366 protein-coding genes, 8 tRNA genes and 1 riboswitch (2 of these 375 only partly in view) are annotated in these 461,373 nt (G+C 40.9%); of the genes, 160 read left to right on the top strand and 214 right to left on the bottom strand.

The window, feature by feature from the left end; translation table 11 throughout:
* From CXF88_RS12770 to CXF88_RS12720, 11 genes are all read right to left on the bottom strand, one after another.
* A protein-coding gene (locus CXF88_RS12770; RefSeq protein ID WP_101087180.1) for an AMP-binding protein crosses the window boundary here: on the bottom strand, positions 1-754 show its 5' portion. It extends 917 nt beyond the left edge of the window; only the first 754 of its 1,671 coding nucleotides appear in the window; the start codon lies at positions 752-754; its stop codon lies beyond the left edge, outside the window.
* A gap of 89 nt (positions 755-843) precedes the next feature.
* Positions 844-2,025, bottom strand: coding sequence for an acetyl-CoA C-acyltransferase (locus tag CXF88_RS12765; RefSeq protein ID WP_101087179.1), 1,182 nt, complete (start codon positions 2,023-2,025; stop codon positions 844-846).
* A gap of 121 nt (positions 2,026-2,146) precedes the next feature.
* Positions 2,147-3,067 (bottom strand): SDR family NAD(P)-dependent oxidoreductase, encoded by a 921-nt coding sequence (locus CXF88_RS12760; RefSeq protein ID WP_101087178.1) that lies wholly within the window; start codon positions 3,065-3,067, stop codon positions 2,147-2,149.
* A 74-nt stretch (positions 3,068-3,141) separates the two neighbouring features.
* Complete coding sequence (locus CXF88_RS12755; protein WP_059743536.1) at positions 3,142-3,603, bottom strand: MaoC family dehydratase; 462 nt, start codon at positions 3,601-3,603, stop codon at positions 3,142-3,144.
* A gap of 385 nt (positions 3,604-3,988) precedes the next feature.
* Complete coding sequence (locus CXF88_RS12750; protein WP_101087177.1) at positions 3,989-5,794, bottom strand: acyl-CoA dehydrogenase; 1,806 nt, start codon at positions 5,792-5,794, stop codon at positions 3,989-3,991.
* A 103-nt stretch (positions 5,795-5,897) separates the two neighbouring features.
* Positions 5,898-6,659: an SDR family oxidoreductase gene (locus tag CXF88_RS12745; protein ID WP_101087176.1), complete on the bottom strand. Its 762-nt coding sequence runs from the start codon at positions 6,657-6,659 to the stop codon at positions 5,898-5,900.
* 162 nt (positions 6,660-6,821) lie between these two features.
* The gene (locus CXF88_RS12740) at positions 6,822-7,856 is read right to left on the bottom strand and encodes a phosphotransferase family protein (RefSeq protein WP_101087175.1); all 1,035 of its coding nucleotides are present in this window, start codon (positions 7,854-7,856) and stop codon (positions 6,822-6,824) included.
* Between the two features lie 196 nt (positions 7,857-8,052).
* Positions 8,053-9,264 carry an acyl-CoA dehydrogenase family protein gene (locus tag CXF88_RS12735; RefSeq protein ID WP_101087174.1) on the bottom strand — a complete coding sequence of 404 codons (1,212 nt, stop codon included), beginning with the start codon at positions 9,262-9,264 and terminating at the stop codon, positions 8,053-8,055.
* Between the two features lie 90 nt (positions 9,265-9,354).
* Complete coding sequence (locus tag CXF88_RS12730; protein WP_101087173.1) at positions 9,355-10,479, bottom strand: NADH:flavin oxidoreductase; 1,125 nt, start codon at positions 10,477-10,479, stop codon at positions 9,355-9,357.
* A gap of 62 nt (positions 10,480-10,541) precedes the next feature.
* Complete coding sequence (locus CXF88_RS12725) at positions 10,542-11,312, bottom strand: SDR family oxidoreductase (protein ID WP_101087172.1); 771 nt, start codon at positions 11,310-11,312, stop codon at positions 10,542-10,544.
* A gap of 54 nt (positions 11,313-11,366) precedes the next feature.
* On the bottom strand, positions 11,367-12,101 hold the full coding sequence (locus CXF88_RS12720; protein WP_101087171.1) for a histidine phosphatase family protein: 735 nt from the start codon (positions 12,099-12,101) through the stop codon (positions 11,367-11,369).
* A 354-nt stretch (positions 12,102-12,455) separates the two neighbouring features.
* On the opposite strand from CXF88_RS12720, the gene CXF88_RS12715 reads away from it, so the two are divergent.
* The gene (locus CXF88_RS12715; protein WP_101087170.1) at positions 12,456-13,370 is read left to right on the top strand and encodes a LysR family transcriptional regulator; all 915 of its coding nucleotides are present in this window, start codon (positions 12,456-12,458) and stop codon (positions 13,368-13,370) included.
* A gap of 185 nt (positions 13,371-13,555) precedes the next feature.
* Here the strand turns inward: CXF88_RS12715 and CXF88_RS12710 are convergent, their stop codons facing one another.
* From CXF88_RS12710 to CXF88_RS12700, 3 genes are read right to left on the bottom strand one after another with little or no spacing between them, the layout of a single operon-like run.
* Positions 13,556-14,689 (bottom strand): HDOD domain-containing protein, encoded by a 1,134-nt coding sequence (locus tag CXF88_RS12710; protein ID WP_101087169.1) that lies wholly within the window; start codon positions 14,687-14,689, stop codon positions 13,556-13,558.
* Positions 14,686-16,671 (bottom strand): EAL domain-containing protein, encoded by a 1,986-nt coding sequence (locus CXF88_RS12705; RefSeq protein WP_197708438.1) that lies wholly within the window; start codon positions 16,669-16,671, stop codon positions 14,686-14,688. Before CXF88_RS12705 ends, CXF88_RS12710 begins: the two co-directional genes overlap by 4 nt.
* Positions 16,672-16,675: 4 nt before the next feature.
* Positions 16,676-17,278: a response regulator gene (locus CXF88_RS12700; RefSeq protein WP_101087167.1), complete on the bottom strand. Its 603-nt coding sequence runs from the start codon at positions 17,276-17,278 to the stop codon at positions 16,676-16,678.
* Between the two features lie 100 nt (positions 17,279-17,378).
* Between CXF88_RS12700 and CXF88_RS12695 the strand changes: the two genes are divergently transcribed.
* On the top strand, positions 17,379-18,713 hold the full coding sequence (locus tag CXF88_RS12695) for an HD domain-containing phosphohydrolase (RefSeq protein WP_101087166.1): 1,335 nt from the start codon (positions 17,379-17,381) through the stop codon (positions 18,711-18,713).
* Between the two features lie 90 nt (positions 18,714-18,803).
* Positions 18,804-21,908 (top strand): ATP-binding protein, encoded by a 3,105-nt coding sequence (locus CXF88_RS12690; protein ID WP_101087165.1) that lies wholly within the window; start codon positions 18,804-18,806, stop codon positions 21,906-21,908.
* On the opposite strand, the gene CXF88_RS12685 is transcribed toward CXF88_RS12690, so the two are convergent.
* The 3 genes from CXF88_RS12685 to CXF88_RS12675 are packed head-to-tail and all read right to left on the bottom strand — an operon-like array spanning position 21,897 to position 24,144.
* On the bottom strand, positions 21,897-23,189 hold the full coding sequence (locus CXF88_RS12685) for an ATP-binding protein (protein WP_242445144.1): 1,293 nt from the start codon (positions 23,187-23,189) through the stop codon (positions 21,897-21,899). The two genes, CXF88_RS12690 and CXF88_RS12685, sit on opposite strands and share 12 nt — an antisense overlap.
* 14 nt (positions 23,190-23,203) lie before the next feature.
* On the bottom strand, positions 23,204-23,782 hold the full coding sequence (locus tag CXF88_RS12680) for a chemotaxis protein CheC (RefSeq protein WP_101087163.1): 579 nt from the start codon (positions 23,780-23,782) through the stop codon (positions 23,204-23,206).
* Entirely contained in the window at positions 23,779-24,144 is a 366-nt protein-coding gene (locus CXF88_RS12675; protein WP_101087162.1) for a response regulator, read from the bottom strand. The genes CXF88_RS12680 and CXF88_RS12675 overlap by 4 nt, the downstream gene beginning before the upstream one ends.
* Before the next feature lie 185 nt (positions 24,145-24,329).
* Between CXF88_RS12675 and CXF88_RS12670 the strand changes: the two genes are divergently transcribed.
* Positions 24,330-24,875, top strand: a complete 546-nt coding sequence (locus CXF88_RS12670) for a heme NO-binding domain-containing protein (RefSeq protein WP_101087161.1) — start codon at positions 24,330-24,332, stop codon at positions 24,873-24,875.
* Positions 24,868-25,776 (top strand): ATP-binding protein, encoded by a 909-nt coding sequence (locus CXF88_RS12665; protein WP_101087160.1) that lies wholly within the window; start codon positions 24,868-24,870, stop codon positions 25,774-25,776. Before CXF88_RS12670 ends, CXF88_RS12665 begins: the two co-directional genes overlap by 8 nt.
* Positions 25,777-25,798: 22 nt before the next feature.
* Here the strand turns inward: CXF88_RS12665 and CXF88_RS12660 are convergent, their stop codons facing one another.
* Both CXF88_RS12660 and CXF88_RS12655 read right to left on the bottom strand, forming a co-directional pair.
* A complete protein-coding gene (locus CXF88_RS12660; RefSeq protein WP_101087159.1) occupies positions 25,799-26,689 on the bottom strand; it encodes a dienelactone hydrolase family protein in 891 nt (296 codons plus the stop codon).
* A 192-nt stretch (positions 26,690-26,881) separates the two neighbouring features.
* Positions 26,882-27,841, bottom strand: a complete 960-nt coding sequence (locus tag CXF88_RS12655) for a helix-turn-helix domain-containing protein (RefSeq protein WP_101087158.1) — start codon at positions 27,839-27,841, stop codon at positions 26,882-26,884.
* A 215-nt stretch (positions 27,842-28,056) separates the two neighbouring features.
* Here CXF88_RS12655 and CXF88_RS12650 point away from each other — a divergent pair, with 215 nt between their 5' ends.
* Genes CXF88_RS12650 through eat form a run of 3 tightly spaced genes read left to right on the top strand, consistent with a single transcriptional unit; the run spans position 28,057 to position 31,806 of the window.
* Positions 28,057-29,460, top strand: a complete 1,404-nt coding sequence (locus CXF88_RS12650) for an ethanolamine ammonia-lyase subunit EutB (RefSeq protein WP_101087157.1) — start codon at positions 28,057-28,059, stop codon at positions 29,458-29,460.
* The gene (gene eutC, locus CXF88_RS12645) at positions 29,460-30,353 is read left to right on the top strand and encodes an ethanolamine ammonia-lyase subunit EutC (RefSeq protein ID WP_101087156.1); all 894 of its coding nucleotides are present in this window, start codon (positions 29,460-29,462) and stop codon (positions 30,351-30,353) included. The genes CXF88_RS12650 and eutC overlap by 1 nt, the downstream gene beginning before the upstream one ends.
* Positions 30,354-30,402: 49 nt before the next feature.
* Positions 30,403-31,806, top strand: a complete 1,404-nt coding sequence (eat, locus tag CXF88_RS12640; protein WP_101087155.1) for an ethanolamine permease — start codon at positions 30,403-30,405, stop codon at positions 31,804-31,806.
* Positions 31,807-32,322: 516 nt separating this feature from the next.
* Here eat and CXF88_RS12635 read toward each other — a convergent pair.
* The 4 genes from CXF88_RS12635 to CXF88_RS12620 all read right to left on the bottom strand — a co-directional run bounded on the left by CXF88_RS12635 (position 32,323) and on the right by CXF88_RS12620 (position 39,251).
* Complete coding sequence (locus CXF88_RS12635) at positions 32,323-33,225, bottom strand: homocysteine S-methyltransferase family protein (RefSeq protein WP_101087154.1); 903 nt, start codon at positions 33,223-33,225, stop codon at positions 32,323-32,325.
* A gap of 576 nt (positions 33,226-33,801) precedes the next feature.
* On the bottom strand, positions 33,802-36,519 hold the full coding sequence (locus CXF88_RS12630) for an EAL domain-containing protein (RefSeq protein ID WP_101087153.1): 2,718 nt from the start codon (positions 36,517-36,519) through the stop codon (positions 33,802-33,804).
* 602 nt (positions 36,520-37,121) lie between these two features.
* Complete coding sequence (locus CXF88_RS12625) at positions 37,122-37,898, bottom strand: hypothetical protein (RefSeq protein ID WP_101087152.1); 777 nt, start codon at positions 37,896-37,898, stop codon at positions 37,122-37,124.
* A gap of 210 nt (positions 37,899-38,108) precedes the next feature.
* Positions 38,109-39,251, bottom strand: a complete 1,143-nt coding sequence (locus CXF88_RS12620) for a PcfJ domain-containing protein (RefSeq protein ID WP_101087151.1) — start codon at positions 39,249-39,251, stop codon at positions 38,109-38,111.
* Between the two features lie 303 nt (positions 39,252-39,554).
* Here CXF88_RS12620 and CXF88_RS12615 point away from each other — a divergent pair, with 303 nt between their 5' ends.
* From CXF88_RS12615 to CXF88_RS12595, 4 genes are all read left to right on the top strand, one after another.
* Positions 39,555-41,156: an ABC-F family ATPase gene (locus CXF88_RS12615; protein WP_101087233.1), complete on the top strand. Its 1,602-nt coding sequence runs from the start codon at positions 39,555-39,557 to the stop codon at positions 41,154-41,156.
* A 291-nt stretch (positions 41,157-41,447) separates the two neighbouring features.
* Positions 41,448-43,688, top strand: coding sequence for a peptidase U32 family protein (locus CXF88_RS12610; protein WP_101087150.1), 2,241 nt, complete (start codon positions 41,448-41,450; stop codon positions 43,686-43,688).
* 655 nt (positions 43,689-44,343) lie between these two features.
* Positions 44,344-47,328 carry a TonB-dependent receptor gene (locus CXF88_RS12600; protein ID WP_101087148.1) on the top strand — a complete coding sequence of 995 codons (2,985 nt, stop codon included), beginning with the start codon at positions 44,344-44,346 and terminating at the stop codon, positions 47,326-47,328.
* A 607-nt stretch (positions 47,329-47,935) separates the two neighbouring features.
* Entirely contained in the window at positions 47,936-48,814 is an 879-nt protein-coding gene (locus CXF88_RS12595; RefSeq protein ID WP_101087147.1) for an NAD(P)-dependent oxidoreductase, read from the top strand.
* A gap of 221 nt (positions 48,815-49,035) precedes the next feature.
* Here CXF88_RS12595 and CXF88_RS12590 read toward each other — a convergent pair whose 3' ends face one another.
* The 3 genes from CXF88_RS12590 to CXF88_RS12580 all read right to left on the bottom strand — a co-directional run bounded on the left by CXF88_RS12590 (position 49,036) and on the right by CXF88_RS12580 (position 52,642).
* On the bottom strand, positions 49,036-49,215 hold the full coding sequence (locus CXF88_RS12590) for a hypothetical protein (RefSeq protein ID WP_101087146.1): 180 nt from the start codon (positions 49,213-49,215) through the stop codon (positions 49,036-49,038).
* A gap of 265 nt (positions 49,216-49,480) precedes the next feature.
* The gene (locus CXF88_RS12585; protein ID WP_101087145.1) at positions 49,481-52,231 is read right to left on the bottom strand and encodes a PAS domain-containing protein; all 2,751 of its coding nucleotides are present in this window, start codon (positions 52,229-52,231) and stop codon (positions 49,481-49,483) included.
* A gap of 3 nt (positions 52,232-52,234) precedes the next feature.
* Complete coding sequence (locus CXF88_RS12580; RefSeq protein WP_101087144.1) at positions 52,235-52,642, bottom strand: response regulator; 408 nt, start codon at positions 52,640-52,642, stop codon at positions 52,235-52,237.
* 219 nt (positions 52,643-52,861) lie between these two features.
* Here CXF88_RS12580 and CXF88_RS12575 point away from each other — a divergent pair, with 219 nt between their 5' ends.
* Both CXF88_RS12575 and CXF88_RS12570 read left to right on the top strand, forming a co-directional pair.
* Positions 52,862-53,542, top strand: a complete 681-nt coding sequence (locus CXF88_RS12575; RefSeq protein WP_101087143.1) for an Hpt domain-containing protein — start codon at positions 52,862-52,864, stop codon at positions 53,540-53,542.
* A gap of 243 nt (positions 53,543-53,785) precedes the next feature.
* Positions 53,786-54,139 carry a YkgJ family cysteine cluster protein gene (locus tag CXF88_RS12570; protein ID WP_101031310.1) on the top strand — a complete coding sequence of 118 codons (354 nt, stop codon included), beginning with the start codon at positions 53,786-53,788 and terminating at the stop codon, positions 54,137-54,139.
* A 187-nt stretch (positions 54,140-54,326) separates the two neighbouring features.
* Here CXF88_RS12570 and CXF88_RS12565 read toward each other — a convergent pair whose 3' ends face one another.
* Positions 54,327-55,331 carry a DUF4382 domain-containing protein gene (locus CXF88_RS12565; RefSeq protein ID WP_101087142.1) on the bottom strand — a complete coding sequence of 335 codons (1,005 nt, stop codon included), beginning with the start codon at positions 55,329-55,331 and terminating at the stop codon, positions 54,327-54,329.
* 372 nt (positions 55,332-55,703) lie between these two features.
* Here CXF88_RS12565 and CXF88_RS12560 point away from each other — a divergent pair, with 372 nt between their 5' ends.
* From CXF88_RS12560 to CXF88_RS12555, 3 genes are read left to right on the top strand one after another with little or no spacing between them, the layout of a single operon-like run.
* On the top strand, positions 55,704-56,294 hold the full coding sequence (locus CXF88_RS12560; RefSeq protein ID WP_101087141.1) for a hypothetical protein: 591 nt from the start codon (positions 55,704-55,706) through the stop codon (positions 56,292-56,294).
* Between the two features lie 17 nt (positions 56,295-56,311).
* Entirely contained in the window at positions 56,312-56,482 is a 171-nt protein-coding gene (locus tag CXF88_RS21990; protein WP_197708437.1) for a hypothetical protein, read from the top strand.
* Positions 56,483-56,524: 42 nt separating this feature from the next.
* Positions 56,525-58,390: a DNA phosphorothioation-associated putative methyltransferase gene (locus CXF88_RS12555; protein WP_197708436.1), complete on the top strand. Its 1,866-nt coding sequence runs from the start codon at positions 56,525-56,527 to the stop codon at positions 58,388-58,390.
* A 42-nt stretch (positions 58,391-58,432) separates the two neighbouring features.
* Here CXF88_RS12555 and CXF88_RS12550 read toward each other — a convergent pair whose 3' ends face one another.
* The 5 genes from CXF88_RS12550 to CXF88_RS12530 are packed head-to-tail and all read right to left on the bottom strand — an operon-like array spanning position 58,433 to position 65,677.
* On the bottom strand, positions 58,433-58,888 hold the full coding sequence (locus tag CXF88_RS12550) for a hypothetical protein (RefSeq protein ID WP_101087140.1): 456 nt from the start codon (positions 58,886-58,888) through the stop codon (positions 58,433-58,435).
* Position 58,889: 1 nt separating this feature from the next.
* Positions 58,890-60,941, bottom strand: a complete 2,052-nt coding sequence (locus CXF88_RS12545) for an AAA family ATPase (protein WP_101087139.1) — start codon at positions 60,939-60,941, stop codon at positions 58,890-58,892.
* A complete protein-coding gene (locus tag CXF88_RS12540; RefSeq protein ID WP_101087138.1) occupies positions 60,928-61,158 on the bottom strand; it encodes a CxC ATPase DNA modification system associated small protein in 231 nt (76 codons plus the stop codon). Before CXF88_RS12540 ends, CXF88_RS12545 begins: the two co-directional genes overlap by 14 nt.
* A complete protein-coding gene (locus CXF88_RS12535; RefSeq protein ID WP_101087137.1) occupies positions 61,158-63,317 on the bottom strand; it encodes a DEAD/DEAH box helicase family protein in 2,160 nt (719 codons plus the stop codon). The genes CXF88_RS12540 and CXF88_RS12535 overlap by 1 nt, the downstream gene beginning before the upstream one ends.
* Before the next feature lie 8 nt (positions 63,318-63,325).
* Positions 63,326-65,677, bottom strand: coding sequence for a DUF262 domain-containing protein (locus CXF88_RS12530; RefSeq protein WP_101087136.1), 2,352 nt, complete (start codon positions 65,675-65,677; stop codon positions 63,326-63,328).
* A 384-nt stretch (positions 65,678-66,061) separates the two neighbouring features.
* Here CXF88_RS12530 and CXF88_RS12525 point away from each other — a divergent pair, with 384 nt between their 5' ends.
* From CXF88_RS12525 to CXF88_RS12515, 3 genes are read left to right on the top strand one after another with little or no spacing between them, the layout of a single operon-like run.
* Positions 66,062-67,018, top strand: coding sequence for a DUF4007 family protein (locus tag CXF88_RS12525; RefSeq protein ID WP_101087135.1), 957 nt, complete (start codon positions 66,062-66,064; stop codon positions 67,016-67,018).
* Positions 67,011-70,415 (top strand): hypothetical protein, encoded by a 3,405-nt coding sequence (locus CXF88_RS12520; RefSeq protein ID WP_101087134.1) that lies wholly within the window; start codon positions 67,011-67,013, stop codon positions 70,413-70,415. The genes CXF88_RS12525 and CXF88_RS12520 overlap by 8 nt, the downstream gene beginning before the upstream one ends.
* A complete protein-coding gene (locus CXF88_RS12515; RefSeq protein ID WP_101087133.1) occupies positions 70,408-71,304 on the top strand; it encodes a phosphoadenosine phosphosulfate reductase family protein in 897 nt (298 codons plus the stop codon). The genes CXF88_RS12520 and CXF88_RS12515 overlap by 8 nt, the downstream gene beginning before the upstream one ends.
* Before the next feature lie 30 nt (positions 71,305-71,334).
* Here the strand turns inward: CXF88_RS12515 and CXF88_RS12510 are convergent, their stop codons facing one another.
* From CXF88_RS12510 to CXF88_RS12400, 23 genes are all read right to left on the bottom strand, one after another.
* The gene (locus tag CXF88_RS12510; protein WP_101087132.1) at positions 71,335-72,660 is read right to left on the bottom strand and encodes an IS4 family transposase; all 1,326 of its coding nucleotides are present in this window, start codon (positions 72,658-72,660) and stop codon (positions 71,335-71,337) included.
* 103 nt (positions 72,661-72,763) lie between these two features.
* Positions 72,764-73,885, bottom strand: a complete 1,122-nt coding sequence (locus tag CXF88_RS12505; RefSeq protein ID WP_101087131.1) for a cysteine desulfurase family protein — start codon at positions 73,883-73,885, stop codon at positions 72,764-72,766.
* Positions 73,886-74,211: 326 nt separating this feature from the next.
* Positions 74,212-75,135 (bottom strand): spore coat protein U domain-containing protein, encoded by a 924-nt coding sequence (locus CXF88_RS12500; RefSeq protein ID WP_101087130.1) that lies wholly within the window; start codon positions 75,133-75,135, stop codon positions 74,212-74,214.
* Entirely contained in the window at positions 75,132-78,932 is a 3,801-nt protein-coding gene (locus CXF88_RS12495) for a FimD/PapC C-terminal domain-containing protein (protein WP_101087129.1), read from the bottom strand. The genes CXF88_RS12500 and CXF88_RS12495 overlap by 4 nt, the downstream gene beginning before the upstream one ends.
* Before the next feature lie 2 nt (positions 78,933-78,934).
* Entirely contained in the window at positions 78,935-79,672 is a 738-nt protein-coding gene (locus tag CXF88_RS12490; protein WP_101087128.1) for a fimbria/pilus periplasmic chaperone, read from the bottom strand.
* A gap of 12 nt (positions 79,673-79,684) precedes the next feature.
* A complete protein-coding gene (locus tag CXF88_RS12485) occupies positions 79,685-80,194 on the bottom strand; it encodes a spore coat U domain-containing protein (protein ID WP_101087127.1) in 510 nt (169 codons plus the stop codon).
* A 67-nt stretch (positions 80,195-80,261) separates the two neighbouring features.
* A complete protein-coding gene (locus CXF88_RS12480; RefSeq protein ID WP_101087126.1) occupies positions 80,262-80,798 on the bottom strand; it encodes a spore coat U domain-containing protein in 537 nt (178 codons plus the stop codon).
* Between the two features lie 575 nt (positions 80,799-81,373).
* Positions 81,374-81,712 carry a hypothetical protein gene (locus CXF88_RS12475; protein ID WP_101087125.1) on the bottom strand — a complete coding sequence of 113 codons (339 nt, stop codon included), beginning with the start codon at positions 81,710-81,712 and terminating at the stop codon, positions 81,374-81,376.
* Positions 81,713-81,723: 11 nt separating this feature from the next.
* Positions 81,724-82,932: a hypothetical protein gene (locus CXF88_RS12470; protein ID WP_101087124.1), complete on the bottom strand. Its 1,209-nt coding sequence runs from the start codon at positions 82,930-82,932 to the stop codon at positions 81,724-81,726.
* Positions 82,933-82,944: 12 nt separating this feature from the next.
* The gene (locus tag CXF88_RS12465) at positions 82,945-83,769 is read right to left on the bottom strand and encodes a type II secretion system F family protein (RefSeq protein WP_101087123.1); all 825 of its coding nucleotides are present in this window, start codon (positions 83,767-83,769) and stop codon (positions 82,945-82,947) included.
* Positions 83,766-84,632 carry a type II secretion system F family protein gene (locus tag CXF88_RS12460; RefSeq protein ID WP_101087122.1) on the bottom strand — a complete coding sequence of 289 codons (867 nt, stop codon included), beginning with the start codon at positions 84,630-84,632 and terminating at the stop codon, positions 83,766-83,768. Before CXF88_RS12460 ends, CXF88_RS12465 begins: the two co-directional genes overlap by 4 nt.
* Entirely contained in the window at positions 84,619-85,962 is a 1,344-nt protein-coding gene (locus tag CXF88_RS12455; RefSeq protein WP_101087121.1) for a CpaF family protein, read from the bottom strand. The genes CXF88_RS12460 and CXF88_RS12455 overlap by 14 nt, the downstream gene beginning before the upstream one ends.
* 41 nt (positions 85,963-86,003) lie before the next feature.
* Positions 86,004-86,762 (bottom strand): SAF domain-containing protein, encoded by a 759-nt coding sequence (locus CXF88_RS12450; RefSeq protein WP_101087120.1) that lies wholly within the window; start codon positions 86,760-86,762, stop codon positions 86,004-86,006.
* A gap of 85 nt (positions 86,763-86,847) precedes the next feature.
* A complete protein-coding gene (locus tag CXF88_RS12445; RefSeq protein ID WP_101087119.1) occupies positions 86,848-87,240 on the bottom strand; it encodes a hypothetical protein in 393 nt (130 codons plus the stop codon).
* A gap of 991 nt (positions 87,241-88,231) precedes the next feature.
* Entirely contained in the window at positions 88,232-88,954 is a 723-nt protein-coding gene (locus CXF88_RS12440) for a tetratricopeptide repeat protein (protein ID WP_101087118.1), read from the bottom strand.
* Positions 88,955-88,968: 14 nt separating this feature from the next.
* The gene (locus CXF88_RS12435; protein WP_101087117.1) at positions 88,969-90,921 is read right to left on the bottom strand and encodes a pilus assembly protein N-terminal domain-containing protein; all 1,953 of its coding nucleotides are present in this window, start codon (positions 90,919-90,921) and stop codon (positions 88,969-88,971) included.
* Between the two features lie 269 nt (positions 90,922-91,190).
* A complete protein-coding gene (locus CXF88_RS12430) occupies positions 91,191-92,642 on the bottom strand; it encodes a sigma-54 dependent transcriptional regulator (protein WP_101087116.1) in 1,452 nt (483 codons plus the stop codon).
* Positions 92,643-92,654: 12 nt separating this feature from the next.
* Positions 92,655-93,023, bottom strand: a complete 369-nt coding sequence (locus CXF88_RS12425) for an Hpt domain-containing protein (RefSeq protein WP_101087115.1) — start codon at positions 93,021-93,023, stop codon at positions 92,655-92,657.
* A gap of 277 nt (positions 93,024-93,300) precedes the next feature.
* Positions 93,301-94,110 (bottom strand): EAL domain-containing protein, encoded by an 810-nt coding sequence (locus CXF88_RS12420; protein WP_242445143.1) that lies wholly within the window; start codon positions 94,108-94,110, stop codon positions 93,301-93,303.
* A 197-nt stretch (positions 94,111-94,307) separates the two neighbouring features.
* Positions 94,308-96,641 (bottom strand): ATP-binding protein, encoded by a 2,334-nt coding sequence (locus CXF88_RS12415; RefSeq protein ID WP_101087114.1) that lies wholly within the window; start codon positions 96,639-96,641, stop codon positions 94,308-94,310.
* Between the two features lie 102 nt (positions 96,642-96,743).
* Positions 96,744-99,191, bottom strand: coding sequence for a PAS domain-containing hybrid sensor histidine kinase/response regulator (locus tag CXF88_RS12410; RefSeq protein WP_101087113.1), 2,448 nt, complete (start codon positions 99,189-99,191; stop codon positions 96,744-96,746).
* Positions 99,192-99,362: 171 nt separating this feature from the next.
* Entirely contained in the window at positions 99,363-100,358 is a 996-nt protein-coding gene (locus tag CXF88_RS12405; RefSeq protein WP_242445142.1) for a response regulator, read from the bottom strand.
* 454 nt (positions 100,359-100,812) lie between these two features.
* Positions 100,813-101,709 carry a CLCA_X family protein gene (locus tag CXF88_RS12400; protein WP_101087112.1) on the bottom strand — a complete coding sequence of 299 codons (897 nt, stop codon included), beginning with the start codon at positions 101,707-101,709 and terminating at the stop codon, positions 100,813-100,815.
* A gap of 611 nt (positions 101,710-102,320) precedes the next feature.
* Between CXF88_RS12400 and CXF88_RS12395 the strand changes: the two genes are divergently transcribed.
* The 7 genes from CXF88_RS12395 (at position 102,321) to CXF88_RS12365 (ending at position 109,033) form a co-directional block, all read left to right on the top strand.
* Entirely contained in the window at positions 102,321-102,644 is a 324-nt protein-coding gene (locus CXF88_RS12395; protein WP_101087111.1) for a heavy metal-binding domain-containing protein, read from the top strand.
* Positions 102,645-102,817: 173 nt separating this feature from the next.
* The gene (locus CXF88_RS12390) at positions 102,818-103,270 is read left to right on the top strand and encodes a DUF302 domain-containing protein (protein ID WP_101087110.1); all 453 of its coding nucleotides are present in this window, start codon (positions 102,818-102,820) and stop codon (positions 103,268-103,270) included.
* A 400-nt stretch (positions 103,271-103,670) separates the two neighbouring features.
* Positions 103,671-104,378 carry an SDR family oxidoreductase gene (locus CXF88_RS12385; protein WP_101087109.1) on the top strand — a complete coding sequence of 236 codons (708 nt, stop codon included), beginning with the start codon at positions 103,671-103,673 and terminating at the stop codon, positions 104,376-104,378.
* A gap of 493 nt (positions 104,379-104,871) precedes the next feature.
* Entirely contained in the window at positions 104,872-105,702 is an 831-nt protein-coding gene (locus CXF88_RS12380) for an EAL domain-containing protein (protein WP_101087108.1), read from the top strand.
* A 793-nt stretch (positions 105,703-106,495) separates the two neighbouring features.
* Positions 106,496-106,882, top strand: coding sequence for a lactoylglutathione lyase (gloA, locus tag CXF88_RS12375; RefSeq protein ID WP_101087107.1), 387 nt, complete (start codon positions 106,496-106,498; stop codon positions 106,880-106,882).
* A gap of 13 nt (positions 106,883-106,895) precedes the next feature.
* On the top strand, positions 106,896-107,996 hold the full coding sequence (locus CXF88_RS12370) for an alkene reductase (RefSeq protein ID WP_101087106.1): 1,101 nt from the start codon (positions 106,896-106,898) through the stop codon (positions 107,994-107,996).
* Between the two features lie 176 nt (positions 107,997-108,172).
* Positions 108,173-109,033, top strand: a complete 861-nt coding sequence (locus tag CXF88_RS12365) for a DMT family transporter (RefSeq protein ID WP_101087105.1) — start codon at positions 108,173-108,175, stop codon at positions 109,031-109,033.
* A gap of 399 nt (positions 109,034-109,432) precedes the next feature.
* On the opposite strand, the gene CXF88_RS12360 is transcribed toward CXF88_RS12365, so the two are convergent.
* Together CXF88_RS12360 and CXF88_RS12355 are read right to left on the bottom strand one after the other, a co-directional pair.
* Positions 109,433-110,266, bottom strand: a complete 834-nt coding sequence (locus CXF88_RS12360; protein ID WP_101087229.1) for a mechanosensitive ion channel family protein — start codon at positions 110,264-110,266, stop codon at positions 109,433-109,435.
* A gap of 284 nt (positions 110,267-110,550) precedes the next feature.
* Positions 110,551-111,384, bottom strand: coding sequence for a hypothetical protein (locus CXF88_RS12355; protein WP_101087104.1), 834 nt, complete (start codon positions 111,382-111,384; stop codon positions 110,551-110,553).
* 634 nt (positions 111,385-112,018) lie between these two features.
* Between CXF88_RS12355 and hyaA the strand changes: the two genes are divergently transcribed.
* From hyaA to CXF88_RS21985, 12 genes are all read left to right on the top strand, one after another.
* Positions 112,019-113,155: a nickel-dependent hydrogenase small subunit gene (gene hyaA / locus CXF88_RS12350; protein ID WP_101087103.1), complete on the top strand. Its 1,137-nt coding sequence runs from the start codon at positions 112,019-112,021 to the stop codon at positions 113,153-113,155.
* Positions 113,156-113,157: 2 nt separating this feature from the next.
* Positions 113,158-114,861 (top strand): nickel-dependent hydrogenase large subunit, encoded by a 1,704-nt coding sequence (hyaB, locus tag CXF88_RS12345; RefSeq protein ID WP_101087102.1) that lies wholly within the window; start codon positions 113,158-113,160, stop codon positions 114,859-114,861.
* A gap of 31 nt (positions 114,862-114,892) precedes the next feature.
* Complete coding sequence (gene cybH / locus CXF88_RS12340) at positions 114,893-115,561, top strand: Ni/Fe-hydrogenase, b-type cytochrome subunit (protein WP_101087101.1); 669 nt, start codon at positions 114,893-114,895, stop codon at positions 115,559-115,561.
* Between the two features lie 15 nt (positions 115,562-115,576).
* The gene (locus CXF88_RS12335; protein WP_101087100.1) at positions 115,577-116,131 is read left to right on the top strand and encodes a HyaD/HybD family hydrogenase maturation endopeptidase; all 555 of its coding nucleotides are present in this window, start codon (positions 115,577-115,579) and stop codon (positions 116,129-116,131) included.
* Entirely contained in the window at positions 116,118-118,142 is a 2,025-nt protein-coding gene (locus tag CXF88_RS12330) for a NiFe hydrogenase (protein ID WP_157822795.1), read from the top strand. Before CXF88_RS12335 ends, CXF88_RS12330 begins: the two co-directional genes overlap by 14 nt.
* A 55-nt stretch (positions 118,143-118,197) precedes the next feature.
* Positions 118,198-120,609, top strand: coding sequence for a carbamoyltransferase HypF (gene hypF, locus CXF88_RS12325; RefSeq protein ID WP_101087098.1), 2,412 nt, complete (start codon positions 118,198-118,200; stop codon positions 120,607-120,609).
* Between the two features lie 286 nt (positions 120,610-120,895).
* The gene (gene hypB / locus CXF88_RS12320; RefSeq protein ID WP_059743617.1) at positions 120,896-121,615 is read left to right on the top strand and encodes a hydrogenase nickel incorporation protein HypB; all 720 of its coding nucleotides are present in this window, start codon (positions 120,896-120,898) and stop codon (positions 121,613-121,615) included.
* A 2-nt stretch (positions 121,616-121,617) separates the two neighbouring features.
* Positions 121,618-121,860 (top strand): HypC/HybG/HupF family hydrogenase formation chaperone, encoded by a 243-nt coding sequence (gene hypC / locus CXF88_RS12315; protein WP_011637566.1) that lies wholly within the window; start codon positions 121,618-121,620, stop codon positions 121,858-121,860.
* Positions 121,857-122,984 (top strand): hydrogenase formation protein HypD, encoded by a 1,128-nt coding sequence (gene hypD / locus CXF88_RS12310; protein WP_101087097.1) that lies wholly within the window; start codon positions 121,857-121,859, stop codon positions 122,982-122,984. Before hypC ends, hypD begins: the two co-directional genes overlap by 4 nt.
* Positions 122,974-123,981 (top strand): hydrogenase expression/formation protein HypE, encoded by a 1,008-nt coding sequence (gene hypE, locus CXF88_RS12305; RefSeq protein WP_101087096.1) that lies wholly within the window; start codon positions 122,974-122,976, stop codon positions 123,979-123,981. Before hypD ends, hypE begins: the two co-directional genes overlap by 11 nt.
* On the top strand, positions 123,981-124,325 hold the full coding sequence (locus tag CXF88_RS12300) for a hydrogenase maturation nickel metallochaperone HypA (protein ID WP_101087095.1): 345 nt from the start codon (positions 123,981-123,983) through the stop codon (positions 124,323-124,325). The genes hypE and CXF88_RS12300 overlap by 1 nt, the downstream gene beginning before the upstream one ends.
* Positions 124,326-124,404: 79 nt before the next feature.
* Positions 124,405-124,569, top strand: a complete 165-nt coding sequence (locus CXF88_RS21985) for a hypothetical protein (protein ID WP_011637570.1) — start codon at positions 124,405-124,407, stop codon at positions 124,567-124,569.
* A 211-nt stretch (positions 124,570-124,780) separates the two neighbouring features.
* Here CXF88_RS21985 and CXF88_RS12295 read toward each other — a convergent pair whose 3' ends face one another.
* Positions 124,781-126,538 (bottom strand): acyl-CoA dehydrogenase C-terminal domain-containing protein, encoded by a 1,758-nt coding sequence (locus CXF88_RS12295; RefSeq protein ID WP_101087094.1) that lies wholly within the window; start codon positions 126,536-126,538, stop codon positions 124,781-124,783.
* 345 nt (positions 126,539-126,883) lie between these two features.
* On the opposite strand from CXF88_RS12295, the gene CXF88_RS12290 reads away from it, so the two are divergent.
* On the top strand, positions 126,884-127,819 hold the full coding sequence (locus CXF88_RS12290) for a hypothetical protein (protein WP_101087093.1): 936 nt from the start codon (positions 126,884-126,886) through the stop codon (positions 127,817-127,819).
* A gap of 81 nt (positions 127,820-127,900) precedes the next feature.
* Here the strand turns inward: CXF88_RS12290 and CXF88_RS12285 are convergent, their stop codons facing one another.
* The 9 genes from CXF88_RS12285 to aroA form a co-directional block, all read right to left on the bottom strand.
* A complete protein-coding gene (locus CXF88_RS12285) occupies positions 127,901-128,452 on the bottom strand; it encodes a DUF2058 domain-containing protein (protein WP_101087092.1) in 552 nt (183 codons plus the stop codon).
* A gap of 27 nt (positions 128,453-128,479) precedes the next feature.
* Positions 128,480-129,322 carry an SDR family oxidoreductase gene (locus CXF88_RS12280; protein WP_101087091.1) on the bottom strand — a complete coding sequence of 281 codons (843 nt, stop codon included), beginning with the start codon at positions 129,320-129,322 and terminating at the stop codon, positions 128,480-128,482.
* 109 nt (positions 129,323-129,431) lie between these two features.
* Positions 129,432-130,130, bottom strand: a complete 699-nt coding sequence (gene pyrF / locus CXF88_RS12275) for an orotidine-5'-phosphate decarboxylase (protein WP_101087090.1) — start codon at positions 130,128-130,130, stop codon at positions 129,432-129,434.
* A gap of 68 nt (positions 130,131-130,198) precedes the next feature.
* Positions 130,199-131,359, bottom strand: coding sequence for a lipopolysaccharide assembly protein LapB (lapB, locus tag CXF88_RS12270; RefSeq protein ID WP_101087089.1), 1,161 nt, complete (start codon positions 131,357-131,359; stop codon positions 130,199-130,201).
* A gap of 1 nt (position 131,360) precedes the next feature.
* Positions 131,361-131,657: a lipopolysaccharide assembly protein LapA domain-containing protein gene (locus CXF88_RS12265; RefSeq protein WP_162023219.1), complete on the bottom strand. Its 297-nt coding sequence runs from the start codon at positions 131,655-131,657 to the stop codon at positions 131,361-131,363.
* 122 nt (positions 131,658-131,779) lie between these two features.
* The gene (gene ihfB / locus CXF88_RS12260) at positions 131,780-132,067 is read right to left on the bottom strand and encodes an integration host factor subunit beta (protein ID WP_011637578.1); all 288 of its coding nucleotides are present in this window, start codon (positions 132,065-132,067) and stop codon (positions 131,780-131,782) included.
* Positions 132,068-132,144: 77 nt separating this feature from the next.
* Positions 132,145-133,812 (bottom strand): 30S ribosomal protein S1, encoded by a 1,668-nt coding sequence (rpsA, locus tag CXF88_RS12255; RefSeq protein WP_059743635.1) that lies wholly within the window; start codon positions 133,810-133,812, stop codon positions 132,145-132,147.
* A 114-nt stretch (positions 133,813-133,926) separates the two neighbouring features.
* Complete coding sequence (gene cmk, locus CXF88_RS12250; protein WP_101087087.1) at positions 133,927-134,616, bottom strand: (d)CMP kinase; 690 nt, start codon at positions 134,614-134,616, stop codon at positions 133,927-133,929.
* A 180-nt stretch (positions 134,617-134,796) separates the two neighbouring features.
* Positions 134,797-136,077: a 3-phosphoshikimate 1-carboxyvinyltransferase gene (gene aroA, locus CXF88_RS12245; protein WP_101087086.1), complete on the bottom strand. Its 1,281-nt coding sequence runs from the start codon at positions 136,075-136,077 to the stop codon at positions 134,797-134,799.
* A gap of 489 nt (positions 136,078-136,566) precedes the next feature.
* Between aroA and CXF88_RS12240 the strand changes: the two genes are divergently transcribed.
* The 3 genes from CXF88_RS12240 (at position 136,567) to CXF88_RS12230 (ending at position 140,914) form a co-directional block, all read left to right on the top strand.
* On the top strand, positions 136,567-137,757 hold the full coding sequence (locus CXF88_RS12240; RefSeq protein ID WP_101087085.1) for an amino acid aminotransferase: 1,191 nt from the start codon (positions 136,567-136,569) through the stop codon (positions 137,755-137,757).
* A 503-nt stretch (positions 137,758-138,260) separates the two neighbouring features.
* Positions 138,261-139,622 (top strand): aromatic amino acid transport family protein, encoded by a 1,362-nt coding sequence (locus tag CXF88_RS12235; protein ID WP_101087084.1) that lies wholly within the window; start codon positions 138,261-138,263, stop codon positions 139,620-139,622.
* Positions 139,623-139,834: 212 nt separating this feature from the next.
* Positions 139,835-140,914 carry a methyltransferase gene (locus CXF88_RS12230; RefSeq protein WP_101087083.1) on the top strand — a complete coding sequence of 360 codons (1,080 nt, stop codon included), beginning with the start codon at positions 139,835-139,837 and terminating at the stop codon, positions 140,912-140,914.
* Between the two features lie 161 nt (positions 140,915-141,075).
* On the opposite strand, the gene serC is transcribed toward CXF88_RS12230, so the two are convergent.
* Positions 141,076-142,167 (bottom strand): 3-phosphoserine/phosphohydroxythreonine transaminase, encoded by a 1,092-nt coding sequence (gene serC / locus CXF88_RS12225; protein ID WP_101087082.1) that lies wholly within the window; start codon positions 142,165-142,167, stop codon positions 141,076-141,078.
* Between the two features lie 177 nt (positions 142,168-142,344).
* Entirely contained in the window at positions 142,345-145,074 is a 2,730-nt protein-coding gene (gene gyrA / locus CXF88_RS12220; protein WP_101087081.1) for a DNA gyrase subunit A, read from the bottom strand.
* A 387-nt stretch (positions 145,075-145,461) separates the two neighbouring features.
* On the opposite strand from gyrA, the gene ubiG reads away from it, so the two are divergent.
* From ubiG to yfaE, 5 genes are all read left to right on the top strand, one after another.
* Complete coding sequence (ubiG, locus tag CXF88_RS12215; protein WP_101087080.1) at positions 145,462-146,184, top strand: bifunctional 2-polyprenyl-6-hydroxyphenol methylase/3-demethylubiquinol 3-O-methyltransferase UbiG; 723 nt, start codon at positions 145,462-145,464, stop codon at positions 146,182-146,184.
* Positions 146,185-146,307: 123 nt separating this feature from the next.
* A complete protein-coding gene (locus CXF88_RS12210; RefSeq protein WP_101087079.1) occupies positions 146,308-146,970 on the top strand; it encodes an HAD-IA family hydrolase in 663 nt (220 codons plus the stop codon).
* 593 nt (positions 146,971-147,563) lie between these two features.
* Entirely contained in the window at positions 147,564-149,852 is a 2,289-nt protein-coding gene (gene nrdA, locus CXF88_RS12205) for a class 1a ribonucleoside-diphosphate reductase subunit alpha (RefSeq protein WP_101087078.1), read from the top strand.
* 72 nt (positions 149,853-149,924) lie between these two features.
* Positions 149,925-151,055 carry a class Ia ribonucleoside-diphosphate reductase subunit beta gene (gene nrdB / locus CXF88_RS12200; protein ID WP_101087077.1) on the top strand — a complete coding sequence of 377 codons (1,131 nt, stop codon included), beginning with the start codon at positions 149,925-149,927 and terminating at the stop codon, positions 151,053-151,055.
* On the top strand, positions 151,045-151,443 hold the full coding sequence (yfaE, locus tag CXF88_RS12195; protein WP_101087076.1) for a class I ribonucleotide reductase maintenance protein YfaE: 399 nt from the start codon (positions 151,045-151,047) through the stop codon (positions 151,441-151,443). Before nrdB ends, yfaE begins: the two co-directional genes overlap by 11 nt.
* A gap of 23 nt (positions 151,444-151,466) precedes the next feature.
* On the opposite strand, the gene CXF88_RS12190 is transcribed toward yfaE, so the two are convergent.
* The 3 genes from CXF88_RS12190 to CXF88_RS12180 all read right to left on the bottom strand — a co-directional run bounded on the left by CXF88_RS12190 (position 151,467) and on the right by CXF88_RS12180 (position 154,196).
* Positions 151,467-151,763, bottom strand: coding sequence for a hypothetical protein (locus CXF88_RS12190; protein WP_101087075.1), 297 nt, complete (start codon positions 151,761-151,763; stop codon positions 151,467-151,469).
* A 455-nt stretch (positions 151,764-152,218) separates the two neighbouring features.
* Complete coding sequence (locus tag CXF88_RS12185) at positions 152,219-153,031, bottom strand: hypothetical protein (RefSeq protein ID WP_242445154.1); 813 nt, start codon at positions 153,029-153,031, stop codon at positions 152,219-152,221.
* A gap of 16 nt (positions 153,032-153,047) precedes the next feature.
* Positions 153,048-154,196: a BamA/TamA family outer membrane protein gene (locus CXF88_RS12180; RefSeq protein WP_101087074.1), complete on the bottom strand. Its 1,149-nt coding sequence runs from the start codon at positions 154,194-154,196 to the stop codon at positions 153,048-153,050.
* Between the two features lie 585 nt (positions 154,197-154,781).
* Here CXF88_RS12180 and CXF88_RS12175 point away from each other — a divergent pair.
* Together CXF88_RS12175 and CXF88_RS12170 are read left to right on the top strand one after the other, a co-directional pair.
* Positions 154,782-155,645: a PA4780 family RIO1-like protein kinase gene (locus CXF88_RS12175; protein WP_101087073.1), complete on the top strand. Its 864-nt coding sequence runs from the start codon at positions 154,782-154,784 to the stop codon at positions 155,643-155,645.
* Between the two features lie 466 nt (positions 155,646-156,111).
* The gene (locus tag CXF88_RS12170) at positions 156,112-156,438 is read left to right on the top strand and encodes an EF-hand domain-containing protein (protein WP_101087072.1); all 327 of its coding nucleotides are present in this window, start codon (positions 156,112-156,114) and stop codon (positions 156,436-156,438) included.
* Between the two features lie 188 nt (positions 156,439-156,626).
* Here the strand turns inward: CXF88_RS12170 and CXF88_RS12165 are convergent, their stop codons facing one another.
* Positions 156,627-156,920, bottom strand: coding sequence for a hypothetical protein (locus CXF88_RS12165; RefSeq protein WP_101087071.1), 294 nt, complete (start codon positions 156,918-156,920; stop codon positions 156,627-156,629).
* 288 nt (positions 156,921-157,208) lie between these two features.
* Here CXF88_RS12165 and CXF88_RS12160 point away from each other — a divergent pair, with 288 nt between their 5' ends.
* Positions 157,209-157,883: a haloacid dehalogenase type II gene (locus CXF88_RS12160; protein ID WP_242445141.1), complete on the top strand. Its 675-nt coding sequence runs from the start codon at positions 157,209-157,211 to the stop codon at positions 157,881-157,883.
* A 152-nt stretch (positions 157,884-158,035) separates the two neighbouring features.
* Positions 158,036-158,905, top strand: coding sequence for a glutathione-dependent disulfide-bond oxidoreductase (gene yghU / locus CXF88_RS12155; protein WP_101087069.1), 870 nt, complete (start codon positions 158,036-158,038; stop codon positions 158,903-158,905).
* Between the two features lie 155 nt (positions 158,906-159,060).
* Here the strand turns inward: yghU and CXF88_RS12150 are convergent, their stop codons facing one another.
* Positions 159,061-161,076, bottom strand: coding sequence for an NADPH-dependent 2,4-dienoyl-CoA reductase (locus tag CXF88_RS12150; protein ID WP_101087068.1), 2,016 nt, complete (start codon positions 161,074-161,076; stop codon positions 159,061-159,063).
* 163 nt (positions 161,077-161,239) lie between these two features.
* Between CXF88_RS12150 and sppA the strand changes: the two genes are divergently transcribed.
* The gene (sppA, locus tag CXF88_RS12145; RefSeq protein WP_101087067.1) at positions 161,240-163,084 is read left to right on the top strand and encodes a signal peptide peptidase SppA; all 1,845 of its coding nucleotides are present in this window, start codon (positions 161,240-161,242) and stop codon (positions 163,082-163,084) included.
* A 131-nt stretch (positions 163,085-163,215) separates the two neighbouring features.
* Complete coding sequence (gene ansA / locus CXF88_RS12140; protein WP_101087066.1) at positions 163,216-164,229, top strand: asparaginase; 1,014 nt, start codon at positions 163,216-163,218, stop codon at positions 164,227-164,229.
* A 136-nt stretch (positions 164,230-164,365) separates the two neighbouring features.
* On the opposite strand, the gene CXF88_RS12135 is transcribed toward ansA, so the two are convergent.
* The 5 genes from CXF88_RS12135 to CXF88_RS12115 all read right to left on the bottom strand — a co-directional run bounded on the left by CXF88_RS12135 (position 164,366) and on the right by CXF88_RS12115 (position 168,859).
* Positions 164,366-164,647 (bottom strand): DUF1315 family protein, encoded by a 282-nt coding sequence (locus CXF88_RS12135; protein WP_101087065.1) that lies wholly within the window; start codon positions 164,645-164,647, stop codon positions 164,366-164,368.
* Positions 164,644-164,961 carry a zinc ribbon domain-containing protein gene (locus tag CXF88_RS12130; protein WP_101087064.1) on the bottom strand — a complete coding sequence of 106 codons (318 nt, stop codon included), beginning with the start codon at positions 164,959-164,961 and terminating at the stop codon, positions 164,644-164,646. Before CXF88_RS12130 ends, CXF88_RS12135 begins: the two co-directional genes overlap by 4 nt.
* 56 nt (positions 164,962-165,017) lie before the next feature.
* Positions 165,018-166,142, bottom strand: coding sequence for a M14-type cytosolic carboxypeptidase (locus CXF88_RS12125; RefSeq protein WP_101087063.1), 1,125 nt, complete (start codon positions 166,140-166,142; stop codon positions 165,018-165,020).
* Positions 166,143-166,248: 106 nt separating this feature from the next.
* The gene (locus CXF88_RS12120; RefSeq protein WP_101087062.1) at positions 166,249-166,911 is read right to left on the bottom strand and encodes a response regulator transcription factor; all 663 of its coding nucleotides are present in this window, start codon (positions 166,909-166,911) and stop codon (positions 166,249-166,251) included.
* Positions 166,912-167,068: 157 nt separating this feature from the next.
* Positions 167,069-168,859 carry a DUF885 domain-containing protein gene (locus CXF88_RS12115; RefSeq protein ID WP_101087061.1) on the bottom strand — a complete coding sequence of 597 codons (1,791 nt, stop codon included), beginning with the start codon at positions 168,857-168,859 and terminating at the stop codon, positions 167,069-167,071.
* Between the two features lie 351 nt (positions 168,860-169,210).
* Between CXF88_RS12115 and yegS the strand changes: the two genes are divergently transcribed.
* Positions 169,211-170,140 carry a lipid kinase YegS gene (gene yegS / locus CXF88_RS12110; RefSeq protein ID WP_101087060.1) on the top strand — a complete coding sequence of 310 codons (930 nt, stop codon included), beginning with the start codon at positions 169,211-169,213 and terminating at the stop codon, positions 170,138-170,140.
* 53 nt (positions 170,141-170,193) lie between these two features.
* On the opposite strand, the gene CXF88_RS12105 is transcribed toward yegS, so the two are convergent.
* From CXF88_RS12105 to CXF88_RS12085, 5 genes are all read right to left on the bottom strand, one after another.
* Entirely contained in the window at positions 170,194-171,513 is a 1,320-nt protein-coding gene (locus CXF88_RS12105) for a DEAD/DEAH box helicase (RefSeq protein ID WP_101087059.1), read from the bottom strand.
* 183 nt (positions 171,514-171,696) lie between these two features.
* A tRNA-Ser gene (locus CXF88_RS12100) sits at positions 171,697-171,786 on the bottom strand.
* Between the two features lie 231 nt (positions 171,787-172,017).
* Positions 172,018-172,650: a YchE family NAAT transporter gene (locus tag CXF88_RS12095; RefSeq protein WP_101087058.1), complete on the bottom strand. Its 633-nt coding sequence runs from the start codon at positions 172,648-172,650 to the stop codon at positions 172,018-172,020.
* Positions 172,651-173,500: 850 nt separating this feature from the next.
* The gene (locus CXF88_RS12090) at positions 173,501-175,552 is read right to left on the bottom strand and encodes a S9 family peptidase (protein ID WP_101087057.1); all 2,052 of its coding nucleotides are present in this window, start codon (positions 175,550-175,552) and stop codon (positions 173,501-173,503) included.
* A gap of 206 nt (positions 175,553-175,758) precedes the next feature.
* Positions 175,759-177,336 (bottom strand): fumarate hydratase, encoded by a 1,578-nt coding sequence (locus CXF88_RS12085; protein ID WP_101087056.1) that lies wholly within the window; start codon positions 177,334-177,336, stop codon positions 175,759-175,761.
* Positions 177,337-177,474: 138 nt separating this feature from the next.
* Here CXF88_RS12085 and pabB point away from each other — a divergent pair, with 138 nt between their 5' ends.
* From pabB to CXF88_RS12065, 4 genes are all read left to right on the top strand, one after another.
* Entirely contained in the window at positions 177,475-178,920 is a 1,446-nt protein-coding gene (gene pabB / locus CXF88_RS12080; protein ID WP_101087055.1) for an aminodeoxychorismate synthase component I, read from the top strand.
* A gap of 493 nt (positions 178,921-179,413) precedes the next feature.
* Positions 179,414-180,088 carry a glutathione binding-like protein gene (locus CXF88_RS12075; RefSeq protein WP_101087054.1) on the top strand — a complete coding sequence of 225 codons (675 nt, stop codon included), beginning with the start codon at positions 179,414-179,416 and terminating at the stop codon, positions 180,086-180,088.
* A gap of 371 nt (positions 180,089-180,459) precedes the next feature.
* Positions 180,460-182,181 (top strand): phospho-sugar mutase, encoded by a 1,722-nt coding sequence (locus CXF88_RS12070; RefSeq protein WP_101087053.1) that lies wholly within the window; start codon positions 180,460-180,462, stop codon positions 182,179-182,181.
* Positions 182,182-182,448: 267 nt separating this feature from the next.
* Positions 182,449-184,842: a TonB-dependent receptor gene (locus CXF88_RS12065; protein ID WP_101087052.1), complete on the top strand. Its 2,394-nt coding sequence runs from the start codon at positions 182,449-182,451 to the stop codon at positions 184,840-184,842.
* A 206-nt stretch (positions 184,843-185,048) separates the two neighbouring features.
* Here the strand turns inward: CXF88_RS12065 and CXF88_RS12060 are convergent, their stop codons facing one another.
* The 6 genes from CXF88_RS12060 to malQ form a co-directional block, all read right to left on the bottom strand.
* The gene (locus CXF88_RS12060) at positions 185,049-186,776 is read right to left on the bottom strand and encodes a glycogen/starch synthase (protein ID WP_101087051.1); all 1,728 of its coding nucleotides are present in this window, start codon (positions 186,774-186,776) and stop codon (positions 185,049-185,051) included.
* A gap of 9 nt (positions 186,777-186,785) precedes the next feature.
* Positions 186,786-188,048, bottom strand: coding sequence for a glucose-1-phosphate adenylyltransferase (glgC, locus tag CXF88_RS12055; RefSeq protein ID WP_101087050.1), 1,263 nt, complete (start codon positions 188,046-188,048; stop codon positions 186,786-186,788).
* A 99-nt stretch (positions 188,049-188,147) separates the two neighbouring features.
* Entirely contained in the window at positions 188,148-190,706 is a 2,559-nt protein-coding gene (locus CXF88_RS12050; RefSeq protein ID WP_101087049.1) for a glycogen/starch/alpha-glucan phosphorylase, read from the bottom strand.
* Positions 190,706-192,805 (bottom strand): glycogen debranching protein GlgX, encoded by a 2,100-nt coding sequence (glgX, locus tag CXF88_RS12045; RefSeq protein ID WP_242445140.1) that lies wholly within the window; start codon positions 192,803-192,805, stop codon positions 190,706-190,708. The genes CXF88_RS12050 and glgX overlap by 1 nt, the downstream gene beginning before the upstream one ends.
* A gap of 59 nt (positions 192,806-192,864) precedes the next feature.
* The gene (gene glgB / locus CXF88_RS12040; protein ID WP_101087047.1) at positions 192,865-195,102 is read right to left on the bottom strand and encodes a 1,4-alpha-glucan branching protein GlgB; all 2,238 of its coding nucleotides are present in this window, start codon (positions 195,100-195,102) and stop codon (positions 192,865-192,867) included.
* 37 nt (positions 195,103-195,139) lie between these two features.
* The gene (gene malQ / locus CXF88_RS12035; RefSeq protein ID WP_101087046.1) at positions 195,140-197,362 is read right to left on the bottom strand and encodes a 4-alpha-glucanotransferase; all 2,223 of its coding nucleotides are present in this window, start codon (positions 197,360-197,362) and stop codon (positions 195,140-195,142) included.
* Between the two features lie 540 nt (positions 197,363-197,902).
* Here malQ and CXF88_RS12030 point away from each other — a divergent pair.
* Positions 197,903-198,478, top strand: coding sequence for a CoA pyrophosphatase (locus CXF88_RS12030; RefSeq protein WP_101087045.1), 576 nt, complete (start codon positions 197,903-197,905; stop codon positions 198,476-198,478).
* Positions 198,479-198,559: 81 nt separating this feature from the next.
* Here CXF88_RS12030 and CXF88_RS12025 read toward each other — a convergent pair whose 3' ends face one another.
* Positions 198,560-198,895 (bottom strand): hypothetical protein, encoded by a 336-nt coding sequence (locus tag CXF88_RS12025; RefSeq protein WP_011637624.1) that lies wholly within the window; start codon positions 198,893-198,895, stop codon positions 198,560-198,562.
* A gap of 181 nt (positions 198,896-199,076) precedes the next feature.
* Here CXF88_RS12025 and asnS point away from each other — a divergent pair, with 181 nt between their 5' ends.
* On the top strand, positions 199,077-200,477 hold the full coding sequence (asnS, locus tag CXF88_RS12020; RefSeq protein WP_101087044.1) for an asparagine--tRNA ligase: 1,401 nt from the start codon (positions 199,077-199,079) through the stop codon (positions 200,475-200,477).
* A gap of 1,204 nt (positions 200,478-201,681) precedes the next feature.
* On the opposite strand, the gene CXF88_RS12010 is transcribed toward asnS, so the two are convergent.
* Entirely contained in the window at positions 201,682-203,376 is a 1,695-nt protein-coding gene (locus CXF88_RS12010) for a hypothetical protein (RefSeq protein WP_101087042.1), read from the bottom strand.
* Positions 203,377-204,279: 903 nt separating this feature from the next.
* Here CXF88_RS12010 and CXF88_RS12005 point away from each other — a divergent pair.
* Positions 204,280-205,896: a methyl-accepting chemotaxis protein gene (locus tag CXF88_RS12005; RefSeq protein WP_101087041.1), complete on the top strand. Its 1,617-nt coding sequence runs from the start codon at positions 204,280-204,282 to the stop codon at positions 205,894-205,896.
* A gap of 103 nt (positions 205,897-205,999) precedes the next feature.
* Here CXF88_RS12005 and uvrB read toward each other — a convergent pair whose 3' ends face one another.
* Positions 206,000-208,021, bottom strand: coding sequence for an excinuclease ABC subunit UvrB (uvrB, locus tag CXF88_RS12000; RefSeq protein WP_101087040.1), 2,022 nt, complete (start codon positions 208,019-208,021; stop codon positions 206,000-206,002).
* Between the two features lie 1,589 nt (positions 208,022-209,610).
* Here uvrB and CXF88_RS11995 point away from each other — a divergent pair.
* The 19 genes from CXF88_RS11995 (at position 209,611) to gloA (CXF88_RS11900) (ending at position 227,124) form a co-directional block, all read left to right on the top strand.
* Positions 209,611-209,686 (top strand) — tRNA-Asn (locus CXF88_RS11995).
* Positions 209,687-209,719: 33 nt separating this feature from the next.
* Positions 209,720-209,795 (top strand) — tRNA-Asn (locus CXF88_RS11990).
* Between the two features lie 23 nt (positions 209,796-209,818).
* Positions 209,819-209,894 (top strand) — tRNA-Asn (locus tag CXF88_RS11985).
* A 29-nt stretch (positions 209,895-209,923) separates the two neighbouring features.
* Positions 209,924-209,999 (top strand) — tRNA-Asn (locus CXF88_RS11980).
* A 32-nt stretch (positions 210,000-210,031) separates the two neighbouring features.
* Positions 210,032-210,107, top strand: a tRNA-Asn gene (locus CXF88_RS11975).
* 378 nt (positions 210,108-210,485) lie between these two features.
* Positions 210,486-212,384: a GGDEF domain-containing protein gene (locus tag CXF88_RS11970; protein ID WP_101087039.1), complete on the top strand. Its 1,899-nt coding sequence runs from the start codon at positions 210,486-210,488 to the stop codon at positions 212,382-212,384.
* 139 nt (positions 212,385-212,523) lie between these two features.
* Entirely contained in the window at positions 212,524-213,102 is a 579-nt protein-coding gene (gene rsxA / locus CXF88_RS11965) for an electron transport complex subunit RsxA (RefSeq protein ID WP_101087227.1), read from the top strand.
* Positions 213,102-213,683 carry an electron transport complex subunit RsxB gene (gene rsxB, locus CXF88_RS11960; RefSeq protein WP_101087038.1) on the top strand — a complete coding sequence of 194 codons (582 nt, stop codon included), beginning with the start codon at positions 213,102-213,104 and terminating at the stop codon, positions 213,681-213,683. Before rsxA ends, rsxB begins: the two co-directional genes overlap by 1 nt.
* Positions 213,677-216,193 (top strand): electron transport complex subunit RsxC, encoded by a 2,517-nt coding sequence (gene rsxC, locus CXF88_RS11955; protein ID WP_101087037.1) that lies wholly within the window; start codon positions 213,677-213,679, stop codon positions 216,191-216,193. The genes rsxB and rsxC overlap by 7 nt, the downstream gene beginning before the upstream one ends.
* 2 nt (positions 216,194-216,195) lie before the next feature.
* Positions 216,196-217,248, top strand: a complete 1,053-nt coding sequence (rsxD, locus tag CXF88_RS11950; protein ID WP_101087036.1) for an electron transport complex subunit RsxD — start codon at positions 216,196-216,198, stop codon at positions 217,246-217,248.
* A 2-nt stretch (positions 217,249-217,250) separates the two neighbouring features.
* The gene (gene rsxG / locus CXF88_RS11945) at positions 217,251-217,898 is read left to right on the top strand and encodes an electron transport complex subunit RsxG (protein WP_101087035.1); all 648 of its coding nucleotides are present in this window, start codon (positions 217,251-217,253) and stop codon (positions 217,896-217,898) included.
* A complete protein-coding gene (locus CXF88_RS11940; RefSeq protein WP_101087034.1) occupies positions 217,891-218,586 on the top strand; it encodes an electron transport complex subunit E in 696 nt (231 codons plus the stop codon). The genes rsxG and CXF88_RS11940 overlap by 8 nt, the downstream gene beginning before the upstream one ends.
* Positions 218,587-218,645: 59 nt before the next feature.
* Entirely contained in the window at positions 218,646-219,278 is a 633-nt protein-coding gene (nth, locus tag CXF88_RS11935; RefSeq protein ID WP_101087033.1) for an endonuclease III, read from the top strand.
* A gap of 930 nt (positions 219,279-220,208) precedes the next feature.
* The gene (locus tag CXF88_RS11925) at positions 220,209-221,171 is read left to right on the top strand and encodes a mechanosensitive ion channel family protein (RefSeq protein ID WP_101087032.1); all 963 of its coding nucleotides are present in this window, start codon (positions 220,209-220,211) and stop codon (positions 221,169-221,171) included.
* A 949-nt stretch (positions 221,172-222,120) separates the two neighbouring features.
* Positions 222,121-223,497, top strand: a complete 1,377-nt coding sequence (locus CXF88_RS11920) for an NAD-dependent succinate-semialdehyde dehydrogenase (RefSeq protein ID WP_101087031.1) — start codon at positions 222,121-222,123, stop codon at positions 223,495-223,497.
* A 54-nt stretch (positions 223,498-223,551) separates the two neighbouring features.
* A complete protein-coding gene (locus CXF88_RS11915) occupies positions 223,552-224,154 on the top strand; it encodes an SDR family oxidoreductase (RefSeq protein ID WP_197708435.1) in 603 nt (200 codons plus the stop codon).
* An 80-nt stretch (positions 224,155-224,234) separates the two neighbouring features.
* On the top strand, positions 224,235-224,972 hold the full coding sequence (locus tag CXF88_RS11910) for an SDR family oxidoreductase (protein WP_101087030.1): 738 nt from the start codon (positions 224,235-224,237) through the stop codon (positions 224,970-224,972).
* A 380-nt stretch (positions 224,973-225,352) separates the two neighbouring features.
* Positions 225,353-226,129, top strand: coding sequence for a hypothetical protein (locus CXF88_RS11905; protein WP_101087029.1), 777 nt, complete (start codon positions 225,353-225,355; stop codon positions 226,127-226,129).
* 584 nt (positions 226,130-226,713) lie between these two features.
* Positions 226,714-227,124: a lactoylglutathione lyase gene (gloA, locus tag CXF88_RS11900; protein ID WP_059743767.1), complete on the top strand. Its 411-nt coding sequence runs from the start codon at positions 226,714-226,716 to the stop codon at positions 227,122-227,124.
* A 180-nt stretch (positions 227,125-227,304) separates the two neighbouring features.
* On the opposite strand, the gene ruvB is transcribed toward gloA (CXF88_RS11900), so the two are convergent.
* The 6 genes from ruvB to CXF88_RS11870 all read right to left on the bottom strand — a co-directional run bounded on the left by ruvB (position 227,305) and on the right by CXF88_RS11870 (position 235,138).
* Complete coding sequence (gene ruvB, locus CXF88_RS11895) at positions 227,305-228,315, bottom strand: Holliday junction branch migration DNA helicase RuvB (RefSeq protein WP_101087028.1); 1,011 nt, start codon at positions 228,313-228,315, stop codon at positions 227,305-227,307.
* 30 nt (positions 228,316-228,345) lie between these two features.
* The gene (gene ruvA, locus CXF88_RS11890; protein WP_101087027.1) at positions 228,346-228,963 is read right to left on the bottom strand and encodes a Holliday junction branch migration protein RuvA; all 618 of its coding nucleotides are present in this window, start codon (positions 228,961-228,963) and stop codon (positions 228,346-228,348) included.
* The gene (ruvC, locus tag CXF88_RS11885) at positions 228,960-229,481 is read right to left on the bottom strand and encodes a crossover junction endodeoxyribonuclease RuvC (RefSeq protein ID WP_101087026.1); all 522 of its coding nucleotides are present in this window, start codon (positions 229,479-229,481) and stop codon (positions 228,960-228,962) included. The genes ruvA and ruvC overlap by 4 nt, the downstream gene beginning before the upstream one ends.
* A gap of 7 nt (positions 229,482-229,488) precedes the next feature.
* The gene (locus tag CXF88_RS11880; protein ID WP_101087025.1) at positions 229,489-230,241 is read right to left on the bottom strand and encodes a YebC/PmpR family DNA-binding transcriptional regulator; all 753 of its coding nucleotides are present in this window, start codon (positions 230,239-230,241) and stop codon (positions 229,489-229,491) included.
* A gap of 123 nt (positions 230,242-230,364) precedes the next feature.
* Positions 230,365-232,140 (bottom strand): aspartate--tRNA ligase, encoded by a 1,776-nt coding sequence (gene aspS, locus CXF88_RS11875; RefSeq protein ID WP_101087024.1) that lies wholly within the window; start codon positions 232,138-232,140, stop codon positions 230,365-230,367.
* Between the two features lie 172 nt (positions 232,141-232,312).
* On the bottom strand, positions 232,313-235,138 hold the full coding sequence (locus tag CXF88_RS11870; protein ID WP_101087023.1) for a transporter substrate-binding domain-containing protein: 2,826 nt from the start codon (positions 235,136-235,138) through the stop codon (positions 232,313-232,315).
* 395 nt (positions 235,139-235,533) lie between these two features.
* Between CXF88_RS11870 and cmoA the strand changes: the two genes are divergently transcribed.
* The 8 genes from cmoA (at position 235,534) to CXF88_RS11830 (ending at position 244,403) form a co-directional block, all read left to right on the top strand.
* A complete protein-coding gene (gene cmoA / locus CXF88_RS11865; protein WP_101087022.1) occupies positions 235,534-236,265 on the top strand; it encodes a carboxy-S-adenosyl-L-methionine synthase CmoA in 732 nt (243 codons plus the stop codon).
* On the top strand, positions 236,262-237,254 hold the full coding sequence (gene cmoB, locus CXF88_RS11860; RefSeq protein ID WP_101087021.1) for a tRNA 5-methoxyuridine(34)/uridine 5-oxyacetic acid(34) synthase CmoB: 993 nt from the start codon (positions 236,262-236,264) through the stop codon (positions 237,252-237,254). The genes cmoA and cmoB overlap by 4 nt, the downstream gene beginning before the upstream one ends.
* A gap of 25 nt (positions 237,255-237,279) precedes the next feature.
* On the top strand, positions 237,280-238,050 hold the full coding sequence (locus CXF88_RS11855) for an ATP-dependent zinc protease (protein WP_101087020.1): 771 nt from the start codon (positions 237,280-237,282) through the stop codon (positions 238,048-238,050).
* Between the two features lie 8 nt (positions 238,051-238,058).
* Positions 238,059-239,567 (top strand): inactive transglutaminase family protein, encoded by a 1,509-nt coding sequence (locus tag CXF88_RS11850; protein ID WP_101087019.1) that lies wholly within the window; start codon positions 238,059-238,061, stop codon positions 239,565-239,567.
* Positions 239,567-240,523 (top strand): alpha-L-glutamate ligase-like protein, encoded by a 957-nt coding sequence (locus tag CXF88_RS11845; protein WP_101087018.1) that lies wholly within the window; start codon positions 239,567-239,569, stop codon positions 240,521-240,523. Before CXF88_RS11850 ends, CXF88_RS11845 begins: the two co-directional genes overlap by 1 nt.
* Positions 240,486-242,288 carry a hypothetical protein gene (locus CXF88_RS11840; RefSeq protein WP_101087017.1) on the top strand — a complete coding sequence of 601 codons (1,803 nt, stop codon included), beginning with the start codon at positions 240,486-240,488 and terminating at the stop codon, positions 242,286-242,288. Before CXF88_RS11845 ends, CXF88_RS11840 begins: the two co-directional genes overlap by 38 nt.
* Complete coding sequence (locus CXF88_RS11835; RefSeq protein WP_101087016.1) at positions 242,266-243,396, top strand: DUF3541 domain-containing protein; 1,131 nt, start codon at positions 242,266-242,268, stop codon at positions 243,394-243,396. Before CXF88_RS11840 ends, CXF88_RS11835 begins: the two co-directional genes overlap by 23 nt.
* 107 nt (positions 243,397-243,503) lie before the next feature.
* Complete coding sequence (locus tag CXF88_RS11830) at positions 243,504-244,403, top strand: LysR family transcriptional regulator (RefSeq protein ID WP_101087015.1); 900 nt, start codon at positions 243,504-243,506, stop codon at positions 244,401-244,403.
* A gap of 357 nt (positions 244,404-244,760) precedes the next feature.
* Here CXF88_RS11830 and CXF88_RS11825 read toward each other — a convergent pair whose 3' ends face one another.
* The 8 genes from CXF88_RS11825 to thiC all read right to left on the bottom strand — a co-directional run bounded on the left by CXF88_RS11825 (position 244,761) and on the right by thiC (position 253,072).
* Complete coding sequence (locus tag CXF88_RS11825; protein ID WP_101087014.1) at positions 244,761-246,071, bottom strand: putative metalloprotease CJM1_0395 family protein; 1,311 nt, start codon at positions 246,069-246,071, stop codon at positions 244,761-244,763.
* Positions 246,072-246,073: 2 nt separating this feature from the next.
* The gene (locus CXF88_RS11820) at positions 246,074-246,361 is read right to left on the bottom strand and encodes a chemotaxis protein (RefSeq protein ID WP_101087013.1); all 288 of its coding nucleotides are present in this window, start codon (positions 246,359-246,361) and stop codon (positions 246,074-246,076) included.
* A 76-nt stretch (positions 246,362-246,437) separates the two neighbouring features.
* Positions 246,438-247,553, bottom strand: coding sequence for a 2-iminoacetate synthase ThiH (gene thiH, locus CXF88_RS11815; protein ID WP_101087012.1), 1,116 nt, complete (start codon positions 247,551-247,553; stop codon positions 246,438-246,440).
* Position 247,554: 1 nt separating this feature from the next.
* Positions 247,555-248,364, bottom strand: coding sequence for a thiazole synthase (locus tag CXF88_RS11810; RefSeq protein ID WP_101087011.1), 810 nt, complete (start codon positions 248,362-248,364; stop codon positions 247,555-247,557).
* 2 nt (positions 248,365-248,366) lie between these two features.
* A complete protein-coding gene (gene thiS / locus CXF88_RS11805) occupies positions 248,367-248,594 on the bottom strand; it encodes a sulfur carrier protein ThiS (RefSeq protein ID WP_101087010.1) in 228 nt (75 codons plus the stop codon).
* Positions 248,581-249,393, bottom strand: a complete 813-nt coding sequence (locus CXF88_RS11800; RefSeq protein WP_101087009.1) for a HesA/MoeB/ThiF family protein — start codon at positions 249,391-249,393, stop codon at positions 248,581-248,583. The genes thiS and CXF88_RS11800 overlap by 14 nt, the downstream gene beginning before the upstream one ends.
* The gene (locus CXF88_RS11795; protein WP_101087008.1) at positions 249,390-251,066 is read right to left on the bottom strand and encodes a bifunctional hydroxymethylpyrimidine kinase/phosphomethylpyrimidine kinase; all 1,677 of its coding nucleotides are present in this window, start codon (positions 251,064-251,066) and stop codon (positions 249,390-249,392) included. The genes CXF88_RS11800 and CXF88_RS11795 overlap by 4 nt, the downstream gene beginning before the upstream one ends.
* Positions 251,067-251,071: 5 nt before the next feature.
* Entirely contained in the window at positions 251,072-253,072 is a 2,001-nt protein-coding gene (thiC, locus tag CXF88_RS11790; protein ID WP_101087007.1) for a phosphomethylpyrimidine synthase ThiC, read from the bottom strand.
* 207 nt (positions 253,073-253,279) lie between these two features.
* Positions 253,280-253,379, bottom strand: a riboswitch (TPP riboswitch).
* Positions 253,380-253,638: 259 nt separating this feature from the next.
* Here thiC and CXF88_RS11785 point away from each other — a divergent pair.
* A complete protein-coding gene (locus CXF88_RS11785; protein WP_101087006.1) occupies positions 253,639-255,786 on the top strand; it encodes a TonB-dependent receptor in 2,148 nt (715 codons plus the stop codon).
* A gap of 743 nt (positions 255,787-256,529) precedes the next feature.
* Here the strand turns inward: CXF88_RS11785 and CXF88_RS11780 are convergent.
* The 4 genes from CXF88_RS11780 to dnaQ form a co-directional block, all read right to left on the bottom strand.
* Positions 256,530-256,606: transfer RNA gene (locus CXF88_RS11780), tRNA-Asp, on the bottom strand.
* Between the two features lie 80 nt (positions 256,607-256,686).
* Positions 256,687-256,763 (bottom strand) — tRNA-Asp (locus CXF88_RS11775).
* Between the two features lie 127 nt (positions 256,764-256,890).
* Entirely contained in the window at positions 256,891-258,228 is a 1,338-nt protein-coding gene (locus tag CXF88_RS11770) for a TIGR03503 family protein (protein WP_101087005.1), read from the bottom strand.
* Positions 258,229-258,238: 10 nt separating this feature from the next.
* Positions 258,239-258,967, bottom strand: coding sequence for a DNA polymerase III subunit epsilon (dnaQ, locus tag CXF88_RS11765; RefSeq protein ID WP_101087004.1), 729 nt, complete (start codon positions 258,965-258,967; stop codon positions 258,239-258,241).
* 77 nt (positions 258,968-259,044) lie between these two features.
* Between dnaQ and rnhA the strand changes: the two genes are divergently transcribed.
* A complete protein-coding gene (gene rnhA, locus CXF88_RS11760; protein ID WP_101087003.1) occupies positions 259,045-259,518 on the top strand; it encodes a ribonuclease HI in 474 nt (157 codons plus the stop codon).
* Between the two features lie 212 nt (positions 259,519-259,730).
* Here the strand turns inward: rnhA and CXF88_RS11755 are convergent, their stop codons facing one another.
* The gene (locus tag CXF88_RS11755) at positions 259,731-260,510 is read right to left on the bottom strand and encodes a methyltransferase domain-containing protein (RefSeq protein ID WP_101087002.1); all 780 of its coding nucleotides are present in this window, start codon (positions 260,508-260,510) and stop codon (positions 259,731-259,733) included.
* Between the two features lie 176 nt (positions 260,511-260,686).
* On the opposite strand from CXF88_RS11755, the gene gloB reads away from it, so the two are divergent.
* Both gloB and CXF88_RS11745 read left to right on the top strand, forming a co-directional pair.
* Positions 260,687-261,466 (top strand): hydroxyacylglutathione hydrolase, encoded by a 780-nt coding sequence (gloB, locus tag CXF88_RS11750; RefSeq protein WP_101087001.1) that lies wholly within the window; start codon positions 260,687-260,689, stop codon positions 261,464-261,466.
* Between the two features lie 150 nt (positions 261,467-261,616).
* Positions 261,617-263,170 (top strand): LysM peptidoglycan-binding domain-containing protein, encoded by a 1,554-nt coding sequence (locus CXF88_RS11745; RefSeq protein WP_101087000.1) that lies wholly within the window; start codon positions 261,617-261,619, stop codon positions 263,168-263,170.
* A gap of 525 nt (positions 263,171-263,695) precedes the next feature.
* On the opposite strand, the gene CXF88_RS11740 is transcribed toward CXF88_RS11745, so the two are convergent.
* Together CXF88_RS11740 and CXF88_RS11735 are read right to left on the bottom strand one after the other, a co-directional pair.
* Positions 263,696-265,516, bottom strand: coding sequence for an AsmA family protein (locus CXF88_RS11740; protein WP_101086999.1), 1,821 nt, complete (start codon positions 265,514-265,516; stop codon positions 263,696-263,698).
* Between the two features lie 25 nt (positions 265,517-265,541).
* Positions 265,542-266,036, bottom strand: a complete 495-nt coding sequence (locus tag CXF88_RS11735) for a putative 4-hydroxy-4-methyl-2-oxoglutarate aldolase (RefSeq protein WP_101086998.1) — start codon at positions 266,034-266,036, stop codon at positions 265,542-265,544.
* A 193-nt stretch (positions 266,037-266,229) separates the two neighbouring features.
* On the opposite strand from CXF88_RS11735, the gene CXF88_RS11730 reads away from it, so the two are divergent.
* The gene (locus tag CXF88_RS11730; RefSeq protein WP_101086997.1) at positions 266,230-266,544 is read left to right on the top strand and encodes a hypothetical protein; all 315 of its coding nucleotides are present in this window, start codon (positions 266,230-266,232) and stop codon (positions 266,542-266,544) included.
* 299 nt (positions 266,545-266,843) lie between these two features.
* Here the strand turns inward: CXF88_RS11730 and CXF88_RS11725 are convergent, their stop codons facing one another.
* Positions 266,844-268,493, bottom strand: coding sequence for a methyl-accepting chemotaxis protein (locus tag CXF88_RS11725; protein ID WP_101086996.1), 1,650 nt, complete (start codon positions 268,491-268,493; stop codon positions 266,844-266,846).
* Between the two features lie 309 nt (positions 268,494-268,802).
* Positions 268,803-269,729 carry a LysR family transcriptional regulator gene (locus CXF88_RS11720; protein WP_197708434.1) on the bottom strand — a complete coding sequence of 309 codons (927 nt, stop codon included), beginning with the start codon at positions 269,727-269,729 and terminating at the stop codon, positions 268,803-268,805.
* Between the two features lie 173 nt (positions 269,730-269,902).
* Between CXF88_RS11720 and CXF88_RS11715 the strand changes: the two genes are divergently transcribed.
* From CXF88_RS11715 to CXF88_RS11695, 5 genes are all read left to right on the top strand, one after another.
* The gene (locus tag CXF88_RS11715; RefSeq protein ID WP_101086994.1) at positions 269,903-271,123 is read left to right on the top strand and encodes an acyl-CoA dehydrogenase family protein; all 1,221 of its coding nucleotides are present in this window, start codon (positions 269,903-269,905) and stop codon (positions 271,121-271,123) included.
* A gap of 11 nt (positions 271,124-271,134) precedes the next feature.
* On the top strand, positions 271,135-271,968 hold the full coding sequence (locus CXF88_RS11710; protein WP_101086993.1) for an SDR family oxidoreductase: 834 nt from the start codon (positions 271,135-271,137) through the stop codon (positions 271,966-271,968).
* The gene (locus CXF88_RS11705; protein ID WP_101086992.1) at positions 271,968-273,035 is read left to right on the top strand and encodes a phosphotransferase family protein; all 1,068 of its coding nucleotides are present in this window, start codon (positions 271,968-271,970) and stop codon (positions 273,033-273,035) included. The genes CXF88_RS11710 and CXF88_RS11705 overlap by 1 nt, the downstream gene beginning before the upstream one ends.
* A 2-nt stretch (positions 273,036-273,037) precedes the next feature.
* Complete coding sequence (locus CXF88_RS11700; protein ID WP_101086991.1) at positions 273,038-273,763, top strand: histidine phosphatase family protein; 726 nt, start codon at positions 273,038-273,040, stop codon at positions 273,761-273,763.
* 84 nt (positions 273,764-273,847) lie between these two features.
* Positions 273,848-274,597: an SDR family oxidoreductase gene (locus CXF88_RS11695; protein ID WP_101086990.1), complete on the top strand. Its 750-nt coding sequence runs from the start codon at positions 273,848-273,850 to the stop codon at positions 274,595-274,597.
* Positions 274,598-274,681: 84 nt separating this feature from the next.
* Here the strand turns inward: CXF88_RS11695 and CXF88_RS11690 are convergent, their stop codons facing one another.
* From CXF88_RS11690 to CXF88_RS11630, 13 genes are all read right to left on the bottom strand, one after another.
* Positions 274,682-275,215 carry a cell division protein ZapC gene (locus CXF88_RS11690; protein ID WP_011637675.1) on the bottom strand — a complete coding sequence of 178 codons (534 nt, stop codon included), beginning with the start codon at positions 275,213-275,215 and terminating at the stop codon, positions 274,682-274,684.
* Positions 275,216-275,383: 168 nt separating this feature from the next.
* Positions 275,384-276,403 (bottom strand): quinone-dependent dihydroorotate dehydrogenase, encoded by a 1,020-nt coding sequence (gene pyrD / locus CXF88_RS11685; protein WP_101086989.1) that lies wholly within the window; start codon positions 276,401-276,403, stop codon positions 275,384-275,386.
* Positions 276,404-276,464: 61 nt separating this feature from the next.
* A complete protein-coding gene (locus tag CXF88_RS11680) occupies positions 276,465-281,312 on the bottom strand; it encodes an NAD-glutamate dehydrogenase (protein ID WP_101086988.1) in 4,848 nt (1,615 codons plus the stop codon).
* Positions 281,313-281,640: 328 nt separating this feature from the next.
* Positions 281,641-283,947, bottom strand: a complete 2,307-nt coding sequence (locus CXF88_RS11675) for an MMPL family transporter (RefSeq protein WP_101086987.1) — start codon at positions 283,945-283,947, stop codon at positions 281,641-281,643.
* A gap of 49 nt (positions 283,948-283,996) precedes the next feature.
* The gene (locus tag CXF88_RS11670) at positions 283,997-285,007 is read right to left on the bottom strand and encodes a YCF48-related protein (protein ID WP_101086986.1); all 1,011 of its coding nucleotides are present in this window, start codon (positions 285,005-285,007) and stop codon (positions 283,997-283,999) included.
* 58 nt (positions 285,008-285,065) lie between these two features.
* The gene (locus CXF88_RS11665; protein WP_101086985.1) at positions 285,066-286,430 is read right to left on the bottom strand and encodes a DUF1329 domain-containing protein; all 1,365 of its coding nucleotides are present in this window, start codon (positions 286,428-286,430) and stop codon (positions 285,066-285,068) included.
* A gap of 13 nt (positions 286,431-286,443) precedes the next feature.
* On the bottom strand, positions 286,444-288,492 hold the full coding sequence (locus tag CXF88_RS11660) for a DUF1302 domain-containing protein (RefSeq protein WP_101086984.1): 2,049 nt from the start codon (positions 288,490-288,492) through the stop codon (positions 286,444-286,446).
* 315 nt (positions 288,493-288,807) lie between these two features.
* Positions 288,808-289,023 carry a DUF2835 domain-containing protein gene (locus CXF88_RS11655; RefSeq protein WP_162023284.1) on the bottom strand — a complete coding sequence of 72 codons (216 nt, stop codon included), beginning with the start codon at positions 289,021-289,023 and terminating at the stop codon, positions 288,808-288,810.
* 90 nt (positions 289,024-289,113) lie between these two features.
* A complete protein-coding gene (gene pepN, locus CXF88_RS11650; RefSeq protein ID WP_101086982.1) occupies positions 289,114-291,675 on the bottom strand; it encodes an aminopeptidase N in 2,562 nt (853 codons plus the stop codon).
* Between the two features lie 132 nt (positions 291,676-291,807).
* The gene (gene prc / locus CXF88_RS11645) at positions 291,808-293,859 is read right to left on the bottom strand and encodes a carboxy terminal-processing peptidase (protein ID WP_162023286.1); all 2,052 of its coding nucleotides are present in this window, start codon (positions 293,857-293,859) and stop codon (positions 291,808-291,810) included.
* A gap of 21 nt (positions 293,860-293,880) precedes the next feature.
* Positions 293,881-294,492 (bottom strand): RNA chaperone ProQ, encoded by a 612-nt coding sequence (gene proQ / locus CXF88_RS11640; RefSeq protein WP_011637685.1) that lies wholly within the window; start codon positions 294,490-294,492, stop codon positions 293,881-293,883.
* Between the two features lie 277 nt (positions 294,493-294,769).
* A complete protein-coding gene (locus tag CXF88_RS11635; RefSeq protein ID WP_101086980.1) occupies positions 294,770-295,228 on the bottom strand; it encodes a GAF domain-containing protein in 459 nt (152 codons plus the stop codon).
* Positions 295,229-295,277: 49 nt separating this feature from the next.
* Positions 295,278-295,571, bottom strand: a complete 294-nt coding sequence (locus CXF88_RS11630) for a YebG family protein (RefSeq protein ID WP_101086979.1) — start codon at positions 295,569-295,571, stop codon at positions 295,278-295,280.
* Positions 295,572-295,784: 213 nt separating this feature from the next.
* Between CXF88_RS11630 and CXF88_RS11625 the strand changes: the two genes are divergently transcribed.
* The 3 genes from CXF88_RS11625 (at position 295,785) to CXF88_RS11615 (ending at position 299,749) form a co-directional block, all read left to right on the top strand.
* On the top strand, positions 295,785-296,411 hold the full coding sequence (locus tag CXF88_RS11625) for a paraquat-inducible protein A (protein WP_011637688.1): 627 nt from the start codon (positions 295,785-295,787) through the stop codon (positions 296,409-296,411).
* A 109-nt stretch (positions 296,412-296,520) separates the two neighbouring features.
* Positions 296,521-297,117 carry a paraquat-inducible protein A gene (locus tag CXF88_RS11620; protein WP_101087225.1) on the top strand — a complete coding sequence of 199 codons (597 nt, stop codon included), beginning with the start codon at positions 296,521-296,523 and terminating at the stop codon, positions 297,115-297,117.
* Positions 297,104-299,749 carry an MlaD family protein gene (locus tag CXF88_RS11615; protein WP_101086978.1) on the top strand — a complete coding sequence of 882 codons (2,646 nt, stop codon included), beginning with the start codon at positions 297,104-297,106 and terminating at the stop codon, positions 299,747-299,749. Before CXF88_RS11620 ends, CXF88_RS11615 begins: the two co-directional genes overlap by 14 nt.
* Before the next feature lie 92 nt (positions 299,750-299,841).
* Here the strand turns inward: CXF88_RS11615 and CXF88_RS11610 are convergent, their stop codons facing one another.
* Entirely contained in the window at positions 299,842-301,068 is a 1,227-nt protein-coding gene (locus tag CXF88_RS11610) for a spore maturation protein (RefSeq protein ID WP_101086977.1), read from the bottom strand.
* Positions 301,069-301,192: 124 nt separating this feature from the next.
* Between CXF88_RS11610 and rsmF the strand changes: the two genes are divergently transcribed.
* Positions 301,193-302,647, top strand: a complete 1,455-nt coding sequence (rsmF, locus tag CXF88_RS11605; RefSeq protein WP_101086976.1) for a 16S rRNA (cytosine(1407)-C(5))-methyltransferase RsmF — start codon at positions 301,193-301,195, stop codon at positions 302,645-302,647.
* 500 nt (positions 302,648-303,147) lie between these two features.
* Here rsmF and CXF88_RS11600 read toward each other — a convergent pair whose 3' ends face one another.
* Genes CXF88_RS11600 through apbC form a run of 9 tightly spaced genes read right to left on the bottom strand, consistent with a single transcriptional unit; the run spans position 303,148 to position 310,239 of the window.
* Entirely contained in the window at positions 303,148-303,936 is a 789-nt protein-coding gene (locus CXF88_RS11600; protein WP_101086975.1) for a YchF/TatD family DNA exonuclease, read from the bottom strand.
* A 55-nt stretch (positions 303,937-303,991) separates the two neighbouring features.
* Positions 303,992-304,318, bottom strand: a complete 327-nt coding sequence (locus CXF88_RS11595) for a PilZ domain-containing protein (RefSeq protein WP_059743855.1) — start codon at positions 304,316-304,318, stop codon at positions 303,992-303,994.
* A 51-nt stretch (positions 304,319-304,369) separates the two neighbouring features.
* Entirely contained in the window at positions 304,370-305,353 is a 984-nt protein-coding gene (gene holB, locus CXF88_RS11590) for a DNA polymerase III subunit delta' (protein ID WP_101086974.1), read from the bottom strand.
* Between the two features lie 27 nt (positions 305,354-305,380).
* Positions 305,381-306,028: a dTMP kinase gene (gene tmk, locus CXF88_RS11585; RefSeq protein ID WP_101086973.1), complete on the bottom strand. Its 648-nt coding sequence runs from the start codon at positions 306,026-306,028 to the stop codon at positions 305,381-305,383.
* Complete coding sequence (gene mltG / locus CXF88_RS11580; RefSeq protein ID WP_101086972.1) at positions 306,025-307,038, bottom strand: endolytic transglycosylase MltG; 1,014 nt, start codon at positions 307,036-307,038, stop codon at positions 306,025-306,027. Before mltG ends, tmk begins: the two co-directional genes overlap by 4 nt.
* The gene (gene pabC / locus CXF88_RS11575; RefSeq protein WP_101086971.1) at positions 307,035-307,868 is read right to left on the bottom strand and encodes an aminodeoxychorismate lyase; all 834 of its coding nucleotides are present in this window, start codon (positions 307,866-307,868) and stop codon (positions 307,035-307,037) included. Before pabC ends, mltG begins: the two co-directional genes overlap by 4 nt.
* Positions 307,868-308,452: a dCTP deaminase gene (gene dcd, locus CXF88_RS11570; RefSeq protein ID WP_101086970.1), complete on the bottom strand. Its 585-nt coding sequence runs from the start codon at positions 308,450-308,452 to the stop codon at positions 307,868-307,870. The genes pabC and dcd overlap by 1 nt, the downstream gene beginning before the upstream one ends.
* Positions 308,453-308,475: 23 nt before the next feature.
* The gene (gene udk / locus CXF88_RS11565) at positions 308,476-309,114 is read right to left on the bottom strand and encodes a uridine kinase (protein WP_101086969.1); all 639 of its coding nucleotides are present in this window, start codon (positions 309,112-309,114) and stop codon (positions 308,476-308,478) included.
* A 9-nt stretch (positions 309,115-309,123) separates the two neighbouring features.
* The gene (gene apbC, locus CXF88_RS11560) at positions 309,124-310,239 is read right to left on the bottom strand and encodes an iron-sulfur cluster carrier protein ApbC (RefSeq protein ID WP_101086968.1); all 1,116 of its coding nucleotides are present in this window, start codon (positions 310,237-310,239) and stop codon (positions 309,124-309,126) included.
* Between the two features lie 156 nt (positions 310,240-310,395).
* Between apbC and metG the strand changes: the two genes are divergently transcribed.
* On the top strand, positions 310,396-312,447 hold the full coding sequence (gene metG / locus CXF88_RS11555) for a methionine--tRNA ligase (protein ID WP_101086967.1): 2,052 nt from the start codon (positions 310,396-310,398) through the stop codon (positions 312,445-312,447).
* A 102-nt stretch (positions 312,448-312,549) separates the two neighbouring features.
* Here the strand turns inward: metG and CXF88_RS11550 are convergent, their stop codons facing one another.
* Both CXF88_RS11550 and CXF88_RS11545 read right to left on the bottom strand, forming a co-directional pair.
* Positions 312,550-314,475 (bottom strand): monovalent cation:proton antiporter-2 (CPA2) family protein, encoded by a 1,926-nt coding sequence (locus tag CXF88_RS11550; protein WP_101086966.1) that lies wholly within the window; start codon positions 314,473-314,475, stop codon positions 312,550-312,552.
* Positions 314,476-314,570: 95 nt separating this feature from the next.
* Positions 314,571-315,323, bottom strand: coding sequence for a Nif3-like dinuclear metal center hexameric protein (locus CXF88_RS11545; protein WP_277949092.1), 753 nt, complete (start codon positions 315,321-315,323; stop codon positions 314,571-314,573).
* Between the two features lie 424 nt (positions 315,324-315,747).
* Between CXF88_RS11545 and CXF88_RS11540 the strand changes: the two genes are divergently transcribed.
* Positions 315,748-316,110, top strand: a complete 363-nt coding sequence (locus CXF88_RS11540) for a hypothetical protein (RefSeq protein WP_101086964.1) — start codon at positions 315,748-315,750, stop codon at positions 316,108-316,110.
* Between the two features lie 204 nt (positions 316,111-316,314).
* On the opposite strand, the gene CXF88_RS11535 is transcribed toward CXF88_RS11540, so the two are convergent.
* The gene (locus tag CXF88_RS11535; RefSeq protein WP_101086963.1) at positions 316,315-316,809 is read right to left on the bottom strand and encodes a glycine zipper 2TM domain-containing protein; all 495 of its coding nucleotides are present in this window, start codon (positions 316,807-316,809) and stop codon (positions 316,315-316,317) included.
* Positions 316,810-316,855: 46 nt separating this feature from the next.
* On the opposite strand from CXF88_RS11535, the gene aat reads away from it, so the two are divergent.
* The 3 genes from aat (at position 316,856) to infA (ending at position 318,570) form a co-directional block, all read left to right on the top strand.
* Entirely contained in the window at positions 316,856-317,563 is a 708-nt protein-coding gene (aat, locus tag CXF88_RS11530; protein WP_101086962.1) for a leucyl/phenylalanyl-tRNA--protein transferase, read from the top strand.
* Positions 317,553-318,272 carry an arginyltransferase gene (locus CXF88_RS11525; protein WP_101086961.1) on the top strand — a complete coding sequence of 240 codons (720 nt, stop codon included), beginning with the start codon at positions 317,553-317,555 and terminating at the stop codon, positions 318,270-318,272. The genes aat and CXF88_RS11525 overlap by 11 nt, the downstream gene beginning before the upstream one ends.
* Positions 318,273-318,351: 79 nt before the next feature.
* Positions 318,352-318,570, top strand: coding sequence for a translation initiation factor IF-1 (infA, locus tag CXF88_RS11520; RefSeq protein WP_011496276.1), 219 nt, complete (start codon positions 318,352-318,354; stop codon positions 318,568-318,570).
* A 398-nt stretch (positions 318,571-318,968) separates the two neighbouring features.
* Here the strand turns inward: infA and clpA are convergent, their stop codons facing one another.
* Together clpA and clpS are read right to left on the bottom strand one after the other, a co-directional pair.
* Complete coding sequence (gene clpA / locus CXF88_RS11515) at positions 318,969-321,227, bottom strand: ATP-dependent Clp protease ATP-binding subunit ClpA (RefSeq protein WP_101086960.1); 2,259 nt, start codon at positions 321,225-321,227, stop codon at positions 318,969-318,971.
* A gap of 42 nt (positions 321,228-321,269) precedes the next feature.
* A complete protein-coding gene (gene clpS, locus CXF88_RS11510; protein WP_101086959.1) occupies positions 321,270-321,578 on the bottom strand; it encodes an ATP-dependent Clp protease adapter ClpS in 309 nt (102 codons plus the stop codon).
* A 196-nt stretch (positions 321,579-321,774) separates the two neighbouring features.
* On the opposite strand from clpS, the gene cspD reads away from it, so the two are divergent.
* The gene (cspD, locus tag CXF88_RS11505) at positions 321,775-321,981 is read left to right on the top strand and encodes a cold shock domain-containing protein CspD (protein WP_011637711.1); all 207 of its coding nucleotides are present in this window, start codon (positions 321,775-321,777) and stop codon (positions 321,979-321,981) included.
* 155 nt (positions 321,982-322,136) lie between these two features.
* Here the strand turns inward: cspD and CXF88_RS11500 are convergent, their stop codons facing one another.
* A complete protein-coding gene (locus CXF88_RS11500; RefSeq protein WP_101086958.1) occupies positions 322,137-324,362 on the bottom strand; it encodes an NADP-dependent isocitrate dehydrogenase in 2,226 nt (741 codons plus the stop codon).
* A 380-nt stretch (positions 324,363-324,742) separates the two neighbouring features.
* On the opposite strand from CXF88_RS11500, the gene CXF88_RS11495 reads away from it, so the two are divergent.
* The 6 genes from CXF88_RS11495 (at position 324,743) to CXF88_RS11470 (ending at position 330,603) form a co-directional block, all read left to right on the top strand.
* Positions 324,743-325,438 (top strand): pseudouridine synthase, encoded by a 696-nt coding sequence (locus CXF88_RS11495; RefSeq protein WP_101086957.1) that lies wholly within the window; start codon positions 324,743-324,745, stop codon positions 325,436-325,438.
* Between the two features lie 32 nt (positions 325,439-325,470).
* The gene (locus tag CXF88_RS11490) at positions 325,471-325,944 is read left to right on the top strand and encodes an NUDIX hydrolase (protein ID WP_101086956.1); all 474 of its coding nucleotides are present in this window, start codon (positions 325,471-325,473) and stop codon (positions 325,942-325,944) included.
* 258 nt (positions 325,945-326,202) lie between these two features.
* A complete protein-coding gene (gene mnmA, locus CXF88_RS11485; RefSeq protein WP_101086955.1) occupies positions 326,203-327,321 on the top strand; it encodes a tRNA 2-thiouridine(34) synthase MnmA in 1,119 nt (372 codons plus the stop codon).
* 3 nt (positions 327,322-327,324) lie between these two features.
* A complete protein-coding gene (gene hflD / locus CXF88_RS11480) occupies positions 327,325-327,957 on the top strand; it encodes a high frequency lysogenization protein HflD (protein WP_277949089.1) in 633 nt (210 codons plus the stop codon).
* Positions 327,958-327,996: 39 nt separating this feature from the next.
* The gene (gene purB / locus CXF88_RS11475; protein WP_101086954.1) at positions 327,997-329,367 is read left to right on the top strand and encodes an adenylosuccinate lyase; all 1,371 of its coding nucleotides are present in this window, start codon (positions 327,997-327,999) and stop codon (positions 329,365-329,367) included.
* A gap of 93 nt (positions 329,368-329,460) precedes the next feature.
* The gene (locus CXF88_RS11470) at positions 329,461-330,603 is read left to right on the top strand and encodes a cupin domain-containing protein (RefSeq protein ID WP_101086953.1); all 1,143 of its coding nucleotides are present in this window, start codon (positions 329,461-329,463) and stop codon (positions 330,601-330,603) included.
* A 144-nt stretch (positions 330,604-330,747) separates the two neighbouring features.
* On the opposite strand, the gene CXF88_RS11465 is transcribed toward CXF88_RS11470, so the two are convergent.
* Positions 330,748-331,188: a DUF4826 family protein gene (locus CXF88_RS11465; protein ID WP_101086952.1), complete on the bottom strand. Its 441-nt coding sequence runs from the start codon at positions 331,186-331,188 to the stop codon at positions 330,748-330,750.
* Between the two features lie 284 nt (positions 331,189-331,472).
* Between CXF88_RS11465 and CXF88_RS11460 the strand changes: the two genes are divergently transcribed.
* The 5 genes from CXF88_RS11460 to CXF88_RS11440 all read left to right on the top strand — a co-directional run bounded on the left by CXF88_RS11460 (position 331,473) and on the right by CXF88_RS11440 (position 336,685).
* Positions 331,473-332,504 carry a Glu/Leu/Phe/Val dehydrogenase dimerization domain-containing protein gene (locus tag CXF88_RS11460; protein ID WP_101086951.1) on the top strand — a complete coding sequence of 344 codons (1,032 nt, stop codon included), beginning with the start codon at positions 331,473-331,475 and terminating at the stop codon, positions 332,502-332,504.
* A gap of 260 nt (positions 332,505-332,764) precedes the next feature.
* Positions 332,765-333,667, top strand: coding sequence for a UDP-2,3-diacylglucosamine diphosphatase (locus CXF88_RS11455; protein WP_101086950.1), 903 nt, complete (start codon positions 332,765-332,767; stop codon positions 333,665-333,667).
* Between the two features lie 13 nt (positions 333,668-333,680).
* Positions 333,681-335,420, top strand: coding sequence for a lysophospholipid acyltransferase family protein (locus tag CXF88_RS11450; RefSeq protein ID WP_101086949.1), 1,740 nt, complete (start codon positions 333,681-333,683; stop codon positions 335,418-335,420).
* 106 nt (positions 335,421-335,526) lie between these two features.
* Positions 335,527-335,985 (top strand): CBS domain-containing protein, encoded by a 459-nt coding sequence (locus tag CXF88_RS11445; protein WP_101086948.1) that lies wholly within the window; start codon positions 335,527-335,529, stop codon positions 335,983-335,985.
* A 355-nt stretch (positions 335,986-336,340) separates the two neighbouring features.
* Complete coding sequence (locus tag CXF88_RS11440) at positions 336,341-336,685, top strand: hypothetical protein (RefSeq protein ID WP_101086947.1); 345 nt, start codon at positions 336,341-336,343, stop codon at positions 336,683-336,685.
* A gap of 47 nt (positions 336,686-336,732) precedes the next feature.
* On the opposite strand, the gene CXF88_RS11435 is transcribed toward CXF88_RS11440, so the two are convergent.
* A complete protein-coding gene (locus CXF88_RS11435) occupies positions 336,733-337,839 on the bottom strand; it encodes an energy transducer TonB (protein ID WP_101086946.1) in 1,107 nt (368 codons plus the stop codon).
* A 225-nt stretch (positions 337,840-338,064) separates the two neighbouring features.
* On the opposite strand from CXF88_RS11435, the gene CXF88_RS11430 reads away from it, so the two are divergent.
* From CXF88_RS11430 to CXF88_RS11415, 4 genes are read left to right on the top strand one after another with little or no spacing between them, the layout of a single operon-like run.
* On the top strand, positions 338,065-338,802 hold the full coding sequence (locus tag CXF88_RS11430; RefSeq protein WP_101086945.1) for a DUF1538 domain-containing protein: 738 nt from the start codon (positions 338,065-338,067) through the stop codon (positions 338,800-338,802).
* Positions 338,803-338,826: 24 nt separating this feature from the next.
* Entirely contained in the window at positions 338,827-339,600 is a 774-nt protein-coding gene (locus CXF88_RS11425; protein WP_101086944.1) for a DUF1538 domain-containing protein, read from the top strand.
* Positions 339,601-339,603: 3 nt separating this feature from the next.
* Entirely contained in the window at positions 339,604-339,954 is a 351-nt protein-coding gene (locus CXF88_RS11420) for a P-II family nitrogen regulator (RefSeq protein WP_011637728.1), read from the top strand.
* Positions 339,951-340,352, top strand: a complete 402-nt coding sequence (locus CXF88_RS11415) for a CBS domain-containing protein (RefSeq protein WP_101086943.1) — start codon at positions 339,951-339,953, stop codon at positions 340,350-340,352. Before CXF88_RS11420 ends, CXF88_RS11415 begins: the two co-directional genes overlap by 4 nt.
* Positions 340,353-340,428: 76 nt before the next feature.
* Here the strand turns inward: CXF88_RS11415 and CXF88_RS11410 are convergent, their stop codons facing one another.
* A complete protein-coding gene (locus CXF88_RS11410) occupies positions 340,429-342,150 on the bottom strand; it encodes a diguanylate cyclase (protein WP_101086942.1) in 1,722 nt (573 codons plus the stop codon).
* Positions 342,151-342,316: 166 nt separating this feature from the next.
* Positions 342,317-343,186 carry a LysR family transcriptional regulator gene (locus CXF88_RS11405; RefSeq protein ID WP_101086941.1) on the bottom strand — a complete coding sequence of 290 codons (870 nt, stop codon included), beginning with the start codon at positions 343,184-343,186 and terminating at the stop codon, positions 342,317-342,319.
* Positions 343,187-343,315: 129 nt separating this feature from the next.
* Between CXF88_RS11405 and CXF88_RS11400 the strand changes: the two genes are divergently transcribed.
* Positions 343,316-343,630, top strand: a complete 315-nt coding sequence (locus CXF88_RS11400) for an antibiotic biosynthesis monooxygenase (protein WP_242445139.1) — start codon at positions 343,316-343,318, stop codon at positions 343,628-343,630.
* Positions 343,631-343,633: 3 nt separating this feature from the next.
* Positions 343,634-344,656 carry a Gfo/Idh/MocA family oxidoreductase gene (locus CXF88_RS11395; protein WP_197708433.1) on the top strand — a complete coding sequence of 341 codons (1,023 nt, stop codon included), beginning with the start codon at positions 343,634-343,636 and terminating at the stop codon, positions 344,654-344,656.
* On the opposite strand, the gene CXF88_RS11390 is transcribed toward CXF88_RS11395, so the two are convergent.
* The gene (locus CXF88_RS11390; RefSeq protein WP_101086940.1) at positions 344,618-345,022 is read right to left on the bottom strand and encodes an NUDIX domain-containing protein; all 405 of its coding nucleotides are present in this window, start codon (positions 345,020-345,022) and stop codon (positions 344,618-344,620) included. The genes CXF88_RS11395 and CXF88_RS11390 overlap by 39 nt on opposite strands.
* Positions 345,023-345,428: 406 nt before the next feature.
* Here CXF88_RS11390 and CXF88_RS11385 point away from each other — a divergent pair, with 406 nt between their 5' ends.
* Positions 345,429-345,872 carry a SirB2 family protein gene (locus CXF88_RS11385; protein WP_101086939.1) on the top strand — a complete coding sequence of 148 codons (444 nt, stop codon included), beginning with the start codon at positions 345,429-345,431 and terminating at the stop codon, positions 345,870-345,872.
* 531 nt (positions 345,873-346,403) lie between these two features.
* Positions 346,404-347,491, top strand: a protein-coding gene (locus CXF88_RS11380; RefSeq protein WP_101086511.1) for an IS3-like element ISShfr8 family transposase whose coding sequence is annotated in 2 segments (ribosomal slippage) — positions 346,404-346,665 and positions 346,665-347,491 — 1,089 coding nt in all. Because the reading frame shifts where the segments join, the coding sequence is not laid out codon by codon here.
* 127 nt (positions 347,492-347,618) lie between these two features.
* Here the strand turns inward: CXF88_RS11380 and CXF88_RS22185 are convergent.
* The 7 genes from CXF88_RS22185 to ppsA form a co-directional block, all read right to left on the bottom strand.
* On the bottom strand, positions 347,619-347,741 hold the full coding sequence (locus CXF88_RS22185) for a hypothetical protein (protein ID WP_277949088.1): 123 nt from the start codon (positions 347,739-347,741) through the stop codon (positions 347,619-347,621).
* A gap of 23 nt (positions 347,742-347,764) precedes the next feature.
* Positions 347,765-348,250: a VOC family protein gene (locus CXF88_RS11375; RefSeq protein ID WP_101086938.1), complete on the bottom strand. Its 486-nt coding sequence runs from the start codon at positions 348,248-348,250 to the stop codon at positions 347,765-347,767.
* A gap of 375 nt (positions 348,251-348,625) precedes the next feature.
* On the bottom strand, positions 348,626-349,258 hold the full coding sequence (locus tag CXF88_RS11370; protein WP_242445138.1) for a 3'-5' exonuclease: 633 nt from the start codon (positions 349,256-349,258) through the stop codon (positions 348,626-348,628).
* A gap of 152 nt (positions 349,259-349,410) precedes the next feature.
* Positions 349,411-349,827, bottom strand: coding sequence for a MarR family transcriptional regulator (locus CXF88_RS11365; RefSeq protein WP_101086936.1), 417 nt, complete (start codon positions 349,825-349,827; stop codon positions 349,411-349,413).
* Between the two features lie 128 nt (positions 349,828-349,955).
* A complete protein-coding gene (locus CXF88_RS11360) occupies positions 349,956-350,411 on the bottom strand; it encodes a DUF1285 domain-containing protein (protein ID WP_101086935.1) in 456 nt (151 codons plus the stop codon).
* Between the two features lie 9 nt (positions 350,412-350,420).
* Entirely contained in the window at positions 350,421-353,468 is a 3,048-nt protein-coding gene (locus CXF88_RS11355; protein ID WP_101087221.1) for an FAD-binding and (Fe-S)-binding domain-containing protein, read from the bottom strand.
* A 130-nt stretch (positions 353,469-353,598) separates the two neighbouring features.
* Positions 353,599-355,968 carry a phosphoenolpyruvate synthase gene (ppsA, locus tag CXF88_RS11350; RefSeq protein WP_101087220.1) on the bottom strand — a complete coding sequence of 790 codons (2,370 nt, stop codon included), beginning with the start codon at positions 355,966-355,968 and terminating at the stop codon, positions 353,599-353,601.
* 126 nt (positions 355,969-356,094) lie between these two features.
* On the opposite strand from ppsA, the gene CXF88_RS11345 reads away from it, so the two are divergent.
* The gene (locus CXF88_RS11345) at positions 356,095-356,907 is read left to right on the top strand and encodes a pyruvate, water dikinase regulatory protein (protein WP_101086934.1); all 813 of its coding nucleotides are present in this window, start codon (positions 356,095-356,097) and stop codon (positions 356,905-356,907) included.
* 206 nt (positions 356,908-357,113) lie between these two features.
* A complete protein-coding gene (locus tag CXF88_RS11340) occupies positions 357,114-358,178 on the top strand; it encodes a 3-deoxy-7-phosphoheptulonate synthase (protein ID WP_101086933.1) in 1,065 nt (354 codons plus the stop codon).
* Positions 358,179-358,324: 146 nt separating this feature from the next.
* Here the strand turns inward: CXF88_RS11340 and CXF88_RS11335 are convergent, their stop codons facing one another.
* A complete protein-coding gene (locus tag CXF88_RS11335; RefSeq protein WP_101086932.1) occupies positions 358,325-359,548 on the bottom strand; it encodes an HD domain-containing phosphohydrolase in 1,224 nt (407 codons plus the stop codon).
* A gap of 410 nt (positions 359,549-359,958) precedes the next feature.
* Here CXF88_RS11335 and CXF88_RS11330 point away from each other — a divergent pair, with 410 nt between their 5' ends.
* From CXF88_RS11330 to CXF88_RS11300, 7 genes are all read left to right on the top strand, one after another.
* Positions 359,959-360,675, top strand: a complete 717-nt coding sequence (locus CXF88_RS11330; RefSeq protein WP_101086931.1) for an SIMPL domain-containing protein — start codon at positions 359,959-359,961, stop codon at positions 360,673-360,675.
* A gap of 4 nt (positions 360,676-360,679) precedes the next feature.
* Positions 360,680-361,237: a histidine phosphatase family protein gene (locus CXF88_RS11325; RefSeq protein ID WP_101086930.1), complete on the top strand. Its 558-nt coding sequence runs from the start codon at positions 360,680-360,682 to the stop codon at positions 361,235-361,237.
* Positions 361,238-361,332: 95 nt separating this feature from the next.
* On the top strand, positions 361,333-361,599 hold the full coding sequence (locus tag CXF88_RS11320; RefSeq protein ID WP_101086929.1) for a Rho-binding antiterminator: 267 nt from the start codon (positions 361,333-361,335) through the stop codon (positions 361,597-361,599).
* A 167-nt stretch (positions 361,600-361,766) separates the two neighbouring features.
* Positions 361,767-362,204, top strand: coding sequence for an acyl-CoA thioesterase (locus CXF88_RS11315; RefSeq protein ID WP_101086928.1), 438 nt, complete (start codon positions 361,767-361,769; stop codon positions 362,202-362,204).
* Between the two features lie 182 nt (positions 362,205-362,386).
* Positions 362,387-363,049 carry a response regulator transcription factor gene (locus CXF88_RS11310; RefSeq protein WP_101086927.1) on the top strand — a complete coding sequence of 221 codons (663 nt, stop codon included), beginning with the start codon at positions 362,387-362,389 and terminating at the stop codon, positions 363,047-363,049.
* Positions 363,049-363,663, top strand: a complete 615-nt coding sequence (locus tag CXF88_RS11305; RefSeq protein WP_101086926.1) for a DUF938 domain-containing protein — start codon at positions 363,049-363,051, stop codon at positions 363,661-363,663. Before CXF88_RS11310 ends, CXF88_RS11305 begins: the two co-directional genes overlap by 1 nt.
* 281 nt (positions 363,664-363,944) lie before the next feature.
* Positions 363,945-364,790: a D-hexose-6-phosphate mutarotase gene (locus tag CXF88_RS11300; RefSeq protein WP_101086925.1), complete on the top strand. Its 846-nt coding sequence runs from the start codon at positions 363,945-363,947 to the stop codon at positions 364,788-364,790.
* A gap of 182 nt (positions 364,791-364,972) precedes the next feature.
* Here CXF88_RS11300 and CXF88_RS21980 read toward each other — a convergent pair whose 3' ends face one another.
* The 6 genes from CXF88_RS21980 to CXF88_RS11275 form a co-directional block, all read right to left on the bottom strand.
* Positions 364,973-365,146: a hypothetical protein gene (locus tag CXF88_RS21980; protein ID WP_174839642.1), complete on the bottom strand. Its 174-nt coding sequence runs from the start codon at positions 365,144-365,146 to the stop codon at positions 364,973-364,975.
* A gap of 198 nt (positions 365,147-365,344) precedes the next feature.
* Positions 365,345-367,063, bottom strand: coding sequence for a bifunctional UDP-sugar hydrolase/5'-nucleotidase UshA (gene ushA, locus CXF88_RS11295; RefSeq protein WP_101086924.1), 1,719 nt, complete (start codon positions 367,061-367,063; stop codon positions 365,345-365,347).
* A 312-nt stretch (positions 367,064-367,375) separates the two neighbouring features.
* Positions 367,376-368,044, bottom strand: a complete 669-nt coding sequence (locus CXF88_RS11290; protein ID WP_101086923.1) for a dienelactone hydrolase family protein — start codon at positions 368,042-368,044, stop codon at positions 367,376-367,378.
* Positions 368,045-368,174: 130 nt separating this feature from the next.
* Entirely contained in the window at positions 368,175-368,402 is a 228-nt protein-coding gene (locus CXF88_RS11285; protein ID WP_101086922.1) for a DUF3389 domain-containing protein, read from the bottom strand.
* Between the two features lie 99 nt (positions 368,403-368,501).
* Entirely contained in the window at positions 368,502-368,984 is a 483-nt protein-coding gene (locus CXF88_RS11280) for a peptidylprolyl isomerase (RefSeq protein WP_101086921.1), read from the bottom strand.
* An 84-nt stretch (positions 368,985-369,068) separates the two neighbouring features.
* Complete coding sequence (locus CXF88_RS11275) at positions 369,069-370,277, bottom strand: lytic murein transglycosylase (RefSeq protein WP_242445153.1); 1,209 nt, start codon at positions 370,275-370,277, stop codon at positions 369,069-369,071.
* A 525-nt stretch (positions 370,278-370,802) separates the two neighbouring features.
* Here CXF88_RS11275 and CXF88_RS11270 point away from each other — a divergent pair.
* Complete coding sequence (locus CXF88_RS11270; RefSeq protein ID WP_041413601.1) at positions 370,803-371,162, top strand: DUF2750 domain-containing protein; 360 nt, start codon at positions 370,803-370,805, stop codon at positions 371,160-371,162.
* A 64-nt stretch (positions 371,163-371,226) separates the two neighbouring features.
* Entirely contained in the window at positions 371,227-371,886 is a 660-nt protein-coding gene (locus CXF88_RS11265) for a hypothetical protein (protein WP_101086919.1), read from the top strand.
* Positions 371,887-371,911: 25 nt separating this feature from the next.
* Here the strand turns inward: CXF88_RS11265 and CXF88_RS11260 are convergent, their stop codons facing one another.
* Positions 371,912-372,853: a chemotaxis protein CheV gene (locus CXF88_RS11260; RefSeq protein WP_101086918.1), complete on the bottom strand. Its 942-nt coding sequence runs from the start codon at positions 372,851-372,853 to the stop codon at positions 371,912-371,914.
* A gap of 516 nt (positions 372,854-373,369) precedes the next feature.
* Here CXF88_RS11260 and CXF88_RS11255 point away from each other — a divergent pair.
* From CXF88_RS11255 to CXF88_RS11240, 4 genes are all read left to right on the top strand, one after another.
* Entirely contained in the window at positions 373,370-373,960 is a 591-nt protein-coding gene (locus CXF88_RS11255) for an LON peptidase substrate-binding domain-containing protein (RefSeq protein WP_101086917.1), read from the top strand.
* 137 nt (positions 373,961-374,097) lie between these two features.
* Complete coding sequence (locus CXF88_RS11250; RefSeq protein WP_101087219.1) at positions 374,098-374,760, top strand: sigma-70 family RNA polymerase sigma factor; 663 nt, start codon at positions 374,098-374,100, stop codon at positions 374,758-374,760.
* Positions 374,753-375,436 carry a ChrR family anti-sigma-E factor gene (locus CXF88_RS11245; protein WP_101086916.1) on the top strand — a complete coding sequence of 228 codons (684 nt, stop codon included), beginning with the start codon at positions 374,753-374,755 and terminating at the stop codon, positions 375,434-375,436. The genes CXF88_RS11250 and CXF88_RS11245 overlap by 8 nt, the downstream gene beginning before the upstream one ends.
* A gap of 682 nt (positions 375,437-376,118) precedes the next feature.
* Positions 376,119-376,292, top strand: a complete 174-nt coding sequence (locus CXF88_RS11240) for a hypothetical protein (RefSeq protein ID WP_011637775.1) — start codon at positions 376,119-376,121, stop codon at positions 376,290-376,292.
* Positions 376,293-376,515: 223 nt separating this feature from the next.
* On the opposite strand, the gene CXF88_RS11235 is transcribed toward CXF88_RS11240, so the two are convergent.
* The gene (locus tag CXF88_RS11235; protein ID WP_101086915.1) at positions 376,516-377,487 is read right to left on the bottom strand and encodes a 1-aminocyclopropane-1-carboxylate deaminase; all 972 of its coding nucleotides are present in this window, start codon (positions 377,485-377,487) and stop codon (positions 376,516-376,518) included.
* Between the two features lie 196 nt (positions 377,488-377,683).
* Between CXF88_RS11235 and CXF88_RS11230 the strand changes: the two genes are divergently transcribed.
* Both CXF88_RS11230 and CXF88_RS11225 read left to right on the top strand, forming a co-directional pair.
* Complete coding sequence (locus CXF88_RS11230; protein WP_101086914.1) at positions 377,684-378,097, top strand: YccF domain-containing protein; 414 nt, start codon at positions 377,684-377,686, stop codon at positions 378,095-378,097.
* 156 nt (positions 378,098-378,253) lie between these two features.
* Positions 378,254-378,721 (top strand): EVE domain-containing protein, encoded by a 468-nt coding sequence (locus CXF88_RS11225; RefSeq protein WP_101086913.1) that lies wholly within the window; start codon positions 378,254-378,256, stop codon positions 378,719-378,721.
* A gap of 187 nt (positions 378,722-378,908) precedes the next feature.
* Here CXF88_RS11225 and CXF88_RS11220 read toward each other — a convergent pair whose 3' ends face one another.
* Together CXF88_RS11220 and CXF88_RS11215 are read right to left on the bottom strand one after the other, a co-directional pair.
* Positions 378,909-379,697 (bottom strand): TIGR00266 family protein, encoded by a 789-nt coding sequence (locus CXF88_RS11220; RefSeq protein WP_101086912.1) that lies wholly within the window; start codon positions 379,695-379,697, stop codon positions 378,909-378,911.
* A gap of 173 nt (positions 379,698-379,870) precedes the next feature.
* A complete protein-coding gene (locus CXF88_RS11215; RefSeq protein ID WP_101086911.1) occupies positions 379,871-380,800 on the bottom strand; it encodes a LysR family transcriptional regulator in 930 nt (309 codons plus the stop codon).
* A gap of 219 nt (positions 380,801-381,019) precedes the next feature.
* Between CXF88_RS11215 and CXF88_RS11210 the strand changes: the two genes are divergently transcribed.
* The 3 genes from CXF88_RS11210 (at position 381,020) to CXF88_RS11200 (ending at position 384,012) form a co-directional block, all read left to right on the top strand.
* Positions 381,020-382,180, top strand: a complete 1,161-nt coding sequence (locus CXF88_RS11210; RefSeq protein ID WP_101086910.1) for a homogentisate 1,2-dioxygenase — start codon at positions 381,020-381,022, stop codon at positions 382,178-382,180.
* Between the two features lie 70 nt (positions 382,181-382,250).
* A complete protein-coding gene (gene hppD / locus CXF88_RS11205; protein WP_101086909.1) occupies positions 382,251-383,291 on the top strand; it encodes a 4-hydroxyphenylpyruvate dioxygenase in 1,041 nt (346 codons plus the stop codon).
* A gap of 103 nt (positions 383,292-383,394) precedes the next feature.
* The gene (locus CXF88_RS11200; RefSeq protein ID WP_101086908.1) at positions 383,395-384,012 is read left to right on the top strand and encodes a LysE family translocator; all 618 of its coding nucleotides are present in this window, start codon (positions 383,395-383,397) and stop codon (positions 384,010-384,012) included.
* Between the two features lie 41 nt (positions 384,013-384,053).
* On the opposite strand, the gene CXF88_RS11195 is transcribed toward CXF88_RS11200, so the two are convergent.
* Complete coding sequence (locus CXF88_RS11195; RefSeq protein ID WP_101086907.1) at positions 384,054-385,232, bottom strand: GNAT family N-acetyltransferase; 1,179 nt, start codon at positions 385,230-385,232, stop codon at positions 384,054-384,056.
* 145 nt (positions 385,233-385,377) lie between these two features.
* Here CXF88_RS11195 and ggt point away from each other — a divergent pair, with 145 nt between their 5' ends.
* From ggt to CXF88_RS11170, 5 genes are all read left to right on the top strand, one after another.
* Positions 385,378-387,096, top strand: a complete 1,719-nt coding sequence (gene ggt, locus CXF88_RS11190) for a gamma-glutamyltransferase (RefSeq protein ID WP_242445152.1) — start codon at positions 385,378-385,380, stop codon at positions 387,094-387,096.
* 457 nt (positions 387,097-387,553) lie between these two features.
* Entirely contained in the window at positions 387,554-389,170 is a 1,617-nt protein-coding gene (locus CXF88_RS11185; RefSeq protein WP_101086905.1) for a methyl-accepting chemotaxis protein, read from the top strand.
* An 80-nt stretch (positions 389,171-389,250) separates the two neighbouring features.
* A complete protein-coding gene (locus CXF88_RS11180; protein WP_101086904.1) occupies positions 389,251-390,474 on the top strand; it encodes a hypothetical protein in 1,224 nt (407 codons plus the stop codon).
* Between the two features lie 11 nt (positions 390,475-390,485).
* Positions 390,486-390,881: a phosphate ABC transporter substrate-binding protein gene (locus CXF88_RS11175; protein ID WP_101086903.1), complete on the top strand. Its 396-nt coding sequence runs from the start codon at positions 390,486-390,488 to the stop codon at positions 390,879-390,881.
* Positions 390,882-391,887: 1,006 nt separating this feature from the next.
* On the top strand, positions 391,888-393,987 hold the full coding sequence (locus CXF88_RS11170) for a bifunctional 2',3'-cyclic-nucleotide 2'-phosphodiesterase/3'-nucleotidase (protein ID WP_101086902.1): 2,100 nt from the start codon (positions 391,888-391,890) through the stop codon (positions 393,985-393,987).
* A gap of 125 nt (positions 393,988-394,112) precedes the next feature.
* Here the strand turns inward: CXF88_RS11170 and CXF88_RS11165 are convergent, their stop codons facing one another.
* The gene (locus CXF88_RS11165) at positions 394,113-394,559 is read right to left on the bottom strand and encodes an ATP-binding protein (RefSeq protein WP_101087218.1); all 447 of its coding nucleotides are present in this window, start codon (positions 394,557-394,559) and stop codon (positions 394,113-394,115) included.
* A 31-nt stretch (positions 394,560-394,590) separates the two neighbouring features.
* The gene (gene cobB / locus CXF88_RS11160) at positions 394,591-395,313 is read right to left on the bottom strand and encodes a Sir2 family NAD+-dependent deacetylase (RefSeq protein WP_101086901.1); all 723 of its coding nucleotides are present in this window, start codon (positions 395,311-395,313) and stop codon (positions 394,591-394,593) included.
* Between the two features lie 358 nt (positions 395,314-395,671).
* On the opposite strand from cobB, the gene fur reads away from it, so the two are divergent.
* On the top strand, positions 395,672-396,103 hold the full coding sequence (gene fur / locus CXF88_RS11155; protein WP_101086900.1) for a ferric iron uptake transcriptional regulator: 432 nt from the start codon (positions 395,672-395,674) through the stop codon (positions 396,101-396,103).
* An 80-nt stretch (positions 396,104-396,183) separates the two neighbouring features.
* Here fur and CXF88_RS11150 read toward each other — a convergent pair whose 3' ends face one another.
* The 9 genes from CXF88_RS11150 to sdhC form a co-directional block, all read right to left on the bottom strand.
* On the bottom strand, positions 396,184-397,110 hold the full coding sequence (locus tag CXF88_RS11150) for an AEC family transporter (protein ID WP_101086899.1): 927 nt from the start codon (positions 397,108-397,110) through the stop codon (positions 396,184-396,186).
* Positions 397,111-397,247: 137 nt separating this feature from the next.
* Positions 397,248-398,120, bottom strand: a complete 873-nt coding sequence (sucD, locus tag CXF88_RS11145) for a succinate--CoA ligase subunit alpha (RefSeq protein WP_101086898.1) — start codon at positions 398,118-398,120, stop codon at positions 397,248-397,250.
* Positions 398,120-399,286: an ADP-forming succinate--CoA ligase subunit beta gene (gene sucC / locus CXF88_RS11140; RefSeq protein ID WP_101086897.1), complete on the bottom strand. Its 1,167-nt coding sequence runs from the start codon at positions 399,284-399,286 to the stop codon at positions 398,120-398,122. The genes sucD and sucC overlap by 1 nt, the downstream gene beginning before the upstream one ends.
* A 76-nt stretch (positions 399,287-399,362) precedes the next feature.
* Positions 399,363-400,559, bottom strand: coding sequence for a 2-oxoglutarate dehydrogenase complex dihydrolipoyllysine-residue succinyltransferase (odhB, locus tag CXF88_RS11135; RefSeq protein WP_101086896.1), 1,197 nt, complete (start codon positions 400,557-400,559; stop codon positions 399,363-399,365).
* A 28-nt stretch (positions 400,560-400,587) separates the two neighbouring features.
* The gene (sucA, locus tag CXF88_RS11130) at positions 400,588-403,410 is read right to left on the bottom strand and encodes a 2-oxoglutarate dehydrogenase E1 component (RefSeq protein WP_101086895.1); all 2,823 of its coding nucleotides are present in this window, start codon (positions 403,408-403,410) and stop codon (positions 400,588-400,590) included.
* 202 nt (positions 403,411-403,612) lie between these two features.
* Entirely contained in the window at positions 403,613-404,320 is a 708-nt protein-coding gene (locus CXF88_RS11125) for a succinate dehydrogenase iron-sulfur subunit (RefSeq protein WP_101086894.1), read from the bottom strand.
* 16 nt (positions 404,321-404,336) lie between these two features.
* Positions 404,337-406,103 carry a succinate dehydrogenase flavoprotein subunit gene (gene sdhA, locus CXF88_RS11120; protein ID WP_101086893.1) on the bottom strand — a complete coding sequence of 589 codons (1,767 nt, stop codon included), beginning with the start codon at positions 406,101-406,103 and terminating at the stop codon, positions 404,337-404,339.
* Positions 406,104-406,451 carry a succinate dehydrogenase, hydrophobic membrane anchor protein gene (gene sdhD / locus CXF88_RS11115; protein ID WP_101086892.1) on the bottom strand — a complete coding sequence of 116 codons (348 nt, stop codon included), beginning with the start codon at positions 406,449-406,451 and terminating at the stop codon, positions 406,104-406,106.
* Positions 406,445-406,819, bottom strand: a complete 375-nt coding sequence (gene sdhC / locus CXF88_RS11110; RefSeq protein ID WP_101086891.1) for a succinate dehydrogenase cytochrome b556 subunit — start codon at positions 406,817-406,819, stop codon at positions 406,445-406,447. The genes sdhD and sdhC overlap by 7 nt, the downstream gene beginning before the upstream one ends.
* 429 nt (positions 406,820-407,248) lie before the next feature.
* Here sdhC and CXF88_RS11105 point away from each other — a divergent pair, with 429 nt between their 5' ends.
* Complete coding sequence (locus CXF88_RS11105; RefSeq protein WP_101086890.1) at positions 407,249-408,535, top strand: citrate synthase; 1,287 nt, start codon at positions 407,249-407,251, stop codon at positions 408,533-408,535.
* 680 nt (positions 408,536-409,215) lie between these two features.
* Here CXF88_RS11105 and CXF88_RS11100 read toward each other — a convergent pair.
* The 28 genes from CXF88_RS11100 to CXF88_RS10965 all read right to left on the bottom strand — a co-directional run bounded on the left by CXF88_RS11100 (position 409,216) and on the right by CXF88_RS10965 (position 444,926).
* Positions 409,216-409,653, bottom strand: coding sequence for a hypothetical protein (locus CXF88_RS11100; protein ID WP_101086889.1), 438 nt, complete (start codon positions 409,651-409,653; stop codon positions 409,216-409,218).
* Positions 409,640-410,530 (bottom strand): N-acetylmuramidase family protein, encoded by an 891-nt coding sequence (locus tag CXF88_RS11095; RefSeq protein ID WP_101086888.1) that lies wholly within the window; start codon positions 410,528-410,530, stop codon positions 409,640-409,642. Before CXF88_RS11095 ends, CXF88_RS11100 begins: the two co-directional genes overlap by 14 nt.
* 154 nt (positions 410,531-410,684) lie before the next feature.
* The gene (locus CXF88_RS11090; protein WP_101086887.1) at positions 410,685-411,170 is read right to left on the bottom strand and encodes a hypothetical protein; all 486 of its coding nucleotides are present in this window, start codon (positions 411,168-411,170) and stop codon (positions 410,685-410,687) included.
* A 39-nt stretch (positions 411,171-411,209) separates the two neighbouring features.
* Positions 411,210-411,632 carry a hypothetical protein gene (locus tag CXF88_RS11085; RefSeq protein WP_101086886.1) on the bottom strand — a complete coding sequence of 141 codons (423 nt, stop codon included), beginning with the start codon at positions 411,630-411,632 and terminating at the stop codon, positions 411,210-411,212.
* 2 nt (positions 411,633-411,634) lie between these two features.
* Positions 411,635-416,032 (bottom strand): RHS repeat-associated core domain-containing protein, encoded by a 4,398-nt coding sequence (locus CXF88_RS11080; protein WP_101086885.1) that lies wholly within the window; start codon positions 416,030-416,032, stop codon positions 411,635-411,637.
* Between the two features lie 6 nt (positions 416,033-416,038).
* A complete protein-coding gene (locus CXF88_RS11075; RefSeq protein WP_101086884.1) occupies positions 416,039-416,983 on the bottom strand; it encodes a hypothetical protein in 945 nt (314 codons plus the stop codon).
* Positions 416,980-418,080 carry a hypothetical protein gene (locus CXF88_RS11070; RefSeq protein ID WP_101086883.1) on the bottom strand — a complete coding sequence of 367 codons (1,101 nt, stop codon included), beginning with the start codon at positions 418,078-418,080 and terminating at the stop codon, positions 416,980-416,982. Before CXF88_RS11070 ends, CXF88_RS11075 begins: the two co-directional genes overlap by 4 nt.
* A gap of 21 nt (positions 418,081-418,101) precedes the next feature.
* Positions 418,102-418,392 carry a PAAR domain-containing protein gene (locus CXF88_RS11065; protein ID WP_011637812.1) on the bottom strand — a complete coding sequence of 97 codons (291 nt, stop codon included), beginning with the start codon at positions 418,390-418,392 and terminating at the stop codon, positions 418,102-418,104.
* Positions 418,393-418,434: 42 nt separating this feature from the next.
* The gene (locus tag CXF88_RS11060) at positions 418,435-418,788 is read right to left on the bottom strand and encodes a hypothetical protein (RefSeq protein ID WP_101086882.1); all 354 of its coding nucleotides are present in this window, start codon (positions 418,786-418,788) and stop codon (positions 418,435-418,437) included.
* A gap of 2 nt (positions 418,789-418,790) precedes the next feature.
* The gene (locus CXF88_RS11055; protein WP_101086881.1) at positions 418,791-420,647 is read right to left on the bottom strand and encodes a type VI secretion system tip protein VgrG; all 1,857 of its coding nucleotides are present in this window, start codon (positions 420,645-420,647) and stop codon (positions 418,791-418,793) included.
* Between the two features lie 70 nt (positions 420,648-420,717).
* Complete coding sequence (locus tag CXF88_RS11050; RefSeq protein WP_101086880.1) at positions 420,718-421,197, bottom strand: type VI secretion system tube protein Hcp; 480 nt, start codon at positions 421,195-421,197, stop codon at positions 420,718-420,720.
* A gap of 366 nt (positions 421,198-421,563) precedes the next feature.
* A complete protein-coding gene (tssH, locus tag CXF88_RS11045; RefSeq protein WP_101086879.1) occupies positions 421,564-424,170 on the bottom strand; it encodes a type VI secretion system ATPase TssH in 2,607 nt (868 codons plus the stop codon).
* Between the two features lie 19 nt (positions 424,171-424,189).
* Positions 424,190-425,197: a type VI secretion system baseplate subunit TssG gene (gene tssG, locus CXF88_RS11040; protein WP_101086878.1), complete on the bottom strand. Its 1,008-nt coding sequence runs from the start codon at positions 425,195-425,197 to the stop codon at positions 424,190-424,192.
* Entirely contained in the window at positions 425,194-427,023 is a 1,830-nt protein-coding gene (tssF, locus tag CXF88_RS11035) for a type VI secretion system baseplate subunit TssF (protein WP_101086877.1), read from the bottom strand. The genes tssG and tssF overlap by 4 nt, the downstream gene beginning before the upstream one ends.
* Positions 427,020-427,508, bottom strand: a complete 489-nt coding sequence (tssE, locus tag CXF88_RS11030; protein ID WP_242445137.1) for a type VI secretion system baseplate subunit TssE — start codon at positions 427,506-427,508, stop codon at positions 427,020-427,022. Before tssE ends, tssF begins: the two co-directional genes overlap by 4 nt.
* A gap of 8 nt (positions 427,509-427,516) precedes the next feature.
* A complete protein-coding gene (locus tag CXF88_RS11025; RefSeq protein ID WP_101086876.1) occupies positions 427,517-428,305 on the bottom strand; it encodes a type VI secretion system accessory protein TagJ in 789 nt (262 codons plus the stop codon).
* 14 nt (positions 428,306-428,319) lie between these two features.
* A complete protein-coding gene (tssC, locus tag CXF88_RS11020; protein ID WP_101086875.1) occupies positions 428,320-429,855 on the bottom strand; it encodes a type VI secretion system contractile sheath large subunit in 1,536 nt (511 codons plus the stop codon).
* Positions 429,856-429,906: 51 nt separating this feature from the next.
* The gene (gene tssC, locus CXF88_RS11015) at positions 429,907-431,400 is read right to left on the bottom strand and encodes a type VI secretion system contractile sheath large subunit (RefSeq protein WP_011637822.1); all 1,494 of its coding nucleotides are present in this window, start codon (positions 431,398-431,400) and stop codon (positions 429,907-429,909) included.
* Positions 431,400-431,900, bottom strand: coding sequence for a type VI secretion system contractile sheath small subunit (tssB, locus tag CXF88_RS11010; RefSeq protein WP_101086874.1), 501 nt, complete (start codon positions 431,898-431,900; stop codon positions 431,400-431,402). Before tssB ends, tssC (CXF88_RS11015) begins: the two co-directional genes overlap by 1 nt.
* A gap of 41 nt (positions 431,901-431,941) precedes the next feature.
* Positions 431,942-433,048 (bottom strand): type VI secretion system protein TssA, encoded by a 1,107-nt coding sequence (gene tssA, locus CXF88_RS11005; protein ID WP_101086873.1) that lies wholly within the window; start codon positions 433,046-433,048, stop codon positions 431,942-431,944.
* 287 nt (positions 433,049-433,335) lie between these two features.
* Positions 433,336-434,103, bottom strand: a complete 768-nt coding sequence (locus CXF88_RS11000) for a protein phosphatase 2C domain-containing protein (protein WP_101086872.1) — start codon at positions 434,101-434,103, stop codon at positions 433,336-433,338.
* On the bottom strand, positions 434,094-434,825 hold the full coding sequence (gene tagF, locus CXF88_RS10995) for a type VI secretion system-associated protein TagF (RefSeq protein ID WP_101086871.1): 732 nt from the start codon (positions 434,823-434,825) through the stop codon (positions 434,094-434,096). Before tagF ends, CXF88_RS11000 begins: the two co-directional genes overlap by 10 nt.
* Positions 434,807-438,355 (bottom strand): type VI secretion system membrane subunit TssM, encoded by a 3,549-nt coding sequence (gene tssM / locus CXF88_RS10990; RefSeq protein WP_101086870.1) that lies wholly within the window; start codon positions 438,353-438,355, stop codon positions 434,807-434,809. Before tssM ends, tagF begins: the two co-directional genes overlap by 19 nt.
* Positions 438,356-438,378: 23 nt before the next feature.
* Positions 438,379-439,668, bottom strand: a complete 1,290-nt coding sequence (tssL, locus tag CXF88_RS10985) for a type VI secretion system protein TssL, long form (RefSeq protein ID WP_101086869.1) — start codon at positions 439,666-439,668, stop codon at positions 438,379-438,381.
* A 24-nt stretch (positions 439,669-439,692) separates the two neighbouring features.
* A complete protein-coding gene (tssK, locus tag CXF88_RS10980; RefSeq protein WP_101086868.1) occupies positions 439,693-441,021 on the bottom strand; it encodes a type VI secretion system baseplate subunit TssK in 1,329 nt (442 codons plus the stop codon).
* 24 nt (positions 441,022-441,045) lie between these two features.
* On the bottom strand, positions 441,046-441,516 hold the full coding sequence (gene tssJ, locus CXF88_RS10975; RefSeq protein WP_101086867.1) for a type VI secretion system lipoprotein TssJ: 471 nt from the start codon (positions 441,514-441,516) through the stop codon (positions 441,046-441,048).
* An 18-nt stretch (positions 441,517-441,534) separates the two neighbouring features.
* The gene (gene tagH, locus CXF88_RS10970; protein ID WP_157822794.1) at positions 441,535-442,887 is read right to left on the bottom strand and encodes a type VI secretion system-associated FHA domain protein TagH; all 1,353 of its coding nucleotides are present in this window, start codon (positions 442,885-442,887) and stop codon (positions 441,535-441,537) included.
* A gap of 53 nt (positions 442,888-442,940) precedes the next feature.
* The gene (locus CXF88_RS10965; RefSeq protein ID WP_101086865.1) at positions 442,941-444,926 is read right to left on the bottom strand and encodes a serine/threonine-protein kinase; all 1,986 of its coding nucleotides are present in this window, start codon (positions 444,924-444,926) and stop codon (positions 442,941-442,943) included.
* 319 nt (positions 444,927-445,245) lie between these two features.
* On the opposite strand from CXF88_RS10965, the gene CXF88_RS10960 reads away from it, so the two are divergent.
* Positions 445,246-445,737, top strand: coding sequence for an OmpA family protein (locus CXF88_RS10960; protein ID WP_011637833.1), 492 nt, complete (start codon positions 445,246-445,248; stop codon positions 445,735-445,737).
* A gap of 395 nt (positions 445,738-446,132) precedes the next feature.
* On the opposite strand, the gene rhlP is transcribed toward CXF88_RS10960, so the two are convergent.
* On the bottom strand, positions 446,133-446,975 hold the full coding sequence (gene rhlP / locus CXF88_RS10955; protein ID WP_101086864.1) for a rhombotarget lipoprotein: 843 nt from the start codon (positions 446,973-446,975) through the stop codon (positions 446,133-446,135).
* A 320-nt stretch (positions 446,976-447,295) separates the two neighbouring features.
* Here rhlP and CXF88_RS10950 point away from each other — a divergent pair, with 320 nt between their 5' ends.
* From CXF88_RS10950 to CXF88_RS10935, 4 genes are all read left to right on the top strand, one after another.
* A complete protein-coding gene (locus CXF88_RS10950; RefSeq protein ID WP_101086863.1) occupies positions 447,296-448,369 on the top strand; it encodes an efflux RND transporter periplasmic adaptor subunit in 1,074 nt (357 codons plus the stop codon).
* Between the two features lie 12 nt (positions 448,370-448,381).
* Complete coding sequence (locus CXF88_RS10945; RefSeq protein ID WP_101086862.1) at positions 448,382-451,633, top strand: efflux RND transporter permease subunit; 3,252 nt, start codon at positions 448,382-448,384, stop codon at positions 451,631-451,633.
* Positions 451,630-454,695, top strand: coding sequence for an efflux RND transporter permease subunit (locus CXF88_RS10940; protein WP_101086861.1), 3,066 nt, complete (start codon positions 451,630-451,632; stop codon positions 454,693-454,695). Before CXF88_RS10945 ends, CXF88_RS10940 begins: the two co-directional genes overlap by 4 nt.
* A 229-nt stretch (positions 454,696-454,924) precedes the next feature.
* On the top strand, positions 454,925-455,809 hold the full coding sequence (locus CXF88_RS10935; protein WP_101086860.1) for an MBL fold metallo-hydrolase: 885 nt from the start codon (positions 454,925-454,927) through the stop codon (positions 455,807-455,809).
* A 117-nt stretch (positions 455,810-455,926) separates the two neighbouring features.
* Here the strand turns inward: CXF88_RS10935 and CXF88_RS10930 are convergent, their stop codons facing one another.
* The 5 genes from CXF88_RS10930 to CXF88_RS10910 all read right to left on the bottom strand — a co-directional run.
* Positions 455,927-456,658 carry a serine/threonine protein phosphatase gene (locus CXF88_RS10930; protein ID WP_101086859.1) on the bottom strand — a complete coding sequence of 244 codons (732 nt, stop codon included), beginning with the start codon at positions 456,656-456,658 and terminating at the stop codon, positions 455,927-455,929.
* Positions 456,659-457,065: 407 nt separating this feature from the next.
* Positions 457,066-457,242, bottom strand: coding sequence for a Trm112 family protein (locus CXF88_RS10925; RefSeq protein ID WP_101086858.1), 177 nt, complete (start codon positions 457,240-457,242; stop codon positions 457,066-457,068).
* The gene (gene lpxK / locus CXF88_RS10920; RefSeq protein WP_101086857.1) at positions 457,232-458,239 is read right to left on the bottom strand and encodes a tetraacyldisaccharide 4'-kinase; all 1,008 of its coding nucleotides are present in this window, start codon (positions 458,237-458,239) and stop codon (positions 457,232-457,234) included. The genes CXF88_RS10925 and lpxK overlap by 11 nt, the downstream gene beginning before the upstream one ends.
* Before the next feature lie 16 nt (positions 458,240-458,255).
* The gene (gene msbA / locus CXF88_RS10915; RefSeq protein WP_101086856.1) at positions 458,256-460,058 is read right to left on the bottom strand and encodes a lipid A export permease/ATP-binding protein MsbA; all 1,803 of its coding nucleotides are present in this window, start codon (positions 460,056-460,058) and stop codon (positions 458,256-458,258) included.
* Between the two features lie 37 nt (positions 460,059-460,095).
* Positions 460,096-461,373, bottom strand: the 3' portion of a protein-coding gene (locus CXF88_RS10910) for a DNA internalization-related competence protein ComEC/Rec2 (RefSeq protein ID WP_277949090.1). 1,173 nt of this gene lie beyond the right edge of the window; only the last 1,278 of its 2,451 coding nucleotides appear in the window; the start codon falls outside the window, past its right edge; it ends in the stop codon at positions 460,096-460,098.

Below are 461,373 nucleotides of genomic sequence, written 5' to 3'. Positions count from 1 at the left end.
CTTTACCAATTTCATAGACGTTTTTGGTAACCGCATTTGACTGTTCAAGGTTAGCAACCATATTACGATGAGTTAGCATGGCGCCTTTTGATGGACCTGTAGTGCCGCCAGTATATTGCAAAAAGGCTAAGTCAGAACCGATAACGTCAACTGGTATAAAGGTTTTTTTACTGCCTTTTGCCATGGCGTCATTAAATTTAACCGCATTGGGTAAATCGAACGCTGGCACCAATTTCTTCACGTGCTTAATCGCGCCGTTGACTAATGCGCCTTTAATAAGACCTAATCGGTCACCCACCCCAGTGGTGATAACATGTTTAACATCGGTTTTATCAATGACGGCCTGTAATACATGAGCAAAGTTTTCTAAAATTAATATGCCTTTCGTGCCTGAGTCTTTTAATTGATGTTCTAACTCACGGGCGGTATAGAGTGGATTGACATTCACTACGGTTAATCCCGCAATAAGTGCACCAAATAATGCGATCGGATATTGCAGTGTATTGGGGATCATGATGGCAAACTTATCGCCTTTCACTAAACCTAAGTCTTGCTGTAAATAGGTTGCAAAGTCAGTTGCTTGCTGGGCAAGCTGCGTATAAGTAATGCTAACATCCATGTTGATAAATGCCGTATTCGTGGCATATAACTTGGTATATTTTAAAAACAAATCTGCCAATGAGTTGTATTTATCTGGATCGATTTCAAACTCAACCCCAGGCGGATAACTCTTTTCTAACCAAATCCTTTCCATAATACTATCCCCAATTATTACAAAATTATCAGCAGCCTACATTACCGGCTGCTGTGATTATTATTGTTATTTTTAACCTACACCCAGCTTTACAACACTTCAAATAAACCTGCAGCACCTTGACCGCCACCAATACACATGCTGATCACGACGTATTTAACACCACGACGTTTACCTTCAATTAACGCGTGCATCACCATACGAGTACCGCTCATGCCATAAGGATGACCAATAGAAATTGCGCCCCCGTCGACGTTTAAACGATCATATGGAATGCCCAATTTTTCTGCACAGTAAATGACCTGAACCGCAAACGCTTCATTGATTTCCCACAAACCAATGTCATCAATATTCAAACTATGACGTTCAAGCAACTTAGGAATGGCAAAAATTGGACCTATGCCCATTTCATCTGGCTCACAACCTACAACCACCATGCCTCGGTAAACACCTAACGGCTTAAGACCGCGTTGCTCAGCGAGTTCTCGTTCCATTACCACAACAGCGGCAGCACCGTCAGACAGTTGCGATGCGTTACCGCCAGTAATTGAGCCGTTATCTTTTACCGCTTTTAAACCCGCTAAGCCTTCAATATTGGTTGAAGGACGATTACCTTCATCTTGAGTTAAGGTGACTTGTTCTTTAGTGATATCACTGCTGGCTTTATCCATCACCAATTTTGTACACGTAACAGGCACAATTTCGTCATCAAATTTACCTGCAGCTTGTGCATCAGCAGTGCGTTGTTGCGAGATTAATGCATAAGCATCTTGTGCTTCACGCGAGATGCCATAACGATTAGCAACCACTTCGGCGGTATCAAGCATCGGCATATAAATCGCTGGACGATAAGCTTTAACACTTGGGTCGACCGCTCGGTGCATGTTCATTTTATCGTTTTGAACCAAGCTGATTGAGTCACAACCGCCAGCAACTACCACGTTGGCGCCATCACAAACAATATAATTGGCAGCGATAGCAATAGACATTAACCCTGATGAACATTGACGGTCGACAGTCATACCTGGCACAGACACAGGCAGTTTTGCCGCCATTGCCACTTGACGACCAAAGTTCATCCCTTGGTTACCTTGAGTTAGTGCAGCACCAAAAATACAATCTTCAATTTCATTTGGGTCAATACCCGCACGCTCAACGGCTGCATTAACAGCAACTGCAGCTAATGTTGGAGCAGATAAATCATTAAACGCACCGCGGTACGCCTTACCAATGGGGGTTCTCGCTACAGATACAATGACGGCTTCTCTCATAATAATTCCTTGTTTATATGTCTTCTAAGACATGTATTTAATCAGGTTTTGAGGTTGAGCTAAGTATTAGTCATAATCACAAGAACAGTTAACGAAACAGCTCAACCTACATTAGAATCATTTACTGTTGCTGCGATTTCATAAATGCCATCGCCTTGATCACAAACTTCTCGCCTTGTTGAGCACCAGATTTCAACGCTTTTTGATTATCTTGCGCAGTGAGTTTCTCCCAGTTGTCACGCACCGTTTCTGGGGTTTGTGATGCTTTAGGGATAAAACAACCTTCTGTTTCAAAGATACTGGCACTTGAATAACCACCCGCTCCGGCACATAAAATAAAGCGGTTTGGCGCGTGTTCATCACACAAGGTCAACATCCCCGCAGTTACCGCTTCTGGCGCGAAGGCTTTAACGATTTCTTCAGGCATTAAATCTTCAGTCATACGCGTCCCCGCAGTGGGAGCTAGCGCATTGATGTGGATATTATTTTTTGCACCTTCAAGCACTAAGGTATTCATTAACCCAAGCACGGCCATTTTGGCTGCACCATAATTAGACTGACCAAAATTACCGTACATGCCGCTTGACGATGTGGTCATCACAATACGACCATAATTTTGCTGCTTCATGATTTCCCACACTGCTTTGGTGCAGTTAACCGAGCCCATCACGTGGACATCCATGACTAACTTAAAGTCATCTAAGGTCATTTTAGAAAACGACTTATCGCGCAAAATTCCAGCATTATTGATTAAAATATCAACGCGGCCCCACTTGTCCATGGTTTGTTGCACCATGTCTTGCACTTCGTCAAAATTAGCGACGTTTGCACCATGACTAATGGCTTCACCGCCCATTTCTTCGATTAAACGAACCACATCTTGCGATGCTGAAGAAGATGCGCCGCTTCCATCACGTGTGCCACCTAAATCATTTACCACCACTTTAGCACCACGTCTGGCGAGTTCCAACGCATGAGAGCGACCTAAACCATTACCGGCACCTGTGACTATGGCTACTTGTCCTGCAAAACTGATCGTCATAATGTTTCCTTAACGCTTTTTTTGATTTTTTATTGTTGTTTTGTGTTCATGTGAAGGTGACAAATGATAGAAATCTACTTAACCATTTGCACAGAAATCCACTCAGCCACTAATGCCGGAGTATCAACACCTTCAATTTCAATGGTCACTTCGGTTGATAAACGGAACTGCCCTGGTTTCTTTTCTTCAATCGAAAGAGTTTTAGCGTGTGCTCTAATGCGACTATTAACGGTAACCGGTTGTAAAAATCTCACTTTATCGAAACCGGCATTCAAGCCCATATAAAAACCGTCAATGATGACGCTAAATTCTTCAGCAAAATGTGACAGCATGGAAAGTGACAGGAAGCCATGGGCAATGGTCGAGCCAAAAGGCGTGGCTTTGGCTTTTTCTTCATCTACGTGAATAAACTGATGATCCAGTGTGCAATCCGCAAACTGATTAATCTGATCTTGAGTGATTTGATACCAGCTTGTTGGCTCGGCTTGGAAGCCAATATAGTTTGTGATGTCGTTACGATTGATGACTGTCGGCATTGTTCCCTTTCCTCTTGTACGTTCAGGTACTGTCCATGAATGAAATTTAAGCGATATCTCATGCTAGTTGGGGTGGGCACATTAAACAAATGAATAGTTTTAATACCAAGACATTCGCAATATGAATAGTCTAGCGTGTTGAAAGGAAGTAATACGTCAGGGAGATTATAACAAAAACGCATTACCCAATTAATGAGTAATGCGCTAATAATAAAGGATTTATACTAGCTAGAATTGAGAAATTACCTCGCGAATCAAAATCCAACTATAGGCAAAGTCTGACTGGTAATACTCATCTAGGGAATCGACCTACGTATAAATAACTCAGCTCAGTCAGTGATAACCTATGATGACTATGACCAACTTGGACATCATTCAATTTAGGTTAAAACCAGTCGGCTTGCATGTCAAAACTGGTACTGTCAGTACTCATCAACAGAGATGACCACACCGCAATTTTGGGTAATTCAAAGCGATAGAAATACTGCGATGCCTGTAACTTACCTTTATAGAAAAACTCATCTGCTTGATGCGGTTGCTGTGCTAAGGCTTTGGTGGCAACCATACTTTGCTTAAGCCATAACCACGCAATAATCACATGGCCAAACAACTCTAAATACTTAACTGAGTTGGCTAAGGCTAAGTCGATGTTCTTCGTCGCCATGCCGTTGAGTACCGCTTCAGTTGTCAGCGTTAATGTCTCTACCGCTTCGCTTAGCTTCTGGGTATATTCGCTCAAGCTGTCGTATTGTTTGGCTTGCTCAATGGTTTGGGCAATTTCATGTAGGGTTGCTTTATAACCCTGCATCTTATTCATCGGCACTTTACGGGTAATCAAATCTAACGATTGTATTCCCGTGGTGCCTTCATGAATCGGATTTAAACGGTTATCACGATAGAACATCTCAACTGGATGCTCATTGATGTAACCATGCCCGCCCATAACTTGAATAGCATAAGAGTTAGCTTTAGGGCCATATTCAGATGGCCAGGTTTTAATGATTGGGGTTAAAAAGTCTAATAAGGTATGGGCATGCTCACGTTGTTCAACGGTGTCTGCAGTACGCTCATCATCACTTAATTGAGTCCCATACAACACTAACGCCATTGCCCCTTCGGCATAAGCTTTTTGTGCTAATAACATGCGTTTTACATCAGCATGTTCAATGATGTTGACCATTGGGGATTGCGGGTCTTTACACGAGGGTAGTCGACCCTGCGGACGGTTTTTAGCGTAATCGACTGAATATTGATAACCGGCCACAGCCAATACCGCACCACTGGTACCCACCATAATGCGAGCTTCATTCATCATGTGGAACATGTACTTTAAACCGCAATGTTCTTCACCGACTAAATAACCAATTGAACCATTTTTCTCACCAAAACTCAGTGCAGTAGACGTTTGCGCGCGGCCACCCATTTTATGAAATAGCCCAGCGAGAGCCACTTCATTGTCTTCACCGACGGAACCATCTTGATTAAGCAAAAACTTAGGTACCACAAATAACGAAATACCTTTAACACCTTTTGGTGCGCCTTGAATTCGTGCTAACACCAAATGAACGATATTCTCGCTTAAATCATGGTCGCCGCCTGAAATATAAATTTTATTGCCAGTAATGCGATAAGTACCGTCGTCCGACTTTACCGCTTTGGTAATTAAGTCGCCTAACGCTGAGCCACTGCCCGGTTCCGTCATGGCCATGGTGCCCATAAAACGGCCTTCACGCATGGGTTTAACCCAAGTGTTAATCAGTGCTTGACTGCCATGTGCTTGCAACAAGTTGGCGTTGGCTGTGGTTAACATGTTGTAACCCATACCCACACCGCCAGCCACACTCAAAAATGAGGCTGCTGCACTGGCGATAATCGGGGGTAATTGCATACCACCCAAATCATAATCAGCTGTTGCAGCACCAATACCAGACTCATTAACCGCATCTATCGCGGTTTTAAGCTCTGGGATGATATGCACTTTTTTACCATCAAATGTTGGTTGATGAGTATCAAGTTTTTGACGGATAGGAAGAAAGTATTTTTCTGCGATCGCTTTAGCCGTGGTGACGACTTCATTGAAGGTCTGGCGATCGTGATCTTGATAACGCGCTCGGCTCGTTAACGCTTCACTGTCAAACAGTTCGTAAAGCATAAATTCAAGATCGCGTTCATTCATTAACGTTGCAGGCATAATAGTCTCTTCTTATCTTGTTACTGAGCAGATGTCATGACATCTGCTCACAATGTATTGTTAAATGGATAGTGACAAATATTTGCTGACTGCCCACTGAGGCTTAAAACGCTGACACGCCGCCATCAACCGCAATGCATTGTCCTGTCATATAGGTGTTGGCGGGTGATAACATCATTAACATCACCGCGACGATTTCTTTTGGCTCACCTAAACGATTCATTGGCGCGCCACGGGCCATTTTCTTTTGCTTTTCTTCGTCAGCAAAGTTGGTCACCATCGGCGTTAGGGTAAAGAATGGGCATATTGCATTAATACGAATATTCTCGCGGCCGTATTCAACTGCACCCGTCTTGGTTAAACCAATAACAGCATGTTTTGCCATAGAATAAGCACTGCCTCGAGCAGCGCCACCTAAACCGGCCATTGAACTGACATTGAGAATGGCGCCCTCGCCTTGTTTAAGCATTTGTTGTATTTGATGACGCATGCCAAATTGCACACCCTTGACGTTGACAGCAAATTGGCTGTCCATAATGGACTCGTCAATGTGATGCAGCGGCATAAACTCGTGCGCGATACCGGCATTATTGACGCCAATATCCACTCGACCAAAATATTCAATCGCGGTATCGACCATCGCTTTACAAGATTCATTTTTGGACACATCGCATTTCATTGCGACCACTTCAGCACCGGTCGCGGCAATAGCATCTGCCACTTGATGCACGCCAGCTTCGTTAATGTCACTGATGACTAACTTAGCGCCACGTTTGGCTAACTCTTCGGCCAATAATTTACCAAAACCTTGTGCTGCGCCCGTAATAACGGCGACTTTGCCCGTAAAGTCTAATAATGGATCCATGCGAGTAACTCCTGTAATTGATGGTCTTATTGTTATATTGAGTGTCTGTTTATCAATTTTTTATCATTTTGTTTTTAGCTTAAATCTTAAGTATTAAGTATTAAAGATTAAAATGAGTGTTAACGTCGCGTTATCACGGTAGATGTCGTTGATAGAACGCTATTATTTCTCTTGTGCGACAACCTGCAACGCCATTTGTGCAAGCGGTTCAACGAACGATCCCACTTTATTAGCATGTTCATTTGATGCATTGCCTTCTGCAGCGCGTTTTGCCACTCCTTGGGCAATCGCCGCTAAACGAAAGAAACTAAACGCAAGATAAAACACCCAGTTTTCAATCCGTTCAATGCCCATGCGGTGGCAATATAAATCGACATATTCTTGTTCAGTCGGAATGCCTAAGCTGCCACGGTCGACGTCTTTTAAACCATCAATACTGCCCATTCCTGCTGGCATACGTAATTGCATGCATTGATAAGCAAGGTCGGCATATGGATGACCTAATGTCGATAATTCCCAGTCGAGCAACGCAATAACCTGTGGCTTATCTTTGGCAAACATCATGTTGTCTAATCTAAAGTCGCCATGGACTAAACACACTCGGCCATCATCTTCGGGTAAATTATCTTCAAGCCACTGACTTAGCTGGTCCATCGCGGGTATTTTTTTAAGCTCGGTCAACCGATACTGTGATGTCCAGCGAGTTAATTGACGCTCAAAATAATTTCCTGCTTTACCATAATCAGTTAAGCCAACCGCATTCACATCAACACTGTGCAATGCAGCTAATACTCGGTTCATTTCGTTATACATAGCTGAGCGGCGCTCATTGGTGCCAATCTCAGCTAACGATGCGCTCCAATAAACGGTGCCATCGCAATATTCCATTAAGTAAAACATCGAACCGATAACAGAGATGTCTTCACACAGATGGAATACTTTTGCGACCGGAACTTCGCTGTCTTTTAATGCATTAAGAACCCGATACTCTCGGTCAACCGCATGAGCAGACTTTAATAACTTGCCTGAAGGTTGACGGCGTAATACATACACACCCGATTTTGCGGTGACTTTAAATGTTGGATTAGACTGACCGCCGGCAAACTTTTCTAAGGTAATCGGGCCTTCAAAACCCTCAACTTGATTTTCTAAGTAAGCAGTCAGCTGTTGATTATTAATTGATAATACTTGGGGCATTTAGCAATACTCTTGTTGTTATTCTTAGTCATTAGATCGCAGTCATTGGATCGCAGTCATTAAAATTAGTCAGCTTGAATCAGTGTTTACGATCCAATTTTATGACTCAATGATTGCCATCTGATTGGTGACACGGCATTCAGATTGAAACGCAAATGCGTTTCAATCTGTTGCTCAATGTCTGCAACGTATCGATTTACTCTGCAATCTTTTTCACTAAATCACGGCCTAACTGCATCATATGCACTTGGTCTGGACCATCGGCTAAACGCAAAGTACGTTGTCCAGCCCATGCGTGTGCTAAGAAGGTGTCTTGACTCACACCCACAGCACCATGGCACTGAATAGCACGGTCAATCACATCAAGTGACATATTCGGCGCGACAATTTTGATCATTGCAATCAGTTCTTTGGCGGCTTTATTACCGTCGGTATCCATTTTTTGCGCCGCTTTTAAGGTCATTAAGCGGGCTTGTTCAATCTGGCAGGCGGATTTAGCAATGTCTTCACGAACCGACTGTTGCTTGATCATCGGTTGACCAAACACAATACGTTCACCAACGCGTTTACACATTAAATCTAATGCGCGCTGAGCGATACCAACTGAACGCATGCAGTGATGAATACGTCCAGGGCCAAGGCGGCCTTGGGCAATTTCAAAACCTTTGCCTTCAGCAACAATAATATTTTCAACCGGCACGCGAACATTGGTAAATGTCACTTCGCCGTGACCTTCGGGAGCGTCGTTATAACCAAACACTTTCATTGGCCGCACTAACGTCACGCCCGGGGTGTTCATTGGCACAAGCACTTGTGATTGTTGAATGTAACGATTGCTGTTGGTTGGGTCTGTTTTGCCCATCACAATCATAATTTCGCATTGCTTACGACACGCGCCACTGATGTAAAACTTGCGGCCATTAATGACATACTCGTCACCATCATGTTCAATGCTTAATTCAATATTAGTCGCATCACTTGAGGCAACTTCTGGTTCTGTCATCGCAAATGCGGATCGAATTTTGCCTTCCAGTAATGGCTCTAGCCATTGTTTTTTCTGTGCATCATTACCGTATTTAGCCAATACTTCCATATTGCCGGTATCGGGTGCCGCACAGTTAAACACTTCAGATGCCCACATCACTTTGCCCATAATTTCAGCCAGTGGTGCATATTCTAAATTGGTCAATCCTGCACTGTATTTGCCGTACGCCACAGGCAGAAATAAATTCCACAATCCTTCTGCTTTCGCTTTGGCTTTTAATTCTTCCATTAACGGAGGCGTTGACCAAGGATCAAGCTCTACCTGTCGGTGCATTTCTTCTTCAACCGGAAACACGTTCAAATCCATAAAATCGGTTACACGTTTGATTAATGCTTGAACTTTTTCACTGTATTCAAAATTCATGTTCTACCCTTCTATTGGTCATTACGGTGTAATAGCAGTGCTAGAGTGAGGCTTAATATTTCAATTAAGACTCAAGCAGATCAGCAAACGTTAACTGAGTGACGTTAATGATTTTTTGTTAAACGGTTTAATCTCCGCGATGGCTTTGTGTTTAATTTTATTGACCCACTGCGGATCGACTAACAAGGCTCGGCCAACTGCGACTAAATCAAATTCGTCATTATTTAAACGCACTAATAACTCATCAATGCCAGTTGGATTAGACGTGCCAGATAAATCGGCATTGCCTTCACCAATAAAGTCAGCGTCTAACCCTACATTGCCAACGGTAATGACGGGCTTATTAGTGAGCTTTTTGGTCCAACCTGCTAAGTTAAGATCTGAACCTTCAAACTCTGGTACCCAGAATCGGCGGGTACTGGCATGAAAAATATCGACGCCAGCATCGCTTAGCAAACCTAAAAAGGTGGCTAACTCTGTAGGGGTTTGACACAGTTTTGCACTGTAATCTTGTTGTTTCCACTGTGAAAAGCGGAAGATAATCGTAAACGCCTCACCCACTGCGGCGCGAATGGCTTTAACAATTTCAACGCCAAAGCGAGTTCGATTTTCTAACGAACCACCGTATTGGTCATCACGTTGGTTAGTGCCTTCCCAAAAGAACTGATCCACTAAGTAACCGTGCGCGCCGTGCACTTCGATAGCATCAAAACCAATATTTTTAGCATCTAATGCGGCTTGTGCAAATGAGGCAACCACTTCATCGATATCATCTTGGGTCATCGCAACGCCATTTTTTGCACCGGGTTTATATAAACCTGACGGGCTATAGGCTGGTGCTTCTTTGTCTGGGCCAACACCGGGTTTTCTCACTGAACCTACATGCCAAAGCTGTGGAGCAATTTTGCCACCTGCGGCGTGCACTTCATCAACCACGTATTTCCAGCCTGCTAATGCTTCTTCACCGAATATGGCGGGGACATTTTCATAACCGTTGGCCGCTTTATGAGAAATAAAGGTGCCTTCGGTGATAATTAATCCCACATCACCTTCAGCACGTCTGCGATAATATGCTGCAACATCTTTATTAGGGACATAATTAGGTGAAAACGCACGGGTCATCGGCGCCATGACGGTTTTATTTTTGAGTGACAACGATTTAGTGCTGAATGATTCAAATAACTTATCGATACTGGTGTTTTTATCGCTGTTCATGAGTATTTCCTAGCGTGTTATAGTTTTTTATTTATCTATTTTTTCTGATAATAATCAATCCATTACCCAATCAGATAACCGCCGTCGACATTGATGGCGGTACCTGTGGTGTAACTTGATGCGTTAGATGCGAGATACAACACAGTGCCGGCCATTTCGTCTGGTTGAGCCACACGCTTCATTGGCACGTGGTGCATCATTTGTTTCAAAATGGCTGGGTTATCAACTAACGCAGAAGCAAACTTGGTATCTGTTCCGCCGGGTAATAGAGCATTCACGCGGATATTGAATTGGGCGCATTCTTTTGCGAATGCTTGAGTCATTGAAATAACAGCCGCTTTAGTAATAGAGTAAATACCTTGGAAATCTCCTGGGATAACACCATTAACAGACGCCACGTTAATGATTGAACCACCGCCACTGTCTTTCATTAATTTTGCGCCTTTAGTCGACATAAAGAAGTAACCACGAATGTTAACGTCGACGGTTTTTTGAAAGGCGATTAAGTCTGTATCAATAATGTGACCAAAATATGGGTTAGCCGCAGCGTTATTCACCAGAATATCTAGTTTGCCATGTTGCTCTGTAATGGCGGCGAAAATCGACTCTATTTGATCCATGTCGCCAATGTGACACGCGATGGCTTGTGCACTGCCGCCGGCTTTAACAATCTCATCAACCACTATCTGGCAAGCTTCAATTTTTCGACTTGATACAATCACATGAGCACCGTACTGAGCTAATAGTTTGGCGACACTTTCGCCAATACCACGACTTGCACCAGTCACTAAGGCAACCTTCCCTGTTAAATCAAACAAATTGACATTGTTCATGTTTTTTCCTTTATATTTTTGATTAATGGTTCAAAGCGCTAAAGAGCCTCGTGATTACCTAAAGGTTACCCAGTCATCGCCAGCCTGCTCTAAGTGACTGTAGTTATTAAAATAATCAACACTCAACATGTTTTCAGAAAATAACAGTTTAGTGACACCTGTATTTCTAGCCTGCTGATTCAAGGCTAATGTTTGCTGATCGTTCAATTGTAAAATGTGTTGCACGATTGCTGAAATAGTCCCTCCTGAAGTAAACACTAAAATGTCTTTTGATTTTTTTGTGTTATTTCCAGCGGTGGTAATCTCACGCTTTTTTGCTAATTCTTGTTCAATAATATTGTGCAGAGCCCGAATACAACGCGCTTTAAATTGTGGCCAACTCTCTTTGTATTCATGATCTTTATCACCAGCAATCCAACGACTGAGTGCTTGAGAAAATTCTTTTTGTAGCGTTTTATTCGGTTCATTACGTTGACTAATTTCTAGACTCATTTCTGCAAAGTTTTGCCACTGGTCATTGTACTTTTTTAAAATATCTACATGGTCAAACTCATTAAAGCCAGAATGGATAATCATGGGTGTTGATTCACCTTGGTATCCTTTTACAAAGCTGGTTAACGTTTGGCCATGACGCAATAAATCACCACTATAAAACTTGCTGGGGATAGCCCTAGCGCGCCAGTACTGACCTAATATTGTCGCTTGCTGGCTACCTTTATCTGACAGTTGATCGTAATCAGTGCTTCCAAAAGATGCCTGCCCGTGTCGAATCAAATAAATTGCTGCCATATTAGGTCTCTAACTGATTAAAATGATGGTTCGATACAAAAGTAAAAAATTAACTCACTGTTTAACTTATTGTTTGGATTGTCGTTAATCTACGTTTAACAACCTTGAAAGCAATATTGAATTATTTTCGAATATCTGTAGTAGATGTTAATAATGAATGCTTTTAGCGTATATTTAGCCATTTTTTGTACTGCACCGAATCTACTTGACTATGCTAATAGCAACATCTAAATTGAACAAATGAATAGTTCTAATACCCTACTATTTATAATTTAAATAGTAGATGTTAGATCTAAAATAGCAGATATGAGTTGAGGTGCTCTCAACGTACACCGTGAGATCACTGGAGTGAGTATGAAAATTGATTTGAATTTGTTTGTGGTTTTCGATGCGATTTATTGTGAAGGAAACATAACCAAAGCAGCGTCAGTGCTAAATTTATCGCAACCAGCAGTGAGTCATTCATTAGGTAAATTACGCACTCATTTTGATGATGCTTTGTTTATCAGGCAAGGCAATGAAATGCGGCCAACACCGGTGGCAAAGAATGTCATTGATGACGTGCGCGAAGCATTACATCAACTACAGGTGTGTTTAGTACAATCGCGGCAGTTTGAACCCTTAACCTCACGTAAGAGTTTTTCACTGTCATTACATGGCTCGTTAGAACCTTACTATTTACCGATATTGCAGCAAAGTTTGTCGTTAGAGTCTCCGGCAATCAATTTACGCAGTAATAAAAGGGTCAGACGAACGGAACTCGAAAACAAGCTTGCCAGCGGTGATATTGATTTGGCAATTGATACCTTAATCCCTGTCAGCAATAACATTATGCACACCCAATTAGAAGTAGACCAACTGGTTGTTGTTGCTCGTAAAAACCACCCAGCTATTACACCAGAACTTGATTTAGATACTTACCTTCGTTTAGATCACGTGCTAGTTTCATCTCGCTCAACGGGCCCTAGCTTGGAAGATTTTGAACTTTCTCGCATTGGTTTGCATCGTAAAATCTCATTACGTTGCCAGCATGCTTTATCAGCGTGCCAAGTCATCTTAAATAACGATATGTTGCTCACATTACCTAAAACCGCCGCAGCCATGTATAGCAAGATGCTTGATATTGCTATTTACCCTATGCCAGTGGAATTACCTGATATTGGCGTGCATTTATATTGGCATGTTAACGTCGACAAAGAACCGGCTAACAAATGGCTTAGAAACAAAATGATTATTGCGGCAACAAATACTCGCATAGAGAAAAATTGACATTCATATAGGTAATGATTGAGCTTAAATGCCAACTATATTTTTTCACGCAATATATAAGGGCATGCCCCTTATATATTGCCGTTTAATTAACACTGCAGGTAATTATCCATCAAACTGTGTTCTTGCAGTAAATTGATATGTTCACCTAATAAACCTAAATACTGTTCAATCAATTTTATACACTAAGAGTTGCTGATCCATTGCCTAATATCGACATCGACAACTAAATTTAACAGCTCATTTTTTGACGGTTCATCGAGTTGATGAGTTAATGATAAATTGACAACATACAAAATTAATCCCAGAGTATTCACGTTTAATCCAGTGGCATTAAAATCCGGTTTATCTTGCATTAAAATCAGTTCACATAGATCAAGTGGGTAACCCCAAAGTGTCAAGATATAAACCGTCAAGACAGTCGCATCTGCAAGCATGGTATGAGTGTCATCTGAATCAAAATCAACATGCTCGTTTGTTTCAGACATTAGCACTAAATGGCCAATACCACTGAGTAAAGCCGCTATAAAAACAACATCTTGCTGCTCAACGCTAAATCCCATCGACTTACTTAACTGACGACATAATCGAGAATAATTAAATGACCATTCATTAATTTTTTTATGTGCTTTTTCTGGCACTCTTAAGGCTAATGCTTGATCAACGACCATACTAACAACGATCGTTTCAGTCATTTTAAGACCTAAACGTTTTATGGCCTCTTCCAAACTCACAGTCTTGCGGCTGTAGCCTAAGAAAGCTGAGTTTGCGATTTGTATCAGCTTGGCAGCGATAACACTTTCCTGGTGAATTATGTCCGCGGCATGAGAGATATCAACTTCTTCATTGGCGAACATAGACTGAATTTGTCTCGCGATATCTGGTAATGCAAAAAAGTACCCGATACGACCCAGTTTATTTCGTAGAGGTTGTTCTATATCTAGGGTATTTAAGTGTTCTAATGAGCAAAAAACATCATTTATGTCTTGTTGTGTAAAAGGTTTTTTCAACACAAAATGGGCAATTTCTGTTACTTTAGACACAACATCCTCGGCGGTGTCACCGGTTAATAACACCCGTAATGCCGACGGCATTATTTGAGAAACCTGTTTTAGCAGCTCATCACCATTAATATCTGGCATTAAGTAATCACAAATCACGGTATCGACAATGGCCCCATCAGGCAAAGCCTGCTGCCAATGAAGTGGATCACTGCATAAATAAAATTGCCAATGTGGTTTGAGACGACTTGCGACTCTATTTAGCGCTTTAAGCATAAAAATATCGTCATCAATAAACAGTACAGTTAATGTTTTCATAAATCACCCATTAATCTGGCAACTGAAAAATTAGGATCAGAAATTAAAGAAATAAACTGCTCCTCTATTTGAGGGCGAGCAATAACATAGCCTTGGATAATGTCACAATTCAGCCGTTCAAGAATTGGAATTTGGTCAAAATACTCTACTCCTTCAACCACCACTTTCATACCTAAATCATGGGCCATACGAGTAATGTTAGCGATCATGCTTTGAGTGTTTAAATTACTGGCAATGTCGATGATTAAAGACCGATCTATTTTAAGCACATCGATTGGCAATTTTGATAAATAAGACAAAGATGAATAGCCCGTACCGAAATCATCAATCGCAATACTGATCCCTGCTTTTTTAAGTCTAGCCAGTTTCTCTGCACTTTCTTCAATATTATCAACCAACCATGACTCTGTTAATTCAAATTCGAGAATTGACATGTCGATATCGAAACCTTTCAATAACGCTTCGACTCTTGGTATAAAATCGGGTTCAGATAATTGCTTTCCAGAGATATTAACAGCAACATGATCGAGAACGATTCCGTTTTTAAGCCAATTTGAAATCGCTAAACAGGTTTTTTCAATTACCCAGTAGCCTATTTCAATAATTTGCCCTTCTTGCTCCGCTATTGGAATAAATACGTCTGGAGAGACCATTCCTAACTCTGGACTATTCCAGCGTAACAGTACTTCACAACTAGCAATTTTACGTAATCTTAAATCGTACTTAGGTTGAAAGTTTAAAAATAACTCTTGATTTTCAATGGCATGATACAAGGCTTTACTTGTAAATAATTGTTTGCGTTTCTGCTCGATGATAGAGTCGTCAAAACGCATGTAAAAATGAGAGTTTCCATTACTATGCAGTCTGTTACTGACCAATGCATTACTGAATAACTGCTGTGCACTCGCACCATCACTTGGAGCAATGCAATAGCTAATCGTAAATTCAATGCGTACGGTTTTTTCAGCATATTTTTTGTCAGTAAACGATGAAAAAATATTATCTAGTTGACTGTGTAATTCAATCTCCGATACATAGTTAGTAACAAGAATCACAAAATATTCATTCGGTAATACAGATATTCGGTGATTAAACCTTTCACATTCCATTATTAATGTTGTGTGTATCTCATTAAATAATGCAACAGAATCAATATCGCCTAGCATATCAGCCCAATAGCCATAATTTTTTAGATGTATAGCCACCAAAGCAAATGATTTATCTGTCTCAAGTAATGTTTGCGCAGTGCTTAATAAACTTGTTTGATCGATTAGCGTTTTTGACTCACAAAGGACATTATTATCAACGTCTGACGCCATTGAAATGGAAAAAAATCTAGAATTATCGGTCACATGCTTAAGGCTAAACATGACACTTTCGCCTTGAGTCGTTTGTAATGTCGGGGTTTCAACGTTAGGGCTAAATAAATAGTCAATGCAACGATCAGTACAATACGGAAACAGGTCATTTAATAATGTATTTTCGTTTCTTATTGCAAGTATCTTTTTAGATAAGCCATTGAACCTACCTATTTGACCATGTGGAAAAAGCTCGATTACAGCTTCATCACTGCTGGCGAGTAGATCAGCAATAATACTTCTTTGTTGTTTACTGTGGTATTGACAAAAGGCCTTCTCGACCTCAATAACAAGTGCATTGTCGTCCCATGGTTTTTGTAAAAAACGAAATACAGTACGAGAGTTAAGCAGCGTTAATATAGAATTAAAATCAGACGAACCACTAAGCACCATACACACCGTATTAGGTTGCATAGATTTTATTGCTAGCAGTAAATCAGACCCATTCATCATAGGCATACGATAATCTGAAATAACGACAGGACATGCTTCTTTAGACATGATCTCTAAGGCTTCTTTACCGTTATCAGCAATAAATACTTGATAACCTACACGCGTGAACAATCTTTTTAACGCTCGTAATATGGACTGTTCATCATCAACAATGAGTAGCTTTTGCTTCATAATTTTACCCATTAATTAAAAGACTGTTGACTAAAGATCGCAGCTTGTCGTTATCAAACGGTTTTGATAATACCGCATCAGCACCTAAATCTAAGGCCTTTTGCAATTCATGTTCAGATAATCCAGACAACACAAGGATTTTTAATTCCGCTAATTCTGGCTGTTGACGAATGAATTGCAATACTTCAAATCCATCTAAACTAGGCATTGCAAGGTCAAGTGTAATCAAATCAGGTTTATCACTCAGTAATTTAACACCCGCGTGAAATCCATCTGCGGCAAAAGAGAAATAATAACCGCTTGATGATAAAACTCGGCGTATTGCATTTCTAATTTCAGTTTCATCATCAATAATTAAGATACGTTTTGGTGATGCAGAACCTGAGTCGGAATCAGTCTCTATATCCTCACAGTAACTCATTAATTCTTCAGGCATTGGCATTTTTTGTTGTTGTAAAAACAAAATAAAATCGTCCAGTAGCACTCGGTAATTACCCCTACCCGGCAATTTATGTCCTTTTAACCGACCTTGCGAAATCCAACGACTAACAGTCCTATGATGCACATCACAATACTGCGCAATGACACTGGGTCGTAACGTTTTCATATTTTATCACTCATCATAAAACTTGATTAGTTGTCATTTATAGCATAACTTAATCAATGAGACAAATGAGACATTGAAGACATCGGAAATTTAGGAACATATGAAACAATTAGAAACTGCAGATTTACCTGTAATTTTATGTGTAGACGATGAGACCAGTATTTTAAAGTCTTTACAACGTGTATTTTTTTCATCAAATGTTCAACTATTACAAGCTTCTAGTGGTAAACAAGCACTAGAAATAATGCAACAACACAAAGTGAACCTGATCATTTCTGATATGCGAATGCCGAATATGACAGGTGCAGAGTTTCTTGCACAAGCAGCCGTAATGCAGCCTGACAGTTATCGTATTTTGATGACTGGATACTCGGATATTCAATCTACTGTTGCGGCCATTAATATCGGTAAAATTCATCGTTATATTCAAAAGCCTTGGGATAATTCTGAACTACTTGCACAAGTTAATGAGGGGCTAGAGACTTATCGCCTACTTAAAAAAAATAAAGAACTGACAAAGAAAATTGCAGTTCAAAATAAACAACTAAAACAATTGAATACCCATCTAGAAGACACGGTACAGCAACGAACCCAACAACTAAAACAAAGTTTACAACAATATAAAACCTTGGCCAATAATCGAGGTAATGAACAGAAAGCTACATTAGAAGTGCTTTATAATTTAATTAGTATCAATCCGGAAATAAACGGTCAGTTTGCACTTAAAATCAGTGAAACCTGCAATAACATCGCTAACCTATTAGGCATCACTCCACCTGGAGTCGAAATTATTACTAAGGCAGGATTATATTCCGAGCTAGGCAAATTAGGGTTACCTTCTTATTGCCTGAATAAGCCATATGATGAACTGACTAGTGCTGACCAAAAACATTTTATGCGTCACCCTCAATTAGCAGAAGAAATTTTAACACCTGCCGTTCATTTATCTGTAATGAGTGAAATTATTGCTAGTCAATATGAACAATATAATGGTACCGGAGAGCCATTACAGAGAGCGGGCAAAAATATTCACATAGGATCGCGAATTTTATCCGTTGCTAGAGATTTTTGGCATGAATTTCTGCCTAAAAAAAATATTCAAGAGCCGACAAAAGAACAAGTATATAAACTGATAATGCTTCAACAAGGTATTTTATACGACCCAAAAGTGGTTGAAGCATTGGGTAAGTTAATATTTAGTAATGAAAATAATAAAGAAAACATTCATTATTCTGAAGAAGAGTTCTCAAATGGCATACACATAGGAGAAATATCTATTGGTATGCGACTTAGTCAAAATCTCTATAATCGTAAGCATATGCTATTACTACCAAAGGGACATATCTTTTGTGCCAAAACAATCAATAACTTACAGAGTTATGAAAAGAGACACAAAGAAACGTTACTGATAAAAGCAGAGAAAGTTGAAAAGTGACCTGATCAGGCAGAACAAAAAAATGTATAACACGATAATCGCATCTACATTGTTACTATTTATCCACATATGTTTTAACGGTGAATTATTATGAAAAACATGTTAATAAAACTGTTTTTCTCAAAGGCATTTTCTACAAGACGCATGTGGTTCTTTATCTACGCCACATCACTTGGCTTGATTGCTAATACCATGGCAATTGACATTCCCATTGTTGTGCCGTTTCTTGTGGGTAATATTGCGTTTTCAATTATACTATTTCGATTAGGTTTCACTTGGTCGTTATTATCGTTAATCATTGTTTGCTTACCACTAGAAAGCCCATTAGTTATTAGTAATTGCGTTTTACAATTAATGTTTCTTATGTGGCTTAGGCTCAATCTTAAGCAGTCTTTATGGCCTATATTTTGTGTATATTCCATATCAATCTTTGCCCTTGATTACCTATTGGGTAATGATTCTTTAAAAAGTACAACGATGTTATGGATCATTGCCACCATGTTACATTGCTGTATTTTTGCCCTGTGTACCAAAACCGCATTGATGCTTAATACCATCACCATCACCCCATTAAATCAAAAACAGCAAAGTTTGCGTCTTCAACTGAGTCACCGAATTGGACTATACAGTGCAGTGCCATGCACAATATTGATTGCATTTATTTTGCAAGCAGCAATCGGACTGCATTTATCATCGCAACTACAATTTTATCAAGATGAGCAAAATGTGTTTGTGTCAAAAATACAGCGGCATATAGAACGATATATCAGTAATACTGAGCTCGTTGCCAGCTTAGGACATAAAAATATAGATACACATACTCTACAAACACTTAACGGCCAGGAACCTGAATTTATCTCGACATTGGTGACCGATAAAAATGGCATCGTGACGCAATTTTACAAAGCTGGTGTATCGAAACTACCGATTAACAATGTGTCTGTTACTGACCGCAGTTATTTCAGTCAACCCAAAACAATTAATACCAGCTTTGTGAGTGAGAGTTTTAAAGGTAGAGCCCTCGGAGAAGACCTGCTTTTTGCCGTGAGTGCACCTATTTATCTAAACGGTATTTTTGATGGCGTGGTCGAAGTTTCGGTCGTTCTAGACACTCTCACCAAAACATTATCGTTTACTGATAACATCAGTCCAAACACGATTATACTTGATCGACAGTCAAAAAAGATATGGGGAAGCAATCACTTAGGGGAATTAGGCAATGTTTGGAATGAACACGCAATATTTGAACCATATCATCCCTCATTACTGCAACAGTTGTTTTTTAATACGGCAAAATCCATTGTTTTCACAACAGATGCTCATTACATTCTAGTAAAAAGCCAATTAGATAAATTAAATTGGTCAACAATACATTATCAAGAAACAACCCCTTTTGTTGTTCGCTATTTAATTTATCTTAGTATCGCAATGCTATCTTCATTATTAGTATTGAAATATATCACGGCATTATCAGGTCGTTTAGTGCATAACTATACGGAAACACTCGAAAAAATTACAGAATTCACACATCAATTAGGCACTGATAAACGAATCTATCAACCGCTGCATTTTAACTATTCAGCGCGAGAATTTGAGATACTGACTCAAAGTATAAATAACCTTAATGAACGTGTTATTAATTCAAGAGAAGCAATGATGAATTCAATGGCTGAAGTCAAAGCGTTGAACAATCAATTAGAAGACAGAGTGAAAGAAAGAACATTACAACTAGAACAAGAGCGCGACAGAGCAAATCAATTAGCAGCTATCAAGACTCGTTTTTTAGCGAATATGAGCCATGAGATACGCACGCCTATCACTATCATAAAAGGATTCACAGAAGAGTTACTTAACCACACAAATGGTGAAACCCAACAAGTGTTGAATCGTATTCGGCAAAATACCTTACATCTACAAAATGTTATTAACGACATCTTAGATACCGCTAAAATTGATGAAGGTAAAATGACGTTTGATTTACAGCCTATCGGCCTTAGAGACTTTCTAGTGAATTCAATTGATAGTTCATCACAAATTGCTAAATCTAAAGGGCTATCAATACAGTGCGCAATAGAGGACATATCTGACTTATATGTCATGGTTGATCCCTTTAGGCTACAACAAATTTTACTTAATTTACTCAGTAATGCCGTTAAATTTACAGCCAATGGCACTATTATACTAAAAGCACATAAATCACCTGATAATACTTGTACTGTTCAAATCATAGATGAAGGTATTGGAATGAGTGATGAACAACAACTCACTCTATTTGCAGCATTTAAGCAAGCAGACGTAAGTATAAGCCGGGATTATGGTGGCACTGGCCTAGGATTGTATATCAGTAAACAACTCGCTGATGCCATGGGGTTATTATTAACCGTGAAAAGTAAATTGGGTCAAGGATCCACTTTCACACTAACGTTGCCTACTACCAATACAAGACCCATGAGTAAGCCACTAGAACACGTTAACTCGACAACATTTACTCAACGAGTATTAGGCGGCACACTGCTTATTGTTGATGATGTAGAGGATATACGCCAACTCATTGCTGTTTATGTCAAACCGTTAAAGATGAAAATATTATTTGCTGAAAATGGTAAGCAGGCTGTTGATATCGTCAACAAAGATCAGCCAGATATTATTATCATGGATCAACAAATGCCCATTATGGACGGATACCAGGCTGCCCAAGTGTTAAGAAACAGGCACTTTACCAAACCCATTATTTCATTAAGTGCGGACGTATTTAAAGAAGAACACTCACCGAATACCGTCTCGCCTTTCAATGCAGTATTGAACAAACCCATTGATAAAACGCAATTATTGCAAACCATCACTCGATGTTTTGACAAGCATCAAACCAACGCATCAAAACCAGATAACGACGATGTAAAAACACAAGACGAATTAGACATGTTAAATGAAATTAAAAACTTACGCCTAGAGTATCTAGATAGTTTACGAGCAATTCCCGACCAACTCATCTTACTTGCATCAAGTTCAGATCACGATCAAGTTAAGAATTTATTTCACAAAATTAAAGGAACCAGTGCTTGCTTAGGGTTAGATAATGTCAGCGAATCAGCAAAACAAGCCGAAATAGGCTTAAAGGCTGGAGAAAACCTACATGACGTATGTAAAAAATTCAATTCTAGTTTAAATAAATTAATCACAGATTCAGATGCTTAGATGTGTTTTAGCAATTTCACCTGGCGGTAATAAGGGTAAAATGATGGTAAAAGTCGTGCCAACATTCACAGACGAACTAACCGATATCTTACCGTTATGTTTTTGAATGATACTGTAGGACAAGGACAGGCCTAAACCAGTGCCCTGACCTACGGGTTTGGTCGTATAAAAAGGCTCAAATATTTTACGTATCGCGCTCTCGCCAATACCACTGCCGGTATCTTTTATCTCAATAGTGACCTCAGTATCATCGCCGCGCACTGAGATATAAATGTGGCCTTTATTTTCAATCGCTTGTGCCGCATTGACCAATATATTAAGAAATACCTGATTCAATTGCATTGGCTGGCATAACAATAGAGGTACAGACTCTTGATAATCGCGATGAATTTCGATTTTGTGTTTAAATTGGCTATTGGCAATTTTTAAGGTGCTTTCGATGCCATCAATGACATTACAGTTTTCCCATTCACTGCTATCAACATGAGAAAATGCTTTCAAGCTTCTGACTATATCGGTTACCCGTTCAATACCTTCGATAGATTCACTGACTAAATCTGGCATATCGTCGCGTAAAAAAGGATATTGCATGCGTTGTTGCATGTCTTGTTGAAGATTAATAAAAGTTTGATTTTTGGTTTTATCAATCACTTTTTCATAAAAACTAACCAGTTTTAGTAGCTTACTCGAGTAATCTTGTAAAATTTGTAAATTTGAAAAGATGAAGCCAATCGGATTATTAATTTCATGCGCGACACCAGCGGCTAATTGTCCAATTGCAGCCATTTTCTCAGATTGCAATAATTGATTCTGTGCAGCTTCAAGTTTATTGTTTAACTCTAGCAAAACAGAATGTTCTTGCGCCAGTTGTTGAGTTAATCCTTTTTGGCCTTGATAATAACTGGCAAGTTCAGTCACATCTTGCACAATCATACAGACTGTTTTAACCGTATTATTAGACACATCCAATGGTAGAAACTCAATATTTTGATACATCAAGGTTTCTTCACCCGTAATTGGACGGCTACTGCCAAACACAAAAACGTGCGGCTTATGTTCCCAATAAGAAAAACTGGCATTATTTAATATAAAGACACTGTTGATTTTTTTCTTTAAATACGTAGCTTGGTCTGGAAACATCTCTAATAAATTGAGCCCTCTAACATCATCGCTGCTAATCTTGAGGCGATCGGCAAAAAAGTCATTCCAATACTCAATCTCAAACTGATCATTAAGCACACAAACACCTAATGGAAGTTTTGCGGTTAGATTCTGTAACATGGACTCTGTTGCCATCATGACTCCAATAACTCATTTAATTTGGTTAAAACAATCGAAATTGAGTCAGCTTCTAAACAAATCATTATTTTAGAATCAAATCGACTAGATTCTATTTTAAATTCAACTTCCATTAATAATGTGTTGCCCCAGCGATAATGACCCGCAGAAAGAAGTGTTGGGTCAAATACTGTTGGCATACTTAATTTTGTATTCAATGTTAATTGTTGTGCAAAACCATTTAAGCAGGCCCCAGCAAGAATATTAGATAATTCCAGTAGTAACTCTTCTTGGGTAATGTTAGACAATGGCAATTCGTAATCCATCAATTCAGCAATGGCTTCACAGCCCTGTTTGGATTGCAGGGAAAGTACTTCCCCTTTCACTGTACCCAGAAAAGACTGCCTGGTATGCCACATGGTGTCTAAGTTGATCATCTCAACAAACTCTGTAGGGGTAACTGACGATATTTGAGGGATAGAAAGTGTAATCTTAGCGCCAATCAGTCTCGCAAGAGAATTGGCTGCTTGCCCCATAGAAATGTTCATTAGCTCCTGCAAAGCATCACGCTGTTCTTCACTTAAATAGTCATTCATATTAACCCCACGTCAGATAAAGCCTGCGATAATTGCTCTGCTTGTAGCGGTTTATGTAAAAAGCGAAATGCCCCAAGTCGATCGACTAATTTTTTAGCTTCGGGTTGAATATCCGCGCTAATCACAATAACAACTGTTTTAGCATGATGTTCCTGTAAATAGCTTAGGACACCAAATCCGTCCAGTTCGGGCATAGTTAAATCCAAAAAAAGCACTTCTGCTTTGCCTGCTTCAACCGCTTCAATTGCCTCTTTGCCATTTTTGGCTTCGGTGATTTCAACATCCCAATCAACAGGGAGTGCACGCCTAACTACTTTTCTTGACATCATCGAATCATCTGCAATGGTTATAGGTATAGGCATTATAATCTCCAGGTTGTCTCATTTGTCCTTTAGATTATGATGTAGTCTTACAGAAAGTCAAAATTTAATAGAGTATTTTTTATAAACAGTGGTGTTAATTCATTTTAGTTGACATAATCAGCAGAAGACAAATAAGACACAACTTTCCATTAACAAATTAAGCATCTATTACTATTGAGGTTTTTATGAAAGGTATCATTTTTAACGTACTTGAAGACATGATAGTTGAACAATGTGGTATGGGTGTATGGAATGACTTAATGGAAAAACATGCGCCTGCGGACAGAGTATATGTTTCGGCTATCAACTATCCAGAAAATGAGTTATTTGCCATCGCCACAGAAGTCTCCGAGATTTTAGGTCTTCCTTTACAAGATGTCATAAAAGCCTTTGGCCAATTTTTATTTTCAGGCTTGGCTGCAAACCATATTGCCGTTGTTGAACGTTTCACAGACTTTACGTCACTCGTTATGGGCATTCATAATATCATCCACGTAGAAGTGAATAAGCTTTACGATGAGCCCTCATTACCTACCATCATGTCGACAATGATCGATGACCATAATATTGAACTCAAATACTATTCTCCGCGTAAATTATGTTTTTGTGCTGAAGGGCTTATCTTTGGTGCAGCTGATTATTATCATCAAAATATTAGCATCAAACATGACACCTGCATGCATCAAGGTGCTGAACAGTGCATCTTAAATATAGAGTTAAAAAATGATTGATAAATCTAACCCATATTACATTGCCTACCATCGAGAAAAGAAAGCCCGAGTTGAAGTTGAGCAATTGTTAGAAGATTACACTAGACAAGTGTATGAAAAAAATATGTTGTTAGAACAGCAGATTAAACAAATTAAAAATCAACAGCAGTCACTGATACAACAAGAGAAATTAGCCTTATTGGGGACTCTCGCTGCTGGTGTAGCTCATGAAATCAATAACCCATTAGCGTTTGTGATCAGTAATGTCACCACGTTAAACAGTTATGTGAACGACTTAATTGAGGTAATCCCTAAAGAACAGTTAAGTCAAAGCGACCAAAATACTATCAATTTTATTACAGAAGACTTACCAGAGCTTATCACCGATAACGATCAAGGTTTTTTTCGCATTAAAGATATTGTTAAAAACCTGCTGTTCTTTGCCAGAACAGACTCCGAAGAATTAACAGAAATTGATTTGTCTGGTGCCATTGATATGGCAGTCAAGTTATTAGGCCCAAAACTAAAAAATATTCAAGTTAAACAAGAACTTTGCAAGGTACCTAAAATTCGATTTAATTCAGGAGAGCTTAACCAAGTGCTGGTAAATATCTTGGTTAATGCCATTCAAGCCTGTGAACAGTCAGCAAATAATAGTGCGATTATCACCATCAAACTGGCGCAGCATGACGGTATGATTCAACTCAATATTATCGATAATGGTTGTGGTATGTCTCCTGAAGTGCAACAAAGAATGTTTGATGCTTTTTATACTAACAAGCCTGTAGGCACTGGCACAGGTATAGGAATGTCGATTGTGTTGCAGATATTAAAACAACACAATGCGACGATTGATGTACAGTCTGAATTAGACAAAGGTACCATCATAAAAATTGGCTTTAATTTATCGGCACCCATATAGAAAATAAATTATAAATAAGTACTTAGCCAATATTTTTATTAAAAAAATCAACAGTCCGCTGCCATGCTAATTCCGCATTAATTTCATCATATCTGCTGGTCGAATCATTATGAAATCCGTGATGGGCTTTTTTATACATGTGCATGGTATAGGGTACCTTAAATGCTTTTAAATCTTGCTCGTACTCGGGCCAAGTATTGTTAACCCTTTCATCTAACTCGCCTAATTGAATTAATAATGGCGCTTTAATATTTTGTCTTAATTCTTTTGCTGCTGGAGTGCCATAAAATGGAACACCGGCTTGAATCAAATTTGAATCAACTGCCGCGAGATAATTAACAATATAGCCGCCAAAACAAAATCCCACCGCACCTAAGTTACCATTACTGCGTTGATGCGATTTTAAAAACTGGGCGGCCGCAACAAAGTCTTGTTCAATTTTGCTGCGGTCTAATGATTGCTGCATTGCCCGGCCTTCATCATCATTACCGGGATAACCGCCTAGTGAAAAAAGTGCATCAGGAGCAAAAGCAATAAACCCCGCTTTCGCTAAACGGCGAGCAACATCTTCAATATATGGATTTAAACCACGATTTTCATGAACGACTAATACAACGGGCAATAACCCTGTTTTACTTGTGGGCTCGACTAAATAGCCTTGGCCTTTGCCATAACCTAAAGGAGAATCAAATTGAGTGTAAGTGGCTTTAATGTCGGCATCATTAAATGAAACTTGCTCAGCTAGCGCATAATTAGGCAATAATGCCGAAGTCAGCACACTCATTGAATAACCTAATGCCACTAACGAGCCTAATTTAGTCATAAATGTACGACGGTCCATGCCACCGTGAGCATAGGAGTCATACCAATCAAAGGCTTGTTGCGGAATATTATCGACGGATTTGTGCTGCATAAGTTCCCTCTTCTGATCAAATGTAATTACGCTAATTGATGGTTATTAATATTAGTTGATAACCGTTAATGTTACCTGAAGATAATGTATTCACCATCGTCAGCCGATTTTATACGCTTAATTAGCCGCTTAAGGTCAACTGATTTGGTGCGCCTAATTATCACAATTTAAGACTCTATCAATTGTGATGAGTCATGGTTGAGCTGGCTGATATCGCTTAAGCGTATGTGATGGATTTTCTCCAAAGAGTTGTGTGTAATCTTTGGTAAATTGGCCAGCATGCCAAAAGCCCCAATTGGCCGCAATCACCGAAATAGGCGTATCTTGGTCGGGTTGTTTCAGTTGACGCCTGACATTATTTAAGCGTGTAAGACGCAAAAAGCGCAATGGATTAATGCCTAAAATACTCTCAAAACTATACTGCAAGGTTCTTCGGCTAACAAAAGTAAGCTCACAAAGCTGGGTTATCGTCACCGCTTGTTGAGGATAATCATGCAAGAATTCTTTTACTTTCTCTACCACGGCTAAACGATGTTGATAGCTAGGCGCCACCACTTGTTTTGATGATTCCTGGGTTAATAAATTCAGCGCTAAAGTGCTTAACATATCTTGCTGTAACGCAGTATGTAAGCCTAATTCACCTTGGTTAATCAGTGATTCAATCATAAAACGGGTTTGGTTAAGTTGCATTGGATTAGTACTTAATCGCTCCGCCCCTTGCGACGTTAAACTCTTAAGTGACAAACCTTGTATCTCAGCCATAGTAAATAAGATCTGTTTATTAATAACCAAACCATAAATAGTAAACTGTTCTGGGGTCATTAACTCAAAATCACAATCACTGCTACGACACATAAACTGATGAGTATCAACTGGTAAACCATTGATTTTACTTTGGTCTGAAAAACGTGGAATGCCTAACCAGATTGATTCAGGCGCGATATTGCATTGCTGTCTTAGTGCACGCTGAGTAAATTCTTTAAATAAATGCGCCTCAGGATAGTCAAGCCCTTCTATACAACCATAAAAACTGCCGTTACTGACTTGATCATAAACTTGCTGCCATTGAGTTAAATTATGCGCCTGCTCATCAATATCGTTGGTTGTGACCACGCTCTTTTGTGGTGCGCACTGATTAATATGGTGCTCCATCTGTCACGTCCTCTTGATATAACATTGTTAACCCAAACTCTAACCCTGAAGAAAAAGAACTTCATCTAGCTGAAATTAATCACAAAAAATGACTTTGCCAAAACTTGATAGCCACTTGGTACGATTTAAGCTCGTGTAAACTTATAAATTAATTGATTAACGATTACAGGAGCAAAACCTGTACCAAAGTTCAATCGTTAACCTCGAGGTCATTAATGAGTCAATCGTATCGCTACACCTTAGGTAGCCAAACATATCAATTTCGACATCTTGCAGACCTAATGGCTAAAGCAACGCCACAGAGATCCGGTGATCGTTTAGCCGGAGTGATGGCTCAATCAGCGAAAGAACGAGCTGTTGCGCAAATGACACTTGCAGATGTGCCATTAAAAACCTTCCTTAACGAAGCGCTTATTCCATATGAAACAGACGAAGTTACACGATTAATTTTAGACGAACATGACACTCGTGCATTTGCTTATATTAGCCATTTAACGGTTGGCGATTTTCGTAACTGGCTACTTAGCGACTACGTAACACCACAGGTTTTAGCCGCAGTAAAAATGGGCATCACACCTGAAATGGCAGCGGCTGTGAGCAAAATTATGCGTAATCAAGATCTTATTCTTGTGGCTAAAAAATGTCATGTCACTAGCGCATTTAGAAATACCATTGGCTTGCCCGGTCATTTATCGACCCGCTTGCAACCTAACCACCCTACCGATGATGTCAATGGGATTGCAGCTTCAATACTTGACGGTTTGTTGTATGGCAATGGCGATGCTGTGATTGGCATTAATCCAGCAACAGACAACGTAGCGCAAGCCATAAAACTAATGAAATTGATGGATGACGTGATCCAAAAATATGACATTCCAACACAGAGCTGCGTCTTAACCCACGTCACTAACACCATTGAATGTATAGAAGCCGGCGCACCGGTTGATTTGGTGTTTCAATCAATTGGTGGCACCGAAGCCACAAACAGCAGTTTTGGGTTTAATTTAAATACCTTAGCAGAAGCACAAGATGCAGCATTAAGTCTAAAGCGTGGCACCGTTGGCAATAACGTAATGTATTTTGAAACCGGCCAAGGCAGCTCGTTGTCTGCTAATGCTCACCATGGATTAGACCAACAAACCTGCGAAGCTAGAGCCTATGCTGTCGCGCGCAAGTTTAATCCGCTACTGGTGAATACAGTGGTTGGCTTTATTGGTCCTGAATATTTATTTGATGGTAAAGAAATTACTCGGGCTGGATTAGAAGATCATTTTTGCGCAAAACTACTTGGTGTACCTATGGGGTGTGATGTGTGTTACACCAACCATGCCGAAGCCGATCAAAACGATATGGATAATCTTCTCACCTTATTGGGGGTTGCCGGTTGCTCGTTTGTGATGGGGATACCAGGTTCAGACGACATCATGCTTAATTATCAAACCACTTCTTTTCATGATGCTTTATATGTTCGTCGTGTATTGGGCTCTCGCCCAGCGCCAGAATTTGAACACTGGTTAAGCAAAATGAACATTATGAAAAATTCGGCAGATTTTGTGTTGTCCAACACGGTACCCAATGCATTTGCTAAACCACTGTATGCACTACAAGGAGACTATTAATGGACTCCAATTGTGTAGATAAACAGAACAACCTTGTCGATTCAATTCAATCACATCATCAACATGGCAATGTAGTCTCCAATCCATGGCGCGACCTTCGCCGTTTTACTGATGCACGAATTGGCCTTGGTAGAGCCGGAATTAGCTTGCCCACATCAGAGTTATTAGCGTTCCAATTATCACACGCGCAAGCTCGCGACGCGGTGAATTTACCGCTAAATATCGATGCTCTGGCAATTGATCTAAGCAATATCTTATTACTGGATAATGTGACTTATCCTATGACAGTTAACAGTCAGGTTGATGATCGTATCACCTATTTACAAAGACCTGACCTTGGCAGAAAACTTGCTGAAAGCGGCCGCAAAACCTTACTACATCACATGAACAGTCAAGGTCAAGCTGCCGACACTCAATACGACCTTGCCATAGTAGTGGTCGATGGTTTGTCATCATTAGCGGTACAAAACAACGCCAAGCCATTTATCAACGAGTTATTAAGTCAACTACATCAGCAACACTCTGGATGGAATATCGCCCCCATCACCATAGTAGAACAAGGTCGAGTTGCCATAGGTGATGATATTGGCCAGCTGTTAAATGCCCAAGTGGTGATGGTGCTTATCGGCGAACGCCCGGGACTCAGCTCACCAGACAGTCTTGGCTTATATCTCACTTGGGCGCCTAAAACGGGGCTTAATGATGCCTGCAGAAATTGTATTTCAAACATTCGCCCTGCTGGCTTGCCCTATACCGAAGCAGCCAAACGGGCTGTTTATCTATTAACACAAGCTAAAAAACTCAAACTAACAGGAGTGAATTTAAAAGATCGCACTCAAGACGATGTGATTGAACACCAACAACAAACTCAAAACTTTTTAATTGCTGAATAACCCTAAATACATTCTACATAAAAATGTAAATACCACCGGAGAAACAATCATGTCTGAAAACAACAAAGAGTATCTTGCCAAAAGGCAACTTAAAAGCGGTACCGCTGGATGGGTTTTATTGGCAGGATTAGGCGTGTCGTACGTTATTTCTGGTGATTTCGCAGGTTGGAACTTCGGCATAGCCGAAGCTGGCTGGGGAGGATTTGCCATTGCAGCTGTACTGATGGCAATCATGTATTTAGCGTTAGTCTTGTCCTTAGCGGAAATGTCAGCAGCAATACCCGCTGCAGGTGGCGGCTATAGCTTTGCTCGCCAAGCAATGGGACCGGCTGGAGGATATTTAACCGGACTGGCGGTGTTAATCGAGTATGCTCTAGCCCCTGCTGCTATTGTTATTTTTATTGGCTCTGCGGTACAGGAGTTACTGGGATTTAACGGCCCTTGGGTGTATGCACTGTTTTATATCGTCTTTGTCGGTATTCATCTCGCGGGTGTTGGAGAAGCACTAAAAGTCATGATGGTGATCAGTGGTTTAGCTGTTGTAGCCATTATTGCCACTGCAGTGGTGTTGATTGGCAACTTTGATGCTACCCGACTTTATGATGTTGCTGTTACTGATGCAGCAGGTGCTAGTGAGTTTTTACCATTAGGATGGTACGGTGTTTGGGCTGCTCTGCCCTTTGCCATGTGGTTATTTTTAGCTGTAGAAGGTGTTCCATTAGCAGCAGAAGAAGCCAAAGATCCGGCCAAAGATGTGCCTAAAGGTATTATTGGTGCAATGATATTTTTATTGTTTACTGCGCTGCTGGTTGTAGTATTAGTCCCTGGCGCTGGCGGTGCCGCGGCTATGGGAGCAAGTGCTGTACCACTCGTTGATGCATTAAATGTGACCGGTAATCATACTTTAGCGACTATGGTAAATATTTTAGGTTTAGCAGGTCTAGTGGCCTCATTTTTCTCAATTATTTATGGTTATAGCCGTTTGGTATTTGCGTTGTCACGTGCAGGCTATATTCCGCGTTCACTGTCAATTACAACCTCACGCAAAGTCCCTGCCCGCGCATTAATAGTCCCGGCAATATTCGGTTTTATTGCATCACTCAGCGGCGAAGGTGATTTATTGCTTGCTATGGCCGTTGTGGGCGCAACAGTATCTTATGCATTAATGGCATTAAGCCATATATTATTACGCATAAAACAGCCTGAATTAGTCCGTCCATACAAAACACCGGGTGGTGTCGTTACATCAGGTATTGCATTAGTCCTGTCTTTAATAGCATTAACCGGAGTGTATGCGTTTGACCCACGGGCATTCTTATTCACAATAGGTTTATTTGTCATTGGCGCTGCATACTACTTTGGCTACAGCTCAACTAGGTTGGTAGCAAAAAATGCTGATGAAGAGTTTGCGATGTTGGCTGCGGCTGAATCAGAACTAGTCATGGAAAACTAATCAAACAACGCTTAATGCGATCTGGTTGTGATAACAGATCGCATAATATCAAAAACGTATTCCTCATCTAACCAATATAATTAATTGATTTAATGCTCAACTCTAACGATCTCGAGTTAAATTTTGCACTAGCCATACTGTCAGTTCAGACACTTTAATGCAGGGTGCATTTACAAGCATTTTGTAAGATTAGCACTATGGTTAACTGAACGGCCACAACGCTGGAATCAAACTCAGAAGAGTATCGCCAGCAAGAAATCTCACTGCACAGCTGAGGCGTACGTCCTTCCTAAGCTATCGCCTACTGTAGATAAACAACATAAACCTGTTCCATAAAGTAGCAAAAATACCAACAACTACTCGCCTCCAGCAGCATAAAGTAGCCATGATCAGTAATCAGTAATCACAGTCCACTGGTCATTAGTCATTAGTCATTAGTCATTAATGCCACTATTGGCATCAACCCATTCCCTTGCTTGCTCAGAAACCGATTATTGTTATCTTTCGTCCAAACGCTTAGCGCAGACGATGGGTCAGTGCTTCAATATGTTCTGGACCAATCCCACAACAACCGCCAATGAGTGATGCCCCCACGGCACGCCAGCGTTCTGCCCATGTTAGATAATCAAGTGGCCCAAGATCGTTACGGATCTCATCTAAACCATCATTGGCCGTAGCATCTTTTGCTTGCGGAGGAAAAGCATTCGCATAAGCCCCCAATCGGATGTCATTTCGGCCAAGCTTATCCAGACAGTCAGAGGCTACCTTTAGTGCAGCCTCAATGACTTCAGGCTGACAACAATTAAACAAAATGGCATCTACACCTACTTCTATCAGTCTCTCTATGGCATAGACGACGGATTCACCAGATCGTAATCTAGGTTCATTTGTGACTATTTCATCCTCAAGCGTAAAAGCGACCCAAAACGGTTTACTGTCATTTGGCAGTAACCTTTTAATCGCAAGCGGTTCAGCGATAAGGCTCACTGTTTCGACCAGCCACAGATCCACATTGGGTGACATTGCTCGTATCAGCGGAGTAGCGAGCTCACTGACTTTATCAGCATCGAACAAATCGGCCCGATATGAGCCAAACAATGGCGGCAATGAGCCCGCAACTAACACAGAACTCCCCTGCTCGTCGGCCACATCGCGTGCCAACTTACTCGCAAGCGCGGCCAATGTTTCCCCTTCTGCTGCAAAACGCTCGGCTCCAATATGAAACGGCACCAAGGCATAACTATTGGTTGTAATAACTCGAGCGCCACTATCGACATAAGCACGGTGCACTTGAGCCACTGTTTGTGGTGCTTCCATTAAAGCCAGAGCGGACCATTCAGGTTGACGAAATGGAGCACCTCGGCTTGCCAATTCGCGTCCCATACCGCCATCAAGCACCCATAATTCCTGCTTATCCATTATTAATGACTCCATAATATTAAGATGTCTCTACAAATCTTTATCCCGAGTGATGCTGAAATAGAGCTCAATGACACTGTCGAGTACACGACTAAATCGACCAAGAAATAAGACGTCCAGATGGCTAAAGTGTAAAGGTATAAATGGGATACTGCAATCAACCACATCGAAAATATCGAATAATTTTGTTATTGATATCGACTCATTCTAAAAGCCTAAACGAGGTATTAAATCGATATTAAATACGGCTTAGCTTAACCAACACCATTAAATCATGTCTAATATTGATTAACCTGAGCTCAGGATAACAAATCAATGTCCGCAGCAGCTTAGATGAATGATGCTTGAATAGAATTGGATAATTTAAATCGGTATAAAAACTATCAAATAAAGTGTGAAGTACAACCAGATAGCATTACTCACATAGGTTGTTGGAACTGTCATGATGAAATTGTTAGCAGTAAGATGAGTCTTTATTTGGACATTTTTGTCGTTGTTTAAATTAGTAAAGCTCAATAGTCTAATGTCGATTAGCACGACTGAGCGAGATACATATTAATGCTGACTAGTAGCGCTCTATTCGATTGTTAAAGCGTATTTATGATAAACATCATCAACGTTCATCGGTTTTGAAAAATAATACCCTTGCGCCACATCACATTGATGTTCAATCAAAAAATCTAATTGTTCTTGTAATTCTACCCCCTCAGCCGTGACGCATTTACCTAATGAATGAGCCATGTTTATCACCGCTTTTACCACGGCTTGATCTTCGGCTGAATGAATCAGATTGGAGATAAATGACTGATCAATTTTTAACATGTTGGCAGGTAGTGATTTAAGATAAGCAAGTGACGAATAGCCGGTACCAAAGTCGTCGATAGCGACATGAATATCAGCTTCGATCAGTTTATGTAAAATCTCGATTGATTGCTCAGGAATGGCCATCAATGCGGTTTCAGTGATTTCAAACTTAAGCCACTTAGGTTCGGCGCCAGTATCTGTAATAACAGCCAGTAAATCGTCAGCTAAATTTATATTTATCAGTTCCAGTGCCGATAAGTTGACTGAGACCCTCTTAAAGTCAAAACCTTGCTCATGCCATTTCACTAACTGTTGGCATACTGTTTTGAGCATCCAACGACTTAATTCAAAGATTAAACCAGTATTTTCGGCAATAGGGATAAATTCCGCCGGAGAGATAAGCCCAAAGTCTGGATGGTCCCAACGCATCAACGCTTCAAATCCACCTAAGCCTTGGCTTGGTAAAAGGATTAAAGGCTGATATACCGCAAACAATTGATAATGTTCAATAACAGGTTCAGCTAACGCTTTACGTAACCCCTGCTCGATAATAAGACGGCGTTTATTATGTATCGCTTGTTGTTTGTTACAAAATGCCACCCCAAACGGTCTTTTTTTCGCTTCATACAAAGCTGAATCTGCTTGGTTCAATATCGCTTCAGCATCTTTGCCATCTTCAGGAAAAAGACTAATACCCACACGGCAACCTAAAATAATGGTTTGTTCTAAAAACTCAAAATGTTGTTGAAACACTTCAACTAATTCAGTCGCAATGGCATTTGCTTCATCGGCAGCTTTATTGGGTAATGCAATACAAAATTTATCACCGCCAAAACGTGACACTGTGAAGGTTCCATTTAGCGTAGTACTAATGCGTGTAGCCGCCTGCTGTAGAATATAGTCGCCAGCACTATGTCCAAAGTTATCATTAATAATTTTAAAACGAGTAAGATCTAAAAATAGTAATGCCAGCGGCTGTTGATTTTGCAGACATATTTGAATATTCTCGTCGAGTAAAATCTTAAAAAAATAACGGTTAATTAAGCCCGTTAAGTCGTCATAGTGCGACAGCTGATACAACATATCTTGTTGCTGTTTACGCGATGTCACATCGTGGGCAATACCTTCGCAACCAATGCATTCACCTTCATCATCATACATAGGTCGTTCAAGCACCTCAAAGGTATGAATAACGCCATTCGTATCAAATATTTCTATCTCAAATGGCGCTAATTTCTCTCCATTAATAATGCGCTGGATATATCCTGAGATCAGTTGGTTTTTCGGATTGTCAGTTAACAATTTATAATAATATTCGCCAAATCCAGTAATAGTGAGTCCTAAAATATGAGTCACAGAAGGACTGACATATTGTACAAAACCATCGGTATCGTGCTGATAAAAAATGTATTCATCTTCTAACGACTCAACCAAACCACGGTATCTATTTTCGCTAATGGTAAGCTGAAGCGTCCGTTCCAAGACGTTTTTTTCAAGATTATTTTTTAATTCGTTTAATGCCATATTGGCATTTGCAGTATTAATATTAGCAATGGTTAAGGCTTGATTATTCCGTCTAGCTTGCAAAATCCACACACTAAGCAACAAAATTAATACACCTGCCACCGCCGCAAACTCAATCAAATCTTGGTTATCTTTCGGCAGCGTAATATTTGCCCCCCAAGCTTCATTAATGGCAATTTTTTCAGTAGAGCTCAACGAGCTCAACCCTTTCTGCATAATACTGGCTAAAATGGGAAAGTCTTGTCTGACTGCAATGGATTCATTAGCATTGTTTTTTTCGTAAAAGGCGAAGAATTTCAAATCAGAAAATGAGTACTTTAACTGGTAATAATTTGCTGCAGCTAAAAAGGTGATTGCAGCATCGGCTTGATTAGCCTGCACAGCTTCCATTGCTTCACGCATGTTATCAACCACAAATGGCGTTACGCTGGGGAACTCTTTAATAAGTTTATCGGAATATTGATAATCCTTCACTATCGCAATGGTTTTATTAGCAATATGACTGCGGTTATTAATTTGATGGTTATTATTTTTACCAATAATCACCAGCGATTTATAAACAATTGGACTAGTGAACAAAAATTGGTTTTCGCGCTCAGGTGTATTGACCATGGTTAACACCATATCAATCTCTTTTTGCTGCAGATTTTTGACGATATCTGGCCAGCGATGTTCATCATTTATGACAAACTCTATGCCTAACTTTTGCCCAATCAACAACAAAGTATCAACTGCCATTCCAACAATTTGATCGTTTTCATTGATATAAGTATAAGGAGGGAAATAACCATCCACACCCACACGGATTGGTTGATGTTCGCTCAGCCATTGTTGCTCATGTTCAGTAAGGGTTATTGGCCTAACAGCGGTCATCTCGACAACATCAGCACGTGTAAAGTTAGCGAATGACAACAATAACAATATACAAAAAAAGACGTTTACATACGCATAGGGTTTATTTGGCATTATTATTTTATTCCTGGTGCTTATATAGCCAATGCTAAAACTAACACCGGTAAAATGTAATGAATTAATGAACTGCTTAGGGGAGCGTACCATATTTAAAACAATAACGAGCATACTTAAGCATTAAATAAATTTTTCAATTACTTAGCCATGAATAATGCGATTGTTTTAATCAACATTTAAATCAATTTAATGAATCTATTTATACAAAAAAGATTATCAATATACAAACTTTAATGAGTATTTTATTCAATAATCTTTAGTAAACTGCATGTTTGCGATCAGGTACTAAAGCAGGCTTTGTAAGCCTCGCTAGGGAGTGTAAACGGTCAGCCAACCATTCGTTGTCCTGTTATCGGTGTGATACTTGCGATAGACAAACTGCGTCGTCGGTAACTGCTCCTGCGTTACTCTATCTCCTGCATCCATGCAGTCGTCGGTAACTGCTCCTGCGTTACTCTATCTCCTGCATCCATGCAGTCGTCGGTAACTGCTCCTGCGTTACTCTATCTCCTGCATCCATGCAGTCGTCGTTTAGGACTGCTATTAGTGTTTTGCCTTGAGGTTTACCCGTTATCGCTAAGTAATAACAGCACAGTCGATTATTGACTCAAGCTTAACTCACTAAACGACAACGACATCTTGCCTAATCCTTGATATTCAATCTGCAGTGGTTTATCCATGTCGACTTTAAGCACACCGCAATATGAACCAGTAATAATGGCCTGCCCGGCAGTAATCTCAACGCCGCGAGCGGTTAAAAAGTTCACTAACCAGTACAAAGGTGATGCAGGTAAATGGCACGGATGACATCCGTCATAGGTATTGGTAGTGTGTTGTTGAGTGACCAATATTTGGATTTTGCTAGCCATTAATGCCTTAGCTTTGTCAATTTCAGGGCCTAAATACAACCCCTGGTTACTGAGTCCGTCAGCCAACTTTTCAACAAATGTGGCTGGATAATCTCGGCTAAATCGTTGTTGAATTAACTCCAATGCCATATGAGTAGCGCTAATTTGCTGATTAATTTCGGCTTCAGAGTAATGACGATGAGCCTCAAAAGTTTGACCAACAACAAAAGCGATTTCAGGCTCAATCAGGGCTAGCTGCGCCGATGATAAAATGGCACAATCATGTTGATTAACAATGGCATCCGCCAAAATAGGTGCAACAATCAAATCGCCATTGTCTCGCGGCGTTAAACATTTCCAGCCAGTAACATTATGTTGATTCAAGGCAATCATCGCAACTTGGATTTCAAGTGCCGTTTCAATACTGTCTATATGCTGTTCAGGTAGTAAATTCGACAGTGGCTTAACACAATGCCTCTGTGAAAAGAGATGTTTGGCAATGTCGTTTATATTCGTTTGTTGAACCATTACGGTTTCCTATTGCGATAGTGAGTTCTTTAACAAGCGAAGTTTTAGTCGCGAGTAAGTGATTATTATAAATACATCTTCGGTTAGTATTAACGCCACACATTATTCACAGCTGTATCGATGTTAGTGGCGTTAATGCTAGTTGCGTTTCAGCTGATGACACCGCACAAACAACCGCAGTATCAAAGCTAGCATAAAGTAACGCTCACGTTATCCAGCTTTGCGTTGCTTTAATTGTGCTTTAGTTTGCTCAAACCACTGATAAACAATCTCGCGTGTTTGCTCCGATGGCATTGAATTAGACGCACCTCTAATCTGGTCGATTTCGCACATCAGCGGCTGGGTTTTAGTGATTTTGATGCCAATAGTCATTCGCTCAGGCTTAGCCATTTTAAACGCACAATAATGTCCGTTGGCAATGCTTTGATGATAAATAGCAATACAGTGACCTTGTTCGCGACCTTCTGCGACGAGCTCATCATAACGGCTAATAGCCTTAATTTGGCCATTGGCTGTAAGCAATTGAGGATAGGCGAAATCAGCATTTTGCGGGCGAGTTTTAACAAGCTCCATTTCATTGCGTTCAACCACCCAGCGATCATGTAACTGGCGTAAATCACTAATCGACGACAATTGACTAACCCGTTGCAGCGGATCGAAAATCCCTAATGTCATTCCCATGTGTAACGTGTCATTAAGGTACGCCATTAATTGGCTGCGACCTTGTTGCTGATTAAACGCCAAATCGAGCCCGAGCGGAGTGCCAGTAAAAAATGGGTACATGTGATCAACACTCAAAGCATTTAAGTTAATCTGTTGATAATGTTTAAACCGACTAAAGTGACAAAAACGGACATCTAACTGACGTTTAACATGCAGTAAATCGGCTTCTCGTTGATAGGTTAAGGTTAACTTATCAATAAACTTAAGCGCTGCTTTACTGCTGTGATAGCCTAGGACCGATAGAATTTGGCGCTGTCCAAGTAAGCAAAATGCCAACGCTTGTTGATTATCGACACAGCATTGCTCGCAAATAAGCAATAACAGCACCGGTCTGCTGAGTAATATTTGTAATGCGGGTTCACAATTAGCAGCCAACCACAGCATTTGGTATTGATGCTCAGCAAAGGGCGCGGTTATGTCCAATAACGGTGCCGGAATAGACGTCAACCAGGCTTGACCTGCTTCGGTTTGAGTCACTAAATCAAGTCCTAGCCCTAACCCGCCTTCAAGTTGCTCATTAGATTGATGATTAAACGTTCTAAAACCAGCTAAGCCATCATGCCAGCCATGTAATTCAACATCATAATCAAAACCCAAATCACGCATAGGGATGGTTAATGCAGCGGTCATGTCGACTCCTAAAACAACCAAATCAATAATGTAGCTGATATTGAAACTAATATGGCATCAGTTTCTATTGCAAACGATTCAACCGCGCAGATATCAGCCAATTTACTCAGTTCAATGCTTTCCAAGCCCAGCGTTAACGCCATTGTCTGCTATATAAGCAGATTATAAATCGACAACTTAGCACTAACCTGTATAATCCGCGGCCTATTTACTTACATATACTCATGTCTGTCTTATTCACACGTGGCTGTTGTCTTGCCTATTGTTGATAAATATTCAGTAGTACACAGTTGGAACATTGCTTTGATTTCTACCGCTAATATCACCATGCAGTTTGGCCCTGAGCCATTATTTGAAAACATCTCGGCTCAATTTGGTCACGGTAACCGTTACGGTTTAATCGGCGCAAATGGCTGTGGTAAATCCACGTTCATGAAAATTTTGAGTGGTGCTTTGGCTCCAACATCAGGAAACGTGTCGATTACACCAGGCTTTAAAGTCGGTACGCTTAGTCAAGATCAATTCGCGTTTGAACAATATAGTGTTGTCGACGCAGTGATCATGGGTGATGTCGGACTGTGGAAAGTCAAACAAGAACGCGACAGCATTTACGCCAAAGCTGAAATGACCGATGAAGACGGCATGCGAGTAGGCGACCTAGAAAGTCAGTTCGCGGAAATGGACGGCTACACAGCTGAAAGTCGTGCGGGTGAAATTCTGCTAGAAGCCGGTATTGAAGAGTCATTTCACTTTGGTTTAATGCAACAGGTTGCTCCAGGTTGGAAACTGCGCGTGCTATTAGCACAAGCTTTATTCGCTAACCCAGACATTTTGTTACTCGACGAACCTACCAACAACTTGGATATTCATACCATTAGTTGGTTGGCCACAGAGCTAAACAAACGTAAATGCACCATGATCATCATTTCGCACGACAGACACTTCTTAAACTCTGTTTGTACCCACATGGCTGATATCGATTACGGCGAATTACGTGTTTACCCAGGTAATTACGAATATTTCTTAGCTCAATCAGGCTTAATTCGCGAGCAACTGTTAGCGGGCAATGCCAAGAAAAGTGCTGAAATTGACGAGCTGCAAGACTTCGTTAACCGTTTTGGTGCTAACGCATCTAAAGCAAAACAAGCTAGCTCACGCGCTAAAAAGATGGACAAAATTAAGTTAGATGATGTTAAGTCATCTAGCCGTATTACCCCATCAATTCGTTTTGCAGAAAGCAAAAAGCTGCATCGCCAAGCACTCGTGCTTGAAGAGTTGTCTCACGGATTCGACGAAGTGTTATTCGAACACGGCGACCTTATTCTTGAAGCGGGTTCTAAACTGGCGATTATTGGCGAAAACGGTGTGGGTAAAACTACCCTATTACGCTGCTTAGTGAATCAATTACAACACAATCATGGCCGTATTAAATGGTCTGAAAATGCTGCAATTGGTTACTGCCCACAAGACAGCACCGCAGATTTTGATAATGACATGACTTTATTTGATTGGATGTCATTATGGCGCACTCCAAAGCACAATGATTTAATGGTTCGCGGCATGTTAGGTCGTCTATTATTTTCTGATGACGACGCCAACAAAAAAGTCCGCAACTGTTCAGGTGGTGAGAAAAACCGCCTGTTATTCGGTAAGTTAATGATGATGGATATTAACGTACTGGTAATGGACGAGCCAACCAACCACATGGACATGGAAGCGATTGAAGCGCTAAACCAAGCCTTGAAATTATTTGAAGGCACATTGATATTTGTCAGCCATGACCGTGAATTTGTGTCATCTTTGGCAACACGCATTATTGATGTAAAAGGCAAAAGATTGATAAACTTCCAAGGTACATTTGATGAATACCTTGCAAGCCAAGCTGAAGCAGAAGCCAGAGGCTAACATCTTTTTTGGGCATGTATTACTCAATGTCCATTAACGGATAACATCGTTAAAGTAAGGTCTTCATGTTGCATAATGTTGCAATGACGAAGACCTTTTTTGTTTAATTCATCATAGAGATGAAAGCTAAGCAGTTAGCAAAGCAATACAAAGGGCTGTTTGAGCGACGTTTGTTATCCCGAGTTCAGGTTATTTATATTCGAAAAGCCTAATCAATAGTAATCCGTTGCAGATACACGTAAAATCGACCTGTAAAATTAATAACCAACGACATAAAATAGCGAAAATATCATGAATAGAAAAATCGAATTATTGGCACCCGGTGGAGATGTCGATGCGATCAAAGCTGCGATTATAGCCGGTGCAAATGCCGTTTATTGTGGCCTAGATACCTTCAACGCCCGTAACCGAGCGGCCAACCTGTCATTCGATGACTTAATTGGTGTTATCGCGCTTGCTCACCAATATCAGTGTGAAGTGTTTCTCACCATGAACATCGTTATTTTAGAAAACGAAGTTCCGACATTGGTTAAATTGCTCAATCAGTTAGTGAATACGGGTATCGACGGCATTATTGTCCAAGATTTAGGCCTGTTTAACCTGGTAACTAAGCATTTTCCAAGCCTAGCAATTCACGCTTCTACCCAGCTGACAACTCATAACGAAGGTCAAATTGGCTTCTTAGCCAAAATCGGTGCCACTCGTGTCAATTTATCTCGCGAGCTAAACCTTGGCGAAATTAAAAGCCTTACCACCCTCGCCCACGATCACGAAGTGCTTACCGAAGTTTTTGTTCACGGCGCATTATGTATTGCCTTCTCTGGTCAATGTTATTCAAGCTCAGTCAGTGTTGGTAATTCTGGCAACCGTGGCCGCTGCAGCCAGGCATGTCGTGATGAATACGAAGTCACAGCAGCCGGTAACAAGTTTCCGTTGAATCTAAAAGACAACTCAGCTTACTTTGATTTACCAGAATTGGTTGATGCCGGTGTCGACTCGCTCAAAATTGAAGGCCGTATTAAAGGTGCACAATATGTCCATACCGTGGTGGACAGCTGGCGCAAACAGATCGACAAATTTATCGAAACAGGCAAGCTATTAGCCGATGACTCGAACTTACATAAAGTGTTCAACCGTGATTTTACCAACTCGTTTTTAAAGGGTAACCTCACCAAAGACATGTTTATCGATAATCCACGCGATAACAGCTTTAAACATGCTAACGACAAAAGTAACGCGATATCAGTGGTTCAAATTCAAGAAGCCCAACAAACACTGTCGTCAGAAAAAGACGCCATTGTGCAATTGGTTGCCGAAAAAATTAATCACCTGAGCATTGCCAAGCCTACGCTAGCACTGGCATTTTCTGGTCAAGTCAATCAACCATTGTCGATCACTGTGACCACGCCAGATCAACACTTTGTGATTGAATCATCTATCTCTCTAACCCAAGCAACAGAATCACGGGTTGATGAAGCCGCAATTGAAAAACGCTTTAAAAGCTTAAAAGGCAGTGGTTACTTGTTACAAGCGTTTAATTATGACGGTTTGCAGGCTGATTTAAGCTTACCATTTAGTCAGTTAACTCAGCTTAAAAACCAACTGTTATTACAGCTAACACAAAGAGAATACATAGGTGCAGTAACCTTACCCAAGTTACCTAAACATCCTAAAGTGACCGACACACCGACATTGTCTTTGCTTATTAGTGATGAAAAAGACATCAACTTGTGTGATGTTACCGATGCCGATATTTACTTTAAGCTGCCAGAAAGCTTTAAGAAAAACGACAACAAGTATATTGATATCTTTTTACGTAACCCAAGGTTAATTCCGTGGTTTCCGGCTGTGCTTATCGGCAAAGATTACATCGAAGCGGTAAGAGTGTTAGAAGTAGTAAAGCCTAAGCGTATTGTCACAAATAACACTGGCGTTGCGTTTAAAGCCTATGAAATGGACATCGAGTGGATTGCGGGGCCGTTTTTAAACACCACTAACTCTTATGCCTTGTTAACATTACAAGAGCAATTGAATTGTGCTGGTGCGTTTATTTCGAACGAGATAAATCGTAACCAAATTAAAAACATCGCCAGACCAGAAAACTTCAAACTGCTTTACAGCATCTATCACCCTATTTTGATGATGACCAGCAGACAATGCTTTTTCCAACAAACAGTAGGCTGTAATAAGCCCAGCATTGAAGACGGTTGCATGCTCAAGTGTGAAAAAGCCACTACCATCACTAATGTGAAAGGTATTTCGTTTGCAGTAGACAAACAAAAAGGCGGTTACCCGAGTATCTATAACCACGAGCAGTTTTTAAACATCGAAGCCGTTGAAGATCTATCACACTTATTTGATGAGTTCTTTATCGACCTTACCAACATAGGATCTGGCTCAAAAGCGGAAATCGATAAAACTCAGCTGGTCGCCCACTTCGAAAACGTCCTTAAAGGCGTCACCGAATCTAAAGTAGAGCTAAATCAACTTGTGACCATTTCTACTAACGCCCAGTATCAGCAAGGTTTGTAATAAAATTTGTTAATGACTCAATCAATAGAGCATGTAAATGGTTAACTCTTTAACCTCAACTCGGGATAGAGATGAGAATATAGTTACTCTGTATTGATTGTCCATCATAGAAACAACAAGGGTCGCATTAATGCGACCCTTGGTGTTTCTGATGCTATCCGCTGTTAATTTCACACTACAACATGCTTTATCGACGTTAATTTCAAGTTAACATCTCAACTAGCTATATCCATCTAAATACCTCCAACGACCTTATAAAAGGTACTTTTTAGACGTACTAACCACCGCTACAACATGAACTGTCGCCAAATTGTAATACCAATATAAAAACTTACATTACCAATTCTCTTGGTTATTTTTAGCTCTGTAAAACCAGCATTCATCACAAATAAGCATAAATATTACACTCTTCAAGTGACGCATCTCTGTTTTAAACGCTATAGTCACAAGCCAGAGTACAACAGCATTGCTGGATAACGACTGATAGATTAAAGACATCATCGTATAAATTTGAAGAGACATAATTTGGTAAGACAAATAAATTAATTTGGTAATGATCAATTGCAATTGTTGGTAACGTGTTATATAAATGTATCTGTTGATTAAAACAACAACATTGGTAATACCAAAACAAACAATTTCTTTGGGGGGAATTATGAAGTTGAATAAAATAAGCGCCATGTTCAGTGGTGCTAAAAACAAAGCCAACAATATAACCATTTTTGGCGCGACTTTAACAGCCATGTTAACCATGCCAGCATTAGCTGCAGAACCAACAGCACAAACTGAAGCAGAAAAAGTTAAAGCAAGTGAAATTGAAGTTATTGCTGTTCGAGGCATATTTGGCAGCTTAAAAGCCGCTAACTTACTTAAACGTACAGACGAACGAATTGTCGATGTTATCGTTGCCGAAGATATTGGTAAATTACCAGACAACAACATTGCAGAAGCATTGCAACGTATAACAGGTGTTTCTATTGAATCTGATTTTGGTGTAGGCGAATCAGTCACGATCCGTGGTGTATCAGAAAACCTCATTTTGCTTAATGGCCGTTCAACAGCAGGCCCTGGGCGAGGCGGTATTAGTTTAGATGACTTCCCTGCTAGCTTCTTAAAAACAGTTGAAGTGATTAAATCTCCAACGCCTGAAATGATTGAAGGTGCTTTAGGTGGCACAGTTAACATGCAGACAGTACGCCCATTAGAACTTAGTGAGCCGCTAATTGCGATTACCCTCGACGGTGAATACGCAGACAAAACTGAAAATGTTGCACCTAACTTTACCGCCGCAATCGGTAATAGCTGGGATTTAGGTGATGCCGGTACCTTCGGTGCTGCAGCTAACGTATCGTACCAAGACCGTGAATTACGTCGTGACGAGTATTTTAACAAGGTTGATTTACAAGACGATATCGATTTAGACGGTGATGGCACTGTTGATGTATCTGGTGGGCCTAACGGAAAATACCTTCGTAGAACAGAAAGTACAGTAGAACAAAAAACAGAACAACGTGAACGTACAGCATTTGGTTTATCACTACAGTGGGCGCCAACCAGCGAAGATCTTAATTTCTACGTTGACATGAACTCGACAAAACTGGATGGCGGCCAAGCGGCTTATTCAATTCTCGATGTTGGTGGTACTGTGGTGCCAAGAAGTGATTCCTACTACGATGGTAATGGACAACTGCAAAATTACGACCTAAGTGGCGTATTGGTTATTCCTAAAACCTGGAGTGACTTTACAACATCAGAAACAACTTCTCATGCTATTGGTGGTGAGTGGAATATTACTGATAACATCGAAATCTCGGGTGAATATTCAATCTCGAAATCAGAAGAACGTCAAACAGCTTCTGAATTTAACTTACGTCCAATTGAACGCACAGACCCTACCCTTGATTTAGTCACACATACCAGCACAGCAAGCATGACTAATGGTAGTGGCATTCCATCTTATGTCTTTGAAGACACCGGTATGTTAACTAATCCAGACAACTTGGTATTCCGTGAGTTTTACCACAAAACATTAGACACAGATAACGAAGAACAAGCATTACGCTTTGACTTTAAAATCCATGATGTAGGTGTAGATTTTATCTCTGCAATAAAAACAGGTGTTCGTTTTACCGATAGAGATTACAGTTCAAATCGCTTTGACTTAGCACCTAACGGAACCACGCTTAAAGATGCTTATAAAAAAGCTAAAAACGCAGACGGTTTATACAGCCCAACCTGGATTGATAACCCAATTATCAGCGATAGCTTTAAAACAATAAACGCCAGTAACTCGTTCGACCAAACCGGTATTGCGGGTCAAAACGACTTATTAACATACAACGTGTATGACGCTGAAAAGCTGCAAGATGCTCAAGCAACCTATTTGTTAGCTCAGCAAATGCTAGCAGGTACCACTTATGCAATGAACGGTACTTTAGCTGACAACATGGTTGAAGACACTGGCGCCTATAAGTTCATCAACGAAAAGACTCGTGCTATCTATGCACAGTTTCATTTAGATTTTGATGACATTACTGCAGTGGTTGGTGGGCGTTATATTCAAACAGAATTAGAATCAAGCATTGTCGATTCTGTAGACAGTAACGGTAACAAAATCCTCAATACTGGTAGTAACGATTATTCAGACTTTTTACCTAGCTTGAATGTTACCTACACTTTATCAGAAGAAACCTTAATGCGTTTTGCGGCTGCTAAAGTGATGCGCCGTGCTGATTTTGATGAATTAAGTCCTGCATTATCAATCGATAACTCTTTAGTTACCGGTACTCAAGGTTCGTACCAGTTAGAACCGTATCGTGTTACTCAATATGACCTTTCTGTAGAGCATTACTTCGGCGATGGTGGTTTACTTTCTGCAGCAATTTTCTATAAAGACGTTAACTCGTTCACCCAAACCGACAGCAGCTGTTTAGCTGACTCAAGCACGATAAGCGGACAAAATACCACGCAGTGGAATAATATTTGTTTACTTAACACCGCGGGTCAAAGCCAAGGTGACATTGTTAATGCGACTCAAGACCAAGGTTTAGCATATGTTGATGCTCAAAAAGCCGCAGGTCAAACGGGTATCGTCATCGACACTGATGTGAATGGTGGTAGCGGTGAAGTCAGAGGTTTGGAATTAGGTTACCAGCAACAGTTCAGCTTTTTACCCGGCATTTGGGCAGGTTTAGGTGTTAACGCAAACTATACCTATGCAGATAGTGAGCAACCCGATGGCAATCCATTACTGAATATTTCTAAGCACACCGCTAACACTCAAGTTTACTGGGAAGGTGAAGAAGTTCAGTTACGTTTAGCCTACAACTGGCGCGACCGTTATTTAGACGACCAAAGCACCAAGCGTGTACAAACTGTTGGCGCTTTAGGTTATAACGTTTTCAACCAGAATGACCCTTCTGCTGACAACTACGACCCTACCGTGGGTAACAGCTACCGAGAAGATAGAGGCCAACTTGATTTTTCAGTTAGCTGGGATATCAACGAAAACTTCACTGTTGTAGCCAATGCGGTAAACCTAACGGGTGAACCAATTGTTTATACTACTGAGCTAGATTCTATCTGGGCTTACAGTGAAGCAGACCGTCGCTACACTCTTGGTGTTCGAGCTAAGTTTTAATCAACTGATGTCTTAAAGTAGAGCCTATCAAATTGATAGGCTCTACCATTAACGACAACAATATTATTGACCGTCACTACAAACGATATTAGAGCGTTAAATGGATCTGACACTAGCAGCGGCTTAACGCGGTACGTATGTGCAGAGTCATATAAACGATTTATTAGTTGATAAAAATGTCGAATTACAAATAGCGATACCTTGCTACCACACCATCATTAATTCTAGTTTTAGTTAACAACCAACAACGCCACCCTTACCAATCACATTTTTGGTATAACCTTGGTAAGATAATTGGTTGACAAAAATCTTAGTATTACTTACAATTTTGTAATACCACTTGATAACCAATTCAAGCAAGAGTAAGCAAGAGTAAGCATCATTGTTACCGATATTTTCAGTCCGGCAATATTAAATGATAAATAATGAGTCGTTTTTGAAGAGTAAACAGGAATACACCATTTGAAAGGACATTAACCCACTCAATTGGCTTATAGCAATCCTGAACTCAAGATGGCTCTTTATACAAATTACATAGCGCACTGGCACATTCGGTGAGCTGAATAAAATTGAAATACGCATTTACCAATATATTTAGGAGTTAGACATGACAAAGCCAGTCATCGGTTTTATCGGCCTTGGCCTTATGGGCGGCAACATGGTTGAGAACTTACAAAACAGAGGTTACCAGCTAAATGTAATGGACCTTAACAAAGAAGCGGTTGCTACATGTGTTGCTCGCGGTGCAAAAACCGTAACGACAGCAAAAGAACTTGCTGCATCTAGCGACATCGTTATGCTGTGCTTAACCACATCTGCCGTAGTTGAAAAACTGGTTTATGGTGACGATGGTATTCTCGCGGGCATTAAAGAAGGTTCTGTACTAGTTGATTTTGGTACATCAATTCCTTCATCTACGCGTAAAATTGGTGCAGACCTTGCGGCAAAAGGCGCTGGTATGATTGATGCCCCACTCGGCCGTACTCCTGCTCACGCTAAAGACGGTTTACTCAACATCATGGCAGCTGGCGATCTTGAGACCTTTAATAAGGTTAAGCCAGTATTAGACGAGCAAGGCGAAAACGTATTCCATTTAGGTGCATTAGGCGCAGGTCACACGACTAAGCTAATCAACAACTTTATGGGTATGACTACCGTTTGTGCTATGTCTCAAGCCTTTGCTGTTGCAGATCTTGCGGGTGTTGACCGTGCGCAACTGTTCGACATCATGTCAGCGGGTCCATCTAACTCACCGTTCATGAAATTCTGTAAAAACTATGCAGTAGACGGTGTAAGCGATTTAGGCTTCTCTATTGCTAACGCTAACAAAGATCTTGGCTACTTCTTAAAAATGGTAGAAGACTTAGGCACAGAATCTAAAATTGCTGAAGGTTCATCTGCTAATCTACAAGCTGCATTTGACGCGGGTTTAGGTAACGGCAATGTACCTGAGATATTTGACTACTTTGTAAAACTAGCCAAGTAATTCATAACGCTGAGTGAATAAAACCTTTTCATCTGTGACGATTGCAGATGAAAAGGTCTATATCAAAACTAAAGCCAGCTTAAACTAAAGCCAAAACTAAAACTAAAAATATCATTAAGACTCTACATTGCCCTTCGCTACACAACCTTTCACTGCAGCACTTTTAACTTCACCACTCTTCACTACACTTCTGTTGATTAAAAAAGTCACTCTGTATAAAGTCATTCGGTATAAGTGTTATTACTGCTGCCAATACCGCTACGACTACCGCTACGATTACCGCTAACGTCTACAGTATCGATTTCAATACTCATCAACGCTTCGACTTTATGTTCCGCGTAACACCAATGCATGCTAGTTAAACATAATATAATCGCAGACTTCAATATCCATGAGTGCATCAAAACACCAACTGATTTGCCGTACGATTACAGCCATCACTTCTTCTGTATTGATATTATTTAACAATGGATCAGGACCATTGCCTCTCTCGAGTCATGCATGTCGACAACGGTTGTTTCAAATCACACTCAGATTAAGTCACCATTTTATTATTATCACTAATGGTCAATACTAGCTGGTTGCTCTGAATATAATGTTGTCGAAATGTGTTGCCAAATCCATACTTATGTAGCGGTAGATCAAACTCACGATATTGTTTTTTCGTTAAACAGATAAGGGTAATCTAACAAAAAACCGAGCGCCACAGCCGGGTTCGGAGCGATAGTCAATGCTTCCGTTCATTGCTTCAACAAGCTCCTTACAAAGGGCTAAGCCTAAACCCGTGCCTCCTTTCACTTTAGAGCTGCTTGCATCTGCTTGCGAAAACTTTGCAAATATTTTGCTCTTAAAATCTTCAGGGATTCCGGCTCCTTGGTCTTGTACAGCAATTTCAATTTCATCAGAAGTGACAGTCGCAGACAATATTACACTCCCCGATTCGGGAGAAAATTTAACCGCATTGGATAGGAAATTAGTCAGAATTTGTAACAGACGATGCTCATCAACATATACAAACAATTCATCTATTTGCTTATCTACATGTAACGCTAAAGTAATTTTATGCAGGTCGGCGTATGGTTGATGATCATTGATAGCTCTTTGTAAAAGTGGAACTACATTTAATCGTTTCATTTCAAACAACATTTTACCAGCAGCCAGTTTTTCAATATCTAATAAGTCATTGATCAAACGACTAAGCTGCTTGCAGTTACTGCTCGCAATCTCAACCAACTTCTCCGCTTTTGCAGGTAGTGTGACCAACTTACCAGACTGCAATAAACTTAATGCGCCATAAATTGATGTTAACGGAGTGCGAAGTTCATGACTCACGGTTGAAATGAATTCATCTTTAATTTTCTGTAATGTCATCCGCTCGGTAATATCTTGCATAGAACCTATCATTATCTTATCCGGATTCTGATCTTCGGCAACCAGCTGTCCTAATTCATGTACCCAGCGAACATCCCCATTAGGGCGGATGATTCGGTAAACTTCGTTAACAATACCTGTCGAACGAGTCTGCTGCTCATTTTTAAGCACTTTATCGATATCGTCAGGATGAACAGCATTTTTAAACAATGTAGAACTCGGCACCACATCTTCAGCGTTAAACCCAAAAATTTGATAAATAATAGGTGACCACCAAAATGTTCCATGCTCAAGCGATGCATGCCAATAACCAATTTTGGCTTGCTCACTCGCTAAATCAAGGCTTTGTTGAGTAACATTCAGCTGAAGATTGAGATCCTCAAGTTTTAGATAGTATTCTTTAGTTTGGGTAATATCATGAATATAGCCATGCCATAACGTACTACCATCTGGCATCCTTTCCGGTGTTGCTCTGCCTAATAACCATATTATCGATTTGTCATCCCGGTAAACACGATATTCCTGTTCCCATATAGTCAGTTGTTGGCTAGAGACTTCAATACTCTGAACAACTGCAGGAACATCTTCAGGATAAATTGTAGAAAATGCATTGGAAGCATCTGTAAGAACATCTTCCGGTTTAACACCATAAATATCTTCGATTCCAGAGCTAGCATATGGGAATGCGCTACGTCCGTCTGGCCACACCTGATACTGATAAACCACACCCGGAAGCTGCTGTGTCAGTTTGTATAATTGGTCTTGCAGTTTTTTTTCTTTGCTAACATCCATAACAAAACCGTCAAGGTGTTGAACGACACCGTTGCTGTCATATTCAGCAGCGCCGCGTTCTTCTACCCATATAACAGATCCATTTTTATGCAAAAGACGGCAATTAAATACCCAACTAGAATGACTAAGCACAGCTTTTTCGATGACTTCAAATACCAATGCCCTGTCATCAGGATGAACCATACTAACAATACTGCGCTGACTGTTATTGATAAAATCGCTGGCAGGATAGCCTGTAAGTGCATAAATATGTTCACTCATATACAGCATGGTCCAATGTTCATCATGCAGACATCGGTAAGTCATTCCCGGTATATTGGCAACCAAGGTCTTAAACTGATCTCGGCTTTGTAATAATGCTAAGTTACTATTATTTTCTTTGGTGATATCAGCATGTGTGCCATACATCATCAGTGGCTTACCATCTGCGGTATAAGAAACGACTTTGCCTCGATCATGCGCCCATACAAAATGGCCATCTTTGTGCTTCATTCTGCATTTAACGTCATAAAATGGAATTAAGCCATTGAGGTGATCATCTAAAGCTGCATCTGAATAATCCAGGTCATCGGGATGTATCATGGATAACCAAGTATCAATGGTAATGGGTTCTAGCTCGGCAAGCGTATAACCGATAATATCAGCCCAACGTTCGTTGCAATGGGTTTCACCCGTTTGAATATTCCACTGCCAAGTACCGATCCTCGTTCCGTCAAGCACCGACCTGTACATTTGCTCGCTTGCCACTAATTGCTCATGTGCTTGATCTTGTAATCTATCAATAATTTCTTGTTCAATACTTTTAGCAAAACCGTATGCAATATCTCGTTCTTTGTCAGTGAACTGGCGAGGTTTGCTATCAATAAAGCAAAGTGTGCCAATTTTTTCACCATTACACACTAAAGGCACACCGGCATAAAATCGGATAAACGGCGCAGAGACAACTAATGGATTGTCAGCAAACCGACTATCAAGCAGAGCATCAGCAACTTCAAAAATACCATCGCCTAAAATGGTATGGCCACAAAATGAAATATCTCTGCTTGTCGCGCATGCATCTAAACCTTGTTTCGACTTAAACCATTGGCGATTGGAGTCTACCAATGAAATAAGCACAATTTCCGTGCCTAAACAAAGTTGAGCTAAATGCGTTAAACGATCAAAACGTTCTTCTGGGCCCGTATCTAACAGCCCAGTATTATTTAGCGCGGTAAGTCTTTCTGTCTCGGAAATAGGAAATACAGGAGTTTGCATAAGTTACTCTTGATTGTGGATGTCTTGAGAGATTAAGCTAGCTTGATAAATAGATTCTAACCTATCACCTAGACTCATAGCATCGAAGGGTTTTTCAATCACAGCAACTGCACCAACATCCAAATATTCTTGTTTTTCAGACTCCTGAATCCTCGCGGTCATAAAAACAGCTGGAATGTTTAAACAATTTGGTTTTTTACGAATTTCAATCAGCGTTTGTATACCATCCATACCCGGCATCATGGCGTCTAACAATATTAAATCTGGTGCGAAAGCCTCCACTTGGCTAATGGCCTCATGTCCGCCATCACAAGCCAACAGGGTAAATCCAGATATATCAACGAGAGCCATTTCAACAATGATTCGAATCGACTCATCATCCTCTACGTGTAAAATTTTATCTAATTGCATGCCGACTCCAGTTTGATTGGCGTAAACCCCAAATATGTCGAATTTTATCGACTAATATTGCATTATAATTATTGTTGAAGCAAACTAAGCTATTGATTAACAATAAATCCTAACTTTTTATGATGATAGGACATCCATTGAAACTCAATAATACAGTAAACTGCTGTTATCTTTTCTATAGTGTACTTAGAAAGTCATCATGTTCCGAGAGTCATAGATATGAAATCTACTAAAATTACTGCTCATCAGCAGCCCCTTGATGAAATGAATAAACATGACGTTAATAATTTTAGATCAGAATCTGATAATAAGGAGCTAGAAAGTTTACTTAAGCCTTTTGGTGGTAATGAAAAGTTTTATCGGCGTTTACTAAAGGTTTTTGAAGCAAATCTGGATCAGCAACTGAATAATCTAGAACAGATGATCTTGCAAAACAGCACCAATGAGATATTGGTCATTGTTCATACCCTTAAAGGGACTTCTGGGACAGCTGGCTTAACATCAATCTATCAAGCCTTATGTGCCTGGGAGATAAAACTCAAGGACGCGAATAGTTCAAATGCTTTTGAGATACTTTGTGTCGAACTGGCGCCCCAGTTACATTCAGTGACACAAGCTGAACTGTCAAAAATCCATGCTTTATTAGCAGAAAAAGACGTTGAAACACAACGCCCAACAGTTGATTATTCAATCCCAGAGCTCACCGCGATGCTCGCAGAACTGAAACAACACCTCGAAAATAACAATCTAGAAGCGGTGAATATCATCCTAAATCTACAAAATATGTTGGCTAATAATTTATTGGTTAAGCATGAATTAGCAGTGCTATATGATGCAGTAGAAATATTAGATTTCGACAATGCACTTGTTGCATTATCTTCATTATCCAACAAGTTGTAATAGCCATTTAGCCGTTACTTGGTGTAAAAGCAGATTTATCTTTGATGCCACTAGGCAAATATTAAACAAAAAGTGTTATTCCACTAATATACCATCCTGCACAAAGGGTCCATTGCTACTAAATAAGTGACTACTAAATAAGTGGCGACTAAATAAGTTGCGGCCAAATATATACCTTGGCAACTTTTAGTCAGCCCACTATCGACGTATAATGTCCGCGAACTCTTTAAACGTTAGGCATTAATGAAAAATAACATAGAGATAGTCGATCTGCTGCGTGAACGCATTCCGTCATTTGAATGTAAGCCAGGTTGTCACGATTGTTGTGGTCCAGTAACCACATCTTCAGAAGAAATGGCACGCCTCCCCTTTAAAACTAACGCCCAACATGAAGCCGCATTAAAAGAGTGGAACTGCGTATACTTAGGTCCAAATGGTTGCGAGGTTTATGAAGAGCGCCCATTGATATGTCGTGTTTTTGGCACAACACCACGTATGCCTTGCCCTGAGCACCGTCGACCGGAAGTGATGATTGACACAAAAACTGAGGCGCAGATCCATCACTATATCGCCAACACCCGCCAAGTACTGGTTTGACATTTAATCTGTAGTAAATACAGCAGTGATAGAACCTGCCAGAACAGATAATATTTATGTCTGGTAAAGCGGCATAGGAATACCAGTCAATGCATTAACAAGGCATGCCAACGACACACGAACAATGATTATGCTGGCATTTTCGTATTCACGAAAATGCCAGCATAAGACTAAATGTTAGATGAGCTTAAAACTCACCATTCGCGACAGTACCATTTGTCACTTCAATATCTTGTAAATCAGCATGTAAAAAGAAAGGACTTTCTACATCATCAAGTGTATTTTTTACATCTGGATCATCGTACTGTGCAACACAGGTGTAACCCAGACTATAATTACCCGCTACCACAAAACCAAACTCATAGCCTTGGCCTATCACTTGATTGTTTTGATCTAAAATAGCGTTAACTCTTGCAGAAGCAATAGGCGCAGCGTCTGGAGCAACGACGGCATCAATATTAAAATCAGCCATATTTTCTAATAGCGCAGTATCTTGATATAAATAAACCGCATGGCTAAATGCACTTCCGCCAGCGGCAACTTCACATTGAGTCATCATGTCAGCAGGAATACTTCCCTCAATCGCACCAACTTCAGAAATGTTATGTAACTGCACCGACGTAGGTTTTAAAGTCCAGTAGTCTTTATTGCCATGGGGGTCTTGTAATCCACTAGACAGATCAAACTCAGCAACAAAGCTATTTGTGCCTGCTGCAATCGTAAATGCCTTATTAAAAAATAGCCGTCCAGTATCGGTATCCGTTGCACCGACTCCGCCACATGAACCATTACTGTTTGTCGTTAAACCAAATAAATTATCGTCATTGGTTATGACATATGAACTGTCCGCATTCGGGGTTTCACTTCTTTGCATATAAATACACATTTGGTATTCACCAACAGGAATACTTTGCCCACTCACAAGTGTGTCAACTGCTTGCCCTTGAAATTCAAGTAAATTAACTTGTTTCAAAGCACCATCATCTGACACATCAAACGAAATACTCCCCGAGTCATTTTTTAACACAACTTGTTTAAAAGCGATCGTCACGTCTTTGGCATCACTTGGGTTATCTGATACACCTAAACTAAATACCCCCATTTGAGGAGAGTCTGTTTTATCGTCACTCCCCCCACAAGCTACCAGTAAAGTCGATATCGAGACGGCAAGTAACGTACTAAGCTTTTTCATAATAAACCTCATTAATGGTGCATTTTTTACTGTTTGTTTTACAACTGTAAAAAGTATTGATCACTAAATAAATCATGTTCGATTTTTATACAATCAAAACTCAATAACCCTGTAAGTATTCAATTCAGCAATATGGGCTGTTTACTGAGCTCTATGACAAAGCTCAGTAAATAACAAAGCTCAGTAAACAATTAAATTATTATATTTTTTTGATAAACAAAAATTAACGGCAATTTAACACCCATTTCACTTCAAAAAATATGATATTAAACGATATTTAATCAATCTCACAACCATCCCACAGTTCCATCTAGCCAGCTTGAGCAATAAGCGCTATTGTTGTCCCAAATGAACGTACACGATGGATTTTGATTGTTTACCTATAATATCAACGGTAAAGCCAGCCGCTTTTTCACTTACGCAGATCTCATTAATTGTGGTGCAACCGCGCTCGAACATAATATTGAAAACCTGCCATTACAACCTGACACCTGGCGCGCCCTGAGTTTATTGGCCACTCAAATACTGGACCCAATTGTCGACAAATTTGGCCCATTGCGTTTAACTTATGGTTTTTGTTCACCCGAGCTTGTTAGAAAAATAGCTAAAAACCGTAATCCGCATATTGCCCCAAAGCTTGATCAGCACTGCTCGCACGAGCTCAATCAAAATCAAAAAATCATCTGCGACCGCCTAGGTGCCGCCTGTGACTTTACCCTAGTAAGCAGCAACAATGGCCAACCGATTGATATGCAGCAAGTTGCACTATGGATGTGTGAAAACCTGAAATTTGATCGCCTGTACTACTACGGTAAAAACCGACCAATACACATCAGCATTGGCCCGCAAATGAATCAATTTATACAAACCATGAAAACCAATGCCGACACCGGCCACCGCGTTCCGTCTAAAAAAGGCCGTGATGAAACGGCAATCGCGGTGATCCAGCAAGTGGGTTATTAACAGCAACACGAGGCTACATGGATAAACCTCAAACAGAAATAGATGAAACGTCGCAATGGCTAAACAGTAAAGACACTATGCGGCTGCTAAAAATATCCTCTTGTCATTTAATGCATATGCGCCAAGCTGGAACAATTAAGCACAAAAAACAAGGCAACAGTTTTTGGTACTTAATCGAACAAAAGTAAACCTCGTTGAGATTTATCACCTAAACGAAATGGAAATACATTATGGATGCAGTTTTATTTAAAAAGCTTGTGACAACAATGCCGCTAGGGAAAAAATTACCCGACGCGCATTATTTACACCAGGACGGCCTCACTGAAATAGATAAACAACTCAGTGGTTTCATCATTGCGGTGAGTAATGCGTTAAAAATCCCACTCGACGATTGGCAAGTCATTAAGCTGAGTAAAGCTGAATTTAAATTATCACTCTTGTCATACCCTACGTTTTTTACCGAAGCCTACCCTGCACTTACGCAAAGCGTTACCGTTGATTTAAGTAAACTTGAACATCGCATCACCCAATACTTGTCCAGCGACAATCCACCTATTCTGCATCGCAAAGAAACCATGTTGCCAAGCTCACATGCCAGTTATGATGAGTTTCAAGCTATTACTCAAGAAGGTGAAAATGCAGGCTTGTATACCAAAAGTCGCATGATAGGCTTTAAACAATCGTGGGAAAAAATAATCCAACAACACGGCTATGAACTCGTCGACGGTCGTCTATTTAGAAGCTCTAGTTTTAGTGTGCAAACAGACAGCAGCAATATCGACAGACATAAAACGGCATTAGTTAGACACGACTTAAGCTCACCAATGAAGCATCTTGCCAAACAAAGTTATTTAAACGGTGATTACAGTGTATTTGACTATGGATGTGGTCGAGGTGACGATTTAAGAGAACTACAAGCGCACGGTTTAGAAGCATTAGGCTGGGACCCAAATTTTTGCCCAGACGCTGACAAAGTTGAATCCGACATTGTTAACATTGGTTTTGTCATTAACGTCATCGAAGATGCAATAGAAAGAACAGAAGCCATACGAGGCGCTTGGCATCTATCTAGAAAGTTATTGGTAGTGTCAGCCATGCTGGCAAACGACAGCTTTATCAGTCAATTTACGCCCTATAAAGACGGTGTCATTACCTCACGCAATACGTTTCAAAAATATTATGCCCAGGCCGAGCTAAAAGGTTATATCGAACGCACGTTAGACGAAAATGCCATCGCTGTCGCACCAGGCATTTATTATATTTTCCGTGACAAAATTGAAGAACAACGCTTTTTAGCAAAGCGGCATCAACGCCATCACCAATGGCACCAAATAACCACACCGACACCAACATCCGAAGAACAAGCCAGATTATTGTTCACTCAACACCAAACCTTGTTAACCGCTTTTTGGGACAGATGTTTAGAGCTAGGCCGCTTACCAGTAGATGACGAGTTTGCTGAATCGGCCAACATCACAATGCATTTTGGTAATGCTAAAAAAGCCTTTAAATTACTGATACAAGTGCAAGGTGAATCAGCTGAACTTGAGTTTGAACAAGCCATAGCCTTAAGACGTGAAGACTTACTGGTATACTTTGCATTGAGTCAGTTCGAACAACACAAAGGTTACAGTCGATTACCCGACGAGCAAAAACGCGACATCAAAATATTTTTTGATACTTACAAGGTCGCCATTAATGAAGCCAAAGTATTATTATTTGCCATCGCAGATACCCAACTAATTGAACAAGCTTGTATCGACGCACACGACAACAAACTGCCTGCTAGTAAACTCAATAACGGTCACTCGTTAGAGTTCCATAAAAAGTACTTAAGTTACCTGCCCGCGTTATTACGTGTCTATGTTGGCGCAGCGGTGCAACTGTATGGCGAACTGGATGAAATCGATCTGGTTAAAATTCATATCACTTCAGGTAAAGTCAGCTTTATGGGGTACGACAACTTCGACACCAGCCCACTCCCAACCTTGCGCGAACGCATTAAGGTTAAGATGTGGCAACTCGATGTCGATTTTTTTGATTATGTGGAAGTAGATAAACGGCCGGTGTTAATGGATAAGCATTGCTATATATAAATAATGTTACTCTAATCAACACAAGCCTAAACTAACTAAATATTAAGTTTCTTGGTTTATCAGAAACTCTAGTGTTTCGTTGAACAAAATATTTTTAACTAATGGTTCACTTATGTTATTCATAACCCAATTATCAATATGTCTCAGACCACCGTTACAATAGCCTTCGAAAACTCCAATTGCCTCTTTCAAATTTTCATCTTTTAAAATATCTAAAGATGCTTTACGCCCAAGTGCTATTAAATAAATATAAGCATCATGTTTTGTTGAAGCATAAGTTTCGAGTAAAATTGATCCTGTATTGGACTTTGAAGTAATTGGTTGGTATTCATCTAATTGAAAACCAACTAAAGCAGCAAATACCATGAACTCTTTAATTGTACTAAAAGCAGAATCGGGATTAGTAGAGTCTTTTGTCGAACAAAACCTTTTTTCAAGCACGTCAAAACAAGAGTCTCTTCTAACAGCAAGTTTACGCCAATCTAATGACTCAGACATTCTAATCTATCTCCTCAATTGTAACTTTATCAAACTCACTGCCGAACCTAACTACATCAAATTGACGCCCTTGAACTGTTAAGTGAGTAGGATATTGACCTTTAAACTCTTCTTCGGTTAAGACAGTATGTTGTACAAGGTTGTACTCTTTACCTATTTTTGACCTAATGCCAACATCAGTATGTGATTCAGTCCATTGAGCTTGAGAAAACATAAAAATGGATTGATCTACAGAATCAGCTATATATCTAACTAGTTCCCTACCATTATCAGGTCCTATAAAAGCAAGTATTGAGTCAGCAATAAATGGCGCAATAGTACCAGGTGTTAGAAGGTGTTTCTTACTATTGGCTCTTCCTTTTGAAAAATCTATCAATGCAACAACAAAAGAGATTGCAAGCATTGCCTGATAACCATTACCGGCAGCAACCTTATCTCCTTGGTTATCGACAATCACCCAAGTAAAACTATCAGAAGAATTACTTGAACTCTTTTTAACGGTATATCCATTAAAGGCAACATTAGAGAAAAAATCGCGCATTTTCTGGAGTAATAATAGATCTACACCAGATTTCGATAATTCAATTTCTTCATTAAAAAGAGCTATTATGTGATCAACAGCTTGAATAAATTTTCTAATTTTTGCAGCTTTAGGTTGTGTAGATGAAAAACGTGAAATTTGTTCATCAATGTATTTAATATCTAATTTTCTTTTTTTGATTGTTTGCTTCAATTGTGGTATTTGGCTATTAAGCTGATCACACTGTAATTTAGCTTCTTTTTTATTCTTTTCAATTTTTTTAATATCGTCTAAATCAGAATCATTTATAATATGACTCAACTCAACGATATCATTTTTAACTTCTTCAATATTAACTTCATAACTATCTATTTTACTTAATAAATCTTGCATTTCTGCTTTTTGAGAGTAGATATTCGAAAGTTTATCTTTCAATTGTAGAGACAATGCCCAGCGTCTCTTTAATTCTGGATCAACAGCATTTTTTCCAAGTTCTTTTAGAAGAGTTGCTGCTGCACTGTCAGCGTTGATATTCGTACCACAAATACATTCGTGATTGTGTATGATTTCACTTAGTAATTGTTTATCTACGCTATAGCGCAATGATTTATTTAATTCTTCAGTATTAATACCATCAAGATCGATATTAGTTAATTTTGAACAAAATGTTTTTAAAGCCCAACCAGACGAGGATTTTAATTTAAAATCAAGTAGTTTGTTGTACTCCCTAATAAGATCATTTAACAATCTTTCTTTTTGAGCTCTTAATTTTATTTTATTTTCAATTACTGTTTGATCAAAACGAGCCAATTGAGAAATTTGATATTCGTACTCTTTCTCTACTATTTCTAGTTTTTTTTCACTATTCTCTAGAGTTACAATATCTTTTTCTAAACATGACTCAATACGCTCTTTATCTGAAACCAACTTATCAATTTCGTTATCAGAATCATACTGTCTCAATTCTTTCTGATAACCAGTTTTAATAGTTCCTAAATGCTTTATTGTAGTTTTTGCTACAGTTAAACCTAGCACTTTGTCAATAGCATCTTTGATATGTGAAAAGTCATTTTGACTACTTAGAGTCCCCGTACCTTCTCCTTGATAGAAAAAATATTGAGACATCTCTTTTGGTAGAAAAGTGTTAATCAACGTATTAGGATTATCCACCGCCCGCTCAGAATAACAACCGTCTACAATTTCAAAGACTTGAACTTTACTTGTCGGATTAACTCTAGATTGACTTCTTCTTACTTCAAGCAGGCGATTACCATGTTCTAACTGTAAATTAACACTAAACGTGTTGATTTTTTGAGTCACTGCATGTTTATTTATTAGATTTCTTGGATCTTGTAAATTATCAGTTGTCTCTTCATATAAACACCATCTAAGTGCATTTAAAAGTGCAGTTTTTCCACCATTATTTTCACCATGAATAAGAGTTACACCCTTTTTCTTTTTCACAGAAAAATCAATAACTTGCTTACCATAAAACTGTCGAAAATTATTAATTTCAAGTTTAATTAATTTCATTAACAATATCTTCCGAATTCGATTCAATAATATCTTTTATTTTCTGTAAATGGCGACTTTGTACTGTTTCACCATAATACAAATCTTTTTCAAATTGTATTATTTGCAATGCAGCTTTATGTACAGCTGATTTCTTTGAATAATTATTGTGTGCAGTTTCTGTTGCAATATCAGCCTCTATCAACAAAGCTTTAAATTCATCTAGATTTAGCTTCATTATTCAATTCCTAATTCAATGAGTTTAAGGTCAATTTCTTGTGAATTAATTGCCGTCAATTTAAAGTCGTTTATCCTTTCTAACTCAGCATTAACCAGATTTTGGCTTATTTTACTTCGACTACCAAGAGGAGGTAATACTACAAAATCGACAATTAACGCCTCATTTTTATCTTTTGACTTTCTGAGTACACGCCCCCTTCTCTGAACATATTGCCGAGGGTTTCTTGTACTAGCTAATATAAATGCACTCTTGCAAACGGGTACATCTATCCCTTCATCCAGCACCTTCATGGCAACTAGTGAGTCAACGATTTGTAATTTAAAGTTAGTCATAATTCTGTTGCGTTCAACACTAGATTCTTGTGAGGTAAATTTAGCGACCTTAAGCCCATATTCATGTAATCTATTCGTCACTCTAGTAATGTATGAGGCTTCATCTCCTTCAGATTTCCCCTCACCAACATAAATTAAAGAGTGTTCCATCGACATATTTTTTGACATCAGATAATTTATCAACGCAGGTAGCTTACCTGAACATGTTGCAAGCAATCGTGATCTCGCACCACATAAACTCGTTAACATAACTCGCTCTTCAGATAACAAAGAATTATTCCTAGCTTTTAAAATCATCTTTTGAATTTTTAAGGAATATTCTTCATATTGTTCTTGTTCGGCATCATCAAGATAAACCGTTACAATATCATAACGATAGGGAGATAAAATACCATCTCGGATTGCATCACTTAAAGAGTATTCACTGATAATCCCTTTAAAATATGTTACTAAGTTTTGCTTTGCTGTATCGGGAAAAGGTGAGCCCTCTACTTCATCGTCTTCATTTCTAAAAGGTGTTGCAGAAAGCCCTATCCGAAACTTGCAAGGGGGAAGAGACTCAAATAAACCTTGTGATCCCAAATGATGGCATTCGTCACCGATAAGCAATATTTTTTCAGGCATTACTTTACATATTTTTGACTGAAAGACATCTGAAGACAATGTTTTATTGACCACGACAATGCAAACAAAACTCAGACTAGCACTGCGAAAAAGTAATATTTTTTTATCTAATATTCGGACCCAATTATCAGAACTTTCATAACACTTAACAGGTATGATGTTAAAGAGCTGCAATTCACTAACCCACTGATTTGCTAATTCAATATATGGGACTGATATTATAACAAATGTAGGTTCACCCTGTTTATGTCTTGTCTCATAAAGCTCTACTAGTGCAGAAATAGAAGTAAATGTCTTACCTGAACCCGTAGCTAATTTAAAGAGTCCACAATAGCCAGATTTTACCCAGCTTTTTATTGCTTCTTTTTGATGATCAAACAATTCAAATGGTCGCCCTTTTACCATTAAAGGTTTTACTGGAAGTTTTGCTTCAGCATCTACTCTAATCAACTCCTGTCGAGACTTTGGAAAGCTATATGAAAAAAATGGTTTCTCCGATTTTGATGTTTTTACAGATGATTCACTACTAAATAATTCACTATATAATTGTTCTATATCAACACTAGATTTAATTTTTTTATAAGCATCTGAGTCTAATGATACGACTTTCACTCTATTTTTTTTGTTGGCCCATAGTAAATTAAAATTATCAATTTCAATTTTACCGTATTCAGCAAATCCAACGCCCCAGCTAAAGAATACTGAAATTTCTTCAGAATTGTAATCTGTCAAGGCGGCAACAGTTTCATTAGCTGAGCCACTAAAAACTACAGTCTCATCGTCTTGATAAAATATTCCTACCTTCTTGTGAAACATTCCTTTATGAGTAAAAGCAAATTTTATATCTAGCTTCTCATTAGCGACTAAATACGTTAGTAATTTTAACTTTTTATTCTCAGTTTCCGATAATAGTTGCACAAATGCTTCTGAACGAGTACTTGAAAGATTAAGCCTACCCTCCATTACTGCTTCATATTCACTATCAGATAAAGGATCGCCAATAATCAACCGCATCTTGCCATTTGATTGAACAAACTTTGAAAGCCCTTCAACTGCGGACACTAGAACCTCTGAAGAAAAGTAACCTACAGCTCTATCATATTGTTTAGCACAAGCAAACAAAGGTACATGAAAGCTATTCAAGATATCGTCTTCGTCTGAATCATACTTAGTTTTCAGATTAAGGGCTGAAAAATTCATTTAAAAAACTACTCCAGCCAACTCTTTAAATTAGTCCAAGCATTCTTTAGTAGAAGCTCCGTTCTTTCATTGATTACTTGCTTATTCCATTCGTCAGCGTAAGTGATCTCAGCATATTTAGTTTCTAGCATTAATACTGCAGCATTTTTTTGTGCTTCAATAGATACTTCACTCTCGCAAGATAAAATACTATCCAATGAATTTATTGAATCATTGCCTAGAGCTTCAAGCATGTGTTGCTTTAAGCTATACCAAGATTTTTGTGTCGTTAAAGAAATACTATTACGCGCATCGATTAAAACATTACCTAGCTTATTAAATTCGTCAAGATTAGCTATTTCAGCATCATTCCAATCACTATGTAAACCTTCACCACCGTTATAAACTTTCTTAATTCTGTCATTACTAGAAATTAAGTCCCACATAATTGGAGATATAAAATTAGATTTAGCATCAACAGTCCGTACAAAACAATTATCCTGTAACGCCATACCATGGAAACCTGCCAAAATTAGAAATTTTATACTCTTAGATTTAGTTAAAAGAGGTTGTTTAGAACAAATATCCAACCATTTATCGTAAGTTCCGTCTTTTGGTGAACCTTTGTCTTCAATTTTACTTTCTAAAGCTTGTCTAAAAAATGCCTTAATAGCATCAACACTAAATTCTTCTGTACTGAGTGAGCTATCTTTTAGCTGATATGCTTTATAGAATACTCCTGCAACATCGAAACCTTTTTCATGAAGTTTTTTATAAACATTATCTATTCCATCTGCACCACCACTCATAGCCCGCCATAGCACGCTGAATGCTGTTACAGCTTTTAGTATTTGTCCAAAGCTCGCTTCAGCTGTACCTGTTAACTCATATTTAGCATCTTGGAGTATAAACTGAACTAATAGGCTCTGGACAATCTCATGCTTCATATCTACTAAATATCGTAAACATACATTCGCAACATCCAGATCTTCTATCGCAACTAAACCTTGTGTGTTTGGAGCTCTTGCCTGCCAGTGATCAAATATAAACGCTGCAGTTTTCCCTAAATAATTTAAATAATAATCTTTATTATCTTTAGGGTTACAGCCCTCATAACTTTTTAACATTGCATCACGTTGATCTCTTAAGTTGGTAATTTTTACTTTACCTTGATAAGCACGAACAAAGCATAAAATTAATGCCTTGACTTGAGCATTTTTCCTTTCACTTGTTATGATGCTTTCAAATCGTTCTGTAATCGAAGTTAGTGTACTTATTGATTCTTCAAGTTCAATTTCCGAAATACCATCCCTACGTTTACTTCCGATGTGCTCTATCACTTTCGGCACAAATGTTTCTATTGCAGTTAATGGTTCGCCTGTAGTATTGAGAGCCTCGAACATATCGAAAGCATATGATTCATTATTAACCTCTACATAAGTAAGGCATACCCGATGTAGCAAAAACTTTGCAAATGCTGTCAGAAAAATAATTTGCTCTATTTTATTATTATTGCTGGAGGCTTTTAGAAGTTTATTATCGACAGGGAAATCTAGGCAAATATCTAAAGTTTCAATATCAACGAAATCAGAGACACTCAATTTTTCTTCAACCTCACCATCAGAGGACATAAATTGAAAACCATTCTGAATGCATTTAAGCTGCTTTCTAATTTCTTTAACATTGTTGATAACACGCTTACTTGAAAGACTTAAACTGGTAAGATCAAACTCTTTGAATGATAAGTCGCTATGTTGATTTATGACATGACGCTGATACGAAATCAGTAACTCTGATAATGGGCTTTGATATGATGCTTTTTTGTCATCTTTACCCCAACAATCCACTTGAGAGCGAATAATTTTAGGTAGATATTTGTAAACAGCATGATCGGCTTGTGTTTCAATAGAAAAATTAGATGTATCTAAGATAAGCTGAGACACAATTTCTCTTAATTCTTCTAGTGCATCTATTGAATAATTATCCTCCTCCTTATCGATTGCTTTTTTTAATACGGGTAACAATATTCTAAACTGCTCATTTAAGCACATGATAATTAATATCAATGTGGACAAGCGTTGTTGTCCATCAATAATTAATTTGATATCTGAAGGAATATGACGTTTCTGTAAAGGATAAACTGTTGAAGCCGCACTATCATCAACACAAAGAATGGAACCGAGGAAAATAATAGCATCGGAAGAGTCAAGAAGGTTTTTAAAAACACTCGCACAATCTGAGAACAAATCCTGAATGTGTTTTTCTTCCCAAGAATACGGCCTTTGATACGCTGGCATGTAAAAACCTGTGCTTTTACGTTCACAAATAACTTCAAAAACTGATTGAGGTTTAGCAGTAAAAATATCTAACGATTTTTGCATTAAAAGTCTCCGAAATTCAAAATCTTATCCAAATAACTAGTAGCTATATGTGGTATAAGAATATGAGCAATTAAAATTTCGTAGTGGCAAAAATTTCAAAGAAGACGTATGAATAGATCTAAGGTTTATCTAATAATCCTTCAACTTAAAGACGAATTCCTTTCGTAGCACTACAATAATATGTTTATATTACTAAAATGAAAATATAGATTTTATGTCTTTATTTTCATAAATTTATCTCATAATCTCTTTTGATACAACAGAAATTATTATCTAACAAAACAACTGTGCAAAAGTACAGTATTTTGAATAAAATGCTTTTTTTCATCTTTAAATAGGTCTAGAATCCCCGCTGGACAATTTCTCCAGAGGCACTAATAAGCGATGAAAGCTAAGTTTACAGGTCATGACACTTTCCCTCTGCGCTATGGATGGCTATTCAAGGCAGTTAATCATTTGAATTCAAATGGTAAATTCTCAAGTTCTGATGAAGACAGCATTCGTCAATCGATAGTTGAACTTGGTGTTGGTAAAAATATGGTTAAAGCTATTCAGTATTGGGCTGAAGCTTCTAACGTGATTCATTCTGAACGATCAAATAATTCATTTACTCATGCTGTGTCACAAAATGGCGAATATCTTTTTGGTGGTGAAAACTTAGAGGATGGAAGAGATCCTTACCTAGAACTACCTGGCTCAGTTTGGTTAGTTCATTTCTGGTTAAATTTTAATGTTGAACATTTGACGGCTTACCGTTACTTTTTTAATTTTGCAAATGTGCAACATTTTGAAAAAACAAAGCTAATCGCTGATTGTTTTGAAGATGCAAAAAAACTGGTTGATAGTGAACTAGGTAATATATCTACTATCAAGAAAGACATTGACTGCTTTTTGAATACCTATAGTAAAAAGCTCAAAGCTACTCCATCGAAAAAAAGTATCAACATAGATGAAGACCATTTTATTTCGCCTTTGTCTGAATTAAATTTGATACAAGATAACGGTGGCGGTTTTTACATTAGCAATCTATCTGAACGTCCTGAACTGCCTATCGAAATATTTACTTATGCCCTGCTTGAGTTTTTTAAAACTGAAACAGTTGATTCTAAAGTTAGCACTGTCGATTTCGACTCATTATTGAGTAAACCCTGTTCACCCGGTCGTATATTCCGGTTATCTGAATCTGGATTAGGGCAAAAACTCGATGAAGTTCAGACTTTTACAGACAAAAATATTTCGTGGGTCGATTCATTAGGATTAAGGCAAGTCAACGTTTCTGATTATGCAAAGACCAACAGCACTCTCTATTTGAATCAATATTATGGCACTAAAAATGACTGAATCACTCATAACTATCAACCAGCGTTATAAAAGCTCAACCCGTATTGATGGTGATAGCGAAGATTTACGGTCCTTTATTGACGATTTTATTCTTCATGGTACTGCCGTTAATGTGCTTGATACTGTCAGTCGCGAATACGACGCTAATGCACAAAGGGTATATACCATTACAGGGCCTTATGGTTCAGGTAAATCTACCGTCGCGTTATTTTTATCATGTTTATTATCTACTGATACTAAGTTACGCGAGTACGCTACGGCAAAGTTACAATCATCGCCTGTCCTTTTGTCTGAATTTCAGAAAAGATTTGCAATCAACATTGGCTGGCAAACTGTTAAACATGTTTGTGGTTTAGAGTCACCTGCAAACAGTATTTTACAAAGTTTGTATATTGCACTTGGTATAACGCACGATGTGAATATAATTGCAGACTTAACTGACGATGAATGTCTTTCTGAAATTAAACTGGTTCTGTCTTCAACGCAAAGTAATGATGATGGTGTATTAATTTTACTCGATGAAATGGGCAAGGCTTTAGATTATCAATCACGCGCTAATAAGGACTTACATTTATTCCAAGCATTAGCTGACGTAGTTCAACAAGCTAATCGCCCTGTATTGATGATAGGTTTCTTACATCAAGCTTTTTCTGATTACGCTAAAAATAAAGATGCTAAAACTCAGCAAGAATGGAGTAAAGTTCAGGGGCGCTATCGAGATCTTAGTTTTAATCCATCAATTGACGAATCATTAATCCTCGTTGGTGACTCGATAACACGATCAGCTGAAATTTCCGTAAAAATAGAAAGCAAGTATGCAAAGTTAGTCAATGTCGTCAGCAGTACTTTCGCTAATCAAAATCGGAATGTTGGTGCGTTAACCGATACTCTGCCACTTGACCCTATTGTCAGTTTACTTTTAGGCCCTGTTTCAAGACGCCGCTTCTCACAAAATGAGCGTAGCTTATTCGGTTTTCTTGCATCACATGAAAAGTATGGTTTTCGTGAGTTTCTAGAAGATAACTATACACAACCTCAAGATGACCTGGTTTTATACAGGCCAGAAATGTATTGGGATTACCTTCACCATAATTTGCATCACTTAATTGTTACATCGCATGATAGTAAGGCTTGGTTGGAAGGTTGTGATGCTATATATCGCGCAGAACAAAAAGCAGAAGGTAGTGAGCTACATGTTTCTATAACTAAGGTTATTTCATTACTGACGATATTTGGTTTTCATCATCAATTACATGCTAAAAAAGATTTTTTAAAAAAATACTTTGTAAATCGTGGTTATAAAAATACTGAAATAGCTAAAGCGTTAGATGATTTACAAACATGGACTGTCATTATTTACCGACAGAAACATGATGCTTTGTTTGTGTTCCAAGGTAGTGATATCGATATCAACACATTGATAAGTGAGCGTGTTGAAGCTGTTAGTCAAGGTGTTGATTGGACTAGCGTTTGTGACTTGCCGCAAAATATATTAGCGACGGCACACTATCACAAAACAGGAACAATGCGATGGGCAACAACTAAGCTCATCAATAAAGTCGAAAAATCGTTACTTGAACAACTCTGTACTGAGCCGAAAACAGGCGAAGCTTTCCTTACTTTTGTTTTATCGGTATCACCCGATGTGACAGAAAAGTTTAAAGAAATTGCATCAAACTTAAGCCATTGCGTTATCGGTGAGTATGGCGATTTTAGCATTTTACAAACAGCTGCAATTGAGCTGATAGCACTTAAACAAATCCTTAAAGATGAGCAGAAAATCACACATGACTTGATCGCCAAGAACGAGTTAGAAAACCGCATCATCTTTGCTCAACAAAATGTAGAAAAAGAACTGCAACACATCTACAAAAATGCACAGTGGACGCATTGGAATAACCCATTACCGCCCTCATCTCCTCTTACTTCATTGGCATCTGTGATAGCAGAAGAAATCTATCACAAAGCACCAATTGTAATTAATGAATTAGTTAACCGCTCTAAACCTTCTGGTAGTGCAAACAGTGCAATTCGTAAATTGATGAATGCAATGTTTGTAAATGGAGACCAAAAAGATTTAGGCTTCGATGAAAATAGCTTCCCTCCAGAGAAAGGCTTATATCTATCGTGCTTAAAGAGCAAAGGTTGGCATAATTATACTCCTGAGGGTTATTTATTCCCCAAAACATGGAGTAAAGAAACCAAAGATGCCAATCCAAAGATGCATGCACTTTGGCAAGATGGTTTTACTTTTATTAAAGAGAACTCAACCACAGCACATGTTTCCATCGCACAGTTATATGAACGTTGGATGTTGCCACCTTTTGGCTTAACAACCGGACTTTGTCGCATATATGGATTAGCGCTGTTAAAGTCACTGGAAGGCCAAATTGCTTTTTATGATTGGGATTCTACAAATCAGTTTATTTTTATTCCTGAATTAGATGAGGAACTGGTTAATAAAATCTATAAGCATCCACATGAAGCTGCGGTACGATACTTTGAAATATCAGATATTCAGAGTCATTTGTTAGAAAATTTAGCTCAAGCTACAATCGGAAATGCTAAGACTGACAGTGCTATTTTAAATATAGCAAAACACATTGTTGGAATAGTTCATAAGCTACCATCTTGGGTTAAAAAAACCAGCGGCGAGAGCTTTAGCGGCAGCCAACAAAATGGCTTAACTAAAGAAGCAAGAGACTTTAGAAACAAAGTTATTGGCGCTAGCGATCCCTTTAAGCTTATCTTAGAAGATTTACCTGCTGTATTTGGTTTTGATAAAAATGACCCCGTTTTAGAAGATCAATTGGGTTATAAGCTGAGAACGGCAATTGAAGATTTAAGTGCTCAAAATGATATTTTATATAATGGATTCAAACAAATAATCATTGATACGTTAGGTGAAGAATTTAATAACAATCTCAAAACACGTTGCGAATTTGTTGAGAGCATAGCTAAGCGACCTAATGTCAAAGAGCTTGCTAAACGAATAGGCCAATGCATTAATAACCCGAGTAAATTTGAATTTGTTATTAATCTTGCAACGGGTGCACCTGAGCGTAATTGGACCGATAAACATCTTCGTAACGGCTTAGATGAATTGCAAAACTTATGTGTTCAATTTAGACGTATTGAATCATTTGGTAATTTACAAACTAAAGGTAGTTCAAAACCTTTGGCATTCATCACTACGAATAGTGAAGGTAAGCATCAAGAATTTGGTGGTTTTATACAGTACGATTTAGAAATGGATAGCGACGTTTTGCAAGTTGTAGAAAAAATAAAGTCGTCTTTCTCTGATTTATCTAAAGAGAAACAATTGGCCGCTTTAACTAACTTGCTAACAAATTTGATGGAACAAAGTGAAAGCGGAACAGAGGTTGTTAATGACTGAAAAAGTTAAACATGTTCTAGGGTTGTCTGGCGGCAAAGACAGTAGCGCCTTAGCATTATTTGTCAAAGAAACGTATCCCGAATTAGAGGTTGAATACTTCTTTACCGATACCGGCTACGAGCTGCCAGAAACCAACGATTTTATTGATCAGCTTGAAGAAAAGCTGGGTTATATTCACCGTTTAAATGCACGATCATTGAACAATATTGAAGGTCGTGGCGAAAAAGACTTTGCTCACTTGTTAAAAGAGCATGGTAACTACCTGCCCTCACAGCGTGATCGCTGGTGTACTGTGCAAATGAAACTAAAACCATTTGAACAATGGTTAGATAGTTTTATTCGTGATGGTTATAAGATTAAAAACTACGTTGGAATTCGAGCTGACGAACCTGAAAGAACGGGATACATGACCATAGAGAAACCTATTGAGTCTGTATTTCCTTTTAGAGAGCATGGCATTGTTAGAAGTGATATTGAAAATATCCTTCAACGTAATGGGTTAGAGCTTCCTGAATATTACAAGTGGCGTTCACGTTCGGGTTGTACTTTTTGCTTCTATCAGCGAAAAATTGAATGGGTAAAGCTGATGGAAAAGCACCCTACATTATTTGAAGAAGCTAAAGCTTTTGAGAAAGGTGATGACAACAATAGCACTACTGGTGAGCGCTTTTATTGGATGGGCCAAGGTCAACCTCTTGAAACTTTAGAAGATCCAGAAGTGCAAAAACGTATCATCGAAAACCATGAGAAAAAAGTCGCTCGTTTTAATAAAAAGAAACGTAGTAACGCTTTATTAGGTGATTTTGGTGGTGTTTGTAACTTTGGTGAACTAGACGACATATACGATGAAGCCGAAGGTGGCGGAGCTTGTGTCACCTGTTATAAATAAATAAAAAAGCGACTATCTAGTTAATGCCGTTCACTTAAGGTGAGCGGCATTTTTTCTTTTTGCTACAGGATACTTATTTTTACTGACTTTTAAACATCGTGGATAATTTCTTTCTCGCTTACCTTCCAACTTAAATTGCTTCGCATTCCTTTCTATATCCAAAATCAGTTTCGGCACATTTCCTGGTGCGTATAACGGCATATTAGTCAGTTTGTTGATGATATGAGAAGAAGCATCTCTAAAACTGAGTTGATTTGGAAAGACGCTTTTAAGGGATTTTGCCATCAATATCATTTTGTATCGAATTAAATTATAGGCCAATAATAACCCCCATAACTCTTGGTGTATTAACTCAGGTAAGTTGCTTCGTAGCGTAAATCGGCTTTCTAATAAATACTGTTTCATCTCTCGATAGCCCAGTTCAATTTCCCATCGATGGGCATATAAATCCACAATTTCAGCGCTCGGATACGCCATTGGGTCAAGCATTGAACTCAGAATGCTGACTTGTTTTCCTTTCACCTGACGGGTGGTTAATCTGGCTTCTATCGTCAGTGGAAGTTCAGGGCGTTTTTTCCTTGATTGAGGCGTGGTACTCAGCCTCACCAGTTTATCGTGCTTACCTAAGCTGCGAATTTCTTCATATTGAGTGCCTTTTTTTAATGGCAGTAACCAGTGAGTATTTTCTCCTTTTGACTGCCAATCGTGTAATAAACCTAAAGAGTAAAAACCTTTATCAAACAAGGTTAAGCTATTATCAGGCACACGAGCGATAAGCTTAGCGGCTAAGTTCATTTCATTTTCAGCAACACTGTCAAAGGCACTATCTACGAGTAAATGACTGCTGAGCTCCATCATGCAAACCATGCGAACTTGCGGGTAACCCGACTCACACGCTTTGTTTGCTGTACGCGCAAACGCAGCACTGTTTTCTTTGGTTTCAGGTGTGCGCCATACCACGCCATCAACCCCAAAAAGATTCAAGCCACACCAATGTGGATGTTCAGCCCGTTGATGCCATGTGGCTGCTGAACGATGAAATATATCGCGAACCACATCACTACCTAGCTTTTTTCTCGCCTGCGTTACGGCACTTCGAGCGACATAATCAACCTCTTGTGGCAACACAATATCAAGCTTATTAATCAATTGACGGACGGATTCTGAGCGAAATAAAGACATGCCTATAACAGCCCAAACCATCGCGTCCATGGGTAATTTACGTCGCCTTAATGTCGCCACGCCATTTGAATTAAGGCAAGATTGAATAATATCGGGTTCAAGAACATCAGCGAGAGATGAAAACTCAGTTAGACGATTAATTGAGGTGCGAGCAAGGGCTTCTGAAAGTTCCATAAAAAAATCCGATAATAAAGATTATCGGATTTTCGCAGACTAGAAAGATCGGTCAACCGATCGTTAAATTTTCTCGTTTTACCGCTTAACTGATCGGCATTAACTATCTAGTCGCTTTTTTTACAGCTTTGATAAATGTATCGATTTCTTCAAATGTCACATCAAGTGGAAAACTTAGTCTAATAGTATCTTCAGCTTGTTCACGCGTTAAACCTAGTGATGTTAATACATGCGAAGCTTCGATTTCTTTTGAAGAACAAGCGGAGCCTTGAGCTAAACTAATTGTCTGATCATTTTCTCTGATCATTAACGCTACGTTGGTATTCAATAGTGTTAAGGACAAACAATGAGGTAATGCTTTAGTTCGGCCATTTATGTTAAAGCCAATCCCTTCATTAATGAGCCCTTCAATTAAGTACTCTTTTATGCGCATTTCAGAAAACGATTGGTAATATTTCGGGAATAAATCAATCGCGGTGCCATAACCAATAATCAACGGCGCAGCAATTGTTCCGCCCCTCAAACCTTGCTCTTGGCCAGCGCCATGAATAACTGGCAAAAGTTTTCTGTGGCGTAAATCTCGTATGTAGATCGCGCCAATGCCTTTAGGTCCACCGACTTTGTGTGCGGAAAATGACATGACATCTATATTAAAATCATCGACATCGATCTCTGTTTTCCCATAACTCTGGGCTGCATCTGAATGGAATATAACATTGTTTTCAGAGCATAATTTACCGATTTCACCAATCGGATTAATTGTGCCTAATTCGTTATTAACGTGCATGATTGACACTAATGCCGTTTTTTCGTTAATGGCAGCCTTAACATCATTCGGGCAAATAATGCCATCTACATTAGGTTTAATGTAAGTCACTTCAAAACCAATCGATTTAAAATAATCACATATCGCTAATACGCATTTGTGCTCAATTGTGGAGGTGATTATATGGTTTTTTCCTGCAGGGATATCACCACTTAACAGCAAGCTTTTAAAAGCGATGTTATTTGATTCCGTTGCGCCACTAGTAAACACAATTTCACTTGGATAAGCACCGATTGAATCCGCTAGTTTTTCTCTTACTTGATCAATTTCTTTTTGAACAATTGAACCCATTAAATGACTCGATGCTGAATTTGCATAAAATGTCTCAAACGCATTCATCAAAGAAATTTTAACTTCAGGCAATAGAGGATATGAGGCTGCGGTATCAAAGTAGATCATGCTAGTAATTATCGATAAAATATTTGTACAAAGATTACCACATGTTGAACTCTACGATTATGATAAATTCAATAAAATACAACAATCCATAACATAATCTTGGTGTTTTTTATTTTGAAGAACCATCACTTTCTTTGCTTAGCAAACACTTGCCCTAAAGGTTCAAAATACTCCATCATAGCTTGATTTATTCACACCCATGCCCGCAAATGACTCAATGCAGACCTTTGCCAGATTAAAGCAAGTCTTGGACAAGGCTGACTTTGTATAAACAATAAAAAAATAAGCAGCTCTGGCTGCTTATTTTAATAACGTTAGCTCTCAGATTAAAACTCTACTATTACCCTGACTTGATCACGATATAAGCCAGGGGCGGGAAATCGGTCTTCTACTAGAGTTTCAACCAAAAACTGGAAGGCTTGGTTGTTACCAATACCAACACCGGCAACGCTTGCTGCTAAGTCTGGGCCGATGAGTGTATTGCCATCGGTAGTAGTGATTTTATAACCGATATTATCGCTGTTAAATACCATGTTACGTGTACCGGTACTGAAGTTGTCTCCACCGTCGACAAAGTATTGATAGCTCAGCTGTTTGGTACAGTTAATGTCTAGCGGCAATATGGCACTGTGGGCTGCGCCTAGGTACGTCACAGCGCCTAACGACACGTCTGATGTTTGCACGCTGCAACTTGCGGTTACGGTAAGTTGTACGTTAATCACCACGGTGGCTGAGCCATTGTCACGTCCTAAGCAGATCCCCAATAAGCCAATTCCTGAGCAATAATCCCATTGCCATAGCACTGAGATGGTGTCGTTATAGGTACCCACACCTACATTCGCAGTTCCCGTAGACAGGTAAATAGGAATGGTACCATCGTCGCCAAATAGGCCCAGTAAATCCAATAGATTGAAAGAGCCAAAGCTGACTGTTTCGTTAAGGGTAAACGGGTCGGTACGTTCTGGTGCGGTATAAAGTGTATATGGTATTGCATCTCCATTAACAGTGCTCAATTGAAAATCAGCTCCCACTAACGTGGCATCAATTTCACTAAAATCCAATAAGTTAACAAAACCTGAACAGCCAAAGTCTGAGCTAAACGATGTTTCTACAATACCGGTGGAAATTGACGCTGAACTAAACGTGCCTAGGTTTTGATTACTGTTACCGCCCACAACACAGTCTGCGTAAACATGTTGGCATGTGAACACCATAACGGCTGTACAACACAGTTTGCTTATTATGTTCATACTGTTTCCCCTTTACTTTGCTGTGTAATGAAACTTGTGCGTGGTTGGTACATTAAATATCGTTGTGGTGGTGCTTGTTGTAGCTTCGAGTCATGGTGTTTTAAATGATGGATACTGGCGTAATACCGTCGCCGTTGCTTGTACCGATTCGGCGCATTAGGCATGTATACCATTGAGGCCATGCTTGTTCTCATTTTTTTAACTGCATACCTGTTGCCCTTTGCAAGCAACGCTTCGTTTATCCGATTAAGTTCCATAGCATTAATGGTTGCTTGATTAAGCCTTTTCATGCTTCCGGCCTGTTTAGCGGCTTTCGGGATAGTGGTATGAGTAACGTCGATGCTTTGAGTACCAGCGATGGCGGTATAAACAGCGACTTGTTGTTCTTTAATCCACTTGTTTGCATAAAGTCGCTTGTTTTCATAAAACCACTTGGCTGTATCTGTTACAAATTGTTGTGCTATTACGATTAAGGTATCGCTATGGATTTGGCTCATCTCTGTAATAGCGGGGTAGTCGGTTGACGCTATCGCTGGTGTTTGAGCGGTTAACGTTAACTGTGAGGCAACCTGTTGCACTGTAGCTGATATGTACTCCAGGTTTATACTGTTCTGATGTTGCTCTATAACCAATGCTTGAGTGTTAACATGAGTTCGAACGTTAACGCTAGCTTGAGTGTTAATATCCGCTTGGGTATTCACTATCACCTCATTAGCAGATGCCTCATTACTGACTGATACCTGAGTATTCACTGCATCCTCTGCACTCTGCGCTGCTTGTGTATCCAATACAGCTTGAGTATCTACGGCTACTTGAGTATCAACAGGAGCATAAAAGCTCACAGATGCCTGAGTGTTAACCATGGCTTGCATGCTTTGTGCGTCGACATGAGTTTGCTTTTCTACATGGCTTGGCGTGTTTGTATGACTTGGACGAACATCGATAGCAACCGTGTTGATGGCGTCAAGCGTTTCAGGCTTAGAGTCTGTCTGGGTTTCAGGCGATGCGACATTAGCCATACTGTCTGCATGTTGGCATACCAATGGCCCAATGATGGCTTTTTGATGATTGATTTGGGTATAACTAAACTCAACTGAGCATTGTTTATTATCCCATTGCAATACCATTTGATTTTCCGCTTGTAGTGCTTGCGGATAAACTTCACCGTGATGCGCTACAGTCTGTGGTTGCTCATCACTGTTAATTATGGCGCTGGCACCTGCAGGGATTGGGTTACCTTTGCTGTCGTTAACAATCACAGTCGCAATGAACTGTTTAGGTTCGCAGGTAATTGGGCCGATTACGGGTGTTTGCTCATCCGTTTTACGGTATTCAAACTCTGCAGAACATTGCTGATCAGCCCAGTTAAGGGTGACGATGTTTTGCGCCGTAAGCGATGATAATGACAACTGACCATTTTTACCGACAACTTGTGGTTCAAGTTGATCATTAATAATGGCTAAGGTTCCTGCGGGTACCGGTTGGCCTTGTTGATCGTTTATCATTACCAGTGCATTGGCTACTTCAGGCGCACATACCAATGGGCCAAGAACAGGAATGTCATCTTCTTGCTTGCTGTAGGCAAACTCAAGTACACACTGCTTACCGTCCCATATAAGGGTTAAGGTGTTGTTGTCTAGTAGTTTTTCAAGATATAACTCACCATCCCAGCCAACAAAGCCTCCATTTTGCTCACCATTAAGGGTCGCTAATGCACCAACAGGAATAGGCTGACCTTGCTCGTCGTTCACAATCACAATGGCCGCTTTGGTTTGATACAGTTCAAAATTGACATCTACACCATGGCTTTCTGCTGCCATCACTTGTATTTGATCGTTCACCACATTGGTGTCTAACGGTAATGATTTGGTGTTAATGCTGATATTGACAGGATTATATGATGCAAGGCCAGTAACCAATAACATACCGTCATCGTCTGACTCACCTACTTCCTGGTTTTCAATTAATACCGGCACATCTGCAATACCACCTGTTGATACCACGGCAAAAGTATCTGCTACGCGATTACCTAACAAGAAACGACTTTTAGACCAAATTAATGACCCCGATGCTTGACCCCAATGGCCACTTGAACCACCACGGTTATAGTACCCACCGGTTAATTCAACTTTGTCACCTCTCCAGCTGCCGTTAGCTGAAAAATCACCGGTGCCAACAACATTACTTACGTTACCTCTAAAACCACGGTTGCCATTGCGGGCAAATGAGGCTGAGGCAACGGTCCGGTCTTCACCTTTATTGTCACGCACATGGCTGACGCTAGCACGTGAACGAGTACCAAATGGGATCGATAAATTTAACCCAACACTAACATCGTCGCGGTCTGGATCCCAGTTAACACTCGCTGAAATAGAGGCTGTGTCGATTGATTGATTATAAAAAGCAGATACCAGGCGACGGTTGTCGTCATCGAACTTAGTGATATCAAAATAACCCACACCAACAGAAACGCCATTATCAAATGAGTATGCGGCATTAGCTTGCACTTCACGTTCGATTTGCGACACAAATTGGGTTGACCCCGTGTCACGATAACCTTGTTGCTGTTGCTTAACTTGGGCAGAAAACCCCCAGTTATTGGCTTGAAAACGATAACCAGCGAGGCCTAACCAACCGCTGTTATTTTTGTCTTGCCCATGGGCTGCCGCAAACGAAAATACCCCCAGATTACCCAGGGTAAAATCGGCACCAACACCTACGTTGTACACATCTTTGCTCAGTTCGGCATGCGAAGACACCGACATGTTGTCGGTTAAGCCGTAACGTACATCGGCAATAGCGGTGAGATCTGAGTCATAGTTAAATGAGTCAAGACCAAAACCTTGTCTTAGTACCCCTAAGTTAAGGTCGTAGTCGTACACGCCTTGCTTAAGCAGCTCTGGCGCAACATAAAATTGTAAATCTCGGCTAACCGCCTGGCCATTAATGTCAGTGGTGACAATGCTAGCACTGGCGAAACCATTCACCGTGGGTTCGCTGTCTAAAATAAAATTTCCGGGTTCTACATTGCCAGAATACATTTTGTAATTATTAACAAACACTTCAACATCTGACGGCAACACAGCACTCCCGATAAATTCAGGATATGGGTAACTTACATATTGTGGATCTAGCTCAAAACGACGCGACAGTTTAATCCCGCCCATTCTGACTTGACGAGCCCAAGGATTACCGCCACTGATCATGTCACCGACACGCCAGTAACGCATATTTTCTTCGTCGTTATATTGCCAAAAACTGTCGTAGCGGATCATCCCTTCATCAACGGTGCTGTTATCACTTCCACCGAGCTCTTTACGGTAATTTGCCGTGGTTTCGAATACGCCCAAATCGCCAAACGCACGCCATTGTTGCAGTAAATCAACGGTGGTTGTGCCAGATTGGTAATCGCGATAATACATATCGTAATTCACCAGGGCACCGCTTGAGCGCGTAATAGGAATAGAGGTTCTTTTTTTACTGTTAATCACCTGGGCAGGAAATAAATCGATGTCAGCGGTAAGATAAAGGCGTTGAGTTTCGTAGCTATAAACACACGATACGGCTTGTAAATTACAGTAGTCTACACGACCACTTAAGCCACTGGCATACTCAGCTAAAGATGAACCGCCTAGAACGTTTTCAGTGCTCCAAAAATGATTTTGGATATGATTAAACTCAATAAGTTGGTTAACCTGGACGCCATTAAGGTACACGTCTAAATATAAGGTTTCAGCAGAAACAGCGCTGGTGTAGGTGCTTGCAGCGACTAAGATAACTTTGGTTAGTTTTTTCATTGTTACCTCCCATCGTGGTTAATCTCCACATCGACACCATTGATTTCTGCGAATAGTTTCGACGAAGAGGTAAGCGCAACGGGCGACACATTAAACGCTGCCTGACTGTTGGCTTGGACATAGCCAAGTAAGCCACCGAATACAACGCTCTCTTTGTCGCTGCCGTTGGTGTAACGAACTTTAGATATTCTGGCGTGGCCGTTTGCCTGGTTCTTAAAAGCCAACTGATTGGATTGCTTGTTGTACGAATAGGTTAACGCGCGGTTCCAGATACTGGTTAATTGGTCAAAATTTTCAGTGCGCGCGACCGATAAGTCTGGGCCACCAATAAACAACGGTAAAGCATAACGAACTTGCAGTAATAACCCTTGATCAGAAGTGTTTTGCATATCTGGAATTTCATCTAAAAACACCCGATACAAACGTTCGTTGTTAATATCACTTGCGGGGCCGGTGTTAACAATTCTCACCACTTGCTGTTTGCCCGGTAAAATATTGAGTGATGACGGACTCACCACCACTTTGGGTTTATCTTGTTTACTGTTGTGTGCGTCCCACTGACGCACACGCACTTGAATTTTCATTGCGGTATTGCTGTTGTTTTGCAATTTGAGTAGTGCTGCCTTTTCACCTGGGGCAATATCAATATTCACGGGTGAAATCAATAACTCAGCGGCAGTAAGGTTGAGAGGATTCATGACTAATGCGCCGGCGAATATCATCGATGCTAAATGCTTCATTTTTGTTTCTCCTTAAAAAATAAGTACAACCTCTACGCTGTCTTGGTAGTTCCCGGTTGAGGGAGTCACTGCTTGAGGCGAAATAGCGGCGTATATCGGCAGCCATTCAAATAATCCACTGGCGTTACCGCTGACGGCATTAGTGCTGTCCCATATTTGCGCACGTCCAGGGTCTTGAAATAATTGATATGGCACGGTTTCTCCGGTCACGTTATTGAGTAGCAGGCGGTTGCTACTGTCGGTGCCGTTTAACCCGTTGCCTAGTTCAATTCTGTAACTTAAATTAGGGGAGCATCTAAAGCCGATAGAACCACTTCCGGGTGTCGATGTGGCTTGTGCTCCATATGATAAACTGCTCAGTTCACCAAAATTAATCGCACCAAACGCCGTTGCACCGCTGCCGTTGTCTAACACACAGCCTTGTTCAATCTGTATGCTAATTTCGCTAATATCTTGAGCTTGTTCAGCGATGACAATCAGCGGGGTCATACTGAGTAGTGCGATTAATGTCTTGGTCATCATTGTTCATCCTCGTTTGATGAAGAATGCGGCGTCATTTACTGAGTTAAAATGACGCCCTGCAGGTTGCTTACCACGAGATAGTCATGCGCACTGTATCTAAATAGTTACCTGCCGCCGGTGTGGTTTGTCCTGCTAATACACGACCATAAATAGTTAATGGTTGTATTGCGCCTGTTCCGGTTAAGGCTTGTGACTGTGGACCTTCACCCCAACGAACCGAACGGGCTGCATCTTGATAAAGTTCATAGTTCACAAAATCTAAACCACCGCGAGATACACGACGTTGACCGGCCTGCGGGTTTGAACCATCATCAAGCGCGACGCTGTACGCTAAGCTGGTGTTACACGTCAGCTCAATACTGCCTGCACCTGCTGCACCTGCCGATTCAGCATCAATAAACAGCTCTAAGTTGCTTTGCTCGCCAAAATCGACTGACCCAAATTTATTAATACCAGCACCGGCATCTGTAGTACCGTTTACGGCACAGCCTTCACCAATAACGAGTGATACATCAACATCACCACGTATTTCACTTGCAAATGATGGGCTCATAGCTACAGAAGAAGATAATAATGCTGCGATTGCGATATGTAGTTTTTTCATATGTCACCTCGGTGTTGTTTTAAATTAAGAGTTATTTGGAACTCGATTAAGATATTGCAGGTAGGATGCCAACTATCAACAAAAAATTAAGACATTGTTTTATAAGGCTTTAAATTGATTAATGGTTTTTGGCTGTGCTTTACTACTCTGATAGGTTTGCAAAATGCAACGCTGTATTCGCAATTTGCAAATGATGAGCAATTTGCGATGGGTTGATTGTTAAACCGCGACGAATTCATCACAGCTCTCGTCACTGCACTCATCACTGCAATATGATCAGAGGTGAGAGTTCAGATATTTGGGATGAACTAGGGTTAAGCCCATATGAAAATGGACGTTCTTTTAGATAGCATTTGCGTAATGATGTATAGAATTGTTGAGTGGTTAGGTTGATATAAGTAAAACTTAAAGGAAGGCTTAAGGGGAACTTGATGAACAATAAGTGTGGCTAACATGAAGTCATGCAATACTCATTTTAATCTGTTGCTGGCATGGAATGATTCCACAGATGACCATTATGTTAGGTTTTGTCGGATACCATTGACTGGCTTTGTCAATATGTGATCATGACTCATCTACTCATTAAATTGCTGCTGAATAAACGCAAGTTCTTCGTCAGCCAGTGGCGCGGCATTATCATCGTTAGAACAGCCTACAATATCCAAATGATCAATTTTATGTTGCACATGGCTCGGTGTTGATTCTTTAGACAAACAGGTTAATACATCGCGGCAAAACTCAAGCATATGCAGCTCCGACACCTGTAATGGCCGACATGTACAAGCTAATAATGATTGGGTATCCCCCTTTAATTGGGTGAGTAATTGATTTGATTTATCTTCATTATGCGCCGCTATAACAGTTAACGACGCTAAGTACATTTGTTGCAACGTTTGCTCATGTAATTGCGGCATAACCTATTCCCCTATAATCTGCTGTTATCGCCTTCGCCATCTGGCGCGACATAAATCCAGCTATCTTCGTTATTGATACTCGGTAAATTAACCTTAAATGGCGCGGTAAAACGCTGTAATACGTTTTGATTATCGTTAAATGGATCAACCACTTGCTCAGCACTGAGCAAATTAATATCGGCGACACAATTGAGTGTCCCTTGTTGTATGCCCAAACTTGCAAGTAAGTTTGAGACCAATGGGTTATCGATTAAATTAACGTTTAGCAGATCAAAGGCGTTGGCTAATGCAATATAGGTGACAGAGCTAATGAGATCGTTGTTTTCGTCCAATCGAGTGCCAATAGGACAACATACCTCGCCTAACGTGACATCGACATTGGGGACTAAACCGGTTAACGATAACGTACTAAAAACAGTATTGATGAGTGGTTCTATCGTTGAGCGATTTCTGTCTAACGTGTCCCCTTGCGCCTCGGTACCTGCAGGGCATTGATCGCACACTGGGTTATCAATTGTAGAACCGATATTAATGATCGATGACCCCGACTCTACCCCCACCAGGCAACTCACATCGGCTTCGGCTTGCTCTACACTAAATGACTCGCATGGCATACCTGAGACCACTTTTTGCGATAAATAGCGTGACTCAATTTGGCTTATATTCACCGGACATTGCTGCGGTGTTGAACGAAATAAATACCCAGTCACAGCATTGTTTGATCGGCCAATGGCATAATTAGGCCCGCCTTGAAGCGCATGCAAATAACTCACGGCACCGGAAGCATCAATGTTATCAACGCCTCGATTGTCTGAGGTTTCATCGCTAATTCCTTTAATACAAGGGTTACCAGTACAGTTAGGTGAATCGTAATAAACTGGTTCACGTGAGGTAAAACGGTCATCCCTTACCCCTAAAATTGCCCGGTAGTTTTTGTGTGCAGGATCGGGCGCTAATGGTGCAACGCCGCCATCAATAAACGGTACAATTGGGGTTTCGTGCTCATTTAAACTGAGCATTTTACCTAACTTAACCCCATTACTGTCAGCAACGGTGATGTCTCTGTTTTGCTGTGCCACTTGAGATTTAACCAGCGCGTTTCTTACCGCCGATATACCCACAAAACTGCCAATAATTAAAATGGTTGTGATTAATATAAGTTCAATGGTCAGTACAAAACCAGCCTGCTTCCTTAACCTGGTTGATATGTTATTTATCATGGTGGCGGCCTCTTATAATGAATCGGCTAAAACGCTCAGCAAATCCATAAACTGAATTGCGGCGGGGAAAAAAACCAACACCAGAAACATCGGAAAACACACCAATAACATCGGCAATAATACTTCTAGCGACTTTCGATTAATTTTACTGTTTACCAATTGCTGGCGTTGCTGTTGTATTGCACTGAGTTGTGATTGCAGACAATTGATTAATGGTGAGCCAATTTGCAAACCAATGTTAATAATAGCCGCCAATTTATTCAGATTTTGCACCCCGGTTCGTTTGGCTAAATCCGCAAAAGCGCGTTGTCTATCACGACCAGACTCTAATTCTAAAGACAGCAGTAATAACTCATCTGCTAATGGGTGTTCTTTGGTTAAGCCATATTTTGCCGACAGTCTAAATGCCTGGCTTAGAGGTGTTCCGGATTGTAAATAGACCACTAATAAACTGATAAAAAATTCTAATGATGCATCGATGCGCTGTTTTCTCATTTGGCGTTTTAACAGTAACCAGCCATCTAGCATGAAAAAGGCAATAACGCTGACCAGAATGTGAAGCCATACCGGCATTGTCGGCATAAATTCAAGCACCATGATAACGGCTGTAATCGCTAAGCTGATTTTAATAGACCAATACAGCAACCGGTTACGAAATACCGATAAACCTGCTTGTCTAATCAGGTTTGCTGGATAAATGTTGTCTAAAGGTAGTAAGTCACCAAAAGAAGTAATGTCTTTATCGTCGACACGAGTATTGTGGAATAAGTAAAATAACCAACAAGTTAGAACCAATAACACGCCTAAAATAAGATCGGTAAAAAGTGATGTATTCATAAGTTGGCCTTTAATACTTTACGTAACCAAAAGAAGCCAATAATTTGTAATAACAACGCAGTGCTTAAGAAGTTAGCGCCATTAGGGTGATCTAGTAATGGTGCAAACCAATGCTGCTCCTGCGACACAAACAATGGAATAAGTGCATAAGGCATAAGCCCACAAAAGAACGCCGCATAACGTGTGCCCGACATTTGGCTATTAATAAAGTGATACTGCTGAATACGTTGACGCATAAGCTTCGTTACTGCTTGTAACATGGCATTAAAGTCGCTGCCGGTTTGATGCCTTGCTACCAATGCTTGAGCAAATAATCGGGTGCCTTCGGTGTTGTAGCGATTGACTAATCGATTAACCGATTGGCTGGCGTCATAACCCGATGACAACCGCGTGACAATTTCTGTCAGCTCTGCTTTTAATGGCCCTTTGGCTAAACTGGCTGCGGTTGAAATAGCTTGTAGTGGTGACAACCCCGCTTGTAGTGATGAATGCATGGTATCCATTGCATCTACTAATTCAGTTTCTACCCGTTTTATACGCCATGTGACTAAGTCATCTAATACAAAATAACTACTGACTAATATGGCTAATGCCATGATCACCGCGATGCTTTGATGTTGAGGAAACGCCGTATGAATCGCCATATAGGCACATATTGATAGGGTTAAAATACCAATCAGCACACTAATTGGCGCTAAGTTAATGTCTAATAATCGTAACTTTTGGCGTATTCCGCTAGTTAATTTAGTTTGTGGTTCTAGCTCTTGCTGCTTAGGTTGGACATCGGCAAACCACCAAGCCCTGGCACACACAAGCATCACAGCCAATAACACCACCAATACAATCACTTCATACCAAGGCATAATCTACCTCCGAAAATAGCGAGTTAAGCTCGGTAACATCAAAGCCTTTGGCTGCAATTTGTTCGCTTAACTGGCATTGTGTTGCGCTGCAAACATGTTGGCCTACGATATGGTTATGATCTGTTTGCGGTTGTTGTTGAAACTCAAAAAGTGGTTTTACCTCCGTTATAGCTGCGGTTTGTATCACTTCACATACACTCACTACTCGACGGCTACCGTCTCTAAAACGTCTAACTTGAACAATGACTTGTATTGATGAGCTGATCATATGATCAATGGTGTCACGGCATATTGCCGCTTCTTCCATTTGGGCCAATGAGCGTAGACGGTTGATCACATCTTGTGGGTTATTGGCATGCACAGTCGTTAGGCTTCCATCGTGGCCACAGTTCATGGCTTGGAGCATATCAAATACTTCACCGCCCCTGACTTCGCCAACAATAATGCGGTCAGCGCGCATTCTTAATGCCGTTTTCACTAAGTCTCGTAATGACACTTCGCCATTACCCTCGCCGTTTGTTCCACGACTTTCCAGTGGAATAACATGCGGATGATGTAGTTGCAGCTCGCCCGTTTCTTCAATGGTGATAACGCGTTCGCTGTTAGGGATAAAGCCGGAAATCACATTAAGTAAGCTGGTTTTACCTGAGCCCGCACTACCAGCAATAACGATATTAATGCCTGCAATAACGGCTTTTTCTAGAAAGGTTAGAATGTCTTGGCTGATAAACCCACTAGACACTAATGTCTCTGCGCTAATGGTTTCATGATGAAAACGGCGTATTGATACTACAGCGCCAATAGTACATAACGGTGGTATAACCGCATGTAAACGACTGCCGTCGGCCAATCTTGCATCCACCATAGGATTATTAGCATCTAACTGGCGACCTTGCGCACTCACGATACGCTCTAGAAATCGTCTTAGGTGCGAGTCGTTATCGAACGCTTGAGTTGTTTTGCGTAATGCTCCGTGACGCTCAACCCAAATTGAAAAAGGACCATTAATTAAAATGTCGGTAACGGCTGGGTCTAACATTAATTCAGAAATTGGCCCTAGCCCTTGTAGTTCTTCGATAACTTGCTGGATAAGGAGTGCCTTATCTGAAGTATTTAATGGCTGTTGTTGTTGCCCTGGCAATAAATCGATTAGTTGCTCAAGCTGCTGCTTAAGCTGAGTGGGTTGCTTTAAATGCAATGAGTCGTCGTTGTCCATATCATCAATTAAGCTGTTATGGAGCAGTTGCTTAAGTCGACGCATTTCATCGTTGGGAATTGATGAGACGTTCAATGTTGTCGGGGAAAAAATATTATGTTCGGAATTAAACATATCTCACCTCACTGCATTGTGACTTCCATTTGTGCGGATTATTAACGTTCAATACTGACCGTTTTGCGGCTATTACCACTGTGAATAATGATGTCTCTGTGCGTTTGGGCCATTCCCAGTAACGGCTGGGTTCCGTTGGCAATATCGTAGGCGCTGTGTAATACAATAGACACAATATCGCTGGCACCAATACTGGCTAGTGGATAAACATCTCCTGGTCTAACGGCCATAACTAGCGCTAATGCGCCATTGGATGAACTGGTACTTTGGTCATTTAAACGGTCGATTGCCCCTTTACTGTTATTGGCCTTTTTGGGCGGCTTAAGTAAACCAATTAATTGCACGTTGCGAGCAACGGTTCTGACACTTTTACGTCCGCGAACTAAAATATCGAATCGGTCGCCTTGATTAAGCTTGGCAAACGGCAGGCCTGTAGGTAATTGTGAAAGTGTGAATAACACCCGGCCCTCTGGTACTGCATACGATAACGATTTAACTGTGGGTAAAATGAGTTCGTTAGCAAAAACCACATCACCTTTGCGTTTGGCTACATTAAGTACTTTGCCAAGTAACTGCTGTGGATTTTGTACACTTTGTTCTGTATCCGATTTATCTGTTTTGCTCCTTGTTAGTGTTGATAAAGTAATAGTGTCACCGGCTTTCAAATCTTGGCTTAACACTACCGCAGTGGTTGTAGATAAACGGTCTACTTGACGAATACCCAGTGCTGAAGCCAATACGCCGGAGGTGACGAATAGTGCAATGGCTATTGTCGTACTACCTGTGAATTTGCGTTTCATGATGCACCTTTGCGTTATGTTGTTAATCTAAAGATTAGGCGCCGATTGCCTCTGTGTGAGACAACCGACGTAGACTTAGATTAAATTAGTTATCTAAACTACCGTCAGCCTGAGAGGCCGAAGCAGCACCTGCACTAGGTGAATTTGAAATCAACACAGCAGATTCTGCGAAGTCGGTTGCAACAAACTGGAAGGTTGCACCATCACCAGCATTCACATCCACAGCATCGATAAAGCCTGAGCCACTGATTTCTGCCGTATTTTCAGCATTAATGATGCCGTCAAATGCGTAGCTTTGGTCTAGCGAACCAATCGCTTCTGCAACATCTTCTAGTTCTGCAGTAACCGAATCTCGCATTGTAGTAAGTCCTACTACTAAGCCTGCTGCCATGACAGTTGATAATAAAATCAACTCAGATGTCATAACAAAACCGCCTTGCTTCTTATTGTTTTTAATCATTGATTTAATAGATTTCATAATGTTTACCTCATGTTATTAACTATCATGTTCACAGCCATCAAATGTTGTATTGTGAAATTGGGTAGAGAATTAACTTGCTCTGTTACATTAAGAGGAATCTAGATACTGCTATAAATTGCCTCTGTATAAGTAATTGCGAACAACATGCCAATATAGGATATTCATAAAATAAACTTTAAACTTGTTATTTGTCATGCGCTTACATATTTTAAGTTAATTTTACATACAATGAGATTATCAACAGTATCGGATTGAAAATGGATATGAATTGCAGAGTGAATGGCAAAATGCGAAAAGTTGCAAATCTACTGTTAATCCAATTTTTGCGCAGTCCATTAATTCAATAGCGTGACTCATGAACACTGGTTCTGTGAGTGTTATTAGTACGGTTGTCAGTACGTTTGCATTCCATGCTTAACGCCTGAATCATCAATCGGATCTACATTCACCTGTCATTAGTAATTACATTGTTAGATAACTGAGGCCCTTATTGGCGGCTATTGTCGACGGCTTTAGCAGCTCCATTGGTTTGCGGTTAGTGTTGCTGCATTTCTAAATGTTTGGCTCAAGGTAATAAGTGATTAAGGCCAATGTCATCCGTTATTACCGTGTTGCTGTTGGTGCCAGGAATAACGGCTTGGGCATATTCTCTTAATGTGATTTTTTGCAGCCTATTGCGACAACTGAGGTGTTAATCAATTCCATGCTGTAATCACTTAACTGATACTGAGTTGCTGAGTATATGAATGTTGAGCTGTTGAGCTGTTGAGCTGTTGAGCTGTTGAGCTGTTGAGCTGTTGAGCTGTTGAGTAAATTTTTATAAATACTCTTACACAGAGCAAATTAATACGATATTTACTGGCTTATCGTTACCAACGACAACGTTTTGGCTTAAGCGAATCGTTAGTCAGCTCTGTATTACAGATAAGAGCATTGGCCTAAAGCAAAAAGTCCCCATTTGGGGACTTTTACAAGCTGAATAATGACATTACAGACTACTTAACTGGACTCGACACTCAGGATGGTCACTTAAATACAGCAGTCTCGACAAACTTTGTCGGTGTGCCGGCTGGTAACTCAGGGTGTCGGCGTAAAAATGGCATGCTTGCGACCAATTTGATTGTGCTTCGTGAATTAGTCCTAAGTGGTAACTGGTTCGCCATACTGGAGCGCCTAATCGGTCGGCGGTAGCAATCACGGCTTCGGCTTTTTCGTAACGACCTTCTAAATAATAACTTGCTGCTAATGTTGCATGCAGTTCTGGGTGATCCGGTTGTAACTGCACTTGTCGTTGTAATACGGTTCTTGCCAGGTTGATATTACCCTCTTGCATGGCCAGTTTACTGCGCAAAATGGCTACTTCGGATACTGGTTGTTGTTGCGATAACAACCTATCTAGCACCATTTGGCTATCAACATCACGACCGATTTGATGGTAAACAATCGCGGCTGTAAAACCAATTTGTTGGTGTTTTGGATAGGTCATTGATAATGCACCTAGGTCGTTCGACAAGCGTTCACAGTCACTAATAGCAGACTGATAACCTTGGCAATTAACACCATCGGTTTGATTTACATTGTATTGTTTTAACATCGCCGTTAACTGATCATCTGGCTGATATTCACGCTTAGTTTGGCTGGTACTACACGCACTGCTGACTAAGGCAACCACAATCACGGTACTGAGGCGGAAATGAGTTAAGGTCTTCATAATTAATGTCCTCTTTATAGTGACGAGTCAGCTAATGGAAATTGCATGCTTTGTAGCATTTCAGCTGATGTTTGGAATTGCCATAAGGCAACATCATGACGTGGCTCTCTTACCAGTGTTGGCGTCACAATAATAATTAACTCGCGGGCGGTATCGGCGTCAGACGATGACTCGGTTAACTTACCCAGCAACGGAACATCGTTAATACCCGGTACAAAGTCACGTGAATCGCTTATGTCACGGCTGACTAACCCACCGATGATTAATGGCTGTCCATCACGTAAGCGCGTACTGGTGGTCAGGTTTCTGACATTGAATGCACTAGTGGTTAATGATGACCCTGTGCTCGACGATATTTGTTGGGTTAACAAAGTGTCTGGTGTTGAAATACTAGGACTTAAATCTAAAGTGATTAAGTCGTTTTCGTCCACCATTGCTCGTACTTCAAGCTGGATACCAAACGATTTAAACTCGGTGCCACTAAATACCCCTTGGCTATTACCCCCATTGGCACTACTAATTCCATTGGGTGAAAATGACGTTGGCACTGGCACTTCACCACCGGCTCGGAATACGGCTTTTTCTCCTGCTAAGACGGTTAACGTCGGACGAGATAATGTGCGTGAGATACCGTCTTTTTCTAACAATGAAAACAGTAAATCAAATGCAATCTCACTGCCGCCCACTTGGAAGTTGTTCACCAGTGCGCCACCTAATACCTGCAATGCATTTTCGACTTGGCCTGAACCCAGTGCTTGATTAGTTGCCCCATCTAAACCGAAATTACCGTCTGTTTTGTTGTAGCCTTGAGTGATCAATGAAAAGTCAGGACGCCATTGGGTTAAACTGCGACGATTCACTTCGTACATTTGAATCGCTACACGAACCTGGGGTAAATCGCGGACTTCGATGGTCGACAATAATCTACCATTCGCCATAGACAACAACTTGGCTCTGGCAATATTTGACTTCACATTGTTACTGCTAGATTTTGCATTACCGCCTCTATTTGATGACGAATTACTGCTTACCTGTTGGCTTGAGCTGATTAACCCACCCGACTCATTGGCGATAACGGTAATGTCATTACTGCCTGCTTCTATTTTTCCAGTGATTGAATTAATACGATCTCCAGTGAAAAGGCGCGATGCTAAATTTAATACTCTAACGAGGTCAACTTGGGTTTCAACCTGACCGCCTAGTAACAAGGTGTCGGCTTGATCATCAGGCATGTCGCCTTTTTGAATACGACTTACCGTGACTGATTCACCACCTAATTGAATAATGGCCTTTTTGACTTTTTCAATCATGCTCATTGGTAATACATCAACTTGAATTAAGTTGATAATAGCGGCGTGGCCTACACTCCCCCGATTAGACTTACGCAGTTGCTGCGACGGTAGACGAATATTAGGGCTTAAGTCGGCCAAAAAATCGGTAGGTGATTTCATGACTAAACTATTGTTATCGTTGATACGGTTTTTACCTGCATCTAAGTAATGACGAGCGGCAGTTTCAGCGGCTAATTTATATTTTACCGTTGGCACTCGGCCCCTAAGTACCAGAGCTGCGCGATCAGGTGCTAATGTTAGGCGAATTTTAGGGTGAATATCACTGAGCGCTTGCCTTAACACACTCAAGTCTTCTGTGACACTGAATAGAAACGTTTCAGAGGTGTCGTCGGTATACCAAACAATAAGGCTGGTACGGCCCACTTTTTTTGCCAGTGCTAATACTTCATTTTTATCGAGTACTTCAACTTGCATAATGGCATCTTGGCCAATGGCTACGCGTGAAATGCTTTTTTTAAACACCAAACGTGAATGAGTCCACTGGACCATTTCTCGGATCATACTGGACTGGCGGCCATCTGCTGTTTCAATAAAATCTAGCCCTTTAGTGCCAGCAAATACTGACATGCTCACTAGCAACAAACAGATTGACGTTACACAGAGAGATTGTTTCATGGTTAACCCCTTAACATTTAACGCGTCATTTAAGACAGTACAATGATTAATGCAGGAAGCTGGCCACAAAATTAAAAAATATTAGTTATTTTAAAACAGTAGGTTAGGCAGTTATTTGTCGTTATTAAATGTTCTGACTTACATTACTCTCAAATCGATTCGCATTTTGCGACGCACTTAGGGGGATGAGCCTAGCAATTTGAATGGCTTTTCAAATGGCAAAAAAAAGTTACCGATTAAGGTAACTTTTAACGGTTTAGAAAAGACTATTAACTCTCAGCCCAGCTTTTCATTTTTCGATAAATAGTTGATGCGCTAATGCCTAAATAAGCAGCTGCTAGTGGAATATTACCGTCACATTGGTCAATGGCTGCTTCAATGGTATTTTTCTCTACTATCCAAAGCTGAACAATATTATGTGGTGAAGGTTGTTGGGTATTAACGCTATTGGTTGAGGTTCTGGCCGTGATATTAGTGGTTGTTTGACTCGGCTGAATACCATGGTTATTTGTAGGGTGGCTGTTGGTATGGCTGACGATTGAATGACCAAAATTACCTGGTAACATGCCCTGCTGTACAGTCTGACCATCATAGATCACCACTATATTTTCGATCACATTTTGCAATTCACGAATATTACCAGGCCAATCGTATTGCATAAAGGTATGCTTAACGTCAGCACTAAAGTCGGTAAACTGTTTGTTATTCTCAGCCGTTTTAGACTGCAAAATATGATTTGCTAGCAATAAAATATCATCGCCACGCTCACGTAATGGCGGCAACATAACCGGGATAACATTGAGTCGATAGTACAAGTCTTCCCGAAAACGCCCTTCACCGACTTCTTCTGCCGGATTACGGTTCGTTGCACAAACGATGCGGACATCACTTTGTTGCAGATCGTTACTGCCCACTTTACAAAATGTACCCGTTTGTAAAAAACGCAATAATTTTGCTTGCAAATTTAATTGCATTTCACAAATTTCATCTAAAAATAGCGTACCACCATTGGCGACTTCGACAGCACCTTTACGATCCGTTAATGCGCCACTGAATGCACCTTTAACATGACCAAAAAACTCTGACTCAAATAGCTCTGCAGGAATAGCCGCACAGTTAATGGCAATAAATGGACCTTGCTCGCGAGCACTGGCCTGATGCAAACCAAGAGCACACACTTCTTTACCTGTACCGCTTTCACCGGTTACAAACACACTGGCTTTACTGCGTGCAGCACTTTCTAATAAGCGAAATACGGTATGCATTGATAACGATTCACCAATAAAGTTCATTCGCTCGAGCGAGGTTGCTTCTGGCTCTACAGTAATGGTTTTTATGTCTTGATTTTGTTGCTTAACAGCATTACCTACTGATGTGGTTAGGCGTTCTGAAGTAAACGGTTTTTCAATAAAGTCATAGCCACCTAAGCGCATTGCATCAACGGCAACATCGATAGAACTGTTTGAAGTGATGATAATCACTTTGGCTGAGGTGTCTTGATTATTGACGTATTTCAATACTTCTAAACCACTAATGTCGGGTAAACAAACATCTTGCACTAATACAGCAGGCATTTTTTCTTTAATCGCCACGAGTGCAGAATAACCATCGACAAAATGTTGCGTATCAAAACCGGCCTTTTTCAATTGGCTGCAATATAACGCTCCACTAGAGAGGCTGTCTTCAACTACGTATACGAGCGGTTTATTGTGTTCATTCATTACCGACCTTCCCTACTCGACTAACGAGTGAATATGCACGTTAAATACATTGAGTGTTTCAACTAAAATAGCTATTAACTGCTGAGTTTGTGGGATAAACGCTTGGCCAATTTCTATTTGATATACCAGACAGGCACTTTTCGATAAACGTTCTGCTCCATATAATGCAGCAGTGTTCTTCAGGATGTGCGTCACGTTATTAATCTCTTGGTATTGTTGTTGCTCTACTGCCGTTTGCAGATTTAAATGCAATTGAATTAATTCTTGTTCAAATAAATTAAGCAAATGTTGATAAGTTTCAAAACCTAAATCGGACAATAAATTGTCTAAGGTACTTCGCTGCATGATTGGGCATGCTGTTATTGCTGTGAGTTCTAACATTGTTCACCTCATGGTGGTTTATATAACCACTGCGTTATAAGCATAATGAGCAAAAAGCATTAAAGTCGCGTTTTGGCTTGTCTTATAGGGTAAACGCAAGAGTTACGCCAAGATAAAGGAAACAATTTTACCGTTATTATTCAGTGAATTAATTAACCTCATATTATAAACAAAGGTTACTTAATTTACAGTCGCATATTGATTCGCATTTTGCAAATCAATATGCAGCTTCAGTATCTACAAAAATAGTTTGGTCATAAACGATAAACAAAATATGTTAACTCCATAGGCTGAGGGTTTTTTCTAATGTTTGTGGTTTACCCAATAAGTAGCCTTGGACGACATCGCACCCAAGCTGACTTAAAATTTGCAGCTGGCTTTCTGTCTCGACTCCTTCAGCGACAATATGTAATCCAAGTCGTTGCGCCATGGCGATAACGGCGCTGCATAAAGTAAAATCTTCATTATTGTCTGCAATGCCACTGACAAAACTTCGGTCTATTTTTAGGCCGTCAATATTGAATTTTCGCAATAAACTTAATGAGGCGAACCCAGTCCCAAAATCGTCCAGCCACACTTGTACATCTTCTTGTTTAAAGGCATTAAACACTTTACAAATGGTTTGGGGATCGTGAATGAGTGCGGTTTCGGTTAATTCTAATTTAACGGCAGACGGCGGGATTTGGAGTTCAACAATAAGAGACATGAGCTGTTCATAAACATTAGTATGCAGCAACTGAACTGGGGATACATTCAACGATAAACAAATGTTTTGCATGCCCTGGTTACGCATGCGCTTTAAATCTAGCAATGCTTGTTGAAATATCCAACTCCCTAGCTCTAAGATTTGTCCACTTTGCTCAGCACAAGGGATAAAGTCACTGGGCGAAATAACCCCAAACGTTGGCGAGTCACATCGAACCAATGATTCAAAGCCGACAATCCGACCTGTTTGCACTGAAATAAGCGGTTGATACACCATGCTGAAACAATGTTGTTTTAATGCCTCCTCTATAACGTCGGTAAGGTCATTCCAATTTGAGTTACTTGCATCTTCATTGATCACAGTTTGTTTTTGGGGATACATATCTGACTCCAAAACGATTAATACTTATGTGGTAATTAATAGACAGCAAGAGTCGAGCCAAAAAAACGATTATTAATCAATCGATAAATCACTGATATATAAAGCAATAACTGCAATGAAATTAGTTAAGTTATTTTAGATAGCAACTTGCCATTCTGTTTGCAAAATGCAACTCAAATTACAAAGCAAACAGATGACTACTGTAGGAATTTAGACAGGGTTTGTAAGAAGTGAACTTTGTTAATCGGTTTTGAAACATAATCGTCCATACCGGCATCCATAAAGCGTTTTTTATCCCCTTCCATAGCATTGGCGGTAAAAGCAATGATGGGCGTTTTTTTGCATAAAGAGTCTGCACGAATGAGTGTAGACGCAGTAATGCCATCCATTCTTGGCATATATATATCCATTAAAATAACGTCGTACTTTAGTTTTTTGGCCGCTTCAACGGCCTCTATTCCATCATTAACAATATCAATATTACATTGCAGTTTGTCGCACATCGCTTGCATCACTAGTTGATTAGTCTTGTCATCATCGGCGAGCAATATTTTGACATTTCTATCGCGAAGGTTGAGATTGCTAATTAATGTTGCTGAGTTATATTCAACCGGTTTAGCAAGGGTAAACGGTATGCCAATAATGATTTCGGTACCGCTTTGTTCTTGGCTGTTTATCGTTAATGTCCCTTGCATTAACTTAACTAAATTATTACTGATTGCTAAGCCAAGCCCAGTACCTGAGCTGTGTTTTATTGCACTATTATCGACTTGAGTGAAGGGTTCTAAGATGTGATTCAGCATCGTTTCAGGAATACCAATACCGGTGTCGGTAATGGTAATGGTCACGATCACTTGAGTATCTGAGACCACATCGTATGTTGCGGTTAAGTTTATACTTCCCACTTTGGTGAATTTGATCGAATTTGATAATAAATTAAGTACTAATTGGCGTATGCGGCCTGGGTCACCGAGCAAACTTAACTCTTGTTCAGGTAATGATAAATTAAGCGATAAACCACTCGCCTCAGCATTGGTATTCATTAAACTGCAGGCAGATTGCAGTGTGGTCGTTAAATTAAAGGGTTCAGAGACTAAGGTTAACTTACCAGCTTCCATTTTGCTGACATCTAAAATGTCGTTCAATATTTGCAGTAGGCTATTAGATGAATCTTGCATTGTGGTTAAATAAAATTGTTGCTGCGAATTAAGCTCTTCATCGTCAACCAACACATCCAAAAGGCCAATAATACCATTTAATGGGGTTCTGACTTCGTGACTGACATTGGCTAAAAATTTTGATTTAACTACGTTAGCCGTTTCTGCTTTTTGGCGCGCTTCGATGAGTTGCAGTTCTTTGCGTTTCAACTCAGTTATATCGGTATGGAACCCAACAATACCGCCATCTCGCATTGGTCGTTCAACCATTTTAATCCAACGGCCGTCATTGAACTCAATAATCCGCTCAGGTTGCTGCTTACGTAGGTCATCTACATCTAGAAAATCAGGTTGTTTAACTAAACTGCGTACTGTGGAGTTTTTTCGTAATTCTTGATAACTAATGCCTTCGTGAACAATATCAGCCAGTTCAGGATAAAGCGAAATAAAATTTTGATTATACACCGCCACTTTTTGCTGATTATCAAAAATGATAAATCCATCAGCTAATGCTTCAATCGCATCACGAAAACGTCTTTCATTCCTAACTTGATTAACTGATAAAAGATGTAACATTTTACGTAAGTTAGCCGGTAATCGAAGCAATAAATACATCAGCATGGCCAGGCAGCCACCAGCAAAAATGTATAGCGTATAATGCCACCAAGAGTCGTTAGTTGACTCATCCGGAGTTAAATGTTCAATAATATCAGCTTGCAAAATTACATGTTGATTGTCTGTTTGTACGGCAAGGAATAGGCTCGATGCCAGTACAATCAAACTGATTGAAAAAGCCACGGCTCTGCGGGTCCATAGTGGCGATGGTTTCGTGAGTAAGCTGATTAACCTTTGAGTAAATGAGCTTTGCTTGTCGGTTGCTATTTCGGCACTGCGTTGACGGATCAGGCTTTCAATTACTTTACCAAAATCTTGCAGATGCTGTTTGTCGCTATAACTAAATTGTCTTGGTTTAGTGTCGATAATGCACAAGGTGCCAATACGATGACCACCAGCAGTTTGCAAAGGAAATCCTGCATAAAAACGAATTTTAGGGCCATCTAAAACTAAGGGGTTATCAGCAAAGCGTTGGTCTTCTAAGGTATCTTCTACAACAAATACATCACTGGAATGAATAGCATGGCCACAAAAGGACTCTGCTCTACCTGTTTCGCAAGCTTCTAAGCCTTGTTTGGATTTGAACCATTGTCTATTTTTATCAACCAAACTGACCAAACAAATTGATACATTGAAGTAGGCTTGGACAAAACGAGTCATGTGATCAAACTGCTCTTCTGGAAACGTATCCAGCAAATTCAACTCAAGTAATGCCTTAAGCCTGTTTGCTTCATCAATTGTCGGCTGTGGTTGATCCATATTAGGTCCCTAGAATTATCAAACATCAATAACACTCTATATTACTATCAGTGCTATCGCTATATAGAGTTGATTTGTATGAACAAATCATTGAGGCAACCGTTATAAGCCATTTAATTGATCTAAGGTATATTGGAGTTTATCTAACTTACTCCGCTTAACACTATTGGTTGAATTCAAATAGCGTTGGAGTAACTCATACAAGCTGTCTCGATTGATGGGTTTTGCTAGATAATCATTCATTCCTGCTTGAATAAAACGCTTTTTATCACCATGAATAGCATTAGCCGTCACGGCTATAATCGGTGTTTGACTGAATATCTCTCGACCAGAACGAATTTTTTCTGTCGCGGTAATGCCATCCATAACAGGCATTTGAATATCCATAAGGATTAAGTCGGTTTTGTGTTCAGCTAAGTAGTTCAATGCTGCTTGGCCATTTTCAGCACAATGAACCTCACAACCCACTTGAACCAGTATTTGACTTAACACTGCCTGATTGTTGATGTTATCTTCAACGATTAATACATGCTTATCAGTAAACTGCAGTGCCAGTGATGCTGGAAACCCACTCTCGCATGAATGAGTTAACTCTAGGTTAACCAAAGGATCATCTAATAACTCTAATGCCCAACTCAAATGTGATAATTTAAATGGGCCATTAAGCTGAATTTCGTTTTGATTGTTATACACAAAACTACTCTCTTGGCCGAGTAAGTCTATTGAAAGAAAACACACTTTGGTTGATTTAAGGTTATTGATGGCTTGCAAATAATCACGACAAGACTGCAATTGATTTGGGTCTGTTAACACAATAATATCGACATTATCTGCTAGCTGTTGGGGTAAATCAGTCGGGTTGTTAAACGCACTATAAGTGAGACTGTAATGCTGCAACATATTGTAAACGGCTGGATTTAAGCTGTTATTTTGACCGACAACCCAACAATGTGAATATTTATTATTATTAATAATTTTGGCGGTTGAATCACAAATTTTAGGCTCAAGCTTCAGCGGAATTTCAACAATAAAACGACTACCTACCCCGAGAGTCGATTCAACACAAATATCACCGCCCATCGCTTCACAAATCTGACGACAAATTGCCAGCCCTAAGCCACTACCACCATAAACACGAGTTGATGAGGTGTCTGATTGCATAAACGCTTCGAACATCTGTTCAATTTTATCCGCCTCAATACCAATCCCCGTATCTTGAACGGTTATCTGTAAGGTGAGTTGGTCATCATTATTCATGTAATTAACCGATACCACGACCTCCCCTTGGGGGGTAAACTTAACGGCATTGGCCAATAAATTAATTAATATTTGCCTGATACGGGCTTTATCACCAATGATAGCTAGCGGCACTGTTGGCATAATATTTAAGATAACTGATAAGCCTTTTTCTAAAGCTGGGCCAGATACGATATCAATCGCTTCTTCAAGGCAACGATCAAGCTTAAAAGGTTCATTAACAATATTTATTTTACCGGCTTCAAAACGAGAATAGGTCAGGACATCATCTAAGATACTCAATAATGCATCACTACTGGTTCTTATCATGTCTGTAAAGCGTGTTTGCTCACGGGTTAAGCCGCTTTCGAGCAGGATATCAGCAGAACCAATCACTGCGTTCAGTGGTGTACGAATTTCATGGCTTATATTGGCCATAAAACGACTTTTAGCTTCGGATAATTGCTCTGCTTGATATTTAGCTTCTTGTAAAACTTTTAACGCTGCCCTGTTTTCGCTAATGTCGGTTTGTACCGCAATAAAGTGGCTTATGTTGCCAGTGCTATCAACCACCGGACTGGTATTAATGTTGACCCAATAAGGTTCGCCATGACAATTGTAATTAATAATGTCGGTTTGAAAGCTTTTACCTTGGCGTAACGCCTCTGACATTAAGATTATTGTTTGAGGATTGCTGTCTTTACCTTGCAATAAATGACCCGGTTTTTTACCCATAATATTTTTTAAGATATAACCGGTGCTTTCTTCAAAACTTTTATTCACCCACTCAATGAATCCCTCGCGATTGGTTATCACCACTAAATTTTTGGTATGGCTGGCCACTAACGATAAACGCTTAACATAGTTTTGTTGATGAAGTAGTTGTGCTTGTATATCTTTATGTTGCTGAATTTCAAACAGCGAACCGATGTAACCACCGTCACCGTCTTGCACTAACTTTAATTCAAACCAGTGATGCTGACCGTTTAATAACTTAAGTTGAACTTCAATAATGGTTGGGACATTGTTACGGCTGTAGGCTAATTTATGTAGACACACTTCAAGTAATGCCAGTTGCGTTGACGAACTGATTAACGAACACAAATTCATTTTATCTAACGACTCACGATCATAACCTAATCGCTTTTTCCATGCGGGATTGGTATACGTTAATTCAAGTTGGTCATTACATTCAAAAATGCATTCATCTAAAAGTTCGAGTAATTTAGTTTGACGTTTTTGTGCATGAGAGAGTTTTTCAACAAGTGCATATTGAATTTGAACTTGTTGCTCATCCCTGGATTCATCAGCCATGATTAGCCGCCTTTATTGGTTAGCTTAAGTCGTTCGAATGACACTACTTGGGTATATGGTGGCAACACATCTTCGCTATAAACTGACTGCACAGACGGCTTATTAACGACAATGTATAATCAATTCCTACGTTGTCGTATCAGAGTGAATGTATTTTATATAACAAAGCTTTTATTGCAGCTGCCATTGAACTAAAAACTTTTCTAATGCCAATTTAGTGACTGGTTTTTCTAAATAATGGGTAATACCTTTACTGAACAGGTGCTGGATTTCATCGGGCTCAGTGAGCCCGGTTAACGCCACTTTAGGGGTTAACCGATTCATTGCGTCATCGTTAACCAGTCTTTGTGCCACATCGCTGCCATACAACCCTGGCATACGTTCATCGAGCAGAATTAAATCAAATGTTTGTTGCTGTGCTAGCGCTAACGCTGAATTGCCATCATTCGCCGACACCACTTTACAGCCGAGCTTTTCAAGCATGGCTTGGGTAGCAACTTGACTAGGAATACTGTCGTCGGCAACGAGTATAGATAATGGCTCTGGTGAAGCTTGCTTGTTAATCATGTTAATAATATCCGTATCATAAAATGGCCAAAACAAAGTTGAGGTTGGGCTAACATCGGTATCTGGAGCATTGACAATGTTACATAATGTCAGCTTGATAACGTCATTGTTATTATCAATATCATTGGTGGTTTTAGACTCCTCGTCAATTAAATCTACACTCAACGCAGACTTCATTTTCAAATGAGTAAAATTAACCAACGAAAATTTAATATACGGCGCTAAGACAGCATTAATCTTGTTCGATCCACTCCGTAATTCGATGAATTGATGAGGAATCGACACTGGCTGAGAAAAAAAGGCTTTCTCTGGTGTGGTGCAGATAGCGGCAATGTCGGTGTTTGTATCAGCATAAATGGCAAGCTCTAAATGCTTACTTTTAGCTGCAACGATCAGCACAATTTTTTCATCCGCGACTTGTAGCACTTGTTTTATCAGTTCACTCAATTGCTGATGCATTAACGTCGGATCGGACTGATATACCGCACTGTAATAGCCTGTTTTATTGATTAAACAAGGTTGAATAGTTTTTCCATGCTCGGCTAATTCTTTAGCGAGCACACATTGAATGAATTCAAGTAATTCAATTTTAATACTCATAACGAACTGCCTCTTTGCTCTCTACCGACAACGAAGAAGCAGCAATTTGTACGCCATTCATACAGAGGCAATCTAACACATTGTTATTAGACAACAATTTCTAACATCAACCAACATTGGAGAGTCTATGGGTATTTGGTTTGCATGTTGAGACGCAATTTGAGTTGCATTATGCAAATCAAATTGCAAAGCGGGCATTATCCACCAAAGCAAAAGAGATAAAATAAGGGACACAAATGGCAATATCTGTCCCAGAATACTCAACAATGCTAGCAAATGACGTTAGCTAGGTGAAAACAAGTCTTGGCCGAGACTGATTTTCTATAGATAAACATTAAAGCAAAGACCGCATTAATCGGCCTTTGTTTGTAACATTGGAAATGACACCATTCTCAAACTAACTCATACAAGCTACTAACTTACATCGTTACCCCATAGAGAATGGTGCCTACTGTTAACCATTCTGCTTATCAAACGCTAGCCCTAAAGGTTCAAAATATTCCATCATGGCTTGATATATTTCACGGCAGTGTTGTGCGTCGGGATAAGCGCCATGCTTAGCAAGTGACGAGTCGATAGTACTGTTAACCAGGTAAGGATTGGATATATTGGCATAATCTTGTGAATACATTTCAATGCAAGATTCGAAGGCGCGCGCCATCATTTCGGTCGGTTTAGCAAAGTAATGGCAGCGTTGCTGTTTATCGAGTGCGATGGAGCGACGCACATAGTCGTGTGGCTCTTGACCGTTGGCGCTCAGCAAGGTCACTTTAAATAAGCTAGAGAGTTTCTTATTCAACGGGTGAGCGATTATGGATTTATCGGCCAGCCAATTGTCGCTGGCACAAGCAAATAAATTGGCACGACTTAAGTTAGCCCGAGTTGTAGTGGTAGTTTGCTCTGATAATACAAGCGACGACAAATACGGGTCTAATATACTGTCGTCGATAAACATTTTGTCGGCGATATAGTGATCGAATGCATGCCAAAATTCATGAGCTAACGACCCTGCTCCGGCATTTTTGGCTAATGCCAGTTCCCGGTATGCTGGCGAATAATGAGCTTGCACACCTTTTTGGCCGCCATGGCCAAAGGCAAAGCGTAAGCTACCGCGTAAACCAATCAACTCTGGCGGTACTGCTAATATGTTGGCTAAGTCGGCTAGTGAGTCAAATATCAAATTAGCCGCAAGTGCCGACTCCTCACGGTTAACCCATTTTCCAACACGGATATGCTGCAAACCAAAAGTGTGTTTAATGTCGAGAAAACTGACCGAATCGCCATTTCGATAGTCGGGCCCGATACGTTCAAAATGACGTTGATGATTTAATAATGAATGATGTGAAGCCAAACATACCTCTATTGTCACTAAAGCGATTGCCAAAAATGTTTACACAAAAACGAATGCTGAACCTAGTGGTTAATTATGCCATGTTTAACGCCATAAACCGCCCTATAAAAATAAAGTGATAGTAAAAAACACCGCTAACGTAGGCTAATGCCACCAGCACACCACTAGAATAACTATTCGTGATTATGCAAAAATAAAAGTATCACCCTCGGTAAAATTTTAACCTTCATTCATTTTAATGCATATTTACTCAAAATAAGTCTGCGCAGGTTACATAAAAGTGACCTATAAAACACCGAGCGTATTTTACTCTGCCATTAAGTGTCTATTACGATACTCACTAAGTGACCTATTACGTCCACCAGCATTTTATGGATCGTCTAGATTACGATTCTGTATTATGCATCTACATTACGGCTATTGATTACGGCTCTTCATCACGACCCTTTATTGCTTCTCTTCAATACGACTCATCATTACTTCCCTTTATTACAAGATGCGCCTAAAGCGTAAACAACAGTATTGGGGGTCAGTTAAGTATCACTAATTGGATTCCTATTTAAGCTTGTTAGCAGTACGATGGTTTACGATTGATTTTTCATGGAGGATTTATGATTTATACCACGACTGAAACCATTCCTGGTCGGGACATTATCGAGATTGTCGGCGTTGTAACCGGTAATGTGGTTCAATCTAAACATATTGGTCGAGACATTATGGCCGGCTTAAAAAGCATTGTTGGTGGCGAAATCCGCGGTTACACCGAAATGTTATCTGATGCCAGAGATGTCGCAGTTGAGCGTTTAGTTGCCAGTGCGGCACAAAAAGGGGCTGATGCGATTGTGGGGATCCGCTTTACGACAAGTGCCATTATGGATGGCTCGTCTGAAATTATGGCTTTTGGTACTGCGGTTAAATTAGGGCCAAGCAGATAAATACGCCTGAAACTAAACGGCTATTAATAGTATTTGCGTACAACAAATGCTTAAGTCGATTTTTATATCCTTGATGTTAGCCGAGTTTATTGCCGAAATGCTTCTAATGACCAAACATAACTAATATGACCAAACACAACTAGTATGACCAAACATAACGAATAGGTGATTTTATGATTAAAAATATTTCTTTAGCCGTTGCCATGTTGATAACGTCTACTCATGCCTTTGCGGTAGAAAGCCTTATCACTGTTGAAAGCCATTACTCGGCCAAAGAAACGGCAGATAGGTTTGAGTCGATCATAAAAGACAAAGGTTTTACGGTTTTTTCCAAGATTGATCATCAAAAAAATGCCGCCGGTGTGAACTTAACTCTGAGACCAACTGAAGTGATTATTTTCGGTAACCCTAACATCGGTACTCAATTAATGCAGTGTAACCAACTTGTCGCGATTGACTTGCCACAAAAGGTATTGATTAGCGAGGATGCTGATAACAAGGTTTGGCTGTCGTATAACAATCCGGAGTACATTAAACAGCGTCATAGTATTGCAGGCTGCGATAAGGTTATTAATAAAATCTCTGGTGTCCTCAATACATTAAGCATTGCTGCAACGTCTAAGTAGTTATTTCGCAGCTAGTCGTTTGAGTTAGTCGTTTGGCCTAGTCGTTTGAGCAAGGCTATTGGCGCGAACATTTTGAACGAGTAGATTGAACGAATATATTGAGTGATCATTTATAGCCACCAGCTTATTAATTCGGAGCGAGTATACGAGGAATAAGCAAAGCATGACGATGATCACTCAGCCATTGTGTGTTATCGAATGACGATTCTTATCGCAACACAGAGTAAACAAATCGAATCACATCAGCAGTGACACAACTACAAGATGATATTTATCAATATTTTACATCTATATTTTACATCTATCTTTTTCACAAGAATTTACACAAGAATTTACACAAGAATTTTTCAATAGAATTTATCAGAAAAGTTATATAAAACAATCGATTTAGAGGTTTTTAATGAATAGTGAAGTGGTATTAATCACCGGTGCGAATAGAGGTATTGGTTTAGCGTTAACAGAGCAATATCTTGTCAACGGTTGCAGCGTCATAGCAACCTGTAGAGATGGCGCAACAGCGACTGAGCTTTTGTCGTTGAAGGCTCAGTTTGCTGACAAATTATTGATTGAGTCAATGGATATAACGAGCTCTGAATCAATTCAGCGCTTAGCGAATAATCTCAGTCAGCTAAATATTAGTCTCGATTTAATTGTTAATAATGCGGGCTTTTTAGATCGAGATAATCACAGTATTCATGCTATTGATTATGCTGACGCTGAAATGTGTTTTAAAGTAAATGCGCTCGGGCCATTATTTTTAACACACTGCTTATTAGAACTATTGAATAAAAATCGTTTATGCAAAATAGCGATTATCTCTTCTTCTAAGGGATCACTATCACAAGTACAAGGTGTCGACTGGTATGGTTACCGAATGTCTAAAGCCGCAGCCAATATGTTAACTGTGAATTTATCGACTGAACTGGTTAATGATAACGTCGCGGTGGTATCTGTTCATCCTGGTTGGGTGCAAACGGATATGGGCGGCAGCTCTGCAAAGGTAAAGGTTAATGATTCCGCCCTTGGGATTATAAAAGTGATCAACAATTTATCGATTCACAATACCGGTCAGTTTTATGATGTTAACGGTGAGCAACTGCCGTTCTAATCAGCGCATCAATCCGTACAACAAACTACCGACCGCTTTATTGGTAATTCATTGGTCAGATTTGGGCTACTGTTAGTGCGTAAAGATGGTGAATATGATGTTTTTTTATTAAGCAATTAGCCAACAAATTGACCGATATACTATTAAATACTCGATAATGTGTAATGATGTTTGTGCGTGGCTTGCCTTAAAGATTGAAATGGGTAAGATGTTGTTTTAATGTCTTTATCGTTGATATTATTATGATGTCTGAGTGTTAACCCACACAGTATGGCAACATCGATTAAGTCGACAGTTAATCAAATTAAAATTGATACAATTAAGATGAGTTTTATCTTTTCCTGCCGCATAGCGGCTAAGCTCAACAAACACTTAATGTTGATTTGCAACGCGCTGCATTGGTAATGTTTTTAGTCATTACCATGCAAGGTAGAATCCTAAGTTGCGTTACGGCATAGCTTAAGCGAGCGTTATATTAATTGAGGTTGCTACAATGGAAACAAAGCCAATAATTTATGACAGATTTACTTGTAATAAATGTTTTGATAAAAGCAGCCTTGATTTTGATTTCACCATGGCTTTTCAGCCAATTATTAACTGTAAGACCAATAGCATATTTGGCTATGAAGCATTGGTACGTGGTTTACAGAATGAATCGGCCTTTTCGATCATTTCTCAAGTTAATGATGATAATCGTTACCTCTTTGATCAACTTTGCCGCGTTAAAGCCATCGCACTGGCGGCGAAACTAAAGCTAGATTCAATGCTTAGCATTAACTTTCTCCCAAATGCCATTTATAAACCTGAGCGCTGTATTCGCACAACCTTAGAAGCCGCTAAAGAGTATAACTTCCCAACCAACAGAATCATGTTTGAATTTACAGAAAATGAGAACATTAGTGATACTGCATTTGTTAAGAGTATCGTTGAGTATTATAAGCAATCAGGATTTATCACCGCACTAGACGATTTTGGTTCTGGCTATGCCGGTTTGGGACTGTTGGCTGATTTTCAAACCAACATTATCAAATTTGATATGAAGCTTGTTCGTAATATCGACCAAGATAAAACCCGACAAGCTATTATAAAAAACTGCTTAAACTTGTTTGCTGAACTTAACATTACCTCTTTGGCTGAAGGCGTAGAGACAATAGAAGAAATGCAATGGTTACGCGATTGTGGCATTGAGCTGATGCAGGGTTATTTATTTGCTAAACCTGGTTTTGAATCCCTACCGCTAGTTGATTTTGACGAGATATACCGCAGCGAAAGTCAGATTAAGACTCAACCTACTCTGAGCTTAAATGACGGTGCGGGTATATAAGCTTAAGGTCGAGACTCATCATTACCTCAATGCACATTATTATTTATGCCATTGAGTGTATTCCACACGAGTATGGCGCAAGTGTTCAAAGGCAATAGGGTTAGATGTTTCGTGCATAGGTTGAATGGCTTGTGGTATTTCTTAGTTAACAGTCTGTGACATGACCGGCATCGAAATAGCGGTAAAGATTATCGCAACTATGGTTAATCTTATTTTCATGCTGCTGCCCAATATTTATTGAGCCTAAATATTTCTACACTGCGTCATTAATGCGCCTATGCTATAGGCGTAATACTCTTTGCAACAACAAAAACGCACTATCACCATGGTTTAATGGTTAAAAAGCAGTTCGTACATCTGTGCCTAAGCTAAAATTTAGACGATAAAGCGTGGCTCTTTTTTGCAAAAATCAGAGAGATCACAGACCGTTTTCATTTGTATTTGAGGGGCACATTGTCAACTTTCAGTTTGCTTTGCATGATAATGTTTATTGTCACCATGATAACCTGCAAATAATTTGTTAATTATGTTCAAAAAATTTTGGACGTTAATTGTTAAACCCTCCATTGATAACGTTTTATTATTAAAAGGATAACTTTTAATAATTTATTGTTTAGCCTTGTTCACTGTATATTACGTCTATCGAACATCATTCATCATTCATACGCACGCCTTATAGTGTAATTTATCCGATTGTTTATGCGATTGTTTATTCGGTTGTTTATTCGTTTGTTTATTCGGGAATGGGCACGTTCGCTGATGCGTTTAAAAGATGTCGCTTAAAGAGAGAGTTATGAAATTTTTACACACTATGTTGAGAGTCATTGACCTAGAAAAATCAATTGAGTTTTATACCCATGTGCTAGGCATGAAAGTGCTAGAAAGAACCGAAAACAAAGACTATCGCTACACCTTAGTTTTTGTGGGTTATGGCACTCAAGCAGACAGCACCACGATTGAATTAACCTATAACTGGGACACCAATGAGTATGACCATGGTAATGCTTTTGGTCATATTGCGCTGGGTGTAGAGGATATTTATAGTGCCTGTAATGACATTAAAGCACGCGGTGGCAACGTCACCCGTGAACCAGGACCGGTAAAAGGTGGTTCAACCCACATCGCCTTTATCGTCGATCCTGATGGATACCAAATTGAGCTCATCCAAATTAGCAAGTAAAGAGGAATACAGAATGAACAATGCACTATTTCAACCAATACAGCTCGGTAAACTCTCTTTAAACAATCGTATTGTGATGCCACCAATGACACGCTCACGCTCAACCCAACCGGGTAATGTGGCTAATGAGATGATGGCTGAATATTATGCTCAGCGAGCATCCGCGGGTCTTATTATTACAGAAGGCACCCAAATATCAGTCATGGGCCAAGGCTACGCATGGACGCCAGGTATTTATTCTGCAGAACAAATTGCCGGGTGGCAGAAAGTCACCAAAGCGGTTCATGCACAAAATGGCACTATCTTCGCTCAGCTTTGGCACGTTGGTCGAGTGTCTCACCCTGATAATATCGGTGGTCAGCAACCTATTTCGTCTTCTGCACTAAAAGCCCAAAATGTAAAAGTGTTTGTGGATAATGGTACCGACGAACCCGGTTTTGTTGACGTGGTAGTGGCTCGTGAAATGTCTAAAGCTGACATTGAACATGTGATTGGCGAATATCGTCAAGCAGCGTTAAATGCGATTGAAGCCGGTTTTGATGGCGTAGAACTGCATGCTGCTAACGGTTATTTAATTAACCAGTTTATCGATTCTGAAGCGAATAATCGTATCGACGAATATGGTGGTAGTATCGAAAACCGCCTGCGCTTCCTGGGTGAAGTGGTTGGTGCAATGACCCAGGCCATTGGCGCTGATCGTGTTGGTGTTCGTCTTGCGCCATTCACATCGCTAAATGGTACTGTTGATGCAACGCCGATAGACACCTACATTGCCGCGGCAGCATTACTTAATAGCCTCAATGTGGTCTATATCCATGTGGCTGAAGTTGATTGGGATGATGCCCCAGAGACACCAACAGTATTTAAAGATACGGTTCGCGACGTTTATAAAGGTGTGCTTATTTATGCGGGACGTTACAACGGCGAAAATGGATCTCAGGCCATTGATGCTGGTGTAGCGGATATGATTGGTTTTGGCCGACCATTTGTCTCCAATCCAGATCTGGTAAACCGTATTAAGCATAACTATCCATTAGCCTCTCACAACCCAGAGACATTATTTGGTGGTGGTGAACGCGGATATACTGATTACCCCGAATACAGCCCAAGCTAATAGTAATCACACTGTTGAGTTGAGTTAATATGTGAGCGATTCTGACGTAAGGTAGGATCGCTTTATACGTATACATCATCTATTTATCACGACATATCTTTTGGTTTTCTCGTATCATTGCGACTTGCCAAGAGCCTTGCCCCTTTTCCCATCCCTCAGCTGGAACAAACGGTTTGATGAAACAAGAAGCGTTGCGCGGCAAAATATCCTTATTACTGGCCACAATGCTTGCGGCTGTGGGATGGATAGCCTCCAAACTTGTTATTTTAGAGATGCCTGGAGAGGTGTTTATTGCTGCTCGCTTCTTAATCGCGAGTCTGATTTTATTGCCATTTTGTTATCAGCAGATTTTTGTTCTACGCCTGAAACAAATTGCCGCGCTTGGTGGCGTTGGCATGGTATTAGCCGCTTCGATTGAAGTATGGGTTCACGCGATTACCATCTCTAATACTTTGTCTGAAGGTGCTTTTATCATGAGCCTGGCGATGATTATAGCCCCGTTTATTTCTTGGCTATTATTCAAAGTAAGACCTAACCGCATGTTTTGGATATCACTGCCTATTACTTGTATAGGCATTATGTTATTGACCATCACAACTGGCTGGGAAGTTGATAACAGCCAGTGGTTTTTCTTATTATCATCGGCACTGCTGTCATTGCATTTTGTATTGAATAAGCGGGTCTTGACCAATATAAAACCGTTAACATCCATCTGCGTACAATTATTCATGGTGGGCATTGTGGGTTGCGTGATTATGGCTGCGGTTTCACCTGAACGTTTTGAGATAAATGGTCATGTGCTATTTTGGTTTGCGGTATCAACGGTTATCGCAACCAGTGTGCGTTATTTACTTCAAACTGTCGGTCAATTTAGCGTTAAAATTGAAACCGCTTCGCTGATCATGATTTTAGAACCCATTTGGACATTAATATTGTCTATCAGCTTTCTTGATGAGGTAGTTGAAATGCAAAAGCTTATTGGTGGCGGGGTTATTTTATTGTCACTGTTTATTTACATCAAATATTCTAAAAAATAGTGCGTAAAAAGCCTTATTTATGACATCTATAACATCACAACATCTACAACATCTACAACATCTACAACATCTGCAACGCTGAGTATATCAATGTTGTAATAACCTATTTTTCGGTTTATTAACCACGGCGTTGTATTCGCTACGCAAATGCATAGGGTTGGAGGTACACAACGCCTTATACACTGAGGTGTAACTCAATTGCTGAGACTAAGCTGAGATGAGTCTATAAACGCTACTGAAAGGTCATGATGACGAGTAATAGACACATGCAAAGACTTTGTATTGATGTGATTGATGCTAAAACACAGTGAAGTTAATGATTAATCCCAGTGTTGAACTGAGATTAATCATGCCGTGCGGACTAAACATGTAGAGCGATAGAGAGCGATTTCAGATGAATTAGCTAAAGTTTTCGTGGTAAGCAATCATAAAGTCTTCTCTTATTAACTGCTCTAAATGTATGGCGCGTTCGGTGGGGCAAAAAATCATGATATGCACATTTTGCTCGCCGTTGATGCCGCTGGTGATATGAATATGCGGTTCGCTGCCAGGTAAATCGACACCAGCATGTTTTTCTATCACACCGTTGTAACGCTTAGCCACTTCGATAAAGTCTTCACAGTGCTGTTCTATTTGACGGGTTAACCCAGGAAACAGTGTATAGAGATTAACAAACTGGACCACGGTAATGGTTATGTTGTGGTAAACATAACGTTTCATAAAGTTGAGGTTTTTCACCGCATAGGTAAAAAACATACTGTTAGGTAATGTCGCGGTTTTACCGGTGTAATGATATTGACCTTGATCAAGGTCGATCTCTTGGATAACGGTGGCCATTAAGTTATGTTCAATCACTTCGCCATATATTTTCCCTACTTCAATCCAATCACCAATCACAAATGAACGTGAACTCGCGCGTTGTATTGAGCCGGTAAAGCAAAGAATAATTTCTTTTGATGCTATCACTATGGCAATGGCAATGGCGGTAACAGACAGTGCAAACTTGCTAACTTCGGATTGCCAAAGCATGAACAAAATAACCAGTATTAAAATGAAGGTGCCATTTTTAGTGCGTGACATCCATTTGCGTTGCACATCAGAAAGAAAAGCGACGTCGCCACGAATACTTGAAATGATAAAACGTTTTATCACTGAGATAAGCATTATTATTAACACCGTTAATAATAATTTGTGTTCGAGAAAAAAATCGACGATCAAAGCTATATTATCTATCAAACTTGTTACCTACGTTGTTTTTGTTTCCACACTCATGGTGCTGAATTACGGACATTCCGGCCGTCACTCTATTGGCAATAGCAGCAGAAGACAAGGTAATTAGGCCATAACAGTATGAGGTCTAACCTGGTGCAGCAGTAAACACTTAGTCAACTTCGGTAAATTTTCCCCTTCATAAACACGAAAAAACCATTAATGTAGCTGACATTAATGGTTTTATGCGAATCGATATTCGCAATATTGACGTGATATTGAAGTGAATATTTTAGCTGGTGATCATTTTAGTTAGTTTGGTAGTAAATAACAGTTGGTGTTATCGCTATAACATCATCATATCGATACCCCAAACCATTTGGCTGCCCTTTTACCGGCTTAACATCTGAGTTGTCGCTTAGCTTAACTCCCCAATGATTATTACTGATACCATCGAAAATAATATTTATTACGCCGTCACTTTCTTTAACCATCGCGGCAATGTGGTGCTTGGCCATAATGTCTCTTACCTTAGCTGAGCGTGATGAGCACAAATCACACGCTTCTATATTGGTGACATTTTTAAAATATGTGGCATCGGCTGAAGGTACAAACCCAGCTACCGCTGACGGTTGATATTGAATAATACCTGCGGGGGTGAAAAATGCATTATTGACTCTAAATACATTATCATCTGAGCGCTGAACAATAGTGATATCGACGTTGTCCTTAAAAAAACGACTGATTGCGTCTTGCTCTATCAGCAATATGTTGATGGCCTTAACCCTTTGGTCTCGACATGATTTTTCATTGCACAGCACTCTATTGGGCAAACTGGTGACAAATTGGGGATCGGCTTTAAATATCGCGTGACTCATTACACCTAAATTGAAGTTAGCAAAATCATTTTTATCCTCTGCAGAGGTAAATTTTGTTGGATGCACATCAAGCACACCATACGGTGAGGCTAACCCAGGCAATATTTCTGCAATGCCATTTTTGGGTAATAAACCCCGTAAATGATTAATTGTTGCACGGTACTCTTTATCAGAGTCTGCCGTGAGGAAGTTTGGTAAGTTGTTTGCGCTGGCAACTGTCGGCACAAGCAATGAGCATAACAAAAATAGATAAGTGGCTCTCATGGGTGAGTAACATCCTTTTAATGTCATAGTTAACGTCATAGTTAACGTCATAGTTAACGTCATTGATGTTTAAGTAAAACACATCGTTGTTGTCATAATGTTATAAAAACACGCAAAGTTAAAGCCGTGTCTAATCAAATTGTGAGTTTATCTTATGGATAAATTAGCATTTTTTGTCCAGCTTACTTCGCTGTACGTTGTCATTATTAGCATTCTTTAATCAATGATACCTGCTCTGTATTTGGTAAACGGATGACAAGTTCACTCATAATAAGCAGAACAGTTATTAGCCGTTTAACCATGACGTTATCCTGTGGCGGAGATGGCTAGTGATAAGTATCCAACGAGCATCCGCTCCGCACACAACTAGATTGAACAAGATTTAACTCGCCAACATCAGCAAGTCTATAAATAATAACGTCAATAAAATGGTGATCTGCGACAATTTGTCCGATTTCATTTTTGTTAACTTGATCAACATCATGTATTCGACGATATAGCCCTACATATGCTAAGGAAATATCTTACAAGTTGATTTACATCAAAGACCATTTTTGGCTGAGTTTTAATATTGATACCGATGGATTGCAACTAATTATTAGCCACTGAGCTAACTTAAGCAGAAGGTATCAACATGGACACACATGCAGCCCTTTATAAACAGGGTCAAGACCGCCTTGATTATTTACGCCAATTTGCCCAACGTCAGCCCGTGTCACTACAACAAAAAATGGCCAACATTGGGATATCTCGTCGAGACTTCATTAAGTGGACCGCGTCGGTCACTGCAATGTTTGCCTTGCCCCTACCCTTTAGTAATCTGGTTGCCGAAGCGGCAGAATTAGCCGACCGAGTGCCGCTAATTTGGTTACATTTAGCCGAATGTACTGGCTGTTCTGAGTCATTAATTCGTACCGACACGCCCAACCTCGACACATTGATTTTCGATCATATCTCGCTTGAATATCACGAAACCTTAATGGCAGCCTCTGGCTGGCAAGCAGAAGAGAACCTAGAAAACGCTCTTGAAACCTACAAAGGTCGGTATTTGCTGGCCGTTGAAGGTGCGGTCCCTACCGCCAATAACGGCACCTTTTTAACCGTGGGTTGTAAAGGTCATACGGGTTTACACATTGTTAAGGAAGCAGCGGAAAATGCTGCCGCGATTATCTCCGTTGGTACTTGCGCTGCTTTTGGCGGTGTACAAGCCGCTGCACCTAACCCGACTGGGGCAAAAGGTGTTTACGAAGTGGTCGATAAACCTGTGATTAACTTAGGCGGTTGCCCTCCGAGCGAAAAGAACATTGTTGGCACGCTAATGTATTTCATTATGTTCGGTAAGTTACCTGCACTGGATATGTTTAATCGTCCTAAATGGGCTTACGGCGCACGGGTACATGATAACTGTGAACGTCGTGGGCGCTTTGATGCTGGTGAGTTTGTTGAAGAATTTGGTGATGAAGGTGCTAAAGAAGGTTACTGCCTTTATAAAGTCGGCTGTAAAGGCCCATATACCTATAACAACTGCCCTACTGAGCGTTTTAACCATCACACCAGTTGGCCGGTGTTAGCGGGTCATGGCTGTATGGGTTGCTCTGAGCCGAATTTTTGGGATGACATGGCGGACTTTGAAAAACCGCTAGGACGCCAACTTTTACATGGCATAGATGCCACCGCAGACACCATTGGTGCGGTCATTTTAGGCGCTACCGTTGTTGGTATTGGCGCCCATGCAGTTGCTAGCGTATTTGCTAAGCCTTTGGAGGAATAATCATGAGTAAACGTGTCGTTATCGACCCTATCACCCGTATCGAAGGCCATTTACGTGTCGAAGTTGAAGTGGATGACAATAATGTCATTACCAAGGCTTGGTCTTCGTCGACCTTATGGCGAGGTATTGAGGTTATTTTAAAAGGCCGAACTCCAATGGATGTGGGCTTAATTGTGCAGCGTATTTGTGGCGTATGTACCTATTCGCATTATCGTTGCGGTACTGAGGCAGTTGAAAATGCCCTTGGGGTTAAGATCCCACTTAATGCTAAATACCTGCGCAGCATAATGCAGTCATCACTCTACATGCATGATCATATTGTGCATTTTTATCATCTACATGGTTTGGATTGGGTGGATGTGGTATCAGCATTAAGTGCCGACCCAGCCTTAGCGGCTAAAGTGGCAATGAATTACTCTGATGCACCGATTGCTGCCGGTGAAGGTGAATTAAAAGCGGTACAGGCACGAGTGAAAGGCTTGGTCGAAACCGGAAAACTGGGTCCATTTGCCAATGCCTATTGGGGTAATGGTACTTATCGTTTTACCCCTGAGCAAAACCTCATTGCGTTATCGCATTATTTAAAAGCACTTGAAGTACAACGTGTGGCAGCTGAAATGTTAGCTATTTTTGGCGGCAAATCGCCACATCCACAGTCTATTGTTGTGGGCGGCATAACCTCAGTACGAGACATGTTAAGCCCTGCCCGTTTACAAGAATGGAAACAAAAGCACGCTATCGTGCAAGACTTTATTGAGCGAGCTTACCAAGCCGATATTGTGATGGCAGCAGAAGCATTTGGTACAGAAGCCAGTGTACTTGGCGGCGTAAATGTTAACAGTTTCTTGTGCGGTGAAGATTTTATTACAACCGATGGCGAGTACTTATTTAACCAAGGGGTCATTTTAAACGGTGATTTAGCCAATGTATTGGATATCGACCCGAGCTTGATTAAAGAAGATGTGACTCACGCCTGGTATAAAGCTGATGGTCCGCAACATCCATATCAAGGAACCACCATTCCTGATTACACCGGGTTTATTGAGCGCGACACTGTGTATGGCAAATTGCCCACCATTAATGGCGATGGTAAATACTCGTGGGTTAAGTCTCCGCGTTACCAAGATGAACCGATTGAAGTGGGTCCACTAGCGTGTTTGTTGGTTAACTATGCCCGTGGCAATCAAGTTGTGGTCAATGCGGTTGATGGTTTGTTAGCTCGCACTGGTTTGCCTCTTGAAGCATTGTTTACCACTTTAGGCCGTACTGCTGCACGTATGTTGCAAACGGTGTTGGTTGGCCAGGCCAGTTTGCAAACCTTTGATGCTTTACTGGTGAATATACAGTCGGATCAGTCTACTTACGTTAAACCTGAAATAGACCCAGACCGTGTTTACGAAGGTTATTCGATGATTGAAGCCCCTCGCGGCATGTTAAGTCATTGGATCCGGATTAAAGATGGCAAAGTCGAAAACTACCAAGCTGTGGTTCCTACAACCTGGAACGCAGGCCCTGTGGATGCTAACGGTAAAATGGGCCCATACGAAGCTTCGTTGATTGGTTTGAAACTTGAAGACCCAACTAAGCCGTTAGAAGTCATTCGCATTATTCATTCCTTTGATCCTTGTATGGCGTGTTCCGTTCACGTGATGGATTACAAGAAACACACCCTAGGTCAATTTAAAATTGATCCAAATGGGTTTTAATCAGAGGTAATGGAGTAGGAGGGATAAAAGTATGGAACATATTGCAACCCATAATCGGCAGCTGATATTTACTCCAGCGATTCGAATATTTCACTGGTTACGCGCTCTGGCCATTTTGGTATTAGTGATCACCGGATTTTATATCTCGTGGCCATTTTTAGTGGCGCCTGCCAGCACTGATGTATTGGTACAAGGTTGGATCCGCTTTGCCCATATCATTTTTGGATTTTTGTTAACCAGTATTACCTTAGTGCGTTTTTACTTGTTTTTCTTTAGTCGTATTAACAATGAAAGACGATCATTTAAAGATGTGCTATCGCCTCGAAGCTGGATATCGCAAATAAAATCCTACTTTTGGATGGGCAGTTTAGACAAAGCCGGCGTTTACGGACCATTACAGTTTATGACCTATGTGGCCATTTCGTTTGTCGCCTTGATTATGTGTATCACCGGCTTAGTGCTTTACGCCAATGTGTACCATTTAGGTATTGGCGGAATGCTCGGTGATGTATCGGCATGGATAACCGGCCTCTGTGGTGGTTTAGCGCCACTGCGGATTTATCATCATTACTTAACATGGGCCTTCATCATCTTTGTGGTGATCCACATGTATATGGCGGTGTGGTCTGGTATTCGCTTTAAACATAATTCAGTCGACTCTATTGTGTCTGGTTATGACTATCACAAAGTACATAAATAGGATGAATGAATAATTGTGAAAAAAATATTGCTGTTAGGTATAGGCAATGTATTGTACGCCGATGAAGGAGTCGGCGTACATTTTGTCAATTATATCAAAGACAAATACCAATTCAGCCACCAAACTGACAGCATAGATATTGTCGACGGTGGCACCCTAGCTCAAGGCCTTATTCCGATGATAAGCCAGTACGACCATTTGATTGTGGTCGATACGGTGAATAGTGTTGGTGTGGAGCCCGGTGAAGTGTACTTTTTTGATTTTGATCACGCCCCTGCTGAAATCGATTGGCAAGGCAGTGCTCATGAAGTGGAAATGCTGCAAACACTCAACATGATGGACATTGTGGGTGATAGACCACACACGTTTGTATTAGGCGTTACCCCTACTGTGATTGAGCCAATGACTTTGGGGCTTACACCACATTTACATGCCGCCATTCCGCTAATGGAACATGCTCTGTTAACCCATTTGACCGACTTAGGGTTTAGCCAGCAGATTGTGGCTGATATTACTATTGATGAGGTGATTCCTGACGCCTATAAGCGAGGTTGCTATGTCGATGCATAACATTCGATTTGATTTTGTATGCCAACGCCATGTGCCCTTATATGAGCACTTGTGTAATCAATACCTGGAGCGTAACGAATTTAATATCAGTATTGGTGCTGAATCCGAGCCTCAAACCAGTAAAATACGTTACTTTATTGAGGCCTTTGCTACGCAAGCGCAACTTGAAGCATTAGCCGATGAGATTGCCAGTGATTTTTTGTTATCCGTTTGGTTACTTGACACCCACATTCAGCGGATTGAGCAACACAGCGGACAGCGAAAACCGTTTAAGATAAAACCGCTTTATTCTGGTTTACCGCTGTATTTTTGTCAGCATTGCCAACCACAATTTGGCGATAATCAACACCCCTCTTTTGGTGATATTAATCTGCAATGTCATCATTGTATGGGACATGAAAAACTCAGTCGCGATGAAAAATCGTTAACTCAGGCCGACATCGCCGCGATGGCAAACCGCCTACTAAGCCATAAGTCTCTACCCTTACCTATTCTTGGGATCACGTTGTGGTTAACCCCACCCGCGGCCATATTCTCCTCAACCATACAACCCTCGACCATATCGCCAAATGCAGATGATCAACGCATAAACTCATCACAGACCAATGCGCCTATAACCGCAATAACCACAACAATAAAATATCAACGGCCGCGAATATTAGTCTGTAATCCGAATTCTTTGAATAGCCATTTTATTGTTAATGACAGCCAAGTGTTGGCATTATCTAGCATCGAAAAACCGTTACTAAGAGTGCGACCAAGTAGTGATCACCCCAGTTTATTAGCGCCGCTGTATGAAATTCAATTTGCTGAAAATCGTTTGTTAGTGATACTCACGGAAGTGTTACGCCAAAAAGGCATTAATTGGTTGCATGTCACTCATGATATTGACCTGCATACTAGCCAAGAAGCCTTGCTCAATAAGCCGCTGCGTTTGGCCAGTGTTAATCAACAATGGTTACCCATTACCACCCTAGGTAATGGCACCATACCGTTACCCACTAACGTAACCTGTTTGCATGATGAGCATCATTACCAAGATGATCTGCATACGTTTACGGTTCAAAGTTCTAAAACTGACATTAATTGGCGAGTGAGTGACAACGATGCTAAACCTTCTAATTCACGGTCAGCTTTACCGTTAGCTGTGCCAGCTGTTTTAGCGAGCTCTTGCGCAGATGATTCGAGCACGATCACTAACGATATGACTACCAGCTTATGTGCGTTAAATGCCGCGGTACTGCGCTGTGACCCCAATAAAAATCATCATAAAGCACAATTTGTTAAGCATGCTGCGGTATTGTATTTCAGCCAACATAATACTTGCCAAATTGTCACCCTCGACAGCCAAAGTAAGCCTGAGTTATTTTTCCAATTACCGACGTTGCCGACAACAGGTTATGAGATTTGTCATAGTTTGTCTGAGTCTCCTCAAAAAAGCCTGTTAGATAAGTTTAAACAATTATTTCCCGCCGAATATAATCAATTATTGGACCTGCACATTCAAGCCAACGATGGTGCATTGTCTCAGCTAATGGCTGTTGCTACCCTGATTATTGGTGCCTATCCAGTAGAAACCGCTCAACGTGTGACGGTAACCGAACTTGCCGATAAATTTATTGCTTTAGCGATGGCGCATCATGGCAACAATGCACCACGCATTGACTTTCCACTCACCAAAGGTGCCGCACATCGTAGCCTTAATTGGTGTAAAACATTGGGCTCGTTAATGAGTTTCAAGTTGGCAGGCGAGACTAACTTAGCAAAACTTGCGTTTGCATTTCATGACTCGTTTGCCGACTACTTAAGCCATTGGGTTGAACATTTAGATCAAAATATTGGCGTAAAACAATTAGTGATTGCAGGAAGCGAATTTGCTAATCCGGTGTTAACTGATCGGGTGCAATTACGCATTGGTAAAAACTTTCCGCTGCTGGTTAATCCATTACTGGATTTAGATGGCGTTAATATCGCAATTGGTGGGCTATATCTCAAACAAAGACGTGGATAAAAGGTATCTTAAGGTATATCAGTTATTGCTTATCCTTGTATGAGATTGAGTCCTTATGAAACCATTACAGCAAGTTACCATTATTGTTAAAGGTATTGTACAAGGGGTTGGTTTTCGCCCCTTTGTGTTTCGTTTGGCACATCAGTTAACTTTACTCGGTAGTGTGCTAAATAATCACCTTGGGGTGACGATTGTTTTACAGGGTAATAGCGAACAGATTGAACAGTTTATCGATACATTAGCTAAATCTCCTCCGCCATTAGCGCGAATTGATGCCATTGAGGTTACTCATCAAACTCAATTAAGTTTGTTTGACCAATTTAGTATTATTGAAAGCCATGCCTCATCTGACGAGCATGCAAATGTGGCTATTTCGGCCGACATGAGTATTTGCCGAGATTGTCTTAACGACATTAATGACCCTCAAAACCGTCACTATCAATATCCGTTTACTAATTGCACCAATTGCGGTCCGCGCTATACCATTATCAACGCCCTGCCTTATGACCGATGCAACACCGCCATGGCTGATTTTGAGATGTGCGAAGATTGCCACACCGCTTATACCAACCCAATGAATCGACGCTACCATGCCCAACCTGTCAGTTGCCCACATTGTGGCCCACAGTTAACCTTTAGCGTCATCAATGCTCATGCTGAATGTCTTTATGATTCATCGATGTTAATAGCATTAGAGCAAGCCGTTGAAATGATAAACCGTGGTGGCATCATCGCCATTAAAGGTTTAGGCGGTTTTCATTTGGTGTGTGATGCCACCAATAACGATGCGGTTGCAGCCCTGCGCGAACGTAAACAACGCCTCGCTAAGCCATTAGCGATAATGGTGACCAACTTAGCCCAAGCAAAATTATGTGTCAGCGGTACTGAAACGGAATGGCAAGTGTTAACCAGCCCTGAGAAGCCGATTACCTTGATGACCAAACGTGTTGTTAGTAATGATAACAGTGGTAATGGTAAAGATGATGGATCAAATAATGGGCCGATCATACTGAGTCCATTGCTAGCGCCGGGTATTGATCGCCTTGGAGTATTTTTACCCTACACACCATTACATCATTTATTGATGCAGCGATTACAGAAACCCATTGTAGCGACTAGCGCCAATCGCAGCGGTGAACCCATTATTGGTAATCAGGCTGACATTGAACAGTATTTAAGCCATGTAGTTGATGGGATACTCGACCATAATCGGCCGATTATTAATGCTTGTGATGACAGTGTGGTACAAGTGATTGACGGGCAACTGCAAGTGATTCGATTGGCTCGCGGTTATGCGCCGCTAACCATTAATTTGCATACACCAATGCTATCAAACAGCCAAAACAGCGTGTTGGCTGTTGGCGCACAACAAAAAAACACGGTCGCATTTGGTTTTGCCGATAATTTGATTGTATCACCGCACATTGGTGATTTATTCAGCCTTGAAGCAGAGCAATATTTTAGCCAAAGCTTAGCGACGTTTAAGCGTTTGTATGACTTCAACCCGAGTCATATTGTGCATGATAATCACCCGCAATATGCGCCGACACAATGGGCGGAAAATTACCAATCGGAACATCACCTTTTGCCATCTCATTGTATTGGCATACAACACCACTTCGCCCATGTTTTGTCGGTTATGGCGATGCACCAACGCACTGAGCAAGTATTAGGATTCAGTTTTGATGGCACAGGCTTAGGTGATGACGGTGCATTATGGGGCAGCGAAGTGATGCTGGCTGATGTTAACGGTTTTACCACTGTGGCCCACTTTAGTTGCTTTAAGCTCATTGGCGGTGAACAAGCCATTAAACACCCGGTTAGAATTCTGCTGGCATTATTGTTTGAACAGATGCCGCTTGAACAAGTACTTTTACTCCCGATTGCCGCTATAGCCGATTTGGGCAGCAAAACTGTCACTAATTTGTATCAATTATGGCGTAACAATAGCCATTGTATTGAATGTCGTTCCGTTGGACGTTTATTTGATGCTCTTGCGGTGGCGTTAGGCTTTATTGGTAGCTCGCAGTACGAAGGCCAAGCGGGAATGATGATTGAAGCGGCAGCCAATGCCTATAATTGCAAGTCAAATATTGAACCTTTACCTGTAACACTCAACACCATAAGCGACACTGACTCACAACCGATTCAATGGCACAGTAGCGACTTTATCACTCAGTTGGTGAACTGTGCTGTGGAAATCTCACATAACCCTTTAATTAACCAACAAATATGTTGGCATTTTATCAATGCGATTAGCCAGCAATTGGATAAGATTGGGCAACAATATCCCCAGTTACCGCAGGTATTTTGTGGTGGTGTATTTCAAAACAAAACCTTACTAAGCCAGTGCATTAATGATTGTAAACGTGGCCAACGGCAAGTTTTGCCCAGTGGCCATATTCCCATTAATGACGGTGGTATTGCATTAGGTCAATTGTGGTATGCCATACATCACATGGCGTAGGCTTAGACTTAGACTTAGGTGTATCAAATACTAATGACAATTTAACCACTGTAAGTAACTTGAATAGATTAATTTTTATCATAATCCGGCTAGCAGCCGGTATCGCTAACGCTGCAATGCTACATCAATGTTGACCTTCAGATAATTGTGGCTTTGGTCACATAATTAACGCAATAACACTGTTGTTCACAGTGTTTATTGCAAAAACTGATGTGTATCAAAGAATCCTTAATCCACTTAACCGACACTAGTTAATAAGAATAACAACAAGGTTAAGGAACATAACATGTGTAAAGATTGCGGCTGTTCAATTACCCATGATCATGACCATACTCTTCATAGTAATCCTCAGCTTAACGATAAAAAGACCTTAGCGGTTATCCATAAAATATTGGATAAAAATGATGTCGAAGCACAACATAATCGTGATCATTTTGCGGCTCATCAGGTCAGTGCCTTTAATCTAATGAGTAGTCCTGGCAGCGGTAAAACCAGTCTTTTAGAATGTTTACATGAATACCTTGATGCTCGCTATGCCGTGATCGAAGGCGACCTTGAAACCTCACGCGATGCCGACCGTTTAATTGCCAAGGGTATCAACGCCTATCAAATTCAAACTGGCTCTGCCTGTCACCTCGATGCATTTATGGTTCACGGTGCACTGCATCACATTAATTTAGATGATGTTGATATTTGCTTCGTTGAGAACGTCGGTAATCTTGTGTGTCCTGCCAGTTATGATGTTGGCACCCATAAAAATATTGTGTTGTTATCAGTGCCTGAAGGTGACGATAAAATTGAGAAGTATCCGGTGATGTTCCGCCGAGCAGATTTAGTGGTTATCACCAAATCTGACCTACTTCCTTACTTTGACTTTAGTATTGACGAAGCCAAAGCACAGTTAAGTAAATTAAACCCAGATGTGGAATTACTCGTTGTATCAGTGAAAAATCCTGATTCGATGAAAGTATTAGCAACGTGGTTTGATGAACATAAGGAATATTAGCTATGTGCTTATCAGTACCGTCAAAAGTAGTTGAAATTCATGACGATGCAACAGTCACTGTTGATACGCTTGGTGTTAAACGTCGTGTGAGTTGTCATTTGATATGCGATCCGTTGGCGTTAGGCGACTTCGTATTGATTCACATCGGTTTTGTGATGAATAAAATTGACCACAATGATGCGCAAGAAAGCCTCGATTTATATCAACAAATTGTCGCTGAGATGGAATTGGAGTCTGAGCAATGATTAGCCTAAATGACTTTTATCAAGGGTTTCGAGATCCTCAGACTATTCGTCATTTAGCGCAATTGATAGCTCAACAAGCGGCTAAAACGACTGAGCAAATAAACATTATGGAAGTGTGTGGTGGCCACACCCATACCATTATGAAGTACGGTTTATTACAGCTTTTACCCGACAATATTCACTTTATTCACGGTCCGGGTTGCCCAGTGTGCGTTATGCCTAAAGAGCGAATTGACCATGCCGCTACCCTTGCCTCTCAAGCTGATACCATTTTAGTCACCTTGGGCGACATGATCAGAGTGCCAGGTTCAATGGGCAGCTTGGCGCAGTTTCGCGCTAAAGGCTGCGATATTAGGCCTATATACGATCCATTGGATACCTTAAAAATTGCCCAAGATAATCCTGACAAAACCGTGATTTTTTTCGCTATTGGTTTTGAAACCTCAACGCCAATGACTGCCGCCTTACTGGCACAGGCTGAAGCACTGAAAATAGACAATATCTTGTTTCATATTAATCATGTGCTGGTTCCACCCGCCATTGATGCAGTGATGTCTGATAGCCGCAGTAAAGTGAACGCTTTTATCGGTCCTGCTCACGTCAGCGTGATTAGTGGGGCTCAAATCTACCAATCTACAGTCGACCAATACAAAACCCCTGTTGTGGTGTCTGGGTTTGAACCGGTAGATGTGATGGAATCTATTTTACGTATTGTGCGCCAAAAAGTGGCAGGCAAAGCAGAGCTAGATAACCAATACAGCCGCTCTGTGAGTTACGAGGGCAATATTGCTGCACAACAACTTGTCGACAAATATTTTATGGTCCGCGACAGCTTTCGCTGGCGTGGATTAGGGCCTATTGCTAATTCGGCACTGACACTGCGTCCTGAATATCATCATCGAGATGCCGAACGCATTTATGCAAAAGTATTGCCGACAACCGAAATTGATGACCATAAAGCCTGTATGTGTGGCGATATTTTGCGAGGCTTAGCCAACCCTAAAGACTGCAAAGTGTTTGGCCGTGGCTGCTCACCACAAACACCGCTGGGCAGCTGCATGGTTAGCTCAGAGGGCGCGTGTAATGCTTATTACCGCTATGGAGAAGTTAATCATGCCATCTAAAAAGACGATTCAACTTAGCCACGGTGGTGGCGGTAAAGAAATGGATCAATTGATCCACGATTTGTTTTTTAAAGCCTTTGATAATCCGATTTTAACTTCGCAAGAAGACGCGGCCAAACTGAATATGTGTGGTCATATTGCTTTTACCACTGACTCTTTTACCGTTTCACCGTTATTTTTTGCTGGTGGCGATATCGGTAAACTCGCTATTGCCGGCACGGTAAACGATTTAGCCATGATGGCTGCACAACCCGAATATTTAAGCTGTAGTTTTATTATTGAAGAAGGTTTTCCACTGGATGACTTAACCACTATTGTGAATAGCATGGCTGCTGAATTACACAAATCAGGCGCGCGGATAGTTTGCGGCGACACTAAAGTGGTGCCTAAAGGCTGTGCTGACGGGCTATTTATTAATACCTCTGGTGTAGGGCGTATTTTACATCCGAATATTTCAGTGCGTAATTTACAAGTGGGCGACGCCATTATTGTCTCTCGTGACATTGGATGTCATGGTGCGGCAATTTTAATGGCCCGTGATGGCTTAACACTTGAATCTGAGTTGTGCAGTGACTGCGATACGCTATGGCCGATTGTTGAACAACTGCTGGTGGCAAATATCGATATTCATGCCATGCGAGATGCGACTCGCGGTGGTTTATCTGCGGTGCTAAATGAGTGGGCCAAAGCTTCGAACATTGGCATTGATGTTGAAGAAGCCAGCATTCCTATTTGTGATGAAGTAAAAGGCTTATGTGAGTTATTTGGCTTTGAACCTTTCGATTTAGCCAATGAGGGCACCTTTATTATGGCATTGCCAATGGATGTCGCCGAAGGGGCTATTGAAGTTATGCAGCGCTATGGCCACTGCGAACACGCAGCAATTATTGGCCATGTTACTGAACGCCATCCTGGCAAAGTGGTGCTACAAACACCTTGGGGCAGCAGTCGCTATTTAGATTTACCACAAGGTGAATTACTGCCAAGGATTTGTTAATGCATGAATACTCGATTGTGATGTCATTAATGGAACAATGCGAAGCGCTTGCACAGCTGCATAAAGCCACACGAATTGAGCAAGTTGAACTAAAAATTGGGGTGTTAAGTGGCGTTGAGCCAACCTTACTATCGACAGCTTTTGAAACTTTTAAATTAGACAGTGTTTGTCATGAGGCAAGATTAATTATTAATGTTCAGCCATTAATGTTGCAGTGCAATCAATGCGAACAACAATCGCAAGTAGATGAACGAACCATTGTTTGCCCCATTTGCCAGTCAAATAAAACCACCGTGATTGACGGTGAAGACATGATGTTAATGCAGCTTGTCATGGACACATAACACAATTTTTATCAAAGCGTTATATTGAAATACCCTAACCTAATAACCAGAGTAACCTTACAAATACAAGGACAACACCATGAAATACTTATCAATTGCCTTTATCCTTGCCACTATTCCATCTATTGCTATGGCGCATGAGGGACATGGTGGTGTTGGACTGTTTCACCATTTTATTCAATTAACACCCGCCATAGCTCTTGTGGCCATTGTGGCGTTTATCTATTGGAAGCGCACTAAGTAATTGCCTAACCTGTAGTCAACACGTTATGCGATGCTAAAGCTAAAATAGTTTGCTAGATCAACGCGATTAAACGTTGGTTATTTACCTTGGTTAGCACAACGCTTGAAACGCTGCTTGAAACGCTGCTTAAAACCTTGATGATATAAAGGCTGCCAAACAAATAAGCCTTCCATCGGAAGGCTTATTATCTTATTGCATCACAAATGTAGACTTAGAACATTTCTGCAGGCATTGCCATTATCGATTTATCACCCTGATTAACTTGTGATAAATGATACTGAGATTTTGATAATAGCTTATCCATATAGAAGTCAGCCACAAACTGCTTTTGGGCAGCAAAGCTGGCATCTTCATGACTTGACGCCTTGTCGGCCATCAATAGCCAGAAGTAACCGTATAAGGCATAACCAAATGCATCTAAGAAGTCTACTGCACAAGCGTTAACTAATGCTGGTTGAGTTTTCTTGTTGTCATTGACGTAGTTAGCTGTTGTGAGTAACTCCGCAAACACTTGGCTTACCATCGCTTTATGCTCAGCATTAGCCTGAGTTAATTGCGCAATACTTGCATTCACTTCAGCAACAAATTCAGTCAAAGTGGCGACATTATCGTAAGTAATTTTACGGCCTAAAAAGTCGATAGCTTGAATACCGTTAGTGCCTTCGTATATTTGTGCAATACGGGTATCACGAACAAATTGCTCGATACCGGTTTCACGAATATAACCATGGCCGCCAAACACTTGCTGACCCATAACCGTGGCATCTAAACCGCGGTCGGTTAAAAATGCTTTTGAAACAGGTGTAAGCAAACCAACGTACCTAGCCGCTTTAGCTTGCACATCGCCACTGGCATACTTTGCTAAATCCAACTGCTTACCGGTATAAACCGATAATGCTCGGCCCGCTTCCGTCATCGCACGGATAGTGAGTAACATGCGGCGTACATCGCCATGCACAATAATAGGATCGGACGTTGCGCCAGTCGCTGAACCTGCAGCAGCAACACCCTGTAGGCGATCTTTAGCATAGTCTGTGGCCATTTGATAAGCCGCTTGTGCGTTACCTAGACCTTGTAAACCAATGGCTAAACGCTCGTAGTTCATCATAGTGAACATACACACTAAACCGCGGTCAGGCTCGCCAACTAAGAAGCCTTTGGCGTTATCATAGTTCATCACACAGGTAGCAGACGCTTTAAGACCCATTTTGTGTTCAATAGAACCCACCGTAACACCATTGGCTTCGCCTAAGCTACCATCGGCATTAACGCTGATTTTAGGCACGACAAACAATGATATGCCATTCGAGCCTGAAAGTTTTGCGAGTACTAAATGAATGACGTTTTCAGTTAAGTCATGATCGCCGCCGGTAATAAAAATCTTGTTACCGGTAATAGAATAACTGCCATCATCAAGCGGTTCTGCTTTGGTACGAATACCTTTTAAATCAGAACCAGCATGTGGCTCAGTCATGTCCATTGCACCAGCCCATTGGCCAGAATATAGATTAGGTAAATAAGTTTGTTTTAATTCTTCATTGGCATGTGCGTTAATACATAACGCAGCACCAGCGGTCAGTGAGTTATATAACGTAAACGAATTACACGAGCTGTAATTCATTTCATCCACTAACACGCCAAGCATTTTTGGCATGCCCATGCCACCAAAATCTGACTCACCACAAAGCCCTACCCAGCCGCCTTCTGAAAACTGCTGATACACTTCTTTAAAGCCATCAGGAGTAATAATGTCATTACCTTTATGAACCACACCTTGCTCATCACCACTGCGATTTAAAGGGTGAAGCAGATCACGGCTGATCTTATTCGCTTCATCTAGAATGGCTAATGCAGTATCCATGTCGACAACATCTGCCATAGCTGGAAGTTGTTCCCATGTAGCTTGGGCATCAAATACCTGTTCCAACAAGAATTGCATGTCCTTTAACGGGGCTTGGTATGGGTTCATAAGAGTCTCTTAAACAAATAATTAAAACAGTTGTTTTAATTTATACTAAAGCGCTACAAAAAGAAAAGCTTTTTAGCAATTATCTAACCATAATTTGACGAATGTCGGCTAGAGCGAGCCTTTATCTCGATAGTTTACGTTTCTCAGCCCAATAGGGTTCCAATGAGTTACAATTAGCCGTACGATCCATGAGTTAGCAGCTTATTTGATTGAGATCTGTGGTCTTTTTGAACTTTATTTGATGACCCAATAGGTCCAAACCCAAGTATTAAGCCCGAGTATTAAGCCCGAGTATTAAACACGAATATTAAACTCTAGTAATAAACCATAGCGAACAGCACTTTTATGCATACACGTACTGACGAGATCCCCCCATCATCTTCCCTATCTGAGCACTATCAACAGATCACCGTCATTGGTAATGCACATGGCGATTGGCAACCAGCCGACATTGGACATACTTTTATTTTCAATGGGACTGAACATGATGCCGATAACGTTATTAACATTTGTAATGGTCCTTATGCTGGTTCGCATCAGGCCTTCGTTGTCAGTAATAGTTTAGATGACAATCAGTTAGTTTCATTGCTAACCGAAGTGGGTGAAAAACTCGAAGGACAACTTAACTGCTGGCCATCTTCGGGATTGGTGACCATTTTATTGATGTCGTTGATGGCAAAACAGGTCAATGTACAACGTATGTCTTTATTACCGTCTTTAGCGAGACCCAATGACATGCCTGCCTCAGAACATTTACCTTGCATGGTGCATAATTGGTTAGGTGAGCGTCGTATTGCATTAGGTTTGCAACTCACCAGTAATAATATTCAGTGGCCCGAATTGTTTGTAGATGATGCCTCTATCCTATTGCTTCACGAAGCTGAACCCGTTGATATTAATCCGTTTGAGGTTCTATTGAGTGATGCGGTTCGTCGACGCCAAAATGAAGTGTTGACCCCAGATAACGCTGACTCTAAATTTAAAATAGCCCAGCGCTTAGCCTTGCAAGTGACGACTGAACAACCTGACAATCTTGATGTGCAATATGCGTTGTTAGCCGCCTTGAGTAACTTACCGAGCGTGCAATGGGTAACCTATGCTAACCAAAGCGATCTCATCATGGCAGAGTCTTTGTTTTATAATCAGTATCCACAAACAGCCAGTTATTGGTACCTTATCGATAATCAAGCATCACAATACTTAGATACTATCCGCCATCACCTTGCTTATTGTCAGCAGGTCATCGCGTTAACGGCAAAACAGGCTAATGCAAACTCGTAAAGTATTGGTTAGCACCAAACAAAAACGCCTCTATTTAGAGGCGTTTTGTTGTTAATGATTAATGGTTAATGGTATAACCAATTACCACATTAAATCATCTGGAATTGCATAATCTGCATATGGGTCATCGGCTCCACTCACCTGCTCAACAGAGTCTTTAGCGGCTTTATCCCATAAGTAACCACACCATTGTGGAACAAGTAACTTCACTCGTTCTGCGAGCTTATGCGGCACGATGTAGGTTTTATCTTCATAACGGACTATGCCTAAACTGCCATTGAGTAAATCAGCTTGGATTTTATCGGTAATATAAACCGAATAAATTTTGTTTTCTAACGTGAAGTTAAACTTAAGCTCAGCATCACGGGCTACGGTAATGGCAAACTTAGAAAACTCGCTGATTAAACCACGTACTTGACCTTTTTCAGATGCTTCAGCAAAGCGCTTTTCATTCAATGCTTTATCTTTTTTAGCTTGTTGCAACTTTTGCTCAGCAATTTGTTGCTTGAGCTCTGAACTGCCGTCATCAACTTTGGCTTTTTTGTCACGACGCTTTTGTGTTTTTGCATCGCGTACTTTTTGTTTACTGGCAAGACCTGCTTTAAGCAGTTGATCTTGTAATGCATTTGCCATGGTATTTACCTTTAAATTTATCGATTTTTATAAACCGTGCTTGGCGGCTATGTCGCCTAATTCTGTCATTGCAATACTGGCTCCACCCAATGACCAACCACCATCAACAGGCAAAACAACACCGGTAATGTATGACGCCATGTCAGATGCAAGGAACAAAGCTGCATTAGCAATATCTTGACCTTTACCATTGCGTTTTAGCGGCACACTATTGGCCACTCGTTGTTGCAGTTCCTCACTGGGCGCTAAGCGATTAAAGCCTTCGGTATCTTCTATTGGGCCAGGTACGATAGAGTTAATTCGTATCCCTTCAACACCCCACTCTAACGCTAATGTACGAGTCAACATATCGACTCCGGCTTTAGCGGCGCAAACATGCACTTGTAAAGGCATCGCGATATACGCTTGTGGTGCGGAAATTTGAATAATGCTGCCATTCGGGCGTGATAACAATGGATAAGCTTGTTTCAATACTTGAAAACTGCCAATTAAATCAATATCTATAACCGATTTAAAGCCATTGTTCGACAGCTTTGCCGCACTGGCCGGAAAGTTACCCGCTGCGCCACTCACTAACACATCAATATGACCGTAAAGGTCAGCAATTTTTGCAAAACCAACCGTTAATGCATCGTTGTCACGTACATCGAAACTGACACCTAAATGTTTGGCGTTCGGGTTAGCTTGGCTCAGTAATTCTACCGCAGCATTAACCTTATCAATACTGCGACTTGCCACCGCAACATTGGCGCCAGCAGTAGCAAATTGAATCGCAACTTGAAGGTTAATGCCAGATGTACCGCCAACCACAACAACATTTTTGCCTGTGTAATCAAACCCTGTTCTATCAAACCCTTTGTCATCAAACATAGTCATCCCTTATTTCTGTGTGATTTGGTTAATGTAGATAAGCTTCCTTTTGCCACTAGATTGACCAAGTCCATGACTCAGTCAATTTAGCCGTTAGCGCGATAACAAATCAAACATGCAGTGATTGATAAATAGCTTTAAGTGCTGCTAATGGATCGGCTGCTTGAGTGATAGGTCGACCAATCACCAAATAATCTGACCCTGCCGCAATGGCCTGGGGTGGTGTCATGACGCGATGTTGATCACCAGCATCACTGCCTGCGGGTCTAATCCCCGGCGTGACTAAGGTAAAATCTTGTCCAAATGATGATTTAAGCAATTTAGCTTCTTGAGCGGAACACACAACCCCGTCTAACTCTGCTTGATGAGTCAATTTGGCTAAACGTAGTACATGTTCAAATGCAGGGACATTAATACCAAGTAATACTAAATCTTCATCTGACATCGATGTTAATACGGTAACGGCAATCAATAATGGTGCATCTTCACCAAATGGAATCAATGCTTTTTTGGCTGCCTGCATCATGGCTAAGCCGCCACAGGCATGCACGTTAGTCATCCACACACCTAGATCAGCAGCAGCGGCAACAGCTTTTGCAACGGTATTGGGAATATCATGAAACTTTAAATCGAGAAATAAATCAAAATCACGACTGTGAATGTCTTTAACCAGATCGGGTCCGAATAACGTAAACATCTCTTTGCCGATTTTTAAACGACACATCTCTGGGTCAAGTTTATCAATAAAGGTTAATGCGTCGTTTTTATTGTCATAGTCGAGGGCGACTACAATGGATTTATCAGTCATTAGGACTCCAGCGGCAATAGCTTGTGTTAATGCATTTATTATAGGGATTCTATCTTGTGATGGCGACGTTATTCGCCATCGAGGCCTTTTATTCGCTTGATACTGCCCCACTGTTTACACGATGGACAATGCCAATACAAACCGTGAGAGGGGAAACCACAGGCAGTACAGCGATAACTAGGGCGGAATTTAATTTGTTGTTCAACAAGTTGTTCAAGCATGGACAGACTTTGTTTGGCTTGACCATCTTCAGCTTGTTTAATGTGTAATTTCATTAAATGCTGAAAGCCTTTCATGGTCGGATGACGATATAAATTATCGAGCATCATGGTTTCAGCACTTTGATGCTGGCCGAGGCTAATTTTATGTTCGGCGAGTGCAACTACTACACTGGCTCCCGCGCCATCAGCAATCGCTTTGGCGAGCAGCTCATGAAAACCATTTGGATCTTGGGTATCTCGATACACTTGCTTTGCAATTGAAACACCATCGGCAAATAAATTAATATCGGCCACTTTTAACTCTTGTAGCGCCTGCTTACATAGCTCAAATTGGCCTGCATCAAGATACATTTTAGCTAAGGTTAACCAAGCACGGCCGCATTGGGCGTCTTGTTTAATGGCTTGTTGTAGTTTTTTGATTTTATCAGCATCATTATTGGCTTCATCAGCTAGCTGACAATAAAAATGGGCCGTGGTGCATTTAAGCACTTGCTGACGTTTACGAGGTAGGCGTTTAGTGATATTGATGGCGTCTTGCCACTCTTTAGTCACTTGGTAGATTAACAGCAGTTGTGTTTCAGCTTCTTCACTGTGGTCATCTTGGCTGACTAAGTTAATAAAGATTTCTTCAGCACGGTCATAAAAACCTGCAGCCATATAATCTTTACCTAACTCCATCATCGCAATGTCACGCTGCTCATTGGTTAAGCTGGGCCTAGCAATCAAATTTTGATGGATGCGAATGGAACGATCCACTTCACCACGTTTACGAAATAACGAACCTAACGATAAATGGGTGTCGATAGTTTCATCGTCAACATCGAGCATGCTGATGAATAAATCAACCGCTTTGTCAGACTCGTTCGACAATAAAAAGTTAAGCCCAGTAAAATAATCTCGGCTTAATTTTTTAGTCTGCTGGCTATCGCTATGACGAATACTGCGTCGTCCCATGTACCATCCATAACCGGCAGCGATAGGCAATAACAAGAACAAGATTTCTAGCATACTAGGCGGCTTGATCCTTAGGCGTTACAACTACACTGGTTGCATCCGCAGCGGTGAGCTTTTTAAGCGCTTTGTTACTTTTACGCAATGCGAGTTTTAACTTTACGATGTGATAACTTGCAAATATCCAGCTGATAATAAACCCGCTGAAAAATACCACAGCAAGCACCATAGGCAATCGATACTGCCCTTCAGCAATAAAGTAACTTAAGGTTACGACTTGTTCATTTTTAGCGCCAAATAATAATGCTAGAACAAACATCAATCCAACCAGTACAACGACAATAAATGATCTCACGCTATTCTCCATGAAGGTGCATCAATATAATGATTATCCAAGAAATTTACTGGGCTGACCAGCATTGACTGCCATTAGATACAAAAAAGCCTCCAATAGGAGGCTTTTTATTCAAGCGTTAATCAAGGATTAACAGCATCGACACGTTCGCGCAGCTCTTTTCCCGGCTTAAAGTGCGGTACATACTTGCCTTCCAAGTCAACAGAGGTTCCTGTTTTTGGATTACGACCCGTACGAGGCGCACGATAGTGAAGTGAAAAACTACCAAATCCACGGATTTCTATACGATCACCGGTTTCTAATGTTGTCGCCATTTGCTCCAACATTTCTTTGATTGCACTTTCCACTTCTTTCGCCGACAGTTGCGACTGCCTAGTGGCGAGTTTTTCGATAAGTTCAGATTTTGTCATCTTAGCTATCCCATATTATCAAGCCAAACACAGTCGCCTAATGGGGACAAGGTCCCCATACAACAGACGATTTTCGATTACTTACGAGCTGCTTTAAAGGCTTCAGCCATTGCGCTGCTCATTACAACATCGTCTTGCTTGTTCAAAGTAGCAATCGCTTCTTTCTGTTCAGCTTCATCTTTCGCTTTGATAGATAAGCTGATAGAACGGTTCTTACGATCTACACCCATGAACTTAGCTTCGATTGCATCACCAACTGAGTATACAGTAGATGCGTCTTCGATGCGGTCTGCTGAGATGTCAGCTACACGAATGTAACCTTCAACTGTTTCTGCTAATTCAACTGTAACACCTTTTGCGTCAACAGCAGAAACAGTACCGTGAACTACGGTGCCTTTCTTCTTGTCAGCTAGGTATGCGTTGAATGGATCATCTTCAGTTTGCTTAACACCTAGGCTGATGCGCTCACGCTCTGGGTCTACTGAAAGAACTACAGCATGGATCTCATCGCCTTTCTTGTATTCAGAAACTGCGTCTTCGCCAGTACCGTTCCAAGAAATGTCAGATAAGTGAACAAGACCATCGATTCCACCGTCAAGACCGATAAAGATACCGAAGTCAGTGATTGACTTGATCTTACCAGATACTTTGTCGCCTTTGTTGTAACGAGTTGCGAAGTCATCCCATGGGTTAACTTTACACTGTTTAAGGCCTAGAGAAATACGACGACGCTCTTCATCGATGTCTAGTACTAACACTTCAACTTCATCACCTAAGTTAACAACTTTAGATGGGTGAATGTTCTTGTTAGTCCAATCCATTTCAGAAACGTGTACTAAACCTTCAACACCTTCTTCGATTTCAACGAAACAACCGTAGTCAGTTAGGTTAGTTACGCGACCAGTAAGACGTGTGCTTTCTGGGTAGCGCTTGCTGATTTCTAACCATGGATCTTCGCCAAGTTGCTTAAGACCTAGTGATACGCGAGTACGTTCACGGTCATACTTAAGAACTTTAACGTTGATTTCGTCACCAACATTAACGATTTCAGATGGGTGCTTAACACGTTTCCAAGCCATATCAGTGATATGTAAAAGACCGTCAACACCACCTAAGTCTACGAATGCACCGTAGTCAGTAAGGTTTTTAACGATACCTTTAACAGCTTGACCTTCTTGTAGATTCTCAAGAAGAGTATCACGTTCAGCACTGCTTTCAGATTCGATAACTGCACGACGAGAAACAACAACGTTGTTGCGCTTCTGGTCAAGCTTGATAACTTTGAATTCTAATTCTTTGTACTCTAAGTGAGCGGTGTCGCGAACTGGGCGCACGTCAACTAGAGAACCTGGTAAGAAGGCACGGATACCGTTTAATTCAACAGTGAAACCACCTTTAACTTTACCATTGATGATACCGATTACAGTTTCAGCATCTTCGTACGCTTTTTCTAGAACGATCCAAGCTTCATGACGCTTAGCTTTTTCGCGAGACAATTGAGTCTCACCGAAACCATCTTCAACAGAGTCAAGGGCTACGTCAACTTCATCACCTACTTGGATTTCTAAAACGCCTTGTGCGTTTTTGAATTCGTCAGCATTGATTGGGCTTTCAGACTTAAGACCAGCGTCAACAAGTACCATACCGTTTTCGATGGCAACAACTGTACCACGGACGATAGAACCTGGACGGAACTCTAGGGTTTGAAGGGATTGTTCAAATAGATCAGCAAAAGATTCAGTCATGTTTTAGGTTACTTTCATTAAATAAACCACCATCCATCCTAGATGTGGAGTCTAGTAATATTATTCGTGTCATCCTTAACACGAATACCTACTGCACAATAATCGACCATTCGATTACGCAACAGTAATTTTTTGTCCAACGTATTCAAGTACTTGCTTCAATACATCTTCAATACCTATGCCGCTTGTATCAATAACAAGGGCATCATCAGCTGGGACTAGAGGTGAAGCGGCGCGATTGATATCACGGTCGTCTCGTTCAATAATTTCAGCTAAAAGGCGGTCGATTTTAACATCGAAGCCCTTGTCCTGCAACTGATTATAGCGTCTTTGCGCACGTTCTTCAGCAGACGCAGTTAAAAATATTTTTACTGGTGCTTTAGAAAAAACCACTGTGCCCATGTCGCGTCCGTCGGCAACAAGTCCTGGAGCGGCACAAAATGCACGTTGACGGCGTAATAATGCCTCACGTACGCGTGGTAATGCAGCCACTTTTGAGGCAGCATTTGAGCATTCTTGTGTTCGAATGGTGGTGGTAACATCTTCACCTTCGAGAATCACTTTAATGGCATCTGCCTCGGTGCCCGTTAAAAATTGAACATCAAGGTGTGCAGCCAATAAGGTCAGTGCTTCTTCGTTTTCTAGCTCAACATCATGATGAATAGCGGCTAAGGCTAAAACACGATAAATCGCACCACTGTCTAACAAATGCCACCCTAAATGTTGTGCCAACAATTGGCATATCGTCCCTTTCCCTGCACCGCTTGGGCCATCGACTGTGATCACTGGAGATCGTTCAGACATAATTTCCTCCGAAAATAATCTATCTTCCTTGAAAAGATAAAGGGTTCATCAAAATAAGCGCGCGCATTGTATAACAAAAAAATCTTAATTACTGATGAATTTTCGGTTATTAAAACCAAGATCGCCCTTTAGCACATACCTGATGCGCTAAAGGGTCCGTTTTAATTCCGCGCTGTAATATTATTTTGCTAGCTGTACAAATTGAGCAAAGTAATCTGGAAATGTCTTAGATGTGCAGTCTGGATCGTTAATGGTGATACCACAATCAGCAAAAGCCATCATTGAAAAACACATTGCCATACGATGATCATTATAGGTATCAATTGCTGCAGTATTTAATTCTGCAGGTGGTGTAATGGTAATATAGTCATGGCCTTCTTCAACTGTCGCGCCAACCTTACGTAATTCAGTGGCCATGGCCGCTAAGCGATCAGTTTCTTTAATACGCCAGTTATATATATTGGTCAGTTTTGTGGTGCCCTTGGCAAATAAAGCCGCTGTTGCAATGGTCATTGCAGCATCAGGGATATGATTCATGTCCATTTCTATCGCGCGAAGGCTCGATTTTCTGGCAATAATGAAATCATCGCCCCACTCGATATCTGCTCCCATTTGGGCTAACGCATCGGCAAACTTAACATCGCCTTGGATACTTAAGCGTCCAACACCAGTGACTTTAACTTCACCGCCTTGGATAGCGCCTGCAGCGAGGAAGTAAGATGCCGATGAAGCGTCGCCTTCTACCAGTACTTTACCGGGTGAGACATATTGTTGACCGGCCTTAATTTCGAAACGTTGATATTGATGATTGATCACTTCAACACCAAACTGCTTCATTAGCGCAATGGTGATATCAATATAAGGCTTAGAGACAAGCTCGCCTTTAATATTAATGTTGACGCTGTCTTTGGTCAGTGGCGCGACCATGAGTAATGCGGTTAAAAACTGGCTTGATAAATCACCGGCAATGTCAACATTGCCGCCATTTAAGCCGGTTGCCTTAATGGTTAATGGTGGAAAACCGTCATTTTTAAGATACGTGACATCGGCACCTAATTGACGCAGCGCATCGACCAAATCACCAATTGGGCGCTCCTCCATGCGAGGCTCACCGGTTAAGGTAAATTCGCCATGGCCTAATGTGAGTGCGGCGCATAATGGTCGCATTGCAGTGCCTGCATTGCCAAGAAATAAACTCTGTGCGTCCACAGATGAAACAGCGCCACCTAAACCGGTTAATTCACAAACAGTATTATTGTCAGACAGCTGGTAATGCACACCTAACTGCTTTAATGATGCCAACATATAGCGAATGTCATCAGAGTCGAGCAAGTTAGTCAGAGTGGTTTTACCCTGCGCTAAAGTGGCTAGTAACAGTGCACGGTTTGAAATGCTCTTAGAGCCTGGAATGTTAATTTCGCCATTCATGCGAGTAATTTGGTCTAGACGCAGTTGTTTCATTAATACTCTTCTTTAGTGTTGCACTCATTAAACGTCTATCGACCGAGATATGAGTAAAAGGCTTCGCTGGAGAAATAAGTGTGACATTGTTAACGTGATGCGGATCGGTGCACATCTTAAAATACATGTCACTGGCAATTTTTCGGTACAGTTTGCTAATAATTTACTAAATAATTCTTCGTAACCCTACGTTACTGATTGTCAGCAAGGATTCAACCGTTATTTTGTGTTTTAGGTGACTTTTATACTCAAGTTGAATTTATTTTATCTTTATCGCTTTTTTTATTAGCAAATCGGACCACAACATTGGCTATTTCACCTGTCAGGCTTAGTTGCCAGAAATCGTAACAACCCTCTTGCTAATATCCCATCACAGCTGATTTAGCAGTTCTTTATTGATGTAAATCACGTTATGCTTAAGACCATAATGCATATATTGTTAGCTTATTTCGCCCTCATGCCTGTAATTTTAAATAAGAAGGTCAATTCATGTTCAATTCATTAACCGCGATGCCTGCCGATCCGATTTTAGGCCTATTGACTCAATACCGCGAAGACAGCCACCCAAATAAAGTCGATTTAGGTGTGGGCGTATATAAAGATCCTGTTGGTCATACACCTATTTTAGATTGTGTAAAAGCCGCCGAAAAAATTCGTTTAGATACCGAAACAACCAAAGTGTACATCGGCCCGACTGGCTCTGCGTCATTTAACCAACTTATGGGTGAATTAGCTTTTGGTGCTAGCCACAGTGCATTACTGGCTAACCGAGTGCGAACAGTGTCAACCCCTGGCGGAACCGGTGCTCTGCGCGTTGCTGCTGACTTTATTAAGCGTTGTAATCCTAATGCAGTGTTATGGGTTAGCGACCCAACGTGGGCAAACCACACGGGTTTATTTGAAGCAGCTGGTGTTACGGTGAAAACCTATCCGTATTATGACTACGACAGCAAAACCCTTAAATTTGATCAAATGCTGGCAACCTTAAATACCATTGGTAAAGATGACGTAGTGCTTTTACATGCTTGTTGCCATAATCCAAGTGGCATGGATTTAACGACTGAGCAATGGGATGAAGTGGTTAAGGTTACGGTTAAGCAAGGCTTTACGCCATTAATTGATATGGCTTATCAAGGTTTTGGTGACGGCGTAGATGAAGATGCTTATGGCGTACGTCAAATGGCTGCAGCAGTTGAAAGCATGATTTTATGCAGCTCTTGCTCGAAAAACTTCGGTTTATACCGCGAACGTATTGGCGCTTGCTCAATTGTGGCGAAAGATAGTGCAACTGTAGATGTTGCCCAATCGGTATTGTTATACGTAGTGCGCTGTATTTATTCTATGCCGCCAGCACATGGTGCTGCGATTGTTGAAACCATTTTAGGCACCCCAGCCCTCAAGCAACAATGGTTAGACGAGCTAAAAGTCATGCGCGACCGTATTAACGGTAACCGGGCAATGTTGGTCAATCAATTAACGGCCAATGGTGTTGACCGTGACTTTAGTTTTATCGCCCGCCAAAAAGGGATGTTCTCATTTTTAGGTGTTAAGCCAGAACAAGTGGCAACCCTTAAACAGCAATACAGTGTGTACATGGTCGGCTCAAGCCGCATCAGTATTGCTGGTATTAGTGAAACTAATGTTGATTATTTAGCGAAATCAATCGCGGCAGTGCTATAACCGATACTATTTAGATAATGGTTAGCAAGTAACATTACTGTATAAACAAGGTCGCTAAATGCGGCCTTGTTTATGCTCAGTCTAAAAAGTTGTCTGCTTACCCCCTCAAAATGACATAAAAATCAGTTATCAAAAATAGCCATTTTGTTATTCCATCATAATTCCCCAAGACCGCAATCCGAGTTAGGTTAACTTACCTGCCCTTGTAAATAGCAGGCTCAAGTGATGCCAAATATCAGCAATGCAATTTATCGAATTGAGTCAATATGCCTAATACATAATACCGTTAATTCTTGGGTCTCGATTTAAGTAATCGCACTGTTAAATCTATAGGTGATGGTTGTATATGAATTGAAGCTGCTTGTCGTTTTTAATTTACGCTCATCGGGATACAGCTCCCATTGCATGAACATTATTAACATAATGACTCTGTAACTGTTTAATTTTTCTTAAAAAGAGATAGCCTGACGCTGAATTTAATATATCAACAAAGCGAGTCAGCCATGCAAAATGAAACCATAAGTGTACAAGAGATCCCCGTATCCTCCGTTGTTTCAGCCACTGGCTGGTCACGCCAGGATACCACTTGGATGTTGAGCTTGTTTGGCACCGCGGTTGGCGCCGGAATTTTATTTTTACCGATCAATGCGGGAATGGGAGGGTTTTGGCCATTAGTGTTAATGGCACTCATGATAGGCCCAATGACCTATCTCGCTCACCGTGGATTATCTCGTTTCCTATGTTCATCAGCGATTCCTGGCAGTGACATCACTCAGGTCGTTGAAGAACATTTTGGTACTGGAGCAGGTAAAGCGATTACTTGGCTGTATTTTCTCGCCATATATCCTATTGTATTAATCTATGGCGTTGGGATAACTAATACCGTCGACAGTTTCATTATTAATCAATTAGGCATGTTTACCGAAGTGCCAAGAATGTTACTCGACGGTACGCCTGCACTGACGGAAGCTGGCGGGCAAATAATCGATAAAGTCAGTGGTATTCCACGTTGGCTGCTTTCGGGAATGCTCATCTTAGGCATGATGTCGGTGATGGTTGCTGGTGAAAAATTTATGCTCTCCGTGACGCGATTATTAGTCTATCCGTTAGTCGCAATCCTTGCTTTTATGTCCTTGTACCTCATACCAGACTGGAAGTTTGATGCATTAATGGTTGTGCCTTCGACAACTAATTTTCTTGGGACTGTCTGGTTAACCATTCCAGTGTTGGTATTTGCCTTTAACCATTCACCCGCTATCTCACAATTCTCGGTTTCACTCAAAAAAGAACACGGCGCGAATGCCTCCCATAAAGCCGATGTCATCCTCCGCAATACAGCCATTATGTTAGTCGGATTTGTGATGTTGTTTGTGTTCTCTTGTGTACTGTCGTTAACACCGGCGCAGTTATTAGAAGCTAAAGCCGATAACTTGCCGATATTGTCTTATCTTGCCAACGTGCATGAAAGTGGCTTTATCAGTTATTTTGCCCCTGTCATTGCTTTCATCGCCATTATTTCATCTTTCTTCGGTCACTATATGGGTGCCACAGAAGGGTTAAAAGGCATTATTGTTAAGCAATTACCGGATAGCAGCAAGCCAGAAAACAGCACAAAAGTGGATAAATTTATTTTAGGGTTTATGTTTATCACCACCTGGGGCGTGGCGATTATGAATCCAAGTATTCTGGGTATGATTGAAGCGCTTGGTGGCCCGGTGATTGCGGCTATTTTGTATCTCATGCCAATGTATGCGATATACAAAGTCCCGGCACTGAAAGCCTACCGCGGTCGAGTAAGCAACATATTCGTCGTCATTACCGGTTTATTATCTATGACTGCCATTCTTTTCGGCTTGCTGAGTTAAATAAGATAATTTGGGCGGGCTCACACCCGCTCGAATTATTGATTGAGGCAGAGTTTTGTATAAAAAACTCAGTCAAATGTCATGTTATGCTTCAACTTCTATTGTTATACATTTATCAAAAAACAAAAACTAGAAGTAGCTCAAAACCTTACTAGCATTATCTTGCTACTATAAAACCCATATCACCTCCTTCCTTTGAGTTAATACGGTTAATGTCTTTTTACCAATCTCCCAAAAAAATGTCTGCATTTGATGCTAAGTTTGAAGCACAAAAAATAGCCTTCGCACCGGTAAGCTTTCAAGTCGCCCGTTGCTTAAGTCAATTTGGCTTATTGGCAAAAGTTGATGACGCCGGAGACGAAGGTATTAGCTTAATTCAACTGATTCAACATTTTGAACTGTCTGAGTATGCCATTCATGTATTGCTCGATATGGGGTTAAGCATGGGCATTTTTTGGTGTAAGGATGATCGTTATCGACTCGATAAAACGGGCTATTTTTTGCTTCATGATGATATGGCCGCCAAGAACCTAAACTTCGTCCATGATGTTTGCTATCAAGGCTTGTTTGATCTTGATGATTCACTTAAGCAAGGCAAAGCAATAGGACTTAAACACTTTGGCGATTGGGATACTATTTACCCAGGGTTAAGCCAGCTACCTGAACAAACTAAAAAAAGCTGGTTTGAATTTGATCATTATTATTCAGATCATGCCTTTGACAGCTTATTACCTTTGATTTTCAAGTCAGAACCGGCTCATATTATTGATGTGGGCGGTAATACCGGTAAATGGGCATTTGCCTGCACCCGCTATAATAAAAACGTCAACGTCACCATAATGGATTTACCCGGTCAACTTGCTGTGGCAATGAAAAATGCCCAAGCATGTTTGGTTGCCGACCGCGTTCATCCATTTGAAACAGATTTGCTTGATAGCAACAAACCGTTTTACCAAGGAGGTGATTTGTATTGGATGAGTCAATTTTTAGATTGTTTTTCTAAACAACAAATCATCACTATTCTTCGGCGCACAGTGGCTGCGATGAAACCTGGCAGTGAACTGTGTATTTTAGAGACCTATTGGGACAGACAGCCACACGAAGCGGGCGCCTATTGCGTTAACGCAACCTCGTTGTATTTTACCGCGATAGCCAATGGAAATAGCCGGATGTATCACAGTAAAGATATGCTTAAAATGATCAATGAGGCTGGCTTGTATGTTGATGAAGACATCGACAACATTGGCCTAGGTCATACTTTATTGCGCTGTAAATTAAAGCCGATGAATTAACAGAACGGCAATTCCGCAATAACCAGTGGCAAGAAGTTCGAACAGTAATATAGCGATAACATACACATTTATTGATGGCATAAAAAAAGCGAATGCTGTTAGGCATTCGCTTTTTTTCTTTACTAAGCCGATCTTACCGTTAAATAAATAAACGGTTCGAATTAACTGTGCTTTACGGCGAAGTTATTCATAAAGTCCACTAAGGCTTGCACACCCGCTAGCGGCATGGCGTTATAAATACTGGCACGCATACCACCGACAATACGATGACCTTTTAACGCCACTAACCCAGCCTGCTCCGCTTGGGCTAAAAACTCACTGTCTAAGGCATCATTCACTAGTTGAAAGGTGACGTTCATGCGTGAGCGGTTTTGTGATGCTACACCGTTTTTATAAAACGGATTGCTGTCGATACAAGCATACAATAACGCAGCTTTTTGTTGGTTCACTTCAGCCATCGCACTTATGCCGCCATTTGCGGCTAACCACGCAAACACTTCCGAGGCTAAATACCAAGCAAACGTTGGCGGCGTATTAAACATAGAACCATACTCAACGGCAACGCGATAATCCATTACTGATGATTGCGGCAGACTTGGCAGTTTAAGCATATCGTCACGCACAATGACAATCGACAAGCCTGATGGACCAATGTTCTTTTGCGCGCCGGCGTAAATAAGACCGTACTTGCTGACATCAATTTCATGCGACATGATGGTCGATGATAAATCAGCAACAATTGGCCATGGACTGTCTAACTCTTCAAAAATCTCGATACCATCTACGGTTTCATTTGAGCAATAGTGCACATAACGATAATCTTTATCGATTGCCGTTAAGTCCGGCAGTTTAACCTGATGAAGCCCATTGATTTGCTCAACAATATTGATACTGTCAATATTGTGCTCGCTTACCAATTTCTTCGCTTCAGTTACCGCTGCCGATGACCACTGACCACTGACCAAATAAAGTGCCTGACCATTATCGCCAAGAAAGTTATTCACTACGTTAGAAAATTGAGCCCGGCCACCACCGTGCATAAATAACACGTGGTAATTTGCAGGAATGTTCATCAATTTGCGTAATGTCACCTCTGCTTGCTCGGTCAGCGCAATAAACTCTTTACTGCGATGACTGATTTCCATCACGGAGACGCCTAGGCCATTCCAATCAATTAATTCCTGTTGTGCTTTTTGCATTACAGCTTGAGGTAACATGGCAGGTCCAGCACAGAAATTATAAATCGCGCTCACAGACAACTCCTTTGACAAATAATCAATATAGACAATAACAATTTAACCGTAATAGTAAGTATTTTACGGGTTGATGAATAGGCCTTTATTTACCTATTTTGATGAAATTTATTCCGTAAAATAAAACGAGCGCCATAAGGGCGCCCGTTCGAGGATATCTACAACAAAAGTAATCTATTACTCTTGTTCGTCATCTCCGGTTTTGGCTTCGTCTGCATCTGTTGCTTCAACATCGTCAGTTGACTCAGCATCTGTCGCTTCAGCATCGATAACATCGCTTACTGGAATAACATTGCCTTCTTCGTCTAACAACTCTTCAGTTTGAATTTCTTCAATACGCTGCAAACCAACGACTTTCTCGTCTTCTGCGGTACGGATGATAGTCACACCTTGAGTGTTACGACCAATAATGGATACGCCTTCAGCAGGAGTACGCACTAAGGTGCCTTTATTACTGATCAACATGATTTCGTCAAATGTGCCTACTTGAACTGCACCGACGACTTCACCATTACGTTCACTGACTTTAATTGATACCACGCCTTTAGTACCGCGGCTCTTCGCTGGATATTCACTCAGCTCAGTACGCTTACCGTAACCATTTTCAGTTACGGTTAAAATAGCACCGTCACCTTTAGGTACAATTAACGACACCACTTTTTGGCCAGCATCAAGTTTAATACCACGAACACCGGTAGCAGTACGACCCATAGGGCGCAGTGCAATAATTTCTTCGCCAGTTTCAGCATCAATCTTCACTTCACCGGTTTCAGAATCACGCGCTTTTTCATTAAAGCGAACCACTTTACCTTCATTAGAGAACAACATAATGTCGTCACTACCTTCAGTAATATCAACGCCAATTAATTGGTCGCCGTCTTTTAAGTTCACCGCAATAATGCCATTTGCACGAGGGTTACTGTATGCAGTTAATGCTGTTTTCTTAACGGTACCATGTGCTGTAGCCATGATGATAAATTTATCATCTGCGTATTCACGTACTGGTAGGATTGCAGTAATGTGCTCACCGTCAGACAGTGGTAATAAGTTAACAATAGGACGACCACGGGCAGTACGACTTGCCAATGGTAATTGATACACTTTTAACCAGTACATCTTACCAAAGTCAGAGAAGCACAAGATGGTGTCATGGGTGTTTGCCACCAATAACTTTTCAACAAAGTCTTCATCTTTTACTTTAGTTGCCGCTTTGCCTTTACCACCACGACGCTGCGCTTGGTAATCTGACAGCACTTGGTATTTCGCATAACCTAAGTGAGACAAGGTCACTACAACATCTTCTTCATTGATTAAGTCTTCAAGACTCATATCAATTTCGTTGGCGTTAATAATGGTGCGACGTTCGTCACCGTATTGCTCAAGTATTTCTTCTAGTTCTTCTTTAATCACTTCCATCAGACGCGATGGAGTACGAAGAATGAATAACAAACCTGCAATAAGAACTAAAAGCTCTTCATATTCAGCTAAAATCTTGTCATGTTCTAGACCGGTTAAACGGTGCAGACGTAATTCCAAAATCGCTTGGGCTTGTTGCTCAGTTAAATAGTACTGACCGTCACGGATACCGAACTCAGGCTCTAACCATTCAGGGCGTGCAGCGTCATCGCCAGCTTTTTCAAGCATGCCTTGTACATGGCCTAATTCCCAACCTTGTGCAACCAATTTTGCTTTGGCTTCAGCAGGTGTAGGTGAAGCTTTAATAAGCGCAATAATAGGGTCGATGTTAGCCAATGCAATGGCTAGTGCTTCAAGAACATGAGCACGTTCACGGGCTTTACGCAGTTCAAATACAGTACGGCGCGTGACCACTTCACGACGGTGAAGAATAAAACACTCAAGCATTTCTTTAAGGTTAAACAATTTAGGCTGACCGTTAGTCAATGCCACCATGTTGATACCAAAAGAACACTGCATTTGTGTTTGAGAATATAAGTTGTTTAGTACAACCTCACCCACTTCACCACGTTTGATTTCAATAACAATACGCATACCGTCTTTATCAGACTCATCGCGTAGGCCACTGATACCTTCTAATTTTTTATCTTTAACAAGCTCGGCAATTTTTTCAATCAAACGGGCTTTGTTAACTTGATATGGAATTTCATGAACAATAATACGTTCACGACCATTGTCTTCAGTTTCAATTTCCGCTTTCGAGCGCATGATCGCGCGACCACGGCCAGTGTGATAAGCATCGATAATGCCTTTGCGACCGTTTATTGACGCTGCCGTTGGAAAATCTGGACCTGGAATGTATTCCATTAACTGTTCAATCGATAAACTTGGATCTTCGATTAACGCCAAACAGCCTTTCACTACTTCTGTTAAGTTGTGAGGTGGAATGTTAGTGGCCATACCGACCGCAATACCTGATGAACCATTGATTAATAAGTTCGGTACGCGTGTTGGTAACACCGCAGGGATCATCTCTGTGCCATCGTAGTTAGGCACAAAATCCACAGTTTCTTTTTCAAGGTCGGCTAATAATGAATGCGCCAACTTTTGCATGCGGATTTCGGTGTAACGCATCGCCGCTGCAGAGTCACCGTCGACCGAACCAAAGTTTCCTTGTCCGTCAATCAATGTGTAGCGTAGCGAGAACGGTTGCGCCATACGTACAATTGTATCGTATACAGCAGTATCACCGTGTGGGTGATATTTACCAATTACGTCACCAACGACACGAGCGGATTTTTTATATGGTTTGTTCCAATCGTTTTTTAATTCGCTCATTGCGAACAATACTCGACGGTGAACTGGTTTTAAACCGTCACGGACGTCAGGTAATGCACGACCTACAATTACGCTCATGGCGTAATCAAGGTAAGAATTTTTAAGTTCGTCTTCGATGTTAATTGGCGAAATAGATGATGCCAGATCAGTCATAAACTGCGCGTTCCCCTAAAGTGAGCTGACAATAAAACTTCCATATTATTATCTAGCTTAAAAACGTGATTTGGCATTCTAACACAGATATTTAATGTCGCCAGAGCAAAGACCAGCCAAATGCTCTATCACTCTTAAAAATTACAAAAAAGCTAATATTTTCAGCTAATTTAGTTTATTCATTGGCTAATATACGACTAAATTTGAGCAACAATTATCGTTAACTTGCTGATGATTTAAGCAGTTGATAGCATAAAACATCCATTTACCTCGCTTAAATGGATATTTTATGAGCAAGCGTAAACGGCAAAAGCCATTGTTGACTACTATTCGCAAAGGTTATCGCTATAATAGCGACCATACTTTATTACACACTTAGGTTACGTTATGTCACACGCTGAACAATCGACACCCAATGTTGATCCACTCGAGATCGCAAAATTTGAAGCCATGGCGCAAACGTGGTGGGATCTCAATGGCGAGTTCAAGCCATTACATTTACTTAATCCACTGCGTTTAAACTACATTGACCAAACCGCTGAAGGTATTTTTGACAAAAAAGTACTTGATGTTGGCTGTGGTGGCGGTATTTTGTCAGAAAGTATGGCGCGCCTAGGTGCTAACGTTGACGGTATTGATATGGGCAACGCACCACTTGAAGTGGCAAAACTACATGCTTTAGAGTCTGGTGTTACGGTTAATTACCTCAAAACAACAGCCGAAGCACATCGCGATAACCACCGCGAATATTATGATGTGGTCACTTGCATGGAAATGCTCGAACATGTACCCGATCCCCAATCAGTTATTCAAGCCTGTTGTGACATGGTTAAACCTAATGGATTTGTGTTTTTCTCAACCATAAACCGTAATATGATGTCGTATTTAAAGACGATTATCGGCGCAGAGTATTTATTAAAAATGCTGCCAGTTGGTACTCACGATCACAGCAAGTTTATTCGCCCATCGGAACTGATGGCATTGGTCGATAACACCGACTTATTGTGTAAAGATGCGCTGGGAATTACCTACAATCCATTGTCGGGTGTGTTTAAGTACACTAAAAGTGTCGATGTAAATTATATGATAGCCACTCAAAAAATTGATTAATCATCCAGGTGATTCTTTTCAACATTTCAATGTGAATGCACCACAATAGCGTTATGTTGTGCCAATAACGCTATAAAGGGCTTGCACTGTCTATTGTTATTTTCTCTCGTTAGGAGCTAGCCCTTGCATAAACAAGATATAAAAGGAGTGCTGTTCGATTTAGACGGTACCTTAGCCGATACCGCACCAGATTTAGTACAGGCATTGAATCTCAGCTTGGATGAAGCCGGTTTTAACGTCCAACCGCTTGACTTGATGCGCCATGCGGCATCACATGGCAGCTTATATTTAGTTAAAACGGCCATTCCAGATGCCGATGAACAAGTACAAATTACCATCCAGCAAGCACTACTTCAGCATTATGCCCGTATCAATGGTGACAACAGCCGTTTATTCGCTGGCTTACCCGAACTATTATCCTTATTTGATGCCCAATCGATTCCTTATGGCGTAGTGACCAATAAGCCGGCTCGATTTGCCAGGCCATTAGTGGAAAAGCTTGGTTTAACTCATAAATTGAAAACCATGATCAGTGGTGATAGCACTCGTCACTCTAAACCTCATACCGCACCAATGCTGTTAGCAGCACAACAAATTGCCATTGCTCCTCAAAGTATCTTATATCTAGGTGACGCTGAACGTGACTTAGTCGCCGCCCACAATGCCAGTATGTTAGGCGGCGTTGCGTTATGGGGTTATTTATCTGCGACAGATAAACCTGACACATGGCCAGCAGGCAAACAATTTCAACACGGAGCCTCACTTAAACAGTTTTTCACTGATTAATGACAGTGTTCGGCATCGGTTTAGCGGGTTAATTTTTGGGTAAATGAACAAAGCATGAGTGAAGTTTAACGGGTCTTATTAAGCTTAAATGTACAGTTAACAGTCATCAATTTCTACCCGATCAAAACCAACAAAAGATCAACCAATAAACGGTCCATTTTTTTTGATCGCTGTTTATTTTAGCGATCAAATTTTTATCATTTGATGGATTAAAAAATATCATTTATCAAAAACTCTTTATGAATTTGGGCTCTAGGGTTAGTTGTCACTAACCCTGCCGTTTATCCTCAAGTTATCCACAAGAAGTTAATGAAATTGTGGCTTGCAATAAACCTCAAACCTCACTATCTTGTATCTTAGATTTTAAATAACACCATATCTTGTGTGTGGCTGACAATCAAAACACTACTCCACGACGTTCCAAAGGATGTAGTGGCTAACTGAACGTACTGGTGTTTAACTACCACGTTGTGAGTACATCAGGTTGATTGTTTTAACATGGAATTGTTTTGTAACTGGTTCGGATCGAATCAAGCAGCACTGCATCCAACAACAGATCACATGATTAGATATAGAACCAAGGCCTCTCTTCAATGAATAGCAATATGACAGTCACTAAACGCAGTGGCGAACGTGAATCTATCGATTTAGATAAAATTCATCGCGTAATCACTTGGGCAGCCAAGGGATTAAAAAACGTCTCAGTATCTGAAGTAGAACTTCGATCTCATCTGCAGTTTTTTGATGGCATTCCAACAGAAGCCATTCATGAAACGATCATTAAAGCTGCGGCTGACTTGATCTCTCCAGAGTCACCCGACTACCAATTTGTGGCTGCCCGCTTAGCGGTGTTCCACTTACGTAAAAAAGCGTTTGGTCAATTTGAACCACCAACGTTATATGACCATGTCACCAAATTAGTTGAACTGGGTAAATATGACATGCATATCATGGCTGACTACAGCCGTGAAGAATTAGACACACTCGACACCTATATCGATCATTGGCGCGATTTGAACTTCTCTTATGCCGCGGTAAAGCAACTTGAAGGTAAATACCTGGTTCAAAACCGTGTCACCCATGAAGTGTACGAAAGCGCCCAGTTTTTATACATCTTAGTCGCAGCATGTTTGTTTGCCCGTTACCCAAAAGAAATTCGTTTGAAGTACATTAAAGACTTCTATGACGCGACGTCTCTGTTTAAGATTTCTTTACCAACACCAATCATGGCCGGTGTGCGTACCCCTACACGTCAGTTCAGCTCATGTGTATTGATTGAGTGTGATGACAGCTTAGATTCAATCAATGCGACTGCATCGTCTATCGTTAAATACGTTAGCCAACGTGCTGGTATTGGTATTAATGCGGGTCGTATTCGTGCCCTTGGTAGCCCTATTCGTGGCGGCGAAGCATTCCACACCGGTTGTTTACCATTTTATAAGTATTTCCAAACTGCAGTGAAGTCGTGTTCTCAAGGCGGCGTACGTGGCGGTGCAGCAACGCTATTCTATCCTTTATGGCATCTAGAAGTTGAATCGCTATTAGTACTAAAAAACAACCGTGGTGTTGACGACAACCGTGTACGTCATCTTGACTACGGTGTGCAGTTAAACAAATTAATGTACCAACGTTTGATTAAAGGCGAATATATCAGTCTATTCAGCCCATCAGACGTGCCTGGTCTTTACGATGCATTCTTTGAAGACCAAGTTGAGTTTGAACGTTTATACCTTCAGTATGAACAAGACAGCAATGTCCGCAAAAAACAAATTAAAGCGGTTGAACTGTTTTCATTGATGATGCAAGAACGTGCTTCTACTGGCCGTATCTACATTCAAAACGTCGATCACTGTAATACTCACAGCCCGTTTGACTCTAAAGTTGCGCCAATTAAGCAATCTAACTTATGTTTAGAAATTGCTTTACCGACTAAGCCACTTAAAAACATCGATGATCCAGACGGTGAAATCGCGTTGTGTACCTTGTCAGCACTTAACTTAGGCGCAATTAAAGATTTATCAGAGCTTGAACCATTAGCTGATTTAGCTGTTCGTGCGCTAGATAACTTACTTGATTACCAAGATTACCCAATTAAAGCTGCGCAAACGAGTTCAATGAACCGTCGTACCTTAGGTATTGGGGTGATTAACTTTGCTAACTATTTAGCTAAAAACGGTAAAAAGTATTCAGACGGTTCAGCTAATAACTTAACTCACAAAACCTTTGAAGCAATTCAGTTTTATTTACTGAAAGCGTCGATGAACTTAGCAAAAGAGCAAGGTGCATGTCCGTTATTCCACGAGACAACTTATTCGAAAGGTATTTTACCTATCGACACCTACAAGCGTGATTTAGACAAGATTTGTGACGAGCCATTGCACATGGACTGGGAAAGCTTACGTAGCGACATTAAGCAGTACGGTTTACGTAACTCAACCTTGTCTGCGCTAATGCCGTCTGAAACCTCATCGCAAATTTCAAATGCGACTAATGGTATCGAGCCTCCACGCGGTTTAATTAGCGTTAAAGCCAGTAAAGATGGTCAGTTAAAGCAAGTCGTTCCTGATTTTGAATTACTGAAAGATAAGTATGAACTGCTGTGGAATATGCCAAACAACGATGGTTACATCCAACTTGTTGGTTTAATGCAGAAGTTTATCGACCAAGCTATTTCGGCTAACACCAATTATGACCCAAGCCGTTTTGAAGGCGGTCGTGTACCGATGCAAACATTGTTAAAAGACTTGTTAAGCGTCTACAAACTGGGCATTAAAACATTGTATTATCATAATACTCGTGACGGTGCTTCTGATCAGTTTGACGACATTATTGCTGTCGAAGAAGAAGACGATGGTTGTGGTGGCGGTGCTTGTAAGATCTAATCATCACTTTATGTATATTTAGCGGGGGCCTTCCCCGCTTTTTGAAAAATGCGTTTTCAGGACACCTAAATAATGGCTTACTCAACATTTTGTCAAACACCTAACGATTCTACCAAAGAACCTATGTTTTTCGGTCAATCGGTTAATGTGGCACGCTACGATCAACAGAAATATGAAGTCTTTGAAAAGCTAATTGAAAAGCAATTATCGTTTTTCTGGCGTCCAGAAGAAGTTGATGTCAGCCGTGACAAAATTGATTTCGGTAATTTGCCTGAACATGAACAGCATATTTTCTTATCAAATCTAAAATACCAAACATTACTCGACTCAATTCAAGGCCGTTCACCGAATGTGGCATTTTTGCCTTTGGTATCGCTACCAGAATTAGAAACGTGGATAGAAACATGGTCGTTTTCTGAAACCATTCACTCGCGTTCGTACACCCACATTATTCGTAATATTGTTAATAACCCATCTGTGGTATTTGACGATATTGTGCAAAATGACGAAATTTTAAAGCGTGCCGGTGACATTGCCGCTTATTACGATGACTTAATTAACCTCACCCAGATTAATAACTTGTTAGGTGAAGGAACGCACATTATTAACGGTAAAGAAATCACCGTTAATTCACGTATTCTTAAAAAGTCATTATATTTGTGCATGATGTCAGTTAATGCCTTAGAAGCGATTCGCTTCTATGTCAGTTTTGCCTGTTCGTTTGCCTTTGCAGAGCGCCGGGTCATGGAAGGTAACGCTAAAATCATTCGCTTAATTGCCCGTGATGAAGCATTACACCTCAATAGTACACAACACATTTTAGCCCTGATGCAAGGTGGTAAAGACGACCCTGAAATGGGAGAGATTGCTGCAGAGTGTAAGCAAGAAGCGTATGACTTATTTGTTAAAGCGGCAGAACAAGAAAAAGAGTGGGCTAAGTACTTATTCAAAGATGGTTCGATGATTGGCTTAAATGAACAGATTTTATGCCAGTACGTTGAGTTTATTACTAACCAACGGATGAAGTCAGTTCACTTACCTCAACCTTATGATGAACAGTCAAACCCACTACCGTGGATGAAAAACTGGTTAGAAAGTGATGCAGTACAGGTTGCCCCACAAGAAGTAGAAGTGTCATCTTATCTTGTTGGTCAAATTGATTCTTCTGTTGATGGCGACGAGTTTTTAGATTTTGACCTATAAAAATTTTTTCAAAAAAGCCCCTATCGTGAGCTTGAAAGGACAGCCGGTTATTTTATTTGACGGCCAACATTCAAGCTTATTAGAAGCGCTTGAGTCGAAAAAAGTAAAAGTGTTTTCAGAGTGTCGTAATGGATTTTGCGGCGCGTGTAAAACCACAGTGATATCAGGAGAAGTTAAATACTTCTCCGAGCCACTAGCTGAACTTAAATCAGATGAATGTCTGCCCTGTTGTTGTGTACCTGAGGGTGATTTAAACCTCAAACTATCAACTGAAGGTGTACAAGTGGTGGCTAAACGTCAATATGTTTCAACCAATGACACTCATAAGCCAACAACTGCGTTAACCCAACAATTACAGGCTAACCCTAAACTTGTCCACGAACGTTAACTTATCGTCCCGTTAACACCCTTCTAGATGTTCAAAGCAACACTTAGCAACACACGTTTACCCGTCTCAATCTTAGTCACGCTATGCTCATATTTATCTGGACGAAATAAATATACTCGTCCCCATAAGTTCATGATGCATTTGGCACAACGAAACACCCCGCCCACTTTAGGTTGTACAAGAACAAAGTTGAGTTTGTAATAGCGGCCTTGTTGTACCGGATCGATATGTGTCATCACACGATGATGAGTATGGTAGGTCACCAGATTTATCGATAATATTCGACTGCTAAAAATGGCTTTATTGATCACCTTGGCCATGGTATCTCCAATGGGAACATCAGCAGCAGATTATACCTATTCGATAAAAATTTTGGGGCATATTCACCAGCCAAAATCATATAACATAGACGACACGATTTCATCAGGTTAGTCAGCAACTAACGCCATCGAGCTTATCGAAGGGATATTGTTGCTTGATAGCTTGTACAGAAAAAAGTCTATTGATGATCTTGCTTGGCTAATATTAAGGTATCGAGATTAATCCTTTAATCATTATTGACTCGTGCTAATAATGATTAATGCTAGTGTAGATAATGGCTATGGCTAGAGTAGATAATGGCTAATGCTAAAATAACTAGCATAAATAGTGATGAGTCAGCCACCTCCCATAACGAGTAAATCAATTCTCTATAGTGTCCATTTATGGCAATAATACCGTGAAAATTAGGCTCATTGACGCGTCAATAAGCCTAATGACGTAACACGAGGTAAGGTTAGCTCTCCGTCATGGTATCGCAAGATGAAACATAATGTTCAAGCTCAATAACACCTTGCAAAATCATCCCATGATAATGGGCTTTCACCAGTTGATAATTCATACTTGGTGCAAAGTAATACGTCACCTCTTCGGCCCCGGTTTGCTCCACCGGAATAAGTTGTATCTCCCCCAAAGACGCAATGGTAGCGGTTAATTCGTCCTTTACATAAAATTGATAAGGTTCAATTGCATCTGAAGCTTGCCTAATTAACGCAAATTGACGTCGGCCAGCGAGTAAGTTTTCGCGGATTTGAATGGCTAAGGTGTCTACATCCCTTAATGGTATTTGGCTTGAGGTATAATTCTCAATATCGCCATCAACATCCACTCGTGACTCAAGGCCATTATTGTAAAAAGTGGCTTGCATGTCTCGTGAGCGAAAACCGGTTACCTGCTGATGAAAACTATCGGTTAGCCATTCATTGCGGTTATTTGACCACGATAACTCAGTACGTTGTTGATATTGAGTGCCAATCCCTAGAATACTGGCTTCACTCTTTGAGGTTATAACAGCAGATTTACCCTGCCAGTTCTCAGTACGGTTCATCTTACCAGTGTGTAGACCACTGAGATAAATAGCGTAATTAAAGCTTCGCTGGCAACTGTGTGGAATGTCACTGGCCAAGGCACTATTACTCTGCAATAAGCCACTAACCAAACACACACTTATCAGTATTCTCGGGACTAGGACACCAGCTACCGCCAACGACCTGTTGTTACGACACCCGGTCATCATAAGCATAAGCTTCACTCGCGACATTACTGTCATCATCAATAGTATCGCCTTAAAAGACTTCATTCACATTTAGGTAGAAGTTAGTTTCATTTTCACCGACCCCTACATCAAATCGTAAATTAATATTGTCTTTAATTTTGAATCGAAATCCTGTGCCATAGGCCGTTAATAGCGTATCGGTTAGCTCACTCACTTTAGGTGCCACACTACCAACAGCGCCCCAAAATACCATGCCATAACGTTGGAACACTGGTAAGCGATATTCAACTTGCCCCATCATCATTTGCTCGTCACGATATCGGCCTCTAATGTAACCTCGCATCGCGTCGGAGCCACCAAGATCAGGTAATAGATTCCAAGGTACATCGCCACTGGTTAGATGACCTTGCACTTGCCATGCGATTAAACCCGGTGTCGAGCCTAAATCAATATAGTTCGCTAATTCAATATTATAAGTAGAAAACGAATCGAACTGGTCATTTTGGTATAATCCAGCATCAACCTGAAATAACCAGCCTTTTGTTGCGTTTAAACGGTAATCTCTTGAATCATAAATACTGGTTACTACAACACCTGAGCTAAAGTTGTCTGGCAGAAGCGTACTTGAATCCACAGGAGCTTCTGTTGCGACTAATTCTAAGCTGTCGGCCGTGGTATAAATAAAGTCAGCACCCACACCAATAAAATAGTTACTGGCAACTTCGGTCATCCAACGCGGCTTAAAACTATACAGTTGTTCTTTGAACTCATGATGATTAAGGTCTTGGTCGCCTTGTTCAATCCCTATTCCATAATAAACAGCAGCTTCATTATGCAGTTCTAAGTCAAGCAACAAACGCTGTTTACCTTGATTTAAAAACGTCATATTTTCTACCGTGACGCCATAAGAATTGTTCACAGAAGCAAATGAATTCAACACCAATGATGAAGGCTGTTGTTCACTTGATGCGTTATCTGTTTTGTATAACCCCACCATAAGTAAACCCACACCAAACTTTTTCTCTGGGGTGTAATAAGCCGTAGGTAAATAACTCATATCAATAGCTTTAGTATCATCGAATTCACCATCCGCGCCAAAAACCGACAAAATGTCATCAATCCATGTTGGTTGCATATCTTTGGGGGTTTCAAATAAAGGTTCAACTGCGGTTGCGGCGTTAGAAAAAACAAATAGTGTTAAAAGTAAGGTCCGTTTCATAAAAACTCTATTAAAATGTTAAAAAAAATAGGCGTGCATGATGACTTCCATGCCAAATTTTGGAATCACTATTCAATGAGTTATCGACAATAATCGCTTCAAATAATAGCCGATTCAGATAAGAATCAAATAATAACTAAATCAAAAAAGATTATCCTACTCATCACTCAATACTGACTGAAGAAGAACTTAAGTCTTGCTGAAGTTCTCCATCATTAAATACAAGATATTATACTGCGTTAAATGATGGCCTTTATACCTAACGTTAGTTTAGGCGTATCATCAGCAATCTTTTTATCTATAGGCGTAACTGATATCATTACGCTAAATGACGGCCGCTAATATAACACGTTTGGCTGCTCTTTTTAGTGATAACTCAACATTCACCCCATCGATATCATTCGGTAAAAGGATCAAAATCGACTATATTTAGCTGAACGGCTACAGCATTTCTATCCAATAAACAAGAGTCTACAAAGCACAAATTCAGTACTATTGAGCCTCATTTAATCAGTAGCCCATCAGCAAGTAAAAATTATTTCCTTAGATATATCATCCAGCGCGCAAGTAAGGTATAACGACGCTATGAAAACGCCTATACGATTACAACCACTGGTTGACGATGGTCTCGTCGATGAAGTGATAAGCCAACTCATGAGTGGCAAAGAAGCTACGGTCTATATGATCAGATGTGGCGATGCGATTCGCTGCGCCAAAGTGTATAAGGAAGCCACTAAGCGCAGTTTTAAAAAAGCAGCACAATATCAAGAAGGTCGAAAAACCAAAAACAGTCGTCGTGGTAGAGCCATGGAAAAAGGTTCTAAATACGGTCGTGAAGAACAAGAAAAAGCTTGGCAGAATGCCGAGGTCGACGCGTTATATAAATGCGCCGCCGCTAAAATTAGAGTACCAGTGCCTTATGGCTGCTTTGATGGAGTGCTATTGATGGAGTTGATCACCAATATTCATGGTGATGTTGCACCTCGATTAAATGATGTTACTCAGATGAGTGCTGAACAAGCGCAAACGCAGCATTACGTTATGATGGGTTATGTCGTACGAATGTTATGTGCAGGTATTGTTCATGGCGATTTATCAGAGTTTAACGTGCTCGTAGATCAGAATGGACCGGTTATCATTGACCTGCCCCAAGCTGTTGATGCATCAGCAAACAATAATGCCAAAGCGATGTTATTTCGTGATGTGAATAATATGACAGACTATTATTCTCAATTTGCCCCAGAATTAGCCGCAACAAAATATGCTAAAGAAATGTGGGCCTTGTACGAACAAGGTGAATTAACGCCGGAAACACAATTGACCGGTTTATTTGAAGAAGACACAACAGCGGCTGACGTCGATTCTGTATTAGAAGAAATTAACGCTGCATTTGAAGAAGCCCAAGAAAGACGCGAGCGCATGAGTGATGCAAACAGCGACGAGTATTAAATCGATCGTTTATTCACTCATGTGAACACCTAGGGAGACATTCCGACAAATTATCGAATAAGTGATCGAATACGCTATCGAATAAATTGTCAGGTTAATGTCTCCCTATTTAATTAGCCCTTCTCCTTTAATTAACGCCAAGCTAACTCAAGTTGACAGCGAATTCCCCCCGAGTTAATACCGAATTAAACCGCTTTTTTTAATTAAGCAGCAAGTGGGTTAACCATAACCGCTGGTTGCCTAAACGCTGCACATTTCTGAGGCGATAGTTAACCCTCTTGTCAGCAAACACAATGGTCTCATTACTGGCTAAACCTCAATCAATTGCTTTTTCCCACATAGTCATGAGTGAATCGTTATGTTTGCTAAAAAGTAATATGATCAATTTGCACACTTTATATAACCTTGTTTTTTACGTGGGTAAATAGGCGTATAATAATATTGGAAAGTTAACAAGGAGAATATTATGAGTAGCTATGTTCTATCAGTATTACTCGTTTGTCTGACTATTTTTATGTCAGCTAATGTTATTGGAAATGAAAATGGAATGATGAGAATGTCTCAGATGCCTGCATTTTCCGATTTTGATACTAATCAAGACAAATTGATATCTGAAGAGGAATTTGAACGCTTTCAAAAAGCCAGGCAAGCATTGCATCAATCTGAAGGGCGACTATTAAAAAACGCATCGGATTGTGATGAAATGTTTGAGCGTATCGATTTGGACCACAATAAGTTTATTGATACTGAAGAGTTTCAATCTCATCACGAAATGATGAGAAATTCTAAATAATCACAGTTTGGGATATCTACATAATCTCAGCTCGGGATAATAATCAACATCGCTTTAGAGAGGTAATCAGCATCACCTCTCTTTTAAATACGCTATAGCATAGCAAACGACTTAGTTGTATCTACACCTGCAAGATATAGCGCTATTTTTCCACACCATCGCTAAAATTACTCATTACTCATTACCCATTACTCCTGCGCTGCAATAAGCTTACTTTTAAATACGCCATAAAAAGCAATACAAGCACCAGCAAAACCTAAAAACGAGCATATTAAGCGATAATCAGTGTTGTCGATGAAGAAGTTAGCCACACTGAATACCAACAAAATGAATAAGCCAATATTTTTGGTCATCATCATTTTAGGCTCGAACATCAACCATTGATCACATTTAGGGCACTGTGTTTCAACCCCATGTTTACCTTTACGGACTTGTTTAAGCGCTTTACGGGCAAAGATACCCTTACAACGAGGACACTCCATTTAACATTACCTTCAATAAATTTTATCAATATAATACAATGAATTAACTCTACATCAAAGTTTTCCTTGAGAGCCAATATTGCAGAGCAAGCTAATATCATTTAATAACTCACACCATTTGGAACGTTCGTTCAAAATAGTAATTGAACGAATGATATAGTTAGTTTATAGTAACTCATGGCTCACATTATGAGCACGCTAACTCGCTACAAATAGAACTTATTGGCAAGTATATCAAATGATAAAGAGCTTAAGCACTTGGCTCATAACCCAAATGGAACAATGAACATGCATAAAATGATTGGATTTGATGTTTACGGCACATTAGTGGATCCAGTGGATATGGGCCAGCATCTGCAGCAATTGATTGGCGACAAGGCACAAGCATTTGGTCAATTATGGCACGATAAAAAAGTCGAATATGCGTTTCGTCGTGGCTTAATGCAGCAATATGAAGATTTTGGTGTGTGTACCCAGCAAGCTTTACAATATTGTTTGTCTGTTTTCAACGTCACACTGTCAAACAGCGAACAACAAGATTTACTGGCGAAATTTAGTCAACTCACGGCTTTTGATGATGTCATTCCTGGGCTAGCGTTACTGCGCAATCAAGGTCATACCCTCGCCGCTTTTTCAAATGGACCTGAAGTTGCGGTTCGTACGCTTATGCAAAATTCAGGCGTTTTACCGCAGCTCCATGACGTTATCAGTGTTGATGACCTAAAGACGTTTAAACCTAACCCCGCCGTTTACCATTATTTAATGACTCGCACCCAATCTGACCTCAATCATTGTTGGATGGTGTCGAGTAATCCATGGGATGTTATTGGTGCAAAAGCCGCCGGACTGAATACGGCTTGGATCAAAAGAGACAGTAAAAAAATATTTGACCCGTGGGGCATTGAACCAGACATAACCGCCAGTAGTTTAATCGAATTAAGTGAACAACTGGATGCCCTGTAATAAATAACTCACATGCTGTATTTAAACAATATAAGCATAACTCATACGCGTTGATGCTAATACATTAAAGCTTTACACGCTACACTAACAACATTGTGCTAAGCGCATTATCAATTTACTTAACCTGCTAACAGGTTGTACAAGGATATTTTATGACTAACCAATATACCCCGCCTAAAGTGTGGCAAAATAATAACAATGGCGCTAATAAGTGGGCGAACATTAATAGCCCTGAGTCAGGTGCAAGATTTGATAAAGTGCTGCCTGTCGGAGAGCATGCTTTGCAACTCTACTCTCTTGGCACACCAAACGGGCAAAAAGTAACTATCATGTTAGAAGAGCTACTGGCCTTAGGCATTAAAGAAGCTGAATATGATGCTTATCTGATTAACATCGGGGAAAAGGATCAATTCTCGTCAGGGTTCGTTGCCGTTAATCCAAACTCAAAAATTCCTGCTTTATTGGATAAATCAGCTAATGAAGACGAAAACGTGTTTGAATCTGCTTCAATTTTGGTTCATCTAGCAGAGAAGTTTAACCAATTCCTCCCTAAAGATGGCAAAGCCAGAACGCAAACATTTAACTGGTTGTTCTGGGCCCAAGGTTCAGCGCCATTCCTCGGTGGCGGCTTCGGTCACTTCTATGCTTATGCCGATGAAAAGCAGGAATATCCAATTAATCGCTTTGCTATGGAAGTTAAACGCCAGTTAGATGTGCTAGATAAACAACTGGCAAAAAACACCTTTATTGCTGGTGAAGAATATAGCATTGCAGATATTGCTATTTGGCCTTGGTATGGCAACTTAGTATTAGGCAATTTATATGAGGCTGCCGAATTCCTAGAAGTAGAGACTTATACCAATGTTGTTCGTTGGGCTAAATTGCTTGAAACTCGTGAAGGGGTCCAACGTGGTCGTATCATCAATCGCTCTTGGGGCGAAGAATGGGAACAAGTTCCTGAGCGTCATTGCGCTGAAGATATTGATAAGGTTCTAAAACTGCGTCCTAGCACAGTAAAATAAGTCAGCCGCTAAAGTTTGGCGCGATTGTATCCTGACTTATTTTATTGGGATACTAAAAAGCCTTCTGCATTACAGAAGGCTTTTTATATTGACGCATCAGAGGCCGAAACAACGCAAATTGTGGACGTTATTTCACACTAGAAACTCTGTGACAATTAAATACTCATCGCGAGTTCTGCACCTTGGCGAATAGCGCGTTTGGCATCTAATTCAGCCGCCACATCTACCCCACCAATTAAATGTACAGGTAATCCTGTGGCTTTCATTTCATCAACCAAACTGCGATTCGACATTTGTCCGGCACACAACACCACATTATCTACAGCAAGAATTTCAGATTGTTCACCTATTTTAATGTGAAGGCCTTGTTCATCAAACTTTTCGTAGATTACGCCGGTTTTCATATGCACTTGATGTTGCTTCAACACGCTGCGATGGATCCAGCCAGTAGTTTTACCTAAACCTTTGCCCATTTTGGTAGTTTTACGTTGCAATAAATACACTTCACGACCAGGAATATGTTCGGCTTCTTCAGTTAACCCGCCAGCATTCTGATAGGTTTTATCAATGCCCCACTGTTTTAACCATTTATCCGGTTGCAAAGTGCTCGATTCTAATTCGCATAAGAAATGCGCCATATCAAAACCAATACCGCCAGCACCAATTAATGCTACCGTTTTACCCATTTCAACTTGGCCCGTTAATACTTGTTGGTAATCGACCACTTTAGGATTATCAAAACCCGGTAAATCCAACGCTCGTGGTACCACACCAGCGGCGATGACCACTTCATCAAATTTCTCATTGGCCAGCACTGCCGCATCCAATTTAGTGTTTAGACGCAGTTCAACGTTATGCAGTTTAATTTGGTTAATGAAATATCGAATAGTTTCACTAAACTCTTCTTTACCCGGGATTTTACGCGCTAAATTAAACTGACCACCGACTTCAGACTTGGCTTCAAACAATACCACTTCATGTCCACGCGACGCTGCGTATACCGAGAACGCCATTCCCGCAGGACCGGCGCCCATAACAGCGATACGTTTTTTACTGGTTGTTGGGGTAAAATTAATTTCGGTTTCATAACAAGCACGGGGATTAACCAAACAGGTTGCCCGCTTCATCGCAAAAGTATGGTCCAAACAAGCTTGGTTACAACCAATGCAGGTATTAATCAACTCTGGGGTATTAGCTGCCGCTTTATTCACAAACTCTGCATCTGCTAAAAATGGCCGGGCCATCGATACCATATCAGCTTGACCTGATGCAATAATCGCCTCGCCAATTTCTGGGGTATTAATTCGGTTGGTGGCAATTAACGGAATCTTGACTTCTTTTTTGAGCTTTTCTGTTACCCAAGAAAAAGCACCACGCGGTACACTGGTCGAAATCGTCGGTACACGTGCTTCATGCCAACCAATACCGGTATTAATAATACTCACACCGGCTTGTTCAAGCGATTTTGCCAGCTGAACCACTTCATCCCACGTTGAGCCATTGTCGACTAAGTCGAGCATCGACAAACGGAACACAATAATAAAGTCACTGCCTACTTTCTGACGAATAGCGTTAACGATTTCAATCGGAAACTTAACCCGATTGTCATAACTGCCGCCCCATTCATCGGTACGTTTATTGGTGCGCGAACTGATAAATTGATTGATCAAATAGCCTTCAGAGCCCATGACTTCAACGCCATCATAACCAGCTCTTTTCGCCAATGCCGCGCTGGTAGCGTAGTCTTTAATCGTCGAGCGTACTTGACGAGCAGACATCGCAGAGGGAGTGAACGGGGTAATGGGCGATTTTACTTTGCTCGGCGCTAAGCTAAAAGGATGATAGCTATAACGACCCGCATGCAAGATTTGCATACAGATTTTACCGCCCGCTTCATGCACAGCATCGGTAACTATTTTATGTTTACCCACTTGCCAAGAAAAGCTTAATTGGCAGGCATGTGGCGCTAAACGGCCACGTAAATTAGGTGCGATACCGCCAGTAACGATTAACCCGACGCCACCTTGAGCACGCTCTTTATAAAAAGCTGCCAGTTTCTCAAATCCGCCTTTTTCTTCTTCTAACCCCGTGTGCATTGAGCCCATCAACACGCGGTTTTTCAGCTGTGTAAAGCCGAGATCTAAAGGTTCTAATAAGTGTGGAAACGACATTCAAACATCCTTTTTAAACAAGTGATTTAAACCAGCATACCCCGACAGTAAAGTTTGCTCAATCATTTAAACGCTCGTTTGTTAAAAACCTTTACAATTGAATTTCACATTTTTATTGATTTTCAGTTAGGATGACTACATTAGACTGATAAAGGAGTGGCAAATGTCCGCTAAACCCTCGTTTTTAAAAAGGATGTTTTTACTGTTATGGAATACAGTAAACGGTATCCGTAAGTTCATCATCAACGTTATATTTTTTGGTTTGTTGGCTGTCATCGCTGTAGTACTTCTCAACAGCGAAGATGAAATTGTCGTCGAAGATCAATCAGCATTAGTGCTGAACTTGTCTGGGAGCATAGTGGACCAAAAACATTATGTAGACCCAATAGAAATGGCATTTAGCCAAGGGCAAGCGAATGATCCAGAAGGTGAAATTCTATTAGCCGATGTACTTTATACTATTAATAATGCGACTCAAGACGCCCGCATTAACAGTATAGTACTGGACTTAGCGGATCTTCGTGATGCCGGTATTAGTAAAATGACCGCTATAGGTGAAGCATTAACCCAGTTTAAAGCCGCCAATAAGTCAGTTATCGCTATGGCCAATGGTTATGATCAAAACCAATATTTTTTAGCCAGCTTTGCAGACAAAATATACCTTAACAACCAAGGTATGGTAGCGCTTGATGGCTTAAGCCGTTATCGCTTATATTACAAGGCTGCACTCGAAAAACTCAAAATTACCACTCACGTATTTCGAGTGGGAACCTTTAAATCAGCTGTAGAGCCCTTTATTCGTGACGATATGTCTGATGCCGATAAAGTCGCCAGTAAAGTATTGTTAAACGATATTTGGCAAAGTTATTCAACTATTGTGGCCAGTAACCGTCAAATAGCCCCAGATCAATTAGTGTTAACTCCAGATGAATTCCTTGCTCAGCTTGATAAAGCTGAAGGTGACAGTGCTCAAATGGCTGTCAACATGAAATGGGTTGACGAACTGGTTTCGGCTGATGCGTTCCGTGTCGCGATGATTGAACGTGTTGGCAGTGATAAAGAAGGTAAAAACTTTAAGCAAATTAGCTTTAATGATTACCGAGCGTTAACCGCACCTATGCCTAGCTTTGTTGAAAAAGACGCAGTTGCCGTTATCGTTGCTAAAGGCACGATTCTTAACGGTAAACAACCTGCTGGACAAATTGGCGGTGAAAGTACCTCTGCATTGCTAATGAAAGCACGCTTTGACGATAAGGTGAAAGCCGTCGTGCTTCGCGTTGATAGCCCTGGTGGTAGTGCATTTGCGTCAGAACAAATTCGTCAAGAAGTGTTAGCCCTAAAAGCAGCAGGTAAGCCTGTGGTTGTTAGCATGGGTAGTCTTGCTGCATCTGGCGGATATTGGATATCAGCCAGTGCCGACTATATTGTTGCAACACCAACAACCCTAACGGGTTCTATCGGTATTTTCGGTATGTTTGCTACGTTTGAGCAAGCACTGAATCATTTTGGTGTGACCTCTGATGGTGTCGCAACATCTGATTGGGCCGGATTATCGCCTGCACGCGAATTAAATCCGCAAGTGGCTGCTGTTGTACAACGCCATATTGAACGTGGTTATCATGAGTTTATTTCTCTGGTAGCAAAAGAACGTCATATGACACTAGAGCAAGTTGACAACATTGCTCAAGGCCGAGTATGGACTGGTAAACGCGCACTCACCTTAGGCCTAGTTGATGAACTAGGTGATATGGATGTGGCATTAGCCAAAGCTGCTGATTTAGCGAAAATGGACAAGTTCGACGTTAAATTGATTGAACAAGAGCTTAGCGCTGAACAACAACTGATGCAGCAAATCATGGGTGCGACTGCCGCTTATGTTCCAGACAGTGTTCGTCAAACCAGTTTCATTGAGCGCTTTGCCAAGCAGTGGGCTGGCGCATTTGAAACATTGTCGATGTTTGATGACCCTAATCATGTCTATATGTATTGCGAAAACTGTAATTACTAATCACTCAAATGACCGCAATATGAAGATTCTTCAAAAAAAGCCTGCTTAGCAGGCTTTTTTATTGGGGATCGACAAATAAACTCGTATAATTTCCACAATCTGCAATCGCTGTTAAAGAAGAGCCTACATACATGACAAAACGTTCCATTTACGTTGCCTATACTGGCGGTACCATCGGGATGCAAAAGACCGATAATGGTTTTGTGCCAGTATCTGGGTTCTTAACCGATTGTGTGCAGTCAATGCCTGAGTTTTATCATGAAGAAATGCCTGAATTCGTTATTCATGAATACAGCCCATTAATTGACTCATCCAATATGGCACCGCCGGATTGGCAATTGATTGCTAATGATATTCAAGCCAACTATGAAAAGTATGACGGTTTCGTTATTTTGCATGGTACAGACACCATGGCTTATACCGCATCTGCATTGTCATTTATGCTGCAAGGTCTATCAAAACCTGTCATTGTTACTGGTTCACAAATTCCGTTAGCTCAATTACGTTCAGACGGTCAAACCAACTTGCTCAATTCGCTTTATATTGCAGCCAACTACCCCGTTGCAGAAGTCTGTTTATTTTTTAATAACAAACTGTTTCGTGGTAACCGCTCAACCAAAGCCCATGCTGACGGATTCGATGCGTTTGCATCGCCTAATTTTCCTATGTTGCTCGAGGCAGGCATTAAAATAAACCTTAAAGCAGGGAAAATAACCAAACCAACAGGTGAGCCTTTAGAAGTGGTGACAATTAGTCCACAACCTGTTGGTGTGGTGACACTTTATCCAGGGATCTCCACTGACATTTTTAATAATATTTTACAACAACCGGTAAAAGCACTGATTTTATTGACCTTTGGCGTGGGGAATGCACCACAAGATAAGAAGCTACTTGATACACTTAAACAAGCCGATGAACGCGGTATTATATTGGTTAATTTGACCCAGTGTTTCCAGGGTAAGGTCAATATGCGCGGTTATGCTACAGGTAATGCTTTAGCACAAGCTGGGGTAATAAGTGGTGCTGATATGACCATTGAAGCGGCGTTAGCTAAATTGCATTATTTGTTGTCTATTGGATTAACGTCGGCGCAAATTAAGCAACGTATGCAGCAAAACCTTGTTGGTGAACTGACAACGGACTAGTTTAGGTTATTGATACTGTTACGGGGTTATTGTACTAATCAGATAACAGCTAAATAAAAATGCGAGCTAATGAGCTCGCATTTTTTGATGTTATAATATCCATTATTGATAACAAATAGTATTTATTATCAGATAATTACAAATCAGCTTCTTTAAACTCGGCGATGGGCTCACCTTTAAACTGTTTTTTCAGCTCTGATTTAGACAGCTCATTAATGTTACCACCGGCTGCGATGGTAAAATGTTCAGTTTGCTGCAGCTTACGTGCTTGATACAACATCACTACTTGCAAAGTCGATTCACGCTGTGGCTGAGTTAATACTGTACCATCATCCCACTTACCTAACTCAGACGCAGACAATAAACGCAGGTATACTTCTTCAGGCATTTCATCAATGACTTTATTGATATCGTTCATACTGATTTCCGTTTATGTAACACTATTCTGACTCGGGTAACAAGATAACCCGTAAAACCAATAACAAAACTTGCGATCGCGATATAAGAAGTTAACCCCTGTGCAGGCTCTCCTCCCCAAAACCACACCACAACTCCTGCGATAAATAATGTCAAAAAAATAAAGCTTTGAGTCATTAAGCTATTTGAACGCTCAATGTGACTGATAATCATTAATGACTCAGTATTACCACTCAAATCGGTTTTACAATGCTCACATTGCTTAGCCAGACTTGAAATTCGCTTTTGACATTTAGGACATGCAACTAAGGCCATAATTCATTCTACCTGCTTGATTATCTGAAGATAAAAATTACCGCGTACTGTCGCGATTATAAATTATCAACCACCGCTAACATCGCAACTAAAGACGCTTCACCTAAATATACGCAACGCTCTGGAGACCAGCCCACAAATGGATCGGCTAAATTGGCATTGTCTTTAAATGGCATTTCTAAGGTGTTCGATAAACAACTGAACGTATTAGCAACCCAATTAGAACCTACCGTTAAATTAGCTTTGCCTGGCTCATCTTTATCGTAACCAAACTCTGTTTGGAAATCCGCACTGGCAATGGTCAATGCACTGAGAAATTGCTGCTGTAATTGAGCCATCTTATCGTTGTAGCTTGGCACCCCTTCACAACCGGCAAGGAACACATAAGGCAGGCCTTCATCGCCGTGCACATCGTAAAATAAATCAACACCAGTTTGATGCATTTTATTAACGACATAATACACTTCAGGGCTTTTCTCTAAGCTCGGTGTTTGCCATTCGCGATTTAAGTTAGTACCAACAGCATTAGTCCGTAAATGGCCGCGTGCGCTGCCATCAGGATTCATGTTTGGCACAATATAAAAATTGGCTTTGTCTAATAAGGCTTTAGATGTTGGACAATAACTATCAAGCAATTGATTTAATAAGCCTTCAACTAGCCATTCAGCCATCGTTTCACCCGGATGTTGACGCGCAGTAATCCAAATATTCTTTTTATCTGGGTTAGCATCACCAATTTTTAGTAAGGTCATGTCGCGACCATCAAGGGTTAACCCAAGGTGCTCAAGACTCACAGCAGGATGTAATTGCACTTCACTGATCAAATCTAAATGACGTTCGTAGCTGTACGGTGCAAAATAAGCTATTTGAATGGCTTCACAATCTAGCTCAGCCTGGATGGTTAATTTTCCGTCGACATACTGAGTCGGTAATCTGAACCACGATTGGCGGTCATAACTGGCAACTGCTTGATAATCGTCCCAGCCAGCTGGATAAGAGGCACTACCTGCATTGAGGATGTTAAGGATATATGTCTGGCCGACTTCCCCTTCTAAACGGAAGTTAAACCATTGATAAAACTCACCACCAAAATCGGGACGAATGGCGAGTTGTATATCGTCATGTTTGTCTAGGTTAATGACGTGAATATTGCCGCCGTCAAAGTTTGCTGTAATCCGCATTAGATTATCCTTTATGTGCTTGCGCTTATTTTGGGCTTAATAACGATTGGTATCAGCCTTATTTTATGCGCCATAGCTTATCAAATGCGGCAATAGGTGTGAACCATTAAAAGCTAAAGCAGTAACCTTGACCGCGAACGGTATTAATCAATTCGCGTGGTAAATTGCGTTTAACTAATTTACGGCGTGTATTACTGATATGCATGTCTAAATTACGGTCAAAACGTCCAAGTTCCTTGTGCAATACCCGTAGTTGCAGCTCTTCTTTGGTGACCACTTCACCTTGTCTATCAAACAAATATTTAAATAACCGATATTCCGTTTGGGTCAACACTAGCGACTTTTCTGCAAAACTAATGGTATAGCAGGTATCATCAAAGCCAATATAGTCATTAACCACGTCATTAATTGGTGCTTGGGTGCGTCGATGGAGTACATTAAGACGTAACTGCAATTCGCGGATATTAATCGGTCGAGTGAGATAATCGTCGGCGCCTAACTCTAGCGCATTAATGCGCTCCAGTTCGCTGTTACTTTCTGCTAATACAATAATAGGCGTTCGGGTTTGTCGTGCAACGAGCAGCCAAAATGACTCCATTTTGGGAACCGAAAAATCTAATAATATGGCTTCAAGCTGCTCAGTTTCCATTTGGATCAACGCATCAAAGGCATTATTAACCCGATGAACACTGTAGCCCTGCTCATTTAGCTGTCGAGTTACGTCACTTTTATCGGAAAGGGTATGTTCAATGAATAGGATATTCTTCATGCTCAGCTACTTAATGATAACGATTACCATTAAGATTATCATAATTATTTAGCCAAAACCAGATTTAATCGACCCTGTAGCCCTTTTCATTAACAAAAAGGCCTGAAACTTCAGGCCTTGAGACATTTGTCACAATAATGAATGAGACATCATTGGTCTATTTATCTGTCATCAACTGTTTAATAAATTTAACCGGCGCACTACCGTAACTTAAAAACTGTTCATGAAACTGCTTTAAATCAAAGTTTTCACCTTGCTTAGCTTTAAGTTGTTCGCGGAAATCATAGATCTCACGATAGCCAGCGTAATAGCTAGTCAGTTGCACTTGACTTAAGGTCGCTCGACGCCACTTTCCTTCAGCTTCAGCGCGTTGTTGGAACGCTTCATTCTCGAGCAAGTCAATCACCTCTTGCTCACCCATTCCGTTAACCTGAATGCTGTAGTCTAAAATAGTGTTACAAATGACCCGTAAATTCCATTTGTAATACATCAACCACATTTCAGGTTCAAAATTACCATAACCTTCTTCCAGCATCATACGCTCGGTATACACTGCCCAACCTTCAATCATGGCACCGTTACCAAATAAGCTTTTCACTAAACTAGGAGATTGGTTAGAAAAGACTAATTGTGTGTAATGCCCTGGGATAGCCTCATGAATATTCAGTACCTGTAAAATCCAGTGATTGTATTCACGTAAATAGCTTTCGGCTGACTCATCACTCATGTCATCGAGGGGCGAAACGTTGTAGTAAGTATTACCGCCTTTGTCATAAGGCCCTGGTGCACTGATAGAAGCACCCGCAAAACCGCGCATGTATTCAGGGGTTTCACGCACAATTAACGGTTTGTTAGGATCAAGAGTCACCAGTTGTTTATCATTGACAAATTTAATCAGTTCTGGAATTTGCTTACGCACTTCAGCAACAAAGTTTTCTCGTTTAACATGTTTGGTTGATAACACATCAATTAACTGCCGAATAGCTTGTCTCTCATCGGCCGGTTTTGGGGTATCGATATACTTTGACCAAATGGTATCGGTGATCTTAGCCATTTCTTGCTGAACATGATTTTTATCTGCCACAGCTTTGTCATATAACTGTTTAGCGGTCATACCAGACTGAATATCGAAGGCGAATTTTTCTTCGTATAAGGTTTCACCAATACGGAAATCACGGCCTCCATTTTCGGTTAGCTTAGTTTCAAGCGCGGTTAACCACTCAATGTGCTGTTTAATCGCTGCAGTTGCTGCATCAAAACGCTCAGCAAATAACGCTTTCTGCTCTGCGCTTAAGCCTGAATCAGTGACTTGCTGGGCTAACTCGGCAGACAATACCGAAAATGCGCCTTGATTTTGCATAATCGCTAATTGGGTATGCTCAAGTGTCGGCTCACTAATATTTTGTCGCGCGGCCTCATAATAAGCGGGCACATTTTCAAGACGTGCAATAACAGAGCCTAAGCGCTCATCTAACGGGGCAAAGTCTTCATTGATGATTTGCGCAAAACCACCGGCAACATTGTAATTAGATGGATCCCATTGCCAACCTTTAAAGCGTGTAATTTCCCATTGCATTGACTCAACTAAATTACTCAGTAATTTATAATCAATTAACTCGTTAGCAGATAATGACTGCGGATCGAATTGGGCTAGTGCCGCTTGCTGTTGCTTAACAAATTGCAGCGTTTTGTCGCGGCTAGCTTGATTAGGGATATCTAAATAGCCATCATTAACATGTTTGCCACTGTACAGAGCCCACGTTGGTGATAATGCCCACAGCTCATCAATAAACTGTTGTGAATATTTGTTAAAGGTTAATTCTGCCACGGTTGTAGTTGTGCTAGCCTCTGCAGTAACGGTCTTGGTTTGTGGACTTGGCTTAACCGAGTCATCGCCACAGCCGACCATGGCAAAAGTAACCGCCAAAGCAAGTAAAGATTTTTTCATGAGTTATCCCTTACATTGTTATTATTTTTTAGTGTGTTTACACTTATTTTTTATCGGCATCGCTTTCGCGAGTATAGATTTTGGCTGCCTATATATTTTGTGCTTAAATAATTTGTGGAACTTAACTATTTTGGAAACTTAACGGTTTTTGGAACGTATACTTTTTCTACATAGTGATGAGTAAAAATCATCCTTAGACAATTATAATTAGTTAATCATGTTCGTCACGGTTTTGCAGCATGCAGACACCTTTTGTGACATAAAAATAGTGAATCGATCAACTGCTTGTAGCCTAGAAACCGATTTTTAGTTACATAGCCGTGTCCATAATAATCAACAGAGGTCTTAACGATGCCTTCAACACATATCCGACTACTGCTTAATGGTAAAAAAGCCGCCAATGTCGACATCAGACAATCGGTTATCGCTTTACGTGAAAAGGGCCATACTGTTGATGTGCGGGTCTCTTGGGAAAGTGCCGATATGTTGCGTTTTATGACGGAAGCAATAGCCGATAATGTCGGCAGAGTGGTTATTGGAGGCGGTGATGGCTCACTTAATGAGGCTGTTAATGCCCTGATGCAACTGTCACAACAGGATCATATGCTCGAAATAGCCGTGCTGCCATTAGGCACGGCAAATGATTTCGCCACTGCGTGTGGCATTAGCAATAATATTCATTCCACTTTGGAACTGGCGATTCATGGTGACAGCTACCCTATTGATATCATTAGAGCCAACAATAATTATTTTATTAATGCGGCTGTCGCCGGTTTTGGCGCGCAAGTGACTGCAGAAACACCAACAGAGTTAAAAGATTTTCTGGGCGGCGGGGCTTATACCTTAATAGGATTGGCAAAAGCATTAGGCTTTAAGCCTTATCAAGGCAGTATTACCACCGATAAAGGCACGTTCGATGGCGATATTCTGGTAGGCGCCATTTGCAATAATAAGCAAGCTGGCGGCGGACAAATGCTGGCGCCCAATGCGTTAATTGATGATGGCTTGATGGATATCACCCTGCTGAAGTCATTTTCAACCTTTGATATCCCGGTGGTGTTAGAAGAAATACAAGCCATGAGTCATGAAGCCAGGTTTTGTTATCATTTTCAAACCCGTTGGCTAGAAATTGATTTCCCTATCAAGTTACCGCTTAATTTAGATGGCGAACCCTATCCAACAGAGCAAATGCGTTTTGAAGTACTCCCAAAAGCCATTCAGTTTGTGTTACCGCCAGACTGTCCATGCCTTGAGAAATCCACACAAAAAAGCGGAAAGTAAATTCCGCTTTAATCGCCGATACAACAACTAAGTTAATCGTTTATCTAATCAGTTTAGATATTCCACGGATTAGGTTTATTACCTTTCGGCGAGGCTGGCGCTTTAGCTGTTTTGGTTTTTCTAAAGTCAGCTGAAGCCGTTTTCGATTTGCCTAAACTCAGCGTAGGTCGGTCTGTCGCTGAGGTTGATTTATGCTGACGATTTTTTGGGATAAAATTCAACACCGAAATAGGAATAGGCTTAGATGGTTCAAAACCGACTATTTCTTTGCGTTCAATTAAATGCCCCAAACGACTTTCAATCATACACAGGTTTTTAAAGTCATCATTGGACACAAAAGAAATAGCGACACCAGCAGCACCGGCACGACCGGTTCGACCAATACGATGAATGTAGTCATCGGCCGGATAAGGCAAGTCATAATTGATTACACGAGATAAATCGTCAATATCAATACCACGCGCCGCAATACCGGTAGCTACTAGGTATTTAATGTTACCCGATTTAAAATCAGCTAAAATTTGTTCACGCACTGGCTGGCTGCGGCCACTGTGAATACACTCTGCAGCAATATCACGCTTTTCAAGCTGACTGACTAATTTAGCGGCACCTTGCTTAGTTTCGATAAAGATTAGCGCTTGGTTCCACTCTTCGGTTTTAATTAAATGACTTAATAAAGCTGATTTTTTATCTTTATCAACCGTCGTTAACCACTGCTCGATTTTCGGTGCTGAATCGCGATCAGCAATCACCGAAATTTCCACAGGACGCTTAATGGCCGTTTTCGCTAACGCACGCACTTGGTTTGATAATGTCGCGGAAAACAATAAACTCTGACGTTCAGAAGGTAATTTATCGATGATTTTATTAATATCTTCGATAAAGCCCATGTCGAGCATTCTATCGGCTTCATCAAGCACCAACACTTCAATTTCATCAAAGTGCACAGCACGTTGGGTATATAAGTCGAGTAAACGTCCTGGTGTCGCCACCAAAATATCCACACCATCAATTAAGGCTTGTTTTTGCGGCTTCTCATCAACCCCACCATAAATGGCGATAGAGGTTAACGATAAATGCTTGGCGTACTGCACTACGTTGGCGTGAACTTGCACTGCGAGTTCGCGAGTTGGGGTTAAAATCAACGCTCGAATACGTTTTGCACGCTGGGTTTCAGTGTCGGCTAAGCGTTCTAATATTGGCAATACAAAGCTTGCGGTTTTACCGGTGCCCGTTTGCGCCGCGGCAAGCAGGTTCTTACCCTTTAAAATAACCGGAATAGTCTGTTGTTGAATCGGTGTCGGCTGACTGTATCCCACTTCATGTAGGGCATTGACAATCGTGTCGCGTAATCCAAGTGTCGAAAAAGGCATGAAAGTGGGTCTCAGTAGTAAAACAAGAATAAAGCATTATAGAGGCTACGCATAACAAGCGCTAACACCTCGTTAATATAAAGTCATACTAGACAACGGCGAGACGAAGCATCAGCCAAATTGTCAGTATTGTATTAAAACACAAATGAAAAAAGACGTCCGAAGACGTCTTTTTTCATAATATGGCGGTGAGCGAGAGATTCGAACTCTCGTTAGGGATAAACCTAAACACACTTTCCAGGCGTGCGCCTTCAGCCACTCAGCCAGCTCACCAATTTGTGACTGACTTTTTATCCATATTATTAAAAGACATCAGATAAAAAGGCAGTACTTAATATTTAATTCTATTGAGTGGGATAATTACCTCTCAACAATACAAAACCACTTAATACTAACCGCGGCAGTGCTAATCGAGGCGTACTTTACGCAAATGATGATAGCGGGTCAAGCTAAAAATCCCCACTATCAAGCGTTTGCACAAATGCACAGCAACTAGCAAGCTAACTAACCTATTAAGGTAGGGAAAAGTCCTTTAACACCCGCGGCGATCACTTCAATGCCTAAAGACAACATCAGTAGACCCATTAGACGAGTAATAACGTTAATGCCAGTTTTACCTAATAGTTTAAACAGCATTGGCGCCATACGAAATAAACCCCAACTAACAAGACCTAAGATAATAATGGTTAAAAACATACCAATGTAGTTGGTTATTTGGTGATGCTCCGCCGCAAACACAATCACCGCACTAATGGCGCCAGGACCAGCCATTAATGGCAAGGCTAAAGGGACAACCGCTACAGACTCCATACCTGAAGACTCACGGTCTTCTTCTTGGTTGCGTTTCACTTCACTGATTTTACCTTGTAGCATCGACATGGCAATAATACAAATCAAGCTACCACCGGCAATACGAAAAGCCGATAATGAAATACTGAACATACTAAGAATGTAATGCCCTGCTATTGCCGTCACCAATAAAATGACCACTACGGCAAAGTTTGCCACCCGGTTGGTATGTCTACGCTCAACTTCAGTTTGATGGCTGGTTAAACTAACAAAAACAGGTAATAACCCTACTGGGTTAATAATGGCTAATAGTCCTAGAAAGAACTTGATATAAAGCATGAAATCCACTTGGTATAACCCTCTTGATATTACCTGTATTGAAGCTCGATTCTGAGGGCGCTAATGTAGCTGAAACATTGCCATTCCCCAAATGAAATTTTTTATATTTGATAGACCGTTTTACAATACAAAAACTAATGCTACGTCTATTATTTGTGTTTTTACATCACAATGACAGTTAACGTAAACACGCACTTTTAGTTATTTTATTTCACTATACAGTTCTAATTAGCATCAATATGATGATTTAACCTACAACATAACTTAAAATATTGTTTGTCTGTGGTTAACCTACATATTATTCAACAAAATAAGAATAGCCTTATGATGAAAAATACTAACGATAGCGGAGTTTTTATTTCTCCTAAAAGTATACATTTAGCCGGTCAGTTTATTTTGACAGTATATAAGTGTATTTTTTAGGTAAACAGTATAGATATCGATTCCAGCATCACCTTGACTAATGAATAACTCATTGCCTCTGGTAAAACTGCGATTGGCTTGACCCACAATATCTGAAGCTACAATAGCTTAGGCACAAAAAAGAGATGTTGCCAGTGGCAACATCTCTTTTAATTAACTCTGAAAGTAACTCTGCTGTGAAGATTAGGCCATTATTTCAATACTGACCTGCGTAAACCCTCTACAGAGAAACTACACAATATTTAACCTGAACTCGGGATAAGAGACAAATATATGATTATAAAGATCATAGTCATATACGTTAACTCTCAAACTTGTCATTTTTTTTACTAACAAGGCGAATTGACGCGTCAATAGCGGGTCTATTGCAAGTTAATTCAACAACGTTAGCAAGGCAAAGAGCTGTTTGAGAGACGTTTGTTATCCCAATTTCAGGTTATTTAGCTGTCCAACGATCCATCCAGCCTAGTACATTCTTGTACCATAGCTGTAGGTTATCTTGATTTAAAATCCAGTGATTCTCATCTGGAAATACCAATAGCTCTGAAGGAATACCTTTACGCTGCATAAAGGTAAATGCAGCAAGACCTTGGCCATAAGGTACACGGTAGTCTTTTTCACCATGGATGACGAGCATCGGCGTTTTCCAGTTTTCAACATAGTTTACTGGGTTAAACTTTTCATATAGCTCTTTGTTTTGATCGTATGGGCCACCGAATTCATATTCAGGGAACCATAATTCTTCTGTAACGTAATACATAGAACGCATATCAAACAAACCAGCATGGTCGACTAAACACTTGAAGCCATCGTTCCATTTACCTTGGAACCAGTTCATCATATAGCCACCGTAAGAACCGCCCAGTGCACATGCATTGTTAGCATCTAACCAAGGTTGCTGCGCGGTAACTGCTGCCATGCCTTTTTTAAGATCTTCAAGCGGTTTTCCGCCCCAATCCTTGCCAATAGAGTCGGTAAACGCTTGACCATATCCAGTAGAACCATGGAAGTCGACCATCACTACGCCATAGCCTGCACCCGCCCATAACTGAGCATTCCAGCGGCTGCTGAAACTGTTACCAAATGAGCCTTGTGGGCCGCCGTGTACCAGGTAAGCTATTGGGTATTTTTTACCTTCTTCATAGTTAACAGGTTTGATCCAATAACCATGAACGGTTTCGTCATTCCAACCTTTAAAGTTGAACTGTTCAAAATCACCAAACTTAATGTCAGCTAATTTTTCACTGTTGACGTTGGTTAGCTGTTTAAGTTGTTCACCTTCAAGTGACACACTGAATAAATCGCCAGGTTCAACTAATGATGACTTCTGGAAAATAAGACGATTACTGGTCACAGCCACTAGGCTGTTACTGCCTTGGTTGTAAATAGGACGCACATCACCAAACTGAGTGTTCACTTCAAAAATGGTCACTTGCCCAAGATCTTGTGCTGTCACATACAAAGTACGACCATCGGCACTAAAATTTAATGAACTCGCGCTGCGATCCCACAATGGTGCGACTTCTTTTTCCTGACCTGTAACATTGTCACGTAACATAATGCGGGAGCGATCAGCTTCGTAACCCGCCTTAGACATGGCTAAATAAGCAAGATAACGGCCATCGGCAGAGAACGTTGGCTGGGCATCCCATGCTTGGTTATCTGGGGTTAAGTTAACCGTTTCACCGCCAGCTACAGGCACTTGCCATAAATCGTAGTTAGTAGTCCAAGCTTGATCACGGCTAGGCGCTTTCGCGCTATAAACAACGTACTTACCGTCTGCAGTAAAGGTGACTTCTTCCATACCAGAAAATGGCTTAGGCGGTGTTTCAGTGTCACGGCCCGCTGTAACGTTTGTCGCTGTGGTAATTTTGTTGCCATTAAGCGAGGCGACAAACAAATGATTACGTGCATGATCTTCCCAAGTGTCCCAATGACGTACCATCAACTGCTTGTATTGACGCCCGGTGCTTTTACGTTCAGCTTCGGCAGTAAACTTGTCTTTTGAACACGCTAAGTCTTTACACTCTGGAAATACTCGCAACGTCATAACAACTTGCTTACCGTCGTTAGACAATTTGTAGCCATTGATATCTAACGGTAAATCGGTAACCGCGATAGCTTCTCCGCCATCAAGGGCCAATTGATACAATTGACTGGTGCCGGAGCGCGTGGCGAGGAAATAAATCGATTTTCCATCGGGCGAGAAGCTGACATCGTGTTCAGTACCGGCTGCCGAGGTAAGTTGCTTTGGCTTAGCATTTTTCTCGTTCAAATCGAGAAGATAAAGATCTGAGTTGCCCTCGCCTTTATCATCAACCACTTTTACGCCGTACACCATGGTTTTACCATCATTTGATACGGCCGCTGAATGCAACTTATTTAAGTTAACCAGTTGCTGAACATTAAAAGCTGCGGGCTCTGCCGCAGACACTGATGTTGCCATGCCAGCAGCAACCAGTGCGAATAATACAGAAGACTTTTTCATTGTTATCATGTCTCAGTTGTTTAAATAAAACGTATTACGTTTGGGCCACAAATACAGCCAATATCAAACGTAATCATAAAATGTATATTGCAGACTAACCAAAGCAAAACGCTCAGGCAACAAGCCTTTTGTAAAAAGCTGTAAACCCGAGCGTTTAATCACATTGACACTTATCGCTTATGTCTAAGCACAATGTTATCGATGGCTTACTTATTAGCTTTACTGTTAGCGATATTAATTTTCCAAATCGCTGGGCCAGTTTCGTGCGCATTAACACCATTGGTATCAACCGCCACGGTTACAGGCATGTCTTGCACATCAAATTCGTAAATCGCTTCCATGCCTAAATCTTCAAATGCGACAACACGTGATTTCTTAATCGCTTTCGACACTAGGTATGCCGCGCCGCCAACAGCCATTAAATACACTGCTTTGTGCTTTTTAATTGAAGCAACCGTTTCAGGACCACGCTCAGACTTACCAATCATGCCCATTAGACCTGTTTGGTCTAACATCATGTCAGTGAACTTATCCATACGGGTTGCCGTTGTTGGGCCTGCAGGGCCAACCACTTCATCACCGACAGGGTCTACTGGGCCAACGTAATAAATAAACTTACCGGTAAAATCGACGCCTGCTGGTAAACCTTCACCAGATTCAAGTAACATTTGAATCCGTTTATGAGCAGCGTCACGGCCAGTCAGCATTTTACCGTTGAGTAATAAGGTATCACCACTCTTCCAAGTTTCGATTTCAGCTTGAGTGACCGTATCTAAATTGACACGGTGAGTGTTTTCTCCCGCTTCACGAGTAATTTCAGGCCAATCAGACAAAGATGGAGGTACTAAATCGACTGGACCAGTGCCATCTAAATGAAAATGCACATGGCGCGTTGCTGCGCAGTTAGGGATCATCACTACTGGTTTAGACGCTGCATGAGTCGGTACAGATTTAATTTTAACATCTAATACTGTAGTGAGTCCGCCCAACCCTTGAGCGCCTATGCCTAAATTATTTGCGCGTTCAAAAATGTCTAAACGAAGCTTTTCTTCTGTGGTCTCTGCACCACGAGCCATCAACTCATGAATATCAACAGGGTCCATTAATGATTCTTTGGCCAGAACGGCCGCTTTCTCAGCAGTACCACCGATACCTATGCCTAACATACCCGGTGGACACCAGCCCGCGCCCATTGTTGGTAATGTTTTTTCTACCCAAGCGGCGATATCGTCTGACGGATTAAGCATGGCCATTTTGGATTTATTTTCCGACCCACCACCTTTAGCGGCAATCATCACTTCTATTTGATTACCAGCAACCATGTCAATATGAACCACTGATGGTGTGTTGTCTTTGGTATTTTTACGCGCACCGGCAGGGTCTGACACTATTGATGCACGTAATGGATTATCTGGATTGGTATAAGCACGACGTACACCTTCATCGACCATTTCTTGAACTGTCATGTCAGTTTTATCCCACTGAACAGACATACCAATTTTAACAAAGGTGGTGACAATTCCAGTGTCTTGGCATAAAGGCCGTTTGCCTTCGGCTGACATACGGGAGTTAATCAGAATTTGGGCAATGGCGTCTTTCGCGGCAGCGCTTTCTTCACGCTCGTAAGCTTTGGTCATTGCATCAACAAAGTCTTTGGGATGGTAATACGAGATGTATTGCAGAGAATCAGCAATACTTTCAATAAAGTCAGCTTGTTTAATCACGACAGCTTGACTAGATATAGGTGAATGAGTTGTAGAGTGAGATGTGGTATTCGTCGACATATGGGGTGCTCCAGCAGCCATTGCGGCCTAACATGGTTATCGTTTTTATTAGAATCGATTTAATATTAACTATTAAGACCAATATGATACTCTTTCCATCCTTTTTGGGCTACATCACATTTTAGATAAGGGTTATCGATGTCTGCGCGGGCAAAAAACGCACTCTTCATGCAAAAACTGGACTGGAAAATAGACACAAAGCAACTATTTTCACTGGTAAGCCACCAGCCATGGGCGATATTACTCGACTCAGCCAATGCTCCGCACCAAGATGCCAAATTCGACATCATCGGCTTTAATCCTATTGCAACGTTAACCAGCAGCGATGGCATCAGTCGATTTAGTGCCAAAGACTCGGCCATCAAAGCACTCAATATTAAAATAGATCGCCACGCCAACCCCTTTAACACATTAGCTGAACTGCAAGCGCGGTTATATCCTTCAGCGCAAGACAGCCAACATCCATTTAGTGTCGGAGCCCTGGGCGCATTTGGCTATGACCTGGGCCGAAATATTGAAAAGCTGCCACAAATTGCCATTAAAGATATTCATCTTGATGATATGAATATTGGTTTTTATGATTTTTCATTCGTCTACAGTTACGTTGATAAATCTTGGTATGCTTACCATTATGATGGATCTAACGCGTTAAAAGTTGAGTTGAATTTAATTGAATCTAAAATACAAAAATCAGCCAGTAACGCAATAACATCAAGGCCTTTCAGATTAACTACGGCTTGGAGTAATCAGATAGACAGTCAGCAGTATCAACATAAATTTGCTCAAGTGCAGCAGTATTTATTGAGTGGTGATTGTTATCAAATCAATTTAACCCAACGATTTGAAGCTCAATATCAAGGAGATGAATGGCAAGCTTATTGTGCTTTATCCCTTGCAAACCAAGCGCCTTTTTCGGCATTTATGCGAGTTGATAACCACTGCATGTTATCTATCTCACCAGAACGTTTTATTAAACTTAACGATCAATATATCGAAACTAAACCCATTAAAGGTACCATGCCGCGCCATCATGATCCCATTTTGGATCAACAAGCCGCTAGCGCATTAATCACTTCCGAGAAAGATCGTGCCGAAAATGTGATGATTGTAGACCTACTCAGAAACGATATCGGTAAAGTCGCCGCCCCAGGCTCGGTTAAAGTGCCGACGTTATTCGCCATTGAAAGCTTTCCTGCGGTGCATCATTTAGTCAGTACGGTGACTGCCACACTTGCACCACACAAAACAGCATTCGATTTACTTAACGCCGCTTTTCCAGGAGGGTCAATTACCGGTGCGCCAAAAATCCGCGCAATGGAAATCATTGAAGAATTAGAACCGTCCAGACGTAACCTTTATTGCGGCAGCATCGGCTATATAAGCCAAAATGGAAACATGGACACCAGTATTACTATTCGTACTTTGGTCACTGAAAATAATCACATTTACTGCTGGGCAGGTGGTGGTATTGTTGCCGACTCCAATGGCGCTGCGGAGTATCAAGAAAGCTTTGATAAAGTCAGTAAAATATTACCTTTGTTGGCGAATCTAAATCAGCAACAAACAACTGTCGACAATCATTAATATACTGACGCTTCCCACTGGAGTGGATGATTGCGAGTAGATGATTGCGAGTAGATGATTGCGTGTAAAGAATGGTCGTTAGTAAGATTGTCACCAGCAGAATGGCGGTAATAGCATTAATTCAATGGTGCAAGCGCTTAGACGAGTTAAAAGTGAATAGTTGCTTATCTAAGTGGATAAGCCATGAAAGTACTCAAGCTAGGTTTATCTTACTCACAGCGCCCATATTGAGTACGCTTGTTAACTTCAGTTAATGAATTCTAGGCTCAGATTATCTTTTGTTATCAAAGGTCAGCAACCTTAATGCTTTCTAGACATCATCGATTTTAATAGCATTACCTTATGCTTGAATCTGTTTTTTAATCCGTGTTTTTAAACCATTATTTATAATATTCACTCAAATTACCTTCAAGCATGAACGATCGCTCAAAAACATATTGAGCATTCGTTCAAAACCTGCTTAAATACACTTCTTACTTATTAAGGAGTTCACATGATTAAATTTTATTTCCATCCAGGCCCTAACCCAATGAAAATTGCCCTGTTCCTCGAAGAAACAGGCCTTGAGTTTGAACTCGTGCCAGTGGATACCTTAAAAGGTGAGCAACATAGCGCTGAATTTAAAGCGATTAACCCAAACAGTAAAACACCCGCCATTGAAGATAACGGCGTGCGTGTATTCGATTCTAATGCCATTCTTTTATACCTTGCTGACAAAACCGGTCAATTAGCTGCAACCCCGGAAAATCGTGGTGAGCTTCTGTCGTGGTTAATGTTCGTCGCCACTGGTTTAGGCCCTTATTCTGGTCAATGTGTCCATTTCACTCACCATGCACCAGAGAAAATAGATTACGCAACAAACCGTTATCAACGTGAAACTCAGCGCCATTACCAAGTACTTGACGCACATCTTGATAACCGTGAGTTTATCGTCGGTGATGAATTGAGCATTGTCGATATTGCTGCATGGGGTTGGGTTGATAAAGTCGGCTATGTATTAGGCCAAGATGCCCTTGCCACTTACCCGAATGTTCAACGCTGGTTTAACAGCATCAACAACCGTCCTGCAGTTGAACGCGCCAGAAACATGGGTAAAGACATTCAATTTAAAGCAGAATTTGATGAAGACGCAAAACGTGCGTTTTTCCCACAAAATTATGTTATCTAAGCAAAATAGATTTTAATCGCGTTATTTTAATCGCGTTATAAAAGGCTTGTGGATGATATCCATAAGCCTTTTTTGTATTGCCTATGTAGCCCCACTCTTGCTGTAACGCCACTGTGCACGCTATAGGTTTCTATCTATACAATGTTTTTAAGTTTATATATAAAGCTTTAAAGTTGATTTACACGGTTTTTAGGTTTGATTTTTAGCTGCAACTGGTTGTTTATAAGCTAATGATCGCGTTTATGCATGTAGATTAAGCGTATAAATCATGAATACAATTTGTTATTTTTATCCACTTTGACACGAATTTACTTGTTCTTGCGGCGGTATTTTCCTACTGTTATTGAAAATGATTATCAATGAGGTTACTCATGAATACCCATCTTCAACATCAAATCAACCAATGGCTCAATAACGATCCCGACCCACACACCCGCTCACAACTGCAAACGTTAATTGATAACGGCAATGAAACAGAACTAGCGGCACGCTTTGCGGGTCGTTTAGCATTTGGCACTGCAGGGCTAAGAGGCGAAGTGGGTGTTGGGCCTATGGCGATGAACCGTTTGGTTATCCGCCAAACTACTGCCGGTCTGGGGGCTTACTTACTCGCGCAAATCGACAATGCTGCCGAGCGTGGTGTCGTGATAGGTTACGATGGTCGTCATGATTCCTTTACCTTTGCCCATGATGCCGCAAGTGTATTAACCGCTATGGGCATTAACGTGCATTTAACCTACAAGGTTGCCGCCACGCCGTTAGTCGCTTTTGGGGTAAAACATCTTAACGCTGCTGCTGGCATTGTGGTTACCGCAAGCCATAACCCACCACAATACAATGGCTATAAAGTCTATTGGGAAAATGGCGCACAAATTATTCCTCCTCACGACACAGGCATAGCCGCCCAAATTACTCGGGCTGCCACTCTGACTATTCCCTTTTTAGCACTAGACGAAGCTATCTCACAAGATAAGCTTACTTGGTTACAAGACGATTTCTATCAAGCCTATCGCCAAGGAATTCGTGAAGCTAAAGAGCTGCAATACCACAGCGGACAAGACAAGGTCAGTTTAGCTTACACCGCAATGCACGGTGTTGGTGCCGACATGGCTGAAACGGTATTAAATGATGCTGGTTTTACCCAAGTGTATTCAGTGGCGGCTCAACGTGAACCTGATGGCGACTTTCCTACGGTAAACTTTCCAAATCCTGAAGAAAAAGGCGCAATGGATTTGGTGATTACTGAAGCCAAAAAGCACAATGCTACACTCGCTTGTGCCAACGACCCTGATGCTGACCGCTTTGCTGTTGCCGCTCGCACTGAAAATGGCGACTACCAAATGTTGACAGGCGATCAAGTTGGAGTGTTATTTGGTCAATACTTACTCAGCCATGCGCCTAAAAATCAGCAACTCACTGGCACTACTATCGTGTCCTCAAGCCTGTTGTCTAAAATTGCCACTGAGTTTGGTAGCCAAAGCTATACCACTCTTACCGGCTTTAAGTGGTTAATGAATGTCGGTATTGCCAAGCACCAAGCTGACAATCAGTTCTTATTCGCTTATGAAGAGGCACTCGGTTACACCATTGGTAACTTAGTGTGGGATAAAGATGGATTATCGGCATTAGTGGCCTTTGCCCAACTGACTGCAGAACTTGCAGATAATGGACAAACCATTTGGGATAAACTCGAGCAGATTTATCGCCAACATGGATTTCACCTTAATAAACAAGTGAGTATTGCCCTTAATGCTGACACGCCAAATATTGGTGCCTATTTACGCGAACATCCACCCGTGAAAATTGGTGAGTATGCGGTGATCTCGACCGACGATTTAAAAAGTCTACAGCGCACTGCCGCTGATGGCAGCAAACAAGCCATTGATTTACCTAGCAGCGATGTGTTGATTTATGCCTTAGAAGGTGGCGCTCGAGTCATTGTTCGCCCGTCGGGTACTGAGCCAAAAATTAAATGTTATTACGAAGTGGTTGAAACCATGACAAGCTCGGACACTTGGGGATCGGCACAAACTCGTGCAGAGGATGCCATGGCGACCTTCATTACATCGCACCAAACGAGCTTACCCAGCTAGCGGCTCATAAAGCGATTAAGTCTCATTAACAATACTTAAGCCTCATTAACAAAATAAATGTTAAACGCCTGTTACTAATAGCAGGCGTTTGTTTATGGCTGTGGGTAGTTGTGACCACAATGGAGTAATTATCGCCTTTAACTAGATCAGAGTGTCATGAGATATGCCTGATTGAACTAACTAAGCCTATATTAAAGCGACCTATGTACCAGCGAAAATGACCTATAATGTTACAAAATTACTCATAACGTTATCGCAGGATTGCTAATGTATAAAAGTCTCGTATCTTTGGCCGTTATTGCCAGTATTTCAGCCCCAGTAGCAATCGCTGCAGAAGAAGGTGAAAACCTAGAGCGCATTCAGGTTATTGGATCGCGTATTGCCCTTCGTACCGCCACAGACAGTGCAACTCCTGTCGATATTATTACCTCAGAACAACTTGAAGCAACAGGCATCACCGAAACGGCCAAGGCATTGCAGTTTGCTGCGCCCAGCTACAGCTTTCCATTCTCGTCAATTACCGATGGCAGCGACGCGGTTCGCCCTGCAAGCTTACGAGGCATGTCACCTGATCACACTTTAGTGTTGGTAAATGGTAAGCGTCGCCACGGTTCAGCATTGGTTCACTTAGCTGGCACTTTAGGCAAAGGTTCATCAAACGTTGACCTTAATGCCATTCCAATGACTTCAATTAAGCGGATTGAAATTTTACGCGACGGTGCATCAGCACTATATGGCTCTGATGCGATTGCGGGCGTCATCAACGTCGTGCTGAAAGACAGCGACGAAGGTGGCAGCATTGCCGCCCAAGTTGGCCAAACCTATGAAGGCGACGGTGAACAAGTACGCCTAGGCATTAATCAAGGCTTTAGTTTTAGCCAAGACGGCTTTGTGAATGTGTCTTTAGAAGCACATCAGAAAAATTCAACTAATCGTGCCGGTTTCGATTCACGTCAGCAATACCCGACCCTAGCAGATGGTAGCCTTGATCCACGTGAAGCCACATTCGATCGTAAAAATCATCATGTTGGCGACAGTGATTATGACAACTACGGTTTATTTGTAAATGCTGAGCAAGGGTTAGATACCAAGGGCAAGCTTTATGCCTTTGGTGGTATTAGCAAACGCAGCTCAACTTCAGGCGCTTTTTATCGTCGTGCGTTGGATTCTCGTAACGTTATTGAAGTGTATCCAGACGGCTTTTTACCACAAATTAGCCCAGAGATTATCGATTACTCTTTAGTCACCGGTTATGAGTTTGAGTTGGGCCAATGGGAAATTGATTCATCAGTTGGTTTTGGTAGCAACAGCTTTGAATACAATGTTGAAAACAGCATTAACGCTTCGCTTGGCCCTAACAGTCCAACAAGCTTTGATGCTGGTACATTGTCAACCAGTGAGCTGAATCTAAACTTAGATGCTTCAACCTACTACGATTTTGCCAATGACTCTGACTTACTCGTGGCAATGGGCATCACATGGCGCGAAAGTGGCTATCAAATTGAAGCTGGCCAAGAAGAATCGTATATCCAAGGCGATTACCAAGATAAATCGGGTGGTAGCCAGGGCTTTGGTGGTTTCACTAAAGAATCTGAAGTAGATGAAGACCGTACAAACCTTGGTTTGTACATCGAATTTGAAAACCAACTTACCGATAACTTTTATTGGGCGGCAGCGGTTCGATATGAAGACTATTCAGATTTCGGTGGCAATACCAGTTGGAAATTGTCTGGTCGTTATGAGCTAACAGACCGAGTGGCACTTCGTTTAACCACTGATACAGGTTTTCGCGCGCCAAGTGTACAACAGCTTTATTTTACCAACGTATCCACTTTCTTTGACCCTGATCCGGTCACTGGTGAATTTATTCCTAGAGAGTCAGGTACCTTTAACCAGTTATCACCGGTTAGAGCTGAGCTAGGTATTCCCGATCTTAAAGCGGAAGTATCACACTCTTATAGTGCAGGTATTGTTTACACTGGCGACAATGGCTTTGCAGTGACATTAGATGCTTATGAAATCAATGTTGATGACAGAATCATTTTGTCAGGCTCTATCGACAAAGAAAGCTCACCCGCCATTGCAGCCATTCTTGAAGGCACCAATGCCGACTCGGCGCGTTTCTTTATGAATGCGGTTGATACTAAAACTCAAGGTGTAGACTTAGTTATCACTCAAGGTTTTGACCTTGGTGAATACGGCGATCTAAAAGCAAACCTTGCTTACTCATACAAAGAAACTGAAATTGAGTCAATTTCTTTGCCTTCAATCCTCAATGGATTAGAAGACGAGCTATTTGATAATATTGAAGTCGTTCGCATGACGGAAGCCAATCCGAAAAATACCGCTAACATCGGTTTTACTCATCAATATGATGACTTCACCACTAACTTACGTTTCAGCTATTTCGGTGAATATACCGTGGGTTATTCATCTAGTGAAGTAGAATACGGTGCGAGATGGACCACTGATTTAAGTACTCGTTACCGTGCAACCGATAACCTTTCAGTAACGTTAGGGGTACAAAACCTATTTGATACTTATCCAGAGAAACGCCCAGAGGATAATAATTTTAACGGCATATTTGTATACCCACTGACCAATACTCCGTTTGGATTTAACGGTGGTTACTATTACTTAGATCTACGTTATACCTACTAAAAGATTATTTATTAGTGAGTATTTTCAGCCGATAACCACGCTGAAACGCAAAAATGCCAATCATATTTGATTGGCATTTTTCATTACATCAAGCTGAACATAAAACGATTGGCTAATAACATTAGTTTAAGTTGTCTTGCTAACGGACTAATGCTTACTGACTGTATTTACTGACTGTATTTACTGACGTTGTTTACTGACGTTGTTTACTGATCATTATCATTCGCTACATAGAGCTTTGCTAGATATTGCTTCGCGACATCGTCCCAGCTAAATCGCTGTTTGGCGGCATTATGCTTCACCTGTTGCCAAGTATCGCTGCCATATAACGCAAGAACTTGATTAACACGTTCAACCAGGGCTTGTCCTTGTGCAGCTAGCGTTTCACCATTAAACACCCAGCCGCTGACATTATCTGTAATCGTGTCGTTCAGTCCACCCACGCCATGAACCAAACAAGGTTGCCCTGCCCGCATTGCCAGCATTTGACTTATTCCACATGGCTCAAATGAGCTTGGCATTAAAAATAAACTGCCCGATTGATAAAGTTGCTCAGACAATGCTTCATCATAACCGTGTAAAAATAAAAAGTTATCATAACGCGCAGCTGTAGCTTGCAGAACCTTAGCAATATGCAGATCACCACTACCAAGCAACATAAACACCCCGTTGGGTTGTTGTCGCTTTAATGATTCAAGTACCGCTTCTAGTACTGTTTTTGCTGAGGAAAGGCTTTTATCTATTTGCGTTGCACTATACGGTTGCAACAAAATCAACACTTTTTGCTCAGTTAACCGACCTACTGATGTCAGTAAAAACCGTTGTTTGTCATCATCAAACGTTTGGCTATTTACCTCTAACGATCGCAGATGCTCCGCCAATACAGCATGCTTATACTGACTCATTCGCGTGAGCGCAATGGTGTCTAATACACTGACATTATTGGCCTTTGCTTGCCATTTGATAATCGCGTTTTCCGCTTGGTGCAATAACCCTGCATATCCTGTTTGATGATCAACATCATTTAGGGGCTTATCATCATAAACACAACCATTAATGATCCCAACGACATTACCTTGCAGCGCTTTAGTGGCTAAATCTAGCTCTAATCCTTCACCGCCAAAAAAGCCTTTATGATAATCCGACGGCATTAACACTTCACGGGCATAACTGGGCGACACCAAGTGCACTTTATCACTCAGTACTATGCCCATTCGCATTGGATTAATGCAATTGTTGTAACGTGGATCAAATAAGCTTACATCGGCAACTGCATTCAATTTTTCCATGTACTGTGGAAACCAATGGGCAAACGATGAATCATCACCGCTGAAGGGGCGGATCCCCTGCAAAGCCAAATTATGGATAGTGAACACACAAGGCATCGCCTGCAATGCCGAGAACTCCGCCACGCAGCCGCGAAGCATCGCCACCATTGCGGTGTGCCAGTCATGCAGATGCAACACATCGAAACAAGGTAATAGCCTTTTGACAAGGCATGTGGCAACACTCAATGAAAACAAAGCAAACTTGGTCGCATCTTCGGCAAACGGTCTGTCGGCTGAACCATTACAGTAAACCTGACCTTGATGGTTAAACAGCGGATGATCGAATAGATAAATTTGGGCGCCAGTATTATCTTGCTCACCGATATCGACCATTTCGTCTTTGTTTTGCGGCCTAGGCATCCGATACACAGATACCACATGACGCTCACCCGCAAAATCAACTTCAATATCTGCCATATGTACGGCACAATATTGTTGAGCTAAAAAACCATAATTAGGCATAGCGACATCGGCTATCACGCTGCATTGGCCTAATGCGGGTGGCAAGTCGCGGATAACATCCGCCATGCCACCTACTTTAGCGCCGTGCAGTGCATCGTTTTCTGCTGCCACCAGCAGTACTCGCTTTACACTCACAAGAGTCATTTACGGTCCTTATTCGTAACCAACAGGTAAACCCAACATTTTACGAGTTACTAAGGTAATACCTTTTTCGGATACCCTAAAACCTCTTGCCCTGTCGTGATCTTGATTATAACCAATCACCATGCCTTCTGGGATGATACAACCCCGATCTAAAATGGCATTTTGGATTTTACAGTTCTTTAATACCACCACATCGGGTAATAATACCGAGTCTTTTACCGACGAATAAGAACATACCCGCACTTCATCAAACAACACGCTACGTTTAACTTTTGCGCCGGAGATAATACAACCACCGGACACAATAGAATCAACCGCCATACCGCGTCTATCTTCATCATCGAACACAAATTTAGCCGGAGGTAATTGTTCTTGATAGGTCCAAATAGGCCATTTGGCATCATACAAATTCAATGCCGGCGTAGGTGATAATAGCTCCATATTGGCTTGGAAAAATGAATCTAAGGTACCCACATCGCGCCAATAAGCAGGTTCGTCTGGAACAGCACTAGTAAAAGGAAACGCGAACACATTATGCTTTTCTATGATTGCCGGAATGATGTCTTTACCAAAGTCACGGTCTGAGTTTTCGTTGTTCGAATCCTTTTTCAATTGATCGAACAAAAACTTGGTATTAAACACATAATTGCCCATCGAGGCTAAACACATTTCCGGATCGTTTGGTGTCGGTTTAGGCTCAGCCGGTTTTTCTTCAAAGCCAATCACCCGATTAGTGCTATCGACTTCCATTACCCCAAATGCCCCCGCAGCTTCGGCTATCGGCGTTTCTAAACAGCACACGGTCATGTCGGCACCTGATTCTGCATGGGCGGCTAACAAGCCGGCATAATCCATGCGGTACACATGATCGCCAGATAGAATCATCACGTATTTAGGTATTTCATGGCGAATAATATCGATATTTTGAAACACAGCGTCTGCGGTACCTTGATACCAATTACCTGATGTTTGTTGCGACGCCGGTAATATCTCAACCGATTCACCCAATTCCTTCTTAAAGTGGCCCCAACCACGAGTAACATGCCGAATAAGCGAGTGTGATTTATATTGTGTCACCACTCCCACGCGACGAATTCCAGAGTTAATACAATTCGATAATGGGAAATCAATAATCCTGAATTTACCACCAAAATATAACGCCGGTTTAGCGCGCCAGTCGGTTAATTCGTACAACCGAGAACCACGACCACCCGCCAAAATAAGCGCATAGGTATCACGAGTTAAATTACTAATATAACGAACATTACTCATAAGCAGACTCCATTTGACTATCAAAGATAGCCATCAATAAATAAGCATTGATCTACGACTTACTTGTTAACTAAGCGGCATAACACCGCCATCCCTGTATTACTTTTTCATCCAGATTTCGTCGCGGTAACCCGCTATAGTGTTGTCGCTTGAAAAACGCCCGCTTGCGGCGGTGTTTCTAATACTCATTTTTTGCCAACTATCTTGATCAAGATAGGTTTTTGCCACCTGTTCTTGTGCCAAGCAATAACTGTCAAAATCGGCAGCGGTCATCCATTGGTCGTTAGGGTCGACAATCGAGGCAATAATGTTGTCGAAAATACCCGGTTCGACCAAATTGAAATGAGCGCTTTTGAGCATGTCCATCACCCCATGAAGGGCTTTAGAATGTTCAACGATGTGCTGAGGCTGATAATTCATTCGGGCTTGGCTTACTTGATTAGCATCTAAGCCAAATAAGAAAAAGTTCTCATCACCCACTTCTTCAAGCATTTCAATATTGGCACCATCTAATGTGCCGATAGTCAAAGCGCCATTCATCATGAATTTCATGTTGCCTGTACCTGAAGCTTCTTTACCTGCTGTTGATATTTGCTCAGATAAGTCGGTACCCGGACAGATTTTTTCCATCGCACTAACGTTATAGTTAGGCAGGAAAGCCATACGTAAATACGGCGTCACCAGTGGATCAGAATTGACCATATGGGCGACATTGCTTGCTAACTTAATGATTTGTTTTGCCATGGCATACCCTGGCGCAGCTTTGCCACCAATTAATACGCAACGGGGAACCATATCTTGAGTATCGCCATTTAAAATTCGACGATATAAATGAATAACGTGCAGAATATTCAATAATTGGCGCTTGTATTCATGGATACGTTTTACTTGCACATCGAACATCATCAGAGGGTCAAATTCAATCCCACATTGCTGATGCACAAAAGTGGTTAACACTTGTTTATTCTCGAGTTTTATTTGCGCCCATTCCTTAACAAATGCTTTGTCACTGGTGAAAGCATTTAACGCGGTAAGACGTGATAAATCGTTAATCCACTCATCGCCTAAGCGACGACAAATCAACTCAGATAATTTAGGATTACAATACGCGAGCCAACGCCTAGGGGTGACACCGTTGGTTTTGTTATTAAATTTGTGGGGCCACAGTTGATAGAAGTCATTGAATAACCCTTCTTTAAGTAACTGAGTATGTAACCCCGCCACACCATTAACCGAAAAACTGGCAACAATCGCTAAATATGCCATCCGTATTTGCTGCTCTGGGCCTTCTTCAATAATCGACATGTTGGCCAACTTTTGAATATCTGCGGGCCAATGATGAGCCACTTGTTCAAGATAACGTGCATTGATTTCGAAAATAATTTCGACAATTCGCGGCAACATATTTTTCATCATCGGCACAGACCAACGCTCTAGTGCTTCTGGCAATAAAGTATGATTGGTATACGCCATAGATTCACTGGTGATCGCCCAAGCGGTATCCCAACTCAAGCCATATTGATCAAGTAACAACCGCATTAACTCAGGTACTGCAATGCTCGGGTGAGTATCATTAAGTTGCAACACGTTATGAGTACTAAACTGGCTAAAGTCTTCACCAAATTGACCGACGTAACGGGCCAGCAAGTCTTGTAAGCTGGCAGACGACAAAAAGTACTGTTGTCTTAACCGCAATTCTTTGCCGTTAACACTCGAATCATTGGGGTACAACACCATGGTGATTTGTTCGGCTAGGTTTTTCGTCGCGACGGCTTCAGCATAATCACCTTCGTTAAACTCTGCTAAATCAAACTCGTCATTGGCTTCTGCCTTCCACAAGCGCAGCGTATTAATTCGGCCATTTTTAAATCCTGGGATCGGCACGTCATAAGGCACGGCCAGTACATTTTGAGTTTCCGCCCACACATGGTGTCGATGCCCTTGTTTATCGACATAGGTTTCGGTATGGCCAAAAAAGGGAACGGTCACAATACGATTGGCAATACGGACTTCCCATGGATTACCGTGTCGTAACCAACGGTCCGGACGCTCAACTTGGTAACCATCGACAATTTTTTGCACAAACATGCCATATTGATAACGAATACCGTAACCAGTAACCGACAAATCTAAACTGGCACAACTGTCGAGGAAGCACGCCGCAAGTCGTCCAAGCCCGCCATTGCCTAAGCCCGCATCTTGCTCAACTTGCTCAAGCTCTTCTAAACTAGTCGCGTATTCAGTCATGACTTGTTGCGCATCGGCGGTAATGTCTAAACTCAATAATGCATTACCTAATGCTCGGCCCATCAAAAACTCTAACGACAAGTAAGCCACTTGTTTTTGTTGGTATTGATTATCTTTTATCCGTGTTTGACGCCAGTTATCCAGCATTTGCTCTTTAACACTTTGCGCCACGGCATTAAACAATTCATGTTGCTCATGTTCATCGCGACATAAACCATAACGAATATGTCTGGCTAACGAGGCTGCTAAACTGTCGCAAGGTTCACAAGGCTCTGCATGGGAACTGAGCTGATTATCTGCTGCGGTTTGTGTTGCGACTTTGGTTTTACTACTGGTCTTACTGTTAGTTTTAGCTCGACTGGCACGGGCAGTCGGTTTAGTCGCACTGGCGTTAGTTTTCGCTGTGGTCATCAATTGCTCCTTGTAAACTCGGTATGAAATAACATTAAACTACGGCTGATTAAATTGACTTGCTGACTGGCATCCACCACTGGCTCACTTTCTTGGGTATGCAATAAACAATGCCAATAACGAAAGTGAGGTAATTGCGGTAATGTAAAGGTATGTGGGGACTCATCGACATTGATCATCAACAATAAGGCTTCAGTACTTTCAGCAACGGCGCCAACATCGGCATCACCTAAATTACCGGTTAAAATAACGCTTAAGGTGCGGGTATGATGTTCACACCAATGTGATTTCGTCATCGCTTCACCTTGGCGGTTAAACCACGCTAAACCGTTATCGAATAATGCTTCTGGTTTATGAATAAATGCTTGATGACACAACATCGGAAAGCGTTTACGTAAGGTGATCAACTGAGCGGTAAAATTCACCAACGACCAATCTATTTGCTGCCAGTCGAACCAACCCATCGGATTGTCTTGGCAGTAGGCATTGTTATTACCTTGTTGAGTTTGGCTAGATTCATCGCCAGCCAATAGCATCGGCACCCCCTGAGATAGCAACAAGCACGTTAATAAATTTCGCTTTTGTCGGTTGCGAATGGCATTGATGGCGACATCGTCGCACTCGCCTTCTATGCCATAATTACTGCTACAGTTTTCTTGATGTCCATCGCGGTTGTCTTCACCGTTGGCCAAGTTATGACGATCGTCATAACTGACTACATCATGCAAACTGAAACCATCATGACTGGTGATAAAATTGATACTGGCTGCTGGCCCGCGACCGTTATGTTCAAAAAAGTCACTCGAACCATGAAATCGTTTAGCAAATTCAGGTAACAAACCACTGTCACCGCGCCAGAATTTGCGCATAGCATCACGGTAACGGTCATTCCATTCACTGAATGCCACGGGGTAATTGCCTAACTGATAACCACCAGGGCCAATGTCCCATGGCTCAGCAATCAATTTCACTTTACACAGCACAGGATCTTGAGTGATGGCGTCAAAAAATCCACTTCCTGGGTCAAAGCCATAGGCTTCTCGTCCAAGGCAACTGGCTAAATCAAATCTAAATCCATCCACGCCCATCACTTCAACCCAATAGCGCAGCGAATCCATTACCAGCATCAGTACTTGGGGATGATTAAGATTAAAGGTGTTACCACAACCGGTATCGTTAATGTTAAAACGCTTATCATTGGGTAATAAACGGTAGTAACTGGCATTGTCGATCCCGCGGAAACCATACGTTGGCCCTAAATGGTTACCTTCAGCAGTATGGTTAAATACCACATCCAAAATGACTTCAATGCCGGCTCGATGAAGTGTAGAAACCATCTGCCTAAATTCAGCAATGTCATCCGATGCAGACAAATAAGCGCTGTGCGGCGCCATAAAAGCAATACTGTTATATCCCCAATAGTTATTGAGGCCCTTTTCAATTAAAAATGGCTCATCAAAAAAACCATGCACGGGTAATAGCTCTATACAGGTTATGCCTAAGTTTTGTAAATAATCGATGATAGGTTGGCTCGCTAAACCTGCAAAGGTGCCTTGTTGCTCGCTGCTGACCTTGGGATGCTGTTGGGTAAACCCTTTTATATGGGTTTCAAATATAATGCTGCGCGCAAGGCTAATATTAAGCGGCTCAATTGGAATATCATTGACAAAGCCGCAATCAATAACCTGTGCTTTAGGCACATATGGCGCACTATCTTGGGTATCAAATGACAAATCTTCGTCCCTGGCTTCAATGTCATAACCATAAAGCGCAGGATGATATATCACCTCGCCCACCAGCTTTTTTGCATAGGGATCGAGTAACAATTTATGATGATTAAAGCGATGACCTAATTGAGGTTGATATGGGCCAAAGACACGATAACCATACAATAGCCCTGCTTGTGCATCAGCAAGATGACAGTGCCAAATTTGTCGAGTTTGATCGCTCATGATGTATTGCGCGACCTCAACTTCTCCAGTGGCATCAAAGATACACAATACGACTTGAGTGGCATGCGCCGAAAACAACGAAAAATTCACCCCGTTATCATCGAGTGTCGCCCCTAGTGGATAAGGATAACCGCTGGTCATATCCATAACATGCCCCTGTAAAGTTGAAACCATAGTGTCTGTACCCACTTATTCCGTCGACTCATCTAGCTTTCTGGTTCGTCAGTTCGTTCGTCCAGTTCTGGAGCCCAAATGCTGCAACCTAACGGAGGGACAGTAATGACAATACTGTGTGACATGCCCTGCCATGGCGTCGCTTGAGCTTCACAGGGATTATCATTGACGACGTGACTGCCGCCATAGTGGCGATGGTCGCTGTTGAGCATTTCGCTGTAGCATTGTTCCGCAGGTACACCCACTCTGAAATCGTGATAAACCTGTGGAGACATGTTGACCACAATCACGACATGTTGTTGCTTATCCATGCCAAAACGACAAAATACTAAAATGTTATTTTCAGCATTGTTGCAGTCGAGCCATTGGAAACCGTCGCTATGATGATCACGTTGATATAAGGCAGGATATTGTTGATAGCATTGATTGAGATCGCGCACCCAATCTTGCACACCTTGATGTGGTGCATAGGTTAATAAATGCCAGTCGAGGCTCTGGTTATGATTCCATTCGTTGCGCTGGGCAAACTCGTTACCCATAAACAACAGTTTTTTGCCCGGATGGGTCCACATAAAGCCATAATAAGCGCGTAATGTGGCGAACTTCTGCCAGTCATCACCAGGAATTTTATGCAGTAACGAGCCCTTACCGTGAACCACTTCATCATGACTGAGTGACAAAATAAATTGTTCGGTAAAAGCATAAACTAAGCTAAAAGTGAGCTCTCCATGGTGATAACGCCTAAAAAGGGGATCGCAACTGATATAACGCAGTGTGTCGTTCATCCAGCCCATATTCCACTTAAAGCCGAATCCTAAGCCATTATTACTGGTGGCTTGTGTCACCCCTGGCCATGCGGTGGACTCTTCAGCAATCATGTTAATACCAGGAAAACACTGATACATACGTGCGTTTAATTCTTGCAGAAAGCTGATTGCCTCAAGGTTTTCACGACCGCCAAACTCATTGGGGATCCATTGATCCGCTGTACGGCTATAATCGAGATAGAGCATTGACGACACAGCATCAAGGCGTAAGCCATCAAAATGAAATTCATCTAGCCAGTAATGCGCATTACTGTATAAAAAACTGCGCACTTCCGCGCGGCCATAGTTATAAATTAAGGTATCCCAATCCGGATGTTCGCCTTTACGGGGATCGTCATGTTCATATAAGCAACTGCCGTCAAACCGTACCAAACCGTGAGGATCGCGAGGAAAATGAGCTGGCACCCAATCGAGTAACACCGCAATGCCTTGCTGGTGGCATGCATCGATAAAAGCTTTAAGGCCATTGGCATCACCAAAGCGATACGTCGGCGCAAATAACCCCACGGGTTGATAACCCCAAGAGCCATCGAACGGATATTCACTGATTGGCATTAGCTGTAAATGGGTAAAGCCCATTTCTTTGATATAAGGCACCAACTCGGCTATCAACTGCGAGTAATCGGTATAATCTTGGCCGTCATCCCCGTTGCGGCGCCATGAGGCTAATTGCACCTCATAAATAGACATAGGTTGTACATGTGGTTGATGGCTTGCCCGTTCTGTTAACCATTGACTATCTTGCCAGTCATAGCCTTCTACTCGAGGTATTTTCGACGCATTATGAGGTGACGGTTGCATGGCGACCGCATAAGGATCGGACTTAATAACTTGATTGCCATGCATATCGCTAATGGCATATTTATAGTGCTGATCGGGTTCAACCTCGGCAATGAAAATATCCCACAGCCCACTGGCTGGATGATGACGCAACACATGGCGCTTATTGTCCCATAAATTAAAATCACCAATCACCGCAACTTGCTTAGCATTTGGCGCCCAAACACAAAAATGAACCCCTTTTACATCGTGATGTTTACGCCAATTAGCGCCTTGAAAATGGTATGTTTGCAGCTGGCTTCCTTCGCCAAATAAATACACATCGTCAGGATTGAGTAGACTGTCAAATTGATATGGGTCGGTGATAAGCTGCTCACACAACGGATATTGCACCCGTAATAGATAAGCAAAATGGTTAACTCTGCGGCCCATTTTACCGGCAAATAAACCTTGTTCATTCACTTGCTCAAGCGTCGCCACTTTACGTCGATCTTTAGCATTCAACACATCAACACTAAGCGCACCAGGTATTAAGCAACGAACAACCAGCGCTTTATCATCATTAACACTGTGCATACCAAGCAGTGAAAACACATCGGTGTACTCACCATTTAATAAGGCCATTTCACTACCTTGTTGAACATACGGGGTCGCTACTGTCATATTTAATGATCCATTAATGAGCAAGTTTATCGGATGACTATGTGTTTACTGCACTTGTGTTTACTGCACTGGCGTAAGTTCGGGACTTTCGCGCCGATGCTATCGCTTCAAGACGTTGCTGCACTTTAGGGCTTTGGGACATTTGTTTGATAGACAGGGGTAATCGGCGTTGCCAATTAGGGAACTCTTTCCAAGTACCGGGAATATTTACCCCGTGTTTATCAGCGACTAAATCACTTAATTGCACACTAAATAATTGTGCATTGCCCTTAGCAGCAACGCGTATCCAAGCCAACAACACACTATCAAAATCTAATTGTTCGGCTGATGTCATGGGGGTTGGTAGCTCAAATGCTTGTTCGCGGATAAGCAAGTCAATCAATTGCTGTTTTTCTTGCTGACGCTGGTCCATGACCTGATGTAACTTGTCATCGGTTTCAATCAATTCAAGTTGACGTCGTAGGCGTAAATCCGCAGCAAACCACCACGCAGAAAGTGTCGGTACATCGTGATTAGCCAACATCATCAGGCTTTGACGTTTATAGTCTTGTGGTGGTTTAAACCCATTATGGTCTTTACAGAAATAAAATAATTCATTTGATAAAATGCCCGCTTGGTGTAAACACGACACAATCTCTGGTGGTACTATGCCTAAATCTTCGCCAATCACGATGCAACGAGCACGCTGGCTTTCTAAACAAACAATGGCGAGCAAGGTGTCCAGCGGATAATATACATAGCAACCTTTACCAAGTTCTTCATGCAGAGGCCACCACCACAAACGTAGTAATCCCATAACATGATCAATTCTCAGCGCGCCGCAGCTTTGCATATTACTGCGAACCAATTGGATAAAATGGCTAAAATTATGCTGCTTTAATTTCACGGGGTCGAATGGGGTTAAGCCCCAATTTTGGCCTTGCTCAGCAAAAGGATCTGGTGGTGCGCCGATACTGGCGTTATCACAAAACAAATCTGCATTGGCACTAATTTCAGCGCCATGACTCACCGCACCTACGGCCAAATCACGAATAAGCCCAATACTCATACCGCATTGTTTTGCATTCAACTGACAAGCTTGTAATTGTTCATCGGCGACAAATTGCAGATACAAATAAAAGCCAACATCTTGAGTGAAATATTTTGATGCTAATGCCACCTCAACGGTAACAAACTGCATCAACGCAGCTTCATCTTGTAAAACAAACTCTTTATAGGCCTTGTATCTTGGGGTTTCTAGCTTGATGTGGTGAGAACAAAATATTTGATACATTTTCTCGAATGCTGCGTATTTAAGACTGTGCACTTCATCGTAATTAATGAGATGTGCTTGATTCAGTACTAACCTTTTTTGCTGCCATTTTTGTGATGATAACTCCCCATTAAGGACTTTATATTCATGAACGGCTTCTATTTGTATGTACAAGGGGTTTAACCGACGGCGGTCTGTTGGACTGTATGGACTGGGGTTATCTGGCTGGCTTATGTCTACTGCATGTAATGGATTGAGAAGAATAAAATCAGCACCAGCATGGGCAGCGTACTCAATAAGCTCAGCTAAATTGCCAAAATCACCAATGCCCCATTGCGCATCATTACGCAATGCATACAGTTGCGCATTAAGCCCCCAAGATTGCTTACTGCTGTTAAGTGGTTGCACTAGGCGACCTTGATAAGCCGTAGACGGTGCAACCATCAACTGTCCATGTAAGGTATCTTTATGCTGAGGATCGTTAATAAACGCTAAATCGAGTTGGTGATAACCTAAATGTAATTTAGCTTTATCAAGTATTAAACGATATTGGCAATAACGTTGATCATTAATATGATATTCGCCAGCAATAACACAATCACTCACATCGGCATTCACCGAAATTGTGTCAATATTTTCACCGCTGATGGTCACCACAAACTCAAATGAATAATGCTCTGGCAGATAGATATCAACATGAGGCTTATCAATAGTACACCACTGAAAACCATGTAGCGGTACCAACCAAGGCTGTACATCGAGTTGCTCTATTCTGGCGTCTATCTTTGGTGGTGATAAATGCTGCTGAGTAAAAGCCTGTACATCGAATAGTTGCTGGTCAGGCTTATTCATACCATGAAGGTGTTCATGTTGATCAAACGACGATTGCAACAACATTGTCGTTAAAATGCCCTGCCTGTCCTTAGCAGGTATGTGAACAAGATTACCGAAACAATCGATAAACTCTGCCCCAACGCCTTGCAAATATAGCAACTTCTCTAGTCCCATATTTGTCTTCCTCGCGATAATTAACTGCATTAATTCCAGCAGTTACCATGCCAGTTCATCATAACAAATTGACGACAGATTAATTGCAGTAAGATGACAATGGCTATTCATTAAAAATCATATAGTTACTAAAGAAAGGTTAAGATTGTATTGCTCGTTTAATACGCTTGTTTTAAGTTTGTTTTTTGCACAAAAATAGTGCGCAACAATCAAATCAGTGCATATTATCTATGGATTTCAAGTGGAAGCGCCTTAAAAATAGGCAGTTGATATCATTGCTATTATGATTTTGTATTGCCAATGGCTTAAGTCTTAAAACTGCTCTGGCTCAATTACCCTATGTAGATGTTTAAGCCTTATAACGCCACGGTTAACAGTGATGCTTGTTACTGAAATAGAATAGCCAATTAATACTTCTGTTATGCTAGCTGTATCGCTATTGTCAGCGGTGGGGTGATAATCTCTTCGTTCCAAAGTACCACGCAGGGTTGATTCCAGATCACAACATCCCTTGTCATTAACAGGATACACACGTAATAAATGAATAAACACGAATTCACTTTGCGCTACAACTTACATTGTTTGCGTTCGACAATTGCTTCTGCGCCCCCGTCGTACCTAGGCCGCGAAGCCGCGGTATTAATCCCTGTGATCGAAATAGAGCAACAATTACATATTATTTTAACCCGACGTCCGATGCATTTACGTCACCATCCTGGGCAAATTAGCTTTCCTGGCGGCAAAGTTGAGCCAAATGATATTAATGCCATCCACACCGCGCTGCGCGAAGCTCACGAAGAAATTGGCTTATTGGCAGATAATGTGGATATTTTAGGTGTGTTTCCAGCTCATAAAACCTTTACTGGTTTCGAGATCACCCCTGTCGTGGCAATGATAAAGCAGCCATTTGAACTGGTTCTCGATCCCGGTGAAGTGGATGATTGTTTCTCAGTACCATTGAATTTTTTTATTGAGCGCAGTAACCGTCATAAAATGTTGCATTATCGCCACGGCGCACATTATCAAGTGCACTTTATGCCATTTGAAGACAAATTTATTTGGGGAGTAACGGCAGCTATTATAGATTTACTGTGCCACCATATAGCAGATAACTAATCACAGTTGGCACATGACGTAAAAAGCCAATTGATGGTTGATTAGCTTAGAACTATTGTTCCAAGCATCATCAGTGTTATTTTACACCACGTAACGAATATACAAACCGGCTGCGAGTGATACCAAAAACAACAATGGAATATTGACCCAAAAACCAATTCGAGTGGTGGCTTTTGCATAAAAGTTTACCAGCAAATTCAAAAAGCTGACCCCAGCACACCACCATATTAAGTATTCTAATTTAATGGTTAACTCAGGGTCCCAGTTTAATCGTACCGATGCGCCTTTACTCAAAAAATAACCTACCGCACGATCAGGTCTGGCTTCGCCAAAAATAATCAATGCATAAATGGCTAAGCTCCAACCTAATAACGACAAAACGGTCAATACAACCTGTATAATTCCTAAACGAGACATGGCCTTTCCTTGGTTTACGAGAGAATATAAAGGCTAATTAGCCATATATTTAACCGACATACTCAAAAGTATCACATTAATCACCCTAGAATAGCGTTTTCAGCTTGAGAAAAGCCACCAGCAAGGTAAGATAAACCCCAATTTTATATTTATATTCTATACGTTGGAGAATAAAGCAACAATGAGCATTGCATCTGTCGCTTCTGTATTTAAAGGTGAACACGCCGTTGGTTCGCAAGTCACTGTCCGTGGCTGGGTAAGAACTCGTCGTGATTCAAAAGCGGGTATCTCTTTCTTGGCCGTGTATGACGGTTCATGTTTCGACCCTATTCAAGGTGTCTTGCCTAATAGCCTAGCCAATTACAATGACGATGTATTGAAATTGACTGCTGGCTGCTCTGTCGTAATGACGGGTGAAGTAGTTGCCTCTCCTGGCGCTGGTCAAGCATTTGAATTACAAGTCACTGAAATAGTGGTTACGGGTTTTGTAGACGATCCAGATACTTACCCAATGTCGGCCAAACGCCACTCTATTGAGCATTTACGTGAACTTGCCCATCTACGCCCACGAACTAACATTATTGGTGCAGTAGCCCGTGTACGTAACTGTTTATCGCAAGCGATTCACCGCTTCTATCACCAAGAAGGATTTATCTGGGTATCTACCCCGTTAATTACCGCTTCTGATTGTGAAGGTGCGGGCGAAATGTTCCGCGTGTCGACCTTAGACATGGAAAATCTACCTCGCACAGCAGACGGTAAAGTCGATTACGATAAAGATTTTTTCGGTAAAGAATCATTTTTAACCGTGTCGGGTCAGTTAAACGCTGAAACTTATGCTTGTGCGTTATCGAAAGTATATACTTTCGGCCCAACGTTCCGTGCTGAAAACTCAAACACCACTCGCCACCTTGCAGAATTCTGGATGGTTGAGCCTGAAGTGGCATTCGCAACGTTAGATGATGCGGCTGAGTTAGCGGAAAGAATGCTTAAATTCGCGTTTAGCGCAGTGCTTGAAGAACGCATGGATGATTTAAACTTCTTTAACGAACGTGTTGATAAAACCGTTATCGAACGTTTACAAGCATTCGTTAGCAGTGACTTTGCTCAAGTGGATTACACTGATGCGGTTGAAATCCTTAAAAACTGTGGTAAGAAGTTTGAATTCGCAGTTGAATGGGGTATTGATTTACAATCTGAGCACGAACGCTACTTAGCTGAAGAGCATTTTAAAGCGCCTGTTGTCGTTAAGAACTACCCGAAAGATATTAAAGCTTTCTATATGCGCTTAAACGATGATGGCAAGACTGTTGCAGCAATGGACGTATTGGCACCAGGTATTGGTGAGATTATCGGTGGTGCACAGCGTGAAGAGCGTTTAGACGTGCTTGATATGCGTTTAGCTGAAATGGATTTAAGCCAAGAAGATTACTGGTGGTATCGTGACCTACGTCGTTATGGCACCGTACCTCATTCAGGTTTTGGTTTAGGTTTCGAGCGTTTAGTGTCGTATGTGACAGGCGTTAACAACATTCGTGATGTTATCCCATTCCCACGCGCCCCACGTTCAGCCAGTTTCTAATTATCTCGATAATATGAAATGACATAAACGCGCCATTTGGCGCGTTTTTTATTAGCTTTAATTTTTATGTGAAATAGAAATCGTCAATATTTATCCACCAAGAAGCACAATCGACATTTAGAAGACATCTCCTTCCAAAGTTGTGGTTTAGCTTAGCAATAAAAGAAGCCCGTTAAATGAGTAGGCTCCTTATTAGACATTATCTATCGATTATCTTAACATTAAGATTAAGGTGCAGTTAATACATACATTTTTATGTTGCAGCTAACAATCGCTTAAGCTTATCTTTCACATATTTCTAATTATAAGATCGGTATTTTTTGCTTTCCGCTGCTTTGCCATTCACTTTTGGTACTTGAAGATGAAGCACTCCATTTTTAAGTTAGGCTTTTATATTAGCTTCATTTGGTCTGCTCTCAAGGGTAAACTGCGCACATACTTACCAGAGCGACGTTCTTTTCTGATCACACGCCCATTTTCTTTTTCCTCATTTTCTTCGGCTGTAGTTGCCTCGATTGTGAGCAAATCTCCATCAACCGTAACGTGAATATCTTTTTTATCTACGCCAGGTAAATCTGCACTAATTTCATAGTGCTCAGCCTTATCATTAATATCTACTTTGGACTAAAAAATCCAACCCCCCTTATGCCTTCGATGCTAGGAGAATAGAAACTCAAGAAAATATCAACCATATCAGATAGTTAATTTACAGAAGTTAAGTTTATAATAAAATTTCCTTTCAGAGGTGATCAGTTCATTAAGATGATTTCGTCTCGTAATCTACATGGCGAAATCTGGTGTTTCACCTGTCAAGTTTAGCGGTCAAATAACGGACTCACCATAATGTAGATCAGCTCTCGACTATTAATGTGACATAAACACACATCATTATTTATGTTGATTATTTCTTCCTCCATTACATTTAAACCTTATAGATTAATCGCTTCTTCAGTCAATAAATTTGGTTAAATATGATGCTGTGTTAGGCGTACACTTCATAAAGGAATACAGGATTTAAATGAAAGTAAGACTCTGACCCATAATTAGTTTTTACTGGATTAATGTATAGCTTAAGGACCAAAGGGAAAAGATATGCTGATTTTTAAGGTCAGAAAAATGAGGGAACAATTTGAAAATAACAAAATGCCGCTCACCTTAGGTGAACGGCATTAAACAAATTGTTAGCATTTAGACTCATTAAAAATTAATTTTGAGTAATAGCCGCTGTATTACCTGCACCACCACTTTGTGTAATTGACGCACGGTCACTCATTCCATTCTGGGTGATAGAGGCTACGTTATGAGCAAGAGCTGCACCGAAACCTGATTGCGTAATAATGCCATAGTTATCAGAGCCGTTTTGCGCAATAACTGCATCATTGTACTCGCCACTAGACTGGTTAACCCAACCTTCATTGTTTGCACCGGTTTGATCAATATCCGCAGTTCCAAAATCACCAAACTGGCTTACATCAGCAATGTTATCAGATGCTGTTTGATAAACATTGGCCATGTTACCTTCACCGCCTTGATCTACTGTAGTACTTTGAGTCATACCATCTTGTAATATTGTCGCACTTCCACCAATTGAGCCAGTCTGTGTGACATTAGCCATCAACATAGAACCAGGACCTTGGTCAATATCAACCATTGAACCAGAAACAGCAGATTGCGCGACTATTGCGCTAGAATCTGCAGCTTGATTTTGAGCTACATTAACATCGCCTGATTGGCTGGCATCAAGTTGAGTAATTGTTACAACTGAGTTATCCGATTCATTTAATTGAGTCACTACAACTACGTTACTGTCACCATTTTGAGTTACGCTTGCTGCAGCCATATAAGAAGTATCTTGGTTAATGTTTACATTGTTCAAGTTACCATCAGTCATAATAGTTGCTGAAGCAGGCTCATGAAAACCGAACCCGTACTGGCGTATGGTTGATGTATTGTTGTCACCTATAACATTCACAGAAGCGGTACTGTCGTTAACATGCTCCTGGTATACTGTTGCGTTGTTAGTGTTACCATCTTGTGAAACCGTTAAACTAGTATCAAATACGTGCTCTTGGTAAGTAGTCACATCATTATTGCTACCATTTTGAGTAACAGTTGCTGAAGCATTACTACTAAAATCTGTTTGCGTAACCAAAGCAGTATTAAAACTACCGTTAGTTTGAGTTACCGAAGCAGTACCAACACTGAAACTGTTTTGATTAATAGTTGCGTTTGAGTCGGCTGAATTATTCTGTTTAGCTGTAGCATCAGAGCCATCAGTAGTTTGTGTAATCCACACTTCTGAACGTTCAGAGCCGTTCATTTGTTCAGCATCTGCCGTGTTGTTATTACCGGTTTGGACAATCGTGGAAAGCGCATCGGTAGAAGTATCTTGATCTGAACTCGCAACGTTACCATTCCCTGTTTGGGTAATACTTGAACCGGCAGGATTATGAATACCAAAACCATACTGTCTGATGTCGGCATCATTACTATTGCCGTCTTGCTGTACAGTGGCAGAAGTATCATTTACGTGTTGCTGATCAACGTTTGCAGTATTAGTTAAACCATTTTGGTTAACTTCAGCCGTTGTGTTAGTCATGTGTACTTGATTAATAGTCGCAGTATTTGCTTGTACTGTTTGATTGATAATCGCACTTGAGCTATCGACGCCACCTGTTTGTGTGATATTCGCAGTTTGTGCATCGCCTACTTGGTCAATAGATGCATTACTATTAGTCCCAGTATTGGTGGTAATATTTGCAGTGTGATTAGTGCCAGCTTGCACAGTTGTAGCTGTGTTACCAGAACCGCTCTGAATAGTCGTTGCTGAGCTGCCTGCTGCGTGAGCTGTACCGAATACCATTGCAATCGCAGCGGCTAGTGGAAGTAGTTTTGTCATCAGTAATATCCTTAAAAATAATTTAGAGATTTACGAGTCATAAATTGACCTGTTAAATCATCCCAATGTAATGATGTTGTCCTGAGCAACATTCTTATTCCAGGAAGAATAATGAATGCGCGATTACTAAATACTGGAGCTCTTTATCTTCACCTCTACCATAAAGATTGAACGCTCCAAACAACTTTCACCATGCAACTTACGCAAGCTATTTTTGCACAGTGAACGGTTTCTTAATCCTGCTTAACAATAAATGGGTTAACTTGCGTTAACGTGAATGATTATGGGTTGATAACATCATTTCAACATCCAGCTAAGGTATTAAAGCTCACCCTCAACAGGCTAGTTTTCGAAACAAGCCCCCCCTCATAAGTATTAGTCCTCATAGAGTCAGCTACAAGCCAATGACACCTTAAGGTATTAATAAATATAACCTTTAATTGCATTGACACTATTATAATGATGCGTTGAAAACTCAAACCATTTTGTTTTACTAATTGTTTAAATAACTTTTATCCTGTAGTCGGTATTTAAATGAATAATTTAAGATAACTAGAGAACTCCTTACATCACACTCTCAATGGACATTAATCGTAATGGCTCGCAATTAAATATAGAAACCAAGCATTGTTATTTTAATTACCTTTCCAACTCGATTTAACACCCCAAGTATCTGATTATAATAAGGAATGCATTAATATCTGTTATAAAATTAACCTATGCTTTTTCTGTCTGAAATAAATAGCTGAAAATAATAAGTGTGACCATAACCAAAGATGAGTATTAAATACTTTATATATCTGACATTGGTCCAAATAACAGCTATCAGTTAATGACATAAATTATCCCAATCGTTATTCTTATAACGTCGCTAGCCGTAATGCTTACATCAAGGATATTTCTATGAATATAAAGTTCTCAATTAAGAGAATGCTCCAAATTACCATTATGCTAACGTTAACTGCGTTGACACTATTAGCTTGGGTTATGAGTGTTCAGCAATCACGTATACATGTAAATGTTAAACATGAAGAACAACAAGTTAATGCCATATTTGCCTTAAAAGATACTCGTTATTTTGTCGTGCAAATACAGCAATTTCTAACTGATGTCGGTGCAACAAAAAGTGATGAAGCAAAATCAGAAGCACTCGAAAGTAAGCAAAGCGCCCTAGAACATATTGAAAAATTGATTCAATATGCTCCTGAATTTACCGTTCAGGCACAAAACATTAAACGCCAAGTTAATTCATTACATGATTCAGGCATAAAAATGGCTGATGCCTATTTGACTCAAGGAACTGATGCCGGCAATTTATTAATGAAAAGCGCTGGTGGTTTTGATGATGCGGCTGGCGATTTAGCTGATAACTTAGATCTATTGGCTCAAAAACTCGATCAACAATTTATACTCACCGTTAATGAAACTCTCAGGGCAACCACTACCGCTGCTAGAGTGCAATTATGGGGAAGCATTGGCATAGGATTGTTTATTGTGATCATTATGATAGTGCTATACCAACGTATTTTAACACCACTTAAAAAACTTGATGATTCAATGCGCAATGTGGCCTCTGGCGCCAAAGATTTAACCGCAAGGTTAGATGATAGCAGTGATGATGAAATTGCCAAAGTTGCCGCCAGTTTTAATGCGTTTGTTGGTAATATTGGCGAATTAATTACTGACTTTAATCATAATACCCAACAATTAGGTACAGCAAGCGACCAATTAACTTCGGCTAGTAACGAAACGTTGAGTGGGATGCAGCGACTACAAAGTGAAACTGAACAAGTCGCTACCGCTATGAATCAAATGCAAGCCACCGTCATTGAAGTTGCTAATAATGCAGAGTTAGCCGCTCAAGCAGCTCAAGAATCTGATGCACAAGCACTGCATGGTGACAACATTGTCAAGAAAACGATTACTTCGATTGATCATCTTGCTAAAGGGGTTGAACAAGCCGCTAATGCACTCTATCAATTGCAAAAAGATGCCGATAATATTGGCACTATCTTAGAAGTCATTCGAGGAATTGCAGATCAAACCAACTTACTGGCTCTGAATGCTGCTATTGAGGCTGCGCGTGCAGGAGAGCAAGGACGAGGTTTTGCTGTTGTCGCTGATGAAGTACGCACCCTAGCAAAACGAACTCAAGATTCGACTAACCAAATTCAGCAAATGATTGGCCAATTACAATCAGGCGTAAAAGGAGCCGTGACAGTAATGGCATCGAGTCGAGAGCAAGCCATTAACAGTACGGAGCAAGCGGCGCAAGCTGGTGATGCGCTAACCAAAATTACTCAGTCTGTGGCGACAATAGCCAATATGGCGACTCAAATAGCGACCGCAGCAGAAGAACAAACTGCAGTAAGCGATGAAATTAATCGTAATATTGTCAATATTAGCGATGAAGCTCGTTTGACAGTGACCAATGCCCAGCAATCAAATACTGCCAGTATCCAAGTTGGTCAGTTATCACAACAGTTAAGAGCTCAAATTGGTCAATTTAAAATCAATTAACTGACGCTACAATGTCATCTAGAGAACATTCTCAGCCAGTTTTTCATATTTTCATTGATAAACTGGCTATCTATTTTCACCTAAAATTATATTTTTCAGTGAATTAACTGTTTACAATGATCAGGTCACGTAAATGTTTGACGTCATCACGCACGGCAGCAGCTTGTTCAAACTCTAGGTTCTTAGCGTGTTCATGCATTTGTTTTTCCAATTTATCAATTTGATGACTCAAATCGGCAATACTGGTGTATTTCGCTCGCTCTTCTGCCACTTCAGCAAATTTAGAGTGATTTTTACGAGTACCTTTACTGAAGTTAGTGTCACCTACATCCATTACATCGGTAATACTCTTCACTACTCCACGAGGCACAATACCGAGTTTAAGGTTATGTAGGTGTTGCTTTTCACGGCGACGCTCTGTTTCCCCCATGGCTTTAGCCATTGAGTTTGTTATTCGGTCCGCATATAGAATAACTTTACCGTTAACGTTACGAGCAGCACGGCCGATGGTCTGAATAAGTGATCTCTCTGAACGTAAAAAGCCTTCTTTGTCTGCATCTAAAATGCACACTAATGACACTTCAGGCAGATCTAGCCCTTCACGTAATAAGTTAATGCCAATCAGTACGTCAAAACGTCCCAAGCGTAAATCACGAATAATTTCAACTCGTTCAACGGTATCAATGTCCGAATGTAAATAACGAACTTTAACCCCATGCTCGTCAAGGTATTCACTCAGATCTTCAGACATCCGTTTAGTTAATGTGGTCACCAGCACACGCTCATTAACCGCAACGCGTTTGTGGATCTCAGACAAAAGATCGTCAACTTGAATGCCCACTGGCCGAACTTCCAATACAGGATCGAGTAATCCGGTTGGCCTTACAACCTGCTCAGCAATCTCGCCGGTACTTTTTTCAAGCTCGTATAAACTAGGTGTAGCTGAAACAAAAATGGTTTGCGGCATTAATCGTTCAAACTCTTCAAACATTAACGGCCGATTATCTAGTGCTGATGGTAATCGAAATCCATACTCTACTAAGTTCATTTTCCTGCTTCTATCACCTTTGTACATAGCGCCAATTTGCGGTACCGTCACATGTGACTCATCAATAATCAGTAGACCATCTGCAGGTAAATAATCTAATAATGTTGGTGGACCTTCTCCAGGCGATCTGCCTGATAAATATCGAGAGTAGTTTTCAATCCCGGAGCAATATCCTAGCTCGACCATCATTTCTATGTCGTATTGAACTCGCTCAGTGATCCGCTGAGCTTCAATCAATTTATTGTTATCGAGTAGATATTGACGACGTTCTCTGAGTTCTTCTTTAATATCTTCAGTTGCCGCTAAAATTTTCTCTCTTGGTGTCACATAATGCGTTTTGGGATAAATGGTGGCACGCGCTATTCGTTTGTTAATCTGTCCGGTCAAGGGATCAAACTCACTTAAGCGTTCTATTTCGTCGTCAAATAATTCTATTCGAATGGCTTCGCGTTCAGATTCTGCTGGAAAAATATCTATCACTTCACCGCGAACTCGATATGTCCCGCGTTGTAACTCAATGTCATTGCGTTTGTATTGTAATTCACTGAGCCGAATGAGGATGTCACGTTGGCCCATAAAATCGCCTTGACGCAAATGCAATAACATCTTCATATAAGAATCAGGATCGCCTAAACCATATATGGCTGACACAGAGGCAATAAGCACCACATCTTTACGCTCTAATAACGCTTTAGTGGCCGATAAACGCATTTGCTCGATGTGGGCATTCACCGATGCATCTTTTTCAATAAAGGTATTAGAAGCGGGTACATAAGCTTCTGGTTGATAGTAATCATAATAAGAAACAAAATATTCAACCGCATTATGTGGAAAAAACTCTTTCATTTCGCCATAGAGTTGCGCGGCAAGTGTTTTGTTAGGCGCCATAATAATGGTTGGCCTGCCCATTTGCTTAATCACATTCGCGATAGTATAGGTTTTACCTGACCCTGTTACGCCTAATAACGTTTGGCTAGCAACGCCAGACTCTAAGCCCTCTACTAATTTTTTTATTGCTGTAGGTTGATCGCCGGCGGGTTCGAATTTGGACTCTAGGGAAAATACTGACTCTGACACAACATGGTTTCCTATTCTATTGAACCAATTATCATATACCTAAACACAGGTTAATGGCGATACATAATAGTACTAAATCTCTGGTGTTTTTACTTGAGGCAGTAACTATATTGAAGGAAAAATTGCAGAATATTATTTAATATTGGTGTGTTTCATGCAGATCATTCTCTGTCACTTGGTTCTTCAATATGACAGCATAATGATCGTAATATGAAAGTTATAAACAAATCGATTCGATCAGTATTTTAGGCCACAAATGCGCTAAAAATCGAGCTTAAAGCACAATTTAATACACAATCTACTATTCAAAGAGATTACAATTTTGCAATTGACAGAACAGTGAAAAAATAAAGTTGTTGATTTCTGTATCTGTTTGATTAAAAACAACTTAACTTATCGCTAAATATTTGTACCAATTTAAGTCCGACTCAAGCGCAACAAGGGTTAGCCGCTTATTTACAGTAGAAGTCCACAAGTTTATCCACAGATTCAGTGGATAAGTCACAAAAGCCCAATACTACTGCGGGGTAGCGACCAAGTGAGTTTCATAAAAACGTAAGAAAATTGTGATGAAATTTAATTACATTTGCACATTAATACGAAAGATAGCGACAATAGTTCAGTTGCTGTTTTAAATTTGTAGTCGCCTCATATATTAGCAACGCCTTGAACACCGATCAACATTGCGATCAGTGAGCGCTGACGCTAGTACACATTCAACAAATATCACCTCCCTCGTATCGCTAAACATGGTTGACTCAGCCCAAGCTATGGCTGGTGAATATTAGCCATACTCAAATTGATTATTTTCAGTCACGTCTTAGTATTTAGTGATAACTGCACTATAGGACTCATCAAGGTGTCGACAATATAGTTATAATGCCACTGGTGATAACTGGGTAATCTCAACGGCTAAAAACAACAATGTACAACAATGTATTACTCGGTTTAAAAGCTCGTTTGCGCTATGTATCGATGCTTTGCTGAGTTAAATATCATTAACATACTTTGACTCAAGAAGCTGTCGATAAAAACATAACTTAATCTCATAACTCAATCTCATAAGATCAACCTTAATTTAGGATAATAAAGAATTATCACATCACAAAGTTTGCACTATCAGTTTGCTTAAAGTGACATTGACTTGCAATAAGCCCCCCTTTTCACATGTCAAATCTGCTTAATGAGTGCAACAAATAGTAAGTTTGATATTGCTGACTTGCCATAAATCCGTTTTTACCGATCTATACAATCTCTGTATCCCGAATTGAACTTATATCAACACGGTTTTCAGTTCCGCCATAAAACCACACCGACGAGATAGCCGAAAAAACACAACGATAGACATCAAAAACATGATGTATACAAAAATATTGTCTTTATAATCGTGGAAATGAATGTTGAGAGTAAGTGATTCATTTTGTTTTCATTGTTTAAAAATCGACACAAATGCCCAAAAGTCGTTCACGATGTGTGTTTGGTAACCAATTAGTCACATAAATGCGTTTTTTTTTATAACTCGAGTTGACTCAGTTACCAGAGCGTTTTACTATGCGCTCCGTTCTCAGCAATACATTGCTAAAAACGCTTCCCCAGTAGTTCAGTTGGTAGAACGGCGGACTGTTAATCCGTATGTCACTGGTTCGAGTCCAGTCTGGGGAGCCAATTTAGCGTGCAGAGTTGAGATGTAAGCGTAATTCCCCAATAGTTCAGTTGGTAGAACGGCGGACTGTTAATCCGTATGTCACTGGTTCGAGTCCAGTTTGGGGAGCCATCGTTTACTGTTATCGAAATAATTCCCCAATAGTTCAGTTGGTAGAACGGCGGACTGTTAATCCGTATGTCACTGGTTCAAGTCCAGTTTGGGGAGCCATCGAGATAACACATTTGAAATAATACGCTTCCCCAATAGTTCAGTTGGTAGAACGGCGGACTGTTAATCCGTATGTCACTGGTTCGAGTCCAGTTTGGGGAGCCATTTCAAATTAAGTATGTATAGTAATAATTAATTCCCCAGTAGTTCAGTTGGTAGAACGGCGGACTGTTAATCCGTATGTCACTGGTTCGAGTCCAGTCTGGGGAGCCATTATTAAACGCAACATTAAACGCAACAATATCCACAGAAATCCCGCAACGTTATCATCTGCAAAACACACTCTTGCTCAACCTACCCTATAATTTCAATATTTTAATCAATAGTTTAATTTACCTTAACTATAATCGCTTATTCATCGGTATTAGTTAGTACTAAATCGCTAGTTTTTCTATTATAAATAATACCTTAGATTAGTAATCATTTAATCTCATTTCTGCTATGATGATATTGGTTATTATATAAACTATTTAAAGCATTATTACTTAAAGCATTATATTATTGATTAAATACCACGGTCGAACATCTACAGCACGACATTTGTGCAAGACCGAGCAAATTTAGCCATACACTCATAGGAATTGTTGTTTTATGGGCTTATCGAAATCCTTTCAGCTTGTGCTTTTTATCGTGTTCGGTTTATTAATTTTTCGAATTTACACGGTCGAAAACAACGAAGTACAAGAACAAGGTGAAATAGCACGAGCTAATTACCAGCAATACGTGCAAACCATTGATCAATGGCAGGGTAGCGGAGAAGCGCTATACCAACGTATGTCTACAGCGTTTTCTTTTCAATTTTTCCAATATATCCATAATACTGACAGCAATGAAAATTATACTCATGGCAGTTTACTTCGCCCTTCTGATGATTTTGCCAGCGAGATTTTTAATATTGAATTAGGCCATGTGCATGATTTTCCTGACGGGCGTTTACAAGTTAGATTAGACACCGCGAGTGTGTTGTCCCCTAGTTTTAATGACTTAGAGCAAACTGCGACGTTATTGATTACCGCTTATATTGCTTTGATGTTGTTATTTGCGGTGTTAATGCAATTACATCGTAAAAGAATTAACTATGCCGCCGAATACATTACTCATATTCCAGACTTATCGTTCCTAGCCATTGAGAAATCTCGCTTCCCAGGTGTGCTCCATCCCATCGGCAAAGCATTAGAAACATGTCGTAGCCAATTAAAACTCAGTTTAGATCGCGTACGCAAAGAAAATGAACAATTAACTAAAGCGGCATATCAAGATCCCGTGAGTGGCTTTTCTACTCGACAACGCTTTACACAACATATTGACACTATAAGCAAAACAGATAAACAACAGCATGGTGTCCTCGTTGTTATTAAGGCCGCAGAACTGGCAACGATTAACCAACTACATGGCCGTGCTGCTGGTGATGATTATTTAGCTAAACTGGCTACTTGTATTCGAAAGTCAGTTACAAACCTCGGATTGAGTGAGTGTTTTCGGGTATCTAGCGGTGATTTTGCTGTTTTCATTGAAAGTATTACTCTTAAAGAGGGTGAACGATTTTTAGAGCAACTTAAGCGTCATCTTGATGAATATGCCCAGAGTATCAAGAGTGACTCTATTGCTCATGCGGGTATGGTGCCTTATCAACAAGGAAATGAACCATTAGCATTGATGGCATTAGCCGATACGGCTGTCAGCGTTGCACAAACGCTCGGACCCAATCGCTACTATCAATTGGAAAAATTATCAGCGAATGAACAATTTGGTAATAACCATTGGAAAGTGACCATTGACGACTTAATTAACCGTCGAAGTATTAAATTTTATCAACAACCTATTCAGCCCTGTAATAATGACACCGAAGTTTACCGTGAACTTTTGGCTCGATTTTATAACTCCGAAGGTAAACCTTTACCCACAACCACTGTGATTGCGATGGCTGAGCGTTATGGTATGAGTGTAGAGCTCGATAAAATGATAGTCACTCAAACCATTAAAGTGTTAAGTGAAAACCCCAGTATTTCAGGCCAAATGGGGGTAAACATTAGTGCTTCTTCTGCTCTGCAAGAGAGTTTTACCGTGTGGTTGAAGGATATATTATCTAAACACCGTGGTACTGCGGCTAGATTAGTGTTTGAACTCAATGAGTCTGGAATGCAGGCTAACTTAGAGTCTAGTCATAAATTTGTCACAGAGATCCATAAAGTTGGCGCAAAAGTCGCTGTCGAACGCTTTGGTCTAGGTTTTACCTCATTTAAATTTTTCCGCGAGGTCCGTCCTGACTTTATCAAATTAGACAGCAGTTATAGTGATAATATTGAACAGGATAACAACAATAAATTCTTTATCCGGATGATTGTTGATATCGCCAAACGCATTAGTATTCGAGTCATTGCCACGGGTGTTGAAAAACAAGATGAAAAACTCACCCTTGAAAAACTTTTAGTGGATGGACTACAAGGATATTATATTGCTAAACCTGAAGTATTGTTAACTAAACAGTAAAAACAACGTTAACAAACGGTAAAAATAACGATTTTATGTCAAGGTTAAACATTTTATGTTTAACCTTATTTTTTATCCGTTGTTTATCGGCGCCAAACCTAAGATAATACTAGGATGTATTAGTCAAAAAATTGTAGCAATGACAGAGTATCTTCTCTTGTTGATCGGCACAGTGCTGGTGAATAACTTCGTTCTGGTAAAATTCTTAGGTCTATGCCCTTTTATGGGGGTGTCGAGCAAATTGGCGTCAGCAATTGGCATGTCGATGGCAACCACGTTTGTGTTGACCCTAGCCTCTATTCTGAGTTATCTCACCAATGAATTTTTACTGCAGCCATTTGACCTCAACTACTTACGTACAATGAGCTTTATTTTGGTTATTGCCGTCGTAGTGCAATTTACCGAGATGGTTGTGCAAAAAACCAGTGCATCTTTACATCGTGCTCTGGGCATTTACTTGCCACTTATCACGACTAACTGCGCTGTATTAGGCGTCGCTTTACTTAACGTCAATGAAGACCATAACTTTATTCAATCAGCTATTTATGGTTTTGGTGCTGCAGTTGGCTTCTCATTAGTGTTAATTTTGTTTTCGGCCATGCGCGAGCGATTAGCCGCTGCAGACGTGCCCTTGCCTTTTAAAGGTGGCGCAATTGCCATGATCACCGCCGGTTTAATGTCATTAGCCTTCATGGGGTTTGCGGGGCTAGTTAGCTAATGGTATCGAATATATTAATTGCTGTTGCTGTATTAAGCGTTTTAGCATTAGTGTTTGGCGTCATTTTAGGTTTTGCTTCAAAAAAATTCAAAGTTGAAGGTAATCCTATTATTGATCAAGTTGAAACCCTGCTTCCGCAAACTCAATGCGGTCAGTGTGGTTATCCTGGTTGTCGCCCCTATGCTGAGGCTATCGCTAACGGCGACAAAATCAATAAATGCCCTCCTGGTGGTACTGCTACCATGGAAAAGATTGCCGAGCTTATGGGGGTTGAACCTGAAGCATTAGGCGAAGAAGCACAAGCCAGTATTAAAAAAGTAGCTTATATCCGTGAAGATGAATGTATTGGTTGTACCAAATGTATTCAAGCCTGCCCAGTTGATGCCATTTTAGGTGCTGGTAAATTAATGCATACCGTTATTGCCAAAGATTGTACCGGCTGTGACTTATGTGTTGAGCCTTGCCCTGTCGATTGCATTGATATGATCCCAGTTGAAACCACAATACAAAATTGGGATTGGAAATTACGCGCGATCCCTATCAACGTGATCAATACAGAGCAAGAGGACAAACGGTGCTAACGTTATTAGAGCAATTAGATAAAGGTACTTTGTGGCGCTCTCCTGGCGGGATCCATCCACCTGAACTTAAATCACTTTCCAACCAAAGCACCATATCACCTTTGCCACTGCAATCGCGATTTGTGATACCGGTTCCTCTTGTTGGTCAACAAGCGACCTTGAGTGTCAAGGTCGGAGACCAGGTATTAAAAGGACAACCACTCACTGAAGGTGCTGGTTTTATTTATTTACCCGTCCATGCCCCTACTTCCGGGACCGTTGTCGCGATAGAGCAACACGATAGCAATCATCCCTCTTCATTGCCTGTGCTGAGTTGCATTATCGAAGCCGATGGACATGATACTTGGTGTGAACTTACCTCAAATCAGATTGAACAACTGTCCAAAGCCGATATTTTAGCCAAAATAAGGCAAGCAGGTATTGCAGGAATGGGCGGCGCAGCGTTTCCCAGTCATGTAAAACTCAACCCCGCGAGTGAAATCGATTTAATCATTATTAATGGGGTGGAGTGCGAACCTTACATTAGTGCTGATGATCGATTAATGCGTGAATACAGTGATGAAATATTAACTGGTATTAGTATCATTCAGCATTTGCTTAACGCACAACGTATTATTATCGCTATTGAAGATAATAAACCTGAAGCGGCTCAAGCAATGGAGTCTGCTATTCGTCGCAGCTCATTACCTAACGATATGATCCGTGTCACCGTTATTCCGACAAAGTACCCGTCAGGCGGCGAAAAACAACTTATTCAAATTATTACCGGCAAAGAAGTGCCCAGTGGAGCCATTCCTGCTCAACTTGGTATTGTTATGCATAACGTCGGTACCGCCTATGCCATTCAAGAAGCGGTATTACAGGGTAAACCACTCATTGAACGCGTAGTGACGTTAACCGGTGAATCCATCGGTAAACCTGGAAACTATTGGCTGAGAATTGGCACTACAGTAGCTGATGCCCTCAGCCAAGTCGGTTTTGAACCGCAGAGTTCACAAAAAGTCATTGTCGGCGGTCCGATGATGGGATACGCGTTGAGTGATCTTGATGTGCCAATATCAAAAGGAACCAACTGTTTATTGGCACCAAGCCAAGCAGAAATAGCTCCTGAACCAGATGAGAAAGCCTGTATTCGTTGTGGTGAGTGTGCAGTCGCCTGCCCCGCGTTATTGTTACCGCAACAGCTATTCTGGCACGCCAAAGCGGAGGAATACGACAAAGCGGCAAGTTTTAACTTAAAAGATTGTATTGAATGCGGTTGTTGCAGCTACGTATGCCCAAGTGACATTCCTTTAGTTGAATATTATCGGGTCGCGAAATCAGCGTTGAAGAATACCGCAGAAGAAAAACTACAAGCTGAAAAAGCAAAAATTCGTTTCGAAACACGCTTACAACGACTTGAAGATGAAAAAAATGCTCGAGAAGAAAAGTCAAAACAAGCAGCTGCCAAACGCCAAGCAAATATGAAGTCGGGTGATAAAGATGCGGTAGCCGCTGCTATGGCACGTATCGCCGCTAAAAAAGCCCAGGCTGCAGAAGGCATAACTGCTGATACTGCTGTAACAACATCTGATAATGATGCACCAAAAGCAGCAATAGACAGTACCAGCGCGAAGAAAACAGCAGTTAATGCCGCTATTGAACGTGCGAAAGCTAAAAAAGCCGCCTTTGCAGCTCAGTCTAAAGTAGATAATCAAAGTGATGTAGCTGCGGTCACAACGGATATAACTAACGAGAACATTGACACCGGCAATGATAAAAAAGCACAAATTGCTGCTGCAGTTGCTAGAGCTAAAGCCAAGAAAGCAGCATTAACCAATAAATCTGCCGTGGCAGATGATGTGAGCGGCGATAAGGCTAATAATTGGGCAAACGAAGTTAATCCAGATACAACCATTGCAACAAGCCCTGTCGATGACAAAAAAGCTAAAATTGCTGCGGCCGTAGCCAAAGCGAAAGCCAAGAAAGCAGCATTAACCAATGAATCTGCCGTGGCAGATGATGTGAGCGACGATAAGGCTAATAATTGGGCAAACGAAGTTAATCCAGATACAACCATTGCAGCAAGCCCTGTCGATGACAAAAAAGCTAAAATTGCTGCGGCCGTAGCCAAAGCAAAAGCCAAGAAAGCAGCATTAGCCAATGAATCTGCTGTGGCAGATGATGTGAGCGCCGATCAGCCTCGCGATACCGCAAACGAGGTTAATTCAGCAAGCCAAACAGATACAACCATTGCAACAAACCCTGTCGATGACAAAAAAGCTAAAATTGCTGCCGCGGTTGCCAAAGCAAAAGCCAAGAAAGCGGCATTAGCTGGTGATTCTAGCCCGACAAATGACGTAGACGGCGATCAGCCTCGCGATACGGTAAACGAAGTGAACCCAGCAATCGAAATTGATATAACCATTGCAGCAATCCCTGTCGATGACAAAAAAGCTAAAATTGCTGCCGCGGTTGCCAAAGCGAAAGCCAAGAAACTCGCTAATAGTGCTAAGCAAGAGGAACTATAACTATGGCATTTAAAATTGCCTCATCTCCACATGTCAGCACAACATTGCACACCAATACGGTAATGAAGCGTGTGGCACTATGCCTTATTCCAGGTATTGCAGTACAAAGCTATTATTTTGGTTACGGCACGTTAGTTCAATTATTACTCGCAATTACGGTGGCTTATTTAGCAGAAGCTGCAGTAATGAAACTGCGCAATAAAAATATTGTCGCTACCTTAACTGATAATAGCGCATTGGTTACCGCAAGCTTACTTGCGGTCGCGATCCCGCCATTAGCACCTTGGTGGTTAATTGTCATCGGAACATTATTTGCTATCGTTATTGTTAAACAACTCTATGGTGGGTTAGGTAATAACGTCTTTAATCCTGCAATGGCCGCTTATGTACTGCTGCTGATTTCATTTCCGGTACAAATGACCTCATGGGTTGCCCCTCAAACCTTAACCGTCAATTACGCAGATATGTTGCATACCTTCAACAGTATCTTTGAATTAAACACGGGATATGCTGCAGATTTTTTCCATTTGGCGATTGATGGCACCACCATGGCAACGCCACTCGACACATTAAAAACAGACCTTTCTATGGGGCTTACCACAACAGAAAGTATGACTAAAACCATCTTCTCTGGCAGTGTCGGCGAAGGTTGGTTTTGGGTCAATATGGCCTATTTTGTTGGTGGCCTAGTGATGCTAAAGCTTAAGGTGATACGCTGGCATATTAGCGGCGCTATTGTGCTGACTTTGTTTGTCTGTGCCAGTATTGGTTTTTTGATCAGCCCAGATACCTTCGTTAGCCCTGCGATGCATTTATTTTCAGGAGGAACCATGCTGGCGGCATTTTTCATTGCCACAGATCCCGTTACCGCAGCAGCAAGTCCTAGAGGTCGACTTATTTTTGGCGCCATGATCGGCTTACTCATATACTTAATACGAACATTTGGTGGTTATCCTGACGCCGTCGCTTTCGCCGTTTTATTAGCCAATATGTGCGCGCCATTTATCGATTATTATGTTCGTCCACGCAGTTATGGTCATCGAGTAGGAAATTAATAATGTCTATTTTAACAACTAACCCGATGATTAAAAATGGCCTATTACTTGGCCTATTTGCCTTATGTTGCACTGGCCTAGTTGCGTTAGTTAACGCGTTAACCAGTGACACCATATTATTGCAACAACAAAAACAATTAACCTTAACGCTTAACCAAATTGTGCCGACTGAGTTATACGATAATGTACTCAGTGAACAATGCATTTTGGTTAACTCCCCGGAACTGTTAGGCACTAAAGCTGACTTACCAGCATACCTTGCTTATAAAAATGAACTCCCTGTAGCCATCGCGATTGAAGCTATTGCACCAGATGGTTATAACGGAGAAATAAAACTCATTATTGGTGTAGATAACCAAGGTAAAATATTAGGTGTTCGTACCCTTTCCCATCAAGAAACCCCGGGGCTTGGTGATAAAATTGAACTGCGAAAATCGGATTGGGTCACTCATTTCAGTGGTAAGTTATTTAAAGACAACACCAATATGTGGAAAGTAAAGAAAGATGGTGGTCAATTTGACCAATTTACGGGTGCCACTATTACTCCACGCGCTTACGTTAAAGCGATTGCCAATGCACTGACATTTGTTGAACAACATCGCCAAGCACTTTATCAAAGTCATTATGTCTGTGAGGCCAACCATGAGTAAATATAGTGAAATTGCAGCTCAAGGACTATGGAAAAATAACCCGGGATTAGTACAATTATTAGGGTTATGTCCGCTACTAGCCGTTACCGCAACAATCACCAATGCATTGGGTTTGGGCGTCGCGACGTTGTTGGTATTAGTTGGATCCAATATTTTAGTCTCCTTGGTACGTGATTTTGTGCCTAAAGAAATTCGTATCCCCGTGTTTGTCATGATCATTGCCGCGCTTGTTACTTGCGTGCAATTACTGATCAATGCTTATGCCTATAATTTATATTTGTCATTGGGTATTTTCTTACCGCTGATTGTAACCAACTGCGTCATTATCGGCCGCGCAGAAGCATTTGCCTCGCGTAACTCATTAGCGCATTCGGCATTCGATGGATTAATGATGGGCTTAGGCTTTACCGCTGTACTGGTTGTTTTAGGTGCTAGCCGCGAATTGCTCGGCCAAGGAACGTTATTTGGCGGTGCAGATTTACTATTAGGTGATTGGGCAAGTGTGTTAACCATTCATGTATGGCATGTGGACACGCCATTTTTATTGGCTATGTTGCCGCCGGGTGCTTTTATTGGCATGGGATTATTAATAGCCCTTAAAAATGTCATCGATAGCCGAGTTAACGCCCTGCAACCTAAGGTAGAAAGTGTTAGCGTAACGCGTGCGCGGATCACTAAAGTCAACTAACAAGACTTTGCAGTTAAACTACTGAGACCGTTAACTTAACGATAAAATGACCGATTATTATGAATAAAGATAAGCGACAACAAATACTCAACAGATTAAGAGACAATAATCCTAAGCCTGAAACTGAACTGAACTTTTCTAGTCCATTTGAGTTATTAGTTGCTGTCACGCTATCAGCACAAGCAACCGATGTCAGTGTCAACAAGGCAACTGATAAGTTGTTTCCTGTTGCCAATACGCCTCAAGCAATCTATGACTTAGGCGTTGACGGGCTTAAGCAATACATCAAAACCATTGGCTTATACAATAACAAAGCCGTTAATGTGATTAACGCCTGTAAAATGCTGGTTGATTTACATGGTGGCGAAGTACCCGAGAATCGAGAAGCATTAGAAGCTTTACCTGGAGTGGGACGAAAAACGGCCAATGTAGTACTCAATACCGCCTTTGGCTGGCCCACTATTGCCGTTGATACGCATATTTTTCGGCTAGCAAATCGAACGAAGTTTGCTCCTGGCAAAAATGTCGACCAAGTTGAACTGAATATGCTTAAAGTGGTGCCGAGCGAGTTTAAAGTGGATGTACATCATTGGTTTATTCTTCACGGACGTTACACTTGCTTAGCCAGAAAACCCCGTTGCGGTTCTTGTATTATCGAAGACCTGTGTGAATTTAAAGATAAAACTGAATAGTCTATCATCTTGTTGACGTCGATATGTGTCATGTCTGTTCTCTCTTTTGTCCTGTTGCGGGATAAAGAGGGAAAAGTTCCAAACCTATTGGTATGGTGTATTGTTTACCATTTCACTGACAATTCGCCGCCCTGAGCGTAAGAGTCCAACACCAAATCGGCATGTATCTATACTTATCTTACAGTCATTTTCGTTCAGTGACGCCTCTGCAATTTCGAAAATTTTACGTTTGAACGAAGCTCGTCGTTTAATGTTAACCGACAACTTAGATGTGACAACGACATTCAAAGTTGGCTACGAGAGCCCCTCTCAATTCAGTTGGGAATACCGCCGTTTTTTGGTGCATATCCATTAAAAGATACAAAAGCATTGCGCGAAACTGGACTGCCTCAAGAAGCAAAGGCATAAAGAAAAAGAACCAAAAATGCTAGGTTTAACTTAACTATTTGTGCTGATGGCACTCACCGACTCTTTCGCAATGATAGAATTGGTTTTATCAACAGCGATACTCCGATATTTGGCTAGCCCACTATTGCCATTGATACACCTATTTTTAGCTAAAAAAATCGTCCCAAATTCTCCCGAGGCAATTGAGGAAGATCAACGTTCCCACCGTTACGCCAGTCACCACGCAAAGTCAACTTGTGACATCTTTAACGTTGAGCGAATAACATCGGGTGATGACGGTGTAGAAAGCTCTGTTGTCCGCAGCATGTGCTGAGCTTTTTTAAGTAGTAGACAACAGTGCGCTGACTTTCACTCCCTCAAGGATAGTAAAGAGATGTTAGTATGGAGAATATGAGGCTATATGGATTTTCATTTTGTGAAAAATGACGTTTTATTTTACCTATCCTCGACACTAGAGAAGCTCAATACACGGGCTGAATCTGCATTGAAGAACGATGATAAATAATAGTGGGAATAATATTAATGGACCTCTCTGTATTAGACAAATTCTGGCAGCTAATTGACGAAAAATTACAAGGCTGGCTAGAAGCTGGCATTAAACACTTGCCGAATTTTATAGTCGCCTTTCTATTAGCCATGTTTTTTGGCTTACTGGCTAAATATGTTGGTAGAGTCGTTCGAAAAGTGCTTCATAAAACCTTAGAGTCTGAACAAATTGCCGATCTACTTTCATCAATTATCAAGATGCTGGTGCTGTTGACAGGGCTATTTATCGCCCTAGAGTTTTTAGGATTAACCGGTACTGTAACGTCACTCTTAGCTGGCGCAGGTATTATTGGCCTAGCACTTGGTTTTGCTTTTCAAGACATGGCAGAGAATCTTATTGCTGGTATTGCGATGGGTATTCGTAAGCCATTTCAAATTGGCGATGTGGTTGAGGCAGGAGATGTGTTTGGCACCGTAAAAACCATTAATTTGCGTAACACATTAGTCGAAACGTTTTTTGGCCAAATAGAAGTTATTCCAAATAAAATCTTGTTTCGAAACGTACTCACAAATTATACGGTTACAGGGGTCAGGCGCATCGTAGTACCCGTTGGTATTTCTTACGCAGACGACCCAGAGAAGGCAGCAGGAGTTATTGAAGAAGCGATAAACGCTTGTGATTTTGTTATCAAAAAAGAACAAACTGCCGTGTTTGCTGAGGGGTTTGCAGACAGCTGTATAAACTTAGTAGTCTGGTTCTGGATCGATTACCCAGGTGACACTGGCTTTATGAAAGCTCGACATACGGCGGTTGTAGAAATTAAAAAAGCGCTAGAAAAAGCGGATATCTTAATTCCATTTCCTATCAGAACATTGGATTTTGGCGCCAAAGGCGGTGAGAAGCTCAATACCATGTTGCCGGAAAAAAAGTCAGAAGAAAAGTCAGAAGAAGAATCAGCAGACTCACAGAAGCCATCATCGTCTGAAAATGAAAAGTAACCTCTGGGATCAGAGAAACTTTCATGAACTAAACGTCAGCTTTGTCGCATTGGTCTAATTTAATTAGACTATCAAAACATTTTTGAAGGTTGGCTGATCGGACATGGAATTCTGGAAAAAAGAGCCAACCATCGGCATTCTGCTACTAGTACGCGTATTGTTCCAGGCAGCTTGTAGGTCGGTAACACTTAGCTAGCCGACGTTCAAATTTTCTCTGATATATATAAGCGCATAACCACCGCTTGAATACGCTTATTCTGACTCATCGAATGCGCACAGATGGCATCACTGATCTCACATACAGCATCACTGATCCGACATGTAGCATTACTGATCCGACATATAGCATAATAATTGACTAAATACTTTCGTGACTCCAGTGGTTCACTTAATCATGTCCTGCCATACAGGAATAACATATCAAGCGTTCAAAGATAAACTATTTTGCTGCCATTACAGCAAGTGGGTCAATACCACCGCCCATTTCAGCGCCAGACAATTTACTGTCGTCAATCCGAGCCCCCTAACAATAAGATATCGCCTAGGGGATTAGCACCATCAAATTTGTTCACTGGTCCCGCATTCTTACAAGCATTCTTACAAAAAGGGGGGAAGTCGACATGCCTACCTAGCACTTTTTTGTCGATTTATCGAATAAAATTGATACCTAGCACTAACAATCCCTAACTTCCTCATCCATTGACTTGTTCCAACAGTGGGTTCAATGACCCTCAACCCAACAACATCAGACCATGATGAATAGATCAAGCATGTGGTTTATTCTTTTTATACTTTTTCTTTGGGCCATTTATCCACTACCAGCAGGAGCTCGGCGATGTTTGCAACGCGGTAGTGTTGGCAAGCGAACAGACAGATCCCGCCAATACACTGATAATCCACCTTAGCTAGCGTCAACGGCGTTAGCCTATCAGACTAGGAAGGAGCAACCATGTCGACAATCACCACCATTAATCCCGCGACCGAAAAAGAAATCCATACCTACGACATCATGACCGAAAAGCAGGCGACGGATCGGCTTGAGTCCTGCCATGGGGCATTTCTGCAATGGCGCGAACTGACCCATCAGGAACGGGCTCCCTACCTCAAGATGATCGCTCAAAAGTTGCTCGACAATGCCGATGAATTGGCCGCTTTGATGACCAACGAAACCGGCAAGCTCCTTAAGGATGGACACGTTGAGGTCGAACTCTGTGCAGCTATCTTTAATTACACCGCTGAAAATGGACCCGACGTGCTGGCCGATGAAGATCGCGAGCAAGCACTCAACGGTAAACGCGGCGTCATCAGTTATCAGCCCATCGGCGTTATCTATTCAATTCAGCCTTGGAACTTTCCCCTTTACCAGCCGGTTCGTGTACTGGCATCCAATCTGATGGCTGGTAATGGCTGTATTCTGAAGCACGCTAGCATCTGCACCGGATCCGGTCTACGTTTGCGTGAATTGTGCATTGAGGCCGGCTTGCCCGAGGACCTGTTCCAGGTTTTGGTGATTGACCACGACACCAGCGACAAGCTGATAGCCCACCCTAAGGTCCGTGGTGTCACAATGACCGGCAGCGATGGCGCTGGGCGACACATCGGTGCTGTGGCCGCCAAAGAATTAAAGAAGACGGTACTCGAACTGGGCTCGAATGACGCTTACCTGGTGCTTGAGGATGCCGATATCGAAACCGCCGTAAAATTTTCGGTAATGGGTCGACTTTACAACAACGGAGAGACCTGCGTTTCTGCCAAGCGGTTCATCGTGACCGATAAGGTCTATGACGACTTTGTCGAGGCTTTCGTCGCCCAAATGCAAAAGATCAACATGGGTGACCCCACCGATAAGAATACCCAGCTTGGCCCGCTTTCCAGCCAGGAGCAGTTTGACACCGTCAAGGAGCAGGTGGATGCCAGCGTCGCCAAGGGTGCAAAAATCCTCTGCGGTGGTGAAGTACCAAACCGCACGGGTGCCTATTATCCAGCCACTGTGCTAGCAGACCTCACGCCAGGAATGCCGGCCTACGACGATGAAATCTTCGGACCTGTCGCGTCGATTATCCGCGCCAGTGATGATGAGGACGCCATGCGGCTGGCTAATGACAGCCGCTATGGACTCGGCGGTGGGATCTTTTCAAAGGACGAGGAGCGAGCCCTCAAACTGGCGCGCGATGACTTCGACACAGGCATGATCCGTATTAATTCGTTTGGGGCTGCTGATCCGAATATGCCATTTGGCGGGGTCAAGAATTCTGGGTACGGACGTGAACACGGTGGCTTTGGTATGAAGGAATTCGTCAACGTAAAGTCAATTTTTCTGCCCTGACCTCGCTTTACACCCACAATTTCGCCCATTTCATCCAACATTAAGGATTTCTCTATGAGCATGAACATTCTTGTCGCCGGTGCCACCGGCAAAACGGGCCAGCTTCTGGCCCAGTACCTGATAGATCAGGGCCATAAGCCGATAGCGCTGGTTCGCGAAAGTTCGGATACCAGTTCACTGCCCCAAGGCGTAGACCTGCGCCATGGTGACTTGACCGACCTGGAAACCGGCTTGTGCGACTGCATGGACGCGGTGATCTTTGCCGCTGGCTCGGGAGGAAACACGGGCCCTGAAATGACCAAAAAAGTGGATCGGGACGGCGCTAAGCGACTGATTGATCTGGCGAAGGAATCTGGCGTGAAGCGTTTCGTGATGCTCAGCTCGATCGGCGCAGACCAATCCAATCCCACCGGCGACATGGCCCCTTACCTGAATGCCAAACACGAAGCAGACGAATACCTCAAGGCTTCTGGAGTAACCTACTCGATCCTGCGCCCTGTGGCATTGACCAACAAGAGCCGCGGCACGGATGTGATCCTAGGTGAGGACGTCGACAAATCGGCCAAAGCATCTCGAGCGGATGTGGCCCATGTACTGGTGGAGGCCGCTACTACAGGCCGTTACGACGGTATGGTGCAGAATATGCAATCAGCCTGACCGTCGCGTCACTGGCGTAACACCAGGCTTGGACCGTTAACTTGTAAAATTCAATCATTCATTTCAACAGGAGAAAATCCATGTCAGAGATCAATAGCAAAGTCGTTATCATTACCGGTGCCAGCAGTGGTCTGGGTAGAGCCACAGCACTACGCCTGGCAAAAGGTGGCGCCAAACTGGTGCTTGCTGCCCGCCGCGAGGAACGCCTTGTGGAGCTGCGTGACACGATTAAGGATCAGGGTGGTGAAGCTATTTATCAGGTTACCGATGTCACTGACCGCGCTCAGGTCGAGTCGCTGGCCAAGGCCGCGAAGGAAGCTTATGGCCGCATCGACGTGCTGGTCAACAACGCTGGTCTGATGCCGCTATCGCCCCTCGATGAACTCAAGGTCGACGAGTGGGAGAAGATGATTGACGTCAATATCAAAGGCGTGCTCTACGGCATTGCCGCGGTGCTGCCGACCATGCGCGAGCAGCATGTCGGCCACATTATTAATCTCTCGTCGATAGCCGGACATAAGGTCTTTCCCGCGTCCGCCGTTTATTCCGCTACCAAGTTTGCCGTGAAGGCGATATCAGAAGGCATGCGTCAGGAAGGCAATGGGGAAATCCGCTCCACCAATATTTCGCCTGGGGCCGTGGCGACCGAGCTGACCAGTAAAATCAGCGACCCCGATACTGCCAAGGGTGTTGATGAAATGTACGAGATGGCCATTGACCCTGATGCGATTGCGCGAGCAATTGCTTATGCCATTGAGCAGCCGACAGATGTTGATGTCAACGAGATTATCATCCGCCCCACTAGGCAGCCGCTCTAACCAGACAGCCGCTCTATTGGACAGGAGCAATATGCAAACTGGCATGGTAAACGTTCAGCATCACAGCAGCTTAGTGTCTACTGTTGAACCACTTAAATTGTAAGCCAACACTGGAGAGCCATTTTTAGCATGCGGGTTCGAACGGATTGTCGGACCAGAGAACAAATGGTACAGCGGAAGGATCCGTTGCCTGAGTGCTTATGTTGTCATTTCTCAGCAAATCCATTTTGCTCTACGGTCTCTGTGTCGGAATTTTAGATACGAGATAAGAGCCTAGCATCTAGGGCATAAGCCGTCAGAGTGAAGTAAATAGAAATTTACTTCACTCTCTTTATACTTGGCGAATTATCCTGAGGTGAAACAAACGATGAGTATCAACTATGACTGACAAAATATTAAAAATTTCAGATAAGTTTTGGAATATTCGTGGTGAGTTTAACGTTTTCGGTTTATTAAATATTGGCACACATGCTTCTTTAGTAAAGCGCGGTAATGGCAAGTTTGTATTGCTTGACGCTTATGAGATGCAAGACGACGTTAAACAGCAAATCGATTCGCTGACCAACAATGGAGTCAACATTGAAGCGATTATTAATTTGCATCCATTCCACACCGTGCATATTGAAAAAATACATGGGGATTATCCAAACGCAAAACTCTATGGCACACAGCGCCATATCGATAAATTGCCCAACCTAACATGGCAAACAGAGTTAACTAATTCAAACGAGTTTGCCGCTTTGTTTTCAAACGATTTTGAATTTTCAGTGCCCCGCGGGGTCGATTTTATTTCCAAAAACGAGCGCCTACATTTTTCATCGGTGCTTGCTTACCACAAAGAATCAAAAACTATTCACGTTGACGACACATTAATGTACCTTCAATTACCCGGTCTACTCCGTTTTTTAAAAAGTCCAGAATTGTCTTTTCATATGACACTGTCGAAAACATTGGAACGACGCAAAGGAGCTGCTGATGATTTTCGGCTTTGGGCCACGGATATAGCGAAGCAATGGAGCGGTGCTGAAGTGTTGTGTGCGGCTCATTCGTCAACATTATTTATTAAAAACCAATCTCCATCAATTGCGGCGATGATCATGACAGCATTGGAACGGGTAGAATTAACCTTAAAACATCATGAAAACAAGTTTGGTTAACACCATTCTCTTCGTTATATTCCAGTTCAAACTGAATTAGGCATACAGAAATTGGCGAGATCACAACCGATGAAATGTCACTTTTGGATCTGAAACAGTCGAATACACCAAGACCAGCGAACGGTGCTTATCGAGAAAACCACGATGCGAATGCTGTATAATTGAAGACTTGTGATTTTAAAGACAAGATATACCCAGAAAATTAACCCCCAAAGCACCGAAGGCACTTTAGGGGTTTTATATTAATGTATTGTATATTAACTCATCAATTAATATGCAATACATCTTTAGTGATGGATCAAATGGGACTATCTATTTTTTGCTGACGCTTAAAACAACGACACAAAAAATGCACTAAAACAAATCGCAATAACAACTGTAGTGCCTAATGCCATTTTCAATTCTGTATTCATTGTCTTGCCTCCAAATGTGTATATGGCAACAATAACGCTTTTTAGTGTTTAACCCAAAAAATATCCTCACAAATGTGAGCTAAAGCAAAATTTTATTGGTATCAACCGCTAATATTTTCATTGTCATCTGAACTTGTTAAACTTAGATAAATTTTTATAAGAGAGCATATCATGTCGCAATTACTTCATACGATGATCCGTGTAGGCAACCTAGAACGCAGCATTCAATTTTATACCCAAGTGATGGGAATGAAACTACTGCGTCAATCTGAAAACTCAGAATATAAATACACCCTCGCCTTTGTTGGTTTTGGTGAAGAAACCACAGGCCAGGCCGTTATCGAATTAACCTATAACTGGGGTACCGACACATACGATTTAGGCAATGGTTTTGGACATTTGGCCATAGGCGAAGACGATATTTATGCGCGCTGCGAAGCAATTGCTGCTGCTGGCGGTAAAATCACTCGAGCACCTGGCCCTGTTGCTGGCGGCAAAACTGAAATTGCGTTTGTCGAAGATCCAGACGGATACAAAATCGAATTAATTCAAAAAAAATCAGCAACTGAAGCACTTGGCTAATATTGCCTAAGCAGCAAAAACAGGTGCGCTTGAAAGTACACTTTAGATTCGTTAGATATGATAAAACCAGCGAAAGCTGGTTTTATCATTTTGATGACAGAGATTTCATATAAAATTTTACTGCGCAAGGCTGTATATCTACAAGTCATTAGTCTGGGACTAAAATAGCTAATAAACAGATTACGCTTTTTCAGGTCTAACCAAACTAAAATGATCATAGGCTCTTTGAGAAGCGATACGTCCTCTAGGTGTGCGCTGAATAAAGCCTTGTTGAATTAAAAAAGGCTCCAATACATCTTCAATCGTTTCTCTATCTTCACCTATCGCGGCGGCAAGGTTATCTAATCCTACTGGACCACCCATAAATTTATCAATAATTGCCAGCAAGAGTTTACGGTCTAAATAATCGAAACCTTGCTCATCAACATCAAGTAAATCAAGCGCATATTCGGCAACTTTTTGGGTGACTTTACCATCATGTTTGACTTCCGCATAGTCGCGAACACGGCGTAATAGACGATTAGCAATTCGCGGGGTGCCTCGTGAACGTTTGGCTATTTCAATCGCACCTTGCTGATCAATCTCAAGCTCCATCACATTCGCTGAGCGTGTTACGATAGTGGTAAGATCTTTGACATTGTAAAACTCTAAACGCAGTGGAATACCAAAACGCGCCCGCAGTGGTGATGTTAGTGCTCCAGCACGAGTGGTCGCCCCTATAAGCGTGAATGGCGGTAAATCTAACTTAATTGAACGTGCTGCAGGGCCGTCACCAATCATAATATCCAGTTGGTAATCTTCCATCGCCGGATAAAGGATCTCTTCCACTACAGGGCTTAAACGATGAATTTCATCGATAAACAGCACATCACCTTCTTCAAGATTGGTTAACAATGCCGCTAAATCACCGGCTTTTTCAAGCACAGGGCCAGAAGTGGATTTGATGTTCACGCCCATTTCATTAGCCACAATCATCGCTAACGTTGTTTTACCTAATCCTGGAGGACCGAAAATCAGCATGTGATCGAGGGCTTCACGGCGATTTATCGCTGCTTGAATAAAAACCTTAAGCTGCGCTCGAGTATCATCTTGACCGGTATACTCATCCAACATTTTAGGGCGCATAGCACGATCAATCAGTTCATCTTGACCTTGTACCTGCGGTTGGATTAGGCGATCAGCTTCAATCATTTTTACGTACCCTGTTTATGCATATCATATTTATAGCATTGATTTTAATGCAGCTTTAATTAGCGTTTCTGAGCTCATGCCTTCTTTAAAAGCCGCAGAAACCGACTTACTGGCCTGAGCAGGCTTATAGCCTAACGACAATAAAGCTGAAATTGCATCTTCTTCTGCACTATCAACTGGGGCAGCTGGAGTATAATTACTTTGCAGCATAAACTCGCGCTCCGAGCCTGCAGAAGCTTCAAGTAAACTTTTAAGCTTGTCACGCATTTCAATCACTAAACGCTCTGCGGTTTTCTTACCGACACCTGGCAGTTTAACTAAGGTGGCAATGTCATCTCGTTCAACACATGACACGAACTCAGATGCAGTCATACCCGACAAAATCGTTAATGCCAATTTAGGCCCAACGCCATTGGTTTTAATCAATAATCGGAATAATGCACGCTCTTGTTTTGTGATAAAACCATAAAGTAACTGCGCATCTTCACGCACCACAAAATGAGTAAATAACATCGCAGCTTGATTTAACCCTGGTAATTCATAAAAGCTGGTCATCGGCACTTGTAATTCGTAACCAACGCCATTGACATCAAGCACCACTTCAGGCGCTTGTTTTTCAACTAAAATACCGCTTAAACGACCTATCATTTGTATCTTCCATATGTTCTGCTGCTAGCTTTACCACCCATAGCGATAAGGCTTTGATAAGTATGAAAATGGCATATTGCTACTCCTAATGCATCAGCCGCGTCAGCTTGTGGTGAAGCAGGTAGTTTGAGTAGTTGCTTAATCATATGTTGAACTTGCGTTTTTTGAGCTCGGCCAGTCCCCACTACAGCACTTTTTATTTGGGTTGCGCTATATTCCGCCACGGGCAGTCCAGCACACGTAGCAGCAACAATTGCCGCGCCTCTGGCTTGGCCAAGCTTTAGGGCTGAATCAGCATTTTTGGCCATAAATACCCGTTCAATAGCAAATTCATCCGGCTGATATTGGGTAATGATTTCGCATAAGCCTGCGTAAATTTGTTGTAATCGTTGTGGTAATTCATCGGCAGAGGTTCGAATACAGCCGCTACCAAGGTAAATCTGTTGACGGCCTTGGCATTGGATCACCCCGTAGCCTGTAATGCGGGAGCCGGGATCGACTCCTAAAATAATGGCCATTGATGCCTCATGCGTTGTCTAACGCTTGCATAACGTCATCTGATATCTCAGCATTATGATATACCTCTTGTACATCATCATGGTCTTCTAAGGTATCGATTAAACGTAAAAATTTTTCGGCGGTATCTGCATCAAGTTCAGCTTTTAATGATGCAACCATAGTCACTTCAGCATGAACAGATCCAAAACTAGCACTATCAAGTGCATCTTTGACTTTGCCAAAGGTCTCTGGAGTGGTGAATACATCGATTGACCCATCATCATGAGTGATAACATCTTCGGCGCCTGCGTCTAATGCACTGTCGATTAGGCTATCTTCATCAATATCGGTGTCGTAGGAAATAATGCCAGATTTAGTAAATAAATAGGCCACTGAACCATCGGTACCCAAGTTACCACCCGACTTATTAAATGCATTACGCACACCAGAAACGGTGCGATTACGATTGTCTGTCATCGTTTCAACCATGACCGCAGTACCACCTGGACCATAGCCTTCATAAATAATGGTTTCTAGTTGCTGACCATCTATCTCACCGGCACCGCGTTTTATGGCGCGTTCAACGGTATCACGGGTCATATTATTGGATAAGGCTTTATCAACTGCAGCGCGTAATCTGGGGTTAGCATCAACATCTGAACCGCCTTCGCGAGCTGCTACAGTAAGCTCTCGAATAAATTTGGTAAATAACTTACCGCGTTTAGCATCTTGTGCGGCTTTACGATGTTTTATATTGGCCCATTTACTGTGTCCTGCCATCTTAAGCTCCTTTATCCAATTGGATAATTCAAGTAAAAAACCATACTTGTCAAAAACATACCGAGGCAGCAGCCTCGGTATGTGGTGCCCTATTTAAGAGCGTATTACGCTGAACAATAATGTTTACTCTTCAGTTTTAACCTTTTCAATCACCGCAATACCCAATTCCGTTAACTGCACTGGGTTAGCAAAACCAGGAGCGTTAGTTAATGGACATGCCGCAGTAGTCGTTTTAGGGAATGCCATTACGTCACGAATCGAGCTTGCGCCGGTCATCAACATGACAATACGATCCAAACCAAACGCTAAACCCGCGTGTGGAGGTGTACCGTAACGTAACGCTTCAAGTAAGAAGCCAAACTTTTCTTGTGCTTCTTCAGCTTCAATACCTAAAATACTGAATACTGTACTTTGCATTTCGGCGTTATGAATACGCACTGAGCCGCCACCTAATTCACAACCATTCAATACCATATCGTAGGCATCTGAAATAGCTGCTGCTGGATCTGCTGCTAATTCTGCAGGGCTAATACCGCGAGGCGCAGTAAATGGATGATGAACAGCGTGGAATCCACCGTTAATTTTCTCAAACATCGGGAAGTCGACAACCCACATTGGGCGCCACTGTCCTTCAAGTAACTTAAAATCTTCGCCAGCTTTTAAGCGCAAGGCGCCCAATGCTTCAGCAACCACATTGGCTTTGTCTGCACCAAATAGGATGATATCGCCGGTTTGTGCACCTGTACGGCTGATGATGTCGTTAACAATAGATTCAGTTAAAAACTTAAGTACAGGCGACTGAATACCATCCATGCCTGCAGCTAAGTCATTTATTTTCATCCACGCTAAACCTTTAGCACCATAAATGCCGGCAAATTTAGTGTAATCGTCAATTTGTTTACGAGATAATGACGCACCTGTTGGAATACGTAGTGCCGCAACGCGACCTTCGACATCATTTGCAGGGCCATTAAATACCGCAAACTCAACATCTTTAACCAAATCAGCAATATCAACTAATTCAAGTGGATTACGTAAATCAGGCTTATCAGAACCATAACGCTTCATTGCTTCGGCGTAGGTCATGCGAGGAAAATCACCTAAATCAACATTCAATAAATCTTGAAACAAACCGCGCATCATTTGCTCAGTTTTTTCCATGACTTGTTCGGCAGACATGAATGAGGTTTCAATATCGATTTGAGTAAATTCAGGTTGGCGATCTGCACGTAAATCTTCATCGCGAAAACACTTAACAATTTGATAGTAGCGGTCAAAACCAGACATCATTAGCAACTGTTTGAACAGCTGTGGTGATTGAGGCAAAGCAAAAAATTGACCTTTATAAGTTCGACTTGGGACTAAATAGTCTCGCGCACCTTCTGGAGTGGCTTTGGTCAAAATAGGCGTTTCGATATCTAAAAAGCCATTGGTGTCTAAGAAGCGACGAACAGAACTGGTGACCTTAGCGCGGAAGATAAGACGCTCGGCCATTTCTGGGCGACGTAAATCTAAATAACGGTATTTTAAGCGTTGTTCTTCACTGTTATTTTGATAATTATCCATGCTTAAAGGTAAAGGCGCTGAAGCATTAATCACTGTCAGTTGCGTACCTAAAATTTCAATCGCACCGGTTTTCATTTGTGAATTGACTTGGCTATCAGGACGAGCGCGCACAACACCTTTAATTTGAACACAAAACTCACTGCGCAATGTGCTGGCTATATCAAAAACGTCTTTTAGATCTGGGTCAAAAACAACTTGAACTAGCCCTTCTCTATCGCGTAAGTCTAAAAACACAACTCCGCCTAAATCGCGACTACGGTTAACCCAACCAACTAAAGTAACTTCTTGACCTAGATGAGACGTATTAATGTCTCCACAATAATGACTGCGCATTGAACTCTATCCTTTATCCACAAAGCGGTATTTTGGAAATCGAAAACGATAAAAACGGCATTATATACCGTGACTCAAACTTATGCATTGAAGTATCAATCAGATTGCAGCAATTAACCAGACCTACAGCGAATAAACTCAATCGACTGACGGAAAAACCATCAACCAAAAACTAGCTCATTTTATGTTGATGGCCACCGACTTTTTTAGCTTGATACATTAACTGATCTGATTTTTTCAATAATGAAGCAGCGGTATCGGCATCATCAGGAAAAATAGCGATACCGATGCTGGCCGAAATAGTGACATTGATATCATCGATTAGTAACGGTTTCTTTAATCCCAATAAAATATTTTCAGCCACTTGACGAGCATTTTCTTTGGCTTCGATATGATTTAATAACACCACAAACTCATCACCACCAAAACGGGCAACCGTATCAGAATCTCGCACATGTTGGCTTAATAATAAGGCGATACGTTGTAGCAACTTATCCCCCACATGATGACCATGCCGATCGTTTATTGCTTTAAAACCATCTAAATCAATAAATAACAGTGCAAACTTCGATTTATCCCGATGATGAGTCAAAGTGGCTTGCGCTAATCTATCGTCAAGTAAACTGCGATTTGGCAATGCCGTAACATTATCATGATTAGCCATAAATCGAAGGTTCTCTTCAGCTTTAAGACGTTTTTGAATTTCGACATTTAAACGTCGATTCGACATTAAAACCACGATGGCAATTAAGGTGATAATTAGCAAACCAATCACTAATATTTTCAACCAACGTTGGTAACGTAATGTGTCACTATTAAGATCTAGCGAAACCCATTTTTGATACATGTTCTGTTGTTCGGTTTCATCAATGGTCGCAATGACTCTATCAATCAAAGGCACTAAACCTTTGACGCCCGGAAATAAGCCTATATGGCTATGCTGCTCAGTTAACTCAGCTAATAAAGACATTTTTAAACTCGGATATTGGCCACCTTTTAACGTAGTCGCCAATGTTGCTACTTGTTCAACAAACATATCCGCACGACCCGTGATAACCGCTGCCATACCTTGCTTAGTATCTGCAACAGGCACTAATTTTATACCTGGGTATTGTTGGCGAAGCTGATCGACAATGTGATAGCCATCAACAACAGCCAATCGTTTACCGGTAACTTGGGAGATATTAAAAATGGGAGGCTGAGTTAACGACGTGACTATCGCCCAAGGTGACGGCCAATATGCTAATGAGAATGCCAGTGTATTTTCGCGCTCAATTGTTTTAGCCATACTGGCTACTAAATGAATTTCACCTTTAACCAGGTCGCTCATCATGTTGCCAAAATCATCGTAAGCCACCGGGATAATGGTTAAATTGAGTTGGGTAACCAATAAATTTTTGATGTCTGCATTCACCCCTAAAAACTCACCGTTTTTACCCTGAAACTCCATAGGAGCCCAATTTTTCAGGTAACCCATTTTTATGGCCCCTAGACTACTAACGTATTGCTTTTGTTGAGTTGTTAGTTTGATTTTATTGGCAGAATTAGCAAAAAAACGATCGTCTGGGTTAATTAACCATTTACGCTCAACTTGAATTTGTTCTTCGACAGAAATCAAATTAAATCCAGCTTGAATCCGATCCGCTAAGCCACTGTCATCAATGCGCGTTAAAACATACATATCTGTTGAAAATTCGATATCGGTATATTGACGAAACTCTGCCCACAACTTATTGGCTAATAAGTAATGAGACGTCATTGCTGCAGATGAAACAAAACCGCTAATTTCATTTTTACGTGCCGCTTTAACCATGCCGTCTAATGAATCATAAAAACGTAACTGCGCTTTGGGAAATGCTTTTTTAATATCACTAATATAAGGCGCGGTAGGGAAAACCCCAATCCGCATAGCCGTATTTTCAATGCTATTTAACGCTAAGTTCGAACTAAAAAAGCGACTTTTAACCGAAATAATATGCCACGCTTGCTTTAAGCCTGTGCGCATATCTTGGCTTTCAGGATAACCAATATGAACATCTGCAACACCACGTTTAACATCATCAATGGAACTGCTCATGTCACCCGCAACAAAATCAATATTGATACCGGTTTTTTCAGACCATAAAGTCCACAAATCAACTAACATTCCATGTGGCAAGCCATCAGCGCCGATATCGGCATAAGGCTCGACACCATTTTGCATGGCAATAATGACTCCCGCAGTTTGTCGATGATAGCCTAACCACCGCCGCTCTATTTGCTGAATAACCTTCGCCGGCATTAATTCAAAACCATGGTTAATTTTGTTGAGAAGCTCTAAATCCCCTTTGACCACCGCAGGGGCTAAGTTGATTTTTTTGATGAGTATGCGCGATGAGCTGTAAAAATTGGCGGCAATGTCTTGTTCAAGTGCTAAATTGCGTTGATATCCTTCAATACCGGCAAAAACAAATAACTCACCTTTAACGGCTGCTTGTAATAATTGTTCACGATTTTGATAACGCTTAAAACTAAGCTTAGGTTCTAGCGCTGATAATGTTGCTTCATGGGATGAGCCACTCACGATACCAATTTGATAGGGCACTAAATCACTAATTTGTTTTTTACTGCTGAGCGACTTATGAATGTATAAATAGGTATTGAGTGAAGTAAAGGGTTTGGCAAAATCAAACTTTTTTAACCTAGCTTGGTTTTGAGACATGCCAATGTGGACATCTGCTTTTTTCTGTTCAAGCTGATCGAGTGACTGTTGCCAATGCCGAGACACAAATTGCACTTTGGTATCAGTAATAATGGACCATTCGCGCCACAAATCGACCAAAATACCTGCAGGAGTTCCCGTTTCATCCAAATATTCAAATGGATAAGTATCTTCTCCCATCACGATAACTAAGGGAAGTTGGCGTACTGACGTATTGGCTTTATCTGAATGTATTGCCTGCGCAGGTAATGATATCCACGCAAATAATATTGCTAATATCCAAGGTATAAATTTCAAGTTTTTTCCCTAATACTTTCACTTTTTATACTTATTTATTAAATAAGCTTGTTCATTGCCATTTTGGGCTAAATTAACTACCGTTTTCCAAGCCATAAATATTTTAGCTGTTAGAAAAAAATGATTGCAATGGCTTAAAAAACAGCTTTGTTGCTACTTTGTTACAAGAAGAAATAATATCATTATTCAGTCTTGAGTCATGCTAATTTTATGAATAGAAATTAATATTCTGAAGCTTATGCACATAATACCAGCATTCATAAGCATTCAAAACCTGTCCCATTAACAACATTGTCAACTATTTGAAAAAAAACTCACAAATTATTAGCTAGATACTTGCTGCAGTTCACCATCATTAGCTAAAATACATTTCTAACTTTTCCACATTACAGCTGATGAACTCTCAACAAGATAAGATATACGCACATGTGACCGACCAAATTACTGATTTTCAATTTGATCAACGTGTTGCTGGTGTATTTAATGACATGATCCGCCGCTCTGTTCCTGGGTACGCACAAATTATCAATACCATTGGTGATTTTGCTAATCGCTTTGTCACGCCCCAAAGCAATATATACGATCTCGGTAGTTCGTTAGGCTCAGCGACATTAAGTATTCGTCGTCAAATTGAAGGGCGCGGATGTCAAATTTATGCGGTAGACAATAGCCAGTCTATGATTGAGCGTTGTACTGAAAATCTTGCTGCGTATGTCAGCGACATTCAAGTCAATTTATTGTGTGCTGATATCAGAGATATCGACATCCAGAATGCGTCGATGGTGGTGCTCAACTTTACCCTACAATTTCTACCGACCCATGATCGCGACGCCCTAATAAAACGTATTTACGATGGTATGTTACCCGGTGGAATTTTAGTCATTTCAGAAAAATTATTCTTTGAAGATAATCAAATTCAACAGTTATTAGATGAACAGCATTTAGATTTTAAGCGTGCAAATGGGTATAGTGAGCTCGAAATAAGTCAAAAACGCAGTGCATTAGAAAACGTTATGCGTCCAGACAGCTTAAATGTCCACCAAAAACGCTTAACTGAAAACGGCTTTAGTCACTTCTCAGTCTGGTTTCAATGTTTTAACTTTGCATCTATGGTAGCCATTAAATGATCAATTTTAGCTCTTTTTATAAAGACATTGCTGATTCAAACCTACAACACTGGTTGGAAACATTACCGGCAATTTTAGGTAAATGGCAACGAGATCATAAACACGGCAATTTACCTAAATGGGAAAAAGTGCTCAATAAATTACATTATCCTCAACCGGATAAAATAGATTTTAGCAGCAGTGTAACAATTGGAACCGGGGAACAACTCAGCCCAGGACAAGTCGAAAAGCTGACTAATTTACTGGCGGTGTTTCAACCATGGCGTAAAGGTCCATTTTCCGTTCATGGTATTCAAATTGATACAGAATGGCGCAGTGATTGGAAATGGGACCGAGTTAAAAATTTTATTTCACCGTTAAAAAATCGCACAGTGTTAGATGTTGGTTGCGGTAGTGGCTATCACATGTGGCGGATGTTAGGTGATGGCGCAACTCGTGTTGTAGGGATTGACCCTTCGCCATTATTTTTATGTCAATTTGAAGCTATCAAGCGAGTTGCAGGTAATCAGCACCCGGTATATTTGCTGCCATTAGGGATAGAGGAATTACCCGCATTAGATGCCTTTGATACCGTATTCTCGATGGGCGTACTCTATCATCGTCGCTCTCCGATAGATCATTTACTACAATTACGTGACCAATTAAGAGTGGGTGGTGAATTGGTACTTGAAACACTGGTGATTGATGGCGATGAAAATGCGGTACTTGTTCCACAAGATAGATATGGCAAAATGAACAACGTTTGGTTTATACCATCAGTTGCAGCCTTAATGTTATGGTTAAAGAAATGTGAGTTTATTGATATTCGTTGTGTAGATATCGATATCACCTCACTAGCAGAACAACGCAGCACCCACTGGATGAAAAATGAATCTCTAGTCGATTATCTCGATCCAAATGATGTGAGTTTAACCGTAGAAGGTTATCCCGCGCCTAAGAGGGCTATCATCATTGCAACAAAGAACCAACCGAATCACGATTTAGTATAAATATTACTATTCAACAGGAATTGACATGTTAAAGCAGGTAATTGCTCTATCCGTTGCAGCGGCACTATTATCGGGTTGTACCGCCACCCAAAAAACAATAACACCACCGCTGACCAATGCTGATTTGAATAGCAGTTTGCAAGTTTCGCAAACCGTCATTATTGATGCCATCAATGTACAAAATAGTCAGCAGACAAATGACATTAGTGCGCTTTCTGACGAAATTAGAAAGTTGAAGACTCAGGTAAGCACCGCAATGAGTCAAAAACCAAAAACAATTATTGTTCAACCACCTACACCAAAGCCTGTGGCGGTCCCACAGCAATGTCCTGAAGCCATTATTGGTGAGAAGTTTCTACTTGGTGAAGTCGAAAGTGTCTACATAGATGAAGTAAAATTAAAGTTTGCCACACGCATTGATACTGGTGCAGAGTCATCATCTCTAGACGCACGCAATATCGTATTATTTGAACGAGAAGGCGTACAGTGGGTTCGCTATGATGTGATAACTAATAACACTGAACAACCTGCAAACACCTTTGAATCTAAAGTTGAACGCTTTGTTCGTATTAAACAAGATGCAGATACGGCTGATGATCGTCGTCCAGTAATCCATGCCCATTTAAAAATAGGTAAATATGCCGCCGAAACAGATTTAAACCTAACGGATCGAAGCCACCTAGATTATCCTTTATTACTAGGTCGCAAGTTTATGAAAGATATTGCCATTGTTGATGTAGGCCAAATCTACATTCATGGTAAAGCCAAAAACCAAATTACCACGTTAATTAAGTAGGATCCGTAATGCATTCTCGTAAACCGTTTTACATATTCGTTGCGTTGCTATTTATCATCGGGATCAGCACCAGCATATATCGTGGTATCGAACACAATGTGCCTTTTTTACCTGGGGACCAGGTACAAAGTTGGGCCGTTGATGCCAAAATCAGTTTTAATGGAAAGAATCAACCTGCTGAGGTCAATTTCTCATTACCTAACGATCCTGCATTTGACATCTTAGTTGAAAATGCATCATCACCAGGTTATGGCTTAAATATTTCAGAAGATACTAATAACCGTCGCGCCGTGTGGTCTATTCGTGAGGCTTCTGGCTCACAAGCATTGTATTACCGAGTCACTTTGGTACCCACAGGCAAGCTTAATATTGAAGCCGTCGAAGAACCTGCCACGCCAGAATTATATTCATGGCCTGCAACAGAGAAATCAGCAGCAGAGCAAGTCATTGAAGAAGTCTGGGCTCGCAGTGCTACTAACCTGTCGTTTGCTCAGCAGTTAATGAATTTGATTAACGATAATGATCAGAGCCAAAATATGGCGTTGTTATTATCGGCTAACACCTCAACCAATTTGTTTGTGCACATGTTGCACTCAAAAGGGGTACCTGCACGTATTGTTAACGGTTTGCAACTTGAAGATCAACGACGTCGTCAGCAGCTCACATCATACGTTCAAGTTTACAATAACGGTCAATGGGAACTTTTTGACGTTCCAAACAACAAAAAAGGCCGTGACAATACTTTAGTATTATGGGAATACACTGGCCACTCAGTACTTGATGTTATGGGAGGAACTAGCTCATTAGTTAACTTCTCAATGCTGCAAGATACTCGTTCAGCATTAGCCACCTCTATCGACATGATGATGAATGACGATGCAATGGATTTCTCTTTGTATCAGTTACCGCTTGAAGAACAAAGCACATTTAAGGGCATTCTGTTAATCCCAATTGGGGTATTAGTCGTGGTGTTCTTACGCGTCATTGTCGGCATCAAAACATCTGGTACTTTTATGCCGGTATTGATTGCTCTAGCGTTTATTCAAACGACCCTACTAACCGGCTTAATTGGCTTTTTGCTTATTGTTGCCTTTGGTTTAATGATCCGTTCCTATCTGTCGACGCTTAACTTACTGCTCATATCCCGAATATCGGCGGTAATTATTGTGGTTATTTTTATTATCGGCTTATTTACCTTAATTTCATTCAAATTAGGCTTAAGTGAAGGCTTAACGATTACCTTCTTCCCGATGATCATTCTTGCGTGGACCATTGAGCGCATGTCTATTCTGTGGGAAGAAGAAGGCCCTAAGAAAGTCTTTGTATCAGGTGGCGGTAGCTTATTTGTGGCCACATTGGCGTACTTAGCCATGGACAACCAATTAGTTCAGCATTGGGTATTCAACTTCTTAGGCATTCACTTAGTGATTTTAGCGTTGGTATTAGTGATGGGACAGTACACAGGTTACCGTTTAACTGAATTGAAACGCTTTAAACCATTAGTTGGAGAGCAATAATGAAGTACGCCTGGCCCTGGGAATTGAGCCGTAGCGGTGTACTCAACATGAACAGGCGCAATATTAGCTATATTGGTCGTTATAATCAGCGTAAGTTTTATAAACGCGTTGATGACAAACTAATTACTAAGCAACTTGCGCTTGCTAATGGCATAGCCGTTCCCGATTTAATTGGGGTTGTTCATGAACAACATAAAATCCAAGAAATCCCAGCTATGGTCCTCGACCGTAGCGGTTTTGTGATAAAGCCAGCAAAAGGTTCTGGCGGTAAAGGCATTATGGTGATCACCAGAGTGAGTAATGGCTGTTATTACAAGCCCAATGGCCACGAAGTGACTCATAGCGAAATTTATCGCCATGTATCTAACATTTTAAGTGGTTTATTCTCTCTCGGCGGTAAGCCTGATGTCGCAATTGTTGAAGGGTTAATTGAATTTGACCCCGTCTTTGAAGGCTTAAGTTATGAGGGTGTCCCAGACATCCGCTTAATTGTGTTTAAAGGCTTTCCTGTCATGGGAATGTTACGTTTATCAACTGCTGCATCAGATGGTAAAGCTAACTTACACCAAGGCGCTGTAGGTGTTGGCTTAGATATCGCTACCGGACACAGTTTGCATGCTGTGCAATTTGACTTACCCGTTGATAAGCATCCTGATACTCACTTTCCACTGTCGAACATCAAAGTTCCTCATTGGGAAACCTTACTCCACACAGCATCAAGTGCCTATGAAATGTGTGAGCTCGGGTATTTAGGTACTGACATGGTGTTAGATAAAAACAAAGGCCCACTGTTACTTGAATTGAATGCCCGTCCTGGTCTAACCATTCAAATTGCCAATGGTAGAGGGATTTTACCTCGACTTAAGCATGTAGAAGCGATGAAAAGCTCAACAATGTCAGTTGAGGAACGCGTGGCTTATGCTAAAAAGCATTTTTGTAGCAACCCTATTTTTTAATCTTTTAGCCACAGCAAGCGCTGTGGCTAATCCCTTAGCACTGTTCGTCGAACAGTGCTTACAATATCAACCTGATTTAGGACAAGACAAGCTTGTTTCTTTTCAGTCTGTTGAACAACAAGCTGTTGAATTTGAAAAGCGCACAATTGCGTTAAATAATATCAACGACAGAATTCAATATTACCGCCCTTTCGCCAACGACAGCCTAAATAGGCAAGGCTTATTATGGTGCCAATTACACCTTGCCGATGAACTTTATGCGTTAGCTACAGCAGCCAATACCCAACGCTTAATTGATCAGTTGTTACAGCTTCGACCGCCTTATGATCAATTAGGACAACGCTTAGTCGCCATAAGACAATCACAGTGGGAGCTAATCGAAAAGTCAAAACTGCACAGCGCCCAGGCAAGTAATAATCAAGCATTGTCTCAACGACTCTTCAGCATGCAATTTAATCAGCAAGACTGTGTAATATCCAATGAACTTAGTTCAGAGAGCAGCAATACTAATATTGATATTCGTATTGCTAAATATTTAATTACACAACCCAATGAACACTGTAGAAAACAGGTTTGGCTTGCCTATCAAATTCGCGCAAAAGACAAACAAGCTCCAGCGCTTGCATTGATCCATCAATTACAACAGCAGCACGCAATTCTTCAAGACTATGATAATAGCGCACAGGCACAACTCTCATCTCATGGGCTAACCCCGCAGTTGTTAGAGCAATTCTTAGCCAGCCAAACAAGTAATCTTGGTATCGCGCCATGGAATATTGCCCATGCCCTTAGTCGGGTAAGTAATTCATCGGCTATAAAATCGATTACTACGGATGCATTTTTACAGCAAATATTCGAAAGCCTTAAAGCTTTAGATCTCAAGTTTGAACTGATCACAACAGACGATGATAAAATAGACGATGATAAAATAAATAAAACGACATCGCTTGCAGACAGTCAACATAGCAGCTTAAGTGAGGCACACCTCATCCGCGTTTGGCACCAACAGCGATTACTGGGTGAAATTTTCACCTACCCACAAGATAAGCAGCACAATCCATTAAATATAGATGGTCAATTGATAAAACAAACTGTTGTCGGTCATCAATTTGGCCAATATTCGCTAAGTTTTCCATCGCAATTAATCCATGTGAAACAACAACAAAAATTAATTAACAGATTAAGCCAAGCAATAGTATCCTTGGCGCAAGGTGGGCAGTTTTATTTTATTACCAATAGAGCACAAAACACTGATGCCCATGCGATTGCAACACAGTGGTTAGCACACTACATTACACAACAGCTGAACTTATCCCAATTGCCTAAAAGACACCAATTAGCAGCACAATATCAACAGCAATTATGGGTATTTAGGACAAAGGTTTCACTGGCTTTTTATCAATATAAAGGTAATTTCAAAGGTACACAGCAGGATATTTGGTTAAGTCATAATCAACCACTATCAGTGGCTTTTGAGCAAAGCTTTGGCCTACCATGGCCAAATGCAACGGACGCAATATATAGTTATCAAGCTATTGCTAATGAAGGAATTAATCATTATCTTCCTTTATGGCAAACCGCATTGACTCAATTAATCATTGCTGACACACCGACCAATATATCGACTCGCGCGATATTTAATTTATTGGTTGTAAACGAAACACATTTAACTTTAGACGATCAACTTGAGCAGCTTATTGGCCCACCAATAGACCCACATTCACTTATCAGGAGATTTAAACATGCTGGAACTACGCAAGAGTAAAACACTCTCGTACTTACTATTATCAGCTACGTTGTTTAGTAGTGTGGCGTTCGCAAAAGAGTCCGTTGAAAAAACACCACATAAGTTAACGGCTGACCAAGTTTATCAAGGCATTAAAACCAATTTAGAAACCAATCTTTATTCATTACCGCCTCGTGTACAAGGCCATTATGCTATACGTCAATTCCGCATGACTGGGGAAGCAAAATACGCTAACGGTTCATTAATCGATTTGCTCACCATTGCAGAGCGCCAAGCATACTATTCTTGTAATCTGGATAAACCCGGTTTTATTAAAAGTGAATCAAAAATTGAAGCGGATAAATTAGGCTCTGGCCCACGGGCTACCGCCCGTAAGGAAGCCATCGCTCCCTACCCTAACTTTATGTTATATACCGATGTGCTATTGCGCTATGCCAGTCGAGTCGATGAGTTTGGCTTTACCGGACCTTGTCATGATTTAATGATAAAAACCCTAAAAAGTGCTAATTTAGAACCTGCTTTCACTGATCCAAAAATGATCAAAGCTTGGGCCGCGCAGTTAATCAACTATGTATATTGGGCCAAGCAAATCGGTGTTGGCGACTATTACCAAGCTTACAAACAAGCCTTCATTAAAACCTATCCAGATAGTAATGATGATAAGCTCAAAAAAGGCCAATATAAAAACAAAGTTTATGGTATGACTCACTTTATTTTTTCAGCTAGCGAGTATTATCAACATCCAGTCGATCCAAAAGAGTATCAGTGGATTTTAGATTACTTTGAAAACAATATTGATCGCATTTTAACCGATACTACTGAAGATATTATTACTGAAGTGGGTATTAGTTTCTTAATTACTGGTAACGGCGATAACCCAGTTGTAGAGAAAGTGAAAAAGCATGTGATTGCGGCTTACGATCCTAAAACGATGATGATCCCCTCACCACATGGCAAAGTTGAATTATCTTCTGGTGAACACAGAAACGTATTAGCAATGATGTTATTAGATTGGCCTGAAACGTTACATAAAGGACCATATTTAAATAATATTTCTAGTACCAAGAAATACTTACCAAAACTTGTTAAGCCTAAAGCGTCTATGAACGATGCTAAATCACACTAAATATTAGCAGTGATACGTTTGAGGCAAATGCAGTGCATTTGCCTTTTTTATTTCAAACAAAGCTATGATTTTCCATCATTTTTACTCAACAATAAAGAGAACACTTAATGAGCCGAGCTAAATCAACCTTAGAACAATGGCGAATTGTCCAAGCTGTCGTTGATTTTGGAGGCTATGCTCAGGCTGCAGAAAAGCTCAACAAGAGCCAATCGTCACTAAACCATGCGGTGGCCAAGTTGCAGCATCAACTGGGGATTAACTTACTCGAAGTAAAAGGCCGCAAAGCCTATTTAACCGAGCAAGGAGAAGTGTTATTACGTCGTTCTCGTCATTTAACTCAATCGGTTGAAGAGCTAGAACAATTAGCCTCAAATTTAGGACAAGGTTGGGAACCTAACCTTACCATTGCCAGAGAAATCATTTATCCGATGGACACTCTAGTGGCAGCTCTAGACGAATTTTTACCTCAAAGTCGTGGTACAAGGGTAACGATTATCGACTCGGTGATCACTGGTACTCATGAACTTGTGCTTAATAATGAAGTCGACATTGCTATTTGCGCTACACCACCCAAAGGCCATATTGCAGAGCCATTATGTGAATTAAATTTTGAACTTGTGTGTCATCCAGACCATCCGCTTGCGCAATTAGAACGCATTGATGATGACAAGCAGTTAGCCCAGCATTTACAAATTGTGATTAAAGATACGGGAATAAATGCAACCAATGATATTGGTTGGCTTAAAGCGGAACAACGTTGGACGGTATCAAACTTTCATGAGGCAAAATCGATTTTAGCGCGTAACATTGGCTTTTGTTGGATCCCGAACTTTGTTGTGCAGCAAGAATTGCAAAATAAACAACTCATCCGTCTTCATTTGCGTGGAGGTAATAATCGAAAAGCAATATTGAATCTGGTTGTCCCTAATCGCGATCAGCAAGGCCCTGCTTGTAAGTTATTAGAAAGCTTAATTTTAAAACAGCATAACTTACCTTTTAATGGCTGATTATCAGTATAAAAAAGTTTACTTAGATTTGGTGTTGTAGATATTTAATCAATATGGCGACTTATTCAAGTCAGCTTCTACATAACACATGATTTTTGTCATGCTCGTGAATCCTTATCTTGCACAAATCGCTGAAAAATCATTGTTCCCTGCACTTTCAATTAAACATCTTAGCATCCATATAAATTAGCTCATTTGGCAAAATATACATAGAGCATTATGATTTGGCTTGCGATACTAGGATGCGTTCAGCCAAGTTCTGATTAAGTCGTTAATATCGAATTCAGATAATTTACCATCGCTAAATTATCGAATTTAGTTGGTGTTGAATGCATACTGCAGAGACATCGAAAAAAACTACACGTAGATTTCGATGGATTGATGCTGTTGTGAATAACGTTCTGGGAAAGGTAGAGACTGACTAGTTGAATCGTCAACTGCTGCAGTGTCGTTTGCCATAGTAGAATGACGCTGTTCTGCTGATAATGAACGATTTGGAGACAATAAACTCATGTTTGAATCATCAGCATTAAGAGGATCATTGGTTAAAGTTTGACTGTTTTGCGATATGGAAGTATTCGTTGTTGTTGATGACAAAGCATCTGAATTACTTGTTATTAACTCTTTCTTTGCTTCATTCATGTTTTGTAATGCTTGCGCCGCCACACGAATATCAGCCATTGACGGCTGTACTGGCGCCATCGCAGCGGCATACACTTTCTGCATTTTACTTAACGTTGCTTGCGCATCACCATCAACAGTAGACACATCGATATTGACCTCACCATCCACCGCATAGCGACGTCCATCGGGGCCTTTTTCATATTGATAACTCGGGCTTTGTGCCAAACTGCCTCCCACTGCTGCGTGGGCTTGTTCGTGGGTTTTAACTTCGGTATCTCGTTGTGCCAGTTGATCAATTTGTTTAATTTCAGCTTGTTCAATTTGTTGTTTTTTTTCTTTTACCTGTTGCTCAACTTGTTGAGCTGCTGTTTCAGCTTGACGGTTTGATGTTTGAGATTCTGCATTGACTGACGGATCATCCACTGATGAATTTTGGTCCGTACTATTTGTCGCTACAGCTGAAGTATCAGATGGCTGAGTAAACATATTAACTACTGGCTGTTGAGCATTAACGGCTTCACCATTACTCGTTGCGGCTGGTGTATCTGTACTCACAAATGTCCCAGCAACGGTATCAGTTGCCTGGATTGGAGTAGGTGAACGATTTAATACTCCAGTAAGATTAAGTGGACCACTTTTTAAGCTGTAACTATTGAATGTATCAGCAACTATAATTTTTTGAGACTTGGTTTCATTGCTCGCAGTTAAGCTAGATGTAGAGTTATGCTGAGTATCTGTGCTTATAGTGGGTTTAAGGTCTATCGGTACCTTAAACGCCGCTGTTGATGAGACCGTAGTTTGAAATGAACTGGATTTGAGCGAGCTGTTTTTAACTGAACCTGACTGGATATTTCCAGATTGAATGTCTACAGAAATAGTGGGGGCAGATCGAGGGTTACTGACTTGAATCCTATTTGTTGTTTGAACACTATTGATTGCTTGTGCATGTGGTTGAGCTTGCGGCGTGGACAATGAATTGCGGTGGTTAAGTTGGGCAGTATTATTAACTGACCCAGTGTTTGCAGAAACCATCGCCGCATTCATAATTACACTTCAATATCAATCAAACTGCCAACAGTCTCAGAAGCTACTTCAATCACTTTAGCAGATGCTTGAGCTTGGTTGGATGATTCAGTCGCAGACACTAAAGCTGATGTTGTGTCAGTTTGCCCAACAGCACGAGAACTTAAGGTCACAGTATCTTGGCTTGGTGAAATAGACACAGCCGGTTTTTGTTGATCTGGCATCGCAACAGATGTTGTTGCTTGCGCTAAACCTTGTTGAGCACTTTGCAATCCCTGCATACCTGACGCATAGGCTGATTGAACTTGCATAATACTGCTCCTGATTTTAAAAAAGTCGATTTATTATGGCCTAAACCGACTAATATGTACAGTTTTCAAACAAAAGTTAGCCGTTAACCCAACCCATCTCCCAATCTTTCCATACTGGATTCATCCCTCGTAATTTAATTTGTGAAATAACCTGTTCAACAGAGCGGTTATCACTGATTTCAAATTGATCAAGTTGACTGTCAGGTGCCATGTAACCACCAGGTTGAGTTGAGCTTCCTGCACTCATGTGGGTAATCCCTAATGGCAGTAAATTATCCCTCAGCGACGGCAGCTCACGCGTTGATAAACTGATTTCAAGTTGAGAGTTAAACAATCTAAACGCACAGATCATTTGCACTAATCCTGCATCGGTTAATTCAACTTTTGGTGTAATACCGCCAGTACACGGACGTAAACGAGGTAATGAAATACTATAGCGACTGCGCCAATAGGTTTTTTCCAAATAATCAAGATGATGCCCCATTAACAATGCATCGAGTCGCCAATCATCTAATCCAAGTAATACACCTAGGCCAATTTTATCAATTCCCGCTTGAGCAACTCTGTCTGGGGTATCTAAACGATAGATAAAATCTTGTTTTTTACCGCGTGTATGATGTTGAGCGTAAGTATGTGGACGATAGGTTTCTTGATATACCATAACGGCATCAACACCTAATTTGCCAAGACGCTGATACTGTTCAGTTTCTAATGGTTGAACTTCCATTGCTACATAATTAAAAGCCGTGTTAACGAGTGGTAACACCGACTCAAAATACCCCATTCCAACTTTAGTTTCATGCTCACCAGACACTAATAATATCGAATCAAAGCCTCGTTGTTTAATAATCGCCATTTCGGCTGCTAGTTCATCACTATTAAGGGTTTTACGCTTGACCTTGTTACTCATACTAAAGCCACAATAATCGCACTCGTTGGCGCATAAGTTTGATAAATATAAGGGTAAGAAAAGGCCGATATTGGCACCAAATCGCTGCCGAGTCAGCTGAGCGGCTTGCTGCGCCATCGGTTCAATATATGCCATTGCGGCTGGAGATAATAATGCCAACAAGCTATCAAGATTACCGCTTGGATTTTTCAAAGCCCGCTCAACGTCTTTGGCGGTAGTCGAATACAGCTTCATCGATAACGCATCAGGGGCTAATTGCGAAAATACGCTTGAATACGTCATGTTAGCCCCCCTTACCATTCACTGACTTTGCAAGCGAATTGATTGATGGTTCTGACAAGAATCCGGTCAAAGGACTGGTCGCGTTAGCATGGTTGTTCACTGCCCCTAATCCAGCAAGATATGCTTGTCTTCCTGTTGCAACTGCATCAGCAAAACATTTAGCCATTTGTTGGGGATTGGCACTACTTGCAATCGCGGTATTTACCAATACTGCTGCTGCGCCCATTTCCATAGCTCTACAAGCTTGTGAAGGTGCGCCAATGCCGGCATCTACTATTACCGGAATATTGGCCTGTTCAATAATAATGCTTAAGAATGTTTCCGTCGCTAAGCCTTGATTGCTGCCTATTGGGCTGCCGAGTGGCATAACCGCAGCGCAACCAACTTCTTCTAAGCGACGACACAATACTGGATCGGCATGCACATAAGGCATAACAATATAACCTTGTTCGCATAAATATTGAGCCGCAATCAATGTTTCAATTGGATCGGGCATGAGGTATTTGGGATCGGGATGAATTTCAAGTTTAATCCATTTAGTGCCCAACATTTCATAAGCGAGTTCAGCAGCAAAAATGGCTTCTTTGGCATTACGCGCACCAGCGGTATTGGGTAATAATTTAACCCCCATACTTTGCAAAGGACCGAGTAAATTGTCATGGCCGCGAGTCAAATCAATCCGCTTCATCGCTAAGGTGACTAACTGCGACCCAGAACTTGCTATCGCTTGTAACATTGTATTGTGATCTGAAAATTTTCCCGTTCCGGTGAGTAACCGAGACGAAAATTGATGATCGGCTATCGTTAACATCATTAACCTCCAGCAACGGCAGAAAAGACGGTGATATTGTCATCGGCTTGACACACTATATGCATCCAACGACTTCGAGGCACAACAGTATCGTTGACCACGATAGCCACTCCTTGAGTGGGTAAATCGCTGAGTATAAGTAGTTCAGCCAAATTCAAATTGGCCCGAACATGTTGCTCGACACCATTAAGGTGCAGGGTTATTAGCTCGAGGGGATCAGTTTGTGACATTAGACCGCTCCTGATGATCAGTTAATGGATATTGATGACATACTTCACATTGTGGGTCTTGACTCATTTGGGCATGCTGCCAGCGTAAATCCTTACCATTAAATCGATGTAGAACACCGTATTGGGTAAAGGTATTGCAGATGTGCTGAAGGCCCACCAGCGCTTGCATACTGGCGATAATACCCACAGCAGGCCCTAGCACTCCAGTTTGAGTACAATTTTGCATAATGGGGGTATCAAGTGGATATAAACAACAATAGCAACCGCTGTATGAATGCGAATGTGTGTGGGAAAAATCGATACAAAATAATTGCCCCTGATATGCACTGATAGCACCACTAACCAAGGTTAACTGATGCTGTACACACATTTGGTTTATCAGTTGCCTCGCACTCACATTATCAGTGCAATCAAACACCACAGGTTTTACGGTAAATCGTTTAACAAGCTGATTAAAATGCGCTGATGTAACTCGTTGTGCTAGCACATCGATGGTGATTTCAGGGTAAGCGCTACTAAGCACATTTTTTGCAATGCTGACTTTGGCTTTGCCAATATCAGCGGCCCTGAACAGGAGTTGCCTTGGTAGATTGGATAATTCAACCGCATCATGATCAATTAACAGTATTTTCTGAACACCCGCGGCAGCTAGATAATGCGCCACTAAATGCCCTAAGCCTCCAACACCGATGATCACTACAGCGCTATTCATAATTGCAAGCTGCCCAGCTTCTCCAATATCGCTCAGTAACATGGTGCGCGAATACTGAATATAATCTCGATCAGATAAAGTACTCATACGCCCTCCTGAGATAAATTGGCTTTAGGTAAAGGTCGGGTAAGCTGCAACCACTTATGATGCAAAGTTCGATAAGCTTTCGCCGGATCGTCAGCAGTAGTCACCGCTCTAACAACAGCAGCATCACCAACGCCGGTATCCGCAATCAACGCCAAATTACTGAGATCGATCCCGCCAATAGCAACGGTAGGATAATGGCGCGCAAATAAACTGGCATAACGTTTAAGTTTACTGAGCCCTTGAGGCGCGGAAGGCATTTGCTTGGTCGTGGTAGCAAAAATATGCCCAAGAGCAATATATGAAGGCGAACATTGGTGGGCTAATAAGGCTTCAAAATAACTGTGACTCGATAACCCTAACGCCATTCCTGTTGCCGCTATCGCGATTAAATCTGCAGTTGCCATATCTTCTTGGCCTAAATGAACCCCAAACGCACCGTGTTTAATCGCCAGTGGCCAATGATCATTAATAAACAACTGAGCATGATATTCGCGACCGAGTTTGATGGCCTCAATGATATTGGCTTCAAGTGTTAATCCTTGTAATACATGGCTGTCATCAGTATCGATATTAATAGCTAACTTGGCACGATATTGAACCGTCTTACAGCCCGCTTTTAACAATTGTTTAAGCATATCGATATCAGCTACAACAGCATAAATCCCCAAGGGTTGATGCAGCGATTTAAAACCATTCGGTGCAGCTTGCTTGCACGAATCATCAGCGAGATGCTCAGAAGATACCAACTTGATTGATGGCATCATGCCTAAATCATCAGGCCAACCAGTACGGGCTAAGACACCAGGTCCTTGACCAAGGCTTACGCCTAAAGTGAGTCCCTTATTGACGTAGGCTTTTGCCAGCACAATAGCATCATGAATAACGAACTCATGGGCAATAAAACACGCTATTGCAGATGATAATGTGCAACCACTGCCATGATTATTGGTGGTTGCTATCCGCTGGCTACTTAGCATAAACACCGCATTACTGTGTGTAATACTGGCACCTTTAACGCTTTTACTCACATATACATCTATTGCATATTGTTGCTGCCATTGAGCATCACCGCCTTTAGCGAGCACATTGCATTTAAATGTATCGGATAACAATTTGGCATCGCAGATCATTTGCTGTTGCTGAGCAACCTTGTTATCGACATCACAATATTGCGCGAACGCATACTGAGAACATAAACGTTTCAATTCGTGCTGATTAGGCGTTAGTAAATCAATTAAGCCAATGAGAGGACTAAAATCGAGTTCGATAGGATTAAAGTGCGCACCACTACTGGCGACCATGACAGGATCAAGCACCACAAAAGGTACCATCATCTGAGTAGCACGCATTTGAGCTAAACAGCCAGCTAATATGTCCACCTGTGCTTGGGATGCCAACAGGCCAATTTTAATCGCCACTGGCGGCAGATCGGCAAGTAAACTGCTGAACTGAGCCAACAACATGGATTCAGAAACGGTTTCAACAAGACTCACACTGACTGAGTTCTGTGCGGTTAAAGTGGTTATCACGCTACACCCGTGACACGACAAGTCTTGTATGGTGAGTAAATCAGCTTGAATCCCCGCCCCACCACCACTGTCTGAACCCGCTATGGTCCAGACAATGGGTGGGGTTTGCGTTATGGATTCACTGACAAATGTCGATGAATTCATGGCGATTATTCCACCTCAACCGTTAAGTCAGTATCAACTTGTGCGACAGATTTGACGTCATGATAAAGCGCCGATCCCGACGCTTTGAACTCTGCCGACTTTTGTGCCATCGCTTCCGCCGGATTTATGGCTTGAGCTGTATGTTGAGCTTGATAAGCACTAGCGGAAGAGACTTCAATCTTAAGTGCTTCAGCTTGCTCAAGATTCGCGGCATATTCACGCACTTCGTGGGTTATTTTCATCGAACAGAATTTAGGCCCACACATTGAACAAAAGTGAGCCACTTTTGCCGATTCTTGTGGTAACGATTCGTCGTGGTAAGCACGAGCGGTATCAGGATCAAGACCTAGGTTATATTGATCTTCCCAACGGAATTCAAAGCGGGCTTTTGATAACGCATTATCACGTACTTGCGCACCTGGATGACCTTTAGCGACATCAGCAGCATGAGCTGCAATCTTGTAGGCAATTAAGCCTTGTTTTACATCTTCTTTATTTGGCAAACCTAAGTGTTCTTTGGGGGTGACGTAACACAACATCGCCACGCCGTACCAAGCCATCATGGCAGCGCCGATGCCAGAGGTGAAGTGATCATAGCCCGGCGCAATATCGGTTGTTTGTGGGCCTAAGGTATAAAATGGTGCTTCGTCACAAAGGGCCAATTGCTTTTCCATATTGACTTTAATCAATTGCATTGGCACATGACCAGGGCCTTCGATGATGGTTTGCACATCATATTCCCATGCAATTTTGACCAATTCACCTAAGGTTTCTAATTCCGCAAATTGCGCTTCATCATTGGCATCGGCAATTGAACCGGGGCGCATACCATCGCCTAACGACAATGACACATCGTATTGGGCGCAAATCTGGCAAATATCACGAAAATGTTCATATAAGAAACTTTCTTGATGGTGGCTTAAACACCACTTAGCCATAATTGAACCGCCACGTGACACAATGCCGGTAAGGCGTTTAGCGGTCATGGGTACATAACGCAATAACACCCCAGCATGAATCGTAAAATAATCTACGCCCTGCTCGGCTTGTTCAATCAATGTATCTCTAAATACTGCCCAACTGAGGTCTTCGGCAACGCCATTAACCTTTTCTAATGCTTGATAAATCGGCACGGTACCAATTGGCACTGGCGAATTACGGATAAGCCACTCACGCGTTTCATGAATATAACGTCCGGTCGACAAGTCCATGACCGTATCTGCACCCCAACGGGTTGACCACACCAGTTTTTCAACTTCTTCTTCAATCGAAGATGTCACCGCTGAATTACCAATATTGGCATTCACCTTCACCAAAAAATTACGCCCAATAATCATAGGTTCGGTTTCAGGATGGTTAATATTCAACGGAATAATCGCTCGACCTCGAGCGACTTCATCACGGACAAACTCAGGAGTGATAAGTTGCCCAATATGCGCACCAAAAGCCTCACCTGGCGCTTTTTGAGTCAATACGCTATCGGTTACTTCAGCGCGAGCCATGTTTTCACGAATGGCAATGTATTCCATTTCGGGGGTAATAATACCTTGACGAGCATAATACATTTGGGTCACGCATTTGCCAGACTTGGCACGTTTAGGCGCGACAAGGGCGTCAAAGCGTAAATGATCGAGTCCATCATCGGCCAGCCGCTGTTGGGTAAAGCCCGAACTTGCACCCGTTAATTGCTCAGTATCTTGTCGCTCATCAATCCATGCTTGACGGATTTTAGGTAAACCTTCACGCACGTTGATATCAGCAAGGGGATCAGAATAAGCACCCGCACAGTCATAAACCATTATCGGCGGATTGGCTTGTTTAATGGGTTCAGCGTCAGTACCACCAATGACGGTATCAGTTTGATTCACTTGGCGCATAGCGACGTTGATATCAGCACGACTACCGGTTAAATAGACTTTTTCTGAATTAGGATGTTGTAACGGTTTAAGAGTATCAATAAATTGTTGAGCGTTAGCTCGAGTTTGACGACGGTTTGGATTTGACATTAGCAACCTCAATATTAAGAGTAGAGTTGCTTGTCTGGAGAGGTGTTGATAGCAGCAGTAAACGATAAAAATACTATTGCTTACGTCAATAATCACATAGAAAAATACTAAAGTAATAACGTAACTGGATATATAAACCGATAAAAAACTCGGAGGTAAACGTCCATTTACGGTCTTGTTAATACGTTATTTATCTTCCCAACTATCATGATTATTACGCTTGTTTCCTTCGCAGGTTCTAGCCTGATCAGGTTCAACGGATCCCGAATAAACGGTCTCAGCCATAATGGCACTCCGACAAGATGTCCCGCAGTATAAGCAAGCTTGTCGCTAAATAACAAGCACTAAAATAATCATTTCATACAAAAGTTATCAATCCACATACCAGAAACTAATATGAGGTTATTGATATCCCCATGGTTCATCCATCACCACAGACAGGTATTTATCAAGGTGCGACACTATGTCGCATTCATCATATTTATTAGTAGATTATAATTTCAAAAAACTGACAAACACCTTTGAAATATATTCATCAAAGGTTGATAAAAATAACAATAAAGGTGATGACGTTGGCAAATAAAGCAATCCAAACCATTAAATCAAATACAAATTACCCATGGGTTTACTCATCAATTTCATTGACTATAATGTTTGCTATTACACCTCAAGTAATGGCTGAGCAGTACGATAAGCAAAATAGTGAAGGCATTGAGCGGGTTGAAGTACATGGACAAAACACGACTAACAAAGACTTACTCGGCTCAGCCCAAAGCTTACTTGAAAAGCAAGGAGTAGACTTTTCTGAAGCAGGTGGCGTATCGGCATTACCGATTTTAAATGGCATGATGGGCGATCGCATTAAGGTGCTCATTGATGGCAGTGATATTACCTCATCATGTGCAAACCAGATGAACCCGCCACTTTCTTATGTGTCAGCCAATCACATTAGTTCGACCCAAGTGGTTGCTGGAGTCTCTCCGGTGAGCGCCGGTGGCGATAACATTGCTGGCGTAATTAACGTCAATAGCTTAACCCCTGTATTTACCGATAGCGACAATGTGACATGGCAAAGTGGTAACATATCTAGTGGTTACCGAAGTACCAACAACGCTATTCTCGCAGGTGTAAATGCCACTGTTACAAGCAAAACATTAAGCTTTAGTTACCAAGGATCATTTGAAGACGCTAACAGCTATACCGACGGCCACGGCGATAAAGTACTAGACACCTTATACCAATCACAAAATCATGCATTAATTGCTGCTTGGCAAGATGACAACCAACAAATTGCTGTCAAATTGACCCATCAACATATCCCCTTTCAAGGTTTCGCTAACCAGTATATGGACATGACGAATAATGACAGTTATGGCGCATTAGTGCGCTATCAACGAACGCTGGAAAACGAAGGCGAGTTCACTGCCCAAGCGAACTGGCACAATGTCGAGCATGAGATGGGTTTCTTTAGCGATGAAAAAATCGGCATGATGCCAATGGAAACTAAGGGTAAAGATTACAGTTACCAACTGCATTGGCTGCTGCCAATCAGTTCAGACAGTACATTATTAATTGGCCAAGAATATTATGTTTATCAGCTTGATGATACATGGCCAGCGATTGAAGGTTCTACCATGATGGGCCCCAATGACTACGTCAATATCAATGATGGCGAACGCCAACGTGCTGCACTTTATGGCGAGTGGCAACAAACACTTAATACTCGTTGGTGGCTGTCTGCAGGTGTTCGTTATGAATACGTATCAACCAGCACAGGTGAGGTTCAACCTTATAACACTATGAGTATGATGGGCATGACCAATGTTAATGCCATGGCCGCAGATGAATTTAATAGCCTATATCGAAAGCACAATGACAATAACATCGATGCCACCCTTCTTGCTCGCTATCAACTCAGTGATACTGAAGTGATAGAACTTGGTTTAGCCCGAAAGAACCGCGCCCCAAATTTATATGAGCGATACAGTTGGGGCCAAAGCACCATGTCGACGACTATGATTGGCTGGTACGGCGATGCAAACGGCTACATAGGCAACCCTGACCTTAGAGCAGAAACTGCACATACATTGAGTATGGCTTACAAGCGAGTACAAGATGATTTAGCATTTAGTGCAACAGCTTGGTATAGCGACATCAATAATTATATTGACGCTAATGTGGTCAGCAGCTTTAATCGCACAAGCATCGATAGTAATCGTCGTCATATTTTACAGTTTGCAAATGTGGACGCGACCTTGTTTGGTGCACGCATAGATGCTGAATATCAAATAACAGAAAACCGCAGTGGTAGATGGCTCCTTAACGCTAATATCAGTGCCACACGCGGCGAAAGAGATGACAATGACCAAGCGCTGTATCAAATAAAACCTTTGCAAACTAAGCTAGCTTTACAACAACAGCTAGGCGATTGGCAAAATAGTCTCAGTTGGCTATGGGTTGCGAGTAAAGACCGCGTGGATGAACAGCGTTTAGAAAACACAACTGACAGTTACACACTGCTTAACTTAAGCAGTAATATCCAATGGCAAAATGCCACAATGACTATAGCAGTGAAAAATTTACTGGATGAGTATTATCAACTGCCACTTGGCGGTGTGAGTATTGCTGAATATAAGGCTGACAACAGTAACCGTTTTCAACAAATCGCTGGTGCGGGTCGCTCACTAGAATTAAATGTCAGTTACGCGTTCTAGTTAACCAGCTATAAGTCATAAAACATATGGCCAGTAATGTGTACCACATTATTGGCTAGGCTAAAACAGCAATTTTGCTGATGTTAAGACAGAAAAAGGCCCCTACATTTCTGTAGAGGCTTTTTTCTTATTTGGCGGAGCGGACGCTGATGTTGAAACAGTGAACCCGCGACCCCCGGCGTGACAGGCCAGTTTCTATTAATCTGCGATGGAATAACATTAATGCACTGACATTTGATAATCTAGCAGGTATTGCATTCTAAGCTGAATAACACATTCTGTTGATTTTTGAACAGAAAAAAGCCCCTACATTTCTGTAGAGGCTTTTTCTTATTTGGCTGAGCGGACGCTGATGTTGAAACAGTGAACCCGCGACCCCCGGCGTGACAGGCCGGTTTCTATTGATCTGCGATGGAATAACACTAATGAGCTGACATTTGATAATCTAGCAGGTATTGCATTCTAGGCTGAATAACACATTCTGTTGATTTTTGAACAGAAAAAAGCCCCTACATTTCTGTAGAGGCTTTTTTCTTATTTGGCGGAGCGGACGCTGATGTTGAAACAGTGAACCCGCGACCTCCGGCGTGACAGGCCGGTTTTTATTGATATGTGATGGAATAACATTAATGCGCTGACATTTGATAATCTAGCAGGTATTGCATTCTAGGCTGAATAACACATTCTGTTGATTTTTGAACAGAAAAAAGCCCCTACATTTCTGTAGAGGCTTTTTTCTTATTTGGCGGAGCGGACGGGACTCGAACCCGCGACCCCCGGCGTGACAGGCCGGTATTCTAACCAACTGAACTACCGCTCCAAAACGGTTTGTATACACTTAATAAAACTAACAATAGTATAAAAATTATCTGTTTTATTAAGTGTAAACAGTCACTTGAATGGCGGAGCGGACGGGACTCGAACCCGCGACCCCCGGCGTGACAGGCCGGTATTCTAACCAACTGAACTACCGCTCCACACAAGTGCGATGAATAATAAAGTTGTGATAATTAATCGTCAACAGTTTTTTAATTGTTTTCGCTCATTTAGTTAAAAAATGTACAATTATCAAGTTTTAGTACAAAAACCACTCACTTCAGTGGCTTAGTTTTTATCATCTGGCATACTCAAATCAATATCATCTAAGTCGACGCTTTCTAGAATACTGTCTTTAGGTTTATCTTCATTCACTGGATTTTGCTTTAACCTTTCTTCCGCCGCAGCCATCGCCTTTGCCAGCGTTTGTTTTTTACGCCATATCACCAAACCAATAATACCAACGAAAAAAAGTATGCCATTAATGGTAACAATCCAGAACATCGCATCGTCTTTAGCGACTTGCTCTTCAATTTCTGCTTGAATGGCCGCTTTTTCAGCAAGTTCTTCAACTGTTGGGACTGGAGCAGGGGGCTCTACTAAATTAAAAAACATTTCAGGTAAATTGAGCACAATTTCTCGGCCATCAACCGTAGTAGAAACCACACTGCCTTTAACACGATAACTGCCAAACTCAGTCACTTTAGGTAAGTATAGAATTTGATCTGCACTGGTCATGGTTTGCAAGGTAATAGGCAGCAACAACCCAGCAGGGCCGACTAAGTCAAACTCAAAATGAGTTTCTGCTAATTTCACCACAGATTCATCAACCGTTAACTGTATCTGCCATATGCCTTTTAATGGATCGCTATTGGGTACCATTTTGACTTTGATTGGTTGTGGCAAGAGCTCAAACGGCATCACATATTCACGCTCAAAGACATTATTTCGTGCAGTGACATTGAGTACATAATGACCGGTAGGTTGTTGTAAATTATGGCTTCCGGTAAAGATGCCATCGTCAGGTGTTTCGTCCAACAATTCACCATTGTCTTTATAAGCACCGACAATAATGGTACCCGTTGCGAAATTGTCGTCAGTTGGAAGATGCGCACTGGTAAAACGTGCAGTCCATTCGACCATATACTCCAAACCCGGCATTCTCATGGTTAAATTATCACCCAAGAGTCTTGCTGTAACTTTTAACCTTTCACCCTGATAAAGTGGTTGCGGTAATGGTTGCACAGCAATGTCTAATGCAGAGATTTTTTGTATTGTCGACCCTTCAACCACACTGCCTAATAACTGCCAAGGCCCTGGCATCGGTTTTTCGATATAAATCATATCGGCAGCAATACCATCTACCCATTTTACCGTTTGAGGATGACGATTTGAGTACCATTTGCTGCCATCAGGTAAAATCACCACGACAGGCGCAGAACCATAGCTTCGTTGGATAACCAACGTTAAATGATCAACCATATAATCGATTCGAAAACGATTTTTAAGTTCTGCTGCTTGCGATGCATTGACCATTGCAGCTTGGGCATTAGGTTGCCAAGCGAAGATAAGACTCAGCAACAATAAACATGAAATAGCAAGATAACCGGCGCGAGTGGCACTCATAAAGGTTGGTTTACCCTCTCCAGAGACATTTACCTGACTTCGCAATGAGATCAAGTCGTTGTTCGTGTAATAGTATTTCATCGGCTGATGCACCAACGACTTTAAGATTAAACGCCGCCGGATCGATATTTTTAATTCCGCCACCTTCTTGACCCGCTTTTTCATTAGACAAATTAAACTTAATTTGTCCACCTGTCATGATTAAGTAAACATCAGCAAGAATTTCCGCATCGAGTAATGCGCCGTGATAAGTACGGCGGCCATTATCGATACCGTAACGTCGACACAACGCATCTAAGTTATTTTTTTGGCCTGGATGCAGACGCTTTGCAATGGCTAAACTGTCGAGAATACTGCAAATCTCTTTGGTTTTAGGCCCAATTGGATTGAGTTTTGAAAACTCATGGTCCATAAAGCTCACGTCGAAGTTGGCGTTATGAGCGACAATTTCAGCGCCATCGATAAAATCGATAAAATCTTTGGCTATTTGATGAAAACGCGGTTCGTTGGCAACACGGTCATTGGTAATACCGTGAACTTGAATTGCCTCTTCATCAATCGCTTGACCAGGATTAATATATTGGTGATACGTTCGACCTGTTAAGCGACGATTAATCACTTCAACACAACCAATTTCAATAATGCGATGGCCTACATAAATCGGTCCACCCGCTTGGTTCATACCGGTAGTTTCGGTATCGAGGATCACTTGACGACTTGCACTAGAAATAATGTTCATATTTTTTACTCATTCAGCCCTCGCCTTTGTATAAATTGAGTATACTGGCGCGAATATTTCGCTATGGTAACAACTTGATGGCCGAACTCAAACAGCTGTATATTTTTACTGATGGCTCTTGCTTAGGAAATCCAGGACCTGGCGGTTATGGCGTGGTAATGAAATATAAACATCAACAACATGAAATCGCCGATGGATTCTCATTAACAACCAATAATCGTATGGAACTTTTAGCCCCAATTATCGCGTTAGAAACCTTATACGAACCCTGTAATATTATTTTAACCAGCGATAGCCAGTATATGCGCCAAGGTATTATGACTTGGATCCATGGTTGGAAGAAAAAGGGCTGGATAACCTCAACTAAACAACCAGTTAAAAATGTCGATTTATGGAAGCGTCTAGATGCGGTAAGTCAATTACACAAGATCGACTGGCACTGGGTAAAAGGCCATGCCGGCCACATTGAAAATGAACGTTGTGATGTATTAGCACGCAAAGCGGCTGAAGCTAAGCCTCGACAAGCTGATACCGGTTATAACCCAGAATAGTGAGGTCATCGCTATTTAACTCTAGCTCGGGATAATCACTGGTTATCAAAAAGTCCTTTGCTACGCTAACGGGGTGCATTGACTTGCAATAAGCTAGATATTACCGCTTCCATCAGCCCTGGTAGCAAAAGTAATATTTTGCTATGAAATAGCTCAACTCTTCTGATTTTGGCTTACGGACCTCATCTCTTAAACCGAGTTGAGGTTACTTTTTATGATTTTGAATTGTTTAATGTCTGGGTCTCAATACTCGGAGTGTGAGTTAACCCGGTACGACCTGCCGATGGCGCCGTTGACCAGTTAGGCGCTTTGACCTTCGACTTATCTTTAATCGGTGTAAGTGGAGTCGTCATTTTTCGAGCCACGATTAAGTAAACACTGCCAGTACTAGGTAGCCAGTTGGCGATACTTTTTTGCCACAATGGTGCTTGTTGAGGTTTGCTCGGTTGATTAGGCGTATTGACTCCGCGGTGCCCTAATAACGAATGGTACATTAACCGTTCATCTGCTAGTACTTTATATCCCAGTAACCCAAGCCAATCTTTAACTCTTGATGGCATAAAAAACTGCCCGTTCCAAGGTAACTGAGTTTGATATTTGGGCAATATTTTGCCTATAAAAGCCGGACTGATGGGATTAAAACCAACAATAAAAATATAACCACTGCTAATGAGCACTCTGTCGAACTCTCGTAAAATTTGATAAGGGTCTGATTCAAATTCTAAAAGAAAACAACTTAACACCGCATCAATTGCACTTTGTTGTACAGGTAAATGATGCGGATCGGCTTGAATACTCGCATCAACGCCATCATAAACAGAAAAATGCCGTGCTATGCTGCAATGTAAACTGTTTAACTGGCTACTTAACGCCCCTGCTTTAAGTAAATGATAGCCAAATATTCGCGGCCACCATGGGGCTAATTTTGCTTCAATCTCAGCTTGCAATAATTCACCAAAAGGTAAATCTTGCCAAATAAGGGGTTTTAACATGGAGCCCGCCAACGATTACTTTGCAAAAATGTCATATTCTCTCAACCCATCAACTTTACCATAGCTCATTTAATATTCAGCTAACCATCATTGATACTTTCAGGATAACTTCACTTGAAGTTATTTAACGATATCCGTTACCCTAACAGATAGTCAATCATCACTCGAGTCAGATTATGCTTAACGTTCATACCATTCCAGCTTTTAATGACAACTACCTCTGGTTAATTCATCAAACAAGTAGCCTTGATGCTTATGTAGTTGACCCTGGCTGCGGCCAAAGTGTTATCGATTACCTAGCTACAACGGAACTTAATTTAGTCGGCATACTCATTACTCATCATCACAGCGACCATACTGGCGGTATAAAACAACTGCTGCAGCACTTCAACAACCGTCTTATTGTTTATGGTCCGAGTAACGAACCTATCGATGGTTTAACCCATCCTTTAACCGTTTCATCGGATATAAATATTGAGATACCTCATTTAGGGCTTACCCAAGTGATGGCAGTTCCTGGGCATACTTTAGGTCATATTGCCTATTATATTGATGATAAATTATTTTGTGGCGATACCTTATTCAGTGGCGGATGTGGACGTTTATTCGAAGGCACACCGACACAAATGCTGCAATCGTTAACTATGCTGGCAAACTTACCCGACCAAACCCAAGTCTTTTGTGCTCATGAATACACACAATCCAATGTCGATTTCGCCTTACATGTCACACCAAATAATTCACAGTTGATTGATTATGCCCACAAAGTTGGCCAATTACGCTCACAAAACATACCAACGATACCTAGCACAATCGCGACAGAAAAAGCCATAAACCCGTTCCTACGTTGTCATCTAAATGAGACTCAAGTCGCAATATCAACAGAATACAAAATAACAAATATAGATGATATTCAGACATTTACATTGTTAAGGGAATGGAAAAATCAATTTTAGATTAACATGAAAACACTTTAATAAGACATGCAAAATAATTTAATCTACAATGCCAAACTGAACTAAAGCATGACCAAAAGAGTCTCATAGGCATTTGGTATGTTCGCCCTTTTTTTAACGCCCTGAGAACTTGAGGAAGTGTATCTTCAAATGAAAGCAAACTTGATTATTATAGCTGGCAGTATGCTGGCTATAACGGGGTGCCAGACACTCCATACTGCAGAGCCAAGTTCTGATAGTACAACCCACACTGTTACAGCTAACGCTAAAAACAAAAAATCAGCGACCGTAACCCTTGATCAAATTGAAGAACAAGTTGCTCAAGTTAACGATTTATGGCTCATGATCGGCAATCAAATGCGCTTTCCTGTTGTCGATAATGCTTTAGTGGCTCAATACCGCCAATGGTACATCGAGAATCCTACGCATTTAGAAATCGTGACTCAACGTGCTCAGCCATATCTGTATTACATTGTCGAACAGTTAAAAAAGCGCAATTTACCTTTAGAGCTAGCATTGTTACCTATTGTTGAAAGTGGCTTTGACCCACTCGCCTATTCACCAAGTGATGCCTCGGGGTTATGGCAATTAACCGCGCCAACGGCCATGTCGTTCGGTGTAAAGACAAATTGGTGGTATGACGGACGCCGTGATGTTGCCTCATCGACAAAAGCTGCTTTAGATTTAATGGAATACCTCTACGCCAAAATGGATCACAATTGGTTATATACCATTGCCGCTTATAACTCAGGTGAAGGCCGAATATTCAATGCAATAAAACATAACCAAGCCCGTGGAAAATCGACAGATTTCTGGTCACTATCGCTGCCTCGGGAAACGGCTCATTATGTGCCTCAGTTATTAGCATTGGCCGATGTCATTAAACATGCAGACAAGTACGGTATCAATTTAATCCCTATTGATAATTCACCTCAGATAGAGGTAGTCAATATTGAAAGCCAACTCGACATTAACTTAGCTGCTGATTTGGCTCAAATTGACATAAATGATTTAAAAGCGATTAATCCAGGTTTAAAGCGCTGGGCAACCGCCCCACAAGGTCCACATCAATTGATTGTACCTAGTGAAAAAGCGGCATCCTTTAAACGAGCATTAGCCACTATTGAACCAAACTCCCGTATTAACTGGGTTCGGTATAAAATTAAATCTGGTGACAGCATCAGTGAAATTGCCGACCAATTTGAAACCACTGCAACATTAATAAGAAGCAGTAACGGTATTAAAGGCAATAATATTGTTGCTGGTCGTTTTTTAATTATTCCTGTTGCGGCAAAAGATCCCGATCTCGTCACCATGACCGCAGACCAAGTACTCGCGCGTAGAACCGTGGTTAAATCAAGCTCGAACAAGCAAGCTTATACCATTAAATCTGGTGATTCATTATGGAAGATAGCGCAGTCACAGCAAGTGACCGTCGCACAACTAATGAAGTGGAATAATCTTAAAAAACAATCCACGTTAGCCATTGGCAAATCATTAGTTATTTTTCCTAATGAAGTCGCCTCTCTCACTGCAAGCAATGATAAAACGGTTAGCTATCGCGTACAATCAGGTGACTCTTTAGCGCGTATAGCACTTAAATATAAGGTTACCGTTGCAGAGTTAATCGAATGGAACAGTTTACAAAACAGTAAATTGATCCAACCAGGACAGATACTGAAATTGATTATGACCAATAGCTAGTTAGCTTTGCCAATAAGGCACAATTAATGAACAAAGGCTAAAATAGCTATTGGTATGAGTTAAACACTCAGTTAATTTCAGCCATAAAAAAACGGACAAGTGAACACTTGTCCGTTTTTTTATGGCATAACATTAGCATTAATAAATCCACTGGTTCACAGTGTTCAATAATTTGATTAGGCTAACCATACTGTTATTACTGTACATTACTATCCATTTTTAGCCTAGATAACCTCGACTCGGGATAATAAACGGTTATAAAACAGTCCTTTGTCTCGCTAACTGTGTTGCATTGACTTGCAATAGGTTAGCTATTGACGTACCAATGCGCCTTGTTAGCAAAACAAATGACAAGTTTGATATAAAATAGGCTAAATATTGTCATTTCGACTCACATATCCCACTTCTTACACCGAGTTGAGGTTAGTTAACTGCAAACCGTATAGCAGTAACAAAGCCGCTTTGAATAAGGCTGTAGTATTATTCATATCGAAGCACCTACAGCCCTTGTCATTAATGGATGATTTAAATTCCAAGCTTCTTAAACAATCCTTCTTTTAGCTTTTCTTTAGCTTTATCAGCCTCATCTTTAAATTGGCCTTCCAATAACGCTTTGGTATCAATGCCAAACTTAGGCTCTTGGAATGTACCTTTGATAGTTAACGGAATGTCGATACCTTTCAGTGACTCATCAGCAGCTTCGCCTTGTCCTGATAATGACCCAACGACACTGGTTGTTAAGGTGTAATCCAACGCTTCGGTGGCAATGTTTGCTGTGCCTTTACCATTTAAGCGAATTAACGGTGAAGCCATCGCTAAATCAGGGTTAGTCACAACAGCATCTTTCATCGTGAAACTACCGGTCAAACTGGTAAAATCGGTTTTCAGCTCTTCTTTCTTATCTGCCGATAAATCACCTTTCAATTTTTGCTGCGCGCTACGGATCATCTGTGGAATGTTAACCCCATACAACGAGCCATCTGCTACTTCAAACTGCCCCTCTGCATTAAGATTGTTTTTTAGATTATCAGCAATCAAACTGGCACCGCTGCCTTTAACTTCAAAACTCGCTGTTCCAGAAAGTAAATCCACTTCAGCAGCATCGATTAATAACGGACGAATTTGCACACCAGTTAATTTTTTATCAAACACATAAGTTGGTACCGCTTTACGACCATCAAGCTTAGCGCTAAGTACTAGCTTACCTTCATATAAATCGGCAGTCAGCGACGATAACGTTAATACACCTTTATTTATGGCCATTTTCATTTGCCAATTTTGCGTTAACATATTACTGACTTTAATTGATTTAGCGGTTAAGTTTAGAGTTAAATCTATACTCTTTAATGCCGATAAATCAGGTTCTTGAGTTGACGCAGCTTCAGATGTTGCCTCAGTTTCTTTCGCATCGCCTTCTTGCTTTGGCAGTAATGCATCGACATCAATATCGCCAACATCAAGATTCATCGCAATTTTAGGAATGCTATTACCATAATTAATCTTAATATCGCCAGTGGCAGCTAAGTCCATAGCTGACATTTTAGTCAATTGCAGCTCAATGGTTTTTGCATCTAATGCCATCGTCATTTGTGTACTCAGCTCTGCGGTAATCGCTTTGCCTGGCAAGCTATCGCCTTGGGCTTTATGCACCATGTCAAAATCATTAATCGTGACATTCTGCAATGCTTGGTCGACTTTAACGTTGCCTTGCCCAGATGACGCTAACTGCATATCAGGCAGTGTCGCTGAAAACTCGTAAGCAAAATCAGCGAATTGTCCTAGGCTGAACTGTCCTAAAGTAAAACTTTTTAGACTGAAGGTTTGAGTGGTATTGCTGGCCATATCAATAATATTGATATTCGTATTGGTAAGTTCAATGCCGCCAATATCTAAGGTCTGTAAAGACATCGCTTCTGAATTGCTTGAGGTTGATTGCGGTTTTTCTGCCGATGTTTCAGCAGTCAAACCATCAAAACTGGTCTTGCCGTCTTTTTGAGTGACTAAGTTGAGTGTTAAGCCATCAAGCTTTAATAAATCAACTTCAATTTGTTGGCTAAATAATGGCATCAACGCCACATTAGCCACGGCCTCATTAACATCAAGCATCGAAGCTGGGGTAAACCCATTTGGGTTCGATAACGAAATGCCCCCAAGCTTGATGCCTAAAGATGGAAACACGCTCCAACTTAAATCTTGGCTGATTTGTAAATCACGGCCAGTTTGTTTTTTTACCGCATCGACAATTTGCGGTTTAAAATTATTTAAATCGAAAAACATTGTGAGGTAGACAGTTACACCTATCACTAACGTTAGCACTATTGCTAACAACCACTTTATTAGTTTCATTTTTGCTTCCTTGTCTGTCGCTATTTTAAGTTAAAATAGCTAAATCCAGTGCCTGCCTACTGACAGCAACACCATTTAAATCTGCGTAGATCATCATTCCAGGAGAAATACTGATGCCAGCAATCTCAATTGTGACATTGACCTCTCCTACGCCTTTTTTGTCAGTTTTAATGGGATTAGCGCCTAAAGCTTGCACACCAATTAACATGGTGTTAATGGTTCCAGCGTCACGAATACAACCATTAATGATAATACCTTCCCAACCATTGTCACATGCACTTAAGGCTATCATGTCGCCAAGCAATGCACGTCTTGTTGAGCCACCTCCGTCAACAACCAATACTTTACCGTGACCCTTTTTAGCTAATTCAGATTTTACTTTTGAATTGTCTTCAAAACATTTAACGGTCACGACTTCACCATAGAATATCGATTTTGCGCCGAATGCTTTCCATGGATTTGACAACAACGTCAATTGTTCAGGGTAGTGATCAAATAAGTCTGGCAATAGATCTAACATGACTCCTCCTTGTAGATCAAAATCTTAGGTTACCGAGAATGAGTATATTCAACAAGTATTGTTAACGATATATTATTACACTCAAAAAGTACCGTTAACTTAGTATATCAACATACCCACAAATCAAGTTAAAGAGTGACTTATTCAATAAAAATGAATATAATTTATAAAAATAACGTAAAAAATCATACTTATGAGTGAAGATTTAAATTTACAGAAAATGATGGATGCGTTTGATGAGTTAGACTTCGAACAACGCACTACCACAAACCTTGAAAATGCCCGTAATAAGCAGCAAATGACAGCGTATATCGACTCGTTGGATTTCAGTTTGCGCCGTTTATTAATCTTGCAAGACACGGTCAATACTATTGTTGAGCAGAAACAAGTAAACCTGCTTAAACAAGAGCATATTCAAACTTATAAAACTAAGATAATTAACCTCTCACGCCAGTACAATATCTCATATCAAGATGTCATCAACATTATGGTGCAAATATCACACTAGTACTGCTGAAATAATTCAATCTATTTCTGAGAGAATAATTAACCTCAACTTGAGTGAACAGGTGAAATAAATCGCTAAAATGGATTTATTTCAAGTCTGCTATCGCAAACTTGCGATGTATTTAACTCATAATGATTTTTTCATCAGTCAGTTACTATATCAATAACATGGCTATTTCAAGTGAAAACACCATCGATAGTAAGTTATAGAGTCTGTGAGATAAAGAGCTGTTTGGGCATCATTCATTATCTCGAACGGAAGCTAGTCAGGCTTATAGAACCAACCTGACTAACGGCGGGTTATTTTACTTTAAATTGGTCTACAAGTTGATGTAACTGAATAGCACCTTGTTCTATATCCATACTGCCTTTGTTAATGAGCTCATTCTGAGTTCGATTTTCTAACGACATGTCATTGATGCGAGTAATATTCATATTCAGTTCGCCAATAACAGTGCTTTGCTCTTCTGTGGCTGCTGCTATTTGAACATTCATTTGCGATATTTGCTCAATTGAAGACTTAATATTTTCAAGCGCAACTACAACTTGTTGAGTTTCATTGACCGTTTCAGATGATTTGACTTTAGCCCTAGCAACAGAAGCATTAACACTGTCAATGGCACTTCTGATTGCGTCGATGATAAGATTAATTTCACTTGTTGAAGCTTGAGTTCGGCTAGCAAGCGTTCGAACTTCATCAGCAACAACAGCAAAACCTCGACCAGCTTCTCCCGCTCTAGCGGCTTCGATGGCAGCATTCAACGCTAACAAATTAGTTTGATCTGCTATTCCCACAATCACATCCAGAATTTGACCAATCTTACTTGAACTTACTTGTAAGCCTTTAGCAACCTCTTCTGTCGCGGCTAATTCACTGGATAATTCAGATATTTTTTTCATCGCATTATCAACAACGTTAGCAGATTTGTCTGCCTCTTTATCAGCATGGTGGGTACTGTCTGCTGCCAGTTGCGCATTAGAAGCCACTTCTGATGCGGTCATCGACATTTCATTTATCGCGGTTGCCACATTCTCAGTTTCGGCTTGTACATTAGATGAGATTTGATTGGCCTGCTGTGCAATCGTCGACATATTTTGTGCTAAGCGACTCGACTCATCAACCGAGTGGCTGACAGATATAATGACTTTCTGGATTTTATCAATAAAAGCATTGAAATGATGTGCGATTTGTTTGAGTTCATCATTACCCTCTTCAGACAAACGTAAGGTCAAGTCCCCCTCGCCCTTGGCAATATTTTTAAACGCGCTAATGGTTTCAATCATCGGCCCTGAAATACTGCGAATGATAAAAAACAGCAATAAGATGACAGGCAGCCAAACCAGAGCCAATAACAATAAGTATTGCGTAATAAATTGATTTTTATCATTTTGAATATCATCGACATAGATACCCGTCCCGATAATCCATCCCCAGGGCCTAAAACGCTTGACCACTGACATTTTTGGACTAGGTTGTTCCTGTTGTGGTTTGTTCCACATGTAATCTACTCGTGCTGAATCCTGCTGTTCGGTACGTTGGATCATTTGTTCAAACAGCTTAACGCCATTTGGATCTTGCATTGCTAATACCTTGGTATTGACTAATTGCTTAGCAAAAGCATGTTGGATCATCGTCCCTTGAGTATCAATACTGAAATAATACTCATTGCCTGAATAGCGTAATTTATCAATTGCCGCCAAAGCCATGACTTTGGCCTCATCTTCGCTCAGGCTTCCAGACTGAGCATCTTGATAATATTTATCCGCGATGGTGGTAGCGATGTCTACCAAAGCATTCAGTTTGGCTTCTTTCTCATTAATTAACACGTTTTCAACTCGTGTTAATGAAAACCAGAAAACGATAACAGTAGCAATGATTGCTAATGCCAACATTCCTAATAAACGGTTTGCAATTGTCGTTTTACGAAAAAACATATTAATTGGGTTCATACAGGCACCATGACATTATGATTATTATTAAAATGGTTATGAGATGAAAACTGACACGAACTCAGCAATGTTAGTTATAGTATAAAATAGACTCAGTAACAGGACTGTTTTATCACTGCTGTGTTTTGTTGATGAGTTGTTCACGATAGTGCTTCGCAACCGACAAATATAGTAGACTTTATTATAATGGCTAAAAAGGGCCCCTTAATTATTCCATGCTGCATCTATCGTAATAATGCAGCTTGATCTGGTTCGATATGCCAATCGATATTTCTGCTCAATAGCGTTTCTATTCCGCAATAAAGATGATTACTTCGCAACAATAACCATCTCAATTTGTGCTCTTAACCACACAAAAGCGGGATCGGTCTCAGTATTCATGTGCCAATATAAATGGGTATCAATGTCCGGTAGTTCAAATGGCATTGTGCACACATGTAAATCTGGATGTGTAAATTGCTCCGCTAAAGAGCGCGGTAAGGTCAACATAAAAGGCGACCCTATGACAATTTTCGCGGCTGTTTGGTAACTCTGGCATCGGTATTTAATGTGCCGATTAATACCTTGTTGTTGTAACAAAATATCTTCCATTACTCGGCCAGTGGGCCTACTCGATACTGCTACATGCTCAGCATTGGCATAGTCGGTTGGAGTCAGCTTCGTACTAGGCTCTAAATACATTGCATGTTGTCGACGGTCTATCAACACACAAAATGGATCTGACAACAGAGTTTTATGGGCTAAAGGGGCATTCACCGCTCGCGCAACATCAATGGCTAAATCCACTTCTCCGTTCGCCAACTGGCGCGCTATATTTTCCCGAAACAATGACATACTGGCTATTTTCGCATGCGGAATTAACTGCGCAACTTGCTTAATCAGCGTCGGCATTATTTGGCTTTCTAGCGCTTCATGAATGGCTATTTTAAAAGTTTGCTCCGTAGTAAGCGGGTCAAACTCCCCACATTGCTGCAGTACTTGCCTTATTCGATTTAGCGCACTTATAAGTTGCGGAGCCATACGTTGACAAGCAGCTGTCGGTTGCATTTGCAGGCCTTGGCGTACAAATAGCGGGTCGTTTAACACTAAACGTAATCGTTTTATCGCATGGCTTACTGCTGATGGCGTTATAAACAACGACTTTGACGCTAAAGTCATGTTTTGTTCAGAATAAAGCGCTTCAAATATTTTCAACAAATTAAGGTCAAGCTGCTGAATTGCTTTAGTATCTGCCATCTTGATCTCTATTGTTAAATGAATTTGCCACACACATCTATGAATGGCATTCATTACAACCTAGCATGTTATTTCATTTCATTCACTCAAAATACTGCGATATGCTGAACCCTTAACAATAGCTTGGTCACATACTGACAATAACTGAGGCTTACGTCACACAGGATGCTTAAATGAATATCTACGCTACAGAAAAATCACAACAATATTTAGCGAAAGTAACGTTGTTTATTAATCAATATATCCTCCCAATTGAAGCTGAATTACTCGCAGAAAATAGACGAATCAATCACAGTTGCGATTGGACACGTTGGCAACTGTTACCGCAAATAGAAGCACTTAAAGCTCAAGCAAAAGCACTAGGATTATGGAATTTATTTCTACCTGATGCCACATTAGGTAAAGGGCTGACTTGTGTTGAATACGCCCCCTTAGCTGAAGCAATGGGGCGATCGCTTCTGGCCCCAGAAATCTTCAATTGTAATGCACCAGATACCGGTAACATGGAAGTGCTTTATCACTTTGGTGATAAGCAACAACAGCAACAATGGTTAACACCTCTACTAGCTGGCGAAATCCGATCAGTATTTGCGATGACAGAACCTGACGTGGCTTCGTCGGATGCCACCAATATGCAAGCCACTATTATTGAAGACGGTGATGATGTTGTCATCAATGGCCGCAAATGGTGGTCAACGGGTTTGGGCCATCCAAATAGTAAGATCATGATCTTTATGGGACTGTCTCATAGCGACGCACCAAAACACCAACGTCATAGCATGGTATTGGTGCCGATGGACACGCCTGGGGTCAGCATCACACGTATGTTAACCGCCTATGGTGATTATGATGCCCCTTATGGCCATGGAGAAATGGAACTCGTTAATGTACGAGTACCCAAAAGTAATGTCATTATGGGTTTAGGTAAAGGCTTTGAAATAGCTCAAGGTCGATTAGGCCCCGGTCGTATTCATCACTGTATGCGCGCGATTGGCGCAGCAGAACGAGCCTTATCATTAGCGATTGAGCGCGGTAAATCTCGAATCGCCTTTGGTCAGCCTATTATCAAATTAGGCGGTAATCTTGAACGTATAGCCCAAGCGCGCATGGCAATAGAGCAAGCTCGATTATTGACACTTAATGCCGCGTGGAAAATCGATAACTTAGGCGTCAAGCACGCCATGACCGATATTTCGGCAATTAAAGTGGTTGTCCCGAATATGCTGACCCAAGTCGTCGATATGGCGATTCAAATATATGGTGGTGCAGGCATGAACCATGACACACCATTAGCAGGTTTTGCAGCAATGGCCCGCAGTTTACGTTTAGCCGATGGACCGGATGAAGTGCATATGGCCATGGTGTCGCGTCTTGAGTTAGCAAAGTACCAATAATGGTGATAACAATGAAACCAATAGAACAACAACATGTGGTGATCACCGGCGCGGCATCGGGCTTAGGTAAAGCTCTTGCGCTTAAATGGGCGAGTCAGCATGCCGAAGTGTGCGTTGCAGATATTAATCAACCAGCTGGCGAACAAGTGTGCCAAGAAATCGAAGCGTTAGGAGGCAAGGCTTTTTTCGTGCCTTGCGATATCACCAACACAGACAGCATTACAGCCCTCGTAAAAGTACTGAATGAGCGTTGGCAACATATCGATGTATTAATCAATAATGCCGGCGTGGCTTCTGCAGATAAAATAGAAGCTGAACCTATGTTGCAATGGCGTTGGATTATGGAAATCAACTTATTTGGTATCGTTAACATGTGTCAGCAATTTGTACCGCTTTTTAAACAACAAGGTGTTGGCAGTATTGTGAATGTGGCATCACAAGCGGGTTTAACCCCTATCCCATTTATGTCCAGTTATAATGCATCAAAAGCGGCTGTGGTATCGTTGTCAGAAACGTTGCGCTTAGAACTTGCCGATGACAATATTAATGTTAGCGTGTTATGCCCTGGCTTTTTTAAAACAAATCTTGGTACTAGCTTACGCACCCAATTACCAACCATGGAAAAACTCATGGGTAAGCTATTTGATAAGTCACCTATCAATGCAACACAAGTGGCAGACATCGCCTATCAAGGCGAAAAGAACAAACAATTTCTATTACTGACACATCAACAAGGCAAACGGCTTTATCAGTTAAAACGTTTATTGCCTTTACATTGGTATTTTAAACTAGTGTTAAAACAAACACAGCGTCTTAGGCAATTGTTAAGGGAGGAACAAGCTTAATGAACCAACAATATCTTGATAAAGCTAAAACGGTTCGTACCGGCGAGGAGCTTGACGCAGCGGTTATCGACCCGTGGTTAAAACAGCACATTAATGGGCTTGAAGGTGAGTTAACCATAACCCAGTACACTGGCGGTGCATCCAATTGGACTTACTGTTTAAGCTACGCTAATCGCGAGCTTATTTTACGCCGTGCACCTAAAGGCACCAAAGCCAAAGGTGCTCACGACATGGGGCGCGAGTATCGATTACAGCAAGCACTTAAACCCGTGTACCCTTATGTGCCTGCAATGCTGGTACATTGCGATGATGACAATGTCTTAGGGACTGAGTTTTATGTCATGGAAAAGCTCAATGGCATTATCCCAAGACAAAATCTTCCTCAAGGCTTAAAAGTCGATAAACAACAAGCCAGAACCCTTTGCACCAATGTGATTGATTGTTTAATCGAGTTACACAAAGTGGATATTGATGCCGCTAACCTTAACCACATCGGCAAAGGCGAAGGTTATACTCAGCGTCAGATTGATGGCTGGAGCCAGCGCTACACTCAAGCTAAAACTTGGAATGTGCCCTCTGGTAAAAGTGTGATGACTTGGCTACAACAACATAAACCAGCACAAGAAACCATTTGCCTAACCCACAATGACTTTCGGTTTGATAACGTGGTGTTAGATCCAGATGACATCAGTAAGGTCAATGGAATACTAGACTGGGAACTGGCAACACTCGGTAATCCATTGATGGATTTGGGCAATACCCTCGCCTATTGGGTTGAAGCCGATGATGACTTTTTAGCTCAAATGACTCGCCGCCAACCCACACACCTTGATGGCATGCTCACTCGCGAGCAAGTGGTGAAATATTACTGTGACAAAATGGACATCACTATTGAAAATTTTCGCTTTTATGAAGTATTTGGTTTATTCCGTTTAGCAGGCATAGTGCAGCAAATTTATTATCGCTATCACCATAAACAAACACGCAACCCTGCATTCAAACAATTTTGGATTTTTTCACATTATTTGTTGTGGCGCTGTAAACGTGCAATGAAGCAAAAAGGATAACCGTGGCGAATATTTATTTAATCCGCCATGGGCAAGCAAGCTTTGGCGCAAATAACTATGACAACTTATCAAGTTTAGGCCATAGCCAAGCAAGGCATTTGGGTGAGTATTTTAACCAACGCTTAATTCAACCTAAGCATGTTATTTGCGGCAACATGACTCGTCATCAACAAACTCGTGATGCTTGTTTATCGACGTTGTCACCACTTTTATTGAATGAGTCATTACAGATAAGTACTCTTTGGAATGAGTTTGACCATGAAAATGTGATTGCGGTTTATCGACCAGACTTAGCCAATCCAGAAGCGATGAAGCATTACCTTCAACAACAAACTTCACCCACAAGGGCCTTTATCGAATTATTTAGTCAAGCCATTGAGCAATGGCAACAACAATCAAATTACGCTAACGATAACTATAACTATAACTATAACTATAACGAATCTTGGCAACACTTTACTCAACGTGTAAGCCAAGGATTACAACAACTGATCGAGCAGACAAATGACAATGACACTGTGTTTGTATTCACCTCTGGTGGCGTAATTAGTGCCGCGATAATGCAAATATTATCAGTACCAGAAGGTCAATTTTTTAATATCAATAAACAGCTAGTTAATTGCGGTGTGAGCCAATTACAGTTAAAACGACAACGACTGAGTTTAATTACCTTAAATGAGCATAGCTTTTTTGATGGGGAGCTACGCCATTTATGCAGCTTGATTTAAGTTATATTCACTTTGTGAGTATCGTTAAGTGACGATGCTCAACACATTTAGCAAAACAATTAAAACAAAAATAAAGAGCACATTATGAAACGGACAAACATATTAATCACTGGGGCGAGTTCAGGTTTAGGCCGCGGTATGGCACTTGAATTTGCTAAGCAAAACCATAATCTAGCCTTGTGTGCTAGACGAATAGACCGCCTCGAAGAATTAAAGCAAGAATTATTGGTGATTAATCCCAATATACAGGTGTTAATTAAATCACTTGATGTGAACGACCACCCACAAGTATTTGAAGTATTTAGTCAATTTAAACAAGAATTAGGCCAACTAGATCGCGTCATTGTTAATGCTGGAATGGGCAAAGGTGCTGCAATTGGTAGCGGTTTTTTTGAAGCTAACTTACAAACTGCGCAAACTAACTTTATTGCTGCAATAGCCCAGTGTGAAGCTGCGATGGCCATTTTTCGTGAGCAAAACAATGGCCATCTTGTCACTATTTCATCGATTAGTGCAGTGCGTGGATTTAGACGTGCCATGACCGTTTATGCGGCTACAAAAGCCGCCTTAACGTCGTTATCTGAAGGTATCCGTATCGATGTGATGAACACACCAATAAAAGTGACGTGTATACACCCTGGCTTTATTCGCACTGAGATTAATGAAAAAGTTAAAACGGTTCCGTTTATTGTCGACACCGAGACAGGTTGTAAAGCTATGGTTAAAGCGATTCAAAAAGAGAAAGCTAATGCTTATGTACCGAGTTATCCATGGGCTATTTTGCATTGGGTATTACGTATTGCGCCGCTTAGTGTGCTGCGTAAAATGAGTTAAATGTTTTTAAGAAAATGAGCTAAAACAAAAATGCCAAACTCTATGTTTGGCATTATTTTATTACGCACATTAACTTCAATGATATTAAGCTGCCACGACTTGTCTGGCTTTACGCAATGGGTGCAAACGATTATGCATCACTTTAATGGTATCGAATTGTACTAGCGATTTGCTGTCTGATAACTGACAGTATTGCGATAGAATCATCACTGTTGCGGCTTGTAAGCCATTATCAACCACTAATGCTAATACTTTTGAATAACCACAATTAAGTTGAAATAACTTACCGACTTCGCAATAAACACACTCATCACTCACGTCGAAAAACCAAGACTTGGGCATTTGTGATTGTAATAAAAAATGGGCAGCGGTGGCATTTAAAGCGGTTTGTACAATACCTGCATCAGAGATGTGTAGCACTTTAGGAAGTGTTTCGAGCATTTTAATGTAGAATTTTGCGTGTTCAAGATTAAATTCAGTTGCGGTTAACGCATCTGGAATTAATAGTTTTGTCTTGTATGGGGTTAAGAACTCCATCTCGGAACCCAATGAAATACTTAGCTGCTTGCAAGTTTCATTGTATTCCCAATGCCAGTCCTTGTTTGGCATTAATAACATGGCAATCTGCACCTAAATGTTGAACACTTGTGCATAATAGTTTATTTTTCACCCAATATCAAAATTTAATTATAAATTATAACATAAATTTCATAGTGTTAGCGCGATCGAATGATCTAAAATTCGATCGCGGCATGATTTTTGATCAATAACGTTATATTTTAGTCACTATTTTTTACAATAAGCTCTAGCGATCTGATCAACCAATTTAGGACCTTGATAGATAAAACCAGAGTATATCTGCACCATAGTTGAGCCAGCGTCAAATTTAGCTAAAGCATCTGCTGCACTATTGATCCCACCAACACCAATGATCGGGATCTTACCTTGTAAACAGATCGCTAATTGTTTGATCACTTGTGTTGATAAATCCGTCAACGGTTTGCCACTTAATCCACCCATTTCTTCAGCATTTTTTAATCCAACCACATTATCGCGGCTTAAGGTGGTGTTGGTAGCGATAACACCATCAAACTGATTACTCATCAATGAATCAGCTATGGCGCTAATTTCTTCTGAGCTTAAATCAGGCGCAATTTTTAGCGCCACTGGCACATATTTACCGTGTTTAGCAGCTAATTCAGTTTGTTTGGCTTTAATTGAGCTAAGTAAGTCATCTAATAACTCACCGTATTGCATTGAACGTAAACCAGGAGTGTTAGGAGAGGAAATATTAACTGCAATATAGCTCGCATATTGATAAACCTTTTCCATACAAATTAAGTAGTCATCTTTACCCTGCTCTACTGGAGTGTCTTTATTTTTACCTATGTTCACGCCAACCATAATGTCAGACTTTTTGGCCATTAAATTACGAACCAGATTATCGACACCTTTATTATTAAAACCCATGCGATTAATAATACCTTTGGCAGGTTTTAATCGGAATAAACGCGGTTGATCGTTACCGGCTTGTGGCCGTGGTGTTACTGTCCCGACTTCAACATGGCCAAAACCCATTGCATGAAAAGCATCAATTGACTCGCCGTCTTTATCTAATCCAGCAGCTAAGCCGACAGGATTTGGGAACGTCAGTCCCATACAGGTTACAGGAGCAGATTTAACCTGTTGACGATAGAAACAATTTAACAGATTGTTTCCGGTCATTTTCAAACTGCCAATCGCGATATTGTGGGCTAACTCAGGGTCCATCTGAAACATTACTTTTTGCGCGAGTTTGTAAAACATGTTTTCTCCTAGACCTAAAAAAAACCCCGGCAATCGCCAGGGCTTATTCACATTATAAAAACTACTTCTGACCTTCGCAATGCAAAATCAGCAAGTTCAGTTCTCTTAAGGCGACTGAGAACTTAGCAAATTCATGGGTTTGAGAAACCTTGAAGTCGGCTAGCATGTGATACCATCTTTCAAGCAATGGTTTGTTTAATGTAATCCATTGATTAATAACACTATCTGCATCACAAGTATCTGTACAAGTACGTAATACTGCAGAACTTAATGCTCGTTGTTGCCAATCAAGTTCTTCTCTGAATGCCGCACGAGCAAGTGCTTGCCAATGGTTTGCTACAGGTTGAGCATTGATTTGTTCTAAGAACCAATGTAATTCAACTTTTGCACCGAGTTTGAAGTAAGTTTCTGATACCAGATCAACTGACTTATTCTCGATTTGAGCAATTTGTGCAATGTCTAACGCAGAGAATAATGTACTCATTTTAGCGACAATTAGTGCAACTGCTTTAGGGACATTTTCTTTTACTAGAGTAGTAATTTCAGCAGAAATCACTTTAACTTCAGCTTCAATCATATACTGGTCAACGTTAGCTTTAAGCTGTTCAAATACAGGCTTAAAGAATGCCACTGTTTGATCAATATCATGAGCACGATTGCGATGACGAATAAACCAACGACATGCTCGACGCATATTACGACGTAACAGATGTAGCATTTCACCCTGCACATGTGCCGGAATAACACCATTTAACTCAGTAATAGAAGCGGTTAACTCATCAAGACCAAAGATCTCTCGGGCCATAGTATAACTAATAGCCGCTTCAGCAACTGTTGCACCGGTCTCATCTTGCATACGTTGTACAAAATTAAAGCCCATATCATTAACTAATTCATTAGCTAATGATGTAGCAATAATTTCACCACGTAGAGGATGTGCGGTCATTTTATCAGCGTATTTTGCTTGTAACTTTTTAGGGAAATAAGCCACTAATAACTTGCTTAAAAATGCATCTTCAGTGATTTCAGGTGTCACGAGCTGTTCTTTAAGTACCATTTTAGCGTAAGCAACTAATACCGATAACTCAGGACGAGTTAAAGCACGGCCATTGGCTAAACGTTCGGCAAGATCGTCATCAGTTGGTAAGAACTCAAGTGCGCGGTCAAGTTTACCGTCTTTTTCAAGATACTGAATAAAACGAATTTGCTCTTTAAGCTGTGACACACCATGTACTTGGGTAACCGAAATCGTACGGGTTTGATCTTTACAATCTTTAATCACAATTTCACTGACTTCGTCAGTCATGTCTTCAAGTAAACGGTTACGCTGTTTAACGGTTAACTCACCTTCTGCCACTAACGTGTTTAAGAAGATTTTGATGTTAACTTCGTTATCTGAACAATCTACACCGCCAACGTTATCGACGAAGTCGGTATTCATACGGCCGCCATTAGCGCAGTATTCAATACGGCCTAATTGAGTGCAACCTAAGTTACCGCCTTCACCGATGATTTTGGCACGTACTTCTTTACCATTAACACGTAAGGTGTCGTTGGCACGGTCGCCTACTTCAGCATGCGATTCTTTGCTCGACTTAACGTAGGTACCAATACCACCATTCCAAATCAAGTCTACTGGCATTTTCAGTAGTTCTTTCATCAGTTCAGTTGGGTTCATGGTGTCTTTGTCAGTGTCCAACATTTTCTTGATTTCTGGTGTCAATTTAATTGACTTAGCAGAGCGTAAGAATATCCCGCCGCCTTTAGAAATCAGTTTAGCGTTATAGTCTTCCCAGCTTGAGCGTGGCAGTACAAATAAACGCTGACGCTCAGCATAGCTTTCTGCAATTTTGGGCGTAGGGTCAATAAAGATGTGCATATGGTTAAATGCAGCGACCAATTGAGTTTGCTCAGATAACAGCATACCGTTACCAAATACGTCACCAGCCATGTCGCCAATCGCAACACAACTAAATGGAGTAGTTTGACAATCTACACCAATTTCACGGAAATGGCGTTTAACCGACTCCCATGCACCGCGTGCAGTAATACCCATTTTCTTGTGGTCATAACCGTTACTACCACCAGAAGCAAACGCATCGCCTAACCAGAAGTTATATTCAATCGCAATCGCATTAGCAATATCTGAGAATGTTGCCGTGCCTTTGTCAGCAGCAACAACCAAATATGGATCGTCTTCATCGTGACGTACAACATCTGCGGGTGGAACCACTTCACCATTAACAATGTTGTCTGAAATATCCAATAACGCACGGATAAAGATACGGTAACATTCTTGCCCTTCAGTGAATAATGCTTCGCGGCCACCTTCTGTCGGCAGTTGCTTACACACAAAACCACCTTTTGCGCCTACAGGCACAATCACGGTGTTTTTAACTTGTTGTGCTTTTACTAAACCGAGTACTTCGGTACGGAAGTCTTCACGACGATCAGACCAACGTAAACCACCACGGGCCACTTTACCACCGCGTAAATGCACACCTTCAACACGAGGCGAATACACGAAAATCTCAAACTTAGGCATCGGCTTAGGCATTTCTGGGATTAAGCTCGGTGCAAATTTAAACGAGATATAGTCTTTCGCTTTTCCGCCAATAGCAGTTTGATAGAAGTTAGTTCGTAATGTGGCGTTAATTAAATCTAAGTAACGACGAATAATACGGTCATCATCTAAGCTTGAAACGTCATCAAGTTGTATGTTCACCTGTTCAAGGAACTTACTTAAGGTGCGCGTTTTTAGTTTAGGGTTAAACTTACGGATGAACATTTTCACCAATAAGTCCGCTAATTTAGGATAACGGCTAAACGTTTCTTCGATGTACGACTGACTGAATGTTGCATCAATTTGACGCATATACTTAGCATAAGCACGCAAAATAGACACTTCACGACCACTGAGGCCTGTTGACAGTACCATGCGGTTAAAGCCGTCATCTTCTAACTTCTTCTGCCACACTTGCAATAAAGCCGTTTGGAAACGGTCTTGACTGTCGGCTAGATTCTCTGTGGCAGCGCCTTGCACTGTCATTAAGAAATCTAAAATCCAGAATGTCGCGCCATCATTGGTTTTCACTTCGTACGGACGTTCATTGATCACGCGTAAGCCAAAGTTTTCAAGCATTGGCAAAACATCAGACAAATGAATTGGCTCGTCTTTATGAAACAGTTTTAAGCGAACTTTATTGTCATTTAACGCCGACTCTTGTGGCTGATAGAACAACATGCCTAACTTGTGATCATCATCCAAAGCTTCTAAATGCTGCATATCAACCACAGCAGAACTTGGTAATACATCATCTTTATAGCTAGGTGGGAACGCATTTAAATAACGCTTTGTCAGTCCTGTTCCAGCTTGTTCACCAACGGCATTGTTTAATGCAGTGTGCAGTTTGTCATCCCACGAGCGAGCGGCTTCAATAAGATTTTTTTCAATGGCGGCCACATCAACATCCATATTGTTATTATCAACTTTGATAATATAGTGAGTGCGAGCCAGAGTAGACTCAGAAAAATACGTGGTGAACTCAACATCTTCATTACTTTGGAAATGTTGTGCCAAAATGCGTTGAGTGTCTTGGCGTAACTTAGTGTTGTAGCGGTCTTTAGACACATACACTAAACACGACAAGAAACGACCATAACCGTCTTTACGCACAAACAGCTTTAACTTATCGCGATCTTGCATTTCCAAAACACCATGAGCTATGTTTGATAGCTCAGGATCTTTAGCTTGAATTAGCTCATCACGAGGTAAGTTTTCAAGAATGTTCATCAACGCTTTATAATCATGCGAGCGCGGAGTTAGCCCTGAATTATCAAGAATGCGCTGAACCTTTTCGCCCAATAATGGAATTTCGCGTGGGCTACGGTTATAAAGATTTGAAGCATATAAACCAATGAAGCGATCTTCACCGATTACGTTGCCTTTTTTATCGAAACGTTTAACACCAATATAATCTACATAAGCCGGACGATGTACACGACTTTTAGCAGAGCTCTTGGTGAGAACAAGTAAGCTTTCATCTAATGCCTCTTTACGGGCTGAATCAGATAAACTTGAAAGTAATAAACCACGCTCACTGTGTGAGGTTTTTGAACGGTTCATTAGCCCTAAGCTAGATTCAATATTAGGAACAAGCTCAACATCACCTTCAACACGTTTTAAATCGTAATAACGATAGCCAAGCAAAGTGAAATGATGGTTGTTCAAGTAGTTTAAAAAATCAACTGACTCTTTCAATTCCGTTTTATCACCAGGGAATGGACGTGAAGGTAATTGCTTAATAGTCTCGGTTAATGTATCTGACATTAATTGCCAATCATTGACCGACGCTGAGACATCAGCAAGTACAGATTGAATTTCTTTTTCAATCGCTTTAATGTCAGCATCACTATTTTGTTTATCAATTTCGACCAAGAATACAGCAACATTATTGCTGTTATCAGTTGTGTCATTAACAAATGACACATCTGACACATTGTTGTTATTACCACGTACAACGGCTAATGGCGTATGTAACATCACATGGGCAGTGATGCCCATTCGATTTAACGCCATTGAGAGCGAGTCAACCAAGAAAGGCATATCAAGTTGGATAACCTCAATAATGCTGTGAGTTGACTGCCAGCCATGTTTTGCTTGGCTAGGATTAAATACACGGATGTGGGTTTGATCCTGGGCCGTTTTATTCAGCGCATTCCAAAGGCTCACTACAGCACCATATAAATCACTGTCATTACGAGCATTGAGATCGTCTTTTGACATATGGGCGTAGAGGCAATTGGCAAATTGCTCAACTTGTTTGGCTTGAGAATGAGGGATTTTTGTGTGAATTAAATTGACTACATTTTCCAGTAGTACTGAAGGCATTGCATCTTTCAAGGCCATGTTGCAGATTCCTTAAGCGTCTATGGCAGCGCTCTTATCATTATATGGATGCTTCGGCTTGTTGATTGTGTCGGTCCGAGTCATTTTGTGTGTAGCACGTAAATAACTGTTTTTCGTTTAACAAAAGAAACTCATATTTGAGATCTTGTGCAAAGTTTATTACTAAATTGCTGCTATATCGAGGAAAATTTTAGTGGTACATCCTCTATAAATCCAGTCGGCAGCATAGATTAGCGTTTAAAATGACATTTAAGTCGTTTGCATAGAGTAACTATGCAAAATAAAAAAGGGAGCTAAGCTCCCTTTTTTATTTAATCACATGTTTTAGTTACTTTTTTCGCCAAAACATCGCTGAAAGTGCGGGTAGAATAATAATTGCTCCCAACATATTCACTAAAAACATAAATGTCAGCAAAATTCCCATATCCATTTGGAATTTAAGGTCTGAGAAGAACCAAGTGCTCACTCCAATGGCTAACGTTAGGCCGGTAAAGATAACCGCACTACCACGTTCAACGAGAGCTTCGAAATACGCTTGTTGCACCGGCATGCCATTACTGAGTTTATTGGACATCGTCGACAAGATATAAATCCCGTAATCAACGCCGATACCCACACCTAATGCAATCACCGGTAACGTACTCACCGCTAAACCAATATCAAGCAAGGTCATTAATGCTTGCGCTAATGTTGATACCACATAAAGTGGAATAATTACCGCAATCGTCGCTTTGAGTGACTTAAAGCTAATTAAACACAGTACAAACACAGCGCCATATACATATAGCATCATTGGTAGCTGAGCTTCGCTCACGGCTTCATTTGTGGCGGCCATGACACCAACAGGACCTGATGCTAGCTTAAATTGCAAAGTGTCAGAGTTAAGTTGTGCGGCAACCGCTTTAACTTTGTCTACAACCACCTCGATGGTTTCAGCTTTGTGATCTTTTAAGAACAAGTACACAGGCATAACCGAGCAATTACTATTGAGCAAACCAGATGTTGTCGGTACTTGGCCAACGGCTTGGACTAAACTCGCGGTGGTACGCGGTAAAATCTCCCACTTAGGGTTACCTTCGTTAAATCCTGCATTCACTTTCTTAGCAATAGATGCCAGGCTTGCCGTTGACTCTACCCCAGGTGTATTTGCCATCATCCATTCGAACTGATCTATCTGAGATAACAATGAATGATAAGTACAGGCTTCTGGTGTAGCTTCTACAATCACTGACATTACATCAGTTGTAATTGAAAAATGTTTAGTGATAAAGAAAGTGTCTTGGTTATAACGAGAGTCTTGATGCAGTGCAGGCGCCCCGCCCTGTAAATCACCAATTTGCATTTTGGACGCTTGTTGAAAACCAACCGCGTAAAGTATCGCAGTCGAAATCAATACGACAATGGCATATTTAGGGGTCGCAAATTTAGACAAACCACGCCAAATATTTTCAATTTTTTGACGTTTTTCAGGACTGTCTTGCTTACTCGGTAATTCAAAATATGAAATCACCAATGGTAGTAAAATCAGATTGGTTAAAATAATAACCGCGACACCTAACGATGCAGAAATAGCCAACTCACGAATAATACCAATATCAATTGACAGTAAGGTTAAAAAACCAACCGTATCAGATAATAATGCAACACCACCGGGCACTAATAAGCTACGAAATGCGGACGCTGCAGCGGCTTTAGTTGTTTGGCCATCAAGCACACGACGACGTACAGCATTGATCATCTGTACCCCGTGACTCACACCAATAGCAAACACCAAAAATGGCACTAAAATCGACATTGGGTCCAAACCAAAGCCAACCACGGTTAATAATCCTAATTGCCAAAATACTGCAACCAAACTACACACTAGTGGCAAGACGGTTAGCACTATCGATTTTGAAAATAGGTATACCATTACAGCAGTAATCGCAATGGCGATTAAAAAGAACAGCAGTACGCCTTTAGCGCCCTCAGCAACATCCCCAGCCATTTTTGCAAAACCGATAATATGAATTTTGATCTTATCGTTTTCAAACTTGCCACGAAGCTCTTGCTCTAATTGATTTGCAAACGCAATAGTATCAATAGCCTCACCCGTTTGAGGGTCAAACTCCATTAACTGCGCAGACACCATGGCAGAGGTGTAATCATTACCGATAAGTCGGCCTACAATGCCAGCTTTTTCAATGTTATCACGAACGATTTTAAGACCGTAATCATCATTACTAAAATCAGCAGGGATCACCGGACCACCGGCAAAGCCGTCTTCTACGACTTCGGTAAAACGAGTTGAAGGTGAGAATAACGACTTAACCTGAGAACGTTCTACACCCGGAATAAAAAATAATTGATCGTGCACATTTTTGAGCGCATCAAAAAATACCGGGTTAAATATATTGCCACTGGTATCTTCTACCGCCACCATAATACTGTTAGCACCACCAAAATCTTTTTGATGTTTGGTATACGTTTGCATGTACGAATGATTGAGTGGGATATTTTTACTAAAAGCAGCATCCATTTTTAATTGGCTGGCTTGATACCCTAAGAAAAAAGTAATAAAAATAAACGAAATGATGACCCATTTTCGATTGCGGAATAAATGAGATTCAAATCCATTGACCAGTTTTTCTAACATCTTTTCGGCCCTATTATTGTTGTTTTAATTGTCCAGTTTAACCAAAAGGTTAATCAAGCTGGAACAGTCCCTTAGAACCGGCAAACCATAACTGGCCTTTACTGTCTTTAGCAATTGCCACTATATTTTCACCTTGGCGTCTGGCAACAATTGTTGCTTTATCATCATCTACTGACAACACAATCCCAGCATTTCCCACCAGGTATAGGTCATTACTAGCGGTAATAAGTGCGCTATTAATTGATGATTGGACAGGTAAATTAACTTCTTGCCATGCGGATAGCGTTAAGTCTGACTTAAACACATGACCACGTAAGCCCATGACATAAACATCTTCGCCAACTTCAATGGCATTAAACATTGAACCATCATAATCAAAGTTAGTTTTCGAAAATGTTTGGCCGTTATCACTCGATACCGCGACCAAGCCAAGCTCACCCACAAGCAACAATCGTTTATCTTTCAGGCGAATTAAACGGTTGAAATGGGGTAATAATGAAGCTCGCTCAGATAAATACAATGCTTCATCTTCTGCTTTAAGTTCATTTAAATAGGCAATATCTTCTTCAAATAATAATTCTTGATGAAATTCTTGTTGCCATGTTTTACCGCCATCAGCGGTGCGATAAAATAATCCATAAGCGCCCACCGCAATACCATCAACGGGACTATAAAAACGAATATCTAGAAAAGGTTTCTCTATTTCAGCAGATTGCATCTGCACCGACCACGTTAATCCACCATCTTGAGTGTGGATGATGGTGGCATCATGGCCGACAGCCCAACCTTGTTTGTCGTCGAAAAAAAACACTTTGGTTAATTGAGACAATACAGGGGTCGCGACTTGGTGCCATTGATTATTGTCCAAAAGCAACACATTACCGCGTTGGCCTACCGCGACAAGTTTGTCACCAGCATTAGCAATATCAAGCAATAAAGAGGATTGAGCTAGGGGTTGAATCTGAACAGAGAGTGGATCGAGTTGAGCATCTACTGAAGTAGTATATAAACATGCACTAATCCCAATCGCCACTGCACTGCGAAGCATGCTAAACGTCATACAAACTTCCTTTACAATTTATAGGGGCGCAACCGCGCCCCATTTTATTTATGGCTTGTTAACGAATACCGGCACGTCTTAGGGCGTCTGGGGTAAAGTTAGCTTCAGAAAGCGATGCATCAAAATTATACATGCGACCTTCGTTGTCTAGACCCATTGCTAAATAACGGCGAGATTGAAGATCGTGGAACACTTCTAAGGTACTCCAAAGCGCAGGCACTTCATAATAGTTGATAAGATGAGCGACACCAACACGATAAAGCTCATCGCGATTATCATATATATCAGTTACTGCAACTTGCCATGAATCTTCATCAATATAAAACACACGAGTTTTATATGTATGACGCATGCCTTCTTTTAACGTCGCTTTGACTTCCCATACGCGATGTTTTTCATAACGTGGATATTCAGGGTTAATATGGCCAGGTTTTAAAATTTGGTCATATTTCAACGCATCTGAATGTAAACGATAATCATTGTATGGAATGTAAATCTCTTTCTTACCGACTAATTCCCAGTTATAACGCATTGGAGAGCCGTTAAACATATCGAAATCATCTGTTGTTCTTAACCCATCAGACACAGTACCAGGTGTATCAAAAGCTACGTTAGGCGCTTTACGAACTCGGCGTTGTCCAGTGTTATAAGTCCAAGCTTGGCGTGGAAGAGCCTCTTGATCCATGGTTTCTTTTACAAGTAATGCTGTACCAGCAAGTCGTGCTGGTTGAGTCACAACTTGTTTAAAGTAAAACAATGTATTTGTTTCTTTAAGTTTCTCTAATGTCACCTCTGGACGAGAATATTCAAAACGAATTTCCTCAGCGTTTTCAACCAAAGTGTAAGAACCATTAGACATCGGCGCAGCTTGGCTACGATAGGTTTCTACATCAACACCACGATAACGTAAAATATGATTCCAAATCACTTCTAAACCGTTAGCAGGGATTGGAAATGGCACACCAATGGTCGCCCCAGTAATACCGTTACCTTGTGAAACTAACTCAGCTCTAACGGCATTGGCTTTAGTCGCATCATAAACATATTGAGGTACGGCTGCAGTACGGCGACTTTCATAGACATTCATTTTGTAAGTATCTGGATATACTTCAAATAATTGTTTCTGACCCGGGGTTAAAAACTCAGCATACTGGGCTTTATTTTCATTAGTGATCGTAAATAGCACTTTGTCAGTTGGGAAAGGATCTGGATGATGCATACCCTTAGTGTAACCCGCTATAGGTTTGCTAATACCACCACTCCAAACAGGAATTGAACCATCGGCATTAGCCGCTTTTTCTGCACCCATAGGGGTTAATGTTGTACCCAATTTGTCTGCATCAGCTTGTGATACTTTCGCCAGCGCAGCAGGTGCACTTAGTGCTAGCATCACTGCTGCCGATAATATCGTCAGTTTCTTCATTATAATTATCCTTCTAAATCGAATACTTGACGTTGAAAGAGATGTAATCTCTGTCTGTCATCGCATTTGTTGTTCCTACGCCACCAAAGAAGCTGTTGTAAGAAATATCTGCGCCCCAACGACTTTGATAATCAAAGTTCACACCCAAAGCGACAGATTTTCTGCCTTCGGTGAATAAGAACATTGGATCCGGTGTAATGCCATCAACGTCATGAGAGAAAATCACTCTTGGGTACATGTTCACACCAGCAAACACATTGTTAAAGTCAGCTTTCGCCACTAAACGATAACCCCACGCAAAATCTGTTGGGAATGGATTGGTTTCAGGACCATTATGTAATGCGGCAATAATACCAGTCATTTCTGGGTTACCACCAGAACGAGCTGTTCCTGGACCGTTTAGACGTAATTCGTCAAAACCAGGCATATCATGGATCCACACACCACCGACTTCAGCAAGCATGGTTAGATTATCTAAACCTAATGTCGGGCCGAATAAGTGGGTAAAGGTTACCTGTGCTTGGGTCGTATCGGTAAGTATATACCCCTCAGCGTTTGAGCCAGGCTCCACATTATCCATTTGTGAAATACCATCTAAATCAGGACGAAGACCCGCATTAGCGAGCTGCTGAGGCATCGCTAAGAAAAGTAATTCAACGTCGTCAATTTGCAATGGCTCATCAACACGATGAGAAATTTCACCAGCAACAGAAGTATCGCCTACCAAAGTGTTAAAACTAAAACCATACAACTGGATATCTTCAGGATATACAATTTGCGATTTGGTAAAGGTTTCCATACTTAACAAAAGTTCGCGGTCAATGTTCCCACCACTTTGTGCTAAACGGCCATAATCACGACCAATAGCTTCTGCAGTAAAGTTAGAGGCAGTACCACTAATAATTGGACGACGACTGTGGTAATTCATGTAATAAAAACCAAACTCAGTTTCGCCCAGTTCTGGAGAGTAATAGCCTAATTTAACCCCAAATTGACCATCATCACTAGGATCTGCAGCATCTTGAACCAAAGCAACCTTAGTTGAATAAGCAGTCATGTAAGCGGCATATGCTGAGTTAAACCCAGTAGCGGCTGCAGCTTCATATAAACGTGAATATTCTGAAATAAGGAAATCTTGGTTGATATCTGGATTGGAGTTGAAACCCAATTGCGCATTTTGGTTGTAGCCACCATATCCAGCAAAATCATTGGTTGCAAAGTTAGAACCCGGTGTAGGGATCCAAATCGGTTGCCAATCATATTGATAAAATGCTTCAAGGTTTAAGTTTTCAGATAAACCTAACGATGCCCAAACCATGCCTTGTGGACGGAATGCTTCTTTGAGCTCCGCACCGGGTGCATTAAGAATATTTAAGTCTACAGCATTGATTTCAGCAATACCGTGAGAAATCAAGGTGCTTTCGCCCCATGAAACGACTTGGTTACCGACACGAACACTTAATGGGTTAGCGCCGTCATTTAAATCCCAGTTACCGTAAACAAATGCATCTAGTAAGCGAATATCTTTACATTGCACTTCTGACGCTTTGCTATCTTCACAAGGATCAAATTCTTTTCCGGTTAATGGATCGTTAAAGCCATAATCACCATCATTTAATTTGCGATCGTAAAAATACATACCACGTAAAAAGATACCGTAGTTTTCATACTTTAATGATAATTCGTGGAGACCTTTAACAATCTCAGACGTGGTATCACCTTGTGCATACAACAAATTACTTAAGTCATTGTTGCTTGAATAAGAACCAGGCTGAGTCCAAATTTCTGTTGAGGTATATTTGGTTGATCCAAACGCACCACCAAATGCCGAATAACCAGACCAATCGAATTGTGGTTGGTTTACCTTTCCGATTTGATTATTCCAATCGCGGTCTGACACACGCCAACTCGCACCTGCAGTCCAAGTTGAGTCAAATGTACCTCGTACATCACCCCAATCAAAAGAAACGGCTGAGGCTGAAGTGCTCATCCCCAAACATAATGCCGACACCACCCCCAAAGCGAGAGCCGACTTGTTAAATCTTTTTTTAACAATATTCATTTTAGTTCATCTCCGTAACCTGTTGGATTAGTTGTTATAGGAATTTAACCAACATCTTGTTAGCCCACAGGCAACACCATTGTTACAGCATTTAACTATATTGAGCAAGGTCAAAAAAAAGAAAATGTTTAAGAAAATTAACGATGTCGGGGTAAAAACGACAAAATAAAACCAGCCTATATTTGAATTAACACAGACGATATAATTACAGTCATTTAACCATTAACGAAAAAAGTTTATTTTCATAGACTTATATATATTAACGGGGTGCTACTTCACACACCACTAATCAATCAAACGTTTGAAGTAAATACTCTATAATTTATTAAGTGATTTGAAATTCCCATCTTGGTTAAGGACTAATTTGAACTGTCCTTGAATACCTTGAGGGGTTAAATAAGGTCTAAAATACTTACCATTGATATGCAACACACGACCGTGGTGATCTCTTACTTGCACTTTCTCTGCAAGTCCTTGGTAATATGGTAGAAATGCTTCATAACTTACGTTAAGAGAAAATAATAACTCCATAATTTACTCCATAAAAAGGAGAGCAAGCTCTCCTTTTTAACATACTAAACAGTCTAACTATTCATACTAGATGAATAGTCGTTGACGCTATTATTCGGCCAATGATTTAGTGACTTTTTCATATAAATCTTTCGATAAATCCGGTAAAGCTTTTAACTCTGCTAAATACTGTTTCATTAATTGCTGACGATGTTGATCGAATTTGGCAAACTGAATTAATGGTGTGATCATTCGCGATGCGACTTGTGGATTCGACTTATTCAATTTGACTAAAATTTTAGTCAAATAACGGTAGCCTTCGCCATCAGCACGATGAAATTGATAAGTGTTTGCGGCGGCAAAAGCCCCAATCAATGAACGTACTCGGTTCGGGTTAGAAAAACTAAAACTGCTGTGTTTTGTCAGCGTTTTAATTTGATCTATCACTTCATCGCTATTCACTAACGCTTGTAATGTCAGCCATTTATCCATCACTAATGGCGTTGATTCCCACGTAGACTCAAAGTCACTTAATAACATAGGTAAACAGGCTAGTTTGGCTGTAGCTGCCGCTTTCAAAGCCCCTAAGCTATCAGTCATATTTTTAGCTGAATAATATTGCTTTTCAACTAACGATTCATGAGTATCGGTCACTTGACATAACAATGACAAGGCAATGTTTTTAAATGCACGAGCACCAGCGTTATCTAAAAGTATCAGCTCTCGATAACGTACCAATAATTCATCTTCACAAGCTGATGCAAGTTCTTCAACAACAAACTCTCTGGCTTTGGCCAAAGCATCTAAATCAACACTATCTACCTGCTCAATTAATGCAGAAGCAGTAGGAATAGACAAAATTTCAGCCACTAAAGCTTGGTCTATATTCGCATCTAAAATGACGCCTCTAAATGCTTCAACAACACGAGTATCAACCATCATGACTTGCTGCTTTTGCAACTGAGCAACGTTATTCCAAATGGCTTGGCTCACTAACTGCACAGATGCTTCCCAACGCGCCACTTCGCTAGAAGCATGGCGCATAAGATGCACAAGTTGATCAATGCTAAAATCGTAAACCAATTTAACAGGTGCTGAAAAATCTTGTAGTAAAGATGCTATAGGTGCGCTTTCTAGTCCATCAAACACAAAGGTTTGGTTGGCCTTAGTCACATCTAGCACTTTATTGACTATTGATTGCCCTACACTATCCAACAGCTCAACACTGAACGGAATATGCAAGGTTTGGCCCTTCACACCTTGCGACATCACTTGTTGAGTAACGGTTAAATGGTACTCACCTTTATCCGCATCAAAACGGTCTTTTACCGTCACAACGGGTGTACCAGCTTGGCTATACCAACGACGGAATAAGGTTAAATCTTTACCGCTAGCATCTTGCATAGCATTAACAAAGTCATCGCAGGTTACCGCTTGGCCATCATGACGCTCAAAATAGCACTTCATTCCAGCTTGAAAGCCTTCTTCGCCTAGAATGGTGTGCATCATGCGGATAACTTCAGCGCCTTTATTATATACCGTCACAGTGTAGAAATTATTCATTTCAATTACACTTTCAGGCCGAATAGGATGTGACATTGGACCGGTATCTTCAGCAAACTGTTGATTTTTCATCACTCGAATAGCATGAATTCGGTTAACTGCGCGCGACCCAACATCGGAACTAAATTCTTGATCACGAAATACCGTTAAGCCTTCTTTTAAACTTAACTGAAACCAATCACGACACGTGACTCGGTTACCTGTCCAGTTATGGAAGTACTCATGGCCTACAACCGACTCAATACCATGATAATCTTCATCTGTTGCACTGGCTTTATCAGCGAGCACGTATTTGGTATTAAAGACATTCAAGCCTTTATTTTCCATCGCACCCATATTGAAAAAATCAACTGCAACAATCATATAAATATCAAGATCATATTCAAGACCGAAACGAGTTTCATCCCATTTCATTGATTTCTTCAATGATGCCATAGCGTGATCAGCTTTATGTAAGTTGCCTTTATCAACAAAAACTTGCAGTTTGACTTCACGACCAGTTTGAGTCGTAAAACTGTCATTAAGTAAATCAAAGTCTCCAGCGACCAAGGCAAATAAGTAACTTGGTTTAGGGAATGGATCATGCCATTTGACAAAATGACGACCAGAACGAGGCATCTCCCCTTTATCAATTAAATTGCCGTTACTTAACAAAAATGGAAATGCCTGTTTATCGGCTTCAACGCGCACGGTATAAATAGCCAGAACATCGGGTCTATCTAAGAAATAGGTGATCCGGCGAAATCCTTCTGCTTCACATTGGGTACAATAAGCACCGTCTGACATGTAAAGCCCTTCAAGACTCGAATTTGCCTCAGGGTCAAGCAAAGTGACCACTTCTAATTCAAACTCATTTTGGTCCGTACTAATTATTAATTGGTTGTCGTGTTGACGATAGTTAGCTGCTACACCATTAAGTTTCACTGTACTTAGCGAAAGTTGTTCGCCATCAAGCACTAAATCATGCTGATGCTCACCATTACGGATCACCTTACTGATGGCTGTCACTTTAGTGTTTTTGCCATCCAGAATAACGTTCAAATCAACATGGGTAATGGTGAATGAAGGCTTGGTATAATCTTTTAGGTGTTTTTCTTGCGCTTGGTTCATACATGTTCCTCTTGAACGGTACTAATGCCAATATGATCAAATGGGCGTGGTCTTTATCGAATTGGTACTGTTTTTAGTGATTGTGATTAAGAAAAAACGCGCCTAAGCGCGTTTTTTAACAGTAATAAAAAATTACTTTGAGTTAGTTTTAGCTATTTTTTCTACGTCAGCCATATCGAGGGTGATATAAGCCGTTTCATCTAAAAAGGGATCAGGTAACTTGCTATCATCTGTTTTTTCAATATCGTCTAAAGACTTCACGGCAGCCAAACCTTGATGGATTCGACGTGCGTTTGCTCGGTCTAAAGCACGCTTATCATCGTCTTCACGAGAAGCAATTCGTTCACTCTCAACAAGTGATATTGTTTTGTCTTTATGATGTTTTTTAAACTCAGTAATGTCTTGGTATATATAACTGAACTCTACATCTTTGCTGATACGCTCTTTATGTTTAACATCAAGATTGTTGATCAGCATAGGGTTGATATTCCCTAAAGTAGAGTACTGAGCAACGGGAACCTTATCCCATGGCAGAGCATTCTCTTCCTCTGACTCGCCGTATTCGCCAGCCTCTAAAGCACTTGGAAAACGGACATCAGGCGTAACGCCTTTTAATTGAGTGCTGCCACCATTAATACGGTAAAATTTAGCGATAGTATATTGTACGTGACCAATTGGCTTTTCATACATGTCATAAATACGACCCAAGCTTTTATGTTGCTGAACAGTCCCTTTACCAAAGGTAGACTCACCGACGATAAGTGCACGGTCATAATCTTGTAAAGCCGCAGCAAAAATCTCTGAAGCCGATGCACTATAACGATCAACCATCACCGCCAATGGGCCATTATATGCACTGGCGCCATCATTATCACGATTTTGATTAATGCCACCATTAGCATCACGGATTTGAACAACTGGGCCCATGTCAATAAACAGGCCTGTGAGTAATGTCGCTTCGGTTAATGCTCCACCGCCATTACCACGGAGGTCAATAATAATCCCTTCAACATTGTCTTTTTCAAGTTTAGTGATTTCTTTAGCCACATCTTGTGACAAATTCATATAAAATCCAGGGATTTGAATCACCCCGACTTTACGATTGGCATACTGGCCTTCTTTAGGCTCAACCACTTTTGAGGTCGCGGCACGGTCTTCTAAACGAATTTTATCTCGGGTAATGACCACTTCAAAAGGTTTAGCATTAGCCCCGCCTTTATTCGGTAAAATCTGTAATACGACTTCACTTCCTTTTGGCCCTTTGATCAAATCAACAACATCATCTAAACGCCAACCTATGACATCAACAATGTCACCGGTTTTTTGACCAACACCAACAATTTTATCTTCTGGTGATAATTTCTCGCTATTGGCAGCAGGCCCTCCGGCCACTAAACTTTTGATGACGGTGTAGTCATCATCCATTTGCAACACGGCCCCAATACCCTCAAGACTTAAATTCATTTCCATTTGGAAACGTTCTGCATTACGAGGTGATAAATAACTTGTATGAGGTTCAACACTACGAGCAAACGCATTCATGACTGTTTGAAACACGTCTTCGCTTTGTGTTTGGCTTAAACGCTTAATGGCATTGTTGTAACGCTTCTCGAGCACTTCAACAATTTCAGGCCACTTTTTACCGGTTAATTTAAGATTTAACGCGTCATATTTAACGCGCTGACGCCAAAGTTCATTCACTTCGGCTTCATCTTTTGGCCATTGCGCATCTTTGCGATCAAATTCATACGCATCGCCAGCTTGAGTAAAATCGAACTCTTTATCAAGCAAAGACAACGCATAAGCAAAACGCTCATAACGACGTTTCTGTACTAGGTCGTACATGGTAAATGCAGGGCTAATATCGCCTGATTCAACCATGTTATCAAACTGGTTTTGATATTGACTAAAGCTCGCAATGTCTGCCGCAGTCAGCACATTACGACGATAATCAAGTTGCTCAAGAAAACGGGTATATATTTGCTCAGAGAATGCATCGTCAAGTACAAAACGATGATAATGCGAGCGAGTAAACAAAGTTGTTACTCGCTTGCTAGCCACTTTATGTTGTGGCTCTTGTGCTAGTTTAGGTAACTCGCTGATTTGAATCGTTGGTGAAATTGCCCATGCCGAAAAGCCGACAAATAAACTGGCAATTGACGCGGCCAAGGTAAGTTTTCGCATCAACAAGTACTCCTTAAATTTCTATAATAGTATGTGCTCAGCACGTACTTTGATGGATAAGCCAGAATCTAATTGAACAAGCACATCCTCTTTATTAATATCAGTCACAACACCAGGAACAGGTGTGGCACCTAATTTAACATTAACGCGTTGTTTTTGTTTTAAATCTTCTAGCTTAGCCGGCACAAGTTTAATCACTGGAGCCGCTACCGGTGCAGGACGTTCCTTTTTAACGGCAGGAGCACGTTTAGGTGCCACTTTCTTTGCCGGCTTTTTAGGCGCTAACGCTTGACGTTTTGCTTTGGCTTTATCTTGGCTTTCTTTAAGCGTCAAAATAGCATGGTCAATGTGCTCTTGTTCTAATTCAGCACATTCATTACCGTCAAGATCTATACGTTTAGCACCTGCTTTAACGCCTTTCAAATAGCGCCAGCTGCTTGTGTAACGACGAAGCGCTACACGTAATTGTGTTTTACTGACTTTAGAATCATCAGCTAACCGTTCAGCCAAATCTTGAAACAAACCAATTTTTAATGGCTTCGTTTCACCTTCTGCAATAAAGCATAAAGGAAAGGTTTCATATAAATACGCTAAAATTGCGTTGGTGTCGGTCAACTTGTCTGTTGATTCCATTTTTACTTCCACGTTAATAAAGGGACTGATTATGCGGCATACAATTTGCCTTGCAGTCGTTCATCTTTCGTTAAACCTTACTGTTAAGGCTTAACGTACAAAATATCACTATCCGCCAGTTTGCTAAAGTCATTGAAACAAACCTTAACAATTTAACCAAACTTACTCTCAGCTTAATCATCGCTCATCAGTAAATCCAGCACAAATGCGTATAGCGGCATATTATAAAGCCCGCGACAGCGAATGCGACCATGATTTAATCTAATTTGTTCGCTATTTAACCAAATAGGCAAGTTTCGAAACTTTTTACCATGTTTTCTAAACCAATTTGATCATCTTGATCGAATCGATTCAGTAATGGGCTGTCAATATCTAACACTGCCACAACCTCATTTCCCTGCCTAACAGGGATCACGATTTCTGAATTACTGGCAGAATCGCATGCAATGTGGCCATCAAATTGATGAACGTCGGCAACTCGTTGGGTTTTATTTTCTGCTGCGGCAGTGCCACAAACACCTTTGCCGATATTGATACGGGTACAAGCCACTTTACCTTGGAATGGTCCAAGGACTAATTGTTCACCACGCTTAATATAAAAACCTGCCCAGTTTAGGTCTTCTAGGTTGTCATTTAGCAACGCTGAAAAATTTGCCATAGCAGCAATCAAATCATCTTCGCCTTCAAGTAAAGCTTGTGCTTGACGATTTAATGTTTGGTAAAATTCGGTTTTCATGTCCATTCCTTAAGCTGACACTCAATCGAAGAATGAGTGATGAATACGACTATTCTGCAGATGTAGTTTTAGCCGTAGTCTTTTTAGTTTTCGCTGTAGGAGCGTTTTTAACCTGTACGATGCCTTTTAGCAAGTTAGAAAGCTCATCTTTATTGTTTGCTAGATAAAATGCCAGCTGTTCGCATTTATTTTCATCAAGTCCGAGGTCTGCCTTAATAAGAAATGGCACTAGGTTATCGGAAATATCAAGCATCTTATCGTAGGCATCAGCCTCTTTCTTCGATATAAATGTCATCTTTTCCACCCCTTCTCTGACCACGACAAATTGGGTTATCACTGCCATGATGTAATCCTCACTGTTTTTATATACAGTGCATAGAATCTCACATAGTTAACTTATGATGCAAGTGTTCTGATTATTCTGATATTATCAAGCACAAGAAAATCGAGATTATTTAACAATTAACTCATTTTTCTGCCAATATAAGGCCAAGCAGAGAGGTTTGACTCTTCGCTACCCAATAATGTGTTTTACTATGGATTAGATTAATTCTTCATGCATGAATTTGATGATCATGATTCTATAATTCTATGCCAATCATGTGATTTGGCAGTGAGAAAACGAGCTTTGCCTTCAAGTGCCCGTGCGCTTTGTCCGCGTTGCCACACGGCGCTCTATGATTCACCTTATTGCTCCATTAATGGCATGCTAGCGTTATGCGTTGCGGCGTTAATTATTTTTATTCCTGCTAATTTATTGCCAGTACTCGAAATCCACTTCCTTGGCAGTGTACGAACCACTACGGTGCTGCAAGCTGCTGTGACGGTTTGGGCCGAAGGATATTGGGTTGTAGGCCTAGCGGTAATGGTTGCGGCAGTTATCGCGCCTGGGTTATTGATTTTGTCAATTATGGCTCAAGTTGTAATTGTAAAATTAAAACTGCACAACTCATTTTGGCAAAGAACCTACACTACATTGTTAAAAAATCATGGTTTGATATCACAAATGACCATGTTAGAAATTTATGTCATCAGTTTTCTCGTGTCGGCCTTTCAGTTATCAGACTTTTCCGATGTGTATTTTGGTATGGGAACATTCAGTTTTACAATGTTGTTTATCATCATCTTATTTTTACAACGTGAATATAATCTAGAACACATGTGGAGTTATGTAGATGCCTAGTACTCCAATTACACCATCCAATGAACATATAGTGGACAGCCCTAAGCAAACTGCGAATACCGATAACGAGCCGAAAACTGAGGTTTTACCTCATATTCAGGGCAAGAAAATGGGCTTATGTTTATGCCCTGTTTGTCGCAAACTTAACGTCACAAGTAACAGTCATTGTCGACGTTGTTTTAGTCAATTAAGTAGCCGTAGTTATGCCAGCATCCAACAAAGTTGGGCTTTATTAGTTACCGCGACAATTTTACTTGTTGTCGCCAATATTTACCCTATTACCTTGTTAACTAATCGCGGAGTGGTCACCAATGACACCATTTTTAGTGGCATTAGTCATTTAGTCAAAACCGGTATGTTTCCGATTGCTATCATTGTTTTCACTGCCAGTATTTTAGTACCTTGGCTTAAAATTATTGGCTTAGCGACTTACTTGACGGCTATTAGTTTTAACTTACCAATATCAAAAAGAAAATTAATGGTTGGGTTTCACATTATTGAATGGATCGGCCGCTGGTCAATGCTCGATTTATTCGTTATTTCATTAACAGTTGCCTTAGTTAATATGGGGCAATTATTAGACGCAAAACCTGCACCTGCCGCGACAGCATTTGCGTTAGTTATCTTACTAACGCAAGTCGCAGCAAAAGTGTTAGATACTCGATTACTTTGGGACCGCTTGGAAAACACTGATGACACAAATTGAATCGCCTAAAATTGTGAAGAAAAAGTTATTTTCGCCAATATGGTTATTACCGGTTGTTGCTTTGATATTAGGTGCCTGGTTAGGGGTCAAAAGCATTAAAGAATCCGGCATTGAAATATTAATACATTTCCCTAGTGCTACGGGTATTGATATCGGCAAAACGTTGGTCAAATACCAAGGGCTGACTGTTGGTAAAGTCACTGACATTGGTATTGACGATGATCTAAAAGGGGTAAACGTTAAAGTTATTATGGATTACCGTGCCGACCCTTTCCTCAATAAAAATACCCTTTTTTGGTTAGTAAAACCTAAAGCAAGTATTACCGGAGTTGAAGGGCTCGATACGTTATTTTCTGGTAATTATATTGCCCTTCAACCTGGTGATGGTCGCTCTGCTACCGTATTTGAAGCACAACGTGAAGCGCCTGCAATACTCCCCGGCAGTGAAGGACTGATGATCGAACTAAAATCCCCTAAACTGGGTTCGATTGATGTTGGCTCGCCTGTATTTTACCGTCAAGCACCTGTCGGAAGCATTGTCAGTTATCGCCTCGACGGAAATAAACAAATAATTATCAGCGCATTTGTTCAAGAACAATATGCCCATTTAGTCAATAAAGACTCCCATTTTTGGAATGTATCGGGCTTGAAAATCGATGCATCTTTAGCAGGGATAAAAGTCAGCACTGAAAGTATCGCGTCTATTTTGGCCGGCGGCATCAGCTTTGATACCGGGAGCTACACTGAAAAAGCCCAAAATGGTGATATTTACAACCTTTATGAAGATGAGCTCACCGCAATTGGAGGCGTTCAGTTTAGTTTAACCGCATCTAGCAGTGAAGATGTTAATGAGGGCACTGCCATCACCTACCGCGGCATTGTTATCGGTGAGATAGAAAAAGTCACCTTAACTGATGCTGGGGTGCAGTTTATCGCTCGAGTAGAGCATCATTACAAAGCATTAATTACCAGTGATAGCCAATTTTGGATAAGTGGGGCTGAGTTATCATTAAAAGGTGTCAAAAACGTCAGTAGACTGGTTACTGGCAGTGTTATTAATGTCTTACCAGGCACTCAAATAACCGAAGAGGCGATGCAATTTGAATTGGCATCACATGCTCCCGATTTGCTCAGTCAAGACAAACTTAAATTTACGGTAGTTGCCACGACTCACACAGGTGTCAGTAATGGCGCGCAAGTGCGATATAAACAATTGCCTATTGGGCAGATAACCAGTATTGGTTTAAGTAAAGACTTTTCAACTGTTGAATATAACATTGAAATTCAACCAGAGTTTAAGAGTTTGCTGACTAAGGGAAGCTTCTTTGTTCCTGAAAGTGCCATAGCCATTAATGCTTCACTAGAGGGCGTTAATGTTAAAACTCGCGACCTCACTACGATGTTGGAAGGCGCTATTAGCTTAATTCCGGGTAACAGCGAAATGCTGCTTTCGGCTAATAGTACTTTAACACTGCACGAATCAATTGAATCGGCCCAAACGCTTTACGCTCAACAACAGCTGACACCCTTTACTTTAACTAGTATTGATGGTGCCGACTTAGCTGAAGGCTCGCCAATTTATTACAAAAAAATGCAAATAGGCTCAGTGAATAAAGTCAATTGGTTAGCTAAAACGGATAAATTTAATATCGATATCAATATCGACAATAAATTTGTTCCGTTAATTAAGCCGACTACGGTTTTTTGGCGTAATGACGCTGTAGCCATCAATGCCAGTTTAGCCGGTGTCGATATCAATGTTGCTCCATTAAAAGGTGCAATAAATGGCAGTATTACCCTTGGACATATAGACGACAGAGTTGATACTGAAAGTAATCAACCTAATCTACGATTATATGATAACAAGTCACTCGCACTCATGCAGGCTAAAGTCATCAACCTCACTCTGCCTGTGAGTACTAAAGTGTCAGAAAAAGCCGCTATTCGCTATCAAGGGCATAAAATTGGTGAAGTGTCACAGGTTAAACTAAATCAAGATTTAAACACTCAGAATGCACAAGCTTATATTTATGGCCATTACGTAAACCATTTTAGTGCCAGTGACACTGAATTTTTTATCGTCGATGCACAAATTTCTTTAGCGGGTATTAATGCCCCAGAAACACTGTTAACGGGTCCTTATATTGGTGTTATCCCAGGTAACAGCACAGAAATTATTGATAATTTTGTTGCCCAACCTCACTCGAGCTTTGAGGCTACCGTACCTAAAGATGCATTAGCATTCCAATTAGTTGACGATCAACTAGGTTCTATTAAGGTCGGTACACCGCTATTTTTCCGCGGAATTAAAGTCGGACAAATTGATGGATACAGGTTGGATGACTCAGGAATTGAAATTACGTTGTTTGCCCATGTAAATGCTGAATATAGTCACTTAATCAACCAGACTAGCCAGTTTTGGGATGCCTCTGGTATTAAATTAGACGTCGGTTTATTTTCGGGTGCACAGTTAGAAACAGGCTCATTAGAAACGATACTCGCCGGTGGTATAGCATTTGCGACCCAAGATACAACATCAGACAGTAACAGTATCAATGCAACCGAACGTTTCCCATTGCATGAGAATATGCAAGATGAATGGGCACAATGGCGACCTACACAAACTAAGTAACCTCAGCTAGAGATAATACAATTAGTACAAAAACAAAGGCCGATATATTTATCGGCCTTTTTATTTATATTATTAATTTCGATAATTGATGTTTAACCATAAAACCAATAACACACACCGATGGCGGCACTAATACCTGCAAAATCTGCTGCTAAACCACACCCTAGTGCATGACGACCATTACGGATCCCCACTGAACCAAAGTACACAGCCAACACATAAAATGTCGTTTCGGTACTGCCTTGTAAAATAGCTGCTAGTCGGCCCGCAAAAGAATCAACTCCGTGATGACTCATGGTTTCTAGCATCATCGCACGCGCGCCAGAACCACTAAAGGGTTTCATGAATGCGGTTGGCATCGCATCGATAAAGCGCGTATCGGCGCCTAATGCACTCACGCCACTCGCTAACAGCTGTAACGCATAATCTAACGCCCCTGAAGCCCTAAGAAACCCAATGGCTAATAACATCGCCAGTAAATAGGGGATTAGCTGAATTGCTTGGCTAAAACCCAGTTTTGCGCCATCAACAAACTCGTCATACACGGCAATTTTGCGATAACCTGCGACTAAAATAAAACTTAAAATCAGCAACAACAGTATACCGTTACCTAACACCATAGACACCTGGCCTATCGCATCAGCGGATAATGTCACCAAATAAGCAATCCCGGCCATGAATACACTCATAATGGTTGCAGCATAAGCCAAAATAACACTATTGATTAACGAGATACGCTGCACTAACGCGACAACCAATAGTCCCACAACGGTGGAAACACTTGTGGCCAATAAAATGGGTAAAAAGATATCAGCAGGATTAGCCGCACCTTGTTGGGCACGATAAAGAAAGACTGTTACAGGGACTAATGTTACTGATGAAGTATTTAATACTAAAAATAAAATTTGGGCGTTGGTTGCTACTGATTTTACAGGGTTAAGAGATTGCAGATCATGCATCGCTTTTAAGCCTAAAGGCGTTGCTGCATTGTCCAGTCCCAACATATTAGCAGTAAGATTCATGCTAATGCTGCCATAGGCGACATGTCCACGAGGAACTTCTGGCATCAACTTAGACAGTAAAGGTTCAAATATGCGGGCAAACAACCCTACCACACCGGCCTTTTCACCGACTTGCATCAAGCCCATCCATAACGCTAACACACCGATTAAGCCAAGCGAGATGTCAGCGGCTAACTTAGCACTGGCAAACAATGCCGTCACCGACTCGCTTAATACATCGACATTGCCATTCACTAATTGAATCGAGATAGACAACGCAGCAATGATAAAAAATAATAACCACACTCTATTTAGCACACACCACTCCATTAGCCAGTCGGTTTTATTAACGTCAATATACAGTAATCATTGCCAAACAGGGTGTACAATTCCGTGATATGATCGCTTCAATTACTGCAACAATAATGTATCGTTTTTTATTATGGCCCAATTAAATATAAACTTTATCAATCACATTGAGAAAGAGTTACCCGCTCACTTGGCTTTAGAAGAGTTTATCGCCTATTGTGATAAACCACTTCGTAAATCCATTCGGGTGAATACGCTTAAAATCAGTACTGCACAATTTTTCAGCATCATGACTAAAGCCGGCTGGCAACTGTCTCCAGTACCTTGGTGTGCTGACGGATTTTGGATTGAGGGTAAAGATGATATCCAACTGGGTAATGCCATTGAACATATTCAAGGGCTATTTTATATCCAAGAAGCCAGCTCAATGCTGCCGCCGACCGCATTATTTTCCAATGAAACCGCCGCCGAAATAATCTTGGATGTCGCCTCAGCTCCAGGTTCTAAGACCACTCAAATCGCAGCATTAATGAATAACAGTGGCTTATTAGTCGCTAATGAATATTCTGCCAGTCGCGTTAAAGTATTACACGCTAATGTGTTACGTATGGGGGCCAGCCACACCGCCCTAACCCATTTTGATGGCCGAGTCTTTGGTGAATATTTATATGAATCGTTTGATGCTATTTTATTGGATGCTCCTTGTGGCGGCGAAGGTACCGTCCGTAAAGATCCCTTGGCATTAAAACACTGGGATATTGAAGATGTTACTGCGATTGCTGAAACCCAAAAAGATCTTATCGAATCAGCATTTTTAGCGTTAAAGCCAGGCGGAGTGTTAGTCTATTCGACTTGTACTCTAAGCCAGTTAGAAAACCAACATATCTGTTATCACTTACAGCAAACTTACCCCGATGCGGTTGAGTTTGTGTCACTAGCTGAGTTATTTGATGGTGCAAATAAAGCATGCACTGAAGATGGTTTTTTACATGTTTGGCCACAGATTTACGACAGCGAAGGATTTTTTGTCGCTAAAATTCGTAAAACCGCCTCAGTCGAGCGAGTAAAAAAACAGCCTAAATTACAAAAAAACTTTCCTTTTACTCCCGTAAACGAAAAGCAAAAAGTGGAATTAACACAATACTTTCAAAACAACTTCTGTCTCGAGTTACCCAGCGATGACGTGATCATGTTGCGTGACGATGAATATTGGTTGTTTCCAGCCCAATTTATTCCTTTTATAGGCAAGATGCGTTTTCAGCGTATTGGCATTAAGCTCGCTGATGCGATGAAAAAAGGCTACAAAGCTAAACATGAAGCCGTTATTGCTTTATCGGCAGCAGCGCATAATCCAGCAAAAACCATGGAATTAAGTGCGGCGCAAGCACAAGTTTTTTTAATGGGCCGTGATATTGCTACAAGCACTTTTGATCAACCGACACAGCAGCAGTTAGCCATCATGCCACAAGGCGAAATGTTAGTGAGTTATCATAAAGTCGTGCTTGGGGTTGTAAAACATTTAGGCCATAGACTGAAAAACAATTTACCGCGTGATTTGGTCCGCGATAACGTTAACTTGAGCCTATAGCACGCTACACTATTTCGATGAGCAAGAATAAAGAATATAAAACATAATTATCAATGAATTACTATAAAACACAGTGATAAAACAGAGTGCTAAACCAACATTATTAATTAAATTTTATGCACAACGCAATTTGAGTGCCTATAATTAATTCATGTTCAATTCAGTATTTGGCGTCTTAAGCTATCTTAAGATGCCACAACAGTAGCGCAAGGCTCTTAATCGAGCCCTTTCCCTAGGCCCAAAACAATTGGATAGTTTTGGGCCTTTTTTTATCTTTTCAACCAACGGTACGCCCTAAAATGTGCTTAAGTCATAGGTTCATGGTGGTATTTGAGTCACGTTAGCGCAATTATTTAAGCAACTGCGCTAACGTTATTTTATTTGCCTGCACAGCAGGCATATCAGAACTTTATTGCCGCGAAGTAAGCCACAAATTAGATAATTTGCTGTTAGTCTGAGGATTGAATTAGCTTCAATCTTGAACTAGCTGCAGATTTGAATTAGCGGCCAACTAACTTAGCGGCATCTTTAAATAAATTAAAAAAGTTATCCGTGGTATATTGAGCTAACTCTTCGAATTTTTCACCGCGCAATTCTGCGACAAATTCGGCAACATCTCGAACATAAGCAGGCTGATTTTCTTGGCCACGATGCGGCACCGGAGCTAAATAAGGTGAATCGGTTTCGACCAGTAATCGGTCTTTTGGTACTTGGCGAATAACACTGCGCAATTCACCTGCATTTTTAAACGTTACAATTCCTGAAACAGAAATATAAAAGCCTAAATCAATGGCGGCTTTGGCCATTTCCCAGTTTTCAGTAAAGCAATGCAACACGCCACCCACTTTGTCGGCATGACCGGCTTTTAGCATATTAATGGTATCTTCACGGGCATCGCGAGTATGTACAATTAATGGTTTATTCACCTCAACAGCTAACGCAATTTGTTGTTCAAAGCACTGCTGTTGCAAGGTTTTTGTGTCATTTGAATAGAAATAATCTAAGCCTGTTTCGCCAATGGCAACCACTCTGGGATCTTGTGCAAAACGTTTAATGTCTTCAATATTCAACCCTTCTTGTACATCGAGAGGATGTACGCCAGAAGACAAAAACACATTATTAAAGGCAGACATTTTATCTCGCATGGCTTCAAAGCCTTGCTGACGAACGTTGACGCACAATAGATAGTCAACGCCTTGAGCTTTGGCATTGTCCATAATGAATTGTAAACTGGCTGAGTCTGGGGCCGCTTTTAAGCGGTCAAGGTGGCAATGTGAATCAATTAGCATGGGAATTCTTTCGCAACTACATTAACAAATAAAACAGATGCGCAAGAATACCTAGCTACATAGTGCAGGTCAAATCGCTAGAGGCAAGTTCGCTTGATAATAATTTTTCAATATGATGTTTATGACTTTCAACATCAGTTTTAATTTTAACCCCAATACCCGCTGGGCGCCCACCAGATGCACCTAATGGATTAATCCATACCACTGTGCCTTTAAATTCATTTGTTTGGGTGGCATTAGGTAATCGATAAGCAATAGTAAGCTCTTGGCCTAAAAAATGACTTTCTGTAGTCGCAACGAATAAACCTGCAGGCTTAATAAAAGGCATATAAGCACGATAAAGTTTATGTAATGTATCGTAATTAACAACAAGATCGACCATAAATAATTATTTTCTTTCCATAAGCAGGTTAAAAATCAATATAAAAACGTTTTAATGGGTCAACTGTCTAAATGTGAGCACATATTGTTGACACAAGGCTGGCGCGTTCACACTCGGCATTGTTTCAAGTCTATGACACATGGTCATCACACGCCCAGCAAGTTCAATGACTTTTGATTGAACCAGTGGATTTAATGACTGACGACTCGTGTTTTCAGTTTTTAGCTTATTACTTTTTAACACATATTGGCGCAAGTACAAATACAAAACATTAAGTGCATCAACAATTTGTTGTTCAGACACCTTCAACAAACTGTTGCTTAAATGACCCGTTTGTAAACTTTGGGCCCAATCTTGGCGAAATGTCAGCAGTTGTTGATAATGCTGACTGGTTAAACTATTTGCTAACGCAAGAGGACCACCAACAACACTAAGACACCATGTAACATCATGGATTTTGCCATCGGCATTGGCTGGCGGTAACAACTGCTGCGCCGCTAACCACTGATGGATTTCATGCTTAGTTGGCTCAACAAAATTAAGCGTTTGACAACGACTGGTAATGGTCGCTAGTAACTGGGCTGATGTATTGGTTTGCAAAATGAGTACAACATCATCGCCAGGTTCTTCAAGGGTTTTCAATAATGCATTAGCCGCTGCCAAATTTAAGCGTTCGGCATTAACGATTATAGCTACACGTGCGCCACCTTGCTGAGCCGTTTGGGTTAACGCTTGGCAGAGCTGACGAATTTGATCGACTTTAATTTGGTTGCCATCTGGTTCGATTATATATAAATCAGGATGATTACCTGCTGCCAATAACAAACAACTTTTACACTGGCCACAAGCACCAACCGGAGTGAGTTGCTGGCAAAGCACAGTTTGCGCTGCGGCCTTAGCAAGCTTATCGCCCCCTAATGCTTTATCGATGTTGAACAAATGCGCATGACTGCTTTTGCCTCGATAATGCTGGTCAACAAAACGCTGATGTGGATCGGCTAACCAAGGCAGCTGGTCAATCTGATAATCACTCATGTCGGCACATTATCCCTTTTAATATAATCACAGCTCACTCATAAGAGTGGATAAATGGCGTTGTAATTGTATACCAATATCATTATGCACTTGTTCCATGGATTGACTGGCATCAATCACCACAATGCTGTCATCTTCATGCGCTAATTGTAAGTAGGTTCGTCTGGCTCGCTCAAAAAAATCAATCGCTTGTTGCTCTATTCTATCAAGCTCGCCACGACTGGCTGCACGGCTTAAGCCTAACGTAGGATCAATATCCAAATATAAAGTGAGATCGGGTTTAAAACCACGTAAGCAAGCATCACTGACCGCTTTCACTAATGGCATTAACCCTCGGCCACCACCTTGATAAGCTAATGATGACAGATTGTGTCTATCGCCAAGTACCCATTGACCCGCAGACAAAGCAGGCTTAATAACATTGGCGATTAATTGTGTTCGCGCTGCATAAATAAGTAAGCATTCTGCTTCATCGCATAATGGATCTGTCTCATCGGCAATTTTAACTAAATCGCGCATTTTTTCTGCCAAAGGAGTTCCGCCCGGCTCACGAGTACACACAGGAGCCTGACCGATATGCCGCTTAATAATATCGTTAACAAGGGCTATCGCGCTTGATTTACCCGCGCCTTCTAATCCTTCAATGACAATAAACTTGCCTTGCTGTTGAGTCATTTTCTTTTTCTCTGAAATTCGTTTACGGCATTATTATGGGCTTTCAACGTAGATGAAAACACATGACTGCCATCATTGCGTGAAACAAAGTACAAGTAATTTACTTTGGCTGGATTAGCGGCGGCAAATAATGATGCGCGACTGGGTGCAGCGATAGGCGTTGGCGGTAAACCATCAATCTTGTAGGTATTGAATGCCGTTGCTTCGCGTAAATCTTTACGAGTAATATTACCTTTATAACGTTCACCCATGCCATAAATTACCGTGGGGTCGGTCTGAAGACGCATACCTTTTTTAAGTCTATTATTAAACACTGCAGACACCCAATCACGCTCTTCAGGTTTGCCCGTTTCTTTTTCAATAATAGACGCAATAATTAATAATTCGTAAGGTGATGATAGGGCTAAATCAGGGTCGCGCCCTTCCCATGCTTGCGCTAAGCTTAACTGCATCATGGTGTAGCTGCGGTTTAAAATCGTCTGTAAGTTATCATCTGCATGATAATGGAATGTTTCTGGATAGAACTTACCCTCAGGCAAACCAGAGGTATCGCCATTTTGTAATAGCACTTGGTTAAAGTCGTCGGTATTTTTTGCTAAATGCTCAGTCGTGGTCAGTGCTTGCTGCCACTCGGCAATGGTTTTACCTTCGATTAAGGTGATGCTGAAAACCACTTGTTGGCCCAAGTACAGCCGTTTTAATAACGCTTCTAATGTATCGCCTGGGATCAATTGATACAAACCGGTTTTAATATGGGCAAGCTTAGGTTCAAGTTTGACCAGATATTTAACTTTCCAGCTATCGGTAATCAATGATTGTTGCTCTAGTTGTTGCGCAAGCTTAATCAAACTAGTACCAGGTTCAACCGTTAATGTTTGAATTTCAGTTAACTGTAATGGCTGTTTTTGGTAAGCGATTAAGCCAGATACAAGCCAATATCCTCCAAGACAAAATACTGTAAATAGAGGAATAAGACTGGCTAAAAAAAAGGTTTTTATGGTTTTAATCATGATGATAAATTCACACTCAAAATGTGCCTGAATCGCGGTGTTTGCGTCCAATGGCTAAATTGAAAATCGTCAATGGCAGTTACATCAACAATGCCAAATAAACTGTTCGTTATAAATATATTGTCCGCGGCCTGAATATCACCAAGTGTTAATTGTGTAGCCATAACTGAGAAACCCTGACAGAGCAGAGTATCAATTAATGTCTCACGCATCACACCACTTACGCCTGCATGGGTTATTGCTGGGGTAAACACATGACCATTTTTGACTACAAAAATATTGGCTATGGATGACTCTATCACATTACCGTCACAGTCAAACACTAACCAATCTTGATGAGTACTCGGTAGAGGTTGTGACTTTATGAGCACCTGTTCCAATCGGTTAAGGTGTTTCATTCCCGCTAGAAGTGGTTGCCTGCCAAGACATATGGGTGATGATGCTAGCGAGATACCACTTTGCTGCCAATCAAGGTAATGCTCAGGAATGGGATGCACTGACACGACTTCTGTAACGTTTGCGCTCAAAGGAGCCTGATAACCACGGCCACCGACTCCACGTGTCAGCAATAGCTTTATACAATGTTGTGGGTATTGTTGGGCGAGTAGGATTAATTGTTGTATTAATAAGTCGCTTGGATGCCACTGAATACTTAGGCGCTCGCAACTTTGCTGCAAACGAGAAATATGCCCGTCAAGGAATAGGATCCCTGCGGGCATATCAGCTGATGCTGTGCGCATGGTTGCGAACACACCATCACCATAAGCAACACCACGATCAAATGGACTTATTAGTCCGTTTTCAACGTGATTAACCCAAACTGGTGCCATTATTTATCCTGGCTGATCCGGCTTGCCACAGCCTCTTGTTGATCTTTGTACTTCGAGCTTTTACGCGTGTTATATGGACGAGCAACCGCAGAGCTTAAGCGCTCGAAATTAAGCGCACCAATCGTCATACCAGGGCGAAGAGCCAACGGCAATTTGCCACTGTTAAAAAACTCAAGTACGATTTTACCTTGCCAACCGGGATCAATACGATGTGCGGTCACATGTACCATCAACCCTAAACGGGCAAGTGATGAACGACCATCTAACCAACCTACAACATCTGCAGGTAAGGTCACACTTTCATAGGTTACCGCTAATGCTAATTCGCCAGGATGAAGGAAAAAAGCTTGATCATCAGCTATTTCAATTTTATCGCTCATGATCCGATCAAGTGCTATTTGCATTTCTGCACTAGGGCCACTTAAATCGATGTAAGGTGCAGTATGGTCTTTAAATACACGAAATTGGCTGCCTAAACGTACATCCACGCTCACTCCCGAAATGGCTTCAATACCAGGACGAGGATCGATAATAATGGTGCCATTATCTAAACATTGCTCAATCTCTATATCAGTTAAACGCATGCTGCACTCTCTTCTAGATAAGGCTACTTCGCCAATAAATGCTGAATTCTAGCTTTTAAAATATCAGTTGCGATACGGTTTTTACCGCCCCGTGGAACGATAATATCGGCATATTGTTTTGACGGCTCAATAAACTGTAAAAACATCGGGCGTACGGTTCGTTTATATTGTGAAATAACCGATTCCATTGTTCTACCACGTTCAGCAACATCACGAGTTAACCGACGTAAAAAGCAAATATCTAGTGGCGTATCCATAAACACACTGGCATCCATTAAGTCACGTAATTTAGGATTGGTTAATAATAGAATGCCTTCTAAGATAATCACTTTTTTAGGCTGCATGGTCAACGTGTCGCTAATACGAGTATGCTCAGTATAGCTGTAACATGGAATGCTAACTGGCTCACCTTGTTTAAGCTGAGATAAATGAGACGCTAATAACTGATGGTCTAACGCTTTTGGATGGTCGTAATTAGTTTTGACACGATCTTCCATCGTCAAATGGCTTTGATCATGATAATAAGCATCCTCATTGATCACACCAATTTGATTTGTTCCTAAATCACGACACAATTCTTCAAAAATTGTTTTAGCAATTAAACTTTTACCTGAAGCCGACGCACCGGCAATCCCAATAATGACACACTGCTGAGAATTCATCTCTTAACCTTACTCGTCTTCTGATATGCTAATTTTTACGGTTGATTGTACTTGTTGAAGTGCTAATTCTGCCCCTAGTTTGCGGGCAATTTCGCGATATATCCCTGACACTTCACTTTCTGGTTCGCTCATCACGCTCGGCGTACCATTGTCCATTGATTCACGAATATTGATGTGTAATGGCAGTGAGCCTAATAATGGTACGTTATAACGTTCCGCTATTTGACTACCACCATGAGTACCAAATGGGTGTTCTTTATGGCCACATTCAGGACAAAGATGAAAACTCATGTTCTCGATAATCCCAAGTACTGGAATGTTGACCTTGTTGAACATGGTGATGCCTTTCTTGGCATCCGCTAAAGCAATATCTTGCGGCGTTGTCACTATCACCGCACCACTAACCGGTACTTTTTGCGATAATGTCAGTTGAATATCACCAGTTCCTGGTGGCATATCGACGATTAAATAGTCTAATTCAGGCCACTGCGTTTCATTAAGTAACTGTGCTAAAGCACCTGCGGCCATAGGACCACGCCAAACTGCAGCTTCATCACCACTTAGCATAAAGCCAATTGATTGCGCAGAAATGCCATGCACCAATGCAGGTGTCATGTGCTTTCCATCTGGCGATTGTGGACGAAAATTAGGAATGCCCAACATCAATGGAATAGACGGGCCATAAATGTCGGCATCTAAAATACCCACTTCGGCGCCTTCAGCTTTTAACGCTAATGCGAGGTTTACTGCGGTGGTTGATTTACCCACACCGCCTTTACCAGAAGCCACAGCAATAACTTGTTTTACATTAGGAATAGGTGCAATGGCTGGCAGCGCTGAATAAACCCGTGGTTGGAAATCAATTTCACATTCCACTTCATCAATGGCGTCAAGAACAGCCAATTTATTGGTTATTGCCATCACGGTGTCACGGTATTGTGTCATACACGGATAAGGATAAACTAAGCCTAATTGTAGGCGTTTTCCTTCTATCGACAATGCTGTAACACATCCTGCACTGACCAAACCTTTATGCAAATAAGGATCTTCAAATGCTTCTAAAATATCTAACACTGGTGACAATAATTCATCACTTAATTGATAATTTGTATGCGTATTGACCAAAACGGCAACTCCGAACCAGAAATTTGCACAAGTGTATCAGAACTTGGTAAAAAAATAGCGACTAATAAGCCTTTTTAAGTCATGTTTTGGTGAAAAAAGTCTGCTAATCAGTTAGTATCAAGCAATATTTTTGGTGTAATTTGATATCGAGACAAAATGACAAAATCACAGCGTAAAATACTGGTCACAAGTGCCCTTCCTTATGCCAATGGCCCAATCCATCTAGGCCACATGCTTGAATATATCCAAACGGATATTTGGTCACGTTTTCAAAAGTTACGTGGACATGAATGCCACTACATTTGTGCCGACGATGCTCACGGCACGCCGATTATGCTTAAAGCGCAGCAAATGGGCATTACGCCAGAAGAAATGATTGCCCAAGTGCAAAAAGAGCACCAGCAAGATTTCGCGGATTTCAATATCCAGTTTGATAACTTTCACAGCACTCATAGCGACGAAAACCGCATTTTGGCCAGTGATATTTATCTAAAGCTCCGTGATCGCGGTTACATCAAAACCAAAACCATTTCACAATTATATGACCCTGAAAAGTTAATGTTCTTGCCTGACCGTTTTGTTAAAGGCACCTGCCCAAAATGTAAGTCTGAAGATCAATACGGTGATAACTGTGACAACTGTGGTGCAACTTATAGTACAACCGATCTGATAAATCCTAAATCGGCAGTCTCTGGTGCTACACCAATAATGAAAGATACCGAACACTTCTTTTTCGACCTGCCAGCATTTGAAGGCATGTTAAAAGAGTGGATCCAATCAGGCTCTTTACAACAAGAAATGGCCAACAAGCTTAACGAATGGTTTGAGCAAGGGCTAAAACAATGGGACATCTCACGTGATGCACCCTACTTTGGTTTTGAAATCCCTGATGCTCCCGGTAAATTTTTCTATGTTTGGTTAGATGCGCCTATTGGTTATATGGGTTCATTTAAAAACCTATGTGACAAGCGTGATGATTTGAACTTTGACGATTTTTGGAGTTTAGACTCTACCGCTGAGGTGTATCACTTCATCGGTAAAGACATTGTTTATTTCCACAGTTTATTCTGGCCAGCAATGCTTGAAGGCGCAGGTATTCGTAAACCGACTAGTGTTTATGCTCACGGCTATGTCACCGTAAACGGTTCAAAAATGTCTAAGTCTAAAGGCACGTTTATTAAAGCGCGTACTTATTTAGATAATTTAGATCCGGAATACCTACGTTATTATTACGCGGCTAAATTAAATAGTCGTATTGATGATTTGGATTTAAATTTAGAAGATTTCGCTCAACGAGTTAACTCAGATTTAGTCGGTAAATTAGTTAACCTTGCTTCACGAACGGCAGGTTTTATCGGCAAACGTTTTGACGGAAAGTTAGCCAAGGTAACAGACAGCAGCTTAACCGACATATTCTTAGCTAAAAGCGAAGTGATTGCCGAATTATATGAAACTCGCGAATTTGGCAAAGCGATGCGTGAAATCATGGCATTAGCTGATATTGCTAACGCCTATGTTGCCGACGCAGCACCTTGGCAATTAGTTAAGCAAGACGATAAACAAGATGAAGCACATCAAGTTTGCAGTAATGCATTAAACTTATTCAGAATCTTGGTCACTTACCTCAAGCCTGTATTACCAAAACTGGCCGGTGATGTTGAAGGTTTTTTACAGTTAACCTTAACGTGGGACAATTTGGGCCAAGATTTATCAGGTCATGAAATAGCGCCATTTAAAGCATTAATGCAGCGTATCGAACCCAAAAGCATTGAAGCTATCATCGATGCCTCTAAAGAGAACTTGCAAGCCAGTAATACGGACGCACCTAAAACCGATGCGCCGACACAAGCCGTTAATCAATTAGAGCAAGATCCTATCAGCCCAGAAATAAGCTTTGAAGATTTCGCAAAAATTGACTTACGGATTGCGCGTATCAGCAAAGCGGAACATATCGAGAAAGCCAATAAATTACTGCGTCTTGAATTAGATTTAGGCGGCGAAACCAAACAAGTATTTGCGGGTATTAAATCTGCTTATGCTCCTGAAGATTTGGTTGGCAAACTCACCGTGATGGTGGCAAACCTTGCCCCACGTACAATGAAGTTTGGTGATTCAGAAGGTATGGTATTAGCTGCAGGTCCTGGCGGTAAAGATCTGTTTATACTAGAACCCCATGAAGGTGCTCAACCTGGCATGCGCGTTAAGTAACTGTTAAATAAATAGAAAAAAGACCGCCTCGGCGGTCTTTTCAACAGAAACACATCCAGAAAAACACTACCAGTGATTAATCTACAAGTATAAAGTAGTGCATTAATGATTAGAATTAACATCAACGTCTGGTTTTTGCTTTGCATTAACTTCGTTCTGGATATCTACATCTTGTTGGTGAGTGGCATTATCTTCATCCATTGCCTGCTTTAATCGCTCTTCATATAACATAAACAGTTTAATAAAATCGTTACCAAAACGCTCACCTACTGATTCTTTCAACCACATATCGTATAAACGTTTTGAGGCTTCTTTTTCAACCCGCTTATAGGTTGCCTTTCGTCTCAACACATATTCTTCCGAATGACCTAATAACTGTAACGATGACAAGCTGAGTTCAAGAGCTGAATGATGCGTTTCCGACTCGACCGCGTCAGCGCCAGCCTCTTTTAATAAATGCCCATGACCACGGTCAAATGCTCTAGCAACAATCTTAAGTTTAGGGTACGTATGATGTAAGTATTTAACTAACTCCACACTACTTTCTCTATTATCGATGGCCACCACAAAAAGCGAAGCTTGTTCAATACCAGCAGTTTTTAATAAATCTGGACGAGTCGCATCACCGAAATAGGCCTTAGTATTAATGCGCCTGATAGCGTCGACCTGTGAAACCTGATAATCGAGCACTACGGTTTTAATATTATTCGAAATTAAAAAGCGATTTACCACCTGGCCAAAACGGCCAATACCCGCAATAATCACCGTGCCCTCATCATCAATATTATCTTGTTCTCGTTGATTTTTTTTCACTTGAAAGCGTGGATAAATCACTTTATCGAATAATATAAATAACCCTGGGGTTAAAAACATCGATAACGCGACTACGATAGATAAAGTCTGCGCCAGATCAGTTGGAATAACATGCTGTTGAACACTGAAACTCAGTAATACAAAACCAAACTCCCCCGCTTGAGCCAAACATAACGCAAACAACCAACGATCACTGCCCTTAATCCTAAAAATCAACGCTAATAAATACAGCACAAGTGCTTTAATCAGCATAACACTTAAGGTGATTGCAATTATTTCACCAAAATCAGCAAATAGAATCGTAAAGTCGATTCCAGCGCCAACAGTGATAAAAAACAATCCCAATAATAAGCCTTTAAACGGACCAATATTGGCTTCAAGCTCATGCTTAAATTCACTGTTTGCCAGTACAACGCCTGCTAAAAAGGTGCCTAATGCGGGTGATATACCCACTAAACTCATTAATGCCGCAATGCCGATGACCAACATAAGTGCTGCTGCGGTGGAGATTTCACGAGCACCTGATTCGGCGACCATTTTAAATAATGGTCTACTGAGATAGTGACCACCTAACACCACAGCCCCAATAGCTAATACCAGTACAATGGCATATGCCCAACCAGGTAATGAGGCCACTAGGCTTAACTGCTCGTGTTGTTCACTCATACTACTAACTGCAGCTTGGGCTTTCTCAACTAACTCAGGTAAGGCTAATAACGGAATAAAGGCCAACATGGGGATGACCGCGATGTCTTGAAACAACAATACCGAAAATGCGTTCTTTCCGGCGTGGGTTTTATTGAGGCGTTTTTCAGATAAGGTCTGCAACACAATTGCGGTAGAGGATAGTGAAAAAATTAATCCTATCGTTAATGCAATACTCAGTTGGTAGCCCGCATAAATTGCACAAGCCATTACCACCACAACCGACCCCACAACTTGTAAGCCACCAAGCCCCAGTAAACGATTACGCATCGCCCACAACATTTTGGGTTCCAGTTCTAAGCCAACCAAAAATAGCATCATCACCACACCAAATTCGGCAAAGTGTTGAATGGTATTGGTTTCACTGCCCACTAAACCAACAATAGGACCAATGACCACACCCGCAATCAAATATCCCAACACGGAACCCAAGCCTAATTTATTCGCTAACGGAACAGCAATGACTGCAGCGGTGAGATAAATAAAAGCCTGTAAAAAGTACTCTGTCATTGGGGGTCCTTATCGGGTAAATAATTAATATCGACTTTTACACTGCAATTACAAGTGCAAGTACGGGCCAATATTCAGCGATGTATTTTAATCCACTACACTGGGTTAACGATATCAATAAAATGATGGGTTAAATCAAACTTACTGGCTAAATGCTGCCCTAATGCCTGAATACCAAATTGTTCAGTAGCATGATGTCCTGCAGCAAAATAATGCAGCCCTTGCTCCATTGCAGAATGATAAGTACGTTCTGACACTTCACCGCTTATAAACGCATCTACCCCCATTTGGGCTGCATAATCAATATAGTCTTGAGCACCACCAGTACACCAAGCCAAGGTTGAAATAGGCTTGCTGTTATCACCAATATGTAATGGTGCACGTTTAAGTACCTTAGTCAGTAATTGACTCAATTCGCTGGCGCTTAAAGGATGCTCTAAATGACCATGCCAGAGTAAGTCTTGCCCTACTGGTTCATATACTCGAGGACTAATAATCCCTAACTGGTAAGCTAGTTGGGCATTATTTCCAATACCGTGATGGGCATCAAGCGGTAAATGGTAGCCGAATAAACTCATATCATGGTCCATTAATGCCTTAATTCGGCGATACTTCATCCCAGTGATAATTTCTGGCTCGTTTTTCCAAAAAAAACCGTGATGAACAAGAATAGCATCAGCATTAACGGCCGCCGCTTGCTCAATTAATGCTTGGCATGCTGTTACGCCTGTCACAATCGTGCGGATATCAGACTTACCTTCAACTTGTAAGCCATTAGGAGCATAGTCTTTAAAGGCTGACACGTTTAAAAAACTGTCTAAATATGTCCCTAACGTTTGACGAGTAATGGTAGAGGAGCCTTGATGATGTGTTGACATAATATTTTCCTAACAAAATGGATAGAAGCCTCTGAAGTCAACTCAGAAGATAATGGGCCGTTTATCACTTACAATCCGTTGTTAAATTGCAAGCGAATCAGCCACTGAGTTGTACGATTTTTTAGGGATTTAACTAATTAACCTCTGCTCAGAATCATAAACGGTATCGTGATAATTTTAGCTTATTTATTCAATACCTTCACTAGAGATGAGTTTAATAATTCAATGTAACTCACTGTCGAATATTTCAACAACAGCAGTCATAAACGCTGATAAATCGGACTTTATGAGGGATAAACCGACAATTACAGCCACTAATTGGACTTTTGTAGCCTTCACACATTAAAATTAGTAACAACCTTCATTTAACATGATAACAAATAGGTTATTAACTATGACAACATTGACTAAAGAAGAGGTCATCGGCCAACTACAAATGGCTCTTGAAAAGCAGTCTGGACAAGCAGTTTCTATTGAACAAGCTGGCAGCTGGTACAAAATTAACGGCGGTAAATCAGTGCGCTTTAGCGAACTTGAATCCATGCATGCACAACTAACTGCATCGTCAGTAAAAAAAGCACCGACTGCGAGCCAAGCAGCTATTAAGCCTGCTGCAAGGTTAACGACAAAAACTGCAGCGAAAAAACAACCGAGTAAAAAAGTGCAATCAAACTCAGGCGGATTAACGCCTAAGCAGTTGTGGCGTAAAAAACTCGAAAACACAACCGGTAATCAAACTTTGCCGCGTGGATTTTAATCTCTATTAGCAACAACAGATCAAACAGTATTGTTAGCAAATATTGACCACAGTGTGTAAACAAAAGGAGCCTAGGCTCCTTTTGTTTTAGTTGCATTTTCACATCGCGAATAATTACATCGAGAATAAATACATCGAGAATAATTACATCGCGAATTAATACATCGAGAATTATTACATCGACAATAAATACATCGAGAATATTTACATCGCTAGGTCGACCCTGACATAACCGGTTAAGTAAACCACCCTAACCTCATCTCCGGCAGTAAAACTCATACCCGGATCCGCATCTTGGATCACCATAACTTGGCTACCATCTTCTTGCTTTATCATTAGTTCAACTAACTTAGTTTCAAGATAATATTGTTGGTTACCGTGCTGACTGCCAATGCCACCGCCAATCAACGCCCCCAAAACAGTGGCAACATCTTTACCTGAACCGCCACCAAATTGATGACCGATGACACCACCGATTAATGCACCGCCAAAGGTTTTCCAACCGCTTCGACTGTCTTCTACCAGCTGTTTCTCTGTCACATGCTTCACAGATTCAATGTGGCCGTATAACACTTTTTCAACTGGAACGGCTTGATTACGTTCGTAAGCAGCTTGGCTTTGACCACAAAACAAACAAATAGTCAGCAATACTGCAAAAAAACTCTTCACACTTACAGTTATGATTTTAAACATGGCCATTTTCCGCTAAGTTAACGATAAGGTATTACAAATAATATACTCAATTGTGAACTCACTGTCTTATTTAAATCAATCCATCGGCTTCCCGCCGCCAGAGCAAGCTCTTACTGATCCGAATGGTCTATTAGCCATCGGAGGAGACTTACGGCCAGACCGCCTAGCACAAGCCTATTACCAAGGTATTTTCCCTTGGTTTAACGCTAATGACCCCATTTTGTGGTGGTCTCCCGATCCTCGAGCGGTGTTCACACCAAGCCATCCTTTTGGCAGTAAAAGCTTAATTAAATTTCTTAAAAAGTCTTCATGGCGCTTTACCATTAATCATGCATTTTTAGATGTTGTTGCCGGTTGTGCTGGGCCCCGTAACACCCAAGATGGCACTTGGATTTCGGCCGAAATACAAATGGCCTACTATGAACTGCATCTCCAAGGGCGTGCTCATTCTATTGAAGTATGGGATGGCGAACAGCTAGTGGGCGGATTGTATGGTATTCCGGTGGGCGGTATTTTTTGCGGTGAATCGATGTTTCATCGTCAAACAAATGCATCAAAAGCAGCCTTTGCTATACTGAATCAACACTTGGTGAAACACGATTTCCAATTGATTGATGCGCAAGTTATGAATCCTCACTTAGTTAGCCTTGGGGCTAAAGCCTTACCTAGAAGCGAGTTTTTAACGGTGCTTCATCAGTACAGAGATCGTACAACTTCAGCGTCAATGTGGAACAAACAAGAGGTGTTTATTGAATTCTAAATCTGTCAGCGTTGGAATAAGCCAGCCTTTTGATTGCAATTATATTGAAGGTAATAAAGAGCAATTGCTGGTGATCCAAGAGCCGCAAATAGACGCAGCGCTGTTTGAACAACTGCTGACGATGGGCTTTCGTCGTAACGGCAATGCTATTTACAAACCTCGTTGTCCCTCCTGCCAAGCTTGTCAGTCTATTAGATTGAATGTTAATGATTTTATATTATCTAAACGGCAAAAAAGAACCTTAAAAAACAACCAAGATTTGCATTGGAAAGTCACTCATACCTCACGGCCAGAGCACTATGATTTGTATCAACGTTATATCAATGAACGTCACAACGATGGGCCAATGTTTCCTGCATCGCCAACCCAATATGATGATTTTTTATTATCAGATTGGTTACCGCCGATGTTTATTGAGGTGTTTTATCAAGAGCGATTAATTGGGGTAGCCGTAACCGATGAAATGATGAGCAGCTTCTCAGCAATTTACAGTTATTTTGATCCTGATTATGCTGACCGTTCATTAGGTTCGCTGATGATTTTAATCCAATGCCAATTAGCAAAATCATTGGGTAAACGTTTTTTATATTTAGGCTATCAAATTGATCAAAATCGGAAAATGAGCTACAAACGTCAATACCGTCCGTATCAAATTTTAACAGCACTCGGTTGGCAAGTTGGTGAAAATCTTACGGCTCTTTCTCGTTAACGCCCTTTACAGTTCAGTGTTTTTGGGGCATGATACGCCCGATTTTTTCATATTTGAAGGCTAATGGGATAACTAATTAATGGCGAAAGAAGACAACATTGAAATGCAGGGCACTATCCTTGAGACCTTGCCAAATACAATGTTCCGCGTAGAGCTTGAAAATGGACATGTGGTGATAGCCCACATCTCTGGCAAAATGCGCAAAAACTACATCCGTATTTTAACGGGTGACAAAGTCACTGTACAGTTGACTCCTTATGACCTATCAAAAGGTCGTATCGTCTTCCGCGCACGTTAATCGCTAGCCTCAACAATGTAAAAACCGACTGCCTGTCGGTTTTTTTGTTGTTATACCAAACTGCATAAATAATGTGTATTCAACGTAAAGCAACACGCATCAAACAAGACGAATGTTCAACGTAATGGGTATCCCTTTATCAGAGCATTCAACCAGGCATCGCGATGGTTGTAATCCGTTTTGCAGAAGCACCTCATACGATCCACTACTATGTTTATTGATTTAAAAAGGGAATACCCATTTTGCTATCAATACCCATTGAATTGAACAGTAAGAAATGCTTTGAGTTGAAGGCTTATTTATAAGTAACGGTATTGGGCGCAATTAACATACATAAAAAAAGATGACCCATGGGTCATCTTTTTTAATGGCATATTTTCAAGTATATGGATTGATTCCTACGAGACTTTTTCTAACGACTCGCAATCGATATTGATCTCACCTTCTTTAACGTCAATATGCGCAATACCACCTCTTTCAAGCACACCAAACAAAATCTCATCCGCTAACGGACGTTTAATCAATTCAGTGACGACACGTGACATTGGGCGTGCGCCCATCGACTTGTCATAACCTTTCTCTGCAAGCAAGGTTCGCGCTTCATCACTAACATCTAGCGTGACACGCTTATCATCTAGCTGTGCCTGAAGCTCAACTAAGAACTTATCAACTACTTTGGCGATAACGGTCATATCCAAATGATTAAACCATACAATTGAATCTAAGCGATTACGGAACTCAGGTGAAAAGACTTTATTGATTTCAGCTAAGGCATCTTGAGTGTGATCTTGCTGTCTAAAACCAATCGATTTACGAATAGTTTCTTGTACGCCAGCGTTGGTGGTCATCACTAAGGTGACATTTCTAAAATCTGCTTTGCGACCATTGTTGTCGGTCAAAGTACCGTGATCCATCACTTGCAGTAACAAGTTGAATACATCAGGATGCGCCTTTTCAATTTCATCAAGTAGCACCACACAATGCGGATTTTTAATCACAGCATCGGTTAACATACCACCTTGGTCATAACCCACATAACCTGGAGGCGCCCCGATTAAACGTGACACGGTATGACGTTCCATGTACTCAGACATATCAAAGCGAATCAGTTTAAGGTTAAGACAATTAGCTAATTGATTAGTGACTTCTGTTTTACCTACCCCAGTCGGGCCTGCAAACATAAAGCTGCCTACTGGCTTTTTCTCAGAACCTAAACCGCTGCGCGATAAGCGTATAGCAGCACTAAGGCTCTCAATCGCTTTGTCTTGACCAAATACTACCATCTTAAGGTTACGTTCAAGGTTACGTAACATATCCTTGTCAGTCGACGATACCGACTTCTCAGGAATACGCGCCAACTTAGCAATGATGGCCTCTATTTCCGCTTGACCAATGGTCTTCTTACGTTTGCTTTGCGGCATCATCACCATGCGCGCACCGGCTTCGTCAATCACATCAATCGCTTTATCAGGTAAATGACGATCGTTTATGTGTTTGGCCGATAAAATAGCCGCACTGCTGATGGCAGCTTGGGTATAACGCACCCCATGGTATTCTTCGTACTTAGATTTAAGTCCCATCAAAATTTTGGTGGTTTCGGCAACTGAAGGCTCATTAATATCAATCTTTTGGAAGCGACGCGCTAAAGCACGGTCTTTCTCGAAAATGCTTTGATATTCTTGGAATGTGGTTGAGCCCATGCAACGTAACTTACCACTCGATAATAATGGTTTAAGTAAGTTAGATGCATCCATCACACCGCCAGAAGCGGCACCAGCACCAATAATGGTATGAATTTCATCAATAAACAAAATGGCATGCTCATCAGCAGCGAGTTCTTTTAATAAGCTTTTAAAACGCTTTTCAAAATCACCACGGTATTTAGTGCCCGCTAATAATGAGCCTAAATCTAACGAATACACCGTTGCATTGGCCATAACATCAGGCACTTGCTTATTGACAATACGATAAGCCAAACCTTCAGCAATAGCCGTTTTCCCCACCCCAGCTTCACCCACTAGTAATGGGTTATTCTTACGGCGACGGCACAATGTTTGAATAGCACGTTCAATTTCAGCATCACGGCCAATTAATGGATCGATACTGCCGTCTTGGGCTAATTGATTTAAATTAGCAGCAAACTGCGCCAACATGCTGCGGTCTTCTGGATTTTCAGATTGTTCGTCAATGCGTTCTTGATCTTGTGGTTCGCCAGAATCATCTTCTTTTGACATGCCATGAGAAATAAAATTAACCACATCTAAACGGGTAATATCACAACGACGCAGCAAATACACTGCTTGCGATTCTTGTTCACTAAAAATAGCGACGAGTACATTGGCACCAGAAACTTCGTTACGACCAGACGATTGCACATGGAATACAGCTCGTTGCAAAACACGTTGAAATCCCAAAGTGGGTTGGGTTTCACGTTCTTCAGTTGATTCTGCAATAATGGGCGTGGTTTGTTGAATGAAATTAGCCACTTCTTCTCGTAAACGATTAACATCCGCCCCACAAGCAATTAATGCTTCGTAGGCAGAAGGATTATCAATCAGCGCTAATAATAAATGTTCTACCGTCATGTATTCATGACGTGAATCTCTAGCTTGCTGAAACGCTAGGTTCAAGGTGACTTCCAGGTCTTTGTTCAGCATAAGCACCCCCTAAATTTAACCACAGACTGTGAGATATCGATTTTATACTTTCTCTAACGTACACAGTAACGGATGTTGGTTTTCTCTTGCAAACTGATTTACTTGAAAAACTTTTGTTTCTGCAATCCCAAATGGAAATACACCACACAATCCTTTGCCTTGGTTATGAATCGCTAACATAATATCTACAGCTTGCTGTTCATTTTTCTCAAAAAAACGTTGTAATACTTCTACCACAAAGTCCATCGGGGTGTAATCATCATTGTTTAGCACCACTTTATACATATGGGGTGGTTGTAGTTCAGATTCAACCTTTCCTTCAATATGTTCTACATTGCCTAATTTAGCCATTGTTTAATTCTAGCCTCTCGTTTGGTTCCCGACCACTTGATATCGTTAAATTAATTAAATGTTGTTTTTTTGTTAATTACTACTTGACATATTTTCGTACAAATTTCATTCTGTTTGGTAGGCGGCGAATACTAGACCGCTGGATAATAAGTTTTACTATCTTACTGGTAAGTAGACAACAGAAGGAAGTGGAAGTATGGCAAACGGAACTGTTAAATGGTTCAACAACGCCAAAGGATTCGGGTTTATTTGCCCTGATCAGGGTGGCGAAGATGTATTTGCGCACTATTCAACTATCGAAATGGAAGGTTATCGTACCTTAAAAGCAGGTCAACCTGTGTGCTTCGAAGTTGAAGAAGGCCCCAAAGGAATGCATGCTTCAGCCATCTCGCCAACAATCTAATTGGTGAGACTATAAAACAAAAAGACAGGGATTTTAATCCCTGTCTTTTTTATTGCCTAAAAAAACATCAACTCAATCAATTTAATACACCTTCAATTGAAGATGTATTCATTAACAGAATAACTCACACCTAGTTAGGAGAGTTCTTGTGCAGATTAACCAATGACAAACTGGTTTAATGTTGCACTAGGGCGCATTGCTTGTTCGGCTTTAGCTGCATCTAAACGGTAATAACCACCTAAATCAACTGCTGGGCCTTGTGCACCGTTCAATTCAGCAAGAATAACCGTTTCATTTGCAGCCAATGACTTAGCTAGAGGTGCAAAGTGTGCAGCAAGCTCTGCATCAGCCGTTTGCTCAGTTAATGCTTGTGCCCAATACATCGCTAGGTAGAAGTGACTACCGCGGTTATCAAGTTCACCTACACGACGTGATGGTGATTTATTGGTATCAAGGAATACACCAATTGCCACATCTAAGGTGTCTGCTAACACTTGTGCCTTAGGATTATTGGTCGTTTGGCTTAAATGCTCTAAAGACGCAGCAAGTGCTAAAAACTCACCTAATGAATCCCAACGTAAGTGACCTTCTTTTTCGACTTGTTGCACGTGCTTAGGCGCTGAACCACCGGCACCTGTTTCAAATAAGCCACCGCCATTCATTAACGGCACGATAGACAACATTTTAGCACTGGTACCCAGTTCAAGAATTGGGAATAAATCGGTTAAGTAGTCACGTAACACGTTACCCGTTACCGAAATAGTGTCTTCACCTTTGATGATGCGCTCTAGCGTAAAGCGAGTTGCATCCTCTGGCGTCATTATTTGAATGTCTAAACCAGCAGTATCTTGCTCAGCTAGATATTGAGTCACTTTCTTAATTAACTCAGCATCGTGAGCACGGTTACTGTCTAACCAAAATACCGCAGGCGTATTGCTTAAACGTGCACGCTTGACGGCTAGTTTTACCCAGTCGCGAATTGGCGCATCTTTCACTTGGCACATGCGATAAATGTCGCCAGCTTCAACGTCATGGCTCATTAACACATCACCGGCTTGGTTAATCACATTAACCGTACCAGCAGCTTTAATTTCAAAGGTTTTATCGTGGCTACCGTATTCTTCTGCTTTTTGAGCCATTAAGCCCACGTTAGGTACGCTGCCCATCGTAGTTGGATCAAATGCACCGTGCTTTTTACAGAACGAAATCGTTTCTTGATAAACACCAGCGTAACAACGATCTGGGATCATTGCTTTGGTGTCTTGTAACTGGCCATCAGGACCCCACATTTTACCCGAAGAACGGATAGCTGCAGGCATTGATGCATCAATAATGATGTCACTAGGTACGTGTAAGTTAGTGATACCTTTATCAGAATCAACCATCGCAAGTGCTGGACGAGCAGCATAAACAGCAGCAATATCTGCTTCAATTTCGTTACGTTTAGCTTCTGGTAACGTGCTAATTTTGGCATAAACATCACCAAAACCATTGTTTACATCAACGCCTAGCTCAGCAAATAATTTACCGTGCTTATCGAACACATCTTTAAAGAACACTTTAACGGCAAGACCAAATAATATTGGGTCAGACACTTTCATCATGGTCGCTTTAAGGTGTAAAGATAGTAAAACATCTTCAGATTTTGCCGCTTCGATTTCACGAGCATAAAAATCCACTAACGCTTTTTTGCTCATCACTGATGAGTCAATAATTTCGTCCGCTAATAACGCTAAGCCGCTTTTCAATACAACGTCTTTGCCGTCTTGTTGAGTCAACACGATATTGACTTTATCAGCTGCCGCTAGAGTGACAGACTGCTCACTGCCATAGAAGTCGCCTTCGTTCATATGAGCAACGTGAGACTTAGAGTCGCTGGCCCATTTACCCATTGAATGTGGGTTTTTCTTGGCGTAGTTTTTCACTGACGTTGGTGCACGACGATCTGAGTTACCTTCACGTAATACTGGGTTTACCGCGCTACCTTTAATTTTATCATAACGCGATTGAGCTTCAACTTCTGCGTCATTTTTAGGCTCATCAGGATAGTTAGGAATGTCATAACCTTTTGCTTGAAGTTCAGCAATACAGGCTTTTAACTGCGGAATGGATGCACTAACGTTAGGTAATTTAATGATGTTAGCTTCTGGCTTATTAGCCAATTCGCCTAATTCGGTTAGCGCATCAGCAATTTTTTGCTCTGCGGTTAACTTTTCAGGGAAGTTAGCAATAACACGACCTGACAAAGAGATATCGCGCGTTTCAACTTTTACGCCAGCAGCGTTAGTGAAAGTGCGGATAATCGGTAATAAAGACAGCGTGGCAAGTGCCGGTGCTTCGTCGGTTTCTGTGTATATGATCGTTGGAGTGTTATCTTTCATTTTGTTTCCTACATTATTGTAAATTTATAATTTATTAGAATAAATTGCGTAAGCATTTGACGGGCTTTGGTGGATAACACTCGCACAAGTTAACCGTGGTCAGCGACCATGGCACACTTTTTTATAAGCCAAGTATGTGAAATCCCCTATCCCTTTATTATTATATTTTGTTCTCAAACCTCTGAGATTTAGCGGTTAAAGCCGATATCTCAGAATGATAAATTAGGTACAGATCACAATTTTTAGGCGGACATCATAGATCATTCTTAGTAATTTTCAAATTCCACTAAGGGCGAATACGCAGTAAACTACCATAAATAAATTTATATTCGTTCACTTTTCACTCACTTGTATTAGCAAAGGATGTTAACCATACCTTTATGTCAAAAATCGGTAAATTCAGTCAATTTAAAAAAACATCTACTTACAGAACTGGCGCGTCTACAAAACCAGTTAATTCAGAGGCAACAAGTGCGACAGCCAATCGTGGCAGGGCAAAATCGCGACCGCCACAAAAACCACGGCCTGAAAATCCCGTCATCGTATTATTTAACAAGCCATTTGACGTGTTGTGCCAATTTACCGATGAAGCAGGCCGACAAACATTAAAAGACTTTATTCCAGTAGCCGATGTTTACGCAGCAGGACGTTTAGACCGTGATAGTGAAGGTTTGCTATTGCTTACCAACGACGGACAATTGCAGGCAAAGCTTACCCAGCCATCGCAAAAAACCTTTAAAACCTATTGGGTTCAAGTGGAAGGAGAACCATCAGATGAGGCAATCAATGCCTTATGTAATGGGGTTGAATTAAAAGACGGCATGACATTACCGGCTAAAGTTTGCGTAATGACATCTCCTGATATTTGGCCAAGAACCCCGCCGGTGCGAGAGCGAAAAGCCATTCCAACAACCTGGTTGGAAGTGCAAATTTGTGAAGGCCGAAATCGCCAAGTCAGAAGAATGACCGCACATGTAGGTCACCCAACCTTAAGATTAATCCGTTATAAAATAGGTCAATGGTGTCTAGATGATTTACCAAATGGTGAATACAAAGTGATCAGCACGGCAATGTAATCGCTGGCAGACGCTTTATACAAGAGGGAAATATGACTGAACGCTATAAACCTAATACTACTGTAGCTTGCGTGATCCACTGCCAAGGTAAATTTTTATTGGTTGAAGAGTGCATCAACGGTGAGGTTAAATTTAACCAACCAGCGGGGCATTTAGAGGCTAATGAATCGATTATTGCAGCATGCGCTCGTGAAATTGTTGAAGAAACGGGACTTGAGCTGACACCACAAGCCTTAGTAGGGATCTATCAATTTCGGGCAACTACAGATTTAGCCTTTGTTCGTTATACATTTTGTATTGAGCTGGCCGAGCAACAACACGCCACACCCGGTGATAATGCCATTACCGCTACCCATTGGCTTAATCTTGCAGACATCATCGCCCTTGGCAACCAGCTTCGTAGCCCATTAGTGCTAAAAAGTATTGAAGATTTTTTACAACAAACGGATAAAAACCATTCCGCACAGCACACGCCGTTATCGTTGCTCAATGTCGATTATTTTTAATGGCTTGTATTAGGCTATTTGTATGTGCCTCAAGATAGCCCATTAAGCGAATGCGTGATAGAATACGCGCCGCACAAATGTCGTATTAATTGACCGTTTACCAATTAATCTCTTCGATATGTGCAACTATAATCTCTGCGATATTCGCAACTAATAGTATTCAAGTTAACGACTAGCAAAAATCTAGCACAATCGCCTTGAAACATCGGCATTGCGGCACAATATATACATTATCTTTCTTCAAGGTTTTTAGGATTTATGACATCACTCAGCCCTACTTCAAACGGAAAAAAAGTCATTGTCGGCATGTCCGGCGGTGTGGACTCTTCAGTATCAGCTTACTTGTTAATGCAGCAAGGCTACGAAGTTGAAGGTCTGTTTATGAAGAACTGGGAAGAAGACGATACTGATGAATATTGCGCTGCAGCAGATGATTTAAAAGATGCTCAAGCGGTTTGCGACAAGCTAGGTATAAAAATGCACACCGTCAATTTTGCTGCCGAATACTGGGATAACGTATTCGAATACTTCTTAGCAGAATACAAAGCAGGCCGCACGCCTAATCCCGATATCATGTGTAATAAAGAAATCAAATTTAAAGCATTTCTTGAATTTGCCGACGACATTTTAGATGCTGATTATATCGCCATGGGCCATTATGTTCGTCGTCGTGACAATAGCGATGGCAGCGTTGAAATGCTCCGTGGGGTTGATGGCAATAAAGATCAAAGTTACTTCTTATACACCTTAAGCCACGAACAAGTTGCCCGTAGCTTGTTCCCTGTCGGTGAACTTGAAAAACATCAAGTACGCGAAATAGCCCAAAAATTGGGACTCATTACTCACGACAAAAAAGACAGCACTGGCATATGCTTTATTGGTGAACGTAAATTTACTGACTTCTTAGCAACGTATTTACCAGCACAACCTGGTGATATCGAAACATCGGAAGGTGAAGTGATTGGTACACATCAAGGGTTGATGTACCACACACTTGGACAACGCAAAGGCCTTGGCATTGGTGGACTGAAAAACAGCAATGAAGACCCATGGTATGTGGTCGAAAAAGATTTAGTCCGTAATGTGCTTATTGTGGCGCAAGGCGGCAATCACCCTCGTTTAATGTCAACAGGTATGACTGTCAATCAGCTCCATTGGGTTGATCGTAAAGGTCCAGCCAATAACAGCACGATTACGGTAAAGACCCGTTATCGTCAACGTGATGTTGGATGTACCCTCACCTATGATGACGCAGACAATATTACGGTGATGTTTGATGAGGCGGTTGCCGCAGTAACCCCTGGGCAATCAGCCGTGTTTTATGATGGTGACATCTGTTTAGGTGGCGGCATAATCGATACTTTAATTCGAGGATAATCCGTGAGCCAAACTCCAGACAACATCTTGTTTGAACGCACTATGGCCTTCGCGGGTATTTTACAAGCGATTGGCCAAGTGCAGTATTTAGCACGCCACGGCGAAAGTGACAAAGACGCCTTAGCTGCTACGCTTAATACTATTTTAGTCACAGAGCCTGAATCGACAGTTGAGGTCTATCAAGATAAAGCCATTTTAGATAATGGCTACCAACTGATTCAAAATCAGCTCGGCGATGGCAGTAACAAAGATATCGAAACCACTCGTTACTTAGTTGGCGTATTAGCGCTTGAACGTAAGCTTGCCCGCTCGCCCAATGGTTTGGGTATGCTGGCAGAGCGCATCAATCAAGTGCATCGCCAACTGGCACATTTTGCGATTACCGATGAACAAGTACTTGCCAATTTTGCCAGTATTTACAGTGATATCATCAGTGAATTAGGCCCTAAATTACAAATATCAGGTAATCCCGATTGCTTAAAACAGCCTCAGGTGCAAAACAAAATTCGTGCGTTACTGCTTGCTGCAATGCGCAGTGCAGTATTATGGCGCCAATTAGGTGGCAAACGCCGCCATTTAGTGTTTGCCCGTAAGGCCATATTTGATACAGCAAAACAAAGCCAAAATAACAATTAATCGAATCACCCTACAACAAAGTTCATCAAGGAGCTTCAAATGGATCTTTCCGCACTAACTGCTATCTCTCCGGTAGACGGTCGTTATGGTAGTAAAACCGCCTCATTACGAGGGATTTTCAGCGAGTTCGGTCTTACTAAGTACCGTGTTCAAGTTGAAATCAACTGGTTAAAGCTATTATCTAGCTGCCCAGAGATTGAAGAAGTTCCCCCTTTTAGCGAAACCGCCCTTGCCGTGCTAGACAGCATCAAGGACAACTTTAGCGAACAAGACGCCCTGCGCGTTAAAGCGATTGAAAGCACCACCAATCACGACGTTAAAGCGGTTGAGTACTTTATTAAAGAACAAATTGCCAATAATGCCGAGTTAGTCGCCATTGATGAATTTGTCCATTTTGCCTGTACCTCTGAAGACATTAACAACTTATCTCATGGCTTAATGTTAAAAGAAGCGCGTGAACAAGTGCTAGTGCCGCATTGTCAGCAGATTATTGATGCGATCAAAAAATTAGCGCATGACAATAAAAGCGTGCCGTTAATGTCACGCACCCACGGCCAACCAGCATCACCATCTACACTTGGTAAAGAGATGGCTAACGTTGCGGTACGTTTAGATCGTCAATTAAACCAAATCAACGCTGTTGAAATTATGGGTAAAATTAACGGTGCAGTCGGTAACTACAACGCACACATCTCTGCATACCCAGAAGTAAACTGGCATGAGTTGTCACAGCGTTTTGTCACCAGCCTTGGCATTAATTGGAACGCGTATACCACTCAGATTGAGCCACATGATTACATTGCTGAATTGTTCGATGCCATTGCTCGTTTCAACACCATCCTAATCGATTTTGATCGTGATATTTGGGGTTATGTTGCACTAGGCCACTTTAAGCAGCGCACTATCGCAGGCGAAATTGGTTCATCAACGATGCCGCACAAAGTCAATCCAATTGATTTTGAAAACTCGGAAGGTAACTTAGGTATCGCTAACGCGCTAATGCAACATTTAGCCGCTAAATTACCCGTTTCAAGATGGCAACGTGACCTAACTGACTCAACCGTGTTACGTAACTTAGGCGTTGGTATGGCTCACTCGTTAATTGCATATCAAGCAACCTTGAAAGGCATTAGCAAGTTAGAAGTGAATGAAGCACAACTTTTAGCTGAATTAGACAAAAACTGGGAAGTATTGGCAGAGCCAGTACAAACCGTAATGCGTCGTTACGGTATTGAAAAACCGTATGAGAAGTTAAAAGAACTGACGCGTGGCAAACGTATTGATGCTGCACAACTTGCAGTATTCATCGATGGTCTTGAATTACCAGAACACGTAAAAATTGAATTGAAAAAGATGACCCCAGCAAACTACATTGGCCGCGCAGAAGCCTTTGTTGATGAGCTAAAATAGTCTTATAAGCTTATACATAACATTAGCGGTCGCATATGTGGCCGCTTTTTTATTGTATTACCACTCGTTAATTATCTCGACCTGAGGTCAATGATGTACACATTAAATATTGATACCCAAGCCTTTATTAAACAGCATTGGCAGCAAAAACCACTTGTTATCAAACAGGCTTTTGTCGACTTTGAAGATCCTATCGCAGCAGATGAACTTGCCGGCCTAGCCTGTGAAGAAGAAATATCATCACGCGTTGTGGTCACAAAAGGTGATGACTGGGACGTGGTTCAAGGTCCATTTGAAGACTACGACCAATTTGGTGAAGACAACTGGCAGCTATTAGTTCAAGCCGTCAACCATTGGTACCCTGACTCACAAGCTTTAGTCGAAGCATTTCGATTTTTACCAGACTGGCGCTTTGATGACCTAATGGCATCATTTGCCACGCCAGGTGGTGGTGTTGGGCCGCATATCGATAACTACGATGTGTTTATCATTCAAGGTGATGGCGAACGTCGTTGGAAAGTGGGCGACAAGGGTCAACATAAACGTCGCGGCGATAACCCTAACTCACCGCTAGTTGACGACTTTGAACCGATTATCGATGTGGTATTGCAAAAAGGCGACGTGCTCTACATTCCACCAGGATACCCACATTGCGGCGAAACACTATCGCTCGCCTTGTCATATTCGATTGGTTTTAGAGCGCCTAGTCAACAAGAACTATTAACTGAACTCGCGGATAGTTTAATCGACAGCAACCAAGGCCAAAAACGTTTTAATTCTGTGGATGAGCCAGCAACACCAGGGATGATTAGCCAATCACACCAGCAGGGTATTATGGATTTATTGACCCAATTGGCTCAAGATCCAGCCAGCTATCAAACCATGCTAGGTAAGCTACTGAGTCAAAATCGTTTCGAACTTGATATCTGTGAAGGCGAAGAGCCATTAACGGCCGATGAGTTATTGGAAGCGATTGAGCAAGGCGCGATAATTCAACGCATTGGTGGTTTGAAAGTATTGCAGTTAGAAAATGATAATGAGCAGCGTTTGTTTATTAATGGTGAAGTGTACACCTTTACTAATGTTACAAATGACATGTTACAACTATTGGCTAACCAGGTAAGGATCACGCCTGAAGAGGCTGGTTTATTCACAGCCAACCCAGCGGCAATGGATGTTCTAACCGAATTACTCAATCAAGGGTTATTCTATTTAGCCGAAGACGATTGCGAGTAATCATTAGCATATAAGTCACTGAGCTTGATGGCGGCTATCAACAAGAGCTCATCGATATGATCCATCAAGCTCAAGATAATAAAAAAAGGCACTGTGAGTGCCTTTTTTATGTTTATTACGTCAAGTTACTAGTGGCTTAGGGCATTACCCCCACAGTTTCTCATCTTGATTCATTTTATATAAGCTTTCTGCTCGCGACACCAATAATTGTGCAAACTTAAGTTGAGTAGGATCTTTGGTTACACCCGACTTGTGCAAGTTCTCTGCTTTAAGTTGCCACATCATTGAAAAATGTCTAATCGCATCACGAGCTGTTGCCGCGACTTTCACATCAACATAATCCGAAGGTAAATCACCAGACATTACCCAAAATGTTTGTTTTTTAGGTTGCTTCGATTCCATCTTCCAAATGGCTAAATAAGGAGCAAGATAACGGCTTTCGTCAGCAAGTACTTTACTTGGGATCACCCCTTTCTCAGCCAAAAAACGGTTCGCCTTTTGAAATTGAGTACGAACCCACTCTTGTCTTAATGCCTCAGGCTCTGGTGTTGGCTGTGCAACCGGCTCTGCTACTTCTTCAGTCATAATACTTCCTATCTTATTGTTATATTACAGGTTAGAACAAAAATGCAACCTGATATTCAATCTCAAAAACACTGATGCAACATACGTTACTTTACGTTTACGTAAGGTGGCAAGCTAAATTTCCACATCAATGACAAAAATAACTAAATCATGCTTTGTTGAGAGTATCGCTAAATGCTATCGTGCTGCAATAAATATAACAAGCAGTCGTTTGCGCCTTTTGTACTCAATTAACAGAAGGTGTGAGAACTTTACTTTAACAAGCTAGCAAGCGGAGATGTCACGTGGCAGTTTTTAATCATGTTTCGTTCGATGAACACGAACAAGTGGTCTTTTGTCATGATAAACAAAGTGGTTTAAAAGCCATAATTGCAGTCCATAACACTAACCTAGGCCCTGCCGTAGGTGGTTGTCGTATGTGGAACTATCAATCGGATGATGAAGCCTTAACAGACGTATTACGTCTTTCTCGTGGAATGACTTATAAAAATGCGTTAGCCGGTCTCACCATGGGTGGCGGTAAAGCAGTGATCATCGCCGATCCTAAAACAACCGACCGCGAAGCGTTATTCCTTGCATTTGGGCGCTTTGTGAACAGTTTAGGTGGCAAATATTATTCTGCAGAAGACGTTGGCGTATCGACATCAGACATCATGATAGCCAGTCGTGAAACTGAATTTGTTGCTGGACTTGAAGGTAAATCAGGCGATCCATCGCCACTTACCGCGTTAGGCACGTACCTTGGCATTAAAGCCGCCGTAAAACATCAACGCGGCATTGATAGCCTAAAGGGAATTAAAGTCTCTGTGCAAGGCGTGGGACACGTTGGTTATTACTTGTGTAAGCATTTACATGATGCAGGCGCTGAACTCATTGTTACCGACATTCATCAAGCCTCGCTTGACCGTGTTGCAACCGAATTTGGTGCAACCGTTGTTGCTCCACAAGATATCTATACCCAGGATGTTGATGTCTATGCGCCTTGTGCATTAGGTGCAACACTTAACGACACAACCTTGCCATTACTAAAAGCGACCATTGTTGCCGGTTGTGCCAATAACCAGTTAGCTGAAGTTCGCCACGGTGAAAAACTCAAGCAAATGGGTATTCTGTACGCGCCAGATTATGTGATTAATGCTGGCGGTATTATCAATGTGTCATTTGAGAAAAACTATGACGCTGCAGCCTCTACCGCCAAGGTTGAGCAGATTTACAATACCCTGCTGACTATTTTTGAACGTGCTGATAGCGAGAACCGCACTACCGGTTCTGTAGCCGATGAAATGGCTAAAGCAATTATTGATGCCGCAAGATAGTTAATCAGCTTGATATTAAGGCTTTTGAATCCCTTAATATAACTTTATAAACATGCATTTATAAAAATCAATTTATAAACATAACTTTATAAAAAAAGCTAAAAGGAAATGCCTGTGCATTTCCTTTTTTATTACTCTTCCCTCCAGATATTGCTGGTTACGGGTTCATCAAGTTGCAACAAATCGTTCACCTTAGCGTCAAATAACTGCCCTACTCTACATCAACACTGACGCAATCTGTGTATTAGGGTGAATGACGGATGATCTCACACAGCAAAAAAAGCAATCAACAACGGCAACCTTTATCTCACTTAACGCATAGTGACAAAATTCAGCATTTTCATGCGTTGTGGATATCGGATGTTCATCTAGGCAGCATTGATTGTAAAGCAGACTTTTTATTACATTTCCTCAATCATAGCCAATGCCAATACTTGTATTTAGTCGGTGACATTGTCGATATCTGGGCACTGAAAAAACGTGTTTATTGGCCCGACAGCCACAATAAAGTGATACAAAAAATCCTCGAACTGGCCAGTAGTGGCACCCAAGTTATTTACATACCAGGTAATCATGATGAGGCTTTCAAAGATTATGCCGACAGTCATTTCAGAGGTATTACCCTCGTTAAACAGCATATTCATCAGTCTCTGAGTGGTAAACGTTTTTTAATACTTCATGGCGATCAATTTGACTCACAAGTATGTGTTAGTCGTACCTACGCAAAATTAGGCGACCATTTATATGATGTGTTGTTGTGGCTAAATCGTCAGTTACACAGAGTAAGAAGCCGCCTAGGATATCCATATTGGTCACTAGCCAGCTACATAAAACTCCGCGTCAACAAAGCTCAGCAAGCCATTAACCAATACCGAGATGCCGTACTGCGCTATGCCATTAAAAAACAAGTCGACATGGTGATATGTGGCCATATTCATCAGCCAGAATTATCACAGCATACGATTAATAACCACATCATCACTTACGCAAATGATGGTGATTGGGTTGAAAATTGTACTCTCATAGCAGAGACAGAATCTGGAGATGTGCAGTTGCTTAAGTGGGATGAACAAACGTTGCAAGCTACAGCAGTAAACACGATTGATTTTGGCAGTTCAGAGGCTACATCAATCATCACGCCCCAAAAACAGCACGTTGCATAAATAAGGCTAAAATATGATATTTACTGTTGATAATATGGTCGAAAAAAACCTGCCAAATGTGCATAACAAGCCTTGGTTAGCCGTGCCGACTAAAGCCATGTTGCGTTACTTGCTTCATGAAAAGCAGTGTAATGACATTGCCAACGAACATGCGCATTTATCCGGGGTCGATTTTGTTGAACAAATTCTTGCCTGTTTGAATTTCAGTTACAGCGTCCCCAATAACGAAATTGAAAATATTCCCATTGAAGGTCGAGTGGTGATCTACGCCAATCACCCTATCGGTTCACTTGATGCGCTGGCATTAATCAAACTGATTAGTCAGGTGAGACCAGACATCAAGGTCGTTGCCAATGAATTACTAATGGCCATTAAACCGCTTCATTCCATTTTATTGCCAGTACGTAACATGACTGGTGGAACACCGAAACAGCACTTAAATGAAATTCATCATCACCTCAAAAATGAAGGTGCGGTATTGATTTTCCCCTCAGGTGAAGTATCGCGTTTACGCCCTACGGGTGTCACTGACTTACATTGGCACAGCGGATTTTTAAAAATGGCTCGCGCCTGTAATGCGCCGCTTTTACCTATGTATGTTGATGCAAAGAACTCCGCTACATTTTATGGTGCTTCAATGATTTACAAACCATTAGCGACGTTATTGCTGGTCAAAGAAATGTTTAAACAAATGGATCATGTGATGCCAGTGCGGATTGGCCAATTAATAGCAAAAGAAGTTGTCAGCACTCAAGACTTTCCGCTTAAAACTAAAGTGAATCTGCTTAAAAATCATTTATATCGCATTGGTAAAAATCGCAGTCCGTTATTCATTACCCAAAATGCCATTGCTCATCCTGAAAAACGCAGTGAGCTACAACAAGCATTACAACAATGCGAATTGCTCGGTAAAACCCAAGACAATAAACAAATCTATTTATACAAGCATACTCACAGCAGTCCTATTATGCGTGAGATTGGCCGGCTTCGTGAAATCGCCTTCAGAGCCGTGGGCGAAGGTACCGGTAAACGTCGCGATACCGATAAATATGATAATCACTATTTTCATTTAGTATTATGGGATAAAGACGAATTAGAGATTGTGGGTGCCTATCGTTTTGCCAGTGCCAAAATGCTCCACGAATCCATTGGTGAAAATGCGCTGTATAGCCAATCACTATTTGAATACCACGATGCGTTTGCTCCCTATTTTGACCAAGGACTCGAACTTGGCCGCAGCTTTGTGCAACCTAAATATTGGGGCCGCCGTAGTTTAGAATATTTGTGGCAAGGTATTGGTGCATTTTTAATTAAAAACCCACAGTATCGTTACCTCTTTGGGCCTGTGTCGCTAAGCGATAGTCTACCTGTCCCCGCCAAAGAGATGCTGGTGTTTTTTTACCAAAATCATTTTGCCACCAAACACGTTTTAGCGACTTCATTTAATTCATATCAATTCACCGACGAACGTCAGCATCAATTGCATCAGTTATTTAATGGCGATGACTATGCTGAGAACTTTAAAATACTCAAACGGACGCTATCGAATATGGGTGTATCAGTACCGACGTTATTTAAGCAATATGGCGAATTGTGCGACAACAATGGCGTACAGTTTCTCGACTTTGGTATTGATGCAGAGTTTGGTGACTGTATCGATGGTTTAGTGTTAGTCGATATTCATCAGTTAAAGCCGATAAAATATCAAAAATACTTGGCTGGTCATTTACCTGAAAACAAAATTGCATCTTGACCAGATACAAGCTTATAACGTGAGTAAGTCGTTGTCATTGGCCGTTAAATGATTGTTACACTGATATTTATCTGATATAAAAGAATAAATACGTGGAGAATCGCTTATGACAACTGCTACTGAATTGTTGACAGAGACATTACCTGATAACCCGACTAAACATCTCTGTGTCGCGGACATCATGACTACGCGAGTGGTTACCATAGAGATGGATGACCGGCTGACACTGGCCAAAGAAATTTTTGACAATGTCAGCTTTCATCATCTACTCGTGGTTGATAACGAGCAATTGAGTGGCATATTGTCTCATCGGGACTTTCTACGGGCACTCAGTCCTAATATCGGTACCGCTGCTGAATTAATTAGAGACACTGAAACCCTGCATAAAAGGGTTCATCAAGTCATGACTCACAATCCATTCACTATTGCTCCTCATTGCGATATCAACCAAGCAACCAGACTTATTTTAGACCACGATATAGGGTGTTTACCGGTATTAGACAACAACACCATCGTGGGCATTATTACTTGGAAAGATCTATTGAAGGCCTATTACGTGAAGTAAATGGTCTGCTTTTCATCTATTTAATCGTTAACAAAAAATAGTCTGCCTGTTACTACTGTATTTTTGAACTGTTCTTTTGATCTGTTCTTTTGATCGAATACTCATGTATAAGTTCCGTATATTATCCGTATATTCCGACAATACAACCCTGCTTCATTTATCATCAACCGCTAATATTTAAATGCCGAAAAATCATATTTTGGCAATAGCTCTTCCAAAAAATAAATATTACTAAGCTTGCCAACTAGATAGCTTCATTTCGTAAATTGTTCATATTTATATGCTGGAAAATGTCACATTACTCTGCTTTTATTAGACACAGGGCTCGTGGCTATCATGTGATAAGGACAGCATTATGATTAAGTTTACATACCACCTCAATCAAGACAACATTGAGTTGCAAGCGAGTAATTGGTGCGGACTAGAACGAGTATTTATTAATGGCAAAGTGGTGTCACGCAAGTTCAACTTTGGTTTACAAAGCATGCATGATGTACTGCTTAATAATGGCAAAAAGTGTCGTTTTCAATTAATAGTCGATCCACAAACAGAATTAGTCTCTTGCCGTATTTACAAACAAAACCAATTGGTGACTATTTTAAATCAAGGTAAAAAACAGCTACAAAAAAGCCAGTTCCTAATCGAAACTAGCTTCGTTGTTGTATGTGTTGGCATGCTCAGCTTGTATTGGTTAACTTAAGTTAAACATAACCAATGAGATTGGTATAACACAAGCTGGCTTAGGTATTAACCTATGGTGAAATCAAGCTGAACGGTAGATTTTGCTTCTGTTGGCTTACCATCAACAAATTTAGGCGCATAACGCCATTGACTAAGCGCTTCTATCGATTCTTTTTCAAACTGGGTGCCACCTTTAGAGTCAATGATCTCAGGTGATTTAACAAAACCATTTTCATCAACTGTAAACTCAACTTGCACCCAACCAGATTTTCTTCTTTGGGCATATGATTGCGGGTATTTTGGTGGTTTTCTAAATAACGGGGTTTGTTCTTGTTGGTCATTCCATGGCGTCATTTTACCAATCGCAATACAATGCTCAGTGGCTTTATCTCCTAGGCCTTTTTGCTCATACAGTTTCACTAACAAGGCATGCGCACGAAGTTCATAAGGATGACTATAAGGTAATGCCTGATATTGTTTGATAACTTCAACTAAATTTGTAATTGCTTGACTTGGCTTACCCATGGAATCATATAACGCAGCAACGAGGTAAGTAGCATCAACTCGTTTAATGGCATCTTCTGGTAACTTACTGGTATAAATATCGTAAGCGTCAAACGCCAAAGTTCTCACTGTGCGGGTATAATACTCGGTATGCGATAAGCGATGAAACGTAATGAGTTTTACTTCGGCAACCGTTAACTCATTGTCAGCTTTTTCTGCAATCTCTATTGCTTCAAATAATAACGTTTTCGCGTATTTATCATCTGTTGTCGATTCAGCTAACCCAATCAAAGGATCGATTAACTCGATACCATTATCGGTCACGTTTTCACGGTATACAGCTAATGCAGAAGTAAATAATTGATGCGCCTTAAGCGTCGCTTCATCTTCAATAACACGGCCTTGATTCTTTTTCTTAGGTTCAACCATTACCGCATTTGCATAATTAATGGCTAACTTAGCGCTATCAAAGCTGTCGTGACCGAATTTAATTTGACCTAACTCATAGGCTTGCTGCGCATATTTCAGCGTATCTTGGTTGTTGTGGTTTTCAACAGAAACATTGTATTGCTGGTAAGCGTGTGAAAAAGCTTCTGTATTTGCTGGTTCAGCATAAGCAAGTTGGCTCATAAAAGCCGCTGCTATCGATAAGCGTAAAAGTGTCTTCATAACGTTCTAAATCCTTTTTGATTTTATCCTTAACCTTTTCTCGCACTTCGCAAAATACTGGTCGAGTAATATTTTAATAAACAGCCCTCCACTTTTACCCATTTTTATGACCTACGTCAACTTACTGCAAATAATTGTAAACAATATGTTGTGAAATATTGTTCCATAGGCACACTAATTTAGTTGCTGGCTATTTATGTCAGCGAAACCATTACAGGAGCTAAGATGTCAGCCATCATCAAATTGCTCCAAGCGATGTTAAGCAGCTTCAAAGACCTTATACCCATTATCTTAGTGGTCAGTTTTTTTGAAATATTTGTGCTTCATCAAGCGCCTGCACAACTTGGATCTATTCTTGTGGGTGTGGTGTTTATTGTATTGGGACTGACCTTTTTTGTATTTGGTTTGGAAATGGGTTTATTTCCGATTGGCGAATCACTGGCTGAAGCATTAGCACGAAAAGGCAGTGTGTTTTGGTTAGTTATTTTCTCATTCTCGTTAGGTTTTGGCACCACATTAGCGGAACCTGCTCTTACGGCTGTTGCAAACGAAGCGGCACAGGTTGCCGCGAATGCTGGTGCGATAGAGTCAAACCAACAAGCCATGAGCTCCTATGCAATGGGCTTACGATTAACCGTCGCTATCTCGGTTGGTCTGGCCATTTTACTTGGGGTCATTCGTATTCTTAAGGGATGGCCAATCCATTACCTCATTATTGGCGGTTACGTGTTGGTGATGATCCTCACCAGCTTTGCACCAGCCAACATTATTGGTATCGCTTATGATTCTGGTGGCGTCACCACATCGACCATTACTGTGCCTTTAGTCACTGCACTAGGGGTCGGCCTGGCAAGCGTCATTAAAGGTCGTAATCCAATGGTAGATGGCTTTGGATTAATTGCTTTTGCCAGTCTTAGTCCAATGATTTTTGTATTGCTATACGGCATGGTGTTTTTGCAGTGATCGCTATCGCCAATAAAATGAGGAGTGGTTTTGCTAAATGAACTGATTAGTACTTTATTACTGACTGCTCGTGATGTCATACCTATTGCGATAATTCTATTTGGCTTTCAGCTGGGAGTGCTTAAACGCCCAATAAACCAATGGCGTAAAGTATTGCTTGGATTTGTTTATGTCATTATTGGCCTCACCTTCTTTCTCGTGGGTTTACAATTGGCGCTATTCCCTATCGGTGAGAGCATGGCCAATCAATTGACCACCAGCGAGTTTTTACACCCTGATGGTGGCAATGAGCCGTATATTTGGCAAGACTACTTTTGGGTTTATGTGTTTGCCGCCGCAATCGGTTTTAGCACCACCATCGCAGAACCGTCATTAATTGCAGTGGCCATCAAAGCCAACCAAGTCTCTGGTGGCACCATTGGCATTCAAGGTCTGCGAATGTCAGTGGCATTTGGCGTGGCGATTGGGATTACGTTAGGCTGTTTTCGTATTGTTGTTGGTGATCCCATTCACTATTACATTATGGCCGGCTATGTTGTGGTGGTCATTCAAACCTTTTATGCCCCCAAAATGATTGTCCCTTTAGCTTATGACTCTGGTGGCGTAACCACCTCAACGGTAACGGTACCGTTAGTCGCGGCATTAGGACTTGGGCTTGCCACCAATGTTGAAGGCCGCAATCCATTAATTGATGGCTTTGGCTTGATTGCCTTTGCCAGTTTATTTCCGATGATCACTGTAATGGGGTACGCCCAAGCGGTTGACTATTTATCCAAACGAAAAGCCACTAAGGAGTAACCTATGCGCTTTAAATTAATTGTCGCCTTTGTCGACGATGACTGTACCGATAAGGTACTTGATGCAGCGCGTGTTGCAGGTGCAACGGGTGCCACGGTAATTAATCATGCTCGCGGTGAAGGCTTAGAAAAAAAGAAAACCTTTATGGGGCTTACCTTAGATGTTCAGCGTGATGTGATTTTATGGTTGGTAGAAGAACACATGAGCCGCAACATTCTCGAAACCATTTCAAATGTAGGTGAATTTGACACTAATTCAGGCAAAGGTATTGCGATACAAATTGATGTTGAGGATGCCGTTGGTGTGGCCCATCAGGTTCAAAAGTTGAGTAAAGACATTGAGGATCAAATATGAGTAGCACAACCCCTATACGTAACCGCGACGTCATGAATAACCAGTACGTCATGGTTGATGGTATGCACACAGTGGCCGAAGCGATCCAAGAAGCCATTAGCAATAACGTGAATATATTAGTGGTAAATAAACGCAATGAGCATGACGAATTCGGCATGGTACTCATGAGCGATATCGCCCGCAAAGTGTTAGCCAAAGACAAGTCACCAGAGCGTACCAACATTTACGAAATCATGATAAAGCCAGTGCTTTCATTGTCTGCTGATATGGACGTACGCTACACGGCTCGACTTTTTGAACGTTTTAATATCAATAAAGCGCCGGTGATTGAAGCGGGTGAGATTTTAGGTTTTGTCACTTATGACAATATTGTACTTAAGGGCATGATTAAAAAATAATATCAATATACTACAGCGGGGCATTTTAGCATGATGAAGCGAAACAGACTTCATGATCAGTGAGCCTAACCGCAACCTAACTGATTGGCTGACTTTGCCCTACAACTCGATCTATGCTTGTTAAATTTTCCGGTATTTCACAGACAATATTACGTCCACTATTTTTAGCTCTGTATAATGCTATATCGGCAATTTTGGTGAGGTCTTCTAATTTTGTCATTTGATTATTACACTCTGCAACACCAAAGCTTGCGGTTATTGATAACGAACAGCCATCATGTAACACAACCATTTTTTCAATTTTTTTACGAATAAAATTAGCCAGTTGAATAGCCGCTAATTTGTCGGTATTAGGTAAAAAAATAATAAATTCTTCTCCACCCCAACGCGCTAACACGTCACTATTTCTAATATGTTGCTTTAGTGTATCGGCAATACTTTTAAGGGTGGCATCACCTACAGCATGACCATAATCATCGTTTATTGTTTTAAACCAATCGATATCTAACAGGATCATCGAAAATGTTTTTTGTTCTCTCATGCCAAGATCCCACAGAGGACTGGCATTGACAATAAAAGCACGACGATTATATAACCCGGTTAAATGATCTACTTGCGCGATGACTTCGGCTGTAATCCGCGCTTTATCAACTTGTTTTAAATTAAACGCTAACGCCAAGGCTAAAATAAACATTTCAATCAGCATGCCTACTTCAATACTGTGAAATAACATCGTGTTATACGGAATAGCACCCCAAGTTGTTGCGGCAGAAAGGGCTGCACCACCCGCACCTAAAAATACCGCAGGGATAAAAAATTTGACCATTGCATGGCCATTTCTTAAGGCTAAAAAACCTAAGCTAATAAAAATAACGACTAATAATGAAGTCAATGCCACACCAACATTAACGGCGAGTAATTGATCTGCGTATATAAACAGCGACACAACTAACAACACCAGACAGGCGTATATCGTTTTATTAAAACGATATACGTTAGGTAAATAGACTTTTAATTTAAGGAACTCAAAGCAAAACGCGATACCGAAAATGATGTAACAATATAAAAAAAGTATCATTGCCCAGCGCTGCACAAACAAATTTTCTGGCCAGATAACTTTAAAACCATGGCCCGTGTAAGCGATATTTAAACTTAAAAATGACAATAAATACAAAGAATAATATATATAGCTACTGTCTTTTAAGCTTACAGAAAGCACAATGTTATAAACGAATAAGATAAAAAAAGCGCCGTATAAAAAACCATAAAAATAATTCGTCACTTCTAAATTACTTTGAATGATTTCTTCGGTCGTTAAATACAGTGGGATCAACAAAGGGTCTTTTGACTCAAACCGCATTAACACCTGAGTTATACCGGGTTTAAATACATGCGGTTGAGCTACCATTCGAGTTTGATTTGTTCGCAGGCTAAAGGGGATGGCGTCACCCGTAAATGCTTTGTCTATTACCTGACTCTGTCGAATAAAATAGAAATCTGCGTGATCTAACCAAGCAGAGTCGAGATAAAAAAACTTTTTCAGTGGTTTTTTTGTTGAATTATTAATCAACGCAGACACCCAAAGTACATCATGAGTAAAACCAAAACTGACTTTTCCGTCAATATTTGGCGCAAACTGTCCTTGCTGGTATTGGATAAACGCATTCTCAAACGAAACATCATCACTCGCAACCTGCAGAATACTGACGTGTTCGTTAATGAATAACTCTTCAACAACATCTGATAATTCAATAGGTTTACTTGTAACGTGAAAACTATAAAAGAATAAAAAGATCATTAAGAAGCGAATAGTAAATACTCAATCGAATTGTTTGATATTAGATTAGCCTCTGATGTACTTTTTGTCTAACAAACAGGCAACATCAAACATATTTTTGTTGGATCTTATAAACAATATTAATACGATTAATAATGCCATTAAAGGAGCCATTAGATACCAACCGTTAGGCTAATTGCTCCACAATAAAATCAATTAATGCTCTGGTTTTAAGCGGCAGGTTTTTGTCTTTATACAGTAAGTGAATTGGCATGGCTTCTGGCGGGATTAAACAATCAATATTCACCAGTAAGCCCGCAGCTATCGCCTCACTCACGACAATAGTCGGTTGTAAAATAACCCCTAAGCCATCAATGGCTGCCCGTGTGAGTACCACACCGCTGTTTGATAATAATCTGAAATGACGTTTACCAAAAATTTGTTGATGTGCAATAGACAATGACCCATTGGTAGAATAGCTGAAGCCCAGACACTGATGGTGGCGTAAATCGTCACGCGATTGTATTACTGGATGTTGTGCTAAGTACTGCGATGACGCACAAAATTGCATTTCATAATTCATAATATGGCGTCCAATTAACGCCGAATCATCCAACGCACCTATTCTCACCACTAAATCCACATTATTGTGAATAGGATCGATGAGATGATTATCAAGGCGTAATTCCACATCAATTTGAGGATATTGCAGTAAAAATTGATTCACTATCGGTGCTAACACGGTATTACCAAAGCTGACAGGCGCATTAATTCTAATACTACCTCGCGGCGTGCCTGTCATCGTCTGTAAGGTATTTTCAGCTTCTGTAATAGACGCTAAAATCGTTTTACATTCTTGATAATACACTAACCCAGACTCAGTGAGTTCTTGCTGGCGGGTGGTACGGTTAATCAGCTTAATTCCAAGGTAGGCCTCTAACTGATTAATGTGTTTACTGACCATAGTCCGGCTGATATTAAATTTATGCGCAGCTGTGCCATAGTTGCCCTGCTCAGCCACATGACTAAACACCTGCATCGCGGTTAATTTATCCACTGAATATCCCTAATCCTGCATCAAACCAGTGTTAATTATAAACCTATGGTGTTTTCTGTAAACACCATCAAACCATTTTGCCTTGCGCCGAACTGGTTTACGATGACCCATTATTATTAAGGGGTCGATATGGATAACAAACTGGATCAACAAGGCGTGTTCATCACCGCCGAAATTCACATTAAAGACCAAGTGCCATTAGCACAGGGAATCGCAGCTGTCCGTCAATTTTGTGTGGATATGAATAGCGAACCAGGCTGTTCGCTTGCAATGGCGCTGCAAAATAAAACGAACCCTAAACAGTTTGTTTTTTGGGAACGTTATGATGACCAAGCTGCGTTTGATGCCCACTTTGCAGCCGATCATACCCAAGCATTTATCAAATCGGCATTAACCGATCTACAGCAAGCGTTTGACTATCAACTATTAACCACTGAGGGATAATGAATGTCTGGATCAATTAAGTGGGCAATATTAGGCACCAGTTTTATCTCTGGTGTAATGGCCGATGCGATTAAAGCACAAGGTCAAAGTACAATTTATGGCGTTGCAGGGCGCAACACCACAACATTGGCAGAGTTTGCGAATCAGTATCAAATTCCACATCAATTTACTAATTTTGATGCGTTAATCAACAACCCTGAAGTCGATGTTATATACATTGCCCTGCCAAATCACTTACATCATGAATACGTGGTAAAAGCTGCTGATGCTGGCAAAGCGATTTTATGTGAAAAATCACTGTCCGTAGATATGCCAAAAACCATCGAAAGTCTTGCGGCAGTAGCTCAAAACAAGGTGTTTTTCCTTGAAGGCTTAATGTATTTAGCTCACCCATTTATGCAACAGCTAAGCAAAACGCTAGCAAGTGGTGTAATAGGTGAAGTTAAAAGTATCCGCGGCCAATATTGCGCTGCCATTAGCCAGTTTGTTAACCCTGCCAGCCTTGGGGCATTATTTAACCTAGGTTGTTACCCTGCATCATTAATGCAGCTAGTGATGCAGCAACAATTTGGCACCGAGCTGAGCCAGCAATACCACATAGAAGCGACCGGAAGACGTGGTCAAGACGGTAATATTTGCGAATCGACTGCCATCGTCGGTTACAGCAATGGTGTGCAATGTCATCTTCACACCGCTGAAGACTATGGTCTGCACGCAGGCTTTACTATCTTGGGCAGCTTAGGATGTATTGAGTTCACCTCAAACCCTTGGTTACCAGAATCTCAGGGTAATCATTTTACCGTTAGGTTATATGAACAAGATGTTGAAGTAGTAGACGTTGAAGCCAAAGGCAATGGTTTTTACTATCAAGTTGAAGCTGTGCTTAACGCATTAGACACTAAGCAATACACAGTACCAAGACCCTTAGTACAGCTCAGTGACTCTGTGGATGTCATGCAAATGCTAACAACATGGCATAACGCCGCGTTAGAAAGCTGCGCTGCGAACCACACCACTGAACGATAAACACTCGTTCACCCGCTGTTGCTGAATCGTCGATAATTCAGCAACAGCAACGTAAGCATATTCGCTGTGTTCATCACTAAGCTGTATTTGCGCGCCTTGCGGTAACTGACAACGAAAGATAAACGCTTGCGACTGATATGCACTGTGAAAATACACTCCAGACAGATATTGCACATCAACCTCACAACCCAACTCCTCTAAACATTCTCGCTGTAATGTCTGATGAATCGTTTCATTAGGGTCAAGTCCACCACCCGGCAAGCCCCAATGTTTGTCAGCATAATTGGCTTTTAACAACAGCACTTGCCCATCGTCATTGGTGATAACAGCGTGGGAACTGAGTCTAAATAAATCATTAAATGCCATGATGATTTTCCATTTTAAATTAGTTGTGATTGCGATGATGATTACTACACTCAAACAATCGCATTAGACTTTTATCTATCGTTCAGAATACGACATCAAATCAACTCTACTCTACTCAATAAGTAATTGAGAACATAGTAATATAGATAAAAACAACTAACATTTATGAAAGAATCTCTATTCTAAACATACACATATTCGATACTCATGGTATGTTGATTAGGACAAGTCAACCTGATTAATCTTAAGTTCAGTATTTTGCGTAATCATATGGCATTAATTTTAATTAAAAAGGTAAAGATGCTTAAAAAGTCGCTACCTTACTAACGCTTGTTTGTTACAAGGTTTGCTTTAAATTAGAGGCGGTATAAGTCTTAAATGAAAATTACTTTTAGGAAACAACAATATGTACATGATAGTTAAGCACACTCATCTAACAATAATTGCGATTACGTTTATATTTTTTATGATTAACTTTGTGTTAACGATGAAAGGGTCTGACAAGGTCAATCATAAATTACTAAAAATCGGGCCGCATGTTTTATATACTCTCTTTATCTGCACCTTTATTTATCTGGTTGTAGCAAATCCACTTAACCTGTACCCCTTTGTGAATGGTTGGGCTTCATCTAAATTAGGTGGTTTCGTACTGTATGTGCTCTCTATTACTTTTGCACTTAAGTGGGCCAAGTCAACACCGTGGCGTATTGTCGGCTTACTGAGCACAATCTTTTGGTTAGCAATGACTGCACGACTTGGTTTTGCCGACCATCTTAAATCAAAAGGAATTGAAGAAGGTGCTAATATTTTTTATGACTTAGGCCAGTCTATGCTAACTGCTATTTGCTAAGCTGTTTTATTAAAGTGGTTAATTAATTTTAGCCACTATTAATAAGACAAATGCTTATGCGCTCGGTGTTTATTCATTAGGCCGATTTAAGATGTTTATAATAATTAGTCACTTGTTTTAGGCATGAGTGTGTCACGTCTACGCAAGTATTTAGGACAACTGTGGGCTTCCTCTTGGTCTGGTGTGGGTGAAGCGCCACGGCGATAGTGATAGCAGGCCATAGTCCAAACACGTTTAGGGACATAAATGTGTTAGCCATCAAACTCAGAATTGCACATAAACGAGTTAGTTTGCTTGACTTAGAAATGGACAAATTCAACTGTGAATTTGAGGACGTTGAAGACTCTTTACAATAGAATGCATGAGCCGGACAGGCCTTTCTCGCGCATCTGACTTATATGGATATTGGAAATGTCGTTATGATATCGGAAACATCATTGATCCTGTGCTTCAAGGCATGGTAATCCCCCCTAAAAATAGTAGATTTCAAAAGTAGAATTTTCTCGTAATATATACGCAGGGAGATTCTGCATGAAAACATCAAAATTTAGCGACAGCCAAATCCTAGCAATCCTTAAACAAGCCGAAGCTGGCACCCCAGTTCCGGGGCTTTGCCGTGAGCATGGCATGAGCTCTGCGACCTTCTACAAATGGCGCGCCAAATTCGGTGGCATGGACGCTTCTATGATGGCGCGATTGAAGGAGTTAGAGGCTGAGAATTCACGACTCAAAAAAATGTATGCCGAAGAGCGACTCAAAGCTGAAATACTCAAAGAGGCCATCGAAAAAAAGTGGTAAAGCCGTCGCGGCGGCGGGAGCTGGCGCAAAAGGCGGTGCAAGATAAAGCCATTTCGATCGCATTTGCGTGTGCCTTGTTTGGACTCAGTGAGAGCTGTTATCGCTATCAGGCAAAACTCAGTGATGAAAACGCTGCAATAGCCGACTGGTTACAGCAACTGACATCAACCCATCGGAGTTGGGGGTTTGGGCTATGTTATTACTTTTTACGTAACGTGAAACGCTACCGATGGAACCATAAGCGGGTGTATAGGATTTACCGAGAATTGGAGCTAAATCTACGAATTAAGCCGAGGAAACGCTTGAAGCGTGATAAACCGGACGCATTGGCGGTGCCAGAGGCAATCAATGAATGTTGGTCCATGGACTTTATGCACGACCAACTGGAAGATGGTCGCAGCATTAGGTTATTGAACGTGATTGATGATTACAACCGTGAAGGCTTGGCGATAGAGGTCGACTTCTCCTTACCTGCGGAGCGTGTGGTGAGAACATTGGATCAAATCATCGAATGGCGTGGAAAACCAAAACAAATACGCAGTGATAATGGTCCAGAGTATATAAGTGCGGTACTGGCTGCCTGGGCTGAAAAACACAATGTAGAACTGAAATTTATTCAGCCTGGCAACCCACAGCAGAATGCCTATGTAGAACGCTATAATCGGACTGTGCGATACGAATGGCTGAGCCAATATCTTTGGAATAGTATTGCCGAGGTACAGGAACATGCGACACAATGGCTATGGTTTTATAACAATGAAAGACCCAATACAGCAATTGGTGGTGTCCCACCAAAGCAAAAACTGGCACTAGTAGCCTAAGTCTCTACTTTTGATCTCAGCTAAAAATGGGGAGATTACCGCATCCTGCGTATCAGAGTCAGGCTAGCTTTCGTTGATCATGTTAGTTTTCGGTTTATATGCGATGAGAAGCTAAGCATTACCTTAATTAAGCTTTACCACTTGCTTGATGGGTTAATGTGAACGGAGTTTCTAATCCTGAAATACTCCAATGTAGCTTAGAAAATTTACCGCCAGACATAAAAAAGCTACCTTTTGGTAACTTTTTCATGTTGCGCAGAGAAGCTTAAAAAATTACTCGTAATCAGTAGAATAAGTTTCTTCATAGGTGTGCGAGTAAAGTTCAAACAAGTTACCAAACGGATCTTCTAAGTACACCATTTGGGTTAGATTGTTGTCGTCTTCTGGGTGGTAGCGCATGATATCCATACGAGCTTTCCCGCCATATTGCACAGTACGTGCAATTGCCCCCTCAAAATCATCTGTTTGCAAACAAAAGTGGAAGATACCAAGACGGGTGAAATCAACTTCATGACGTTCTTGACGATCTTTCATTTCAAACATCTCAACACCAATACCGTCAGTCGTGACTAAATGTGCAATGTTAAAGCCTTTGAAGCCTTCACCAAATACTGCCACACACATTCTGCCAATAGCCGTTTCACGTTCTTCTTGAACCTTAGTGTTACCCATTACCACTCTTAGACCCAGCGCTTTAGTATAAAACTCAACCGCTTTATCCATGTCGCCAACCATCAAACCTACGTGATTCATTTTCATAACTTACCCCTAAAAACTATTGATTGATTCGTCATTTGTTTCGATGGAGTAATCTTACAGTGAACTAATAATAAATAAAAATTATCAAATATTATCAAATTAATAACTAAAATTAATGACAATTGATTGGTCAAAAAAGTAAGTTTTATCAAGTAATGGCTTAGCCAGAGTTAATATGACAGATTCAGCACAGCAAAGAAGCTTGAAAGCAATCAAGTAGAAATCAAATAGCAGGTTTTATAAATGAGTAGGTAAGCGCAGAGCCAAAGCGGACAGTTTATAAGCACCTAACTCATCGCGATCAGCTATATTCACTTGGCCAAATAACTGTATATTGTCTATTGATTGGTGAGAGACTCACATGCTTTAGGGAGATTAATGGCTCTGTCTTTCTATTTCTAGTTCAATTTCTAGTTCTATTAATAGTGCGGTATGTGCATCATTTGCTGCGTATTTTTTTTGATGATCGTGTAGAGGAAATATTGACCAATTTGATTGTTGTGCGCTCTTTGAGAGCCGTTGATTAAAAAATATCGCAACCGCAACTCTAGCGCCAACGCGTTGTTTAATTCGCGTAAAACGCATCACTTTTGAAGATAGTTCTTCTGTATTGACTAATTTAATTCCAAATTTTCTAAAAAGAATTTTTTTATCTTCTTTCAACCCAAAACCTACCTTCCTAATTGTTGGGTCAGATAATATTTCTGCGATTGCAGTAAAGTTTTCATAAAATTTAGTAGGAAATAAGAATACTTTAGATTTTGTGGCTAGCTGAATTAGATGAGGTCCATCACTGACCTCACCTTTTATAAAACAAGGTTTACTCTCTGTGTCAAACCCTAAACAAGAGTGTGTTCTTAACTCCGCTATTGCACTTATCGAGTCTGCTTTGTTTGTGACAACGATTATATTATCTAGACTAATACCATTATAAATGGGTAAATCACGAATTTGTTCCTTTGTTGGCCTTTCCATTGGATCCTTATTTTCCAGAGAGTCAGTATTCATCCATTGTGCTATTTACAAGGCATAAATCGCTTCTTGGATTTGCCCGATGCCACATCCAAATTATTAGGTAACGGTTTACTTAACCTGCTAACTTTACACGACAAATTGCATGATCTTAGGCCATAAAGAGCGCTAGTCACCGTTAAAAATTATTAACTAAACTGATTCACTTTATTCAACAGCCGCATAAACTCATCTTGCTCGTCATCAGCTAATGCCGCTAAAAAACGTTGATTGACCCACTCAGCTTCATGAATTAAATCTTGTTGAAGCGCTTTACCGTTGTCGGTTAAAAATATTTGGAATGCGCGGCGGTTATCCGCTTCTTGATGACGGGTGATAAATCCCTGGACTTGCAGATGGTCCAGCAGACGAGTCATGGTGTAATTAGCCACATCACAACGTTTAGATAACTCAGTTTGGCTTAAACCTTCCTCTTGCCATAAGGTAAATAATACCGGCCAAAGTTTACTGTCTAAGTCGTAGCGCTTTAAGCGCGTATCAATTTCTTGCTGCAAGGCAATATTAAGATGAGAAATCAGGTAACTTAAACTTTCAAAGCGTTTCAAATGATACCTCCTACATCGTCAGTGAGATAAATTGACTGTGTTAAGACAAATACTAATGCCTACACTGCAGTTCAACCACACTTGAACAGATTTTAGATTACCATCTCTATACGTTAAGAAAAGCTCTTTTAGTCAAAAGATAAGTATTCATTGATATAACGATAATAACAGGCTCGGTTTAATTGCCCCACCAAGCCTCTGATTAATGGCGCGTATATGCCATCATCTGTGACGATAATATCTGCGATATTAATGGCTGAGAGCTGCGTACCTATGCTGCTGGTAAATATCAACTGACTATCATTTACCTGAACTTCCGTTAATGCGGCTTGATGATAGTCCACCAGCAGGAATGGATAGGCTTCAACGGTAACTTTGACTTTTTCGACCGGGGTGATTAATAAATACTCATTGTCGATACAGTGCAAAATACTACTGAACAAAGCCGCAAACTTTGCAGGCAACGGACTATTGAGGTAAAGCCAATCGCCATTAGCTTGAATATGAAACAGCGCTTCATCACTGCAAAGTGCCACACCTTGAGGGTGAGTATACGAACCTAATGCTGCTGTTTCATCTGTCATTATGCTTACCTATCCGAGTAATTTAAGTAGCGCTTCTATAGGGTGTTGCGGTTTAAAACCAGCAAAGCGTTTAACTTGGCTACGACATGAATAACCAGATACTAATACTTGGCTATGCTCAGCAATTTTCTCAATGCTTGGTTGCCAAGACATTTCAAATAACTGCTCTGAGCGTTCAAGGTTTTCCAGTTCATGGCCATAGGTGCCCGCCATACCACAACAACCTAAATTAACGCTGCTTAGTTTGGCACCAAAGTGGCTAAATATCGCTTTCCATTCATTAGCCGTATTAGGTTTGGCTGTCGATTCAGTACAATGACTAAACCAGGTGAATTGCGGTGCATCTGTTGCTAAAGCAGATGCTTCACTTCGGTTTACTACTACATCGGTTAACCACTCATTGGCCAATAGCACCTCAAATGGCCCACGACGCTGACCTAAGACCTCTTTGTATTCGTCGCGATAACATAACACTAATGCAGGATCTAACCCCACCATCGGCATGCCAAGGGCATGTACGCGGTTTAAGAAATCGGCACTGTTTTGCGCTGTTTTAGCAAATTTGTCTAAAAAGCCTTTAATATGAGTCGGTTTGCCATTGGGCTTGAATGGCAGTAATACGGGTTTAAAGCCTAACTTTTCGATTAATTGAATAAACCGATAAACCAAACCTGCATCGTAAAAACTGTTAAATGGATCTTGCACTACTAATACATGTTTACTGCGCTGCGCTTGCGGAATTGCGCACAAGGCTTCTAAATCGTAACCACGGCTAGCATGACCATCTAAACGCTGTTTTAGTGTCGGCACGGATAACTTAGGCGCATCTACATAACCAATGGCTTTTTTAATCACCCACTTGCTCAGCGGATTTTGCGAGGCCAAATTAGTCAATTTAGGCATCGCGGCCATCAGTGGTAAGGAATCTTCGATACCTGCAACTAAATAATCTTTGGCTGGACGTAAATAGCGTTTGTAGTAAATATTAAAGAACTGGGCTCTAAACTTAGGCACATCAACTTTAACCGGACATTGGCCCGAACAGGCTTTACAGGCTAAACAACCTTTAAGCGACTCCATAACTTCGTGCGAGTAATCATAGTCGCGCTGGTTATTGAGGGTATTTTGAGTACGCTGCATCCACCCTAGTGGTTTAGATTTTGCTAACGCGTCAACATCAACACCTTCGGCTTCAAGTAAACGTAACCATTCGCGCATTAATCCAGCACGGCCTTTAGGTGATTGCACTCTATCGCCAGTGACTTTAAATGACGGACACATTGGTGAGTAACTGCTGTAATTAAAACATAAGCCATTACCGTTACAGTTCATCACATCTGGAAAAGCATCACGCACTTGAACGGGGATTTGTCTGTCGAAACTGCCGCGTTTGGCGCTGTCGACGTTAAACATTAATGGGCCAGATTTAGGAGGCGCCACTAATTTACCTGGATTTAAGCGATTATCAGGATCAAACAAGCCTTTGATTTGCTCAAGCACAGCATAAAGCTCATCACCAAATACCGCAGGGCCATATTCACCACGGACACCTTTACCGTGTTCGCCCCACATTAAACCGCCATACTTAAGCGTTAAGGCGGCAACTTGATCAGATATCACTTTCAGTAATTGCTCGTCGGCAACATCACACATATCTAATGCTGGTCGCACGTGCAGTACACCTGCATCCACATGACCAAACATACCGTATTGTAAATTATGGCTATCGAGCAGTGCACGAAACTCCATAATATAGTCGGCTAAGTTTTCAGGTGGTACGGCGGTATCTTCGGCAAACGCTAATGGTTTACGACTGCCTTTTGTTGCACCCAATAAGCCAACGGCCTTTTTGCGCATGGCATAGATACTGTCAATATCCGTTCTGTCGGTAATAACTTGAAAACCCACTAAACCAAATTGTTGTTGGCTGAGCTGCCCACTGAGCATATCTTCTAGCAAAGCGACTTTCTGTTTCACATCGTCATCTTCGCCAGCAAACTCGACCATATTAAGCCCTTCAATGGTCTTATTAGGTACCGCTTTAATTTGCTCGGCAACTGAATGCCAAATAATGTCTTCGCGGGCAAGGTTTAGTACTTTTGAGTCAACCGTTTCGACTACCGTTGCTTTAGCTTGTACCAACGATGGGGCATGACGCAACGCAGATTCAAATGAATCATATTTGATGTTGACCATCATGCGGGTTTTCGGCAATGGGGTCAGGTTTAGCTTGGTTTCGGTGATCACCGCAAGCGTACCTTCTGAGCCCGTTAAAATACGCGATAAATCAAACTGGCTTAAATCATCGTTCCACACATGCTTTAAATCATAGCCCGTTAGAAAACGATTCAATTTTGGAAAACGTTCAATGATGGTGTCACGCTTTACGCGACAAACTTCTGCGACTTGACTGGCAATGCGATTTCCTAGTTGGTTGTCACCAAAAGGTTGCTCAGCCAGTTTGTCTTGGTCGATTGGTGTGGTGGTTAATACACTGCCATCAATCAGTACACTGGTTATGCCTAACACATGATCCGATGTTTTACCGTAAACCAGTGACCCCGCACCAGAGGCATCGGTGTTAACCATGCCGCCAACTGTCGCGCGGTTTGACGTAGATAAATCTGGACTAAAAAAGAAGCCGTGCGGGCGCAAAGCATCATTTAACGCATCTTTAACCACACCGGCTTGTACCCTAGCCCAACCTTCCTCGGCATTAATTTCTAGCACTTGGTTTAAGTGGCGTGACACATCTAAAATTAATCCGTGGGTAAGCGATTGGCCATTTGTCCCCGTTCCGCCGCCACGCGCACTAAAGGTCACTTGTTTATATTGTGGTTGTGCCGCTAACGATAATACCAGCTCGACATCTTGTTGATGTAGAGGATATATCACCGCTTGGGGCAAAAATTGATACACCGAATTATCGGTTGCCTGAATAAGCCGCGCACTGTAACGCTTGTCTATTTCACCTTCAAACTCGCTTTGTTCAAGCGCGTCAAGATACTCAAGATAGATAGGTTCTAATGTTTGTTTATGTGATAGCAAAGGTAACATAGAGGACTTATTATTTATTGGCATATTGTAACCATTATAAACAAAAAAAAGCCGCTAAAAAGCGGCTTTTATTACAACTTGATAAAAATACAGGTTGGAGAATAAATAAACCTGTAATTTTTACTATTATTTAGCCATGTGCTTCGGCTAAATATAACCAAGTGTCAATGACCGTATCAGGATTAAGTGATACAGAATCAATACCTTGTTCAACTAACCATGCAGCAAAGTCGGAATGATCTGATGGGCCTTGGCCACAAATTCCCACATAAGCACCTTTTGCTTTAGCCGCTTTAATGGCCATTGAAAGCAATGCTTTTACTGCATCATTACGCTCGTCAAACAAGTGACTGATGATTCCTGAGTCACGATCAAGCCCTAATGTTAACTGAGTTAAGTCATTTGAGCCGATAGAGAAACCATCAAAATGCTCAAGGAACTGGTCAGCTAGCAAGGCATTTGAAGGTAGTTCACACATCATGATAACGCGTAAGCCATCTTTACCGCGCTCTAAGCCTTGCTCTTTCAGTAACTCAATGACTTGAGATGCTTCATTGACGGTACGAACAAATGGAATCATCACTTCAACGTTGGTTAAGCCCATTTGGTTACGAACACGTTTAATCGCTTCACATTCAAGCGCGAAACAATCGCGGAATGATTCAGAAATATAACGGCTAGCACCACGGAAGCCCAACATTGGGTTTTCTTCATCTGGCTCGTAACGGTCACCACCCACTAAGTTTGCGTACTCGTTGGACTTAAAGTCAGACATACGTACGATCACTTTCTTCGGATAGAAAGCCGATGCAATAGTGGCAATACCTTCAACTAAACGCGCAACATAAAACTCAACAGGCGAGTCATAACCCGCGATCATTTCGTTGATTTCATTTTGCAGTTCAGCAGTCTGACCGTTGAAATCAAGCAAAGCTTTAGGGTGAATACCAATCATGCGGTTAATGATGAACTCTAAACGCGCTAAACCGACACCTTCGTTAGGCAAACGTGCAAAATCAAATGCACGATCTGGGTTACCCACGTTCATCATAATTTTCATTGGCAAAGGAGGTAATGTATCAACACGGTTAGTGATGATTTCAAAATCTTGTTTACCTGAATAAATTAAACCGGTATCGCCTTCTGCACAAGATACTGTGACGATGTCGCCCGTTTTGATACGGTCGGTAACATCACCACAACCTACTACAGCGGGTACACCTAATTCACGTGCAATAATTGCAGCATGGCAAGTACGACCACCACGGTTGGTCACAATCGCACTAGCACGTTTCATGATAGGTTCCCAATCTGGGTCTGTCATGTCGGTCACTAACACGTCACCGGGTTCAATTTGGTCCATTTGATCAATCGAGGTTAATACCTTCGCGATACCGGTACCAATTTTATGACCAATTGCACGACCTTCACAGATCACGTCACCCTTCGTTTTTAAGTGATAACGTTCAATTAACTGGACATCTTCACGACTACGAACCGTTTCTGGACGAGCTTGAACAATATACAACTTACCGTCGTTACCGTCTTTTGCCCATTCAATGTCCATCGCACGGCCATAATGCTTTTCAATAACCATTGCTTGCTTAGCAAGCTCCATGACTTCGTCATCGTTAATCGAGAAAATACGACGCTGTTCAGCAGAAACATCTTCAATTTTAACTTGCTTGCCATGGCCAGCATCATCAGAGTAAACCATCTGAATCAACTTACTGCCGATATTTCGGCGCACAACAGCTTTATGCCCTTGCGCTAAAATCGGTTTGTGCACATAGAATTCGTCTGGGTTAACCGCGCCTTGTACAACCATTTCACCTAAACCAAAAGATGAAGTGATAAAGACAACGTCATTGTTTCCTGACTCAGTGTCCATGGTAAACATCACACCAGAAGCTGCTTTGTCTGAACGTACCATACGTTGTACGCCAGCAGATAAAGCCACACCTTGATGTTCGTAACCTTGATGAACACGATAAGAAATTGCACGGTCGTTAAAGAGTGAGGCATAAACATGCTTAATTGCTAGCATGACCGCATCAAAACCTTTAACGTTTAGGAATGTTTCTTGTTGGCCTGCAAAAGAGGCATCTGGCATGTCTTCAGCGGTAGCTGATGAACGCACTGCAAATGACGCTTCTTGAGTTTCGCTTGACAACTGCTCGTAAGCTTCACGAATAGCGTCTTCTAATGCCGGCTGGAATGGGGTTTCAATAACCCACTGTCTGATCTGCGCACCTACTTTTGCCAGTTTATTGACATCATCAACATCCAATGTCGCCAGAATGTCAAAAATCTTCTGGTTAACTCCACTTTGTTCAAGGAACTCATTGAACGCATGCGAGGTCGTTGCAAAACCGCCAGGAACTTGAACCCCTGCATTAGCCAGATTGCTGATCATCTCTCCAAGGGATGCATTTTTACCGCCAACCTTGTTTACATCGCCCATGCCTAATTCTTGATACCAGAGTACGTATTGCTGCACAGTTTTATCTCCGCAAGTTTTTATTTCAGTGGCCACTTCACACGAGGGCAAGAGCATCTTACACTCCCATACAACAAGCGTAAATCTATAATTTTATTTGTAATTTTATTACTACAAGAGGTCAGAATGACACCAAAAGTATTCTATATTTCAGATGGGACCGCGATCACAGCAGAGGTTTTTGGACATGCCGTACTTTCGCAATTTCCTATAGAATTTGAAGCACTTACGATTCCATTCGTTGAAACAATTCAGCGAGCTCAAAAAGTTAAGCAACAAATAAATGATTGTTTTATTACAACAGGCGAAAGGCCGCTTGTGTTCCACTCCATCATTAATCCTGAGATCCGCAATGTGATTTTTTCGAGTGAATGTGTCGATTATGACTTTTTGAACACCTTTGTTGCGCCACTAGAACAACACTTAGGTGTACAAGCTAAACCTTTATTACACCGAACTCATGGTAAAAGTAACCATGGTTATGAAACCCGTATCGATGCGATTAATTACACCATGGAGAATGATGACGGCCAAACCATGAAACACATGGATAAAGCTGACATTATTTTATTAGGCGTGTCTCGTTGTGGTAAAACGCCATCAAGCTTATATCTGTCAATGCAGTTTGGTATAAAGGCTGCAAACTACCCGTTTACTGAAGATGACATGGATAACCTCAAGTTACCTGAAGCATTGAAACGCAACAAATCAAAGCTCTTTGGCTTAACTATCGATCCTCATCGTTTGCATGAGATACGTCAAAGCCGCATGGAAAATAGCCGCTACTCTTCATTAAGACAATGTCGACTAGAAGTGAAAGAAGTCGAAATGCTGTATAAAAAAGAACGTATTCCCTTTGTAAATACCACCAACCATTCGGTTGAAGAAATTGCCACCAAAATTCTTGATATCACCGGTTTAGAACGTCATATGTTCTAATTTATAAACAATCATTTTTTGCATGAAATAGAATGAAAAACCAGCAAAAGACGAACTTAACCCAGGTTGATTCGTCTTTGCCTTTTACGGCAATCTGTTTTTTAACCGTTAGAATCCGAGGCTAAGCCTCGCATCTTGAACTTCTTTGGGTATATAATCCCGTTCAATATGATGCAGATGCATCTCACGATTTCTCGGTAATATGCATGACAATTAAAACAGATGAACTCAGAACAACCTTATTAAGCAAAGTTATTTCTCCTGCTCAGTTGGCTTCAGAATATCCATTAACGCAAAATGCTGCAGACTACTTGGTTGCGCAACGTCGTGAAGTAGAAGCAATTATTGCCGGAGAAGATCAGCGCTTACTGGTCATCATTGGCCCTTGCTCAATCCATGACACTAAAGCAGCACTCGAATATGCAGAGCGTTTGTCGGCCTTACATCACGAACTAAAAGATGACTTGTGCATTTTAATGCGGGTGTATTTTGAAAAGCCACGCACGATTGTGGGTTGGAAAGGCTTAATTTCAGATCCAGATTTGGACGGCAGCTTTAGCCCGAATAAAGGCTTGCGTATGGCACGTCAGTTATTACAACAAATCACTGAACTCAAGTTACCTATCGCCACAGAGTTTTTAGACATGGTGAACGGCCAGTACATCGCAGACCTTATTACCTGGGGTGCTATTGGTGCACGTACTACTGAAAGCCAAATTCACCGCGAAATGGCTTCTGCATTGTCTTGCCCTGTTGGCTTTAAAAATGGTACTGACGGTAACATCAATATCGCTGTTGATGCGGTACGTGCCGCACAGGCGCCGCATATTTTTTACTCTCCAGATAAAGATGGCGCTATGGCGGTTTACCGTACCCACGGCAACCCATTTGGACATATTATTTTACGTGGTGGTAAAACCCCAAATTATTCAGCTGAAGATATTGAAGTTGCACGCGCACAGCTTGAACAAGTGGGCGTAACTCAACGTATGGTGGTTGATTTTAGCCATGGTAACAGTGAGAAACAGCATAAAAATCAGTTAAATGTTGCCGATAGTATTATGGCGCAGCTGCGCAGTGGTAGTACCGCAATTGCTGGTATTATGGCAGAAAGCTTTATGATTGAAGGCAACCAGAAAGTGGTTAAAGACGAACCATTAGTGTATGGCCAAAGTATTACCGATGCGTGTTTGCATTGGGCTGATTCTGAAAAACTTTTACGAGATTTAGCTCAAGCTTCGAAAGAACGCAAAGCCTTACTAGCACAGTAATCGCCCTACTACCGGTTAATGGGCTAGCACACCAAAGCTAACTCAATCCTGTTTATATATCGGCTGATATCGACACTGTATAATATTGTTTAACAATGCCAGTCCCCAGGACTGGCATTGTTGTTTATACGTCTCTATCAATAACGTTAATCCTCTTCGAGCAAAGATGCTTTTGACAACACAGAAAATTGTTCACTAATGACCATAAAGCTATCGACCAATTTAGGGTCAAAGTGTTTGCCTTTTCCTTCAAGAATCAACGCCATCGCTTCTTCATGACTAAAAGGCCTTTTGTAACATCGTGGTGAGGTTAATGCATCGTACACATCGACTAAAGCTACAATTCTGGCTGACAACGGGATAGATTCGCCTGCTAACCCATTAGGATAACCACTGCCATCCCACTTTTCATGGTGAGCGCCGGCGATGTCACGTCCCATTCGTATAAATGTACACTGAGGGGCATACGCTAATAAACTGTTAAGCACTTTTTCTCCAATCACAGGATGAGCCTTAATCTGCTCAAATTCTTCTACCGACAAGCGCCCTGGTTTTAACAAAATATGATCGGCGATACCCACTTTGCCAATATCATGCAAAATGGCTGAGAGGCTAATTTCTTGAATAAAAGCGTCAGTTAACTCTTCTGGAACATGTTCATCGGTTAATCTTTGTTTTGCCAGCATATTGGCATACTGCTGCATTCTAATCAGATGCGCACCGGTTTCATTATCACGATACTCTGCCAATTTAGCTAAGCCCATAACCGTTGCCGTACGAGAGGCTAAAGTGGACTCTAATGAGTGAGTTAACTTACCCAATAAATAAGAGGTCGACTGAGTCACTATTGCATTAGTGACGAGAAAGTTAATCACCACTACGTACCAAATTAAGGTTGAAAACCCGTTTATATCAGGCCATACAACAAGCTCATAATGATAAGCGATACCGATTAATAATAACGATATACCATTAGCCACCTGGGCCCATACCGCCATTTTTTCGCCAAGAAGAATACTGCTCAAAGGAGGGAAAACGAATAACCAGAAAAAACCTGCCCCAGAAGGGCCAATAGCGAGTAAAAAACCGATGCCGATACCAAATGCAAGATAACACCCAATAGTAAATTTTTGTGTATCGCTAATTCGTGGATAAAACAAAATGAATAATAATACCCCGTAAGCCACAGTATCAAATAGTGCCATGCCCCAAAGGTTTTGAACAATACACAGATATACGCTGGTGATGTAAATCGGGATACATAACAAAGCCAACACACTAAACAGTCGCGTGAAAATGATCCGACGCCATATTGGTAAGCCATCATCAAAACCATGTTGAATAAGCGGTGCTGTTAACCGAGATGACATATTAATTCCTTTTAAAACGATGTAAATCTAACACCATTACATTCCATTAATCGCGCAAACAGACTTATTTAGATGACCGAGTCGTATAAATGTCAGATCGATTTAAATAACAACATGAGCCAGTCATACGCCAACCTAAGTATTGTTGCTAGACAAGCATTAAGCAAAACTAGGATTAAAATTAATCCATAAAACCAATATTCAACTCATATTCGATTATGATTGTCATTAATTTGGGTGCTTACCATTGCCAATAATCCATAATATTAGCGAAAATATTGACGTTTCATGACGTTCCATGACGTTCCATGACGGTGTGATGCGACAATTAACACGCTATAACAAAAAGTAACGTTAGCCACAAAGCCAACGCTACTCCATCACTCCCCACCTATAATAAGGATGTTGTTATGCAAAGTTCGTCTCGTAGTGCTGCTATTTTCGGAATATTAATTGCACTGGGCTTAGGCGCATTAGGCGTATTACTCAAACAAGCCATTGTCGAGTACAAGTTACTCGACCGCAGCGTCACGGTAAAAGGCCTGGCAGAAAATGAATATCCTGCCGACATCGTCATTTGGCCGATACAATTCACCGCAGCCAATAATAATCTCGATGAACTCTACAAACAGCTTGAAACACAAAACAACCAAGTGGTTAACTTTTTAGCCGAACAAAATATCGATCCCAAACAGATCACTCTCGCCGCGCCCACTATTACCGATAAATTGGCGCAACAGTATGGTGGAAATCAACCAGTAGAATTGCGCTATACGGCGTCGCAAACCATTACGGTATATTCTAATGACATAGATAAAGTTCGCGGGGCTATGCCTCAATTAACTGAGCTAGGTAAAATGGGCATTGTTTTCTCGCAAAATAACTATGATGCCCAAGTCGAATATATTTTCAGCCGATTAAATGACGTTAAACCAAAAATGATCGAAGAGTCGACCACTAATGCACGTTCAGTTGCTGAAAAATTTGCTACCGATTCACAAAGCCGATTAGGTAAGATAAAAAAAGCAACTCAAGGACAATTCAGCATTAACAATAGAGATAAAAACACGCCATATATTAAACAGGTACGGGTCGTATCTACCATCGAATATTATTTAGCGGATTAACACCATGAAACAATCAATCATTAGAGCCGTTTTCGGCTGTATGAGTTTAATCAGCGTATCATTAATGGCACAGACGCCAATCGTTGCTCCGATTGCGCTTAACAATACCGCCGTAAATAGCGATAACAATACTAAGAGCAATCAAGTTATTTTTATTGTCAGACATGCAGAAAAACTTGCTGGAAAAGACCCTAGCTTATCTGCACAAGGACAATTACGAGCCCTGCGTTTAGCTAAAGTACTGTCCAGTACGCATTTAGATAAAGTGTACACAACGGATTATAATCGCACCCGTGAGACAGCCACCGCCGTAACGCAAGATCAGCAAGTGGATTTAAGTGTTTATGATCCACGTGATATGGCGGCATTTACCCAACATCTATTAACTCAACAGGGTAGTATTTTAGTGGTCGGACACAGTAATACTTCGACAGATTTAGTTGAAGGTCTCGGGGCAGAAAAACAAATACCCATTGCAGATGCAAGTGAGTTTGATCGCTTATACATAGTGACCCTCAATGCCAACAAGCAAATGGTTTCTACTGTGTTGTTACGCTATTAGCGGGTCATTGAAAGTGAGTAAATGATAGCTGGTAAATGATTGTTAGTGAGTGATGGTTTTTAGCAAAAGACATAGCAGACAAATAGGAGACGGACATGAACCCAATTAAATGTGAGATTTACGATTATATTGAGATCATCTGTTTGTATCGCTATAGGGTCAAACTAACATTAACAGATGGAACCCATCTTCAAGGTCAATTTGATCGAACATTGTATGTCAGTCGCAATCAACAAAAACATGAAGCCATTGCGGGTATTAATCAACAACAGCAAGCGATTGAAGTGATATTAACCGATATCACTTCAATTGATGTTCTCAGCCAAAATGCCTCATTTAGCCATATCTCGTTAATCGAATAGTTTACTCTACCCAACTCATCGGAACATTTACCTTAAAGGCCCGCGAAATTTGGCCCTTGGGTGACTAAACAGGCGCTACAACATCGACAGAGATCCGCGCAATACAGTATAATACGCGGCTTTTTTCGCTGAATTCTTTGTTGATCTGCATAACATTAGGTAGTTGTATGTCCCTTGCTCAAAACCCTGCTCAAACTCAAAACCATTTCCCTGATGACATTGCTGCACGTATTGCTCAATCAGAAGCGCGCGTTATAAAGGCTATTTTCCCGTCTAATACCAATCACCATAACACCTTATTTGGTGGTGATGCTTTAGCATGGATGGATGAAACAGCCTTTATCGCCGCCACCCGTTTTTGTCGTAAATCATTAGTGACCGTCAGTTCTGACCGTATCGATTTTAAAAAAGCGATACCCGCAGGCAGCTTAGCAGAGCTGATTGCTAATGTGATTCATGTTGGTAATACATCACTCAAAGTTGAAGTGAACATTTATGTCGAAGATATGTACAACGATCATCGAGAACATGCAATACGCGGAGTATTTACTTTTGTTGCGGTAGATGAAAACAGAAACCCAACCCAAGTGTGGCCACACAATTAATACATCCTTGCTAATGTAGTCAGATAGATGGCTGCATTAGCACTTTATTTACTCGACTAAAGTCTATAATTTTACGGTTTTTATTCAAATCAATCACAATGTGACATAAAGCAATAGAATACTCGATTACTTTTCTGTTACATTGAGTTTATCTTCACGTGCAACATAGAATAAAAAACGCCATGAAGCTCGAAAATTTAAACATCATCATTGCAGATGATCATCCATTATTCCGTAATGCCTTAAGGCTAGCGCTGAGTAATGCGTTTGAACAAACTCAATGGTTTGAGGCCGATAGTGCCGAAGCGTTACAAAGGGTTCTTGATCAAAAAGAGACCCCATTTGACTTAATCCTGCTGGACCTACAAATGCCTGGATCGCACGGTTACTCAACCCTGATCCACCTTAGAACTCATTATCCAGATATCCCCGTAGTGGTGATATCTGCCCATGAAGACATCAATACCATCAGCCGAGCGATACATTATGGCAGTAGCGGATTCATTCCTAAATCTGCGTCAATGGAAGCGTTGGCAGAAGCATTAAATGCGGTGTTATACGGTGATATTTGGTTGCCAAAAGGTACTCAAATCGTGCCAGTTTCTGATGACCCAACCGATAAAATGGCCAGCCGATTATCAGACTTAACCCCGCAACAATATCGCGTGTTACAGATGTTTGCAGAAGGGTTACTCAACAAACAAATTGCTTATGATTTTGGGGTATCAGAAGCAACCATCAAAGCGCATGCCACGGCGATATTCCGTAAACTGGGTGTTCGCAATCGCACTCAAGCGGTGATAGCATTGCAGCACTTAGAAATGGACAGAATTGATATCTCGTAATGCCTCAATCATTATCGCTACAACAGCTGCCTTTTTCACAAGCGTGTGAAAATAATAAACAGCCTATCTTAACCCTATTGGCAGAGTGGTTTGCCAATAGGCAACATATACTCGAAATAGGCAGTGGTACAGGCCAACACAGCGTCTATTTCGCTGAACACCTTCCTCATGTCCGCTGGCAACCAAGTGACCAACAACATTATTTACCTACCCTACAAGCTCGGCTCAATTTGCAAACACAACCCAACTTACAACAGGCAATCGGGCTTGATGTCACTCAACCATGGCCCCTGCTTGTATCTGATATAGATGCCATATTCAGTGCTAACACCTTGCACATTATGAGTAAGCCAATGGTTGAAGCGTTCTTTGCTGGCGTTGGTAGTGTATTGCTTAATTCAGGCTCATTAGCAGTTTATGGTCCCTTTAATTATCAAGGCCAATTTACCAGTGACAGTAATCAACAATTCAATTTATGGCTGCAACACAACAACCCTGATAGTGGTATCCGTGATATTGAATGGATCTGCCAGTTAGCACAACAACAAGGGCTAATACTTCAAGAAGACATCGCCATGCCAGCCAATAACCGTCTGCTACATTTTAGTAAATAACCTCAACTCTACATTAGAGATGGGTTAAATCGATACAGTGTGATGATTTCAAATCTGTAATATCAAAACGCGTTATTTTGCTAACAAGGCGAATTGAACTCGTAATCGCTTATCTATGGCAAGTGATGCAATGCTTGGTACTGAATCAATAGCGGTTTGATGTTTACTTATTGACTAAAGTTGACCGTTAACACCTCTAAATCATCCAAACGATTAGTGACTTACTTGCCAAAAACCTTGTAAGCTATCGACTAGAGTCAAAATACACAAGGACACACACTATGGGTTCGGTTACCACTAAAAGACATCCCAATGGTCTTGATTATGTTGCTGTTGACACAGCACTTTGCCAAGCACGTATTTTTATGCAAGGTGCACAAATAGATCAATTTATACCTGTAGGTAAAGCACCACTATTATGGGTTTCAAGTGCAGATGATTACCAACCTGGTAATGGTATCAGAGGAGGAATACCCATTTGTTGGCCTTGGTTTGGTATGAGCGACACTCCAGGGTTTCCGCAGCATGGTTTTGCTCGAAACAAAACCTGGTCGCTTGAATCCGTCAAAATGCGTAACCAATTAGTAGATTTAGTTTTCACCCTGCCCGCCAGTGAAATGGATAAACAATATTGGCCCCATAATACCCAAGTAAAGGTGTTATTCACCTTAGGCGAAACCTTATCAGTCAGCTTGGTGAATACTAATAATGGAAATGATAACGTGAAGCTTACCCAAGCATTGCATAGCTACTTTCCTATTGAAGATATTCATCAATTGCAAGCGAGTGGCTTTAGCGGGTCACAATACATTGAATTTGGTGAAGGGCCATTTAAACAAGTCGATGATGTCGTTAAATTTGAACGAGAAACCGACAGGGTTTATACCCTATTAGGTGATACTCAGGAGTTACATACACAAAATGGCACCATTGTAGTCAGTCGCGAAAACAGTCAATCAGCGGTTCTTTGGAACCCTTGGATAGACAAGTCGATGCGCCTTTCACGCTTTAATGCAGACGATTACTTAACCATGGTGTGCTTAGAAGCCGCTAACGTGTTGGAAGACTGCGTGGTGTTAGCACCTGGACAAAGTCATACATTAACCACTCATATTGGCTGGAAATAACACACCTAATTGAGTGAGATAAACAGCCATTCAGAGAACGTCATAGCTTTATAATAGAAAAGGCAACCTAGGTTGCCTTTGTTACTTTCAAATATCCATTTACGATTTCAATACTCTGCCCAATACCATCATAAGCAATTCAACAAGCAACCTCTGATAACCGATAACTGTTTAAGTTAATATTAACTAATGCTTCTATTTTTAGATTTTTTAAACAAGCCAAACCAAAAGGCTGTTTCAAGCAATCCACCTGCCACAAAAAAAGTCACCGCTCCCGTTTGGCTACCGGCTAGATAACACGTTAGTGCAAGCACAATTAAAGTGACTAACAACAATAATCTGTAGGTACCTGTCATATTAATTTCTCTCAATCCTATACATGCACTGTTCAGCAATAGTAACAAAACCTATTGATTACATTACCGCTTTATTAAACCACGAGTCAACTAAACTCTCGCCAATAAAAAAGGCAGCCGAAGCTGCCTTTGTTGCAATCTAACCTTAGCTCGGAATAATAAATGGGTACCCCATCTATTAACCTAAATTGAGTTTAATTAGTTTGCAGTAACTTCACAACCTAGTGGGCTGTTTGAGTTTTCATAAACAATGTCACCTATTGGCGCATAGTCAGCGGCAGCAATAGTGCCTTTGTCTTTGAAGAAAGTGTATAACACTTCAGCATCAACATAACCTGTTTGGATTGGGTCTAATGTTGGATAACCGTCACCGCCAGCAGCATTAAAGCTTGGTACAGTGAAGCTATATGAATCAGTGGCACTGTAATCCTTACCATTAATTTCACTGATAGCTACTGTTTGCGCAGTACAATCAACCGTCATTTTCACACCAGTGATTTGGGCATAAGCACCAGAACCACGTTGGAAAGATGCTACAGTATTAAGATACTCAGTGACTTCTGCACCTGTCATAGTGCTCAACGTTACCATGTTGCCAAAAGGCTGCACAGTTAACACGTCACGATAAGAAATATCACCCGCTTGAATAGAAGCTCGTACGCCACCAGAGTTCATCACGCCGATATCTGCACCCACTTTAGTACGCTGTGCTTCAGCAACTAAACGACCTAAGTTAGTTTGCATATTACGTACATTTGCACGCTCACCGTCTAATAATGCATCTGTAGTAGCAATAATCTCATCAAGTTGGCCTTGACCACGTTCTTGGTAATAAGAAAGTAGTGCTTTTAAATCTGCATCGGCTGTGATTTCATCAGCAACTAAAACTTTAGTTTTGTTACCTTCAGCATCTTCAACCGTTTTCTTCAAATTAACCGGAATTAACTTGTAGCTTGCAAGATGAAGCTCACCGTTGAAATATTCAAAATCAGCACGGCCAACATACTTACCCCATTCATGAGCTTGCATAATGTAAGTGCCATTTTGCATGTCAGGAGTACAAGCGTCACCAGGAGCAAACTCTGCATAGTCGTTAGTATCTGGTTCCATACATACAGGGTTTTGTGAGTGACCACCAATAATGGCACTTAAATCACCTGCAGCTAGTGCGCGAGCTAATGTTACATCGCCAGGAGCATTACTACCATTTTGCGCATCAGCATAGTGACCCATATGAGTCGTTGCGAAAATTAAATCAGCGGTATCTGCAGCTTTAATTTCTGCAATCACTTTAGCTGCTTCAGTTGTTGGGTCAGTAAAGGTTAAATCTTTAATAAATTCTGGGTTACCGATTTTAGCCGTGTCTTCGGTGGTTAAACCGATAACAGCAACACGAACACCGTTAACGTCAAACACTTTATAAGCATCAAAATAACGAGTACCGTCTGCTTTATAAATGTTTGCCGCAAGCATTGGGAAGTTTGCTACTGAACGTTGAGAATCTAATACTGCTAATGGGTTATCAAATTCATGATTACCGACAGCCATTGCATCATAGGCAATTTCGTTCATACCGATAAAATCTGGTAATGCATCTTGTAAATCAGATTCTGGAACACCTGTGTTGATGTCACCGCCAGATAGCAATAACGTTTCGCCACCGTTTGAACTGACTTCAGCACGAATTTGGTCGATCAACGTCTTACGCGCTGCCATACCATATTCGCCATCACTGTTAGACCAAAAACGGCCATGGTTATCATTGGTGTGTAATACTGTGAATATTTTACAATCTGCACCTGCTTCGGCACATGTTGTTGGTGCTACGACTGCTGTATTGTCGTCGTCACTGCCACAACCGGTTAACGCTGCTAGTACAGCCGTTGCGACTAATCCTTTAATTAACATATTTGTCATGATTTACCCCGATGTTATAATTTATATTTTTAAATCCGTGAATTATCCTATTCACGGCCAGAATGATAACAAAGATTGACGGATTTTGATGTCACTTTTATGACAGAATGTGATTTTAAATACACTATTTAACAGCAGCTTACCCTTTAACAATTCCCTGAGAAAAACAATAACCATGTTAACGGGCTTGTTAATGCAAAGTAAAAAAATGGCTTAAGCATTTTTACTGCTAAGCCATTTAAATAGATTGGTTTTTTAAATACTACGTAACACCATCGATTATCCCAAAACAAGAACAATACTTATTTTGCATTATTTCAAAACTTGTTGTAACCATTGACCAATATCAACAAGTTGATTAGGTAATACGCTGTGAGCCATAGGATAGGTTTTCCAAACACTCTGATAACCTGCTGTTATCAGAGCATCATGTGCCATTTTCCCCGCAAACATAGGGACTACATCATCTTGCTCACCATGATTTTGGAAGATGGGAGTATGAATATTGGCGTCAGCAAGTTGCTCTGGCAATGCTTCTCCACCAGGTAAATAACAAGATAATGCCATAATACCTGCCAGTTTTTGTTCAAAACGCAGACCGGTAAACAAACTCATTACTCCGCCTTGACTAAAACCCGCTAAGACTATTTTATCTGCTGGTATACCGCTGCTGATTTGATCGACGATTAGCTGACGTATTGCTTGCTCAGACGCCATAACACCTTGGATATCTGCACGGTCATGCAAATCCATGCTTTTGATGTCGTACCATGAACGCATCACAAACCCGCCATTAATCGTCACAGCTTGCTCTGGTGCATGAGGGAAAATAAAACGAATACTATGCTGACTATTTAAGCCTAATACTGGTACTACTGGTGCAAAACCAGCACCAGAATCGCCTAAACCATGTAACCAAATGACACAAGATGTTGCAGGTGATTGCGGTTCAATCACGATTTTATCTAACTGAGCAGTCATATTTATTAATCCTATCAATACAGTCACAATATTAGTGGCTATCTTACGTTAATTGATTTTTAACATCGAACGATTCACGTTTAAACATCATAAATAATCTAGTGTATTCAGATAGATTTATGACTAATGGCTATTGTGCGTGGATCCCGGTGTGATCAAGTAACGCCTCTAATTGCGCTGGATTATCAAGTTTGAGACTCCACCGCACCGTCCCCGCATCGGCAACAATCACTAAACCTTGATGAAAACAGCTAATATCATCTACTGACGCAGCAAGCACCAGTTGACTATCATGAAACCGGCATTGAATCTCATGCACAGTGACAATAATTTTACCCAAAGAAAAATCAATAACCATAATAACTCACTGTAAAAACAAAAATCCCAAGTATTCACTTGGGATTTATACAAGAATTAAGTTGCTGTTAAATTAAGAATTAACAGCAAATCAATCTCATTAGTGGTGATGACCACCGGCACCATGGGCGTGGCCATGAGCAATTTCTTCATCTGATGCATCACGAGCACCGACAATTTCGATGTCGAATGTTAATTCACGGCCAGAAAGTGGATGATTAACATCAACCGTTGCCATGAATTTACCCACTTTAATGATGGTAACTTGACGTTGACCTTGTTCAGTGTTCACCACTGCAGCCATGCCGGGTTTCCATACTTTTGCGCCGACAAGATGTTTAACTGATACACGCTGCTCTGAATCTTCTTGGCGTTCACCATAAGTGTCAGCGGCTGGCGGAGTAATAGTAAACTTTTCGCCAATTTCTTTACCATTAATAGCAGCTTCGATACCAGGCATCATGTTGTCATGCCCATGCAGATATGCAATCGGCTCACGACCTTCATTTGATTCAAGCACATCGCCTTTTTCATCACGTAGCGTGTAATTAAACTGCACTACCATATCGTCTTTAATGATCATTATCGTTCCTTAACTCTAAAATTTGCCGAAGCTTAGCAAAAGCGTGCTAATGCATCCACAAAAAAGTAGCCTTTTAGGTGGCCATTATAATTTGATGCCTAATGCATTAAATGTTTGTTCGTCAGGAAATCCATCCGCAATTAGCCCTTTTTGCTGCTGAAAAGCTTGCAAACCTAGCACTGAATTACGACCTAAAATGCCATCTGGCTTACCGACATCAAACCCAGCATCATTCAGTTTTTGTTGTAACTGCTTTACCGTTTCTCGGCTTAACCTTGGCTGCTTAGGTACCGCACGTGTTAATTCCGCACCGCCATTAATTCTGTCGGCTAAATGACCGACTGCTATGGCATAAAATTCAGAGCGGTTCCAACGCATAATCACATTAAAGTTGTCATACCCTAAGAAAGCTGGACCCGTATGCCCTGCTGGTAAATATAAAGCGGCTTGCATATCTGGTGTCGATAACGGCTGACCATTAGATTTTTTAATATCAAGCGCTTGCCATTTTACTAATGGTAACGGGTGTTTACCGCCCAAGTAAGCAAACGGGTAATCAACAGGTAATAATACTTCTCGTCCCCATCGCTCATCTGCTTTCCAACCTAGGTGTTGTAGAAAGTTAGCTGCAGAAGTTAATGCATCCACTTCACTATTCCATAAATCGGCAATACCATCACCGTCACCATCTACTGCATACTTACGATAGTTAGTTGGCATAAATTGGGTGTGCCCCATCGCCCCAGCCCACGATCCAACCATTTTGTTATCTGCGAAATTATATTGCTGCTTTAACTTCAACGCTTGTAATAACTCGCCAGTGAAATAATCGCTACGCCTTGGATCGCATGCTAGCGTTGCCAATGAATCGAGCACTGGCATGCTACCTTTGTAACTACCAAAGTTGGTTTCTAGGCCCCAAAAAGCAACAATATATTGCCCAGGCACGCCATACTCTTTTGCTAGCTTAGTTAATAATGACCCATGTTTAGCCATCATTTTTCTGCCTTGTTCAACCCGCCATGGTGTGACGCGTTTGTCGAAGTAATCACCAAAGCTAGTGGTAAATTCTGGCTGCTGATTATCTAATTCAATCACCCTAGGGACAAACTTTAAATTTGCCACCGTTGTATCAATAATCTGCTGTGAAATCCCTGCCGTTTTTGCTTTTTGCTGTAAATTAATCACACAGGTAGCAAAATCGGGATGCTCTTGAACTGGAGTAACATCAACAACAGGATCGGGTGATGCCGACACAGCACAGGCACTCAATAAGGTGCTAGATACAAACATTGAAGCAATAAACACAGAAAAACGTCTTTTATGAGCCATGAACAACACTTATTTTACAAAAAATCAATATTGAATATCGTGACGCATCGGCTTTCAGTAAACAAGACCTGTTAACATTAAACCCTGTTTATTTATGCCAAATTCAAGTGAAAAATAACAACACCGATGACAAGTGATTAATAATGAAGCCGTCACTCAAAACCACAGACACTCGTCTTAATCGCTGCACTTGATTTGAGTCATACAAACAGCTTGATAAATAAGCGGGTCAATAACGCCAAGACTATCGATTGATTTAAATGACCCAACGAACGACAGCGAATACAGTTACAACATTGACGCATTTAATCGTGTTAGTTTCTAATAAGAGACTAAATGCCCGATTTGCGTCTAGATTCTGGGGCAATTTAGTTTCTAAATGACCACCAAGGATCCTCATAAACAAAATTGTCATTAATTAAGCCTTTTCCTTATTCATTGAGTCCGTATAATGATGTTAATTCTCACTCATTTAAGCGATTTATCATGACAGAACAAACAGCAGCACTAACAGGCTTTATCGAAAGCGTAAAACAACATCAAGTCTTATGGGGCTTACAAGATGAAACAGGTGAAGGTTGGGTTGTATGTGACTCATCAGAATTTGAAGAAACTGATGTTATGCCACTTTGGTCAAGTGAAGCTGCTGCAAAAAGCCATTGCACTGATGAGTGGGCAGACTACAACCCAGTGACTATTACACTGACTGAGTTTTTAGAATACTGGGTAAGTGATTTAAATGATGACGGTGTATTAATAGGTGTTGATTGGGAAGCTGAACAAGAATGCCTAGAAATTGACCCTATCGTATTGGCTAAAGAATTAGTTGATTTTGAAAAAGAATAATCATTAATTGATTTGATCTTACTACCCAAGCTGTTCAGCCATTGAACAGCTTTTTGATATTATTATGCCCATGCCTACACTGATTGATATTCCTTTTGACAAACGCCACACCTGTTGGTTTTGCAACGAACCCAGTAATCATATTTTTGATTACTATAGAATGACTCACACTCCCCACCCCTCTCTAGCCATTCCTGCTTGTAAAGAATGCCATATGTTAGCCAAGAAAAATCTGCTGACCTCTATTTGGGATTGTCGAGATGCGGTTAAAGATAATTTAATGCATATTTATAGCAAAGACTTGGCGATTGGCATTAATTGGACTGAGCAAGAACTCGAAGAATCAGATTTTGATTGTATGATTTTTGGTGGATTTAAAAAAAGTGCCTGGATGATGTATCAAATAGCCCAAAGTCGCATGAATGCACGGGGCTGGCCATTAAGTCTGGACGGGGTTTTACTTGAAGGCGAAATAGCGGGTGACAGTAGTCAATATCATACCGGTTTCGAGTTTGACGATATAATGTTTACCTCTCTAACAAAAGCCATTAGCCACTATAGCAAGACCTTATCTTTAGACAGTGGTTTTTTACAGCAACTGGTTACCTTACTTGGTAAAGCTCAATTTGGCCATGCTGTCAAAATAGCGAGACTCAATATTGGTATCACCCCAGGGCATCAACGTCGTATTCTTGACGAGTTAATCGAAGATATGGATCAATAAAACCACTTAATCATTCAATTGTGGCCTAACTAAGAATACTCCGTAAACGATCTTGAACAACGCTGACTAATAAGTCGGGCTGGAATTTAGAGATAAACTCATTACAGCCGACTTTTTTCACCATCGCTTGGTTAAAGCTACCGCTTAAAGAAGTATTGAGAGTAATAAAGAGTGCCGCCATTCGAGGATCGTTACGCACCTCAAAGGTCAACTTATAACCATCCATTTCGGGCATTTCGGCATCAGTAATCATCATTAGCAATTCATCGGCAACCTGTCTGCCTTCATCAGCCCACGATTGTAATAATCGCAAAGCTTGTAATCCATCTGACGCCTCAATAATCTCTATACCAAGTTGATTGAGAGTGTCCCTTACTTGTTTACGCGCCGTTGACGAATCATCCACAATTAATATCTTACGACCAGGCATGTAAGAAACGAGCGCTTCATCTAACACACCGTCAGATAACTTCACATCGTAATCAATAATCTCAGCTAATACCTTCTCAACATCAATAATAGACACTAATCGTAAGTGTCCTTGGTCTTCAATTTTCGTTATTGCGGTTAAGTAATTATGTCCGCCAGTGGTTTTGGGCGGCGGCATAATATCACTCCAGGTCATGTTAACGATATTCTCGACTTTACCAACTAAAAAAGCCTGCACACTGCGGTTATACTCGGTAATAATCAAGTTACAATCGTCATTCACTGGCATCGGCGAGAAACCAATCGCTTGTCGTAAATTAATCACTGGGATCGACATCCCTCTAATGTTGGCTACTCCATAAACATTATGATTACTGCCGGGTAACTTATTTAAGGGTGGCAACTTAACCACTTCTTTGATTTTAAATACATTAATGGCAAACAACTGGGTTGAGTTAATGCGAAACAACAACAATTCTAAACGGTTTTCGCCAACTAACTTAGTTCTTTGATCTACCGTATCGAGCACTTTTCTCATGAACAGGTTCCACCTAAAAACATACAAGCAACATCAAAGATGCGTCATCATTAACAAGGGTAATTATACTTAAAAAATATCATTAAACAGTGTTGAATCAGGATTTATGCCGCAAAAATAAAAAATATATATAAACAAGATCAAAAAACACCCCTAATACGTAAAATGTTTAATTCGAAACTCGAGTTATTTCATCTCACAAACGTTCTACTAAAGTTAACACCAATAAAAAGACTCCTGAAACCGCGGCATCAATTCACCCTCGGTTTTGCTTTGTTAAGTCTGTCGGCTGTTATCCTAATAGATAAGCCTGTTACTGTTGTAAAACCATTTAACTCAATTAATACTTAAGACGTTCATATGAATAGCCCGTCTTGATAATGCATTTGAGCATAACTTTTCACACATAACACAATATAATTTGGCATGTTTAAACCACAGATCAAGGTGATCATTAACCTGTTTGTGTACGTACAACAGTGTAGATTATTCGTTAAAAGTCATTCAGGGGCCGTTATGATCATCCCATTATTCCCATTACCGATTTGCTTGTTACCTCAAGGATATACCCAGTTACGTATTTTTGAACCTAGATATAAACGCTTAGTATCAGAATCGCTAAAAAGTGGTGTTGGTTTTGGCTTATGTATGTTGGCTGATGATAAAAAAACCATATTACCCATGGGCACATTAACCCAGATTATCGACTTTGAAACGCTTGAAGATGGCTTATTAGGTATTAGTGTGCAAGGGCAAAAAACGTTCATTATTAACAAAATAAGTGTTGATAGTGACGGTTTAAAGCGTGCCGATGTCAGCTTAATTGATTCTTGGCCGTGCGATATCATTGAACGACAAACTGAACAGAGCCACGATCACACTGATGAGCGTAAAAAAGATAAAGCACTTAGCAATACGTTAAAGCAAATTTTACAGCAATACCCACAGCATCTTGCCCACTATTCTGAAGAAAATTTTAATGATATTGCGTGGGTTTGTCAGCGATGGCTTGAAATTATCCCATTGAGTTCCAAAGAAAAATATCAGTGTATCAATAGCCATGATCATCAATTAGCTAAATCATTCTTAGCCGACATAATAAAATAATACAGAACTGTGATCCGAACCCAATAATGCCACGTACAAGATAATGATACTGCAGCTTGTTTGAGCTCAGGATAGCCACAGCATAAAGACGTAATCTCTTATGCTCAATGAGTTATTTATTGGATGCGGGTGAAATAATGGAAAATGTTCAATCACAAAGCACACAAAGTCGTTATGATAAGGGGCATCTTGCACAAAGATCCCTAATTAAACTAAGCGGTGCTATGAAATCAAACGAACCCAATCCAATGGCTGATGAGCTTGCGTCATTAATGATGCAGGTGGCTAATGATCGATGCAAAGCATCTTTTGCAAAACTTTTTTCGCATTTTGGCCCAAAAATTAACTCTTTTGGTGTTCAGCGCTTAAGCCAACAGGGCTTAGCCATGGATTTAGTTCAAGAGACAATGACTCGAGTATGGACAAAAGCCCATCTTTACAATGCAGACAAAGCAGCGGTAAGTACTTGGGTATTTACCATCATGCGTAATCAATGTTTTGACATGCTCCGTAAAGTACAACATAACCGTGAAGATTCTTTCGGTGATGATATTTGGCCTTTATTTGAGTCTGATGAAGCTGAAAACAACGACGATGATTTTTTATTATCGGCAACTTTATTGCTGCATGTAGAAGAATTACCTCCTCTACAACGCCAAGTAGTACAAGGTATTTATATGCAAGAGCTTACTCAACAAGAGTTAGCAGACAAACTTAACATTCCAATTGGAACGGTTAAATCACGACTCAGACTTGGCTTGGAAAAATTAAAAAGCTTTATGGAGAAACACTATGATTAATTACCACCCAGACCAGCATTTGTTGTCTCTCCATGCTAAAGGCGAGTTGCCGCTATCGATGTCGATTGCTATCTCCGCTCATGCTGAATTGTGTCCTCATTGCCAGCAACAACTTGACCAGGTGACAATTGCGTTGTCTGAGCAACAGTTTGAGTCGGCCGTAAAAACACAGTCGGTAGACACTAACAATAATCAATTAGACACACTACTCGAGCAGCTATTAAATTCAACCTTAGATACTTTAGAGGTTGAACAAGCTAGTACAGTTGATCCGATTGAAGACAATAGCGTTAGTATTAAAGGTCAGCATTACCCGCTGCCTAAGGTATTTCGTAAGCAAATTAATGCTTCTTGGCAGGGTATTGGTAAAGTCAGCCGTTTGAGACTCGATACCGGAGAGCCACAAGCAAGAGCAAGCTTGTTGCATATCGCAGCCAATGGTGAAATTCCTGAACATACACACAAAGGTGCAGAGCTAACATTACTGCTCGCAGGTGAGTTCAGCGACTGTTACAACACCTACAAGCCTGGTGACTTTATGTTGCTTGATAAAGAGCACCAACATTCACCAAAAACACTTGAAGGTTGTTTGTGCTATACCATTGTCGATGCCCCGTTATACTTCACTAAAGGGTTCAGCAAACTATTAAACCCAATTGGCGATTTACTTTACTAACCATTACGTTAGTTTCTTAAAATGTTAACTACTAAGGTTTGTGTATCGACAACTTGGCCGCTATTTATCATTAAGTTGTACCAGCAATAAGGGATGATGAGTGATTTTCGTCATCCCTTTTAACACTATCGACATCCGAGCAAGGTGAGAATTGTTGATAATTAGTCACTAATTGCTATTTTTTAATCGAAAACTGCATTAATTTGATTAAAAATTGAAAAAGACTATTGCCATATGCAAACACTCAGTATATTATCCACACAGATTTAGTTTTCTTGTTAATTTTGGTTACCTACCTGTAAGTCTGCTCAACTTCACTTCGTAAATAAACCCAAGACAAGCTTCTGTACATCGTTTTTGATTTCAATTGATTTCTGTTGATATGATAATTTAAATTATATTCACGTCATCTTGTTGTCATAAAACTATGTTTAACTTACAAAGTTAAGTACTAAATATGTATTCATTTTTTTATGGCTATATGTCATGTGACAACATCAATGTTGCAAGCATAAAATAGACCTTAATCAACTATTTACATATCAACACTTGATTAGTGAGTAAAGGATAGGTTAAGTTAAATCTCGAAACATTAATCTTTTGCAACACTAAAAAATGCCAAGGATATTTTATTGAACAATTTTCTCACCTAATGGTGAATATATAAGAAGGAGTGTGACCTATGTCATACAACATGAATGGACACGAAATTTCAGTTAGCTTTCCGGTTAACTCTATCTCGTCAAACAAGAATTCAATTGCTTTTACCGACAGCCTAGGTAAAAACAAAAAAACCTTTTCAAAACGTATTGAAGCATTAAACTTCATGAAATGGTTAATCTCTGCCAATAAGTAATACCCCCTAACGCTTTGCGTTAATCATTTGCTCTGTTATTTAATAAACTCATTTCTCGGTATCCTCCTCTCACTTACCGATGTTTATTAAAACAGGGCAAAATGAATAACTCACTCGCATCATTTTAAGTTATTCTTCAGCGTTACATCCCAGTTAACCCCTCTAAAATATCTAATTTTATATCAACAACTTATAGAAAAAACATCTTGCATTCACCCTGTAATTAAACAGTGTGCGAAAATTTTCGTTGGTATCTTGGCAACATTGTTTTATTTCCCAAAACTCCCCCCTGATGTATATAGAGAATATCGGTTGCATTGGCAGTTTTACTATTCAAATAATGTTGTAACACTAGAAATCCAACCGGGTCGTACAATAATTCAAATTCAATTCCCGACTGGCATACTGTATTCCACATATCAAAACAACGTCGTGATAGTTTGCCAAAATGATATTTATGACCATCATTAATAATTGTAGGAAAATAAACCTCATCGACTAATTGTGAGAATTGTTGACGTAAATATTCATCCCCTCCCACGGTACTGCAAGTTAACACCTCAATGGTAAAAACTTTCGTTAATGATAAATGAGCCAATTGTTGAGTAAGTTGTTTATTTAAATAAGCCGCAGTGGTCCCCGTACCTGAGGGTAAAAATACCTTTAGCTTATTTTTTTGTTGATCTTGCGCCCATTGAATAATTTCACAGGCAAGTTGTGTTATCCCGGTTTCGGCATACTCACAACGCCCACCTTCAGGAATAAAAAGTAATTGTTTTTTATCTGCGTAGCTTGGATTCGATGAAACAATATATTGCATCGCATCGTCTAAATGCATACTTTGAAGATTTTCAACATCGGTCAAATGACTAACATCAATAATATTGGCGCCATTTTGTATCGCAACGGCATAATTGCCTTGAGGATGTTGTAATAAAAACTCGCTGATATGGCTTACATAGTAATCAAATTTCCACCCTTGCCGCTTAGCCAATACTGACATGGAATATAATGAGTTGGCTTGGGCCGAACCCGATGCCACTAGTTGGGTAATATGTGAATAATCATGATGTAAAAAATGATAAAATTTACGTGCTTTATTACCACTAAAATCAGCATGTAATAAATCATCTCTTTTAATGTAGATGCTGCGGCCAGCAAAGTTCATCGTTTGCACTGGGCTTATCGAAAACATGATTTGTCTCAATCAACTGTAATATGAGCATTTTAACTAAAAAATGATAAATCTCATCGATTCATTTGCGTGAATCCTCGCACTGTTCTATTTATACAATACCACAGCAACACTTAACCCTTAATAATCAACAAATTGAAAACATGGCATGAAAATGGCATTATATTGAGAATATTGACTATTGATAGGAATGAAAATGTCTCTTTTACGCTTAATCTTTAATATTGCTTGGTTTTTAATGGGTGGTTTTGTTATGGGCCTAGCTTGGTGGTTTGTTGGAGTACTGTGCTTTATCAGTATCATTGGCATCCCATTTGGTCGTGCTTGTTTTGTTATTGGCGAACTGGCTTTCTGGCCATTTGGACAAGAGACCGTTAACCGAAAACACATTTCAGGCCAAGAAGATATTGGCACTGGCACGTTAGGTTTGGTGGGTAATGTAATATGGTTTTTATGCTTTGGTATTTGGCTCGCGATTGGTCATCTAGTCCATGCTCTGGCTTGTTTTGTAACGATTATAGGTATTCCGTTCGCGTTACAACATCTTAAGTTAGCCTTATTAAGTTTAACCCCTATTGGTCAAACCGTTATTGCCAAACCGACTTATTAACATTCGTTAATAACCGCTGAATGACCACTGTTGTAAAAAGCCGATAGCATAATGCTGTCGGCTTTTTATTTGCCTAATCGTATCTGCACCGTGTACATTGCCATTCTTAAGCACTGAAAGGTTATTCAGTCACTTTAAAGACAATAATGGGATCACATGAACTATTGGTTAATGAAGTCTGAACCAGACGACTTTAGTATTGATAATCTACAGATGAGTAAGCAGCAAACTGTTGCTTGGCAAGGTATTCGTAACTATCAAGCACGTAATTATATTCGCGATCAAATTACATTGGGCGATGTAGTGTTGTTTTACCACTCTAGCTGTAAAGTTCCTGCCATTGTGGGTTTAGCAAAAATTAGCAGTGAAGCTCAAATTGATAGCAGTGCTTTTGATAACCGTTCACCGTATTTTGATGCAAAATCTAACGCTAATGGGCCTCGATGGTGGCAAGTCGATATTCAATTTATGGCCAAATTTTCTAAGCCTGTGAGCTTGAAGCAATTGAAAGCCGATCCCGCGCTGCAAGATATGGTATTAGTGGCTAAAGGTGCCCGCCTGAGTATTCAGCCCGTCACACAGTTGCAATACCAACACATTATGCAACTAACAACCTTAGAATAATAACGTTAGATTGATGACCTTGCATCGGTAACCTTGAATTAAAACAGACCAGCTTGTCAGCAGGCCAGTAAACATCTTCTTTAAATCAGCCTCCTAAAGACAGCTCAGACTACGTAAACACTATTAGCTATAAATAGTCTGAGCTCAAATACTAACGGCACAGTGATAAGATCACGCAATGCCCATATTAGTTAATCATTCGCCCTATTCCGCCAAGTACAGAACCTTCACCTTGGTCTTTGCCACCACTTGATGGTGCATGAGCAATAATTCTGTCAGCCATACGAGAAAACGGTAAGCTTTGTAACCACACAGTCCCATGGCCTTTTAAGGTTGCAAGGAACAAACCTTCACCACCAAATACCATCGACTTTAATGAGCCTGCACGCTGTATGTCATAATCAATCCCGGGAGTGAATCCAACTAAACAACCTGTATCGACTCGCAATGTCTCACCGTGTAATTCTTTTTTAATCAGTGTCCCACCAGCATGCACAAACGCCATGCCATCACCTTTAAGGCTTTGTAGAATAAATCCTTCACCACCAAAGAAACCGGTGCCTAATCGCTTATTAAACTTCATGCTTACTTGCGTGCCTAAGGCTGCCGCTAAAAAGCTGTCTTTTTGGCAGATAAGTTCGCCTTGATGTTGAGCTAAGTCTATAGCCAAAATAGTGCCAGGAAATGGCGCAGCAAATGCCACTTTTCGTTTTTGTTGACCTTCATTAGTAAAGTGGGTCATAAAAATACCCTCACCCGAAATGGCGCGTTTACCGGCACCAAGTAGCTTGCCAAAAAAACCGGATTCGGGTTCAGAGCCATCACCCATTCTGGCCTCAAACATAATGTCTTCTTCGAGGTAAGTCATCGCACCCGCTTCAGCAATAACAGACTCATTTGGGTCTAATTCAACTTCAACCAGCTGCATGCTAGAACCTATAATTTCATAATCTACTTCATGACTTTTCATGCTCATTTTCATTCCTTAAAAATTTATTTAATGTTTGCAGTCGCCCAATTCAGTATTAAGGCATTATTCCTTATGGATGATTTAAGGTAACAAAATGATCATCCATTTAACATGACAACATTTCAATAAAATATCCGCGTTCTGTTGCCACTGCATTTGTTTACCAATTGTGTCCATCGTTAACCTAAACCCGCACCGCTCAATCCTGATTGTTGTTGCAATTGATATTGAGCAAATTCTTGCAAAATAAGCTCGGTAAATAACTGCCCAGCTCGCCCAAGCGGACGTTCAAGTGTAGAGACTAATTGCGGTGTAAAACTAAACCGATTACCACCAATAAAATCAACTTCAATAAGTAGTCCTTGATGTAATTCTTCGGCAATTAAAAAATCCGGCATCCAACCAAAACCCAGGCCTTTTAGTAAGGCATTTTTTTTCATGATAAAGCCTGACAAATAAAAGACTTTATCGCCGCCAAATTGCATTTCATCGCGGTCACGTTTACCAGGAGATGAATCTTCGATGGTTAACTCAACATGTTGTTGCAATTCAGGCAAACTAATGTCTTTAAGCTGACTTAAGGGATGTTGTGATGACGCGACAAGCACGCTGGTAATAGCAGGTAGCGGTTTAGGATGATAAGAGGGGCCAGTACGATAATCCTTAACCAGCATTAAGTCGGCCTGGTCGCGCTCAAAACGATGCTGTACCCCGCCTAAAAACTCCATATTAAGCTGCACTTTAGTCGGTATGTTGTGTTCTGACATGCGCTTAAGCGCGGTCATGATCGGTTCCATCGGTAAAGCACCGTCTATCACTAACTCAAGTTTGGGCTCCCAACCCTGACTAAAGCGACTGGCAAGATGTTCAATATTGGCTAAATGCTGTAACAGTCGTTGCCCTTCTGCCAAAATAACCTTCCCTTCGGGTGTTAATTCCGCTCGATAATGATCTCGATTAAATAATGTCACGCCGAGATGTTGCTCTAGTTTTTTAATCTGATAGCTTACTGCCGATTGCGCCTTGTGTAATCGCTCTGAAGCTTTTGCAAAACTTCCTTCTTCAACAAGTACTTGCAGTACATTAAAGGCATCGATATCTATTCGCATAAGATTTCCACTGTCCCGTTATCCATACACAAATGTAAAGTTAACATAACAATCTAAAAAATAGATTGTGTTGAGTTATTTATTATTCTTTTTTTTGTTGATCTTTACCACTAAATTGTAAGTTAGATCACATATTGGTTTGCCCAATGCGATTAGGCCATAACAACAAATAACATAAACGCCACGACACTCGCAGTCGATTCACCATAGGACAATCAGATGCCATTCTATGTTAAACAAGGTCAGATCCCGACCAAACGTCACATTGCCTTCGAAAAAGACAATGGCGAGTTGTACCGTGAAGAATTATTTTCAACCCATGGCTTTTCGAATATCTACTCCAATAAATATCATCACAATATGCCAACCAAAGCGATAGACGTTCAACCTTACTCGTTATCTCATGGTGAACAATGGCAAGACTCATTAATTCAAAATTACAAATTAGACTCGCGCCAAGCCGACTGCCAAGGCAACTTTTTTAGCGCCCGAAATAAAATATTTTTCAATAATGATGTCGCCATGTACACCGCGAAAGTGACTGAAGACACCAATGAATTTTATCGAAATGCCTATGCTGACGAAGTGGTGTTTATTCACGAGGGTGAAGGCCAATTATTGAGTGAATACGGTGTCATTGAAACCAATAAATGGGATTACTTAATTATTCCACGCGGGACCACGTACCAACTTAAATTTAACGATTATCAAAATGTACGCTTGTTTGTTATTGAATCATCCTCAATGGTCGAAGTGCCAAAGCATTTCAGAAACGAATACGGCCAAATGCTTGAATCTGCACCTTACTGTGAACGAGACATTCGTACGCCAACCTTGGCTGATGCCGTGGTTGAAAAAGGTGCGTTTCCGTTAATGTGTAAATTTGGTGATCGCTATCAAAAAATGACACTGCAATGGCATCCATTTGACTTAGTAGGCTGGGATGGTTGCGTTTATCCTTGGGCATTTAACATCAGTGAATATGCACCCAAAGTCGGCAAGATTCATTTACCACCGTCTGAGCATTTAGTGTTTACTGCACACAATTTTGTCATTTGTAACTTTGTGCCACGCCCATACGATTTTCATCCGAAATCGATACCAGCACCTTATTACCACAACAACATCGACAGCGATGAAGTCTTGTATTACGTCGATGGTGACTTTATGAGCCGTACAGGTATTGAAGCGGGCTATATGACGTTACACCAAAAAGGTGTGCCGCATGGGCCTCAACCTGGTCGTACAGAAGCCTCTATCGGCAAAACCGAAACATACGAATATGCGGTGATGGTTGATACCTTCGCCCCACTGAATTTAACCGCTCATGTCAAAAATTGCATGAGTGATGATTACAACCGCTCTTGGTTAGAAAACTAAGACCACATTTATAGCTAACCCAAGTCACCAAAGAGTGATTGCGTGTTGACATAAAATAAAGGAAAACAAAATGGCAAGCGAACTAAATCCACTGGGCCTTTTAGGCATTGAATTCACCGAATTTGCTAGCCCAGATACAGAATACATGCACCAAGTATTCATTGATTTTGGTTTTTCGATGTTAAAAAAAACCAAAAATAATGACATTGTTTACTACAAACAAAATGACATTAACTTTCTATTGAATAAAGGCCGTGCAGGCTTTTCTGCAGAATTCGCCAAATCTCATGGTCCGGCTATTTGTTCAATGGGTTGGCGTGTAGAAGATGCACAGTTTGCATTTACAGAAGCCGTTACCCGTGGTGCAAAACCAGCCGATGATGCCAATAAAGACATGCCCTACCCAGCTATTTACGGTATCGGCGACAGTCTGATTTATTTTATTGACACTTTTGGTGAACAAAACAATATTTATCAAACTGACTTTGTCGATTTAGAACAGCCTATCGTAACGCCTGAGAAAGGCTTTATGGAAGTCGACCATTTAACCAATAATGTCTACAAAGGCACCATGGAAAAATGGGCTAACTTTTATAAAGACATTTTTGGTTTTACCGAAGTGCGTTATTTCGATATCAGCGGCGCTCAAACTGCTTTGGTATCTTATGCGCTACGCTCTCCAGACGGCAGTTTCTGCATCCCGATTAACGAAGGTAAAGGTAATAACAAAAATCAGATTGATGAATACTTAGGTGAATACAATGGCCCAGGTGTTCAACATCTGGCATTCAGAAGTCGTGACATTGTGGCCTCACTCGATGCTATGGAAGGCACCTCAATCAAAACACTGGATATTATTCCTGAATATTACGACACCATTTTCGAGAAGTTGCCACAAGTGACCGAAGATCACGACCGTATCAAGCATCACCAGATTTTGGTTGATGGCGATGATGACGGTTATTTATTGCAAATTTTCACCAAAAATCTATTTGGGCCTATCTTCATTGAAATCATTCAACGTAAAAATAACCTTGGCTTTGGCGAAGGTAACTTTACCGCGTTGTTTGAATCGATTGAACGCGATCAAATGAAACGCGGCGTGCTGTAATTTTATCGACACGAAGTGATACATAAAAACCAGCAAATTGCTGGTTTTTATCATTTTAGGCCTTTACACTCTGCCATCTACATTCTAATCAAAGACCTTTCTAATGCCAGATTACGCCGTACTCGCTGTGTTTATTCCAACGTTCTTTTTTGTGTCTATCACCCCCGGTATGTGCATGACTTTAGCCATGACACTCGGCATGAGTATTGGTGTACGCAGAACCTTATGGATGATGTTAGGTGAATTAGTGGGCGTGGCGTTGGTCGCCATTGCAGCAGTACTTGGGGTTGCTAGCATCATGCTAAATTACCCACAGGTGTTCGATATTCTTAAGTGGGTGGGTGGCGCTTACCTTGGCTACATTGGCATTAATATGTGGCGTGCTAAAGGCAAAATGGCCATCATCACTGGTATTGAAGTTAAAGCCAGTCGCATGAGCTTAATCAGCCAAGGATTTATTACCGCGATTGCCAACCCTAAAGGTTGGGCTTTTATGATTTCGCTATTACCGCCGTTTATTAATGTTGATAATGCCGTTGGGCCACAACTCGCCGTTTTGCTTAGTATTATAATGGTCACCGAAAGTGTGTCGATGCTGGCTTATGCCAGCGGCGGTAAGAGTTTACGATTATTTTTAAGTCGAGGCGATAATATCCGCTGGATGAATCGTATCGCCGGAAGTTTAATGATACTGGTTGGTATTTGGCTAGCGCTAGGCTAACCCAGAAAGCACATTTGATGAGTAATTAACCTCATATTATTTTATGTATTTTCAATCGATTTATACGGCAGTTGTTCGCACATTTGCTGTATATAAATGTCGATATGAGCTTGCTCTTGTTGACAAAAAGCACCGATGGCATCATTAAAACCTTCATGAGCAACAAAATGGCTTGAGGTGGTTTTCACAGGACGAAAACCTCGAGCCACTTTATGTTCGCCTTGTGCTCCTGCATCAAAAACTAATAATTGATTAGCGATAGCGTACTCAATGCCTTGGTAATAACATGCTTCAAAATGGACATAGTCGCATTCTGTTAACGCCCCCCAATAACGACCATATAAATGCGTGTCTGACACAAAATATAATGCTGATGCCACTAATTGTGCGTCACTATTTTCAATCAATAATAATCGGATCATTGAGCCCATTGTTGCTGCTATCTGCTCAAAGAATGCTGCCGACAAGTACCCTTTATGACCCGAACGCTTTAAATAAGTATTTTGATAACAACGCACAAAATCCTGCCATTGCTCTGCACTCGCCTTATCGCCATCGATAAATCGGAATTGTAGCTGTTGTCTTGCAGAAATTCGTTCTTTAGTGATGTTTTTGCGTTTACGTGACGTTAATGTACTCAGAAAGTCATTAAAATCAGCATAATTTTGGTTGTGCCAATGAAACTGACAACCAACACGCTCCATTACCCCTGCTTGTGCAAACTGTAGATGTTGCTCGGTATTGGTAAATAAACAATGCCAAGATGACCAGCCCTGTTTAATAACAGTTTGTGACAGATAGGTTTGAATACCGTCAATCAAGGGCTGTTGATCGGGTTTTGGTAACCTTGGGTCAATACCAATACGTCGCCCAGTTGTAGGAGTAAAAGGTATACTGCCCACAAGCTTAGGGTAATAGCCTATATTATGACGCTCATAAGCTTCTGCCCATGCCCAATCAAACACATATTCCCCCCAAGAATGACTTTTAAGGTACAAGGGCATCAATGCAATAATATTATCGCCATCCATCACCATAAGGTGCATCGGCGTCCAACCCGTTTCAGCACTAACACAGCGACTCATTTCCAGAGCGGATAAATATTCATGCCGGGTAAAAGGATGAGATGATCCAAAAAAAATATTCCATACTGAAGAATCTATATTGCTAATACTATTAACAAATTTATATTGATAAACTCGCGTTTGTGTTTGTTCCACCCACACCTACCCTATAATAAATAACACTCAACCGCTAAAACTCATACCAATTATTGCTATCATGTGGCATGTTCTATCACAGTATCTTCTCAATACACACCAAGGATTGATCGTGACACGATTCCCTAAATTAACACCGCTTTTTTTGAGCACCGCATTAACACTCACACTTTGTTATCCTGCGCTTCATATTGCTGACAGCCAAGCAAATGAAGCTTCAATCTTCAGTGAAATGGCAACGGCTCAGCCAATCTATGCTAAGCATGGCATGGTTTCAAGCCAAGAAGCCATAGCTAGCCAAATTGGTGTTGATATTTTAAAACAAGGTGGCAACGCGGTCGATGCGGCCGTAGCAGTGGCATATGCACTTGCAGTAACCTTACCTCGCGCGGGTAATATTGGTGGTGGTGGTTTTATGCTAGTGCATTTAGCCGAGCAAAATAAAACCATTGCTATCGATTACCGTGAAACAGCCCCTGCTAAAGCGCACAAAGATATCTTCCTTGATGAACAAGGCAATGCAGTTGACAAACTCAGTCGTGAGCATGGACTAGCTGTGGGCGTACCTGGAACCGTTATGGGGATGGAACTGGCCTTAAAACAATATGGCACCATGAAAATGGCGCAAGTGATCAAGCCTGCGATTAAGCTCGCCAAAGACGGTATAGTTGTTACTTCAGATCTATCAAACTCATTAGCGGGCCTTAAGTCACGCATAACCCAATGGCCAAGTTCAGCAGCAATTTTCTACCATGCCGACGGCAGTAATTATCAAGTCAATGAATTGCTCAAACAACCTGAGTTAGCACAGTCTTTATCGTTGATTGCCCAGAAAGGTAGTAAAGGGTTTTATCAAGGTGAAACGGCTGAAAAAATTGTCTCTGCGGTCCAAAATGCTGGCGGGGTAATGAGTTTAACTGATTTAGCTAACTACAAAGTTGTTGAGCGCGAACCGGTTCGAGGTAATTATCGAGGCTACGAAGTGGTATCTATGCCGCCGCCATCTTCAGGGGGTATTCATATTATCGAAATGCTCAATGTACTCGAACAATTCCCCATTGATAAATTAGGCCACAATAGCGCAAACACTTTGCATCTTATGGCCGAAACCATGAAATATGCCTATGCTGATCGTAGTGAGTATTTAGGCGACCCTGATTTTGTTACTGTTCCTGTAAAACAATTGACTAGCAAACAATACGCAAAAGAGATTGCCAGTAAAATCGCCATCAATAAAACCACCCCTAGCAGCGAAATTAAGCCGGGGAAACTAGCACCATATGAGAGCGATCAAACTACCCACTTCTCGATTATCGATAAATGGGGCAATGCTGTTGCTAACACCTATACCCTTAACTTCAGTTATGGTTCAGGCTTAGTCGCTAAAGGCACTGGGATTTTATTAAACAATGAAATGGATGACTTTTCGGTTAAACCAGGTACCCCTAATGGTTATGGCTTAATTGGTGGGGAAGCAAATGCAGTGCAAGGAAATAAGCGCCCTCTTAGCTCCATGAGTCCAACCATGGTAATGAAAGATGGCAAACCTTTCATTGTTACCGGCAGCCCTGGTGGCTCGCGGATTATTAATATTACGCTTCAAATGATCATGAATGTGATTGATCATAACTTAAACATTGCCGAAGCAACTGCTGCTGCACGTATGCATCACCAATGGTTACCTGATTTTATTTGGGTGGAACATACATTGAATCGCGATACTATTTCATTACTTGAAGCCAAAGGTCACAAAGTGAAAGTGCAAGAGTCGATTGGCAGTACTCAATCGATAATGATGACAGAGCAAGGTCTTTTTGGCGCTTCAGATCCAAGACGCGCGGGTTCTGCCGCCATCGGCTATTAATACCATTAACCATTATCCTTAAAGCAATAGCGGCTTTACATAATCTAAAGCCGCTATCATTGATAATAAAGTAACAAAAATCATTAACGATATCGTTCTCACGCTAGCGGTACTTACCTAATTCGAAATCATTTCGAATACATAAAAAGTTCATCTTGATGGTTCACAATTAAAATATGTTAAATCAAACATAAACTATATTAACTCACAAAAAATAACATATTCATCGCCAATAAAACTTGTTTATAATCATAATGTTAAATTAACACCCTATTCGGGGTAAATAACATTTTTATTATATTAAAACAAAATCAATATTGTATTTCCAACGAGTTGAACAATACTAACATCGCAATGTGATTGTTTATTAAGCTTTAGCTTTTGTTAGTGATTTTATCCCATTATTTAAAGTGATATTATTGTAACCATGTTAAATAAATTGATTACATAAGGTTATATGCTGCTGACAAATTTAAAAATTAAGCACAGAATTACCCTACTTACTGTTGTCGCCATTTTGTCGTTTGTGATTTCTTTAATTATTAACAATCAAACTGGTGAAAACAATGCACAACGGTTAAACGGACTTCAGAACCAACTTTATCCCGCACTTAATCTAGCAACCATAAATCAAGGGTTGTTACTGCAATTAGATCAAACTATTCAGTCAGCAATAACCACAGGCGAAGAAGACAGCTTAGACATAGCTAAAACGATGGTGAAGCAAATTACGGATAATTTAAATGAGTTAGCCATTTTACTTCCAGCTGAAGAAATAAATACACAGCAATTGATTCGTGACATTACCCTTTATCATGAAAATGCTAGAAGCCTTGCTGCCGAGTTTATAAAGGATGATGTTGACTTTAGTAAAATTCAAACTCAAGCGACAGATAATGCCAAGCGATATCAAACTTTAGTTAAACAATTTGCGGCCAAGAAGAAAGATTATTCAACAGAGTTTGAGCAACGGATCCAATTAACCATAGCCAGTACTGAACGTGCAGAAAATAGTCTAATGCTCATTGGTATTGCGGCTACAGTCGTCATGATTGTAGTAGGAGTCTTAGTTAATAAATCAATTATTAGTACTATCGACAATGTAACCCAGTCACTTCGTAACATATCCCAAGGTGAAGGCGATCTACGATCACGGATTCAGTATGCAGGCAAAGATGAAATAGCACAGCTTGTTTATTGGTTTAATCAATTTGTGTCTAAACTTCAATCGTCTATTGCCGATACAAAGAATACCACTGAAAATTTAACCGAAGTTGCAGCAACGTTACTCAGTGGTAGTCAATACAGTGAACTCAATGTACAGCAACAAAATGAATCCATTGAGCAGATTTCACAAGCCATGAAAGAAATGTTTGTCAGTGTTACTCATATTGCTGAATACGCATCAAGCGCAGCGCTTGATGCTGAGAATGCCAACACTGAGGCAAAACAAGGCGTTGTTATTGTTAACGATGCTGTTATTACCATTAATACCTTGGCTGAAGAAGTACAGCAAACTGCGGTTGTCGTTAATCAATTGGACGCATATACCCATAATGTTAATGACATATTAGACACGATAAGAAGTATTGCAGATCAGACTAATTTACTCGCACTTAACGCTGCGATTGAAGCCGCGCGTGCTGGTGAACATGGGCGCGGGTTTGCGGTAGTTGCAGATGAAGTCAGAACATTGGCCTCTAGAACACAAACCTCGACCCAAGAAATCCAACAAGTGCTACAAGAATTACGCTCCACGTCTAAACAAGCCGTTGACGCGATGGCTCGTGGTATTAACACTGCAGCAATAGGGGTTAAATCAACCTCTTTAGCCGGTGAAGCCTTACAACGTATCACAGGTAAAGTGAGTGCAATATCAGAGGTTAATGACCAAATTGCGGCTGCCACCGAAGAACAACATACAACTTCGGTGTTGATTCAGCAATATGTAGCTGAAATGGAAGCCGGTTCACAGAAAGTCAGGGTAACGACGGCTGATATGGGAGGGATCAGTGTTGATATTCAAAATATAAGTGAAAGACTACAATCAATTACTAACCAATTTAAGGTGTGAGATTGATTGTAAATGCAGTAGCAGAAAACCAAAAATATAAGCCCTAAAGGCATATTGAGTGATGATCAAGGAGTAACACCATGCAGTTTAATTTAAAAGTATTATCTGTTGCAATATCAATGGCAATGATACCTAACCTAGCAACAGCAGATGAAGCTGCTGATGCAAAAATAGCTAAGTTAGAGCAGCAAGTTCAAACGCTGCAAAAACAACAAAATGCTAGCCTAACTGACAAAGTAAAATTTAACGGCTTTATTAGTGGAGCCTATATCAGCTCTGACAATGATGCTGGTTATAATAATGCAAATTCAAGTGCTGATTTTAACGAAGACAGTAAATTAGGGCTACAAGGTACCTTTAACATTTCTGACAATACTCAAGCAGTATTACAGTTAATGATGCGCGGTAAATACGACTGGGAAGTTGAAGCAGAATGGGCCTATTTATCTCATCGCTTTGAAAACGGCGTCAAGATTCGTGGTGGTAAACTGCGAGTCCCTTTATTCATGTACTCTGATTACTTAGATGTTGGCTACGCACAGCCATTTGCTCGTCCACCACAAGAAGTATACGGCGCTATTCCGTTTTCGTCTTACACAGGCGCTGGCGTGTCATACGATGTTGAATATGATGACTCAACCTTAACAATGCAAGCCTTTGGTGGTGAGTCAGATGTTAAAAATTCAGCGGTTGAACTCAGTAACCTTATGGGTGCTAACCTGAGCTGGACTGACGAAATATGGACTTTACGTGCCGTATACGCTCAAGCACAACTAGACGGACCTATTGTTAATGAAGTTGACGTAACATTAGCGCCTGGAGTGAACACCCAAGCGAACTATACGGTATTAGAACTTGATGATGATAAAGGTTCTTTCGTCGGAGTGGGTGCAAGTTACGACAATGGTGAAGTCATTGCGATAACAGAATGGACTCGTTCAGAAATTGATAACGCTTACCCTGATATTGATTCTGGTTACTTAACATTAGGCTATCGTATTAAGGAATTTACGCCTTACGCTACTGTTGCTTATACGAAAACTCAAGATAATGATGAACGTCTACCTTTATCTACAGCGGCTGCAATTCAGATGGTCGCCTTTAATGCTGAACGTATGGCTTACAGTATTGGTTTGCGATGGGATGCAATTGATAACGTTGCGATTAAATTTGATGTCACCTACGCCGATGATTTTGGTGACACTTCAGGTGGATTCTTAGGCAACAACTTGGACACGTCAACAGGTAAATTCACTTACGATGACACCTTGATTTACACCGTTAAATTCGACGCAGTATTTTAAGGGGTATGATAATGAAAAAATTATTAACAATTTTAGCACTAAGTTTAACTGCCGTTACCTCAGCTAATGCTGCTGTAGTGATTATTGGCAATCCTGCTGCTGCAGATATTTCAATTAATGATGTAAAAAAAGCTTTTTTAGGAAAAGGTGATTCTTCAGTCGTCGTTTACGAATTAGAAGAAGGTAATCCTATTCGCAGTGAGTTTCATCAAGCTGTTACCGGTAAGTCAGATGCTCAACTGAAAGCATTTTGGTCTAAGCAAGTCTTCACAGGTAAAGGTACTCCACCTCCTGCGGTTTCTGGTGCAAGTGCGATGAAATCAGCAATTGCAAGCAATCCAAATGCCATTGGCTACATTGATGAAGCAGACGTTGATACCACAGTAAAAATCATTATTAAGCCATAAATAATAATGAAACTGTGATTAATACCCACCAAATAGGGTAGAAACATAACCAGCGATGGTTTTGACAGTAACCAAAAAACAAACCGAGCAATTACCACGATTGCTCGGTTTTTTGTTGCTAACTCATCAATAAAACATTGAGCCGACTAAGTTAATAGCAACAAAATAGCACCAAAAAATATCAACAATCCGTTTATTAATGTTTATGGTACTTTGCTGATATCCATAAACTAATAAATATTGCCAGCAATATGATATTCAGGCCATTGAGACTACGATTGATGAGTTATACCAGAGAGTTAGTACTCGCATTGATAATCGTTAAATATCTGCCTTGCCATATGATTGAAGCAATAGAATAATCATATTAATTTCACTCGCGTCAAATACATATTTTTAATTTAACAGATCATGTACCGATGAAATGGTACAGATAACTAAAAGGTAAAGATGCAAGTATTAAAACGCTGTTACCTAGCAAAGGTTGATTAAAGGATAAACCTTAATATATTAAGATTTTAATTCTATTATTAACCATACCCGTTATGGTTTTGGTCGTATTAATTTTAACCAGCACAGTGAATATTATTACATTTATAATGACTATTTAGTCTAAATAAGCAGAATTTATATATTTAGTGACATAAGTGTTATTCATAGTAAACCATGAAATAAGTTCATAGTTCCAGTCTTAGTCTTAGTCTTAGTCTTAGTCTTAGTCTTAGTCTTAGTCTTAGTCTTAGTCTTTATTAAGTAAACAGAAAAATTAATATAAAATACAATGATAGCCAGTCAGCTTTTTATCACTTTTTATGGCTATTAATTGCGCGAACGCACTCATTAATCATATTAATTCAGCGTTCCATCACAATTTATTCATATCTTATGCTTATAATCACCGCGGTGTTTTCATTTTATTATCAAAATAGTTAAGGAACGTTAACACTACGTAAGAGGCAAAAACAAAAAATACGCCTCGGGGTCAAATAAATATAGAGAGTAGAATATGTTAAATAAAACACTTCTTGCCGTTGTTATCGCTGGCGCACTGGGACTCGGCGGTTGCGGCTCTGATAATGACGATCAAACAAATACTGTTACTGCAGATATCAAGTTACGTGTAATGGAAACGACTGATCTTCATACTAATATGATGGATTACAACTATTACTCAGGGAAAGATGATAAGACCATTGGTCTGGTACGTACAGCAAGTTTAATCAATGCAGCACGCGCCGAAGTCACTAACTCAGTTTTATTAGACAACGGTGATTTATTGCAAGGTAGCCCTATGGGGGATTACATTGCCAATAAATTCAAAACTGACAGCAACATGTTAACCGACACACACCCAGTGTACAAAGCAATGAATACACTAGATTATGAAGTAGGTAATATTGGTAACCATGAATTTAATTATGGCTTAACATTTCTTGAGCAATCAATATCGGGTGCAAATTTCCCCTACATTAACTCGAACGTAATTTGTGCTGATAAAGATGGTTGCTGGGGTGATGTGCTATTTAATGAAAACATGTTCACACCGTATATAATTAAAGACAAAGTTGTTATCGATGTTGACGGTAATGAACACACAATCAAAATCGGTTATATCGGTTTTGTACCACCACAGGTTTTACAATGGGATAAAGCTAACTTAGACGGTAAAGTTGAAGTCTTAGGCATTGTTCAAGCGGCTAATAAGTTTATTCCGCAAATGAAAGCTGAAGGTGCTGATATTATTTTAGCCATTCCGCATTCTGGTATTGGTTCAAGTGAAAACCCTGGCGATCCATGGGCAGAAAACGCCACTTATGCACTCACCAATGTTGATGGTATTGATGCAATATTCTTTGGCCACAGCCACTCAGTTTTCCCAGCAGCAAGCTATAGCGATTTACCGAACACCGACGTAGAAAAAGGGCTATTAAACGGCATTCCAGCTGTAATGCCTGGTCGTTGGGGTGATAACTTAGGTGTGGTTGACTTAGTTGTACGCCAAGTAGAAGGGAAATGGACCGTAATTCATGAAGAATCAACTGCTAAAGCACGCCCAATTTACGACAATGCTAATAAAGTAGCATTAGTTGAAGGTGAAGCTAGCTTACGTGATGCAATAGAAATTGAACACAATGGTACTATCGAATATGTTAGCCAACCTATTGGGGTTGCTGCCGCTAACATGTACAGCTTCTTAACGTTAGTTCAAGATGATCCAACGGTTCAGATTGTATCTAATGCTCAAATAGCGCGTGTTAAAACATTAATTACTGATGATCTAAAAGATTTGCCAATCTTGTCAGCATCGGCACCATTTAAAGCCGGTGGACGTTATGCTGAAGGAGATGCAAGCCAATATGTACAAGTTGATGCTGGCGACCTTTCGTATAAGAACGCTGCTGACTTATACCTATACCCAAATACTATGGTTGCAGTTAAAGCTACCGGTGCGGAACTAAAAGATTGGTTAGAATGTTCTGCCAACCAGTTTAATCAAATTGACCCAAGCGTCAGTGCTCCACAAAATTTGATTAATCGCGCAGGCCACCCAACCTATAACTTCGACGTTATTGATGGCTTAACTTACAAAATTGATGTAACTCAACCAACTAAGTTTGACCGAAGCTGTGCTGTCGTTAACGCTGAAGCAAATCGTATTGTTGACTTAGCATACACAGCACCTGACGGAACGGTTATTACGGGTGATGAATTAGCAGCGATGTCGTTTGTTGTGGCTTCAAATAACTACCGTGCTTTTGGTGGTTCATTTGCCGGTACCGGTTCTGACCACGTTGTGCTAGAACTGCCAGATACCAACCGTGATGCATTATCAGCTTATATTACTGAGCAATCACGACCAAATGCGACTGGCGGATATGATGCTATGGTTGATCCATCAGCTGATTACAACTGGGATTTTAAAACTATTGATAATGCGACTGTTGCATTAGACATTCGTTTTGAAACCCAAGACAGCGATGTTGCAGACAAGTTTGTTGCTGATAATCAACAACGTAAAATGGTGAAGTTACCTAAAACAGCTGATGTTGTAGCCGGCTTTGCGATTTATAGCATCGACCTAACGACACCTGTAGCTGCGAAGTAATTACTCGCGGACTAAATGCAAAAAGGCGCTTTATGCGCCTTTTTTATTTTTATAGTTCTGGCCTGAAATATGGCCACACAACTTAAATACAGTCACCATTATTTAAACAATGAGTTTGCAAACTATTACTCTTCAAACAACTGCGCCATTTTTTGAATATGCACTAATGAAACGTGATGTTGATTTCGTTGTGCACAAAGCTGTTGATGTTGGTCATCATCTGGATTCCCTACTAATACCACTTTAACTTGATAGCCTAACGCTTTTGCTGCTGCGTCATAAGCCATAAATTCCCATTTCGCGATATTAGTATTATCACAAATAACTATTGGTTCATTTCGCGCCAACGCCTGAATAAAAGCCGTTAAATTAGCCTGATGATATTGGCCAATTTTTTGCGGATTAAAGCGATATTGTCCCTGTTGATAAAAATAGCGGTCTGTAGAGAATAGACCATGCTGTCGGATATGAATCGCCAGCTCAATGCCTTGAGAAATAATAAATTGTTCAACCCAATAAGACTTACCACTGCCAGGTAAGCCACGCATTATAATCGCCAGCTTTGACGGCATCACGTCATTTACCACTCTATCAACTAACGTTTCACTCACTTCCAACCACCTTACCCGCTAAAATATCATCAACTAACCTAGGTAAAATATCACCCGCTTTTCCGGTAAAATGATATTGAAACTGACTATGACGGTCTGCAGGATCAAGGTTAACCTCCACAGTTTGAGCACCGTGGTGATTCGCGCTATCGACAAAGCCTGCCGCGGGATAAACCGTACCAGATGTGCCAATCGCAATAAATAAGTCACAGCGGTCTAAAGCGTCGTGGATTCTGTCCATACCAAAAGGCATTTCCCCAAACCACACAATATGTGGCCGCAAGCGTTTTCCCGGGATACAACAAGTGCAACAGTTTTCAGCACCAAAAGGTTCACGTAATACAAAGGTTTGTAATGATTGTGGGCATCGACCTTTTGCTAATTCGCCGTGCATATGCAGTAATCGTTTAGACCCTGCCCGCTCGTGTAAATCATCAACATTTTGGGTTATCACTAGCAATTCACCCGTAAATTCTGTTTCAAGTTTCGCGAGTGCTAAATGTGCTGCATTTGGAATGACATCATCACTGTGTAATTGTTGCCAGCGGCTATTATAAAAACGCTCCACTAACTCGATATCTCTGGCATAGCCTTCAGGAGTGGCAACATCTTCAATATGATGTTGTTCCCATAAACCATGCTGATCTCTAAACGTGCTCATACCCGACTCAGCTGAAATACCTGCGCCGGTCAGCACTACAATTTGCCGGTACATTGTTTGTCCTTTATTGTGATGATGTAAAATAAAATGTAATGACTTTTAATACCATATCAAAAATACGTACTCAGGTTACAAAATGTTGTCACTACACGGTCTAAAAATTCACATAAAATTCATGTTATAGATTTGATAATAATATCGGATATCCGAATAGGTACAATAATCCCTTAGTATAAGTAAGCTTATTGAGAGATCCTTAACAAATAATATCAGCTTAAGTGACTGTTTTACTAAATATCCTCTATATAGGTTGATAAAGCAGCTTAAGAGGTTTATGTTTTTAGACTCAAGACATATAATGATTAGAATATCCACCGATGAACCGATTGGTTCTGCAATCAAGAGATTAGCAATGACAGATGGAAATCAAGCACTCAAAAAAGCCGGATTAAAAATAACTCTGCCGCGAGTTAAAATTCTAGAACTGATGCAATCCCCAGACAACCAGCATATCAGTGCAGAAGACTTATATAAAAAGTTACTCGAAATAGGCGAGGAAATTGGTCTCGCTACTGTATACAGAGTATTAAACCAGTTCGATGATGCGGGCATTCTAAATCGTCATCATTTTGAAAGTGGTAAAGCGGTGTTTGAAATGTCGACTCAACAACACCATGATCATTTAGTGTGTTTAACCTGTGATAAAGTGATTGAGTTTACTGACGACGTAATTGAACGTCGCCAAGATGAAATCGCTATGCGTCATAACATCAAGCTGACTCACCATAGCTTGTACCTTTATGGCCATTGCACCAATGATACTTGTGATCACGCTGACGAATAGTCAGTATGTGAGCAACAAACAAACCAGCAAATTTGCTGGTTTTTTATTGGTTAATATTTGTCATAAGATTGAAAATTTAGTTAAAGCAACAATGTCAGCCATAGGCTAAAACTAAACACAGATAACAAGGTCGATAATACCACTGTGCTACCTAAAGTTGATTCATGTTGCTTAAGCTCTGTGGCAATAAGATAAGCGTTGACGCCAAGAGGAGAGGCACTGAGCAAGACCAACATCGCGGTGCTTGAAGCTGCTAGCTCAAACACAAAATGCGCCATCATATACACTAATGCTGGCAATAGAATAATTTTTAAACCACTTGCCATTAAGGCTAAACGCCAATGTTCACCTACTCGATAAAAACTTAAATTAGCACCTAGCACAAACAATGCACACGCCAAAGCGGGCTTAGCTAATAGCGCTAAACCATCATCTAATTGTGGTCCCAAGTTAATACTTAATGCATTCGCCAAAATGCCTAGCCCAATGCTCATTACTACCGGATTAAGTACCATAGAGCGAGCAAACCGTCGCCACGAGAAACCCTGAGGCTGCGATCGTGCCGCTAAAATAAAAGTCAGTGCAAACAGGGTGGCGCTATGAAAAGTAATGATCATAAATACCTGCCCTATGATTGCTGGGCCTAATGCCGCGATAATAATGGGTAAACCTACCAATACCGTATTGGAATAACTGGCACCCAACGCGAATACCGCACTGGCATCATGCCCCTGCAGCGCTATTGGACTAAAGTGTCGATTAATTCGGTAACCTATAGCAAACACTAACAACACTGGTAAATAAAAAGCCAGCAATGCAAATGGGTCAATGCTTTGCGCTAATGGTGCTGCCAGCATATTGATAAATAAAAATGCCGGAATACTGACATAAAAAGTAAATTTGCTGATCCCGGTAATGTGTTCTTTATTAAAGAAACCCACTCGGGTTAATACAAAACCTAATACCACCATAAAAATTAACGGAAATATAATACTGATGATGGCCATACTTACCTTACAAATACCGAACGAAAATGCCAACTGATTGTCTATTATAATAATATGAAAAATATAACAGTATGAAAAATAGTGTAAAAAAACCAATAAAAAAGGCGCCTAAGCGCCTTTTTCAAGCTGAGTAAATATTACCAGCCAGTACGAATACGTAGTGCTTTACCAATGTCAGCTAAAGAGCGAACAGTCGTAACGCCTGCAGCTTCAAGAGCAGCAAACTTATCTTCAGCAGTACCTTTACCACCAGCGATAATTGCGCCAGCATGGCCCATGCGCTTACCTTCTGGTGCAGTAACACCAGCAATGTAAGATACAACAGGCTTAGTTACGTGTGCTTTGATATATTCAGCTGCTTCTTCTTCAGCATTACCACCGATTTCACCGATCATTACAATCGCTTCAGTCTGTGGATCGTTTTGGAACATTTCCAATACGTCAATGAAGTTAGTACCAGGAATTGGATCACCACCGATACCTACACAAGTAGATTGGCCGAAACCTTCATCAGTAGTTTGCTTAACTGCTTCGTACGTTAATGTACCAGAGCGTGAAACAATACCAACTTTACCAGGTAAATGGATGTGACCAGGCATGATACCAATCTTACATTCACCAGGCGTGATAACACCTGGGCAGTTAGGACCAATCATGCGAGTGCCAGTTTCTTCAAGCTTCACTTTCACTTGCAGCATATCAAGTGTTGGGATACCTTCAGTGATACAAACGATTAGCTCAAGGCCAGCATCGATTGCTTCAAGGATAGCATCTTTACAAAAAGGTGCTGGTACGTAGATAACAGTTGCAGTTGCACCTGTTGCCGCTACAGCATCTTTAACTGTGTTAAAGACTGGAAGACCTAGGTGAGTTTGACCACCTTTTCCAGGAGAAACACCACCAACCATTTGCGTGCCATAAGCAATCGCCTGTTCAGAGTGAAAAGTACCCTGACCACCAGTGAAACCTTGACAGATTACCTTGGTATCTTTGTTAATTAAAACAGACATTATTTGCCCTCCGCAGCTTTAACAACTTGCTCAGCCGCGTCAGTTAGACTTGTAGCCGCGATGATATCAAGACCAGACTTAGCCAATACTTCACGACCTAATTCGGCGTTAGTACCTTCAAGACGAACAACAACTGGCACTTTAACGCCAACTTCTTTAACCGCACCGATAATACCTTCAGCGATCATATCGCAACGCACGATACCACCGAAGATGTTAACCAATACTGCTTTAACATTGCTGTCAGAAAGAATGATCTTAAAGGCTTCAGCAACACGTTCTTTAGTTGCTCCACCGCCAACGTCTAAGAAGTTAGCTGGCTTGCCACCGTGTAGGTTTACAATGTCCATTGTACCCATTGCTAGGCCGGCACCGTTAACCATACAACCTACGTTACCGTCTAAAGCAACATAGTTTAATTCAAATTTTGCAGCATGTGCTTCACGTGCATCATCTTGTGATGGATCATGCATCGCTTTGATTTTTGGCTGACGGAATAATGCGTTGCCATCAATACCAATTTTGCCATCTAAACAATGAAGGTTGCCTTCAGTGGTGATAACAAGTGGATTGATTTCTAATAACGCAAAATCATGGTCGTTAAACATGTTCGCTAGACCCATAAAAATCTTAGTAAACTGCTTCATTTGTGTTGGGTTTAAACCTAACTTGAAGCCAAGATCGCGAGCTTGGAAAGCCTGAGGACCTGTTAACGGATCGATGATAGCTGTGTGAATAAGCTCTGGCGTATGTTCAGCCACAGTTTCAATATCAACACCACCTTCAGTCGACGCCATGAACACTACACGACGTGTGCTACGGTCAACAACTGCACCTAAGTACAATTCATTGGCGATGTCAGTGCAGCTTTCAACTAGAATTTTAGCAACTGGCTGACCTTTAGCGTCAGTCTGGTACGTTACTAAGTTCTTACCTAACCAGTTTTCAGCGAATGCTCTGATTTCGTCTTTACTTCCGGTAACTTTAACGCCACCTGCTTTACCACGGCCGCCAGCGTGTACTTGACACTTAACAACCCATAGGTTCCCGCCAATGTGGCCAGCTGCTTCAACTGCTTCTTGAGCGGTATCACATGCAAAGCCTTCAGAGACTGGTAAACCATATTCGGCAAATAAAGATTTTGCCTGATACTCATGCAAATTCATGATGATCTATCCATATACTTCTAATCAAATCCAACTGGCTCAATATGAGCCAGCGACGAGGGTTTTATCTAACTACTTATAGATCAAGTAGCAGACGAGTTGGATCTTCTAGGAAGTCTTTAATCGCGACTAAGAAGCCAACTGACTCACGACCATCAACAATACGATGATCGTAAGAGAGTGCTAGGTACATCATAGGCAGGATTTCAACCTGACCATTGACTGCCATTGGGCGATCTTTAATGGCATGCATGCCTAAGATTGCGCTTTGTGGTAGGTTCAAAATGGGTGTAGACATTAGCGAGCCGAAAACACCACCGTTTGTCACAGTGAAGTTACCGCCAGTCATGTCTGCAACAGACAGTTTTCCGTCACGGCCTTTAATGGCTAATTCACGTACCGCTTTCTCAATCTCAGCTAGGTTCATGGTATCAGTGTCACGTAATACTGGTGTCACCAGGCCACGTGGAGTCGATACTGCAATGCTGATATCAAAATAGTTGTGATAAACAATGTCATCACCATCGATAGAGGCGTTAACTTCAGGGAAACGTTTTAGCGCTTCAGTCACCGCTTTGATATAGAAAGACATAAAGCCTAAACGAATACCATGACGTTTTTCGAAAATGTCTTGGTACTGTTTACGAATATCCATGATTGGCTTCATGTTCACTTCGTTAAACGTGGTTAACATTGCCGTTGAATTTTTCGCTTCTAAAAGACGTTTAGCGATAGTCTTACGAAGACGTGACATTGGTACACGCTTCTCACTACGGCCTTCTAATACTGCAACAGGCGCTACCGGCGCTGCTGCTTTAGCTGGAGCAGACTTAAGGAATGCATCAACATCATCCTTAGTCACACGTCCACCAACACCAGAACCTTTAATTTTACTGGCATCAAGATTATGCTCAGCAATAACACGACGAACAGATGGACTTAATGCATCGTTAGATTCATCAGTAGCGACTTCAGTCGTTGTATTAGTAGAAGGCGCTGATGCTTCAGCTTTAGTCACTTCTTGGCCAGACACTGCACCAGCGACGAAATTAGCAATCACTTGCTCACCTAAAACGGTGTCACCTTCTTGGAATAACAATTCAGAGATTGAACCGTCTTCTGGTGCAACCACTTCTAATACAACTTTGTCAGTCTCGATATCAACTAAGTTTTGATCGCGTGTCACCTGTTCACCAGGTTTAACATGCCAAGTAGCAATAGTTGCATCAGCAACAGATTCTGGTAATACGGGTACCTTAATTTCGATACTCATGGAAAGCTTCCCTTATATAAATTATCTATTACGACAGTTTTAATGCGCTATTTACTAATGATTCTTGCTGCTGTACGTGTAACCCAGGATAACCACATGCTGGTGCAGCAGAAGCTTCACGACCGGCATAAGTTAGTTGAGCACCTGCAGGAATATTAGCCCAGAAATGATGCTGACTACAGTACCATGCACCTTGGTTTTGTGGCTCTTCTTGACACCAAACAAAATCAGTAACATGTTGATATGTTGCTAATGCCTCACGCAATTCCACGTCAGGGAACGGATATAGCTGCTCAACACGCACAATGGCAACGTTGGTAACATTCTCTTTGCGACGTTTTTCAAGTAACTCGAAATACACCTTGCCGCTACAGAATACAACGCGGTCAACTTGGCTTGCATCTAAGGTATCAATCTCACCAATAATATTTTGGAAAGTCCCTTCAGCAAGCTCTTCTAAGGTAGACACCGCTAATGGATGACGTAGCAAAGATTTAGGTGACATGACTACCAGCGGGCGACGCATTGGACGCACAACCTGGCGACGCAACATGTGATAAACCTGCGCCGGAGTTGATGGCACACACACTTGCATGTTGTGGTTAGCACATAATTGCAAGAAGCGCTCTAGACGCGCACTTGAATGTTCAGGACCTTGGCCTTCATAACCATGAGGTAATAGCATCGTTAGACCACATAAACGGCCCCACTTTTGCTCACCAGATGATAAGAATTGATCAATCACCACTTGGGCACAGTTGACGAAATCACCAAACTGCGCTTCCCAAATGGTCAAGCCACCGGGTTCTGCCGTAGCGTAACCGTATTCAAATGCCAACACAGATGCTTCAGATAATACTGAGTCAATAATATCAATTGGCCCTTGTTCATCAGCAACATTGCGCAAAGGTAAATAGGTAGTGCCGTCTTTTTGGCTATGCAATACAGCATGACGATGGAAGAACGTACCACGACCAGAGTCTTGACCAGTAATCCGCACACGCTTGTTATCTTCAAGGATAGAAGCATAGGCCAAGGTTTCAGCGAAGCCCCAGTCTAATAACTTTTCGCCTTTAGCCATCGCAGTACGGTCAGCACAAATTTTGGCAACACGAGATTGAAGCGTATGATTTTCAGGAATATCAACTAACTTATTGGCTAAGTTTTGTAGACGTTCCATTGACATAGCACCCGCGTAATCTTCATCCCATTCGCGATTAAGATACGGTGTCCAGTCAACAGTATGTAACGTCATAGGACGCCATTCTTTAACCACACAATCACCAGCATCTAATGCATCACGATAATGGTTAATCAAACCAGTCACTTCATCGGCTGGAATACTATTTTCAGCGATTAACTTATCTGCATAGATTTTACGTGGCGTAGGGTGCTTTTTGATTTTAGCGTACATCAGCGGCTGTGTAGCACTAGGCTCGTCAGCTTCGTTATGGCCATGACGGCGATAACACACTAAATCAATAACCACATCACGTTTAAATTCATTACGATAATCCACTGCAAGTTGAGAGATAAACGCAACCGCTTCAGGATCGTCAGAATTAACATGAAAAATTGGCGCCTGAACCATCTTAGCGATGTCAGTACAGTATTCGGTTGAACGTGTGTCAGCCTGATTAGATGTGGTAAAACCAACTTGGTTATTGACCACTATTCGAATGCTACCGCCAACAGTAAAACCACGTGTTTGAGACATGTTAAACGTCTCTTGCACAATGCCTTGGCCAGTTATAGCAGAATCACCATGAATAGTAATTGGCATGACTTGCAGACCGTCTTTACAACCACGACGATCTTGACGAGCACGAACAGAACCAATAACCACTGGATTAACGATCTCTAAATGAGATGGGTTAAAGGCAAGTGCTAAATGAACGTTTCCACCTGGCGTCTCAAAATCAGATGAGAAACCTTGGTGATATTTTACATCGCCAGAACCGTGAGTGTCGGCATGCTTACCCGCAAACTCATCAAAAAGTTCAGCAGGACGTTTACCTAGCACGTTAATGAGCAAGTTTAAACGACCACGGTGAGCCATACCTACCACGATTTCTTTAGTACCCGCTTCGCCTGCACGGTAAATGATTTCACGCATCATCGGAACGAGCGAATCACCACCTTCTAAAGAGAATCGCTTAGCTCCAGGGAATTTAGCACCAAGGTATTTTTCGATACCTTCTGCAGCATTCAACCCTTCAAGAATACGCTTTTTGACGCTGTTATCGTACTGGGCTTTACCTAATGTGGGTTCAAGACGTTGTTGGATCCAACGCTTTTCATCGGTATCAGTAATATGCATGTATTCAGCACCAATCGAGCCACAATAAGTGCTCTTTAGTGCGTGAATAATATCAGCCAGTTTCATGGTCTCACCACCTAGGGCGAATGAACCAGTATTAAACTGACGCTGCATGTCATCTACGGTTAAGCCGTGATAAGCAGGATCTAACTCCTGAACTTCCTCGCGCTTCCACAATCCTAATGGATCTAAATTGGCATTTTGATGGCCACGGAAACGGTGAGCATTGATCAGTTGCAGAACCTTAACTTGCTTCGCATCTAACTCTGGATCGCCGACGCTGGTAGCGTTTTTTAAACGACCTTGTAGAGCTAAACTGCGGAAATAGTCACGAACTTTAGAGTGAGCAGTTTCGGGTACTTCTACTGAGGCACCGTTAACCGGAGGGAGATTATCAAAAACAAGCTGCCAATCAGGGGTCACTGATTGCGGATCTTCTTGATAGGCTTCATACATCTCTTCTACGTAGGTCGAGTTCGAACCACTTAAATGTGACGACTCGAGCCAGGCTTTCATGATGCCTTGGTGCATTGTTATTCCTTTCAAACTTGATACACGTGCTAGCCATAAACATAACAGTGAGTAACGTAAGTTACATCACACGTAGACTGAAACTATCTTTACAAAATAGTAGCAGGAGGTCTTACATAAACACGCAAAAGAGCCATCTCCAATAATGAAGATGACTCTTAACAGAGCTAATAAGTCAGACTATTTTGCTCTTCGTCGTGCATTAAACAGCTCGCTTCAGTAACATCGACTTGATATGACCAATCGCTTTAGTTGGGTTTAATCCTTTAGGACAAACATCAACACAGTTCATGATGCCATGACAACGGAACACACTGTAAGCATCATCTAGATCAGATAAACGCTCCTCAGTTGCCGTGTCGCGGCTGTCAATCAAGAAACGATAAGCATGCAATAAACCGGCTGGACCGATAAATTTATCCGGATTCCACCAGAAAGATGGACACGAAGTTGAACAACATGCACACAAAATACATTCGTATAAACCATCTAAATGAGCACGCTCTTCAGGTGATTGTATATGTTCACGAGCTGGCGCCTTTTCATCATTGATCAGATAAGGCTTAATTTTTTCGTATTGCTTGTAGAACTGAGTTAGGTCAACGACCAAATCTCGAACTACTGGCATGCCTGGTAAAGGACGGACTTCAATTTTCTTCCCTTTAAAGGTAGATATTGGCGTAATACACGCTAATCCATTTTTACCATTCATGTTAACACCGTCAGAACCACACACGCCTTCACGGCATGAGCGACGAAACGCAATCGTTGAGTCTTGTTCTTTCAGCTTAATTAACGCATCCAACACCATCATATCAGAACCATCAGGCACTTCTAGGGTGTAATCCTTCATGTAAGGCTTGGTATCTACATCAGGATTATAACGATACAATGCAAATGTTAATTTCATCTTTTGCAACTCCTGCCTAATAGGTACGTTTTACTGGTGGGAATGCATCACGTAATTTAGGTGTCATGTTGACATCACGTTTGCTCATATTCTTAGTCACTGGGTCAAATAAGCTATGACACAACCAATTGTCATCATCACGGTCTAAATAATCTTCACGAGAATGCGCACCACGGCTTTCAGTACGGAAGTTAGCTGCATAAGCAGTTGCCAGCGCTGTTGCCATTAAATTATCTAATTCTAAACATTCAATACGCTGAGTATTAAATTCATTTGAGTTATCAGATAACTTAGCATTATCAAGTCGCTTTTGAATAGCTTGTAGCTGCTCTAGACCTTCAGCCATGGCTTCACCACTGCGGAAAACAGAGAAATTTAACTGCATACACAATTGAAGCGCTTTACGAATAACCGCAGGTTCTTCGCCGTCTTTGTTGCTTTCCCAACGATTAAGACGAGCAAGTGATGCACTAATTTCTATGTCTGATGCCGCTTTTGGATCAGGTGTAGCGTCTAACGCTTTACCTAAATGTTGACCCGCAGCACGTCCAAAGACCACTAAATCGAGTAATGAGTTACCGCCTAAGCGGTTTGCACCGTGTACAGATACACAAGCGATTTCACCAACCGCAAATAAACCTAATACATCTTGCTCACTGCCATCTTTATTCTGACGAATAACTTGACCGCTCACTTTAGTCGGTAAACCGCCCATCATGTAGTGGCATGTTGGCAATACAGGAATAGGACCGTCTGCTGGATCGATATGAGCGAAAGTACGTGATAATTCACACACACCAGGAAGACGCGCTTCAAGGGTTTCTTTGCCCAAATGATCAAGCTTTAGTAACAAATGCGGGCCTAAAGGACCGTCTAAACCACGACCTTCGCGAATTTCAGTCATCATTGAACGTGCTACCACGTCACGAGAAGCTAAATCCTTCGCATTCGGTGCATAGCGCTCCATGAAGCGTTCGCCATCTTTATTTAATAAGTAACCGCCTTCGCCACGACAACCTTCAGTTACCAAGGTACCTGCACCAGCAATACCCGTTGGGTGGAACTGCCACATTTCCATGTCTTGTAATTGAATGCCAGCACGTGCTGCCATACCTACACCGTCACCGGTGTTAATATGAGCATTAGTAGTCGAAGCATAAATACGCCCTGCACCACCCGTTGCTAGTATCGTTGCTTTGGCTTTGAAATAAACAATATCGCCTGTTTCAATTTCAATTGCGGTACAACCCACTACAACGTCATCTTCATTTTTAACCAAATCTAAGGCATACCACTCAGAATAAACGTTAGTTTTATGTTTAACGTTTTGTTGGTATAAACAATGAAGCAATGCATGGCCTGTACGGTCAGCAGCAGCAGCGGTACGAGCAGCTTGCTCGCCACCAAAGTTACGAGACTGGCCACCAAAAGGACGTTGGTAGATTGTGCCATTTTCGAAACGAGAAAAAGGTAAACCCATTTGCTCAAGTTCAATAATCGCTTCCGGACCCGTTTTACACATAAACTCAATAGCTTCTTGGTCGCCGATAAAATCAGAACCTTTAACCGTATCGTACATATGTTGTTCCCAATGGTCCTCGTGAGCATTACCTAATGCTACGGTGATACCACCTTGAGCAGAAACGGTATGTGAACGAGTTGGGAATACTTTAGATAACAGCGCACAGCTCTTACCTTCTTTAGAAATCTGTAATGCTGCTCGCATACCCGCGCCACCGGCGCCGATTACGATTACATCAAATTCGCGTACTGGAATACTCACTTAAACACCCCACACTATTACAATGCCTGACGCTAAATAACTGATCGCGACCATAACAAAGGTAAACTGTAATACACCACGTAACGCTGTGTGTTTGACATAATCAGTCAACACTTGCCATACACCAATCCACGCATGAATAAGTAAAGCAACTAACGTTATAAGGGTAAAGACTTTCATTGGAAGTGAACTAAATAAGCCACTCCAAATTTCGAAAGTTAACGGGGCACTACACGCGATAAAACCTACTAAGAAAATAGTATAACAAGCGAGGATCACTGCACTTGCGCGTAATAGAATATAGTCATGAACACCACTGCGTCCAAAACTTGCTGCATTTGTTACCATACCCAAATCCCCGCTATGATTGAAAAGACTACTGCTAACACAAAAGTAGCCTTAGCTGATGCAACACCCGAAGTTAATTCCTCCCAGTGTCCGGCATCCATAATCAAATGACGAATGCCACCTAATAAATGATAACCCAACGCAGTTAGAATACCCCAAATGATGAACTTCATCACGAAACCATCGAACAAGGATTGTACGCTAGCAAACCCCTCTGGTGATGTTAAAGTCGAATTTAACAGCCATAGAAGAATACCAATTGCGAATAGCATGATAACACCGGAAATACGGTGTAGGATTGACGCGATAGCTGTCGCAGGAAAGCTTATCGTCTGCAGGTCTAGATGGACAGGTCTTTGCTTTTTCACGTTCTGCTCACTCAGCTCCGTCGAGCATTATTTTTGTTATCTATCTGTTTTTTGTTTAACTATTAACGCTAACACTAGGCATACGTTTTAAAACAAATAACGGACCACTCTGAAACATCTAATCAATTGAGAAACCACTATTTAGTTCGTAAATTCATCATTCCTAAACTGTGATGTTCGTCGCCCTTGGGGGCGCAGGCAAGTATACTCGTGGGAATTGTCAAATACAAACCTCACATTATGCAAAATAAGTTTTTTTAGTATTTTTTTATTCTAATCCAAGCGCAGAGCGGTTTACAGGGCACATATACCATGGTCTAACAAATTTAAACGCTTATTTAAATTGATCTGTGATCCCGATCCACTGTAAAGTAATGACCGCTTAACATGCCGCACTCATATAGAAGAATGAAGTAAGGAGAACGGGGTATGGCTGATAATATAGCCAAATTAGAGTTACCAGGAAACGAATCAATCGACCTACCTATCAAGAAAGGTACTGAAGGTTTTGACGTTATCGACATCAGTACACTTGGAAAAAAAGGGTATTTCACCTTTGATCCAGGCTTTTTAGCTACTGCATCTTGTGAGTCAGCAATTACTTATATCGATGGTGAGCAAGGTATCTTGTTACACCGTGGGTATCCAATTGAACAACTTGCAACTGAATCGACCTACTTAGATTTATGCTACTTGCTATTATATGGTGAATTACCGTCTAAAGCTGATTACGAACAATTTGTTTCCACAGTGAAAGAACACACTATGGTTCATGAACAAATTGCATTCTTTTTCAGAGGTTTCCGCCGTGACGCACACCCAATGGCAATGCTATGTGGTGTAACAGGTGCATTATCTGCTTTCTATCAAGATTCTCTTGATGTTAACAATCCAAAGCATCGTGAAATTGCAGCTTACCGCTTAGTGTCGAAAATGCCGACAATAGCAGCGATGTGCTACAAGTACTCAATGGGGCAACCTTTTGTTTATCCACGTAACGATTTAAGTTATGCGGGTAACTTCTTGTCGATGATGTTTGCTACTCCGTGTGAAGAGTACAAAGTTAATCCTGTTGTAGAAAAAGCAATGGACCGTATTTTTGTATTGCATGCTGATCATGAGCAAAATGCATCTACATCTACTGTTCGTTTAGCTGGCTCTTCAGGTGCTAACCCATTTGCATGTATTGCAGCGGGTATTGCTTCGTTGTGGGGCCCAGCTCATGGTGGTGCTAACGAAGCTTGCTTAGAAATGTTAGAAGAAATCGGCAGCGTTGATCGCATTCCTGAATTTATCGAGAAAGCGAAAGACAAAAACGATCCATTCCGTCTAATGGGCTTTGGCCATCGCGTTTATAAGAACTTCGACCCTCGCGCTAAAGTGATGCGTGAAACTTGTCATGAAGTCCTTAAAGAACTTAAAGTGGTTGATCCATTATTAGACGTGGCAATGGAACTTGAGCGTATCGCTCTTGAAGATGAATACTTCATCTCTAAGAAGCTATACCCGAACGTTGATTTCTACTCTGGTATCATCATGAAAGCCATTGGTATCCCTAACGATATGTTCACAGTGCTATTCGCATTGTCACGTACTGTTGGTTGGATTTCACATTGGAAAGAAATGTTAGATCAACCAGGCCACAAAATCAGCCGTCCACGTCAGTTATACACTGGTGAGTCTGCACGTGAATTTGTGAGCGTTGATAAGCGTTAATCTTTTGATTAACCAAACTAAAAAAGCGCCGAAAGGCGCTTTTTTGTTATTTAAATTTAGATATCAGTGACTATTCAACGTAGTGTATAAATCAGTCCTAAACACCTTCAATGATTTATAATCGGTTAGAGGTGATGTTTAATAGAACATTTAATTTTACAATTTTTAACAGATTGAAGTCGTATGACAGTAATCAATTTTGAGTTGGTGGTAGTTAAACTCAAATTAGTCTTTGCTGATGACTCTATTATAATCCGGATCACCATTACCGGTGTGCAAGTTAAGAGGTACTAAACCTCTCCAAGAACCCATATTAATGGCTTTTTTACACCATAGTTCCAGCTTTTAGGAGCATTAATTAAGCTTTTTTGGCACTGCTCCGCGGCAACATTAATTGTTAAGTTGTGATCATCTATATAAATTGAATTATTCCACCTAGGACCTGTTTCGTTGGCGAAAGATATAACAAAGAAAAAGCAAACAAAAATGTTTTCCCCATGTCAAAGTCCCTTCTGAAGAAACTCTTTTTTGAGAAATATAAACTGTAAAAGAAAGCATAGGCGAAGGTATGAATGAGCCTGTTCAGCAAAATAGACCTGCTTTTCTAATTCATCATCTTGGTACATTTATTCCACTTTAATCACTTTGATTTTAGCAAGATAATGAACATTTTTAATTCACTAGAAATCTTCAATAGAGCCCAACTTACTAAAACCTGAATCATCACAAAGCCAATATTCTTTTTTACCAATTTTTTGTATTGTTACTGATGTTTCTTTAGTAATCATATTAAGTTCTTCGCTGTAGTAGTCACTCACTATGACTTCACTATCGTCGTATGTGAAAGTCATACTGTGCTCTGTAACTAAAGAACGGTGGTAGCTCGATTTACTCACATCACTAATTAGCGTTGTATTAGCAAGCTTTGAACTCTCAATATTAAATTGCTCTAATTTAAACGTGTTATCCATTTTACTAATAACAACATCAATCGATTTGGGCTGATCAGCGTGGCATTTAAATATAATCTCTGCCACATCACGCTGAGAGGCACTACACGATGCAACTAAAAATAAGGGTAAAACCCACAAAGAATTAGAGAGTTTACTTTTTGTCATATTTTTCAAATGCCTTCTGTAATTTAATATCATACTTATTCTGTTCGTACTGCGAACCGTTATAACCTTTCGCAAATGAAGCCCAGTCTAGCGTTATTAGGTACTTTTCTAGGCCTTTATTCTTTACAAAGCTAACGAAAGCATCAAGCTGTTTTCTTTCAGAGCTGAACATTGCTTTAACAAATGCTTCTACGCTAGTAAAACCAGACTCACTATAATTAAAGCCCATAATTTGAAAGCGCCCCCATGAAGTCGACTTCAAAGCCTCTGAAGTATCTAAACTCATGGCAATTTCAAGCCTTGCATACTCTTGGGAGCCACCGGTATATAAGCTTCGATTCCAGGTTATGCTGGATACAGATGGATGACTCTGATCATACTTGTGATTTGTCAAACGAGCAAAAATATGGGCTTCAAATAATATTTTCGGCTTTCCGTTTGAGAAAAATGCATCACCAGAAGACTCTACGTCCGCAACAGCTTTAACAGCAGCGACTTTACAACCAAGTTGATTCGCAATATCTAGATAATCAGAATCTGATATTTTTTGAATTTCGCTAGATGCTACTGGCAACTTAAAGTGAGCTTTGCTTGAGACCGCTATTAGCTTTTCATTTAGCTTTCGATGAGTTCGACCATTTACGTCAATTTTGCCATCTGGACGTACCATGTTGAGTACTTTACTTTGAAATAGCTTTATCGCTGCAACAGTTTTAGCGCTTTCAGGCCTAGAGCCTAAACGGCCATCAACAATTAATGATTTTGTAGGAGGAATGGATTTGAGTAGTTTGTTTAAACCAGTTTGTACTGCTTTTACATCGTTTCCATTGTTAGCTCCACCCAGCCCGACAGCTTGAGTTATTTTTATTGATGACATCTTATTATCCTTGTCATTATTGATTTAAGTAATAGATAGAATCTGTAACTTTTTTAATTTTTTGGGAATTAATTTTTGACAATTTAGCGTTATAATTACATTTCCACGACATGTTTTCATCGTTAAAAAGCCCACACAGAACATGCCTATATTTTTATAAAGTTTCAAAAATATACGAGAGGAATTTATATCCCTTTTTATTAATAAAATTAGCATGCCTTGCAATTTGTGATTTAACATTTCCAAAAAATGATGATTTAGATACTTCATTGAGATAACGATTTACAGAATTCCATTCAGGCCCATTTTGATTTTCAAAAAGAAAACTATAAGTAAAGCCTCCCCTGCTTTTTTGAGCGCAATACGAAGATAAGTTAGCAAGTAAATGGTTAAGATCATCTTCAGATACTTCCAAACTATCTAAAAATTCTAAAAATTCTAAAAATTCTAAAAAAAACTTATCAAATTCTTTTGAGTGCTCTCTTGATTCTTCTGCGTAAACCCTTGCTGCGCCTACCATTTGAGCACCATACACATGTCCATCATAATCAGGGCTTGGTATAAAATATGAACCTTTGCCCCTAAAAAAATCATGCACACTTCCGCTTTCTATAGCTTTTTGAAAATTATTATTTATCATTTTATTTTTGAGGGATTATCTTAATACTCACCTAAAAATTTACAGGTTAAAATCTATAGCAAAAAATTCCATTTTTTTGTTTTCTCTTTTTATTTCGAAATATTTTACTCTTTCAATATACCTTTCAAAAAAGCATTGTTGACACCACCCAACTAAATCATTTTGTGCCTGATAAAATGGGTCTTTATGCCCAACACAAACTTCTTTATCTACACTGTTTACAAAAGCTCGTAATGATGGATCATATAAAATACCTCCAACTAATGGGATACTATATTTTTTTACACAAACATCACAGAACCATTTTGTTTCATAGTACTTTTCTAACATAAAACGTTCATAAAAAAGAGGTGTAATATTAATAGTTTTATTAGACTTCGCAGCTTCTTTAATGTGTTTGCACACAAAAGAATTCTGATAACAGGTGTGCACATTACACATTGACGGTTTTTTAACTTTCATAACTATTCATTACCTGCTTTTTTAGATGTATTAGACTCTTTTCTTAATCCCGCAACATATCCAACAGTCTTTTTATTCACAGGTGAAGAAGCTGGTGCATCTTTTCCACCAGCATTAAGAACACCAAAAACATGTGTTAAACAACTTTTATTTGTTTCATCATATTCCGGTGTATCTAGCTTATCTGCATCCCCGCCTGCTTTAGCATAAGAAAATTCACCCTTTCTAACCAGTGATTCTTGATATTGCATTGCATTAAGCGCATCAGGAATGCTTACATTATATATATCAACTAAATTCATACCATTATCTTCACTTGGATCAAATTCTATATCTAAAGTTTTTGTCCCTTTCCCTCCCCATTGTTCAGTTCCATACTTTTTGCTTTTATATTCTATCACTATTGCAAAGTGAGGACTCTCAGCCCCTTGATAATGATATATATGTGCAATCCCTTCCTTACAACTCAACCCAAACGGATCTACCCAATTCACTGGATTCGGCGCATATTGATAATGGTTTATGCCGCCTACCAATCCTATTGGGTCTTGATGAATAAATCGAGCTTGCTGAGGGCTGTAGTACCTAAAACGGTTGTAGTGTAACCCTGATTCGTCATCAAAGTATTGCCCTTGAAAACGGATTGGGTTAGTTATCTTGTCTTGCTTGGCTGCATCTTTAAAATCTGTATATTCAATGTCTCTATCTTTAATAGATGTGCTTTCAATTGTCTGGCCGAACACGTCTTGCTGACTGCGCCAGACAATTTTAGCATTTTCATCCGTTAAGCAAATAGGTGTGCCGAGTTGGTCTAAGTGATAATAATAAACCTGTCCTGCTTTAATCAGTGCTACAGGTGTAAAAGTATCAGGCTGATAAATATACCAAGTGTATTCACCTAAAGTGCATTCGCCAATAAGCTGATGATTGTCCCAAATGAAGTCGGTGCGACCTAGTTCGGTGATTTTTGCACTGCGACGGCCTAGGGCATCATATTCGTATTGGGTCAGCTTGCCATTAACGTTGATTTGCACCAACTGGTTTAAACCATTAAAGCTGCGCTGTTGTTTATCGCCAGTGCCCACTTGGCTGATTTGGTTGCCACTGGCGTCATAGCGGTAATCAACTCCAGCCATACTCATTAAGCGGTCGTTGTTAACCACCACATCATGATTTTTTTTATTTGGCCTTACTGTTTCAGCTGATTGACTGCTAGCAGTTTCATTAGCGCTAACATGTTTACTACTTATACCTTGGGTATGGGTATCACTAGCACGAATAGCCTGTAATGGGTTACCAAAAGCATCCCATTGGTATTGCTGACGAGCATTAGATGCATTGTCAGCAATATTTGGGTTTTCGCCAGACACGCCAGTATCACTAATACTGATTAACTGGCTGATTTTGTTATAGCTAAACTGTTTAACCTCTGGCTTATGTTCAATATGCTCAGAAGATTGACCATTCACAGCACTATCGTTTCCAAACTTACTTTCGCAGCGTTGTAATTGATGCTGTTTATCGTATTGATAACGTCTTGATGCAAAGAATCGAGTCTGATTTTGTGCATGTTGCCATGTCTGCTCAATTAACCTTGAATGAGCATCATAGGCATGAGTGAGTTCAAGCTGATTACCCTGGATTGTTTTGTGCAACAAACCCGATGGCAGATAGTGATAATGAGCCAGCGGTATGCGCTGCTTCGATGGGCCATTGACTGTAAATCCATTGTCTGTAACGCTAATGCCACTTAATTGACTGTTTTTATTGTATTGATAATCAATCTGTTGCCCGTCAGGCAAGGTTAAGCCACAGCGGTTGCCTGAATCATCATATTGATATTCAAGTTGCCACTGGCTTTGTAATACCCGATTTATACGCCCTTGAGCGTCAAGGTGTTGCTGCACGGTGCGATGTTGGTTATGGGCTCGAGTAATTTGACCTATCGGATTATATTGATAAAAGTTCTGAGTATTCAGTAATGCAGATGTGGCACTGAGCTCAAGTTTGACATGACTACTTTGCTGACAAATGCGCCCCATTGAATCACGTTTTAACTCAACAAAACGAATATCACTGTCGTTCACTGCCACTAAGTTATCATTGGCGTCATATTGATAATGTTGTTCACGGCCATCAAAACCGATTAATGTTTTAGGTTGCTCTGTTGCTGTGTATTCAATACGGTACTGCGCCCCGTCACTTCGCTCAATGCGATTTAAGTTACGTTCTTTATCATAAAAAAACTTCAGCCAACTACCATCGGCAAAGGTTTGTTGGCGCGGTTGGGCTAAACCGTCATAGTCGATAATGTTTTCAATGTACTCGCTATCGTTACTGAGTTCTTGCTCGCCAGCTACATCAGCCTGTTGACGCTGGCGAATAATACGGCCGGCATCATCATATTGATAATAATGACTAATGGCTTCTTCAGAGTGATCTTGTTTGTCTTGTGGATAGGATTTACTTTCGACAATTTGGCCTTTGTTGTCACGAATAAATTCAGTGACCAAACCTTGCGGATTAATCGTGGCATTAACTCGCCCCAGTCTGTCATGGCTAAAACGGGTTAACGCATCACCGACTTGCGTTGCCAACAATTCGCCATCGCGGTCCCAATGGTAACGATGAATAACACCATTAACATCGACTTTTTGAGTTAACTGCCCAGCATCATTGTATTGAAATTGACTTTGACGGCCATCAAAACCACTCTCAGACAATAATCGTCCCGTGGCATCGTAATGTCTTTTAGCCGTTCGGCCTATCGCATCTCGGGTGACAATTCTTTGCCCTAAGCGATTATATTCAAACCTTGTGGTACCACCATCCGCTTGAATAACAGCCAGTAACTGCCCTTGCTCGTTATAGGTATATTGAATTGGATTATTACACGCATCAACGGTGGCCACTTTGCGACCAACAGCGTCATATTGATGACGTATCACACTGCCATTAGGCTTGTGATGCTCAGTCAAAAGCCCTTGTGCATTGTGAATAAAAGTCTCGCGATGACCTAAAGAGTCTGTACAACTGCTTTTTATACCGTTAACGAGTGCCGTATATTCAAAGTGATAATGATAAATATCATCATCACCCCATTGCTCAATACATTTAGCGCGCTGGTCTTGTCCGTCCCACGAAAAGTGATGACTAAAGCCTGATGCACGAGTTCTGCGTTGTAATAGATAGGTGGTACTTTTAGGATTGTATTGATGATCACTGTCAGATGTTATGTCGGCTGACTTGACCTTAACATAACTGTAACGCTCTACTCGCCCATTACTATCTGTGGCGGCTATAAGTGCTTGAGCGTCATCATATTGATAACTGGCTAACAAATTTTGGTGAATTTGTTTGTTGCCTTCGTTATCTAACATGTACGAAGCGACTTTTAACAAATTGCTTTGTGCATTGTAAAATAACAATACGCCACGTTTTGGGCCTGTGGTGATTTGGGTTAAACGCCCTTGCTGATCATAATACAGCTGAAAATATTGGCCTTGATGATTACTAATGGTTTCAAGTTGCCAAACATCTTTACCTGCAACTTGTTTTTGTATAAATGCCCAGTGGCTGTCATCGGGCTTTATTAACACATGGCGGCCATCAGCTTGATGGACTAACGACCAACCTGTTGAAAGTTGGATACTGGTTTGCCCTCGTTTAACAGAGTCGAACACATGCACTCGGCCTTCATCGTCGGTTAATTCAAACCAATATTTCCCGGGTTTTTTAGGCCCAACTTTCGCTGGCGCTTGATATTGATGATCCAGCTGCACACAAAAGTTATGTCGCCAGCCGTAACCCAAACCAACATTGCTAAGAATTTTGCTCGAACGATACAAACGACGCCACGTTAGCGGCATTAAGCCATTAAGCTCAAAATCGACTAACGGTAAAATTTCTTCGCCACTTAACATTGATACGGGATCGCTGCGGCACTCTTGCTGATCAATAGCCACTTCCGTCGGGGAATGATTCGCCACAGTCCCGGATTGAACTGACGCAGAAGTTTGTTTACCCTTATTGGTTTTGGGTGCTTTGGTATTGGTTGAGCTCGCGCCTAGAGAGCCTGTTTCAGTTGAATGCTGAATTTGTTGTTTGGGTGTTTCACCATACACTCTGAGTAAATTGCGCTCAATAATGTCACAGAGTTTACGGGTAATATCTCTTGGATTTAAGCTAGCATTTACACCCGCATTCATCACCAGACTGCGCGCATAAATTAATGCATTACGATCACGGACTAAATGAGGCGAGATTTCATTAATTATCTCACTAACATTATTGTTTTGCTCAAACGTTAATAACTGGAATCCAGCTGGCGTTGACGCACTGGTAGGCACGATAACGATATAACGGTTATGACCTTTAAAATTGAAATTACTGACCGTCATGTTCGTTTATGCCTTCTCTATCCATGAGTACACTGCCAAACCAAGGTGAAGTTGTTGAGATACTTCCAGTTGTAAGCTTGTTCCAGTAGCATTTTGTTGTTGGTAACGGTTATAGATGTGCAGCAAATTATATAACCCCGCCACACAACCGATATCGCCTGTAAAATAACTAGATTGGGAAATTTGTGTCTCTTGATCGATTCTGCCGGCTAATTGCTCGTAAGCATTAAGCCAGTTATCTGTTACAGCGGCATGGTTGCCGGGTAAATACAATTGAGCAAATACATCCAAGTCTTCAATCTGGCAGGCACGATTAAACAAAGCTTTTATTGTTTGGGTTTGTTGCACCGCACTACATGAATCTTGAAATAAATCCACTATTTCCATGCCTTCGTTTGCAACATTGATGCTGGCCATGATGACCGCTTCGGCAGGACAACGTCCGGTGTCTTGTTGTTGAGTAATCAGCTCTTCGTCATGATTAAAATCCACAAGGTCGAAGAACAAGCTGTCTACGGCAATAAATATTGCACTTTGATTGTCGACAGGCATTACCTTTAATGCGCTCAAAGCAGAAAAAACGCCGGCACTGCCCATAGGAAAAAACCGGCTATTGGGATGCACAAAACAATGCGGAAAAAGTGCATGTAAACGAGTGACCCAATCAACAAGTTGTTGTTTTTCTAGGTGAGGTAAAATCCAAAAAATCGCTTGGTGAGAGTAAGGTTGCCATTGAGTTTCATTTTGAATAGGTAATTTTTGCAACATATCAATTAGGCGGTTTAATTGAGAGTCTGTAGCAAGCTCGTGCGCCATGACGGCTGCCACATGCTGACCATCAGATAATTGATAGTTGAAATCGACCCCTTCGGATAAAGGTAAGTTAATTAACTGCTGTGGGTTTTCGTATGACCCTACGACCATATTAATGGCCTCTGCATGCATAATCATAAGGCCACTTTCACACGTTGTGGGCTGCAACTAACCACATTATTCAGCCGCAGCTTATGTAAAAAGGCAATACGCTGGTGCACGGGGCTTGAATGACTAATGATCTTATCAATACTGGTACCATTAACTTCAACACCATCAATCAATCTGACATCTGGCATTTTAAGCGCCAATAACATCCACCGATGTAATAATTTGGCACTGTAAAACTGTAGGTATTCACATCGTTCGACTTCATCTTCTTCAAACTGCCATTGATAAGGCACCGCTTGATCCAGCTCTGGCCCTAAAATAGTTCGAAGTGCTCGAAAAGCCATTAATGTTTGACTAGGTTGCTGCATTGCTCGAGCTAAAAAAGGCACGAATTTACTAAAACCTGAATAACCCATTAACTCAATGACTCTTAGAATTAAATCTGCATTTTCACTCATTAAATTAAATATTTGGCTCAATATTGCTTCGTCTAACGAAGTAATAAACACTTCAAAAAGCGCACTATGGCAATAGTCTAATTGACAAAATACCCCATAGAGTTTTAACGGTTCGTTAATGTTGACCATCAACATTTCAATATACAAAGACGTCAGTGATGACCGAGAAATGTTGAGGGAGTCAATTCCGTCGGCACGCTTTAAACGTTTACCTCGATAGATGCAGAATAAGATGTATTGCTGGATTTGTTCAGGCGTTTTGTTGCTGGCTGTAAAATTAACTTTATCAAGATTAAGTTGGCTGGCCATTAATGTAAATGCAGGGCTATAGTGGCCAACATCTATAATTGTACTGGCAAACAAAGCTTGAACGATACCTGATTGCTTAACTGGCTGAGCCTTATAGTGCAGTTGCAATAGTAAAGATAAGATCACCATTTTGTCTGTTGGGCAATAAAACACATCTGTTTCAAATGCATCGACAATTTCATCACAGGTGTTGGCATTAAGTAATGGCCATTCAGCATCTTTTTTTTGCTGGATCATCTTTAAAATGACCATTAGCGATTGAGTATTATCTTCAATATTTTTTGGCATACACTGAAACGACGACAACATGACATGTCGTTGTGCCAACAGAAGATTAAAACTATCAATCAAATTCATTTACCACAATCCTTGTTTATACTAGCCGATCATTACTGTTGGATTACCCACAATAATTTTTCCACCATGTGCGGTACCATCACCCATTCTGGCGGCTGGTTTTCCGTTAATCAGTACCGAACTCGACCCCGCATTAATGGTATCAGGCGGGCCGACACAAATTAACTTGTCACCTTTGCGCGCTGCAGGTAACGAACCAATAAGGACATTACCTGAGCCCATCACAATGGGACCACCAACATGTGGAACGGGACCGGGATTCATTTTCGGACAAAGATGCATACACGAAATGGTTGCTGCTGGCATTCCCATCAAATATTCCTTTATTTGTTGTAGCGCATTGATACCGGTGGCTTACTGGCTGTCTAACGGGATGACCAGCAAAGTACGCTGTTCAAACGACATCGCAAGAGTGCATATCATTGCAGCTTCAGCTTGTTGAACGGCTGCGTAGGTATCATTATGTAGATAACAGTAAACTTGGTTTAACAGTTCAGGAGAATTCTTCCAACTATGCCTATTAACCAAAAACTGCTCTCCAAATGTAGCACTGACCCAAAACGTCATATTGGGTGTATTAAGGAGTGGGTCATGTGGCTTATCAACCGGTTTGCAGATTAAATGTCGATAGCCAAATTGACAGACAATTTCATGGCCTCGACAAAATGGCCCTGCTAAACCGACTCCAGGATAACGAGATAATGACATGGCTAGTTCAACTTAATTTGAGCAGCTTTTAAGGCAATACTGGTACCATTAACCTTAACGTTTGTCCCTTTAATAGTAATGTTGGTGCCTTCGATAGATATCGAACCGTCGCTGCTCATTTTGATTGATGCACTGCCGGTTTTAATGACAATTTCATTACCCGCTTCAATATTAAGCACTTTACCGACTTTTAAGCTGTCATTATTGGCTATGTCTTCTAGTCGATCATTACCAATTTTAACGTTATCGTTATTAACGATGTCAGTGAAACGGTCGTTGCCGATAGTGTCTTTTTGATCATGTTTTACATTCAATAGATGATCTTTTTCTGCTTGGAGGAATAATAACTCTTTGCCTTTTTCATCATCAAAACGTAACTCGTTAAAATTGTCGGCTCCACCGTCTTTAGTGCTATGGGTTTTAATCCCAGACTGAGTTTTTTTAGCCGGTAATGCATAAGGAGGCATTAAGTCGGCGTTATAAACAGCACCGCTGATAATCGGTTGATCAGGGTCACCATTGATAAACTCAACTAACACCTCCTGGCCTACGCGAGGGAAGAAGAATGCACCCCACTTGTTGCCAGCCCAGCTTTGAGCGACACGGATCCAACATGAACTTTTACTATTAAACTCGCCTTCACGATCCCAATGAAACTGTACTTTTACACGGCCAAATTTATCAATATGTTGTTCATCACCAGGTTCACCAGTCACTACCGCTGTTTGTACGCCATTAATTAATGGTTTACGTAAATGAAGCTGTGAGCGATAAGGAGTACTTTTAGGCACACATTCAAAATCATTTTGATAAACACTGCCAGACATTGATTGGCTTGTGCCTGACTGGTTAGGCTGAGTAGCCGACGTTCTCAGCGAGCTTAGAACAAAGCTCTTACCTTTATAACTCGCGTTTTCATGATCTTTGAAAGTAAAAAACTTACCCACCATAAAACTACGGCAATCGCCTTGGCCACTGCACTTATTCATGTCTTTTTGCAGGGCTTCAAGTTGATTATTGGCAAACGGTTGAGCACGCTTGTTGAACTCAGACTCGCCTAAATAATCGTACACCTCAAGTGCACTTTGTTCAGGAAGATTTGCGTTAGTATGATTACCTGAAGGGTATAATTTAGGTTGTTCGTAGTCGTAACCTTTTTGAATAAAACCGCCGCTCACCATGCTCATGCCGCCTTGCCAATGAGACACGTGCGACTCGGCTAAATGACCTGAGAAACAACGAACCTTCTCTTCTGCACAAGGTTTGTAGGCGTTAATATCATCAGCAAGTACTAAGGTATGAGCACCAACACTATGCTCGAAGAAGAAGAAAATACCCTCTTGCTGTAATAAACGACAAACAAAATCGACATCTGATTCTAAATACTGCACACAGTATTCATACTGAGGGTATGTGTTGGTAGTTTTATTTTGAAATTCAACTTTATGTTGACCAAATAAGTCTTTAACAATATCGATGACTGACTTATTTTGAAAAATCCGACAATTACTGCGTTTTTTCATTAATGCCATTTGAGGCACTATAACGGCTTGATAATCTACATAATTCTGTGCATCGTCTGACGCTGCGGTCCGCATTCCAGCAGACTCAAGATGACTTACCACCCCATGAAAGTATCGAACTGCACCATTACTTTCGGCATTACGTAAAGTAATACAAACATTTTTACCCACTAAACTGTCGAGACTAATCTGGGTGCCAACAGTGAACATGGAGACGCTGATTGAAAAAAGCTGAGAGATGGCTTCTGTGGCAGTAAAATGCGTTAGGTACAGAGTATCCTTACCTAATGGCGTTGTGATACTGATGATATTATTTTTTTGAGTGGCCTTAAGCATTCCTTGCCTCAGTCTTTAAGAGTAAAGATCTTGGGGAACAAGTTCCCCAAGATATAAGATCACAAACAACTTACATTTGTTGACCTTTAACACCGCTGTAGCCATAACGTAGCGCTGCAGTAATGTTGTTTTTATCATCAGTTGGCGTAACAGCCATCATCATTTCAGTGTAGCTAATAGTGATTGTCTCTACAGGACGGTCACCATGAACTGAAACACTGTAGCTAGAGATCATTGCATCTGTTAATTCGATTTGCATGATTTCTTCGATTTTGTCACCTTGCTTAGTGATGTGGAAAACCGCTTTTTTACCTTTACCGATAGTCGCTTCTTTGAACAAGTCAGTAGAAGAATTATCTTGTAATTTAGTAATGGTCACATCACCTAAACGAGTTGAGCTAGCTTCACGGTCTTTTGCAGTACCAGTGAAAGAAGTGATCTCACGGCTAATATTCCAATCGACTGATAACACAGTAATCAGATCTTTGAATTCTTCAGCAGTGGTTTCGCCTTTAATCCCTTCATAATTTAAATATGTATTCGCTTGCATTATTAATGCTCCTTTTGCGTGGATGTCATCCATTAATGGACAGTTTTATAAGTTCAATAATCAAACTTAATATTTCAATTTATTAAAAATGCACTTACCAACAAATAATACTCAACTGCATTATCCATTTAAATATAGTGAGTCCTCATAATTAAGCCAACGGATTATATCAAAGGTTTTTTGATAATCAACTAATCGTTTATATAAATAAAAAAATACAACCAAGACTAATAATTTATACATTAATAATAACTATACGACATTACAAAGGGTATATACTTTATTATATACCCCTCAAATATGATGTTATAAATAACCAAACTAATACTTACTAATTAGTTATTAATGTCACGGTTTTATATTCATTTAAATTTTATAAATAAACTCGTCGTTTACTACGTTTACTTTTACATTGGTTGTTTTCTTATTGTTAGCCATATTGTGTAATATTTTGATCGAAAGATCAGGCAACATCGTATTTTGTAAAATATTATGCACATTGCGAGCGCCTGAACCGGCATCCTGACACATAGACACAATTTGGCTCACCACATCATCACTGTAAGTAAACTTAGCTTGATAATGCTCAGCTAAACGATTAGCAACTCGCTGTAATTGCAATTTAGTGATTTCATTGAGCATAGGTTGGGTCAGTGGAATATAAGGAATGACATTCAAACGGCCTAAAAATGCCGGTTTGAAATAACTCAATAAATCATCTTGAAGTGCTTTACGTAAACCTTTAATTGATGGCGCAATTTGTTCATCTTCAAATAAGCCCATCGTGGTTTCTGTACCAGCATTTGAGGTCATAATAATAATAGTATTTTTGAAATCTATATCGCGCCCCTCACCATCTTTAATGGTGCCTTTATCAAAAACTTGATAAAAAATATCTTGAACGCCTGGATGTGCCTTTTCCATTTCATCCAGCAAAATAACACTATAAGGTTTACGGCGAACGGCTTCAGTCAGCACTCCACCTTCACCATAGCCAACATAACCTGGAGGTGAACCTAAAAGTAATGAGACTTTATGTTCTTCTTTAAATTCGGACATGTTGATGACTGTCACATTGTCTTCACTGCCATAAACTTGCTCAGCCAATGTTAATGCCGTTTCTGTTTTACCTACACCGCTAGGGCCCGTCAGTAAAAACACACCAATGGGACGTTTTTCATCACCCAGCTGTGCACGGGATGTTTGCACTGTTTTGGCGATTAAATCCAAGGCATGATCTTGGCCGATAACGCGCTTGGCCATGGTGTCTTTTAAGTTCAAAATTGTTTTTATTTCATCATCCTGCATTTTACCTGCCGGAATGCCAGTCCAATCAGAAATGACTTCAGCAATCAATTGTTCATCAACTTGCCAATGCACCATAGGCTGTTTATTGGCTGACAATATTGCCTTAAACGCCGTTAACTCCGCTAACAAAGGTGCGGTATCTGTTTCTGATGCTTGAATCTGGCCAACTAATTCAGCAATTTTTTGAACGGTAACTAATTCGTCCTGCCATTGTGTTGTCAAAGGAGCGAGTTCTTTTGAAAGCAATTTATGTTTTTTGGTTAACTCTGTAATCGACTTTTTATGATCTGAACCGGTTTTTTGCTCACGAGTAAGAATGCTAATTTGTGTGTCTAGTTGCTGAATTTGTCGTTGTAAGGATTCAACCATTCCAGGGGTAGAAGCTTGACTCATAGCGACACGCGCGCATGCAGTATCTAATAAACTTACCGCTTTATCTGGCAGTTGTCGGCCAGTAATATATCGATGAGATAAGTTAACTGCGGCACATAAAGCTTGGTCGGAAACAAGAATTTTATGATGCCCTTCCATTACAGGTAACAAGCCCCGCATCATTGCAATGGCTTGTTCAGGAGAAGGCTCTTCAATTTTAACCACTTGAAAACGACGAGTTAATGCGGCATCTTTTTCAAAGAACTTTTTATATTCTGCCCATGTTGTTGCCGCAATGGTACGTAACTCACCACGCGCTAATGCAGGTTTTAATAAATTTGCCGCGTCATTTTGTCCAGCTTGTCCGCCGCTGCCAATCATGGTGTGAGCTTCATCTATAAATAAAATAATAGGTTTAACAGACTGTTTTACTTCTTTAATTAAAGCTTTTAACCGATTCTCAAATTCCCCTTTCACTCCGGCTCCAGCTTGTAGTAAGGCTAAATCCAGTACGTGAATACGAACATTTTGTAATGCTGTTGGAACTTCTTTTTGGGCAATTTTAAGCGCTAAACCTTCGACAACAGCGGTTTTACCGACACCGGCTTCACCCGTTAAAATAGGATTATTTTGACGGCGACGGGTTAAAATGTCGATCATCTGCCTAATTTCATTATCACGTCCGAGAATGGGATCTATTTTCCCCAGTTCAGCTTGCTCGGTTAAATTTTGGGTAAATTGGTCTAGATTTGGCGTTTTGCTCGGCGCTGATTGCATCGCCTGAGTTTCTTCAATATCGCTACTTGACACTTTATGCTCGGTAGATTGACGAGCAAGCTGAGGCCATGCATGTTTCAGCTGTGCTGGATCTATTTTAAGAAGCTGTTTTGCAGAGCGCGAAACCAAAGAGTTTAATGAATCGTCAGTCAGTAAGGTAAAAATCAGATAGGCAGTTCTTATCTCACTATCGTTGAATTCAATACTGGTATTTAACCAAGTTTGACGAAGCAAACTCACTATATGTGGAGACAAACTTGGCGCTGCACTGTTGCCTGTTTTAAACTTTTCTAATCCCTGACGGATATCACTAATCAGCTGATCTTTTTGTACTGAAAAACTGGCCATGATGATGTCTAAATCACCTGAACCATTTTCTAGCAACGCTAATAACCAATGCTCAATCTCAACGCTGAATTGGCTGCGGCTATGGCATACGCTGGCAGCGGTTTCTAAAGATTGTCGACATACTGGGTTAAGTTTTCCTACCAATTTACTTAAAGTCATCGCTGACATATTCATAGTCCTTTATTAATTAAATCATTAAGCTTTTTATTTGTTGTCCATTCTCTGCACGGCTCATTAGGCCACAACCTAACCCTAGTCCGATTGCGGACTTTGATAATTGAGCTGTAGGTGCATCTTGTTGTTTTATTTCTAGAAATATTTTGTATTTCACTGACTGGCCTAAATAGTTAGAAACCAGTTTTTTAAGTGATTGATAACTGGCTGTGCCAGGCATAAAAGCGTTAACCGATGCACCTTCCTTCGGCTTTATATGAATACTGACACTAGAATTAATATCCCATACCCGGCTGCCTATGCTGGCATCAACACCTAAACTGGCGTATTGCCCTTCTGGCATACTTCTACTCGCCATTCGGGTTTGCTCTGTTTTCGCTAAGGACTGCCAACGCCCTTGAAAAGATAAAATATGTACATTACAGCCAGTAAAATCATTTAACATTCTTCGTAATGACTCAGCACTCGGCGTTTTAGTGTGACAAAAACCTGCGTAATAGCGATTTAATGATTTGTTACCACTAAGCAAACTCAATACATGGGTAAAGCTGTCGGTAACGCCTGTTTCTGGTGATTGATAATTTGCCGAAAAACGATACTTTTCCCATGAACGATAGAATAGTGAGATAAGCCGATGGTTAAATAAATCATAAAAGTCACGCATCCCATTATCTTTAAGTCGCAAGCGCTCTAGTAGCAACTCGGTATAATGTGAAGGCAATACACCACTAGGTCCGGTTAATCCCATAAATGATATATGCATATCGGCGGCAACTTTATCAGTTTGACTTGTCGATGTAGACGCTACGTTGCTGATTGCTTGTCCTGGAAAACCAAGATGTTGATCAGACTTAAAACGTAACAACTCTTGGCTTGGAATGGCGTCATAACCCACCTTATAACCTTGCTCTCGCCCTTGAGATAATTGTTGTTGAAACTGATAAACGGCTTGATAAAAGTCATATTCAGATGGCGTATCGATTATCGCCTGCAACTGATTATTCATTACTTGCTGGGTCATAGCAGCGGCCTTTGTCCAGCTCGTGCTGGCCAGGTATAGGCTATCGAATTATGATCTTTAAAGCGCATACTCAAGCGGGTAAAACTATTGATTGCAGCAAATTGCGCAAAGAAGTGATCTAAAATAGTGCAAAAGAAAAACACGCCACTGCCAGAATAATGATCTTTAATGAAGGTAATTTCAATATGACTGCCGCTGCAAAAGCTAATCCGGCCATGCTGGTTAACCCTGGCTGTGTCTGGGCTCACTTCAACAGAATGAATATTCTCTATTAAATTCTTATTTTCTGGCGAACACTTAAAATCGTATAACTTAAGGGTTTCTTTTAAGTTAGACAGTGCATCTTTGCCACTAAAACTATCAATGGATAAATGGGTGACTAACTGCCATCGCGAAGCATCACTCAGCGATGCACGCACCGGTAGCGTAGGCGCAAGCAAACATTTCACGTGCTTAATAATGTCGGCACGCTCTGGTACGAACATTTTGGGCTCATTAGTACCAAACGGAAGATGCGCCGGTAAATTGCGGTTGCTGCATTGAGCGGTGATACTTAATATCCAAGCGCCGTAGTCTTCTTCTGACTTAAATCCTTTAAAATTATGGTCGACTAACGATAAAAACGATTCAGTGCCTAATTCAGCATAACCACCAGACCAACTAGCAGACTCACGCCTAACATGCCAAAATAAATTATTGTGACCTAAATATTGCGGATGTGATTCGCCATAAAATGGGGTGACTTCTACCTTATTGTCCTTCGGGTCATAAGCAATAACATCTTCAATACTGATGATTTCAGTCACTTCAGAGTCAGAATAACGGGCAGCCAATTTATATTCATACTGAGACGCATCAATGCTTACCGGTTCTAATTTTTGTTCAAACAAATTAATCACCGGCGTACAACCTAACAGAAAATGATTGGCACTAACTTGCTTCTCTAAATCCTGAGAGCCTTCCTTTAAATAAATATAAAGTGAAAACTTATTGTCGATCCCTTGCCAGCTGCCGTCTAAATCATCGATGTCAAAAAACAAGAATTTTTCTGGAAAAATAAAATTTTCCAATAATAATCGATAACCAGAACTGGTACGTTGACTGTAAGGTATCACTTGTTGTTCATCTTCAAAGCCAACCGCTTTTAAATGTCTTTTTGTTAAAAACTTACACACAGTTTGCTGCTCATTTACTAAAGCAAAACCTAGACTGTGTTCAAATAACAATTGATAAAGTTGAAACGTTTGATGATCTTGTCCATTCAAGAAAAAGCGTAATTTATCAACACCAAGACTTGGCATGCTAATTTCGTCAAATTCACAGGCGATATCAAGCTTAATAATAGCCTTAGCACGTTCTGGCCATTGTGGTTCTGGGGCATTAAACGGTGCATTTTGAAACTGGGCTTTCTGCACTTCAATTGGCCATAATTTCATGTCATATGACGTTTGAAAATGGCAGGTTTTCATCCCCTCCACCTGAGTGTCTACCTGAGTTGATCTGGGTAATAACACACCAGTCGTCGACAAGTTTTCAGTGGTGACTTTGATAACTGACATAGACGGTATTGGCGCTTGGTAATCGGGATATAACTGGCCTAATAACGCCTCGGTTAATTCAGGAAAACTATCATCAAGTTTTTGCCTAATTTGTGCTGTTAGTAAAGAGAATGCTTCAATTAATCGTGAAACATGAGGGTCTTCAACGTGTTCATCACTTAAGCGTAAACGCCCGGCAACTTTAGGATATTGCTCAGCAAATTCCGCTCCCATATGACGAATGAAAGCAAGCTCACGATTGTAATATTCCAATAATTCCTGATTCACAGAATTCCCTCATTAACTATCATCGCCAAGTGGACTGGCTCAACTTCAGAGTCAAACGAAATATATTCAGGCTCAGGTTCTGCATACAACAATGCATTGATTTTTAATCTTAAAACCCGGTCTAATGGTTGTTCATTATCGACTGTTTCAACCATCACTTCTAAAAATCTCGGTTCGAATCGTTTTATGGTATCGGCAACTTGTTTACATAAAAGCTGACGCCCGTCTAAGCTCGCGACTGGCATAGAAGAAAAGTCACGCAAACCATAATTCATCAAAGAATTATCAAGCTCAGTTAAATGTTCCGGCCACGTTTGCCACTGCAATTTAGCATTGAGTAGGTTTTCTAAATCGCGCCGAACATTAGACCTTAACTGACGTAGATTTAGACCACGATGGCTGTCTTTGACATCTTGCTCGTTTGGCGCATCATCAATCAATCTATCTAGAATTGACGCCATTATCGGTTGTTGGTTTTTGCTCAACACAGGGCCTACTGCAACACTGGAGTGGTAACTTTAGTAATTTGATTTAATGCAATAGCATTATCATCGACAAACCACATTTTTAAGCCCTTGCCAGCAACAACATTAGTTGCGATTTCATGCCAATCGGTTTCTCGTCCCAATTTTTGCGCATCAGTTTCACTGCCACCATAAATCATTGGAATATGCGCTTCTCCACTCGGTCCATTTTTAATGGCTAGATCAACCCGGCGCCAAACCATTTCCAGTAATGAGGTCACAGGTTTAAAGTTGATATAGTCAATTTCAGATAACTGCGCTAAATAGAAATTACCGTCAGTACCAAAAATTTCTATAAAACCACCTAAAGTGTCATCTAAATCACGAATTTCTTGATGAGTGATATCATTTAACACTAAGTTAACTTCGGGACGCAGAGTTTCAAGGCTGCTCGCACACTGAGTCACATCATCTTGAGCATCAACCATTGCTAAGCGTAATTTCATTAATGCTTCAACATGTGCATCGGACTCAGCAAAAAGTTGCGGCACTGCTTTGCCTGCCATAAAATCTTGTCGGGCTTGTTCAGCACGGATCAACTGACGTAAATTTGCTGCGCCAATTAAAAAGTCGGGATGCTTTTGCACTAAAAAGTTTAATTGTTTGTCTGCACGTTCAAGCTCACCATTAATACACAACAACTCAACATGTTGACCTTTTAAGTCAATATTCATCGGGTCGTCTTTTAACTGTGCCTCAACTAACTGAATTGCATCTTGTAGTTGGCCGCTCTGCAGCATTTGTTGAATTTGTTTCATTTGATACCTTTATCTTAATTTCTTGATGTCAGTTCAGTGACCAATTTAATACTGGACACCATCTGATCTAATTGAAAATGTGGTTGTAACTGAATAATCGAATAGAAATGCCCAGGCTTGCCGCGAATTTCTTTTACCTGTACTTGGGCACTTCGCAGTGGGTATTTACTTCTTACATCATCTGAAGACACATCTGAAGCGGTAGTGTATTTATGCAGCCACAGCTGTAGCTCTCGCTGGCAAGCCTCTGCAGAATGAAGTGAGCCTATTTTTTCACGACCTAATACTTTGATGTAATGAGCAAAACGTGAAACACACAAAATGTACTGCAACATCGATGATAACTTTGCATTAATACTGTCTTCCAACAGTTCATATTTAGGTGGTTTCTGAACAGAAGCATTACTGTAAAAAACTAAATGCTCACAACCTAATACCGGAGATAAAGGAATAAAACCTTGGTCAGAAATAGATTTTTCCGCCCTATCACTGATTAATAAGTCCACCGATGGCTTCATGCGTTTCCGATACAAATCAGGCTCATATTGACTCACAGCAAGATCGCAAACTAATCCTTTCTTACGAGCCCCAGGCTCTAGCCCACGGATATGACCAAACCAGCCAGATTCACTAAATGCACGAATTAATACCCCACCGAATGCATAAGCAGCATTGCCCCATAAATGATCTTTTTTAGGGTTTTTAATCGATTCTTTAAACTTAAATCCTTCGCTACGAGTACCATCAATGAGATAAGGAGAACGCATGAGAATATTAGGCATTGTTAACCCAATGAAGCGAGAATCGTCCATTTTACGTAACGAATTCCACTTAATGTACTCGTGTTGTTCAAAAATTTGGGCTATATTCATATGAGCAGATAAATCGGAAAAATCATCAGCACCGAACAATGAAGGACTGGCCGAGGTAATAAAGGGCGCAAAAGCGGCCGCGGCAGTGCGGGAGATTTCTTTTAAAATATCAATATCATTAGTAGATACACCTGGACGGCTTTTATGAGTGATTTGATAATCACCAATTAATGTGCCGAAGGGTTCGCCACCAGACATGTCGTATTCATTGTTATAAATCAGTTTAAAAAAATCGCTTTGATCAAACTCAATAGCCCGATTAATGTCTTTAGACAGGGTTGTCCAACAACAATCGAGCATTTTTACTTTCACTTTCTGGTCTTTATCATGTAAATCTTGCTGTTGAACAAGATAAAGTACTCCGCGCCAGCTGGCTTCTAACGCCTGAAATGCATCATGATGAATAATAGCGTTAAGCTGTTGTTCTAATTGTCTATCAATGCGATCAATGGCTTTAAGAAGGAAAGGTAAAACAGATGTTTTATCGAATTGCTCAAGCGAATGGCTTGAGTTTTCAAGCCACAGCAATAACGACCTAGTCGAGTCCGACTCTCGCAAGAACCGTTCGACTAGGTGTTTATTTTTTAGTGCCTGTGTCGTCGAAGATACTGGTTTGTTAACACCAGTATCTTCTTTGAAAATTTCACTTGTTACAAATGAAATGGTTTCATGCGGCATCGTTTGTTTCTATCCTTGAAAACAAATGAGGGTCACTGCATTAGCGCGTGATTATCCTACTTTAGGGATCTTCGCGACTAAACGTAAAGAGGCTGTAAGCTCTTCCATTTGTAACCAAGGACGTAACCATGCAACTGCATTGTATGAACCAGGTTGACCAGGGATCTCTTTAACTTCAACTTTTGCGTCTGCTAATGGGTACTTGGCGCGTATCTCTTGCCCACCACCTTCTGAAGCATTAACAAACGATAAAATCCAGCGATTTAACCAAGACTCGACATCTTCAGCTTCCATAAAGCTACCAATTTTGTCTCGAGCCATCACTTTAAGATAATGCGCAAAACGTGATGTTGCCATTAGGTAAGGTAAACGTGCAGAAATGGCCGCATTCGCGGTAGCATCATGGTTAGACATTATTTTAGGTTTTTGGCAAGATTGAGAACCAAAGAACACGGCATAATCAGTATGCTTATAATGACATAGTGGTAAGAAACCCAACTTACTTAATTCAGCTTCGCGGCGATCGGTAATGCCTATCTCTGTTGGACATTTTAAATCTGGATCACCGTCATCACTGGTAAATACATGAGCAGGTAATCCTTCAACCTTACCACCACCCTCGGCGCCACGGATTGCGGTACAGAAACCATATTTGCTAAATGCTTGTCCCATATTAGTTGCCATAACATACGCGGCATTCATCCAGCAATAGTCATCATGATCAGCGACTTTAGCACGGCCACTTTCTAAATCTAATTCGAATTCTTCATAGCAAAACTCTTCAACAGGTTTTGTTGCTTCACCATATGGAAGACGGGCAAGCACTCGTGGCATGGTTAATGTGACAAAACGAGAGTCATCACTGTCACGGAAAGAGCGCCATTGAGTGTATTCTAAAGATTCAAATACTTTTTCAAGATCGCGTGGTTTACTGAGTTCAGTCCACTCATCAAAACCAAATAAAGAAGAACCAGCAGCAGAAACAAATGGGCAGAAGCCAGCGGCTGCAACATTAGATATCAATGATAATGTTTCAACGTCTTCAGGATGATTACTAAACTCATAATCGCCGACTAAACAACCATAAGGCTCTCCGCCCGGGGTGCCAAATTCTGCTTCATAGATTTTTTTGAACATTTGACTCTGATCAAACTCAACTGCTTTACTCAAATCTTTGTGAAGTTCTTTTTTAGACAAACTCATGACACGAATTTTAAGCGTTTCATTTGTTTCAGAATTTTTCACTGTATGATGCAATCCACGCCAACTGCCTTCCAGTTTTTGCAGTTCTTCATTGTGCATGATGGCAGCTAATTGCTTAGAGATAATGTCGTCTAATCGAGTAATCGCCTTGTTAAAAGTCACTGTGAGGTTTTTATCCCACTGTACAGTGCCTTTCAAGGCTTCTTCCGTTAACGAACGAATAAGCTCTTCAGCACGCGAAGAATCGGTTTGCTTGGTTGCAAAAATTGCTTGCTCTAAAATAGAAACACTTTGTGCTTGTTCTTCAGATACAGCATCTAATGACGCGGCTTCCATGCTCATTATTCCGCTCCTTTGAGGTTAAGTTCACCAGCTAATTTATCTAGGCTAGTAGTGTTATTTAACACTTCTTCTAAGATATTTTCGAGATTCTCAGAACGATCAACTTTGGTCATCAAATCACGGAGTTTGTTACGAGTTTCCATTAATTTTTTTAATGGTTCAACCTGATTAACAATGGCAGCAGGCTCAAAGTCTTCGATGCTGCTAAATTGTAATGCAACCTTCATTTCAGTATCGTCACCGGCAAGCGTGTTAGGCACTGAAATGTTTAATTGGGGACTCATACGTTTTAATACATCATTGAAATTTTCACGATCGATTTGCACAAAACGGCGGTCTTTCAATGGTTTTAAATCTGCGGTGTTGTGTCCAGTAAAATCACCTGTAACACCGATAACAAAAGGCAGTTCTTTTTTTACAACTGTACCTTCAGTTTCGACATCATAGGTAATATGGACACGAGGTTTTCTTACTCGCTTTAATTTATCATGTACACTCATATGAACTCCTTTCAATAATATGTTGAGTAATCAACTACAGATTAATCTTCCGTTTTTATTCCAGATAACTTGAAGAAACCATTCCTTGCTTCACCATCTTGGATTAATTCTTGTAACAACTCAGGCAAACTGAGATCACTCCAACGTATAACTTGTTCAATGGCATAAGACATAGGCGAATGTGGTTCGGTACGTCTAAAAAAGTCCGCTATCGTTTCAAGATTATTAATGGCTTGTGCTCTCGAGTTAAGCTGCCCATCAACACCTGATGACGTTGTGCTGTGGTCATTAGGGTCGCTGTGTTGCTCTTTTTCGTTATGTTGTTCTTGTTCAAGGTTTGCTTTGTTTTTTGCAATAATGGGAGCCGTGATAGCGCTGATTTGTAGCGCACATGCTTCTAATGCCTTGCGAATGTAACTGGTAGGCTGTGGCTCACCGCTCATGGCAGCATCCATGGCAGCAGATAGTTTGCTAAAAGCAGCGATGGCATCTTGAACATCACGGTCTAATTCAATAAAGAAACTGTCAGAGGTTTCTCTTATGCTATGTTCGACATCTTCAAGTGACACTGAACCTGAATCAAAACGTTTTTCTTGTTTGTCTTTATCTAAACGACTGGTGTCTAAAGCTTGCTCATATTGCCAAGTAGAATAAATGACGCCACCATCAGTGATCGGAATCGTTCTGATTGGATGAATTAAAGAACCTTCGCTTTCGATACCGTTTAAACCAATAAGCGGCGCAATGCGCTCTGCCAAATCATTTGGTTCAGGTGTTGGGTAAATAGTGTCCCAATAGCGCTCAACGAGCTCTGTAGCTAGAGTGAAACCAAAACAAAGTCCTTTAAAACCATATAACCTGCAAGCTGCCTCTATAAACCAAGCTACATATTCAATATCTTTTGATTGTTGTTTTAAGATACCCGGAACTTGTTCGAAAATCGGTCGCCATTCAGCTGCAACGGACAATACATCTTCTTCGTCAGTTAGTGCTTTACGCTCTCTAGAACGTGCAATATTTCGCACATCTTTAAGTAGATAATAAGTTGATGTCGGACTTATATCTTCACGAGGATCAACTCCTGACTCCGCATCAATGGTAATGGGAAGAATTAATTCATCAATTGTTAAATTCTTTAGCTTACTCAATCTAATTCAATCCCTGAATAAAAACGATTAATTTATAATAATAAAAGTATAGAACTTCAAAAACAATACTTATTGCCCTTTAATAGAAGCAAAATACAATATAATGCCAATAACTAATTACAATGGATAATCACAAAAAAACAAACACACCCCATGTGATTACACCCAATATAATTACATTTTAAATAATGTTACAGCACATCTAAATACAACATTTATAATTAATGACTATCGACAATTAAACTCATCAAACAAAAACACTTATATGAGTTTAATTCATCAAAACATTAACCAAATATTGGAATTGTTTTATCACTATCATCAATGATATTTATTTTTTTAGGTGTATTTTTAACAAGAATGCAGGTGACATTATCTCGTGCATTCCTGACTAAAGAGGCATGGAGTAGTGCCATACCGGAATCAATGATGTTGCCAGACTTTATTGTTCGTTCAATTTCAACATCATTTAATTCTTTATTTAAACCATCGCTACAAAGTAAAAAGACATCACCCTCTTTCATATTATCGGTGCGATAATCTATGTCTAATTGTGAGTCAACACCGACAGCCCGAGTGATTACATTCGCTAATGGATGAGATTCAGCCTCTTCAGGTAGAAGTAACCCTTCATCAATCATGTCATTAACTTGACTGTGGTCTTTAGTGACTTGCTTCATTTGTTGATCTCGTAACAAGTAAATTCGACTATCGCCTACCCATAACAAGTGATAGTTATCTTGGTATAACCACAAAACAACGACAGTACTGCCAGCCACCTTCCCATCAAATTCATGCTCACTCATTTGTTGCAAAAAACGATTACTCGCAATAAGCGACTGTTTTAAAATATCTAATGTAATAGTCTCTGGTTGTAAATGTTCAACGGCCTGCTGGATGCCATCAATCACTAATTGACTTGCGACATCTCCTGCTGCATGTCCACCCATACCATCTGCAACCACCCAAATACCTAAATGTGGTAATTCAAGATATGCATCCTCGTTGATTGCTCTTACGGTGCCTCGATGAGTTAATGCATGACTTAAGTGCATGATGTTTGATCCTTAATGAGCTCTGCAGTATTCCAACCACGCTGTTGCCATTGGCCATTTAACATAGAAATAAATTGACTGATCTGTGGTAAACCTTCAGTAATAATCGTGCATGGTTCAACATCGTCAGAGCCCTCTGTCCACCAAATGCTGTAAAGATCAAAGCGTTTTCTGTATTGCTGGTCCAGTAATAAAAGTACATCAGGAGAATTGTCGCCTTGAAATACCCACGCTTTCTTGTTGCGATCCAACGATTCGCTCTCGAGTAGCTTGTCGTTATTGGCGGCAACCGTTAAAGTCTCTTTTGTAATGGCATCGAACCATTTACTAAGAACAGTATCATCTTCAAGCACTTGTAATATATTCTGTTCAAAAACCTCAACCCACTGATTGTCTTTCCAACCTCTTAAAGCCGATTGATTATGTAATCCGGCTAATGTGAATGGATAATGGCGACCAACATGGTCAACACTTGGTATGACGGTCCCGACAACAGCTTGGTCGCAACACACACCGGCAGATAACGAAAAATGCCATATGGGACTCGTCAGATAATAATCCAACCAATTGTGTTCGGTTTGTTCTTTACTCACCGCAATAACAGCTTGTAACCAGTCATTCCAATTTTTAAGAAAATCAACATTTAAGTTCTGCTGAATAAAATCCCCTTTTGAGGGGACTTTGCCACAGTAACCTACTGATGTTAAAGATTCGCAGGACATCTAAACTTCTCCATATTTGCCATCCAAAATGGATTGTTAACACTGTTTGCGGTCAATTTCAGTACAGCATTGTAGCCTTTGAGATTGATGAGTAACTTGCCATCTTTTTTAGTTTGTGGACGCTTTTTACTTAATTCATCTAATAATTTGAAGAATGACCATTCACCTTCATATTTCTTATTGATAGAGCGCCCGCCGTTAGGAGGTGAAAATGCAATTCGTGTTTCGTTATTTGCCCCAGGGCCAGGCCAGGTAAATAACTCTTTGCGAGTAGGACCGTGTCGATACTTCAGCTGTTGGCTGTCTATTTCGAATAAAAACATACTCACACTTCTATCTAATAATTCCGGTTCTAATGAAAAGTTAACAATAGGCTGCTTAGATCCCGGTTCGAAAAATGCTTCTTTAATAATTTCTGCGCGTTGATACATTTCTAAAATGTCATTACGGATGCCGATATTACGCTTAAAACGCCAAGGTTTTTTACTGGTATCGACATGTGAAGCGAGGTATTGATCCCAAAATTTATCTAAGGTGCCGCCATAACCAAAAAACTTACTGAAGTCTTTTAGTCTGACATCTTCTGACGATTTTCGGTCAAATGGGTAACGCCCTGCGATCGCTCGATTGAATTCAGCCAACACTTGCGAACGCCAAATACCATTGAAACGCTGACTTTGATTGGATTTAGCAAACGAGCGAGTACGATAAGCCACTTCACTTAACCAATTTTTTACTGGATAAGGTAGATCCATCAATTGCTCAGATAAACTAGAACCTAGTTGAGCAAAGCTTTCTTCTGTGGCTTGATTAACAACGTTACCTTGTCCTTCTGACTGCATTGATAATTTATTGTAGTTTCGATTAAGAGCCCGCAACGTCGTTTGAATTTTATCAATGTCAGCAGGATTTATTTTGAGCAATTCTGCAAAAGCAAATTCCACATCTTTGCCCGGCAAATCAATATCTAACTCTATTGCTGTATCGGGTAACAGCCTATTTAATCGTGCTTTTTTAGACCGAAATGCAACATCAGAAATATTACCGGCCACTTCCGCCGCGGCCTTTAAATTATTTGAATCGGCAGGAAGCTTAGTTAAATTCACATTTTTCTGCACTGCTGTAATAATGGTTTTGATCGGTTGATCTGGGCTCGCAAGCGCTGCAGTAACACTCTCAGCTTCCTCACGTGTTGAATATGGTTTGATAGCAAGGTCGCTTAAGAAATCTTCCCAATAGAAAATATAATCACGAATGTATCTGTTTTCTAACTCTTGGGTAATCTGCGCTTTCGCTTGTTCGTCTAAATCAACTAACTCATCACCATAAACCCAACTGTCTGCGGTTAGGTTTTTTATTATCTTATTCTTTTCTATACTAAAAATGCCATGAAAACCATTAAAAGTATAAAGACCAGGAATACCTTGATTAAATTGGCGACCACTGATGAACACCAGGCCATCTAAACTGTCTACACCCAGAATATCAACCAGTTTAAAATCTGGGATACTGCTGTTTGAAAAATCACTTTTTAAACGCTGATATGCGCGCTCAACCAGAGGTAACATGGTCAAATTAATCCGGGCACTATCCACTGTCATACTGTCATATTGATGACCTCTAATCCCTAAAGACAGTAATGTATCTATATGCTTATTTAACTCCTTTCTAACCTCACTATTGACATCACCAACCAGATTTCTATCGATATAAGCCGAGAACCAGACTTGCACATCACTTTTGTCAAAATGCTCGGGAAAATACAACATTAAGTATGTTTTCAATGTCTCGTAGAGGTAGTTAAGGTGCCCACCATTAGCGTCCATTTCTGCACTTAGCACACCTTGTAGGTAAGGCATTAAATGTGTTTCTAAAGCACGGTGATAAGCCGCTGTAGCAGGTTGTTTAAGCTTATCTCCTTGATACAAACCAAAGGTATATGCATCCTCAGGCTTGTCAGTACCAAAACCAACAGGGAGATCACGAATTAATGTTAAGCCTTTGGTTAATGTAATGACATCAGACTTAGCATTTAACCCACCACTGGTAACCGTTTTATATGCTGTGACACCTTGATAGGTATCATCAATCAATTGTCTATTCCAATCATAACTTTGCCACCAAACATAACTCGCAAACAAAGTGACACCTGCAGCAATGCCTACTGATATTTTTCGTAAAAGTTTATTATGGTTTGTATGCTTGCGATTGGTCGATGCTAAATTTTTCTCTGGAAAAATAACATCTTCTAATAGGCGTTTAATAAAGTAGCTGCGTTGCTTATTGGCGGCGAAGGTTTTAGTTTTACTCTTAATGCCACTGGATAAGTGACTAGAAAGATGATCAATTGGGGTACCTTCTTGAGTTGCGCTGGTTAAATAAACACCACGCAATAGCGGTGCTTCTTCGTATGCATTAGGCGCGAAGATCTCTTTCAGAAAATCATCGGCTGAGCTCTGTAATAATCGGAGTTGCTTTGGAAACTCATAAATGGCCGCACGACGCTCTAGGTCGCGTTCGTTTTTTAGGCGGCTATTTAATCTTGCATTTAAATTTAATAATAAATCATGAAATTCTTTATTAAATGAACTGACAATATCAGTGTCTTCTGTATCTGCATTGAGCGGGAAGGTAATACCCCAAATTTGTTCACAATCTTCTTTGGTTAAATCATCAAAAAATTCATTAAACCCGGCAACTAAATCTGATTTCGAAAATAAAACATATACCGGAAAAGTCATACCCAGTTGATTTTGCAGTTCTTGTAAACGCTGCTTAATTGCGCGTGCATGTAAATTTCTCTCTGTCTTGGTTTGGTTTAACAAATCAGACATGCCCATGCTGATTATCACCCCATTAATAGGACGAACTGGGCGGTATTTTTTCAATAAACCCAGAAAACCTTGCCATGCCCGAGAGTCTTGTTTTACATGACTATCTTGAGTGGTATAACGACCCGCCGTATCAATTAATACTGCCTTATTGGTAAACCACCAATCACAATGTCTTGTTCCTCCAACGCCTTCAATCATATCTACGCCCATTTTTTCTTTTAATGGGTATTCAAGACCAGAATGTTGAATCGCTGTGGTTTTTCCACTTCCAGGTGGACCAATCATGATGTACCAAGGTAATTCGTAAATACTTTTATTTTTAGTTAACTTGGTATTTTTAAGAATATCTAACGCTTGGGTCATTTTATTTTGTAAAACAGTGATTTCACTTTTTGCTAAGTCATCACTGGCCACAGAGCTACCCTCTTCACCGTTAATTAAGCTATCAACCATTTTCTCGCTTTGTTTTTTATTCTTGAGTTGTCGAGAAAAGTGAATGGCACCAAAAATAATAACAATAACCAGTAGTAAGATAATCCGTGTGGCTGCTGATGCTAACGGTTCATACCCCGCTATAGCCACTAAAGGGCCACCAAACCAAATAAGTAAAGCCAAACATAAAAAACCTATTATGGTAATTGTCCATTTAGACTTAAGTGTGTCGACAATTCCTTTGCCAATTGATTTTAAAGACATTGATGCGATTCCTTTGTGTCACACTAAAACAATAAGTCGATTTCGATTCGACGATTTAACGCGCGGTTCTGTTCACTGTCGTTCACCACACGGGGCTCAGACTCACCACGACCTTCGGGCCACAAGCGGCCACTTAGCGATGCGTTATTAGCGAGAACGTTCGCAATCGACGTTGCTCTTGCTAATGAAAGATGCCAATTTGATGGGTATTTAGACGTAAAGATTGGCTCATCATCGGTATGACCGGTGATCAATATTTTGCCATTTGTGCTCTCTAGCGTCAGAGCAATTTTAGCTAAAATAGCTTCAAAATCTGAACGAGGTTGAGTGTTACCAGAAGCAAACAGTTCAGTCGCCCCAATGCGGATCCTCACACGATCACTTAATTGTTCTACTTCAAGTAAATTTTTGCCAATTTCGGTTTGCAATAGTTGTTGCAGTAATAATGCTTCATCACGACTAATTTGTTGTTGCGCATCAATGGTTTTCTCCCAAGGCACAATCGAGGTCAATTCTTTATAAGCCTCTGATGAGTAATTGTTGATGCTATAACTAAAACCCATATAGATAAATAAAATAACCACCCCAAATAATGCCCCGATAACCCATAAAGGAAATGGCTGCTGGAAGGTTAGATTAGGGACAATATTCTGTCGCCATCCTGGTGATAATTCTCGATGAAAATCGCCTTTGCAAGATTGAATGGCTAAATACGTTTTTTCACGTAATGCTTCTAGTTTTTGATCGCCTTGAGGCTCAACTCTCATTTTGCCAACAAAACCAAGAGTTAAACATAAATACATCAACTCAAGTAAATTACACTTTTCAGAAGGATGACGAAGTGAGGCGTCAAGCAAGGTATAGAAATATTCGCCACCCAAGGTTTCATTGTGAAAAGTAGAAAGTAAACTGTCAGACGCCCAATAGCTTTGCTCTCCCCAAGGCGTATTGAGGACCACCTCATCTATAAAGCAACACAAGCAATATCGAGCAGACTTAATGTCATCTGACGCTAAATTTGCATTACGTAATTGTTGCTCATAATTCTTGATGAGTTCGACACAATGCACCCGTAGAGTATTGACATCATCATGCTCGGTACTATTTCGTAACTGAGTACAAATAGATAAAAGCGTACCCGCAAAATCAACGATTGGGTTTTGCGATAAGCTTAGTTGCGATCGGTTGTCGCGATTATCGGCACGATGATCTTGAATCAAGGTTTTCTGACTATCATCATCGACCTTTGTTTTATTGCCAGCCATACCCGACCCTTTCCCTGGGCGAGGTTTAACGATGGTTTTATCGTTCACAAAATTATCCTTAATGTTTTGGCGTTAAATACTCACGGCCCAAAGTTCAATTTGTAACTCTGGATATGCTCCAGAAATATGCATTGCAACACCGCCACTTGATTTAAGCTTTATCCAATGGCTATTATTTTTATCTAATTGAAAATAGTGATAACCCGCATGGTATGGCACCTGTCTTGGCGCGACTGGGAGGTTGGATATTCCAATACCGGGTAATTGGTTATTAACCAGTTCACGAATGGTTTCAACTGACCCTATTTTAATTTGTGAAGGTAGGCGTTGACGAAGCTCATCATGCGGAACATTTGCTTTAACAGCGAGAATGAATTCAGCATTATCAAGCATACTTTTGTCTGCAATCGTCGAGAAATACACACCAAATTTAGTCTTCTCTAGGATCAGCTCTGTGGCACTTTGTTCCAATACACTACTTAAGCCATGATTAACAATTACCATAGTGTTACTAAACACATAGGTTAAATTATCATGTTGATAGACAGGAAATTTTGGCGGTCGCTTGTTGGGACTACTGAACGTTGAAAGCTCACCAGAAAAACTAATGAGTGTGCGAAATAGCAATTCTGGATGAATATGACTAACAACCCCATAATGTTCAAAAATAGGTTGATACTTATTCAAAAGTTGTAACATTAAAAAGTCTGCTATCGAACTGGAAGTCCCTTGGGATTGACTTAAGCGACCCGCAATGGCTTCTGCACGCTGATTAATCATGCCAGTGACTTCAGTTGTCATATTCATTAAGGTTTTAATGTGTTCAATGCCAATACATGCCGGAATAAACTTTTTATCTAATCGAATCACGCCCTCTTCAGACACATCAATAACCCGAGCGATCGCAATTGAGACATAGCCTGAGCGATCTTCAGTTTGTAACTTTAACCGACAATCTAATTTGGCAACTTGCAGCACTTCCATAGCATCAGAGCCAACACTTGTGTCAACAATGTTGTGATCTTCATAGCTGTAGCGAGTAATTTGATTTTGTTCAGAAGATGAAATATTCATCCCATTGCTTTTCGCAACGGGAAGAACAAGATAAACAAGCTGATCCAATGTACCTGCTGGGACAGTAATAGCCGTTGGTAACGGACTCTGCTCAGGAAGACAAGCCAAGGTGTTATCAGGAAAAACACAATCGATGCGGTCTAATCCAAATTGCCCCAGTGGAAGTAGGCCATAATTGACTTCATAGCTCACAACCCCCCAAGCAAGTGGATTGTTATTCTTGGCAGTTCGCGCTTGTTGATGTTGCAAAAAACGTTCTTGCTGCTGCATATGTTGCGGACGAAGAAACATGCCCTCTGTCCATGCTATTGGGCTAAAATCGCTCATAATTTCCCTATTTATTCACAACAATTATTTTTCAGAGTTATACACAGCTATTTTTTCGATGTTGATAACGACATCATCATAACCAGTAGGATCGACAGCGACGACTGAACGCCAACGAGATGAATCAATATCTCTGTATGCGACAATAACACCAACAAATCGGGTGTTTTGTCCCAGTGTCATGGCATATTCACGCGTTTCTGATGGCTGTAATTCCAACTCATCTTTACGAATAAGATCTGGACCAAGTACACTTTCAGCTGACTCATCAAGGGTAAAAAAATCTTGAGTATCAAAGATAGTTCTTGATGATAATTCAAATATTTTCACCACCACTGGTGATGGCCGATCGTTAATGTCAGGATTGATGTCTGCACTGGCATTAAAGGTAAGATCTGTCGATGGCGGGACGACAGCATTAATCGTTTTACAGCCAGAATTAAGTAATAAAAAGCTCACTAATACAATTTGATATAGACCTAACTTCAATTTCATTTATTAGCCCTTAATAATTTATAATGTTTTAATTTTATTGTCGTATGCTTTAACAAAATCATCTGATAATGCAGCAGCACTGTCTTGCATAAATTCTGTTTTTAAATTGGAATGTAAGCTTTTATATACTTTCCATTGGCGCATCTGTTTCTGTCCCGGCACTAACATGTCTGTAAGCGACTGGTTTTGACTTTTGGCTTCAATAAATTCAGGATCTAATTGATTTAGCAATCCACGGATAGCGCCTAATGTGCCTGCAGTTAACGCAGTATCATGCTTTCGACCGTCATTAAAAGCTTCGGTAATCGCTTGTTGAGATGACAAGAAACTCGCACTTTTCCTTAAAAATAAATTTTGAAATACATCATCAATATTGGCCGAAAATTTCAATGGATTATTTTCACGCTGCTGGAATGTCGTTTGATTGATCCTAAACTCAGTTTTCAGCTTTGAACGTTGACGTAGTGATTCCATCAGTCCAGTCAACATAAACTGCATACTTTGGCCCAGTTCAAACATCAACTCTTCAGTTAGCACATTGACATAATCTTGTTCATTGACTCCCATACCCTGAAAAAACGCTTTGCTTAATGCAGATGAAGGGCTTACCTGTGTACTAACGGGTACTTTGGTATTTGGTGACACGGGGGCCACTTTTTTCACCTCCGCTTTTACCGTTTCAGGCACTTTTATAGGGTTAACTGGAGCTTTAGCAACCAGAAGCTCGGGCTCTTGTGGAACAACAGATCGGATATCAGTTTTTGCGTGAGCTTGAAAATGTTGTCCAAAAATATCTTTATCCCATTCTTCTGGAATGGCTACTGGTGGTTGAAAATGGTCTTGTAAATCAGCATTCATCTGCGAGAGACCTGCTGATTGTTGTCGAGATTGGTTCAGTAACATAGCAGAATCAAATCCTGCTAAATCAGATTCAAACCCAGTATCAAGCATTGATGAGGAAGAAGCTGGAATGAGTTTATTTTGCTGCAAAGTCGCTACTGGCGGTGCGTCATGTATCTCTTGTTGAGGTTGATTATTAGAGGCCACATGTAACATTTGTAACTTCGCACTGATCTCATAATCACCAAAAGTAAACAGATCATCGTGCTCAATTTTATGCTCACGATTGGTGCCTAACGCTTCGACTGCGCGATTGACATATAATCCGTTGGTTGATAAATCCTCAATGAAAAAATCATCACTGCGCTTGGTGATCCGAGCATGAGTACCAGAAACCACTTTTTCTGGATCAGGCATATGCCAATCACATACATCAGAGCGCCCTAACGTTAAGGTTTCTGTGACATCTTTTGTTATGACCTGCTCAGGGGATAACCTGTGATAACTCACAATCTCTAGCAATAATTCCATTTCTATTACATCTTCCTTCATCAACTTGTTGACTAGCCATCATACCCATTGCGTTATAAGCGTTGAACACCATTTAGACGTTCATACATTTCATTCCCTCTGGCAAATAACTCTCTGGCTGTTTTCAGATATTGCTTATCAAGATACACATTTGCTTGGCGTAAAAAAGAGGCGGCTAAACGTTTATCAAGCGTTAGCAGGGGCTCAAAATCATCGGGTAAATTCGTGGCGAGCCCCCTAACTTCTTTATCAAACTCGTGTAGATCTTTTGGGTTATCTATTGCATCTAACCTCACGGTTAATTGATTAAATGTATCTCGATAATAAACTTCAGCAGCTTCGTATGGATAAACGACCGTTTTACCTTTTGCCGTTAAATCGTGATAGTCATTTAAGCCTTTAACAGCCACTTTCAATTCGGCGCCATATGTAATTAATAACTTAGCCTGCGGATAGTTTGAAAATATATTTTCGCCAGTTGTAATGAGTGCACTTATTTGATTAATATCATGTTTCTTTAAGGCGTTATCAAATGAGCTTGCATAGAGGGCATATTCTTCATTAGACGCGGTATAAATATATCCAGGCTCGACAAATGTTAACCCTTCAACAATGGCTTGAATATTATTACTTCCCTGTTCATTGTAACGGGCTTGAGATAATAACAGGCTCAATCGTTCAGACAGTGCATCTACAACTGATTGTTTACTTCTCTCTGCTTGGTTTTTTATTTGTAGCAAACGAACTGAATCAGGATAAAAACGTTCTATGTCATTAATAATTTGTGCTATTTTTTCATAATTTTGATACAGACCATTATCGCTTTTCGGTAAGGAAGCTATACGTTGCTCCACAATATCCAACACTTCAGATTGATGTGTCTTTAACAAACCATTCTTAATCAGCTTTTTATCTTCTGGAATATCTTCTATTTGGGCTAATAATGCTGAAGCAGGAATAAATTCAAATGCTTGAACTTCGCTTTTGGCCTTATTTGTCAGCGCGACTTTATTTTGTAAGTCGTCTAATTGAATCTGGTAATATTGTTGAATTTGAAATCCACCGATAACAAGTACTGCACCCGCAGCAATAGCAGTGAGTAGTGGCCAACTTTTACTGTGGAACTTATTGATAATTAGCTCGATGGAAGGCGCACGTTGTACTTTTTTAAGCGCGAGACCTTTTTTCAACATAGGCCATAATCGTGAACTAATATTTTTTGGTTTAATCAACTTATTGTTGGTGATATCAACTTCATTTGCAGCTACACGGTTATAAGGATGTTTACTTGTTATTAGCTCATAGCTAATACACGAAAAAGCAAAAATATCGTCTGCCGCGCAGGCATCTTCTCCAGATAACTGCTCAAAACTAGCATAAGCTGGGGTATAACCTGTTAAAGGAGAGTCTTGGTCGACTTCGGCAAATGCGTATCGGTCCTCTCTTTGCTGTAAGTTTTTCGCAACGCCAAAATCAAAAACTTTAATGTTCCCTTGGCGAGTGAGGAAGATATTTGATGGCTTTAAGTCTGTATGGACAATACCTTGTTGATGAGCATACGATAATGCAGAAGCAATCTGATCAATGATTTTCATTGATCCTTTGAAGTTGATGCCTAATGGTTTTGAACGTTTGATCACTTGGTCTAATGATTCGCCATCTAACCACTCCATCACCATAAAGTGAAAGCCATCATCGGTATCTACATCATAAACTCTGATGATATTTGGATGAGATAGTTTTTGAGTTTGTACTGACTCTTTGATAAGGACTTGCTGAGCTTCGGGTATATCCGATATCTGAGATAATAATACTTTAATCGCAACAAAAGGTTCTGTTACGTTTAATGACTCCAAATAGAGATCTTTGGCGCGGTATATATCACTCATACCACCATGACCAATTTTCGACTCAATTAAATAGCGATTTTTGAAACACTTCCCAATCAAGTTAACTTTATTATTATTTCCAGAATGTTCAAATCCTGCCACAACTGTTTTATCTTCAGCAAAGTGATTTGGTGCTTTACTCTTATCCATAAGTACAGGTTAATCCCTTAATATTATCCTAAAGTATGTAAACTATCTTCCTAGTGAATCAAAATTACCCCAATATGTTGCAGCAAGAAAATGCAAAAAACAACATTTAAAAACTTGCTTAATAACTTTTAAATAAATTCATTAAAATAAACCACCCATTAGTATGTATTAAAATCTAAAAACATTAAAAAGTATGTTTTTAATATGAAAATAAACATCTAATTAACTAAAAAACAGTTTTTCTATTGACCCAATAAAACATTATCGGTAATTTACGATTTCTTTTTAATGGACCACATTTTTAAAGGATTAAACAAATATGAAACGCGTCAATCTTTCATTACCTGTTATTGCGTTATTAACACTTGCGGGTTGTCAATCAGCACCTGTCGTTGTATCTGAACCAATCAAAACATTTTCTATTTCTCCAGAGTGTATTGAATATACATTACAAACAGATAATGAAATGATTATTGGGTTCACACCTGTGTATTTCGAAGTTAATAGTGATAAGTCATACAGTAAGCTTGATACTCACATGTCTTGCGTTGCGACTTACCTCGCCAATAATTCTGATAAAGAACTAAATGTTCAGGGCTTTACAGATGACAAAGGCACAGTTAAATACAATAAAGCGTTGGCACAGCGTCGTGCTGATGGTTTAGTGGAGTTTTTAATCTCTTTGGGCACATCTAACGACCAATTAATTTCGACTACTAAAGTTATTGAAGATAACGGTGTAAAATTAACCAGTTCTGAGCGTTCTAAGACTCGTCGGGTTAACTTTTCCATTACGAATAAATCTTCATAAAAAATGAATTAAAGTATTAATAAAATACTGTAATTCAAGTGTATTTATTATACTTATTATTGAATCTCAGCTTATTACAAAGCTGAGATTCAATAATTTATCAACAAACCCTCAGTTATATCGCTCCTTATTCCATCTAAAAAACCTGCTTACTTATATTATTGTCAATATCTGGACTAAACATGGATTCTCTAAATTTATTTGGAAATTTTAGTCACACGACAGAGCCCATACTGAAGATAATTGTGCTGCGTTAACGCGCATCACAGATAAAACGACTTCTAAAAAATGATAGTATAAAAATGATTAACCGAACAACGTGACTCATCGATTAATCACTGCTCATTGAAAATACATACTTGAGCATAGTCAATTGAACATAGCCCACAGTGAGGTTAGCGTTCAACATCCTTACTGAGTCTTAATCGAATCAATAACATTATCAATAATAGTAAACCAAACTGAATATCAATAGTCCCGCCGCTGTAATTATTGCTATGTTCCACCTTGGCAATTTTTTCCTCTTTAACTCTCACCTTAAATCGAGCTAACTCATCATCTAAGTTTTTAGTCATATCAGTAACTGCCAGGTCAAAACCTTGCATCGATTTTTCTGCTAAGGTTTCATCAATACCTATGGCTGTGGTTCGTTTTTCAAGCTTGCTGATCCCCGGTGCTCTAAAAAGCATTTTTCTACTTTTAATGTCAAACACTGCGGTATCAACAAAGGTTTGTACGGTATTTTCATTGCCCGGAATCACATACATACCCACGATGGTCCAATACAATAACGCGGCATTATTCTCTACAGACTGAGTCACTTGATCGTAAGACACCAACGCCATTACATCGACATCATATAAACGCCCAACTTGTTCTAATGTGTTAAAACCATCACCACCAGCAAGATAAGTACTCGGAATGACTTCAATGCGGTCAATATAATCATATTGAACAAAAGCCGCTTTCACTTTTTCAAGTAATTCGTATTGATCTTTACTATGCACAGCCTCTTTTTGAAAGCCTGTTGACGGTACAAAGGCAATACCGACTTTTACCGGTAATGTGAGCAATGGAACTTCGGCGCTATGTACTGCACGGGCTTCTTTATTAGGATACAAAAAGTCCATCAGACTGCTCGAAACAGACTGTTTCCCCGACTGCTGGCTCACCAACATACTGCATGAGGACAATAAAAAAACTGATGCCATCATGCCCAACCATGTTGTTGTTTTCATTTACGCTTCCTTTTAAATTATTTTCCATTTATTGATATCAATGAATCTGTTTATTTCTACAACACGAAAATACATAAATAACCAATCACACCAAATGTTAATTATTTTCACTACATTAACATTGTTAATTTCGCTAACCCTTAACTAAAAATACTATAAACCTTTGTTATTTATACACTATAAAAAGTGGCACAGTTAGTGCTTTGATGTATTTAATTAACATTAGTTACAAATGATAACGTGACGTTAACTCGCTTAAGAATAACAATAAGTACATTAGCGTCATTTAATTCAAAAAATATAACACTAGCAGGTACCCCATGGATAGGTTCATCAGCATGAAGAAAATGGCAATTCCTTTACTTTGTATTGCAGTATTGAGTGGTTGCAGCGGCGAAGAAGAGCAAGCAAAAAAAGATGAAAAATTTGCTATTCCGGTTGAAACAGCACTGGTCACCACAGGCAATGTATCGTCTTTTTACAGCACCACCGCCACACTTGAAGCACCGGAAGAGTCTCATGTGATGAGCCGCATTGCTGGGATAATCGAAAAGATTAACGTTGAAGAAGGCGATCGGGTTACCAAAGGGCAAATACTTGCGGTAATTGATGCCAAGCGTCAACGTTATGATTTCAATCGTTCAGAAGCCGAAGTGCAGATTATTCAGCAAGAGTTAAATCGTTTAAATAAAATGAACAACAAAGAGTTTATTAGCCAAGACCAAATGGCCAAGCTCGAGTTCAACCTACAAGCTGCTAAAGCACAGCGCGACTTAGCAGAGCTACAAGTTAAAGAAAGCCAAATCACCTCACCCATTAATGGTGTCGTTGCTTCACGCTATGTTAAAACAGGCAATATGGCAAAAGAGTTCCAAGAGTTATTTTATATTGTTAATCAAGACCAACTTCACGGCATATTACACTTACCAGAACAACAACTTGCTAGTTTACGGGTTGGTCAACAAGCCAGTATTATTCAACAACACCAAGGTACAGCGGCCCATATTATCGATGCAAAAGTGCTGCGCATTAGTCCGATAGTGGATGCTCAAAGCGGTACGTTTAAAGTGACGTTAGCCGTGCCAAATCAAGATGCAACATTAAAAGCGGGTATGTTTACTCGGGTTGAACTTAAATACGACACCCACCTTGATGTACTTACCGTGCCTTATAACGCATTAATCAACCAAGACAACACTCAAGCTTTGTATGTGATAAAAGACACCAAGGCACAACGACGTGAAGTCACCTTGGGATATCGTGAAAATAACACGGTTGAAATTTTATCGGGTGTTGAAGATGGCGAACAAATTGTCATCAGGGGCCAACAAAACCTCAAAGATCAATCATTAGTGGAAATTATTACCCCACTTAGCTTCGCAGCTATTCGATAACGGAGCGGGATAATGTCAATAATTAACACTTCGGTTAAACGCCCCGTCACTGTATGGATGTTCATGTTAGCTGTGATGCTTTTTGGCATGGTAGGGTTTTCTCGCCTCGCGGTAAAACTGTTACCCGATTTAAGCTATCCCAGCGTGACCATACGCACAGCCTATGACGGTGCTGCTCCGGTTGAAATTGAGCAGCTGGTATCAAAACCAATTGAAGAAGCTGTTGGGGTGGTAAAAGGACTGCGGAAAATAAGTTCAATTTCACGTTCTGGCATGTCTGATGTTGTGCTCGAGTTTGAATGGGGCACAAATATGGACATGGCTAGCCTTGAAGTGCGTGAAAAAATCGACACTATCGAGCTGCCCTTAGACATTAACAAGCCATTATTACTGCGTTTCAACCCCAATCTTGATCCCATCATGCGCTTAGCTTTTTCTGTACCCAATGCAGATGCGGAGCAGTTAAAGCAAATGCGAACCTTTGCAGATGAGGAGTTAAAACGACGTTTAGAAGCCTTATCCGGTGTTGCCGCCGTAAGGCTATCAGGCGGGTTAGAGCAAGAAGTTCATATTGAATTAAATCAACAAAAACTAAGCCAATTGAACCTTAATGCCGACCAGGTTAAACGTCGAATAAATGAAGAAAATATCAACCTTTCAGCAGGTAAAGTGATTCAGGGTGATAAAGAATACTTGGTCAGAACCTTAAATCAATTCAATTCTTTAGATGAACTAGGTCAAGTGATTATCTACCGCGATGGCCAAACGTTAGTCAGATTATCTGATATTGCGGTGATTAGTGATGCCTACAAAGAACGCAGTGATATTACTCGCATCGGCGAAGTAGAATCGATTGAACTAGCCATATACAAAGAAGGTGATGCCAATACCGTTGCTGTTGCGCAAAAGCTACGCTCTGAACTTGAAAAAATCAATCAAGCTAATGAGCACAATAAGTTAAAAGTTATTTACGACCAATCTGAGTTTATTGAAAGCGCTGTCAATGAAGTGACATCGGCAGCGTTATTTGGCAGCTTACTGGCGATGCTGGTAATTTACCTGTTTTTACGGGACATTATTGCCACATTAATTATTTCTATCTCGATTCCCTTTTCGGTTATTGCTACCTTTAACATGATGTACTTTGCCGATATCAGCTTAAACATTATGTCGTTAGGTGGTATTGCGTTAGCCATTGGTTTACTGGTCGACAATGCCATTGTGGTATTAGAAAACATAGACCGTTATAAATCTCAAGGCATGAGTAAAGTTGAAGCTGCCGTCACAGGATGTAAAGAAGTCTCAGGCGCCATTTTTGCATCAACACTCACCACTCTAGCTGTATTTGTCCCTTTAGTGTTTGTCGACGGCATTGCAGGAGCCTTATTTGCCGACCAAGCGCTCACGGTCACGTTCGCCCTACTCGCCTCATTATTTGTTGCCTTAACAGCCATTCCCATGTTGGCATCACGACAAGGCTTCACCAGCCTGCCGCAACCAGTTGAAGTAGCACAAAAACCGAAACCAACAAGCCGCAAAGGAAAAATCACCTACTACTTACTGGCAGTGTTGAGTTTTCCCTTTAAACTCTTGTTTAGCTATTTGCCTTCAGGATTATTAACCGCAATTATTGTCATTAGCCGTTTTGTAAGTAGTGTATTTGGGCTATTACTCAAACCCATCTGTGCCGGCTTTAACTACCTATATCGCATCGTCGAATCAATCTATTTCCGGGTGTTACATCACGCTCTACGCTATCAAGTGTTAACCATTGTGTTAGCACTTTTGGTAACCCTAGCGTCAAGCAGTTTACTGCCTAAGTTAGGTGTCGAGCTAATCCCGCCGATGAATCAAGGTGAGTTTTATGTCGAAGTATTATTACCGCCAGGCACCGAAGTCAGTGAAACTGATGCTGTATTACAACAACTAGCGCTGTCGATTAAAGACCGTGAAGATGTGAAACACGCCTATAGTCAGGCTGGTAGTGGTGGGTTAATGACATCGGATACTGCAAGAGGTGGTGAAAACTGGGGCCGATTACAAGTGGTACTCGCAGACCCTTTAGCCTTTAATGCAGTTAGCCAGGTATTGCGTAACACAGCAAAAAACATTCCTGAACTAGAGGCTCAAATTGAACACCCTGAATTATTCAGTTTTAAAACCCCGCTTGAAATTGAGCTATCGGGTTATGATTTAGCTCAACTCAAACAAAGTGCAGACCAACTGGTTAATGCCTTGTCTGATTCTGACCGCTTTAGTGACATCAATACTACCTTGCGCGATGGCCAACCAGAGATCAGTATTCGCTTTGACCATGCCCGTTTAGCCTCGCTGGGAATGGACGCTCCGACAGTCGCTAACCGCATAGCCCAACGTGTCGGTGGCACTATTGCCAGCCAGTTTACGGTACGCGATCGTAAAGTGGATATTTTGGTGCGCAGTGAATTAAGCGAACGCGATCAAATTAGCGACATTGAATCGTTAATTATTAATCCTAATAGCACCCAGCCGATCCCCTTAAGTGCTATTGCCACAATCGATTTGCAAATTGGCCCTTCAGCAATTAATCGTATCAGTCAACAACGAGTCGCTATTGTATCGTCTAATTTGGCTTACGGTGACTTAAGCGAAGCGGTAATTGAAGCCCAGCAGATATTGGCTAAACAGCAGCTACCAAGTTCGATTCAGGCCAGATTTGGCGGCCAAAATGAAGAAATGGAGCACTCATTTGACTCATTGAAAATAGCCCTCGTTTTGGCTATCTTCCTAGTGTATTTAGTGATGGCCAGCCAATTTGAATCATTGTTGCATCCACTGCTAATCTTAATCGCTGTTCCAATGGCCGTTGCCGGCAGTATTGTGGGTTTATTCATTACCGGGACCCATTTGAGCGTAGTGGTATTTATTGGCTTAATTATGCTAGCAGGTATTGTGGTCAACAATGCGATTGTATTGGTTGACCGTATTAATCAATTGCGCCAAGAAGGTATTGATAAACTGACCGCAATTAATGATGCCGCGCAATCTCGTTTACGTCCTATAATGATGACAACCCTAACCACTACACTCGGTTTATTACCAATGGCAATAGGCATTGGCGATGGCAGTGAAGTTCGTGCGCCAATGGCTATTACAGTCATTTTCGGATTAAGCATGTCAACCTTGCTTACATTGTTAGTTATTCCCGCTTTATATGCGCTATTTGACCGTAAACAATATACCCAAAGCGACGTTGAGTTTAATACAGCGGAGACGCCAGCATGAACATCACTCAACTGGCGATAAAGCGCCCCGTCACCACCTGCATGTTTTTCTTGGCCATTATGTTGTTTGGCATGGCGGCCAGTAGAATGCTGCCATTAGAAATGTTTCCAGGAATTGATATTCCACAAATTGTGGTGCAAGTTCCGTACAAAGGCTCCAGCCCTGCAGAAGTTGAACGCGACATCACTAAAGTGCTGGAAGAGTCACTTGCTACCATGAGTGGCATAGAAGAGGTGCGATCAGATTCAACCCAAGACGGTGCGTTTATTCAGCTCAACATGAAATGGGGTGAAGATGTTGCCACCAAAAGCCTAGAAGCGCGCGAGAAAATAGACTCGGTAAGGCATTTATTACCAAAAGATGTTGAGCGCGTCATGATCCAACAGTTCTCAACCGCCGATATGCCGGTGTTAACCATTCGCATATCAAGCGAGCGCGAACTCTCTAATGCATTTGATTTGTTAGACAAACAGCTTCGCAAGCCACTTGAACGCGTTGATGGCGTATCAAAAGTCACCCTTTATGGTGTTGAACAAAAACAGATTGAAATCCGACTTGATGCCGATAAATTAGTCGCATCAAGCCTTAATAGTCTCGATTTACGATCGCGTTTACTGGCAGAAAACTTTGTCATCAGTGCAGGTACCCTAAGAGAAAATTCACGGGTGTATCAAGTCTCACCAAAAGGTGAATTTACCAGCCTTGATGATATCAATAATCTGGTGATTGTGCCGGGTATTCGCCTGCAAGATATTGCGATGGTGAGCTATGCCCTGCCCGAGAAAATTGAAGGCCGACATTTAGATCAAAAATATGCGGTGGGTATTGATGTATTTAAGGAATCTGGTGCCAATTTAGTAGAGGTGTCTGATCGTGTGCTAAGCGTTATCGAACAGGTTAAGCAAGATCAGCAATTTAATGGCATCAAACTGTTTATCATGGAAGACCAAGCCTATGGCGTTAAGTCCTCACTCAAAGACTTATTACTGTCTGGCTTAATGGGTGCGGTACTGTCATTTGGGGTGCTGTTTCTGTTTTTGCGTAACCTTAAAATGACCTTAGTGGTTATCTCATCGGTACCGATTTCATTATGTATGACATTGGCTGGTATGTATTTTTTAGGCTACAGCTTAAATATTTTATCGATGATGGGATTGTTATTAGCCGTCGGCATGTTGATTGATAATGCGGTGGTGGTCACCGAAAGCGTGCTACAAGAGAAACAAGCTGGGCACATTGACGACACTTGTCAGATAAAAGCCAACCAACAAGCCGTGTTAACTGGCGTTGAAAAAGTATCTTTGGCGGTTTTAGCAGGTACATTAACCACCGCCATTGTATTTTTACCGAATATTTTTGGCGTAAAAGTGCAACTGACCATCTTTTTAGAACATGTTGCTGTGGCCATTTGTATCTCGCTAGCGGCTTCATTATTGGTAGCGAAAACATTAATCCCACTGATGCTCAACCACTTTCACTTTGAAGTGCAGGCCGCTAATGACAACAATCGCTTAGGGCGTTTTTATCAACGCAGCCTCACGTGGATATTAACCCGACCAAAACGTTCTGGTGTCATCGCAGTGGCATTGTTGGTATCAACAGCATTGCCATTAAGCATGGTGCAACAAGATCAGGGAGATGGCGAAGGTAATGACCGTTTATACATTAATTACCAACTAGAAGGTCGCCATAATCTAGCGGTGACCGAAGCCATGATTAATAGCATGGAAACGTATTTATACAGCAATAAAGACACGTTTTATATTGATGCGGTTTACAGTTACTACGCCCCGCAAGATGCACAATCAACCATTTTATTACAAAAAGACATCCCAATAGACATTGGTGAGTTAAAGAAAATGATCCGCGAAGGATTTCCTAAATTTTCGATTGCTACGCCACAATTTGGTTGGGGCAATGAAAATAACGGCATTCGTGTAACCTTAACGGGACGCTCAACAACCGAACTAATCCGCATCAGTGAACAAGTGATGCCATTGCTCGACAATATAGAGGGCTTAGTCGATGTGCGCTCGGAAGTGAATGGCGCCCAACAAGAAGTGGTGGTGGTGATCAACCGAGAAATGGCTGCCCGTCTGGATTTAACCTTAAGCGATATAGCATCGAACATTGCCATTGCCTTAAGAGGGTCGCAGTTACGTTCGTTTCGCCATGATCCTAGCGGCGAACTACGTATCGAACTGGCCTACGACAAAAGCTGGCAGAACTCTTTAGAAAAGCTTAAGCAACTGCCGATTATTCGCCAAGGTGACCGAGTTTATACCCTGGACAGTTTAGCTGAAGCAACTGTGGTGCCTCGATTTGATACTATCCGTCATTTTAATCGCCAAACGGCTTTATCCATTGGTGCAAATCTTGAAGATATCACAACCGAAGAAGCGCAAACCAAAATTACTCAGGTGATGGACTCGGTGAACTTCCCTTACGGGTACGGTTACTCGTTACGCGGTGGTTTTGAACGCCAAGATGAAGACCAGTCCATCATGGCGGTAAATATGATCTTGGCTATCGCAATGATTTATATCGTCATGGCGGCGTTATTTGAATCACTGCTGCTACCGACAGCTATTATCACTTCGATTATGTTCTCAATTACTGGCGTGTTCTGGGCATTGTGGCTCACAGGTACACCAATGTCGGTAATGTCGATGATTGGCATACTTATTTTGATGGGCATTGTGGTTAATAACGGTATTGTACTGGTAGACCAAATTAATCAGATGACACCCGATTTGGATAAGCTAAGTGAGACCATCATTAACGTGTGTATTACTCGTTTACGTCCGGTATTAATGACGGTTGCAACCACAGTGCTGGGATTAGTGCCATTAGCAATGGGAGATACTCAGATAGGCGGTGGTGGACCGCCGTATTCGCCAATGGCCATTGCCATTATTGGTGGGTTAACCTTTTCAACCGTCACCAGTTTGTATTTGGTACCATTATGCTACCAAGCGCTATATCTAGTACGACATAAAGCCGCAATTAGACTAGGGCTAGCCAATGCATTTGCTCAAAAACTGCTGCCTTGGACCAAATAGTCCTACACTTCAGTTCTGCTGGTGCATCGTTATTGTTTACAGTAGTCAATGTTTGCTATGGTCAATGTTTGCTACGGTCAATGCTTAACAAGCTACATTGGAGAAGCGTGATTTTATTTAATCAGATGCTAATTCACTGGATGTTGTTGCACGATAAGTGATCAACTTGTTACGCTAGGCAGTATTAATAACAATAAAATAATTGCTATGACAGCAATGAGGGATCGTCATGAAACTAACATTTCAACGTCACATCATCGGACTCAGTGCAGTAGCGATGCTTGCATTAGCTCAAACGTCAGCCATTGCTGATGATAAGTTCAGTGATGTGGTCATTAAATCCAACAAACTAGACAATAATACTTACATGTTTATCGGGGCCGGAGGCAATATTGCGGTTTCTGCTGGAGATGACGGCATATTAATTGTTGATGATCAATTTGCACCTTTAGCCGATAAAATTACCGCCGCACTTAATGATATTCAACCTGGCTTGCCTAAATACATCGTTAATACTCATTACCATGGTGACCATACGGGTGGAAACGCCCACTTTGGTGAAACAGGCTCTATCTTAGCTCATCATAATGTTCTCGAACGTCTCAAAGCGGATAGCAGTACTCCTGCGTCAGCATTGCCCGTTATCACTTATGAAGACAATATCTCAATTCATTTTAATCAAGATACTTTAGAGGTTATTCACCTAGGTCCAGGCCATACCGATGGTGACAGTGTCGTCATGTGGCAAAAAGCCAATATTATTCACATGGGCGATTTATACTTTAAAGACCGCTTTCCGTACATTGATTTAGCGGCGGGAGGCTCTGTAACAGGCTATCGTGAAAACGTCAGTTTGATCCTCGATCGTTTAGACAATAAAACTAAGGTAATACCCGGTCATGGCGAGTTAGCCGATAAAAATGCACTGCTAAAATTCAAGCATATGCTTGATGACAGTATTAATTGGATGCGTGGTGAAATTGAAATGGGCCATGATTTAGCCACCATCAAAAAACAGGGCGTTCCAGCCAAATATGCTAATTGGGCTTGGGAATTTATCTCGGCAGATAAATGGATTGAAACCTTATATCAAGACCTAGCCGCAAAATCTTAACTAGATAATCCATTTCGGTATATCAATCAAGATCACTGCCGGTCTACATACAAAAAGCTTGCTGTCTAGGCAAGCTTTTTGTATAAAATACCAACGTAGTTAAAGGTATTACAGACACTATGCCAGTGTTAAAGGCGCTTGCCTGAAATGCCACAACACCCAATACACTGGCTTCAAATCTTTTCCACCAATATCTCGAAAAGGTCTCGCGAAATAATATAACCATTGCCAGGAAGCTAAAAATTGCTTGGCTTTTTGCCATATTGCTTCACCACCCGCTAAACGATAACAAGCAATAGCTTGATTAATCACATTATTATTGGGTCCAATATAGCGATATAAGCTATGGATAAACACCAACACGTCTCGAATTTGTTGTGAGACAACTGATTTATGCTGTTGATTCGCCTCAAAATCGATAAATTTAACCTCACCGGCATGCCAGCTAATGTCACGTAAGGCTGGACGACCATGAGCAAGCTGCATAGAGTGTAGTTTCGCTAATGCTACGCTGACATCATTTAAAATGGGTTGCCATAAGGTTTGGCTTGTACGCTCGAGCAGATGATTAATGGTACTTCCAGCGTCTTCGACAACCATGTAACCGTCACCAAAATCGACAACCGCAGGCACTGGTGCACCTAAATGACTTAGCGTATTTAATACACCAATTTCTTTATGCAATGCAGCTATGGAGTTTTGCTTTAATAAACGCATCGCCCCTGCAAGATGCTCTACTTGCTTCAACCAATATCGCTTACCTTGGTATTCGAAAGGCACTACACGTTCGCCACGGTGTTCACGATAAACCTTAGCCACATGTTGTTGAAAACTATCATTCTCAGCCATAAAACAACCTAGTCATCGACTCACTATTACTGATGACTAAATTATCTTACTAACGTTTATAGAACTCAATTAAATCAATGATTTTTAGTGCTTTTTGATAGAATATTAGCTTTATATAAAAACTTCATACATAGCTTGTATACAAACTAAAAACACAAAAGATACATTTGGTTACCATCGATATTAATCAGTATGAATATCCGATCAATTCATCATTAAATAGCACACACGATAAATGACCATGATTAATGACTAAGGTAAAAATGATTAGATAAACGGAGCTAAGAGCAAACTGTTGATAGCTGAATAAGAAAAATGTTGCAGCTCAATATAATGGCTTTCCTCAAACAAAAAAAGCGCCCTTTTGGGCGCTTAATCATTCAATCATTTTTCACATCATCGAACCGTTATTCAGTCACTAACGCTGTAGCACGATTTTCTAACAATACCGGAATACCTTCGGTAATAGGGTACGCTAATTTATCAAACTTGCAGATCAGTTGTTGCGACTCTTTGTCGTAATCTAGCTTGCCTTTACATACTGGGCAGGCCACAATTTCGAGTAATTTTTTATCAAATGCCATGAGACAATCCTTTTTTAGTTTGAGCCACTTGCTGTAATTGGCTCAACAATGCGTGATCAAATTCTGAGTTAAGCTTCGCATTTACAGGTAAATACCACCAGTTTGATTGTGCAAAATCGCGACATTTAACCGCATCTTTTTCAGTCATTAATAATGAATGCTGTACGGATAAGTCACTTAATTGCTTTGGGTCAAAAGCTTGGTGATCTGCGAACTCAACTGTTTGTACTACTTTATAGCCTAACTGGCTAATACTATTAAAAAAACGTTGTGGGTTACCAATACCCGCCATAGCAACGACACTATGTTGCTGATTAAACTTATCGTCTAGGTTATTGTCAACCTGACAAAGCGGCGCGGGCTCTAGTGCCATCAGCACTTCACCGGTTTGAGCTGGTCCGCCATTATTTATCACAAAATCAACTGAATTTAACCGCCACAAACCTTCACGTAAAGGGCCTGCGGGTAACAAGCAGTGATTGCCATAACGACGCTCACCATCCACTAAAGCAATTTCGATATCACGGCCTAAGGCATAATGCTGTAAGCCATCATCACTAATAATCACATCAACATCAAAGTCTGCTAATAATGTATGCGCTGCGCTCACTCTCTTGGCACCGACAACCATAGGTACTTGAGTACGAGCCACTATCATTGCAGGCTCATCCCCTACATCATTAGCTTTTGCATTAGGATTGACAGCAACAACACCATCGATATTAACTCCATAGCCTCGGCTTATCACACCTGGCTTGTAACCATGTTGGCGTAACAGTTCAATTAAATAAATTACTGTTGGAGTTTTACCACTGCCTCCCGCGGTGATATTACCCACCACTATTACGGGGACAGGTAATACTTGCGCTTGTTTTAGCCCACAACTAAACAGTAACCGCCTAATAGTGGATATTAACCAAAATACCCCAGATAACGGCAGTAATAACCATTTAGCTTGATGACCTTGATACCAAATGCGATGAATAAGCTGTTGCATCACAACCACCTAATCATTATTGACTGAACTGCATCTGGTAAAGATTAGCGTAAATACCTGCTTGGGCAATTAACTCACTGTGATTACCGCGTTCAACAATTTTCCCTTGATCGATAACCAAAATTTCATCAGCGCTTTCTATGGTTGATAAGCGATGGGCAATCACAATAGAGGTGCGATTATGACGAAGATTATCGAGGCCTTTTTGAATCGCTTTTTCCGACTCAGTATCCAATGCCGATGTTGCTTCATCTAAAATTAACACTGGCGCATCACGTAACATGGCGCGAGCAATGGCAATACGTTGGCGCTGGCCGCCTGAAAGCAACACACCATTTTCGCCGACTTGGGTATCAAGACCTTCAGGTAAAGTATCAATAAATTCCATGGCATAGGCTAATTCTGCTGCATGCACAATTTGTTCGCGAGTCACTTCACCTGGATAAGCATAAGCAATGTTATTGGCGATAGTGTCGTTAAACAAGGTAACTTGTTGCGACACTAGAGCGACTTGATTACGCAGTGATTTTAGTTGGTAATCATAAATACTGGTGTCATCAAGACGGATATCACCGGTTGATAAATTACCATAAAAGCGAGTAATCAAACTGGCAATGGTCGATTTACCAGAGCCTGAACGGCCTACTAATGCAACCGTTTTACCCGGCTTAACTTCAAAATTAATCCCATTAAGTGCAGACTTTTCTTGGCCAGGATATGCAAATGTCACATTATCAAAGGTCAACTTGCCTTCAACTCTATCGATACTAAATGCGCCATTATCAGGTTCTGGCGGGGTGTCTAATAATTCAAATACTGTGGTACAAGCGGCAATACCACGCTGAAATTCAGCATTGACACGGGTTAAGTTTTTAATCGGTTGTAGCATGGCTAACATGGCGCCTAAAATAGCAGCAAAAGTACCAGCGGTTAAATCCGTTCTCATGCTATCCCAAGTAGCGGCATACAACACAAACGCCAATGCGAATGAACCAATCACCATAATGAGCGGCTGGCTGATTGACTGCGCAACCGCAAGTTTCATGTTTTGGTAGCGGTTACGATCGTTAACTTGGAAAAAGCGTTCAACCTCAGTTTTTTGTCCACCAAACACTAATACGTTTTTATGGCCCTTAATCATCTGCTCTGTGGTTGCGGTTACACCGCCCATTGCAGATTGAATTTGCTTAGAAACCTTGCGAAAGCGCTTGCTGACAACACTAATAACCACGCCCATGATGGGGCCTATCACCAAAATGCATAACGACAATTTCCACGAATAGTAGAACATAATGCCTAACATACCGATGGCCGTCATGCTGTCTCGGACGATTGAAATTAACGCACTGCCTGATGCTCGAGCAATTTGTTCGGTATCAAACGTAACGCGCGAAATCAAATTACCGCTATTTTCACGGTCAATATAACTCACCGGTAAACGTAGGTAATGCTCAAACACTTGTTGACGCATATCCATAATGAGCTGAGCACTCATGTATGACACACAATAGGTCGACACAAAGTTAGCCACACCACGTAAACTAAACATTAAAATAACCGCTATTGGGGCCATTAACATAATGTCTTTATTGGCGTTAAAGCCACCGTGTGTTGGTAAGTCGACACCGGCGACTATCGCTGGAGTTTGACTAAAGCCTTCATCAATAAACGGCTTAATAAATGCGATAAACGCTGCATCGACAGCGCCATAAGTAATAAGACCTAGAACAGCCATAATAAACATGGCTTTCATCGGTACGACATAGGCCATCAAACGTTTGAAAACGACCCACATTTCATTTTTAGGTGATGCTGACATTGAATCCAATACTTAACTAGCAAACATGAATAACATTCTACTCTGCTTTAAGTGACTCACCAAATCTAAACAAACGGTTATACCAAAATGGGGCAATTTGCTGACGATAAGTGGTCACTTTGTATCCTTCATCAGTGAAGTTGATGCTTATTTGTCCGACATGGCCAGTTTGTAATATTTTACTGCCTTGTTGTTGATACCGCGCCACAATATCCGGTTTAGGAAAACCATATTGATTAGAGAAACCTGCGGTAAAAATAGCTAATTGGGGGTTAACACTATCAATAAAGGCTTGGGTAGATGAGGTTCGACTACCGTGGTGCGGAACGAATAAAATATCGGCTTGAATATCTGCATTTACCGCGAGAAGTACTTGCTCTCGTGGAGCTTCAATGTCTCCGGTTAACAATACTGTAGATTGACCGTCAAACAATTTAACCACGCAGGAGCGGTTATTATCATTACTATTGGCGCTTAACAGATTTGGGATAAAACTCAGTTGTACACCGCGCCAAAATAATTCACCGTCACAAGTTTTTACGCCATGTGATGAATCAGTTAAGGCTGAGACTGACATTGAAAAATCAGCAATTAATGTCGCCTGTGGAAATTGTTCGACTAATACGTTTAATCCACCAGCATGATCATTATCGTCATGACTCACGACAATATAATCAATATAACGAATCCCCTTACTCGCCAAAAAAGGCAATATCGCACGTTGAGCATAACTGAACTCGCCATAAGCAGCGCCAGTGTCGTAAATAACCCCGTGCTGCCCTTGCTGTAAAACCACAGCCATTCCTTGAGCCACATCGATGGCATGAAGCTGCCATGGTGTTGAACCTAACGAAGACGCTGGCGATAACAATATCTCATGGGTCACTAACTTGTTCATGATGACTGGCAGCATAAGCACTGACACTATAACGCGATAACGCCACTTGCGCTGACTCGGCACATAACCGCGTAACATCAACAATATCAGCGCAAAAACAAAAAAGACTCCCGCAGCTAACTCTTGTTCGGTTAACACCAGTTGTTTTAACGGCAAGCGATCACTCAACTGCAATAACCACGCAAAGGGCTCCAAACTAAAATTAGCCCACTGAAATATCATTACGCTTAGGCTTTGCAATGAAACAATATCAATCGCTAACAACCATAGGATGCACAACGCCAGTAACCAAATGCAAAAACTCAGCATGGTTAATGGAATAACCACCAAACTAAACCAAGGTACCAGCAGCATATTCAACCAGATACTATGAGGTGCAATGCCACCAAATAATATCCCTTGCAAAACACCGAGTAA

This window comes from Shewanella sp. ALD9 (assembly GCF_002836315.1).
Taxonomy (GTDB): domain Bacteria; phylum Pseudomonadota; class Gammaproteobacteria; order Enterobacterales; family Shewanellaceae; genus Shewanella.
This window is presented reverse-complemented; position numbering and strand designations above follow the sequence as displayed.

Bases quoted from the DNA above. Each gene is read 5' to 3' on its own strand.
- CXF88_RS12765 (WP_101087179.1), bottom strand. From the start codon at position 2,025: ATGAGAGAAGCCGTCATTGTATCTGTAGCGAGAACCCCCATTGGTAAG.
- CXF88_RS12760 (WP_101087178.1), bottom strand. From the start codon at position 3,067: ATGACGATCAGTTTTGCAGGACAAGTAGCCATAGTCACAGGTGCCGGT.
- CXF88_RS12755 (WP_059743536.1), bottom strand. From the start codon at position 3,603: ATGCCGACAGTCATCAATCGTAACGACATCACAAACTATATTGGCTTC.
- CXF88_RS12750 (WP_101087177.1), bottom strand. From the start codon at position 5,794: ATGCCTGCAACGTTAATGAATGAACGCGATCTTGAATTTATGCTTTAC.
- CXF88_RS12745 (WP_101087176.1), bottom strand. From the start codon at position 6,659: ATGGATCCATTATTAGACTTTACGGGCAAAGTCGCCGTTATTACGGGC.
- CXF88_RS12740 (WP_101087175.1), bottom strand. From the start codon at position 7,856: ATGCCCCAAGTATTATCAATTAATAATCAACAGCTGACTGCTTACTTA.
- CXF88_RS12735 (WP_101087174.1), bottom strand. From the start codon at position 9,264: ATGAATTTTGAATACAGTGAAAAAGTTCAAGCATTAATCAAACGTGTA.
- CXF88_RS12730 (WP_101087173.1), bottom strand. From the start codon at position 10,479: ATGAACAGCGATAAAAACACCAGTATCGATAAGTTATTTGAATCATTC.
- CXF88_RS12725 (WP_101087172.1), bottom strand. From the start codon at position 11,312: ATGAACAATGTCAATTTGTTTGATTTAACAGGGAAGGTTGCCTTAGTG.
- CXF88_RS12720 (WP_101087171.1), bottom strand. From the start codon at position 12,101: ATGGCAGCAATTTATTTGATTCGACACGGGCAGGCATCTTTTGGAAGC.
- CXF88_RS12715 (WP_101087170.1), top strand. From the start codon at position 12,456: ATGAAAATTGATTTGAATTTGTTTGTGGTTTTCGATGCGATTTATTGT.
- CXF88_RS12710 (WP_101087169.1), bottom strand. From the start codon at position 14,689: ATGAAAACATTAACTGTACTGTTTATTGATGACGATATTTTTATGCTT.
- CXF88_RS12705 (WP_197708438.1), bottom strand. From the start codon at position 16,671: ATGAAGCAAAAGCTACTCATTGTTGATGATGAACAGTCCATATTACGA.
- CXF88_RS12700 (WP_101087167.1), bottom strand. From the start codon at position 17,278: ATGAAAACGTTACGACCCAGTGTCATTGCGCAGTATTGTGATGTGCAT.
- CXF88_RS12695 (WP_101087166.1), top strand. From the start codon at position 17,379: ATGAAACAATTAGAAACTGCAGATTTACCTGTAATTTTATGTGTAGAC.
- CXF88_RS12690 (WP_101087165.1), top strand. From the start codon at position 18,804: ATGAAAAACATGTTAATAAAACTGTTTTTCTCAAAGGCATTTTCTACA.
- CXF88_RS12685 (WP_242445144.1), bottom strand. From the start codon at position 23,189: ATGTTACAGAATCTAACCGCAAAACTTCCATTAGGTGTTTGTGTGCTT.
- CXF88_RS12680 (WP_101087163.1), bottom strand. From the start codon at position 23,782: ATGAATGACTATTTAAGTGAAGAACAGCGTGATGCTTTGCAGGAGCTA.
- CXF88_RS12675 (WP_101087162.1), bottom strand. From the start codon at position 24,144: ATGCCTATACCTATAACCATTGCAGATGATTCGATGATGTCAAGAAAA.
- CXF88_RS12670 (WP_101087161.1), top strand. From the start codon at position 24,330: ATGAAAGGTATCATTTTTAACGTACTTGAAGACATGATAGTTGAACAA.
- CXF88_RS12665 (WP_101087160.1), top strand. From the start codon at position 24,868: ATGATTGATAAATCTAACCCATATTACATTGCCTACCATCGAGAAAAG.
- CXF88_RS12660 (WP_101087159.1), bottom strand. From the start codon at position 26,689: ATGCAGCACAAATCCGTCGATAATATTCCGCAACAAGCCTTTGATTGG.
- CXF88_RS12655 (WP_101087158.1), bottom strand. From the start codon at position 27,841: ATGGAGCACCATATTAATCAGTGCGCACCACAAAAGAGCGTGGTCACA.
- CXF88_RS12650 (WP_101087157.1), top strand. From the start codon at position 28,057: ATGAGTCAATCGTATCGCTACACCTTAGGTAGCCAAACATATCAATTT.
- eutC (WP_101087156.1), top strand. From the start codon at position 29,460: ATGGACTCCAATTGTGTAGATAAACAGAACAACCTTGTCGATTCAATT.
- eat (WP_101087155.1), top strand. From the start codon at position 30,403: ATGTCTGAAAACAACAAAGAGTATCTTGCCAAAAGGCAACTTAAAAGC.
- CXF88_RS12635 (WP_101087154.1), bottom strand. From the start codon at position 33,225: ATGGATAAGCAGGAATTATGGGTGCTTGATGGCGGTATGGGACGCGAA.
- CXF88_RS12630 (WP_101087153.1), bottom strand. From the start codon at position 36,519: ATGCCAAATAAACCCTATGCGTATGTAAACGTCTTTTTTTGTATATTG.
- CXF88_RS12625 (WP_101087152.1), bottom strand. From the start codon at position 37,898: ATGGTTCAACAAACGAATATAAACGACATTGCCAAACATCTCTTTTCA.
- CXF88_RS12620 (WP_101087151.1), bottom strand. From the start codon at position 39,251: ATGACCGCTGCATTAACCATCCCTATGCGTGATTTGGGTTTTGATTAT.
- CXF88_RS12610 (WP_101087150.1), top strand. From the start codon at position 41,448: ATGAATAGAAAAATCGAATTATTGGCACCCGGTGGAGATGTCGATGCG.
- CXF88_RS12600 (WP_101087148.1), top strand. From the start codon at position 44,344: ATGAAGTTGAATAAAATAAGCGCCATGTTCAGTGGTGCTAAAAACAAA.
- CXF88_RS12595 (WP_101087147.1), top strand. From the start codon at position 47,936: ATGACAAAGCCAGTCATCGGTTTTATCGGCCTTGGCCTTATGGGCGGC.
- CXF88_RS12590 (WP_101087146.1), bottom strand. From the start codon at position 49,215: ATGCACTCATGGATATTGAAGTCTGCGATTATATTATGTTTAACTAGC.
- CXF88_RS12585 (WP_101087145.1), bottom strand. From the start codon at position 52,231: ATGCAAACTCCTGTATTTCCTATTTCCGAGACAGAAAGACTTACCGCG.
- CXF88_RS12580 (WP_101087144.1), bottom strand. From the start codon at position 52,642: ATGCAATTAGATAAAATTTTACACGTAGAGGATGATGAGTCGATTCGA.
- CXF88_RS12575 (WP_101087143.1), top strand. From the start codon at position 52,862: ATGAAATCTACTAAAATTACTGCTCATCAGCAGCCCCTTGATGAAATG.
- CXF88_RS12570 (WP_101031310.1), top strand. From the start codon at position 53,786: ATGAAAAATAACATAGAGATAGTCGATCTGCTGCGTGAACGCATTCCG.
- CXF88_RS12565 (WP_101087142.1), bottom strand. From the start codon at position 55,331: ATGAAAAAGCTTAGTACGTTACTTGCCGTCTCGATATCGACTTTACTG.
- CXF88_RS21990 (WP_197708437.1), top strand. From the start codon at position 56,312: ATGGATAAACCTCAAACAGAAATAGATGAAACGTCGCAATGGCTAAAC.
- CXF88_RS12555 (WP_197708436.1), top strand. From the start codon at position 56,525: ATGGATGCAGTTTTATTTAAAAAGCTTGTGACAACAATGCCGCTAGGG.
- CXF88_RS12550 (WP_101087140.1), bottom strand. From the start codon at position 58,888: ATGTCTGAGTCATTAGATTGGCGTAAACTTGCTGTTAGAAGAGACTCT.
- CXF88_RS12545 (WP_101087139.1), bottom strand. From the start codon at position 60,941: ATGAAATTAATTAAACTTGAAATTAATAATTTTCGACAGTTTTATGGT.
- CXF88_RS12540 (WP_101087138.1), bottom strand. From the start codon at position 61,158: ATGAAGCTAAATCTAGATGAATTTAAAGCTTTGTTGATAGAGGCTGAT.
- CXF88_RS12535 (WP_101087137.1), bottom strand. From the start codon at position 63,317: ATGAATTTTTCAGCCCTTAATCTGAAAACTAAGTATGATTCAGACGAA.
- CXF88_RS12530 (WP_101087136.1), bottom strand. From the start codon at position 65,677: ATGCAAAAATCGTTAGATATTTTTACTGCTAAACCTCAATCAGTTTTT.
- CXF88_RS12525 (WP_101087135.1), top strand. From the start codon at position 66,062: ATGAAAGCTAAGTTTACAGGTCATGACACTTTCCCTCTGCGCTATGGA.
- CXF88_RS12520 (WP_101087134.1), top strand. From the start codon at position 67,011: ATGACTGAATCACTCATAACTATCAACCAGCGTTATAAAAGCTCAACC.
- CXF88_RS12515 (WP_101087133.1), top strand. From the start codon at position 70,408: ATGACTGAAAAAGTTAAACATGTTCTAGGGTTGTCTGGCGGCAAAGAC.
- CXF88_RS12510 (WP_101087132.1), bottom strand. From the start codon at position 72,660: ATGGAACTTTCAGAAGCCCTTGCTCGCACCTCAATTAATCGTCTAACT.
- CXF88_RS12505 (WP_101087131.1), bottom strand. From the start codon at position 73,885: ATGATCTACTTTGATACCGCAGCCTCATATCCTCTATTGCCTGAAGTT.
- CXF88_RS12500 (WP_101087130.1), bottom strand. From the start codon at position 75,135: ATGAACATAATAAGCAAACTGTGTTGTACAGCCGTTATGGTGTTCACA.
- CXF88_RS12495 (WP_101087129.1), bottom strand. From the start codon at position 78,932: ATGAAAAAACTAACCAAAGTTATCTTAGTCGCTGCAAGCACCTACACC.
- CXF88_RS12490 (WP_101087128.1), bottom strand. From the start codon at position 79,672: ATGAAGCATTTAGCATCGATGATATTCGCCGGCGCATTAGTCATGAAT.
- CXF88_RS12485 (WP_101087127.1), bottom strand. From the start codon at position 80,194: ATGATGACCAAGACATTAATCGCACTACTCAGTATGACCCCGCTGATT.
- CXF88_RS12480 (WP_101087126.1), bottom strand. From the start codon at position 80,798: ATGAAAAAACTACATATCGCAATCGCAGCATTATTATCTTCTTCTGTA.
- CXF88_RS12475 (WP_101087125.1), bottom strand. From the start codon at position 81,712: ATGCCGCAATTACATGAGCAAACGTTGCAACAAATGTACTTAGCGTCG.
- CXF88_RS12470 (WP_101087124.1), bottom strand. From the start codon at position 82,932: ATGATAAATAACATATCAACCAGGTTAAGGAAGCAGGCTGGTTTTGTA.
- CXF88_RS12465 (WP_101087123.1), bottom strand. From the start codon at position 83,769: ATGAATACATCACTTTTTACCGATCTTATTTTAGGCGTGTTATTGGTT.
- CXF88_RS12460 (WP_101087122.1), bottom strand. From the start codon at position 84,632: ATGCCTTGGTATGAAGTGATTGTATTGGTGGTGTTATTGGCTGTGATG.
- CXF88_RS12455 (WP_101087121.1), bottom strand. From the start codon at position 85,962: ATGTTTAATTCCGAACATAATATTTTTTCCCCGACAACATTGAACGTC.
- CXF88_RS12450 (WP_101087120.1), bottom strand. From the start codon at position 86,762: ATGAAACGCAAATTCACAGGTAGTACGACAATAGCCATTGCACTATTC.
- CXF88_RS12445 (WP_101087119.1), bottom strand. From the start codon at position 87,240: ATGAAATCTATTAAATCAATGATTAAAAACAATAAGAAGCAAGGCGGT.
- CXF88_RS12440 (WP_101087118.1), bottom strand. From the start codon at position 88,954: ATGAAGACCTTAACTCATTTCCGCCTCAGTACCGTGATTGTGGTTGCC.
- CXF88_RS12435 (WP_101087117.1), bottom strand. From the start codon at position 90,921: ATGAAACAATCTCTCTGTGTAACGTCAATCTGTTTGTTGCTAGTGAGC.
- CXF88_RS12430 (WP_101087116.1), bottom strand. From the start codon at position 92,642: ATGAATGAACACAATAAACCGCTCGTATACGTAGTTGAAGACAGCCTC.
- CXF88_RS12425 (WP_101087115.1), bottom strand. From the start codon at position 93,023: ATGTTAGAACTCACAGCAATAACAGCATGCCCAATCATGCAGCGAAGT.
- CXF88_RS12420 (WP_242445143.1), bottom strand. From the start codon at position 94,110: ATGTATCCCCAAAAACAAACTGTGATCAATGAAGATGCAAGTAACTCA.
- CXF88_RS12415 (WP_101087114.1), bottom strand. From the start codon at position 96,641: ATGGATCAACCACAGCCGACAATTGATGAAGCAAACAGGCTTAAGGCA.
- CXF88_RS12410 (WP_101087113.1), bottom strand. From the start codon at position 99,191: ATGGCTGATGAATCCAGGGATGAGCAACAAGTTCAAATTCAATATGCA.
- CXF88_RS12405 (WP_242445142.1), bottom strand. From the start codon at position 100,358: ATGAGTATTAAAATTGAATTACTTGAATTCATTCAATGTGTGCTCGCT.
- CXF88_RS12395 (WP_101087111.1), top strand. From the start codon at position 102,321: ATGATTTATACCACGACTGAAACCATTCCTGGTCGGGACATTATCGAG.
- CXF88_RS12390 (WP_101087110.1), top strand. From the start codon at position 102,818: ATGATTAAAAATATTTCTTTAGCCGTTGCCATGTTGATAACGTCTACT.
- CXF88_RS12385 (WP_101087109.1), top strand. From the start codon at position 103,671: ATGAATAGTGAAGTGGTATTAATCACCGGTGCGAATAGAGGTATTGGT.
- CXF88_RS12380 (WP_101087108.1), top strand. From the start codon at position 104,872: ATGGAAACAAAGCCAATAATTTATGACAGATTTACTTGTAATAAATGT.
- gloA (WP_101087107.1), top strand. From the start codon at position 106,496: ATGAAATTTTTACACACTATGTTGAGAGTCATTGACCTAGAAAAATCA.
- CXF88_RS12370 (WP_101087106.1), top strand. From the start codon at position 106,896: ATGAACAATGCACTATTTCAACCAATACAGCTCGGTAAACTCTCTTTA.
- CXF88_RS12365 (WP_101087105.1), top strand. From the start codon at position 108,173: ATGAAACAAGAAGCGTTGCGCGGCAAAATATCCTTATTACTGGCCACA.
- CXF88_RS12355 (WP_101087104.1), bottom strand. From the start codon at position 111,384: ATGAGAGCCACTTATCTATTTTTGTTATGCTCATTGCTTGTGCCGACA.
- hyaA (WP_101087103.1), top strand. From the start codon at position 112,019: ATGGACACACATGCAGCCCTTTATAAACAGGGTCAAGACCGCCTTGAT.
- hyaB (WP_101087102.1), top strand. From the start codon at position 113,158: ATGAGTAAACGTGTCGTTATCGACCCTATCACCCGTATCGAAGGCCAT.
- cybH (WP_101087101.1), top strand. From the start codon at position 114,893: ATGGAACATATTGCAACCCATAATCGGCAGCTGATATTTACTCCAGCG.
- CXF88_RS12330 (WP_157822795.1), top strand. From the start codon at position 116,118: ATGTCGATGCATAACATTCGATTTGATTTTGTATGCCAACGCCATGTG.
- hypF (WP_101087098.1), top strand. From the start codon at position 118,198: ATGAAACCATTACAGCAAGTTACCATTATTGTTAAAGGTATTGTACAA.
- hypB (WP_059743617.1), top strand. From the start codon at position 120,896: ATGTGTAAAGATTGCGGCTGTTCAATTACCCATGATCATGACCATACT.
- hypC (WP_011637566.1), top strand. From the start codon at position 121,618: ATGTGCTTATCAGTACCGTCAAAAGTAGTTGAAATTCATGACGATGCA.
- hypD (WP_101087097.1), top strand. From the start codon at position 121,857: ATGATTAGCCTAAATGACTTTTATCAAGGGTTTCGAGATCCTCAGACT.
- hypE (WP_101087096.1), top strand. From the start codon at position 122,974: ATGCCATCTAAAAAGACGATTCAACTTAGCCACGGTGGTGGCGGTAAA.
- CXF88_RS12300 (WP_101087095.1), top strand. From the start codon at position 123,981: ATGCATGAATACTCGATTGTGATGTCATTAATGGAACAATGCGAAGCG.
- CXF88_RS21985 (WP_011637570.1), top strand. From the start codon at position 124,405: ATGAAATACTTATCAATTGCCTTTATCCTTGCCACTATTCCATCTATT.
- CXF88_RS12295 (WP_101087094.1), bottom strand. From the start codon at position 126,538: ATGAACCCATACCAAGCCCCGTTAAAGGACATGCAATTCTTGTTGGAA.
- CXF88_RS12290 (WP_101087093.1), top strand. From the start codon at position 126,884: ATGCATACACGTACTGACGAGATCCCCCCATCATCTTCCCTATCTGAG.
- CXF88_RS12285 (WP_101087092.1), bottom strand. From the start codon at position 128,452: ATGGCAAATGCATTACAAGATCAACTGCTTAAAGCAGGTCTTGCCAGT.
- CXF88_RS12280 (WP_101087091.1), bottom strand. From the start codon at position 129,322: ATGTTTGATGACAAAGGGTTTGATAGAACAGGGTTTGATTACACAGGC.
- pyrF (WP_101087090.1), bottom strand. From the start codon at position 130,130: ATGACTGATAAATCCATTGTAGTCGCCCTCGACTATGACAATAAAAAC.
- lapB (WP_101087089.1), bottom strand. From the start codon at position 131,359: ATGCTAGAAATCTTGTTCTTGTTATTGCCTATCGCTGCCGGTTATGGA.
- ihfB (WP_011637578.1), bottom strand. From the start codon at position 132,067: ATGACAAAATCTGAACTTATCGAAAAACTCGCCACTAGGCAGTCGCAA.
- rpsA (WP_059743635.1), bottom strand. From the start codon at position 133,812: ATGACTGAATCTTTTGCTGATCTATTTGAACAATCCCTTCAAACCCTA.
- cmk (WP_101087087.1), bottom strand. From the start codon at position 134,616: ATGTCTGAACGATCTCCAGTGATCACAGTCGATGGCCCAAGCGGTGCA.
- aroA (WP_101087086.1), bottom strand. From the start codon at position 136,077: ATGAAACAACTGCGTCTAGACCAAATTACTCGCATGAATGGCGAAATT.
- CXF88_RS12240 (WP_101087085.1), top strand. From the start codon at position 136,567: ATGTTCAATTCATTAACCGCGATGCCTGCCGATCCGATTTTAGGCCTA.
- CXF88_RS12235 (WP_101087084.1), top strand. From the start codon at position 138,261: ATGCAAAATGAAACCATAAGTGTACAAGAGATCCCCGTATCCTCCGTT.
- CXF88_RS12230 (WP_101087083.1), top strand. From the start codon at position 139,835: ATGTCTTTTTACCAATCTCCCAAAAAAATGTCTGCATTTGATGCTAAG.
- gyrA (WP_101087081.1), bottom strand. From the start codon at position 145,074: ATGACTGATCTGGCATCATCTATTTCGCCAATTAACATCGAAGACGAA.
- ubiG (WP_101087080.1), top strand. From the start codon at position 145,462: ATGTCACACGCTGAACAATCGACACCCAATGTTGATCCACTCGAGATC.
- nrdA (WP_101087078.1), top strand. From the start codon at position 147,564: ATGAATAGCAATATGACAGTCACTAAACGCAGTGGCGAACGTGAATCT.
- nrdB (WP_101087077.1), top strand. From the start codon at position 149,925: ATGGCTTACTCAACATTTTGTCAAACACCTAACGATTCTACCAAAGAA.
- CXF88_RS12190 (WP_101087075.1), bottom strand. From the start codon at position 151,763: ATGGCCAAGGTGATCAATAAAGCCATTTTTAGCAGTCGAATATTATCG.
- CXF88_RS12185 (WP_242445154.1), bottom strand. From the start codon at position 153,031: ATGACAGTAATGTCGCGAGTGAAGCTTATGCTTATGATGACCGGGTGT.
- CXF88_RS12180 (WP_101087074.1), bottom strand. From the start codon at position 154,196: ATGAAACGGACCTTACTTTTAACACTATTTGTTTTTTCTAACGCCGCA.
- CXF88_RS12175 (WP_101087073.1), top strand. From the start codon at position 154,782: ATGAAAACGCCTATACGATTACAACCACTGGTTGACGATGGTCTCGTC.
- CXF88_RS12170 (WP_101087072.1), top strand. From the start codon at position 156,112: ATGAGTAGCTATGTTCTATCAGTATTACTCGTTTGTCTGACTATTTTT.
- CXF88_RS12165 (WP_101087071.1), bottom strand. From the start codon at position 156,920: ATGGAGTGTCCTCGTTGTAAGGGTATCTTTGCCCGTAAAGCGCTTAAA.
- CXF88_RS12160 (WP_242445141.1), top strand. From the start codon at position 157,209: ATGCATAAAATGATTGGATTTGATGTTTACGGCACATTAGTGGATCCA.
- yghU (WP_101087069.1), top strand. From the start codon at position 158,036: ATGACTAACCAATATACCCCGCCTAAAGTGTGGCAAAATAATAACAAT.
- CXF88_RS12150 (WP_101087068.1), bottom strand. From the start codon at position 161,076: ATGTCGTTTCCACACTTATTAGAACCTTTAGATCTCGGCTTTACACAG.
- sppA (WP_101087067.1), top strand. From the start codon at position 161,240: ATGTCCGCTAAACCCTCGTTTTTAAAAAGGATGTTTTTACTGTTATGG.
- ansA (WP_101087066.1), top strand. From the start codon at position 163,216: ATGACAAAACGTTCCATTTACGTTGCCTATACTGGCGGTACCATCGGG.
- CXF88_RS12135 (WP_101087065.1), bottom strand. From the start codon at position 164,647: ATGAACGATATCAATAAAGTCATTGATGAAATGCCTGAAGAAGTATAC.
- CXF88_RS12130 (WP_101087064.1), bottom strand. From the start codon at position 164,961: ATGGCCTTAGTTGCATGTCCTAAATGTCAAAAGCGAATTTCAAGTCTG.
- CXF88_RS12125 (WP_101087063.1), bottom strand. From the start codon at position 166,142: ATGCGGATTACAGCAAACTTTGACGGCGGCAATATTCACGTCATTAAC.
- CXF88_RS12120 (WP_101087062.1), bottom strand. From the start codon at position 166,911: ATGAAGAATATCCTATTCATTGAACATACCCTTTCCGATAAAAGTGAC.
- CXF88_RS12115 (WP_101087061.1), bottom strand. From the start codon at position 168,859: ATGAAAAAATCTTTACTTGCTTTGGCGGTTACTTTTGCCATGGTCGGC.
- yegS (WP_101087060.1), top strand. From the start codon at position 169,211: ATGCCTTCAACACATATCCGACTACTGCTTAATGGTAAAAAAGCCGCC.
- CXF88_RS12105 (WP_101087059.1), bottom strand. From the start codon at position 171,513: ATGCCTTTTTCGACACTTGGATTACGCGACACGATTGTCAATGCCCTA.
- CXF88_RS12090 (WP_101087057.1), bottom strand. From the start codon at position 175,552: ATGAAAAAGTCTTCTGTATTATTCGCACTGGTTGCTGCTGGCATGGCA.
- CXF88_RS12085 (WP_101087056.1), bottom strand. From the start codon at position 177,336: ATGTCGACGAATACCACATCTCACTCTACAACTCATTCACCTATATCT.
- pabB (WP_101087055.1), top strand. From the start codon at position 177,475: ATGTCTGCGCGGGCAAAAAACGCACTCTTCATGCAAAAACTGGACTGG.
- CXF88_RS12075 (WP_101087054.1), top strand. From the start codon at position 179,414: ATGATTAAATTTTATTTCCATCCAGGCCCTAACCCAATGAAAATTGCC.
- CXF88_RS12070 (WP_101087053.1), top strand. From the start codon at position 180,460: ATGAATACCCATCTTCAACATCAAATCAACCAATGGCTCAATAACGAT.
- CXF88_RS12065 (WP_101087052.1), top strand. From the start codon at position 182,449: ATGTATAAAAGTCTCGTATCTTTGGCCGTTATTGCCAGTATTTCAGCC.
- CXF88_RS12060 (WP_101087051.1), bottom strand. From the start codon at position 186,776: ATGACTCTTGTGAGTGTAAAGCGAGTACTGCTGGTGGCAGCAGAAAAC.
- glgC (WP_101087050.1), bottom strand. From the start codon at position 188,048: ATGAGTAATGTTCGTTATATTAGTAATTTAACTCGTGATACCTATGCG.
- CXF88_RS12050 (WP_101087049.1), bottom strand. From the start codon at position 190,706: ATGACCACAGCGAAAACTAACGCCAGTGCGACTAAACCGACTGCCCGT.
- glgX (WP_242445140.1), bottom strand. From the start codon at position 192,805: ATGGATATGACCAGCGGTTATCCTTATCCACTAGGGGCGACACTCGAT.
- glgB (WP_101087047.1), bottom strand. From the start codon at position 195,102: ATGACAGTAGCGACCCCGTATGTTCAACAAGGTAGTGAAATGGCCTTA.
- malQ (WP_101087046.1), bottom strand. From the start codon at position 197,362: ATGGGACTAGAGAAGTTGCTATATTTGCAAGGCGTTGGGGCAGAGTTT.
- CXF88_RS12030 (WP_101087045.1), top strand. From the start codon at position 197,903: ATGAATAAACACGAATTCACTTTGCGCTACAACTTACATTGTTTGCGT.
- CXF88_RS12025 (WP_011637624.1), bottom strand. From the start codon at position 198,895: ATGTCTCGTTTAGGAATTATACAGGTTGTATTGACCGTTTTGTCGTTA.
- asnS (WP_101087044.1), top strand. From the start codon at position 199,077: ATGAGCATTGCATCTGTCGCTTCTGTATTTAAAGGTGAACACGCCGTT.
- CXF88_RS12010 (WP_101087042.1), bottom strand. From the start codon at position 203,376: ATGACAAAACTACTTCCACTAGCCGCTGCGATTGCAATGGTATTCGGT.
- CXF88_RS12005 (WP_101087041.1), top strand. From the start codon at position 204,280: ATGAATATAAAGTTCTCAATTAAGAGAATGCTCCAAATTACCATTATG.
- CXF88_RS11970 (WP_101087039.1), top strand. From the start codon at position 210,486: ATGGGCTTATCGAAATCCTTTCAGCTTGTGCTTTTTATCGTGTTCGGT.
- rsxA (WP_101087227.1), top strand. From the start codon at position 212,524: ATGACAGAGTATCTTCTCTTGTTGATCGGCACAGTGCTGGTGAATAAC.
- rsxB (WP_101087038.1), top strand. From the start codon at position 213,102: ATGGTATCGAATATATTAATTGCTGTTGCTGTATTAAGCGTTTTAGCA.
- rsxD (WP_101087036.1), top strand. From the start codon at position 216,196: ATGGCATTTAAAATTGCCTCATCTCCACATGTCAGCACAACATTGCAC.
- rsxG (WP_101087035.1), top strand. From the start codon at position 217,251: ATGTCTATTTTAACAACTAACCCGATGATTAAAAATGGCCTATTACTT.
- CXF88_RS11940 (WP_101087034.1), top strand. From the start codon at position 217,891: ATGAGTAAATATAGTGAAATTGCAGCTCAAGGACTATGGAAAAATAAC.
- nth (WP_101087033.1), top strand. From the start codon at position 218,646: ATGAATAAAGATAAGCGACAACAAATACTCAACAGATTAAGAGACAAT.
- CXF88_RS11925 (WP_101087032.1), top strand. From the start codon at position 220,209: ATGGACCTCTCTGTATTAGACAAATTCTGGCAGCTAATTGACGAAAAA.
- CXF88_RS11920 (WP_101087031.1), top strand. From the start codon at position 222,121: ATGTCGACAATCACCACCATTAATCCCGCGACCGAAAAAGAAATCCAT.
- CXF88_RS11915 (WP_197708435.1), top strand. From the start codon at position 223,552: ATGAGCATGAACATTCTTGTCGCCGGTGCCACCGGCAAAACGGGCCAG.
- CXF88_RS11910 (WP_101087030.1), top strand. From the start codon at position 224,235: ATGTCAGAGATCAATAGCAAAGTCGTTATCATTACCGGTGCCAGCAGT.
- CXF88_RS11905 (WP_101087029.1), top strand. From the start codon at position 225,353: ATGACTGACAAAATATTAAAAATTTCAGATAAGTTTTGGAATATTCGT.
- gloA (WP_059743767.1), top strand. From the start codon at position 226,714: ATGTCGCAATTACTTCATACGATGATCCGTGTAGGCAACCTAGAACGC.
- ruvB (WP_101087028.1), bottom strand. From the start codon at position 228,315: ATGATTGAAGCTGATCGCCTAATCCAACCGCAGGTACAAGGTCAAGAT.
- ruvA (WP_101087027.1), bottom strand. From the start codon at position 228,963: ATGATAGGTCGTTTAAGCGGTATTTTAGTTGAAAAACAAGCGCCTGAA.
- ruvC (WP_101087026.1), bottom strand. From the start codon at position 229,481: ATGGCCATTATTTTAGGAGTCGATCCCGGCTCCCGCATTACAGGCTAC.
- CXF88_RS11880 (WP_101087025.1), bottom strand. From the start codon at position 230,241: ATGGCAGGACACAGTAAATGGGCCAATATAAAACATCGTAAAGCCGCA.
- aspS (WP_101087024.1), bottom strand. From the start codon at position 232,140: ATGCGCAGTCATTATTGTGGAGACATTAATACGTCTCATCTAGGTCAA.
- cmoA (WP_101087022.1), top strand. From the start codon at position 235,534: ATGAACTCTCAACAAGATAAGATATACGCACATGTGACCGACCAAATT.
- cmoB (WP_101087021.1), top strand. From the start codon at position 236,262: ATGATCAATTTTAGCTCTTTTTATAAAGACATTGCTGATTCAAACCTA.
- CXF88_RS11855 (WP_101087020.1), top strand. From the start codon at position 237,280: ATGTTAAAGCAGGTAATTGCTCTATCCGTTGCAGCGGCACTATTATCG.
- CXF88_RS11850 (WP_101087019.1), top strand. From the start codon at position 238,059: ATGCATTCTCGTAAACCGTTTTACATATTCGTTGCGTTGCTATTTATC.
- CXF88_RS11845 (WP_101087018.1), top strand. From the start codon at position 239,567: ATGAAGTACGCCTGGCCCTGGGAATTGAGCCGTAGCGGTGTACTCAAC.
- CXF88_RS11840 (WP_101087017.1), top strand. From the start codon at position 240,486: ATGCTAAAAAGCATTTTTGTAGCAACCCTATTTTTTAATCTTTTAGCC.
- CXF88_RS11835 (WP_101087016.1), top strand. From the start codon at position 242,266: ATGCTGGAACTACGCAAGAGTAAAACACTCTCGTACTTACTATTATCA.
- CXF88_RS11830 (WP_101087015.1), top strand. From the start codon at position 243,504: ATGAGCCGAGCTAAATCAACCTTAGAACAATGGCGAATTGTCCAAGCT.
- CXF88_RS11825 (WP_101087014.1), bottom strand. From the start codon at position 246,071: ATGAATGCGGCGATGGTTTCTGCAAACACTGGGTCAGTTAATAATACT.
- CXF88_RS11820 (WP_101087013.1), bottom strand. From the start codon at position 246,361: ATGCAAGTTCAATCAGCCTATGCGTCAGGTATGCAGGGATTGCAAAGT.
- thiH (WP_101087012.1), bottom strand. From the start codon at position 247,553: ATGACGTATTCAAGCGTATTTTCGCAATTAGCCCCTGATGCGTTATCG.
- CXF88_RS11810 (WP_101087011.1), bottom strand. From the start codon at position 248,364: ATGTTAACGATAGCCGATCATCAATTTTCGTCTCGGTTACTCACCGGA.
- thiS (WP_101087010.1), bottom strand. From the start codon at position 248,594: ATGTCACAAACTGATCCCCTCGAGCTAATAACCCTGCACCTTAATGGT.
- CXF88_RS11800 (WP_101087009.1), bottom strand. From the start codon at position 249,393: ATGAGTACTTTATCTGATCGAGATTATATTCAGTATTCGCGCACCATG.
- CXF88_RS11795 (WP_101087008.1), bottom strand. From the start codon at position 251,066: ATGAATTCATCGACATTTGTCAGTGAATCCATAACGCAAACCCCACCC.
- thiC (WP_101087007.1), bottom strand. From the start codon at position 253,072: ATGTCAAATCCAAACCGTCGTCAAACTCGAGCTAACGCTCAACAATTT.
- CXF88_RS11785 (WP_101087006.1), top strand. From the start codon at position 253,639: ATGACGTTGGCAAATAAAGCAATCCAAACCATTAAATCAAATACAAAT.
- CXF88_RS11770 (WP_101087005.1), bottom strand. From the start codon at position 258,228: ATGAGTGCCACTCGCGCCGGTTATCTTGCTATTTCATGTTTATTGTTG.
- dnaQ (WP_101087004.1), bottom strand. From the start codon at position 258,967: ATGAACATTATTTCTAGTGCAAGTCGTCAAGTGATCCTCGATACCGAA.
- rnhA (WP_101087003.1), top strand. From the start codon at position 259,045: ATGGCCGAACTCAAACAGCTGTATATTTTTACTGATGGCTCTTGCTTA.
- CXF88_RS11755 (WP_101087002.1), bottom strand. From the start codon at position 260,510: ATGTTAAAACCCCTTATTTGGCAAGATTTACCTTTTGGTGAATTATTG.
- gloB (WP_101087001.1), top strand. From the start codon at position 260,687: ATGCTTAACGTTCATACCATTCCAGCTTTTAATGACAACTACCTCTGG.
- CXF88_RS11745 (WP_101087000.1), top strand. From the start codon at position 261,617: ATGAAAGCAAACTTGATTATTATAGCTGGCAGTATGCTGGCTATAACG.
- CXF88_RS11740 (WP_101086999.1), bottom strand. From the start codon at position 265,516: ATGAAACTAATAAAGTGGTTGTTAGCAATAGTGCTAACGTTAGTGATA.
- CXF88_RS11735 (WP_101086998.1), bottom strand. From the start codon at position 266,036: ATGTTAGATCTATTGCCAGACTTATTTGATCACTACCCTGAACAATTG.
- CXF88_RS11730 (WP_101086997.1), top strand. From the start codon at position 266,230: ATGAGTGAAGATTTAAATTTACAGAAAATGATGGATGCGTTTGATGAG.
- CXF88_RS11725 (WP_101086996.1), bottom strand. From the start codon at position 268,493: ATGAACCCAATTAATATGTTTTTTCGTAAAACGACAATTGCAAACCGT.
- CXF88_RS11720 (WP_197708434.1), bottom strand. From the start codon at position 269,729: ATGGCAGATACTAAAGCAATTCAGCAGCTTGACCTTAATTTGTTGAAA.
- CXF88_RS11715 (WP_101086994.1), top strand. From the start codon at position 269,903: ATGAATATCTACGCTACAGAAAAATCACAACAATATTTAGCGAAAGTA.
- CXF88_RS11710 (WP_101086993.1), top strand. From the start codon at position 271,135: ATGAAACCAATAGAACAACAACATGTGGTGATCACCGGCGCGGCATCG.
- CXF88_RS11705 (WP_101086992.1), top strand. From the start codon at position 271,968: ATGAACCAACAATATCTTGATAAAGCTAAAACGGTTCGTACCGGCGAG.
- CXF88_RS11695 (WP_101086990.1), top strand. From the start codon at position 273,848: ATGAAACGGACAAACATATTAATCACTGGGGCGAGTTCAGGTTTAGGC.
- CXF88_RS11690 (WP_011637675.1), bottom strand. From the start codon at position 275,215: ATGTTATTAATGCCAAACAAGGACTGGCATTGGGAATACAATGAAACT.
- pyrD (WP_101086989.1), bottom strand. From the start codon at position 276,403: ATGTTTTACAAACTCGCGCAAAAAGTAATGTTTCAGATGGACCCTGAG.
- CXF88_RS11680 (WP_101086988.1), bottom strand. From the start codon at position 281,312: ATGGCCTTGAAAGATGCAATGCCTTCAGTACTACTGGAAAATGTAGTC.
- CXF88_RS11675 (WP_101086987.1), bottom strand. From the start codon at position 283,947: ATGTTAGAAAAACTGGTCAATGGATTTGAATCTCATTTATTCCGCAAT.
- CXF88_RS11670 (WP_101086986.1), bottom strand. From the start codon at position 285,007: ATGACGTTTAGCATGCTTCGCAGTGCAGTGGCGATTGGGATTAGTGCA.
- CXF88_RS11665 (WP_101086985.1), bottom strand. From the start codon at position 286,430: ATGAAGAAACTGACGATATTATCGGCAGCAGTGATGCTAGCACTAAGT.
- CXF88_RS11660 (WP_101086984.1), bottom strand. From the start codon at position 288,492: ATGAATATTGTTAAAAAAAGATTTAACAAGTCGGCTCTCGCTTTGGGG.
- CXF88_RS11655 (WP_162023284.1), bottom strand. From the start codon at position 289,023: ATGGAGTTATTATTTTCTCTTAACGTAAGTTATGAAGCATTTCTACCA.
- pepN (WP_101086982.1), bottom strand. From the start codon at position 291,675: ATGAACCAAGCGCAAGAAAAACACCTAAAAGATTATACCAAGCCTTCA.
- prc (WP_162023286.1), bottom strand. From the start codon at position 293,859: ATGCGAAAACTTACCTTGGCCGCGTCAATTGCCAGTTTATTTGTCGGC.
- proQ (WP_011637685.1), bottom strand. From the start codon at position 294,492: ATGGAATCAACAGACAAGTTGACCGACACCAACGCAATTTTAGCGTAT.
- CXF88_RS11635 (WP_101086980.1), bottom strand. From the start codon at position 295,228: ATGAAAACCGAATTTTACCAAACATTAAATCGTCAAGCACAAGCTTTA.
- CXF88_RS11630 (WP_101086979.1), bottom strand. From the start codon at position 295,571: ATGGCAGTGATAACCCAATTTGTCGTGGTCAGAGAAGGGGTGGAAAAG.
- CXF88_RS11625 (WP_011637688.1), top strand. From the start codon at position 295,785: ATGCATGAATTTGATGATCATGATTCTATAATTCTATGCCAATCATGT.
- CXF88_RS11620 (WP_101087225.1), top strand. From the start codon at position 296,521: ATGGGCTTATGTTTATGCCCTGTTTGTCGCAAACTTAACGTCACAAGT.
- CXF88_RS11615 (WP_101086978.1), top strand. From the start codon at position 297,104: ATGACACAAATTGAATCGCCTAAAATTGTGAAGAAAAAGTTATTTTCG.
- rsmF (WP_101086976.1), top strand. From the start codon at position 301,193: ATGGCCCAATTAAATATAAACTTTATCAATCACATTGAGAAAGAGTTA.
- CXF88_RS11600 (WP_101086975.1), bottom strand. From the start codon at position 303,936: ATGCTAATTGATTCACATTGCCACCTTGACCGCTTAAAAGCGGCCCCA.
- CXF88_RS11595 (WP_059743855.1), bottom strand. From the start codon at position 304,318: ATGGTCGATCTTGTTGTTAATTACGATACATTACATAAACTTTATCGT.
- holB (WP_101086974.1), bottom strand. From the start codon at position 305,353: ATGAGTGATTATCAGATTGACCAGCTGCCTTGGTTAGCCGATCCACAT.
- tmk (WP_101086973.1), bottom strand. From the start codon at position 306,028: ATGACTCAACAGCAAGGCAAGTTTATTGTCATTGAAGGATTAGAAGGC.
- mltG (WP_101086972.1), bottom strand. From the start codon at position 307,038: ATGATTAAAACCATAAAAACCTTTTTTTTAGCCAGTCTTATTCCTCTA.
- pabC (WP_101086971.1), bottom strand. From the start codon at position 307,868: ATGGCACCAGTTTGGGTTAATCACGTTGAAAACGGACTAATAAGTCCA.
- dcd (WP_101086970.1), bottom strand. From the start codon at position 308,452: ATGCGTTTAACTGATATAGAGATTGAGCAATGTTTAGATAATGGCACC.
- udk (WP_101086969.1), bottom strand. From the start codon at position 309,114: ATGAATTCTCAGCAGTGTGTCATTATTGGGATTGCCGGTGCGTCGGCT.
- metG (WP_101086967.1), top strand. From the start codon at position 310,396: ATGACAAAATCACAGCGTAAAATACTGGTCACAAGTGCCCTTCCTTAT.
- CXF88_RS11550 (WP_101086966.1), bottom strand. From the start codon at position 314,475: ATGACAGAGTACTTTTTACAGGCTTTTATTTATCTCACCGCTGCAGTC.
- CXF88_RS11540 (WP_101086964.1), top strand. From the start codon at position 315,748: ATGACAACATTGACTAAAGAAGAGGTCATCGGCCAACTACAAATGGCT.
- CXF88_RS11535 (WP_101086963.1), bottom strand. From the start codon at position 316,809: ATGGCCATGTTTAAAATCATAACTGTAAGTGTGAAGAGTTTTTTTGCA.
- infA (WP_011496276.1), top strand. From the start codon at position 318,352: ATGGCGAAAGAAGACAACATTGAAATGCAGGGCACTATCCTTGAGACC.
- clpA (WP_101086960.1), bottom strand. From the start codon at position 321,227: ATGCTGAACAAAGACCTGGAAGTCACCTTGAACCTAGCGTTTCAGCAA.
- clpS (WP_101086959.1), bottom strand. From the start codon at position 321,578: ATGGCTAAATTAGGCAATGTAGAACATATTGAAGGAAAGGTTGAATCT.
- cspD (WP_011637711.1), top strand. From the start codon at position 321,775: ATGGCAAACGGAACTGTTAAATGGTTCAACAACGCCAAAGGATTCGGG.
- CXF88_RS11500 (WP_101086958.1), bottom strand. From the start codon at position 324,362: ATGAAAGATAACACTCCAACGATCATATACACAGAAACCGACGAAGCA.
- CXF88_RS11495 (WP_101086957.1), top strand. From the start codon at position 324,743: ATGTCAAAAATCGGTAAATTCAGTCAATTTAAAAAAACATCTACTTAC.
- CXF88_RS11490 (WP_101086956.1), top strand. From the start codon at position 325,471: ATGACTGAACGCTATAAACCTAATACTACTGTAGCTTGCGTGATCCAC.
- mnmA (WP_101086955.1), top strand. From the start codon at position 326,203: ATGACATCACTCAGCCCTACTTCAAACGGAAAAAAAGTCATTGTCGGC.
- purB (WP_101086954.1), top strand. From the start codon at position 327,997: ATGGATCTTTCCGCACTAACTGCTATCTCTCCGGTAGACGGTCGTTAT.
- CXF88_RS11470 (WP_101086953.1), top strand. From the start codon at position 329,461: ATGTACACATTAAATATTGATACCCAAGCCTTTATTAAACAGCATTGG.
- CXF88_RS11465 (WP_101086952.1), bottom strand. From the start codon at position 331,188: ATGACTGAAGAAGTAGCAGAGCCGGTTGCACAGCCAACACCAGAGCCT.
- CXF88_RS11455 (WP_101086950.1), top strand. From the start codon at position 332,765: ATGATCTCACACAGCAAAAAAAGCAATCAACAACGGCAACCTTTATCT.
- CXF88_RS11450 (WP_101086949.1), top strand. From the start codon at position 333,681: ATGATATTTACTGTTGATAATATGGTCGAAAAAAACCTGCCAAATGTG.
- CXF88_RS11445 (WP_101086948.1), top strand. From the start codon at position 335,527: ATGACAACTGCTACTGAATTGTTGACAGAGACATTACCTGATAACCCG.
- CXF88_RS11440 (WP_101086947.1), top strand. From the start codon at position 336,341: ATGATTAAGTTTACATACCACCTCAATCAAGACAACATTGAGTTGCAA.
- CXF88_RS11435 (WP_101086946.1), bottom strand. From the start codon at position 337,839: ATGAAGACACTTTTACGCTTATCGATAGCAGCGGCTTTTATGAGCCAA.
- CXF88_RS11430 (WP_101086945.1), top strand. From the start codon at position 338,065: ATGTCAGCCATCATCAAATTGCTCCAAGCGATGTTAAGCAGCTTCAAA.
- CXF88_RS11420 (WP_011637728.1), top strand. From the start codon at position 339,604: ATGCGCTTTAAATTAATTGTCGCCTTTGTCGACGATGACTGTACCGAT.
- CXF88_RS11415 (WP_101086943.1), top strand. From the start codon at position 339,951: ATGAGTAGCACAACCCCTATACGTAACCGCGACGTCATGAATAACCAG.
- CXF88_RS11410 (WP_101086942.1), bottom strand. From the start codon at position 342,150: ATGATCTTTTTATTCTTTTATAGTTTTCACGTTACAAGTAAACCTATT.
- CXF88_RS11400 (WP_242445139.1), top strand. From the start codon at position 343,316: ATGGATAACAAACTGGATCAACAAGGCGTGTTCATCACCGCCGAAATT.
- CXF88_RS11395 (WP_197708433.1), top strand. From the start codon at position 343,634: ATGTCTGGATCAATTAAGTGGGCAATATTAGGCACCAGTTTTATCTCT.
- CXF88_RS11390 (WP_101086940.1), bottom strand. From the start codon at position 345,022: ATGGCATTTAATGATTTATTTAGACTCAGTTCCCACGCTGTTATCACC.
- CXF88_RS11385 (WP_101086939.1), top strand. From the start codon at position 345,429: ATGTACATGATAGTTAAGCACACTCATCTAACAATAATTGCGATTACG.
- CXF88_RS22185 (WP_277949088.1), bottom strand. From the start codon at position 347,741: ATGAAAAAGTTACCAAAAGGTAGCTTTTTTATGTCTGGCGGTAAATTT.
- CXF88_RS11375 (WP_101086938.1), bottom strand. From the start codon at position 348,250: ATGAAAATGAATCACGTAGGTTTGATGGTTGGCGACATGGATAAAGCG.
- CXF88_RS11370 (WP_242445138.1), bottom strand. From the start codon at position 349,258: ATGAATACTGACTCTCTGGAAAATAAGGATCCAATGGAAAGGCCAACA.
- CXF88_RS11360 (WP_101086935.1), bottom strand. From the start codon at position 350,411: ATGACAGATGAAACAGCAGCATTAGGTTCGTATACTCACCCTCAAGGT.
- CXF88_RS11355 (WP_101087221.1), bottom strand. From the start codon at position 353,468: ATGTTACCTTTGCTATCACATAAACAAACATTAGAACCTATCTATCTT.
- CXF88_RS11345 (WP_101086934.1), top strand. From the start codon at position 356,095: ATGACACCAAAAGTATTCTATATTTCAGATGGGACCGCGATCACAGCA.
- CXF88_RS11340 (WP_101086933.1), top strand. From the start codon at position 357,114: ATGACAATTAAAACAGATGAACTCAGAACAACCTTATTAAGCAAAGTT.
- CXF88_RS11335 (WP_101086932.1), bottom strand. From the start codon at position 359,548: ATGTCATCTCGGTTAACAGCACCGCTTATTCAACATGGTTTTGATGAT.
- CXF88_RS11330 (WP_101086931.1), top strand. From the start codon at position 359,959: ATGCAAAGTTCGTCTCGTAGTGCTGCTATTTTCGGAATATTAATTGCA.
- CXF88_RS11325 (WP_101086930.1), top strand. From the start codon at position 360,680: ATGAAACAATCAATCATTAGAGCCGTTTTCGGCTGTATGAGTTTAATC.
- CXF88_RS11320 (WP_101086929.1), top strand. From the start codon at position 361,333: ATGAACCCAATTAAATGTGAGATTTACGATTATATTGAGATCATCTGT.
- CXF88_RS11315 (WP_101086928.1), top strand. From the start codon at position 361,767: ATGTCCCTTGCTCAAAACCCTGCTCAAACTCAAAACCATTTCCCTGAT.
- CXF88_RS11310 (WP_101086927.1), top strand. From the start codon at position 362,387: ATGAAGCTCGAAAATTTAAACATCATCATTGCAGATGATCATCCATTA.
- CXF88_RS11305 (WP_101086926.1), top strand. From the start codon at position 363,049: ATGCCTCAATCATTATCGCTACAACAGCTGCCTTTTTCACAAGCGTGT.
- CXF88_RS11300 (WP_101086925.1), top strand. From the start codon at position 363,945: ATGGGTTCGGTTACCACTAAAAGACATCCCAATGGTCTTGATTATGTT.
- CXF88_RS21980 (WP_174839642.1), bottom strand. From the start codon at position 365,146: ATGACAGGTACCTACAGATTATTGTTGTTAGTCACTTTAATTGTGCTT.
- ushA (WP_101086924.1), bottom strand. From the start codon at position 367,063: ATGACAAATATGTTAATTAAAGGATTAGTCGCAACGGCTGTACTAGCA.
- CXF88_RS11290 (WP_101086923.1), bottom strand. From the start codon at position 368,044: ATGACTGCTCAGTTAGATAAAATCGTGATTGAACCGCAATCACCTGCA.
- CXF88_RS11285 (WP_101086922.1), bottom strand. From the start codon at position 368,402: ATGGTTATTGATTTTTCTTTGGGTAAAATTATTGTCACTGTGCATGAG.
- CXF88_RS11280 (WP_101086921.1), bottom strand. From the start codon at position 368,984: ATGATCATTAAAGACGATATGGTAGTGCAGTTTAATTACACGCTACGT.
- CXF88_RS11275 (WP_242445153.1), bottom strand. From the start codon at position 370,277: ATGTTTGTATCTAGCACCTTATTGAGTGCCTGTGCTGTGTCGGCATCA.
- CXF88_RS11270 (WP_041413601.1), top strand. From the start codon at position 370,803: ATGACAGAACAAACAGCAGCACTAACAGGCTTTATCGAAAGCGTAAAA.
- CXF88_RS11265 (WP_101086919.1), top strand. From the start codon at position 371,227: ATGCCCATGCCTACACTGATTGATATTCCTTTTGACAAACGCCACACC.
- CXF88_RS11260 (WP_101086918.1), bottom strand. From the start codon at position 372,853: ATGAGAAAAGTGCTCGATACGGTAGATCAAAGAACTAAGTTAGTTGGC.
- CXF88_RS11255 (WP_101086917.1), top strand. From the start codon at position 373,370: ATGATCATCCCATTATTCCCATTACCGATTTGCTTGTTACCTCAAGGA.
- CXF88_RS11250 (WP_101087219.1), top strand. From the start codon at position 374,098: ATGGAAAATGTTCAATCACAAAGCACACAAAGTCGTTATGATAAGGGG.
- CXF88_RS11245 (WP_101086916.1), top strand. From the start codon at position 374,753: ATGATTAATTACCACCCAGACCAGCATTTGTTGTCTCTCCATGCTAAA.
- CXF88_RS11240 (WP_011637775.1), top strand. From the start codon at position 376,119: ATGTCATACAACATGAATGGACACGAAATTTCAGTTAGCTTTCCGGTT.
- CXF88_RS11235 (WP_101086915.1), bottom strand. From the start codon at position 377,487: ATGTTTTCGATAAGCCCAGTGCAAACGATGAACTTTGCTGGCCGCAGC.
- CXF88_RS11230 (WP_101086914.1), top strand. From the start codon at position 377,684: ATGTCTCTTTTACGCTTAATCTTTAATATTGCTTGGTTTTTAATGGGT.
- CXF88_RS11225 (WP_101086913.1), top strand. From the start codon at position 378,254: ATGAACTATTGGTTAATGAAGTCTGAACCAGACGACTTTAGTATTGAT.
- CXF88_RS11220 (WP_101086912.1), bottom strand. From the start codon at position 379,697: ATGAGCATGAAAAGTCATGAAGTAGATTATGAAATTATAGGTTCTAGC.
- CXF88_RS11215 (WP_101086911.1), bottom strand. From the start codon at position 380,800: ATGCGAATAGATATCGATGCCTTTAATGTACTGCAAGTACTTGTTGAA.
- CXF88_RS11210 (WP_101086910.1), top strand. From the start codon at position 381,020: ATGCCATTCTATGTTAAACAAGGTCAGATCCCGACCAAACGTCACATT.
- hppD (WP_101086909.1), top strand. From the start codon at position 382,251: ATGGCAAGCGAACTAAATCCACTGGGCCTTTTAGGCATTGAATTCACC.
- CXF88_RS11200 (WP_101086908.1), top strand. From the start codon at position 383,395: ATGCCAGATTACGCCGTACTCGCTGTGTTTATTCCAACGTTCTTTTTT.
- CXF88_RS11185 (WP_101086905.1), top strand. From the start codon at position 387,554: ATGCTGCTGACAAATTTAAAAATTAAGCACAGAATTACCCTACTTACT.
- CXF88_RS11180 (WP_101086904.1), top strand. From the start codon at position 389,251: ATGCAGTTTAATTTAAAAGTATTATCTGTTGCAATATCAATGGCAATG.
- CXF88_RS11175 (WP_101086903.1), top strand. From the start codon at position 390,486: ATGAAAAAATTATTAACAATTTTAGCACTAAGTTTAACTGCCGTTACC.
- CXF88_RS11170 (WP_101086902.1), top strand. From the start codon at position 391,888: ATGTTAAATAAAACACTTCTTGCCGTTGTTATCGCTGGCGCACTGGGA.
- CXF88_RS11165 (WP_101087218.1), bottom strand. From the start codon at position 394,559: ATGCCGTCAAAGCTGGCGATTATAATGCGTGGCTTACCTGGCAGTGGT.
- cobB (WP_101086901.1), bottom strand. From the start codon at position 395,313: ATGTACCGGCAAATTGTAGTGCTGACCGGCGCAGGTATTTCAGCTGAG.
- fur (WP_101086900.1), top strand. From the start codon at position 395,672: ATGACAGATGGAAATCAAGCACTCAAAAAAGCCGGATTAAAAATAACT.
- CXF88_RS11150 (WP_101086899.1), bottom strand. From the start codon at position 397,110: ATGGCCATCATCAGTATTATATTTCCGTTAATTTTTATGGTGGTATTA.
- sucD (WP_101086898.1), bottom strand. From the start codon at position 398,120: ATGTCTGTTTTAATTAACAAAGATACCAAGGTAATCTGTCAAGGTTTC.
- sucC (WP_101086897.1), bottom strand. From the start codon at position 399,286: ATGAATTTGCATGAGTATCAGGCAAAATCTTTATTTGCCGAATATGGT.
- odhB (WP_101086896.1), bottom strand. From the start codon at position 400,559: ATGAGTATCGAAATTAAGGTACCCGTATTACCAGAATCTGTTGCTGAT.
- sucA (WP_101086895.1), bottom strand. From the start codon at position 403,410: ATGCACCAAGGCATCATGAAAGCCTGGCTCGAGTCGTCACATTTAAGT.
- CXF88_RS11125 (WP_101086894.1), bottom strand. From the start codon at position 404,320: ATGAAATTAACATTTGCATTGTATCGTTATAATCCTGATGTAGATACC.
- sdhD (WP_101086892.1), bottom strand. From the start codon at position 406,451: ATGGTAACAAATGCAGCAAGTTTTGGACGCAGTGGTGTTCATGACTAT.
- CXF88_RS11105 (WP_101086890.1), top strand. From the start codon at position 407,249: ATGGCTGATAATATAGCCAAATTAGAGTTACCAGGAAACGAATCAATC.
- CXF88_RS11100 (WP_101086889.1), bottom strand. From the start codon at position 409,653: ATGACAAAAAGTAAACTCTCTAATTCTTTGTGGGTTTTACCCTTATTT.
- CXF88_RS11095 (WP_101086888.1), bottom strand. From the start codon at position 410,530: ATGTCATCAATAAAAATAACTCAAGCTGTCGGGCTGGGTGGAGCTAAC.
- CXF88_RS11090 (WP_101086887.1), bottom strand. From the start codon at position 411,170: ATGATAAATAATAATTTTCAAAAAGCTATAGAAAGCGGAAGTGTGCAT.
- CXF88_RS11085 (WP_101086886.1), bottom strand. From the start codon at position 411,632: ATGAAAGTTAAAAAACCGTCAATGTGTAATGTGCACACCTGTTATCAG.
- CXF88_RS11080 (WP_101086885.1), bottom strand. From the start codon at position 416,032: ATGACGGTCAGTAATTTCAATTTTAAAGGTCATAACCGTTATATCGTT.
- CXF88_RS11075 (WP_101086884.1), bottom strand. From the start codon at position 416,983: ATGATTATGCATGCAGAGGCCATTAATATGGTCGTAGGGTCATACGAA.
- CXF88_RS11070 (WP_101086883.1), bottom strand. From the start codon at position 418,080: ATGAATTTGATTGATAGTTTTAATCTTCTGTTGGCACAACGACATGTC.
- CXF88_RS11065 (WP_011637812.1), bottom strand. From the start codon at position 418,392: ATGGGAATGCCAGCAGCAACCATTTCGTGTATGCATCTTTGTCCGAAA.
- CXF88_RS11060 (WP_101086882.1), bottom strand. From the start codon at position 418,788: ATGTCATTATCTCGTTATCCTGGAGTCGGTTTAGCAGGGCCATTTTGT.
- CXF88_RS11055 (WP_101086881.1), bottom strand. From the start codon at position 420,647: ATGCTTAAGGCCACTCAAAAAAATAATATCATCAGTATCACAACGCCA.
- CXF88_RS11050 (WP_101086880.1), bottom strand. From the start codon at position 421,197: ATGCAAGCGAATACATATTTAAATTATGAAGGGATTAAAGGCGAAACC.
- tssH (WP_101086879.1), bottom strand. From the start codon at position 424,170: ATGTCAGCGATGACTTTAAGTAAATTGGTAGGAAAACTTAACCCAGTA.
- tssG (WP_101086878.1), bottom strand. From the start codon at position 425,197: ATGACCCAGCAAGTAATGAATAATCAGTTGCAGGCGATAATCGATACG.
- CXF88_RS11025 (WP_101086876.1), bottom strand. From the start codon at position 428,305: ATGAAACAAATTCAACAAATGCTGCAGAGCGGCCAACTACAAGATGCA.
- tssC (WP_101086875.1), bottom strand. From the start codon at position 429,855: ATGCCGCATGAAACCATTTCATTTGTAACAAGTGAAATTTTCAAAGAA.
- tssC (WP_011637822.1), bottom strand. From the start codon at position 431,400: ATGAGCATGGAAGCCGCGTCATTAGATGCTGTATCTGAAGAACAAGCA.
- tssB (WP_101086874.1), bottom strand. From the start codon at position 431,900: ATGAGTGTACATGATAAATTAAAGCGAGTAAGAAAACCTCGTGTCCAT.
- CXF88_RS11000 (WP_101086872.1), bottom strand. From the start codon at position 434,103: ATGCACTTAAGTCATGCATTAACTCATCGAGGCACCGTAAGAGCAATC.
- tagF (WP_101086871.1), bottom strand. From the start codon at position 434,825: ATGTCCTGCGAATCTTTAACATCAGTAGGTTACTGTGGCAAAGTCCCC.
- tssM (WP_101086870.1), bottom strand. From the start codon at position 438,355: ATGTCTTTAAAATCAATTGGCAAAGGAATTGTCGACACACTTAAGTCT.
- tssK (WP_101086868.1), bottom strand. From the start codon at position 441,021: ATGAGCGATTTTAGCCCAATAGCATGGACAGAGGGCATGTTTCTTCGT.
- tssJ (WP_101086867.1), bottom strand. From the start codon at position 441,516: ATGAAATTGAAGTTAGGTCTATATCAAATTGTATTAGTGAGCTTTTTA.
- tagH (WP_157822794.1), bottom strand. From the start codon at position 442,887: ATGGAATTATTGCTAGAGATTGTGAGTTATCACAGGTTATCCCCTGAG.
- CXF88_RS10965 (WP_101086865.1), bottom strand. From the start codon at position 444,926: ATGGATAAGAGTAAAGCACCAAATCACTTTGCTGAAGATAAAACAGTT.
- CXF88_RS10960 (WP_011637833.1), top strand. From the start codon at position 445,246: ATGAAACGCGTCAATCTTTCATTACCTGTTATTGCGTTATTAACACTT.
- rhlP (WP_101086864.1), bottom strand. From the start codon at position 446,975: ATGAAAACAACAACATGGTTGGGCATGATGGCATCAGTTTTTTTATTG.
- CXF88_RS10950 (WP_101086863.1), top strand. From the start codon at position 447,296: ATGGATAGGTTCATCAGCATGAAGAAAATGGCAATTCCTTTACTTTGT.
- CXF88_RS10945 (WP_101086862.1), top strand. From the start codon at position 448,382: ATGTCAATAATTAACACTTCGGTTAAACGCCCCGTCACTGTATGGATG.
- CXF88_RS10940 (WP_101086861.1), top strand. From the start codon at position 451,630: ATGAACATCACTCAACTGGCGATAAAGCGCCCCGTCACCACCTGCATG.
- CXF88_RS10935 (WP_101086860.1), top strand. From the start codon at position 454,925: ATGAAACTAACATTTCAACGTCACATCATCGGACTCAGTGCAGTAGCG.
- CXF88_RS10930 (WP_101086859.1), bottom strand. From the start codon at position 456,658: ATGGCTGAGAATGATAGTTTTCAACAACATGTGGCTAAGGTTTATCGT.
- CXF88_RS10925 (WP_101086858.1), bottom strand. From the start codon at position 457,242: ATGGCATTTGATAAAAAATTACTCGAAATTGTGGCCTGCCCAGTATGT.
- lpxK (WP_101086857.1), bottom strand. From the start codon at position 458,239: ATGCAACAGCTTATTCATCGCATTTGGTATCAAGGTCATCAAGCTAAA.
- msbA (WP_101086856.1), bottom strand. From the start codon at position 460,058: ATGTCAGCATCACCTAAAAATGAAATGTGGGTCGTTTTCAAACGTTTG.